The sequence below is a fragment of the Paenibacillus sp. BC26 genome (assembly GCF_900116125.1).
Taxonomy (GTDB): Bacteria; Bacillota; Bacilli; order Paenibacillales; family Paenibacillaceae; genus Paenibacillus_Z; species Paenibacillus_Z lignilyticus.
In genome coordinates this window covers 2,422,011-2,883,383 of sequence record NZ_FPAD01000001.1, presented here as the reverse complement: position 1 = coordinate 2,883,383, position 461,373 = coordinate 2,422,011, and the positions used below count along the sequence as shown (strand labels likewise).

The 461,373-nt window shown below is 49.1% G+C and carries 436 protein-coding genes, 4 pseudogenes, 2 riboswitches and 1 other annotated feature (1 of these 443 cut by a window edge); of the genes and pseudogenes, 367 read left to right on the top strand and 73 right to left on the bottom strand.

Translation table 11 applies throughout. The features are described from left to right. The first annotated feature begins 165 nt into the window (after positions 1-165). The 12 genes from BM412_RS12685 to BM412_RS12630 all read left to right on the top strand — a co-directional run bounded on the left by BM412_RS12685 (position 166) and on the right by BM412_RS12630 (position 7,914). Positions 166-717, top strand: coding sequence for a hypothetical protein (locus tag BM412_RS12685; RefSeq protein ID WP_091218291.1), 552 nt, complete (start codon positions 166-168; stop codon positions 715-717). A 172-nt stretch (positions 718-889) separates the two neighbouring features. Beyond that, positions 890-1,495 (top strand): hypothetical protein, encoded by a 606-nt coding sequence (locus tag BM412_RS12680; protein WP_091218289.1) that lies wholly within the window; start codon positions 890-892, stop codon positions 1,493-1,495. A gap of 124 nt (positions 1,496-1,619) precedes the next feature. Beyond that, positions 1,620-2,063: a DUF4362 domain-containing protein gene (locus BM412_RS12675; RefSeq protein ID WP_091218286.1), complete on the top strand. Its 444-nt coding sequence runs from the start codon at positions 1,620-1,622 to the stop codon at positions 2,061-2,063. Between the two features lie 70 nt (positions 2,064-2,133). After that, positions 2,134-2,493 carry a hypothetical protein gene (locus BM412_RS12670; RefSeq protein WP_091218283.1) on the top strand — a complete coding sequence of 120 codons (360 nt, stop codon included), beginning with the start codon at positions 2,134-2,136 and terminating at the stop codon, positions 2,491-2,493. A gap of 214 nt (positions 2,494-2,707) precedes the next feature. Beyond that, complete coding sequence (locus tag BM412_RS12665; protein ID WP_143111612.1) at positions 2,708-2,974, top strand: hypothetical protein; 267 nt, start codon at positions 2,708-2,710, stop codon at positions 2,972-2,974. 179 nt (positions 2,975-3,153) lie between these two features. Next, positions 3,154-3,330: a hypothetical protein gene (locus BM412_RS32110; RefSeq protein WP_177245807.1), complete on the top strand. Its 177-nt coding sequence runs from the start codon at positions 3,154-3,156 to the stop codon at positions 3,328-3,330. Positions 3,331-3,491: 161 nt separating this feature from the next. Continuing rightward, a complete protein-coding gene (locus tag BM412_RS12655; protein ID WP_091218275.1) occupies positions 3,492-4,001 on the top strand; it encodes a hypothetical protein in 510 nt (169 codons plus the stop codon). 101 nt (positions 4,002-4,102) lie between these two features. Beyond that, positions 4,103-4,369 carry a hypothetical protein gene (locus BM412_RS12650; RefSeq protein ID WP_091218272.1) on the top strand — a complete coding sequence of 89 codons (267 nt, stop codon included), beginning with the start codon at positions 4,103-4,105 and terminating at the stop codon, positions 4,367-4,369. An 88-nt stretch (positions 4,370-4,457) separates the two neighbouring features. Then, entirely contained in the window at positions 4,458-4,889 is a 432-nt protein-coding gene (locus BM412_RS12645; protein WP_371264812.1) for a GNAT family N-acetyltransferase, read from the top strand. A gap of 781 nt (positions 4,890-5,670) precedes the next feature. Further along, a complete protein-coding gene (locus BM412_RS12640; protein WP_091218267.1) occupies positions 5,671-6,621 on the top strand; it encodes a copper amine oxidase N-terminal domain-containing protein in 951 nt (316 codons plus the stop codon). A 157-nt stretch (positions 6,622-6,778) separates the two neighbouring features. After that, on the top strand, positions 6,779-7,186 hold the full coding sequence (locus BM412_RS12635; RefSeq protein ID WP_091218265.1) for a hypothetical protein: 408 nt from the start codon (positions 6,779-6,781) through the stop codon (positions 7,184-7,186). 122 nt (positions 7,187-7,308) lie between these two features. Next, complete coding sequence (locus BM412_RS12630; RefSeq protein ID WP_091218261.1) at positions 7,309-7,914, top strand: DUF3889 domain-containing protein; 606 nt, start codon at positions 7,309-7,311, stop codon at positions 7,912-7,914. A 213-nt stretch (positions 7,915-8,127) separates the two neighbouring features. Here the strand turns inward: BM412_RS12630 and BM412_RS12625 are convergent, their stop codons facing one another. The 4 genes from BM412_RS12625 to BM412_RS12610 all read right to left on the bottom strand — a co-directional run bounded on the left by BM412_RS12625 (position 8,128) and on the right by BM412_RS12610 (position 12,031). Continuing rightward, complete coding sequence (locus BM412_RS12625) at positions 8,128-8,667, bottom strand: hypothetical protein (RefSeq protein ID WP_091218259.1); 540 nt, start codon at positions 8,665-8,667, stop codon at positions 8,128-8,130. A gap of 520 nt (positions 8,668-9,187) precedes the next feature. Beyond that, positions 9,188-9,535 carry a hypothetical protein gene (locus BM412_RS12620; RefSeq protein WP_091218256.1) on the bottom strand — a complete coding sequence of 116 codons (348 nt, stop codon included), beginning with the start codon at positions 9,533-9,535 and terminating at the stop codon, positions 9,188-9,190. Between the two features lie 166 nt (positions 9,536-9,701). Further along, positions 9,702-11,348, bottom strand: a complete 1,647-nt coding sequence (gene recJ, locus BM412_RS12615; protein WP_177245806.1) for a single-stranded-DNA-specific exonuclease RecJ — start codon at positions 11,346-11,348, stop codon at positions 9,702-9,704. Positions 11,349-11,692: 344 nt separating this feature from the next. Then, positions 11,693-12,031, bottom strand: a complete 339-nt coding sequence (locus BM412_RS12610) for a helix-turn-helix domain-containing protein (RefSeq protein ID WP_091218251.1) — start codon at positions 12,029-12,031, stop codon at positions 11,693-11,695. Between the two features lie 65 nt (positions 12,032-12,096). Between BM412_RS12610 and BM412_RS12605 the strand changes: the two genes are divergently transcribed. The 8 genes from BM412_RS12605 to BM412_RS12570 all read left to right on the top strand — a co-directional run bounded on the left by BM412_RS12605 (position 12,097) and on the right by BM412_RS12570 (position 18,607). Then, complete coding sequence (locus BM412_RS12605; RefSeq protein WP_091218248.1) at positions 12,097-12,471, top strand: hypothetical protein; 375 nt, start codon at positions 12,097-12,099, stop codon at positions 12,469-12,471. A gap of 18 nt (positions 12,472-12,489) precedes the next feature. After that, a complete protein-coding gene (locus BM412_RS12600) occupies positions 12,490-12,975 on the top strand; it encodes an LAGLIDADG family homing endonuclease (protein WP_256256286.1) in 486 nt (161 codons plus the stop codon). Continuing rightward, the gene (locus tag BM412_RS12595; protein ID WP_177245805.1) at positions 12,962-13,234 is read left to right on the top strand and encodes a helix-turn-helix domain-containing protein; all 273 of its coding nucleotides are present in this window, start codon (positions 12,962-12,964) and stop codon (positions 13,232-13,234) included. The genes BM412_RS12600 and BM412_RS12595 overlap by 14 nt, the downstream gene beginning before the upstream one ends. Continuing rightward, the gene (locus tag BM412_RS12590) at positions 13,231-13,599 is read left to right on the top strand and encodes a hypothetical protein (RefSeq protein ID WP_091218243.1); all 369 of its coding nucleotides are present in this window, start codon (positions 13,231-13,233) and stop codon (positions 13,597-13,599) included. Before BM412_RS12595 ends, BM412_RS12590 begins: the two co-directional genes overlap by 4 nt. A gap of 408 nt (positions 13,600-14,007) precedes the next feature. After that, positions 14,008-16,002: a hypothetical protein gene (locus BM412_RS12585; RefSeq protein ID WP_091218240.1), complete on the top strand. Its 1,995-nt coding sequence runs from the start codon at positions 14,008-14,010 to the stop codon at positions 16,000-16,002. Positions 16,003-16,034: 32 nt separating this feature from the next. Further along, on the top strand, positions 16,035-16,334 hold the full coding sequence (locus BM412_RS12580) for a hypothetical protein (RefSeq protein WP_177245804.1): 300 nt from the start codon (positions 16,035-16,037) through the stop codon (positions 16,332-16,334). Positions 16,335-16,542: 208 nt separating this feature from the next. After that, positions 16,543-18,096, top strand: a complete 1,554-nt coding sequence (gene miaB, locus BM412_RS12575) for a tRNA (N6-isopentenyl adenosine(37)-C2)-methylthiotransferase MiaB (RefSeq protein ID WP_091218235.1) — start codon at positions 16,543-16,545, stop codon at positions 18,094-18,096. Between the two features lie 22 nt (positions 18,097-18,118). Continuing rightward, positions 18,119-18,607, top strand: a complete 489-nt coding sequence (locus tag BM412_RS12570; protein WP_256256285.1) for a YlbF/YmcA family competence regulator — start codon at positions 18,119-18,121, stop codon at positions 18,605-18,607. Between the two features lie 53 nt (positions 18,608-18,660). On the opposite strand, the gene BM412_RS12565 is transcribed toward BM412_RS12570, so the two are convergent. Next, a complete protein-coding gene (locus BM412_RS12565; protein WP_091218230.1) occupies positions 18,661-19,857 on the bottom strand; it encodes an MFS transporter in 1,197 nt (398 codons plus the stop codon). Positions 19,858-20,052: 195 nt separating this feature from the next. On the opposite strand from BM412_RS12565, the gene lepB reads away from it, so the two are divergent. The 43 genes and pseudogenes from lepB to BM412_RS12345 all read left to right on the top strand — a co-directional run bounded on the left by lepB (position 20,053) and on the right by BM412_RS12345 (position 67,088). Next, complete coding sequence (gene lepB, locus BM412_RS12560) at positions 20,053-20,604, top strand: signal peptidase I (protein ID WP_091218228.1); 552 nt, start codon at positions 20,053-20,055, stop codon at positions 20,602-20,604. Positions 20,605-20,606: 2 nt separating this feature from the next. After that, complete coding sequence (locus BM412_RS12555; RefSeq protein ID WP_177245803.1) at positions 20,607-21,614, top strand: DUF4184 family protein; 1,008 nt, start codon at positions 20,607-20,609, stop codon at positions 21,612-21,614. Between the two features lie 72 nt (positions 21,615-21,686). Next, on the top strand, positions 21,687-22,028 hold the full coding sequence (locus tag BM412_RS12550) for a DUF3889 domain-containing protein (RefSeq protein WP_091218223.1): 342 nt from the start codon (positions 21,687-21,689) through the stop codon (positions 22,026-22,028). A 55-nt stretch (positions 22,029-22,083) separates the two neighbouring features. Further along, complete coding sequence (locus BM412_RS12545) at positions 22,084-22,395, top strand: heavy metal-binding domain-containing protein (protein WP_091218220.1); 312 nt, start codon at positions 22,084-22,086, stop codon at positions 22,393-22,395. A gap of 148 nt (positions 22,396-22,543) precedes the next feature. Beyond that, positions 22,544-22,852: a rhodanese-like domain-containing protein gene (locus BM412_RS12540; protein ID WP_091218217.1), complete on the top strand. Its 309-nt coding sequence runs from the start codon at positions 22,544-22,546 to the stop codon at positions 22,850-22,852. A 130-nt stretch (positions 22,853-22,982) separates the two neighbouring features. After that, positions 22,983-25,187 carry a heavy metal translocating P-type ATPase gene (locus BM412_RS12535; RefSeq protein ID WP_091218215.1) on the top strand — a complete coding sequence of 735 codons (2,205 nt, stop codon included), beginning with the start codon at positions 22,983-22,985 and terminating at the stop codon, positions 25,185-25,187. A 64-nt stretch (positions 25,188-25,251) separates the two neighbouring features. Further along, positions 25,252-25,503, top strand: a riboswitch (cobalamin riboswitch). 174 nt (positions 25,504-25,677) lie between these two features. Next, on the top strand, positions 25,678-26,694 hold the full coding sequence (locus BM412_RS12530) for an ABC transporter substrate-binding protein (RefSeq protein WP_091218212.1): 1,017 nt from the start codon (positions 25,678-25,680) through the stop codon (positions 26,692-26,694). Between the two features lies 1 nt (position 26,695). After that, the gene (locus BM412_RS12525) at positions 26,696-27,736 is read left to right on the top strand and encodes a FecCD family ABC transporter permease (protein WP_091218209.1); all 1,041 of its coding nucleotides are present in this window, start codon (positions 26,696-26,698) and stop codon (positions 27,734-27,736) included. Then, a complete protein-coding gene (locus BM412_RS12520) occupies positions 27,733-28,548 on the top strand; it encodes a heme ABC transporter ATP-binding protein (protein WP_371264772.1) in 816 nt (271 codons plus the stop codon). The genes BM412_RS12525 and BM412_RS12520 overlap by 4 nt, the downstream gene beginning before the upstream one ends. A gap of 33 nt (positions 28,549-28,581) precedes the next feature. Continuing rightward, a complete protein-coding gene (cobT, locus tag BM412_RS12515) occupies positions 28,582-29,640 on the top strand; it encodes a nicotinate-nucleotide--dimethylbenzimidazole phosphoribosyltransferase (RefSeq protein ID WP_091218206.1) in 1,059 nt (352 codons plus the stop codon). A 41-nt stretch (positions 29,641-29,681) separates the two neighbouring features. After that, the gene (locus BM412_RS12510) at positions 29,682-30,311 is read left to right on the top strand and encodes a bifunctional adenosylcobinamide kinase/adenosylcobinamide-phosphate guanylyltransferase (protein WP_091218203.1); all 630 of its coding nucleotides are present in this window, start codon (positions 29,682-29,684) and stop codon (positions 30,309-30,311) included. A 1-nt stretch (position 30,312) separates the two neighbouring features. Next, the gene (cobS, locus tag BM412_RS12505) at positions 30,313-31,128 is read left to right on the top strand and encodes an adenosylcobinamide-GDP ribazoletransferase (RefSeq protein WP_256256284.1); all 816 of its coding nucleotides are present in this window, start codon (positions 30,313-30,315) and stop codon (positions 31,126-31,128) included. 290 nt (positions 31,129-31,418) lie between these two features. Next, entirely contained in the window at positions 31,419-32,459 is a 1,041-nt protein-coding gene (locus BM412_RS12500; RefSeq protein ID WP_091218197.1) for a LacI family DNA-binding transcriptional regulator, read from the top strand. Between the two features lie 358 nt (positions 32,460-32,817). After that, a complete protein-coding gene (locus BM412_RS12495) occupies positions 32,818-34,212 on the top strand; it encodes an ABC transporter substrate-binding protein (RefSeq protein WP_091218195.1) in 1,395 nt (464 codons plus the stop codon). A 193-nt stretch (positions 34,213-34,405) separates the two neighbouring features. Continuing rightward, positions 34,406-37,342 (top strand): extracellular solute-binding protein, encoded by a 2,937-nt coding sequence (locus tag BM412_RS12490; RefSeq protein ID WP_256256283.1) that lies wholly within the window; start codon positions 34,406-34,408, stop codon positions 37,340-37,342. Between the two features lie 109 nt (positions 37,343-37,451). After that, positions 37,452-38,324 carry a carbohydrate ABC transporter permease gene (locus BM412_RS12485; protein WP_240548257.1) on the top strand — a complete coding sequence of 291 codons (873 nt, stop codon included), beginning with the start codon at positions 37,452-37,454 and terminating at the stop codon, positions 38,322-38,324. 4 nt (positions 38,325-38,328) lie between these two features. After that, entirely contained in the window at positions 38,329-39,195 is an 867-nt protein-coding gene (locus BM412_RS12480) for a carbohydrate ABC transporter permease (RefSeq protein ID WP_091218189.1), read from the top strand. A gap of 13 nt (positions 39,196-39,208) precedes the next feature. Then, positions 39,209-40,681, top strand: a complete 1,473-nt coding sequence (locus BM412_RS12475; protein ID WP_091218187.1) for an NHL repeat-containing protein — start codon at positions 39,209-39,211, stop codon at positions 40,679-40,681. Then, a complete protein-coding gene (locus tag BM412_RS12470; RefSeq protein WP_091218184.1) occupies positions 40,662-41,282 on the top strand; it encodes a Yip1 family protein in 621 nt (206 codons plus the stop codon). Before BM412_RS12475 ends, BM412_RS12470 begins: the two co-directional genes overlap by 20 nt. Positions 41,283-41,296: 14 nt before the next feature. Continuing rightward, positions 41,297-43,873, top strand: a complete 2,577-nt coding sequence (locus BM412_RS12465; protein WP_256256282.1) for a DUF5696 domain-containing protein — start codon at positions 41,297-41,299, stop codon at positions 43,871-43,873. Beyond that, positions 43,870-44,772 carry a carbohydrate ABC transporter permease gene (locus tag BM412_RS12460; RefSeq protein WP_091218181.1) on the top strand — a complete coding sequence of 301 codons (903 nt, stop codon included), beginning with the start codon at positions 43,870-43,872 and terminating at the stop codon, positions 44,770-44,772. The genes BM412_RS12465 and BM412_RS12460 overlap by 4 nt, the downstream gene beginning before the upstream one ends. 21 nt (positions 44,773-44,793) lie before the next feature. Beyond that, positions 44,794-45,792, top strand: coding sequence for a carbohydrate ABC transporter permease (locus BM412_RS12455; protein ID WP_256256281.1), 999 nt, complete (start codon positions 44,794-44,796; stop codon positions 45,790-45,792). Between the two features lie 27 nt (positions 45,793-45,819). Beyond that, the gene (locus BM412_RS12450; protein WP_143111610.1) at positions 45,820-47,550 is read left to right on the top strand and encodes a DUF5060 domain-containing protein; all 1,731 of its coding nucleotides are present in this window, start codon (positions 45,820-45,822) and stop codon (positions 47,548-47,550) included. 32 nt (positions 47,551-47,582) lie between these two features. Further along, on the top strand, positions 47,583-48,599 hold the full coding sequence (locus BM412_RS12445; protein WP_091218179.1) for a glycosyl hydrolase: 1,017 nt from the start codon (positions 47,583-47,585) through the stop codon (positions 48,597-48,599). A gap of 50 nt (positions 48,600-48,649) precedes the next feature. Next, on the top strand, positions 48,650-49,618 hold the full coding sequence (locus tag BM412_RS12440; RefSeq protein WP_091220387.1) for a glycoside hydrolase family 113: 969 nt from the start codon (positions 48,650-48,652) through the stop codon (positions 49,616-49,618). Positions 49,619-49,847: 229 nt separating this feature from the next. Beyond that, on the top strand, positions 49,848-52,388 hold the full coding sequence (gene hrpB, locus BM412_RS12430) for an ATP-dependent helicase HrpB (protein ID WP_091218173.1): 2,541 nt from the start codon (positions 49,848-49,850) through the stop codon (positions 52,386-52,388). Positions 52,389-52,401: 13 nt separating this feature from the next. Continuing rightward, positions 52,402-52,692: a DUF1294 domain-containing protein gene (locus tag BM412_RS12425; protein WP_091218169.1), complete on the top strand. Its 291-nt coding sequence runs from the start codon at positions 52,402-52,404 to the stop codon at positions 52,690-52,692. Between the two features lie 236 nt (positions 52,693-52,928). Further along, positions 52,929-55,022, top strand: a complete 2,094-nt coding sequence (locus BM412_RS12420; RefSeq protein WP_091218168.1) for a HelD family protein — start codon at positions 52,929-52,931, stop codon at positions 55,020-55,022. 1,051 nt (positions 55,023-56,073) lie between these two features. Then, entirely contained in the window at positions 56,074-56,889 is an 816-nt protein-coding gene (locus BM412_RS12415; protein ID WP_091218165.1) for an aminoglycoside adenylyltransferase domain-containing protein, read from the top strand. 130 nt (positions 56,890-57,019) lie between these two features. Then, a complete protein-coding gene (locus BM412_RS12410; RefSeq protein ID WP_091218163.1) occupies positions 57,020-58,120 on the top strand; it encodes a DUF3900 domain-containing protein in 1,101 nt (366 codons plus the stop codon). Between the two features lie 47 nt (positions 58,121-58,167). Further along, positions 58,168-58,593 (top strand): ribosomal maturation YjgA family protein, encoded by a 426-nt coding sequence (locus BM412_RS12405; RefSeq protein WP_091218161.1) that lies wholly within the window; start codon positions 58,168-58,170, stop codon positions 58,591-58,593. A gap of 108 nt (positions 58,594-58,701) precedes the next feature. Next, complete coding sequence (locus tag BM412_RS12400) at positions 58,702-59,463, top strand: SDR family NAD(P)-dependent oxidoreductase (RefSeq protein WP_091218158.1); 762 nt, start codon at positions 58,702-58,704, stop codon at positions 59,461-59,463. Positions 59,464-59,539: 76 nt separating this feature from the next. Next, entirely contained in the window at positions 59,540-60,208 is a 669-nt protein-coding gene (locus BM412_RS12395; protein WP_091218156.1) for a response regulator transcription factor, read from the top strand. 2 nt (positions 60,209-60,210) lie between these two features. Continuing rightward, the gene (locus BM412_RS12390; RefSeq protein WP_256256280.1) at positions 60,211-61,629 is read left to right on the top strand and encodes a HAMP domain-containing sensor histidine kinase; all 1,419 of its coding nucleotides are present in this window, start codon (positions 60,211-60,213) and stop codon (positions 61,627-61,629) included. A gap of 149 nt (positions 61,630-61,778) precedes the next feature. Then, the gene (locus BM412_RS12385; RefSeq protein WP_091218153.1) at positions 61,779-62,216 is read left to right on the top strand and encodes a GNAT family N-acetyltransferase; all 438 of its coding nucleotides are present in this window, start codon (positions 61,779-61,781) and stop codon (positions 62,214-62,216) included. A gap of 22 nt (positions 62,217-62,238) precedes the next feature. Continuing rightward, a complete protein-coding gene (locus BM412_RS12380) occupies positions 62,239-62,667 on the top strand; it encodes an NUDIX hydrolase (RefSeq protein ID WP_091218151.1) in 429 nt (142 codons plus the stop codon). Next, positions 62,627-63,139, top strand: coding sequence for a GNAT family N-acetyltransferase (locus BM412_RS12375; RefSeq protein WP_143111609.1), 513 nt, complete (start codon positions 62,627-62,629; stop codon positions 63,137-63,139). Before BM412_RS12380 ends, BM412_RS12375 begins: the two co-directional genes overlap by 41 nt. Next, positions 63,114-63,506, top strand: a pseudogene (locus tag BM412_RS32905) (GNAT family N-acetyltransferase); the annotation flags it as partial. The gene BM412_RS12375 and the pseudogene BM412_RS32905, both read left to right, overlap by 26 nt. A gap of 126 nt (positions 63,507-63,632) precedes the next feature. Beyond that, on the top strand, positions 63,633-64,055 hold the full coding sequence (locus tag BM412_RS12365) for a GNAT family N-acetyltransferase (protein WP_371264811.1): 423 nt from the start codon (positions 63,633-63,635) through the stop codon (positions 64,053-64,055). A 41-nt stretch (positions 64,056-64,096) separates the two neighbouring features. Next, positions 64,097-64,582: a DUF1572 family protein gene (locus BM412_RS12360; RefSeq protein WP_091218146.1), complete on the top strand. Its 486-nt coding sequence runs from the start codon at positions 64,097-64,099 to the stop codon at positions 64,580-64,582. A gap of 581 nt (positions 64,583-65,163) precedes the next feature. Continuing rightward, positions 65,164-65,634: an 8-oxo-dGTP diphosphatase gene (locus BM412_RS12355; protein ID WP_091220382.1), complete on the top strand. Its 471-nt coding sequence runs from the start codon at positions 65,164-65,166 to the stop codon at positions 65,632-65,634. A 180-nt stretch (positions 65,635-65,814) separates the two neighbouring features. Further along, entirely contained in the window at positions 65,815-66,519 is a 705-nt protein-coding gene (locus tag BM412_RS12350) for a class I SAM-dependent methyltransferase (RefSeq protein WP_091218143.1), read from the top strand. Positions 66,520-66,521: 2 nt separating this feature from the next. Beyond that, the gene (locus BM412_RS12345) at positions 66,522-67,088 is read left to right on the top strand and encodes a GNAT family N-acetyltransferase (RefSeq protein WP_091218140.1); all 567 of its coding nucleotides are present in this window, start codon (positions 66,522-66,524) and stop codon (positions 67,086-67,088) included. Between the two features lie 394 nt (positions 67,089-67,482). Here the strand turns inward: BM412_RS12345 and thrC are convergent, their stop codons facing one another. Then, a complete protein-coding gene (gene thrC, locus BM412_RS12340; RefSeq protein ID WP_091218137.1) occupies positions 67,483-68,760 on the bottom strand; it encodes a threonine synthase in 1,278 nt (425 codons plus the stop codon). Between the two features lie 185 nt (positions 68,761-68,945). On the opposite strand from thrC, the gene BM412_RS12335 reads away from it, so the two are divergent. The 21 genes from BM412_RS12335 (at position 68,946) to fosB (ending at position 85,008) form a co-directional block, all read left to right on the top strand. Continuing rightward, a complete protein-coding gene (locus BM412_RS12335) occupies positions 68,946-69,842 on the top strand; it encodes a LysR family transcriptional regulator (protein ID WP_091218134.1) in 897 nt (298 codons plus the stop codon). Further along, complete coding sequence (locus tag BM412_RS12330) at positions 69,839-71,320, top strand: FAD-binding oxidoreductase (protein ID WP_256256279.1); 1,482 nt, start codon at positions 69,839-69,841, stop codon at positions 71,318-71,320. Before BM412_RS12335 ends, BM412_RS12330 begins: the two co-directional genes overlap by 4 nt. Then, positions 71,317-71,877, top strand: a complete 561-nt coding sequence (locus BM412_RS12325) for an MFS transporter (protein WP_256256278.1) — start codon at positions 71,317-71,319, stop codon at positions 71,875-71,877. Before BM412_RS12330 ends, BM412_RS12325 begins: the two co-directional genes overlap by 4 nt. Before the next feature lie 135 nt (positions 71,878-72,012). Beyond that, entirely contained in the window at positions 72,013-72,675 is a 663-nt protein-coding gene (locus BM412_RS12320; RefSeq protein WP_091218132.1) for an FMN-dependent NADH-azoreductase, read from the top strand. Between the two features lie 271 nt (positions 72,676-72,946). Continuing rightward, positions 72,947-75,352 carry an RNA polymerase recycling motor HelD gene (helD, locus tag BM412_RS12315; protein WP_256256277.1) on the top strand — a complete coding sequence of 802 codons (2,406 nt, stop codon included), beginning with the start codon at positions 72,947-72,949 and terminating at the stop codon, positions 75,350-75,352. A 30-nt stretch (positions 75,353-75,382) separates the two neighbouring features. Then, positions 75,383-75,811: a GNAT family N-acetyltransferase gene (locus BM412_RS12310; protein ID WP_091220375.1), complete on the top strand. Its 429-nt coding sequence runs from the start codon at positions 75,383-75,385 to the stop codon at positions 75,809-75,811. Positions 75,812-75,973: 162 nt separating this feature from the next. Next, complete coding sequence (locus BM412_RS12305) at positions 75,974-76,588, top strand: TVP38/TMEM64 family protein (protein ID WP_091218129.1); 615 nt, start codon at positions 75,974-75,976, stop codon at positions 76,586-76,588. A gap of 3 nt (positions 76,589-76,591) precedes the next feature. Then, a complete protein-coding gene (locus BM412_RS12300; RefSeq protein WP_091218126.1) occupies positions 76,592-77,080 on the top strand; it encodes a tetratricopeptide repeat protein in 489 nt (162 codons plus the stop codon). 32 nt (positions 77,081-77,112) lie between these two features. Further along, the gene (locus tag BM412_RS12295) at positions 77,113-78,240 is read left to right on the top strand and encodes an NADH:flavin oxidoreductase (RefSeq protein WP_091218123.1); all 1,128 of its coding nucleotides are present in this window, start codon (positions 77,113-77,115) and stop codon (positions 78,238-78,240) included. A gap of 178 nt (positions 78,241-78,418) precedes the next feature. Continuing rightward, complete coding sequence (locus BM412_RS12290; RefSeq protein ID WP_091218120.1) at positions 78,419-78,766, top strand: hypothetical protein; 348 nt, start codon at positions 78,419-78,421, stop codon at positions 78,764-78,766. A gap of 94 nt (positions 78,767-78,860) precedes the next feature. After that, positions 78,861-79,274, top strand: coding sequence for a hypothetical protein (locus BM412_RS12285; RefSeq protein ID WP_091218117.1), 414 nt, complete (start codon positions 78,861-78,863; stop codon positions 79,272-79,274). Beyond that, positions 79,264-79,719 (top strand): hypothetical protein, encoded by a 456-nt coding sequence (locus BM412_RS12280; protein WP_143111608.1) that lies wholly within the window; start codon positions 79,264-79,266, stop codon positions 79,717-79,719. The genes BM412_RS12285 and BM412_RS12280 overlap by 11 nt, the downstream gene beginning before the upstream one ends. Positions 79,720-79,758: 39 nt before the next feature. Next, a complete protein-coding gene (locus BM412_RS12275; RefSeq protein ID WP_177245801.1) occupies positions 79,759-80,190 on the top strand; it encodes an NUDIX domain-containing protein in 432 nt (143 codons plus the stop codon). A gap of 222 nt (positions 80,191-80,412) precedes the next feature. After that, the gene (locus BM412_RS12270) at positions 80,413-81,078 is read left to right on the top strand and encodes an HAD family hydrolase (protein ID WP_091218108.1); all 666 of its coding nucleotides are present in this window, start codon (positions 80,413-80,415) and stop codon (positions 81,076-81,078) included. 69 nt (positions 81,079-81,147) lie between these two features. Beyond that, the gene (locus BM412_RS12265) at positions 81,148-81,816 is read left to right on the top strand and encodes an HAD family hydrolase (protein WP_091218106.1); all 669 of its coding nucleotides are present in this window, start codon (positions 81,148-81,150) and stop codon (positions 81,814-81,816) included. Between the two features lie 29 nt (positions 81,817-81,845). Further along, entirely contained in the window at positions 81,846-82,346 is a 501-nt protein-coding gene (locus tag BM412_RS12260; protein ID WP_091218103.1) for an NUDIX domain-containing protein, read from the top strand. 66 nt (positions 82,347-82,412) lie between these two features. Next, on the top strand, positions 82,413-82,919 hold the full coding sequence (locus tag BM412_RS12255) for a GNAT family N-acetyltransferase (protein WP_091218101.1): 507 nt from the start codon (positions 82,413-82,415) through the stop codon (positions 82,917-82,919). Between the two features lie 19 nt (positions 82,920-82,938). Next, positions 82,939-83,427 (top strand): NUDIX domain-containing protein, encoded by a 489-nt coding sequence (locus BM412_RS12250; protein ID WP_091218098.1) that lies wholly within the window; start codon positions 82,939-82,941, stop codon positions 83,425-83,427. A 30-nt stretch (positions 83,428-83,457) separates the two neighbouring features. After that, the gene (locus tag BM412_RS12245; RefSeq protein ID WP_091218096.1) at positions 83,458-83,937 is read left to right on the top strand and encodes an SRPBCC family protein; all 480 of its coding nucleotides are present in this window, start codon (positions 83,458-83,460) and stop codon (positions 83,935-83,937) included. Positions 83,938-83,990: 53 nt separating this feature from the next. Beyond that, positions 83,991-84,560, top strand: coding sequence for a hypothetical protein (locus tag BM412_RS12240; RefSeq protein WP_218163143.1), 570 nt, complete (start codon positions 83,991-83,993; stop codon positions 84,558-84,560). A gap of 40 nt (positions 84,561-84,600) precedes the next feature. Then, positions 84,601-85,008 carry a metallothiol transferase FosB gene (fosB, locus tag BM412_RS12235; protein ID WP_371264810.1) on the top strand — a complete coding sequence of 136 codons (408 nt, stop codon included), beginning with the start codon at positions 84,601-84,603 and terminating at the stop codon, positions 85,006-85,008. A 22-nt stretch (positions 85,009-85,030) separates the two neighbouring features. Here fosB and BM412_RS12230 read toward each other — a convergent pair whose 3' ends face one another. Further along, the gene (locus BM412_RS12230; RefSeq protein ID WP_091218088.1) at positions 85,031-85,405 is read right to left on the bottom strand and encodes a VOC family protein; all 375 of its coding nucleotides are present in this window, start codon (positions 85,403-85,405) and stop codon (positions 85,031-85,033) included. A gap of 80 nt (positions 85,406-85,485) precedes the next feature. Continuing rightward, positions 85,486-86,892: a sulfatase family protein gene (locus BM412_RS12225; RefSeq protein ID WP_091218085.1), complete on the bottom strand. Its 1,407-nt coding sequence runs from the start codon at positions 86,890-86,892 to the stop codon at positions 85,486-85,488. A gap of 128 nt (positions 86,893-87,020) precedes the next feature. Here BM412_RS12225 and BM412_RS12220 point away from each other — a divergent pair, with 128 nt between their 5' ends. Genes BM412_RS12220 through BM412_RS12205 form a run of 4 tightly spaced genes read left to right on the top strand, consistent with a single transcriptional unit; the run spans position 87,021 to position 89,822 of the window. Continuing rightward, entirely contained in the window at positions 87,021-88,070 is a 1,050-nt protein-coding gene (locus BM412_RS12220; RefSeq protein ID WP_371264770.1) for a formylglycine-generating enzyme family protein, read from the top strand. After that, the gene (locus BM412_RS12215; RefSeq protein WP_091218080.1) at positions 88,067-88,612 is read left to right on the top strand and encodes a GrpB family protein; all 546 of its coding nucleotides are present in this window, start codon (positions 88,067-88,069) and stop codon (positions 88,610-88,612) included. Before BM412_RS12220 ends, BM412_RS12215 begins: the two co-directional genes overlap by 4 nt. Further along, positions 88,609-89,355: a hypothetical protein gene (locus BM412_RS12210; protein ID WP_091218077.1), complete on the top strand. Its 747-nt coding sequence runs from the start codon at positions 88,609-88,611 to the stop codon at positions 89,353-89,355. The genes BM412_RS12215 and BM412_RS12210 overlap by 4 nt, the downstream gene beginning before the upstream one ends. Beyond that, positions 89,352-89,822, top strand: coding sequence for a GNAT family N-acetyltransferase (locus BM412_RS12205; RefSeq protein ID WP_091218075.1), 471 nt, complete (start codon positions 89,352-89,354; stop codon positions 89,820-89,822). The genes BM412_RS12210 and BM412_RS12205 overlap by 4 nt, the downstream gene beginning before the upstream one ends. Here the strand turns inward: BM412_RS12205 and BM412_RS12200 are convergent. Further along, on the bottom strand, positions 89,811-90,257 hold the full coding sequence (locus BM412_RS12200; protein WP_091218072.1) for a GNAT family N-acetyltransferase: 447 nt from the start codon (positions 90,255-90,257) through the stop codon (positions 89,811-89,813). The two genes, BM412_RS12205 and BM412_RS12200, sit on opposite strands and share 12 nt — an antisense overlap. 110 nt (positions 90,258-90,367) lie before the next feature. Between BM412_RS12200 and BM412_RS12195 the strand changes: the two genes are divergently transcribed. The 3 genes from BM412_RS12195 to BM412_RS12185 are packed head-to-tail and all read left to right on the top strand — an operon-like array spanning position 90,368 to position 91,821. Next, positions 90,368-90,874 carry a GNAT family N-acetyltransferase gene (locus BM412_RS12195; RefSeq protein ID WP_091218070.1) on the top strand — a complete coding sequence of 169 codons (507 nt, stop codon included), beginning with the start codon at positions 90,368-90,370 and terminating at the stop codon, positions 90,872-90,874. 24 nt (positions 90,875-90,898) lie between these two features. Then, positions 90,899-91,342 (top strand): GNAT family N-acetyltransferase, encoded by a 444-nt coding sequence (locus BM412_RS12190; protein ID WP_256256276.1) that lies wholly within the window; start codon positions 90,899-90,901, stop codon positions 91,340-91,342. Positions 91,343-91,368: 26 nt separating this feature from the next. Beyond that, positions 91,369-91,821, top strand: coding sequence for a GNAT family N-acetyltransferase (locus BM412_RS12185; RefSeq protein WP_091218067.1), 453 nt, complete (start codon positions 91,369-91,371; stop codon positions 91,819-91,821). A gap of 68 nt (positions 91,822-91,889) precedes the next feature. On the opposite strand, the gene BM412_RS12180 is transcribed toward BM412_RS12185, so the two are convergent. From BM412_RS12180 to BM412_RS12170, 3 genes are read right to left on the bottom strand one after another with little or no spacing between them, the layout of a single operon-like run. Beyond that, positions 91,890-92,378: a YhjD family protein gene (locus BM412_RS12180; protein ID WP_256256275.1), complete on the bottom strand. Its 489-nt coding sequence runs from the start codon at positions 92,376-92,378 to the stop codon at positions 91,890-91,892. Continuing rightward, positions 92,375-93,640: a DNA polymerase IV gene (locus BM412_RS12175; RefSeq protein WP_091218064.1), complete on the bottom strand. Its 1,266-nt coding sequence runs from the start codon at positions 93,638-93,640 to the stop codon at positions 92,375-92,377. Before BM412_RS12175 ends, BM412_RS12180 begins: the two co-directional genes overlap by 4 nt. Then, a complete protein-coding gene (locus BM412_RS12170; protein WP_091218062.1) occupies positions 93,630-93,845 on the bottom strand; it encodes a hypothetical protein in 216 nt (71 codons plus the stop codon). Before BM412_RS12170 ends, BM412_RS12175 begins: the two co-directional genes overlap by 11 nt. Before the next feature lie 342 nt (positions 93,846-94,187). Here BM412_RS12170 and BM412_RS12165 point away from each other — a divergent pair, with 342 nt between their 5' ends. The 7 genes from BM412_RS12165 to BM412_RS12135 all read left to right on the top strand — a co-directional run bounded on the left by BM412_RS12165 (position 94,188) and on the right by BM412_RS12135 (position 101,490). Next, positions 94,188-95,351 (top strand): Gfo/Idh/MocA family protein, encoded by a 1,164-nt coding sequence (locus BM412_RS12165; protein WP_091218059.1) that lies wholly within the window; start codon positions 94,188-94,190, stop codon positions 95,349-95,351. Between the two features lies 1 nt (position 95,352). Next, positions 95,353-96,546, top strand: coding sequence for a dihydrodipicolinate synthase family protein (locus BM412_RS12160; protein WP_091218057.1), 1,194 nt, complete (start codon positions 95,353-95,355; stop codon positions 96,544-96,546). Then, positions 96,533-97,336, top strand: coding sequence for a sugar phosphate isomerase/epimerase family protein (locus BM412_RS12155; RefSeq protein WP_091218054.1), 804 nt, complete (start codon positions 96,533-96,535; stop codon positions 97,334-97,336). The genes BM412_RS12160 and BM412_RS12155 overlap by 14 nt, the downstream gene beginning before the upstream one ends. A gap of 91 nt (positions 97,337-97,427) precedes the next feature. Next, positions 97,428-98,663 (top strand): DUF455 family protein, encoded by a 1,236-nt coding sequence (locus BM412_RS12150; RefSeq protein WP_091218052.1) that lies wholly within the window; start codon positions 97,428-97,430, stop codon positions 98,661-98,663. A gap of 213 nt (positions 98,664-98,876) precedes the next feature. Continuing rightward, positions 98,877-99,701 carry a helix-turn-helix domain-containing protein gene (locus BM412_RS12145; RefSeq protein ID WP_091218049.1) on the top strand — a complete coding sequence of 275 codons (825 nt, stop codon included), beginning with the start codon at positions 98,877-98,879 and terminating at the stop codon, positions 99,699-99,701. 113 nt (positions 99,702-99,814) lie between these two features. Then, complete coding sequence (locus tag BM412_RS12140) at positions 99,815-100,582, top strand: phytanoyl-CoA dioxygenase family protein (protein ID WP_091218047.1); 768 nt, start codon at positions 99,815-99,817, stop codon at positions 100,580-100,582. Positions 100,583-100,641: 59 nt separating this feature from the next. Then, positions 100,642-101,490 carry an AraC family transcriptional regulator gene (locus BM412_RS12135; protein ID WP_091218044.1) on the top strand — a complete coding sequence of 283 codons (849 nt, stop codon included), beginning with the start codon at positions 100,642-100,644 and terminating at the stop codon, positions 101,488-101,490. Between the two features lie 81 nt (positions 101,491-101,571). On the opposite strand, the gene BM412_RS12130 is transcribed toward BM412_RS12135, so the two are convergent. Next, on the bottom strand, positions 101,572-102,777 hold the full coding sequence (locus BM412_RS12130) for an ROK family transcriptional regulator (RefSeq protein ID WP_091218041.1): 1,206 nt from the start codon (positions 102,775-102,777) through the stop codon (positions 101,572-101,574). Positions 102,778-103,121: 344 nt separating this feature from the next. Here BM412_RS12130 and BM412_RS12125 point away from each other — a divergent pair, with 344 nt between their 5' ends. The 20 genes from BM412_RS12125 to BM412_RS12030 all read left to right on the top strand — a co-directional run bounded on the left by BM412_RS12125 (position 103,122) and on the right by BM412_RS12030 (position 129,398). Next, positions 103,122-103,943, top strand: a complete 822-nt coding sequence (locus tag BM412_RS12125) for an alpha/beta hydrolase family protein (RefSeq protein WP_177245800.1) — start codon at positions 103,122-103,124, stop codon at positions 103,941-103,943. 34 nt (positions 103,944-103,977) lie between these two features. Then, a complete protein-coding gene (locus tag BM412_RS12120; RefSeq protein ID WP_218163142.1) occupies positions 103,978-105,783 on the top strand; it encodes an MBL fold metallo-hydrolase in 1,806 nt (601 codons plus the stop codon). A 35-nt stretch (positions 105,784-105,818) separates the two neighbouring features. Continuing rightward, positions 105,819-106,622 (top strand): sugar phosphate isomerase/epimerase family protein, encoded by an 804-nt coding sequence (locus tag BM412_RS12115; RefSeq protein ID WP_091218033.1) that lies wholly within the window; start codon positions 105,819-105,821, stop codon positions 106,620-106,622. 27 nt (positions 106,623-106,649) lie between these two features. Then, positions 106,650-107,627 (top strand): Gfo/Idh/MocA family protein, encoded by a 978-nt coding sequence (locus BM412_RS12110; RefSeq protein WP_091218031.1) that lies wholly within the window; start codon positions 106,650-106,652, stop codon positions 107,625-107,627. 48 nt (positions 107,628-107,675) lie between these two features. Further along, on the top strand, positions 107,676-108,863 hold the full coding sequence (locus BM412_RS12105) for an amidohydrolase family protein (RefSeq protein WP_091218029.1): 1,188 nt from the start codon (positions 107,676-107,678) through the stop codon (positions 108,861-108,863). A gap of 27 nt (positions 108,864-108,890) precedes the next feature. Next, on the top strand, positions 108,891-109,319 hold the full coding sequence (locus tag BM412_RS12100) for an RbsD/FucU family protein (protein ID WP_091218026.1): 429 nt from the start codon (positions 108,891-108,893) through the stop codon (positions 109,317-109,319). Between the two features lie 23 nt (positions 109,320-109,342). Next, positions 109,343-110,392: an aldo/keto reductase gene (locus tag BM412_RS12095; protein ID WP_091218024.1), complete on the top strand. Its 1,050-nt coding sequence runs from the start codon at positions 109,343-109,345 to the stop codon at positions 110,390-110,392. Positions 110,393-110,413: 21 nt separating this feature from the next. Further along, entirely contained in the window at positions 110,414-111,562 is a 1,149-nt protein-coding gene (dgoD, locus tag BM412_RS12090; RefSeq protein WP_091218021.1) for a galactonate dehydratase, read from the top strand. Positions 111,563-111,853: 291 nt separating this feature from the next. Continuing rightward, entirely contained in the window at positions 111,854-112,942 is a 1,089-nt protein-coding gene (locus tag BM412_RS12085) for a hypothetical protein (protein ID WP_177245799.1), read from the top strand. A gap of 44 nt (positions 112,943-112,986) precedes the next feature. Next, a complete protein-coding gene (locus BM412_RS12080) occupies positions 112,987-113,886 on the top strand; it encodes a carbon-nitrogen hydrolase family protein (RefSeq protein WP_177245798.1) in 900 nt (299 codons plus the stop codon). A 277-nt stretch (positions 113,887-114,163) separates the two neighbouring features. Then, positions 114,164-117,067 (top strand): extracellular solute-binding protein, encoded by a 2,904-nt coding sequence (locus tag BM412_RS12075; protein WP_091218014.1) that lies wholly within the window; start codon positions 114,164-114,166, stop codon positions 117,065-117,067. Positions 117,068-117,091: 24 nt separating this feature from the next. Then, positions 117,092-118,057, top strand: coding sequence for a carbohydrate ABC transporter permease (locus tag BM412_RS12070; protein WP_091218012.1), 966 nt, complete (start codon positions 117,092-117,094; stop codon positions 118,055-118,057). A 2-nt stretch (positions 118,058-118,059) separates the two neighbouring features. Beyond that, positions 118,060-118,911 (top strand): carbohydrate ABC transporter permease, encoded by an 852-nt coding sequence (locus BM412_RS12065; RefSeq protein WP_091218010.1) that lies wholly within the window; start codon positions 118,060-118,062, stop codon positions 118,909-118,911. A 28-nt stretch (positions 118,912-118,939) separates the two neighbouring features. Beyond that, the gene (locus tag BM412_RS12060) at positions 118,940-120,523 is read left to right on the top strand and encodes an NHL repeat-containing protein (RefSeq protein WP_177245797.1); all 1,584 of its coding nucleotides are present in this window, start codon (positions 118,940-118,942) and stop codon (positions 120,521-120,523) included. A gap of 29 nt (positions 120,524-120,552) precedes the next feature. Next, positions 120,553-121,170, top strand: a complete 618-nt coding sequence (locus tag BM412_RS12055; RefSeq protein ID WP_091218004.1) for a YIP1 family protein — start codon at positions 120,553-120,555, stop codon at positions 121,168-121,170. A 16-nt stretch (positions 121,171-121,186) separates the two neighbouring features. Continuing rightward, a complete protein-coding gene (locus BM412_RS12050) occupies positions 121,187-123,787 on the top strand; it encodes a DUF5696 domain-containing protein (protein ID WP_091218002.1) in 2,601 nt (866 codons plus the stop codon). 26 nt (positions 123,788-123,813) lie between these two features. Continuing rightward, complete coding sequence (locus BM412_RS12045) at positions 123,814-124,743, top strand: carbohydrate ABC transporter permease (RefSeq protein ID WP_091217999.1); 930 nt, start codon at positions 123,814-123,816, stop codon at positions 124,741-124,743. Then, positions 124,733-125,731: a carbohydrate ABC transporter permease gene (locus BM412_RS12040; RefSeq protein WP_091217997.1), complete on the top strand. Its 999-nt coding sequence runs from the start codon at positions 124,733-124,735 to the stop codon at positions 125,729-125,731. The genes BM412_RS12045 and BM412_RS12040 overlap by 11 nt, the downstream gene beginning before the upstream one ends. 20 nt (positions 125,732-125,751) lie before the next feature. Continuing rightward, complete coding sequence (locus BM412_RS12035; protein ID WP_091217994.1) at positions 125,752-128,406, top strand: FG-GAP repeat domain-containing protein; 2,655 nt, start codon at positions 125,752-125,754, stop codon at positions 128,404-128,406. Positions 128,407-128,411: 5 nt separating this feature from the next. Continuing rightward, positions 128,412-129,398, top strand: coding sequence for a Gfo/Idh/MocA family protein (locus BM412_RS12030; protein WP_091217992.1), 987 nt, complete (start codon positions 128,412-128,414; stop codon positions 129,396-129,398). Positions 129,399-129,497: 99 nt separating this feature from the next. On the opposite strand, the gene BM412_RS12025 is transcribed toward BM412_RS12030, so the two are convergent. Then, on the bottom strand, positions 129,498-130,997 hold the full coding sequence (locus BM412_RS12025) for an ABC transporter substrate-binding protein (RefSeq protein WP_091217990.1): 1,500 nt from the start codon (positions 130,995-130,997) through the stop codon (positions 129,498-129,500). 412 nt (positions 130,998-131,409) lie between these two features. On the opposite strand from BM412_RS12025, the gene BM412_RS12020 reads away from it, so the two are divergent. Genes BM412_RS12020 through BM412_RS12005 form a run of 4 tightly spaced genes read left to right on the top strand, consistent with a single transcriptional unit; the run spans position 131,410 to position 138,172 of the window. Beyond that, a complete protein-coding gene (locus BM412_RS12020; RefSeq protein WP_177245796.1) occupies positions 131,410-133,662 on the top strand; it encodes a glycoside hydrolase family 31 protein in 2,253 nt (750 codons plus the stop codon). Positions 133,663-133,683: 21 nt separating this feature from the next. Beyond that, positions 133,684-134,673, top strand: coding sequence for an aldo/keto reductase (locus BM412_RS12015; protein WP_091217984.1), 990 nt, complete (start codon positions 133,684-133,686; stop codon positions 134,671-134,673). Positions 134,674-134,712: 39 nt separating this feature from the next. Beyond that, entirely contained in the window at positions 134,713-137,376 is a 2,664-nt protein-coding gene (locus BM412_RS12010; RefSeq protein ID WP_091217981.1) for an FG-GAP repeat domain-containing protein, read from the top strand. A gap of 31 nt (positions 137,377-137,407) precedes the next feature. Next, entirely contained in the window at positions 137,408-138,172 is a 765-nt protein-coding gene (locus BM412_RS12005) for a carbon-nitrogen hydrolase family protein (RefSeq protein WP_091217979.1), read from the top strand. Here the strand turns inward: BM412_RS12005 and BM412_RS12000 are convergent. Continuing rightward, a complete protein-coding gene (locus BM412_RS12000) occupies positions 138,169-138,945 on the bottom strand; it encodes a carbon-nitrogen hydrolase family protein (RefSeq protein WP_177245794.1) in 777 nt (258 codons plus the stop codon). The genes BM412_RS12005 and BM412_RS12000 overlap by 4 nt on opposite strands. 204 nt (positions 138,946-139,149) lie before the next feature. Here BM412_RS12000 and BM412_RS11995 point away from each other — a divergent pair, with 204 nt between their 5' ends. The 6 genes from BM412_RS11995 to BM412_RS11970 are packed head-to-tail and all read left to right on the top strand — an operon-like array spanning position 139,150 to position 146,132. Then, positions 139,150-140,541 carry an MFS transporter gene (locus BM412_RS11995; RefSeq protein WP_091217973.1) on the top strand — a complete coding sequence of 464 codons (1,392 nt, stop codon included), beginning with the start codon at positions 139,150-139,152 and terminating at the stop codon, positions 140,539-140,541. Further along, on the top strand, positions 140,538-141,587 hold the full coding sequence (locus BM412_RS11990) for a lactonase family protein (RefSeq protein ID WP_091217970.1): 1,050 nt from the start codon (positions 140,538-140,540) through the stop codon (positions 141,585-141,587). Before BM412_RS11995 ends, BM412_RS11990 begins: the two co-directional genes overlap by 4 nt. 52 nt (positions 141,588-141,639) lie before the next feature. Then, the gene (atzF, locus tag BM412_RS11985; protein ID WP_091217967.1) at positions 141,640-143,493 is read left to right on the top strand and encodes an allophanate hydrolase; all 1,854 of its coding nucleotides are present in this window, start codon (positions 141,640-141,642) and stop codon (positions 143,491-143,493) included. A gap of 34 nt (positions 143,494-143,527) precedes the next feature. Next, positions 143,528-144,505: an aldo/keto reductase gene (locus BM412_RS11980; protein WP_091217964.1), complete on the top strand. Its 978-nt coding sequence runs from the start codon at positions 143,528-143,530 to the stop codon at positions 144,503-144,505. 53 nt (positions 144,506-144,558) lie between these two features. Next, positions 144,559-145,365, top strand: coding sequence for a Nif3-like dinuclear metal center hexameric protein (locus BM412_RS11975; RefSeq protein WP_091217963.1), 807 nt, complete (start codon positions 144,559-144,561; stop codon positions 145,363-145,365). Beyond that, entirely contained in the window at positions 145,362-146,132 is a 771-nt protein-coding gene (locus BM412_RS11970; RefSeq protein WP_091217961.1) for a Nif3-like dinuclear metal center hexameric protein, read from the top strand. The genes BM412_RS11975 and BM412_RS11970 overlap by 4 nt, the downstream gene beginning before the upstream one ends. A gap of 169 nt (positions 146,133-146,301) precedes the next feature. On the opposite strand, the gene BM412_RS11965 is transcribed toward BM412_RS11970, so the two are convergent. From BM412_RS11965 to BM412_RS11955, 3 genes are read right to left on the bottom strand one after another with little or no spacing between them, the layout of a single operon-like run. Then, positions 146,302-147,405: a GerAB/ArcD/ProY family transporter gene (locus BM412_RS11965; protein ID WP_091217959.1), complete on the bottom strand. Its 1,104-nt coding sequence runs from the start codon at positions 147,403-147,405 to the stop codon at positions 146,302-146,304. Beyond that, on the bottom strand, positions 147,402-148,571 hold the full coding sequence (locus tag BM412_RS11960) for a Ger(x)C family spore germination protein (protein ID WP_177245793.1): 1,170 nt from the start codon (positions 148,569-148,571) through the stop codon (positions 147,402-147,404). The genes BM412_RS11965 and BM412_RS11960 overlap by 4 nt, the downstream gene beginning before the upstream one ends. Continuing rightward, entirely contained in the window at positions 148,568-150,112 is a 1,545-nt protein-coding gene (locus BM412_RS11955) for a spore germination protein (RefSeq protein ID WP_091217954.1), read from the bottom strand. Before BM412_RS11955 ends, BM412_RS11960 begins: the two co-directional genes overlap by 4 nt. Positions 150,113-150,304: 192 nt before the next feature. On the opposite strand from BM412_RS11955, the gene BM412_RS11950 reads away from it, so the two are divergent. Next, on the top strand, positions 150,305-151,039 hold the full coding sequence (locus BM412_RS11950; RefSeq protein WP_091217951.1) for a hypothetical protein: 735 nt from the start codon (positions 150,305-150,307) through the stop codon (positions 151,037-151,039). A 111-nt stretch (positions 151,040-151,150) separates the two neighbouring features. On the opposite strand, the gene BM412_RS11945 is transcribed toward BM412_RS11950, so the two are convergent. Next, positions 151,151-151,807 (bottom strand): DUF1345 domain-containing protein, encoded by a 657-nt coding sequence (locus BM412_RS11945; protein WP_256256269.1) that lies wholly within the window; start codon positions 151,805-151,807, stop codon positions 151,151-151,153. A 1,425-nt stretch (positions 151,808-153,232) separates the two neighbouring features. On the opposite strand from BM412_RS11945, the gene BM412_RS11930 reads away from it, so the two are divergent. The 13 genes from BM412_RS11930 (at position 153,233) to BM412_RS11870 (ending at position 166,145) form a co-directional block, all read left to right on the top strand. Continuing rightward, positions 153,233-154,099 carry an aldo/keto reductase gene (locus tag BM412_RS11930; protein ID WP_177245792.1) on the top strand — a complete coding sequence of 289 codons (867 nt, stop codon included), beginning with the start codon at positions 153,233-153,235 and terminating at the stop codon, positions 154,097-154,099. Positions 154,100-154,468: 369 nt separating this feature from the next. Further along, the gene (locus BM412_RS31835) at positions 154,469-154,633 is read left to right on the top strand and encodes a VOC family protein (RefSeq protein WP_143111607.1); all 165 of its coding nucleotides are present in this window, start codon (positions 154,469-154,471) and stop codon (positions 154,631-154,633) included. A gap of 124 nt (positions 154,634-154,757) precedes the next feature. After that, on the top strand, positions 154,758-155,642 hold the full coding sequence (locus tag BM412_RS11925) for an NAD(P)-dependent oxidoreductase (RefSeq protein ID WP_091217943.1): 885 nt from the start codon (positions 154,758-154,760) through the stop codon (positions 155,640-155,642). Positions 155,643-155,754: 112 nt separating this feature from the next. Continuing rightward, on the top strand, positions 155,755-156,273 hold the full coding sequence (locus BM412_RS11920) for an AAA family ATPase (RefSeq protein ID WP_091217940.1): 519 nt from the start codon (positions 155,755-155,757) through the stop codon (positions 156,271-156,273). 248 nt (positions 156,274-156,521) lie between these two features. Beyond that, complete coding sequence (locus BM412_RS11915; protein ID WP_091217937.1) at positions 156,522-157,178, top strand: alpha/beta hydrolase; 657 nt, start codon at positions 156,522-156,524, stop codon at positions 157,176-157,178. Positions 157,179-158,086: 908 nt separating this feature from the next. After that, entirely contained in the window at positions 158,087-159,085 is a 999-nt protein-coding gene (locus BM412_RS11905; protein WP_177245791.1) for a LacI family DNA-binding transcriptional regulator, read from the top strand. Positions 159,086-159,495: 410 nt separating this feature from the next. Then, positions 159,496-160,806, top strand: a complete 1,311-nt coding sequence (locus tag BM412_RS11900) for a sugar ABC transporter substrate-binding protein (RefSeq protein ID WP_091217929.1) — start codon at positions 159,496-159,498, stop codon at positions 160,804-160,806. 266 nt (positions 160,807-161,072) lie between these two features. After that, the gene (locus BM412_RS11895; RefSeq protein WP_371264768.1) at positions 161,073-162,218 is read left to right on the top strand and encodes a carbohydrate ABC transporter permease; all 1,146 of its coding nucleotides are present in this window, start codon (positions 161,073-161,075) and stop codon (positions 162,216-162,218) included. Continuing rightward, positions 162,218-163,060, top strand: a complete 843-nt coding sequence (locus BM412_RS11890) for a sugar ABC transporter permease (RefSeq protein ID WP_091220364.1) — start codon at positions 162,218-162,220, stop codon at positions 163,058-163,060. The genes BM412_RS11895 and BM412_RS11890 overlap by 1 nt, the downstream gene beginning before the upstream one ends. A gap of 30 nt (positions 163,061-163,090) precedes the next feature. After that, on the top strand, positions 163,091-163,822 hold the full coding sequence (locus BM412_RS11885; RefSeq protein WP_177245790.1) for a sugar nucleotide-binding protein: 732 nt from the start codon (positions 163,091-163,093) through the stop codon (positions 163,820-163,822). A 155-nt stretch (positions 163,823-163,977) separates the two neighbouring features. Further along, a complete protein-coding gene (locus tag BM412_RS11880) occupies positions 163,978-164,217 on the top strand; it encodes a hypothetical protein (RefSeq protein ID WP_143111606.1) in 240 nt (79 codons plus the stop codon). A 168-nt stretch (positions 164,218-164,385) separates the two neighbouring features. After that, a complete protein-coding gene (locus BM412_RS11875) occupies positions 164,386-165,072 on the top strand; it encodes a DUF6199 family natural product biosynthesis protein (RefSeq protein ID WP_091217922.1) in 687 nt (228 codons plus the stop codon). Between the two features lie 143 nt (positions 165,073-165,215). Beyond that, positions 165,216-166,145, top strand: coding sequence for an acetamidase/formamidase family protein (locus BM412_RS11870; protein WP_091217919.1), 930 nt, complete (start codon positions 165,216-165,218; stop codon positions 166,143-166,145). A 767-nt stretch (positions 166,146-166,912) separates the two neighbouring features. Here BM412_RS11870 and BM412_RS32105 read toward each other — a convergent pair. Then, the gene (locus BM412_RS32105) at positions 166,913-167,080 is read right to left on the bottom strand and encodes a hypothetical protein (RefSeq protein ID WP_177245789.1); all 168 of its coding nucleotides are present in this window, start codon (positions 167,078-167,080) and stop codon (positions 166,913-166,915) included. Positions 167,081-167,720: 640 nt separating this feature from the next. Here BM412_RS32105 and BM412_RS11865 point away from each other — a divergent pair. The 8 genes and pseudogenes from BM412_RS11865 to BM412_RS32900 all read left to right on the top strand — a co-directional run. Further along, positions 167,721-168,008, top strand: coding sequence for a WGxxGxxG family protein (locus BM412_RS11865; RefSeq protein WP_256256267.1), 288 nt, complete (start codon positions 167,721-167,723; stop codon positions 168,006-168,008). Between the two features lie 715 nt (positions 168,009-168,723). Then, positions 168,724-169,254 carry a hypothetical protein gene (locus BM412_RS11860; protein WP_143111605.1) on the top strand — a complete coding sequence of 177 codons (531 nt, stop codon included), beginning with the start codon at positions 168,724-168,726 and terminating at the stop codon, positions 169,252-169,254. 24 nt (positions 169,255-169,278) lie between these two features. Continuing rightward, positions 169,279-169,941, top strand: a complete 663-nt coding sequence (locus BM412_RS11855; RefSeq protein ID WP_143111604.1) for a hypothetical protein — start codon at positions 169,279-169,281, stop codon at positions 169,939-169,941. A gap of 597 nt (positions 169,942-170,538) precedes the next feature. After that, the gene (locus tag BM412_RS11850) at positions 170,539-170,997 is read left to right on the top strand and encodes an ankyrin repeat domain-containing protein (protein WP_091217911.1); all 459 of its coding nucleotides are present in this window, start codon (positions 170,539-170,541) and stop codon (positions 170,995-170,997) included. 283 nt (positions 170,998-171,280) lie between these two features. After that, entirely contained in the window at positions 171,281-171,409 is a 129-nt protein-coding gene (locus BM412_RS32515) for a hypothetical protein (RefSeq protein ID WP_256256266.1), read from the top strand. A gap of 86 nt (positions 171,410-171,495) precedes the next feature. After that, complete coding sequence (locus BM412_RS11845) at positions 171,496-171,855, top strand: hypothetical protein (protein ID WP_091217908.1); 360 nt, start codon at positions 171,496-171,498, stop codon at positions 171,853-171,855. 179 nt (positions 171,856-172,034) lie between these two features. Next, the gene (locus BM412_RS11840; RefSeq protein ID WP_256256366.1) at positions 172,035-172,415 is read left to right on the top strand and encodes an NUDIX domain-containing protein; all 381 of its coding nucleotides are present in this window, start codon (positions 172,035-172,037) and stop codon (positions 172,413-172,415) included. 315 nt (positions 172,416-172,730) lie between these two features. After that, positions 172,731-172,904: pseudogene (locus BM412_RS32900) on the top strand (DUF6678 family protein); the annotation flags it as partial. Positions 172,905-173,179: 275 nt separating this feature from the next. Here the strand turns inward: BM412_RS32900 and BM412_RS11835 are convergent. Both BM412_RS11835 and BM412_RS11830 read right to left on the bottom strand, forming a co-directional pair. Then, positions 173,180-174,745 carry a DUF4886 domain-containing protein gene (locus tag BM412_RS11835; RefSeq protein ID WP_177245788.1) on the bottom strand — a complete coding sequence of 522 codons (1,566 nt, stop codon included), beginning with the start codon at positions 174,743-174,745 and terminating at the stop codon, positions 173,180-173,182. Between the two features lie 77 nt (positions 174,746-174,822). After that, positions 174,823-176,058 carry an endonuclease/exonuclease/phosphatase family protein gene (locus tag BM412_RS11830; RefSeq protein ID WP_091217904.1) on the bottom strand — a complete coding sequence of 412 codons (1,236 nt, stop codon included), beginning with the start codon at positions 176,056-176,058 and terminating at the stop codon, positions 174,823-174,825. 520 nt (positions 176,059-176,578) lie between these two features. Here BM412_RS11830 and BM412_RS11825 point away from each other — a divergent pair. The 8 genes from BM412_RS11825 to BM412_RS11785 all read left to right on the top strand — a co-directional run bounded on the left by BM412_RS11825 (position 176,579) and on the right by BM412_RS11785 (position 183,031). Beyond that, positions 176,579-177,202 (top strand): hypothetical protein, encoded by a 624-nt coding sequence (locus BM412_RS11825; protein WP_091217901.1) that lies wholly within the window; start codon positions 176,579-176,581, stop codon positions 177,200-177,202. 423 nt (positions 177,203-177,625) lie between these two features. Next, entirely contained in the window at positions 177,626-178,018 is a 393-nt protein-coding gene (locus tag BM412_RS11820) for a bZIP transcription factor (protein WP_143111601.1), read from the top strand. A 533-nt stretch (positions 178,019-178,551) separates the two neighbouring features. Next, positions 178,552-179,277, top strand: coding sequence for an alpha/beta fold hydrolase (locus BM412_RS11810; protein ID WP_091217896.1), 726 nt, complete (start codon positions 178,552-178,554; stop codon positions 179,275-179,277). Positions 179,278-179,409: 132 nt separating this feature from the next. Then, complete coding sequence (locus BM412_RS11805; RefSeq protein ID WP_091217892.1) at positions 179,410-179,928, top strand: AAA family ATPase; 519 nt, start codon at positions 179,410-179,412, stop codon at positions 179,926-179,928. Positions 179,929-180,231: 303 nt separating this feature from the next. Next, positions 180,232-180,489 carry a WG repeat-containing protein gene (locus tag BM412_RS32895; protein WP_091217889.1) on the top strand — a complete coding sequence of 86 codons (258 nt, stop codon included), beginning with the start codon at positions 180,232-180,234 and terminating at the stop codon, positions 180,487-180,489. A 44-nt stretch (positions 180,490-180,533) separates the two neighbouring features. Continuing rightward, a complete protein-coding gene (locus tag BM412_RS11795) occupies positions 180,534-181,574 on the top strand; it encodes a copper amine oxidase N-terminal domain-containing protein (protein ID WP_091217887.1) in 1,041 nt (346 codons plus the stop codon). A 226-nt stretch (positions 181,575-181,800) separates the two neighbouring features. After that, positions 181,801-182,304, top strand: a complete 504-nt coding sequence (locus BM412_RS32890; protein ID WP_371264809.1) for a YcxB family protein — start codon at positions 181,801-181,803, stop codon at positions 182,302-182,304. Positions 182,305-182,521: 217 nt separating this feature from the next. Continuing rightward, positions 182,522-183,031 carry a DinB family protein gene (locus BM412_RS11785; RefSeq protein WP_091217882.1) on the top strand — a complete coding sequence of 170 codons (510 nt, stop codon included), beginning with the start codon at positions 182,522-182,524 and terminating at the stop codon, positions 183,029-183,031. 285 nt (positions 183,032-183,316) lie between these two features. On the opposite strand, the gene BM412_RS11780 is transcribed toward BM412_RS11785, so the two are convergent. After that, complete coding sequence (locus BM412_RS11780) at positions 183,317-183,946, bottom strand: hypothetical protein (RefSeq protein WP_091217879.1); 630 nt, start codon at positions 183,944-183,946, stop codon at positions 183,317-183,319. Positions 183,947-184,305: 359 nt separating this feature from the next. Further along, positions 184,306-184,546, top strand: a binding site (T-box leader). 75 nt (positions 184,547-184,621) lie between these two features. Here BM412_RS11780 and gltX point away from each other — a divergent pair. From gltX to BM412_RS11750, 5 genes are all read left to right on the top strand, one after another. Next, entirely contained in the window at positions 184,622-186,286 is a 1,665-nt protein-coding gene (gene gltX / locus BM412_RS11770) for a glutamate--tRNA ligase (protein ID WP_091217874.1), read from the top strand. A gap of 379 nt (positions 186,287-186,665) precedes the next feature. Further along, a complete protein-coding gene (locus BM412_RS11765; RefSeq protein ID WP_091220361.1) occupies positions 186,666-187,895 on the top strand; it encodes a serine hydrolase domain-containing protein in 1,230 nt (409 codons plus the stop codon). A 243-nt stretch (positions 187,896-188,138) separates the two neighbouring features. Next, complete coding sequence (locus BM412_RS11760) at positions 188,139-188,534, top strand: VOC family protein (RefSeq protein ID WP_091217872.1); 396 nt, start codon at positions 188,139-188,141, stop codon at positions 188,532-188,534. A gap of 109 nt (positions 188,535-188,643) precedes the next feature. After that, entirely contained in the window at positions 188,644-189,180 is a 537-nt protein-coding gene (locus tag BM412_RS11755) for a GNAT family N-acetyltransferase (RefSeq protein ID WP_091217870.1), read from the top strand. 23 nt (positions 189,181-189,203) lie between these two features. Beyond that, the gene (locus BM412_RS11750) at positions 189,204-190,487 is read left to right on the top strand and encodes a glycoside hydrolase family 5 protein (protein WP_218163140.1); all 1,284 of its coding nucleotides are present in this window, start codon (positions 189,204-189,206) and stop codon (positions 190,485-190,487) included. A 56-nt stretch (positions 190,488-190,543) separates the two neighbouring features. On the opposite strand, the gene BM412_RS11745 is transcribed toward BM412_RS11750, so the two are convergent. Further along, positions 190,544-190,795: a hypothetical protein gene (locus BM412_RS11745; protein ID WP_091217866.1), complete on the bottom strand. Its 252-nt coding sequence runs from the start codon at positions 190,793-190,795 to the stop codon at positions 190,544-190,546. Positions 190,796-190,960: 165 nt separating this feature from the next. Here BM412_RS11745 and BM412_RS11740 point away from each other — a divergent pair, with 165 nt between their 5' ends. The 9 genes from BM412_RS11740 to BM412_RS32885 all read left to right on the top strand — a co-directional run bounded on the left by BM412_RS11740 (position 190,961) and on the right by BM412_RS32885 (position 196,367). Beyond that, a complete protein-coding gene (locus tag BM412_RS11740) occupies positions 190,961-191,464 on the top strand; it encodes a DinB family protein (protein ID WP_256256263.1) in 504 nt (167 codons plus the stop codon). Positions 191,465-191,483: 19 nt separating this feature from the next. Next, positions 191,484-192,014, top strand: coding sequence for a hypothetical protein (locus tag BM412_RS11735; protein WP_091217859.1), 531 nt, complete (start codon positions 191,484-191,486; stop codon positions 192,012-192,014). A gap of 336 nt (positions 192,015-192,350) precedes the next feature. Further along, positions 192,351-192,638, top strand: coding sequence for a hypothetical protein (locus tag BM412_RS11730; protein ID WP_091217856.1), 288 nt, complete (start codon positions 192,351-192,353; stop codon positions 192,636-192,638). Positions 192,639-192,768: 130 nt separating this feature from the next. After that, positions 192,769-193,290: a P-loop nucleotide/nucleoside kinase family protein gene (locus BM412_RS11725; protein ID WP_256256261.1), complete on the top strand. Its 522-nt coding sequence runs from the start codon at positions 192,769-192,771 to the stop codon at positions 193,288-193,290. Positions 193,291-193,385: 95 nt separating this feature from the next. Then, positions 193,386-194,183: a DUF3221 domain-containing protein gene (locus BM412_RS11720; protein WP_091217850.1), complete on the top strand. Its 798-nt coding sequence runs from the start codon at positions 193,386-193,388 to the stop codon at positions 194,181-194,183. A gap of 191 nt (positions 194,184-194,374) precedes the next feature. After that, positions 194,375-194,800 carry a MarR family winged helix-turn-helix transcriptional regulator gene (locus BM412_RS11715; protein WP_091217848.1) on the top strand — a complete coding sequence of 142 codons (426 nt, stop codon included), beginning with the start codon at positions 194,375-194,377 and terminating at the stop codon, positions 194,798-194,800. Between the two features lie 77 nt (positions 194,801-194,877). Continuing rightward, on the top strand, positions 194,878-195,213 hold the full coding sequence (locus tag BM412_RS11710; protein WP_091217845.1) for a DoxX family protein: 336 nt from the start codon (positions 194,878-194,880) through the stop codon (positions 195,211-195,213). Positions 195,214-195,460: 247 nt separating this feature from the next. After that, entirely contained in the window at positions 195,461-195,889 is a 429-nt protein-coding gene (locus tag BM412_RS11705) for a hypothetical protein (RefSeq protein WP_091217842.1), read from the top strand. Between the two features lie 202 nt (positions 195,890-196,091). Next, entirely contained in the window at positions 196,092-196,367 is a 276-nt protein-coding gene (locus BM412_RS32885; protein WP_371264766.1) for a hypothetical protein, read from the top strand. Between the two features lie 102 nt (positions 196,368-196,469). Here BM412_RS32885 and BM412_RS32510 read toward each other — a convergent pair whose 3' ends face one another. Then, positions 196,470-196,592, bottom strand: a complete 123-nt coding sequence (locus BM412_RS32510; protein ID WP_256256259.1) for a hypothetical protein — start codon at positions 196,590-196,592, stop codon at positions 196,470-196,472. A gap of 316 nt (positions 196,593-196,908) precedes the next feature. Here BM412_RS32510 and BM412_RS11695 point away from each other — a divergent pair, with 316 nt between their 5' ends. The 15 genes from BM412_RS11695 to BM412_RS11625 all read left to right on the top strand — a co-directional run bounded on the left by BM412_RS11695 (position 196,909) and on the right by BM412_RS11625 (position 210,493). Further along, positions 196,909-197,568 (top strand): hypothetical protein, encoded by a 660-nt coding sequence (locus BM412_RS11695; RefSeq protein WP_091217837.1) that lies wholly within the window; start codon positions 196,909-196,911, stop codon positions 197,566-197,568. A 105-nt stretch (positions 197,569-197,673) separates the two neighbouring features. Next, positions 197,674-199,185, top strand: a complete 1,512-nt coding sequence (locus tag BM412_RS11690; RefSeq protein WP_177245785.1) for a stalk domain-containing protein — start codon at positions 197,674-197,676, stop codon at positions 199,183-199,185. A gap of 91 nt (positions 199,186-199,276) precedes the next feature. Next, entirely contained in the window at positions 199,277-199,915 is a 639-nt protein-coding gene (locus BM412_RS11685; protein ID WP_091217832.1) for a hypothetical protein, read from the top strand. Between the two features lie 762 nt (positions 199,916-200,677). After that, entirely contained in the window at positions 200,678-201,595 is a 918-nt protein-coding gene (locus BM412_RS11680) for a phosphotriesterase family protein (protein WP_177245784.1), read from the top strand. A 26-nt stretch (positions 201,596-201,621) separates the two neighbouring features. Continuing rightward, positions 201,622-202,191, top strand: coding sequence for a dihydrofolate reductase family protein (locus tag BM412_RS11675; RefSeq protein WP_091217827.1), 570 nt, complete (start codon positions 201,622-201,624; stop codon positions 202,189-202,191). A 35-nt stretch (positions 202,192-202,226) separates the two neighbouring features. Next, positions 202,227-202,664, top strand: a complete 438-nt coding sequence (gene fabZ, locus BM412_RS11670) for a 3-hydroxyacyl-ACP dehydratase FabZ (RefSeq protein WP_091217825.1) — start codon at positions 202,227-202,229, stop codon at positions 202,662-202,664. Positions 202,665-202,966: 302 nt separating this feature from the next. Further along, positions 202,967-203,959: an ABC transporter substrate-binding protein gene (locus BM412_RS11665; RefSeq protein ID WP_091217823.1), complete on the top strand. Its 993-nt coding sequence runs from the start codon at positions 202,967-202,969 to the stop codon at positions 203,957-203,959. A 119-nt stretch (positions 203,960-204,078) separates the two neighbouring features. Then, positions 204,079-205,686: an AraC family transcriptional regulator gene (locus tag BM412_RS11660; protein ID WP_091217821.1), complete on the top strand. Its 1,608-nt coding sequence runs from the start codon at positions 204,079-204,081 to the stop codon at positions 205,684-205,686. Between the two features lie 183 nt (positions 205,687-205,869). Continuing rightward, entirely contained in the window at positions 205,870-206,385 is a 516-nt protein-coding gene (locus BM412_RS11655; RefSeq protein ID WP_256256258.1) for a shikimate kinase, read from the top strand. Positions 206,386-206,408: 23 nt separating this feature from the next. Beyond that, positions 206,409-206,915 (top strand): DUF6886 family protein, encoded by a 507-nt coding sequence (locus BM412_RS11650; RefSeq protein WP_091217816.1) that lies wholly within the window; start codon positions 206,409-206,411, stop codon positions 206,913-206,915. Positions 206,916-206,966: 51 nt separating this feature from the next. Beyond that, the gene (locus BM412_RS11645; protein ID WP_091217813.1) at positions 206,967-207,608 is read left to right on the top strand and encodes an HAD family hydrolase; all 642 of its coding nucleotides are present in this window, start codon (positions 206,967-206,969) and stop codon (positions 207,606-207,608) included. Between the two features lie 58 nt (positions 207,609-207,666). Then, positions 207,667-208,128 carry a hypothetical protein gene (locus tag BM412_RS11640; RefSeq protein WP_091217811.1) on the top strand — a complete coding sequence of 154 codons (462 nt, stop codon included), beginning with the start codon at positions 207,667-207,669 and terminating at the stop codon, positions 208,126-208,128. A gap of 39 nt (positions 208,129-208,167) precedes the next feature. Next, positions 208,168-208,923, top strand: coding sequence for a DUF4184 family protein (locus BM412_RS11635; protein WP_091217809.1), 756 nt, complete (start codon positions 208,168-208,170; stop codon positions 208,921-208,923). 119 nt (positions 208,924-209,042) lie between these two features. Beyond that, positions 209,043-209,753 (top strand): hypothetical protein, encoded by a 711-nt coding sequence (locus BM412_RS11630; protein WP_091217806.1) that lies wholly within the window; start codon positions 209,043-209,045, stop codon positions 209,751-209,753. Continuing rightward, on the top strand, positions 209,750-210,493 hold the full coding sequence (locus tag BM412_RS11625) for an S-layer homology domain-containing protein (protein ID WP_091217804.1): 744 nt from the start codon (positions 209,750-209,752) through the stop codon (positions 210,491-210,493). The genes BM412_RS11630 and BM412_RS11625 overlap by 4 nt, the downstream gene beginning before the upstream one ends. 107 nt (positions 210,494-210,600) lie before the next feature. Here the strand turns inward: BM412_RS11625 and BM412_RS11620 are convergent, their stop codons facing one another. From BM412_RS11620 to hisC, 3 genes are all read right to left on the bottom strand, one after another. Beyond that, positions 210,601-211,086, bottom strand: coding sequence for a hypothetical protein (locus tag BM412_RS11620; protein WP_091217801.1), 486 nt, complete (start codon positions 211,084-211,086; stop codon positions 210,601-210,603). Positions 211,087-211,330: 244 nt separating this feature from the next. Continuing rightward, complete coding sequence (locus BM412_RS11615) at positions 211,331-212,590, bottom strand: carboxylate--amine ligase (RefSeq protein ID WP_091217798.1); 1,260 nt, start codon at positions 212,588-212,590, stop codon at positions 211,331-211,333. Between the two features lie 102 nt (positions 212,591-212,692). Next, positions 212,693-213,799, bottom strand: a complete 1,107-nt coding sequence (hisC, locus tag BM412_RS11610) for a histidinol-phosphate transaminase (protein WP_256256257.1) — start codon at positions 213,797-213,799, stop codon at positions 212,693-212,695. A gap of 662 nt (positions 213,800-214,461) precedes the next feature. On the opposite strand from hisC, the gene BM412_RS11605 reads away from it, so the two are divergent. The 4 genes from BM412_RS11605 (at position 214,462) to BM412_RS11590 (ending at position 217,521) form a co-directional block, all read left to right on the top strand. Next, complete coding sequence (locus BM412_RS11605) at positions 214,462-215,391, top strand: ABC transporter ATP-binding protein (RefSeq protein WP_091217796.1); 930 nt, start codon at positions 214,462-214,464, stop codon at positions 215,389-215,391. Continuing rightward, on the top strand, positions 215,384-216,328 hold the full coding sequence (locus tag BM412_RS11600; RefSeq protein WP_091217793.1) for an ABC transporter permease: 945 nt from the start codon (positions 215,384-215,386) through the stop codon (positions 216,326-216,328). The genes BM412_RS11605 and BM412_RS11600 overlap by 8 nt, the downstream gene beginning before the upstream one ends. Positions 216,329-216,505: 177 nt before the next feature. Beyond that, entirely contained in the window at positions 216,506-216,817 is a 312-nt protein-coding gene (locus tag BM412_RS11595; RefSeq protein WP_091217790.1) for a DUF1806 family protein, read from the top strand. Then, a complete protein-coding gene (locus tag BM412_RS11590; RefSeq protein ID WP_091217788.1) occupies positions 216,814-217,521 on the top strand; it encodes a PIG-L family deacetylase in 708 nt (235 codons plus the stop codon). Before BM412_RS11595 ends, BM412_RS11590 begins: the two co-directional genes overlap by 4 nt. Here BM412_RS11590 and BM412_RS11585 read toward each other — a convergent pair whose 3' ends face one another. Continuing rightward, complete coding sequence (locus BM412_RS11585) at positions 217,522-218,679, bottom strand: acyl-CoA dehydrogenase family protein (RefSeq protein WP_091217785.1); 1,158 nt, start codon at positions 218,677-218,679, stop codon at positions 217,522-217,524. 153 nt (positions 218,680-218,832) lie between these two features. Between BM412_RS11585 and BM412_RS11580 the strand changes: the two genes are divergently transcribed. The 5 genes from BM412_RS11580 (at position 218,833) to BM412_RS11560 (ending at position 223,657) form a co-directional block, all read left to right on the top strand. Further along, a complete protein-coding gene (locus BM412_RS11580) occupies positions 218,833-220,176 on the top strand; it encodes a helix-turn-helix domain-containing protein (RefSeq protein WP_091217783.1) in 1,344 nt (447 codons plus the stop codon). A gap of 100 nt (positions 220,177-220,276) precedes the next feature. Then, positions 220,277-220,687: a VOC family protein gene (locus BM412_RS11575; RefSeq protein WP_177245783.1), complete on the top strand. Its 411-nt coding sequence runs from the start codon at positions 220,277-220,279 to the stop codon at positions 220,685-220,687. A gap of 272 nt (positions 220,688-220,959) precedes the next feature. Continuing rightward, positions 220,960-221,679: a DNA-primase RepB domain-containing protein gene (locus BM412_RS11570; RefSeq protein WP_177245782.1), complete on the top strand. Its 720-nt coding sequence runs from the start codon at positions 220,960-220,962 to the stop codon at positions 221,677-221,679. A 126-nt stretch (positions 221,680-221,805) separates the two neighbouring features. Beyond that, positions 221,806-222,315, top strand: a complete 510-nt coding sequence (locus BM412_RS11565) for a DUF4362 domain-containing protein (RefSeq protein WP_091217776.1) — start codon at positions 221,806-221,808, stop codon at positions 222,313-222,315. A 70-nt stretch (positions 222,316-222,385) separates the two neighbouring features. Beyond that, entirely contained in the window at positions 222,386-223,657 is a 1,272-nt protein-coding gene (locus BM412_RS11560; RefSeq protein WP_091217774.1) for an MFS transporter, read from the top strand. Here the strand turns inward: BM412_RS11560 and coaD are convergent. From coaD to BM412_RS11530, 6 genes are all read right to left on the bottom strand, one after another. Next, positions 223,654-224,130 carry a pantetheine-phosphate adenylyltransferase gene (gene coaD / locus BM412_RS11555; RefSeq protein ID WP_091217771.1) on the bottom strand — a complete coding sequence of 159 codons (477 nt, stop codon included), beginning with the start codon at positions 224,128-224,130 and terminating at the stop codon, positions 223,654-223,656. The genes BM412_RS11560 and coaD overlap by 4 nt on opposite strands. 257 nt (positions 224,131-224,387) lie before the next feature. Next, positions 224,388-224,900, bottom strand: a complete 513-nt coding sequence (locus BM412_RS11550; protein WP_143111597.1) for a hypothetical protein — start codon at positions 224,898-224,900, stop codon at positions 224,388-224,390. A gap of 63 nt (positions 224,901-224,963) precedes the next feature. Further along, positions 224,964-225,833 (bottom strand): SDR family oxidoreductase, encoded by an 870-nt coding sequence (locus BM412_RS11545; RefSeq protein ID WP_091217767.1) that lies wholly within the window; start codon positions 225,831-225,833, stop codon positions 224,964-224,966. Positions 225,834-225,924: 91 nt separating this feature from the next. Further along, positions 225,925-226,383: a hypothetical protein gene (locus BM412_RS11540; RefSeq protein WP_091217764.1), complete on the bottom strand. Its 459-nt coding sequence runs from the start codon at positions 226,381-226,383 to the stop codon at positions 225,925-225,927. A 92-nt stretch (positions 226,384-226,475) separates the two neighbouring features. After that, positions 226,476-227,000 carry a hypothetical protein gene (locus tag BM412_RS11535; RefSeq protein WP_091217762.1) on the bottom strand — a complete coding sequence of 175 codons (525 nt, stop codon included), beginning with the start codon at positions 226,998-227,000 and terminating at the stop codon, positions 226,476-226,478. A 218-nt stretch (positions 227,001-227,218) separates the two neighbouring features. Next, positions 227,219-228,469, bottom strand: coding sequence for an HD-GYP domain-containing protein (locus BM412_RS11530; RefSeq protein WP_256256256.1), 1,251 nt, complete (start codon positions 228,467-228,469; stop codon positions 227,219-227,221). A 280-nt stretch (positions 228,470-228,749) separates the two neighbouring features. On the opposite strand from BM412_RS11530, the gene BM412_RS11525 reads away from it, so the two are divergent. The 3 genes from BM412_RS11525 to BM412_RS11515 all read left to right on the top strand — a co-directional run bounded on the left by BM412_RS11525 (position 228,750) and on the right by BM412_RS11515 (position 231,049). Continuing rightward, a complete protein-coding gene (locus BM412_RS11525) occupies positions 228,750-229,358 on the top strand; it encodes an N-acyl amino acid synthase FeeM domain-containing protein (RefSeq protein WP_091217759.1) in 609 nt (202 codons plus the stop codon). Next, complete coding sequence (locus BM412_RS11520) at positions 229,358-230,116, top strand: ThiF family adenylyltransferase (protein WP_091217757.1); 759 nt, start codon at positions 229,358-229,360, stop codon at positions 230,114-230,116. The genes BM412_RS11525 and BM412_RS11520 overlap by 1 nt, the downstream gene beginning before the upstream one ends. A gap of 165 nt (positions 230,117-230,281) precedes the next feature. Then, complete coding sequence (locus BM412_RS11515; RefSeq protein WP_091217754.1) at positions 230,282-231,049, top strand: class I SAM-dependent methyltransferase; 768 nt, start codon at positions 230,282-230,284, stop codon at positions 231,047-231,049. 784 nt (positions 231,050-231,833) lie between these two features. On the opposite strand, the gene BM412_RS11510 is transcribed toward BM412_RS11515, so the two are convergent. After that, positions 231,834-232,541 carry a FadR/GntR family transcriptional regulator gene (locus tag BM412_RS11510; protein WP_091217748.1) on the bottom strand — a complete coding sequence of 236 codons (708 nt, stop codon included), beginning with the start codon at positions 232,539-232,541 and terminating at the stop codon, positions 231,834-231,836. Between the two features lie 415 nt (positions 232,542-232,956). On the opposite strand from BM412_RS11510, the gene BM412_RS11505 reads away from it, so the two are divergent. From BM412_RS11505 to BM412_RS11400, 22 genes are all read left to right on the top strand, one after another. After that, positions 232,957-234,114, top strand: a complete 1,158-nt coding sequence (locus tag BM412_RS11505) for an ABC transporter substrate-binding protein (protein ID WP_218163139.1) — start codon at positions 232,957-232,959, stop codon at positions 234,112-234,114. Beyond that, positions 234,111-235,310, top strand: coding sequence for a CaiB/BaiF CoA transferase family protein (locus BM412_RS11500; protein WP_091217745.1), 1,200 nt, complete (start codon positions 234,111-234,113; stop codon positions 235,308-235,310). The genes BM412_RS11505 and BM412_RS11500 overlap by 4 nt, the downstream gene beginning before the upstream one ends. Next, the gene (locus tag BM412_RS11495; protein WP_256256255.1) at positions 235,307-236,524 is read left to right on the top strand and encodes a CaiB/BaiF CoA transferase family protein; all 1,218 of its coding nucleotides are present in this window, start codon (positions 235,307-235,309) and stop codon (positions 236,522-236,524) included. Before BM412_RS11500 ends, BM412_RS11495 begins: the two co-directional genes overlap by 4 nt. Positions 236,525-236,533: 9 nt before the next feature. After that, entirely contained in the window at positions 236,534-237,376 is an 843-nt protein-coding gene (locus BM412_RS11490) for an amidohydrolase family protein (protein ID WP_256256254.1), read from the top strand. A gap of 14 nt (positions 237,377-237,390) precedes the next feature. Further along, positions 237,391-237,714, top strand: coding sequence for an L-rhamnose mutarotase (locus tag BM412_RS11485; protein WP_091217742.1), 324 nt, complete (start codon positions 237,391-237,393; stop codon positions 237,712-237,714). A 21-nt stretch (positions 237,715-237,735) separates the two neighbouring features. Further along, positions 237,736-238,188 carry a MaoC/PaaZ C-terminal domain-containing protein gene (locus tag BM412_RS11480; RefSeq protein ID WP_091217740.1) on the top strand — a complete coding sequence of 151 codons (453 nt, stop codon included), beginning with the start codon at positions 237,736-237,738 and terminating at the stop codon, positions 238,186-238,188. Positions 238,189-238,285: 97 nt separating this feature from the next. Next, complete coding sequence (locus BM412_RS11475; protein ID WP_091217736.1) at positions 238,286-239,914, top strand: response regulator transcription factor; 1,629 nt, start codon at positions 238,286-238,288, stop codon at positions 239,912-239,914. Next, positions 239,911-241,743, top strand: a complete 1,833-nt coding sequence (locus BM412_RS11470; protein WP_091217733.1) for a cache domain-containing sensor histidine kinase — start codon at positions 239,911-239,913, stop codon at positions 241,741-241,743. The genes BM412_RS11475 and BM412_RS11470 overlap by 4 nt, the downstream gene beginning before the upstream one ends. A 69-nt stretch (positions 241,744-241,812) precedes the next feature. After that, entirely contained in the window at positions 241,813-243,513 is a 1,701-nt protein-coding gene (locus tag BM412_RS11465; protein ID WP_091217730.1) for an extracellular solute-binding protein, read from the top strand. A 161-nt stretch (positions 243,514-243,674) separates the two neighbouring features. Beyond that, positions 243,675-244,580, top strand: coding sequence for an ABC transporter permease subunit (locus BM412_RS11460; protein ID WP_091217728.1), 906 nt, complete (start codon positions 243,675-243,677; stop codon positions 244,578-244,580). Between the two features lie 19 nt (positions 244,581-244,599). Then, on the top strand, positions 244,600-245,478 hold the full coding sequence (locus BM412_RS11455; protein ID WP_091217725.1) for a carbohydrate ABC transporter permease: 879 nt from the start codon (positions 244,600-244,602) through the stop codon (positions 245,476-245,478). A 61-nt stretch (positions 245,479-245,539) separates the two neighbouring features. Then, the gene (locus tag BM412_RS11450; RefSeq protein ID WP_091217723.1) at positions 245,540-247,303 is read left to right on the top strand and encodes a type 2 periplasmic-binding domain-containing protein; all 1,764 of its coding nucleotides are present in this window, start codon (positions 245,540-245,542) and stop codon (positions 247,301-247,303) included. A gap of 22 nt (positions 247,304-247,325) precedes the next feature. Continuing rightward, positions 247,326-249,890 carry a beta-mannosidase gene (locus BM412_RS11445; protein WP_091217720.1) on the top strand — a complete coding sequence of 855 codons (2,565 nt, stop codon included), beginning with the start codon at positions 247,326-247,328 and terminating at the stop codon, positions 249,888-249,890. Positions 249,891-250,158: 268 nt separating this feature from the next. Then, a complete protein-coding gene (locus BM412_RS32775) occupies positions 250,159-254,775 on the top strand; it encodes a fibronectin type III domain-containing protein (protein WP_091217717.1) in 4,617 nt (1,538 codons plus the stop codon). A 363-nt stretch (positions 254,776-255,138) separates the two neighbouring features. Further along, positions 255,139-258,054: a beta-galactosidase gene (locus tag BM412_RS11435; RefSeq protein ID WP_091217714.1), complete on the top strand. Its 2,916-nt coding sequence runs from the start codon at positions 255,139-255,141 to the stop codon at positions 258,052-258,054. A gap of 7 nt (positions 258,055-258,061) precedes the next feature. Then, positions 258,062-260,041, top strand: coding sequence for a right-handed parallel beta-helix repeat-containing protein (locus BM412_RS11430; RefSeq protein WP_091217711.1), 1,980 nt, complete (start codon positions 258,062-258,064; stop codon positions 260,039-260,041). 17 nt (positions 260,042-260,058) lie between these two features. Continuing rightward, the gene (locus BM412_RS11425; protein WP_256256252.1) at positions 260,059-261,375 is read left to right on the top strand and encodes an alpha-L-fucosidase; all 1,317 of its coding nucleotides are present in this window, start codon (positions 260,059-260,061) and stop codon (positions 261,373-261,375) included. A gap of 140 nt (positions 261,376-261,515) precedes the next feature. Continuing rightward, positions 261,516-262,073, top strand: a complete 558-nt coding sequence (locus BM412_RS11420) for a QcrA and Rieske domain-containing protein (RefSeq protein WP_177245781.1) — start codon at positions 261,516-261,518, stop codon at positions 262,071-262,073. 117 nt (positions 262,074-262,190) lie between these two features. Beyond that, positions 262,191-263,090: a proline iminopeptidase-family hydrolase gene (locus BM412_RS11415; protein WP_091217703.1), complete on the top strand. Its 900-nt coding sequence runs from the start codon at positions 262,191-262,193 to the stop codon at positions 263,088-263,090. Continuing rightward, positions 263,077-263,889 carry an AAC(3) family N-acetyltransferase gene (locus BM412_RS11410; RefSeq protein ID WP_091217700.1) on the top strand — a complete coding sequence of 271 codons (813 nt, stop codon included), beginning with the start codon at positions 263,077-263,079 and terminating at the stop codon, positions 263,887-263,889. The genes BM412_RS11415 and BM412_RS11410 overlap by 14 nt, the downstream gene beginning before the upstream one ends. 261 nt (positions 263,890-264,150) lie before the next feature. Further along, positions 264,151-265,932 carry an AAA family ATPase gene (locus tag BM412_RS11405; RefSeq protein WP_091217697.1) on the top strand — a complete coding sequence of 594 codons (1,782 nt, stop codon included), beginning with the start codon at positions 264,151-264,153 and terminating at the stop codon, positions 265,930-265,932. A gap of 240 nt (positions 265,933-266,172) precedes the next feature. Next, positions 266,173-266,988 (top strand): GNAT family N-acetyltransferase, encoded by an 816-nt coding sequence (locus tag BM412_RS11400; protein WP_091217695.1) that lies wholly within the window; start codon positions 266,173-266,175, stop codon positions 266,986-266,988. On the opposite strand, the gene BM412_RS11395 is transcribed toward BM412_RS11400, so the two are convergent. The 4 genes from BM412_RS11395 to BM412_RS11380 form a co-directional block, all read right to left on the bottom strand. Then, positions 266,975-268,333, bottom strand: a complete 1,359-nt coding sequence (locus BM412_RS11395; RefSeq protein ID WP_091217693.1) for a glycosyltransferase family 2 protein — start codon at positions 268,331-268,333, stop codon at positions 266,975-266,977. The two genes, BM412_RS11400 and BM412_RS11395, sit on opposite strands and share 14 nt — an antisense overlap. Before the next feature lie 14 nt (positions 268,334-268,347). After that, positions 268,348-269,055 (bottom strand): glycosyltransferase family 2 protein, encoded by a 708-nt coding sequence (locus BM412_RS11390; RefSeq protein WP_256256251.1) that lies wholly within the window; start codon positions 269,053-269,055, stop codon positions 268,348-268,350. A gap of 18 nt (positions 269,056-269,073) precedes the next feature. After that, positions 269,074-270,135 (bottom strand): glycosyltransferase family 2 protein, encoded by a 1,062-nt coding sequence (locus BM412_RS11385; protein WP_256256250.1) that lies wholly within the window; start codon positions 270,133-270,135, stop codon positions 269,074-269,076. 94 nt (positions 270,136-270,229) lie between these two features. Continuing rightward, on the bottom strand, positions 270,230-270,907 hold the full coding sequence (locus BM412_RS11380; RefSeq protein ID WP_256256249.1) for a class I SAM-dependent methyltransferase: 678 nt from the start codon (positions 270,905-270,907) through the stop codon (positions 270,230-270,232). A gap of 181 nt (positions 270,908-271,088) precedes the next feature. Between BM412_RS11380 and BM412_RS11375 the strand changes: the two genes are divergently transcribed. The 6 genes from BM412_RS11375 to BM412_RS11350 all read left to right on the top strand — a co-directional run bounded on the left by BM412_RS11375 (position 271,089) and on the right by BM412_RS11350 (position 275,976). Then, positions 271,089-271,868, top strand: a complete 780-nt coding sequence (locus BM412_RS11375) for an ABC transporter ATP-binding protein (RefSeq protein WP_091217687.1) — start codon at positions 271,089-271,091, stop codon at positions 271,866-271,868. Then, positions 271,837-272,625: an ABC transporter permease gene (locus tag BM412_RS11370; protein WP_091217685.1), complete on the top strand. Its 789-nt coding sequence runs from the start codon at positions 271,837-271,839 to the stop codon at positions 272,623-272,625. The genes BM412_RS11375 and BM412_RS11370 overlap by 32 nt, the downstream gene beginning before the upstream one ends. Before the next feature lie 75 nt (positions 272,626-272,700). Further along, complete coding sequence (locus tag BM412_RS11365; protein ID WP_091217683.1) at positions 272,701-273,414, top strand: response regulator transcription factor; 714 nt, start codon at positions 272,701-272,703, stop codon at positions 273,412-273,414. Then, positions 273,407-274,354, top strand: coding sequence for a sensor histidine kinase (locus BM412_RS11360; protein WP_177245780.1), 948 nt, complete (start codon positions 273,407-273,409; stop codon positions 274,352-274,354). The genes BM412_RS11365 and BM412_RS11360 overlap by 8 nt, the downstream gene beginning before the upstream one ends. 19 nt (positions 274,355-274,373) lie before the next feature. Continuing rightward, positions 274,374-275,324 (top strand): ABC transporter ATP-binding protein, encoded by a 951-nt coding sequence (locus BM412_RS11355; RefSeq protein ID WP_091217679.1) that lies wholly within the window; start codon positions 274,374-274,376, stop codon positions 275,322-275,324. Continuing rightward, entirely contained in the window at positions 275,293-275,976 is a 684-nt protein-coding gene (locus BM412_RS11350; protein ID WP_091217677.1) for an ABC transporter permease, read from the top strand. The genes BM412_RS11355 and BM412_RS11350 overlap by 32 nt, the downstream gene beginning before the upstream one ends. 105 nt (positions 275,977-276,081) lie before the next feature. Here the strand turns inward: BM412_RS11350 and BM412_RS11345 are convergent, their stop codons facing one another. Further along, positions 276,082-276,723, bottom strand: coding sequence for a ThuA domain-containing protein (locus BM412_RS11345; RefSeq protein ID WP_091217675.1), 642 nt, complete (start codon positions 276,721-276,723; stop codon positions 276,082-276,084). Positions 276,724-276,748: 25 nt separating this feature from the next. Continuing rightward, positions 276,749-277,471 (bottom strand): SDR family oxidoreductase, encoded by a 723-nt coding sequence (locus tag BM412_RS11340; protein WP_091217673.1) that lies wholly within the window; start codon positions 277,469-277,471, stop codon positions 276,749-276,751. A gap of 138 nt (positions 277,472-277,609) precedes the next feature. Here BM412_RS11340 and BM412_RS11335 point away from each other — a divergent pair, with 138 nt between their 5' ends. Continuing rightward, entirely contained in the window at positions 277,610-278,347 is a 738-nt protein-coding gene (locus tag BM412_RS11335) for a WecB/TagA/CpsF family glycosyltransferase (protein ID WP_256256248.1), read from the top strand. Positions 278,348-278,358: 11 nt separating this feature from the next. On the opposite strand, the gene dapA is transcribed toward BM412_RS11335, so the two are convergent. After that, entirely contained in the window at positions 278,359-279,240 is an 882-nt protein-coding gene (dapA, locus tag BM412_RS11330) for a 4-hydroxy-tetrahydrodipicolinate synthase (protein ID WP_091217670.1), read from the bottom strand. Positions 279,241-279,349: 109 nt separating this feature from the next. On the opposite strand from dapA, the gene BM412_RS11325 reads away from it, so the two are divergent. Further along, positions 279,350-280,216 carry a LysR family transcriptional regulator gene (locus BM412_RS11325; protein ID WP_091217668.1) on the top strand — a complete coding sequence of 289 codons (867 nt, stop codon included), beginning with the start codon at positions 279,350-279,352 and terminating at the stop codon, positions 280,214-280,216. A 266-nt stretch (positions 280,217-280,482) separates the two neighbouring features. Here BM412_RS11325 and BM412_RS11320 read toward each other — a convergent pair whose 3' ends face one another. The 3 genes from BM412_RS11320 to BM412_RS11310 all read right to left on the bottom strand — a co-directional run bounded on the left by BM412_RS11320 (position 280,483) and on the right by BM412_RS11310 (position 283,447). Beyond that, positions 280,483-281,280 carry an HAD family hydrolase gene (locus tag BM412_RS11320; RefSeq protein WP_177245779.1) on the bottom strand — a complete coding sequence of 266 codons (798 nt, stop codon included), beginning with the start codon at positions 281,278-281,280 and terminating at the stop codon, positions 280,483-280,485. Positions 281,281-281,346: 66 nt separating this feature from the next. Continuing rightward, on the bottom strand, positions 281,347-282,642 hold the full coding sequence (murA, locus tag BM412_RS11315) for a UDP-N-acetylglucosamine 1-carboxyvinyltransferase (protein WP_091217663.1): 1,296 nt from the start codon (positions 282,640-282,642) through the stop codon (positions 281,347-281,349). Next, entirely contained in the window at positions 282,629-283,447 is an 819-nt protein-coding gene (locus BM412_RS11310) for a DeoR/GlpR family DNA-binding transcription regulator (RefSeq protein ID WP_091217660.1), read from the bottom strand. The genes murA and BM412_RS11310 overlap by 14 nt, the downstream gene beginning before the upstream one ends. A gap of 132 nt (positions 283,448-283,579) precedes the next feature. Here BM412_RS11310 and BM412_RS11305 point away from each other — a divergent pair, with 132 nt between their 5' ends. The 17 genes from BM412_RS11305 (at position 283,580) to BM412_RS11225 (ending at position 296,941) form a co-directional block, all read left to right on the top strand. After that, a complete protein-coding gene (locus tag BM412_RS11305) occupies positions 283,580-284,590 on the top strand; it encodes an aminoglycoside phosphotransferase family protein (protein WP_091217657.1) in 1,011 nt (336 codons plus the stop codon). A 39-nt stretch (positions 284,591-284,629) separates the two neighbouring features. Next, a complete protein-coding gene (locus BM412_RS11300) occupies positions 284,630-285,391 on the top strand; it encodes a GNAT family N-acetyltransferase (RefSeq protein ID WP_091217655.1) in 762 nt (253 codons plus the stop codon). A gap of 28 nt (positions 285,392-285,419) precedes the next feature. After that, the gene (locus BM412_RS11295) at positions 285,420-286,031 is read left to right on the top strand and encodes a nucleotidyltransferase family protein (protein WP_091217653.1); all 612 of its coding nucleotides are present in this window, start codon (positions 285,420-285,422) and stop codon (positions 286,029-286,031) included. Next, positions 286,024-286,770 carry a P-loop NTPase family protein gene (locus tag BM412_RS11290; RefSeq protein ID WP_091217650.1) on the top strand — a complete coding sequence of 249 codons (747 nt, stop codon included), beginning with the start codon at positions 286,024-286,026 and terminating at the stop codon, positions 286,768-286,770. The genes BM412_RS11295 and BM412_RS11290 overlap by 8 nt, the downstream gene beginning before the upstream one ends. A 79-nt stretch (positions 286,771-286,849) precedes the next feature. Continuing rightward, complete coding sequence (locus tag BM412_RS11285; protein ID WP_091217647.1) at positions 286,850-288,130, top strand: erythromycin esterase family protein; 1,281 nt, start codon at positions 286,850-286,852, stop codon at positions 288,128-288,130. A 92-nt stretch (positions 288,131-288,222) separates the two neighbouring features. Further along, entirely contained in the window at positions 288,223-288,573 is a 351-nt protein-coding gene (locus BM412_RS11280; protein WP_091217644.1) for a VOC family protein, read from the top strand. Positions 288,574-288,762: 189 nt separating this feature from the next. Beyond that, a complete protein-coding gene (locus BM412_RS11275) occupies positions 288,763-290,142 on the top strand; it encodes a DUF6298 domain-containing protein (RefSeq protein WP_091217641.1) in 1,380 nt (459 codons plus the stop codon). 1 nt (position 290,143) lies between these two features. Beyond that, entirely contained in the window at positions 290,144-291,022 is an 879-nt protein-coding gene (locus BM412_RS11270) for a GNAT family N-acetyltransferase (protein ID WP_091217638.1), read from the top strand. An 89-nt stretch (positions 291,023-291,111) separates the two neighbouring features. Continuing rightward, positions 291,112-291,672, top strand: coding sequence for an FAD-dependent oxidoreductase (locus tag BM412_RS11265; RefSeq protein ID WP_091217635.1), 561 nt, complete (start codon positions 291,112-291,114; stop codon positions 291,670-291,672). A 104-nt stretch (positions 291,673-291,776) separates the two neighbouring features. Continuing rightward, positions 291,777-292,664, top strand: coding sequence for a LysM peptidoglycan-binding domain-containing protein (locus BM412_RS11260; RefSeq protein ID WP_177245778.1), 888 nt, complete (start codon positions 291,777-291,779; stop codon positions 292,662-292,664). Positions 292,665-292,783: 119 nt separating this feature from the next. Next, entirely contained in the window at positions 292,784-293,509 is a 726-nt protein-coding gene (locus BM412_RS11255; RefSeq protein ID WP_091217630.1) for a phytanoyl-CoA dioxygenase family protein, read from the top strand. Beyond that, entirely contained in the window at positions 293,506-293,730 is a 225-nt protein-coding gene (locus BM412_RS11250) for a DUF1450 domain-containing protein (RefSeq protein ID WP_091217628.1), read from the top strand. Before BM412_RS11255 ends, BM412_RS11250 begins: the two co-directional genes overlap by 4 nt. Positions 293,731-293,800: 70 nt before the next feature. Further along, a complete protein-coding gene (locus tag BM412_RS11245; RefSeq protein WP_143111596.1) occupies positions 293,801-294,658 on the top strand; it encodes an AraC family transcriptional regulator in 858 nt (285 codons plus the stop codon). 105 nt (positions 294,659-294,763) lie between these two features. Then, positions 294,764-295,426, top strand: coding sequence for an MBL fold metallo-hydrolase (locus BM412_RS11240; protein ID WP_091217622.1), 663 nt, complete (start codon positions 294,764-294,766; stop codon positions 295,424-295,426). Next, positions 295,423-295,899 (top strand): cytochrome c biogenesis protein CcdC, encoded by a 477-nt coding sequence (locus BM412_RS11235; RefSeq protein WP_091217620.1) that lies wholly within the window; start codon positions 295,423-295,425, stop codon positions 295,897-295,899. Before BM412_RS11240 ends, BM412_RS11235 begins: the two co-directional genes overlap by 4 nt. 20 nt (positions 295,900-295,919) lie before the next feature. Next, positions 295,920-296,261: a DUF1801 domain-containing protein gene (locus tag BM412_RS11230; RefSeq protein WP_091217617.1), complete on the top strand. Its 342-nt coding sequence runs from the start codon at positions 295,920-295,922 to the stop codon at positions 296,259-296,261. Between the two features lie 23 nt (positions 296,262-296,284). Continuing rightward, a complete protein-coding gene (locus BM412_RS11225; protein WP_177245777.1) occupies positions 296,285-296,941 on the top strand; it encodes an HAD family hydrolase in 657 nt (218 codons plus the stop codon). Between the two features lie 23 nt (positions 296,942-296,964). Here BM412_RS11225 and BM412_RS11220 read toward each other — a convergent pair whose 3' ends face one another. After that, positions 296,965-297,675, bottom strand: a complete 711-nt coding sequence (locus BM412_RS11220) for a MerR family DNA-binding transcriptional regulator (protein ID WP_091217611.1) — start codon at positions 297,673-297,675, stop codon at positions 296,965-296,967. A 274-nt stretch (positions 297,676-297,949) separates the two neighbouring features. Between BM412_RS11220 and BM412_RS11215 the strand changes: the two genes are divergently transcribed. The 7 genes from BM412_RS11215 (at position 297,950) to BM412_RS11185 (ending at position 303,142) form a co-directional block, all read left to right on the top strand. Further along, positions 297,950-298,393 (top strand): MarR family winged helix-turn-helix transcriptional regulator, encoded by a 444-nt coding sequence (locus tag BM412_RS11215; protein WP_218163138.1) that lies wholly within the window; start codon positions 297,950-297,952, stop codon positions 298,391-298,393. Between the two features lie 14 nt (positions 298,394-298,407). Continuing rightward, positions 298,408-299,985, top strand: coding sequence for an MDR family MFS transporter (locus tag BM412_RS11210; protein WP_256256247.1), 1,578 nt, complete (start codon positions 298,408-298,410; stop codon positions 299,983-299,985). A 139-nt stretch (positions 299,986-300,124) separates the two neighbouring features. Continuing rightward, a complete protein-coding gene (locus BM412_RS11205; protein ID WP_091217606.1) occupies positions 300,125-300,853 on the top strand; it encodes a hypothetical protein in 729 nt (242 codons plus the stop codon). 77 nt (positions 300,854-300,930) lie between these two features. After that, positions 300,931-301,464 (top strand): DinB family protein, encoded by a 534-nt coding sequence (locus BM412_RS11200; protein WP_256256365.1) that lies wholly within the window; start codon positions 300,931-300,933, stop codon positions 301,462-301,464. A 149-nt stretch (positions 301,465-301,613) separates the two neighbouring features. Further along, on the top strand, positions 301,614-302,090 hold the full coding sequence (locus BM412_RS11195) for a DinB family protein (protein ID WP_091217600.1): 477 nt from the start codon (positions 301,614-301,616) through the stop codon (positions 302,088-302,090). Positions 302,091-302,110: 20 nt separating this feature from the next. Further along, positions 302,111-302,521, top strand: coding sequence for a VOC family protein (locus BM412_RS11190; RefSeq protein WP_091217597.1), 411 nt, complete (start codon positions 302,111-302,113; stop codon positions 302,519-302,521). A gap of 27 nt (positions 302,522-302,548) precedes the next feature. Continuing rightward, on the top strand, positions 302,549-303,142 hold the full coding sequence (locus BM412_RS11185) for a YdeI/OmpD-associated family protein (protein ID WP_091217595.1): 594 nt from the start codon (positions 302,549-302,551) through the stop codon (positions 303,140-303,142). Here the strand turns inward: BM412_RS11185 and BM412_RS11180 are convergent. Then, on the bottom strand, positions 303,139-303,507 hold the full coding sequence (locus tag BM412_RS11180; RefSeq protein WP_256256245.1) for an MmcQ/YjbR family DNA-binding protein: 369 nt from the start codon (positions 303,505-303,507) through the stop codon (positions 303,139-303,141). The genes BM412_RS11185 and BM412_RS11180 overlap by 4 nt on opposite strands. A 336-nt stretch (positions 303,508-303,843) precedes the next feature. Between BM412_RS11180 and BM412_RS11175 the strand changes: the two genes are divergently transcribed. The 5 genes from BM412_RS11175 to rpoN all read left to right on the top strand — a co-directional run bounded on the left by BM412_RS11175 (position 303,844) and on the right by rpoN (position 309,441). After that, complete coding sequence (locus BM412_RS11175) at positions 303,844-304,644, top strand: phosphodiester glycosidase family protein (protein ID WP_143111595.1); 801 nt, start codon at positions 303,844-303,846, stop codon at positions 304,642-304,644. A gap of 140 nt (positions 304,645-304,784) precedes the next feature. Then, positions 304,785-305,075, top strand: a complete 291-nt coding sequence (locus BM412_RS11170) for a chorismate mutase (RefSeq protein ID WP_091217589.1) — start codon at positions 304,785-304,787, stop codon at positions 305,073-305,075. Positions 305,076-305,252: 177 nt separating this feature from the next. Next, positions 305,253-306,614 carry a 4-aminobutyrate--2-oxoglutarate transaminase gene (gabT, locus tag BM412_RS11165; RefSeq protein ID WP_091217586.1) on the top strand — a complete coding sequence of 454 codons (1,362 nt, stop codon included), beginning with the start codon at positions 305,253-305,255 and terminating at the stop codon, positions 306,612-306,614. 14 nt (positions 306,615-306,628) lie between these two features. Continuing rightward, entirely contained in the window at positions 306,629-308,056 is a 1,428-nt protein-coding gene (locus tag BM412_RS11160; protein ID WP_091217583.1) for an aldehyde dehydrogenase family protein, read from the top strand. 50 nt (positions 308,057-308,106) lie between these two features. Further along, positions 308,107-309,441 (top strand): RNA polymerase factor sigma-54, encoded by a 1,335-nt coding sequence (rpoN, locus tag BM412_RS11155; RefSeq protein ID WP_091217580.1) that lies wholly within the window; start codon positions 308,107-308,109, stop codon positions 309,439-309,441. On the opposite strand, the gene ablB is transcribed toward rpoN, so the two are convergent. After that, positions 309,442-310,320: a putative beta-lysine N-acetyltransferase gene (ablB, locus tag BM412_RS11150; protein WP_091217577.1), complete on the bottom strand. Its 879-nt coding sequence runs from the start codon at positions 310,318-310,320 to the stop codon at positions 309,442-309,444. 152 nt (positions 310,321-310,472) lie between these two features. Between ablB and BM412_RS11145 the strand changes: the two genes are divergently transcribed. The 4 genes and pseudogenes from BM412_RS11145 to BM412_RS11130 all read left to right on the top strand — a co-directional run. Next, complete coding sequence (locus BM412_RS11145; RefSeq protein WP_091217574.1) at positions 310,473-311,810, top strand: aspartate aminotransferase family protein; 1,338 nt, start codon at positions 310,473-310,475, stop codon at positions 311,808-311,810. Further along, positions 311,807-312,532 (top strand): CoA transferase subunit A, encoded by a 726-nt coding sequence (locus tag BM412_RS11140; protein WP_091217572.1) that lies wholly within the window; start codon positions 311,807-311,809, stop codon positions 312,530-312,532. The genes BM412_RS11145 and BM412_RS11140 overlap by 4 nt, the downstream gene beginning before the upstream one ends. Continuing rightward, positions 312,475-313,137, top strand: a complete 663-nt coding sequence (locus BM412_RS11135) for a 3-oxoacid CoA-transferase subunit B (RefSeq protein WP_091217569.1) — start codon at positions 312,475-312,477, stop codon at positions 313,135-313,137. The genes BM412_RS11140 and BM412_RS11135 overlap by 58 nt, the downstream gene beginning before the upstream one ends. A 21-nt stretch (positions 313,138-313,158) precedes the next feature. Then, positions 313,159-314,415, top strand: a pseudogene (locus BM412_RS11130) (peptidase); the annotation flags it as partial. A gap of 983 nt (positions 314,416-315,398) precedes the next feature. Here BM412_RS11130 and BM412_RS11120 read toward each other — a convergent pair. Next, positions 315,399-315,884 (bottom strand): hypothetical protein, encoded by a 486-nt coding sequence (locus tag BM412_RS11120; protein ID WP_371264763.1) that lies wholly within the window; start codon positions 315,882-315,884, stop codon positions 315,399-315,401. 73 nt (positions 315,885-315,957) lie between these two features. Here BM412_RS11120 and BM412_RS11115 point away from each other — a divergent pair, with 73 nt between their 5' ends. Continuing rightward, positions 315,958-317,487 carry a recombinase family protein gene (locus BM412_RS11115; protein ID WP_256256243.1) on the top strand — a complete coding sequence of 510 codons (1,530 nt, stop codon included), beginning with the start codon at positions 315,958-315,960 and terminating at the stop codon, positions 317,485-317,487. A 71-nt stretch (positions 317,488-317,558) separates the two neighbouring features. On the opposite strand, the gene BM412_RS11110 is transcribed toward BM412_RS11115, so the two are convergent. After that, positions 317,559-318,401, bottom strand: a complete 843-nt coding sequence (locus tag BM412_RS11110; RefSeq protein WP_177245775.1) for a site-2 protease family protein — start codon at positions 318,399-318,401, stop codon at positions 317,559-317,561. Between the two features lie 273 nt (positions 318,402-318,674). On the opposite strand from BM412_RS11110, the gene BM412_RS11105 reads away from it, so the two are divergent. The 3 genes from BM412_RS11105 to BM412_RS31825 all read left to right on the top strand — a co-directional run bounded on the left by BM412_RS11105 (position 318,675) and on the right by BM412_RS31825 (position 320,569). Then, a complete protein-coding gene (locus tag BM412_RS11105; RefSeq protein WP_091217562.1) occupies positions 318,675-319,466 on the top strand; it encodes a hypothetical protein in 792 nt (263 codons plus the stop codon). Between the two features lie 15 nt (positions 319,467-319,481). Continuing rightward, the gene (locus BM412_RS11100; protein WP_091217559.1) at positions 319,482-319,958 is read left to right on the top strand and encodes a hypothetical protein; all 477 of its coding nucleotides are present in this window, start codon (positions 319,482-319,484) and stop codon (positions 319,956-319,958) included. A gap of 296 nt (positions 319,959-320,254) precedes the next feature. Beyond that, positions 320,255-320,569 carry a hypothetical protein gene (locus BM412_RS31825; RefSeq protein WP_143111594.1) on the top strand — a complete coding sequence of 105 codons (315 nt, stop codon included), beginning with the start codon at positions 320,255-320,257 and terminating at the stop codon, positions 320,567-320,569. A 740-nt stretch (positions 320,570-321,309) separates the two neighbouring features. Here BM412_RS31825 and BM412_RS11095 read toward each other — a convergent pair. Both BM412_RS11095 and BM412_RS11090 read right to left on the bottom strand, forming a co-directional pair. Beyond that, on the bottom strand, positions 321,310-321,495 hold the full coding sequence (locus BM412_RS11095) for a helix-turn-helix domain-containing protein (protein ID WP_091217557.1): 186 nt from the start codon (positions 321,493-321,495) through the stop codon (positions 321,310-321,312). An 85-nt stretch (positions 321,496-321,580) separates the two neighbouring features. Then, the gene (locus BM412_RS11090) at positions 321,581-322,744 is read right to left on the bottom strand and encodes a phage major capsid protein (protein WP_091217555.1); all 1,164 of its coding nucleotides are present in this window, start codon (positions 322,742-322,744) and stop codon (positions 321,581-321,583) included. 789 nt (positions 322,745-323,533) lie between these two features. Between BM412_RS11090 and BM412_RS32100 the strand changes: the two genes are divergently transcribed. The 3 genes from BM412_RS32100 to BM412_RS11075 all read left to right on the top strand — a co-directional run bounded on the left by BM412_RS32100 (position 323,534) and on the right by BM412_RS11075 (position 325,756). Further along, positions 323,534-323,689: a hypothetical protein gene (locus tag BM412_RS32100; RefSeq protein ID WP_177245774.1), complete on the top strand. Its 156-nt coding sequence runs from the start codon at positions 323,534-323,536 to the stop codon at positions 323,687-323,689. Positions 323,690-324,665: 976 nt separating this feature from the next. Further along, positions 324,666-325,262: a sigma-70 RNA polymerase sigma factor region 4 domain-containing protein gene (locus tag BM412_RS11080; protein ID WP_091217549.1), complete on the top strand. Its 597-nt coding sequence runs from the start codon at positions 324,666-324,668 to the stop codon at positions 325,260-325,262. Next, on the top strand, positions 325,262-325,756 hold the full coding sequence (locus BM412_RS11075) for a hypothetical protein (protein WP_091217547.1): 495 nt from the start codon (positions 325,262-325,264) through the stop codon (positions 325,754-325,756). The genes BM412_RS11080 and BM412_RS11075 overlap by 1 nt, the downstream gene beginning before the upstream one ends. A 238-nt stretch (positions 325,757-325,994) precedes the next feature. On the opposite strand, the pseudogene ablA reads toward BM412_RS11075, so the two are convergent. Both ablA and BM412_RS11065 read right to left on the bottom strand, forming a co-directional pair. Beyond that, positions 325,995-327,017, bottom strand: a pseudogene (gene ablA / locus BM412_RS11070) (lysine 2,3-aminomutase); the annotation flags it as partial. Positions 327,018-327,175: 158 nt separating this feature from the next. Next, the gene (locus BM412_RS11065) at positions 327,176-328,588 is read right to left on the bottom strand and encodes a sigma-54 interaction domain-containing protein (RefSeq protein WP_091217544.1); all 1,413 of its coding nucleotides are present in this window, start codon (positions 328,586-328,588) and stop codon (positions 327,176-327,178) included. Between the two features lie 135 nt (positions 328,589-328,723). On the opposite strand from BM412_RS11065, the gene BM412_RS11060 reads away from it, so the two are divergent. The 5 genes from BM412_RS11060 to BM412_RS11040 all read left to right on the top strand — a co-directional run bounded on the left by BM412_RS11060 (position 328,724) and on the right by BM412_RS11040 (position 333,684). After that, on the top strand, positions 328,724-329,014 hold the full coding sequence (locus BM412_RS11060; RefSeq protein WP_091217541.1) for a hypothetical protein: 291 nt from the start codon (positions 328,724-328,726) through the stop codon (positions 329,012-329,014). A gap of 157 nt (positions 329,015-329,171) precedes the next feature. Then, positions 329,172-330,866, top strand: a complete 1,695-nt coding sequence (locus BM412_RS11055) for a M3 family oligoendopeptidase (RefSeq protein ID WP_091217539.1) — start codon at positions 329,172-329,174, stop codon at positions 330,864-330,866. Positions 330,867-331,051: 185 nt separating this feature from the next. After that, positions 331,052-331,837, top strand: a complete 786-nt coding sequence (locus BM412_RS11050) for an RNA polymerase sigma factor (protein WP_177245773.1) — start codon at positions 331,052-331,054, stop codon at positions 331,835-331,837. 5 nt (positions 331,838-331,842) lie between these two features. Then, positions 331,843-332,826, top strand: a complete 984-nt coding sequence (locus BM412_RS11045; protein WP_091217533.1) for a hypothetical protein — start codon at positions 331,843-331,845, stop codon at positions 332,824-332,826. A 630-nt stretch (positions 332,827-333,456) separates the two neighbouring features. Then, the gene (locus BM412_RS11040) at positions 333,457-333,684 is read left to right on the top strand and encodes a hypothetical protein (RefSeq protein ID WP_091217530.1); all 228 of its coding nucleotides are present in this window, start codon (positions 333,457-333,459) and stop codon (positions 333,682-333,684) included. A 5-nt stretch (positions 333,685-333,689) separates the two neighbouring features. On the opposite strand, the gene BM412_RS11035 is transcribed toward BM412_RS11040, so the two are convergent. Further along, a complete protein-coding gene (locus BM412_RS11035; RefSeq protein WP_091217527.1) occupies positions 333,690-334,442 on the bottom strand; it encodes an SDR family NAD(P)-dependent oxidoreductase in 753 nt (250 codons plus the stop codon). A gap of 188 nt (positions 334,443-334,630) precedes the next feature. Beyond that, the gene (locus tag BM412_RS32095; RefSeq protein ID WP_177245772.1) at positions 334,631-334,801 is read right to left on the bottom strand and encodes a hypothetical protein; all 171 of its coding nucleotides are present in this window, start codon (positions 334,799-334,801) and stop codon (positions 334,631-334,633) included. Between the two features lie 160 nt (positions 334,802-334,961). Between BM412_RS32095 and BM412_RS11030 the strand changes: the two genes are divergently transcribed. The 14 genes from BM412_RS11030 to BM412_RS10965 all read left to right on the top strand — a co-directional run bounded on the left by BM412_RS11030 (position 334,962) and on the right by BM412_RS10965 (position 348,900). After that, positions 334,962-335,729, top strand: coding sequence for a gluconate 2-dehydrogenase subunit 3 family protein (locus BM412_RS11030; RefSeq protein WP_371264761.1), 768 nt, complete (start codon positions 334,962-334,964; stop codon positions 335,727-335,729). Between the two features lie 12 nt (positions 335,730-335,741). Next, a complete protein-coding gene (locus tag BM412_RS11025) occupies positions 335,742-337,463 on the top strand; it encodes a GMC family oxidoreductase (protein ID WP_091217521.1) in 1,722 nt (573 codons plus the stop codon). Further along, the gene (gene tatC / locus BM412_RS11020) at positions 337,460-338,224 is read left to right on the top strand and encodes a twin-arginine translocase subunit TatC (RefSeq protein WP_256256241.1); all 765 of its coding nucleotides are present in this window, start codon (positions 337,460-337,462) and stop codon (positions 338,222-338,224) included. Before BM412_RS11025 ends, tatC begins: the two co-directional genes overlap by 4 nt. Positions 338,225-338,251: 27 nt before the next feature. Continuing rightward, the gene (tatA, locus tag BM412_RS11015) at positions 338,252-338,449 is read left to right on the top strand and encodes a twin-arginine translocase TatA/TatE family subunit (protein WP_091217518.1); all 198 of its coding nucleotides are present in this window, start codon (positions 338,252-338,254) and stop codon (positions 338,447-338,449) included. 20 nt (positions 338,450-338,469) lie between these two features. Further along, positions 338,470-338,895 (top strand): cupredoxin domain-containing protein, encoded by a 426-nt coding sequence (locus BM412_RS11010; RefSeq protein WP_091217515.1) that lies wholly within the window; start codon positions 338,470-338,472, stop codon positions 338,893-338,895. A gap of 145 nt (positions 338,896-339,040) precedes the next feature. Further along, positions 339,041-339,490, top strand: coding sequence for a MerR family transcriptional regulator (locus BM412_RS11005; protein WP_091217512.1), 450 nt, complete (start codon positions 339,041-339,043; stop codon positions 339,488-339,490). 19 nt (positions 339,491-339,509) lie between these two features. Next, positions 339,510-340,955 carry an MFS transporter gene (locus BM412_RS11000; protein ID WP_177245771.1) on the top strand — a complete coding sequence of 482 codons (1,446 nt, stop codon included), beginning with the start codon at positions 339,510-339,512 and terminating at the stop codon, positions 340,953-340,955. Between the two features lie 20 nt (positions 340,956-340,975). After that, a complete protein-coding gene (locus tag BM412_RS10995; RefSeq protein WP_091217507.1) occupies positions 340,976-341,887 on the top strand; it encodes a DMT family transporter in 912 nt (303 codons plus the stop codon). 169 nt (positions 341,888-342,056) lie between these two features. Beyond that, on the top strand, positions 342,057-342,494 hold the full coding sequence (locus BM412_RS10990) for a DUF1761 domain-containing protein (RefSeq protein WP_091217504.1): 438 nt from the start codon (positions 342,057-342,059) through the stop codon (positions 342,492-342,494). An 87-nt stretch (positions 342,495-342,581) separates the two neighbouring features. Next, on the top strand, positions 342,582-345,128 hold the full coding sequence (locus BM412_RS10985) for a WG repeat-containing protein (RefSeq protein WP_371264760.1): 2,547 nt from the start codon (positions 342,582-342,584) through the stop codon (positions 345,126-345,128). Positions 345,129-345,283: 155 nt separating this feature from the next. Then, the gene (locus BM412_RS10980) at positions 345,284-345,487 is read left to right on the top strand and encodes a cysteine-rich CWC family protein (RefSeq protein WP_091217499.1); all 204 of its coding nucleotides are present in this window, start codon (positions 345,284-345,286) and stop codon (positions 345,485-345,487) included. A gap of 28 nt (positions 345,488-345,515) precedes the next feature. Beyond that, entirely contained in the window at positions 345,516-346,304 is a 789-nt protein-coding gene (locus tag BM412_RS10975) for a class I SAM-dependent methyltransferase (RefSeq protein WP_177245770.1), read from the top strand. A gap of 1,059 nt (positions 346,305-347,363) precedes the next feature. Next, positions 347,364-348,200 (top strand): phytanoyl-CoA dioxygenase family protein, encoded by an 837-nt coding sequence (locus BM412_RS10970; RefSeq protein ID WP_177245769.1) that lies wholly within the window; start codon positions 347,364-347,366, stop codon positions 348,198-348,200. A 76-nt stretch (positions 348,201-348,276) separates the two neighbouring features. Next, a complete protein-coding gene (locus tag BM412_RS10965; protein WP_256256240.1) occupies positions 348,277-348,900 on the top strand; it encodes a polysaccharide deacetylase family protein in 624 nt (207 codons plus the stop codon). On the opposite strand, the gene BM412_RS10960 is transcribed toward BM412_RS10965, so the two are convergent. Next, entirely contained in the window at positions 348,897-349,775 is an 879-nt protein-coding gene (locus BM412_RS10960) for a LysR family transcriptional regulator (protein WP_091217490.1), read from the bottom strand. The two genes, BM412_RS10965 and BM412_RS10960, sit on opposite strands and share 4 nt — an antisense overlap. A gap of 110 nt (positions 349,776-349,885) precedes the next feature. Here BM412_RS10960 and aroA point away from each other — a divergent pair, with 110 nt between their 5' ends. From aroA to BM412_RS10870, 18 genes are all read left to right on the top strand, one after another. Next, the gene (aroA, locus tag BM412_RS10955; RefSeq protein WP_091217487.1) at positions 349,886-351,232 is read left to right on the top strand and encodes a 3-phosphoshikimate 1-carboxyvinyltransferase; all 1,347 of its coding nucleotides are present in this window, start codon (positions 349,886-349,888) and stop codon (positions 351,230-351,232) included. Between the two features lie 18 nt (positions 351,233-351,250). Next, positions 351,251-352,306, top strand: a complete 1,056-nt coding sequence (gene aroC / locus BM412_RS10950) for a chorismate synthase (RefSeq protein WP_091217484.1) — start codon at positions 351,251-351,253, stop codon at positions 352,304-352,306. 45 nt (positions 352,307-352,351) lie between these two features. Then, complete coding sequence (locus BM412_RS10945) at positions 352,352-352,921, top strand: GNAT family N-acetyltransferase (protein WP_091217483.1); 570 nt, start codon at positions 352,352-352,354, stop codon at positions 352,919-352,921. A gap of 125 nt (positions 352,922-353,046) precedes the next feature. Next, entirely contained in the window at positions 353,047-354,075 is a 1,029-nt protein-coding gene (locus tag BM412_RS10940; RefSeq protein ID WP_091217480.1) for an ABC transporter ATP-binding protein, read from the top strand. Continuing rightward, positions 354,072-354,881, top strand: a complete 810-nt coding sequence (locus tag BM412_RS10935) for an ABC transporter permease (protein WP_091217477.1) — start codon at positions 354,072-354,074, stop codon at positions 354,879-354,881. Before BM412_RS10940 ends, BM412_RS10935 begins: the two co-directional genes overlap by 4 nt. A 2-nt stretch (positions 354,882-354,883) precedes the next feature. Further along, the gene (locus BM412_RS10930) at positions 354,884-355,687 is read left to right on the top strand and encodes an ABC transporter permease (RefSeq protein WP_091217474.1); all 804 of its coding nucleotides are present in this window, start codon (positions 354,884-354,886) and stop codon (positions 355,685-355,687) included. 137 nt (positions 355,688-355,824) lie between these two features. Continuing rightward, on the top strand, positions 355,825-356,850 hold the full coding sequence (locus BM412_RS10925) for a DUF2332 domain-containing protein (protein ID WP_091217472.1): 1,026 nt from the start codon (positions 355,825-355,827) through the stop codon (positions 356,848-356,850). 50 nt (positions 356,851-356,900) lie between these two features. After that, on the top strand, positions 356,901-357,494 hold the full coding sequence (locus BM412_RS10920) for a pentapeptide repeat-containing protein (protein WP_177245768.1): 594 nt from the start codon (positions 356,901-356,903) through the stop codon (positions 357,492-357,494). A 168-nt stretch (positions 357,495-357,662) separates the two neighbouring features. Beyond that, positions 357,663-358,574, top strand: a complete 912-nt coding sequence (locus tag BM412_RS10915; protein ID WP_091217467.1) for a phytanoyl-CoA dioxygenase family protein — start codon at positions 357,663-357,665, stop codon at positions 358,572-358,574. Positions 358,575-358,918: 344 nt separating this feature from the next. Further along, complete coding sequence (locus BM412_RS10910; RefSeq protein WP_091217465.1) at positions 358,919-359,917, top strand: phosphotransferase enzyme family protein; 999 nt, start codon at positions 358,919-358,921, stop codon at positions 359,915-359,917. A 194-nt stretch (positions 359,918-360,111) separates the two neighbouring features. Next, on the top strand, positions 360,112-361,101 hold the full coding sequence (locus BM412_RS10905) for an aldose 1-epimerase (protein WP_091217462.1): 990 nt from the start codon (positions 360,112-360,114) through the stop codon (positions 361,099-361,101). 25 nt (positions 361,102-361,126) lie between these two features. Further along, positions 361,127-362,221 carry a Gfo/Idh/MocA family protein gene (locus BM412_RS10900; RefSeq protein WP_091217460.1) on the top strand — a complete coding sequence of 365 codons (1,095 nt, stop codon included), beginning with the start codon at positions 361,127-361,129 and terminating at the stop codon, positions 362,219-362,221. Between the two features lie 39 nt (positions 362,222-362,260). After that, a complete protein-coding gene (locus tag BM412_RS10895) occupies positions 362,261-363,163 on the top strand; it encodes a sugar phosphate isomerase/epimerase family protein (protein WP_091217457.1) in 903 nt (300 codons plus the stop codon). A gap of 74 nt (positions 363,164-363,237) precedes the next feature. Further along, positions 363,238-364,263 (top strand): LacI family DNA-binding transcriptional regulator, encoded by a 1,026-nt coding sequence (locus BM412_RS10890; RefSeq protein ID WP_091217454.1) that lies wholly within the window; start codon positions 363,238-363,240, stop codon positions 364,261-364,263. A 65-nt stretch (positions 364,264-364,328) separates the two neighbouring features. After that, positions 364,329-365,420 carry a fatty acid desaturase family protein gene (locus tag BM412_RS10885; protein WP_091217452.1) on the top strand — a complete coding sequence of 364 codons (1,092 nt, stop codon included), beginning with the start codon at positions 364,329-364,331 and terminating at the stop codon, positions 365,418-365,420. Continuing rightward, positions 365,420-365,737, top strand: a complete 318-nt coding sequence (locus tag BM412_RS10880) for a Rieske 2Fe-2S domain-containing protein (protein ID WP_091217449.1) — start codon at positions 365,420-365,422, stop codon at positions 365,735-365,737. The genes BM412_RS10885 and BM412_RS10880 overlap by 1 nt, the downstream gene beginning before the upstream one ends. Before the next feature lie 238 nt (positions 365,738-365,975). Beyond that, entirely contained in the window at positions 365,976-366,632 is a 657-nt protein-coding gene (locus BM412_RS10875; protein WP_091217446.1) for a GntR family transcriptional regulator, read from the top strand. Between the two features lie 53 nt (positions 366,633-366,685). Continuing rightward, the gene (locus tag BM412_RS10870; RefSeq protein WP_091217443.1) at positions 366,686-367,858 is read left to right on the top strand and encodes a helix-turn-helix domain-containing protein; all 1,173 of its coding nucleotides are present in this window, start codon (positions 366,686-366,688) and stop codon (positions 367,856-367,858) included. A gap of 65 nt (positions 367,859-367,923) precedes the next feature. On the opposite strand, the gene BM412_RS10865 is transcribed toward BM412_RS10870, so the two are convergent. After that, positions 367,924-368,829: an RraA family protein gene (locus tag BM412_RS10865; RefSeq protein WP_091217441.1), complete on the bottom strand. Its 906-nt coding sequence runs from the start codon at positions 368,827-368,829 to the stop codon at positions 367,924-367,926. Positions 368,830-369,193: 364 nt separating this feature from the next. Between BM412_RS10865 and BM412_RS10860 the strand changes: the two genes are divergently transcribed. From BM412_RS10860 to BM412_RS10845, 5 genes are read left to right on the top strand one after another with little or no spacing between them, the layout of a single operon-like run. After that, complete coding sequence (locus tag BM412_RS10860; protein WP_240548102.1) at positions 369,194-370,054, top strand: carbohydrate ABC transporter permease; 861 nt, start codon at positions 369,194-369,196, stop codon at positions 370,052-370,054. Continuing rightward, on the top strand, positions 370,051-370,881 hold the full coding sequence (locus BM412_RS10855; RefSeq protein WP_091217436.1) for a carbohydrate ABC transporter permease: 831 nt from the start codon (positions 370,051-370,053) through the stop codon (positions 370,879-370,881). The genes BM412_RS10860 and BM412_RS10855 overlap by 4 nt, the downstream gene beginning before the upstream one ends. 36 nt (positions 370,882-370,917) lie before the next feature. Next, entirely contained in the window at positions 370,918-371,181 is a 264-nt protein-coding gene (locus tag BM412_RS32500) for a hypothetical protein (RefSeq protein ID WP_256256239.1), read from the top strand. Continuing rightward, on the top strand, positions 371,120-372,265 hold the full coding sequence (locus tag BM412_RS10850) for an ABC transporter substrate-binding protein (protein WP_256256238.1): 1,146 nt from the start codon (positions 371,120-371,122) through the stop codon (positions 372,263-372,265). Before BM412_RS32500 ends, BM412_RS10850 begins: the two co-directional genes overlap by 62 nt. A 38-nt stretch (positions 372,266-372,303) precedes the next feature. After that, positions 372,304-373,266: a mannonate dehydratase gene (locus BM412_RS10845; protein WP_091217433.1), complete on the top strand. Its 963-nt coding sequence runs from the start codon at positions 372,304-372,306 to the stop codon at positions 373,264-373,266. 64 nt (positions 373,267-373,330) lie between these two features. Here BM412_RS10845 and BM412_RS10840 read toward each other — a convergent pair whose 3' ends face one another. Beyond that, positions 373,331-374,722, bottom strand: a complete 1,392-nt coding sequence (locus tag BM412_RS10840; RefSeq protein ID WP_091217429.1) for a mandelate racemase/muconate lactonizing enzyme family protein — start codon at positions 374,720-374,722, stop codon at positions 373,331-373,333. 259 nt (positions 374,723-374,981) lie between these two features. Here BM412_RS10840 and BM412_RS10835 point away from each other — a divergent pair, with 259 nt between their 5' ends. From BM412_RS10835 to BM412_RS10815, 5 genes are all read left to right on the top strand, one after another. Next, positions 374,982-375,728, top strand: a complete 747-nt coding sequence (locus BM412_RS10835; protein WP_091217427.1) for a phytanoyl-CoA dioxygenase family protein — start codon at positions 374,982-374,984, stop codon at positions 375,726-375,728. 169 nt (positions 375,729-375,897) lie between these two features. Continuing rightward, a complete protein-coding gene (locus BM412_RS32880) occupies positions 375,898-376,104 on the top strand; it encodes a Spo0E family sporulation regulatory protein-aspartic acid phosphatase (protein WP_091217424.1) in 207 nt (68 codons plus the stop codon). A gap of 159 nt (positions 376,105-376,263) precedes the next feature. Beyond that, positions 376,264-376,974: a 3'-5' exonuclease gene (locus tag BM412_RS10825; RefSeq protein ID WP_091217420.1), complete on the top strand. Its 711-nt coding sequence runs from the start codon at positions 376,264-376,266 to the stop codon at positions 376,972-376,974. Between the two features lie 49 nt (positions 376,975-377,023). Next, a complete protein-coding gene (locus BM412_RS10820; protein ID WP_091217419.1) occupies positions 377,024-377,902 on the top strand; it encodes an HAD family hydrolase in 879 nt (292 codons plus the stop codon). Between the two features lie 97 nt (positions 377,903-377,999). Next, positions 378,000-378,947, top strand: coding sequence for a hypothetical protein (locus tag BM412_RS10815; RefSeq protein ID WP_091217416.1), 948 nt, complete (start codon positions 378,000-378,002; stop codon positions 378,945-378,947). 621 nt (positions 378,948-379,568) lie between these two features. Here BM412_RS10815 and BM412_RS10810 read toward each other — a convergent pair. Further along, positions 379,569-380,612 (bottom strand): SIS domain-containing protein, encoded by a 1,044-nt coding sequence (locus BM412_RS10810; RefSeq protein WP_177245766.1) that lies wholly within the window; start codon positions 380,610-380,612, stop codon positions 379,569-379,571. A 213-nt stretch (positions 380,613-380,825) separates the two neighbouring features. On the opposite strand from BM412_RS10810, the gene BM412_RS10805 reads away from it, so the two are divergent. The 4 genes from BM412_RS10805 (at position 380,826) to BM412_RS10790 (ending at position 385,046) form a co-directional block, all read left to right on the top strand. Further along, positions 380,826-381,692 (top strand): class II fructose-bisphosphate aldolase, encoded by an 867-nt coding sequence (locus BM412_RS10805; RefSeq protein ID WP_091217411.1) that lies wholly within the window; start codon positions 380,826-380,828, stop codon positions 381,690-381,692. Between the two features lie 16 nt (positions 381,693-381,708). Then, complete coding sequence (locus BM412_RS10800) at positions 381,709-382,443, top strand: DeoR/GlpR family DNA-binding transcription regulator (RefSeq protein WP_091217408.1); 735 nt, start codon at positions 381,709-381,711, stop codon at positions 382,441-382,443. A gap of 171 nt (positions 382,444-382,614) precedes the next feature. Continuing rightward, a complete protein-coding gene (locus BM412_RS10795; RefSeq protein ID WP_091217405.1) occupies positions 382,615-384,072 on the top strand; it encodes a hypothetical protein in 1,458 nt (485 codons plus the stop codon). Further along, a complete protein-coding gene (locus BM412_RS10790) occupies positions 384,072-385,046 on the top strand; it encodes a Gfo/Idh/MocA family protein (protein ID WP_091217403.1) in 975 nt (324 codons plus the stop codon). Before BM412_RS10795 ends, BM412_RS10790 begins: the two co-directional genes overlap by 1 nt. Before the next feature lie 56 nt (positions 385,047-385,102). Here the strand turns inward: BM412_RS10790 and BM412_RS10785 are convergent, their stop codons facing one another. After that, positions 385,103-387,355 carry a helix-turn-helix domain-containing protein gene (locus BM412_RS10785; protein ID WP_091217400.1) on the bottom strand — a complete coding sequence of 751 codons (2,253 nt, stop codon included), beginning with the start codon at positions 387,353-387,355 and terminating at the stop codon, positions 385,103-385,105. 224 nt (positions 387,356-387,579) lie between these two features. Here BM412_RS10785 and BM412_RS10780 point away from each other — a divergent pair, with 224 nt between their 5' ends. From BM412_RS10780 to BM412_RS10700, 17 genes are all read left to right on the top strand, one after another. Further along, positions 387,580-389,205 (top strand): extracellular solute-binding protein, encoded by a 1,626-nt coding sequence (locus BM412_RS10780; protein WP_091217398.1) that lies wholly within the window; start codon positions 387,580-387,582, stop codon positions 389,203-389,205. Between the two features lie 514 nt (positions 389,206-389,719). Then, positions 389,720-391,378, top strand: a complete 1,659-nt coding sequence (locus BM412_RS10775) for an extracellular solute-binding protein (protein ID WP_143111593.1) — start codon at positions 389,720-389,722, stop codon at positions 391,376-391,378. Between the two features lie 85 nt (positions 391,379-391,463). Beyond that, the gene (locus tag BM412_RS10770) at positions 391,464-392,363 is read left to right on the top strand and encodes a sugar phosphate isomerase family (RefSeq protein WP_091217394.1); all 900 of its coding nucleotides are present in this window, start codon (positions 391,464-391,466) and stop codon (positions 392,361-392,363) included. After that, positions 392,360-393,508 carry a carbohydrate kinase family protein gene (locus BM412_RS10765; protein WP_177245765.1) on the top strand — a complete coding sequence of 383 codons (1,149 nt, stop codon included), beginning with the start codon at positions 392,360-392,362 and terminating at the stop codon, positions 393,506-393,508. The genes BM412_RS10770 and BM412_RS10765 overlap by 4 nt, the downstream gene beginning before the upstream one ends. Before the next feature lie 6 nt (positions 393,509-393,514). Further along, on the top strand, positions 393,515-393,826 hold the full coding sequence (locus BM412_RS10760; RefSeq protein ID WP_091217388.1) for a hypothetical protein: 312 nt from the start codon (positions 393,515-393,517) through the stop codon (positions 393,824-393,826). 2 nt (positions 393,827-393,828) lie between these two features. Next, entirely contained in the window at positions 393,829-394,671 is an 843-nt protein-coding gene (locus tag BM412_RS10755; RefSeq protein WP_091217386.1) for a hypothetical protein, read from the top strand. 88 nt (positions 394,672-394,759) lie between these two features. Next, positions 394,760-398,521, top strand: coding sequence for a beta-galactosidase trimerization domain-containing protein (locus BM412_RS10750; protein ID WP_091217382.1), 3,762 nt, complete (start codon positions 394,760-394,762; stop codon positions 398,519-398,521). A 31-nt stretch (positions 398,522-398,552) separates the two neighbouring features. Then, positions 398,553-400,568, top strand: coding sequence for a family 20 glycosylhydrolase (locus BM412_RS10745; RefSeq protein WP_091217379.1), 2,016 nt, complete (start codon positions 398,553-398,555; stop codon positions 400,566-400,568). A 212-nt stretch (positions 400,569-400,780) separates the two neighbouring features. After that, complete coding sequence (locus BM412_RS10740) at positions 400,781-402,223, top strand: hypothetical protein (protein WP_091217377.1); 1,443 nt, start codon at positions 400,781-400,783, stop codon at positions 402,221-402,223. A gap of 188 nt (positions 402,224-402,411) precedes the next feature. After that, positions 402,412-404,529, top strand: coding sequence for a right-handed parallel beta-helix repeat-containing protein (locus BM412_RS10735; RefSeq protein WP_091217375.1), 2,118 nt, complete (start codon positions 402,412-402,414; stop codon positions 404,527-404,529). An 88-nt stretch (positions 404,530-404,617) separates the two neighbouring features. Then, positions 404,618-405,772 carry a Gfo/Idh/MocA family protein gene (locus BM412_RS10730; protein ID WP_091217372.1) on the top strand — a complete coding sequence of 385 codons (1,155 nt, stop codon included), beginning with the start codon at positions 404,618-404,620 and terminating at the stop codon, positions 405,770-405,772. Between the two features lie 24 nt (positions 405,773-405,796). After that, a complete protein-coding gene (locus BM412_RS10725; protein WP_091220334.1) occupies positions 405,797-406,960 on the top strand; it encodes a dihydrodipicolinate synthase family protein in 1,164 nt (387 codons plus the stop codon). Positions 406,961-406,975: 15 nt separating this feature from the next. Further along, positions 406,976-407,797 (top strand): sugar phosphate isomerase/epimerase family protein, encoded by an 822-nt coding sequence (locus tag BM412_RS10720; protein ID WP_177245764.1) that lies wholly within the window; start codon positions 406,976-406,978, stop codon positions 407,795-407,797. An 18-nt stretch (positions 407,798-407,815) separates the two neighbouring features. Beyond that, positions 407,816-408,613 (top strand): creatininase family protein, encoded by a 798-nt coding sequence (locus BM412_RS10715; RefSeq protein WP_091217369.1) that lies wholly within the window; start codon positions 407,816-407,818, stop codon positions 408,611-408,613. Between the two features lie 45 nt (positions 408,614-408,658). Beyond that, on the top strand, positions 408,659-409,834 hold the full coding sequence (gene nagA / locus BM412_RS10710; protein WP_091217368.1) for an N-acetylglucosamine-6-phosphate deacetylase: 1,176 nt from the start codon (positions 408,659-408,661) through the stop codon (positions 409,832-409,834). After that, positions 409,827-410,855, top strand: a complete 1,029-nt coding sequence (locus BM412_RS10705; protein WP_177245763.1) for an ROK family protein — start codon at positions 409,827-409,829, stop codon at positions 410,853-410,855. Before nagA ends, BM412_RS10705 begins: the two co-directional genes overlap by 8 nt. Further along, on the top strand, positions 410,852-411,862 hold the full coding sequence (locus tag BM412_RS10700; RefSeq protein WP_091217363.1) for a zinc-binding dehydrogenase: 1,011 nt from the start codon (positions 410,852-410,854) through the stop codon (positions 411,860-411,862). Before BM412_RS10705 ends, BM412_RS10700 begins: the two co-directional genes overlap by 4 nt. Positions 411,863-412,453: 591 nt before the next feature. On the opposite strand, the gene BM412_RS10695 is transcribed toward BM412_RS10700, so the two are convergent. From BM412_RS10695 to BM412_RS10685, 3 genes are read right to left on the bottom strand one after another with little or no spacing between them, the layout of a single operon-like run. Further along, positions 412,454-413,434: a 1-phosphofructokinase family hexose kinase gene (locus BM412_RS10695; RefSeq protein WP_091217360.1), complete on the bottom strand. Its 981-nt coding sequence runs from the start codon at positions 413,432-413,434 to the stop codon at positions 412,454-412,456. Next, positions 413,407-414,354, bottom strand: coding sequence for a carbohydrate kinase family protein (locus tag BM412_RS10690; protein ID WP_091217358.1), 948 nt, complete (start codon positions 414,352-414,354; stop codon positions 413,407-413,409). Before BM412_RS10690 ends, BM412_RS10695 begins: the two co-directional genes overlap by 28 nt. A 38-nt stretch (positions 414,355-414,392) precedes the next feature. Then, positions 414,393-416,159: a DUF4091 domain-containing protein gene (locus BM412_RS10685; protein ID WP_091217355.1), complete on the bottom strand. Its 1,767-nt coding sequence runs from the start codon at positions 416,157-416,159 to the stop codon at positions 414,393-414,395. A gap of 258 nt (positions 416,160-416,417) precedes the next feature. Here BM412_RS10685 and BM412_RS10680 point away from each other — a divergent pair, with 258 nt between their 5' ends. The 6 genes from BM412_RS10680 to BM412_RS10655 all read left to right on the top strand — a co-directional run bounded on the left by BM412_RS10680 (position 416,418) and on the right by BM412_RS10655 (position 423,860). After that, entirely contained in the window at positions 416,418-417,221 is an 804-nt protein-coding gene (locus tag BM412_RS10680; protein WP_091217353.1) for a sugar phosphate isomerase/epimerase family protein, read from the top strand. 35 nt (positions 417,222-417,256) lie between these two features. Further along, positions 417,257-418,219, top strand: coding sequence for an ABC transporter permease (locus BM412_RS10675; protein ID WP_091217350.1), 963 nt, complete (start codon positions 417,257-417,259; stop codon positions 418,217-418,219). A 23-nt stretch (positions 418,220-418,242) separates the two neighbouring features. Continuing rightward, entirely contained in the window at positions 418,243-419,130 is an 888-nt protein-coding gene (locus BM412_RS10670; RefSeq protein WP_091217349.1) for a carbohydrate ABC transporter permease, read from the top strand. A gap of 67 nt (positions 419,131-419,197) precedes the next feature. Continuing rightward, entirely contained in the window at positions 419,198-420,835 is a 1,638-nt protein-coding gene (locus BM412_RS10665) for an extracellular solute-binding protein (RefSeq protein ID WP_091217346.1), read from the top strand. 50 nt (positions 420,836-420,885) lie between these two features. Continuing rightward, positions 420,886-422,907 carry an alpha/beta hydrolase family protein gene (locus BM412_RS10660; protein ID WP_143111591.1) on the top strand — a complete coding sequence of 674 codons (2,022 nt, stop codon included), beginning with the start codon at positions 420,886-420,888 and terminating at the stop codon, positions 422,905-422,907. Continuing rightward, positions 422,904-423,860 (top strand): PLP-dependent cysteine synthase family protein, encoded by a 957-nt coding sequence (locus BM412_RS10655; protein ID WP_091217341.1) that lies wholly within the window; start codon positions 422,904-422,906, stop codon positions 423,858-423,860. The genes BM412_RS10660 and BM412_RS10655 overlap by 4 nt, the downstream gene beginning before the upstream one ends. An 18-nt stretch (positions 423,861-423,878) precedes the next feature. On the opposite strand, the gene BM412_RS10650 is transcribed toward BM412_RS10655, so the two are convergent. Continuing rightward, complete coding sequence (locus BM412_RS10650; RefSeq protein WP_091217339.1) at positions 423,879-426,137, bottom strand: helix-turn-helix domain-containing protein; 2,259 nt, start codon at positions 426,135-426,137, stop codon at positions 423,879-423,881. Between the two features lie 208 nt (positions 426,138-426,345). On the opposite strand from BM412_RS10650, the gene eis reads away from it, so the two are divergent. From eis to BM412_RS10610, 8 genes are read left to right on the top strand one after another with little or no spacing between them, the layout of a single operon-like run. Beyond that, positions 426,346-427,512 (top strand): GNAT family N-acetyltransferase, encoded by a 1,167-nt coding sequence (eis, locus tag BM412_RS10645; protein ID WP_091217336.1) that lies wholly within the window; start codon positions 426,346-426,348, stop codon positions 427,510-427,512. Positions 427,513-427,555: 43 nt separating this feature from the next. Beyond that, positions 427,556-428,800, top strand: coding sequence for a Gfo/Idh/MocA family protein (locus tag BM412_RS10640; protein ID WP_091217333.1), 1,245 nt, complete (start codon positions 427,556-427,558; stop codon positions 428,798-428,800). Further along, positions 428,790-429,548, top strand: a complete 759-nt coding sequence (locus BM412_RS10635) for a glucosamine-6-phosphate deaminase (protein ID WP_091217331.1) — start codon at positions 428,790-428,792, stop codon at positions 429,546-429,548. The genes BM412_RS10640 and BM412_RS10635 overlap by 11 nt, the downstream gene beginning before the upstream one ends. A gap of 37 nt (positions 429,549-429,585) precedes the next feature. Then, a complete protein-coding gene (locus BM412_RS10630) occupies positions 429,586-430,785 on the top strand; it encodes an N-acetylglucosamine-6-phosphate deacetylase (RefSeq protein ID WP_091217329.1) in 1,200 nt (399 codons plus the stop codon). A gap of 2 nt (positions 430,786-430,787) precedes the next feature. Next, positions 430,788-431,663, top strand: coding sequence for a sugar phosphate isomerase/epimerase family protein (locus tag BM412_RS10625; RefSeq protein ID WP_091217326.1), 876 nt, complete (start codon positions 430,788-430,790; stop codon positions 431,661-431,663). Between the two features lie 53 nt (positions 431,664-431,716). Further along, positions 431,717-432,817 carry a Gfo/Idh/MocA family protein gene (locus BM412_RS10620; RefSeq protein WP_091217324.1) on the top strand — a complete coding sequence of 367 codons (1,101 nt, stop codon included), beginning with the start codon at positions 431,717-431,719 and terminating at the stop codon, positions 432,815-432,817. Positions 432,818-432,821: 4 nt separating this feature from the next. Beyond that, entirely contained in the window at positions 432,822-433,853 is a 1,032-nt protein-coding gene (locus BM412_RS10615; RefSeq protein WP_371264758.1) for an NAD-dependent epimerase/dehydratase family protein, read from the top strand. Beyond that, positions 433,853-434,920, top strand: a complete 1,068-nt coding sequence (locus tag BM412_RS10610) for a dihydrodipicolinate synthase family protein (RefSeq protein WP_091217321.1) — start codon at positions 433,853-433,855, stop codon at positions 434,918-434,920. The genes BM412_RS10615 and BM412_RS10610 overlap by 1 nt, the downstream gene beginning before the upstream one ends. Before the next feature lie 69 nt (positions 434,921-434,989). Here BM412_RS10610 and BM412_RS10605 read toward each other — a convergent pair whose 3' ends face one another. After that, entirely contained in the window at positions 434,990-436,060 is a 1,071-nt protein-coding gene (locus tag BM412_RS10605; RefSeq protein WP_177245762.1) for a LacI family DNA-binding transcriptional regulator, read from the bottom strand. A gap of 338 nt (positions 436,061-436,398) precedes the next feature. Between BM412_RS10605 and rpiB the strand changes: the two genes are divergently transcribed. Continuing rightward, positions 436,399-436,863, top strand: a complete 465-nt coding sequence (gene rpiB, locus BM412_RS10600; RefSeq protein WP_091217316.1) for a ribose 5-phosphate isomerase B — start codon at positions 436,399-436,401, stop codon at positions 436,861-436,863. 18 nt (positions 436,864-436,881) lie between these two features. Next, complete coding sequence (locus BM412_RS10595) at positions 436,882-437,445, top strand: helix-turn-helix domain-containing protein (protein ID WP_091217314.1); 564 nt, start codon at positions 436,882-436,884, stop codon at positions 437,443-437,445. Here the strand turns inward: BM412_RS10595 and BM412_RS10590 are convergent. Continuing rightward, entirely contained in the window at positions 437,437-438,381 is a 945-nt protein-coding gene (locus BM412_RS10590) for a nucleoside hydrolase (protein ID WP_091217312.1), read from the bottom strand. The genes BM412_RS10595 and BM412_RS10590 overlap by 9 nt on opposite strands. A gap of 163 nt (positions 438,382-438,544) precedes the next feature. Here BM412_RS10590 and BM412_RS10585 point away from each other — a divergent pair, with 163 nt between their 5' ends. The 3 genes from BM412_RS10585 to BM412_RS10575 all read left to right on the top strand — a co-directional run bounded on the left by BM412_RS10585 (position 438,545) and on the right by BM412_RS10575 (position 442,816). After that, positions 438,545-439,612, top strand: a complete 1,068-nt coding sequence (locus BM412_RS10585) for an ADP-ribosylglycohydrolase family protein (RefSeq protein WP_091217309.1) — start codon at positions 438,545-438,547, stop codon at positions 439,610-439,612. Between the two features lie 64 nt (positions 439,613-439,676). After that, positions 439,677-440,780, top strand: coding sequence for an ADP-ribosylglycohydrolase family protein (locus tag BM412_RS10580; protein WP_091217306.1), 1,104 nt, complete (start codon positions 439,677-439,679; stop codon positions 440,778-440,780). 285 nt (positions 440,781-441,065) lie between these two features. Then, positions 441,066-441,255: riboswitch (Lysine riboswitch) on the top strand. Positions 441,256-441,358: 103 nt separating this feature from the next. Continuing rightward, the gene (locus BM412_RS10575) at positions 441,359-442,816 is read left to right on the top strand and encodes an amino acid permease (RefSeq protein ID WP_091217304.1); all 1,458 of its coding nucleotides are present in this window, start codon (positions 441,359-441,361) and stop codon (positions 442,814-442,816) included. Positions 442,817-442,893: 77 nt separating this feature from the next. Here BM412_RS10575 and BM412_RS10570 read toward each other — a convergent pair whose 3' ends face one another. Both BM412_RS10570 and BM412_RS10560 read right to left on the bottom strand, forming a co-directional pair. After that, positions 442,894-444,753: a metallophosphoesterase gene (locus BM412_RS10570; protein WP_091217301.1), complete on the bottom strand. Its 1,860-nt coding sequence runs from the start codon at positions 444,751-444,753 to the stop codon at positions 442,894-442,896. Positions 444,754-445,234: 481 nt separating this feature from the next. Continuing rightward, on the bottom strand, positions 445,235-446,800 hold the full coding sequence (locus tag BM412_RS10560; protein ID WP_256256364.1) for an S-layer homology domain-containing protein: 1,566 nt from the start codon (positions 446,798-446,800) through the stop codon (positions 445,235-445,237). A 251-nt stretch (positions 446,801-447,051) separates the two neighbouring features. On the opposite strand from BM412_RS10560, the gene BM412_RS10555 reads away from it, so the two are divergent. The 4 genes from BM412_RS10555 to BM412_RS10540 all read left to right on the top strand — a co-directional run bounded on the left by BM412_RS10555 (position 447,052) and on the right by BM412_RS10540 (position 450,878). Beyond that, the gene (locus BM412_RS10555; RefSeq protein ID WP_256256234.1) at positions 447,052-447,783 is read left to right on the top strand and encodes a YheC/YheD family protein; all 732 of its coding nucleotides are present in this window, start codon (positions 447,052-447,054) and stop codon (positions 447,781-447,783) included. Between the two features lie 314 nt (positions 447,784-448,097). Further along, a complete protein-coding gene (locus tag BM412_RS10550; protein WP_256256233.1) occupies positions 448,098-448,697 on the top strand; it encodes a hypothetical protein in 600 nt (199 codons plus the stop codon). Positions 448,698-448,727: 30 nt separating this feature from the next. After that, positions 448,728-450,428, top strand: coding sequence for a diguanylate cyclase (locus BM412_RS10545; protein WP_091217289.1), 1,701 nt, complete (start codon positions 448,728-448,730; stop codon positions 450,426-450,428). A 21-nt stretch (positions 450,429-450,449) separates the two neighbouring features. After that, entirely contained in the window at positions 450,450-450,878 is a 429-nt protein-coding gene (locus BM412_RS10540; RefSeq protein ID WP_091217286.1) for a GNAT family N-acetyltransferase, read from the top strand. Here BM412_RS10540 and BM412_RS10535 read toward each other — a convergent pair. From BM412_RS10535 to BM412_RS10525, 3 genes are all read right to left on the bottom strand, one after another. Next, the gene (locus BM412_RS10535) at positions 450,875-452,059 is read right to left on the bottom strand and encodes an MFS transporter (RefSeq protein ID WP_091217284.1); all 1,185 of its coding nucleotides are present in this window, start codon (positions 452,057-452,059) and stop codon (positions 450,875-450,877) included. The two genes, BM412_RS10540 and BM412_RS10535, sit on opposite strands and share 4 nt — an antisense overlap. 141 nt (positions 452,060-452,200) lie before the next feature. Beyond that, positions 452,201-453,121, bottom strand: coding sequence for an ABC transporter permease (locus BM412_RS10530; protein ID WP_091217281.1), 921 nt, complete (start codon positions 453,119-453,121; stop codon positions 452,201-452,203). Beyond that, complete coding sequence (locus BM412_RS10525; protein WP_091217278.1) at positions 453,118-454,005, bottom strand: ABC transporter permease subunit; 888 nt, start codon at positions 454,003-454,005, stop codon at positions 453,118-453,120. Before BM412_RS10525 ends, BM412_RS10530 begins: the two co-directional genes overlap by 4 nt. Before the next feature lie 183 nt (positions 454,006-454,188). On the opposite strand from BM412_RS10525, the gene BM412_RS10520 reads away from it, so the two are divergent. From BM412_RS10520 to BM412_RS10490, 7 genes are all read left to right on the top strand, one after another. Continuing rightward, on the top strand, positions 454,189-455,376 hold the full coding sequence (locus tag BM412_RS10520; RefSeq protein ID WP_091217275.1) for a MalY/PatB family protein: 1,188 nt from the start codon (positions 454,189-454,191) through the stop codon (positions 455,374-455,376). Between the two features lie 55 nt (positions 455,377-455,431). Then, positions 455,432-456,913 carry a protein adenylyltransferase SelO gene (locus tag BM412_RS10515; RefSeq protein WP_091217272.1) on the top strand — a complete coding sequence of 494 codons (1,482 nt, stop codon included), beginning with the start codon at positions 455,432-455,434 and terminating at the stop codon, positions 456,911-456,913. A 181-nt stretch (positions 456,914-457,094) separates the two neighbouring features. Continuing rightward, the gene (locus tag BM412_RS10510; protein ID WP_091217270.1) at positions 457,095-457,793 is read left to right on the top strand and encodes a GntR family transcriptional regulator; all 699 of its coding nucleotides are present in this window, start codon (positions 457,095-457,097) and stop codon (positions 457,791-457,793) included. Positions 457,794-457,826: 33 nt separating this feature from the next. Continuing rightward, positions 457,827-458,957 carry an enolase C-terminal domain-like protein gene (locus BM412_RS10505; protein WP_091217267.1) on the top strand — a complete coding sequence of 377 codons (1,131 nt, stop codon included), beginning with the start codon at positions 457,827-457,829 and terminating at the stop codon, positions 458,955-458,957. Beyond that, the gene (locus BM412_RS10500; RefSeq protein WP_177245760.1) at positions 458,951-459,778 is read left to right on the top strand and encodes an MBL fold metallo-hydrolase; all 828 of its coding nucleotides are present in this window, start codon (positions 458,951-458,953) and stop codon (positions 459,776-459,778) included. Before BM412_RS10505 ends, BM412_RS10500 begins: the two co-directional genes overlap by 7 nt. Positions 459,779-459,859: 81 nt before the next feature. After that, positions 459,860-460,570, top strand: coding sequence for a phytanoyl-CoA dioxygenase family protein (locus BM412_RS10495; RefSeq protein ID WP_177245759.1), 711 nt, complete (start codon positions 459,860-459,862; stop codon positions 460,568-460,570). A 334-nt stretch (positions 460,571-460,904) separates the two neighbouring features. Further along, positions 460,905-461,373, top strand: the beginning of a protein-coding gene (locus tag BM412_RS10490; RefSeq protein WP_371264756.1) for a glycoside hydrolase family 127 protein. Its footprint extends 1,391 nt past the window's final position; 469 of the gene's 1,860 nt are visible here — the first part of the coding sequence; it begins with the start codon at positions 460,905-460,907; its stop codon lies beyond the right edge, outside the window.

The window sequence follows — 461,373 nt, the reverse complement described above, 5'->3', positions numbered from 1 at the left end:
ATCAAGATTCAAATACACTCCTATATTCTCATGTGGTTCACTGAATCCAGGGGGAGTTTGCGATCCGCAGCTGTATCATTTTCAATGCGCTTATGGGCAGTTAGTGAAAAACCATGATTAATACCTCTTGGTTATGGAGAACTTAACCACTGAGGTGATCAAATCTTGTTTATTATAAAAACAATGATCAAAAGTGCGGTCTATTGCACAATATTAATAACTTCTCAAGCAAATGCAGCACCTGATATTCCTCCATTTGAAAAGCCTTTTCTCGATATCGGGTATAAATCTATTGGAGAAGCATTAAAGGAATGTGAAACAGTTAATCAACGAAAACTTCAATTGCCAATAAAATTACCGCCTATACAATTTACTTATCACTTAGGTAGATGTGTAAATGACAACGGCAATTATAACGACGAACTTCAAATAGAATATCTCCATGAAGCACAAGGAACAAACCATTATAATATTGATGTAAGACCTATTGAGCAGAGAATTGACTTTGAGAAGTCAAAGAGAGTTAGGGAAAAGTACAAACTGAAAGATGGTAGTGATGCACTGTACTTTTCAACAAAAAAACCAGAGTTAACGGGAGGTTTTAACATCTTAGTTTTCGAAAAAAACGGATGGCAGTATCGTCTGTCAGTGGATAGTCGAATTGAAAATCAGGTAACGGCGGATGTATTGGTTGGAATAGCAGATTCATTACGCTAACGAGCAGACATAGCTTAACAGACTACAACGAGGCAGCCGATTACATTTCAATCGGCTGCTTTTTCAACTACCATGAAATAAGCGATTAAACTTTCAACAGGCTGCTGATTGATCAGAGACCTGTTCCGACAACCAATACTTGGTTCATAAGTACCTTAAAAGGAGTAGAGGGATGAATAAAATACTTGCAGTGATTCTATGCTCTACTTTAATAATAACCAGTTGTAGTACCACAGAGAATATCCATAACGCTGAACCTATAATAACTAATAAACATTTAACGCAAGACAAGCCACAGACAAATGAACCAAAGGCGAATTCCTCAGATAGAACAAGCCAAGTTAATTCAGAAAATGTCGATTATGATCAGGAACAGATAAAAGAAAGGATGAAGGGTAAAGAGCGAAAAGGACAGCTCAAGATAGAAAATGTTAAGAATCATGCTTTGAGCAAATCTTTATTTGAAGCTATGAATGAATATTTTATTGCGATGAAAGAAGGTAATGAGGATCGCATTGAGAAATTACTGTATCCTGGAACTGCTTTTAAGGGAGGGGTTTTAGCAATGTACGACAATGCAATTTATACTCAAGCAGTAACGGATGTAGCCTTAGATAAAGAAAGGGTTAAGTCAGTTTCTGGGATGTATGGACTTAATTGTGATAATGTTGCGATTGTAGTTGTAAATCTCCTTAATACTGATGGGGTAAAATTGAGTGGTAACTTTATATTTGAGAAAAATGAAGATAATAAATGGTTAATTTTTAAAACTGATTAAATTAGCCTATGTTCCGCCAACGGAGCACTTTAGTGCAACTATTACTCTCCATCTACGTTAAAATAGGGGTGGCATATAACAGTTATGTTAATCTTGAGGAGGAAGAATTATTAACTACAAGAAAATGATAATTATTACACAGACATTTATTATTCTTGTTTTGATTGGTATCATTCTTTTGCTCTTAAATCAATCAGGAATAAAAAAAGTAGCTATAAATAATTCAGTTATATCTAACTTCGACAAAGCTGACTTTGTTCGTATCGATAAAATGGTGAAACGATTTAATGGGGGTCTAGGAGATAATTTGATGATAATTAGTCCGACTATGGATAGCGGATCAGTTATTCATGACGTAATTTCTAATGGTAAGGAAATAAAATGGATTGTAGATAATTCACGAGATACATGGTATCCGAACAACAAAGACAAAACAGAATATGTCTGTAAATCTATTCGGATACATGAAAGAGACAGTGAATTTATTGATGTTCAATTATCGAAATGTGAGAACTACAAGGAAGATGAGCAACTCAGTATTATTACTTTCTTTAAAGAAAAACTGTAAATGTAATATATTCAGCTAACAGGTAACATTACTTATTGCAAACCTTAAATGGACATGAAGGGCGGGTATAATGAGTATTCTCTACTTAGGTGAGATCAAAGGTTTTCTTCAAGCGCTTGAAACAATAAAGTTTGATGAGTATATGATGTATAACTTTACTTTTGAGAAGATCAATTCTACGGAAGCAGATGCAATAAAAATAGAAGTTCTGATAAACTGGAAAGATTCCATTCGTAAAAGTTTCTCCGATTATGATATCGGTGAAAAAACCATCAATAAACTAAATCAATTATTTGAGCAATTTATGTGTTCATCTATTAGCCAGGTTTGGAAGGTGGATAGCAATGAAATTTATGGGGTTTGTCAGGCAGAGTTTATTTTTCAATTGGAGGATGAATACTTCTACTTCTTAATGTACTTGTATGATTAAGTAAAGGCGGCCGATTAGATCGGCCGCCTTTACTTAACTAATGGGTACAAGGAAGAGATTAAAGAGGTGCTGGTAGATTAGTGCAATTACGGTTCAAACTGCCTTTGTTCTAATTGGATTTGAATGGAGTGAATATGAATATGCAAAGGAAACATACATTCAAGCGATTAACTGTGTACTTTGAGAAAGATACGCAAGACATGGTCATTCTTTCATGTGGGCAATCACTGGATGCACAAACCTTATTGCCCCTTATTTAATGTCTGAGTTAGAAGAAAAAATTAAGCGAGCTTTCGATCAATGTTTCACAAAAGATGTTGACTCAAGCGGAGCTTCCCCGATCGAGAAGGTATTGAAAATAAGAGGATATTCCAAAGCAACAACAGACAGGAAGCTTGTTGTAATCGAGTGGAAGCTGAAATATACAGAAAACGAGTTGGCGGAAGCAGTAATGAAAGCAGTTTCTTATTCGAGTTGCTAAGTAAAGATGCGAAATTAAATTTGTCGCAGCCCATTAAAGATTGAACTAATGAAGAACAAAATACAATAAAAGCGCAGGCAGTGATCTGGGCGACTAATATTTATAAAATTATCAACATATGGTAATATCTAACTGAAGAATTAAAAGGGGTGGTTTTCATAAAGTTTGAATATACAGTCTTGAAAATGGAACATGATATTTATGGTATTAGATATTATGTAGATGAAAGTGAACACACTCCAAAATTCAATGGTATCTCCCTCCTAAGAGTTTTAAATATTCTTGGAGATGAAGGGTGGGAACTGGCAATCAAGGAAAGCAAAAGTACATACATTCTTAAACGTCAGCGGAAATAATAACACTCTAAAGTTTCAAACTTTTATATTTGATACGATAGTTAAGGAGCTTGCTACACGGTAGCTCCTTTTCAATTTGTTGAAGAAACGGACAGGTTTGTACAGTGGTTTAGCGAGTAGTAGTTCATAAAGAATAGATATTTCTGAGAGGTGATTTCTTTATGCGTGTACTGAGATTACTTCTTAAAAACCAATTTTTATTAAGTTCTTTAGTAGGAGCTATAATATCCGCTATTTCTTTCTTATTTTCATTTATCCTAGGGGTATTTTTAGTAGAACAAACCTTCACAGGAAATGCTTACTATGGGGCAATTATTTATTTCCCATACTTTGCTGCAATCTTTTCAATTCTCATACCATTCTTTATAACAGATAAAATATTTCCATCTCTCAAGTCCAACTTGAGAATTGTAGGATATTCACTAATTTCAGGGTTTATATTTTTTATTACTTCGGTTTTTATTAATAATGAGTACATCGGTAATGTGGAGCGATTTCCTGACCTAAGTGGTGGTCTTGCTATACCTATGATTGGCTATAACATTTCATTTGAGTTCTTGCTACTCGACGGATTGATATTGGTATCTTCTATCTTTTTGTTACTTAAGTACAAGAGAAAAGGCAGAAATAAGGCTTCAGCTAACGGACAAGACAGTTCAATAAACACGTAGAAACGGCAACCTCATAAGACTGCTATCAAGTGGGAGCATTATATATAATTTTAAATCGAAGATGAAGGGTGAAATAAGGAATTTAAGATAAGGAGGTACTTATGAAAAAGTCTTTTTTTCAAGCGCTAATTGTAGGACTAATATTTGTATTTGTTTATTTTGCTTTTCAGATTATTCAAGGGATATATCTTACAATGAACAATATTCCAGACATTGTTGAGAAGTATAAGTCCGTTGACTCTATGCAACATAGAGTTACATTTGGACATATAGGTAACCCATTTTGGCGAACGTTAGAAGTCTCTGGTATGTTGCTACTTGGAATAGGTGTTTACTATACAGTAAAGAGATTGAGAACAAAGAAATAATTGATACCTGATAGGAGTAGCCTCACGTAGCTAATACTATGTGTAAGGTTATTGCGCTATCGAGGAACGATAACGCAAAGAAAAAGGTATAAGAATCAGAGATGAATCATTAAGGAGAGATGGTACGCTGAATCAAGAGATTATCATTAATTTACCGATTGAATCGCAAGAAGTCCCAAAATTAAGAGAACTTGTTGGTTGGGAAGGAAGGCATTTTGATTATCCAACTTTATTTGAGCGTTGCAATTTTTGGGCTGGTCTCAGGGATGAAAAGAATGAGCTTATTGCATTCGGTTATGTTGCAGGAACGGGACTGCAACATGGTTACATGGAAGACATAATTATCCATCCAGAACATCAGAGAAAAGGAATAGGCAAAGCGTTAGTAAAGAGATTACTTCATGAGGCTGAACACTCTGGGCTGGAGATTGTAACAGTAACGTACGATACAAAACATAAAACGTTCTACTCAGACTGTGGATTCGTTCCTTGCTCTGGTGGGCTGTGGTGGAAAAAATGATTCAACTGACGGTCACAAAAGCACATCGAAGAATGGTCCGCCGATTAATTGTAGGTCTGTTGCGCTAACTGGAAGTTTCGTATGGTATTTGCTTCTAAGAAAATTTTTTTTGAATATGCTGCAAAACATAACTTCTAGTATTTCACTTACATCTACAATAATCGAACCCCTTTAATAAATATAACTTAGGCCCGCAACCTGTTGCTGTGGGTCTCTTTTTTATTGAAGTAGCGGGCAGTTTACCGCAACTAATCCTTTATAATTTCGTATAGGAGATAATTGGAAAATCAGGAGGGATTGCATGGACATCCAGCTAAATATGGGTAGGATTCTGGTCTTTTCCCTGATATTGATATTATTTGTTGCATCAATTGTCTATCATGTGAGAAAAAGCAAGAAATAACAATTAAGCTAAAGGAGAAGGACAGTTCAATGGATGATTAGGTGGTCTTTAATGGCAACTGATTTAACTACGCTAACGGGTAGGTTCACGAATATGTGGTAATGTATTTAGTAGTAAAGCGTGCAGGAGAGTTGAGTATTCCAATACAGGGAGTTGCTTTGATTGAAACATTCACGCCTAACGGGGGCACGATAGCTTAATAAGCACTATGGAATTGTAGATTACATAATCCTGCTTTTTTTCAACTTTTTAGAAAATTACCGCAACAAATCTTCTCCAATTTCGTCTGTCATAGGTAGACTCAAGCATGAATGTTTATTTTATCGGTTTTATGATGCACTTGTTGTATTTTTAGTATAAAGGAGTTGGAGATTCAAATTGAAAAAACTTGTTTTTCTCGTTGCAGCCGCTAGCCTATTGGCCATTTCTACTACGTCCTTTGCGGCTACTCCCTCCAAAATTGTTGTTAAAGATAAGCAAATTCAATTTGATGTTCCTCCCAATGTCGATAAGGGCCGTACATTGGTTCCGATTCGTGCGTTAACTGATTCGCTCGGCGCTTCGATTACATGGAACCAAACATCCAAAACGGCAACCATCAACAAATGGTCGGAGACGGTTCATTTAACTGAGGGTAAAAACACCGCGTATTATATGAAGGCTAATCAATCAAATAAAATTAATCTCGATGTGTCAGTAAAAATCATTAACAATCGTGTGTATGTTCCGCTTCGATTCCTTTCACAATTTTATGGTTATCAAGTAGCAGAAATTGGGGATAGTGTAATCGTCAACTCGCCACTTACACCAAGTGAAAGAAATATTCTTTACAGGGGAGACCTAGCGCAAGCGCGAAAATTTGTTATGAACTATGGGCCTAAAAGTGCTCACTTTGAGAATAAAGCCATACCTTACATGCATGAACGAGAGGGCTTTGAGACAACCTTTTTCTTTCCAATCGGTGAAGCTAATCGTTTTTTCTTGATAACGGATGATAACGTTTCGTTCTATGAATTGAAGGATGACTTTTTCGTCATCACGTGGCAGGCACATATACCTGTTGGGCAAAAAGACACGGATCAGCTCTTCCTGGAAAACAAAGTTACGGACGCCACTGGAACAAAACCTGATAATAAGAAGGATTTATTCTTTTACAGAACCAGCGGCCTAATGACTAGTACCAATATTACGGCAGGGAAAATCAGCCTTGATGGAAAAATCACTCAATTTGGTGTTAAACGAATTGTTGGTAATGAAGTCAAAGAAGAGTCAGGATCGTTGGCTTTAAAGCTGCCTAATGAGACTAGGAGCGAAGCGAGTAACCAATGAGTGTTGGCGATCGTTTAAGTAAACGGGACACGATAGCACAATATATAACAGGCTGCCGATTTATCGGCGGCCTGTTATATATTGTGGGGATATTATCAATAAAGCAAGGAAAAGATATCCTTTAAAATTAGACGAATAGTCAAAGGGGGTTCCATAGATGAAACTTATGGTTTTTGTTTTTCTCTCTCTGTTTGTATGTATTCCGATTTGCCATGCAGCTGTCCCAACTTCCAATTCAAGTATTGAATTAAAAAAAGATCCCTTTCTTAAGGAACCGACAACCCGAGTTGAGCAACTGGAATTTGTTCTTATTCTTGAGTTGCAGCGGAAAATACATAGTGTGTTACAGGAAGAATACTTTGAGCCAGGCACGGGTGGATACACGTTTGAACATCCGTTCATAGTAAAAGACATACAGAAGCGGCCGAAAGGTGGGTATACAATAAAAGTTGAGGGGGAGATTCATCATGGCCAAAAGACCGATCTGGTTTTTATTTGGTTTGAAAATACAATTCATCGAGGGTTTGTCGTAACAAAATTCAACGTAACAAAAAAGCACCGTTAAACTAAGCTAATGGCTCATATTTGCTCAATATAAATCTTTGGCATTATCCAAAGAGGACTAAGTATTGTTTTAGAATAGTCCAAGTTCTTTGCAGGAAAAATACAGTAAAAAGAGGTGAAAGCATGAAGAAGTTGATTTGCTGCATCGTTATTTCTGCTCAATTCCTAACTTATCATCACATCTCTGCTTTATCAATTCCAAATAAATATAGTGCCGAGGATGCTGAAGGTGGCTTTCATCAATACATAAAATGGACGGAGTTAGCTAGAGGCGCTGTGAAAACAAAGCACCCAAGGGCGGAAATTTTGGATTTTCTGTATGTTGGGTGTTCAGTTACATCGTCAAGCACTAAACAGTATGTTTATAAATACTGGGTGAGGGAAGAAAATCGCGAGTTCGGGGTATATGTTACAGTCGTCGAGAACAAGTGGGGAAGGAAAAGAGTTTCAAAAATAGAGAATACAGATAGAATGATAGCTTATTACGGGAAATGGAGACGAATTGCGAAGGAATCAGTGAGGCAGAAATATCCCGACGCCATAATCAATGGTGAAGCTACTCCTATTAGGTGTCGATGGATTCGTAATAATGAGGCCATTCAAACCTTTACTCTATGGTTAGATCGTAATGATACTTCGCATATCGTTGAAGTTTCAATTCAATATAGAATTGATACAGATCAATTGTTGTCAGTTAATATTCAAGATCGACGATCTTTAAGAGGCTAAATTAGAAGCAGCTGCCGCAATGCAAGCTGCTTCTTTTGTTGTTCAAATTTACATCGTAATTAATTGAATACTACCTAGAACCATCAGTATTTTGTACCGTAATAAAACTGACAAGCAGCTTTAATATAGTGCTCGCAACAATTTTATTACTACTTTAATTGCCCTACGTAATGAACATTGAGCGAGCATTGCAACCGTAAACTGATCAATGTTTCATTTCGCTTTTTTCCACTCTTCATGTAATGAAGCCAACTGATCCGAAATCCCATCCCAATCGTAATAACTCGGCGTCGAAACATAAAAACCGTCTACTTTTGAAACGATATTGCTCAACTCGGATATACGCGTTTTATCTTCTTTAGATAATGGTCCAGCCTTATTTAGAATATCTACCGCTTCAATCCACCAATCCGTAAACCAGAAGTAGATGTCATTCATATTAGACGAAGCTTGTGAAGAAAAATCACTCAGTGTCCAGTTTGTACCAATCAGACTCTCGTCTGCTCTGGCAAGCAAAGCGCGGAATGAATCCCTCGTCTCCTTATTATCCCAACTGTTTTCTTTATTTACAGTGTTAATCTGTTGTTGAGTCAAGTAAATAAAGTAAGCTCCGCGATGTGCCATTCGAGAAAGATGTCGTTCTTCTCTCTTGTGTTCCAAACGTAATTCATAGTTTTGCCACACTGCAATTCCAATACTTGCGATGGAAACAGCGGTAAGAAGCAGGATTATACGTCTTGTTTGTTTTTGCATTTTAGTTCTTCCTTCAATCAATGTCGATTTGTCTTGTACTTCACAATAATAAATGTTTTATAGAATTGTCGATATCCATTAGTGAATGAACAGTTACTTACTTCTTTTTGAAGTAGGTGAAAATTAGGACCCAAAGAATGCATCCTAATAAAATGTGAACCCCACTTTCTTGAATGTGAATACCATTCCCACTGAGTGTTATTCCTGTAAAAAATCCAAGCATAAGGCAAATAAGTATTTCAAGTAATCTGGTTGACATAATACACCTCCGTTGTTACTGGTTACGACTAATAATATAAGATTGCTTTGATATATGCACTTGGATATCATAGGGTTATTGCTCCCCCAATTCCTTTTGATTCCGAACAAATTGGAAGCGTTCTATACTTTTCCCCACTGTGCTAAATTTCTTTTGAAAGAACATCCCTGGCATATATAAAACAATACGAAACAGGCCGCCGATATAGGCAACCTGTTTCGTTAATAGACAGAGTAGTTCATTGTTTGAGAGGTATTGCTCTTATTTCCTTGCGCCGTACCCGATAATTTCATTAGATTCTCCGTTAACATAAACGACGATTGGTCCAAGCATCTCATCGCGGTTTGTTTCGAACGTTGTCTTGTATAGATGTTTCAAATCAGGCGATTCTCCGCCGTTTTTTACTAGTGGAAGATCGTTCAATGACATTTCCACAACTTCTGCGGATTTCCATTCGCCAATTACTTCTTCTTTGTCTTTATCTGAAAGGCTATTCCAAGCAGATTTACGAACCTCCGTAACGTCAAAATCACCTTGCTTATCATTTGAACAGCCAATAATACCTGTTATTACCAGTACAAAAACCAAAAACACAAAAGCTTTCTTCAAATCAATTACCCCTTTGTTTTAAGCACTATGTCACAATTTTAACGCAATGGTATAAGTTAATGTTGCAGGTAAATGCTGGAGGGTAAGCGTTGTTTTCATCCGTACATTAGTTGGATGCGATACATCTCCGCCAACTTCAACCACAAAGTGCAGAAGCAACGATTTCTTACGAAAATAGTTGATGATTTAACTCATTGATGACAAAGTTTTTCTTTTCATAGGAGTTTGTGCTGTATAGAAAGGATGGACGCAAACCATCCTGCTTAAGCAATTGGGCTCTGTTAAATAACAGAGCTTCTTTGTTATTTATATTTAGTTTGGCATGCTGTTCTTTGTTTCCAAAGTATTGGATGGAGTCGGCCGAACGCGAGTTCAAGAATATGGGTTTTGGATTCATCATGCCGAATGGCTCCATTAGCAACATGTCTTCAAATAAGATGTTCGAAAAAGAACAGATATCCAAATGGCTATCATAAATCTTATTTGGCTTTTTCATTGGCTCTAAAGCCGCTGCTTTTTGAAGCTCAGCATTAAAGTGATCAAACATGTGTAACTCCACGGTCAATCCCGCAGCAGCTTGATGTCCGCCATACGATTTTAAGGATTCTGCACAATGAGAAATTGCATTAATGATGGAAAATGATGAGTTTTGAACGCTGCGGCAGGAGCCCTTTCCCTCCGCTGTAATAACAATTGCAGGTTTTTGGTACTTGTCAGTAACTTTGGCAGCTAGGATGCCAATCAATCCCTCAGGGTAATCACCTTGTGCCACAATAACATTCTGGTGATGCAACTTCCGATTCTGAATGGTTTGATCAAGGATTTGAAAGCATTCTTGCGTCATTAGCTTCCGTTGTTTATTCAGCTCAATAAAGCTGGCTAATTTCTCGTGTTGAGGTTCATCGCTAATCAACGCTTTCAATGCTTCGTTCGGATCGCTAATGCGGCCGCAAGAGTTGAGGATTGGAGCAATAAGAAACGAAAGGGTAGAACTGTCGATTAAAGACAAATTGAGCAAGCTAAACAGCACACGCAGGTGAGGTGACGGATTTAAATTCATCTTTGATAATCCCAGCTTGGTTATCAGCCTGTTTTCGCCTGTTAGAGGCATCAGATCCGCAATAGTTCCAAGTGCGGCAAGTTCAATATAATACCAGGCATGAATACGCCATTCAAGTGTACTGCTTGCTTGAAACAGTGCCTGAGCAATCTTGAAGGCAACGCCAGCTCCACAAAGATTAGGGTTTGGGTATTGATTGTCGCTGCGTTTTGGATTCACAAATGCATGGCAGGTTGGAAATGGACCGTTTATTTCGTGATGATCGGTGACAACAACATCAATTCCTTTAGTAGCTGCAAACCGAAGTGCTTCGTGGGCATTAGAGCCATTATCGACTGTGATAATTAATGCTGGATCAAGCAGTACCATACGCTCGATTGCGCTTACTGTCAGGCCGTAGCCGTCTCTGCGTGTAGGTAGTAAGGCAGTTACGTCTGCTTTGAAAAAATGTAGCGCTCTGTATAGAATCGCAGCGGACGTAATTCCGTCAACGTCGTAATCCCCGTAAATGACGATTTTTTCTTGGTTCTTCATTGCGCGGATGATTCTGACTAGAGCCTTCTTCATATCGCTGAGCAGAAAAGGGTCATGTAGATCCGCCATAGAAGGATACGCGTATTTGCTAAACAGCTCTTCGTTTGTGATGCCTCTGGCAAACAGCAACTTTGTGGTTAGCTGCTCAACACTAAACGCTCTAGAGTAATAAGACAGCTCATCTTGCGAATAAGTAAGGCTATTTTCAACCCATTCCATTTCATCATCACCTCGGCTCATTCATCTCCAGAACTTAAAATTTCCAGACCTGGGCACCAACCAATTACTTGTTCATTGCTACTATTGTTTAGAGACAGTGTCTGTTTACTCAAGACAATTCAAAAAAATGGCCAACCGATCGAATCGGTTGGCCTTTTATTTTGCTCGATGCATTTTATGCAATCTCTGTTGTAGAACCATTATAAGAATATATTTTCCGCTGATATGCTTATTACAATTGATTCAATATTAAGCGAGCTGACTTTTGTGTACTGGTAGTGGAAGATGATTCCTTATTCATAATAATGAAATTGAAATTCACTATAATGAATAAAATTGGTAAATTAGCCCATACTCTTATTGTGCAGACTTGAGAACAACCTAACACCTTGTTCAATATTATTTGCAAAGTAATCAAAAGCCAGGGGTGATTCATTATGTAATGTTACAAGCAACGAAGTAATTCTTCTGATGCGCTGATCCAAAGTGGAGTCCATAACTTCAGAAGTTAAACCTAAGTCAACTAATATCTTCTCCAAAACTTTTAATTGAACTGTATCAGTTTTACCTGTTTCAAAATTACTAAGATACCCAGCTGATACTTCAAGTTCTTTTGCGTATTCATTAAGCCCGATATCGTTTTCGATACGCATGTTTCGCACTTGTTGACCTAAGGTTCTCATCACAGTCCCCCTTCTTTGTAATAGTATACACCACTAAAATCTGGATTTGAAGGAGACAAAAGTTAATGAAAATCACTCTGAAGGATATCATGAATGAACAGCTATGGGGTCAAACAATTCTTGAAGTTAAACAAACGCTAATTAATTATAAGAAAAAGGGTCAGATCTTTTTTGAAGAATCAATATCACAATTGGAGCAGCAGAACACTTTTGAAATTTACTATTTTGGAAGGTCAAACGAAAAGTCAACAATAAATGCTTTTCCCATTCCAATACAGGAGTTCAGGCTTTTCAATAATCAAAAGGAAAATCGAAAATTTATAAACGGGTACTTCACCAAGTATTACGGTATAGACAAAAATGATGAAAGAGTGCAGCCTTCCAATTACAAGCTTTTTGTTGGTACTGATTTTGTATGGCTTTATTCAAACACAATCTGACGGGAGGGTTCAACTAAATTGCAAAAAGAAATAAATGAGAGACTTCCTAAGAAAAAAGAATTCTTCTGTGGTCAAATAACGGGATTTACTATGGGGGAGGGGTCATTCTCACTTGGCATTCGAAGAGGCAAAAAAACGAATAAATTATATCTAAGTGCCACGTTTAGTATTGCTCTGAAAAAAGAAGACAAAAATATTTTATATAAGATAAGAAGCTATCTTAAATGTGGTCAGATTTATTTTAATAATAAATCTGTAATTTATTCAGTGACAAAATTGAAGGATTTAATTGAAGTAATAATTCCGTTCTTTGATCTCTACCCACTAACAAATATAAAAAAATACGATTTTGAAAAATTTAAAATCATTTGCTATAAAATGTGGAAGGGCGAAGGACATAAAAGGGATGGTATGTCCAGAATTTTATCAATTCGTGAGCAGATGAATAATGGCGGGTACAAAAGAGTTCAAATACGAGAGGGAGATTACAGTGGCTTATTATAATTATCGGCTAGAACGCGAGCTTGGATTGTCTACGGAACTTAATCCACTCTTTGATGCTATTCCCAATGAAACATTGTTCTCTCCGTCGCAAGTGGCAGAACTTCTTAATAAAAGTAATGAGACAGTTAGACGCTGGTGTAGACAAGAAAAATTAAAATCATATTGCCAAGGTGGTTATATAATAGTAGGAAATGATTTAAAAGATTTTTTGCAACGTTCGAAGCCTAAGTCAGAGAAAAAGAAAGTGTGGCTTTCATGAGTCTTAAGAAAGCTGCTCTTACTTTTTTTAAAACAAATAAGATTTCATATCTATTAAAAAGTAATGAAATACATTTTGTTTGTTTTAAATGTAAGAGCACAGCAGTGATGGACTCTGAAACATGTGTGTGGAAATGTAACAACTGTCAAGCCGTCGGAAACATTGTAGAACTTTTTAATGCTGAAATAAACAATGAGTTTTTAGAAGTTACGATAATCAATCCAAAGAAAATAATCAACCAAGTGAATTATGATATTAGAGAGCTCATAAAAGAAATAGAAGGAAATCATCAAAAGGATAAACTGAATCAAATATATAATCGACTTCAAATCTTTTTGCGTGAAATCGAAAAGAATAATATATAAAACCCACCTTTCCAAGGTGGGTTTTTCGTTTATCAAGCTGATCAAATATGTTTTTATATTTTCTTGTGTAAATGAGTGCAAATTTAACATTGGCAAATTAGGCCGAATTAGAACTAAGGTGGTCTATGAAAAATTTTTTCTCTCGCGAATGCTCCGCCGTACACCGTTTAACAGCCTAACCTTCAACTTTGCTTGGCTGATGAGTTGTGTAATAATCGTATATGTCAACAAGACAGCCGTTTTTTCGCTTTTCTGTTGTGAAAATTGTATCTGATCTTCTGAAATCGACTTAGCAACAAAACGCACGAAAAGCGGCGAATTCTGTCGACAGTTATTATAATGTGTCGACAGAATCGGGAGTAGAATGTGCATCTTGTGGCAACAATATTATACAAGGGAGTTGCAATTATGTATACGAATAATGCAAATTTATTCCGTGCAGCAGAGACTCACGAGAAAGTGCAAGAGACATACTGTACGGCGCAGAAAGCGGGGAAGATACTGAGAATGAATAGTGACAGTTTGAAACGGATGTTGGAAAGTGGTGAGCTTTCAAGGGATCTGTACGTTGAACGTGAAGGGACCAATTCTCTGAAAAAGAAGTACATGTACAAGGAAGACAAGTTGCGGGAAATTGCAGATGAGTACACGAGTCTCGAATCCATTTCTAAACAAAATGGAATACCGTATTCTAAAGTGTACAGCGCAGTTAATGCTTACCCTGATCTTGTGAAGAAATTCGGCCGCCGATATCATATTCGTTCAGTTCTAAGTTTACTGGAATCCGAGCAATGCCGAACACTGCCAAAAATAACGAGCGCGGATTTTCTGGCGGATGATACAAGAGCGTTCATCGACAGTTATGTTGATCATGTGAGCTCCAATACGCCAAGAATTACGGTTGTTGGGATAGTTGTCTCACGTTCATCGTTGTCTAGTCAGGAAGTTTCGGTCAGGCACAAACGTGAGTTGCAGAACACGATTTTTCAGCTCGCATTAGCACGCCAGGGGCATTATCACAAGTTCGGCGCATTTGGTCGAATTGATCTGGATGAGTCGATTTTGAAGTCGCTGGACTACAATTTTAACTTTGATTTATTCGATTCGAAAGACGTCAAAAATCTTGAAAAGCTTTATGAACCTCAGACTTTTCACCAAAGAGTCGAGTCTCTGAAGAAGTTGCTTTTTTACTGGATCATGCAGCGAGAAGACAAACTTAGGAAGAGGATGCTTACAGAAGGGCTATCATTAGAAGAAGAACGTCGAGAAGAACGTAATCTTTCACTTGTTCGGTCAAGCATTCTAAGTGCATTTGACCAAGTTCCTACTCGGAAGAATTTGCAATTTGCAGATGACGAGACTCGTAGTGTCTTCTTGACTAGAGAGGAATATGTTAAGTTCTTCATCTACGTGTTAAAGGAGTACGGCCTGAAAGATGCATTGTTAGTTGCATTTTCGTTTATATTAGGCTTACGACGCTCAGAAGCAACTAAGCTCGCAATTGAAGACTTTGAGATAAATGATGAAGGTTTTCTCGTCGCCAATAATGATGACGGTTATGGACGATTAAATGTCCCAGCCCCAAAAAGTAAAGGAGGATACGGCCCGAGTTCACTCATTTATGGGACTTTGGTGCCGCCTTATCTTGTGAAGCTGATCAACATCTATCTCAAAGAAATGTACGCAATCTGTCCATTCCGCTCTCACCGTAAATATACTGGTAAAACCTTTAAAACAAAAAACATTTTGGAGGTTTATAAAGAGGGGCACGGTTACTTCTTCCGACCTAACATGAATGAACCCGATTGTCCGTATCATCCTATGTCAATCAGTGTAAGAATGAAACGTTTGAAAGCAAATGTAGGTGACATTCTTCCCGATGAAAAAAGAAGTAAACTGAGTTTTCATGATGGGCGTCATTCGATGAACGAATGGATTGAAACTGCAAGAGTCGATAGTGGTCTGATGGATCAACGTGATTGGGCGGCTGACTTACAAATGCGTCATAATCGAACAAAAGCTGCGAGAGGAGACGTCGGGAAGTCTTCGTATCGAGATCATAAAAACATTGATTTTTTGAAAAAATACAAGCGGATTATTGATCAGAGTATAAATTTCCCAATGGACTTGAAAGATTTGCATACCTGGGAGGAGATGAACGGGTACTCTGAGTTAATTCAGTATGACCTTAATGATCAACTTCATGAGAACTATGAACCGAGCACTTCGGTTCAGGAAACTGTCATTAACATGAAGGAAGCAACATCAAAACAGCTAAAGGAACTTGAGGCCGAGTTTGAACTGTCCCGTACTCGTGGGAATCAGTCAATGAAGGAATGGATACGAGGCAGAATGGAAATGGTAGCCGAAATCCAAAGATTGAAGCAAGCTATTGGGAAATAGAGTTGGTTACCCAGATTGATCTCCAGATTGCGATGCAGAATCAAGACTTATTGAACGAGTTCGGGGTAAGGATACCAGAGTATTATCTGTATTTACCTGACGATACACCCTTGTCCCCGAGAGACATTGCAGAACTATTTGAAGTCAGTGAAAAAACGGCGCGATATTGGTTTAATCCTGGATTAAATCATGGGCGTCTGGTCTCAAATCATCCAACTCGAAATACGGTGAGCGGGAAGGAATTAAAGGATTGGCTATGGAAAAGGGATTTCCCGAAGATGATGAGGGATAAGAACTTTTTGAAAGCCATTGATATCATTCATTCAAAATGAAAAATGACCACCGATGGTGGTCATTTTTCATTTTTCCAATCACGAGCTGCTTTTTTAGGATAGGTTTCTTCGAAACCGCCAATGTCAGACAAGAGGCAGATGTAATCAATTGACTTGAGTTTTTTTGAAATTTGTTCATTGGAAAGGCAAACACATTTTTGGTATAATCGTTTATTAGGTATGGTGTTGAAAGGAAGTGAACGAATTAATGGATGACAAGGACTACTCGAAATACTTTGATTTTTCGGATGCGAAGGTAGTTAGCAAAGGTGAGGGAAAAACAACGTACCGCATCAATGGTCGAAACATTCAAATAAACGCTGCGCCAAGCTATAAGGACGAGAAGCGCAGGGGTAAAGAGGATATTAGCATTCATTACGATTTTGCCGTTCCACCACTCCTGAAGGAGCTAGGCAAGGGGAAATATTATGCAATAGCGACATATGGATGCCAGATGAATGAGCATGATACGGAAGTCATGAAGGGCATGTTCGAGCAAATGGGCTATCTGCCGACGGATGACCGCACGCAAGCGGATGTCATCCTGCTCAACACTTGCGCGGTTCGCGAGAATGCAGAAGATAAAGTATTCGGCGAGCTTGGGCATTTGAAGCATCTGAAGCTGGAGAAACCGGGACTGATTCTTGGTGTATGCGGCTGCATGTCGCAGGAGGAATCGGTTGTCAGCCGAATTATGCAGAAGCATAGCTTCGTAGATCTGATTTTCGGTACACATAATATTCACAGGCTTCCATACCTATTGCAGGATGCGCTGTTTAGCAAGGAAATGGTAGTTGAGGTATGGTCCAAAGAAGGCGACATCATCGAGAATCTGCCTAAGAAGCGAGAAGGCATGCGCGGCTGGGTGAACATCATGTACGGCTGCGACAAGTTCTGTACGTACTGTATCGTGCCTTATACGCGCGGTAAAGAACGCAGCAGACGTCCGGAGGATGTCATCGCGGAGGTTCGTGAGCTGGCTCGTCAAGGCTTTAAAGAGATTACGCTGCTAGGACAGAATGTTAACGCCTACGGGAAGGATTTTGACGATATCGAGTACCGGTTCGGCGATTTGATGGCGGATATGGCCAAGATCGATTTGCCGCGTATCCGGTTTACGACCAGTCACCCGCGTGACTTCGACGATCATTTGATTGAGGTACTGGCAACAAAGGGCAATCTCGTAGAGCATATTCATCTGCCTGTACAATCCGGCAGCACTGAGGTGCTTAAACGGATGAGTCGCAAGTATTCAAGAGAGATGTTCCTGGAGCTGGCAGCCAAAATCAAACGGGCGATCCCGGGTGTATCCATGACTACGGATGTCATTGTAGGTTTCCCCGGTGAAACGGACGAGCAGTTCGAAGATACACTCTCCCTTATGCGGGAAGTCGGCTTCGCTTCTGCTTACACCTTCATCTACTCACCGCGTGTGGGAACACCTGCTGCAGATATGGAAGATAACATTCCGGAGGCTGTGAAGAAAGCGCGGCTCGCGAGACTGAACGCCGTTATTGCGGAGCTCAGCCGTAAGAGTAATGAAGATGCAATCGGCCAAGTTGTCGAAGTGCTGATAGAAGGCCAGAGCAAGAACAATGCGCATGTATTGTCCGGACGAACGCGCACGAATAAACTGGTTCATATCGAAGGACCGGCAGCGTGGATTGGTCAATTCATAGAAGCTAGAGTGACGGAAGCTCAAACTTGGTATGTCAAAGCTGAGCCCATCACGGAATATACGCAACAAGAAGCCGTTTCTTAACAAACTAGAGGAGCTGGAACCATTGGCAAAAGAGCAAACAGCGAAACACGAACATAAACATGATCACGACCACGACCACGATTCGAATTGTACGGTGCCGAAATTCAATACGGAGGATATTATCGTACGTGCGGATATCATGGCCAAAACGAAAGAACTAGCAACGATGATCTTCACTTCGGAAGAAGTGCAGCAGTTCCAACGTGCGGAGAAGCAAATTCAAGGTAATGAGCGCATTCAAGGTTTGATTGCCCAAATCAAGAAGAAGCAGAAGGAAATCGTTGCTTTCGAGACAACGTTCAAGAACGCGGATATGGTCGCTAAGATCGAGAAAGAGATCGAAGTGCTGCAAGATGAACTGGATGGTATCCCAATCATTACGGAGTTCCAACAAAGCCAAGCGGATATTAACTATCTGCTGCAAACCGTCGTTTCCGTGATCCGTGACACGGTTGCCGAGAAGATCTCCATCGAGGACGCACAGGTTGAAGATCCGGAAGAGTGCATGTAGTTAAAGGCAATGAGAAAACCCTGCCGCGATGATTGCGGCAGGGTTTTCTGTTGTTAGGCGGATTGTTGAGCATGACTGCGACGCCAGATCAGCGTTAGAGCCAGTGCAGCCAGAGCGAAGAGGCCGCCCAGCCAGAATCCGTAATCGCGTCCGAAGGCTTCATTGATGAAGCCGGCTAGGAAAGGGCCAGCGAACATGCCGATCGAGTATACGGCTTGATAGAAGCCCATCGCCGTTGCGCGTTTAGAGGACTCAAACGGCTGTATGGCGAGACCGAGCAGTAAAGGCAGGTGCATGCCCTGTGCAAAGCCGTTAAGCGCCTGCGTAAGTGCCAGCCATCCCAGCGATGGGGAGAAAGCAATGGCAATCGTGCATAATGCACTAACTGCAAAGCCTAAAGCAATCACATTCCTGCTCCCGTATCGCGGTGCAAGGACTCGGCCTGTCAGCAAGGAAGCGATGGCATGCGGAACCATGAACGCAATGACGATCAAGGTGAGCTGGCTGCTTGATGCGCCTAAAGATGTTGCTTTCAGCGGCGTGAACCCGAACATGGTAATAAACAGCACGCAGTGAGCTAAGATCGACAGCGTAGATACTTGGATGAGGGATGGCGTTCGAACGACTTCTCGCAGATGCTGCAGCGAGATTGGCGGACGTTCGACTCCTTCGCGAGGCTCTTTAACGGCAAAGGAAAGCAGTAACCCCGCGATGCCGAGTCCAATTCCGGCGATAAAAGCAGCATTCCAGCTGTAAGCGCCGGCGAGCCAGCCGCTCAGCGTCATGCCGATTAACTGTCCGGAGACGGTCATGAAGCTGATATTACTCATCGCTTTGGTCGCTTCGGAGGAGGCGTAGTAAGCTGCGTAAAGCACGGTGAAAGCAACCCATGCGGAAGCGCAAACGCCTGACATCATTCGTCCCGCTAACGGCCATAGCCAGGAACCGGGAATCGTGAACAATACGCAGCTTAATGCACCGCTCACCATGCCCAGCATAAGGAATGGCTTACGCTTATGAAGCTTATCGGAAGCAAGTCCAAGCGGGAAACGGACGAGCATCTGCGTAAAACCGTAACTGCCGAGCACGATGCCGATCAGCACATCGGCATACCCGCTGCTTTTCATAAATGGTGGAAGAATAGGGACATAGACATATAAGGTAGACCAGTACAATAAAGTAACTACGATGAAAATGAAATGGTCGGAGCGTGTAGTGGGTATAAGTGCAGCCTTGGCATCAGCGGACAACGATCATTCACTCCTTTGGTAAGGTACATTAATCTCCTAACTTTATCCTACCAGACCGCGGACGGGCAATGCTTTTTACAAAATGCTGTTTTCAAAGAAACTATTTGATGGTTAATTTCGTAATAGTTATAAGAAGGTTTAGCTAGAGAACGAACTATGTAAGCCGATAGCTGTACGAATTGGAAGGAGAATGGTATGGAGAAACCGGAAGTTACACCTACACATAAGAAACCGTGGGCGAGAGAAGTAAGGGACTGGGTTCTTACGCTGGGCGTGGCGATGGTAGCCGCGTTGTTGATCCAGAACTATGCGTTTGCCCAAACCGAAGTAAGAAATATCTCGATGCAAAAAACATTAGTGGAAGGTCAACGATTGATTGAGGATAAAATCAGCTACAGATTCGAGTCTCCGCACCGGGGAGATATCGTTATCATCAACGGTCCCGAAAGCGACAAGCGACTGATTAAACGCGTGATCGGCTTGCCGGGGGATGTCCTTAACATTACCGATGATGGCCATGTCATTCTGAATGATAAACAACTGGATGAGCCGTACATAAAAGGTCTCACCTTCTCGAACGGGCTTGAAATGCCCTATACTGTCCCCTCCGACACCGTATTTGTAATGGGAGATAATCGAGAAAACAGTCAAGACAGCCGCGTGTTGGGCCCCATCGCCTTATCAAGCGTGGAAGGTCGAGCCGTTTTTCGACTATGGCCATTGAATAAGTTCGGCGGGTTAGAATAACCGTGCCTTTTACTTTTGCACATCCGTTCTTTGCGGTGCCGCTTAGACGGATCAAGCCTAAATGGGTAAGCGTTACGGGACTTATCCTTGGGAGCATGTCGCCTGATATGGAATATTTTGTGGCGATGGAGCCCTATCAGAGTATTGGACATTCGATATTAGGTTTTCTAATACAAGGCTTGCCTTTGTGTATTGCCTTTGCCTTTGTGTTTCATTATATGATCAAGCCGGTACTGCCCAAGTTTCTTCCGTCCTTCGGGAGAATGGATCAGTTTGTGTCTGACTTGTGTGTGGATTGGAAGCTGGATTCGGCACGCGCATGGATCGTATTTCTCGGGTCTTTATTGATTGGTTATTGGACGCATATGTTCGTAGATGCTTGGACGCATGTTGGCGGTATATTTGTAGAGTGGTTCCCCTTTCTGCGAGAATACCATGGCCATTCGCCGTTGTATTCGAAGTTGCAGATTGACTTCTCGATTGTGGGGCTGCTCATTCCGGGACTCCTGCTTCTGTACCGATACGTTCGCTTCATTGGCATGACGCGGAGTACAGTTAAAGAGAAGCTCGCGGCGCCAAGCACAAAAATCGCTTTATGGTTCGTGTTACTGGTGACGACATCGATTGTTTACAAGATTAAAATGATGGTTATCCACCACAGACATGATTTCGTCAGTACCGTCGTTGTGGCACCGTTGTCTTCGCTATTGTTCGGATTCTATGTGGCTTCACTGCTTTATTGGGCGGTGAAGAAGCAGCGAGTATGGTATGCGCTTGGTTCGCTTGCACTTATAGTAGCCGTTATTATTGCGCTTCGGGTTGGTTCTAACCTAAGAGACGATCTGCTATCCAACGGGATCCCTTATAAGTATCTTCACCCGCCAAAGGGAGTGTTTGACCCGCTGTGGAATGGATTTCTGATATGCTGGAGTGCCGCGCTGCTGCTGTCAAGCCGAATCGTGACAAGAAGTCAGCATGTGGTTAAAGGATTATTCCAGTTGAAGCAGTAACCTCATCCATCCATGTATGAAAGAACTTGAAATGGGGAATTCTACCATCGCCTAGACTATGGAGGTGGCAGAATGAGACCGTTAATTATTCTAGTGATGACTTGCATGATGCTGTTGGGTGCCGTTACGCCTGTTTCCGCAGAACCGCCGTACGCGAAGTGGGGCAGACTCGCGATGAAGGAAACGACGCACCGTTATCATGCTGAGATTGTGGACTATAAGCATGTCGGCCGAAAAGTGGAGGAAGCGGGACTGATGTCGGAAACGTTTCGTCTGCTGCTGAACAAAGGCTCTCGTAAATTTGAGGTTACCGTTCGGATCTGGTTTGAGCAGCATAGCGAGAAGGTCGTTCGCATTCAATTTACGGAAGACGGGAAAGTGGACGGCTTGCCTGCTTTTTCTTCCATGATTTGAATCCGTTGTTCATCGTCTTACGTATGAGTCACTATATCGATTGGGAGGGATTTCAATGATAGTAACGACTACGCCTACGATTGAAGGACATCCGATTCAGCAATACCTTGGTGTTGTAACCGGAGAAGCGATTATGGGAGCAAACATCATGCGTGATTTGTTCGCCAGTATTACCGATATTGTCGGAGGACGCTCAGGTGCATACGAGACGAAGCTGAAAGAAGCGCGCGACGTAGCATTCAGTGAGATGCAAAGTCAAGCTTCACGGCTGGGCGCAAATGCGCTAGTCGGTATCGATATCGATTATGAGGTCGTTCGAGAAGGCATGCTGATGGTTGCCGTCAGCGGCACGGCGGTACGTATTTAACGAAATGGTACTAATCGGGAGCAGCCTTCGCAGAGAACAGCGGATGCTGCTCCTTCTTATGTCACTCGCCAGATGGACATAGGGCAAGGCAGAGGAGTAAAATGCAAGTATGGGTTTCATTACTAGCACGAAGGAGCGATAGCAGGAAATGGGAGAAATAACGGCAAGTGAATTGGAAACTCGGCTGCGCGAAGGCGAGAAGCTGAGCGTAATCGACGTACGGGAGCCCGATGAATGGGAATCCGGCCATATTAAAGAAGCGGTAAGCATCCCGCTTTCCGTCTTTATTGAACGACTGGGCGAATTGAATGATTTCGAGGAGCCGCTGTATATGGTTTGCAGAAGCGGCAATCGCAGCGGCAAAGCTTGTGATTATTTGGCTGCGCAAGGCTATGAGGTCGTTAATGTGCTCGGCGGTATGCTGAGCTGGCCCGGTGAAGTTGCTACCGGGGAATAGATTGTTCTTCAAGAGAGCACTTTCGCGCTTGCTGCGCGAAGGTGCTTTTGTTGTTTATATCATGAGTCGAACAACCCTGCCATATAGTGGAGAGTAGGACAGCTAGTTTGTTTGATTGAGGAGGTTCATTATGCAGCAGCAACGCGGAGACCATACGCTTGATTTGCGAATACAAGGCATGAGCTGCACAGCCTGTGCAACCCGCATCGAACGGGCTGTCGGCAAGCTGGCAGGCGTATCCGGTGTATCCGTTCATTATGCGGCCAAATCGGCTTACATCACCTTCTCACCGGAACAAACGTCGCCGACATCCATTATCGAACGAATCGGTCAGCTTGGCTTTCATGCTTTCCTGTACGGGAAGGATGGAGACAATTCTTCCGAGCTGGACTCGCTTAAAGTGCGAGTCTTCGTGGCCGTCTTATTCACGATCCCGCTGCTATGGACAATGGTTCATCATTATGCTTGGCTGGAAGCCATTCCGGTTCCTTTGCTTATTCAGGAGCCCCTGCTTCAGTTTGTGCTAGCGGCAATCGTGCAGTTCTTTATCGGGATGCCTTTCTATTTCGGGGCATTCTATGCCCTGCGAGAGCGAACGGCCAATATGGATGTGCTCGTAGCGATAGGAACTACGGCTGCTTTCGCCTACAGTTATATCTCCATGATGACCGGCGGGGCGTTATACTTTGAGACATCGGCGGTGGTCATAACCGCTGTGCTGCTTGGCAAGCTGCTGGAGGCATCCGCGTCGGAGCGGGTCATGAAGGAAAGCGACAGCTACGCATCGCTCCAGACCAATGAAGCGATCGTCATTCGCGGCGGCACCAGGGAGAAGGCTTCACTTGCAAAAGTAAGGATCGGAGATCAGCTTATTGCAGCGGTGAATGAACCGCTTCCGACGGACGGTATCATCGTGGAGGGACATTCGACGATGGATGAGTCCTTCCTAACCGGCGAGAGCGCGCTTGTAGTGCGGTCAGCCGGGGATCAGGTGTACGCCGGCACGATCGTTCGCGGACAAGAGCTGCGCATTCGGGTCACGGCGATCGGGCCGGATACGATGTTAAGCCGCATTGCGGCATTGACGCGCCAAGCGCAAGCGACGAAGTCCTCAATCGGGCGAAGAGTGGATCGGTTATCGGCTATATTTGTACCGATCATGATGCTGCTTTCCATAGCCACTCTGATTCTATGGCTGGTATGGCTTGCGCCGGGCGATTGGGGGAAGGCTTCGCTTCATGCTCTGGCTGTGCTCTTGGCCGCATGTCCATGCGCGCTTGGTTTGGCTGCGCCGATATCGCTCGTATTGGCTACCGGTAAGCTTGCCCGCCGCGGCATTGTGTTGAAGGAAGCCGGCGCATTGGAACGTCTGGCGCAATTGGATACAATCGTGCTGGATAAGACCGGCACGTTAACGGAAGGTAAGCCTGCGTTAACGGAAGTATCTGCATTGTCCGGCTCGCCAAGCGCACTGCTGCGGTTAGCTGCATCTGCCGAGGCAGATTCCCAGCATCCGTTTGCGGCAGCGATTAAGGCGGCAGCCAAGCGTGCAGGGCTGGTCATCCCGGCATCGACGGCTTATCATGCGTTTCCCGGCAAGGGGATCGAAGCTGTCGTTGAGAGTAAGCGAGTCGCAATCGGAAATGCCGGTTTTGCCGCTGAGCGGGACTGGAAGATGAATCGCGTGTTGCTGAGCTTCGTCAGTCGACGAGAAGAACTGGGAGAGACGGTCATCTATGCCGCGATAGACGGGGAGTGTGTCGGTGCGTTTGCTTTCACCGATCAAGTGAAACGATCGTCAACGGAGGCCGTGTCCGCAATGGCTGCCGAAGGGGTTCAAATCTTGCTTGCAACAGGCGATCATCCTTCATCGGCAACGAACGTAGCCCGAATCACGGGTATCGCGCAGGAGAATGTTCATGCGTCCATGCTGCCGGAGCATAAAGCTGAGCTCATACGCGAACTGCAAGCGAAAGGAAGAGTCATTGCCATGGCCGGTGACGGCTGGAATGACGCCCCGGCACTTGCGGCCGCAGATGTCGGGATCGCGATGGGCGGCGGTACGGAAGCGGCGCTTGATGCCGGACATATGACGTTGCTTCGTTCGCGGCTGACCGGTATTTATGAGGCTTTTCAAATCAGCAGACTGACAGTCAGGAATATTCGTCAAAATCTTGGTTTTGCGCTGCTGTATAACTCTATTGTGATCCCATTTGCGGCAGTTGGCGGCATAGAGCCGTGGATGGCCGGGACGGCTATGGCGCTCAGTTCCGTTTCAGTCGTATTTAATGCGCTGCGTTTAAACGGTCAAATGAACCGATTTCTACGGAAGTGAAGCCAAATGTAGACATCCTATATAGGTGATGGTATATTTACTCAAGCGCAATTTCATAGTTTACGAACAGGTGCTAAGTGTATGTGCTCGTTTCCATTCGTTGAAACACGCAAGCTTAGCTTAAAAGGGAAGACCGGTGCAATGCCGGCACGGACCCGCCACTGTAAGAAGCGTCGCCCCGGAATGGAAGAATGCTTGTCCATCGCCGTAGTCGACAATGCATCAACGATAAGTCACTGAACGATGGGATCGTTTGGGAAGACGTTGATGACGGATGCTTCGAGTCAGGATACCTGCCTGTTCCGTTTAAACGCTACCTACGAGGACTTAGGGAGGTGTTGGAGATGGGCAACTGTATATTGCCCGCTGATGTTCTACGGAACGTAAGCATTTCTGACGCTCGAAGTCGGAAATGCTTTTTTTTTGTTTCATTCGGCAATAGCCGGGTTTTCATTGGACGCAATTATAAAATAGGGAGAGTATGAATCACATGAAATCGAAATTAATGCCATTAACTAAAATTGTCTTAACCCTGACTATGGCTGCTTTGCTGATGTTAACGGCTGCTTGCGGTTCCGGCGGGAATAAGGCCAATCAAGCTGCTGAGAATGAGGGCAATACAGCTAATACATCCGAGCAAGCTGCTGCGAATGCGAATAACTCGGCACAACAACAACAACATTCCGTATATCCGCTGAAGTTGAAGGATGTAACAGGCACAGAGCTTACGTTCCAATCCGCGCCTGCGCGCATCGTTTCGCTGCTGCCCAGTGAGACGGAAATCGTCTATGCCGTAGAAGCAGGGGCATCTCTGGTTGCCGTTGACAATTACTCCAACTATCCGAAGGAAGCGGAGAGTCTGCCGAAGATCGGGGACATGGACGCGGATATTGAGAAAATCGTTTCGCTTAAACCGGACCTTGTGCTCGCCTCCTACACAATGGGAAGTGCCGTTGTCGATAAGCTTCGCTCGCTCCAAATTCCGGTGTTTGCGACAGATCCTAAGACCTATGACGCCGTCATGGAGAAGGTAAAGCAGATCGGTGAAATTTTGGATAAAAACGAGCAAGCGGCAGCGGTGACGGCTCATATGGAGCAAGTTAGGGAACAGGTTGTTAATGCCGTTAAAGATGCGCCGAAACGGAATGTATACCTGGAGTTCGCACCGGGCTGGACAGTCGGAAAAGGCGAGTTCCTGGATGAGCTCATTACACTCGCCGGAGGCGTTAACATTGCCAGTGAACAGGGTTGGTACGAAATTAATCCCGAGTCGGTCGTCAAATCGAATCCGGATCAGATCATATATGCTTCCATGACACTTGCTGAAGGTGAGAAAAATCCCATTCTAACGGGAATTGAAACAAGACCGGGCTGGGCAACAATTAACGCCATTAAGAATAAGCAAGTGTTTGAAGTGGACCAGGATCCGTTGACGCGTGTCGGACCGCGACTAGCCGATGGGCTGCTGGAGGTAGCGAAGAAGCTGCATCCGGACCTATTCAAGTAAGATGAGAAAAAGGCTATATGTTTATGGAGGAGCAGCGATGCTCCTTCTTGCTATATCTGTCGTCGTCAGTTTGTCTATTGGCTCGTCCAGATTGCCTCTTCTTCGCGTATGGGGAATATTAATTCATCAGCTGCCTTGGATGGAGGATCCGAGCGGTCTCTATGAGGCCAGCGATATCGCAATCGTGACTCAGCTGCGATTATCCAGAGTCGTCTTAGCTATGCTTGTCGGAGCTAGCCTGGCACTTGCCGGCTCCGGATTTCAAGGTGTACTTCGCAATCCGCTTGCCGATCCATTCACGCTTGGCGTTGCAACGGGCTGCTCGGTTGGCGCGGCTTTCATGATTGTATTCGGCTACCAATCGGTGATCGGCTTATGGACGGTTCCGCTCGTCGCCTTCACAACAGGAATCGTAACACTTTTTATTGTATTTGCACTCTCCCGTGCAAGAGGATCGATTAATGTCGAGACGTTAATCTTGTCCGGCGTTATCGTTCAAGCTTTTCTCGGCGCTTTCGTGACGTTCATGGTGTCGATGTCGCAAGGTGTAATTAACGAAGCTTTATTCTGGCTGATGGGGAGTCTAAGCGCACGCAGTTGGGAGCATGTCCAATTGATTGTGCCGTTCCTGATCGTAGGTTTGCCGGTCATGATCCGTTATGGACAGCATCTCAATTTATTCGTGCTGGGCGAGCGGCATGCCGCTCATTTAGGCGTAAACGTCGAGCGAACGAAACTAATCGTTCTGATTGTTTCTACCTTGTTGACGGCGGTTGCGGTTTCCATTGCCGGTGTAGTCGGTTTCGTAGGCTTGGTAGTGCCTCATCTCCTTCGCTTGTTGGTCGGACCCGACTATCGCTTCATCATTCCGCTGTCGGCCGTAGGGGGTGCCATTTATCTGCTTTGGGCGGATACGCTCGCTCGGACCGCGCTTAGCCCGAAAGAAATTTCGCTTGGCGTGGTGACGGCGCTTATCGGTGCACCGTTCTTTGGTTATTTGCTCTATCGGCGGAAGGTGCTGCAAGGAGGTTCACAGGCATGACAGGCATGATCGAAGCTAGGCGATTATCCAAACGAATTGCGGATAAGCAAATACTGCGCGAGATTAGTTTCACGATGCAGGAAGGTCGTATGTACGGCATAATCGGTCCTAATGGCGTCGGTAAATCAACGCTGCTGCAGCTGCTGACAGGCATGGAGCCGCCGACCGCGGGAGATGTGCTGTTAAGAGATCGGGCTGTCGGTGCGTATAAGCGCAAGGATTTGGCGAAATGGGTAGCGGTGCTGCAGCAAGGCGGACTTCCGGCGGTCGGTTTTACCGTTCGTGAGGTGGTTACGATGGGGCGTTTCCCCTATCAGAACTGGCTGGGTGAGGAAACTTCCGGCAGTGGTGAGGTGGTCGATGATGCACTTGGATCGATGGGGCTTCTGGAGCTGCAGCATCGTCGAATCGATCAGCTAAGCGGAGGCGAGCGTCAACGCGTTGCTTTGGCTAAAGTGATGGCCCAGGAACCGGAACTGCTGCTGCTCGATGAGCCGACCACTTTCTTGGATATCGGGTATCAGGTGCAGCTGCTGGATACGGTGAAGAAATGGCAGCGGGAGCGGGGGCTGACGGTCATCGCCGTGCTGCATGATTTGAATCTGGCCGCTCATTACTGCGACGAGTTGCTCGTCCTGCATGATGGAGGCATCGAGGCGTATGGGCCTCCCTCGGAAGTCATTCGTCCTGAGCTGATTCAAACTGTGTTCGGAGCAAGATCCATTGTGCTGCCGCATCCGGATACCGGCGTTCCGCAAATTCTATTGCAATCAGGCGTGCAGCCAGGTGAATTGGGATGTCGAGGCGAATGATGATTGAGTCGTACTTGAAGAGGAGGGTTTTGCATGAAAAACGAAACTTATTTAATGGGGTTAATTGAGCAGATTCACCCTCTCAATAGGGAACAAATAGAAGCAGTGCAGCTTCACTTGAACAACTTGACGAAACCTCCGGGCAGCTTGGGGAAGCTGGAGGAGATCGCAAAACAAATAGCAGGCGTAACCGGTGAAATTTCGGCTGATTTATCCAAACGGGCGGTCATCGTGATGGCTGGCGACCACGGGGTGTGCGAGGAAGGAATTAGTGCTTTTCCAGCTGAAGTTACGCCGCAGATGGTACTGAATTTCCTCTCGGGCGGAGCGTGTGTGAACGTGCTTGCCAGAGGCGCCGGCGCTGATGTGTACTGCGTGGATATGGGCGTAAATGCGGATTTGGAGCATCCGTCCTTGATTACCTGCAAGACCCGCAAGGGTACCGCGAACATGACAAAAGAGCAGGCGATGACGCGTGATGAAGCGCTCGCGGCTATCATAGATGGATTTCATTTGACGGAAAAGCTTGCTGCTGACGGCTATCGCATGTTTGCCACGGGCGAAATGGGGATTGGCAATACGACGGCAAGCGCTGCGCTTTGCGCTGTTCTTGGCAACATGTCTGCAGATGAGGCTGTCGGACTTGGTACCGGAATCAACGAAGAGCGACGCATGCATAAGGTTGATGTCGTCAATCGGGCGATCGCTTGCAACGCGCCTTCTGTGTCCGATCCGATTGGTGCATTGGCAAAAGTAGGCGGGCTTGAAATTGCCGGATTGGTCGGCGTCATTCTCGGTGCAGCGGCCAATCGCTGCCCGGTTATCATTGACGGTTTCATCTCCTCGGCAGCGGCGCTTGTTGCAGCCTCAATCGCACCGCAATCGGCGGCGTATATGATCGGTTCTCATCTCTCGCAAGAACAGGGACATCGCAAGCTGCTGGAACAGATCGGACTTTCGCCGATGATTCATTTGGATATGCGGCTGGGCGAGGGGACAGGAGCGGTGCTTTGTTTCCACCTGGTGGATGCGGCACTTCGCGTGATGCGTGAAATGGCTACGTTCGAGAGCGCCGGTGTTTCGCGCGAGTAGCTACCTGTAGCATTTTGGTGGAACGAGAGGTGGGGGAGTACATGGCGATATTCATAACAGGCGGCGCTAGGAGCGGGAAGAGCGGTTTCGCCGAAGCCTACGCAATGAAGCTGTCCAAGCGGGGTATCTATATTGCCACATCCCAGATGTGGGATGACGAGATGAAGGAACGGACCGATCACCATCGGGATTCGCGCGAGCGATCTGGGTTTGCTTGGCAAACGATTGAGGAGCCTTATGATGTGGCGGAGCTGTTGGTAAAGCTTGAGGCGGCAGAGGTGGTTGTGGGAGAGGGGCAAGATCATGACCATGACCATGGGCGTCCGGCCGTTATCATCGATTGTCTTACGTTATGGTTGACGAATCAGATGCTTCGACTAGGTGAATTCGATGCGAATGATGGAGAATCCTATCGCTATGATTCCGGTGCGCTCTCGGCGGAGGTTAATCGACTTATTGATGCCGTCACCAGCTGCACCGGTCCGCTTCTGCTGGTGACGAACGAGGTAGGCAGCGGGATCGTGCCTGCTTATTCGCTCGGACGCCAATTTCGCGACGAGGCAGGGCGAATGAACAGGAAGCTTGCGGCATGCTGCCAGCAAGCTTTCCTCGTGGTGGCCGGCATCCCGCTCGATTTGAAGGCGCATGCTTTTCACCTGGAGGAGGAGTAACTTGCTTAGCCGAATACTGAAAGAACAGCTGCAAGCTGCAGGTACCGCTCTTCAACTGCTGACGAGAATTCCGGTCCCTATCGTGATCCCGTTCACGCCGGAGGTGTTGGCGCGAAGCGTCGTCTACTATCCCGTTGTAGGCGCAGTGATCGGAGGTGTTATAACGTTGGTTGGCATGCTGCTTCAGGACGCGGTGCCGGCGATGACGTCTGCCGTCATTCTGCTCGCGGTCTGGATTGCGCTTAGCGGCGGACTTCATACAGATGGGCTGATGGATACCGCGGATGGGGTGATGAGCCACCGCTCCCGCGAGAAGATGCTGGATATTATGAAAGACAGCAGAGTCGGCGCGATGGGCGTATTGACGGCGGTGCTGCTGCTTTTGTTTAAATTCTCCAGCTTGACGGCGGTGCTGAACGTTCCGGAGCTGCAATGGCGCAGCTTCTTCCCTCTGATTATGCTGGCTTGCGCCTGGAGCAGGCTATGGATTGTGCTGGCCATGGCCGTGTTTCCGTTCGCAAGGCCAAACGAGGGGATGGCATCGTTGTTTCGATCGGTGCGCTTTCGTCATGCCGCATCGGCGGTGTTGGTGACCATATTGCTGGCGACAGGATCATTGCTTGTATGGCCGAGTGCGGAATATCAGTCGGCGTTTGTTACGCTGCTGATGCAAGGCGGTATCGCGGTTGCCTTGGGTTGGATTCTCTCCATTTGGCTGATCCGCAAACTGGGCGGTTTGACAGGAGATACCTATGGAGCCATGGTCGAAATCATAGAATCGATGCTGCTGTTTCATCTAATGTTGGTTCTGGTGTAAGTGGAGTTTCGTTTACGCTTTGCGCACCGGAATGAAACGAAAAGGAACGACCTGCGGTTTTGAGTCTGCAAGGTCGTTTTTTTATATGTTCAAATGGCGATTTCGTTAACTTTTTGCTATTCGACCAAACAAATACATAACAAATTGCAACATCCGATTTACGTTTGACAAACTGTTTGCTATGATTGGTTTACAACAAGCGGCAAATTTGGACTCATTCATCGAAATGCGCTCAAAGACCGATCAATAGGCTGAGATACCTAAATTGTGCACAGAATGGACTGGTCCGAATGAGAGGAAAAGTGAAAATCCAGGAAATCGCCGATTTTGCAGGCGTTTCAAAGTTTGCCGTATCGCGCGCGCTATCAGGCAAGAATGGCGTGAGCGAGCGAACGAGAGAAATGATCATGAAAGCGGCAGGCCAGCTCGGATACTTTAAAAATAATGAGCCCGCCCGGTTTACGGGAGAGCTGAACGAGCACGAGGACATGAAGCGGAGCGGAACCATTGTCGTCCTGTTTCCGAACGTGCGTTATCAGAATCGGGATTCCGTCTATTGGGGGCCCGTATTTGACGGCGTCAACGCAAGATTGAGCCAGCGGGGCATGGACATTATTACGCTGACCGAACCGTCCGGCGAGCATGTATTTTCTCTTCTCAAGCCAGAGGCCATTCAAGGTGTCATTACGATCGGCTCTGTCTCGACTCAAATTCTGCTCGATATTAAACGAATGAACATCCCTGTCGTCATGATCGACCACAGTGATCCGGCACTCCACTGCGACACGGTATTTTCCGACAATTTCAGCTGCGTGCAGGAGCTCATGACGAAGTTGATCAGCAAGGGCTACCGGAAGTTCCAGTATGTTGGGAGCATCAATGATGCGCCTAGTTATTTCGAGAGGTGGCTTGCTTTTCGCACGACGTTGGAAAGCTATCAAATCGAATTGAATCAAGACCCGCAGCTGATCGGTCCCGACGCACAAGATATGTATCTCTTATTCTCCAAGATCAAGCTGGGCGAGCTGCCTGAGGTATTCGTCTGCGCGCACGACGTGAATGCAAGGTACTTGATCGAAGAACTGAATAAGCTTCAGATCCAGGTGCCGGAACAATGCGCCGTTACCGGCTACGATAACACCTGCGACAATTATCCGATTCTGGCAACGGTCAACGTGAACAAGGAATTGCTTGGCATGAGAGCTGTCGATCAGATACTGTGGCGGATCCTTAATCCGAGCTCGTCCTATGAGAAAAAGTTGATTTACGGCGATATTATTATTCGAGATGCCTATGCTCATCCCATTGCGAGCATGGAAACCGTTATGTGAATGAATATCTGGGAGCGTTTAAAGCCCGCCTGAATGCCTAGAAGCGTTCAGGCGGGCTATTTATATGCCGCCGGGGATATGAAATTACCTAACAAAATAACAATAACATAACTATATAAAAACATTACAAAAATTTATTTGTTGCTTTAAGCAAAATTTAATTGACTGATTTTGGTAGTGGGTGCTATGCTTGGCATGTGGTTTTTGAAATGTTAGCCTAACGGTGGTGGTGAGAGAACATTAAACGGTAAATTGTAAACGTTTACGTTGGGGAATCTGGTAGAAAAAGGCGGTTCGGAGACGGAATGGATTCTGCTCCGAAGTGCGGCAAGACAAACAAATAGGAGGTTGTTTTGCAATGAGAAAAATGAAAGCACTTACAATCTTGTCTGTCGCGTTAATGCTTACTCTAAGTGCATGCGGAGGAGGCAACGGCAATACCAGCAGCAATGGCTCAAACACAACCGAAAGCAATACTGCAACCAACACAACGACTGAACCTGCCGGAAACAATGCCGCAACCGAAGAAAATGCCGTAGAGAACGAGCCTGTGGCGGAAGCCATCAATTTAGGCGGACGCACGGTCAAAATCTCCATGTGGTGGGATGGCAAGCCAAAAGGTGAAACGGCCGGCGAGAAAGCCTCCCTCGCGAAGATCGCTGAGCTCGAAGAAAAATATAACATGAAGCTCGAATTCGTGAACATTCCGTTCGATCAATACATGGACAAATTCACGACCGCAGTGCTTGCGGGCGAGCCGATGGCCGACATTTCGATCATGGAGTTCAAACGCGCGATCGCGCCAATTAAACAAGGCTTGGTACTTCCGCTTACGGACTTCACAACCGCCGATAACGACATCAACAAAGAACAGAAGCGCGTTCAGAAGCTGCCGGCAATCGGCGGAACGGAATATTCGTTCAATACGCCCGGCATTTCTGCAGTAGGGCTGTACTATAACCGCGATCTAATCAAGAAGCTTGGCTTGCAGGATCCGCAGGATCTGTACAACAACGGCGAATGGACTTGGGACAAGTTCATGGAAATCGCGAAGCAAGCAACGACAGACTCCAATAACGACGGCAAGAAAGATACTTGGGGCTACGCAGGCTGGGCAGCCGATGCGGCTCGTCACATCGGCGTAACGAACGGCGCGCTGTTCGTTAATGAAACGGACTTATCGCTAGGTTTTACGGATCCGAAGATGTCTGAAGCGCTTGAATTCGTTAACCGTCTCTACAATGTGGAGAATGTCGTGAAAGTGAAATCCGGCAATAAAATGGACTGGAACGAAACGAATACGTTCAAAGACGGCGATGTCGCCATGTCGATCAACTATGACTGGAACATGGGGGATCTGACATTCGAGGTTGGTATCGTGCCTAACCCGGCAGGTCCGCAAAGCGACGGAAAATACACGTTCGCGAACACGGCGCAAAATGGTTACTTTATTCCGAAAGGAACGAAGGATCCGCAAATCGTGTACCAAATTTTCGAAGAATTGCAAGATATCCCTGCGACAGAGGAATACCTCGGCCAAGACTGGCTTGAGTCCCGCTTCAAGAACGAAGCTGACATCAAGATGGCGATCGAGCACGTAAACGGCACTGGCCGCCTTTCGATCGAGGAAGGCGTAGCAGACTTCCCGTTCTTCACGATCATGGATGACGTTATCGTCAAAAATCAATCCGTAGCGGCAACGCTTGAGAAGTATAAGTCAAACGGCCAAGCTGCGCTGGATAAGCTGAAATAAGCTGATTGGAGCAGTACTGGCAACTAAGGAGAGGGGCTGCCGACTAATCGGAACAGCCCCTTTTGTTTCACCAATTCCCGGATGCTACTTCAACCTATCATGCGATCATAACAACCTAACTGTCCGGTTAGTTCGTTAGGTGAAAAAATATGAGGTTGGCCGCAGATCAAGTCGCCGCATAGGAGGGCTGACATTGAAAGGAACTGTTCGAAAGAAGAAGTTGACTTTATGGTCGATCGGCATTATTGGAGCGGCCGGACTGCTTGTGCTCTGGTCTCAGCTTGGGGCAGACAACGTGAGCGGTGCTGGCGAGAAATCGACGTTCGTCAGCGGTTCGTGGACCTCGCTGCAGCAAGAACGGGGCGATTACACATCGTACCTGGCTAAGAATGAAAATGCGGGGTTCCCCGATCGCGAAGTGATCATCCATGCTTCCGATTATGCGATGGCGGAAGGCGAAGACATCGAGAAGCTCGACAATTACGAGGGTATGAGCGGTACTTCGCTGAAGACCGGCGAACAAGGCCGAGTCGACTGGAAGGTGAATGTCCCGGAAGCGGGCTTTTACAATATCTCGGTACAGTATTATCCCATCAAAGGAAAAAGCTCCAGCATCGAGCGTTCGTTGTTGATCGACGGCGAGCTGCCGTTTGAGGAAGCGGATTATTTGCAATTCGACCGCATTTGGGACAATGAGCTGGATCAGGTAAAGCGGGATAACCGCGGAAACGACCTGCGCCCGCAGCAGTTTGAGCGGCCCGAATGGCGCGAATTGCTGCTCAAGGATTCGAACGGCTACTACGCGGATCCTTTCCGGTTCTACTTGACCGCCGGAACGCACACGCTCTCATTCGTATCGCAGCGCGAGCCGATGGTCGTTCGGCAGCTGCGCTTGTATCAAGACAAGCATCCCGCGCTATATGAAGAAACCGTTAAGCGATACGAGCAGGAGGGGTTAAAGGAAACGGACGGTCAGCTCATAACGGTTCAAGCCGAAAATGCGCGCGCCAAGTCGTCTCCGACACTCTATCCGCAAACCGAACGGGCCAGCGCAGCCGTGCAGCCGTATAGTCCGGAGCTCATTCGGGTTAATACGATCGGCGGCTACAATTGGCGGATGCCCGGACAGTGGATCGAATGGGAGATTGACGCTCCGGAAGCCGGACTCTATAAGATCGCCTTAAAGGCAAAACAGCAATTCGTCCGCGGCATCTACTCCACGCGCAGGCTGTACGTTAACGGCGAAGTGCCGTTCCGGGAAGCGGAGCAAATCCCGTTCCGCTATAAGAGCGGATACCGCCTCGACGTCATGGGAGGAGACGAGCCGTATTTGTTCGAGCTAAAGAAAGGCAAGAACATCATCCGCCTTGAAGACACGCTCGGCGAATTCGCGCCGCTTATCCGCGAAGTGAAAGACAGCTTATTTAACCTCAACGAGATGTACCGCAAAGTTATCATGATTACAGGCGCATCGCCGGATAAGTTCCGCGACTACCGCGTGGACGAGCAGGTTCCGAACCTGCTGAAGACGTTCAAGTCGGAGGAAGAAAGACTGACGGCCGTCAGCAAAGAATTGAAGCGGCTGTCGGGCGGAAGCAGCGATTCCGAAGCGCTGCTCAAGACGATGGCGCTGCAGCTCGGCGAGCTCATCGATAATCCGGACACGATTCCGCGCCGCCTTGCCGCTTACAAGAGCAACACGGGCGGTCTGGGCACTTGGCTGCAGAAGGCGCTCGAAATGCCGCTGCAAATCGACGAAATCTATGTCGCTTCGCCGAATAAGAAGCTTCCTTCGGCCGGTGACGGATTTTTTACGAGACTTAGCCATGAGATCACAACGTTCGCGTATTCCTTCTTCATCGATTACAACCAGATCGGCAATGCGTCCGACGAGAAGAATCCGCGTTCCATCACCGTGTGGATCGGAAGCGGCCGCGACCAGGCGAATACGCTGAAAGCGATGATCGACGAAACATTCACGCCGGAGACCGGCATTAACGTGAATTTGAAGTTGGTACAAATGAATACGCTGCTGCCGGCTACGCTTGCAGGCCAAGGGCCGGATGTCGCGATGCAAATCAGCAACGATATTCCGGTGAATTACGCGATGCGCAAAGCCGCGGCCGATCTGTCGCAATTTCCGGATTACCGGGAAGTAGCCAATTGGTTCCGTCCAAGCGCGCTAGTTCCGTTTACTTACCAGAAAGGCGTCTATGCGCTGCCGGAAACCCAAACCTTCAATATGCTTTTTTATCGGAAGGATGTCTTGAAAGAGCTGGGCCTGGATGTTCCTCAAACTTGGGACGATATGTATAAGCTGCTAGCAGTGCTGAACAAGAACCGGATGCAGCTTGGCATGCCGATTACGACGCCTGCGACCTCCGTGCCGATTCCGGGTCAGAACATTCCGCCGAATTCCATCTTTGCTACGATGCTCATGCAGAATGGCGGACAATTTTACCGGAATGAAGGCAAAGAGTCCGATTTGGATTCCAGAATCGGGGTAGAGACGTTCAAAACCTGGACCGACCTCTACAGCGATTATAAGCTTGAGCGCGAATTCGATTTCGCGAACCGCTTCAGAACCGGTGAAATGCCGATCGGTATCGTCGATTATACGACGTATAACCAGCTGTCTGTATTCGCGCCGGAAATTCGCGGCATGTGGGGCTTCGTTCCGATTCCGGGCACGAAACAGCCGGACGGCACGATCCGCAGAGATACGCCAAGCAACGGAAGCGGCACGCTGATGCTAAGCGGAGCGAAGGATAAAGATGCCGCATGGCAGTTCATGAAATGGTGGACCGGCGAAGATGCGCAGACGAAGTACGGCCGCGAAATGGAAGCGCTTATGGGCGCTTCGGCCCGCTATCCGACCGCGAACGTCAAAGCGCTTGACAGCTTGCCTTGGCCAGTGGCCGATTATGACAGCTTGAAAGAGGAATTTGAGTGGGTCCGCGGCATTCCGGAGGTTCCGGGCGGTTACTTCACCGGACGGCATTTGCAGAACGCATTCTTGAAAGTCGTCGTCGGTGCGGATACGGAGGCGCGCGAAGCGATCCTCGACTACGCGCAGTATATCCAAGATGAAATTCGCGCGAAACGCAAAGAATTCGGCCTGCCGGAATAAAGGAGGGGTCCAAATGTCAAATATCGATATGCCGAATCAACGAACAACGACAGTGGCGGGCAAAACGCCGACGAGCACTCCGAGCTGGTGGGCTGTCAAATGGGAGATCATGAAGGGGCATAAGCATTCTTATATCCTGATGTCGCCCTATTTGCTGCTCTTTGCCGTATTTACGGTGCTGCCTGTCATTATGTCCATCGTTATTAGTTTCACTTACTTCAATATGCTTGAGTTTCCGCGTTTTATCGGCTGGCAGAATTATGGCCGCTTGTTTCTGGAAGACGACGTGTTCTTGATTGCGGTCAAGAACACGATCCTCTTCGCGGTAATTACAGGACCGCTCAGTTACATCGCTTGTTTCGTGTTTGCTTGGCTCATTAATGATCTGCGGCCGAAGCTGCGCGCATTCATGACGCTCGTGTTCTATGCGCCATCGATCTCGGGAAACGTGTATTTCCTGTGGCAGATGATCTTCTCGGGCGACCGTTACGGCATCGCTAACGGTTTCTTGATTAAGATGGGGGTCATCTTAGATCCGATTCTATGGCTGAAGACGGAAAAGTACATCATGCCGATCGTCATCCTCGTTCAATTATGGCTGAGCTTGGGAACCGGCTTCCTTGCCTTCATCGCAGGTCTGCAGACCGTCGATAAGACGCTCTATGAAGCAGGCGCCGTCGATGGCGTCAAGAACCGTTGGCAGGAGCTGTGGTATATTACGCTGCCGTCGATGAAGCCGCAGTTGATGTTCGGGGCCGTCATCCAGATAACGGCGTCACTCGCCATAGCGGATGTTTCGATCTACTTGGCCGGCTTCCCGAGCGTGAACTACGCCGCGGAAACGATCGTCACGCACTTGATCGACTTCGGTACGATCCGATTCGAAATGGGCTACGCTTCCGCGATCGCGACCGTCTTGTTCCTCTTGATGCTTGGCGCGAATTTGGCGGTTCAACGACTTCTCAGGAAGGTGGGGAATTAACCGCATGAAGCTTGCGCTAACACTTCGCAAAAAACGCGTAAACCGTTCCTTTGCCGGGACATTCTGGCTTACGGTATTTCTGGCGCTGGTTGCTTCTTTTATGGCGCTGCCGCTCGTTTATGCGATTAATGCGGCATTCAAGCCGCTGGACGAAATTTTCTTGTTCCCGCCGACCTTATTCGTCAGGCATCCGACCACGAGCAATTTCATCGATTTGATGACGCTGCTCGGCCAATCGTGGGTACCGTTTTCCCGCTATATTTTCAATACGTTCTTCATTACCGGGATGGGTGTAGTCGGTCATGTATTGCTGGCTTCCGCCGCAGCATATCCGCTCGCGAAGCATCGTTTTCCAGGCAGCAAAATCATCTTCACGATCGTCGTGCTGTCGCTGATGTTTACGCCGCAGGTTACGGCAATCCCGAACTATATGGTCATGTCCTGGATCGGATTAATCGACACGTACTGGGCGGTCATCGTGCCGGCCTTCGCATTCTCGCTCGGACTCTACTTGATGAAGCAGTTCATGGAGCAAATTCCGGATGCGCTTCTCGAATCGGCGAAGATCGACGGGGCAAACGAATACCGCATCTTCTGGCAAATCGTCATGCCGAACGTGAAGCCGGCTTGGCTGACGCTCGTCATTCTCTTGTTCCAGATGCTTTGGGGTACGGACGGCAACGGATTTATTTATAGCGAACAGTTGAAAACGCTGCACTATGCGTCCAATCAAATTATTTTCGGCGGGATTGCCCGTGCCGGCGTCGGTTCGGCTGTCGCATTGATACTCATGAGCGTACCGATTGCCCTATTCATATTCTCGCAAAGCCGCATTATCGAAACGATGACGACGTCCGGCATGAAGGACTAGAGGGGGTGGAAGCGTGCAAAGAAAGAGAGTGCTCCTGCTTGCTGCGATTATTGCTCTGGTGATGACGATCGTTGTGCCGCCGCCGGCTTCGGCAGCTGCGCCATACGAAGCTTACAATTACGATTTCTACGGGGATGCCGTGCCGCTGCCCGCCCCATACTTGCCGGACTATGCGATTACCGGGAGCGGCTTGGGCATCGGCGATTTCAATCAGCCTAAAGATATGTACGTGACGCATGACGGCACTATCTATATCCTGGACAGCGGCAATGCGCGGGTGGTCATCCTTGACAGTCAATTAAACGTCAAGCAGATCATCACCAAGTTTGACAATAACGGCAAGGAAGATGGCTTCGCGGAGCCGGAAGGGCTGTTCGTCTCGGAGAAGAATGAAATCTATGTCGCCGATACCGAGCACAATCGAGTCGTCGTGCTTTCAAACAATGGCAAGCTGATCAAGATCGTGGAAAGCCCGAAATCGGATATCCTGCCGAAAGACTTTAAATTCGTGCCGCTTAAGGTAACGGTAGACAGCGCGGACCGATTATTCGTAGTCGCCCGCGGCGTCTTCGAAGGCATCATGCAATTCGACGACAAGAAGGCATTCATGGGATATGTCGGCACGATCAGCGTATCGCCAAGTTTATGGGAACGGCTTTGGAGATCGTTGTCCACGAAAGCGCAAAAGCAGCAGATGGAACTGTTCATCCCGACCGAATTCGCAAGCGTCGATATTGACAGCAAAGGGTTCGTTTATGCGACTGCCATCGATAACACGTCGGATGAAACGATCAAACGACTTAATCCGTCCGGTCAGGATGTGCTTAAACGGTACGGCTACTGGCCGGTCAAAGGCGATATCCGCTTCCGAAGGTTCGGGAATAACTCAGGCCCTTCGAAGCTCACCGACATTAAAGTGCTTGACGGCGGCATGTATGTAGCGCTGGATTCGAATCGCGCGCGACTGTTCACGTACAATGACGAAGGCGACTTGCTCTATGCTTTCGGCGACAGAGGCAACCAGCTTGGCGTATTCAATACACCGGTAGCCGTGGAACAAATTGGCGATAAGCTTGCGGTGCTCGATCGGGGCAAGAACAATATCGCGGTCTTCCGTCCTACGGAGTTCGGCAGTCTGGTTCGTCAAGCAACGATTCAGCATTACAGCGGAAACGATAACGAGGCCGTCAAATTATGGGGCCAAGTGCTGCGTCTGAATACGAACTACGAGATCGCCTACCTAGGTATCGGCAAATCGCTGCTCATGGAGAAGAAGAACGAAGAGGCCATGGAATATTTCAAGCTCGGCATGAGCCGCAAAAACTACTCCGTTGCCTATAAGCGATACCGCCGGGATGTGATGAAGGACAACTTCGGCCCATTCATGACGGTGCTGATCTCGCTGATAGCCGCATTCGTCGCGTTCCGCATCGTCAGGAACGTTATTAGAAGGAGGACGGTCAAACGTGAAGCAGGATTATATTAAGTTTCCGCTCCATCTCATCTTGCATCCGTTCGACGGATTCTGGGACATGAAATACGAGAATAAAGGAAAGGTTAAAGTTTCCTTGGCCATTCTCCTGCTGCTTGTGCTGACGCTCATCCTGCAGAAGCAATTCGCAGGTTTTCTCGTCAATTTCGTGGACCCGAGGTCGTTAAACAGTCTGGATGATTTGCAATTCACGGTGCTGCCGTTCTTCCTGTTCTGCATAGCGAACTGGTCCATTACGACGCTGATGGAGGGCGAAGGCAAGTTCAAGGAAATCGTCATGGCAACCGGCTATGCACTGCTGCCGATCGTGCTGCTCAATCTGCCGATCACGTTTATAAGCCGGTTCATGACGCAGGAGGAGACGTCATTCTATTGGCTGGTCAACAGCTTGGCGAGCATCTGGTTTCTCCTCTTGCTGTTCATCGGCATTATGACGGTGCATCAATACACGCCGGCTAAAGCCATTCTCACGTTAGCGCTGACTGTAATCGCAATGGGATTCGTCGTATTTCTAGGCACGCTGGCATTCAGCTTGGGCATGCAAATTTATTGGTTCGTTTATGATGTGTATCGCGAAATCATATTCCGTACGTAAAGGAGGCCGCACCCTTGAATAACCGAATGAAATGGTATGCGGCGCTGGCTTGTATCGGGATAGCGGGTATCTCGGCTCTCGCCTATTACCAGTCTACTAAAGGTGCGCCGGCGATCGAGGTAAGTACCTATATGCACCCGGACGTTAAGCCGGCCGCGGCCTCGGAGCTTAAGTATTTGCCTGATCGCGCGCCTGCCGTTCCGGGAATGAAGCTTGCGGCCCAATCGGATACGCTGGCGCTGTATTTCAATCCGGAGACGACCGAAATAGCGGTGCTTAACCGAATCAGCGGCAAAGTATGGCGAAGCAATCCGGAGGATCTGGGCTCGGACGCGAAAGCGTCGCCTTTCGAGAAGGACCGGCTGGCCGCCCAGGTCACGATCAATTACAGGGATGCAATCGGCACGCTTGGATCGATCACGAATTTCACGGATAGCATCGCACGCAAGCAGTTTAAGGCCGAGGGCATCGAGAACGGCATCCGGCTTACGTATACGATCGGGGACACATCCCTCGGCATCGATGCGCTGCCGAAGAGAATCAGCAAGAAGCGCATGGAAGAGAAGGTATACAGCAAGCTCGATGAAGCGACGGCGAAATACGTAGGCAACCGGTATTTCCCGTTAGAGAACAATCCGGAGGTGCTGGAGCGGCTCGATACGGCGGTATCCAGAGCGCTCGTGCTCAGCAGAATGCTGGATGCTTTTGCGAAAGCGGGTTATACGGCAGAAGATTTAGCCGCCGATAATCAAGAGAACGGCTTGGCTGCCGAAGGAGGAGCGAGCCGGCCGAACTTTACGGTTCCCATCGAGTACCGGCTCGCCGGCGATGAGCTGACGGTCCGCGTGCCTGTGCAAGAGATTCAGGAAAGCAAGGGCTATCAAATTCGCACGGTGGAGCTGCTCGATTTCTTCGGCGCAGCCGGCTCCGATGCGAAAGGCTACATGCTTGTACCGGATGGCTCCGGGAGCTTGATTCAACTGAATAACGGCAAGATAGGCGAAGAAGTCTATGCCCAGCGTGTCTACGGCGAAGACGAGAACAACAACTCCCGCCGCCGGGGGCAGCTGTCGGAAGCCGCGCGCCTGCCGGTATTCGGCATGAAATCCGGCGACGACGCCTGGTTCGCCACAATCGAGAAAGGCGAAGGCATCGCCAGCATCAACGCCGATATTAGCGGCCGCAAAAATTCGTACAACTATGCGTACGCGAGCTTCGCCATCCGCGGAGAGGATGAGCTCGAAATCTACAAAGGCAATAAGGTGGACGAGATTCAGCTGCTGACCGAGGATTCCTTCAAAGGAGATCTGCAGGTCCGCTACAGCTTCTTATCCGGGAACGAGGCGAATTACTCCGGTATGGCAAAGCGCTACCGCGAGAAGCTGGTTCAGGATAAAGTGCTGCAGCCGATCGAATCGCAAGCCGGATTGCCGTTCTACCTCGACGTGCTGGGGGCCGTCGACAAACAAAAGTCGATCCTCGGCATTCCGTACAAAGGGCTCATGCCGATGACGACGATCAAGCAAGCCGGTCAAATGGCCGAACAGCTGAAGGCAGCCGGCGTTTCCAACATCCAAATGCGCTATGTCGGCTGGTTCAATGAAGGCGTCGATCATAAAATCGCGAAGAACGTCAAATTGGACAGCGAACTTGGCAGCAAAACCGAGCTGAAGCAGCTGTCCGAGAAGCTTGAGGCGATGGGCGGCCGATTATATCCCGATGTCGCGTTTCAACACGTGCTTCGCGAGAATCGCAACTTTAAGCCCGCCTCGGACGCGGCGCGCTTCGTAACGCGCGAGCAAGCGATGCTTGCGCCAATCAATCGCGCGTTCAACGCGATGGACCTATCGCTTGGATCTTTTTACCTGCTTTCTCCGGCCAAGCTGCCTTACTTCGTTGACCAATTCATCGACAGTTACGACGGATACGGAATCGATGCGGTTTCTCTCCGCGATTTGGGAGACTTGCTGCAAGCCGATTACCGGGTAAGCCGCATCGTATTCCGCGATGTCGCGAAGAACATCGTTACGGAGCAGCTTGGCAAGCTGGACAAGAGCTTTCCCAATATGCTGCTGACCGGCGGAAATGCTTATGCGTTGAAATATGCGGATGAGTTGATCGACGTACCGATGGCCTCCAGCGGTTTCGGCATCACCGATCAAGAAATTCCATTCTACGAAATGGTCATACACGGTTACAAGAATTATGCCGGCTCTGCCGTGAATCTGGATGACAACCAAGATTTGGCCTACCAATTGCTGCGATCGCTGGAGTATGGAGCCGCGCCGCATTTCTTCTGGTCCTATGAATCGTCGTCCAAGCTGAAATTGACGGCTTACGAATCGTTTTTCTCGACGCATTATACCGATTGGCTCCAAGCCGCTTCCAGTCTGTACGGCAAAGTGAACAAGGCGCTTGCCGGTCTTCAGAACAGCACGATTGCAGAACATACCCAGCATCAACCCGGCGTCGCACAAGTGCGCTATGACAACGGTACCTCCGTTTATGTGAACTATACGGATAAGCCGGTTACGGTCAATGGCATTCAAATCGCGGCCAAAAATTTCTACGTAGGCGGTGACAACTCGTGAACCTCAGACGATTAACCTTGTCGCAGAAGCGTGCATTTCTCGGAGTCGCGTTCATTGCACCTTGGCTGCTTGGCTTCGTGTTCTTGTTCGCGACGCCGCTCGTTCAATCCATCCGATTCAGCTTCAGCGAGCTGAAGGTGGCTCCGGGCGGGTACTCGCTGGACTTCATCGGACTGAAGAACTTTACCGATGCGCTATCGGTCGATCCGAACTATAACCGGATCCTTACCGAATCGTTAACGGAAATGGCTTGGAACGTGCCAATGATCCTGTTCTTCAGTTTATTTACCGCCGTCATGCTGAATTCGAAGTTTAGAGGCAGGTCGATTGCGAGAGCGATTTTCTTTCTTCCGGTCATTCTCGCTTCAGGCGCCGTAGCCGCGGCTCAATCCTCCGGATTGATTCAGTTGACGGGCAGCTCCGAGGTTGCACAGGAATTAGGTCTTGCTCAGAACGGCTTCGACCCGCTAATGCTTGCTTTTATGCTTGCCGATGCGGGCATGCCGACTGTTTTCATCGAATATATCATCGATGCCGTACAGCGGATCTATGAGATCATCAGCAGCTCCGGCGTCCAAATTCTTATCTTTCTGGCGGCGCTTCAGTCCGTACCGGTCACCATGTACGAAGTTGCCAAGATGGAAGGCGCAACGCCTTACGAGACTTTCTGGAAGATTACGTTCCCCATGGTAAGTCCGCTTATTCTAACGAACATCATCTATACGATTATCGACTCCTTTACGGAAAGCCAGCTAACGAGAACGATCTACACCACGGCATTCCAAGCGCAGAATTTCGGTTTGAGCGCCGCGATGTCCTGGATCTACACCGTTGTCATCAGTTTGATTCTCGTAGTCGTCGGCATTCTGGTCTCCAGGAAAGTGTTCTATTATAACTGACGCAGAAGGGAGGAGAACGGCATGAAAGGTTCGCTTATGGAGAACGAGATTGTAGTCTTGAGGATGCAGAAGGCGAAGAACAAATCGATCGAGCTGCTGTGGTCGATTTTTCGTTACATTCTGATTATCGGCATTTCATTCGTCATCATCTATCCGCTCCTTCAGCAGCTTTCGGTCGCTATCAAAGATAAGGCCGATATTTACAATCCGACCATCTATATGATTCCCGTTCATTTCACGACGGAGAATTTACGGCTTGCGATGAGTGTGCTGAATTATTGGCCGCTGCTGAAGAATACGCTGCTGTTCGTCGTCTCGACGACGGCACTGCAAGCTGCATCTTGCGCTCTAGCGGGCTATGGCTTCGCCAGGTTCACATTTCCGGGACGCAATATTCTGTTCACCCTCGTTATTTTGACGATCCTCATTCCTTCAAGCACGCTTATGGTGCCGATGTACCTGCACTTCCGCAACTTCGACATCATGGGCTTGGTGAATCTGTTTACAGGCAAAGAGGGCATCAACATGCTGAATACCTATGGCCCCTCCCTGATAACGGCCGCTCTTGCCAATGGCTTGAAGTCGGGCTTGTACATTTATATTTTCCGTCAATTTTTCCGCGGCATGCCGGCGGAAATCGAGGAAGCGGCGCTCATCGACGGAGCGGGAGGCTTCCGGACGTTCTTTACGATCATGCTGCCGAATGCGATTCCTCCGTTGATCACGGTCACGCTGTTCGCTTTCGTATGGCAGTATAACGATACCTTCTACAGCTCGCTCTTTATGAGCCAGAGCAATCTCATGGCCATCAAGGTTGCATCCTTGCCGGCTGACGCCAATCAATATTTGCCCGGCATTCTGGGCGTCGGCGCGGGTTCGAACGTGAAGGTCGATCCGAACCTGGTATCTATGATCGTGGATACGGGGGTTCTGCTGGCCATCGCGCCGCTTGTGGTCATGTATCTGTTCGTTCAACGCTTCTTTGTAGAGAGCGTCGAGCGGACAGGCGTCGTTGGTTAACCGGAGGCGCGAGAGGAGACATCACTCATGTTCAATCGCAAACTAGTCCTCTTAGCAGGCGGAAGTATACTCGTGTTGACGGCAATCGGCTTTATGGCGCTAACAGCGAGTAAAGGTCCCGCAAATCAATCTCAGACGCAGAAGGAATCGGGATCGGCTCCTGATACTGGGACGACGCATGATGCGGTGCCGGCAGCGAAAGCGCCGATTATTCGAAATGTCGTGGCGAATGCAGATGCCATCGAGCTCTATTCGAAATTCGAGCTTACGCTGGAGATGGACGCCGATTATAAGAATCCTTACGATCCGCGAGAGATTGACCTGTCCATGGACTTGACTTCGCCAAGCGGGAAGAAGTGGTCGGTTAACGGCTTCTACGACGGTACCGGATTTGCCTGGAAGGTCCGGTTCTCGCCGGATGAAGCCGGCAAGTGGAGCTACCGGCTGCATGCCGTCACAGCCGGAGCTGCGACTGAAGGGCCGCCGGCCTCGTTCGAGGCGGCTCCTGCCAAGCGTCGCGGCTGGATTCAAGTGTCGGACGATAATAAGCGGTATCTCGAATATAGGGACGGTTCTTCCTTCTACGGTGTAGGCGTAGCCTACCCGTGGGGAATTACCGACGTCAATCTTGATAAAATCGCAGCGCACGGCGGCAACCTCATTACCTACTGGAACGGCAATTATGACAGCTCCGGCAATGGGGGCGGCAGTAATCAGCTGCAATCCGCCACGTTCGGCGTCGAGAAGATCGACCCTCTTAAGGCTAGGCGCATCGATGATTTGATCGAATCGTTCGAGCAGCGGGAGCTGCACATGAACTTCGTCATTTGGCCGCATGACTCGCTGGCCGACAGTTTGGACGGATGGCCGAAAGCGTGGGAGAAGAGCGGTTACGCGGAGCTAGGCGAAGCGAAGGATTTTTTTACAAGCCAAGAGATGTGGGTCTATCAGGAGCATCTCTACCGCTACATCATTGCCCGCTGGGGGTATAGCAGCGCAATCGGCATTTGGGACTTGGTGTGCGAGATTAACGGCACGGACGGCTGGGTACACGGCAGCACATCAGATACCGATGCTTGGACGGCGAAGGTGCACAGCTATTTCAAAGAGCATGATCCCTACGGGCATCCGACGATGGGCTCCATGGCGGGGAATCGACAGGATTATTGGGATTATGGCTATCGGACGCTGGATCTTGCCGATCGAGAGAACTACTACAATCTCAGTTACAAGGCTTTCGCCCAAGATATCCGCAAACGGTGGGACAGCTATGAGAAGCCGCTAATCATCGGAGAAACGGGGAATGTGACCGATACGCTGAAATATCATCAGTCGATCTGGATTTCGCTCGCAAGCGGCTTGGCTTCCACGCCGTTCTGGTGGGATTTCGGACAAGTCAGCGACGAGATGTTTCTGCATATGAAGCATTTGGCCGCATTTACGGCTGGCATTGATTTTCGCGAGAAGCGCGTTCCGGTGAACAGCGCGGAAGGCGATGAAGGCGGACAGGCGCAAGCTTGGGCGATGCAAGGGGAGCGTCAATCCTATGGTTGGCTGCTCGCAGAGAACGGAGGAGCCGGAAGAAAATCGGTTTCGCTGCCGGATTGGCCGGTTGGCACGTACACGTTGTCTTGGTACGATCCTTGGACAGGCGCTTCGGTTGCAGCTGGATCCGTAGAAGCAGCGGACGGCAAGCTTGTTCTCGTTTCGCCGGATACCTCTCAATCCGATCTGGCGTTTACGATTACGCGTAACTAATGGCATGACGATCAAGCTTGGGGAGGCAGAGTATGTCAGCAAACGCCGGAGATCACAATCGGTTTCAGGTTCAGCCGAAACTTATCAATCCGAATGCCGATGATTGCGCCAAACGGCTGATGGCTTATTTATGCGATACCTACGGACGCAAAATGTTGACAGGTCAACAAATTGGCGTTATTACGACGCCCGAGATGGATTTCATCCATCGCGAAACAGGCAAGTATCCCGCTGTCGGCGGATTCGATTTCATGAACGATTCTCCTTCGCGCTTGGAGCGGGGAGCGGTTGGGACGGACACGGAGCTTGCGCTCAAGTGGTGGGAAGATGGCGGCATCGTCACCTTTTGCTGGCATTGGAACGCGCCGAAGGACCTCATGGATCAGCCGCCCGACAACGGCTGGCATCGCGGCTTCTATACGTCGGCGACGACTTTCGATTTGGCAGCAGCGATGGAGGATACCGATTCCGAAGAGCATCGACTGCTGCTGCGCGATATCGACGCCATTTCGGGTTTGCTGGCCAAGCTCCGGGACGCCGGCGTTCCTGTATTGTGGAGGCCGCTTCACGAAGCAGCCGGCGGATGGTTTTGGTGGGGGGCGAAAGGCCCTCAGCCGTGTATCCGTCTGTGGAAGCTAATGGTTGAACGCATGACCCATATGCACGGGCTACATAACCTGATTTGGGTTTGGAACGGTCAGCATGAAGACTGGTATCCCGGTGATGAATACGTCGACATCATTGGCGAAGACGTCTACGTCCCAGAGCGCAATTACGTGTCGAACGTTAAGAGATTCAATCAGGCAGCCGATTACACACGTGAAGCCAAAATCATTGCCCTTTCGGAAAACGGGCCTTTGCCTGACCCTGACAGCATGCTCGAGGATGGAGCGCTTTGGGCGTGGAATTGTACGTGGTATGGCGATTTCGTGAAGTCCGAGCAGTTTACCGACTGGGAGATGCTCCGGAAATTTTACAATCACTCGTTCACGCTGACACGCGATGAGCTTCCCGACCTGAGAAGCTACCCCTTGCCAGTGCGAGAATAACTACGTAAAGGAGAGAAGATGCGTTGCCGACCGATTTGTTCATCAAAGGGATGACGTATGGATGGAATAGTTCCCGAGGCTCTTACAGGCAGCCTTATGCCGTTGATTCTCTTCGCAAGCTGAGCGAGACAGGCAGCGAATGGATCGCATTATCGTTTTATACGATGCAAAATAACGTGTATGCGACCGAAATTCCGTTCGATTACGGATTGACGATGACCGACAGGGATATCGAGCACACCGTAAAAGAAGCCAAGGCGTTGGGCTTGAAAGTATGCTTGAAGCCCGTCGTCAACTCGAAGGACGGGATCTGGCGCGCGCACATCGGCTTCCCGGAGGAATCCGGCGCAGAACCTTACTGGGATGCATGGTTCCAGTCTTATGGCAATTTTCTTAGCCACTATGCGGAGCTCGCGCAAGAGTTAGGGTGCGAGATGTTCTGCATCGGCTGCGAAATGGTGAAGACCGAAGCCAAGCAGGAGCATTGGAGGCAGTTGATCGCGCGAATCCGGAGCATTTATGACGGGCCGATCGTCTATAACGCTAACCACGGGTCGGAGGAGCGGATTAAATGGTTCGACCAAGTGGACCTCATTGGTACGAGCGCTTATTATCCGGTAGCGAATCACCCCGGCGATAGCGAAGAGGAGATGATTGCCAATTGGTTGCCGGTGCGCGAGAAGATGGCATTGCTGCACGCGAAATTCGGCAAGCCCATTATCTTCATGGAAATCGGCTGCCGCAGCGCGCTTGGCTGCGCGACGATGCCTTGGGATTTCACGCATACCGAGCTGCCCGTCAGTGAAGAAGAGCAGGCGAATTTCTACAGCTCGGTCTTAAAGGTGTTTTGGGACGAGCCATGGTTTGCCGGTTTCTTCTGGTGGGATTGGAGCGTGAAGCTGTACGACAGGGAAGAGGCTCAAGCGAATGTTGGCTTTGATATATATGGCAAGAAGGCGGAGCACATCTTAAAGGAATGGTATGAGAAGCCCAAGCAATCGCTGCTCCGGCTTGGATGAGCTTCGCCTGCTGGATCTCCCGGCAGCCTAATTTCCGGAACGCGATAGCGCTTGTTATAACCGTCAGAGAGTTTTTCTCTGGCGGTTCTTTCATTATAAGCATGTTCGGAGCGACTCATCTTTCAACAGGTGAAATATTAGCAGATCCAATTGGGTTCGGAATTTTGACGGTGAAAGCGGATAGTCCCTATAATAGGACATATGAGAATGAGAGACAGGGGAACTAGCCATGAATGAACGTAACCACAATCGAACGGTTCGCGCTGAAGAACCGCTTCCGATTGACGCGCTTCTGCCTGAGCTGCGGCAGGTGCTTGAAGCGCGGAATTCCGCCGTGCTCGTAGCGTCGCCCGGCGCGGGTAAGACGACAAGAGTACCGCTCGCATTGCTGGATGCGCCCTGGCTGCAAGGACAGCGCATCCTCATGCTGGAGCCGCGCCGATTAGCGGCTCGATCTGCCGCGCGTTATATGGCTGCAGCGCTAGGCGAACAAGTGGGAGGAACGGTTGGGTATCGCGTGCGGATGGATACCAAAGTCGGACGGAATACCGTGATTGAGGTCATCACGGAAGGCGTCCTGACGCGAATGCTGCAAACGGATCTGGCGCTTGAAGGCGTCGGACTTGTCATCTTCGACGAATTCCATGAGCGGCATTTGCATGAAGACCTGGGGCTTGCGCTTTGTCTGCAGACGCAATCTGTCCTGCGAGAGGATCTGCGATTGCTTGTCATGTCCGCAACGCTTGAAGCAGAGCCTGTTGCGGCGTTGCTTGGCGATGCGCCGATGCTTGTGAGCGAAGGGCGCGCATATCCGGTCGAGACCTTCTACGCCGCCAAGCCGGTATCCGGCAGAATTGAAGATGCTGCCGCGCGGACTGTCATTGAGGCCATGAGGCAGCATGAAGGGGATGCGCTCGTATTTCTGCCCGGAGCAGGGGAAATAAGGCGAGTCGAAGGGCTGCTGCGAGCTGCGCAATCTTCCGCTTCGCTGTCTTCGGCAGAATCGCTCACGATTATGCCGCTCTATGGGGCGCTACCGCCTGAGGCGCAGGATCGTGCCGTTGCGCCGGCTTCGACACCTGGCATGCGCAAAATCGTTCTTGCCACCTCCATCGCGGAGTCCAGCGTCACGGTGCGCGGCGTGCGTATCGTGGTGGACGCCGGTCTAAGCCGCGTACCGCGTTTCTCGGCGCGCACCGGAATGGCGAGATTGGAGACGGTCCCCGTCTCGATCGCTTCCGCCGATCAACGGCGCGGCCGTGCCGGGCGGGAAGCGCCGGGTTATTGTTACCGGCTGTGGACGGAACAGGCCCATTACCAGCTGCAGCCTCAGAGCGATCCGGAGCTGCTCGGTGCCGACCTGGCGCCGCTTGCTCTGGAGCTGGCGATCTGGGGAATCTCAGATCCAGGCGAGGATCTGGCCTGGCTCACGAAGCCGCCGGCGGCCGCGTATTCGCAAGCGATGGAGCTTCTGCGCGAGCTTGAAGCTATCGATGCGGATGGAAAGCCGACCGCTCACGGGCGCGAGATGGCGGAGCTCGGTATGCACCCGAGGCTCGCGCATATGGTGCTGAAAGCCAAGAAGCTCGGTCTTGGCCGCCTCGCGTGCGAGCTCGCGGCGCTGCTGAGCGACCGCGACCTGCTGCGCCAATCGCGCAGCATTGACATGCGGCTGCGCCTTGATGCGCTGCACGGGCGGGCTGCAGGCGAGCAGCCGGACGAAGCAGCGGTGAAACGCATTGCAGCAGAGGCGAAAGAGTGGATGCGCGCGGCAGGCATCCATGATACGGCGCCGCAGCCCGGCGACAGCTGCGGCTTGCTGCTCGCGCTGGCGTACCCCGACCGCATCGCGCAGCGCCGGAGCGATGGCCGCTATCTGCTCCGCAGCGGCCGAGGCGCAGCCATTCAAGAGCTGCAGCCGTTATCGGGCTCAGCCTATCTCGCTGCTGCGGAGCTGGAGGACAGCGGAAGCGACAGCCGCATACAGCTGTCAGCGCCGATTACGTTAACGGAGCTAGAGCATGATTTTGCCGATCAGATCGAAACGGAAACGGAAGTGAAATGGAATCGCCAGACCGAATCCGTAAGAGCCCGGCGCAGGCTGCGACTTGGTACACTGATTCTAAAGGAAACGCAGCTCACGGAAGCGGATCCCGTTCTTGTTACGGAGGCGCTGCTAAGCGGCATCGCTGAACAGGGGCTGGAGCTGCTCCCTTGGACGAAGCAGGCTCGTCAGCTGCAAGCGCGGATTGCACTCATGCATACCTACAATAGCAGCTGGCCCGATGTTTCGAGTGAGGCATTAGTTGCTACGTTGCCGGATTGGCTTTCTCCTTTCATTGGCGGGATGAGAAGCCGAAATGATCTGTCGCGGCTGTCTATGGTGACGCTATTGGAATCGCTGCTCACATGGCAGGAGCGTTCGGAGCTCGATCAGGAAGTACCGACGCATATCACTGTGCCGAGCGGTTCGCGGATTCCGGTCGATTACAGCGATCCGGCGGCGCCTTTTGTCGCCGTTCGCTTACAGGAGCTGTTTGGCCTGCAGCAAACGCCTCGCATCGCAGGAGGGAAGCTGCCTTTGACGATTCATCTGCTCTCTCCTGCGCAGCGGCCTGTACAGGTGACGCAGGATCTGGCTAGTTTCTGGCAGCATGCTTATTTTGAAATTAAGAAGGATTTGAAAGGTCGTTATCCGAAGCATTACTGGCCGGATAATCCGCTTGAGGCAGAACCGACTAACCGCGCGAAGCCACGCCCCAAGAATTAAGGAGGTCTGCTGAATGACACTGACTCTATTGGACAAGCTCGTATTAGCTTATATCATCATCATTAATATCTACGTGTTCGCTTTAATGCGAATTGACAAAGCGCGGTCCGTCCGCGATCGCAGGCATCGCATTCCTGAACGCCGTTTGCTCGGAATGAGCGCTATTGGCGGAGCATTGGGAGGCTTCGTAGCTATGCGGATGTTCCGTCATAAGACGAAGCATCCTTCATTTTCCGTCGGGCTGCCGCTCCTGCTTATTTTGCATATCGTCGTCGTGATTTGGTTGCTTCGAACGGTGCTGTAATAGTCGTATCTTGTCTAAAATGGAATGGATTGACTACAGTGGTTTGGTTATGCTATAGTGGTCACTCGTGCTCCGCCCAGGAGCCTAAGCTATTATCACATATTTTCAGACCAAGCCGCATGCGAATGCGGCTTTCGCCGCCTCCTGATAAGCCTAGCGGGCACAGGCTGCGAGAGCTGTTTATTACGCTGCACTAGAATGCAAGCGGCTTGCAGTCGCAGAGGGAGGTAACTGACATGACCGTTCAAAGTGCCTTTCAAGAAGAGGCTGCGCGCGTAGACGAAGTACTGGTGCAAATTCGCAAACAGCTTCGCGAAATCGGACCGCGCTACACCGGCAATGATTTCACCGAGCAAATGTTGGAGCTGCAGCGCGAACAGCGGCAGCAACGGCTGGAGGTGGCCGAGCGAGAGCCTTATTTTGGCCGAATTGATTTTCAAGAAATGGTGCATCCTGCACCGAAGCCGCTCTATATCGGAAAAGCCGGCGTTGCCCACGAGAAGTCGAATGAAGTGCTGGTCGTCGACTGGCGCGCGCCTGTGGCGAGCTTGTTCTATGCGTTCAGCGGCGGGGAAGCGCCTGTTACGTACGAGTCGCCGGACGGCGATGTTGAAGGTACGGTGCATCTCAAACGCAATCTAATGGTCCGGGATGGGAAGCTTGAGCGGGTCGTCGACAGCTATGTGCGAGGCCAGGAAGAGGAGTCCGTCACCGATGAGTTTCTACTCTATCGGCTAGGTGAGAGCAAGGATAACAAGCTGCGTGATATCGTCTCGACGATTCAGCAGGAGCAGGATCGCATCATTCGTACGGATAAAAATAAAGCTGTTTTCATTCAAGGGGTTGCAGGTAGTGGGAAAACAACCGTTGCGCTGCACAGGCTGGCTTACCTGCTCTATCGGTATGCAGGCGCGATCCGGGCAGAGCGTATGGTTATTTTCGCACCGAACCGCATGTTCCTTGATTATATTTCCGGCGTCTTGCCGGAGCTGGGCGTTGGCGATATTCTGCAGACTACTTTTGCCGATTGGGCGCAGGAGCAGCTGCAGCATGAGGTTCGTCTGGATGAAGCTTATGATCCATTCGTGTATTGGTTCGAACAGCCGAGGACGCGCGAAGAAATGGAGCATGCGCCGAGCCGTGTGAAAGGCAGCTTGGCTTTTAAGGCGTTGGTTGATGAGAAGCTGTCTTTGACCGAAGCTTCGCTTATCCCAGAACAGTCCTTCGAGCCGATGCCAGGCTGGAAAGTCACGCCGGCTATGATCGTCGAGTGGCTCTCCACGGACGATGCAAGCGAGCCTTACATGAAGCGGCGCAGCCGGCTGGTTAGTCGGCTCAAGCGCTGGCTGGAGTCGGAGTGGAAGACGCGCCGATTGACGGACAGCAAGCTGAAGTCGCAGCTGGGTACGAAGTTAAATGCGTACACGAAGAAAATTCCTTCGTATACGGCATCCCAACTGTACAGCTCGTTGCTGCGCGAGCCGGCTGTACAAGAGCTGCTGCCTGCGAAGAGCACCGCGGCGACGATCAAGTCGCTAAAGCAGAAGCTCGTTCAGCCGGAGGATTTGGCGCCGCTGGTTTATATTCAGCTGCGGCTATTCGGCTTCGAGCATTCGCCGTACGATCACATCGTCATCGATGAGGCGCAGGATTACTCGCCGTTTCAGCTTGAAGCGCTGAAGCAGTGCCAGCGCCAGCCGTCGATGACGGTGCTCGGCGACTTGCAGCAAGGGATCCACGGCTATGCGGGGATTCATAGCTGGAAAGAGCTGATTTCGCTGCTGCCGGAGACTGATACGGGGTACTTTGAGCTCGACCGGAGTTATCGGTCGACGATGGAAATCATCGACTTCGCGAACCTGGTTCTCGGTGCGATGGGGACCGGCGTGAAGCCGGCTGTACCTGTGTTCCGGAGCGGCGAAATGGTGGAAGTGACCAACGCTTCCACCGATGATGAGCGGCTCGCGATGGTCGTTGACACCGTGAAGGCATGGCAGAAATCCGGCCATTACCGGACGATGGCCGTGCTTGGCCGAACGGCACGCTCTTGCGAGGAGATTGCCGGTAAGCTTGCGGAAGCAGGCATAGCGGCTTCGCTCGTGCAGAGTAAGCAGGATGCCTACGGCGGCGGTTTGACCGTCGTTCCCGCGTATTTGTCCAAGGGGCTCGAGTTCGACGCCGTGCTGATCGCGGACGCGGACGGTGACAGCTTCGGCAGCAACGATGCGAAGCTGCTCTATGTCGCTTGCACACGTGCGCTGCACAAGCTGAAGCTGCTCTATTGCGGCGAGTTGACCTCCTTGGTTTCCGAGCCTGTAGCTGCTGGATAGTAATTGTATAGAGGCTGTCCCATGTGTCATCAGCTGATGACAGGGGGCAGCTTTTTTCTTTGTTGTGGAGAGAGTGGAGGGCAGAGCGTAGAGCGTCATGAAATTCGACTCTCAGTAAACTAGCCTCCAGCCAGCCAACATAAGTTTCAAGGAGTAACTAGCCTTCAGCCAACGAAACTACACTCAAGCAGCAATCTAGCCTTCAAGCATGCCAAACTAGTCTCGAACCAGCCAACTTAGCCTCCAAGCAACCTAATAACCAAACTAAACTCAAATCAGCCAACCTAGCCTCCAACTATCAAACATGCCTCCAACCAAATTAGTCGAACTAATCTCAAACCAGCCAAACTAGCTCCCAACAAGTCAATCTAACTAGCCGGTGTAGGAGGGCCTTACTCGTACGCGGTATATTCGCTTATTGCTCCGAGAAAGGTAAGGTTACTTGGGTTTCGGCGATTGTGTCACTTCGAGAGTGTTAGTGGGTTCCGGAGCTTGCGCAGACCGAGAATCGGATAATGCGACTCTTAGCTACAAAACCGTCAGTAAAAAGATCTGAGAGTAGGAAATTCCGTCTCTCAGCACAGAAAGTGCGTCGATTTCACCACCTGCGCCGCCTGAGAGTCGGAAAATGCGACTCTCAGCCTCAAAACCGTCAGTAAAAAGGTCTGAGAGTAGGAAAACCCGACTCTCAGCACAGAAAGTGCCTCGTGCCTCGATTTCACTTTCTGCGCCGCCTGAGAGTCGGAAAATGCGACTCTTAGCCACAAAACCGTCAGTAAAAAGGTCTGAGAGTAGGAAATTCCGTCTCTCAGCACAGAAAGTACATCGATTTCACCACCTGCGCCGCCTGAGAGTCGGAAAATGCGACTCTCGGCCACAGAATCGGCCATAAAACGGTCCGAGAGTAGGAAAACCCGACTCTCAGCCCCCACATTTTCAAAATAAGAAAGAAAATAATTCAACTTTTCTATTTTTGCCGGGGAGCAATACCGATAGTATGTGGAGGGAAGCTTCTAAACTGAAAGGCGTAAAAGGAAGGGAGGGGTGAACCATGAATAAGAGCATGAATAACGCCATGATTCCGGATGAACTAACTCCGTTGATGGACGATTTTGGCCGGTTGCTTCGTTTGCATGTGCCGCATCTCGTACATGGACTGTATCTTCAAGGCTCGATCGCCCTGGGCGGTTATCAAAGCATGAAGAGCGATATAGATGTCATTGTCGTGTTAAATCAAGCTGTCATTAACGAGGAAGACAACGCCAAGATTACGGCCATCCATGAGGAATTACATGCGAAGCAACCGTTTCATCTGGCGGTTGAAGGGCTGTATACGAGCTTGGCACATCTGAGCAAGAATGCGGAACCGGCAGGGGAGACATTTCCGAGACTGTCTCATGGCGGAAAGAAGAGTTTGCATACCGGTTATGTTGATGCGACATCCGCTTGGATTTTGAAGAATCATGGCATTGCGGTGTTTGGCCCTGAAGCGTCGGAGCTCGGCATCGTCGTGGAATGGGATGAAATACGAGGCGCGATGAACTATAATTTGAACGTCTACTGGGCGGGGAAAGCGAACCGAGCAGAGCTTTATATGGATGAGGAATGGATCGAATTCGCCGTGCTGACGCTCGCCAGAATTGTCTACACCATGGAGCATAGCAGCATAATTACAAAGCTCGATGCAGGTCTCTATCTGCTGCAGCAGGAGTCTAATAGGTGGCATCGCGTTGTGCGGGAGGCTGTTCAGATCCGCAGCGGCGGTACCGGCGGGACGCTATACAGCACGGATCTCGAACGTGCACAAGAGGTGCAGCAGTTTGTGCAGACTACGATTGCGGAGTGCAATGCGAAGTATCATTTCTAAATATTCCGAACATGATTTCCGGCAGGACAGTCTGTGGCGAATTATGCTATGCTAATGACTTGAGTGTCGGCTTGTCGGCTTTACCGCTTCGCTACGCAGATTACATCAGCCAAAGGAGTTTACATAACGGATGGACTTTATCGTTGAGTATTTATCGTTTTTTGTCATACAAGGTGAAGGTGGCGACAACAGCGCCGCGAAGACATTTAAGCATTTTCAGACGCTGGATCGTTATGATTATGCCGAGAGCGAGCTGAAGTCCTTCCTCGATGGGGAGTTCACGCGAATCTGCAAACGTAAGGCCGAGCGTCATCCAAGCACCGAAGGCGCGCCGACCAAAATCGGCCGTTTTATCGTGGAGCCCGGCTATGAGCTGGACAGTAATCCGAACTATAATACGTTTCAGCGGCTGCGCGCATCCGAATCCGCATCAGAATTTCACGGCTTTGCCGATGAGCTCGTTCGACTCTATATGGAAGCGGCGGCCGTGCGCGGCGGTGCGCTAATCGTCGTGCATGCCACGCCGAATCGTCACACGGATGAGCCGCTCATCTTCGTGCTGAAGTGTGATTTCGAGCCAAAAATCGCCCGTATTACGGATGAGCACAATCTTATTTCGCATGTCGAAATGGCCATCAGCGCACGCAATATGAAGTCGATTCAATATCCGTTCATGCCCGAGGATGGCATGCTGGAGCCGTGGGAGCTCAAGATTCATCAAGCGTCGCATGCTCGATATTTCGAGGATTTTCTGCGGTTTGTCAGCTATGAGAAGGCGATGCCTGAACTGATGAGCGAGCATATGCTGACGATGGTTCATGAGTATATGGAAGATAAATGGCAGGGCCACGTGGGTGAAGAGCGCCAGCAAGAAGCGAATCAGTTCGAAATCTGGGCGGCCAGTGAGAAAAGGGAACTGCAGCAGTCTTGGGATCAAGAGCGCGTTGTTGCCGCAGCCGAGCGACTGGTCGAGCAGCAGCCGAACCTAAGCGTGGCGTTCAAGCTTGGCGATGTTTCGGTGAAGGGACCGCTTGCCGAGTTTGGGCAATCGATTCATTTTGCAACCTATAATGGCCGGTATATTGCACTCATCGAAGGAGATGCGTTCCAATTCGACCGTAACATGTCACCGGTTGAATTGCTGCAGCCGCCGGATTTGCTGGAAGTGCTGGAAGTAGTCGGACGGAAGAAAGAGAAGGCGGACACGAGCAAGCATGATTTGCCTTACTAGGACCGATAATCGCGTAATCGCGTAATCGCGGTAGTTAGGGGCTTCGGATGAGACGACGGATCGACTATTTCATTGCCGCTCTTGTGCTAATTGTGCTGGGGTTATCGGTTAGGCACTTCGGAGATCGTCTCCCCAGGTTTGTTGCGGATCATGCCGGCGATGCACTCTGGGCAGGAATGATTTATGCTGGTTGTCGTGCTTGCTTAGTGCGGCAGCGTGCAGCGCTTGCAGCCGGTATCAGTTTCTTATTCTGTATGGCGGTTGAATGTAGTCAGCTGTATCAAGCGGAATGGATTCATGCGCTGCGCACGACTGTAATTGGCGGATTGGTGCTCGGGCAAGGATTCCTTGCCATTGATCTACTCCGATACACAGTGGGGATCGCAATCGTATACGGGATGGATATCGGACGCCATGCGGTCTGCGGACGACGTCAAAGGGGCAAAAATAAGGAATACAAGAGCGATCTGTGAGCGTTGTGCTTGCAGGTCGCTTTTTTGCCAATGGGGACTGTAAGGTTGCGAAGTTCATCCATAGATCGCTACAATGGAGGAAAATGATACCAAGGGAGGGCGGCTGTTATGAATCGGGGAAAAGCAGTTGCAATCGTAACGGGAACGTCGCGAGGAATTGGTGAAGCAGTGGCTTTGGAGCTGTTAACTGCGGGATATGAGGTTTATGGATTGTCGCGTTCGGAATCCAAGGTGCTCGTTGGACGCGACCGATTCACTTCCGTGCCGTGTGATTTGGCAAATGCCGGAGAACTGGAGCAGATCATAGATCGATTGTTTCTGAACATTCGCGAGGATGCGGAAATCAGCGAACTACTACTCATGAATAACGCCGCGATGCTGGAGCCGTTAAAGCCGATTGACGCCATCAGCGCATTAGAAATGGCGGCGCATTTGCAGACAAGCTTGCTGGCGCCGATGCTGCTCTGCAGCCGATTTGTTCACCATACCCGCGCAATAGCTGCGCTTCGCCGTAAGACGATCATTAATGTAACTTCCGGTCTTGCCGAATATTCGGCACCTTCCATGAGTATGTATTGCAGCGGCAAAGCAGCGCTTAATATGCTGACCCGCTGTATAGCCGACGAGCAGCGGGATGAAGCAAATCCGGTTCATGTGTTTGCATTTGACCCCGGCATGACTGATACACAGATGCAGACCGTTGCTCGCGGGCGGGACAAGGCGGATTTCCCGCTGCAAAGTTTCTTTCAAACCAGCTATGAGCAAGGGAAATTGCGGTCGTCGGCTGAGGTGGCGGCAGAGTTGTATCGGTTGCTGAGAGAATCCCATCAGAGCGGAAGCGTTCTGCGTGCATTCGAGAAGGATCGATAGCTGTTCATATTTTGTTCATGGAGCGGCCTTATAATAAGCGCAAGCAAGAGTATTTTACAGACCGGAGATGATCACCATGACCAAACTGCTTATCGTAGATGACGATCCCCATATTCGTGAACTGATATCGCTGCTGCTCGCTGCTGAAGGCTTCGAGATTGTGGAGGCGGGCGATGGGAAGGAAGCGCTCACCGTTCTTGAATCGACACAGGTTCAGCTCGTCATTCTGGATGTGATGATGCCGAATATGGATGGCTGGGAGCTGTGCAAGGAGATTCGTGACGGGATGGAGCTGCCGGTTCTGATGCTGACGGCAAAAGGAGAGACCAGCCAGAAAGTAAAAGGGTTCGAGCTTGGCGCGGACGATTATCTCGTTAAACCGTTCGAGCCGCTTGAGCTGGTAGCTCGCGTGAAGGCACTGCTGAAGCGTTATCGCATTGCGACTTCTCAAACCGTCCAAGCCGGCGGCGTTGTATTGAATCGGTCCACTTATTCGGTGACGGTTGAGGATGCGACGATGACGCTGCCTATGAAGGAATTTGAACTGCTGTTCAAATTAGCGAGCTATCCCGGCAAAACCTTCGCGCGCGAGCAGTTAATCGAACAGCTCTGGGGTTATGATTACGAAGGCGATGAGCGAACGGTAGATGTTCATATTAAACGTCTGCGCGAGAAGTTTCCCGAGGAACAGAGCCGGTTTCGCATTCAGACGATACGCGGTCTTGGCTATCGGCTGGAGGTATAGTCATGCCAAAATGGAAGAGGTTTCTGTTCGGATTGGCAGGAGTTCTGTTAATGAACCTTGCGATCTATACTTGCTATACGGCTGCATATACGATCGTTTCTTATACGAAAGAGAAACGGAATCATTCCGCCGCGACATCCGCGCTGCTTCATGAAGTTGATCTCATCACAATCACGCTCGCTAATCGAGAGAATGTTTCGGAGTGGATCGGCGGCTTGAAGTCGCTGTCGAACAGCAAAGGGTATCGGTTTAAGATGATTGATGCCGCCGGTCGCGAGCAAATTGTCGGTGAACTGCAGGATGGGGACAAAGAAATCGCCACAGCGGTCGAATGGGAGCATGTGGTAAAGGTGCTTGCCGGGGGAAGCGTCGAGGATGTGGAGCGGGGTAATATTTTTGGTAAAGGGCTCGCGATGGTTGGCATGCCTGTTGATATTGGCGGGCAGCGCTACGCACTCTTCGCCGAACGAAACGTACCCAGCTTGTACACCGGATTTTGGCAGCAGCTGTTTACCGTGTTCCTTGGTTTTCTTCTCCTGTTTATTCTGTTGTTCCTTATCGGCCGACCTTGGAGGCATCGGGAAGGCTTTAATATTTATATTTCGGCGATTCGCCGCATGTCGAAAGGGGATTTCTCCGTCTCGATCGAATTGCCGAAGCAGATGCGCGGTGAATTCAGCGAACTTGCCCACAGCATTAATGATATGGCAGCGGAGCTGAGTCAGATGGAGCAAATGCGGCAAACGTTTATCTCCAACGTGTCGCATGAAATCCAGTCACCGCTAACGTCCATTCGGGGCTTCGCGCGCGTGTTGCAGCAATCCAAGCTGGAAGTGGAGCAGCGCCAGCACTATGCGAGCATCATCGAAACCGAAAGCGTGCGCCTGTCCAGGTTGAGCGATAACTTGCTGAAGCTTACAACATTGGAGGCCGATCAGCAGCCGATGCGAATGAAGCCCTTTCGGCTCGATCAGCAGCTGCGTTCCACCATCCTGGCTTGCGAGCCGCAATGGACGGAGAAAGATCTGCTCATGGACGTGAATTTGGACGAAGAAGTCACTTACAGCGGCGATGAAGAGCTTCTGTCCCAGGTGTGGACAAACGTGCTCGCGAACAGCATGAAGTTTACGCCGGAGGGCGGGAGTATTTCGGTTGAAGTCAAACGGACAAGCGGCGGAGCGAGCGTTTGTATTTCGGATAATGGTCTGGGGATTTCCGAGGAGGATTTGCCTCATATCTTTGAGCGTTTCTTCAAGGCGGATAAAGCTCGAAGCCGTATGGCCGGAGGCAGCGGACTGGGTTTATCCATCGTGAAGCGTATCGTCGAGATGCACGGCGGAACGGTCACCGCAAGCAGCAAGCCCGGCAGCGGGACTACAATTACGGTGTTTTTGCCGGATGCGGCTGCTAAGCAGCAATAGTGAAGTAAGTTGGAAAATTGGAGAAGCTGCAACGTCTTAGGCGCGTTTTCAGCTTCTTTTTTTTATTTTCCAGATTTTCCTATGGCTGTTATACTGAGAATAATTGTTTAGTTCTATTAACCTTTGTTTGAAATGAGGATTTCATAAGCATGATTACGATTCATGAAGTCGATCGAAGTAACTGGTTTGCTTGCACCCAGCTTCAAATTAGTGAAGAGAATGGGCAGCGGTTTATCGTTCCCATCGTTTATTCAATCGCCGAATCTAAATATGAGAATCATCTTAAGCCAGTAGCTATCTGTAAGAATGACACAGTCATAGGTTTCGGCATGTATTGCCGGGATCAGGATGATGGTCGCTATTGGATTTATGTGTTTATGATCGACGAGAACTATCAAGGGCAAGGATATGGCAAATCAGGATTGAAACAATTACTCAAACACATTAAGGAAACAGAAGACATCGAGGATATACAAATCGGTCATAAACCGGACAATGAAAAGGCTGGATATCTGTATGAGTCTGTAGGATTTAAGCAGAACGGCCAAATCATTAATGGGGAGATCGTAAGGACTTACCGATATTGATTGCAGATAGGGAGGCGATGAAATGAAAAGAGTGGATGTTGCTTACTCCTTAATAACGAATGCTTCCAAAACCAAAGTTTTAATGGTCAAAAATGTCGGGAACTCGAGTTGGTCGCTTCCCGGCGGAGCCGTTGAGGAAGGCGAAACTCTAGAGCAGGCTGCGATAAGAGAAGCGAGCGAAGAGACTGGGCTTGACGTCAAGGTATTCGGCATCGTAGCAATCAACGAATGTAAGTCCAGAAACACGCAGAATCATCTCCTATTCATTGTCTTCAGGGCTGAGATCATTAGCGGAGAAGCAGCCATTCAAAGACCGAATGAAATCTCCGAAATCGCCTGGATCGAGATTGAGAAAGTCGATGCTTTATTACCGTTTTACAATAACGGATTTGCCAAGCTAGTTGGCGGAAATGAAATTACGTACATTGATGAGGGGTATTTCGGTGACTGACCTTACAATACAACGATGCTCAGTGGAAGATTTAGAGCTGTTGGCCAATTGGAATAAACAGCTCATAGAAGATGAGAAACACGACAATAGGATGAATATCGAACAATTGAAGGCTCGAATGAAGCAGTTCATCGAAACCGACTATAGGGCATACAAATTTGTGGCGCGCGATGAAGGTAGAGGTTATGCGCTGGTTAACCATAGCAGATCGCCGCTTTATTTGAGGCAATTTTTTATTTGCAGGAAGGATAGAAGAAACGGATATGGGAGATTGGCATTCGCGAAATTGACGGAATATTTAAACACAACGGAATTGGATCTGGAAGTCATGCACTGGAATGAGACGGCTTATCGGTTCTGGAAGTCATTGGGTTTTAAAGAACGCAGCGTTTATTTGAGGATGGAGCGTTCAGGAGAGCAAGCTAATAATAGAGGGAGAGCCGCACATGATGATCTCAATTCAAAAGGTTGAATACGAGCAGAAATCCATTCTGCGCAATTTATTGGAGCTGTACAGGTACGATTTTAGCGAGTTTTTTCCGGAAGATGATCTCAATTCGCAAGGGCTGTTCGAGTATAAATATTTGGATCATTATTGGACAGAAGAAGGTAGATTCCCTTTCTTTATCAAAGTGAATGATAAGCTGGCAGGATTTGCGCTCGTAAGAGAACTCGGGACCAATGACAGGGATGAGACGATTTATTGGATGGCTGAGTTTTTTGTGCTGAAGAATTATCGAAGACTGAAAGTCGGACAAGGTGCTGCTTATGAGTTATTTAATCGATTTCCGGGTTCATGGAAGGTTGCGCAGATCGAAGCGAATGTACCTGCAAAAGCTTTCTGGAGGAAGACCATAAACAGCTATACGAATGGCGCTCATAAAGAAATCGAGGAAGCAGACTGGAATGGTCCGATTCAAACGTTTACGTCCGTTAATAGTAAGGTCCATCGCTCAGATGATAGCTTGGCCGGCACTCCTCATCAGATACAAGCGGGCTCTTCGGATGATGCAGCCTATGTGCGAAATAAGCTGATCGAATTCAATGCGCGGCATGTGCCAAACGGCCGGTATGAGGAAGTTAATCTATGCTTGAAGAATGATAAAGGCGAGATTATTGCAGGTCTTAACAGTGCTGTGTGTTGGAACTGGATGGAAATTGATATTTTATGGGTTCATGACGATCACAAGCGGCAAGGACACGGTAAGCAGCTATTGGAGGAAGCGGAGCAGATTGCAAGAGCGAAGGACTGTACATTCATCAAGCTAAATACGTTCAGTTTCCAAGCTCCTGAATTCTATAAGAAGTACGGCTATACGGAAATCGGGGTGATCGTGAATGCTCCATTAGGCAATAAACACTATTACTACAAGAAGGACTTGAACTAAATTTCATAACCGATCCCCATTCCGAATGGCAGGTGATAAACATGGAAGAAATAAAAAGCATTCTGATAAGCAAATTCGAGGAAATTGAACGAAGGATGCAGTCCGTACTCGAGCAGCTTAACGATGATGAAGTCAATTGGCGTCCGAATGAATCGAGCAACAGTATCGCGAACTTGATCGTACATATCAGCGGCAACATTAATGAACGAGTATTGAACGGCATTCTGAAGCGAAATACTGTGAGAAACAGAGATGAAGAGTTTGAAGAATTGCATAGAACGCAACCGGAACTGCTCGATATAACGCGCGATTCCTTTACGATCATGATTGAATCGATCAAGGACATGTCTACCGAAGATTGGCACAAGATGCAGGTCGTTAGAAACAAGGAAAGAACCCATCTGGAAGTACTCATTCAATGTGCGGCTCATTTCTCGGAACATTTAGGGCAACTATTTTATATCGCAAAGATGATCAAGAACACGGAGTATGTCACGACTTCGATCCCGAAAAAGATCAAGCCGTAACCTGTCAGGCTAGATCATGGGAAATGGATGATTGTGGATAAGTACGAGCAACCGTAATGAGTTAACTTTCTGTCTTAGAAGAGCGGTGTAGTTTCTTTGTTGAGGGGAGATTATAGTCGTGTTTTTGTCTATTAGAAAATTAATCGTGCTCGTTGCTTTAGTAGTTCTATTCATTACATGTTGGAATGCTTATGGCTCTTCCACCTATGAATTAGCCACTGTTAAACAAGTAGGTGAAGATGAAATTACGGTAGTGAATTTAGGGAATCGAGAAAGAACAATAACAGTGCCCTTAGACATTTCCAGATTAATTGAAATAGACAAGGATTACATCATTTCCTATGAAAAAAGATTCGGGGACAAATACAGACTTAAATCGATTCATCCATCACTCAGATAACTTAGTTAAGCTATCGAGTTCAAATTACAGAGCGATTAGATGTTATGAGAAGTGAGGATTTGAACCTTTGATTTACGATGGGCAATTGTTGATCATGGAATATCAATTTCGAGGCTCAGTCGGCCGATCATAGATGGAGTGAATCAGTTTGCCAACGAATGTCACACACAAAATTTACACGATGTGCATGGTGCAGGACGGAACGAAAGTGCTATTAATGAATAGACCCGATAAGCGCGGTTTTCCCGGCTACATCGCTCCGGGAGGTAAGGTCGATTTTCCGGAAAGTATCGTAAATGGGGCCATACGAGAAGTAAGAGAAGAGACAGGTTTGATCGTAAAAGACATCATCTATAAAGGGCTGGATGAATTCTGCGAACCTGAACAAGGCTTGCGGTATATGGTCTTTAATTATTTGGCTACTTCGTTTGAAGGAGAGCTGCTCAGCAATCCGCCGGAAGGGGAGCTGATATGGGTGGAAATCGAAGATGCTCTAGAGCTGCCTATGCAGGATTGGTTTAAGCGCAGATTTCCGTTGTTTTTTGAACCGGGAACGTTTGAATTAAGTTTCGTATGGGATGAGAGAAACAATGAGACCATAGGGCAGACGATCAAGAACTACGGCGTGGACAAGGTCAAAATTCATAATTAAAGGTGATCGATATAAAATCAGACTCGATATCCCGGATGAGTATGGTTTCATGGATGAAGAGCTGATTGCGTTATTAAAGATTAGAATTTCGGAGTTTATTGAAGTGCCTGATTGAGGACGAGTCTCCCGAAAACGGAGAAGTTCGAAGTAACCCTTGCGAGGAAAGAGAGTGGATCTGTCATGTCGAACACGAATGTAGGACTCGATCTTGAGCGTATTATTTTCATCGGCCGAACGTTTGAGGAATATCGCGATATTTTCAATGTGTCTAAGGAGGACCTATTCGATAACAAAATATTGGATTGTCCATCCGGAGCCTGCTCATTTACGGCAATTGCGAACCAGCTTGGCGGAGACGTTACAGCTGCTGATATCGCCTATTATCATCCCGTGGAGTCGCTTAGAGAAAAAGGGCTGCAAGATCTGGAACACGGTATCGCGAATATTGAGAAGGTGAAACAAAATTACAAGTGGGATTATTTCGAAACTGCGGATGAGCTGCACGCGACGCGATCGAAAGCTTTACTAGACTGCACGAACGATATGATCGCTAATCCACATCGTTATGTGGCTGCAGCCTTGCCTCAACTGCCGTTTGCAGATCAACAATTCGATTTAACGTTGTCGGCGCATTTCTTATTTATGTATGCGGACCGGCTGGATCTAAGCTTCCACAAAGCTACGCTTGCCGAGCTCATGCGGGTAACCAGACGAGAGATCCGCCTATTCCCGCTCGTCGATCAAACCAGTGAACGTTCTGCGTTTGTTGATGAGATGCTGAGCTTTATTCGAGAAATGGGCTGGAGCTATGAGATCCAAGATACAAGCTATGAATTCCAAAGAAATGCCAATCAAATGCTGATCATTACCGCTTCGGGAGAGTAAAAATGGACGTGTTTACGATTGATTGCAAGGACGTTGTGTTAAGAGCGTTCATCCCGGCAGATCTGGAGTCGTTTCATTCCCTGACCTGGCAGCCCGAGATCTATGAGTTCTTGCCGGGTTGGAATGTAGCGAGAGAACAACGGGAAGATTGGTTCATCAACTACGAGCTGCCAGAGAATATAGCGTTTCTACGCGCGATATCAGACGAGGGTGGGGACATCGGTGAATTGCGCCTTCGTCTGGGCATTGTTCATAAAGAATCGGGAGAGCTTATCGGCTGGTGCTGCACGGGAATAAAGGATGAGCTGCCCGCTCCTAACCGTGAGATTATGTATGCGATATCAAAAGATCATCGGGGAAAAGGATACACCACGCAGGCGGCAGAAGGGTTAATCCGTTACTTGTTTGAACACTCCAATGTAGAAGTGCTTAATGCTATAGCGCTTCAGCGAAACGAGCCATCGAATAGAGTCATCCGAAAATGCGGGTTCGCGTACCAAGGTATCGTCGAATTCGATGATGAACAATTTAATAGCTACAAGTTATATAAGCAGGATTGGGCCGGATAAGAGAACGGTAGATGGCTGAGCAGAGGTTACCGTTCCGTTTCAGGCTGCCGAGATCGTCGCTCCGAAATCTAACGGTTGCCAGGGAGCCTAATGTCCGGTTTTGCGGCGATTCACAATTGTAACGGTTGCCAGAGAGGCTAGTTCACGATTGAGCTAGGGTTTCCTCCTGTAAACGGGCAAATAAGGTCTCTGGCAACCGTTAGAGAACCTGCAAAGCCAAAAAGGATCAAATAAGCGCTCTGACAACCGTTAGATCGCAGTCCCTATCCATGGCCGCGGGTTTGTTCCTATCGTTTCGCCATGCCTCAGGTGAAAAGGGTAAGTGAACGGAAGCTAGGGTGAAATTAGTGGTTTTTGCAAGCTATGGCTGAGCGGATTTTGCCGCTCAGCCTTTTTATTTCGCCAGTATGCCATCGCGGCTGCTAAGTGTAACAGAGCGTATCGTGTTTCGCAGCAGCGGCGGTGCGCTCAGCATTCCGTCCATATGGAATTCGCGGATGGCATCGGTATCTTTAAGCATGCTGCCGGTGAGGATGCATGCCGCCGTTTCCTCCGGCGTGATAACACCTTTGCGGACGAGCTTGCGCAGACCGGCGACGGCTGCGGCGGAAGCGGGTTCGCAGCCAATTCCGCTGCGATCGATGCAGGCTTTGGCTTCCATGATCTCCGCGTCGCTGACGGCAGCGGTTACGCCTTCCGTCATTTCGAGCATGCGCAATGCCTTTAGCCAGCTCGGCGGATTGCCGATATTCAGCGCAGACGCCCGCGTTGAAGGTTTCGGTTCCGGCGTGAGCGTCCGATGGGAGGCGGCGACCATGCGATGGAAGGGACTTGCACCCTCGGCTTGAATGACGGCCACTTTCGGAAGCCTGTTAATGAACCCCAGTGCGTAGAGATCATGCAGTCCTTGTCCAAGAGCAGCTGCGTTACTGAGCGCGCCTCCCGGCAGTACAATCCAGTCGGGCAGCTGCCATTCGAGATCATGGGCAAGCTCGAAAATAATGCTTTTCTGGCCTTCAATCCGCAGCGGATTCATCGAATTGCACACATACATGCCTTGCTGCTCGGCGTTGCTGCTTAACCATCGAATACCATCATCGTAGGTGCCGCCGAACGTATTTACCGTTGCCCCATACGCCAGGGTTTGCAGCACTTTGTTGGGGGAAACTTCGCTGCTTGGCACCAATACCATGGCCTGCATGCCTGCTATGGCAGCATACATAGCCAGTGACGATGAAGTGTTGCCGGTCGAGGTGCAGGCGAAGGTAGAGTAGCCGAGCCACTTGCCGTGTGACACGGCAACGGCCATGCCGTTGTCCTTGAAGGAGCCGCTCGGATTCTCACTTTGAGCTTTCAAGTATAGGCGGCGAACGCCTGCAAACTCCTTTACCGGTGCTGGTTCGTACAACCCTGTATTGCCTTCGTTTCGGGTCACGACGGCATCGTCCGGCAGCTCCGGAGCAATGAGCTCCTTATAACGCCATACCCCGCTGGCCGCAATACAGTTCCGAATTCCGCGCCGCTCATCGAATACCCGTTTCAGCCGCGCAGCATCCACCTGACTGAAATCATGAACGATTCGCAGTAAACCTCCGCATACACCACAATGATACTGCATCGGTTGACGTTCCAGTCCCACCTGGGTCCCGCATTCCATACAAGCTGCCTGCATGATCTCGCTCTCCCTTTAGCCGTTCTTTAATGTTTGTTCGCTTGTGAAGCCGCTTTATACTTCATACAATAAATTGAAATCATTAATAATTCCAATATAGAGTTTTATGGTTATCATAACTATTAGTTATGATATAACGTACTTAAATAAGCTGTCTGTCTCAATAGGGAGGCTTTAACGAAACGATGAACCTGTACGGACTTATTGTCTTTCACCATGTCGCTGCTTCGGGCAGCGTTACAAGAGCCGCTGAAATTCTTCGTATCAGCCAGCCGGCAGTTACCGCGCATGTGCGCAACATGGCAGCCGAGCTTGGACTCACGCTGCTAGCGCCTAAGGGCAGGGGGATTTTGCTCACCGAAGCCGGCGCACGAGTGGCCAAGCATGCGGCCAAGCTATTTGCGCTCCAGAATGAAATATCACGTGATCTGGAGTTATATCGCTCCGGTGAAGCGGGCGAGCTGCGTATTGCGGCAACTTCATTGCCGGCTAACTTCCTGTTACCCGAACAATTGGTTTCCTTCAGAGCCGCTTGTCCGGCTGTTCATGTCTCCATGCAGACGCTGAACGCAAGCGATGCGCTTGGAGCACTTCAGCATTATAAAGCCGATATCGCTGTCATTGGCGGAGGAGGAGAGTCTCGTCCCGGACTGGAGCGGAAGCTGCTGCAGGAGGATGAGCTCTGGTTTGTCGTAGCGGCGAATCACCGTTATGCAGGGAAGCGGCTGGCTTTTGCAGCACTTATGAAAGAGCCGTTCATCATGCGTGAACCCGGCAGTGCAGCCCGAGAGAGGCTGCTCTCGTTATGCCGTGTCCAAGGAATGAGCCTGCCCAGAGAAGCCTTGCAGGTGAGCGGCGTACATGAATCGCTTCATGCCGCGGCTGCAGGACTAGGCGTATCGTTCGTATCTTCACTTGAAGCAAGTCGCGCCGTATCGCGCGGGGAGCTTGCCCGAGTGGAAGTGGAAGGCGTGGAACTTCGCAATCCGATCGTTCTGTATACGAGGGAAGGGGAAGCGCCGCCGCCTGCTGCACAGCATTTTATCCAAGTGATCTTGAAGCAGGTGGAGGTGTTGGTTTGATCGATATCGAACCGTCTGCCGGACCCGTTCGAAAGTTTCGGAGTGGGCCGGTTATCCTTCTGGCAATCTTAATCTATGTAAGCATGCTTGCGGGTTCGGTCATAATCCGACTCCATGTTCAGGATAACGAGTATGCGAGCGATGTTAGTCGGCTAATGGAGGTTCGCATCTTTAAAACAGTTCATGTGCATGAAACGACGGATATTAAGGGAGCTCTTGCGGAAGCCAAACGAAGAGGGCTGCCAATCTCTGTTTCCGGGGCAAGTCATAGCCAAGGCGGGCAAACCTTCATAGAGAACGCGATCGTGCTCGATATGAAGCCCTATCATCGCATTATTCAACTCGATGAGAAACGCAAGGAAATAACCGTCCAGTCCGGTGCGACTTGGGAGCAAATCCAAGAGGCTCTGAATCCGCTTGGCCTCTCGCTTCGAATCATGCAATCGCAGAATCTGTTCACTGTCGGCGGCACAATGAGCGTGAATGCACATGGGCGGGATATCCGCGAAGGCCCTTTCGCCCAGTCGGTTCAATCGTTTCGGCTGATGAAGGCAGATGGGGATATTGTACAGGTGAGCAGATCGGAAGAGCCGGAGCTGTTCGCGAATGTTATCGGCGGTTATGGACTATTCGGCGTCATCTTGGATGTGACGCTGGATTTGACAGAGGATGAAGTGTATATGCAGCATGTCGTGCCTGTTCATTATGAGGCATTTCCGGAGCTCTTCAATAAAGAGGTGCTGGAGCAGCCCTCAATCGCCATGGCCATTGCACGTTTGTCCGTGTCACCAGATTCTTTCCTGACCGACATGTTCGTTACGACCTATGAGCGGACGAATGAGCCGTTGAACGATAATCTGAGGGAGCTTCGAGAGGAGAATTTTGCAAGCACGGGGATTACGAAGTTCGTATTTGGTTTGTCACGCAAATCGGAGTGGGGCAAGGAGCTCGTCTGGAAGCTGCAGAAGAAAGGTTATCTCCTCAGCGACGGCGACCTGATTTCACGAAACAACGCGATGCGCCCGGCCGCTAAGTTTATGGAATACGCCGATACGCAGCGGACGGATTTATTGCAGGAGTATTTCGTGCCGCTTGATCGCTTTCAGCCGTTTGTCGACGGGATGCGGACGATTATGCGCGAGGATAAGCTTAATTTGCTCAATATAACGGTCCGTTATGTACCCCGGAACGAAGAGTCCGCGCTCTCTTATGCGAAGCATGACAGTTTCGCATTTGTGCTGCTCTTTAACAATAAACGCTCCGCGGCCGAGATAGAGAAGCTTGCAGCATCCACTCGGCGGTTGATCGATTTAGCGCTCCGCAATGATGGGACGTACTATTTGCCGTATCAGCTGTTTGCCGATGGCGAGCAGCTTCGCGCTGCATATCCGAAGACGGATGCGTTCTTTGAAGCCAAGCGACGAGTTGACCCGGGTCTGTTATTCCAAAATGAGCTTTATGCGAGGTATGCCAAATGACGAAGACGATGCGTTTGATGATGCTGTCGCAAAGCATGATGACGTTCGGTTCCGGAATTGTGTTCCCGTTCTATCTGATCTTCGTGAAGGAAATCGGCGGAGACTTTACGCAATACGGCATTGCCTATGGCTTGTTTACGCTCTGTTCGGCTTATTTGAACTGGTGGTTTGGCAAATCATCTGATAAATACGGCCGTAAAATATTCCTTCTGCTAAGTGCTTGGGGGACCGCGGTATTGTTTCTTTTATTCCCAATCGTGTCAAGCATCTGGCAGGTTTATGCGCTGCAAATTGCCATGGGCGCGTTTGGAGCGATGCAGCGGACTTGCGAGAAGGCTCTGCTTGCCGATCTGACGGAGGAAGGTCGCCGTGGCGAGCAAATCGGGCGTTACCATGTCGGGGTGTCTGTTTTCTCCGGAATCGCTGTTATGGCCGGCGGTTTCCTCATTGATTTGTTCACGCTTGATTTGATGTTTTATTTGGGGTCGATCATCTTGTTCGTTAGCGGGCTTATGCTTTCGCGGGTTAATGAAGGACAGAGACACAATTCAACGTAATCCGCGTACTTTTTGACATTATCTCCAACAACACTTCCTGACATGCAGCGCTTCGCCGTACATTGTTCGCCTCGTGCCGGTACACTCTAATCAGCGTGTTCGTCAATCTAACGAAGAGGCAGGGATCGCTACTTCATGGCAAAGCTTCTGTATATTACTGCGCATCCTCACGATCATCAGGCTTCGTATAGTATGGCCGTTGGCAAAGCATTCATTGATTCTTATAAAGAATCGTACCCGCAGGACGAAGTCGAGCATTTGGATTTGTACAGCATTCAAATCCCCTATATTGATGCCGATGTGTTCAGTGGCTGGGGCAAGTTAAGAGGCGGAAGCAGCTTTGACGAGCTGTCGTCCGAGGAGCAGCAGAAGGTGACGCGGCTCGGCGAATTGGCCGATCAGTTCGTCGCAGGGGATAAGTATGTGTTCGTCACGCCGATGTGGAACTTCTCTTATCCTCCGATTGTGAAGGCCTATATTGATGCGATTTGTGTTGCGGGCAAGACGTTCAAATATACCGCGGAAGGTCCGGTCGGGCTTCTGCCGGATAAATCAGCTATTCACATTCAGGCGAGCGGCGGAGTTTACACTGAAGGTCCGGCTATGGATTTCGAAAGCGGGCATAGGCATTTGTCCAAGATCATGCAGTTCATTGGCATTACGGATTTCAAAGGTATTTTCGTTGAAGGCATGGCCGCCGCTCCCGATCAGGCAGCCACTATTAAGGAAAAGGCGATCGCTGAAGCGCAGAAGGAAGCCAAAGTATTCGGCAATGCGCTAACAACCGCAGGGAAATAACGAACAAGAACTCCTTCCTCCATAAGTGAGGTGCCGATTTCGGCGCACTTGTGGTGAGGGGAGTTCTTGTGTATACATATATAAGAAGAAACGGCTGTCGCCAAAACCCGATTAATTCTATAATAGGAATGACATGTGACATTGATCTGCACGATGTTTCGGTGATGAACGATATGCAAGGTATCTTTCTCTAAAGCCTGGAGATGAATCGGCTGCGGTTTCCCGGTATACGGGGCGGGTTGATTGATTCTCAAGAGAGGATGGGTTTAGGTTGAGTCAAGACAATGTGTGGAAGTCAGAGCAAGCACGTGTAATCTCGGTCGTCAAACAGATCGGGCAGCGTATGGAAACGCTGGAACAGCAAACGGCGGATACAAGAGAAGAAATGGTCGATATCCGCAAGAACTTCTGGGATGAAGTAACCGTCAACTTCGAAGATTCGGTTGAAATGGCGGAATCCTATGCAAGCTTGAAGCAACAGGCGGAGGTTCTCTCAGAGCGCGAACGGACGCATCGTCAAGCTGCGATGCAGCTGAAGACGCTGAGGAAGCTGAAGTCGTCGCCATATTTTGGACGGATTGATTTTCAAGAGAATGGCGAAGGTGTCGATCAAGTTTACCTCGGCATCGCATCGCTGCGTGATGCAGCGGATGAAGACTATCTCATTTATGACTGGCGTGCGCCGATTGCGAGTCTCTATTACGACTATCCCCCGGGTCCGGCTCAGGTGGAGACACCTATGGGAACGGTTCACGGCGAGCTGAAGCTGAAGCGGCAGTTTGTCATTAGGGACGGGGAGATCCGCAGTTTATTTGATACAGGTGTGACTATCGGCGACGAGCTGCTGCAAGAGGTGCTGGGCAAGCAGTCGGATGCAGCGATGAAGAGCATCGTCGGGACCATTCAGCGGGAGCAAAATCGGATTATCCGTGATGAGCGAAGCCGTCTGCTGCTCGTTCAAGGTGCGGCGGGAAGCGGTAAAACTTCAGCTGCGCTGCAGCGGGTTGCCTATTTGTTGTACCGCTTCCGCGGAACGCTGAGCGCCGATCAAATTGTGCTGTTCTCGCCGAACCCGATGTTCAACAGCTACGTTTCGACGGTATTGCCTGAGCTGGGCGAAGAAAACATGCAGCAAACGACGTTTCAAGACTACTTAGCGATTCGAATGGGAAAATCGTTTAAGCTGGAAAATCCATACGCGCAGCTGGAGTACGCCCTTACCTCGGAGCAAGATTCCGGTTACCAGGCTCGGATGGCGGGTATTCGCTATAAAGCATCGACTGACTTTGTCGCACTAATTGAACGTTATCTCGGCGTCCTGGGTCAAGAAGGGCTGAAGTTCCGCGATGTTACATTCCGTGATGAGCTGCTTGTTTCGGCCGATCAGATTGGGGAATACTTCTACGCGCTTGATAGCGCGATCGCGATTCCGAACCGGCTTCGTCTCGTTGCGGAATGGCTGCTTGGCTTATTGAAGGAACGGCAGATAGCGGCTCTGGAAGAGGCGTGGGTGGACGAAGCGGTTGAGCTGCTGGATAAAGATACGTATTTGAAGGCGCATCAGAGCTTGAAGCGGCAAAATCGCAAGAACAGAGAAGATACGTTCGACGATTTCGATCGGGAACGCGAGCTGCTGGGCCAGTATGTCGTGCAGGAGCAATTTAAGCCGATCCGCGCCCGCGTGCGCAAACTTGCTTTTGTCGATCTGAAGGCGGCGTATGCGAAGCTGTTCAGCGATTCGGCATTCGCAGCGAGTTTGGCCGGTTCCATCGGCAAGCCGTTGCCACGGGAATGGCCGGACATTTGCAAACAAACAACCTCACGGCTGCAAAATCGGACGATGGCGTATGAGGATGCCACGCCGTTCCTATATGTGATCGAGCGAATCCGCGGATTCCAAACGAATACCTCTGTACGTCATATCCTTGTGGATGAGGCGCAGGATTATACGGCATTCCAATTCGCGTATTTGAAGCGGTTGTTTCCGTTTAGCCGCGTAACCGCGCTCGGCGATCTCAATCAATCGATCAATGCACACGCTGCATCGGATGAGCATACAGGTTTTGCCGCCCTTGCCGCTCTGTATCCGCAGGAAGAAACGGAGACGGTGGTGCTGAAGCAGAGCTATCGCTCCACGCGTCCCATCGTGGAATTCACCAGCCAGCTCATTCCCGGAGGCAGCGAGATTCAACCGTTCAATCGGGATGGCAAGCGGCCCACTTTAACGATAGCGGCTGATGAGGAGGATTTGCATCGTCTCCTTCAAGCCCGTATCGAAGAGCTGGCTGCAGAAGGCAACCGCACGATTGCCGTTATCTGCAAAACAGCCGTGCAAAGTGCAATCGCTTATGAAGCGCTTCGCAATGACAGTAAGGTTAGGCTGATCGAGAAAGAAACGGCAACCTTTGAACCGGGTATTGTCGTCATTCCATCGTACCTTGCCAAAGGGGTGGAGTTTGACGCGGTTCTGGTGTATGATGCATCTGCTGCTTCCTCAGGCTATGTGAAAGAGAGCGAACGCCGGTTGTTCTATACCGTATGTACGCGCGCGATGCATGAGCTGCATCTGTTCGCGGTGGGCAACACGCTAAACCCTTTTCTGAGCGGAGAAGCGGCAAATTACTACGATGTTCCGGGCGCTCGGTCTTCCGACACCACGCCGGTTCATACTTTATAAATGTGAAAGAGGTATTTATTCGTGGATTATATGCGAGCTACTACAACGGATTTGTTAGAAGAAGCGATTGCCGTACGATTCGAAGTGTTCGTGGATGAGCAGAAGGTGCCTGCGGATCTGGAGCGGGACGAATATGATGTCTCGCCGGATGCTTGTCATCATTTTGTCGTGAAGGATAATGGCAAAGCGATTGCAGCAGGAAGATGGAAAGAATATGAGCCCGGCGTTGCAAAACTGCAGCGAATTGCGGTTCTGCTCCCTTACCGCGGACACGGCGTTGGCAAGAAGCTGATCGAAGTGATGGAGCAGGACGCTCGCGTGAGCGGCTACACTTCATCCATATTAGGCGCGCAGTGCACGGCTGAAGGCTTTTATCAGAAGCTGGGGTATGTAACGGAATCGGAAGAGCCATTCCTTGACGCCAACATTCCGCATGTCAACATGCGCAAAGTGCTGTAACAGACGAGTCTTTGGAACAGATAAGAACACCCTTAGAGAAGCAGGCAGATGCTGCCGCGATTCCGGGGGTGTTCTTTTCTTATGCCTGTCCCAAGTTACCATTTCTTGCATCTTATAAATCGAATATGCGATAATCGCCAATAGAAAGCGGGTGTACGTGCGTTGAAACGCGGGTTGATTATCGTCGGGTACGCATTAATTATTGCGATTGTATGGTATTACAAAACCGAGCTGCTCGATTGGATGAAAGAAGGGGAAGCGCCGTTTCTGCTTATTATGCTGCTTGTGACCGGCCTTGCGTGCATTCCCGTCATCCCTTTCAGCGTTGTGATCGGCACGATGGGATTTCTGTATGGACCTCTGCTGGGTGCGCTGTTCAGTTTGATCAGTGCATGGCTTGCCGCAATCTTCATGTATGGCTTATTTCGTTACGCTCTTCGTGAGCGAGGTCGAGAGCTGCTGAGGCGCTATCAACTGACGGATCGGTGGACAACGATGGTGGAGCGTCACCCGTTCCGATCGATTCTGCTTGCACGGCTGATGCCGATTCTGCCGCAGACTGCGGTGAATTTGTATGCAGCCGTTGCGGCACTTCCGTTCTTGTCTTATGCCCTGGCATCTCTGCTTGGCAAATTGCCGGCGATGCTGATTTTTGCTTTTATCGGTGATCACATCTCGGGAGACTGGCAGTCGTTGCTGCTTGTGGCAGGCGTATATGTCCTGTTTCTGCTTACGGTTTATGGTTCATTTCGATATTGGCAAGCAAGGGGGACCTAAGGAATGGATGATCTACATAAAGCCATTTCGCTGCGAGAGGCGGGGCAATTGGAAGAGGCGCGTCAACTGTTGCTTACATTGGTGAAGAAGGACGTAGACAATCCGCAGGTGTGGTATCAGTGCGCTTGGGCACATGATGTATTGGAGTTGGAACGAGAAGCGATCCCTTATTATCGGCAGGCGCTTGCGCTTGGTATCACGGGTAAAGATCGGCAAGGCGCATATCTGGGGCTTGGCAGCACGTTTCGAGTATTAGGAGAGTATACGGAAGCTAAAGCGATCTTTGAGCAGGGACTCTCTGAATTTCCGGAATGCCGAGAGCTTCACGTTTTCTATGCGATGGTGCTGTATAACTTAAAGGATTTCAGCGCCGCCATGGCAATTATGTTACGAGAGCTTGCTGAAACAAGCGAGGATGCGGGTATTCGCGATTATAAGCGAGCTATCCTTTATTACTCGGTCAAGCTGGATGAAGTGTTGGACGTTCAGTAGCTTATCGCTCTAATCCAAAGGAGGAATAAATAATGACGCAATCGAACTCACCTAACCACACTGCAGCTTTAAAACCTTTATTTACGCCATTTCAGCTGGGAGATCTTACTATACCGAATCGCATCGTGATGGCACCGATGACCAGAGGGTTCTCTCCGGATGGAGTGCCGGGTCAGAATGTTGCTGACTATTACCGTCGCAGAGCTGAAGGTGGAGTGGGACTCATCATAACAGAAGGCACTCTAATTAATCATCCCGCTGCTTCAAGCAGCCCCAATTATCCCAGTTTCTTTGGTGAAGCAGCGCTGCAGGGCTGGGCTCAAGTTGTCAAAGCGGTGCATGAAGCCCGCGGCCTTATATTTCCACAGCTGTGGCATCAAGGTACCGTTCGCCAAATCGGCAATCTTCCCAATGTGAATGCGTTACCCGTTGGTCCGTCTGGTCTTACTGCTGAAGGTGTTAAAGTAAATGAACCGTTGACGCAAGCGGAAATCACCGAAATTGTTCAGGCTTTTGCTCAGGGAGCTGCCGATGCGAAGCGTCTTGGCTTCGATGGGATTGAAATTCACGGCGCTCATGGGTATTTAATCGATCAATTTTTCTGGGACAAAACCAATCAGCGTACGGATCAATATGGGGGAGGCCTTGTGGAGCGCACTCGCTTCGCGGCTGAAATCATTGCAGCCTGTCGCCTTGCCGTTGGTCCCGAGTTCCCTATCTGTCTGCGGATCTCGCAATGGAAGGTCACCGATTACAATTATAAATTGGCTGTTAATCCAGATGAGCTTGCGCGGTTCTTGGCTCCTTTGGTCGAAGCCGGCGTTGACATGTTTCATTGCTCTACTCGCCGTTTCTGGGAGCCGGAGTTTGAAGGGTCCGAGCTTAATTTTGCCGGATGGGTCAAAAAATTAACCGGGAAACCGACGATTACGGTCGGATCTATTGGACTTGATGGGGAGTTTCTCGGGTCCTTTGCCGGAAAAAGCTCCGGAACTGAAAGCATCGATAAGCTGCTTGTCCGTCTGGGACATGAAGAATTTGACCTCGTTGCTGTCGGCAGGGCGATTCTGGTTGATCCGGAGTGGCCTCGCAAAATTAGGGAAGGCAAAAAGGATGAACTGTTGCCCTTTACTTCGAGTGCATTAAGCACCTTATCTTAATAACGAACACCTCATACAAATGCAATCCCTACAAGTAATGGAGGGGGTTGCATTTTTTATTGAAAATTGTATTCACGTTTTAAAAAAGTAAAATTTTAGAATTAATTAAGTTCGAAGCGGGGCACTTTCGTTTAGGATAGAGATATAAACTCGATGATCCTATCGGAGGTGGAACAGCGTGCTGAACAAAATTAAAAACCCGCATATCGAAATCGTCGGTTATGCCGCATCCATCCTCACGTCTTTGCTTTGGATGGTTTTAGTTTGGCAGGACCCTTTTTTCGAGGGGATGAACAAGGTTGATCCGACTCAATCCTTTCTGATGTTAGTCCTGCCTGCTTGTTTATTTGGCATTGGCTTGTTGCAATCTCGGGTCATCATCATGCTCGCTGCGTTTCTTTGGAGTGTTCCGTTTAGCATTTTTATGTTATTCTCTTCCAGTATGTTTGTCCTATTTGGCGTTTGCTGCCTCCTCTATTTAGTTTGCGCCGTATTGTCTCGCATCAATAAGATTCGATATTGGTAGAGGATTGAGAGAGGGCAGCAGTGAAACATTATGGCAAAGCGTGACGTTGGTAGGATATAGAAATATTTGATCCTAACGTCCGGAGGGTTACGGCATGAAAAGAATAACGATACTGCTCTTGATTATCTTCTTGGCCGGCTGTCAATTTCATCTTGGCGGAAGCGCTGCCAAATTGCGTCCGATTACTCTCGGAGATGCCTATCCCGGGGATATTCGGAAGGTTACGAGAATGGAGCTCTTGAATGGTTCCTCCGGGGAACGTGCCACGGTGGAAGATAAAGAAACGATATCGCAGTGGATCAATCAGGTGAAGGATTTGAAGCTGAAACCGGATGATAATCAAGAGGATCGAGCGGGTTATGTGTTTGGCATCAGCTTGTTTGAAGGGGATGTAAAAACAATGGGGTTTACTCCCAATGGAATCGGGGAGGTTTACTATGAGTCCAATCCTCAGTTTGAAGCCTTTACCCGCTCGTTATTCGAGAAGGCGTTCGGGCATGCGTTTTAGTAGAGGGAAGCGAATGATCGCAGCGGGTGTTGTTTTGTTGTTCCTAACAGGCATCCTGCTGATTCATTCCTTGTATCTATTCAATCCGGTGACATTCCATCGCGATAATGTGACGTTGTATAGCTGGTGGCATTACCCCAAATCAATAGTGATGGAAATCGCTGATGTCGATCGAGGTTGGAAAACCGTGGTCGTTACCGATCCGGATGAGATTCGGCATATGTATACAGACCTTAAGGCTGCACCCGAAACAGAGCGTTTGAAGCAAGCGGGCCACCACTTCGTAATCACTACAAGGCATGCCGGCACTTCAGGGAACGTCGGTTGGATCGATCAGTTTAACGGGTATACGGAAGGCGATATCCAAATCAACAATGGGAAGCAAGTCGAAATCGGAAGTACGCTTAAGGCGTTGCTGGAGAGACTGATGACGGAGCAGGAGTGAGGCGGGATCATTTGAAAATATTCGAAAAGAGGGATTCCGGTGCCAAAAGGTCAGGATGCTTCAGGAATTATCATCATCGATGAACAGAACAGAGTGCTGCTGGTTCGTCAAACGTATGGGAAGAAGAAATGGTCCATCCCCGGCGGCATGGTCGACGATGGGGAATCCGCATGGGCTGCGGCCGAGCGGGAGCTGCAAGAAGAAGCCGGCATTAGCGTTCGCGACATGGAGCTGTCGGGGGTCTATTATCAACCGCATAAGAACCGATACATATATACCTTTAAAGCGGATCACTATGTAGGCACCATACGCATAGATAACAATGAAATCGATCAATACGGCTTTTTCGATCTGGAAGCACTGCCGAGACCGATCTCCAGCTTCACGATTCAGCGACTTACGGATGCGATTCAACATTCGAAAACCGTCTTTAAAGAAGAGACGATTGATCGGTATGAGATTTTGTATTAATAGCGCGGCGGGTGGAGAACTGTTCGAGTTTGCAGCCGAAGGTAGTCAAATGTTGCTTATTTTGCAGCTCTCAAGAATGTTGCATTTTGTGCAGCATTAGGCTGTATCTAGCCAGTAGAATCGCTAGAATGTTGTACAATCTGCAACATTTTCTCTGAATGCCCAAGGGTAAGATAGATTTCATAGATTAGTTTCAATTCGACTAGGATCCGGGAGGCGCCAATGCAGAATTCGATTAAAGCGGTTTTTTTTGATTTGGATAATACGATTCTGGATCGAACCCGAATGTTTGGCGATTTTACGAATGCGTTCCTGGGTCATTACTTCAATCACCTCGAATCGACTCAGCCCGTCTTTGACCGAATGATGGAGCTGGATCTAGATGGCTACAAGGACAGAAATGTGTTATTTGCTGAGCTGCTTGCAGAACTGCCATGGCGAGAATCGCTCACCCATGCGGATTTAGCAGAGTACTATAAACGTGAGTTTATCAAACACGCCATATTAATGGATCAAGCCGCGGATGTCATCTCTTACATAAGAGGGAAATATCGAACAGGGTTAATTACCAATGGGAGAAATGCCGTCCAGTACGGAAAGATAGATCAATTGGGAATTCGGGATGCTTTTGAGTTCATTCTTGTATCCGAAGAGGCTGGGGTGAAGAAGCCCGATGCGCGAATTTTCCAAATGGCGATCGATAAACTTCAAGTAGCGCCCGAAGAATGTATTTATGTCGGAGACCATCCAATCAATGATATTGAAGGAGCATCGATGTCAGGGATGGGAACGATATGGATTCGTGGCAAGCATAACTGGAACGATGCTTTGAAGGCCAAACCATTACATACGATTGATCAACTCAACGAACTGTTCCGGCTTCTGTGACGAGATAGCGGATCGAACCATCCAGGGCATCCCAAAGAAGAAGTTCAACCATCGTTTGGAGGCGACGACGTGACCGTTAAAGCGGTGTTTTTCGATTTATTTGAAACCTTAATCACGGAATTTGAGCAGGGCAAAAGAATGTCGAAGCGGAACTACGATTACAGTACGCTGCTGGGCCTCTCGAACGCAGACTTTAAGAAAGAGTGGAGCCTGCGCCAAGAGAAGCGCATGAATGGGCATTTCGCCTCTTACGAGGAAGTGCTTAGGGACATCGCGCAAGCAAGAGACTTGCAGGTTAATGAGGAATCGATTCGCTATTTATATCAATCGCGAATAGAAGAGAAGAAGCTCCCTTTCCATGCGATTCGCGGTGAGATTATGGAACTGTTAACGGAGCTTCGCAGCCATCCGATCAAGCTCGGCTTAATCAGCAATTGCACGGAAGAAGAGGTGACCTATTGGCCGGAATCCCCTATATCGGCGTTTTTCGATGAGGTTGTGTTTTCCTTTGACGCCAAATGCAGCAAGCCGGATGCCAGAATCTATGAGCTCGCCTGCGAGCGATTGCGTGTCAAGCCTGAGGAATGCGTCTTCGTCGGCGACGGAGGATCCAATGAATTGGAGGGGGCTTCGCGAGCAGGGATGCGCGTGTATCATGCCTTCTGGTTCAACACCTATGTGCAAAGCGAGTATAGCAAACTGCTGAGTCCAACAGATCTGATGAAGGAACTTTGGTAGGCGAACGAAACAGGCGAAAGGAAGTCCCCATGGAGCTAAGACAAATGGCAACGGTATTCTTGTTCAATGACAACCATGTCTTGATGATGAAGAAAACGGGCAGCAGACTCTATCCGCATGAGTTTTATTCCGGGCTAGGCGGGCATCTGGAGCCAAATGAGCTTAACGATCCGAAGACAGCCTGCCTCCGGGAGATTGAAGAGGAATCAGGTATTTCGGAACAGAACATCCATGAGCTGAAGCTCAGCTATGTTTTGCTGCGGGTGAAGGAAGGCGAGATCCGGCAGCAATTTGTTTATTTTGGACGGACAAGCAATAGGCAATACGTACCTTCTGAGGAAGGCGAGCTGCTGTGGGTCGAAGAGGGGGAGCTGCTGAACCTGCGAACCTCGAAAATCATCCATTTTATGCTGCAGCATTACTTCGCTCACCGTCACTCCGATGAGGTGATGGTCGGTACAATCGCTCTAAACGACGAACAAGAGCCGATCATGCAATGGTCGCGCTTGCAGGACCCGATTATTTTCTAGATGCTCGAAATACCGTTACCAATTCTGGTAATGGTCTATTTATTTTTCGAAAAGGCAGGTGGTCGGATGAACATTCGCGAAGCGTCCATTGCTGACTGTGAAGGAATCGCCAAGGTCCATCTTGAGAGTTGGCGGACGACGTATGCCGGTCTGGTTTCAGATTCTTATCTGGCTGGGCTGACTTTGGAAGGTCGCATGCGCAACAGATTATGGGCCTTCAACAATCCCCACCCCGATCAAATTACGCTTGTGGCCGAAGAGGCGAACGGCCGTATTATTGGCTTTGTCGATGCCGGGAAGAGCCGCGAGCCGGATTGGGGCTATGAAGCAGAGGTGTATGCCATCTATCTGCTGCAAGAAGCGCAGGGTCAAGGCCACGGTAGACGGCTGTTCGCTGCTGCGCGGGACATGATGAAGGACAGATCCTACTCCTCGCTCATGCTCTGGGTATTGAAAGACAACCCCTCCCTGCATTTCTATACCAGGCTTGGCGGTGAAGTCATCGCGAGCAAAGAAATTCAAATCGGGGAGCAGTTGCTGCCGGAATCGGCGATAGGTTGGAAATCCATATAAAAGGGAGGGTTACGGCAAGATGTCGTTTCCGATTCGAGTCAGACCAACCGCTCTAATTATTCAAAATCATCACGTCCTGCTAATCGAATACAGCGAGCATGATCGGCTTCATTATAATCTTCCCGGCGGCGGTGCCGAGCCGGGTGAATCGGTTACGGAAACGCTGGTTCGCGAGCTGCGCGAGGAAGCCAATGTCGAGATCGATATCGGCCCGATCGCGTTCGTGTACGAGTTTGCACCGCATCGACAGTCGGGGGAGTATAATTCGGAGACGCCTTGTCTTCATCTTATTTTTGACTGTGCGATTCAAGAGGGATCGGTGCCCGGATTGCCGGATTCCCCTGATCCGATGCAGGTGGGAGTGCGCTGGGTAAGTCTTCAGGAGCTCGAAAGCGTGACGCTGTACCCCAATATGAGTAAGCATATTATGGAATACGCCCGCACGAAGAGATCCATTGCCTTGGTTGAAGATCATCAACTGGACAGGTATGCTTATAACATGTCATAACATGACCCATACAAAGGAGCTGTTCGCAAAATGATCCAAACCACGTTAATTGCCGAACCGGGCAAGCAAGAGTATTTTATGAGCGTTACGTTCGACGCGCCGCGTGAGCTTGTTTTCAAGACTTATACCGACCCGAATACGATTGCGGAGTGGTGGGGGCCAAGACGCTTAACCACGACGGTCGACCAAATGGATGTCAGAAAAGGCGGCGTATGGCGGTACGTGCAGCATGACAGCAAAGGCAATGAATACGCGTTTAGCGGGGTCTATCATGAGAGCGTTGCGCCTGAGCGACTAGTACAGACATTCGAATTTGAAGGCATGCCGGGTCAAGCCGGTCTTGTTGTAGTGACTTTCGAAGTGCTCCCGGGCGGCAAAACAAAGCTGACCGAGCAATCGATATTCCCGTCGCTTGCCGCCCGCGATGGTGTGATTCAATCGGGGATGGAAGCAGGGGCAAAGGAGCTGTTTGAGCGATTTGCCGAGCTGCTGGAGAAGCTTCAAGCCTAGTTCGAATCCACATGAGCGAGTGAGGTGGGAACGAGATGTCGCCATCCTTGATGATGAGAAGTGATACGGCTTATACTTTGAATTTCCTGGTTTACATTCAAAATCTGTATTTAAACCAACGAAGCGGGCAGGGTGAGGAGCGCTATAAATTTCCTTATCTTTCGGAACGAAAGATTCCGTTCTTGGCTGATTTTGAGAGGGAGTTTGCGAAGGTGTGGGCGGAAGCCGCTTCAGCTCGTATAGCCGAGGAGCCCTTTCATGATTTGAACATGTTCAAAGCGCACAGGGAGCTGGTCTACGAGAGGCTGTTCGTGCAAGAGGCAGGCAGCGATCGCCACTATGACGATATTTATCGATCCTTCTTTGCTTGGTGGAACAGCATGGCCGGGCGGTTTGCGCTGGAGCATGCTTTTGACAATCAAAAGGTGTTCGATGCATTGACCGCCGCGGTTTCGGCGAACGGCGGCGAAATACGCAAAACGTTCGAGATTAGCATCTTGTACGACGCTTGCACGCTTGGGGAAGAGAAGGAATTTTCGTATTTTGCGATTATGCCGTATGCGGATTGCTTATTGAAAGAGGTATTCCTCGTGGCCAAATTGAGGGCTTGTTTAAATAAGTAGAGGTTATGCCGGAGGAGAGATATCTGTGCGGCTAGAACGAATGAATCATCTTTGTTTCTCTGTGTCCAGTTTGGAGCGTTCCGTTTCCTTCTATGAGCAGGTGTTTGGTGCCAAGCTGCTAGTGATCGGGCGCTCACTTGCTTATTTTGACTTGTTCGGGTTGTGGATTGCCTTAAACGAGGAGCGGGACATCCCGCGGAATGAAATCCATCAGTCTTACACGCATATGGCCTTCACGATTGCGGAAGCCGACTTCGATGCTTGGCTGGCGAAGCTGGAAGGGCTTGGGGTGAATATATTGCCGGGCCGGTCGAGGGAAGCAGAGGATCGTCAATCGATCTATTTCACCGACCCGGATGGACATAAGTTCGAGTTGCACACGGGAACGCTGGAGGAGCGATTGGCACATTACCGAAACACGAAGCCGCATATGACGTTCTATACATAGGCTTCGCTATTTAGGTCGGTCGTTATTGCCACTCCAGAAACTCCAGACGATTGCCGAAGGGATCAGCCACATAGAAACGCGTGACACCTTCGTCTGCCCGGGCTTCATCGTCGATGACTTGTATCTGATTGCGAAGCAGATGCTCACGCAGCGCTTGGATGCCGCGAACGTGGAAGGCCGGATGCGCTTTGGTCGCGGGGACAAAATCCCGCTGCACCCCGATATGGACCTGATGGCTGCCGCATTGAAACCATACGCCGCCGCGTTGCCGCAGCGGCTCAGGTTTAGGAAGCTCGGTCCAGCCGAGCACATCGGCGTAGAAGCCGCGAGCCGCTGATTCGCAGCCTTCGGGAGCTGCAAGCTGAACATGGTCGATGCCGTCGTATTGGTAGGGCATGCTATGGCCTCCTTATGAACTCAGCCCCGACTTGCGGGGCTGAGTTTCGTCGTAAATCGATTCGTTTTACAAGCAGCGAGCTAGTGCAGCGCTTCATCTCCGACGTCGCGCATCAGCTGTTCCATCTCAAGCGTGAGCGCTTTAACAATCTGCTCATAGTCCGGTGAATAGTAGACGTTGCGCAGCTCGTACGGGTCCTCGGCCAGATCAAACAATTCCCATTCCGGCGGCTTGGATTCATCGCGGGAGCCTGTTGTGCCAAGCGCTTCGGCATAGTAATAAATAAGCTTATAGCGCTCTGTTCGCATTCCGTAATGGGCGTACACCTCATGGGCGCCGTCCAGATGCATCCAGTAACGGTAGTACATCGAGGTTCTCCAGTCCGCAGGTGTTTCGGCGCTCAGTACGGATCTGATACTGCGGCCTTGCATCGTCTCCGGGATCGGGAGGGCGGCGTAGTCCAGGAAGGTGGGCGCGAAATCGACGTTCAAGATCATTGTATCGCTGACCGTCCCGGCTTGGATGGCCTTAGGGTAACGAATTAGGAATGGCATGCGCAGCGATTCCTCATACATAAATCGTTTATCGAACCAGCCGTGGTCGCCTAAGAAGAAACCTTGATCGGACGTGTAGATGATAATCGTATCGTTGGTTTCGTCTTCTTCATCCAAATAATCGAGCAATCGGCCGACATTGTCGTCGACGGAGGCGATGCAGCGCAAGTAATCCTTGATGTAGCGCTGATATTTCCACTGCTTCTCCTGTTCAGGGGTTAGTCCCGCGGGCGGTGCGCCTTTCGTATCTAATTCATGCAGATCTTCGATGCGCATCTTAGCATTCACGGCAGCCTGTGAGCGAGTGGCATAATCGTCGTAAAAGGTTTCCGGCTCCGGAATATCGATATCTTCGTATAAGTGCATATGTTTCTCATCCGGCTCCCAGTGACGATGAGGGGCCTTGTGGTGACACATGAGCATGAACGGCCGTTCTTTATCGCGGTTCTTCAGCCAATGCAATGATTTATCGGTAATAATATCGGTTACATAACCGTCAAATTGCTGAGAAACGCCCATTTCGATCATGACGGGATTGTGATACTCGCCTTGGTCGGGAAGAACGCTCCAATAGTCGAACCCGGTCGGATCGTAGTGACCGCCGTGGCCGAGATGCCATTTGCCGACAATCGCGGTTTGGTAGCCGTCTTTCTGCAGCAGTTTGGGAAAGGTCGTCATGCGTCCATCAAGCGGGTCGGCGAGCGTCTTGACCCCATTGATATGATTATATTGTCCCGTTAGAATGGCTGCGCGGCTCGGCGTACAAATCGAATTGGTGCAGAAGCAGTTGTCCAGACGCATGCCGCCTTCTGCGATGCGGTCAATATTCGGCGTTACATTGATTTGGCTCCCATAGGCGCTGATGGCGTGAGAAGCGTGGTCATCTGACATGATAAACAGAATGTTCGGTCGTTTCGGAGTATTCGTGGTCAATTTGCATCTCTCCTATCCTCTTGAAACGTATCGATAGATTTACAGGTATTGTATAATATTCCTTTGGAAGCGTCTATAACGGGTGCCGATCGCGGCAGCCGATTTCTATATGCAAGGAGATGACAGAGATGGCTGAACAACTGAAGTCCTGCTGCTGCGCAAGCAGAGGTGATGCGGCTATGGAGGCGTCGGCGGCGGAAGTGCCAAGCGAGCGCAGCGAGAGTACCGATCAACGGCAGCAATTACCGGAGCCGGAGTCGGGGTTAGCGTCGTCTGCACAGGCTGACGAGAACATGGTGCTTATTCCCGCAGGGGAGTTTCTGATGGGAACCGATGATGCGGAAGGGTTTCCGCAGGATGGCGAAGGTCCGATTCGCAATGTGAAGCTGGATGCCTTCTGCATCTCTCGTTATGCGGTTACGAATGCGCAGTTTGCTCAGTTTGTGGCAGCGACCGGCTATTTGACGGAAGCGGAGAAGTTCGGCTGGTCGTACGTGTTTCACCTTCTGGCGTCCGATGCGACCCGTGAAGCAGCGGCCGGCGCACCTCAAGGCACGCCATGGTGGCTCGCGGTTAACGGCGCGTATTGGGCGCAGCCTGAAGGGCCGGATTCCACGATCGCGGAGCGGGCAGAGCATCCGGTCGTGCATGTGTCTTGGAACGATGCGGCAGCTTATTGCGCTTGGCGAGGCGGGCGACTGCCGACCGAGGCGGAGTGGGAATATGCGGCAAGAGGCGGTTTGGTACAACGGCGATACCCATGGGGGGATTTGCTGAAACCGGATACCGAACATCTCTGCAACATTTGGCAAGGAAAGTTTCCGGTCAAAAACAATGCAAGCGACGGCTACCACGGAACCGCGCCCGTAGATGCTTATAAGCCGAACGGGTACGGGCTGTACAATATGTCCGGCAATGTGTGGGAGTGGTGCAGCGATTGGTTCACGCCGCAGTATCACCGGGTTACATCAGCGGTTAGTCCTCACTATACGAAGCCGACGCATGCGCGGTCGATGCGCGGGGGCTCTTATTTGTGTCACAAATCGTACTGCAACCGGTACCGGGTGGCAGCGCGAAATTCCAATACGCCGGACAGCTCGACCGGTAATTGCGGTTTTCGCATCGTTAAGGCAGTAGGCGTTGGCGAAGAGGCAGGCGGGGGAGGCCATCGGCAGTGAGCGATCCGATTATTGTGGTTCCTTATGATCACGGGTGGGCAAGCGAGTTTCGGGAGATCGGTCTGCGACTGCGCGAAGCCCTTGGCGAAACAGCGCTGCGCATTGACCATATCGGCTCTACGGCGGTTCCCGGATTGGCAGCCAAGCCTGTGATCGATATTCAAGTTTCGGTCCGCTCCCTTGAGCCGGTAGATGTGTATCGTCATGGTTTTGAACAGCTGGGCTACGTGTTCAGAGCGGATAATCCGGAGCGCACCAAACGCTACTTCAGAGAAGGAGCGGGTACGCGTCGCACGCATATTCATGTACGGGAAGCGGGCAGCTTCGGTGAGCAATTTGCGCTGCTTTTCCGCGATTATCTGAGAGCGCATCCAGATGAAGCGGACGGCTATGCGAATGTGAAAATGAACCTGATGGCGCAGTTCGCGCAAGATCGGCATCGCTACGTCGATGAGAAAGATCCTTACATTTGGGCTATCATGCGCAGGGGCGGCAATTGGAGCCAAAGCATGGGCTGGAAGCCGGGAGCATCGGATCTATGATGAAGGTCGATTTTGCGGCTTGGAAGCATTATTTTCTGCACAACCAGCAGAACTTAAGGGCGATTGATTGGGCGGATTCGTACCGGCTGACGGAAGCCGAGCGAGCATGCATTCGGACATCCATTCAGCAGTTTCAGCTCGGCGAGAGCTCCGAGGGCAAACATCTCATTCATCAGGCGAAGCGTTATGCCGAGCGAACCGGGCATCACGATTATTATGAGGCGGTCACCGCTTTTATCCGTGAGGAGCAGCGTCATGCCAGAGACCTGGCACGCTTTATGAAAGGTCAGCAGCTGCCGTCCATCCGCGGTCACTGGGTGGATCATGTTTTTCGCAAATTGCGCCAATTCGCGGGGCTCGAGCTGTCTGTCATGGTGCTGATCACCGCTGAAATTATCGCGAAGGTCTATTATATTGCACTTCAGCGGAGCACGAAGTCGAAGATGCTGCAGGACTTGTGCGATCAGATTTTGCAGGATGAGGAGAAGCATGTCGAGTTTCAATCGGAGACGCTCTACAAGCTGGGCGAGGGTAGGCTGTCAGTTGTGAATCGCGCCTACAGGCTGGCCCATCGTGTGCTGCTTGAAGGTACGCTCGTCGTCGTCTGGCATCAGCATCGCGCTGTTTTTCAAGCCGGCGGGTATCGATTCCGTGATTTTCTGGCTGCGTGTCGGCAGGAATTTCGCTTATCCGGCAGCATAGCCGCCGGGGTCATGCAAGCAGGGAGGACGTATGAGGGATGATTCGGATTACGGAACTGAGTGATCAACCGCAGGCTTTTATCGATGAGGCAATCGCTTATATTTGGAACCAGTGGGGCAGCGAGCACAATTATGCGTTCTATCGCGACTGCATCGTGCACGCGCTCCAAGCGGATGTGGATGTGCCCAAATTCTATGTAGCTGTCGATCAGGAGAAGGAGCAGTTTATCGGCATTTGCGGCGTGCTGAGGAATGATCTTATCAGCCGGCAGGACCTGTTCCCGTGGCTTGCTTGTCTCTATGTAGACCCGGCCCACCGGGGCAAGGGTCTTGGCAGCCGCCTAATGGCGCATCTGGAGGAGGAGCTTGCAGGCAAGGGTTATACGCAGCTTTACTTAAGTACAACCCTTGACGATTATTATGAGAGGCATGGGTGGAGCTACTTCAGCCAGGGCTACTACATGGATGGAAGCGGCACGAAAGTGTATCGCAAGCCGCTAGGCGGATAAGGTCCAGTATAGCATCCCGTCTTGCTCGTCCGTTTGTTTCATGCCGAGCTTCTTCAGTACGTTGATCGAAGCGTGATTGTCTGCGAGGCATTCGGCGACGATCGTCGCGGCTTGGCCGGTCGAGAAAGCCCAGTCCAGGAGCGCTCGAACACTCTCGGTCGCATAGCCTTGATTGCGCGCCGAGGGGGTGAAACCGTAGCCGACCTCCGCGATGCCTCCGGTTGGTTTGCCTTTAAACCCGATGTCGCCCAGCACTTCGCGGGTTGCGGTGTCGGTCACCAGCCACACGCCCCAGCCAAGCAGCGTCGGATCGAGCTTCAACTGTTCGATATAACGGCCGATATGTTTCTTGTCTTGGATATAGGCTAGAAAATCATTTGCGTTCAAGGTGGAAATCGGGAGCAGCGTGAGTCGTTCAGTTGTTACGATAAACATGGATTCGGTTCACTCCTTAAGCAAGATACGGTTTAGGGCCTATGTTTCATCATAGGGGCAGGGTGCGGTTGAACACAAGCTTTTATGGAAATAGGAAGGGGAGGCTGGCTATGATTGTGATCAAAACGATTACGCCCGACGATGTAGAGGTGTACTGGCGATTGCGGCTGGAAGCGCTGCGTGACAGTCCGGAAGCGTTCGGAGCCACGTATGAGGCATCGGTTGGCACGCCAATGGAATCGGTTAAAGCACGGATTCAGGTAACCGAGGATCAGTATGTTTTAGGCGCGTTCACGGGGTCAGGAGAGCTTGTCGGCATGGTGGGGTTTCGGAGGGAAGAGTCCGTCAAAGTGAAGCATAAAGGTTTCGTGTGGGGGATGTACGTGTCTCCGGCAGCTCGCGGGCAAGGGGTTGGACGACTGCTTCTGCAGGAGCTGCTGAACCGGGGGCGCGAGCTGGATGGGCTGGAGCAAATCAATCTCATGGTCGTCACGGGCAATGAGCGGGCTAGGGGCTTGTATCTGTCGCTGGGCTTCGAGGTGTACGGCTTGGAGCGCAGAGCGCTTAAGTACAAAGGGATCTATTACGATGAAGAACTGATGGCGTATACGATCTAATTTGGAAATAGGGAGGTTGTCAGGATGGTGATTGTTCGTCCATATGAGTCGGAGTCGGATTTGGAGTCGCTCACCGCGCTGATGGCTGATCTGGGATCGCCGTCGACGCCCCAGGATATGAGGCTGCGAATGGCGCATATTGAGGGGAGTCCGAATTATTTTACTTTCGTGGCAGAGCTTGAAGGTGCTGTGGTTGGCATGGTCGGCCTGCGAATGCAGTTCAGCTATGTCAGCAATGATATTAAGACGCAAATCTCTTCGCTAGTCACGAAGAAGGAGTTTCAAGGCCGCGGCGTAGGCCGGGCGCTGCTGGCGCATGTGGAGCGGTGGGTGCAGGAGCAAGGCGGGCATTTCATCTACTTGAACAGCGGGATTAAGGAAGAACGACTGGAAGCTCATGAATTCTATAAGAAGCGGGGCTACACCATTACGGGTTATCGGTTTGCGAAGAAGCTGCAGCGTACGTAATCCAAAATATGGGGGCGTAGAGCAGGATGACGATTCGTCAATTAAGCGCGGGTGAGGCGCTGCCATATGAGCTGGTGCTGTTGGCTGATCCGGAACGGCAGGCCATCGACAGCTATGCGGAGCGAAGCATCTGCATGGTGCTGGAAGAGGCCGGGCAAGTAGTCGGTGCTTATCTGCTGCTCGCGACTCGGCCGAAGACGGCTGAAATCATGAACATCGCTGTGCGGGAGGACTGCCAGGGCAGAGGTCTCGGCAGGAAGTTGATCGAGCATGCGGTGCAGCATTGCAAGGAGCTAGGGTATCGGGCAGTTGAGATTGGGACGGGCAATTCGAGCCTGAACCAGCTTGGGCTGTATCAGAAATGCGGATTCCGCGTAGTAGGCGTGGAGACGGACTATTTCGTCAAGCATTATGCGGAGCCGATTGTGGAGAACGGGATTCCTTGCCGGGATATGATCCGGCTGCGGATGGAATGGTGAATAGCGGAAGTGTGAAAAGGCAGCGCTGGCAGCTGCCTTTTCTCAGGTCAAAGTCTTATTTCAAACCGTTATTTCTTATGGATAAGCCCGCTGAAATGCTTCTCGAGCTGGGCGATATATTTTCCTAACCGTGTACTAATTTCAGACCTCACTAAAAACCTCATTAATGCGAATTTATGTTCATACCCTCGATAGTAAAATTTATAGTGTGCGGCATCGTCTACTCGTTCTTCCTCAATGACTTTAATGTGATGTTCCCTTAATTCTTTGCGAATTCCGGCCAAGTCCGTGTGAATTGCGTTTAACAGTGTGTTAGCAGCTGCCGAATAAAGTGTCTTTAAGGAGTGGTTCGACCTCTCGATCTCGAGCCGATTGTTCTCAACCACCGTCATCATGATCGGTAAAAGTACGGAGTCACGTACCATTATCAGTATCTGTTGAGGGACCTTCTGGGATGCTCCCTTATCCGGGTCGTTAAGCTCGTTGAGCTGATCACGATGCTCGGGAGAAATAAACTTTGTGCCCCAACGGCCATTCCCCTCGAGAAATTTGCTCATTTATAGTGCCCTCCAATTTTTTGAGCTCGCTCACGCGCTTGCCCAGATTTAAGGAGCGATGCGGCGCTTAAAATGGCCGCCTCGCCGAACCGATCTTTGATTCTATCCTTGGTTGCGGCGAGTGCATGCTGTCTGGGTAAGTCCTCAAAAAGGTCCAGTTGGTACACGCTATTGTCTGTTAGCTGGGATAGGTCCACGGCAAGATGAGTCAGTGGATTACCGTCCCAATGTGACATAAACAATTTGTGTGCAGCTGCCAATATGTGATGCTCCAAGCAAGTGGAACTATCTAACGTGGTTTGGCGGCTGAAGCCGCTGGATTTAACCCCATTCGTTGTACCCGCACTGACGGTGACTTTGCGCCCTTTATACTTGTGGTATCGGCTTGTGCGGCATACCTCGATCACGAGTTCGAGCAGGAGCGGCTCAATGTCCTCTAAGGTTTGGTAAAGCACCCAAGGCAAAGCGCGGCCTCTTGTGACCGACTTCGGCTTGCCAAACGCTCCGGCCACGACAGGGCTGGGGTCAATGCCGCGCGCAGTCTGCCAGTAATAGATGGCCTTAATATCGCTCTGTTTGCCCATCCGTTGCTGCATCCGTCGTTTAAAGTCATGCAGCTCCATCCTGGCTAAATCGCCAATCGTGTTAATGCCCATGCGTACAAAGTGCACGGTCATGCGAGAGGCGACCATAAACATGCTGCTGATGGGCAGCGGCCATAACTCGGATTCCATATTTTCGTAATCAAGCGTGAAGATCCCGTCCGGCTGCTTTTTGGCAAAATTGTCCGTTGCTGTTTTCGCCAATATCTTGGTTGGCCCGCAGCCAATACGCGTCCAAACTCCGGTCGAGAGCAGCACCTTGTTCTGCATTTGATTCGCGATGTCGATCGGAGGGCCGTAAAGCGAGACCGAGCCGGTGACATCCAGAAACTGTTCGTCAATCGAGAAAGGCTCAACAAGCGGCGTGAATGACTTGTATATCTCCGTAATGAGCAAGGATACGTTTATATACGTCTGCATCCTTGGCCGGATCACGACGAGCTGAGGGCACTTGCCAAGAGCTTCACCCAGCCGCATGGCTGTAGAAACGCCGTAAGATTTGGCCAGCGGGCAAGCGGCTAAGACGATACCCGATTTGCGACTTGGATCGGCGCCAACAACGATGGGCTTATTCGCATGCTCAGGGTGCGAAGCTTTCTCTACCGACGCATAAAAACTTTGACAATCGGCCAACATGATGACCCGATCTTTAACCGGCATTTCGGATCACCGGCTCATGTGCCAAGATATTGTGAAGCTTAAATAGCCGCGGGCCGCCTGATTCCAGGCAAGTCGCACGTACATGCGTAGGGGTAACGGATTGTATAAGGATTTGTCTCTTGGTTATCCGATCGTTCCTGTCCTGATAAATAATAACTACGGCCATCCCGATATATTTGCTGAGATTTGATTGTAATGATGGCATTCTTATTCGCCTCCATACGAACGTTTGTTCTTTATTATACTACAAACATATGTTCGATATGCAAGGTGTGTTTCTGGAATTTTTTAAAGAACATAAATGAGTCGGTCCTCCTGTCATCATATTCCTTAATTCGTTAGACCCAGCGTTAAATCCATAAATTGAAGTTATGTGGCGAATTATCTTCCTTTTAACGAATGTATAGACCCAATCAGGAAGGAAATCGTCTTGTGGAACTATCGTTTCCAAATCCGAGAAATACTTCTGGTTATGATAAGACGCGGCATATGCCATGCATTATATTGATTTCATGGCAGTATTAAATCGTGTAGGGGGTCTCAGCAAATGTCAACGGTAACTGTAGGTATCATCATGAATGGTGTTACAGGACGAATGGGAACGAATCAACATCTCATTCGATCCATCCTCGCAATCCGGAATCAGGGAGGCGTTCCGCTTCCGAACGGTGATACGATTATGCCGGATCCAATTCTTGTCGGCCGACAAGAGCATAAACTGAAAGCGCTTGCGGAGAAGCACGGCGGTTTGCGGTGGAGTACCGATTTGGATCAGTGCCTGGCAGATCCGAACTTTCAACTTTACTTTGATTCCCAGACGACACAGCATCGTGCTGAAAGTATCAAGAAGGCGATAAAAGCGGGCAAGCACATCTATTGCGAAAAGCCTACGGCGGACAGCTTGGAGCAGTCCCTCGAATTAGCGCAATTAGCTAAGGCAGCGGGAGTCAAAAATGGCGTGGTCCAAGACAAGCTTTTCCTACCGGGACTGATGAAGTTGAAGAGGTTGGTCGATTCGGGTTTTTTTGGAAAAATATTGTCCGTGCGGATGGAATTCGGTTACTGGGTATTCGAAGGGGACTGGCAGCCGGGACAGCGTCCTTCCTGGAATTACCGCCAGGAAGATGGCGGCGGCATTATTGTCGATATGTTCGCGCATTGGAGATACGTGCTCGACAACTTGTTCGGTGAAGTACGTTCCATCTCCTGTCTGGGCGCGACACACGTTCCGGAGCGAGTGGACGAGCAAGGGAAAAGATACCGGTGTACAGCAGACGATTCAGCGTATGCGACGTTTCTACTGGACGGCGGCATCGTAGTTCAGGCCAATTCGTCTTGGACGGTTCGCGTAAACCGCGATGATCTGCTGTCCATTCAAGTTGACGGTACGGAAGGAAGCGCGGTAGCGGGTTTGCGGGATTGCAAAGTCCAGCACCGCGTCAACACGCCGAAGCCCGTATGGAACCCCGACATTCCGAATCCATTCAATTTCTTCGAACAATGGCAGGAAGTCCCGGACAATCAACCGTTCGATAACGGCTTCAAAGTGCAGTGGGAACTTTTCTTGAAGCATGTCGTAACAGGCAGTCCGTTTCCGTGGGATTTGCTGGAGGGCGCCAAAGGTACTCAAATGTCCGAATTGGGACTGCAATCTTGGCGCGAGCGGCGTTGGGTCGACATTCCCGAGCTAAGACTGCAGGAGGGGAAATAAAATGGTGGTTACGTTGCAATTGCCTTTGTCGGGAGGTTCACTGTCTCCGTATACACTCAGCGACACGAGACTTATAATCCCGCCGCAAAGTAAGCTGACAAGCCGTATCGCGTTTGCCGCTGCGCATGTCGTGTGCGACCCGCTCGCCGATAAGGATCCGCTTCATCACGCGCAAATTGACTGGGACGCGACATTGGCCTATCGGCGTCGTCTATGGTCGCTCGGCCTATCCGTCGCTGAAGCGATGGATACCGCCCAGCGAGGCATGGGTTTGGATTGGATACGAGCAAAGGAATTGATTCGGCGCTCGGCTGCGGAAGCCCGGTCCGTCGGCGGCACGATCGCATGCGGAGCTGGTACGGATCAGCTGCCTCCAGGGCCCCAAGTGACGCTGGAGCAAGTAGAAGCTGCATACGAAGAGCAATGCGCTTATGTCGAAAGCTGCGGTAGCCAGGTGATCCTGATGGCGAGTCGCGCCTTGGCGGCCTGTGCGGCAAGTCCGGAAGATTACGAGCGGGTGTATGGCAAAATATTGCGTCAAGTATCTCGGCCGGTTATTCTTCATTGGCTCGGCGAAACGTTCGACCCCGCTTTAAAAGGGTATTGGGGACATCAGGATCTGGATGCAGCTATGGAAGTATGCCTTCGCGTCATCCGTTCTAATCCGGACAAGGTGGACGGGATCAAAATCTCATTGCTGGATGCGGATAAAGAAATTCAGATGAGACGGCAGCTTCCGGACGGTGTTCGTATGTATACCGGGGATGATTTCAACTATCCTTCGTTAATCCGTGGGGACGAGCAAGGGTTTAGCCACGCTTTGCTTGGGATATTCGACGCCATCGCCCCTGCGGCTTCTGCCGCGATCCAAGCGTTGGACGAGGGGGATCTATCACGTTATGAAGCGATATTCGAACCGACCGTCGCGCTGTCGCGCCACATTTTTCAGCAACCGACTTACGCGTACAAGACCGGCATCGTCTTTATGGCTTATTTGAACGGTTATCAGAACCACTTTCGCATGCTCGGCGGGGCGGAAGGAGCGCGGTCAATCGTCCACCTTTCGAAATTGTTCGTGCTTGCTGATCAGGCGGGGCTGCTGGAAAGCCCGGAACTTGCGGTACACAGAATGAAGCATGTATTGAACTTGGCGGGAATCGATCGGTCGACGGGGGGATTGTATGGAGCGTCTTAGTCTTAACCAAATTACGACCGATAACTGGAATATGCGAGAGGCGGTGGAAGGCTGTGCCCGCGCGAGTATTCCATGGATAGCCTTGTGGCGTCATAAAGTACAGCAAGCGGGCTTGGCGGAAAGCAAGCGGTATGTGAGGGACGCGGGATTGCGGGTTTCGAGTCTTTGCAGGGGCGGGATGTTTCCGGCGGCTACAAAGAGTGAACGTCAAGCGAGAATCGATGATAATCGCCGCGCCGTTGAGGAAGCGGCCGAGCTGGGGACCGACGTGTTGGTACTGGTGTGCGGCCCCGCTCCTGACCGCAATATTGACGATGCGAGAAAAATGGTGGAAGAAGGCATCGAACAGCTTGTCCCTTATGCGGTTTCATGTGGCGTACGGCTTGGAATCGAACCGCTGCATCCGATGTATGCCGCTGAGCGCTCCGTTATTAATACGCTGTCACAAGCCAGTGATATCGCGGAAAGGTACGCTGCGAATCAAGTCGGCGTTGTCGTCGATGTTTTTCATGTATGGTGGGATCCGGACTTATATCGCCAAATCGCCAGGGCGAACGGCCGCATATTAGGCTTCCATGTGTCTGACTGGATCGTGCCGACACCGGATCTGCTCATGGGCCGGGGCATGATGGGCGACGGAGTCATTGATATACGTAGGATCCGGAAAGCCGTAGACTCTGCAGGGTATACGGGGCCGATCGAGGTTGAGATTTTTAACCGGTCCATATGGGATGCGCCCGGAGACGAAGTGCTAGCTTTAATGAAGGAAAGGTACACTCAGCACGTATGACAATTAAAGACAGACCTCGCGGATCGTACGGAATCCGTATTGAAATAAAAAAAGGAATCGATCGCCTGATAGCGCTTAGGGAGAGGATCACATGAGTGGTGAATTGCTGACATATGTTGTCGGCCGCGCCCAAGGTGGTTTGGAGATCGGCAAAACCGTCGATTTGTTCCGTCGCTATGCCTATATCGAGCATAGTTGCGTCAGAGCATTAGCGGGCTGGTTTCTGAAAAATCCGGATTGGGAAACCAAAATTGTACTTGGTTACGCTCTTTTCGCGCATTCGGAAAGGTTATATGAATTACATGGCCGATTGGAAGAAATGCGCGGCGGGAATCGCAATGCCAATCTAGAACCGGAATTGGACCGGTTTGGGGAAGAAATCTTACATGCGCCTGACAAGGAAGGCTTTACGGCAGGGCTGATCCTCGTTTTACATCGATTGGAGGCAGCCTATCGCGAGCATCTGGATGCAACCGATGCTTCCGCAAACGCTTTGGAGATTCGGATGTTACGGAGGCTGTTGCAGGATGTCGCCCAGGAAATCGCGGATCTCGAAAAATTGGGACATACAGAGCCGTCTGGAGCCCAGAACAGAGAGGCGACTCGGGCTTGGGCTTGCTATCTCGACAGTTTGCTACGGGTAACCGGCGGTATCGGTGGGATGCAACCTCGGGAGGGAGGCGCCGTATCCAGGCCAGTTGAATCGATACGCTTCGAATGGCCAATGTCGATTCATTTTGATGAAAGGTTGCAGACAGCGGAGATGGGCACATATGAGTCCAAAAAGTCACTGCCGCTTAGAGAACGCTGCATTGGGGAATTCGAAGTGTACTTCAATGAGTTTTACGCGGCGGCTCAATTGGCCACGGTTATTTATGAATCCTGGAAATTGAATGCTCCACGTCAGTACTTTATGGACATCGCCCATCATTTCTGGGACGAGGTGCGCCACGCGGAGTTCGGAGCGATCCGGCTGCGCGAGCTGGGTAGAGAGCCGAACAAAATCAACATGGTGTTGTTCGAACAATCGAGAAACATGCCGCTGCTTCACCGACTTTGTTACTTGACACTGGGGCTTGAAGTGTTCTTCATGCCGCGTAAGAGCGAGCGGGTACGTTATTACGAACAGCAACGGGATTTCCGGTCTCAGTTGCTCGCCGATGTGGACTGGTCTGACGAAGTCAACCATGTCCGATATGGGAAAAGGTGGATCGAATACTTCCTTCAGGACGATGCGCGTACGGTAGAAGATGTCCAAACGGAAATCTCGAATTATCTCGCGGAGTTCCAACAGAATATGCCCGATGGGCGTAAAGCTCCTTGGTGAGAGTGGGAGTTGAATATCCGTCAACATGCTAGTTAGAGCACGTAAAGGTTAAATGTTTCAAATAGACCGCACTGCCACGCTTCTTGCGAGGTGCGGTCTATTCCAGCATTTACTTCTGTGCATGTGTGCAAGGAGAACGTCTCGCTATGAAGAATATAAATACGTGATAACTGCAAATTTCTCGTATCGTTATTCTTCATAGGGGTGTGAGATATGTCCGAAACAACATTGTATAATCTCAAATACGGAATAGATATTTATGAGAATAAACATCCCGAAGGTAACCTGATTAACGAACATCACCATCAGTTTCACCAGATGCTATATGTATTGGACGGTAGCGGAACAATCTTGTTAAGCGGCAAATCGTACGCGCTCAAGCGAGACTGCGGTGTTCTCATTACACCGTATACGAATCATTCCATTATTTCGGATTCCAAATTAACAGTGCTTGTACTTGCTTTCAATCAAGATATGTTGGATTCTGCGATCACGTATGAACTGCTCCAACAATTTTTTAAACACTCCAGATTTATTGCACCTCTGCCATTCGGTAGAAGGGAGCTTCAACAATTGCTGCGTAAAATGATTTTCGAGCAAACACAAGGTAATGCATTCAACTACTTAGCCATGAAAATCTATCTCTCGGAAATATTGCTTATAGTTGCGAGACAGGAATCATCATACCAGGTGACAGATGCAAACGACGTCCGAGCTGAAAAACTGCGCAACTATATCGATAACCATTATTTTGAAATATCGGATTCCAATGATCTTTCGTCCAAGCTAGGACTTGGTGTTCGGCATATGAATAATATTTTTAAAGAACGTTATAAAATAACGCCCGTGCATTATCTTGCAGAAGTCCGGATCGAGTTGTCGAAGAAGATGTTAGTCGAAACGGAAAAAGAGATATCTTCGATATGCTTTGAAGTCGGTTTCGAGAACCTGTCCACATTCTATCGCACCTTTAAAAACCATACTTGGGTTTCACCCAATATCTATCGGAGAATACATACCGATCACGGGATTGAGTAATGTGGAATGAGGTTCGGATTTTACAAAATGAAGTTTCTTTTCGCCATAGTGGTACTCCAATTACTTACGATATGCTGAGCATGAAGTATCTATTAATGAGGAGCTGTTAAACGATGGTGACTGAAACACAGCTGCATCAATTCGAGGAAGATGGTTATTTTATTTTGAATAATCTGTTTACTGTAACCGAGATGGATGATCTCAAGCACGAAATTGACCGAGTCGTCCTTGCTGACGAAGAGGCGATGCTTAACTCTGGTAAATTGGATAGCGGCATTAACCGTGTCAAAGAAATTACATTTACGCCTCACCTGGTGAAAAAGGACGAGATGTTCCAAAAATTTTGCGCTGACGATCGTTTCGTAGATATAGCGATGCGAATTCTCGGTCCTGATATCGCCCTCTATTGGGATCAAGCCGTATACAAGCGGCCGGAGACGCTCAAAGATTTTCCATGGCATCAGGATAACGGTTATGGAAATGTGTTATCCGAACAGTATGTGACGTGCTGGATTGCGCTTGAAGACGCGACCATTGAAAATGGTTGCATTTGGGTTATGAAAGGATCTCACAAACAAGGGATTGTGGAGCATAAGAATACGCCGATCGGCTGGCAATGCTACTTCGGCGATGACCCGGGTACACCGGTGCCGTTGAAAAAAGGCAGCATGGTTGTGTTCTCGTCACTGCTATTCCACCGAAGCGGTCCCAACGTGAGCGATAGCATTCGTAAAGGGTATATTTTGCAATATTTTCCGACACATACGAAAAACGTGAAGACGGGAACAGTATTCAAGAAAATGGTTGTCGCCAAGGATGGTAAAGCACATCTTGACGTATCGCTGTTGAAGGCGCTAGATAATGATGCTGACGCAGTGTAAGTGTTCATTGGCTTAGTAAATCACCTATACTCATTCGTGCAACGAGAGGAGGAGGATTCATGCGTGCCAGTCTAAGCGTACGAGAGAAATTTGATTTCTCTCTCTACCATGTGGAGCGGGCAGTCTATGACAAGTTCCGCCTCGACATGATCAAGCCGTACTGGACGGTGTCCTTTGTCCTTGAGGGCCAGGTGGAGTCGAGAACCGAAGGTAACGTCTATATTGCGGGCTCTGGCGACGTGATGATCTATCCTCCTCAAGTTCCATTCAGTGAGACTGCAACAGGAAAAGGCATTCATTTGTGGATGCTGATCGACATGAAGGACATGACTCAGCTACAGTTTTTTCACCGTTTTCCGGTTGCGCAAGTCGTTAAACTGCTCGATGAGACTGCTTATGCTCGTGTATTTGATGATCTATTGGGCGTTTGGAATGGGGAGCACTCACCGCTGCGCGATTACAGAGCGTTTAGTTTGACGTTGCAATTGCTCGAATATATCGTATCGAGTTGGATCGCAGCGGGAAGCCCTGGGCGTCCGGAGGTCACTTCTGGAGAAGGGGATCGCTTCCTTCAAGTGGTGAAGTATATGGAGGACAATCTCGGTGATAAAATTACGAGTACGGTGCTTGCGCGGATTTTGCATCTGCATCCCGGTTACTTTAATCGCGCCTTCAAGAAGTTGTTCGGCGTCTCCTCGATGCAGATGCTGAGGTCAATGAGACTGCGCAAAGCCGCGCAAATGCTTGTGGAGTCTGATTATACGCTTGCGTTTATCTCCGAGCAATGCGGGCTTGGCGATGCTGCTTCTATCAGCAAGACATTCAAGGAAAGCTTCGGTCGTACGCCAGGACAATATCGTCAGAGCAACCGGCATATGAAGGCTAGTTTTATCTCTTCATCTGATTGAATCATAAGAATAGTCTCGTAACCGCCAGTATGGTCGGTCACGAGACTATAGTAAAGTTCTCGCTTTATCCGGCATTGCTCCTTACGAATTGAATAGAGAGTACTCCAGATTTTGATCGAGTGCAAAATTCGCAGCCCCTAACGCTCCGCCCATTTCGTTGATTTGTCCTTTCCTGACCACGACATTGGCAGATAGTGGGTTCATCGATCGTTGATGCATGACTTTTGTTGCGATTTTTACGTAAAAATCACAATTGATGGGAATAGGGCCGCCGAGAATGATAGCTTCCGGATTTAATAGATTGATCAGGTTCGCCATGGCGATTCCCAGATTGGTTGCGGCTTTCTCTACAACTTCCATGCATAGCTCGTCCCCAGCGTCGGCGCCTTGGCATATCATGTCAGAAGTAATATGCTGCAGGTCAAAATTAGACGAGGTGTAAATGCTAGAAGTTCTCCCTGACCTTAACAACATGCGGATTTCTTGCTCCATAACCGGTCCGGTTGCTAACTGCTGTAAGCAACCGTGGTTGCCGCAAGGGCATAATGGGCCGTTCGGGTCAATTGTGACATGCCCCAAATCACCAGCTCCGCCGATAGCGCCGAATAAAAGTTCCCGGTTATTGAATATTCCGGCGGAAATTCCCGTGCCGACCCCGATATACACAAGATGGGAAAATTCCTTACCTGCACCGAAGCGGCATTCTGCCAACCCTCTGGCACGATGTCGATTCAGAACGATAGTAGGCCAATTGAATTGTTCTTGGATCATTTTCACAATTTCGATATTATACCATCCTAAGTCGTAAGCTCCTTTAATGACTCCTCGATTGATATCCACCAACCCAGGCAACCCTAATCCAAGTAACTCAATGGGGTTCGCATTAATCTGTTTCAAAAAATCGCTCAAGTGATCAATTAACGTTTGGATTGTGATGATGGGGGAGTTTCCGTTTACCGGAATAATCGCTTTGTGGACGACATTGCCCAGTAAGTCGAAAGCTCCTAAAGTCCATAAATTATTGCTGAAATCGGCGCCGACAATAATTTTGGAATTTGGTGTAAGTTCAAGAATGGTAGCGGGTCTTCCACCAGTAGAATACTTGGACTCGGTTTCTTGAACTAGCCCGGACTCAATTAGTTCTGCAATTGAAATGGAGATTGTGGCTCTGCTTAAGTTAGTCAACTTTGCCAAATCGATTCTGGCGACGGATCCGTTAATGCGAAGCGTTTGAATGATGCTTGTCTTCGTGCCTTTTTGATCTTTTCCCACGTTAGCTCTGGCCATCTACCGATCTGCTCCCTGATTAAAAAGTTTACAAAAGTATGCGTTATATTAAATTATATCAGAGTTTATGCGTATTGCAACAATAGTGTTGTAGATGTGGAGCGTATAAAACTCTATTCCGGAATGCAGTTTTTTAGCTGCAAGATCAGCGTAAAGGGAAGAACATGTAAAAATGCGTCTATTATTACCATATTGTGTATGAAGGCAGGGCAATATCAATTAAACGCCGTTTGATAATAATTTTAATCTTGACATAAGTGAAGGGGCGATAGTATGATTTTTCCGTAGGTAAGATGTATCTTATCGTAGGAATTGAACTAAATTCGTTGGAGGTGAATGTTGCTATGATTCAGGAACAGTTGATCGAACGAACTTATACTTATAAGGTTGTTGAAAGCGTTAACATTCAAGCTGATGTATTCCGAAAGTCGGATGAACGGATTCGTCCCGTTATTGTATGGATCCATGGTGGCTGCTTAATGGGGGGGAGTAGAACAAATCTCGGAAAGCAAGAATTAATGAAGTACGTGGAGGAAGGTTATGCGGTTGTTTCGATTGACTATCGCCTTTCCCCGCAAGTGATGCTGAAATCTATTATTGAAGATTTGCAAGACGCTTTTCGGTGGGTACGTGAGCAAGGGCCTGCTTTGTTCCAAATTGATCCCGATCGCCTTGCAGTCATCGGAAGTTCGGCTGGCGGTTATTTGACCTTGATGGCCGGATTTTGCGTAGAACCCAAACCGGTTGCGCTGGTGTCCTTCTTCGGTTATGGCGATGTCGCAGGGAAATGGTATGCGGAGCCGGATGATCATTATTGTAAGCAACCGCCTGCCTCCCGTGAGGAGAATCTATATCTCTACTGTCGGCAAAACGGGCTTTGGCCGAATATTGTCGCCGGGCATGATCCGAAAACGGAGCCGCGCGCATTTGATCCCTACTGTCCGGTCCGCAATGTAACGGAAGCATATCCGCCAACCTTGCTGCTGCATGGCGATAACGACACGGATGTACCGCATGAGCAATCCGTCATTATGGCAGAAGAGTTTGCCCGAGTCGGTGTAGCGTATGAGTTTGTCTCGTATCCGGGAGCAGGTCATGGCTTGGGAGCAAATTATAGCGATGCAGTCAACAAGACGGTTGCTTTTCTAAGAAAATATCTTCAATAATGGTTCATTTTCATAGGGAAAGGAAATGGAGCCCTTGTCAATTCAACAGATAACCGAAAATATTTTCTGCTATAAGGACACCTGCAATGTATATATCATTCGAAATGGCGATAAAGCGACGTTAATCGATTTCGGTTCAGGAGATGTACTCAATCATCTGAAATCGATAGGCGTGTCGGTTGTTACAGATGTCCTGATGACCCACCATCACCGCGATCAAGGGCAGGGGCTGTCCCGTGCCGCGCAAGCAGGAATTCGCATTTGGGTACCACATACAGAGCAGGAAATGTTTCAGAATGTTGATGAGAGATGGCAAGCAAGGGAAGTGTACAACAATTATAATGTTCGCCAGGACCGCTTCTCCTTGCTGGAATCCGTGCCCGTATGGAAGACATTGACCGACTACGCGGTCCATGTTTTCAATGGCATAAAACTGACTGTGATTCCAACGCCCGGACACACGCTTGGCGCGGTTTCCTTCCTCGTACATGAGAATGATTGGCACATTGCTTTTACCGGCGATCTTATTTATGCCCCTGGGAAAGTATGGTCGATGTCGGCGACGCAGTGGACGTACCACGGCGACGAAGGGGTCGTGGCGGGCTATCTTTCTTTGCTCGATCTGAAAGACCGTGCGCCGGATCTACTACTTCCCTCTCATGGATCACCGATGGATTCACCTGAATCTGCAATTGATCAGTTGCTGGAGCGGTTTGATCGGCTCCTGAAATTCCGCAAATCAAATCGTGATTTTCTGGAATTGCGCGAGCAGCCTTACGAAATCATCACCCCTCATTTGTTGATGAATAAGACTTCGGTTTCTAATTCTTTCGTGCTGTTGTCGGATAGCGGCAAGGCACTGCTGATCGATTATGGATATGATTTCAGAGTCGGCTGCTGCGCTGCCGGTTACGACAGGTCCGCTCGCCGACCTTGGCTGTATAACATAGAAAAGTTGAAAAAACAATTCGGAGTGACGAGGATCGATGTCGTTTTACCTACTCATTTCCATGATGACCATGTTGCCGGTTTCAACCTGCTGCGGGATGTAGAAGGCACAAGCGTGTGGGCGGCGGACAATTTCGCGGATATCCTGGAAGATCCGGCGCGCTACGATTTGCCTTGCATTTGGTTTGATCGGATCCCCGTTGACCGGGTTGTTCCGCTCGGCAAACCGTTCACTTGGGAAGAATATGAGTTTACACTGTACGAGCAGGCGGGACACGCACTGAATGCGGTCGCGATTTCATTCGAAGCGGACGGCAAACGGGTAGTTGCCATTGGAGATCAGCAGGCTAATTCGGGCGACATTTGGAACTACATTTATAAGAATCGTTTTCGTGCTAGTGATTACACTGCAAGCGGTAATCTATACCTGCAGCTTCAGCCCGAATTGATCATTTCCGGACACTGGCCTCCTGTTTGGGTTGAACCGAGCTATTTGGAGCTGCTTCGCGATAATGGTGAAGTGCTAGAGCAATTGCACAATGAGCTGCTTCCGGTAGAGACGATCGATTTAGGCGCAGATGGTTCTTGTGCAAGAATCTATCCCTATCAACAAACTGTAAAAGCCGGTGAGAAGATAGCGTTGGAAGTCGAAGTGGTAAATCCGCTGGCCCATATGGCATCGGTGCAACTTAAACTTGTTTTCCCGTCGGCGTGGCAGATGGAATTACATGCGGCAGATGTCGAGCTTCAACCAAAAGAAACATTTAAGGCCATGTTTACTGTGAATCTCTCTGATGTTTCGAGGCAATATCGAGCTAGGATTGGCGTTGATGTAACGGTTGACGATGTGCAGCTTGGTCAGCATGCGGAAGCTCTAATAACAATCGTCTAGCGAGTTCGTGATAACAAAAGGAGGTATTTGGGAATATGTCGAATTCAAATATACAATTATCAGTTTTTACAAAACCATGGAAAACGCAGTCGGTAGCCGAAATCGCGGAAAACATCAGCGGGCTTGGCTTCGATGGGATTGAATTCCCACTCCGAGACGGCTACCAGGTAGAGCCGAAAGATGCGGACAGAGGGCTGCCGAAGCTAGTCAGCGAGCTAGCGAAATACAATCTGTCTGTATTCAGCGTCGCGAGTACGCCGGATGAGCGTGTGTTCGCTGCATGCGCGGAAGCTTCCGTCCCCATGATCCGGATTATGACCAGCATCACGTTCGAAGAGGGCTATATGGCGTCTGAGCGCAGGGAACGACAATATCTCGAATCGCTGCTGCCTCTGTGCCAGAAGTATAATGTCCAGATCGGCGTGCAACAGCATTACGGCAGCAGCGTCATCGACGCAATGGGACTGCTCCATCTGCTTGAAGGCATTGATTCTCGGTACATAAAAGCGATATGGGATTCCGCTCATGACGGTTTAACCGGTCTGGCGCCCGAGCATGGTCTGGATATCGTCTGGTCGCAGTTAGGCATGGTCAACCTGAAGAACGCTTACTATCAAAGGGTGAACGGTCCGGAAGCGGAACAGGCTAAATTCGAGCGCCATTTCACGCTGGGTCGCCACGGAATGTCTCCCTGGCCGCGCGTAATCGCCTATCTGCAGAAACGGAATTATAACGGCGTGATCACGATGACGGCCGAATATACGGATGAACATAAAGTCGACGAATATATCGCGATAGATGTCGCGCAAGTGAGATCCTTGCTTGGTCGAGAGGGATAATTCAGATGATAAACAGGAGGAATCAAGATGGGGAAAATAAATAGTTCAACAGTAAGAGTGGCGGTTATTGGCGCTGGCTGGATGGCGAATAGTGTGCATTACCCGTCGCTGGCCTCTCTCGCTGATGTGGAAATTGCGGGCATTTGCGATCTCAACACCGATGCGCTGACGAGAACAGCGAATAAGTACGAGATTGCAAATCGATATACGGACTACAAGAAGATGATCGCTGAAGTACAGCCAGACGCTGTTTATGCGATTGGTCAGCCTCATATTATGTATGACATTTGGATGTGGGTACTGGAACAAGGCATAAATCTTTATATCGAGAAACCGTTAGGGATCACGATCCATCAAGCCATGTCGCTTGCGTATACGGCGGAGAAAAACAAGTGCATTACCCAGGTCAGCCTTCAAAGACGCAGTTCCACGATGGTTTCACAACTGCGGGACGAATGCTTGAAGCGCGGGCCGATTACGCATGCAGGTTGTAAGTTTTACAAGTCGGATATTACGCCGTTCCTCTCGGCGCGCGACCGGATGATGGATGATACGGTGCATTCGATCGATACGGTTCGTTGGATGTGCGGGGGAAACGTCGTGGCCATTGAGAGCGAAACGAAACGGATCGGCGTTCCGGATATCAATTTTATATCGGCAACATTACATTTCGATAATGGTTCGAGCGGCTATTTGATTAATAGCTGGTCCAGCGGCCGCAGGATATTTGCCGTTGAAATGCACGCGCCTAATATTTGCGTAGAAGCAGAGCATGAAACAAGAGGTTTCTTGTATGCGGACGGTGATACGAAGGGGATCGAGTACGATGCCAAGAAGGTGTCAGGCAGCGACGAATTGTTCATCTATGGCGGGTTCCAGAACAAACACCGCGAGTTTATCGATAGTTTGAAGAGCGGGGCGCTGCCGCAATCGCATTTCGGCGATGCGATAAAAACGATGGAGGTCGCCGAAAAGATTCTGGCGCAAAGCTTGCTTCGCGTTTAAGTTGTTGAGTTGACGATAGGATGATCGGGAGAATGAAGGAGGTACACGATGTCGGACACGCTGCAATCGTTAAGTGAATTCATCAACCAAACGGATATTATCAGTACCCATGAACATCATCAGGAGGACGCTTTCCACAAGTCGCTAGATTTAGACAAGCTTCTATCGACCGCCTACATCGCTTGGCATGGACTTCCTCGGGACAAAACAGCGCAGGAACGGCAAATCTGGCTGGAGCGCGTTCGATATAATTCTTATTTTGTCTGGCTGGAGAAGGCGATTCAGCGCATTTACGGCACGGGTCAGATAACGGAAGCGAACTGGGCGTACGTTTCTAGCCGCATCCAGGAAACGCATCAACAACAAGATAGTCATATTCGGTTGCTGCGCGAGCATGGCCGCTACATCCGGTTTTTGGAGGACTGCTTCTGGGATACCGGAATCGATTTGGGTCATCCGGAGATCGTCTCCGCTGTCTACCGTATCGATCAATGGATGACCGCTTATACGCCGGAGCTCGTCCAAGAGCAGATTTCCCCGAACTTGGCGGGTAAAGTGAATACGCTGAGCGGGTTTGAGGATGCGCTTAGGGATGAACTTCGCTCAAGAAGGCCGGGGATCGTGGCCTTGAAGAATGCAATCGCTTATCAACGCACGATCAGCTTCCTACCTGTTACGCGCGAAGAAATTTTGGGTATTTACGGAAAGTCGCCGGAGCTGCTCACAGAGCAAGAGAAGCTCAAGTTTGGCGATTATGTCATGTCACTGACTGCCCCGCTTTGCGCCGAACTGGATTTGCCGATCCAGCTTCATACCGGACTTGCGCAATTGTCAGGCTCAAGCCCGATCCTATTGGAGCCGTTCGTTGCAAGAAACCCTAAAACTAGATTCGTTTTCTTCCATGGCGGATTCCCGTGGGTCAAAGAAACTGCAGGCATTGCGCACAATTACAGAAATGTCGTGCTGGATATCAATTGGTTGCCGCTGATTTCGACGACGAGCGCGGTCGAGGCCTTGCATACTTATATTGAAGTCCTGTTCGATTCCGGCCATATCACTTGGGGCGGAGATTGCCAGACCTCCGAGGAATCGATAGGCGCCGCAATGGCATTCCGTCATGTGTTGACCAAAGTGTTGTCCGAGAAAGTGAGAGATGGATATTTCGATGAACGGCGCGCGATGTCCTTTGCAGAGAAAATCATGTATCGGAACGCGCAAAACATCTATAACTTGTAATCGGGCCTTGGTGGGAGGAGGGATAGCATGTTATTCGGCATACCGTCGATTATTTCACCGGAATTGATGAAGATTCTGATGGAGATGGGTCATGGGGATGAGCTCGTATTGGCGGATGGCAATTTTCCGGCAGTCTCATGTGCGCAGCGTTTAGTTCGTGCAGATGGGCATCGCATTATCGATTTTCTGGAAGCTGTGCTGCCGCTGTTTCCCCTCGATTACGCTGTCAAGCAGCCTTGTGCGGTCATGTCCTTGCTTCCCGGGCAAGAAACTCCGGTTGTTTGGCAAACGTACGGGGATACGATTGAGCGGTTGTCAGGCAACTTTGCCGGCTTGGAATATATCGATCGATTTGATTTCTATGAGAGGGCGAAGAAAGCATTTGCCGTCGTCATTACAAGCGATACCGCCTTCAAAGGGAATCTAATCTTGAAAAAGGGCGTTGTTCGGCCTTAATTTCTTGCTTCCGGAGGTGAAATATGGAGAAAAGAAAACTTGGCAACTCGGAGCTTGCGCTAAGCGTACTTGGGCTTGGATGCTGGCAGTTCGGCGGCGGAACCTATTGGGGGCCGCAAGATCAACAGGATGTCGATGCCGTCGTTCACCGGGCGCTTGACAGCGGCATCAATTACTTTGATACGGCTGAAGTATACAATGACGGCGAAAGTGAAATTTCACTAGGCCGTGCATTGAAAGGCAGACGGGAACAAGCGATCATTGGGAGCAAAATCAGCACGTCGAATATGTATCCGAATGTATTGGTGCAGCATTGCGACAACAGCTTGAAGCGATTACAGACCGATTATATTGATCTGTATATGTTGCATTGGCCGATTTCCGGTCATGCCGTTGCTCACTTTACTAAGGATCAAGATCGGATTGCAAAGCCGCCGGATTTGCATGAAGGGTTTCAGGCATTGTTTGATCTACAGAAGCAAGGGAAGATTCGCCATATCGGCATCAGCAATCATGGGATCAAACAGATGGAAGAAGTCAAACGGACCGGGGTCCCGGTTATCGCCAATGAAATGGCTTATAATTTATTTTCCCGGGCGATTGAAGAAAGCATTCTTCCGTATTGCGCGGAGAATGAGATCGGGGTAATTAGTTATATGCCGCTCTTACAGGGGTTGCTGTCTGGCAAATATCATTCGATCGACGAGATGAAGCCGATGCAAACGCGCTCCAGGCATTTTCATCACAGTCGGGGCCAAGGGACGCGTCACGGTGAAGAAGGTGCAGAACAGGAAATCTTGTACGCTTTGCAAGAAATTCGCCGCATCGCGGATGAACTAGATATTCATAGTATCGTGTTGTCACTGGCCTGGGTGATCGCCAATAAAGGAATCGTGACATCCATTGTCGGCTCGCGCAATGTCGAACAATTGGAGATGAACATCCAGGGGGCGTATTATCAATTACCCACAGAGATAATCGATCGGCTGAACCGAATCACGGAGCCTGTATTGAAGACACTGGGAACGAATCCGGATTATTATGAAAACCGTAATAACAGCCGAATTTGTTAATTTGAGGAGTGACGGTCTTATATGAAAATCAAAAGCTATAGTCTTTATCAAGTGCCGCCTCGCTGGTTGTTTTTGAAAATTGAGACGGACGATGGCTTGTATGGGTGGGGAGAACCAATCGTTGAAGGGCGCGCCTCGACGGTAGCGGTTGCGGTAAAAGAATTGATGGATGTATTAATCGGTAAGGATCCGCTGCGTATTGAGGATCATTGGAATATGATGTACCGATCTGGGTTTTACCGAGGGGGTCCCGTTCTGATGAGCGCGATTGCCGGGATCGATCAGGCGCTTTGGGATATCAAGGGGAAATATTTCAATGCGCCAATCTATCAACTGCTCGGCGGGGCATGCCGTGATAAGATTCGCGTGTATTCTTGGGTCGGCGGTGACCGTCCAAGCGATGTAGGAGCTTCGGCCAAAGAGGCACTTGAAAGAGGCTTTACTGCAGTCAAGATGAACGGGACCGAAGAATTACAGTACATTGATTCTTATGTCAAGATTGATCGAGCTGTGGAGCGTATTGCCGCCCTTCGGGAAGCGGTCGGTAATCAATTGGAAGTCGGAATCGACTTTCACGGCCGAGTTCATAAGGCGATGGCGAAAGTACTCGCCAAAGAACTGGAACCTTATCGCCCGATGTTTCTTGAGGAGCCGGTATTGTCCGAGAACAATGAAGCATTGCGGGAACTCTCCAGACATACTCACATACCGCTTGCGACCGGGGAAAGAATGTTCTCCCGCTGGGACTTCAAATCGTTGTTGGCAGACGGATGTGTAGACATCATTCAACCCGATCTTTCGCACGCGGGAGGAATCACGGAGTGCAAAAAAATCGCATCTATGGCGGAAGCTTACGATGTTGCGGTTGCCTTTCATTGTCCGCTCGGTCCGATCGCATTGGCTGCTTGCCTGCAAGTGGATGCAACCGCGCACAATGCGTTTATCCAAGAACAAAGCTTGGGCATCCATTATAACAAGGGGAACGATCTGCTTGACTACATGCAGGATCGGACTGTCTTTGACTATAAGGACGGGTTCGTAACAATTCCGCAAGGTCCGGGATTAGGAATAGAGATCAACGAGGACTATGTCAAAAAGCAAGCTGAGATCGGCCATGATTGGCATAATCCAATCTGGCGACATGAGGACGGTTCAATCGCTGAATGGTAATGAGAGGTTGCCAAGATGAAACAGTTAAGAAGGGATGATCCGTTAATGTCAACAGAACAAAACATCCAAGTGGAATTTCTGGGAAATATCGGACACACTTCTACATTAGCTTTTACATCTAAAACCAATACGAATATTCCTGTTCTAACGCTTAACATCGAGAATGTGCGAACGGGAACCTACGACAAAAGCATTTCTTATTATTGCGTGTCCCAAAAGTGTGAAGTATGGGAAACGGATGCAGGAATGGATATTGAAGTTGAAGGTTTGCTCTGTCTCGAACCAAGGTTAATGCCAGGACCCAACATTCCCTTCACGCTGCATATGCGGGTCGTCCCCGAGCAGTACAGGATTACGATTGAGAGCAGGTTAGAGATCTCGTCCGATGAAGCGCTGTTCTCCTATGAACCTTGTTTACAGACATCTTCTTTTTCCATTGAGAATCATCCGGCATTTGAAATGGCGAGGAAATCGTTCGGGTTTTTCAAAGGAAAAGGGTTCAGATGGCTGTCGGACGTGGAAAGAAATCGTGCTGAGTATCAGAATGAACCCTACAAAGAAGGCCCGTGGATACAACGATTTACAACGGAAGCGTTCACCAAACAAGGTGACACCGCTTTGCTGGCTCCGATTGGCTGGGTGTCGGATGATAATTCACATATCATTGCCACTGCAAGCGATAATCCTTATGAGCTGGGAATCCGATGGGGTCCATGCTTGCACAGCAATATCGCAGCGGACGGTCCGCATGCGAAGTCATTAACGGCCAAAACAGTCGTGTACATTATGCCTGCTGATTTGCCCATGCTGACGAGCATGTTTCAGAAAGATTTCCCTTATGCCGAGGAACATGTAATATCAAGCCGGCCTGCGATTTGGGCTACGGACAAAGGCATACTGCTCGATGGTCTGGAAAATGCGATGAATAGCGGCTGGCTTGTAGAAGGAAGCACGTTGGAGCGTTACAGAAGCGAGGGAAACTGGACGAACGGTAATCTACATATGTTTCTGTATCCGGAAGGCGTGACAGAAGGCTCGGGTTCGACTTTGTGGACGATTCCACAGGGCCAGGGGGAGGCGGTTGTGATCCGACCTTTGAACAACTACCTGCACGATAATCCTGACTTGACGCATATTGCCTTGGATGTCATGGACCGCGGGAAGGATGTCGTCGTTGAAGTGTCACTGAAGAACGGCGATGCCACCAGCTTCCGTGAAACCTATCAATTGCGCTGGATGTCGACTAGACGAATTGTAATACCACTGGATTCCAATAGTGAATCCACGACAGATCAAGTCTCGCTGGAAATCAAAGTTGTCAAAACGAATAATCCTTGTAAAATTGTGCTGGATAACCTTCGCGGATTTATAAGCAAATAATCCAAATTTATTATAATGAGGCGATTCATATGGACAATGAGAAGATGGGAAGACCGGTAGAGATTGTTAGTATTAGCTTTTCCAATCGACCACTGACCGAAATCAGTGCAATCGTAGAGCAAGAGGCTGCTAAAGGATGCGACTTGATTGTATTGCCGGAAACTTGGAGAGGGAACGATGCGGAGCAGATCGACAGTGAAGCGGTCTTGACGATGCGCGCCTTGGCTAAGCGATACAATACCTATATTATCCATCCCATGTTCCGGCTAATCGATGAGAACAAGCAGGCAAATTCTGCAATCCTTATCGACCGAGAAGGGGAGATCGTTTGCATCTATGACAAGGTCTATCCCTTTTGGAATGAGTTCGATTTGACTCCACCGGTTGCAAGCGGCGAGGAAGCGCCTGTCTATCAAACGGACTTTGGAACGATTGGTATGGCCATCTGTTTTGATGCGAATTTCCCCGAAGTATGGAAGCGATTGGCTCAGCAGGGGGCGGAACTTGTGTTATGGCCAAGCGCCTATTCCGCCGGCACCTCTCTGCAGGCCCATGCAATCAATCATCAATTTTATATTGTGACATCGACCCTGTTAAGCGATTGTATTGTCTATGATATTACCGGCAAAGAAATTCATTATTCAAAGAAGCCCGGAGAAATCAATATCAGCCGAATTACCCTCGACCTGGATCGCCGGATTTTTCATGAGAACTTTAATATCGACAAGAGAGATGCGCTCTTAAAGGATTATGCGGGGCGAATTGAGCAGGATTGCTTGATGGAACGGGAGCAATGGTTTACGCTGCGTTGTCTTGATCCGGACGTCTCCGTGCAGCAATTGGCACAACAGTATGGATTGGAAGAGTTGCGGGCGTATAAGGAAAGAAGTATGAATGGTATAGATCGAATGAGAGGATTCCGTTTCGTCAGTAAAACCATATAGGTATCGCACCACGCCATATCTTGGCATCTAAATTTAAATATTGTCAGATTAATGAATAGAATGAGGACCCCATTGCCGCGCTGTTATGTTGATATTCCAGCGGATATGGGGTTTTATTCATATACAAAAAGAGAGAGCGGTAACGAGAAATTCACCCAGTTAATGTAAACGTCGAATCTCATTAAATTTAAATATTGACATAAGTATCGGATCTACTTATGATTAAATTATTAAGATATGCCGTTTGTAATTCTAATTTAAGAAGGGAACGAACATCATGAAGGTGAAAACGTTTGCTTCTGTTTTTGTTTTTGTGCTGATATTTTCGTTGGCAGCTCCTACTTCTCTTGTATTTTCATCCACGAATAACTTGCCCCGTTCTGACGAAAATATTATCTCAGGTATATCGTCCAGCACGGATTACGAGGATTATCTTGCTTCCTTCAACTCCAATGAGAAGTCGAGTGAATCCTTAACTCCGATCACCATTGATGTCATGCATTATTCATCAGCCGCTAATGTGGAGCCGGTTGGGAACTTTCTGGGTCGCAGCGGTCTGCTGACCAAAGACAATTCCACGGTGGAATATGAAATTACCGCGCCTCATGCGGGGCTGTACACCATGTACATAGAATATTCTTCGACAGAGCAAGGTAGCTCCGATCCGGAGCGGGCATTGCTCATTAATGGCAGTGTACCTTACAACACGGCTGGAGACTTATCGTTTCCGCGTTTATGGAAGAGTAAAACGGAAATTAAGCAAGATCCCCGCGGCAATGACATTCGCCCCTTTCAAATCACCTACCCACAATGGCAAACATTATTTATGCGAGATGCTCGGGGTTTCAATATGAAGCCGCTGGAATTTTATTTAAATGAGGGCAAGAACACAATTGCTCTGCATGCATTGCGAGAAGAAATGATCATCGGTTCCCTGACTTTGCAAGCGCCGGAACCCTACCCTGCTTACGATCAGGCTTTGAAAAGCTGGCAGCAGCAAGGGTATACGCCTTCGGATGCCAAGATACAGTTCATCGAAGGTGAATCGGCCATCGCGACCAACGATCCTACTCTTTATCCGATCAGCGATCGTTCATCCCCGAAGGTTTCGCCTTATCGAGGCTCGAAAATAGCGATAAACGCAATTGGAGGGAATAACTGGAAGAAGTCGAATCAGCAAATCAGTTGGACTGTTCACATTGATGAGGCCGGACTTTATCAACTTGCCTTGAAGGGAAAGCAGAACTTGTCCCCAGGGCGAATCTCATACCGGAGGCTGCTCATTGACGGGAAAGTGCCATTCTCCGAAGTGGAAGTCATTCCGTTCAAGTATTCAACGAAGTGGAAAAACTACTTGTTTGGCGATGATCACGGCGATCCGTTCTGGTTTGGGCTTGAACCCGGCGAGCATACCATTACCTTGGAGCCCGTACTCGGCGGACTAGGCGAGATCGTACACCAGATTGAAGAATCAGTTGCCAGTTTGAATGACGCTTATCGTCAAATTATTGCCATAACAGGCTCTACACCTGATGCCTATCGCGATTATGCGCTGGACGAATATTTACCGGGGATCATGGTTGTGTTTGAACGCGAGTCCAAGATGCTTAGCAAGTTGTCACAAAGTCTATCCGCGTTGACAGGCTCAAGAAGCAGTGAATCGGCTTTAATTAAGAATTCATCCGCCCAGTTAGAGTCCTTTGTACGCAAGCCTGAGACCATTGCCAAACGGTTGAGCAGTTTCAAATCCAATCTGGCAGGTATGGCAACCTTGATTCTTACGCTAGGCGAACAGCCGTTGACGATTGATTACATCATGGCAGGTCGACTAGAGGGAGAAATGCCTAAGGCTGAAGCTAATATATTTGAACGGATGTCACATGAAGTGCGTATTTTTGTGTCATCCTTCTTCGAGGATTATGATGCCATCGGTACGGTATCTACCGAACAACAAGATTCGATTGATCTTTGGATGGTGACAGGACGCGATCAGGCGCAGGTAGTGAAGCAGATGATCGAACAGTCCTTTACGCCGCAGACGGGAATTTCGGTTAACTTGAAGTTGGTGCAAAGCGGCAATCTGCTTCCTTCCGTACTGTCTGGCATTAATCCGGATGTGGCTATTCAAGTAGGGATGGCTGATCCGGTCAACTATGCCATGCGCGGTGCTTTGATGGATTTATCAAAGTTTAAAGATTTTGACGAAGTGAAAGGCCGCTTCCTTGACAGTGCCGTAGTTCCCTATCAGCTAGCAGATGGCGTGTACGGACTTCCTGAGACACAATCGTTTCTACTGATGTTCTATCGTCGGGATATTCTGGAAAGTCTCGGCATAGCGCCTCCGCAAACCTGGGATGAGATGGTCCATGTGCTTTCGGTGCTGCAGGAAAACAATCTAGAGATCGGACTTCCTTTTTCAAATGTGGAAACGAGCGGATATGGCACTTTGAATGGGGGCATGGAGACGTTTATGACGTTTCTCTTGCAAAAAGGCGGTGCCTTGTACAGAGACGGAGGGCGCGTATCTAACCTTGACTCGGAAGTAGCGATTAAAGCTTTCGATCAGTGGTCCTCCTTTTACTCGAACTACAAAATTCCGCTCGTGTTTGACTTTGCAAACCGGTTTCGCCTAGGAGAAATGCCGCTTGCGATTCAAGATTACACAGCGTATAACATGCTGTCGGTATTTGCGCCTGAGATCAAAGGTTTATGGGGCTTCACAGTCGTTCCGGGGACAAAGCAGGCCGATGGATCAACCAATAGAGCCGTTCCGTTTGTCGGAACCTCGTCGATTATGTTCAAGAAAGACAATGACCATCCAGAGGAATCGTGGGAGTTTCTGAAATGGTGGACATCAGCCAATGTGCAGGAGCTCTATGGACGAGAAATGGAGAATTTGCAAGGCGCTGCCGCTAGATATCCTACAGCGAATGTCGAGGCGCTGAGCCGACTTCCATGGACTACAAGCGAATATAAGGTAATTCGTACGCAAATGGATGAGGTCGTAGGGACTCCGGAGGTTCCGGGCGGGTATTTCACGCCGCGTCACATCGATAATGCATTTCGTTCGACAGTGATGACACAGCCGCCGAAGAGTCCGCGGGATGCTATTCTGGACTATATTAAATATATTAACGAGGAATTGGAAATCAAGCAGCGAGAATTCGTCAATCGAAAATAAGAGGCTTGCAAGGAGGTGACTGGCATGTCTTCTACATCTATCGTGAAATCAACTTCGCCAATAAAGATCAGAAAGGTGAGTAAGATTAGATCGAAATTGCGGACGCTCATTAGCGAGATTGGAAAAGCAAAAGTATCCTACCTATTGTTGGCTCCTTATGCCCTTATCTTCACGACCTTTACGATCATTCCGGTCATTACGGCGATCGTGCTGTCGTTTACAGACTTTAACCTGCTGGAAATGCCTCAATTTATTGGCTTCCAAAATTATATCAGGCTGTTTGTGTCGGATGATGTATTCCTGATTGCCGTTAGGAATACGTTGTTCTTCGCAGCAATCACTGGACCGATCGGATTTCTCGCATCGTTCATTGTGGCCTGGTTGTTGAACGATCTGCCGCGCTGGATCCGGGCAACGCTTGTTGTCGTGTTCTACTCGCCGAGTATTACGGGGCAGGTTTACTTCATCTGGAAGGTGTTATTCTCAGGTGATGCCAATGGGTATGTTAACGGCATTTTGTTAAAGCTCGGGATGTTGAACGAACCGATACAGTGGCTGCAAAATCCGAAAACGATGATGACGGTCGTGATCATCGCTGTACTTTGGATGAGCCTCGGCGCCGGCTTCCTGTCGTTCTTAGCCGGATTTAAAGGCGTAGACAATGCGCTCTATGAGGCAGGGCGCATGGACGGCATTCAAAACCGAGTCCAGGAACTTTGGTTCATCACGTTGCCTTCCATGAAACCGATGCTGATGTTCGGATCGATCATGGCCATTACCAACTCGTTCATGGCATGCGATGTCATTAATGATCTTGTGGGCTATCCCAGTACGGATTATGCGGCGCACACCGTTGTTGCGCATTTAATGGACGCTGGCACAATCCGTTTCGAGATGGGCTATGCCTCTTCCATTGCGACAGTGCTGTTTGTCTCGATGCTTTGGATTAATAGAACCGTTCAAAGAATGCTAAGCAAGGTGGGGCAGTAACTATGGCCAATAAATTGGGTGTGCGCTCGCTGTACGGAAACATCATCAGTATGCTGTTTTTAGGATTTCTAGGCGCATTTATGCTTCTTCCCCTGATCTATGCTGTAAGTAATGCTTTCAAGCCTTTGGACGAATTGTTTTTGTTCCCGCCGAGCTTCTTTGTACGCAAACCGACGGGACAGAACTTTTCTATGCTGTGGATGATCATGTCGAATTCATGGGTGCCATTCTCCAGATATTTGTTTAACTCCCTTTTCTACACCATAGTCGGTACGATCGGACACGTCTTGTTCGCGACAACGGCTGCATATGTACTGGCCAAACATGAATTCCCCGGCCGCAAGCTGTTCTTCTCCATCATCATTGCATCCTTGATGTTCACACCTCAGGTTACTAACATCCCAAACTATCTCGTTATGACATTCCTTCATTGGGTCGATTCACCGCTTTCTATCATTATTCCGGCTTTCGGGTATTCACTCGGTCTGTTTCTGATGAAGCAATTCATCGAGCAGATGGTACCGGACCCTATCATTGAATCAGCGAGGATCGAAGGGGCCTCGGAACTGAGAATTGTCTTTACCATTGTCATGCCGATGGTTAAGCCGGCATGGCTGACTCTGACTATCCTTTCTGTGCAGGGACTGTGGAGCAACCCTGCCAGCGCATTCATTATTTCCGAGCAATTCAAAACGTTGCCCTATGCGCTATCTCAAATCTTGCAAGGCGGCTTTGCCCGTATGGGTGTCGGCGCAGCGGTATCCGTATTTATTATGGTGGTACCGATCACCTTGTTCATTATCATGCAAAGCAGAATCGTAGATACGATGGCTGCATCAGGGATCAAGGAATGATGATTGCATAATGAAAGGGGGGAGTCCGATGAAAAAAAAGGTCTTGCTGCTATTATTAGCTGTGTTATGTCTGCCGCTTCATGCGATGGCATACAGCCCCAATCAGACATACACCTACAATATTTACGGGGAGCCTCTGGCGTTGCGAGATGCATATCAGGTGGACAATATCGTTGATGGCACCAAATTAGGAATTACGTCGTTCAACAATATTAACAGCCTATATGTCAAAGACAATCAATTATTTATTTGCGATTCCGGCAACAACCGCATCGTCGTGATGAATGCTTCTTTGAAGCTGGAACGTGTGATTGAAGGATTTGTACGAGACGGTAAACAGGAGAAGTTCAACTTTCCGACCGATATCGCAACCGCTTCGAACGGTGACTTGTACATCGTGGATTCTAGAAACAATCGCATTGTCGTGCTCTCGAAGGATGGCAAATTCATCAGGCTAATCGACCACGTTACCTCTGAAATGCTCGGCGCAAACTATCAGTTTACACCTACGAAAATCGTCCTGAACAGCACGGATAATATATTTGTCGTTGCCAAGGGCGTCAATTTCGGAATTATGCACATCGATCTTAACGGCGATGTCAAAAGTTTTCTGGGTGCGGCCAAAGTCGGCTTTGACCTCATGCTCTATTTGAAAAAACAGATCTTGACGAAAGAGCAAGCCAAACAGCTCAGTCGGATCGTGCCGACCGAATATAACAACATCTTCGTCGACAAGAACAACTTTGTTTATGGAACGATCAACGTTGTTGATCCATTAGTCTTGTACAACAGCATCAATAGTCGCTTGCTGACAGTCGGGGGCGTTCAGGTGAATAACTTGAACGAGTCGATCTCGGCCAAACTTCTGAGATGGATCTCGCCTTCAGCTTCTCAATCGGGGCAAGATGACGTGGTGAAGAAGCTCAACCTGAAGGGCGACGATATTCTGCGAAGGTCGGGATATTATCCCGTTGTAGGAGACTTGGACTTCAAAGTTAAGGCTGCCACCCGGGATGCGAAGGCCGGACCTTCCAGTTTTGTCGATATTGTGGTAGACGAAAACGGGATATTCAGCGTATTGGACCAAAGTCGCAATCGGATTTTCACCTATGACGACAACGGAGTGCTGCTGTATGCCTTTGGCGGGACGGGCCGCAATGAAGGGCTGTTCGACAAGGTCAGTTCCATCGAGAGGCTGGGCGATTCGCTTCTCGTGGCCGACTCGTTAAGGAACGTGGTCGTCGCATATCGGCCGACCGAATTCGCTCAAAGCATCGAACAAGGTATCAAAGCATATAGGGATGGGCTTTACGAGAAGTCTGTGGAGAGTTGGAAGAAGAGCCTCAGCCTTTCGTCGAATTTTGAGATAGGCTATATCGGCGTGGGCAGAGCGTTGCTTCGGCTTGGCGAATACAAAGAAGCGATGCACTACTTCAAAATAGGCGAATATCGCGAAGGTTATAACCAAGCTTACGAGCATTACCGAGAGTCGATTCTGCGGAATGTGATTGGTTACGCGATCGTCGCGCTCGTGCTGCTCAGTTTCCTCCGTTTCCTGTGGCGGCGACAGAGAAAAAGCCGTCTGCAGATGATCAAGAATAATGCAGGATAGCGGAGACTCTTCTAGGGGAGGTACGATGAATGATCAATGAAATTCGGTATATCAAGCACGTCTTGTTTCACCCGTTTGACGGGTTTTACGACTTGAAGCACGAGCAGCGAGGCTCCATTAGAGTCGCCTTACTCATTATGGCGATGATGCTTGTTCTTACGATCTTGCAGCGCCAGTTGACTGGTTTTATCTTCAATGTCAATCGGATGGAATCGCTCAATATCATGACCGAAGTGTTGAATGTCGTCGTCCCATTCGTGCTGTTCTGTGTGGCTAACTGGGCGGTTACCACTTTGCTGGATGGCGAAGGCGGCTTTAAAGACATCGTCATTCATGTTGCTTATGCGTATGTGCCGGCCGTCATCCTGGGATTCATCTTTCTGATCGCTTCCAACGTCCTGACACTGCGGGAGATTGCATTCTTGCGTTATATCAACATGTTTTCGGCGCTTTGGGTCGGATTTATGCTGTTCATAGGCACATTGGTCACACATCAGTACACGATTCGACGAACGATACTTGTATTTCTACTCGTCGTTCTTTCCATGGGCATCATGTTGTTTACGTTTATATTATTCTTCACGCTGATCGACCGATTCGTTTCTTTCATCAGCACGATTATGCAGGAGATCAGTCTTCGTCAATAGGAAGGAGAGGTGTTCCGTGCACAAGAGAATCACCACTTTTTTGCTTGTGATTATGCTGGTCTTGTCGGTATTGACCGCATGCGGTATTCCGAATGATTACAATCATGATCGAAATCTCGACCGATCTTCTGCCACTCCTCTGACGCTCGAGGGCAACGATTTCGTCAAGGTGGCGGAGAATGATAATTTGGAGCTGTTGTTGAATCCGGATAATTCGGAAGCGGCGGTCAAGGATAAGAAAACCGGCCGGATGTGGTATACGAATCCCCCGGCGAAGTCGGGAGATGCCATTGCCACAGGTGTCAATTCGTCCGAACTGGCATCGCAATTCATCATTCAATATGCGGATAAGGCGAACCACATCAGTACAGCGAACAATTACGAGCTGTCCGTTGCCAATAAGCAATTCAAGTTCTATCAGACCGATCATGGGGTCAAGGTGGATTACTTGCTGCAGCCAAAAGGCGAAGTAACCTATATGCCGCGTGCTGTCACCAAGGACGACTATGAGAAAATCATATTGCCCAAATTCCCCAAGGCCAGAGACAAGAACTCGCTTAAGAATGCTTATAACAAGGTGGTCATGGCCAAAGAGAGTGCCAAGCGCAGAGAAGATATCATCGCTCAATATCCGCTCGCTGCCAATATGGACGAAATCTATATGATGTTCGGCTCGGTCTCAAACACAGGGCTTACGCGCATCAGCAAATTGTTCGAGGAAGCCGGATTTACGCTTGAGGACAAGCAGGCATTCGAAACAAAAATGGGCATGGTCGAAACGGAAGCGGTGAAGTGGTTCACGATCAGCGTTGAATATTCGTTAGATAAGGATAATCTGGTGGTGTCCGTTCCTACTTCGGATATTAGATCGAGCAAGGAATTGATCGTCACGGGCATTACCTTTCTGCCTTTTTTCGGCGCTGGTCAAGCGAAAGAGGAAGGATATCTCTTCATCCCGGATGGCAGCGGAGCCATTGTCGATTTCAAGGACAATAAACCTTTCAAGTCTGAATTCAATATGAAGTATTACGGAAACGATAATGCCCTGGATATTTCGTCGCAAACGGTGACCATGCAGAACATGCACCTCCCGGTACTCGGCATCAAAACAGGGGACCAATCATACCTCGGCATTCTGGAAGACGGCGCGGCTCTGGCCTCTTTGCAAATCAATAAAGCCGGACGCATCAATGAATACAATTCTCTCGGACTCTTGTACAGCATCCATGAGAACAACACGGTCGGCCTGCAGTCCCTCAGCAGTATAGCCGAGGTGCGAGTGTATCAGAAGACGGCCTACAAGGGAACTTATAAAGTTCGCTACGCTTTCTTCGTCGGTGATAACGCCAACTATTCCGGGATGGCCAGCTATTATCGTAATTATTTACAACAATCAGGCAAGCTGAACAAACCAAACGAAGTAAACGAATTAAAAAAAAAGAAAGAATTACATACCTACCCGTTTTATTTCAATCTGGTCGGATCGGTGAACAAGAAAGCGTCTTTCCTGGGCTTTCCTCGAGATACGGAAATCGGACTGACCACGTTTGATCAGGCGGGTGATATTCTACGACAATTAGCGGAGAAGGGCGTTAAGGACCGGGTAGTCAAGTATACCGGATGGATGGAAGGCGGGATCAGCAATACGGATCCCGATTATGTCAATCCATCAAGCACATTAGGCGGCAAGAAGGGTCTAAACCGCTTCCTGACAACGACTGCTGAACAGAACATCGGAGTTTATTTTGACTGGAACGGTTCCTATCGGAATACCATTCGCAACTCATGGTTTGATTCTTTCCGAGAGTCCCGGGATGCGGCGCAATTTATTACGCAGAAGACGGCATACAAGCGCAGCTTCTCCATCAGCACCGGCAATGTAAACCGGAAAGAAGCGTGGTACATCTATAATCCGGAATATAAAAAGAAGCTCTCCGATCAATTCAATGCTTCGTTGCAGAAGAACAACAAGATAAACGGCATTGCGCTGGAATACGAAGGGTTAGATTTAAATTCGGATTTCGTTGATGAAAATCAGTATGACAGAACCATGAGCCAGCAAAACGATGAAGCGGTCATGCGCGAGTTTGCTGACAACGTTGCGCTGATGGCGTCGGGTACAAACAGCTACGCGCTGCCTTATGTCAGCTTCATTGATCGCATGCCGTCTACTTCATCGATGCTGGATTTCTATACGTATGATGTGCCATTCTATCAGTTGGTCGTACATGGCTTGATTCCGTATGCGACCGCTCCGATTAATCAGACACAAGCCACACCGCAGGTGGAACTGCTCAAGTTGCTTGAAACCGGCAGCATTCCTTCCTGGATGTGGGTTTACGGAGGCAGTGAAGAGTTGAAAGATTCTAACTTCAACTACCTGTACTCGCTGGATTATCAAATATGGTTCGATGAGGCTGTACGAATCTATAACGAGGCGCGTGGCGTGCTGGAGCCGCTTGCTGATGTTCAAATGGTGAATCATGAACGATTGCTGGATGATGTATACAAGGTCACATATGCGAATAACACCAGCATTTATATCAATTATCGCCCGTCGGAAGTTACAGTCGATTCGATGAACCTGGCGGCGCAATCATATAAAGTAATCCATTAGGAATCGCAAGAGAGGCGGTTATCGCGATGAAATTCTGGAAATTCGCATCATTTGCCCGTATTCCGATCTCGACAAAGAACAGCATTGCCGGTTACTTGTTTATTTTGCCCTTCCTGCTCGGCTTCGTCTGGTTCTTTATGAAGCCGATCATCGAGTCGTTAATCTACAGCTTCAGCTCTTTTCAGAATACGGCCACAGGGTTTAAAACTTCATGGATCGGATGGAGTAACTATCAATATATTTTTCTGAAAGATGCCACCTTCGCCCCCGAGCTGCTGCAGACGGTCTTGAAAATCTTACTGGATTTTCCTCTGATCTTGATCATCAGCTTCTTAGCTGCTAGTTTACTGAACCAGAAGTTCAAGGGCCGCGCGTTTGCGCGTGCGGTTTTTTTCCTCCCGGTCATCATCACCTCCGGCGTATTGCTTAACTTCGAACAGAACAGCATGATCTTGTTGACCAAATCGGCTGTTGACCCTAACCTGATCGCTGATGCCGGCGGAGGCAACTTTTTCTCATACAATCTCTATAATTTCCTCACGAGTTCCAAACTTGATATGACTTTGGTGGATTATGTTCTAGAAGCCGTTAATGAAATCTACACGCTCATTACGCTTTCCGGCGTACAGATTCTGATTTTTCTATCCGCCTTGCAGACGATTCCTCCTTCGCTCAAGGAAGCCGCTCATATTGACGGTGCGACAGGCTGGGAATTTTTCTGGAAAATTACATTTCCTATGGTTAGTCCGTTTATCGTGGTTAATCTCGTCTATACCATCGTTGACAGCTTTACCAGGCCGACGAACAAGATCATTATTACCATCAATAAAAATATGTTTGAAAAGGCGAATTTCGGCATTAGTTCTGCAATGGGCTGGTCTTACTTTGTCGTCATTCTTGTGTTGATGGGCATCGTTACGGCCATCATGTCTAGAGGTGTCCACTATGAAAACTAACGGGATCACGCTGAGGTTCAGAAAAACAAGGGATAGATGGCAAGCGAACGGATGGCTGAAAGTACTGAGCCAGTTTGCTGTGAAGCTGATTCATTATGTCGTTGTGTTCGGCATCTGCTTTATCATTTTGCAGCCTGTCATCCAAAAAATATCCAATGCCTTCATGGCCAAAGAAGACATTCTAGACATTACGGTCATCTATCTGCCGAAACATATCAGCACCTTCTTCATTACATCAAGTTATCTCAAATTGGAATATTGGACTACATTCTTTAACACATTCGCGTTGGCCGGAATCGTGGCGCTGCTGCAAGTGGTGGCTTCTTCGTTAGTTGCTTATGGCTTTGCCCGTTTCAAGTTTCCCGGGCGCTCGCTGCTGTTCGGCGTGTTGATATTTACGATGGTCGTGCCGCCGATGGTCATTCTGATTCCGCAATATATAACATTTCAGAACTTTGATGTTTTTGGCATTATTGGCATGTTCAAGCCCGGAGGCATCAATTTGCTGAACAGTTTCTGGCCTTTCATATTGACCTCCATGACGGTGATGGGTTATAAGAACGGTTTGTACGTCTATATTTTGCGCCAACATTACAGAGGGCTTCCCAAAGAACTCGAGGAAGCGGCCTATATGGACGGATGCACACGTTTCGGCACATACCTGCGAATTATTTTACCTAGTTCCTATGCCATGATGATGACTTGTTTCCTGTATTCTTTTGTTTGGCAATGGACGGACGGGTATTACGTTTCCTTCTATACACCGGGATTCGTGACGTTCTCCAAAGAGTTGACTACGGTCGTATTTGAAGTTACTCGGGTCATCATGAATGAACTCGGCCTTAGCGATCAAGTACTGCCGCCGCTTGGTTATTCAGTAGCCATCGGCAATACGGCTTCCTTGCTGGTCATTCTGCCGCTGCTCGTCCTGTTCATCTTTGCCCAGCGATTCTTCGTGGAGAGCATCGAGCATTCCGGAATCAAATAATAGAGGAGGGCATCGCTACTATGAACGACAGATCGATGGGGGATCAATGGCAAACGCTCAAGGGGAATAATCGAAGAAATTCCAACAGTCCGCTGCCCGGCAACATTACGAATCCCAAAGTGGTCATGGAAACGCAATTCGGAAACTTCAAAGGCTATTTCGAAGTTACCGAGGACACCGCCGTGGACCGTCAAATGATGCAAGCTCCCGAAATGATGGATGCCAGTTATCAGGAGATCGAGAGCCGCTATGAATTCAACGGGCTTAACTATGTTGTGAACGGGCGAATCCTGCATCGGCACGACAATATGAATTATCGCTTGTTTCACCTTTTTTCACCGGATGAGTTGAACCTGGTCTATGTGACGGACAGCATGGAGTTGCATAACAGCATCAATTCACTGGTCGTGTGCCGGGTGTTAAATGAACAGCTGGAAACGGAGATTCTATGGCAAGTTGATTTACCCTATTATCATGAGAGACCTCATATCGTCATCGACGATATGAATGGCGACGGTGTGCCTGAGATCGTGGTGGAAGGCTGGGAGGGCATCACGGTCTATGATATCAGGTCCCGAGAACCGATCATGGATTTCCCGCAGTCTCTGTTGCATAGATCTCGCAAGCGCGGCTATGTATTGACGCGCGACTTGAATGGCGACGGATTTCCAGAGGTCATGATCTTGTCCTGTTACCCCTGGGACGTGAACGTGATTAACAATGATGGCGTGAATCTGAGCAAGAATTGGTTTAAAATTTACGACGATCATATCGAATCTGCCCAGGTCATCACGGCGTATACCCGAACACCTGTATGCGACTGCAACGATGACGGCAAAGACGAGATGATCTTCAACATTTGGAATGAACAAGGCGACGGCCAATGGCATGTGAAAATATTGGATGCGCTCACAGGCCACGAAGTCATGGACATTCCAAATGCGTATTTACATGACATGGTGGATATTGACCAAGACGGCAAGCTGGAGCTGTTTCTGTCTGAGCCGGCTGGGATCGATGTACCGGAGTATTCCGGAATATCCCTGTGTCACTTGGATGGTAGAGTGATCTACACATCGGAGAAATCCAAGTGGGGTTATAACTTTGACAGCTTTCACGATGAACAGATGGCGGTGCATCCGGGCCAGGAATCGCAGCAGGGATTGAAATATGTCGTTACCGGTCAGATCGGCGATGAGGTTTGTTTCTATGTCTATCAGGATACGGGCATGAACACAACCATTACAAGGCACACGGTGTCAGGAGCCGTCAAAAGCTTTCAAATCCAATATTCCCGGGGAAATCAAGTCAGTCTGATCAAATCGCGCCGTAACGGTCAACTCTTGCTATGTTGGGAAACCAAGTATCAGAATCCGCAAAACTTCAAAATATCGGGCATTCAATTAGAGCCGCTCTGCTGGGGAGTACCGACAAATCAGCAAGTCAAGCTGCCGATTATTGCGAGAATGAACGGGGAAAGCAACAGTATCATCGTGTCCAACAGTGTTGGTCAGGTCGTCAATTATGAAGCAGTGAACGGCGCGCTGCAAGAGCGCTGGTTCACGGACGGCTTCGGCGCGGCCGAGCAGTATAAGAGCGACATGGATTTCGGCGTCGTTGCGGACGATTTCTTGGGCAATGGTCAAAACCAGGTAGCGGTGCGCATCAACGGTAAGGGCGGCGGGATCAAGCTGGTCGACGCGAGCGGAGTGGATCTGTGGAAGACTGAATTCCCGTTGATCCCTTCAGGTTCACCCAGCGGCTTTCGCGGCATTCTGGGTTTCTACACTTCTGCCAATGCGAATGGCCGCAAAGTGCTGGTCGTTTCCGGACAACGCAATGTACAACACACGGGCATCACCTACGGATTGGATGGCAAGAGCGGCAAGCAGCTCTGGTCGCATGATGCCATCCGCAAAGGCAAATTCAACGAATCGGGCGCTGGATCATTCTATCTCACGGCATGGGATATGGACGGCGATGGCGTAGATGAAGTGCTGACAGGTTACGGGAACAATGTGTGGGCAGCAAAAAGCGATACCGGTGAAATGCTGTTTCAAAACTTCATGCGCGGATTTTGGGTGAACCGGTGGATCAAAGATTATCGAGCCGGCTGGGTTTCCAGCATTTCTCCGATCCCGCTGTCGTGTGAAGGTCATTCATCCAATTTCTTCTTCGGCAATGCGGGGGATTCTCACGGCACTGCCAGTGTCGAATTAATCAATGAGAATGATATGGAAGATCGCTGCCGGCTTGTATGGGGCAACGAACAAAGAACGTACACAGACAGGACGCATCAATGCGAATTCCACTACCAGGGCAGGAAGCTCATTGTAGAACCGGCCTATCTGAACGGGGCTTCCACGATACACGCGCTGGACCCGCTTACTGGGGAGGAAGTAGGCGTGTTTTATACTGTAAACAGTCCTGAACTTGCGGTGCCTGTCGCTTGCGATATTGACGGCGATGGAGAACAGGAGATTGTATATACTTCAGGCTCCACACTTGAAGCCATTCGGTTTACCGGTGAGAATTGGAATGTGGTATGGAGAATGGAGTTTCCTACCTTGCTGTCTTGGCCGGCTTTCGGTGACGTGGACGGCGACGGTTATGGTGAGATTGTCGTAACGGGTACTAACGGTTTCTTATATGTTGTGGATCAGGAAGGAGCATAACAAGCATGAAAATGTGTTTGATCGGCTGCGGCGGGATGTCATCAACGAATCACGGCCCATCTTATCTTCGGTATCGAGAGAGCAACCCATCATTCGTGATGGCTGCCTGCAGCGACCTGGACCCGGTTAAATTGGAGGCCTATCGGGCAAAATTCGGTTTCGAGCGCGCCTACACGGATTATCGAAAAATGATAGAAACCGAACAACCGGACGCGGTATGCGTCATTGTGACTGAAGCAGCATCTGCAACAGTAGGGAACGCCGTATTAGAATACGGCGTTCCTATGTTTATTGAGAAGCCGCCCGGCAAGACCAGTCGGGAGACATTGCGCTTGGTCGAAGCTGCACAGAAGCATAATGTGCCGCATTTGGTTGCGTTCAATCGCAGATTCATTCCGCTGATGAAAATATGCCGGGCGTGGTTGGATGAGCTGGGAGGGGCGGTATATTATGCGCATTATGAGTTTTTTCGCCATGGGCGCAATGACGAGGATTTCTCCGATACGTCCATCCACGCGATCGATGCGGTTCGTTATCTGACAGGCGGCGATTATGAGCATGTGAGATTCAATTATCAGGACATTCCCGGCAAGCGCCCCAGCAACGTATATATGGATGCCTCAATGACGAACGGTGCCATCGCGCATATTCACGTATGCCCCAATGCCGGTGTCGTAATCGAACGCGCAACCCTTCATATTGGAGACTCGACGATCATATTGCACTTGCCCATCTGGAACGACAGCTACGACATTCCGGGATCGATCGTTATGATCCGCAAAGGCGAAGTCGTGCGTTCAATGACAGGCGACCAGGTATGCGACAGCTCGGAAGTTTATTTGACCAATGGATTTTATGAAGAAAACAAGGTGTTCTTTGATGCTGTGCAATCCGGCGCCTCAATGCCAAGCAGCCTGAAGGAAGCCTATCAGACAATGCTTGTGAAAGAAGCCTATGCCCAGAAGGCTGCGACCTGGTCATCCATTATTTAATTGTTTCTGTGCACGAACAACAAAGAAGCCCTTCCGTCTCCAAGAGGAGTTCGAAAGGGCTTTGTCTTTACTTGATCTTAAGTGACGAAATGATTTCTTTTATTTTGCGGCTGCCGCGCTGTTTGCTTCCGCAAGGAACGCATTCAGCTTCTCTTGGGTTGGCTTCTCGTTGGCTTGGATCGCTTGAGCCGGCGTCATTGTACCATCCCAGACAGCTTGGCCCATCGCTTGAAAACCTGGGTCGCTCCAATATACGTTGTACATGCGTTGCTTGTCGAAGTAGAATTTCTCGTTGTTGATGATTGTGCTAAGAGATTCCAGGGATTGCTCGTCTCTGACTTGGTTCTCGTAATCCGGCCAGAACCAGTTCGGATCCGATTTGTCTACGAGAGGCTGTCCGTTCTCGTCTAGATCCCATGGACGAGGCTGGGCCAGCAGCTTGATGACTGTAGCAACCGCTTCAGGGTTCTTTGTATTATACGGAATTGCTTGAACGCCTTCGATATCAGATACGGTATAGTACGGATCTCCCGCTTTCGGAAGTGGGAAAGGGACGATGCCCCAATCATCTTGCATATCCTGGTATCTTGAAGTCATCCACCACTGATTAGCTTGCGAGAACAGTACATTTCCTTTGGCGAATGCAGTCATATAGAAGTCCCAGTTGGAACCTTCAGGTGCTGCTTGCAGGTATGGCTTCAGATTCTTGAAAGCTTCCAGAGCTTGCGTTACTTTAGGATCGTTGTAATGAATTTTGTGGTCTTTATCGAGCAGCTCCGCGCCTGTCGAACCGACATATCCAAGGGGAAGGAGGACCATGTCGCCTGTCAAGCCCCATTGATCGTTGACGCCATCATTGTTTGTATCCTTTGTCGCTAATGCGGCATACTCCTGGAATTTGTCCCAGGTCCATTCTCCTTTAGTCCACAGATCGTAAGGATCCAGGCCGAGGCTGGACGCGATTTTCTTGTTGAACACGGTGAACGTTTTACTGCCCAGGTATGCGCTTGATCCTCTGTAGTAGGCATATGTATGCCCATCGTTCCAGGTGACTGCATCGCGCACGGCAGTTTGGATACTCGGGTCATTTATAAAGTCGTAGCTTTTGACCGTATCAAGCGGGTAGAGCAAGCCTTTGGCGGCAAAGCCCGGTATGGCGTCCATCATGAGATTGAAGACATCCGCGGCCGGATTGCCGGACATGATCGATGAAGTGACTGTCGGCAGGTAACTGTCATCGGGAATGGCAAGATATTCGATTTTGAAATTGTAATTCTTCATCAACTCTTCACGGAAAGCTTGTTCGCGCAGGCCTTTCTCGTCATCGCCCGGCTTCGACCAGCTGCTGTCTCCCCAGTTAGCAAATTTGACAGTGACGCCGCCCAGATCTTCATATACAGGTGTTTCCGCCGGTTCTTGCGACTCGGCTTCGGCTTCGGTTGTGTTTGTGGCTTCGGTTGTGTTTGCGGTTTCGGATGCGTTTGCGTTTGTGGATTCAGGGGGTGATGTTGAACTGCCGGCGTTATTATTGTTGCTGCAAGCGCTCGCAACGATGAAAATCATAGCCATGATACAGATCAATGCAGTCTTTCTCTTCATACTTATTTCCCTCCCTGAAATTGTGTTGCACTGCGTTATCTATCGTGTTGAATAGATAACTTTATTATATGTACCCCACTTACTTACGTCAAGATTTAAATTTAATTGCTATTTTAGGGATTTAGATATTTTAATTAGGTTCTTTTTGTGCTATTTTGAACCTAGTATAAAAACACTGATAGTGTAAGGGTTTTCAAGGGAAAATACGTCTGGAAATGGCGTGTAATCCGGGACTCGATGTGTAGGGGGGCGTAATTCTTAATGTAAGTGAGATGTAAGGTTATAAATTAACGGATATTGGAAGGGAATCACAATCCACGGAGGGATTGGGAGGTCCAATAGATAGTTTTGAATAAAAAGCCTCTCAAAGAATAACACACTCAACATATTTATTTTCGAGGAGCGGATGAATATGAAGATGAAATATGAGATAGGTGATCATGGTAGCATTCAGTTGGAAGCGATTGCTGACGGTATTATTCGGGTTCGTATGGGAAAGGAGTTTGCACAATCGATTTCAGAACGGTACAGCATCGTCGATGCGAGTCCGGATGCCGATTGTAGCGCCCAGGTGAACGAGAATACGCTGGCAGCAGGCTCATTATCGCTAACGATCGATGCTGCGAATCATCAGATTCTCATGCGTGCAGAAGGTATCACGTCCGCGATTACGCTGATGGGGTGGGGTGAAAGCGCGATCCAGAAGTGGCAGGAGCGGGGAGAGTGGTTGAAAGACCGGCTCGAGCATTGGTACGATCGTCAGAATTGCACCAAATTTGAAGAACGCGCATTCGAAAGTAATGTCCCCCCATTCGGCGCCTCCTTCTCGATTACTGGTGAAGACAGAATATACGGCTTCGGCGAGGCTGCCGACGAATTTCTGATGTTTAACGGCAAGTCGGTTCTGAACCGTGTCTTGTACCAGAAAAATGAACTGCCGATCCCGATGGCGATGAGTTCGCGCGGTTGGGGCGTGTTCTTTAACACAGCCTGGTGGCACGGAACAGATATTGGCGCGCGTGAGCAGGATCAGATGTATTTCTACGGGGACCACGGCGAAATCGACTTTTTTGTCTTGTACGGTGGTTCTTTGCATGGAATTACACAGAAGTACACGCGATTAACGGGTGCGCCTTGTCTGCTTCCGAAATGGATGTACGGCCTCAGCTACATAGCGAACTACCATGCGCGTAACTTCGATGTCTTACAGGATGCACGGGATTTCCGGCGCGAGGATATCCCTTGCGACATGATCTCTCTGGAGCCTGGCTGGATGCAAAGAGAGTACGATGGCAGCACATCGAAGGATTGGAACGAACAGAAATTTATGGTGCGCGACTGGATGCGCACACCGGACGGGGATCGCGAGAAGAACTATCCCGGGACGTTCATCAGCGTGCTGCGACGCTACGGATTCAAGCTCTCCGTCTGGTTGAACTGTACGCATGACTTCACGCCCGAGGAAGAACGACGAGCCGGGAACGATACGGATTTCGGCATCGAGCCGTGGTTCGACCATCTGAAGCGGTTTGTCGATGAGGGGGTGGACGGGTTCAAGGTTGACCCGGCGCATTATACCGATTCGTCTGATCCTCAGAAAGTTTACGCAAATGGCATGAGTGATCCCGAAATTCACAACTTGCTGCAGACGGTTCTGTCCAAACAGATGCATCTTGGATTCGAGGAACATACCGGACGGCGTCCGATGCATCATTTCTGCGGCGGTTTCAGCGGTATCCAGCGCTGGGGAGCGACCACTTGCGGCGACAGCGGCGGCGGCAAGAAATCGCTGGGATGGATTATCAATTTGGGTATGCACGGACATCCCAACATGAGCTGCGACATGGATTTGCATACGAAGGAAAGAATGCATTATGCCATGTTCACGGCATGGCCGCTGCTGGACAGCTGGGCCGGGTTCTTCCAGCCGTGGTACGCGGGCGACGATATCGAAGAGATATTCAGGGAGTATGTGAAACTTCGCTACAGCATCGTACCTTATTCCTACTCTGCAGCGCTGGAAGCACATATCGATTCAATTCCGCTCGTCCGGAGTATGCCGCTTGTGTACCCTGAGGTCAGCGAGACGTGGGATAACGTTACGCAGTATATGTACGGCCCCTCCATGCTGATCAGTTCGTTCAATGATCGCATCTATCTCCCGGAAGGGAAGTGGTTGGATATGTGGACGAACGAAGAATATGCCGGCGGCAGATGGATCGATTACGAAGTGCCGGCGAACCGCGGCGGCGGATTCTTCCTCAAGGGAGGAGCGATTGTGCCGAAATGGGGCCTGCGGAATTACATTACCGGCGCGGATGAGGAGCATATGGAACTGCTGCTGTATCCGGAAGGAGAGAGCTGTTACACCTTGTACGAGGATGATGGCGTAACGAACAACTATCAAGGGGGAACGATAGCCTCGACGCTGATTGAAGTGAGTGCAGACGCTGCAGGCATAAAGATCAGCATTCATCCACGGCAAGGGAATTTCGATGGCATGAAGTCTGCTCGCGACTGGAAGATCACGGTGATTTGTCAGGCTGCACATCCGTCTGTATCTGTGAACGGGATCGAGACGACGTGCATCACCCGGGATGGGAAAGTCATCTTCCATATGCCGGGCGCTAACGATGGAGCAAGCACGGCCAATCTGCTTTACTAAATCGATTCGGAGGTGTTGTATATGAAGTACAACTTAATGGGTGATTCGGATTTGTCGGTTAGCGCGCTTGGTATTGGCTGCTGGCCTTTCGGCGGTGGATACTGGGGCGATCAGTCGCAAGAGGATGTCAAGCGGGTTGTTCATGGGGCTATCGACAGCGGCATCAATTTCTTCGATAATGCCGAAGGGTATTCCGGCAGCGAGGAATCGTTAGGCAATGCGTTGGATGGAAAAAGAAGCCAGGTTATCATATGCGACAAGGTTGGCATTAAAGAAACGGACCAAGAGCGAACAGAGAGCCTGCACGGAGCGCTGAACAAGCTAAAGACCGACTATATCGACCTCTATATGATTCACTGGCCATCCAGAGACAAGCAGAAAGTGATTGATACGCTGCTGTTGTTTGACAAGTTCCGCCGAGAAGGAAAGATACGCCATATCGGAGTCAGTAATTTTGGCATGCAGCAGATGGGCTGGATCGAGGAATCGGGCGTTAAAGTGATTGCTAACCAGCTGTGCTACAATATCGCATGCCGTGCGATCGAATCTGCTATCTGGCCGATGTGTAAGGAAGTAGGATACGGCGTTGTCGGTTATATGCCGATCATGCAAGGTTTGTTGACAGGCAAGTATAAGGATACTTCAGAAGTGCCTTATAATCGCACGGGATCAAGACATTTTGCCGACAACGGCGTTAATAATGCGAATCATCGGGAGCCAGGCGTGGAAGCCGAAATGTTCGAACTGGTCGATCATTTAAACCGGATTTCGGCGCGTTTGGGCATATCGACATCCCAGCTTTCCCTGGCTTACTCGATCAACAAAGGCATTACGTCGACGATAGCGGGCATTCGCGACCTGGACCAGTTGGAACACAACAACGTTGCTGCCGGTTTGGATTTGTCAGCTGAAGTCATGGCAGAACTGGATGCGCTCAGCAATGATATTAATCATAAGCTAGGGAACTCGCCGGATCTTTATGTGAATCGGGCAGAAAGCAGAATTTATTAAAGGAAGTATGATGCCGATCATGAAAGGTGATGGAAGATGATGACAACACCGACTCATTATGCGGACTGGGCACTTCCCCGCTGCGATCAACGTCTTACGGGAAGAAGCGCGGGTACAGGTCGAATTACAGATCCAAAAGTTGTTGCCAAATGGGATAACAAAGAGGAAGGTACGACCAGTGCCTGGACTTATGACTTAAACCTTGACGGTTACGAGGAACTGATTGTGATCGAATCCGGCTTGATTAATGTATACGACCTTAACGGAAATTTGCTGTGGCAACGGCAAATTTCCGGTTCTGTTCGGTCGTTCTGCGACTTCCTGGGCAACGGAGACGATATGAATATTCTACTCCTCGAGGGTGGTGTTCGCCTTGTTATCTTGTCGGGTAAGACAGGGGATGTATGTTGGGAATATACGCTGCCTTTAAAAAATGCGACTGCTCCGGCAAGAATAGCTGCTGGCAAGCTTGACCCCGCAGTTAAAGGCTGCCAAATCGCACTTTTTGGCGAGTTTGGGTTGTTCTTTACCTTTGACAACGGATATGACGTGAAAGAGCCTTTGTGGAAAATTCACCGCGGCAGACATGATTTGTACTATCCGCCTGTTGTGGTCGTTGGTGATGTGAAAGGAACCGGTGTTCCAAGCGTACTGAATGTCTGCCACGATCATATCGAAATGTACAACATCAAAACAGGTGAACTTGAATACAGCGCTCAAGGTACGGATGTACGAAATTATGGCTTTTCGGGTTTGTTTGATGTTGACGGCGACGGCGTGGACGAAGTTGTGATCGTGAACAATTGCGTTGAAATTCACGCATGGGCCGCCGATTTCAAAGACAACCAATTCACTATGATGTGGGACAACGATTACGGGTACGCCAAGACCGAAATGCACTTCCCTACGACACCTGTGGCTGATGTTGACAATGATGGTAAGGCCGAAATATTTACAACCACTATCGACACTGATGTTACCGAATTAACCGTAAGAATAATTGATATTAGCAACGGCAGCGAAAAGTATGTGATCAAGGATAAAAAGGTGATTTATGCGGGGGACTTGAACAACGATGGTCTGATTGAAACCGTGTTTGAAAACCCTGCCGATAACACTATCGAGATATGCCTGATTCGGGACGGCACGGTGACTTCTCTCGCTGCCGTGAGCGGAAATGCGGTGCAATACGCCAGGCAGGAGTATACAACGCCGAGCCAAAACCATAGTCAATACGGTGGGATCGACTACTGCGACCTGCACTTCTATGCAGAAGACATTGACGGTGACGGACACAAGGAAATCATGATCTATACCGGCAACGGCATTGAATTTGTCACGCTGAACGCCGACAACTCCGTTACGATGAAATATGTATTAAATGACGGACTGCAAATGGAGTTCATGGATTTTGTATACCGCCCCGACCTTGAACGTTATGCCGTAATGTGCCGACATTATAATGAAATCAAGCTGTTTGACCTTTCACAGGCTGGGCAGAACTTAATCTTCTCGATTCCGGTTGTGTTAAGCAAACAGTTAACCGCCGTTACGGCAACGAATGTCGAAGGCTACCCATGCCAGCTGATAAGTGCCGACAACAAACTATTAAAACCAGTGACCGGCACGGATGGCGCCATTCATTTCGAAGTCGTAAATACCTTTTATTCCTCCCATAAATATATTCAATATTCGCCTGGATTGCCTACCGGTATCGTGCATCTGTCGGTTTCGCCATGGGATGTCAACGGAGACGGCATTAAGGAATTTGTATATGTAGGCCCCGGTGCGTTGATCGAGCTGTACGACAACGATTACAATTTGCTGTGGCGTAATTATTTGGGCAAGTATCCGCAAAGAGGCAAGATCATGTCGTATACCTTTGGTCATTATACGTCTCCGGAGCACTACGATATTTTGTACGTTTTTACCGAAAGCGAGATGCACAGAAATTCGATGATTATGGTCAACGGTCTGACAGGCGAGGTTATCTGGCGGCTTCGCAGCGATGGTCACGACAGAGGGAACGGCGCGATCTGGGGGTATATGGCTACCCATTCGATCGAAGAGGATGGGCTTGACGACATGACCTACATTGCTAGCTTCTTCGTCGCAGAAGTTGACGGCAAGGAAGGAAAACCGCTGCATGAGAAACAGAACTTGCCCGGACTGTTAAATTGCCGCTGGGTGGGCTACGGCCATTGCGCGATGTTTGACGTAGACCACTGCGGCGAAGACGAAATATTGCTGCACGGCGTTCAGTATGTGGAGAACGGCTTGTTGAAGAGAGGCAACGGCGGTCTGTGGGAGCATGTATGGTCATCCGTCAAAGAGGATCAGGGCAGAGGCATGTTTCAGGGCATTGCCCAGGATGCGCAAGGCAAGGTTTATTTGGGCGGCATTTACGAGGACCTTTACTTTAAATGTTGTGACGCGCTCACAGGAGAGATTGTGTGGAGTGAGCCGCTCGGCGTGCTTTCAACAAGTACGATTGCGGTTGCCGACATAGACGGCGATGGCGAAGAAGAATTCGTCTTCACTGCTGCCAATGGTTTCTTATACGCCATCGGTGTTTCCGGAACGTTTAAGTTCAAGACAAATCTCGGGTTTTCAACCACACAAGTGATCCTGTCCGATATCGACCACGACGGAGGTTTGGAAATACTGCTGCCTGCGGGAGGCGACTTGTACGTGGTGAAGTAAGTATGATCGATAAGAAGGGGATGAGAGAAATATGCGTATAGCGGGCGCTCAAATTTGTGTGAATGATACCTCTGTCGAAGCTAATGTCGAAGCGATTACACGCGGGATTGCTTATGCTGCGGAAGAAAAAGCGGATATCCTGTTGACGCCGGAAGGCTCGCTAAGCGGCTATCATAATAGGTTTGACCGGACGGAAGTCAGGGAAGCATTGGCAGATGTCGTCGCCTTGGCGAAAGAAGCGGGAATCGGGCTGGCTTTGGGAACTTGTTTCGAAGAAGAAGATGGCCATTGCTATAATCAGCTCCGGTTCTATGACAAGTCGGGGCGATTCTTAGGCTTTCATTCCAAAACATTAACATGCGGTACGCTGACGGAACCGCCGGTCGGGGAAATCAATGATTTCACGGTTAAGCCTCTGGAAGTGTTCCGGTTCAATGGCGAAACGATCGGTGGATTGATCTGTAATGATATGTGGGCCAATCCGCAATGCTCGCCATTGCCGGATACGCATCTGTCTCAACAGTTGTCGACAATGGGAGCCAAGGTAATCTTTCATGCGGTCAACGGCGGGCGCGACGAGAGCGATTTCTCACAGAGAGTCGTTCGTCAGTTTCACGAAAGCAATCTCCAAATGAGGGCGAAGGCTGGAGGCGTCTGGATTGTAACCGTTGATAATGCGTTTCCTGTTGAACAAGGAAACGCTTGCTCCGGAGGCGTAATCGGGCCGGACGGACAATGGATGGTAAAGGCCCCTGACCGGGGAGAGCAATATTTTACTTATACAATAACGAGCTAATCAAGTTCAACTGCCAGATCAAAGGCAAGCAATTGTTCGGCATCTTCTCCGTATTCGGCTTTGGCAATCACATTGCCGCCGGCATCAACAGCCAAGGATGAACCGATGCATGACCATCCGTCCCAAGCACCGCCTATGACAGGGCCGACATTGCTGGTACCGATAACGGCCATTCCATGCGTGAGCGCCAGAGTCGAATAAGCGCTTCTCCATTCTTCTCCGTATGGTTTTCTGACAGCCAGGTCTTGCGGGGTTACAGCCCAGGCACAAGGCGACAAGAGAATCTGCGCGCCCATTAAACCAAGGGAATGGCCCAAGGAGAGGGAGCTAGGCCAGTTGTCTGCGCAGATGTTCAAGCCAATCCGGCCGAGCGGGGTAGAAACCGTCTCCAGCTTGTCTCCTCTGCGGTAAAGTTCTCGTGCGAATGGTACCTCGTTGATTTTGCGATGTTTGATGAGAATGTCGCCTGTGGGAGATAGAAGGACGGAGGCATTATAGAGGTACTTACCCTCTTTCTCCGTCAATCCTGCGGCGATGTATAAGCCGGTTTTGCGGGCTTCCTCTGCCAATCTGTCGCTGAGAGGTCCCGGAATTGGCTGCGCGAGTTCCTTTGCTCCGGGATAAGTCCAGCCGTAATCCAGACATTCGGGCAGCACGACGATTTGACAACCGTTCCCCTTAGCCTTGTGAATCATGTCAATCGCACGGTTCATGTTGGCTTCGACATCGCCGGGTACTACTCGCATTTGACCCATTCCAATTCTAATCTTCATTGTCATTTCAGCTCCTCGGTTGAATAATCTGATTGACGAAAAGGCACTAATGTAATAATATGAACTAAGTAATTGATGTAAATGCTTGATTTACGACAATATTCATTCGTAAAACGGTAATTGTATTATATATAGTTTTAATCTTTAAGTAAATGCTGTTTGGAATGTCCTAAGTAGACTGTCGAGGATGGGGCGAGGAGCAGCATGGGGATTGCGATTAGTTTTTGGCGTAATCGAGATAAAGAGGTAAAAGACGGCATCCGGTATGGCCGCAGCCGCCGGTTGTTCACAACGGACTTGAGTTTGGCTACCAATATTAACACGTTTACTTCCGGTCCTTTTCTCGCAGGATGGGTTACTTATCTCGGCGGATCTGATGCGCTAAACGGTATTATCGCTGCTGTTCCATCGTTAGCGACCCCGATTCAGTTGTTATCTGCCTTTTTCTTTGGCAGCTTAAAAAGGCGCAAATTAGCTGTTATCATTTTCGCCTCTATCATTAAGCTTTTCTCGGCCATGATTTTCCTTCTCCCGCTTGTATTATTTGATACCAAACTTGCACTGCCCTCGATGATTTTCTTATATATCATGATTCATGTTTTGACTAACTTCAGTGGTCCCGGCGGCACGAACTGGATTGTGGATCTCGTTCCGCATCAGATGCGAAGTAAGTATTTTGCCAATCGGGAAGCTATTTCTCTGGCTGTAGGCGCCATTGCGATGCTCATTGTAGGCCGCGCTGTAGATGTGATAACGGCTTCCTCTGGCCGAAAATCCGCATTTCTATTTATAGCCTGTGTGATATTAGTGCATACGGTTATCAATATCGTCATTCTCATCCTCGCAGACGAACCTAAAACCAAGCAAGCGCAGCTTATCGAAGAACAAACCACCCAGATTGAACCCACGAATCCTAAACATACCCCTGATACCCCAAAACCTGTTAAAAACAAAACTCAAATTAAGTTATGGGAACCTTTTCGTCATAAAGCCTTTGTCCAAGTGTTCTATATGATGCTGCTTTGGAACATAGGTGCCAGCTTTGCAGGCCCATTCTCTTCCGTGTATCAAGTCAAAACGCTAAGTTTAAGTTTCACCTATATTACCGTTCTTTCTGTTATTTCTATGGTATGTCGCGTTTTTTTGATTCCTCTTGCAGGCAAACTGGCCTCACGTAAAGGCTATTACTTTGTTTGCTACTGGTCTATTGTCCTCATTGCCATTCATTATGTGTTGTGGGCTTTCACGATCAAAGAAAATGCATGGATCCTCTTGCCGATTTTGTTTGTGGAGTCGGCTGTTGGGTTTGCTGGCATTAACTTTTCTATGTTTAACATTCAAATTGCAGCCATGCCGGAAGAAATTCGTACAACCTGCTTGTCGGTCATGAATGCTTTGACTGGTATTTTGGGATTCGGCTGCACGTTTATTGCTTCCATTCTTGTTAATCAAATGGGGGACATCACAGTCAAGATTATCGGGTTTCCTTTCTCTAGTCTTCAGATTCTATTCTTCATTGCAGCCGTACTGCTGTTTGCCTGCGCTGCTTACACCATTAAATTATCAAAATTACATAAAAGGAGTCGGCTCTCATGATTCAGAAACTGTACATCGGAACTTACACCCACACAAGTGATAGTCAAGGGCTATACTATGTCGCCATGGATACAGAAAAGAAGACGGTTGAAACGCTGCAGATTGTCTCCATGATTGGACCGAGCTTCATGATCTATTCTCCCGACCGCCGTTATATGTATGTCGTGCAAGAGCATGATGGCAAACGAAGCTTGACTTCCTTTAGCGTTGATAAAGACGGTTATTTAACACTCCTCAACACAGTGTCAACCCCTGGTGCGGATATTTGCCACACTGCAATTGCGCCTGATGCGACCTTCTTGACCGGCTCGAGTTACACACACGGATATACAGTTACGATTTCGCTCAACGAAGACGGTACCTTGGGTGAGATTGTTTCACTCGATCAACATGAAGGCCATGGCCCCGCGCCTGAACAGGATATACCTCGCGCTCACTGTGCCGTATTCGACAAGTCCGGCAAGTATATCGTGGCAGCCGACTATGGCAATGATATCGTGTATGTCTATCGTCATTCCGACGGCGGCAAACTTAATGAGGTTCACCGTTACCACGTAACCCCCGGCTTTGCTCCGCGCATTGTAACCTTCTCGGATGATAACCGAAATCTATATGTCATAACTCAAAACGGCAATAGGGTCATTCACTATACGTTCGATGAAGAGCAGGGCACTTTGAACGAACAAGCTTCGTACAGCTGCCTGCCCGAAGGATTTGTTGGCAAGTCCGAAGCGGCTGAAGTGCAGTTTTCACCGGACGGCGCGTTTGTATATGCGTCCAGCCGCGGCAGTGACACTATCGCTTGCTACCAATATAACGTTGACGGCACATTAAGACCCGAAGGCATCTTCGATTGCGGGGGAGAATTCCCACGACACTTTACCATTTCCAGAGATGGAAGGTACTTATATTGCGGCAACCAAAATTCGCACACACTCACAGTTTTTGATAGAGACCCTGCCTCCGGTGCACTTTCCGAGGTCCCCATCATCATCCACAAGGTAGGTTCTCCAACCTTTGTCATGTTGGCTGAATCTTACGCCTAACTAGAAGGCTTGCGAGATGAGAGAAGGAGAGAGGAAGAGAGGTGTCGCATGTATGGCATTGACGACGAAAACGACTTCAGAGTGGCCGCGAGTTCTGACGCTGTCATGGCTTAGAGACAAGTATGCTGCAAAGCAACTGAGGCCTGCTGATGTGGTCGCAGAAATTATTCGGCGCTCGGAAGCTGATCAGGCGATGAATATTTGGATCACCCCGCCTTCGATGTCGTTGATCGAGCCGTATCTGGAGCGATTGGCCCAAACCGCACCGGAAGGAATGCCACTGTGGGGCGTTCCGTTCGCGGTTAAAGATAACATCGATTTGGCTGGTGTGCCGACAACGGCCGGTTGCCCCGATTTTGCATATACGCCTGACGTAAGTGCCGTTGTCGTGCAGCGCCTTGTATGTGCAGGGGCCATTCCGATCGGCAAAACAAACCTAGATCAGTTCGCGACCGGACTTGTCGGCACACGCAGTCCTCACGGTGAAACCCATAACGCGCTGCGCAGCGAGCTGATTAGCGGTGGCTCCAGCTCCGGCTCCGCTGTGGCGGTTGCAAGGGGGCAAGCGGCCTTCTCGCTAGGGACGGATACAGCCGGGTCCGGCCGTGTACCGGCTGCGTTAAACGGTTTGGTCGGCTACAAACCGAGCCTCGGCGCTTGGGCGACGAAAGGCGTCGTCCCTGCCTGTGCAAGCTTGGATTGCGTAACCGTATTCGCTCATACGCTGGATGATGCGATGGCAGTTGATTTGTTTGCGCGCGGCGTGGAAGAATCGGACCCTTGGTCAAGAGAGATCGCACATCCTTTTATAAATAAGCTTCCTGGAAGGATTTGCTTACCTAAGCAAACACCTTCTTTCTACGGTCCGTTTGCGGAGTCCTATCGCTTGGCTTGGGTAAATGCTGTCACTGCGGTCGAAGCGGTGGGACTGCCCATTACATATGTAAAGATGGAGCTGTTCACAGAAGCTGCCTCCATCCTGTATGGCGGACCATGGGTTGCGGAGCGATGGGCAGACCTTGGGCCGTTTATTGATAGCCATCCTGGCGCTGCCTTTCCGGTGACGGAGCAAGTGCTTCGAACCGGCGCGTCACCGGCGTATACGGCTGCTTCTGTCTTTCAAGCCGCGCATAAGCTGCAGCGACTCAAGCTTGAAGCCAAACAGCTGTTGCAAGATGCGGTGCTCGTTATGCCCACCTGCGGCGGTACTTGGACACGAGATGAAGTTCGAGCGAATCCAATCGGTGCGAACAGCGATATGGGCCTTTATACGAATCATTGCAATCTACTAGATCTATGCGCGGTTGCCGTGCAGGCTGGCGAAGCGGAAGTGAATTTGCCCTTTGGAGTAACGTTGTTCGCTACAGCGGAGAATGAAACTCTGCTGTGCAGTGCGGCTAAGCGACTGTCGTCAGCATTCACGGACAAACAATTGTTGGATAACGGTGGAGTGGAAATCGATGAGGAAGCGGCGACGGTAGCGCCCCAGACTGCGAAGATCGGAGCGGAGGCTACGGCTACGACGCTGGTTGCCGTATGCGGCTTGCATATGCGGGGCTTCCCGCTCGAGAAACAAATGCAAGCATGCGGAGCCGGTTTTGTACGCGAAGCCGAGAGCGCTGCGAAATATCGACTCGTTAAGCTGCCGACAACGCCTGCAAAGCCGGGCATGATCAAACTGACGCAGGGGGGAGCGGCTATTCGGCTCGAAGTATGGGAGATGCCATTAGCCGCTTTCGGCGGGTTCGCTGCGGGAATTCCCGCACCGCTTGGAATCGGGAAGGTGGAGCTTAGCGACGGCACTGAGGTACCGGGCTTTATTTGCGAAGCTTACGCGGAAGCTGGCTCTGAAGACATCACTGCCTATGGTTCTTGGCGTGATGCTGTAGATCACAACAGAACATAGTCAAAGAGGATAGATTGAACGAGGAGGCAGTCGTATGAAATACAAATTATTTTCCAACTCGGGAGAATCAGTTTCACAGCTGGGCTTCGGTGCTATGGGGCTTGGCGGTTCCTTTGGCGCACATGACGAAAGCTACTTGATCCGTTCCATCCTGCATTGTCTGGATAAGGGCGTTAACTTCATCGATACAGCACGCGGTTACGGAGTTTCTGAAAGGATTGTTGGAAAAGCACTTAAAGAGTGGAACGGTACACGTCCGTTCGTTGCTTCTAAAGCGGCTTCGCGTTCATCCTCCATTGGCTGGGGAACGTCGATTCCGGTAGAGGATGCCTATCCCGTAGGTTCTATCCGTGCGAGTGTGGAAGAGTCGCTGAAGCAGATGGATATCGAAACGATAGATTTGATGCAAATGCATCAGTTTTGGCCGCAATGGGATGATGTCGATTATTGGATGGAAGATTTGCTAAGGCTGCAGGAGGAGGGAAAGATCCGTTTCATCGGGATATCTCTTCCCGACCACCGTCATGACATGGCCATTTCATTGGTTCGCAGCGGCAAAATCGCCTCAGTGCAAACGATTCTTAATATTTTTGATCCCATTGCATTGGATAACCTGGTTCCGATTTGTCAAAAGGAAGGCGTTGCCGTCATTGCTAGATGTATTTTGGATGAAGGCGGATTGACTGGATTTTTGCAAAAAGATACGACTTTTAAGGATAAAGATTTCCGCAAGTCTTTTTTTGAAAGTGTGAATAGAGAAGATTATCTGAATCGCGTTAATAGACTGAACAAGTTCGTACCGCAATATGCCCCAAGCTTAGCCCAGCTAGCCATTAAGTTTGCCATTCATCACCCGGGCGTAACCACCGCATTGACTTCGATGAATATTATCGAATATGCGGATGAGAATATTGCTGCTATAGAGCAAGAATCCTTGCCGGAAGATATATTTCTGGAATTGGCAAGAAAACATCGCTGGATTAGGAATTTATATGAAGCCTACTATTGGTGAGTTTGTGCTATGACGTTTTCCATAACTTTAAGTTTGAGAGGAGTAATAGCACGATGATAGCTTCCGATATTCTATCGTTTTGGCAGATTAACCGCTTAAGCTTATACAGCGACGAGGGCTTTCGTTTTGGTCCCGACAATATAACGGTCACGGGCATCATGGTTTGTTGGATGCCGTCTGTTGAGGCAATCCATGCCGCGCGTGACGCGGGCTGCAACCTGATTATCACCCATGAGGAGCTGAATTTTCCACCCGTTTATAGCGGTGCAAGCTTAGAGGACGATTTGTGCGGTGCGACATTTCTTCGCATGAAAGCACTTGCGGAAAGCGGTATTACGCTGTTTCGTGCGCACGGTACGCTAGACCATTTATGTATTTTGGACGCGTTTGGTGACAAGCTCGGCTTTACTAACCCGACAATTTCCGCCCACGAATATTCATACAGATACTATGATTTTGAACTAAAGTCATTTGACGCAGTATGCCAGCAGGTAAAAACCAATATAAGCCTACCCTACCTGCGTGTCTATGGCGACCCCAACAAACAGGTTAAGCGTGCGGGACTTATATGGGGCGGTGTTGGTATTTCTGCAAATCCTCACACCGTTCAGCAAATGATAAAGATGGGCTGTGACGTGCTGATTGGAGGCGAGGCTGAGGAATTGCCGATCCTTGCCGCTAAGGACGCTGGAGTTTGCTACATTGAAACCTCCCATGCATATAGTGAAAATCCTGGATTGCTCATCGTCAGCCAGCAGTTAAAGCGTCACTTCCCAGTGCCGATCCACTTTTATGAAAATAAGCGCCCATGGGCACTTAGAACAAGAAACAATTCCATTGATCGAGGTGCCTTGGCATGAAGATGAATGAACTTACAAGCTTTTTTACCGACAAGGGCATGAAGCTGACTGACGGCGAAGGCTTCTGCTTTGGCGACACCAATCGAGAGATTACAAAAATCGCTGTCTGCTTTACTGCCACACTACAGGCAATCGAATGCGCCGTTGCCGAGGGATGTAACCTTATGGTTATCCATGAACGTATGTTCTTTCCCACAAGCTACAGCGGGGGACTGCTTGAAAAGCATCTTAGCGAGAAAATAAATTATCCGCGTGTCTGCGCGTTAATTAAACATGGTATAACGGTGTTCATCGCAAACAAGTCGATTGAAATGCCCTATCAGCGCAAAGCGTTCCTTGAAGCGGCCGGCATTTCCTTTGACGGCAAGCTTGTTGCTGTCGAAGAACAACTATACACCATTCCGGAAGTCAGTCTGGGTGAATTAGCCGACAGGCTGATGGAATCACTGTCTATTGACGAGGTTTTGGTTACTGGTCATGCAGACAGAAAGGTTAGCACCGTTGCAGTGCTAAATGGCGGCGAAGGTATTACCCGTCAACCGCAGGGCATGACAAAATACACAAGACAGCACCCTGATGTGCTCATCTGTGGCGAAACGGATGAGTATCCAAAGTGGGCGGCACAAGAGCTTGGCATCGGCATGATTGCACTAGGACATACAAATTTTGACGGTATTGGACTGCAAATGCTAGCCAGCGATTTAGACGAGTGGAACCATGGCGCCGTTTTTATTGATGAGCCGCGTCCGTGGAGAGTTTTTGCTTAACTTACTTCTACAGCTGCGAAAAAAAGTGTGCACTAAGCGGGAGCGAATAGCAGATGTACGTCAAAAAAAAGCCGCTCCGATCGGTCGCGAGACCTTTCGGAACGGCTTTCTCGTTATTAAAACCCTGCAGCAACCGTCGCGACTTGCTTCAAGTCATTCTCAAGTCACTCTAAAATTGTCTTTCTTGTGTCCGCTGTCTGAAAGCCGCCAATCCCCACATCAATAGAGGCAGACCGATCATGAAAATAGGCAGCATAAAACGGACGGCGATCTTTTGCGGGAAAACGATCGAGGTTTCCACGACGTTTAGCGGAAAAAAGGTTATTCCGTAAGCAATGCATGCTATAATCCAGGTCATTCGCTTCCAATTGCGGACGCCGAACAGTTGAGCGGAGCCGTGTCCGGATATGAACAAGTACAGCGCGAGCTTCGTAAAGACGCTCATAATCCAAATCGTAACCGCGATGGCATCCAAATTCTCGATGATTCCGCCGAGGGAGACGGCCCGTACTAGCATCATTAAGGGATAATTGTTGCTCTGGCTCACCATGGGGCCAAATGTAAGCAAGCTGGCGAAAATCGAGAGCATCGTGAACAATCCGGACACAAGCACGCCGCTTACGGCATACTTTACCGTTTTGCCCTTGGATTTCACGAAGGCGATGATCATGACCAACAAGACGCAGTCGCCGAGAAACGTGAGCGTGGGAATGGAGCCCTTCAGAATGCCGAACACGCTGACATCGCCGAAGAATGGCCGAATGGACTGCAGCTCCATATTATTGACCGACATGACGACGGGGAAAATAACGCCAGCCATGACAATCGGTCCGATGACCTCGCAGCAGCGAGCGATCACGCCGACGCCGTGGAGGGTTGGATATAAAATCACGGCCATCATCATTAAGATGATGACAGGCATCGGCGTTTCGGGCAATATCGTTTCGGAGAGGAAAAAAGCGAACTGCTTCAAGATCACCGTGAGCAATACGAGCCAGAAGATCATATAGAGAAAACCGATCGCTCGGCCAATCCATCTGCCGAATAGAATATCGCCATAATGGATTACCGTCATTCCCGGGAAGCGAAGAGCCGTCTTGGCGCATACGAGCGCGATCAGGAGCCCGGCTCCCGTCGCGATTAACGCCGATATCCAAGCATCCTGACTGGCGATCTGTATCGTTGGCGCAGTCGTAAGCAGCAGCGTCATCGTAATTTGCGTGCTGGTCATGATCCAGAACAGCTGTCTTTCGGCTATGTTCATGTCCGTCATTGGGCGTCCTCATTCTTTCTGGTGGCTTGAATGCTCGTTTTACCTGGCTGCCTGATGAATACGTCAACGTCAAAGTCGACCTCGACTTGCGTAAACCGCTGGTCCCAGCTGTTCATCACCTTGCGCCATTGCCCGGGATAGCGGATATGGAAAGCTTTCGCAAATCCAATGGCGTCCGTGCGGAAACGATGCTGCGCCTGCCATAATGCGCTTTTCAGCTGCTTTGTCATTTCCTCCTCGAACCGCTTACCCAGCTTTCTCAATCGATCGTCATCTTTCATGAGGTTGTAATGCGTACTGTTCATAAGGACGTCGCCGTCTACGCGTATCCGTATCGTCATCTTCCATTTTCCGTCTTGAATGCGCGGCTTCCACTTCATCCGATAATGCCTCATTCGAATGGCGACTATGCCGCCGTTCTCTCTAACGGACAAGGTCGCGAATCTACTGAGCTGCGTATTGGTCAGCCATTTGAAGCCTTGCACATGCGGGGCATCCACGAATCCGACCAGCTTTAGATCCTTTATAACCGCCATGCCTTCAACGCTTATGATGGCCTTCTCGGTTCCGTTCGAGGCGAGCATCATTGTGGTTGCGACGGGAATAACGAATGATCCGGACTCGCCGCTGATCAACTCCTCCACGATGTGAAGCGTCGAATGCTGCAGGGAAGGTTTTTGGGACATTTTAATCAGCGTTTCGTACGTATTGGGATCTTGGAGCGATTGAATTAATTCCTTTGCCGTTCCTTTGCAGATGAAGAGATTGGCCTGTTCCCGGGGCTGAATATCTCGAACCAGAAAATCCATCTCATCTTGTAACCCGTCCCTGGCAAGTGCCTCTCCGAAAAAATAAGCCTTGGCGTGGCTCCACGAGAACCTTCTCGGCAATTGGGCTTGCAGCTCCGCAAGCGCATCCGGCACCGTTTTTCCCGTATTGGTTGCCGTGTATAGCCTGCCTTGGCCGCCACCGTCAGCACCTCCCGATGAAGAGGGGTTCGGTATGAACACTTGAAACGTCAGAGACACCATGCCATTCTTTTCTTTATCGATCCCGGCGGAAATGATTAAAGCCATATTATTGACCTCTTCCCGATCCCAGCAGCCTGTAAGGAGGAACGCGAACAGGCAGGGGAGGAGCAAGCGGCGAATAGACGCTGGTTTCACTGGTCTTCCCCTTTCGCCGGCTCCCCTTGACGCTTCGAATTGCCCGGAGTCGCGTAAGCGGCTGGACGCCGTTTCATAAATCCGATAGGCGCGCGTATGAGCGTATCCTTAAAGCTGTCGGTTTGTATAGGAGCGATAGGAGTCAAATATGGGACGTCGAAGGAGCGAAGGATGCATAAATGGCTAATGATGACCAAGATGCACAGGATCAGTCCGTAGAGGCCGAACATGCCGGACATGATCATGATGGGAAACCGCAAGATGCGGAGCGCGATATTAAAGGCGTATTGCGGAAGCATGAAAGAAGCGATCCCTGTAATCGCGACGATCATGACCATAGGCGCCGACACGAGTCCCGCTTGAATGGCCGCCTGTCCGATCACGAGCGCGCCTACGATGCTGACCGCCGACCCGATCTGCTTGGGCAGCCGAACGCCGGCCTCGCGAAGCGCTTCGAAGGTGATCTCCATGATGAGCGCCTCCATGAGCGCGGGAAAAGGAATCTCTTCCCTGGATTGGGTGATGCGCAGCAGCAGGGTGGTCGGTACCATCTCCTGGTGAAACGTTAACGTGGCTACATAAACGGACGGAGCAAGGAGCGCGAACAGGAAGAAGAGATAGCGAAGCCACCGGATCAGCGTACCGATCAGAAAGCGCTCGTAATAGTCTTCCGGCGATTGCAGCATGGACCACAGGGTAGTCGGAGCGATCATGACGAAAGGCGTATGATCGGTAATAATCAGCACGCGGCCCTCCAGCATGGCCGCGACCGCCACATCGGGGCGTTCCGTCGTTTGCAGCTGCGGAAACGGGGAATAGACGCTGTCCTCGATGAGCTCTTCGATCATTCCGCTCTCGACAATGCCGTCGATCTCGATTCGTTGCAGCCGGTTTTTGACGCTGGCTACGATCTCTTCTTTTGCGATGCCTTGCAAAAACGCGACGCTTATATCGGTCTCGGAATAGCGGCCGAGCGAGAACGTATCGATTTTCAGAGCAGGCGTCTTCAGACGTTTGCGCAGCAGCGTCAAATTGACGATTAACGTCTCGGTAAAGCCGTCCCGTGCTCCCCGAATGACCGATTCCGCTTGCGGTTCTTCCACGCCTCTTTTCTCGCAATGGACAAGCCCTAGGCTTAGCGCCCCCGGGATGCCATCTACGAGGAGAAGGGGCCTGCCGCTGAATAATTCGGGCACCATTTCTTCATAGGTAACATGCTCCTTGCTGTCCATAACCGTAAGCCAGGCCCGCAATTCCGCCAGCGAGGACGCGGTGAGCGCATTTTGCGGCTCCATCATTCGCTTTAACACATCGTGATCGATCGAGATGACGTCGGCAAGCCCGTTAATATAGACGATCACCGCATCTCGGGAGTCGGAAGCGCGGAACCGGTGATAAAGAACGTCGCCGCAGCCTTCAAAATGCGTTTGAAGCTGCGGCAATACAACGGCTAATTCCGCGGCAAGCGGCCCTCGGATCGTCGGCTCGGCTTGTACCCGTTGGCCGATGCGATCGGCTAGACTTCGACTTCGTTTCTTCATCCTTTCTCGCCCTCCGTTCCCACGTTCTGGTTATCCCATGTTTTGCTCAAAAAGCAGTCAAATTATCCGAGTTTTCATGGAGGCCGATGATACGGATGGGGGTTGATTTTGAATTTGGGTTCCTAAAATTTTGAAATATCGTTATACTTTAACTATTCAAACGTTGATAAGTAAGGGGAAAGGGAAATCATCATGAAAAAATGGCAAACAATTGCGATCGGAATTACGACCGCAGCGGTTATTATGGGCGGGGTTACATACGCGGGATTTTCATACTTGGGCGGAATCCTTAAACCGACAGTCGCGGCGGCAGAACAAACGGCAACTGCGCCGGCAGCGACCCCGATCGTCCTTCCGAACAAATACACGCTGAACAACTTTGAATTCGACTTTAGGCGTTACAACAGCATTAACGGGCAGATGGTTTTGTATAACGGCGAAATGACGTCCGTTGCCCTGTTGCCGCAAGCTGACCGAACAAAGGCGATCAATAGCGCCTTGTCCACGCCCGCAGAAGCGGCGAAAGCATTAGGTTACATTCACGCCAAGTTTAACGAAACCCTTGCAAGCTACAACCAAGGGTCGCACGATACGATTTCTTACATTCAAGAGACGGACGGTACTCTAACGATAGTGCCTAACTACTTATACGACGAACGACTTACGCACCAACCGGAAGTCTACCTTCGCATGGCTGACGTGATCGGCAACGAGAAGGCGGCGAAATACTTGCGCGACGTTGCGGCATTGGTCGAAATCGGCGTTAAGAACGAAGACATTCAAGCGCTTCTATACGCGCATCGGATTATTCATAACGTGGATTCGTTCATAATCAATCGCCCGAACGAAGGCGAAGAACCGTACAGTGCTGCGAAGATTGCCGAGGGCGTGGCATATATCGAAAAACATAGGAACGGGACAGCGTGAGCTGCCCCGTTCCAGAAGTTGAACCATTCAATTTTTCATGCTCGGGATTGTCGGATGACAAGATCTGTATATGCTTTAGAAGCCGCATGGTTGCGGCTTTTTTCATTTAGCTTACGCGATGTTGATCGCCCGCGCTGCCAATACAGCGACAATCACGAGCGAAATGCAGGATTGGACCATCATAAGGAGTTTTGCTCTGCTCGACAACACCATCGTATCCGTCGGGCTGAATGCGGTGTTCGTGTTAAAAGCAAGATATAAGTAGTCCGGAAACAGGGGGATCCATGCCGCCCATCCTGTGATTTCAAAGGTCATCTGCGGGAATAAAAAATCGGGCCGATCGCTTTTTTCACTGTGCCTCTTGAGCGGACCGCCACGGTCGATTTCCCAATACCAGACGGCGAATACGCCAATGTTGCATATCCATAGCAACGCGGCGCTCCCGAACAGATCAGCCGCGGTAGTCGTATGATTGAACAAGGCATATAGCAGAAACACCAAGCTGGTAATCAGCCCCAATGTGATTACACCGGTCATACTAAGCCCCAGCATCCGTGTCCAGCCATGATGACCTCTCATCACACTGACGGCCATCGGCACCAGCAGCGTGGAGAGGATGAGAATGACGATCCAACTCGGCACTGCGTTTAATTTTTCGAAGATGAGACTAAGCAGCAGCCCGATGATGACAACTACCGCAAAATAGGCGGAGCGGGGTATGCGGATATGGTGGTGCGGTTCCGATGAGCGGGTTTGCTGTTCCGGCAAGGGCTACACCTCGTTTTCGAATTCGGTCTTAATTTGATTACTTGTATAATAACATACTGTTGGGTTCAATAAATTGGCAGCCATAAATGAGGCGAGAAGTTTCAATTACTACCTAACAGCGAGAGTTGAAAGGATAACTGATGAATGAAGCTATTCATTGAAAAGTTTAATAAACAAACACCAATAACTCTAGCTTTAGTGGCATCCATAATAAATTATTTTTTTATCGTTCTGTTTTGTGCGGCTATTTATGATACCTCAAAAGAATTAGCAGGGGCACCCGCCTCAATGTTTATCTTTTTTGGAGGTGGGCCTGTCGTAGCTTTGTTCCTTAGTCTGTTAACTTTATTACTAATATGGTACATGAATCGCAGAAAGATTAGATTTATCTCCGGAATAATTGTAATGTTTCATTTATTGATTTTTTCTTTACTGAGTCTAGGTACTAGTATTGGACTATTGATGTACGGCCATTTATTAGGTTAACGAGATACGGTAGATCAATAAACATTAACGGGGCTGCTGTTATTCGTTGAAGTAACAGGCAGAATAAAGATGCCGGCACGATTGGCGGCTTCATATTTTGATGAAAGGTGGTATACATGTTGGCTAAGTATGTTAGAGGCTGGATGATCATTACGTCATGCTATTTTCTTACGCTGTTAACTTTTTCGATGTTGTACCCAACCATCTTTCAGCAGCCCATCGATCATAATTGGTATAAATCTGGTATATTTGTTGGGATACCTTTAATAATCGTCCCGTATCTAACTGCAGGTTTTTACGTAAAACGGTTTTTTGTAAATAAACGGTCAGGTGCAGTAGTAATAAGTCTGATTCCCGTTATTAGTGAACGCTTATTGATATTCTTCATCGGGTATCTATTAGTGCTTGGTGGCGGTGACGGATCGATGAATGGAATTTCAACCATGATGTTCATACGTGGTGAAGCAGCGTCGTATTATACACCTTCATATATACTCTGCGGCGTGTTAAGCGTTTTGATTTGCTTTGTGACTGCAACATATAAACAAAACGTAGATCAGTTGAGCTGACGGAAAACGTTATAGCTAACGTATACGATAGCTCAATTATGAGGTAATGATTGGTCACATGAGGGAGATGTGAAGCATTAACACCAATACGAATTATTGAAACTTGAAGAAAAACTACTAACACCAGAGGTTCGAACTTCTACAATTAAACTTTCAAAATTACTAACTTGGCATCTAACTCATCTTAACGAGATTTAACTAACGGCAATCGGTAATTTTAGCACGAAAACCGAGCCTTCCTTACATCAAAGTAACTAGATGAACTTTTTTTCAGTACTACTAGTGAAAAAGCTGAACTGGTATACTTAAAATTGGAATTTTTCGTCACTACTCTTGGACGCTTCATAACTAACTCTAAGGAGGATGTAAGATGACAATACCGCAACGTAAGCTAGGTTCGACGGGGATAGTGGTGGGGGAAATCGGGATGGGCGGGATGCCGCTCTCCGTTAACGGACGCCCTTCAGAGGAAGACGGCATCAGAGCGGTGCATGCCGCATTGGAGCAAGGCATTACACTGTTCGATACAGCCGATTCGTACTGCTTGAATTCGACCGAAAACGGTCATAACGAACGTCTGCTCGCCAAAGCTTTACATAACCGTCCCGAAGTGGTCATCGCGACAAAAGGCGGCCACATTCGTCCGGATGGACGCTGGGAAACCGATGGTCGTCCTGAACACTTGCGTCAAGCGTGCGAGGACAGTTTGCGTGCGCTCGGAGTAGAAGCAATCACGCTCTATCAATTCCACCGACCGGATCCTAAGGTTCCGTTTGCGGAATCCGTGGGAACAGTCGCGGAATTGCAGCGGGAAGGGAAGGTCGTTCACGTGGGACTGTCGAACGTTTCCGTTGCACAGCTGGAAGAAGCCCGCAAAATTGTAACGGTCTCATCTGTTCAAAACCGTATGAACTTGTTTGACCATTCATCCATGGACGTGCTGAAGCGCTGTGAAGAGCTCGGTATTGCCTTCCTACCATACAGCCCTCTAAACGGCATGGGCAACGCGCAGGGCATCGGCAGCAACGAGACGCTTTCGCGGATCGCCAGAAGTCATGATGCATCGCCGCAGCAGATCGCGATTGCATGGCTGCTTCAATTATCGCCCGTTATTCTGCCGATTCCCGGCGCCAGCAAAGCGGTGAACATCGTTAACTGCGCGGGTGCATCCAACTTGGAGCTTTCCGCTAAAGACGTAGCTGAATTGAACGGCATCGCTGCTCAAATCACGGCCTAATAATCGCCAATTCGGCAATCGACCGGCGTTAGAAAAGTCGTCTGAAGGCACAAAGAAGAACAGGCAACAGCTCTCCTTGTCCTGGTGTGGAATATATCTTTAATTTAAGGCTACCGACACAATGATACGCTCTCCAGATAGCAGACGGGTGAAAAATAAACCCCTGCTGCTACGAGGGGCGCATATCATAAACGGTAGCCTCTTTTATGCTAACGGGCACTATTGTTCGATAAATGGTGCAATGTTACACTGATACAAGTGGATTAAAATACCATAAATGGAGCGTGGAAACATGAACAAAATAGAGAAGAAAAACAAACTTCAAATTTTGTAACGCATGATTGGGACGAAAATAATGAGGAACTCGAGATGGAATCCATTTGTTTTGAAGTAGACCGAATAAATGAATTATATAGGCAAATGAAAGATAGTGGGGCAAAAGTATCCGAACTTAAAGAAAATGGCGGCTGCGGAGGGGCATTTCATTTCTTTGACCCGGACGGAAATAAATATACAGCATGGCAAGGCGTTTGACGGTCTTCATAAATAAACTCAGAATCATTACGCAAGCGGGCAGTTTAGTTGAATGGAGAGAAATGATAAAATAAAGAAACTACGGACGTTTTGATATTCTCTAATTTAAAGGAGCACACTTAAAATGCTTAATAAAGATAATACTGTAATCGGTTTTATTGGTACAGGCGTAATGGGTAAAAGCATGGCCGGTCATCTGTTGAAGGCAGGATATTCTTTAATCGTTTATAATCGGACGAAAAGTCGGTCCGATGAACTGATCACTCAGGGCGCAGTTTGGAAGGATACTGTAGCGGAGGTAGTTTCACAAGCAAATGTTGTTATTACTATGGTGGGATACCCTAAAGATGTGGAAGAAATCTATTTTGGACAAGACGGAATCATATCAAATGCAAAAGCAGGCACATATGTCATAGATATGACGACATCTACACCATCACTGGCGAGAAGAATTTATTTGGAATCGAAAAATCATGGAATTTACGCAGTTGACGCGCCGGTTTCCGGCGGCGATGTTGGGGCAAGAGAAGCCAGATTAGCGATCATGGTTGGTGGAGACGCTTCTGCTTTCGAAGCATTGCTTCCGATTTTTCAAATCATCGGCAAAAATATCCAATTGCAAGGCGATTCAGGTGCCGGACAACATACAAAGATGTGCAATCAAATTGCAATAGCATCCAATATGATTGGTGTCTGTGAAGCGATCGTATATGCTGAAAGAGCAGGACTTGATCCTGATACCGTATTGAAAAGCATAGAAACCGGAGCAGCCGGTAGCTGGTCATTAAGTAATCTGGGACCGCGAATGATCAACGGAAACTTCGAGCCCGGCTTTTATGTCAAACACTTCATCAAAGATATGGGGATTGCCCTTGATGCTGCCAAAGAAATGGGATTATTAACACCCGGGCTTGAATTAGCCAAATCATTATATGATGAGCTTGTAAGCAAAGGAGAAGAGAACAGCGGCACTCAAGCATTGTACAAGCTTTTGGCAGGAAAGATTTAATATTGCAAGTACTTTATTTCTGTCGATTGACAAGAACATTGTCCCATTGCCGACAAGCTAACGGGCAGTCAATATAGAAACAGTGTTTATCCAGTCGAATGGAGGGTCTGTCATGGGTAGTAGGAATTATCTGATTGAAGGTGTTTCCGGCGCCGGCAAAACTACGGTCTGCAACGAATTGCAGCGGCGCGGCTACCATGCCATTCATGGTGACCGTGAATTGGCTTATCAAGGCGACCCGGAAACTGGTACCCCGACGGATGGCTTTAAACCCGAACACCACATTTGGCATGTAGAGAAAGTAAAAGCTTGGGTCGCCAATCAAGATGAGGCGGTAACATTTTTCTGCGGTGGTTCGCGGAATTTCTCCAAATTCATTGATCTATTCGACAATGTGTATGTCCTTGAGGTCGACCTGGAAACCTGTCTCCGGCGGATTGATGAGCGAGTGGCACTGGACCCAACTGACTGGGGTGGCAGACCAGAGGAACGGGAACTCATTCGGCGCTTGCATCAAACGAAAGAAGGCGTTCCCCAAAACGGGATTCTAATCGACGCCACCGCACCGATCGCGCACGTCGTTGACGAAATCCTCCATCAAATCGAAGCAAATGAACGCCGATGCCAGTAACTTACGGGCGCTCAAGGATAGGCCAATACATCAGTGCACCTGGATGCGAATAGGACCATCCACTGCGTTAACGGGACACGATAGCACAAACGAACAGGCTGCCGGCTTAATCGGTGGCCTGTTCTGCTAACGGTGTAGTTATCATCAATTCTCATTATGATAAAATGCAAAATGGATTGAATGAGTCATATAGCCCGTCGTTTTGCTACACGAGATAAGTATAATTTTGAATACAGGAGATGTGAGGTATGAAGATCGCGGGAGAGCTCGTTACAGAGACGTTAGAGTATGATGGTGGTCGGCAGGTTACGGTGTACGTCCCTCCGGATCCGCCCCAGGCAATCGTGTTCGCCGGTGATGGTCAGCTTATCTCGCTGTGGGGCAGGTACCTCGAGGCCGCCAACGTACCGCCAACGATGATCGTTGGTGTACACCGGACGTCCAATGAGGATGAGATGGTGCGCATCCATGAGTACTCACCGCCGTTCGACCAGGAACGGTTCGCGGCACACGAGAAGTTCTTCGTCGAGGACGTCCGCCATTGGTTGCGATCACGGTTCAGCGTCGCGCTGCCTGCCAAACGCACCGCGGTGTGCGGCGTGTCGGCGAGTGGAGAACTCTCACTCGCTATAGGGCTTCGGCATCCGGACATCTACGGTACGGTCTTCTCCGCGTCGCCAGGCGGGGGCTACCGACCGCCTGCCGTGATGCCAAGCACGCTACCGCGCACCTACCTCGTAGCCGGAACACTGGAGCCGTTCTTCCTTGAGAACGCGACCCGGTGGGCGGTCGCGCTGCTCGATGCAGGTGCGGACGTTGAAATGAGAGAGCGGGTCGCGTCGCACGACGATGTGATGTGGCGAGAAGAGTTCCCGCTGATGGTGGCGTGGGCGTTTGGACGATAAACATCAGCAGAGTATTCAGTCAGGAATAGTTCACCAATAACCACAGGCTGCCGGCATAGACGGCAGCCTGTTCTGCTAACGGGCAGGTTAACTGGGCAATCATAAAGGCGATAATGGTAGTACGATTTGCTTTGTACGTTAAAGGAGTGTTCATTTGTTGAAAGGAATAATAATACTAATCATAGGAGTTTTATTATTTTTATTTGCACGGTATTTGTGGAAGAGAAGTAATCCTGAAACTCTTTGGGTCACTATTTTTGAAGCTATCCGTGATTTGTTCTATGATATGGTTTTTACAAATTCTCGCATAGGGGCAGTACTTCTTGGACTAATTGGACTTGTAATGATTTGAATTGGAGCAATTAATATATATATGTCGTTGAACTAAAGGGCATGAGTGCTCAGCTATAGATCCAATCAATCACTTTTCTTGAATCACTGTTAAGCTGGTAGGAAATTTATAACAGTTGTCAATTGACGAGGAGGAGTGCCATGATCTATCAGTTCGTGCTAGCGGAAAACGGTATGAATGTTAACAGACAAATAATGAATTAATTATCGATAAATTATCGATAATTTTTGACAAGTTTATAGACTGTTGTTATAATGATGGCAGGGTTCAGTAGGGCTTCTTTTCGGAAAACATCCAAGATAAGGAAGGATAATTGTTGTCTCAAACGAGTTGGATCGATTGGCTAACCTGGGAAAACAACACCGTGAGCCTAATATTCATAAAGTTTTGGTGTATTACTCCATATGATATAATAAGAAGAATAGACACTAAGGACATGCTGAAAGAACATAATTAAGTAACTGAGAGTAGTTTGGACTTTTGAAATAATGATATTGAAAGTTCTGTTTATTTTTGTGAAATAATGACTTCAAGGAGAAAGAGAAGTGCTGCTATTGTGGCTAAAATCAAAGAAATTGCAGAGAAAATGAACATATCAGTTAGCACGGTATATAAAGCTTTAAGCGACGCGGAGGACGTAAATCCGGAAACGAAAAAGAAAATATTGAAAACGGCGATTAACATGGGTTATGTTGCCAAGCGGAAAGGAGATAATCACAAACGGATTTGCGTCTTCATCGACCAGCCGGATGATAATCATGTGCAGTATTTCGATTATGAGGTCATGATGGCTTTCAAGCGTAATGCAATTCATAGCGGGCATGAAGTATCTATAATGTCACTGGATTATACGCTGAATCAATCGAAATCGTTCGATGAATTGATGGATGAATATCAATTCGACGGTGCCGTCATATTAGGTCTAAGCAATTTCAATCCTTATTTCGAACAGTTAAAAACGACAAGTCATCCTGTTGTCATTCTGGATAATTTCCTGGAAAACCAAATGGTTGCCAGTGTATGCTGCGACAACATGAAAGGGATGAAACTGGCTATCGATCATCTGGTTGATCTGGGCCACACTCGTATCGGTTTTATTAACGGTCAGAACGACGCCTATGTATGCAAGGAAAGGTTGGGTGGTTATATCAGTAGTATTGCGCTACGCGGAATTGTATTTGACCCTGCACTTGTATGCAATGGTAACTTTACGGAAGAATCGGCGGCTCCCTTAGTACATAATTTAGTCAGCAGGGGTGTGACAGCCATTATGTGCTGCAACGACATGCTCGCTATTGGCGCGATTAAGGAATTAAAGAGAATGGGGCTTAACGTTCCGCGAGACATCAGCGTAGTCGGATTTGATGATATCAAATTATCAAGTTATATCACGCCGAAGTTAACCACGATTCATACGGATCTCAGTAAAATGGGAGAGAAGCTCTTTATTGTTTTGGAGCTGCTCATGAAAGACAACCGACTGGATATGTCGTTGCAGCCTTCGTATCTGGTGGTTAGAGAATCTACGGCAACCGCTAATAGCATAGCTGAATAGCTTGATAACTGGAGTAGCTAGTTATTACCTTGTGGTGACAGAGACGGTCAAGATATCGCTCCAACTTTTCTGCCGAACGCGATCGGCAGACTTTTTTTCATGTGAATAGTGATGAAATATACAGCAGCACAATGAAGGATGAGACACCTGAAAGTCCAGGCGTCTCATCCTTTCATTGTGCTTTTTTTTTCGCAATGGATGCGAACATAAAACGCAATTATTTATCGATAATTTATCGATAAATAATTGACAATATTATAGAGGGTTGTTATGATGGACCAAGATTCAAATCGATCACTGCGATGATCCATTTTATGGACAAGGAGGTGAGCAGAGTTAGCCGGTATCCGTTGTTTTCGTGAAAAATGATCAGGTGGGTTGAATGAAAAAATCGATAGTTGGAGGTTAACATGAAAAAGATATCAAGTCTCATTCTTGCGATGATTGTTATGCTTACTTTGGCGGCTTGTGGCAATGGCAATAATGAAAGTGCTTCCAAAAACAACGGCGGCGCATCTGCCAGCGAGCCGGCATCGGCTGCCGGTCAGTCAGCGGAGAATGAAAAAAGCTTGAAACCAGAGGAAGGCGCAACGATTCGGTGGTGGGGAAATAAAGAAGATTTGGAATGGATGAAATTCGTAGGGGATGCATTTACAAAACAATATGGTGTGGCAATTGAATATACAGATCAATCTACGGTTGATGCGTTTCAAAAACTTCAGACTGATGGGCCAGCCGGGTTGGGACCAGATTTATTTACCTCCGCCCATAACAACACAGGAACGCTAGCAGCATCGGGTGTACTTATGGAAAATTATTTTACTGATGAGTATAAAGAAATGTTTGTTAAGGAAGCGATAGATGGCACTTCCTATAAGGACATTCTTTATGGCTATCCGTTAAGTATTGAGACTTATGCGCTGTTATACAATAAAGACTTGGTCAAGGAAGTTCCTACGACGATGGATGAATTGATTGAACAATCAAAGTCTTTCACGGATGCGAAGCAAAATAAATTCGGTTTTATGATGCAAGCTGATGACTTCTATTATGTCCATGCCTTCCTTGCGGGTTATGGTGGTTATGTGTTTGGCAGTAACAATACAGACCCAACCGACCTATCGGGATTGAATGGTGATGGTGCGATAAAGGCCGGCAACTTGCTGCAACGCATACACAAAGAAATATTGCCATTAAGCGTAGAGGATATGACGTTTGATATTATCAGTTCCATGTTCAATGAAGGTAAGCTGATGTTTCGGATTGGTGCTCCACCGGACTTAAAGAGCATTCGAGAAGCGGGTGTGGATTTCGGAATCGTACCATTCCCTCTGCTTGAAACAGGTGAGCATCCGAAGAGCTTCTCCAATGTAAAATCCATTTATCAGAGCGCCTATAGCAAATATCCGGATGCTGCTTCTCTTCTGGCGCAGTTTGCCACATCGGAGGAGATGCTGCGTAAGCGTTTTGAAATGGTTGGTCAGATTCCCGCTATAAAGAGCCTTTGGGAAAGCGATGCAATCAAAAACGATCCTAACGTAGCGCCATTCATGGAGCAGGTGAAATACTCCGTTCCGATGCCGAACATTCCAGCGAACAATTCGATGTGGGTGCCGATGCAGCAAGCGTATAATCTCATTTGGAATAAGAATGCAGATCCGAAGACCGCGTTGGATCAAGCGGTTGCAAATCTTAAGGACTCCCTTGCAGCAGCAAAATAAAGGAAGCGTCCGCGAACTACTGTATGTAGTTGTACAGTAGTTCGTAATCTACACGGGGAAGGTGATTTACGAACTTGCAACCAATGGAGGCTATAGAAACAGGAAAGCATCGTGCAAATGTAGTTTGGGGAACGATTCTTTCTACCCTATTCATGGGGTTGGGTCAAATTTATAATCGTCAATATGTAAAGGGAATCGGTTTCTTTCTACTCGAGATTTATTTCATCCTAATAATGAGTCACCCTATTATAAAAGGCATCATAGGCGTGATAACGCTTGGAGACCAGCCGCAGGTTAGAAGCAGAGGGCGTATTGTTACAATCGGGGATCATTCCATCTTTCTTCTCATTTCCGGGATCATTTGTATCATTACACTTGCTCTGTTCTTATTCGTTTACTATTTGAATATTCGGGACGCGCATGCTGTCGGTAAACGGCGAGAGGCTGGCTTGCACGTCAATTCTTTCAAAGAGATGGTTCAGAACATCAGGGAAAAAGGGTTTCCATACATGTTGCTGATTCCTTCCATTGTTTTCACGGCATTTTTAACGATATTGCCCTTACTGTTCGGAGTTCTGATCGCGTTTACGAATTATTCCGGTCCCGATCATCTTCCTCCCAAAAACCTTGTGAGCTGGACTGGGCTGGATACCTTTAAAGATCTGATTACGTTGAAATCATGGAGCCAAACCTTTTATGGCGTATTTGCCTGGACGATTATATGGGCGGTCATTTCAACCGTGACAACGTTCGGTGTTGGATTGCTATATGCTCTAATGATTAACTATCGGAAAGTAAGATTCAAAAAACTTTGGCGGGGCATTCTGATTCTTCCGTGGGCTATTCCAACGTTCATCTCGTTGCTTATTTTCCGTAATATCTTCAACGGAGCATTCGGTCCATTGAACCAATATCTTAAGATGTTGTCTATCAGTCCAATTCCTTGGCTTTCCGACCCCATATGGACGAAAACGGCCATCATTATTACTAATATATGGATTGGTTTTCCGTTCTGGCTCATTCTCATGTCGGGCGTGTTGACGGGAATTGACAAGGAACTCTATGAAGCTGCGGAAATAGATGGAGCATCTACGCTTAACAAGTTTAAGTCAATTACGCTGCCGCTTGTCATGTTTTCAACGCTGCCTCTGCTCATCATGTCTTTCGCCGGAAATATTAATAATTTCAATATCATTTACCTGCTTAATACGGGTGGTCCGGTAGACAGCAAGTACAGCTATGCAGGCTCAACTGACATTTTGATCAGTTGGATCTACAAATTGACCTTAGACAATAGCAAGTTTAATGTAGCTTCAGCTGTTTCTATTATTGTTTTCATAATAATTGCAGCACTCTCGATTTGGAATTTCCGAAGAACGAAAGTCTTTAAGGAAGAGGATATGCTGTCATGATGACGAGAAAAACGTCGCTTATGGAAGTCGTAACACTGTCGGCCATTTACATTGTTTTATCCATTACCGTCATACTGGTTGTTTACCCTGTCGCTTGGATTATATCCGGTTCCTTGAATCCCGGTGACAGCTTATATGCTAGCACGTTCATTCCAAAGCGGATTACATTGGAGCACTTTAGACACTTGTTTACGGAAACGCCGTATTGGCTATGGTTCAAGAACACATTGATGATTGCCTTCTTCAATATGATTTTGTCTACGGTGCTGATTGTGACCGCCGCCTACGCATTTTCGAGGTTTCGGTTTCCCGGCCGCCGCTACGGCTTAATGACGATGCTTGTGCTTCAAATATTTCCTAGCTTTATGGGCATGATCGCCATCTACATTCTGCTACTGCAGATCAATTTATTGGACAATCTGTGGGGATTGATTCTCGTGTATGCCGGTGGCTCTATTCCGTTCAACGCCTGGCTGGTAAAAGGGTATTTTGACGGCTTGCCCCGCAGTTTAGAGGAAGCAGCCAAGATAGACGGAGCATCAAACACGAAAGTGTTTACTAAAATCATGCTGCCGATGTCGGTGCCGATTCTCGTATTCGTAGCGGTCAGTAATTTTATTGGTCCATGGATGGATTTTATTTTTGCAAGACTTGTCATACGCTCGCCCGAGAACAAGACACTCGCAATTGGTCTGTTTGAATTGATTAGCGATCGCTCGAATACGGAGTTTACTACATTTGCTGCCGGTGCCGTGCTCGTTGCCGTTCCCATCACTATTATTTTCTTGCTGCTTCAGAAGTACATGGTGGAAGGCTTGAAGGCAGGGGCTAATAAAGGGTAATTAATAACTTAGCAGAGGAAGATGTATACGATGAAGGCTATGATTACAGGAAATAACGGAGCTGTGGCGCCGTATGTGAACAGAGAGTTGAAGTCTAGAAATATTGATGTCACGGTCTGGAACCGTGAGTTAATCGGCATCGATAACGAAGAAGAGGTTTATCGGTTCATTGAAGAGACGAAACCGGATATTTTCTTCCACATTGCAACCGGTCCTATCGAATGGTTGGAATATATCGCGAAAGCAACAAAGAAACTAGGGATAAAACTTGTGTTCACAAGCACGGTTTCGGTGTTTTCGGAGGACAAGACAGGGCCTTATACGCCCGAGAGCATTCCTGACGCGGAAAATAGCTACGGCGTTTATAAGATTCAATGCGAGAAACTGCTGAAGGAGGTATATCCTGAAGCTTACATTCTTCGGCTAGGCTGGCAAATCGGTTCCGAAACAGGATCCAACAATATGTTTGATTTCCTATGCAGAGGCCAGCGGGACAATGGATGCATCGAGGCCAGCTCGCAGTGGTATCCTTCCTGCAGCTTTCTAGAGGACACCGCAGCAGCGATCGTGGGCATCGCCTTGAATTACGAAAGCAACACGTACCTGCTGAACTCGAATCGCAACTACTCGTTCTACGATATTGTTAACTATTTGAAACGACTGCACCAACAGGACTGGAAGGTTGTCGAGACGAATGCTTTAGTCCGAGATGATCGGATGTATGATGACCGTGTTCCCATGAAGCCGTTTGATTTCTCTTAGAAAGTGCTCAGCAGGATATCGGAAAGACGTAAAAATGCTGAAATGCCATTCGCGCGAATGGCATTTCAGCATTTTGTGCATGGTGTTAGACTAATACAATTGGAAATCCAACTGCACAAGAAGTTTTAAAAATGGATTCGAATGCTAATATTTTCATGTATAAAGACACCATTTATAATGCAGGAGTTCCTTGGGTAGATGAGTTAAAATTAACCAAAGGCATACAAGTTACTGAAATCAGTCATCAAAGTAATGATGATAATGATTTTAAAAACGGAACAGCAAATAAACTGGAAGTGGGAACGAAGATATTCCGTGTCAAAGAACGGAATGACATACTGATGGCTGAAACAGAAAAAGGTGACATAAGATTTTATCAATTAGTTGAAGGGTAACTACTTGATTAAGCTAAAGGAGAACTTTAGTTCAAAAACAAAACAGCTGCCATGAGCACGTAATACCCTTGCATAAATGCGTGCAACCGCCTCTCTCATTAGGACGTAAAAGGGATAAAGCAGAAAGGATGAGCGCATATTTCTACCCGAGCGGCTTTATTCCAAAAATTGAAAACGTCTGGTTTTATTTTCTTCGTCTCCGTGCTCCTCGTGTCCGTCTTGACGGGCATCTTGTCGAAGCCCTATTTCACGGACCGTGTCTTCTATCTGTACGAGGATGCGTACAAATTCGCCGGCGAGCAAGGCCGTCTCGTCACCTATCTTAGCAGCACGGCAGATCCCGTCCAAGTACGCACCGACGACGAGCTGCACCGAACGGTAATCATCGGCGGGCAGTCCTATGCGATTGCGGACAAAAGCGCCCCTTACTCGACCAAGTTCCATGTGACCTATCCGAACGGCCATGTCTACAGCGTCGAGGATAATAACGGCATGCTCTTGAGTTACGATGACAAAGGCAATATCGTCATGTCTATTCAGGCGTATTCCAACGGCGAGCGTATCAAGCAGGAAGGGGAAGAAGATTTTCCACCTTCAGGGCTCGTAAGCGCGGCTTACTCCGATTATCATGTCAAACGAGGCATGCCAGGCTTTCTGTTTCTTGCTCTCGGCCTGTTGATCTATGGCTGGTGTTGCTTCCGGTACCAAGCCTTCCAGTATTTAATGTTCCGTCTATCTCCGCAGCGGCTCATGTACGAGAACCCCGAGCCGAGCGACTTCTATTATTTCATGAGCAAGGTCGGCGGTATTGTCGTGATGATCGGTTCGATTTTCGTCGCGTTCAAAGCGTACTAGGCACATGCGGACTCCTGCGCCGGCTGCCGCCCATCCACCGCCCGCGGCGGCAATCGCTTTTCTTGAATCATTGTAAAGCTGGGTAGGAAATTTATAACAGTTGTCGAATCAATAGACTATCCAATTGACGAGGAGGAGTAGCCATGATTTATCAGTTCATACCACAGCTTTATTATAATACGATAGGCCAGCATCCACCTATATTGACGATTCGTGATGGGGATACGGTCATTACGACGACAGTCGATGCGAGAGGCTGGGACATCAACGGCGAAAGCGCAGCTACTCGCGGGAATCCAATGACAGGACCTTTCTATGTGGAAGAAGCGATGCCTGGAGATACGCTAGCGGTTAAATTCGAATCAATCACTCCGAACCGCGATTGGGCTTGGACAACCAATATGCTTGCACCATCCGTTATTGAACCATATGTTGCTGCTTCATTGCCGCCATCGGAAATCGTACGCTGGACGGTGGATGTTTCACAGGGGGTAGCTTATCTCAAGGAGCCATCGCCGGGTCTGACTGAATTGAAGCTACCTTTGCGGCCTTTTCTAGGCTGTTTTGGCGTAGCACCTTCTAATGGTCAGTTCATCTCAACTGCTACGAGCGGCGAGTATGGCGGCAACATGGACTATAAAGGACTGGTCGCAGGCACTACAGTTTATTTTCCGGTGTCGTCCAAAGGTGCATTGTTTTATTTGGGTGATGGTCATGCCTTGCAAGGCGATGGGGAAATCATCGGTACAGGGCTCGAAATATCTATGGATGTTCGGTTCACAGTCAGTGTTCAAAAAGGCAAAAAGATAGGCTGGCCGAGAGGTGAAAGCGATACCCATTGGTTTTGTATCGGCAATGCACGGCCGCTTGACCAGGCGCTTCAACATGCAACGACCGAAATGTATCGAATGCTGCAGGAAGATTTCGGCTTAACGTCTTCGGAAGCAAGCTTATTGCTGGGACAAGCAGTGGAATATGAAATTGCCAACACGTTTAACCCGGCTTACAGCGTAGTTTGCAAACTACCGAAATCGGTTTTATCGCAATTGAGCTATCGAGAAAAGAGTGATTAATACCATCAGAATGAGGTTGCCGATAGATTCGACCAAGTATTCATAAACTGGAAGACTAGAAATAGGGGATCTGAGTCCGCGTAAATCGCGGGCTTCTTTAGTTATCGACAAGCTGCAGACAGGCCTGGGATTTATTACAACAGATGAACAAGATGAACAAGTATTCTACAAGCTTAAATTAAAATCGAGTGAACACCCGATGTATTCACTCCTTTAAGTCATCCTAATTTCGGGGAAAGCATTATGATTCCTAGCGGAGGGATTATTATGCAGAAGGATTTCATACCTATGTGAAAGTAACATGATTGATTAACATATAACAAAAGGGTTCAACAATAAAAGCTTTGGCGGCTTAGCCAAAGCTTTTATTGTTATTGCAAGCATTTTCTGAATTAACGTAAATAATAACCCAGTGAAAAAGGAAGTGACAGAAGAATCGAGTTGTAATCAGATTATCCTACTAACTGATTAACGTGCCTTGATTATAGAACAAATGTAACACTTATGTTGCATCCCTTTGATTTGCTGAATGTTTTCACAATAAACGCATTTCATTGAGAAATCACCTCTGAGGATATTTTGTCCAGTGGTCTATAAGACATACTCTACGATGTTTGTTAAATTGAAAAGTCTTGTTTTCGGTAAGTGTGCCGTTTTTTCTTTCGTTTCACAATACATGATCTTGTAACATCGATGACGAGATGCCCAGTCCTAGTGAGGATCAGGGCATCTTGCTTTACATTATCTTAGAATTCATCCAGGGCTTCTTATGCTGATGCGTTCGCTGCAGTTTCGCTCGCTGCAGGGTTGTGCTTAAATACTTCAGCTGCTTCCTCGGTAGAAAACTCCGTATCAGCGGCTCCTGCAACTGGAAGTTTATTTAGCTTAACAGATTGCAAATCAGCTTTAGATACTTCATTTTGTTCATTTTGCATACTGCATCCTCCTTATTAAATCTAAGTGACAATAAACTTATGTTACCCATGGGAGGATGCTGAATATGTATTGACATCAAAAATGTTCCGATGAAGATAGACGAGCAAGGGGGAAATATAAATGAAAAAACTAAGAATTTAAATAAAAGAAAACGTCTTCCTCACTCCATTGATGGGCTCTAATGTGACTTTACTTAACTAAGGGGGACACGAAAGTTCAATTAACGCTTTTTAAAGAGGCGGTTTTTCTTATGAATGAAAAACAAAAATGCGCGGAGAAACGTAGTGAAGTTATTCAGAATATCTCCCCTATCTCTATTTAATACGCATGCAACTATACCATTTAGTAGTTTCGCTACATATATTATTAAGAATATATTGATAAAAGGAGTTGATTCATTTGCCACAAAGTCTTTGTTATTTATCCAATAAATAAGCTGATCTCAGGTGCGGGTGCGAAAGCGATAATCTTTTAAATTAGTCTTCTTCCGTGGTTGACCAGTAAGTTCTGGAAGTCACATAACACGAACGGGAAGAAATGTTTACATTGTATGCTTGTTTAATCGATCGAATATTTTATTTACATACGGGGAAAACAATAGTATGACAGACCAAATCATCAGCAGAGGAGTTAATTTGCATGAGAAAATTGAAATATCTATCCACATTTTTGCTGCTAGGCTGCTTCACCTTAATGATGGGCACCGGAATTTTAAGCGCTGCAGGCAGTATGACCTCACCATCTACACAAAGTAACCAATCATATGACAACAGCTACAATGCTACATCAACTTCAGCAGGTAACTATCGTGCTAATGCAGTCAATGATGATAATGATATGGATTGGGGCTGGTTAGGACTTTTAGGTTTAATCGGTTTAGCTGGATTGAGAAGTCGTAACCATGACCGTAATCCTGAGCGTTCCTAACTAAAGATTGTTTTTATAACAAGACTGTGGCTATTACTCAACACCCATGGTCTTGTTATTTTACTTTAAACTAATTGAGTTAATTATTTAGATTTTCGACTCAGAGATTTTTGGTGACGTACATGGTGCTACATAAATTTACTAAAATAGCGAAAAGTACATTGCATCATTTGGTTGGAGAATACTTAAACATTTTCTATTTGAAGGGCGCGACGCTGTCAGGTTTGAAGGAGGAATAAAGTGTTCTTTTTTAGTAATATGTCCGGTAGAGGTTGTTTATATAGTTTGGTTTTTACCATTATTGTCAGCGGCTTATTCCTACTGATTAGTAAGATGTTCGGTTTTCCTTTTTTTCTCTTCGTTCCTTTCGTCTTTCTGCCCTTCATGTTTAAAAGAAGATAACGGTTTATGGGTTAAAGTTCCACAAGCCCCGCCTCAAAGGAATAGTGGAGGCGGGGCTTGTTTTGATTTCGCGCGATGACCTCGCAGCAGCCGCAACCAGTCTGTTGGTGAAGGTCCCGATGATGCAATCTACATGGCTACTGGACCCGAAAGCTTAACAGGAGCACAACGTGCAGAGCTCATCGCAAAGCTACTGGTAATCCATTTTCATTTATCACACTGGCAGTTGAGACGCTCCAAGCACAGCTTCAGCAAGAGGGACTTCCGGCAGAGGTCATCAATGCAATTACGAGTTTTCAATAAAACTTCAATAATGGGGATCTCGATATCTTATTCAACTAACGGGCACGATAGCTCAATCACACCACAAGCCGAGGCTGCCTGTAAATGGAGTGGCTGGCTTAATAACATTTATGAATTTATTGGAGTTGAGACAGAGATGAGTAAAGACAAAATAGATAGAAGGAAAGTACGCAGGCAAAAACGGAGGGCGGCTCTCAGTAATAGTTACGAAGTAGACAAAAGTGATGCACAAGTCATTCTGGATGCAGTGTTCTCCTATATAAATGACCGTCGTCACGAGCCGCGTATGATCTTATTTATGGTTAGTAGGGATCAAGGGGAAACTTGGACAGATGAATTAGTAAACATAGCTGTTACCGACCCTAATTTGTCCACCTTAAAGATAGGAGATTGGGTTAAAAAGAGGGGAGATGAAACGACCTACGTAATCGTAGCTAATGAAGGCGAGAATAAAATCCATGGCGCTTTCCAAGACGATCCTGACTCCCCTCTATTTCTTCCAGAAGGTCACTTGTATCAATATGCTTTACCATACACTTAATCTAAACCTTATCTAAATTATATTATGATTAAGCTAACCGGGAACGATAGTTCAACCGATCTTGGAGCAGTATGCCAGTGGCAGCTGTTCTTTTTTCTTTACGCTAACGGGCAGTTTAGCGCAACTATCCAAAAACTGGAACGTAAAGTATACAATATGGTTTTCCGTGAAAGAGGGGGTTTGGTGAAAAAAGCATGCTTGTATGTTTTTTTTCTGTTCATATTAAGTGCCTGTTCAGGTGGCGAGCCAATAAAAGATAGCATAATCTTTGAGTCCGAGGGTGAGCAATGGAAAGCCACAATCCAGAACAATGTTATTGAACACGGTGGGAGGCATTATTTTAATATAATTTATCAATATAAAGGTGACTTAGAAGACCTTCGCAAAGTGGAGAGGATTTCCTTTGCACAAGGGACAGCTTTAGGAACAGAAATAATGAACATTTATGACCCATCATATAAAGCAAAGTTGATAAAAAAAGGAGGATATCAGGAAGAATCTGAAGAGCAGTATGGGATTATTATTGATGAAATCAAAAAGCGAAATTCGAATAAATTTACCATCAAATATGCCTTGATGGAAGCGGAGAATGATTATACAACACTAGATGCCATAGAAAAGGATAGAATATCAATCATTATTAACTGGGAAACCAAAGAGAAGAAGTACGATGATAAGATAAAATAAACGCAAACTTCGAATGGTTAGACGAAAAGGACGAAAAGAAGGTAAAGGCAAGACGAAGGACAAAGTATTAATTTCCTCTATCGCATAGAAATCTACAAATTGTGAGTTTTAATAATATCGATAGAATAAATGGTAGCGGGATAATCAATGCAGCAAAAAACCATCGCTACTCAAAGGTGGTCATTGTCCTGGATTCATGTATCTCGTCCTTTTCTCGGATCCAGCTCCCAAAGCAGGGGGCGGACAGTATAGTTCACGGGAACTGCCTCCCAGGGACACGAACGTCCTGCCCAGTTACCTGGTCGACCAGAAAGATCTGGTGACCTCATAATACCTACCGAACACGATAGTTCGATAAATGTAACACAAATGAAAACCTATCTTTATCTCAACTTAATGTAGTGCGTTTATAATTAATCGTGACCCCCCTTTATAAATATAGCTTAGACCCACAGCCCGTTGTTGTGGGTCTCTTTTTTGTCATTATAGTAACGAGCAGGATAGTTTAAAAACTTTGACGAATACTTCATACGCGAAGAGTTTGCGAAATTCGTTGATTAGTTAACATCAGAGATTATTACGAAGTGAGGAAAACCAATGAACATATTTGATGCAATTCAATTAAATCGTGTCCATGAATTTAATGATTATATTGAATCAAATTGCGATTTAAACGTACAAGATGACGATCAAAGGACACCCTTGATTATCTCAGTCATCGAAGGAAACTTAGAATTTACACAAACTATCCTGCAAAAAAAAGTGAGAATAAATCATCAAGATGACCTTGGATTAACTGCCTTACATTATGCGTGCCAAAATAATCATTTAGACATTGTGAGGCTACTGTTAAAGTACAATACCGAGATAAATATCAAAGATATTCATGGAAATAATTCTTTATTTAAAGCAGTATTCAATTCGCGAGGGAATGGCGAAATTATTAAATTGCTTATAATGAATGGTGCAGATCAACATTCTAAAAATAATTATGACGTATCACCGTTGGATCTTGCAAAAACAATAGGGAATTACGAAGTCAGTAAGTATTTCTAACGAATACGGAGACAGCGCCTATTGGGACTTTCATTACGCTAACGGGCACGATAGCTGAACGAAACAAGGAGCAGTTTGCCGGCGGCAGCTGCTCCTTGTTTCGTTGAAGTAACGGGCAGATTTGCGTAACAAAACGCTAATTAAGTACGTATAAGTTTCAAATGGGAAAGTATGGTTAACTTGTTCGGTGAGTAGGAGGAACTTGGTGAAGAGAAAGATGTTAAGTTTGTTAGTGCAAATATCGATATCGGCAAACTGTCAGTCTTGTAAAGGGGGGCGTGTTGTGAAGAATATATCCTTATTGATGATCAGCGTAATCGCGTTGTTCGCGATTAGCGGCTGCGGGGGGGATAAGACTTTGTTTCAAGCGGATACTTTCTCGGATAAGGACAAATGCATTGTTATCATATAAAATAATAAGTCCCTGTGTTATGGCGATTCGAGAAAGGATATCGAGGCGATCATTCAGAAAATGGCGATAGCGGGCATCCCCTTGTCATGTATCCTTCAGGTGTGCGAGTAGCGTATCGCGGCGATGTCGCTGTTGGCTTTCAATTAATGGAAGGCTCTGAAGGCGTATATCAAACGGCTCGCGGTGCACGCATTGGGATGAGTAAAGCAGATATTATGAATCTCTATGGGTTTAACTATGCTTATGAAGCAACGCCGAATAATCTCGATTATGCCTACGACATGAAGACGGGTAAGTTTGTCGATAAAATGCAAGTATTCTCTGCTGCGGTTCAGCAGAAGCGTGAGCAGATTTTCCTTGTCTCTGCGATGTTCGATGGGAACAAAGGCGGAGCGGCTTCTCAGATTGGGCTGATCGATCAGAAGATGGCAATTTTTTTGGAGTAGGGCAACAGGCAACTACAGCAAGGAATGCAGCCTATTGCGCTAACTGGGAACGATAGCTGAGGGGCTTGCTACACAGCAAGCTCCTTTTCTTTTGTTGAAGTAACGGCAGATTCGCTCAATAAGCAGCCAGAAGATTTTTGGTATAATTTAGAATGAAGGGAGGGCTTTCATTGACAGCTGTGATTAATAAAAATGGCTACGAGTTTTTAGAATGCATACCTTTGAATGAACATGAAGTGAAAAATTATGAACCGTTGGCAGGTTCATACGCTGTGGTCAGATTCGGCGCTAAATATCTTATTTGTTTTAATACATGGAGAAAACAATGGGAGTTACCTGCTGGTGGAAGAGATGATGAAGAAACAGCTAAAGAATGCGCTATACGGGAGCTTTTTGAGGAAACAGCGCAGGTTGTTCATGATATGGATTTTAAAGGCTTATTGAAGGTTCGGAAACCAGATGGAGCAATAAAGTTTAATCCAATATACTTTGCTGATCTGGAATACATAGTTCCGTTTAAAGAAAACAATGAAACAGATAAAATCTGTTCTGGAATTTAACCGATGATGTTGGCTACATTGATGAAGTAGACCAGGCAGTTCTTAAATGGTGTAACTCATTGCGCTAACGAGATACTAGCTCAATAAACACTATTAGAAGCTGCTCGCATAAGAACGGCAGCCCTCGATACGTTAACGGTAGGTAGTGACATTAAAAAATATGACAGAAGAAGGATGTTCTGAATGACTCCTTTATTGAACGATTCAAAGTGGGACGAGATTTGACTGGCTATGTATGATTACGATGGACTGATTCAATGGAGAACAAAAGATGTAGAGAACGGATATATCGCCCAGTGAGATGCTGATTGGTTCCATCATTTTCATTTAGGCGGTTACAAGCCTATCGAATGGCTGGAAATTCGTTTGAGCGAAGATAATACCTCATACGTGATGACGAAACTGAAAGAAATTCATGTTCCGGGTGAAATTGACGGAAATGTGGTGAGAGTTTACGGATATAAAGATGGGTTTGTGGATTATATTTGAAGGTTTTTTATTAAATTAACGAGGAACTATAGCTCAATAAACACCTATGACGAAGCTGCTGGCACGATAGGCGGCTTTACTACGTTATGGGCGGGATAACGTAATCAAACCGCAGTTGGGATAGAACAGCTTGAAGCACTAAGTGAAACAACCCGCGAAGGCATTTACTTATGCGTTTCACGGGTTGTTGTATCTATTAATCTTTTACATCATTTAGTTGAGTATGTTTCTTCTAGCCTGATACAAAGCTGCTATTAACGAACCTGCACAGATCATTACGTGGATGAAAATATTGCAGGAATCTGAGGTTTTCTGATTATACCCGGTGGTATTTTCGCTGCCGGAATTATAATGTTTTTATATTCGCGGACAGCCTTATCAACACTCTGATTCAACAGACTGACAAGCTCCGGCTGGTTTGGATACGGGGAAAATGACGATTTGGATATATCTTTTCCGGTAAGCGTTGAAAACCATGTCGCTGCCGCAAGATACTGTCCCTTTGTGTTTCCGTGATAACCGTCTCTTGTAAGCGTATCGCCAATGGAAGTCGCTCTGGCGTTCTGCCATGACTCACCGCTCGGTATGATGATCGAGATTCCGGTTTTCTTCGCGGCATCAAGATATGCTTGCTTTAATGCATTGAACATTTTGTCCTGGTCATTGTCATATCTCGGGAAATCTTGATGAGTGCTGTCTTTTGCATAAGCCCATGTCTCATGAAGTGCTAATTTTGCATTTGGCTCGATCCCTTTTACATAGTCAACAATAGTTGGGAGATATGGGAAATATGAATTCGAAATGCCACTTAATCCGCTTACCTGCTGGAATGTCACAAAGTCCCAATCATCGCTCTCCAGTGCTTCCTTGATTGAAACCTGCTTATTGGGCTTGCCAAGCTGGTGGTAATCATATGCCTTGATATCATTAGTGGCGTTCGTCCAGTGTGTCTCGAGTGAACAGCCGCCGACGTAAAGGTTCGCTATTTCAAGATTGACGCCCGCATTCTGTGCGATAAAGGGAAGGAATCTCATAGCATCATCGGAAAAGCTGTTACCAATGGCCAAAACCTTGATTGTGGGTTTATGTTTGATTTTATCGGCGACAGGGGACCCGGTTACAGAAAAGTCAGCCGAAGCCAAAACTTCATATCCGTCATTTTTGAGTATAACAGCGGAATATTCACCTGGAGGAAGCGATTCGATTCCTCTCCATCCGTCTGTCAATTCTATGAGGTCCACTTTACCATCCGGTTGTCCGTACCAGCTGGTATAGAACCAGTAATAATATGGTGCACCATTTGAAGGCACAGCACCTTTATCAAATATACCAATCCAGTCGTTTGCCGAGGTTCCGGTATAGCTAATTTCAAGGCTGTTGCCGGCGACAATTGTATTTGCTGAAATACTGATGGTTGCAGCCCCGGTAGGAGACGCATCACCGGTAACGGAAAAGTCAACTTGAGCAAGAATGTCATAACCGTCATTCAAGCACAAATAAGCGGTGTAATCACCAATAGCCAGATTTTCGACCTTCCCGACGGTACCGTCGGTCATTTTTGAAAAGTCCATTGCTCCGTCAGGCTGAGCATAGTCGGATGTATACGCCCAAATCAAAGAGTCTCTATCTCCGGGCAATACCCCTTTGGGATAAATACCGATCCAGTCACTTTTCGATGTACCTGTGTAACTGATCGATATGCTTCCGCCCTGCGGAATCGATTGGAAGTTTGTAGTCAGAACAGTCGATGCAAGTGCAAGTGAAGGGATGCTTCCTAGAAGCATTGTGCATAGCAATGCCACTAAAAGCGAGACTGGGATAATCTTTTTTGGCTTTTTCATTAAATCACTCCTATTAATTAGTATGCAGTTCATACCGGCAGCCTTCACAATGTGGGCTCATCGCAGATTAGTATTCATTAAGGTGCGGTCACTTGGAACGTAGTACGCTTAAGTTCCTGATAACCGTCATTGTACAGTAGTACGGCATCATACGTTCCGGGCTCTAAAGTAGAGGAATCGAAGGTTAATGTGCCGCCGTCAGCGTCTCCAATATATTGCCATTGGATCGACGGGATGTCGGGATTGACCTCAGTTCCAGTAGGGTAAATACCGACCCAATCCTTCGGACCGTATGCATTCGTGTAAGATATGGCGATGGATTCGCCTTGAACGTAATCAGCTTTGTCCGTCGCAACCGTTGTCGTCGAGACAGGGATTTCCGGTGTCGGAGCAAGCTGTGCAGTGAAAGTGGAGAGCATTGCTCTGTGATCGGAAGGCCAAGGCGTTACCACAATGTCGGAATAAGGTCCATTCTCTCCGACGACTTGGCTGTTCGTCGTAACGGACGGGCCGGCAGCATAGACGAAATCGATGCGGTCATGCACTTCGTTCGGATAAGGGTATCTGATCTCCGAAGTCCAGGTATAAGCCGGGTGAGTTACCGGATTCGAATGAATCTCCCTGTAGGAGTCACGGAATTGCAATTTCTCCAGATTTGTCGAAACCGGCCAATTGACTGTGATGCCGAAATGGCTGCTCTTCGTAGCGTCAATCCAATCGAGATGAGAAGGTACGTTAAAGTCGCCCGTCAGAAACACGGCAATGCCGTGATGGGCCAGATCCGGCAGGTTCTCGAACCGGCTCTTCATCTCTTGCATATGTATGTTTTGCTCGTTATTCAGAACGGTTTCTAAACTAATGCCGTCTCGAATATCATAAGGCCCATAAGGATAGGCGAGGAGGTGAACGTTACTGAATGCAACAACTTTGCCTGGCTTAACTTCGATATACACATAATCGGGGTTTCCGGATTTGATGATCGGATAACGGCTCAAAATCGCTTGTCCGTTGTCATAGTAGAAGCCCAGTTTTTGAGCCAGAGCAGGGATGTTCGCGCCGCCTTCTTGAATGCCAATGAGGTCGGCTCCGGCTGCTTGGATAACCTGTGCAGTCTTATCCAGAGTAATTCGATCTCCTCCGAGCCAGATATTGTAAGACATGATTTTCAGATTCGCTGTTTCTCCTGAGGATGGGCTGCCGAAGACTAACGGGGCTCTCAACTGTGTGAAGAGCAGCATGGCAATACCGGCAATCAGCATGATCGAAATACGTAATCGTTTGTCATTCTGCAGCAATGTTCCGAATAATGGCATTGTCAATACACCTCTAATTCAATTTTTTTTGGACACAATTAACGTTCCGACACTAATGTACTACTAAATATATGAAAATGTAAACCCTTTCATTTGTGCTTTAGGGAGGGGAATTATGAAAATTAAAGAATCTGGCATCATCGTCATTAGGGAGTACTATGAACAATCGGTAAATATATTTTGAACTAATTGGTTTAATGGAGATATTGGATTTCGACGAAACCGTTCAGGAATTTGCGAACTATGAAACTATATTTTTAGTGTAACAAAACCAAAACTAGAGAGAGGTGACTATTTGGATGCGTTCGTATACACCGATGAGAACAAGAACTTGATCCCGTTCCCGATGGATCACTTAAGGAGCAACCGACAACGTATACTGCTCATTAAGTTAACGGGCAGGATAGTTCAATAACTTCGCGAATACCTTAGGCAGGCGAATTTACGAAGTTCGCGAATAAGATGTTATCCGAAAGATCCGAAGACTTTTTGAAATACCAAATTCGAAATGAGGAACATTATGGCGAACTTAGATTTCTATTCGACAAGAAATGATCAACTTAAACTATTAGATTTTATTTTTTCAGAACTCAACTTTCGAGTGTTTCAGTCATATTCAGATTTTGATTCTGAAATTGAAGAATATAAATCAACCATAGAAATAGATGATAAATATTGTGTTGGAATTGATAAACATGGCAACGGAACTCATTGCCTTTTTCAATTGTGGTCACCCACAATTATGGACAAACTTGAGATTAATAAAATTAACTTAGATGAAAAAACTGGGCACACATATAGATACAATATTGAAGGGTTTGCTTTGGTGCAATTATATTTAGGTGGTATACATAATAACTATATTTCAAAATCTCATATAGGTTCTAACTCAGAAGCAAGAGCTAAAAGCTGGGGTTATATTAGTGGAGTCAATTGGGAAAATCATAAGAAAGAAATTAATAAATTGTGCAATTACATTAGAAGAGATTCAAAAGTGAAAATTAAAGGTAGAGTTGTAATGCAAGAAGCGCTTGACTTTACAAGAAATAACTATTTGTTAAAGGATTATAAATCAGCACCTTGGCATTATAGGTTGAATAATGACCATAACTTTGAATATGAAAGTGAAAGAGTCCAGAAATAATCGCGTATTCATAAGTGATAATTCATAGCATTTTCGAGGATGTCTGATCCTTCGGATAACACCATATTCACGCATCGGGCCATTCGGCAAGATTCATTAAGCTCCCTCGAAATGATTCGGTTTCCTCACTCAGACTCATGAATTCGTAGGATTTCATCTTTAAGTTAGAATGAAGAATAGGATGAAGGTGGGGCAGGTAGCCGAGAGAAGAGGAATTGGGCAGGCGGCAATAAAGGTGAATACTAATCACCCATATTGTTCCATATTTGCACGTCTCCACTTTAGCCTAGCGATTCTCGCTCCCAAGGGTAATTTATTACCGCCGGTGCTAGTGAATTGAGAAAGGGCAAAGTTTCGAAAGATTGTTAATGTTGACTTCGCATTGATACAAAATGTATCGTTATGAATAGAATGAATCGGGGAGTGATTGATTTGAAGTCTTGGATTCCTTTACTCGTGTTTTTAACTTTTCTTATAATATCCGCATGTTCGGACCCGGGACTCAAAAACGAAGTCACTTTACTCCAAGAAGAAAACCAATCCAAACAAGACGAAATAGACGAATTGACTACACAAATAGAGGATTTAACTAACAAATTGGAAGATTCTCTTTCCATTATTGATGAAGTACGGAGTTCACAACAACGAGCCTTAAACATGATTGATTCAGCAAAAAACAGTGTTGATAATGTTTATTCTGGGTATGATGATTTTGAATATGGGCTTTCAGATGCAGAATCGGACTTGGATGATGCAATGCATTATTTGGGTAACGCAGACAGTTATTTAGACGATGTGGAGTATATTCTCAATTAATATATTGGTACTTGCTTTATTCTTTTGTAAGGATTACTTGTTCTTGAATATTTACTTGTCGGGTGACAAGAACGTTATCTCATTACCGGAATTGACAATAACATTATCTCATTTTCGACGATAGGCAGGGAATGAGATAATGAAGGCAGCCAGCCAGAAATGGTTTGCACTTCATTAAGCTAACGGGCAGGATAGTTGAATCACATTACGAATAATTTAAGTCGAGGCGAATTTGAAGTTCGAAAAAAAGACGAAGGAATTGGTTGTCATGAGCAAAAAAACGGAAGAATTCCTTAGAAAAATGTTAGATTTTTTCCCGTCGGCTGAAGTTGAGTATAGAGAATCAATCGCGTATTACGGTGAGGCGCTAGATACTTACGCTAGCGGGAAGGATAGCATGATGGCTACCGTTTTCTCAACGAACAGGCTGAATAGTTAAATCACTTATTGAATACCATTATGATGAAAACTAGTATGCTATTCGGAAATAACTACCTAGGAATTGAATCAATCTACTGAGGAGGAAGATACGAATGACAACCTTTGTATTGGTTCATGGCGCATGGGGAGGGGGCTGGAACTGGCGCTTTGTTGCCAAGGCTCTTCGAGCGGCAGGCTATGAGGTACACACTCCAACACTAACAGGAATGGGTGATCGTGCCCATCTAGGTCATGCTCTAGTTAATTTAGATACACATGTACAGGACGTAATCAATGTCTTATACTACGAAAATTTGAAGAACGTAGTTTTAGTTGGGCACAGTTATGGCGGGATGCCGATTACGGGGGTGGCAGATTTAGCATCGGATCGGCTGGAACGCTTGGTTTACCTTGATGCGGCTTTGCCAGATGACGGTCAATCATTCTTCGATGTCTACCCCGATGGAAGAGACTGGTGGGAGTCTAGAGCCCTCAAGGGAGACGGATGGGTCAAACTTGATACGGCCGAGTTCCCTCATGTAGTTGAAGCTATACCTGATAAAACGATACGTGATTGGTTTATTGAACGTATGGAAGGGCAGCTCCAACCCATTGGGACATTGACACAGCCCGTTCGTATTCGCAAAAATCAAGTGCCGCGAACATTTATCTATTGCACGCAAATGCAGAATAATTCCCGAGATGCAGCCAAAGCAAAGGCAGATCCAAATATGGAATATATGGAAATACAGACTAATCATTTTGCTCCCTTCAGCGCCCCTGAACTGGTGGTAGAATCGCTTTTGAAGATTGCAAAAATGAATACTAAGATAAAGTAGTCTTAGAATAGAGATGTAAGTTGGATCAAAACGAGCTCCCATTAAAATTACAACATCTTCGACTAACAGAGGTAGCGATAATATAGAAACAACTAATTTATTGTGCTTATCCAGTTGAATGGAGGGTCTGCCATGGGCATTAGGAATTATCTGATTGAGGGCGTTTCCGGCGCCGGCAAAACTACGGTCTGCAACGAATTGCAGCGGCGCGGCTACCATGCCATTCATGGTGACCGTGAATTGGCTTATCAAGGCGACCCGGAAACTGGTACCCCGACGGATGGCTTTAAACCCGAACACCACATTTGGCATGTAGAGAAAGTAAAAGCTTTGGTCGCCAATCAAGATGAGGCGGTAACATTTTTCTGCGGTGGTTCGCGGAATTTCTCCAAATTCATTGATCTATTCGACAGTGTGTATGTCCTTGAGGTCGACCTGGAAACCTGTCTCCGGCGGATTGATGAGCGAGTGGCACTGGACCCAACTGACTGGGGTGGCAGACCAGAGGAACGGGAAATCATTCGGCGCTTGCATCAAACGAAAGAAGGCGTTCCCCAAAACGGGATTCCAATCGACGCCACCGCACCGATCGCGCACGTCGTTGACGAAATCCTCCATCAAATCGAAGCAAATGAACGCCGATGCCAGTAACTTACGGGCGCTCAAGGATAGGCCAATACATCAGTGCACCTGGATGCGAATAGGACCATCCACTGCGTTAACGGAGAACGATAGCTGAACGAACAAGGAGCAGTTTGCCAGCGGCAGCTGCTCTTTGTTTTATTTAAGTAACGGTCAGTTTAGCTTGAAAACAGGACGAAGTCCTCTGTAGCATTCTATTTCTAATTGGTAGAATTGGTATAATAAAGGGGATGAGATCCATAATGAAAATGGAATTTACTCGTGCATTTGTGAGATCATTTGGCTCGGTTTCATGAAGGGACTTCTTCCTGTATGTTAGATAACAGATCCGTGGTTATCGATCAGAGTGGGAATGAAATATTAAATCTCCCATTTCGGCATTTAAGCAATTTTTACGAGGATCGAGCCGAAGTCGTCAATAAAGACAATAAGCGGGGTTTTATAGATAAGTCAGGTCAGGTTGTCATAACGGCAATCTACGATGATACAAAAGGATTTAGTGAAGGTCTGGCACCTGTGCTGGTAAACAATAGCTATTACTTTACGGCTAGCCAGCGTTCGTATATTTGAAGAGTCCGATTACTTGTAAGTTCACACAGGAGGGTAAAGCCGAAATGAGAAGAAGGATTCGCATCCATGTTGTAGCACTGTTCATCTTCGCATGTAGTTTGGTTGTAAATAGTCTCGTCGCTGCTGAGCCGGCGGAAGAGAATAAGCTCGTTCCCGAAGAAGGTGCGTACGCTTTTTTTATTTTGGAAATCGGTGGCTCAAAGATGATATTCAATGGGAAGCAGGAAGAGATAGATCCTGGATACAAGACGTCTCCGGTGCTGATGAATGGAAAGACTTTAATCCCGATGAGAGCTATTATTGAAAAGCTTGGCGGCTCCTTGAGTTGGGATGCATCGCAGAAGAAGATCGACATCACCTACAACAGCAAACGGATCACTTTGCAAATCGGCAGCAAAACTGCCGTTGTCGGAGATAGCAAGGTGCAGCTTGATCTAGAGGCGCTTGTTCGGAAGGACCGGGTCATGATTCCGCTGCGGTTTGTCGCCGAGAATCTAGGTTGCAACGTCTACTGGCATGGCAACAACACAATCACGATTAGCACGAATGCGTTGAAGGACACGTACTCCGCTGATCGCTTTAGCGCAGATGATTTGTCCATCTACGATGCGATCCTGAAAAAACAAATCCGCCTCGGCATGACGAAAGACGAGATCGATGCGATTTACGGATTTAAACCCGAGGATCCTTTCATGGGGAGATATGAATATGAGGGACTACAAGTGTTTTATCGGGATGGCGTGGCTGCCGGATTGCTGGTGAGTTCGGGCGAAAACTTAACGACGAGATTCTCGACGGTCCGCAATGTCACGTTCTTCAGCCCGAAGAGCTACGTCCAGAAGAAATACGGACCGAGTCTTGAGGAGGTAGAGGACGTTCCAGACGGCGAACGCTATGGCACCTATCTATTTCGGAAAGAGGGCAGCGGCGCAGAAAGCACATTAGTGAAGCTGGAAGCTTCCCCTCCGTTCACGGCGCCGAAGGACAATTTGTATTATGTGTCGTTTCTGTATGATGAGAGTAAGGACAGGAAGGTTACGTTCATGCTGATCGGTGATTATGAATTCGGGATGCTGGGGAAGTAAAAGATTGATAAACGGCTCGCTTTTGTTGGGAAAATCCAGAAGATTGAACTAACGGGACACGATAGCACAATAATTAACAGGTTGCCGCTGGATTGGCTGCCTGTTCCGCTAACGGGAAATATAATAGAATTGGGAGACCAAAAAAGGAAAGTGCCATTTTTGGACGATTTAGATAAGTGTGTATACGAAATTCTCGAATAAGACGTTAGCACGATTTACTGAAAGGATGATAAAAATTAAAACCGTATTTGATTTTAAATTCAAGTATCATGAATCTGATATCAAACAAGCATTAAGGGAGAATTTTATAAGTAATAAAAGACTGGTAATTGATTTATTGATCTCATTACTCTTAATTTCAATCTCTCTATATCTAATAATTAGTTATAAAACTACTGTTTATTATTCTTTTTTGTTGTTTATTGGGGTTCTATTTATTGTTATTATTTTTCTCAGAATGGTCATTATTCCTGGAATCATATATCGTAGAACTCCCAAGTATCATCAAGAGTATTATTTGGAGTTTAATGAAGATAAAATTTTATTTGTTTTAGGAAACAATCGGTCTGAATTCGAATGGAGCTATTATATTGATATTAGAGAAACAAATGGGTTTATTTACTTATATTATGCGAAGAAAGCATATTCTATTATCCCGAAGAGAATATTTGTGGATAAGAAAACAGAGGTGGAATTTGTACAGTTCGTCAAAAAGAAATTAAATAAATAAATAAATATTTTGGCATTAGTCAAGATGTTAGTAACCTCAGCTAACACAGCATCACTGTGGCGGGAGGTTATGCCGACGCGGTTCAACTAACGGGAACGATACTTGAACGGTTGCCAAAACACTTCAAACTAATGCATTAATCTAGGCATGGCAACAATATGCTTTAAAAGTTATGAAGAGTGCTATAATTTCTATCTCCATAGAGAGGTGACTACACATGAACCAAAGACCGTCAGAAGAAGAATACGCCGGGGACTCCGGCGAGTATATCCGGTTGGTGCCGGAAGGCAACATCATCGACATTCTGCTCGCCCAGGAAAAGCAAATGACCGAGTTGCTAGCATCTTTGTCCGAAAGCCAGGGCTCGTATCGGTATGCGGAAGGGAAATGGACGCTGAAGGAAGTCGTGGGCCACATCGCAGACGGGGAACGCGTCATGACCTACCGCCTGCTCCGGTTCGCAAGAGGGGACCAGACGCCACTACCCGGATTCGACCAGGAATTATTCATGTCTCCTTTCGGAAGCTGGACAATCGTGCAATCGGCCGAAGACTATCGGGCGGTTAGGCAATCGACAATCACACTGTTGCGCGGGTTACCGGCGGAGGCGTGGTCCCGTAAGGGCACTGCCAACGACGTAAGCATTACGGCGCGCGCCCTCGCGTACGGCATCGCAGGACACGAACTTCATCACATGGGGGTCATCCGTAATCGTTACTTGAGATAGTCCCGGAAGATTGGGACGGGAGCTTGCGCGGACAACGCGGCTTCCGTCCTTACTTTATGACCCGCCCTTCCCGTCCAGTTTGGAACGTTCTCAACTGATATACATCGTTAAGCTAACGGGCACGATAGTTTAACTAAGAGGTTGCAAGTGGTACATTTATTACTCATAAAGAGAACTCTCCAGACTTGGAGGGTTCTTACTCCCGATACTTATTTTCGCGGCAGGATTCAAAAATACTCTCCGATCCTGCCAATAAGAGGACCGGAGGATCGCCTTACGCAGGTTTTATTGCGTTACGATAGCATTCAGCATCAGATAGGCGTGAGTCTCGAATCCGTCGCTCGCTTCGCCTTGCGGCTTGTTGACTTTGAACGCATAAGTACTACCTCCGATGTCTTTGACGATATATTGCTTGGTCAGGTCGCTGGCGCCGGATTTCAGCACAAGCAGGGCATCCTGCATCAACGGATGAATTTCGTTATCCTGGAGCTCGTGAACCTCGCCAAGTTCCGACAGTACGGCTTCCGCTACCGTTTTTAATTCATCCAAATTATAGTCCGCCGGCAGTTTCTCAATTTCAACATTGTAATTTTCGTCGAAATCCATCATCAGCTTGTCGTTGGTCGCATCAAAGTTGAATATATCGAATACATACAGGGAATATCCATTGCCTTCGGCAAGCACCGCCGTCTTTTCTTCCTTCATGCCTTCCAGTTCCAGTTCGAATGTTTTTTCGGCAGGCGTCCCCCCCGACCCGGACACCGGGTCCGCCGCCGTATCTCTCGTCGGTTGGGCGGTTCCGGTCACGACTGGCGCTTCATCGTTTCCCGAGTTCGCGGCTTTGTTCTCCGAGCATGCGGCAAGCGCCAGTACCATTGAAGCGAGAACGGGGTCCCAACAGATCAGCGAGAGCAATAAGTATCACCATTGATTTTTATGCTGAATACGATAGTGATAAATCACATTGTATGAGGGATATCATGGAACTACTTCGAAAGTATATTGTCGCGAATCTGTTGATAGTTATGCTGTGTACCCTTTTATGGACGGCGGATGGTACTATTCGCCCTTCGCTAGGCTCAGTACCGTTCTTCTTTGCAATCGTCTATTTGCTGAATAGGTCGAAGTTTGAAAAGGCGCTATTTGGGTGGGATAAGTCTTAGAGAAGCCAGCGAATCGAGTATTCCCATTCTTGCATAAAGTTGTTTCGGGCGTACCTCGCCTTGACGTTGAATCAGCCTTATGCTACCTTACTTGATAACCAAATATATTCGAGAAAAGCGATTGATGAGGAAGAGTAAACAAGTCTTCGAATTGCAGAGAGCCCTGTATGGTGGTGGAAGAGGGCATTTGAGCTTGATGAAAGAAGCCTCGGAGCATCAGACTGAAAGAGGGAGTAAGTCTGGCGGGTCTTCCCGTTATAGGAGAGATGTCGCAGTTAAATGCTGCATCTATGAGTGGGTCCATTGACCCAATCAAGGTGGTACCACGGAAGCGATGCCTTTCGTCCTTGCTTAATGAGGATGAAGGGCTTTTTTTATTGTCTGACAGTTTAATGTTTGAAATCCCGAAGAGAAAGAAGGAGCGATTATGAATCAAACCGAGCTTGCCCAGCGTTTATTTCCAGCTATTGAGAAACTGCCGGAGGACGTTCTGGCCAGTTACCCCGCGCGACGACTGAAAGCAGGAGCCAAGGTTACACGGTTCGGGCCTAGCCCGACCGGATTTCTTACGATTGGCGGCATCTTTGCCACGCTCATTTCTGAAAGGCTTGCGCATCAGAGCGGCGGCGTCTTCTACTTGCGGATTGAGGATACCGATAGGAAGCGGGAAGTGGAGGGGAGCATTGGCGATATTCTTCATTCGCTAAGTTATTGCGGTATTTATCCGGATGAAGGTCCGACAGCGGATGGCGATGAGGCAGGGGAATACGGCCCCTATAAGCAAACCGAACGAGCGAGCCTTTACCATGTCTTTATTAAGAATCTAATTGCGCAAGGATTAGCCTATCCTTGCTTCTGCAATACGGATGAGCTGCAGCAAATTCGCGATAAACAGCAAGCTGCCAAGCTCAACACAGGCTATTATGGCGAATGGGCCATTCATCGCAATCTGACGTTGGAGCAGATTGAAGCGGAGCTGGCGACTGGAAAGCCGTATGTCGTCCGGTTGAAATCGCCGGGATTGCCGGATCGAAGAATCAAGTACATGGATCTGATCAAAGGCGAAATTGAAATGCCAGAGAATGAACAGGACATCGTCATCATGAAGTCCGATGGTATTCCGACCTACCATTTCGCGCATGCAGTGGACGATTGGTTGATGGGTACGACACATGTGATTCGAGGTGATGAATGGCTTGCTTCAGTTCCGATTCACCTGCAGCTATTCGACATGCTTGGCTTCCGCAGACCGGAATACGGACACCTGGCTCCGCTGATGAAGATGGACGGTGCCTCAAAGCGCAAATTCAGCAAACGTAAAGATCGCGATGCAGCTGCGAGCTATTACGAGCAGAAAGGTTATCCGGGGATTTCAATTACGGAATACTTAATGACGCTCATTAATTCCAATTATGAGGAGTGGCGGGTGAGCCAGCCGGAAGCGCCATACTCAGAATTCATAATCGCCATGAACAAGATGAACGTGAGCGGCGCGTTATTCGATATGGATAAGCTCATGGACATCAGCAAGGGCATTATAGCCCGGCTAAGTGCAGATGAAGTATTCGAGCACACAGCAGCATGGGCGGCGGCGCATGATACGGAGTTGGAAGCAACGCTTCTTGCCAATCGTGAATATGCGACGGCGATCTTCCAAATTGGCCGCGCGGTGGAGAAGCCGCGGAAAGATATTGCCAAGTGGTCGGACGTGAAAGACTTGTACGCGTACTTCTTCGACGAATCGTTCAGTAAGTCGATAGCAGCGGGCTACGACGCGCTGCCTGCCTCAATGCCATTGGAACTAGCGAAGCAGGTCGTTAGTGAATACGCGCAAACACTTGATTTGCAGGATGACCGGGACAGCTGGTTTGGCAAAGTGAAGGCAATAGGCGAGCAACTCGGATTCGCCAAGGATGCCAAAACGTACAAGAAGAATCCGGAACAGTATCCAGGGCATGTCGGTGACGTGGCGATGATTCTTAGAGTCGCTTTGACGGGCAGAACAATGACGCCGGATTTGTACGATATGATGCATGTTATGGGAGACGCTCGAGTGCGTGCCAGGCTGAACCAGTTTATCGGTTTGGGCTGAGCGTTTTTTCTCATCCTTGGAAGATAGTGAAAACCTCGCTGTTTAGTGAGAGGTAGCAGCGTATCATCGAGTTGCAAGTGTCCGAATAATATTTATTCTTTTACGGTTTTTTGACATATCATGTCAGCCGATTAAGCCTTTATTCTCATTGCCGTATTTGGAAAATACTGCTAGCATCTTATGGACTGGAAATTGCAGAAAACTCCAATCGAGAAAGAGGTGAACATGTAAAAGCGCAAATCCAGTTACCGACCTATTAGCGATGCAAGCGTTGTCGGCGCCCCCGATCATAATCCATTGGACTTTCAAGCAAGAAAGGGATTTTTTAAGTTGTAAAAATAGGACTTAAAAAAGTGAGGGAGACCCCATGCAAAAGAAGATGGAGCAAATAAACAGCAGTTTTTCCGAAAGAGGGCTGCGCAGAATGCACGACGTGCTGGCACTTCATGTCGATTCCGGGAAGATTCCGGGTCTCGTCGCCTTAATTAACCGGAACGGTGAGACGCATGTCGAAGCGATCGGTACGATGCGCCATGACGGCGGCGCTTCGATGCGCCGGGACACGATCTTCCGGATGGCTTCGACATCCAAGCCGGTTGCGGTCGCGGCGGCGATGGTCCTGCTCGACGAGTGCAGGCTGCGGCTGGATGACCTGGTAGAGACATGGCTGCCGGAACTCGCCGACCGGCGTGTACTGAAACGAATCGACGGCCCGCTCGACGACACCGTGCCGGCAAGGCGTCCAATCACCGTACGGGATCTATTGACCTCCACGTTCGGGCTCGGGATGGATATAACTTCGCTGGGCACTCCGATCATGAGCGCAATCTTCGAGCAAGGCCTGACGCCTGATCTACCGAATCCGATGCCTGAGCCGGATGAGTGGATGCGCCGACTTGGCACGCTTCCGCTGATGTACCAGCCCGGAGAACGCTGGCAATACCACATCAGCAACGATCTACTCGGCGTGCTGGTCGCCAGGGTCACAGGCCAGTCGTTTGAGACGTTCCTGCGCGAACGTATCTTTGACCCCCTTGGCATGAAGGACACGGGTTTCCACGTGCCTGCCGACAAGATCGATCGGCTGCCGCCCCTCTATGCGCCTAACCCGCAGACCGGAGAGTTTAATGTGTGGGATGAAGCTGCTGGCGGACGCTACAGCCAGCCTCCGGCGTTCCAGGGCGGAGGCGGGGGGCTGGTCTCCACCGTCGATGATTTCCATGCCTACTTCCGAATGCTGTTGAATCAAGGGATGCACGGAAGCGAACGGATCTTGTCCCGGACTGCCGTCGAGCTGATGACGACCAACCGCCTCGCGCCGGAGCAGCAAGCAGCCCGGCACGCTATGGCCACCAACAATGTCCATGTGTCATTCGGCCAAGGGCAGCACGGCGGATGGGGCATTGGGATGGCGGTGCGCACCTACCGCGGTGACTACGCGCCTATCGGCCAGTTCGGCTGGGACGGAGGAAGCGGCACCTCGACCTATGCTGACCCGACCAACCAGCTCACGGGAATCCTGCTCACCCAGGTCGGGATGTCCACCCCGGATTCAGCGCGGCTGATACACGACTTCTGGACCACGGTCTATCAGGCAATCGAAGACTGATAACCGAGCCCTCTCGGGCTCATAGTAATTGAAACGTTAATTGCATTACGTTATCCCGTTTGTTCAGCTAACGAGGAACGATAGCTCAATAAAACTACTTGAAGGCTGCCGAACTACCGATTCGGCGGCCTTCATTATGCTAATGGGCAGATGAGCGAAGCTTCTATTAGCATTGACAATGGAAAGGGCAATACGTATGATCCAGATAGAATTGTAAAATAAATGCAAATGAGGCGAATGCGGATGGCGACAACTGACTGGGCGAACAAAATTACCGAAATCACATTGTTTGTGGAAGATTTGCAACGGTCGAAGGCATTCTACCAAGAGTCGTTCAAGCTTGCGATCCTATATGAAGATGAAAGCTGCGCCGTGTTCGATTTTGGCAATACAAGCATCAATCTCTTAAAACAGTCGGAAGCCCGCGAGTTGATTGAACCTGCGCAGGTTGGGTGCAGCGGGGATGGCGCGCGGTTTCAGTTCACGATCCAAGTGCCGGACGTTGACCGGGTATGCGATGAGCTGGGAGTGCGGGGTGTGAAGGTACTGAATGGACCGATAACGCGCCCCTGGGGGCGTCGAACAGCTTGTTTTGCCGATCCGGACGGGCATGTATGGGAGATTGCACAGGTGCTGTAATGAAGCATCCGGGCTTCCGTTTAAAGCTGCAATGCGCCGAAGTCCCGAATTCCGAGCCTTGGACTTTTAGATAATCTGAAATTGTATTATCGATACGGAGGGTTGCCTGGTGGAGAAAGAGATACGATTAATCGAGGAAAGTGATTATGAACAAGCGCATGCATTTCAGTGCGAGTATTTGGATGTAGAGAACTTTGAGGATTTTATGCAACGGGTGAAAAGTGATCCTGACTTGTACCTTGTAACAGTGGTTGGTAGTGAAGTGGTTGGTATTTGCTATGGAAGTCCGTCGAAGAGAAATGATGCAGTCATTAATTTGAATGGGATCGCGGTTAATCTGGATGATTCAAAGCCATATGCTAGAGTTGGGCTCGGAACAAACATGCTGCGGTTCTTTGAAACAGCGGTAAAGAAAAGAAGCTATCAAACAATTGGTGTAGGATCAGCGGCCGATCCCAAAGTAGAAGCTTTTTATATAAAAAATGGATTTAACCCAAAGGAACTGGTAGTCAAAGGTTCAAATTTAGAGGAATTGGAGAGAGTCCGAGTAGATGACTTTGAAAGCGGGATTTTACGAAGAGAAGAACTAAAACGTAAATACAATCCAAGAGAAGTGATCTTCATTTTAGAAAAGGATTTAGGATGAATGACTTCAGGGGGGCCGCGATATTGAAAAAATGGAGCATAGCGCTTGTTGTTTTGCTGCTCATGTTTATTTTGGCAACGGGGTGTAAGGGTGGTTCGCAGCAAAACCTAGGAAAGGAGGTAGCGAAAAATACAGAGAATGCCACGCCGGCGGCCAGCAAAGCGGAGGAGAGTACACCGTCTACCGAGCCGGCTCCGGCTGAATTGCCCGCGACTATGCCGGGGCCGAGGCTGCCGAAGCGGGACCCGCAGTCGGCGCCGCTTGACGTGTTTCAACAGGCGGAACAGCTCGGGAGAGGCGTCAATCTTGGCAACGCGCTTGAGGCGCCGATAGAAGGTCAATGGGGAGTCATTCTACAGGAAAGCTACTTCCAGACGATCAAGGATGCAGGCTTCGAAACGGTCCGCGTTCCGATCAAGTGGTCGGCGCATGCGGACGCGATAGCTCCTTATGCTATTGACGCCAAGTTTTTCGAACGCATTGATTGGGTCATTGACCAGGCGCTGAAGCAGGGATTGAACGTCGTTCTTGACATGCACAATTTCGATGAAATCTATCAGAATCCGGATGAGCAAGAGGCTCGTTTTCTGGCGCTATGGAAGCAAATCTCGGCACGGTACAAGGAGCTTCCCGGCAATGTGTATTTTGAGATGCTCAATGAACCAAACAGTTCTCTGACCTGGTCCAAATGGAATAGAATGCTGAAGAAGGCACTCGATACGATTCGAAGCGAGGATCAGTGGCATTCGGTCATAATCGGCCCCGTCAGCTGGAGCAATTATGCAGAACTTGTGTCGCTCGACATCCCGGCGAACGAACACAACGTTATCGTTACGTTCCATTATTACGATCCTTTTCCCTTTACCCACCAAGGCGCAGAATGGGTAGGGCCGGAGATCGGAACGCTCGGCGTCATTTGGCCAGGTCCCCCGGCGCAGAAGGTGGAACCGAGCACTGCCGCCAAGCAGGTGAGCTGGGTGGACGATTGGTTCCAAGCTTATAATTCGAATCCGGTGGAGACGAATCCGGCAGGTCCCAACTCAATTGTGGAAGCCTTTGATAAGGTGAATGATTGGGCAAAGGAGAACCATCGCCCGATCTATCTTGGCGAATTCGGCGCATACAGCAAAGCCGATATGGCATCACGAGCCCGTTGGACGACCTTCGTGCGGGAGGAAGCGGAGAAGCGCGGTTTCAACTGGGCTTATTGGGAATTTAGCTCGGGTTTCGGCGTATATGACCCAACAGCTAATCAGTATCGAAAGGAATTGCTGGAAGCACTTATACCTACTCCTCATAAAGAATAGAAGGGCTCGCTTCAAACAAAAGAAAAGAGACGCATTGCGCGTCCCCTTTCACGGTATTATTCACTTGTAGTGTATTTCAGTCTGTCCTCTTCACTTAATGTGAAAAAACTACTTGAGCCACGGACAATGGTCGTTCCATCGGCAATTTGTACGGAGTGATCATTGTAAGATTTAATTGTCGATATAGGTCTCATACGCATTCGATCTTGGAAGGCTTCGACTGGTTCTTTATGCATCCTCGCTAATTCGAAATCTTGGTCGGACTTTAATTCTTGTTTGGCAGTGAATAGCGGTTTTTCTTTGGCCATGATTAGGTTATCCTCTTCTCAATAGATGCTTTTATTATTGAATGTTACACCAGTACAACACTCAATGCAAATTTAATACAGTTAAACTATTTAGAGTAAAATTGATGAAACTCGCCTCATCACGATGCCGACAAGAAATGCAGCCGTACTTTAGGAGTGGTAATGATGACTAGCGTAAGGGAAGTTTTGCTCGATCAGTTGGCAGCTTGTCATAACGATGAAAGTTGGTTTAAATCGTCTAAAACGATTTTAGAAGATATATCGGTCGCTGAAGCAATCCGGAAAACAGAGGGGAATTCAAGTTCCATCTGGGAGATCGCGAACCATCTCATTTTCTGGAACGAAATGTGGCTAAGAAGGTTTATTAATAATGATGTAATCGAGGAAAATAAGATAGGAAATGATGAGACGTTCGAATTGGATCATACGAATATAAATGAAAAAGGTTGGAATGAGACCATACAGCGATTACAAAATGGCTTTATTGAATGGCGAGACATGATCTCGAATTGTGAGGAGTCAAAACTGGAAAGTAGAATCCCATCCTACTTTAATGCTCAGTGGTGGGGTGTCATTTCGAATTTGTGCATCCATAATGCGTACCATATCGGGCAAATGATGTTGTTGAAAAAGCAAGTGAAGCAGGTGAAGCAGATCGACTTTAATTAGGTAACGGAGGTGGCTGTTAATGGATTACATTAGAGATTACGCGATGTATGCATCCGTGTTTGGCATGTTTAGTTTTGCGTGGTTTGGCTGGGCACTAGAAAATCCCAGAGCAAGCTGGCGAATATATCTTGGCATTGCATCAGGCATTGCGTTATTAGTGTGTTTAACAGGCGTCTATTTAAGCGTTAAGAACTGGGATGCGCCATCCGCCTTGAATGAGGCGTCCTCCTTTCGCGACTACTTGATTTCGTTTTATGCCGAATTTGTTTTGTCTGGTGCAGGTGCATTTGTATTGATCAGGTTGAAGCGCAAAGCCTACGTCGCACCATGGATCGCTTTTATCGTCGGTATTCATTTTATTAGCTTGAAGAGCGTATTTGATGATCCCAGCTTATGGCTTCTGGCAGCGCTTATGGTTACCGTCTCGATTGTAGCCGTAATTGTATCCCCCAAGCTGCAAGTGGCAAACAGCGCAATTACAGGTATTGGTGCCGGTACGGTATTATTCGGTTTTGCCCTATTAGGATTAATACGGTTTATAGCAGTGTAATCACGAAAATGGGGGGAATTGGAGGTGGTGCTATTTAAACCTTAGCGGCTGCCTCCACGACAGCTCAATATAACCTATGACGAAGTTGCCGGTACACTTGGCGGCTTCTTTATGTTGAACGGGCATTTTGGCGTACTGGAATTGCAGTCCCCTTCTTATTTCCAATTAGTGAAAGTAACATTATTTATAAATTGAACGTCTATGAAACATGTAGAAAAAAGGAGGAAGGAAAACTCGATTCGCGGTCGACACTGCTGCGAGCTAACGGATAAGTTTAGCAAATAAGTCACATGGTTAGAACTATCATGAAAAGACCTTTTGTCTGTGGAGGAAAATATGAAACTGCTTGCATACGTTACTCGCGCGTTATTAGCGCTCGCAACACTCGGCGCGCTGCTGTTGCTCGCCATCGCATTTCTATTCAACGATACCGGCGAGTCAGCTATTACGCTGCTTAGAATTTGGGGAGGATATTCGCTTGTCGGGGTCATCCTTATCATCGTAAACGAGATGATGTTACGAAAGGCTTTTGCGAATCCTTCGTTTCGGAGAGTTTACGGTCTTTTTTGGGCTTGCATCGCGGTGGTAGGGGTCTGTACTTGGGCGATAAAAGTCTATTTCTAGACGAAAATGCTCTGGAGCATATCGAGGTCACAGTGACCTTTAGTGATGGTCAAAAGAGATGGTGTTCTATTTGTACGAAGGCGGGATTAGTAAGTTCGACCCAGTTGTTCAACTAATAGGGAGGTGTAGGGTGAATCAAGGGAACAGAAGCGTAATTTACTTGATTTCGGGACCGCTTGGAGTCGGCAAATCCACGACTTCGCAAGAACTGGCACGCAAAGTCGGGCTATGCGTGCTTATCGAGGGGGATCATTTGCTTCATCTGCTTAAGGACGAGTTACCTCTCTCATGGGAAGAAAAATTGCGCCTTACCTGGGATAACATTTTAGCTTTAACGAAAAATTTGATACGGAATCATATAAGTATCGTTATCGATTTTGTCGTCGAAGATGAATTTGATTGGTTCTGCGAACAACTAGCCGACTTGAACGTAGACCTTAAGTATATGGTGCTCCTAGCCGATCAAGAAACCATCGTTGAAAGGTTGACGATGAGGGGAGACCTGGATTCCTTGGAGCGTTCACTCTACTTATTGAACAAAATGGAGCAAACGCCATCCGTAATCCGCTTCGGTTATAATACAACGGGAAGCCGGCCCACGGAAACGGCAGATGAAATTCTAGTGAATTCCCGTTATCACGTTGAGCTTTAAACAATGTAAATTCCAGTTAATCGCACGCGTTCAGAGCAACTAATACACGGATTCGTGCGTTAAAGGTGTAAAGACTCCGAAAGGAAGCGTGCCCCATGAAGCGAATGACCATTACTGTGCTGGTTGTGATACTGTTGACAGGCTGCGGCCGTCAAATGGAGCCTAATGGCAATGTACAAGGCGGCTACGCAAATAATACCGTCCAAGTTACCGGCAATGAAGTGAAAGGTTCCGGGACCATCGATCCGAAGAGCGAGCCTGGTGAAGTCCGCAGCTTTCTCCAAGACAATCAGATTCCGAACGGCGATATCTATTTGAAGGATGGGCTGCTCTATATCAATCTCGTCAAACCGACGGAAGATGGCGAGCGGTTGCTGGCGGACCGTTATAAAACCGGGACGTACAAGACTGTGCGCGTAACACATTCGATTGAGGAGCTTCAGGCAGCACAGGATAAGCTCGACAATCAGGATCTGTTCAGCAGGCTGAATCTATACTCGACAAGCATTGATGTGATCAAAAACAAAATCACCATTACGATGCCGGATTCGAGCGAGGCAGAAGCTAAGTCCGAAATCGAGAAGCTGATCGATCCGATTCTGATTGAATACGACATTCAGGAGCTAAGCGAGAAGCCGGACGTTGTCGGTTCAATCTCGAAAATCGACAAGGAGTCGCATCGCATTCTAGTGCTGGAAGACGGGAAGACCGAGCCGAGCTACTGGTTTAGCTTCAACAATCATTCGGAGCTGGTAGACAGCACCGGGCACGCAGCCACCTTTGACGATTTGAAGGAAAAAGGCAAAGTGCGAGTATGGATCAACGGCGCAGTAGAGGATTCCTTCCCGGCGCAGGCGGGAACGCGCAGACTCGAGTTCGTTGCTTCGAATTAGGCTTTGGTCGAACCCAAGCATCGATAAACCTTTAGTAATTTGAAATAGAAGGCAGCCGGTCAGAAATGATCGAGTGCCTTCTTTGTTAATGAAGGGGTCTGCTATTCATTTGACAATCGGAATGATTTGCATTAATATATGCTATAGCATATAGTTGCGTGAATACATCTTACATATAAGCGAGGTCTGCTATGAATTTATTTGATTTGACCGGATTTCTTATTCATAAGACCGATATGAAACTCACAAATTACTTTATCCGAAAATTGAAACCCTATAAAGTCACTCCGGAACAATGGGGGATCATCAGCGTGCTTGATTGCGATCGAGCGATGACGCAAAAAGAAGTTGCCGAAGCGATCGACAGAGATCAAAGCACGGTTGTCAGAATGATTGCTTCGCTTGAGAAAAAAGGCATGGTGCGGCGATTGCAGAATGACCACGACAAACGTTCCCATAACCTGTTTCTTAGCGCCAAAGGCATGCAGCTTAAAACGAGTCTTTTACCTGTGGTAAAGGAAGCGCATGATTTTTTGACCCGTAATTTAAACCAGGATGAACTTGCGTTGCTTCACGAAACGCTTCATAAACTTTATCTTAACGTAGAGGGGGAATAGTGCTTCTAGCGCTTATATATGCTATGGCATATAGTTTGGTGAGATACTTCATTATTAAAGAAAGAGAGTGATTCGTCATGTTGATTACTATTTTTCAAGCTGTGCTGGGGATATTCTTTATATTCACAGGTACCACGATTATATCCGGAAAAATGGCAAATGAATTCAAAAAAATTGGCCTTCCGTCTGTATTCAATTTTCTAACCGGCTTTATCGAAATTGTTGGGGCGATTGGAATGATTGCAGGGTTTTGGTTCCCAATCGCAGCTCTATTATCCGGTTTCCTGCTGGGTTCGACAATGCTGGTTGCCGCTTTTATGTTGATTGTTATTGCAAGAGATCCGTTTAAGAAAGCAATTCCGGCAATCCTATTGAGTTTATTGTCCTATACTATCGCCATTTACATGCTATAGCATGTAAATGGTCAGAAGAAGTGAAGTGTTTAACATGTGTTATTGAAAAAAGTGCTCCCGTGTACCGAAGGCTCGGGGGCCTTTTCTTTTCTCGGCTAAGGATTGTCGGTGGCAGAGAGGCCGGCTGAAAGGTATGGTTTTGCTTTTGGCAATCGGAAAAATGTATGATGGGTAAAAATGGTGCGATTGTTTGAAAGGTACGGTGTTTATGTTTGTGAAGCTAATATTGATAATAGGAGCGGCTATAATGCTGTTCTGGTTGGTACTCCTATGCGGCTATTATGGAAAAGTTTTCGTTCAAGAACAGAAAGTTGAACGAAATACGGCGCAATTCTTAGATAATATACAATCGAAAAACTTTAGTAAAGCAGAGGAGCTGTTCGGCAGCCCGATTGACCTTGAAGGAATGAGAAATCTCCAAGATAATAAGGGATTTTGGTTAGAAGCATATAACCATATCAAGGCAGAATACGATGATGGATGCGTTTGTACCGGACAAGCAGAATTAACGTTTCATGCTCATGGTAAGTCGATAGATGTTTCAGCGGTTTTTTCGGTTGGGAAAGGAAATAAGGTGGGTCAAATTTGTGCTATCACACCACCTGGTGTTAAGCGGGGCTCCATTCCGGAATTATCAGAATGGAACTTGATTGCTTGTGGGAGCGACTCATTTTAACAACGTAGTTACTACAATTCCTAAGGGGCTGCCTTATTTTGAAAACCAAGTTGACAATCGGTGTTTTACTCGGAATTATCGCGTTTGTGGTTTTAGTTCTAAGCATAACCCTGATGCCAAGTGTTTTTCGAAACGGAATGACACAAAAGATACGATCCTATTTCGATTCGATGAAAAGGACATTAGTAGACTGAATGAGTTAGTGCAGCGTCATAATAATGGCAAGGGAGACTATCTTATGTTAATCCCGCCTGTTATTGATGGCGGGTACTGGATACATGATGTACACTCTGATGGAAGAGAAATTACTTGGACTATCGATAACACAAGAGATGGAATGAGTGCAGAGAGAGGGAAAAAAGTTTATCAGTGTAAGGATATTAGCGTAATTGAAAAATCAGATGCTTATGCTTATACACTTGATAAATGCGATAATTTAGGTGACAAGAGTATTCCAATCTTTAATATCCCCAAGTAAATGCTGTAAAACTTTGTTAAACAAAAGGGGATTATAATAGCACAACGAAGAACAGGCTGCCGATCTCTCGGCGGCCTGTTGGTGTTCGAGCTGCTCGGTTATTTAGCGCATGCTATCCCCGGAATTCATGGCGACATAAACTCGCGTACCGTCAATGCTGACAACGATATCTACAGGCGCACCGCCGGCTACCAAAATTTCGGTCACGATCGAATTGGTGGTCAAGTTCAGCACGGTGACGCTTTGAGGAAATAAATTCGTTACATAGCCGAGCGTGCCGCTCGGGTCGATGACGATCTCGGCGATATCGCTATCCCGAAAGGATCGCTTCCGACAGGGAGTGGGATTGTCGCTATTATCGTATTGTTGGCCGTTAGTACCAGCTCATTGGCAGATGTAGAATCGCTCGTTTTTCATTTTGATTAATTTTGGGAAAAGTTACAACTTTTAGTTTTATTTTGCGTCTATGATTTAGCTGGAGACATGAATAAGTAAAGACAAATTCTTGTACATTCAAAAACCAATAGATTTGGAGGCCTTCATGAAGAAGATTATCGCAGCAACTACAATCGCAACAATCTCTGCGCTTACGGTAGGTATATTAATTGGAGCCGGAAGCGTAGGTCAAAAGCCAATTTCACTCATTGTCAATGGTATGACGAATGAACAATTTCCGCTTCATCGATTACCCGCACCTCAGATCGTAGATGGTTATGTTATGGTACCTGCTGCATCATTGAAACGCACGTTTCGAGAAGATGTGAAATGGAACTCTGCAGCAAGAAGCATTGAGATCAATCCTGATGTTTGGAAAGAAGGCGGCTTTGGCTATAAAGCGGAGGATTGGACCAAAGTGAGAAATCGGATTTATAAGTACCTCATCGCTGTCGAAGAGCAAGATCGTAATCAATCTGACTACGTAAGTGATGGATTCCAATCAAACTATATTTGGGATGGCGTCTCAATCATGGACATCCAATTTCGTGACGGCAAAGAAAATGAAACTACCTATACAGTAAGAGTGGCGACTGTGCTTTACACCTCTAAACCGGAACGACTTTATTATACGATCATGGATTTCAGCATTGACAAGAAGTCCTTAAGGATCAATAGAATATCCTCGGCGCCCGGTGGTAGCGGATATTTACGCGAGTACACGGTATTACCGGGCATTGAAATTATGACACCGATTGAAGGCTAACTATAGTCGAATGTAGCCAAAAGGAATTTGAAATGAAATCGATCACTTTTGATGTCCAATTCCTTTACAACTCCACTTTTCAACAGAAAGGAAAAAAATAAGAGCATGAAACGATACTTAATTGCATTATTATTGTTGTCAAGCTTAGTATTTATCGCATATTCACCAAGCTTACCAGCATCTGCAGCCTCAGATGATTTATCAACTGAGGCCTCGTCGAAAATATCCGAATTTGAAGCGAGTGCATTTATAATGTCTGATGGAACTTACTGGGTATGGGGTGATCAGCAATCGGTCCCTACGAAAGTCCAAGGTATAAAAGATGCCGTTGCTTCATTTGGCGGCTGGTTGGTAGTGAGCAAAAATGGATCTGTTTCCTACGTTGAGAGAGATCGGTATTTTCCCTCCGTCATCCTAACTCAACCTGTCGAAGGACTTCGCGAGGTCGTCTCAATTCACCCAGGCTGGAGTGGATGGTTTGCAGTCGATTCGATAGGGCAGGTTTATAATCTCCCGAATAAAGTCGGGCGTAGTCCAGCGGTTTTGGCGATCGATGAAGTCACACTTATACCCGGAATAGAAAATGTACAAGATATTGTTCCTTACTATGAAATCGACGAAGAAAATAATTATATAAGTGGCTCGATTTTCTTAAAGAAGGATGGAACAGTATGGAGAAATACGAAAGAGTTGGAGTCTTTCGAGCCCGTCTCGTCGTTGTCCAATGTAGTGGATATAGAACATAATATGATATTAAAAGAGGACGGAACCGTATGGTCATTATTGATTAATTCGAGGACTAGTGTAATTGCCACGAAAGTGGAAGGACTAATCAATATACGTTCGATCATATCGAATGGAAGGACCCATTTGGCTGTGGATGATGATAATCAGTTATGGTTTTGGGGGGAGACGCTAACGGGCACCTCCGACGGTACTATGCCGCATACAAATAAAACGCCGATTAGGTTGTCCGGAATTAAAAATGTAACGAATGCATACCTCATTGAGCGCTACATCGTCGCGTTCACCGACGACGGTAATATGTACGATACGTCGACTAACCGCGAGTCAATGCCCTCTGACGCCAAGTTCGAACATTTGACATCAGACGTTGTAAAGGTTCAAGCCGGCAGTCGGCACTTGATCATGCAGAAGTCAGATGGAACGCTTTGGGGGTGGGGTGTCAATAAGAATGCTCAACTAGGCTTAGGCGATTACGAGTTCATGCGTGAAAAGCCGACTCCGATGCAACCTCCGATTGAGATCGTACTCAACGGAAATTCCGTTGCATTGACAACCGGCGTCATTATCCGAAATGGTCAAGCTTTCATCCCATTACGTTCTGTTTTTGAACAGATGGGAGCCAAACCCGAATGGAATGCTGCCGACAAGAAGGTTACCATTGAGCGCAAGTCAGAGGGCAAGCCGTCTGTAACAATCCTCGTTAAGTATACGTCCGGAGAAGTGTACCTGAATGGTACAGCAACTCCTTCGGTAAATAAACCTTTCATCATTCAAAACACATCCTATTTGCCGCTCCGCTTGATTAGTGAATTGCTTGGGGCGAAGGTAGTCTGGGTGAAGGAGCAGCGTAAGATTGTCATTAATAGTTAAGTCATCAAGTCTGTCGCATTACAGTCTTTTCTCAATATCCAATGAAAGAACGGCAAGTAAAGCTGAAATTATTAACGAGGAGGATGTCTAAATGAGTTTGTTAGATACTTTACCTGAACCCAAAATACTAAAGCGGCTTATGAAAATCCATGCTTCTTTAAATATTGTTCTATGTCCAGATGACGAATGGCTTCGTTACCACAAGTTCGATCCAACATGGAGCGATTATGTTTCAATGGCGAAAATTGATAATGGATCAGGCGATCATATTTTTATTGTATTTAGTCCTCAAGGAGCTATCATAAAAGGTTTTGACCACGAATCTGGATTAAGCCCATATGCACGCGAAGAACATGAGATATGGCCAGGTATATATGAAGGTGTTCCTAATTTATTATTTGCTTTACTTAATGATGAAGCAATAGAAAGTGATGATGTTACTTTTTGCATCTGGCGTGAAATTAGTGATTCAACATGGCAGAAGGGGAAAGTTGAAATACCAGAAGGGGAAGATGATGGGCTGAGTTATTTGGTTGGTTCGATTTTTCTTACGCCTGAGGATTTTGTGCAATTCGCGCAAGAATATTTTGAGTTAACGCCATCATTAGCTATTATAAAGAAAATTTATGATGGAGTTCCTATAACGGCAGAGATGATTACAAAGTTAAATCCTGAATGTAATGTAGAGGATGTTCTTCATGAGTTAGAGTTGTTGAATCAGTCTAAATAATTAAACTAACGCAGAACGATGATGGCTCGAATAAAAGTTATTGAAACCAGGGGGAGTTGGTCTCTTCGTATGCTTCGCTGTTTACCTCATCTCAATAAATTATTTTCAGAAAACTCAATACACACTATGTGTCTATGAGAATCCTGCAAGTAATGGTAATAAAGTCGAAGGATTGGATGATCCGAATCATAAAATAAGTGGTTATAGTTTCGGAGTTCCAGGTCTTGGAATACCGGATAAGAGAATTAACGTATTTAGCGCGCCTCTGTATGTTCTGATAAAACAAAGGAATCAAGAAATTAAATATGTAACAGACGATATAAAGAAATTAAATGATTACTTGAAAAACGAATTATGATAACTTGTACATGTTCGATGAAATCAATAGACCGATGCAATTCGACATCCGGACGAAAGGAGAATGGTTAATGAGCGAAGGATCTGTTTGCAACAAGGTTCTTTAAAGAATTATATTATCAATGATTATATAGTTGCTATTCCATCTAGGGATGTATTGGTGTTTTGTGATTCTCAATCTACGCAGGCAATTGAAGAACTGAAGAGTGTGATACAAAGAGTATGGGAAGACGGAGATCACTTACATACGAATAAATTGTTAATAAGAAAAGAGAGAAGATGGGCATTCATTTAAAATAATTTTATTAAAACCGTCATAATACGAACTGGCAGGATAGTTCAATGATTTCGCGAACATAGCTTTAGAGGTGAATACAAAGATTCACACGAGAAGAGGTGTTTTTCTTGCTGCAAACGGTTTCAGGTTTAATTACTGCGCAGGAAGCAGGACGGATTTTGGAACATGAGCATGTGCTCGTAGGTTTTGTAGAAGATGGGAAGCTTACACCGGAGATGTATGACCGTAACGATGTGGTCACGTCCATCCTTCCGTATTTGTTGAAGTTGAAGGAAGCCGGATGCAGCACCATGGTGGACTGTGCACCGGAGTACTTAGGCCGGGATCCTTACATTCTGCGGCAGCTGTCGGAACTGTCCGGCGTCCATTTAATCACGAACACCGGATTTTATAAGAAGCCCTATCTGCCATCATTCGTTTATGAGATTTCAGAACGAGATTTGGCGGACATATGGATTCGGGAAGCGCGGGACGGCATCGGCGAGAGCGGAGTGTATCCGGGTTATATCAAAATCGCGCTTAACGATGGGACGACGATCGACGATGTACAATTGAAGATCCTCCGTGCGGCTATGCGAACCTCACAGGAAACCAGCCTGCCGATTCAGTGTCATACAATAGGCCATGATATCGCCCTGCACGCCTACGAGATTATGAAATTAGCGCAGTTCGACCAGGAACGGTTCATTTGGGTACATGCACAAACCTTCAAAGACACTGATGTTTATAAGCGGCTTGCTGAGGCAGGAGGTTGGATTTCCATCGACTCTATTTTGCCGGGGACTTATGAAGAGCATGTAGATTTATTAGGCCAGCTGCTCGAATGCGGGGTCGGTGACCAAGTGCTGCTGTCCCAAGATACCGGCTGGTACAATGTAGGACAGTTCAAGGGAGGCAATTTACGTCCGTATCATCACTTATTTACCGACTTCTTCCCTGTAGCAGCGGCCGGTGGTCTCGAACCACAATGGTTGGAGCAATGTGTAACGAGCCATGCCTTTCAAGCTATGAGCATGCGATCCTAGTAACAGAAATCGGAGGAGAAGAAAACATGAGAAAACTCGTTTTGTTCATGCATGTGTCGCTGGACGGGTATGCGTCGGATTCTAAAGGAGGACTAGATTGGATTCCGTACAACGAGGAATTACAGAAGTACGCCGAGGAGGTCGTAGCCGAAGTCGGTTCTCCCGTATACGGACGTTCCACGTACCGGATGATGGAGAGCTACTGGCCGACAGTTCTGGTTGATCCGAATGCGTCGAAGCACGATTTGGAGCATGCCAAATGGGTGCAGGATGTTAAGAAGATCGTCATTTCCGGCTCGATGGACAGTGCCGATTGGAATAATACGATGCTGATCAAGGACAATATCGCAGTGGAAATCAAGGCGCTCAAGGAGCAGCCTGGTAAAAATCTCGTTATCTTCGGCAGTCCGGGAGCGGCGAAGACGTTGCTTGAGCTCGGCTTGATCGACGAATTCCTGTTGACGATTTGTCCGGTCATCTTGGGCGGCGGAAAATCGGCATTCCACGGCGACGGTGAGAAAAACAAGCTCAAACTGCTGTCCAGTCGAACGTTCAAGTCGGGTATTATCGCGGCTAGATATGAGTTAGAGAAATAGCCGTGCCCGACGGGCGATTCTAGAGGAGGCAATCGATGTTTGACATCACTAGAATTAAAGAGTTAATTCCACATAGATATCCACTCTTATTAGTGGATAAAATTATAGAGGTCGTTGAAGGGCAAAAAGCGATTGGAATTAAAAATGTTACATTCAATGAACCATATTTTCTTGCTCACTCTCCCAATTCCCCTGTCATGCCCGGAGTTTTAGTTGTAGAAGCACTGGCCCAAGTAGGTGGAATAGTAATGTCCAGTGGGGAGAACATTCCTAATCAGATTGGACTTCTAACGGGAATTGACAATTGTCGTTTTAAAAAACAAGTAGTACCAGGACATCAACTTTATCTTCAATTTGAAGTGACTCGGGTAAAAGGTCAAATCGTCAAAGGAAAAGGCATGGCGACAGTAGACGGTGAACTCGCATGTGAAGCAGATATCATGTTTGCATTCGCTTCGATTGCAAAAAACTAATGGAGAACGATAGCTTAATAAAGAAAAGGTTGCCATCTAAATACGGCAGCCTTTTCTGTTGGGCAGAATCAATTGCTTAAGGCAACGGCTCGGTTTTGCCTGCTCATATATTGAGCAGCATATTCAGGGGAGTGCCGGTAACGAATTGCATTCGTCAGGCGATACTGCGGTTATTCATCTGCCATGGACAAAACCCAGAGAGATTTCTTTGTTTGTCCATTGAGTCCTGCGTAGTTATCCATTACTATAGCAATATTGATAATGATTATCATTATCTACATTATTTTATAAGGAGAACGCCTATGTATCGAAATTCCAAATCAGTTGCTCTATTGACCATTATTGCACTAATGGGCGCATTATTAATAGGGTGCGGCAAGAACAATACAATGGAAGGCAATGCGGTCAACTCAACCGCGGTTACAACGGAAACACAGGTAGCAAATGAGGAAGTAAATGAAACAACACGTAAGTTCACGGATTGGACAAAACACGAAGTCCAAATTCCAGTAACGCCTCAGCGGGTCATTTATCATGGTGAAACAACGGGCGATTTACTTGCCCTTGGCGTTAATCCTATTGGAATCATGAAAGATGCAATTACAGGAACTGTACTGGAAGATCAGCTGCCGAACGTGGAGGACGTCGGCTTTCCGCTAAATGTAGAGAAAGCAATGACGCTTAAGCCTGATCTTATCATTTTCTCCAATGATGATGCAGAGCAATATGATGCCATCGCTAAAGTTGCTCCAACCGTAACATTCAATACGTTCGACCAGCTGGATGTTCGGATGCGGACGTTAGGTGATCTGTTAAATAAGAAGCAAGAGGCCGAGGAATGGCTGGCTGCACATGCGGCTAAGATGGCCGACATGTGGGCAGATTTGCATGCAAACGGAGTTAAAGAAGGCGAAACCGCATCCGTGTTCACAATGTATCCGGGCAATCGACTGTTTATTATGGCAGGAGCAGGCCTCCCGCAATTCTTGTATGAAGAAGGCGGCTTCAAACCGTTGCCTATCGTTCAAGAGCTTATAGATCAACAGACGGGCTTCTTGGAAATATCCGCAGAGCTGCTGCCGCAATACGCTGCTGATCGCATCTTTATTCTCAATCCTGTCGACCCCGCTGCGCAAAAAGATACGAATGCGCTCTTAAATGGCAGAATATGGAAGGGAATCCCCGCTATTAAAAGCGATCATGTCTATCACTTCGACATACTAAAAGCGAGCAGCGATGCAACATCCCGAGAGTGGATGATTACAGAACTGCCAAAGGTTCTGCTGGAAAAGTAAAAGGTGAATAAGGAAGCAATTCAGAAGAAGCACTTCAACGTTGTGTTGAAGTGCTTCTTTCTTTTGTCTATAATAAGGCGTAATTGATAATTGTTCTCAATATTGAAAGGGGCCGCAACATGTCACCGACACGAACAGCCCGGTTACCGCTTCAATCGCTCTTATTTCATTTTGCAGATGTTGAATTGCTCAGCTATGGTGCTGGCGCGGTATTAGCCGAGGAAGTAGCTTCAAGCTATACGCTATTTGTATTTAAGAGCGGCAACGGTAAAATCTATACCGAGACGTTCAGCTCTTTCTTCTCGCCTTCTTGCTCGTATGTACTCCCACCTTCCAGCGCTTATCAGTTGGAGAGCATGGACGATAGCGAAATTGAATATTATCGTGTTTCCTTTTCCGTTTTCCATGTAAATGACGGTACAGCCGAGCGCTTCGAACAACAGCTGTTCCCGGATCGCGAGGAGCTTCGGATCTATCCGCAGTCGCAATGGAGTGAATTACTTGACAAGTTATATGTTGACCATACTAAGCAAGACAACATAGAGGCGTACCGTCAACAATTGCAGTTTCAGAGGATTATTGAAGTTATGCTGGAGCTTAATTTGCAAGTTGATCAGCCGCAGAGCTCTGCGCAAACAGTAGAACAAACGATCCAATACATGCAAGCAAACTTCCGGGATCCAATCACTGTCACGCAGCTCGCCCAGTTGGCTAATGTTCCTTCTTGGCAGTACACATCTATATTCAAGGAACTTACCGGTAAAAAACCGCTGGATTATTTGACGGAGCTACGTATTAATCGAGCCAAAGAATGGTTAATCGGTACCGAGAGCACCCTCAGAGAAATTGCGGAACACGTCGGCTTTACTGACGAGTATTACTTCAGTCGGCGATTTCGGCACATGACAGGCTCTTCGCCACGGCAGTATGCCCTCTCCAGGAGGCTGAATATCCTTGTGAAGGATTGGAACGGCCATGAGGTCCGTATCCCTTCGCACCCGAGCCGTATTCTGTACTGCGGGGAGACGACAGGCGATATGGACATGCTGGGCATTCCGCTTATTGAGAATCAGATCTTCTGTAAGGAAACGCCTCTCAGTCCGGAGCAGGCATCCAAGCTCTCGCCTGATCTCATTATTTTTGATCATGATGATGAAACGCTCTATTCGCGAATCTCGCAAATTGCTCCAACCCTCACCTACAATTCTCGAGGCTCGCTGGATGACAGGATGGTAATGCTCGGGGAGTGGTTCAGCAAAAAAAACGAAGCCCAACAATGGCTTCTTCATTATAGCGAACATACAACGCAAATGTGGCAGCAGCTTCGGATGCGTATTGGCCCGGAGGAGACGGCATCTGTATTTGTGTTCCATCGCGGCATACGTTTATTTGTGATGGGCAATATCGGTCTTTCATCGATCTTATATCATCCCGACGGCTTCCGCCCAGCCGGCAAGGTGCAAGAGATCTTGACTTCAGGCAGGCCGTACAAGGAAATAACGGCTAAAACCATTCATCACTATGCCGGTAATCGCGTGTTCATGATGATTCCTGAAAGCCCTGAGTCCAAGACCGCCATGGAGGAGCTGATGGACAGCCCACTTTGGCGAAATCTCCCTGCAGTGAAGAATGGATTCAGCTATTTGCTTGATGAACGGGACTGGAACCATGAGGATGCCGCAACGAGAGAGAGGCTGCTCATTCTCCTCCCACAGCTGCTTACCTAGACCTCATACCCGGCCTACAAAAGGGGAGCTCCATTAAAAGGGCTTGACGCAGGATCAGGCCTAGGGAAGCAAATTTCCTATAATTGATTTTTGAAAGCTTGAGCAATCAAGCTTTTTCTTTTTTGTTTGGGGAAATCATGTAGAGGATATTTTCAGGAAACATAGAATGCTTTATTGATAACAATGGAAAAAAGTGGGGGATTTATGAATATCGTTCTCGTGGGTATGTCGGGTTCTGGAAAAAGCACTTTAGGCGTGCTGCTTGCTAAAGCTCTTGAAATGAATTACGTGGATACGGATATCGTTATTCAGCAGCACAAAGGTAGGTTATTGCAAGATATTATTGATCATGACGGCATCGAAAGTTTTATGCAGGTCGAAGAAGTTATGGTGTCGGAACTCCAATTAAAAAACTGCATCATATCGACAGGTGGAAGCGTTATATATTCTGAAAAGGCCATGAAAGTCCTTAAACAACACGGACAGGTTATCTTTTTACATGTTTCATATGAAGAGATTGAAAAGAGACTTACAAACGTAACAACCAGAGGAATTGTTATAAAGAAAGGCTATAGTCTTAAAGACGTTTACGACGAAAGAGTACCATTGTACATAAAGTACAGCGATAAAATCCTTGATTGCTCTAATAAGGACATAGAACAATGTGTAGGTGAAATTATTGAACTTATACAATTATAGCAGCGTTAAAGGGAGGTAGATCTATGAAGCTATACCACTTTAGCGAGGAACCTGATATTAAGGTATTTGAACCAAGACCATTATACAAGCAAACAGATGCGAAGGTATGGACAATTGATGAGTATCATGCACCGCATTATTATTTTCCGCGTGAGTGTCCAAGAGTATGCGTGTGGCCAAAGAAAGATACAAACGAAATTGACCGCGAAAAGTTCTTTGGGATGTCAAAAACAAATCGGATGGTTGCTATTGAGAGTGGTTGGTACAATCGCTTAAGAAAGGGCCATGTATATAGGTACACTTTTGATTCCGATGGGTTTGAGTTAACCGATTCAAACGCAGGATATTACATCTCAACTCGTGCTGTCGTACCCGAGAATGTAGAAATAATCGATGATCTACTTTCAGCCATTATAGAAGAAGGAATTGAGATTAGAGTAACACCTTCCTTACTACCTTTAAAAGAACGAATAGTAGCATCAACCGTTAATTTCTCGATGATCAGAATGAGAAATGCAATACTGGAATGATAACGAATAATATGATGGCTTAGTACCACACTCACAAAGGAGAACGAAACAATGAAGAAGTACATACTCTTCGATCATGATGGCGTTCTTGTTGATACTGAATTCTGGTATTGCAAAGCGGGAGAACGCGCTCTGGCTGACATTGGATTTACCTTGGATAAAGATCAATACCTCCGCGACATGACCCAGTCATTTGGCACTTGGTCCCAAGCTAAGGCGGCAGGTATTAATGAACAGACCATTAGCAAGCAGCGCGAGGTCCGCAACGTCTATTATCAGGAATATCTAAGAACCGAAGCCATAGAGATTGAAGGCGTAGTTGAAACGCTAGCCGAACTATCAAAATATGTCCGAATGGCTATCGTGACGACTGCAAAACGTGCGGATTTTCAACTTATTCATGAAAACCGCCAGATCAGACAATTCATGGATTTCGTCCTTGTCCGCGAAGATTACGAGCGCACCAAGCCGCATCCGGAACCATACTTGACCGGCCTTAAGCGCTTCGGAGCAACCAAAGAAGAGACCCTGGTTGTAGAAGATTCAAACAGAGGGTTGAACTCAGCCGTGGCGGCCGGTATCGACTGTGCTATTGTCCATAATGACTTCACAAAAACACATGACTTCTCACAGGCCAGCTATCGAATCAAGACTCTGATTGAACTAAAGGACATTATCCTGAATGTAACCTGATAGAAATGCAGGTGAGCGGGCACTATAGTTAATTGATTTTTAGAAAGAAGTGAATTGAATGTTTAAATTGATGAATATTTGTCGTGTTGGAATCATGATTATTGTAATCGTACTAATTAATTCGGGTTGTAGTGTTACACATTCAGTAAACACATCATCAACGGTTTCCTTATCTAATGAGTTGAAAATAGAAATACCAGCAATCAAAAACATCAAATTCACATTCACTAGGCCTAATTTGACAATAAACATCATGATGAAAGAAGATAGTCCTACCGAAGAAAAGGTACACGACATATTGGCTAAAGTTAAGCAATTCTCAACTATTGAAAATATAAATGAAATTGCAAAATCTGTAAAATGGAAGAGTGAGATTTACGATATTAATCTTAATATTTATAGTCAATCAGAAAAAATAGCGCCCATAAAATATTCTGCAAGTTATTTCAAAACATTTGATGCTTCTAACACTTCTGAAGAAAATAGTGATGGTTACCAAACTTGGTCCAAGTATGAGTAAGATTGTAGTCTAATGGAAAAAGGAGGTAAGCGTTAACTGATGCCTTTTACCTTTGCGCACCCGGCTTACGCCCTACCCTTTAAATTTATCTTTCCACGTTGCCTTAGCGTAACCGGCCTCGTGTTGGGGAGTATGGCGCCTGATTTTGAATATTTCCTCTCTTTGGAGCCCCATCAAACGATCGGTCATTCGTTCACGGGTTTGTTGGTTCAGGTGATTCCGCTATGTATCCTGTTCGCCTACCTATTTCATACGTTTGTTAAGGAATCATTCGTCCTGCATTTGCCGGCCATCTTTGGTTTGAATCGGAGGGCGTACAACCTATTATATTCATGGAGTCTACGGACGCTTCGAGACTGGATTGTCTACCTCGTGTCTGTTTCCGTGGGCTTCCTCTCACATATAGCGGTCGACGCCTTCACACATGAGGGAGGATATATGGTTCAGCAGTTTTCAATGCTGGAATCTATCGTCATTTTGGATCTGCCCGTGTATAAAATTTTACAGCACAGCCTGTCGATGATCGGTATGGCGGTTATCATCGCGCAAATAGGAGTCGCACTTTACAGAACCGAGCCCCGTTTAAAAGAAATCCCGATTATCACATCCAAACAAAAACTTATGTATTGGGGCTTTGCGGTGATGGTCGCAGTATTAATGACAGGGTGTAAACTGCTTCTGGCGTCGGGCGGTAACATCTTGGGAATGTTAGTCGTAGCCCCAATCACCGGCTTCTGTGCAGGGATACTGCTTGCCTCGTTACCTTTCTGGAGACGTACTATGACGATTCAATGATAGAGTGGAGGATGCTCCTTTTTTATTGAAACGTAATTCTATTAAATGAAAACATGTATCAATTTATTGGAACATTTTATATAATTTTGTTGGATACAAGCAGATAAGGAGCTGAAAAGATGACCGCTTTGAGCAAAAAAATGCTGGCTCTGCTGCTGGCGATGATAATGCTTATCCCGTTGCAAAGCACTTCCGCAGCGGATTCGAAGTATGAGTTTGACCGCATCGAAGTCGTGTATGCGGCTGAATTTACCGTTTATCCCAATTCTGTTCCATCCGATCACTGGCTGACGCAACTAGCCGGCGGTTCGGACAAGCCCATCCAGCTAATGTATGGAATTCTCCATCTGTACAGCGGTGACAGATATATCGATGAACAATTTATTAAAATGTCCGGCGAAGGCGGGTCGGAGCGATTCTTGAGCAACTCAATGCGCAATGATTACTTCGATTCGAGCGGTGCTCTGCTAAGTCAATCATCCGTACAGTTTTGGTCAGGCAAAAAGCTCGATGGTACAGCGGTCGTGAAGGAATTGAACCAGCCGCAGAAGTCGGTAACGCTTGTTCAATCGTTCGATCCCCAAGGAAATGTAACAGGCTTTAATTTCTACGCGCAGCCTCTGATCTTCCCAGGTGATGCATGGGATCCATTCGCCAACTACGTCAGCTCTTATACGTCTGATCCTAACAGTCTCCAGCACACAGGCGAAGTAAATGGCAAGGAAGTGGAGCCGCAAACAAAAGAAACAGGAATCGAGCAAGGCAATGAACAGCCTGTTCCAGAATCAGTACAACCAGAACAGCCTAAAACTGAGGTGAAGCAGCCATGAGGAAATACAACATTGCCACAATCCTTCTTCTTGCCATATTTTTGCTAATCGTCTCCCCAGTTAATGGGGTATCCGATGATCGCACGAAACAGGCCGATACCCTTCACCAGCTGGGGCTATTTAACGGCATGGACAATGGTTATCAGCTCGAGGCAGCGTTTACCCGTGCACAAGGGACAGCCATGCTGCTGCGTCTTGCCGGTGAAGACGGCGCTGCGGCTAAAGCAAAGCTAAAGCCGGCTTTCACCGATGTGAAAAGCACGCACTGGGCAGCGGCCTCCATCGCCTATGCCGTTAACAAAGGGTATGTGAAAGGGATTAGCAGTATCAGCTTTGCCCCAGATCGTTTGATGACGGGCAAGGAGTTTTTGACGCTGATCAATCGACTGCTCGGATACCCAGATGCCGTACCTGCCACGGCCGCCGAGCTGTCTCAGAAAAATGGTCTTTTGCAAACGGATGTTGCAGAAAGACTAACTGGAGCAAGTCCGTTCTTGCGAGGCGATATGGTCCAAGTTGCTTACGCAGCACTGATCGCCAAACCAGCAGGCAGCAAGAAAACGCTGCTTCAAACGCTTGTCGAAGACAAAGGAGCGATCTCGGCAGTAACGGCTGCTGCCAGCGGACTCTATACATCGCCATCCAAAGATACTGATGACGATTTCTACACTCCGGAGCCCGGATCCGATCCTATCGACTCTATCGAGGAAGCTATTCGCCAGAAGCTTGACGGGAAATAAAGATTATACAAATAAAGAACCTTCACCTCCGTCTTTGGCGGATTTGAAGGTTCTTTTAGCATGTGCGTATATGCATTCGAACATATAATAAGAGGGAGCAGTTTAGTTTAATCGCCTATCAAAGTGGAAGTTCCAATTGGCTGCTTGATACCATTTTTTAATAGCCATGCTGATAAACGCTGGAACACTTCCTGAGCCCCATGTTCCATTTTGTATTTCCTCTTATTGCTTACAACAAAGCCCTTTTCGTTAATATCTAAATCATAATTATGTAGTTTACCGTCATCGCCACGATAGAAAACGATTATCATAAACGCTTTACCATCATTTCTTATGTTTTTACTACCAAAGGATCTCGTATATGAAACAGATTCCCATATACTTGTCATTTGATGAAGCTCTGTTTGATTTTTGGTATTGAAATCGATTAGGTAGAAATTCAGTTCGCCTCCATCAAGGTAACTAAAATAGACTTTTTCTATTTGAGTAGAATATGGAATGACGCTTTTAGCCGATAAGCGAACAGAATAATACGCAATCGTTACAGAAACTGCTAAGAGAACTGCACAAATTGCAATTATTTTCTTCTTCAATTACTTCTCCCCCTCGAGAAATCTAGTCCAAATAAGAATGGTCTTTGAGCCTTTGTTCCAAGGAGAGAGATATGGAATGATGGGGCAAGATCTCGGCAAGTTTACGTTCTGAAGAACAAACGGGCACAATAGCTTAACAACATAAAGGCAGCGGGTTAATACTGCACTGTACCCCAATGTTAGTCATTATCTAGCAATTAGGCGAAGTACATAACGATCGGCTGCCTTTATTCCATTCAGCTGCTTAGCCTTGCAGATTTGCGAACGAAGCATGTTCTTTATCGAAATAATAGCGACGATAGTTGTTGACGTGACCATAGAAATATCGCGTGACGCTGATTACTCGCTTTACATTCAGATCCTTGTTGTACCAGATCGAACGGATTACATTCTTCTGTCTATAATGCTGATCGATCTCAGCCGACAACGCCGGGTCGGAGATGTAGCGCCTCAATACCATCCTCGGCACATTCGTCCATAGCGCAGAAGTTTGCCCGTACACGCAATCGGTTTCTTTGCCGTAAACGACTTGGTTGATGAGCGCTTCAATCATGTTCAAACCCGCTGCGCGGACAAACAAACTACTTCTGCCTAATCGCGGATTGATTTCAAACATCATATATTTACCCGTCCTGCTGTCGAACTTCATGTCAATATTGGAAAATCCGACATAACCGATGTTTTCCAAGAATGCCTTGACCTTTGCATAAATGTCCATATCGAAGCGGCTTATGATAGCGGCGTAGTTTCCGAGCGTTTTCGGCGCGTACTCTTCGAGAACGGGCTGGCCGAGACACATCATTTTAACGTTACCATGGTCATCCGAGTAGCTGTTGATTACGCGCATGGCACTGTCGCCGCCCGGAATGAATTCTTGGATGATCAATTTCCCGTTATAATCGGAAGTATTCATATTGCGGATCATCGCCAAATAGTCTTCGCGCTTGTCAAAGAAGAACACCTTTTTCTTTCCTTCAAAGTCACAATGAAGATATTCATACGCATTGCTATTCTCGGGCTTTACTACAATCGGAAATTGAAATTCCATGCGATCTATCGCGTTTTCACGTTCTTGCGGTTCACATACGACCGTCTTCGGGTAGTCTAAGCCGAATCGTTCGCACAAGGCATAGAATTTATCTTTTGTATCGAGCGTTTCCAGCAGCTTGTCCGATAGGAAGTGATTCGCTATCAGCCCTTTGAACTTGTCGTAATGGCGCGATAACATCCCCGCATAATAATCTGAACAAGGAATAACGATCAATTTCTTATTTGGTTCGGCATACTTCTCCAAGATGGCCAACAACGCATTAGGGAAGATGTCTTCTTGATCGAAGCGGTCAATTTGGACGAGTTCGAACAAAGTGCTATGCATGGTTGGAATCAACAGCCGCGTACAGAGCAGTAGCGGTTTAACCTTGTACGTTTCATGGATAAGCCTGACATTACCATAGGCATTCTCATCGCTGCCAAGTATGATGGGTAGAAAATCGTGACGATTCATAAATTCTCCTCGGTTTACAAGTTCTTTGTATTTTGTTCTTATTATAGCTTATTTAAGCCCAAGGATCTGTGTTAATTGTTGCAGATGTCATTAAAAATCGCCCTACTTCAGAATCATTCGAAGCGCTTGAAGCAATATATCATTTTCCTCTGGTGTGCCGATGGAGATTCGTATATGATTCGGCTGCCCCCACGCCGCTCCGTATCGAACGATAACCCCTTCCCGCATCAGCTCGACGTAATGCTGCTCCGCATTCTCGTAAAGCTCAACAAGAATAAAGTTACTCATGCTCGAGGTGTAAGACAAACCGAGCTCCTCAAATCCCTGATACAGCCGCAGACGTTCTTCCTTCACCAGTAGGCTGGTTTTTCGAACATGATCCTCATCTGCAATTGCTGCCGCCGCTGCTGCTTGGGCAAGAGCATTTACATTAAAAGGTTCCTTCACTTGAAGTATCGCTCTAATAATCGATGGCGATGCGACCCCGAAGCCTACCCGGATCCCCGCTAATCCATAAACCTTGGAGAAGGTTTGCAGTACGATCACGGGATAACCCGCTTTCACAAACTCAATCCCATCTGAATAATCGTCTTCGGTTACAAAGTGGCTGTAGGCGGAATCGAAGATAACAAGCACATTTGGAGGCAGTGAATTCAACAACTCCGTTAGCGCCGATTTAGGCAGGATCGTTCCAGTCGGATTATTTGGCGAGCATAGATATAGAAGTTTCGTACGTTCACTAACTGCTTCAAGTATTGCGGGAACATGGTATTGAAAATCTTCTGTCAAAGATACCGTCCGGATGACTGCTCCCATTAATTGGCCTCCGAACTCATATTCACTGAATGAAGGACCAGGCACAATGATCTCGTCCCCCGCTTCGATGAATGCCTCGGATACGAGCGTAATCAATTCATCTCCGCCGTTGGTGACGATGATTTGCTCAGATACAAGCTCATATCTCGCGGCTATTGTTGCACGTAAATCCACTGCCTGCGCATCAGGATACCGATGAATAGCAGACAACAATTCGCGTATCGCTTCCACTGCCTTTGGTGAAGGGCCGAGTGGATTCTCATTGGAGGCTAGCTTCACGACGCGATCAAGTCCCAGTTCCCGCTGGACCTCCCAAATCGGTTTGCCTGGCGAATAAGGCTTCATGCGTTTCAGTACATTTCGTGATGGAATGTCAGACTTCATTAAGGACATGATTGGTTCACCTTCACTTTTCGATTGGTTTTATTTAGGATTAGTTCATTGCGTTAATTCAATAGTACAATAACGCGTTAATATAATAAAGTGTTTTCTCGTAGGTATGAGTATGAATAATAACTGCGGGGAAAAAGGCGGGCAGGATGTGTTTCACATCCATTACCATATCAAGGGATGGAAATAATGGTGCTCCAATTCAGCTGGCCTTGGCGTATCAGAAACGGGGGACGGGGAAAATCGTTCATTGACGGGCGCGCGTTAACAAAAGATCACCGTTTGCAAGTCTTCCTGTATGAGCTGTGTTTGCGAATGCGGGAACAGCTCCCAGGAAGCAGGTCGTCACGGCAAGAATGAGGATAAGAATCTTTCTTCGCATCTAGCATAATCTCCTTTCATTATGGAAGTTTACTAGTCTCCACATCACTACATATGCAGCCGGTGTATTGGCAGTTCCGGTAAAAGCCGCATAGCATGCGGCTTTTTTTTAAGCCGAAATCTTGTTGTATTTCGCATTTAACAACAATAATGAATTATAAATTGATAAAATTTTATTGCAAAACAATAAACTATCAATTAAAATCAAATCATCGCTTCGAAGTAAATTACTTCCGGCATCCCATTTTTGCACTCAACCATTACTTTATATAAGGAGATCTATCATGAGCAATGAACCTGTTCTCAGCTTGCGTCAAGTAACCAAACGTATCGGCCGTTCCACGATCATTGATAACCTAACGTTTGATGTTCCGCAGGGGGAGATTTTCGGATTTTTGGGGCCAAACGGGGCGGGCAAGACGACCACGATTCGCATGATGGTTGGCTTAATGTCCATTACCGAGGGCGAAATCTTCATCAAAGGGAAAAATATTAAAAGCGAGTTCGAGCAAGCGATTCGTCATGTCGGAGCCATCGTGGAAAACCCGGAAATGTACAAGTATTTGAGCGGCTACCACAATCTCGTTCATTATGCGAGGATGGTGCCGGGCGTGACCAAGGAACGCATCGATGAGGTGGTTAACCTCGTCAAGCTGGACAATCGGATCCGCGACAAGGTGAAGAAGTATTCTCTGGGGATGCGTCAGCGTTTAGGCGTCGCGCAGGCGTTGCTGCATCGTCCGTCGCTGCTCATTCTGGATGAGCCGACCAACGGGCTTGATCCTGCGGGCATTCGCGAGCTTCGCGATTATTTGCGTCTCTTAACCCGCACGGAAGGAATTACCGTCATTGTCTCCAGCCATTTATTGTCCGAGATGGAGCTGATGTGTGATCGAGTGGCCATCCTCCAACAGGGCAAGCTGGTCGATGTGAAACCGATTCGGGAGTTTGTTCAATCGGAAGACCTGGCGCAAACCTACGTCATTGATGCCAAGCCGGTCGAACGCGCATTGGATGCAATGAAGGCGATGGAGGATGTGAAGGAAGTGAAGGCTGTTCCTGAAGGGCTGGAGTTTATGACGGAGAAGGAGCGAATTCCGGATATTCTGAGGGAGCTGATACGATTGGATGTCAGAGTCTACGGTGTTCAAGCGCAGCGCCAGTCCTTGGAGGATCGATTCTTAGAAATAACTGGAGGCGGGCGAATTGGGTAGTCTGTTACTGAACGAAAATATGAAGCTGTACCGCCGGATCCGGACGTGGATCATGATCGGCGTCATGATCGTTATTCTTGGTTTTGTGAACTTCATGGTATGGTACGACTACAGCAATGATGAGCATGGCGGCACTTGGCAGGAGCATGTTGCGGCAGAGAAACAATCCCGGCAGGAGGCTCTGCTGAAGCCGGACTTGAACAAGGAAAGCAGAAACTATAATGAAGAGCTGGTAGCTCAATACGATTATCAACTTGCGCAAGATATCCGGCCGGTCGATGGCACGATGTGGGTGGGGATCAATGTATCGACGAACTTTGTGATCTTGATTACGTTATTTACCGTTATTGTCGCAGGGGACAGCATGGCGGGTGAATTCTCCTCCGGCACAATTAAGCTGCTGCTGATCCGGCCGAACAGCCGACTGAAAATACTGCTGTCTAAATATGTGACCATGATTATGTTCGGGATCACGCTCCTGATTATCTTGTCTATCGTATCGATCTTGATCAACGGAGCGCTGTTTGGATTCGGGCACATCGCCTTGCCCTTGTTAGAGGTTAATGCTGACGGAGCCGTTGTGGAACGGAACATGGTCGCGAACCTGTTGCAAACGTATATGTATAAAGGCGTTTCGACGATTATGTTTGTTACAATTGCCTTCATGATTTCGACTGCGTTCCGCAGCAGCGCGATGGCCATAGGGTTCTCCCTCTTTGCGATGTTTGCGGGTACGATCGCTACGGAGTTCATTCGCTCCTATGCCTGGAGCAAGTACATTTTGTTTGCCAATATTGATTTGACCCCATATTTATCAGGCACACCTTATCAAGAAGGGATGACCCTTACTTTCTCCGTTGCTGTACTGAGCGCATACTTCATCGTGTTTAATCTAGTCGCTTGGCTCGTATTTACGAAGCGGGATGTTGCTGCGTGACTGTGAGGGAATGCTGCATTGGCATAACGGGTTTGGCTAAAAGGTAACCGAAACGGGTTACCTTTTTTTGCTGTTCATAGATTAAACGAGCCGCGGTTGCTCCAGGTCGAGGTTAAGGTTCCTCTCGTGCTACAATAAGCTTGATCGTACATTCCCTATAGAAAAGAGATTTGCGCCATGATTCCTATAAACAGAATGGAAGTGGAGGCCGAGCTCCGGAAGTTTGTCGGGTCTGAGGTTTATATCCACAGTGAAGCGACGTCGTTCATGTTTGTCCGCAATTTCAAAGTAAGGGTAACGCATGCTTTTATCGCGGGGGAAGAGTCTTTCCGCGCCGCGCTCCGTTTCGATGGCCACGGCTGGCTGCGGATGGAGGCGCTCACGCATTTCGAAGCAGACGGGCAGGGCCGCTTGCTGCTGGCCGGCTATGACGACAGAGGCCGCATGAACATCGCGCTGCATATAGGAAGGGAGCCGTTTCCGGAATGAGCCAAGAACAAGTGCTAAAACGCAAGCTGCTTGCAGTGTTCGCCCATCCCGATGACGAATCGTTTATTTGCGGAGGCACGCTTGCGAAATACGCTGCCGAAGGCGTCGAGATTACGCTGGTAAGCGCAACGAAGGGCGATATGGGCCGCCGCATGGGGAACCCGCCGTATCTTAATCGCGAAACGATGGCTGCCGCCCGCGAGCAGGAGCTGCGGGACGCCTGCGATTGCCTGGGCATCGGCAGGCTGATCTTCCTCGGCCTCCGCGACAAAACCGTTGAATTCGAAGACGAAGCATCGCTCATCGAGCGCATTGAAGCGCTTATCAACGAAGTGGAGCCGGACGTCGTGCTGACGTTCCATGAACGGTACGGCGGTCATCCGGACCACTGCGCGATCGGCAAGGCCGCGACGGCCGCCTTCCGGCGTTCGGCTGGCAAGGGAGCGTTATACTTCATTACGTTCGGGGACGCGCTTAAGCACCCTGAGCATTACGGGTACACCGCGAAGGACGTTGTCCGTGTCGACGTGCAGGCGCACAACGAAGCTAAGCTCGCCGCGTTCCGCGCTCACCGATGCCAGACCGAAATCGACGAATGGGTATGGCAAGCCGATAAAGCCGCGCTGTCGCGGTTCGGAAAGTATGAGTATTTCCTGAAAGGGGACGTCAACGCGCCGCAACGGGCGAGTGACAATTTGTTTTAATTAGGTTCCCTCGCCAAGCGCCGACGCGGCCAGCATCTGGATGACCGAGCTGTCCATCGGCGGGTTGTGCAAGCCGGCTCGGACGTCGCGATAATAGCGCTCCAGCGGATTCGCGCGCGATAAGCTGGTGCCGCCGACGATGCGCATTGCCAGGTCGACGACGCGGATGGCGTTGTTCGTGACCGTATATTTCGCCAGGCCGAGCTCCGTCTTCATCGCGATCCGCTCCGTCGGTTCTTTGTCCCATCTGTCGGCCGCCGCATACAACAGCGTGCGGGCGGTGCGAAGCTCGATCTCCATTTCCCCGATCGTATGTTGAACCGAAGGAAGGGCAGCAATCGGTTTATCCAAGGAATTAGGTTTATAGGAGCGCGCGAATGCCAGTGCATAGTCCCGCGCGGCAAGGGCGATGCCCATGTAACACGCCGGAATATGCAGCAGCCAACCGCCGCCGTCATCCGTTCCTTTGCCGGTCAGCCGGCTGTCCGCGCCGGCGAAAGCGCCTTCCAGCACGACGTCATGGCTGCCCGTCGCGCGCATTCCAATCGTGTCCCATGTCTCTACGATTGACACCTGGTCCGACCGATGAACCAGAAAATCGGCTGTACAATCTTCATCCGGGAGATAGGCGGACACCACGAAGCGGTCGAGAATGGGCGACAGCGTGCTGAACGTCTTGCGTCCCGTGATCCGCCAACCGCCGTCCGCGCGAACCGCGATCGTCTCCGGGCGGCCGCCGCGGCTAGGGCTGCCGGAGGACGCTTCGCTGGCGAACGTGTTAATCATCGTGCCGTCTTTCACGACGGAGCGGCAAAGTGCTTCGAACGTCTCCGCCGGCCACTTACCGGTCGTGCGCAAATGCATAATCTGGCCGAGATGCCAGCCGACGGCAAGCGCGGTCGAGCCGTCTCCGTAAGCGAGCCTTTCTTGCAGCAGGACAAACTCGTACAGCGGGATTTCGTCGCCGCCGAAAGCCCGAGGAACGGTGAGCTGTAGATAGCCGTCCTTCCGCAGGTCGGTAAAATTATCGAATGGAAATGCACCCTCGCGATCGTACTTGGGCGCTCGCTCCGCGAACCGGGCAGCCAGACGCTCGACGAGCGCAGCGCGGTTGCGTTCTTCATCGTTGCGAATGGGGCTGTCAATGAATCGCGTCATCCTAACTCACTCCTTCTCCTCGTAGTATAGCAACCTAATCTAGCATAGTGCGAGCAATAGGTTTGCAACAATATTTGAGAATTTCGAACATTGTGGTAGAAATTACCTTTGCTATAATTAGGCTAAAGAAACCGAAGCGGCAGGTGATGAAGCATGCGATATCAGGAATCCGTGCAGCGAGCGATAGATTATATCGAAACGCACTTAGATGAGGAAATGGAACTCGCAGGCTTGGCGGAACTGTCGTATCTCTCTGTCGCACAAATGTACCGAGTTTTCTCTTCGCTAACCGGCCACCCTATTAAAGACTATATCCGAAAAAGAAGAATGAGCGTAGCTGCCGATCACTTGAGAAACTCGAAGCGATCCATCGAGGATCTGGCGTGGGAAAGCGGGTTCGAGTCGTACCACTCGTTCGCGAAGGTGTTCAAGAAGATTGTCGGACTGACTCCGTCAGCTTACCGCCAAGCCGACATCTATTATAGCTTCGAACCCATTCGGTTGGAAGAACGGGTCGCTTACTTGGAAGATCGGGAGCAGAGCGAACGGTTTCCGGACGTCAAAGTGATCCGGTTCATGCCGGAGAAATCCTATGCCTACTTGCATATTTCGGAGCAGGAGCTGGGGATGGAGAACGAGGCCTTTCGAGTCATCAATGCGTTGTTATCGGGTCAAATATCGGCTTCGAAGACGAGGGTTTTCGGGCACAATGTCGATCTTCCCGAAATAGAAGGCATAACGCAATATGGTTACCGGGTGCTTGTGGTCTGCGAAGAAGGACAAATCAGACACCCTGCTTTCAGGGAGATCGAATTCGTCGGAGGTCTCTATGCCGTTAGGAAAGTCTCCGCCAAATCCCCGAAGCTCGTTCAAGACAGTTGGGACCAGCTGCTTTCGGATTGGTTGCCGAAGAGCACTTTCGAAATCGGTACGCATCCATACGTCGAAGAGTTCATCGCCTACAACGGCAAAGTTGCTCGAATGAACTTATATCTCCCGGTACAGCGTAAGCAGCGCAACGAATCCATTGTAGTCGTGAGCCTTCCGCCGACCGAAGCATACTTTTGCAAAGAACACGGGGCTGGAGCTCAAGAGGCTGCCGAACGGCGGTTAATCGACTGGCATGTCAGGCAGCCTTACGGTAGTGGCCGGGATGATGAAGGTTATTATTACATGTCTTACCTCTATGGCGCGGACGATTCCGAGGAATACTGGTGGGAGAATGGGATCCTTGTAAACGCTCAAGCAAACTTGCTAGAGGCAGGTATCGAGCGGAAGTGCATGGGAGCGGGACTGTATGCTTGCCGCGAATCCAAGACTTACGGGCAACTAACCGGCATTCTGGATACGATGCATCGGTGGATTGCGGTCAGCGGAGCGTACCGGTTCGATGAAGCCAGACAATGGTTCGCATCGTATCATACATTGGCAGATGGGGATATCGAGCGGGATTCGCTCGTTAAAGTATATATTCCGATTCTATTGGTAGAGGAGTAAATAGTAGATGAGCCGAGATCCGCTTCGCACGGACATACCGAAAGACTATCGGCCGTTGATGGTACCGAAAGCTTTTAAATTGATTAGTGGAGGTAAAACCATGACTGAACAAAAACAATCCGAAGTGGAATCCTTATCTTCCAGTCCTATCAAGAACAAAGTGGGAAGCCTGTTCGTACCGGTCCGGGATATCGAGAAGTCGCGCGACTGGTATTGCCGGATTCTCGGGCTGAACGCAGCCGACTGTGCGATTTTGTCCGGTCACCTGTGCCCGCTGCCTATGGAAGGCACCGGCCTCATATTGGATACGATGCCGCAGTGGGGCGGCCAAGAGCCGGGCGGTCCTCCAACGATCGAGACGCCGGCGTTTATGCTGATGACGGAGGATTTGCAAGGTTCCTTGGACTATATGAAGAAGCTCGGGGTCGAGCTTGTCACGGAAATCGAGCATGACCATTGGTTCGTCGTGAAGGATCCGGACGGTAACAAACTGATGATTTGCCGGGAATGATACTCGCTTTACTAAACATGACAGCAGCCGATAAGAAATCGGCTGCTGTTTTTTATTCTCCACCACACGCATGGAATCTTGGCAGAATAAGATTATTTTAAGGAAAAGCAGCGTGTAATATCAGCCTAAATAGAGGATGTGATGGAGTGGAGCAGCGTTTGACCCTGCATGCCAGCCGCATGTGGTTGCGTTCTCGTCAATTCCGGCTTTTTATCAGGAAACTCGGCTGCAGAAGAAGCCAAACTTTACATTTCACGCTTGTCCACGATACAATGGCGCGCAAACCGACTCGGCCTACCTCGCAGAGCAAGGCGAGGGCGATGACGCTGCATAAGCCGATGAAGCAAATAGAGCGCCAGTTGTCTCGGATTACGCTGCTGACGCCTGCCAAGCGGTCCGTTCCGCTGCTCCGCAAAAACAAAGATGGTTATGCGGTGTTCATGACCGTCAATTATCGGGAGCAAGCCCGAGGCGACTTCAAGGAGGTTCGCGCTCACTTCATTGACGTCGATCTCAACAAGATCTCCGAACTGCTGCCGTCGAGAGAAGAGGCGGAGCGCCGCAAGCGGGAGCTGCAAGCGGACGCGGTGGAACAGATCGAATCCATCACCGTGACGCCTACCAAGCAAGGAAGTTATCGGCTGATCGCCCAGCGAGGCAAGCGAAGAGTGTGGCAGCTCAAACAGAAGTTTCTTGCCAAGCACCGAATGCTCATTCGCGGTTCGATGATCGTGGAAACCAAAAACGGCTACCACATCTATTGGGCAATCCGACAAGGATCGATCGGCTGGTTCGTCCCCATCCAGCGAGCACTCGTCCGTAAGTTCAACTCCGATCCCCAAATCACGGACCTCGCTCGCGTCATGCGCGTTCCCGGCTTTTACCATCGGAAAAACCCGGCAAGCCCGTACCTTGTCCGCGTCAAGCGCTGGGGGAGGAAGCAACCTTTTACGCAGGCAGAGCTCATCCGGCGCTTAAAATTAACTTTATGATCATCCGTAGACGTGACGGCCTTGCCTGCGCAATACGCTACGAACTACACGGCAGCCAGCATAATGGCTGCCGTGATGCAACTTTCGCGGATGTCTTCGCGTCGATAGGCATGAGGTGATTGTTAGATGATGAGAAAAGCGGCAATTATTGCATTAGCCCTGCTGCTGCTGACGGCTTGCGGCCGAGTAGGAGACAGCGGCCAGACCGACGGCAGCGGTAAGAGTCAAGGGGCCGGGGATGATTTTCCAAAGGTGACTGAACCTTACAATCCTGACCGGGCAATCGAAAATGGCGACGTAGTTAACGTACATGGGAAGTACTCAAACTTAGAGAAATGGAATCAATTTGTGACACACGTGAAAGAAAAACAAGCCGGCCGAATGAATGTGCGGATTACCCAATATACGATTGAAGGGGATCCGATCTTCTATGAGCTTACGTACGACGGGAAGCAGATTTATTATACGTTTGACAATAGCATGGATGCCTTCGGGAGTGATCTGGGCAGACCAAGCACGACATGCGAGGGCTTGGACACGAAGCAAAACGACCAAGGACAGTCGTATGTCGTGCTTACCGGCTGCGTAGATCAGAAGACGGCGGATACCTTCTACTTTGCGGCTGACGCCAAATGACGAAAGCGGTTGAAGGCGACCTCCGCATCCATTAGAATAGGAGGACATCAGCTAGAGGAAAGGCGTTATCATGTGGAAGTATACGTATCATCTATTTCGTGATTTATCTCCGGGCGTAAAGCGATTTATTGCCACGGAAAGTCTGTTTGGCATCGGGGCGGGTATCTTTAGCCTCATTCTCAATTTGCATTTGCTTGATCTGGGATTTTCCAAGGGTGCCATCGGTCAAATAACATCGCTCGGAGCGCTCACGATCGGGCTGACAAGCTTGCCGGTGGGATTGATTGTGCAGCGAGTCGGACGCAAACGAATGCTGGTTATCGGCATGCTGCTCTCCTTTATCTCGCTCCTAGTGTTCGGTTTAGGTACAAGCAGGGCAGCGGTTACTGCGGCGCAGCTTATCTGGTCGCTTGGCGTTACGGCCATCGTCAATTCGGAGATTCAACTGATCTTCCAATATTGCAAAAGCAAGAAGGAAGAGACGAACGCTTATTCATTGCTTTTTGCCGTATTTACTCTGTTCACAGGGATCGGGACGCTGCTTGGCGGCTTTCTGCCGAACTGGATTCAGGGCAGTACGACGGTCTATCAATATGCTTTCTTCGCAGCGGCAGGTTGTTTTGCGTTGTCCGCGATCCTAAGAGGAATCTTGTTGCCGTCGCCTGAACAGGCAACGAACGAAGGACAAGAGGTACAGAAGGAAGATGCAAAAAGCGCGGCGGGCAGACGGCAAAAGAAGCGGCATGCGGTTTATTTTCTGCTTGCGCTCTCGCTGCTCATCTTCAATTCCGGGTTCACTTATGGACTACTCAGTCCGTTTCTGAATGTCATTCTGAAATTCCGCTTTGACATGAATGATGACACGATCTCCGGTTTGCTCGCGCTGTCCGGATTCTTCTTCTTCATCGGTTCCATCATTATGCCGTATTTCATTGAGAAGCTCGGAAGCCGTAGAAGCTTCATCGTTCTGTTTCTCTACAACATTCTGATTGTGGCACTGATGGCCATAGCTATTCCGGCGGCACCATTTGCGATTCTGCTGCTGCTGCGCGGGACAGGCTTCACCATGCTTAACAATATCATTGACAGCGAATCGATGTCGGCCGTAGCCGAGGAAGACCGAAATTTATTTGCGGGTATGCGAACGGTTTCCCGAAGCGTCGGCAATACGATTGCCTCCTACTGGGCAGGGTATATACTGGCCGGCGATCATTATTTGCTGCCTTTCGTACTGACGGCTGTAGCAACGCTGCTTGGTTTTATCGGTTATACGTGGTTTATACAAGGGATGCTGGAGCGAAGAGGGAAGAGTACAACCGCTGCGAGTGTCCAACCGGATTAAATACCATAGGACTCCATCCTTGCATAGGCATCCGGGTGCATGTATGCCTTGGCCATCTCGATTTTGTCCGACTGGATGAACATTCGCACAAGGGAGCTGCTCGTCTGAATATCCTTCGTGTAAGGGGATAAGTATATTGTTTCTGCCTTGGTCGTGCTCCTCATATATTGCTCCAGCTGCAGCTCATATTCAAGATCTGTCGAATTGCGGATGCCCCGAATGACAGCTTCGATTCTGTTCTCATTCACATAATCCGCGACAATGCCCTCGAAAGGTACAACCACCACATTCGGTATATGAATTAATGAGAGTACCACAAGCTCCGTACGCTGTGTAATTGTGAAGTGATGCTTCTTGCTTCTGTTATTGGCGATTATGACATGCACCTCGTCGAACAGATTGCCGGCTCGTTCGATGACCGATATATGCCCTAACGTAATGGGATCAAAGCTTCCTGCGTAGACGACTTTCATTTCTGCTCCTCACTAGGTACGACGGCCGGCCTTGATTCAAAATCGATAATCTGTTTATGCCCAAAATGATGATCGGAGATAAAGAATACTAATTGCATACTGAGCCACGCTCCCGGTCTGAAGGAATTTACCAGTCTTGTCATCTAGCTTATCCAAACCGGATATTAATGTCACGATAAGATTTGCTGAAATGTGAGGGCTGTGATGAATGTTATGCGAAGTTGTTCAACATACAACTAAACGGCAAAGGCGAATAATCAGCCTTTGCCGTTTAGTTGCGGAGCCAGTAATTGATCCGTCTTGGATTTCATGGCCGAGACGACCATTTGTTTGTGACGAACCGCAAGGAGGAGCACTTGCGCTTGCTGCCTGCGGGATAGTTGCTTGAAACGGTGATCCTCTTTCAAATAGGCGCGAACGATTGCCCAGCTGGAGGGGGTTAGCCGTTTCAGCGTGCTCGCTGAAGCAGGTTCAGCCGTGGGCGGCTTGCGCGCGAAGCGCTGCAGCCAATTCTGTAGACCGGCGCCGAGCTTCGATTCATCGACGATACAAGGTGCCGTCAGTTTCTTTGTATGGTTGCGCAAATACTCGTAGCGGTCATTGCCGAGTAGAATTCGGTATTGGCCATCCTTGCGGTCCTTCTGCACGACGATGAGATGCTGGCCATCCCACATCAAATGGCGCAAATACCGAAGGCGGGCGGTCATGCCGACGGGCAAGCCGGGTTTGATTTTGCTGAGCGGGATGTAGCGGACTGTGAAACGCATCATGATCCCCTCCCTTATTGGAGGATATGGGGAGTATCCGTTGTCCTAGTCCTCGCAAACGCGTGCTTACTTGCCTTTGCGCGATAAAGCGGCAAGCGCGTCCCATTGTTCATCCGTGACATCAGCAAGTCCGTTGAATTGGCCAGCACCTTGCAGCCATTCTCCGCCGTCGATGGTCACGACCTCGCCGTTGATGTAGCCGGCGTAGTCGGAAATCAGATAAGCGGCGAGATTGGCGAGCTCGATCGGATCGCCGACTCGCCCGAGCGGAATTCGCCCGAGCAGGCGCTGCTCAATTTCCGGCGTCGGCATCAAGCGCGACCAGGCGCCTTCGGTTGGAAAAGGCCCAGGTGCAATGGCCACCTGCCGAATTCCATGTGGTGCCCATTCGGCGGCAAGTGAGCGGGTGAGCGCCAGCACGCCGGCTTTTGCCGCTGCAGATGGCACAACGTAGCCGGATCCGCTGGAAGAGGAGGCGTAGGTGGTCACGATGTTGAGCATCGTTCCGGCTCTTCCTTGCGCAATCCAGCGTTTGCCGAGCTCGAGCGTCGTGTAGAACGTACCGTGCAGCACGGTTCCGAGCACGGCATCGACTGCGCGATGGGAGAGGCGCTCGGTCGGGCTGATGAAATTGCCCGCAGCATTGTTGACAAGGACATCAATATGACCGAAATGTCCTTCCACCGCATCCATGAGCGCTTGAACGGCAGCGGGATCACGGACATCGCAGATCCGGTAGAACACCGGTGCCGAAGCGGGCTCGCCGGAGCTCATTTCCGCACTTGCTTGTCGCAATGCTTCCTCACGGCGTCCGGCAATGGCCAGTTGAGCGCCGAGTGCAAGGAATTGTTCGCCCATCGCGCGGCCGAGGCCGGTGGCGCCGCCTGTGATAAGCACGACCTTCCCTTTCAATAAATCAGGTGCAAAAGGTCCCATAAGCCGATTCTCCTTTGTATCAGACATGCGGCAATTATGGTTATAGGTATGTCAGTAGGGCAAGCGGCATGCCTGCCAGCTCGCGTTTAGGTTAGGTGGCAATCTGGCGAAGCTCCGGATAGTCCTCCAAATAACCGGCATGCTTCAGCTCAAGCAGCGCTTTGCGAATCGTGGTTTCATTTTCATCGGATTGGTCGGACAGCGCGATCAGTTCATCTACGCTGGTGCTTGGATGTTCCTTGCAGTAGGTGAGCAGCCCTTTCGCCGACCAAGACAGCCGATCGTCCTGAAACTCGCCAATTAAGTGCCGGAACACTTTATGGGAAATCAGTTTCTGCTCGGTCAGATCCTGCATCGCTTTAATGACCTGCTTAATGGTCATTCGACCTTTGCGGGCCATGTCAGGCACGCTCAAGGATAGGGAGTCCGTCGCGCCGGAACTGAGCACGATATACGTCATTTGGGCATAAATATCGAGATTGGGCATCGAGAAAATTTCACCTGAAACCGTGAAGCTGCGCGCTGAGGCTGCAGAGGATTCTTGCGACATATCGATCTTCCTCCATTTGGCAGAATTTAAGGTATCCCTATACAATACGCGCGCGTTGTCGGGAATCAGGGGTATATGAAAAGTTTCTAACCTTATTTGCCGATACATTTCCGCGCGGCATTGTGGGCCATTCTGTGCAGGGCATTGTTCGTTTTATGACGGTGCATATGCTTGATCCTGATCTCAATATCCGGGTGCAAGGTACCTAGTCGTTCCAGGATCGCATGGATATCATTTCGAACCACGGCATAGCGAACATCGGCAAAATAAGCCTTCGCCAGTAGTCTCTCTATGGCTTGACAATCGGTGAAAACAACAGCAGATTTCGGCGTGGGCCGGAGCTGCTCCTCTGTCAAGGCACGGGCTAGCCATTCCAGGCTAAAATAAATCGCCTGCAGCTCGCCATAATCCGAGCCGAGGGCATAATCGTACTCGAGCCGCTTAGCCTGCACACGTAGGGACCGATTAAACACAAATGTACACGCAACCGCATGAGCATGCTGCTCGGAACCGGAATAGTCGCAATACAGCGAAATCATGCCGGAATTCACAAGGTTTGCTCGGACTGCCGGCGTTGCGTACGCTTGTTTGGTTAAAGCATCCATTGTAGAATCCATAGTACGTTTGAGTTGCTCCTTCGGAATGATCTCTCCACACGCAGCCGTGTGAGGCAGGGAGTGACGTTGCCGCCTACAATGATTAGCATGGACAACAAAGCTGAAGGACAAAACAAAATGTGTAATTAGCTCAATCGAAGGGGCATGTTATCTTTTTATTTGTTGGTCGGCAACAACAAAAAAGGACAACCGATGTTAAAACGGTTGTCCCTCGCAATCTACGGCAAATCAAGCAGCTTCTCGAACTCCGATAAATCCTCGTTATATTTTTTGTAAATTCTTCTCCAGCTCATAACGACTTCATCAATGATCATGATTAATGCCGGGTCGAATTGCGTTCCGCTGGCTTCTTTGATTCGCTCAATCGCAAAGTTGACCGATGCAGCTTGGCGATAAGACCGGCTCGATGTTATCGCATCGAACGTATCGGCGATGCTTAATATCCTTGCCTCCAGCGGAATATCAAGGCCCTTGGCTCCGGTCGGATATCCGTTTCCATCCCACCGCTCATGATGGTAGAGTACGCCTGGTTTTAATTGTCCAAGCCCCGGAATTTTCTCGACCATCCGGCCTCCGACAACCGTATGTGTCTTGATTAACTCGTATTCATCCTCCGTCAGCTTGCCTGACTTCGTCAGCACCGTCTCGGGAATATTGATTTTCCCGATATCATGAAGCAAGCCGGATAACCGAAGCGTCTGCATGCGCTGCTTATCCTGAAACTCGGGAAGCCTTGCTGCCAACTCGACTGCGTATTTACTCACTCGCTCACTGTGACCGAACGTATAGCTGTCTTTGGCCTCGATCGATACGATAAACGTTTTGACAACCTGTTCGATCGTCGTTTCCATCGAATGGATAATCAAGCTAACTTGATTGTTATACAGCTGATCCAGTTGTTTCGGCAGCAAGTAGCTGAATGTTGCCAGGATGATATAAAGCAGTGCCCGATTGGATATGTCGATAGAGTCAAACACGCCGGTGACAAGCGGATGGTTCAAATTTACGCCTAACATCATGACAAACCCGACTGTCGAATAAAGGAACAAAACCCTCAAATTACCATACATGCCTGCGAGAATAGGGATAACTAGAAAATAGCCCCACGCCTCCCTGTAGCCAGAGCCAAAATATAAGCAGCAAATGACAAGCACGCTAAAGGAGAGAACAATATGCTGCATTAGCATTGGCTTGATTTTGAAAAACCGATTGAGAAGCAGGATAACGACCAGAACAGCAACCGGAAAGAGCAGAAATTTAATCTCCGCTCTCGAATACGGCATGTGGAGCAGACGAAAGACCGAATTCCATCCGATGCTTAGCAGCAAATAGATGAGTGCGATCTTCAGTATGGTTAAGCTGAGATTTCGCTGATGTGTTTTGTAGTAAGAAGACAGTAGTTTTTTTCGCTCGCTCAGCATACGTCCATCCCGTCCGGAGTAGTAGACTCCAATTGGTAAATCAATCAATCTCTCATTCTCTTGTATCTCTACGCATACGACAAACGTTTGGTATAGTGGATATATAATCCATTTGAACTAGGAGTTGATCGATGAAGAGAGAAAAGTCCTATACAAAACCTCGGACATGCCCCAACCATCCTCAGCACGAGCTTTGCAGATTATTAAAATCAGTGTATCACTCAGCATTCGACAATAAAAGACCAAAAGCAGGAAGAAGTAACCGTTCTCATGCATAAAAATGTGCCGGAACACCGTACATAATACAAAAATAGAGGAGTGTATAATTATGAAAACAGATTCTCAGTATTTTTACAGCGTTGCAAGAGGGAAAATGCGTGAAAAAGCGATTAAGCTGCATGTCGAACGATACCTTGAAGTCGGATTTTTTAACAAGAATGAAAAGGACCCCTATCAAGCCAATTCTACCTATTTCACCTCTCAACCTATCGCAACGGACGAAGTAGTTGGCGTAACCCGCTTGATTTTCGAAAAGCTGGATGAACTGCCGACTCTGCAAAACTTTCGCATTTTTGACATTGAGCGCATAAAACTCCAGCAGCTTGAAGTCATTCGATATGCCGAACTAAGCGCGTTCACCAAATTGCCCGCACATGACGTTGCACTTGGTTTGCTCAAGACTGCCTTGCAATATTCGCTTCAAATCGGCATCACCCATTGGGTTTGCTGTGTAGATGAGAGAGTCTATAATTATATGAATCGGATCTTCAAATTCCCTTTCCGACTGATCGGGGAACCTCGCGTTTACTTGGGCTCGAATACGATCCCGTGCGTGCTGGTGCTGGATGATGTATTAAATACGGTTAGAGAAGAGCGACCTGCGTTGTACGACTATTTAGTGGAACAGGAAACTCGCTATTTGGAGGTGCTTAATTAATGAAAGAGCAATTTGTTCGCAACTTAGGAATTATGTCCGAGCTCGACGTGGATAAGCTTCAGCGTTCGACGATTGTAATTGCCGGCTGCGGCTGCATTGGCGGCTTCTCGGCAGAGCTGCTGGCACGTATGGGAATTGGCCGACTCGTGTTGGCTGATCCCGATACGTTTGACGTCTCCAACATTAACCGGCAGTGTGCAGCAACCTATCATACCGTCGGTATGTCCAAAGTAACTGCATTGAAAAATCATTTACTCGCCATTAATCCGGACCTGGAAATGATAGAATTTTCAAACGGAGTGACCGAAGAAAACGCCGACGAATTCGTCAGAGACGCCGATTATGTTATCGATGCGATCGATTATTTCTCCTTTCACGATGCAGTTGCGCTCCACCGAGCAGCACGCAGGCACGGCAAGTATATTATTACGGCAGCGGCACTAGGGTTCGGAACTACGGTACTTACTTTTGCACCGGATGGGATGACGATCGAGCAAATCGCCGGCATTCCGGAAGATATGCCGATCGAGGAACTGAGAGGCGCTACATTCCCACCTTCCAGCTATGCCGATAAGTTGCCTTCTTACGTGACGGTAGACCACCTCCAAGAATGGCTGACGAATAGAACGATCCCGACGATCAGCGTTGGACAAGCTTTAGGTCCGGGTGTGCTCGTATCGCAGCTCGTTCTCCACCTGCTTGGCAGAAAGCAGCCGCTGCTAGTACCGGAATCGTTTCAATTACAATTTGAAATGTAGGACTTAGCATTGACCAGATTTTTCCTTTCGCTTATAGTGGAGATAATTTAAAGAAGGTGAGTGATCGCTATGAAAATGCGTCCATCCCAAAACCAAACGGTGCGGAAGGGATAATGGAATAAAAGTCCCTTTCGTGAACATTCAAACTCATGGAGGGAAGCATACATGTCGTATAGCTATTATGGTAAATTATGTACCGAGGTTTATGATTTAACGAAGCGGGTCGGCCAGTCTTTGGGCGGCGATTTGGAATATTACCAAGAACGGTTAAGCTCTTGCAAAGGGCGAATTCTTGAAGCGATGGTAGGTTCCGGTCGCGTCATTATTCCTCTGCTGGAGGCGGGATTGCTTGTTGACGGCGTGGATTATTCGGCTGAGATGCTGGAATCTTGCCGTAAACGGTGCGAAGACAGAGGGCTGAACGTTCGATTATTCGAATCGAATCTCGTAGAGCTTGACTTGCCCGATCGCTATGAAGCGATTATTATACCGGGCGGCTCATTCTTGTTAATTGAGAATCGGGAAGAATCGATTGCTGCATTGAAGCGATTGTACGACCATCTGCAGCCGGGCGGACGATTGCTGCTGGATCTCTTTCTGCCGGACACTCATTTTGAAAGCGGCGGGTTCAGTGGATCATCGACCTTTCAACTGCCTGATGGTGATCTGATCACGATGGAGGGCAAGCTGCTGGAAGCGAGTCTATTCGATCAATACAAAGTGACCTTGTTAAAATACGAGAAGTGGCGCAATGGTGCTTTGATCGAGACGGAGATGCAGCGTTTTGCCCTGCGGTGGTACGGCGTGCACGAGTTTAAGCTGGTGCTGGAGAGCATCGGGTTCACGGATGTGGTCGTGTCAGCGAATTACGAGTTTGGTCGAGCTCCAAGTGATGGGAAGCAGAATTATGCGTACGAGGCGATAAAGAAGTAAAGTAGAGGGCTGTTACAGAAGCGGGAATGTGGCTTTTGGAGCGGCCTTTTTTTATTGATTGTTGGGGAGAGGGGACAGTGGGGAGAGTAGACGCTTGTTCGCCGAGTGGGTGGGGGCAGTAATAGAGGTTTTTCGAGAGTCGGGTTTGGCGACTCTCAGCGTGAGATTAGTGTGTTTTTGCAGTTGAGAGTCGGATTTTCGGACTCTCAGTTTCTGGCGAAGGTGAGAATTTGGAGATATGTAGTACGAGAGTCGGATTTGGCGACTCTAAGCGTCAGATTAGTGTGTTTTCGCGGTTGAAAGTCGGATTTTCCGACTCTCAGTCTCTGGCGAAGGTGAGAATTTGGAGATTTGAAGCACGCGAGACGGATTTGGCGATTCACAGATGCTGATAGGGGGAGCTGGTTGGTTTAGGAGGCGTGAGAGTTCGACTTCGGAACTCTCGGTGCTTGAGAAGTGTGATTATGAGGTTGAGAGTTCGATATCGAGACTCCCAGCTACTGATAGAGGTGAGTTGGGGGGAAGGAGGCGTGAGAGTTCGACTTCGGAACTCTCGGTGCTTGAAAAGTGTGATTATGAGGTTGAGAGTTCGATATCGAGACTCTCAGCTATTGATAGAGGTGAGTTGGGGGAAGGAGGCGTGAGAGTTCGATTTTGGAACTCTCGGTGCTTGAGAAGTGTGATTATGATGTTGAGAGTTCGATGATGAGACTCTCAGTTACTGATAGGGTGGAGTTAGTGAGGGAGTGGAGAGGTGATACGACAAAGAGGGGCTGTCGCCCCCTTAGTCGGTTTTCATAATGTTGGCGTAGAACTGCTTCGAGGAAGTAAATAGCCCCTTTAGTGCGGCGTGCAGCTGCTTCTTGTCGCGCGAAGTAAGCGCGGCGAGAATGGCTGAGCGCTGTTTGACGCTGTTTTCTTTGGCGCCGGGTACGCGGAGCAGCTTTAGGCTCGTTTCTCGCCTTAGATGGATGCTCATTTGCATCAGCTTGTTGAAGATACGATTGTCGGAGCGTTCGCCGATGCGAAGGTCGAAATCATCCAGCAGCTGGAGAAAAGCGTCGGCATCCATGTGAACTGAGGCCGACAGATGAGCTAGCTTCTTATCGAGCAGAGCAAGCTCTTCCTCGGTGAGCTGTCCGGCGGCTGACAGGTATACCTCGGTTTCGATCAGCTGCCGCGCAGCATAAACCTCGTCGAGGTTATGTTTCTCTCGATGAAACATCCATGCAATCGTGTCTGATGGAATCGGCTCCTCCTGCTTATTCACGAAGCTGCCTTCACCCGCCTTAATGGTGATCAGGCCGATAAGCGCAAGTGCGCGAAGCGCCTCGCGGACACGTCCGCGGGTAACGCTAAACCGCTCGGCCAGCTCCCGTTCGTTTGGCAGCTGTGCACCAGGCTCAAGGTGACCGTTCGTGATGAGCTGTGCGATCTGCTCCATAATTTGTTCGGTAACCGTTAGTCGCTTGACGGGTTCAATCTGTATCATGAAAGGTAGTCTCCTTATGCTGCACATGGAATTGAAAATTAAGATTGATGGATGATCATGGTTCGTGATACTCTGGTCTCGTGGTACTACCAGAGAACCGTTCTGAAAAAAGCTTAACATGAAACAGAAACCGAGTAAAGAACAGTCATTCAGGCAGCCAATCATCCAATCATCTAGCCAGTCATCAATCATCCAGCCAATCATTTAATCATCTAGCAAGTCTCTGGTCATCCAGCCCTCATCCAGTTGACCAGCCATTTAGCCATCCACCAAAACATCCAGCGATTAAGCCATTTAGCCGTCTAGCCAATCATCCAAGCCATCAATCCATCAATCCATCAATCCATCAATCCATCAATAGTGGTACTACCAGAGTACCGCTCTATAAGTCGATCAGTTGAAAGGTGATGACAAAGTGACGACAACTTTAAGAGGCATTACATGGAATCATAGCAGAGGTTATGTGCCGAAGGTGGCGACCGCGCAGCGTTTTATGGAAACGCATCCAGGCGTGGAGATCACATGGGAAAAGAGATCACTGCAGGAGTTCGCCGATGCGCCGATCGAGCGGCTGGCCGAGCAATATGACCTGCTTATTATCGATCACCCTTGGGCGGGTTTTGCAGCGGACAAAGGAATATTGGTTCCGCTGGAGCAGCATGTGTCCGCGGATTTTATGGCCGATCAAGCGCAGCATACGGTCGGCCGCTCACATGAAAGCTACCTCTTCGATGGCGTTCAGACAGCTTTCGCTGTAGATGCGGCGACGCCGGTAGCTTCTTATCGGCAAGATTTGCTTGCAGCTGCTGACGTAAAGATACCGCAGACATGGGATGACCTGCTTGCATTAGCGAAGAAAGGCCGGATTGCTTTTGCCGGAATCCCCGTCGATACGTTGATGAATTTCTACATGCTCTGTGTCACGCAAGGGGAGGAGCCCTGCAAAAGCAACCGTGAACAAGTAGTGAGCGAGGATACCGGTGTTCGAGCACTGGAGCTGCTGCGTGAGTTGACACTGCTGTGCACGACTGAAATGTTGAATTGGAATCCCATCCGAGTGTACGAAGCTATGTCCTCAGGAGATCGCGTCGCTTATTGTCCGTTCGCATATGGATACTCCAATTATGCTCGTGCGGGCTATGCGCGGCATTTGCTTCATTTTACCGATATGGTGTCGCTCGGTGCACATGGGCCGCTTCGGTCCACGCTTGGCGGCACCGGAATCGGCGTCTCGGCACGATGCGCCAATATTGAGTTAGCGGTAGAATATGCTGCCTATATGGCTAGTCCGGAAATTCAACGAACGCTGTTCGCCGAGAACGGAGGCCAGTCCGGACACCGCGCCGCTTGGGTCGATGAAGAGCTGAATCGGCGGACGAACGGGTATTTTCAGGCTACATTGCCGGCGCTGGACCGCGCCTACTTAAGACCGCGATACAGCGGATATTTGGAATTCCAAGATCATGCGGGCGATGTGGTACGGGACTATATCATTTCCGGCGGGCGGCCGCAGGCAGTGCTTGAGCGACTTAATGAGCTTTATCGGTTATCCGGAATGGAGGCGGCGAAGTGAAACCATTAGAGGGACTGCTGGTTTTGGATTTCAGTCAGTTTCTGGCTGGCCCGTCGGCTGCGCTGCGGCTCGGTGATTTGGGTGCGCGGGTCATCAAGATTGAGAGGCCGGGGACCGGTGAACTGAACCGGCAGCTGTCGATCAAGAATCAGATGGTGGACGGCGACAGCATGCTTTTTCATACGATTAATCGGGGAAAAGAAAGCTATGCGGCGAATTTGAAGGACAGCGAGGATGCGGCAAGTGTAAGGGCGCTGATCGCGCAAGCGGATGTGCTTATTGAGAACTTTCGGCCGGGGACCATGGAGAAGCTGGGTTTTGGTTATGATGCGGTCAAGGAACTGAACAGCGGCATCGTCTATGCCACTGTGACCGGTTATGGTCAGGAAGGGCCTTGGCGGGATAAACCCGGGCAAGACCTGCTGATTCAATCATTATCAGGACTCGCATGGCTGAACGGAAATGCGGATCAGCCGCCGGTACCTTTTGGACTCGCGGTCGCGGACATGTTCGCCGGTGCTCATTTGGTGCAGGGAATTCTAGCCTGTCTGGTGCGCCGTGGCCGAACCGGCCAAGGTGGGCGTGTGGAAGTCAGCCTGCTGGAATCCGCGCTGGATCTTCAGTTTGAGGTACTGACGACACACTTGAACGATGGCGGAGAGCTGCCGCAGCGCAGTGCGGTGAACAATGCACATGCGTACTTAGGCGCACCTTATGGAATATATGAAACGAAGAATGGCTATTTGGCACTCGCTATGGGCTCAGTGATAAGGCTGGGCGAACTATTGGCGTGCGAAGCACTTGCTGCCTTTCAAGATCCGAAATCATGGTTTACGCAGCGAGATGAGATTAAACAAATCCTCGTCGATCATATACCAACGCGTACTACCGAAGAGTGGCTTCAAGTATTAGAGCCGGCTGATTATTGGTGCGCGGATGTGCTGACGTGGGAGCGGTTGTTCGCTCATGACGGATTTAAATCGCTTGGTATGGTGCAAGACGTAGGACGGGAAGATGGTGACCGCCGACTTCGGACGACGCGCTGTCCGATTCGTATTAATGGGGAGCGGCTGTTCGATAACAATGCGGCGCCGAAGGTCGGGGAGCACAATGCGGCAATCGAGCGGGAGTTTAGGCTGCGCGATGCGCAGCCGTCGGAGGGACAGCATCAGCCTGACGGAGGCGAGAGAGTTTGATCAACTTCAGCAGCAAGAGCGGGACCGAGCATGGAGCGATGATGCTTCAAAGTCCACTGGAAGGAATGCTAGTCTTAGATTTTGGGCAGTTCCTGTCTGCGCCTTCGGCCGCGCTCAGGCTGGCTGATCTAGGAGCGCGAGTGATCAAGGTGGAGCGGGCGGGAAGCGGGGACATCTGCCGCAGATTGTATATATCCAATATGGAGCTGGATGGAGACAGCACGCTATTCCATTCGATCAACCGAAATAAAGAGAGCTACGCTGCCGATCTTCGCGATCCGGCCGATGCAGCTGAAGTGCATGCGCTCATCCGGCAGGCGGATGTTCTCATTCAGAACTTTCGCCCAGGCGTTATGGAGCGGCTGGGCTTTCATTACGAGGCCGTCAAGGCGATTAATCCGGCCATCGTGTATGGAGAAATCACGGGCTACGGGAACGAAGGCCCTTGGGTAGGCAAGCCGGGTCAAGATTTGCTCGTGCAGTCGATGTCCGGATTGACGAATGAAGGGGGGACCCGCGGCGGAGCGCCCAAGCCGCTCGGGCTGGCGGTTACGGATATGATTGCCGGCGCGCATCTGGTTCAAGGTGTGTTGAGCTGCCTGGTGCGAAGAGGCGTGACCGGAGTCGGAGCGAGAGTCGAGGTCAGTTTGCTGGAATCGGCGCTCGATCTGCAAGTGAATTCGCTGACCGCTTATCTGAATCTCGATGACAACAAGGCTCAAGCGCAATGCCAGCCGGATTCTCAGCTGCTACAGCAAAATCAATCCATGACCGAATCGCAATTCTCATCCTTCCCCCTACCTGACAAAGGTATCTATGCCACGAGCGACGGTTACGTCACCGTGCTGCCGCGGGAAGAAGAAGCAGCTGTCACAGAGCATGAAGCGCACGAAGCAAATGCCGCAAACCCGGCATCCTACCTGCTCGCCACCAACGCCATGACAACGCAGCAGTTATCCGCAGCGCTGGAGCCCGCCGGATACGAAGTCGCACAGGTGCTGAATTGGCGGCAGCTGCTGGAGGAGGAACATTTTACAAGGCTGAATATGGTGCAATCCATCACGCGCGGCAACGGGACAACGATGCGGACAACATGCTGTCCCATCCGCATTGACGGCATGCAGTTTCGCTCGGAGAAAGGCTCGCCGAAGGTCGGCGAGGATACGGCAGCAATCCGGATACGGCTGATTGATCCTACACTTGAAGGAGGATGACTCCAGAAGATGATGAGAATCGACGCGCACCAACACTTTTGGCATTTGGAGAAGGTCGCTTACCCGTGGCTGGATCCGGCATTCGGCACGATTTGCCGCACGATCGAAGCGCCTGAGCTGGAACCGCTCCTGAAGGAAGCGGGCATTGATAAAACCGTCATCGTACAAGCGATGAACAGCTATGAGGATACGGAATACATGCTGCAAGTGGCGGAGGAATACGACTGGGTAGCCGCGGTCGTAGGCTGGGTACCGCTCAACATCCCTGATGTCGCAGCTAAGAAGCTCAAGCAATTCAAGCAGAATCCGTATTTCAAAGGCGTCCGTCACTTAATTCACGAAGAGAAAGACCCGGACTATATCATTCGCAATTCAGTCATCGAGGGTCTGCGCGTGCTCGCCTCTTATGACCTCGCGTTCGATCTCGTGGCCGTGTTTCCGGATCATCTCAAGCATGCTCCGCGTTTGGCGAAGGAAGTACCGAACCTCAGAATCGTCATCGATCATCTGGCCAAACCGCCGATCAAGGACAAAACAATGGGCGAATGGGCGGAGCAGCTCGCACGCGCCGCGCAGTTCGAGAATATCTACGCCAAAGTGTCGGGACTGAATACGGCCGCAGACCACGACAACTGGTCGGCGGCGGATTTACAGCCGTATATCGATTACGCCAAGGAGCAGTTCGGTGCGGACCGCCTCATGTTCGGCAGCGACTGGCCTGTTGCCAACTTGGCCGGTGATTACGGCAAAGTGTGGAGCGAAACGAATCGCGCCATCGCCGCTTATTCGGAAGCGGAGCGGGATGCGATCCTCGGCGGAACTGCGGCGACATTTTATCGAATCAAAGAATAGGGGGCTCTGCGAGAATGCAGCGATATGGCAGTGTTATCCAAGTCAAACCCGAGATGCTGGAGGAATACAAACGTCTGCATGCGGCCGTTTGGCCCGATGTGCTGGAGCGAATTAAGGAAAGTCATATTCAGAACTACTCGATCTATTACAAGGACGGCTGGCTGTTTAGTTATTTCGAATATACCGGTGACGATTACGAGAAAGATATGGCGCTGATCGCTTCCGACGAGACGACGCAGCGTTGGTGGGACGTATGCAAGCCATGCCAGCAGCCGCTTGCCACAAGGCGCGAAGGCGAATGGTGGGCGGACATGGAGGAAGTATTTCATCTCGACTAACGCGACTAAGGAGTGACCACGATGAGAAGTTTAGTTTACGACGATTATGAGATAGGCGCAGTAAGAAGCACATTTGGACGTACGATCACGGAGACGGATATCGTGCTGCATGCCGGTCAAACCGGCGATTTCTATCCGCATCACATGGATGCCGAGTGGTGCAAAACGCAGCCGTTCGGCCAGCGAATCGCGCATGGGACGCTGGTGTTCAGTGTCGGTGTCGGCATGTCCGCGGGTGAACTGAATCCGGAAGCGTTCTCCTATGGCTACGATAAGCTGCGTTTCACCAAACCGGTGTTTATCGGCGATACGATCTCGGTGCGCATCACCATCTCGGAGAAACGGGATTATCCGAAACGTCCGGAATACGGCGTCGTTGTGGAACGTCTGGAGGTCATCAATCAGAATAAGGAAACCGTGCTGGTCTGCGACCACCTGCTGCTGGTGAACAGAAATAAACCGGATTCCCAATAAACGGAATCTAGCGGACTAGCGGAATTGATTGACCATCTGCCAGACAAAATAGTATGGTAAGCTTGCAGCACCATCAGAGGGGCTAGGAGGCTTCTGCATGTTCAACGTCATGATTGTTGAAGACGAAATGTTGGTACGTTTAGGGTTCAAAAACTCCGTGCAATGGGACAACTACGGCATGACCGTATGCGCAGATGCAGCCAATGGCAGGGAGGCTTGGGAATATTACACCAATAGCGTGCGTCCGGACGTCATCATTACCGACCTTCGCATGCCGATCATGGGCGGAATCGAGCTCATCAAGAAAATTCGCGAACAGGATGCGCAGACGCGTATCGTGATTTTGTCGTGCATGGAGGATTTTGATTTAATTCGCCAGGCGATGCAGCTTGGCATCTCCAGTTATATTTTGAAGCTGACGATGACGGAGGAGGAGATTCATAATGTTCTGATGCGTGTGCGCGAGGAGCTCGGCACACAGATGACGCTCGGTACATCCAAAGGAATTATCCGCAATCCGGATCTGCTGAAGGAAAACATTATTAAGAACTTCGTCTTCTACCATCTCTATTCCAAAGACGAGTTCGTTCATCATATCGATCAATTGAAGCTGCGGCTGAATCCGGAGCGTCTCATCGTTGCGATGATGGAAATCGATCATTTCGAGCTGGTGCAGACGAAATTCAACGACGAGAAGGGCGAGCTCATTCGCGTTACCTTCCTGAATGTCTTGAACGAGCTGCTCGTACAGTCGCAGCGCGGAGAAGTCGTGTCCGATGAAGATAAACGGTATCTCTTCATCTTCAGCTTCCGCGATATCGCGAGCGAATATCAAATTCGCGAGGAAATGATCGGGATCATGACCCAGATCCAGAAGGTGCTGGGGCGATTCTTCAACATATCGGCAACGTTCGGCGTGAGCGGCATGAAGAGCGGATATGCTTCGCTGCACACGCTGTACAAAGAAAGCGAGCGAGCGGTTGCGCAGAAATTTTTCTACGGCACGGAGCGATTGCTGTTCCTAAGCGACGGGGATACCGATGCGACAGAGGAACTCGTGCGCAGGAAGCTGCAGCAGTTTCATGAGAAGTGGTCGATGATCGAAGAAGCGGCGCAGAAGGATGTGGAAGCCATTGTGCAATCCTTCCTCACATCCGGTCGCTTGAGCCATGAACAGGATATTAGGAAGCTGTTCGTTCGGCTGCTGCATTGTCCTTCTGTCACCGCCTCGCTTAGCGAATCCGAGGTAACGTCGCTTGTCTCCGCCTATGGGGAAGAAATGCAGAAATGCGAGACGCTGGATGAAGCAGCGACAGCCTATAGTAAATTTCTGACCGAAATCATTTCAAGAGGCGGCATTAAGAAGCAGCTGAGCAAAGACATTGCGCGCTCCGTCAGGTTCATACAAGATCGTTTCCACGAGGATATCTCGTTGCAGCAAATTGCGCAGTACTTGGAATTGACACCGAACTATTTAAGCGTGCTGTTCAAGAAAGAGCTGCAAATGAACTTCTCCGAATATCTCAACCGCATTCGATTGGAGAAAGCGAAGGAGCTGCTGCTCGGCACCAATCTCAGATCGTATGAGGTGGCGCAGCAGGTCGGGTTTACCGACGACAGCTATTTCAGCCGCGCCTTCAAGAAGCACACCGGCGTCAGGCCGAACGGCTTCCGCAGATTGTGGATCAACGACTGGACAGGCACGGCGGAGGCGGAAGACAAATGATTGCAAAAGCTGTGAAGTTCAAGTTTCGACTCTCCGGCATCTCGCTCAAAGCACAGTTGATTTTCTCCTTTATGGCCGTTACGCTGCTTGTTCTTTCCGTCAGCTCCTATTACAGTTATAAGAAAACGCTGGACATCTTCCAAACGAGAACACAGGAAACCACGTTATCGCAATTTCGTCAGATTGAAATGAATACGCTTACTTTGCTCCATGAGGTCGATAAGCTGTCGAAGACGTTCCTCATGGAAACCAAAGTCCAATCGTTTCTGCAAAGCGATAAGCTTTCGCATCTCGAATTCATTGCCATGGAACGCGACATTATGGATCGGATCAATCAATATTTAACGACTTATAATTATTTGGATTCGGTGTATATCTTCGCTGAGAACGGCACGGTTATCGGGGGAACGCTTTCGCAGAACCAGAGCACGGCGGAAGTAGGCAAGAACTATCCTTTCTACCGCACTTCGTTGTACGAGCAAGTGAAATCCAGCTTCCCCCAAACGATCTGGACCGGCGGATTGGAAACGATTGACTTTATGCGCAGCTCGATTCCCGACGGGCTGTCCAATTCCAGAGTGATCTCTTCCCTTCGCGGCGTCAGATGGATCGGCGGCAGCCAAATGAGCGCGGAGCTCGTCTTTAACGTGAATGAGCGGTATTTCAATTCCAGCTACGGAAGTCTGCAGAGTACGCCAGGCGGCTCCATGCACATCATTGACCGCTATGGCAAAGTGATCTCTAGCACGATTGAGGAGACGATCGATCAGCCGTATCCGTTCAACACGAAGCTCACGCCGGAGCATTCGTTTGGCAGCTTCGCGGGCAGCCGAGCCGGAACGCACGAGCAAATTATTTATTATCGGATGAAAGAAACGGGATGGACCTTGGTGAATGAGGTGCCAACCGAGCTGTATACAAAAGATATCAGCCAGATCGGGCGTTTTACCGCCGCGGTATTCCTGCTGTCTCTTATTCTGATCGTCGTCTTCGCCTCCTTATGGATGGACCGCATTATGAAATCGCTGCATCAGCTGATTAAAGGGATGAAGAACGTCGGTCGAGGGAATCTCGGCATGACGCTGCCGCAAGCTTCGAACAAAGAAATCGGACTGCTGATTGAGCAGTTCAACAGCATGTCTACCGGGATACTGGAACTGATGAATCAGAATGAGGAGACAGAGAAGACGAAGCGCCAGCTCGAGATTGAAGCGCTCCAATCCCAGATTAACCCGCATTTCCTGTACAACACGCTCAATACGGTGAAGTGGATGGCAGCCATCGCCAAGGCGCCAAACATTATGGAGTGCATGACCAGCCTTGGCAATATGCTGAGACCGATTTATTATGATCCGTCGCCATTATGGTCGATTAAAGAGGAAATTGCATTCGTACAGAACTATATCAATATCATGAATTTCAGGTACGGCGAGGAAATGAGGTTCGAATTTGACGTGCCGGAACAGCTGCTGCAGTGCCAAACGCTTCGCTTCATGATCCAGCCCTCCATCGAGAACGCGCTTATTCATGGCGAGATGCATAAAGGGGTCATTCAGATCTCCGTCTCCGAGCATGGCAGCGATTTGTTGGTAGTTGTTCACGACACCTGCGGCGGCATGGCAGCAGATAAAGTGATCGAGGTTAACCGGAAGATTCAGTCCCAATTGAACGGCGATCGGACATCGAAGGGGATCGGGCTGAACAATGTCAACAAGCGGATCAGGCTGCATTTTGGCGAACGCTACGGCATTGAAGTGCAAAGCAAGGAAGGGGTCGAAACGAAAGTGTTTATGACCATTCCCGCCATTTACGAAAGTGCGGCTTCGTGACGGCCGGAAGCGTCGCCTAACAACGAATTGACGGATCATCCTCACCGATTATTACTGGAGGCGAACAGCTTGAAGCCGATAAATAGGCCGCGAATCTTGTTGACGATGACGATCATGCTTGCCTTGTTGACCGGTTGCAGCGAAACCGGCGAACCGCAGCAGCAATCGCAAGATGTTCAGACGGAAGACAACAACAATACCGTCGTGCCGGCCAAACAGCCGGTCACGCTTAAGGTGCAGCTGAACAGCGTAGGGAAAGATTTCGAGCATACCGAGGTTTATAACGAGATTACGAGACAGACCGGCGTCACGATGAATCTAGAATTGTATGATGAGCAGAAATTCAAGGTGGAGCTCGCCGGCGGTGATTTGCCGGATATTATTCAGGTACCGAATAAGAACATTAAAGAACTTATTGAGGGCAATAACATCATTCCGCTGGATGAGCTGCTGAAGACGAATGGGCCTGATTTGCAGCTCCCGGTGTATGAGAATAGCTTCGAGTATATCCGGAAATTCTGGAGCGACAACACGAACAAGCTGTATATGGTTCCGGTTCAAATCGGCACGAGCGATTTTGGCTTCGAGCAGCAGGTCGGGTTTAATGTGCGCTGGGATTATTACAAGGAGCTCGGATATCCGAAGATCACGTCCATTGATGATATGGTGAATGTGCTGGCTGATATGGTTCAGAGGCATGGTACCACGAAGGATGGCAAGAAAGTGTATGGGGTCAGCATGTGGAACGACTGGTCGACATGGGGCGTTCGAAGCATGGGGCTGATAACCGGAAACAGCATGTTCAATACCAATTCGATGCAGCTGGTCAACAGTTACACGGATGCGGCTCACAGTGAGATTTGGGATACCGCCATGTTTATGTATAAGGCGCAGCAGAAAGGGATTTTGGACCCGGATGCGTTTACAGCCAAATATAACGACATCGTAGCCAAAGCATCGGAGGGTACGCTGATTTCGGCGGTCGCCACATGGCCGTTTACGCGTATCAACGCAGAGCTGCTGAAGGAAGGGCCGGATAAAGGGTTTGTTACGATTCCGCTGGACTGGGGATTCACGAATGTCGGAGGCACGACGGTAGCGGGCTGGAGCGATCGCGCTTTCGCCATTTCGGCGAACTGCAAATATCCGGAGCGGGCGATGGATCTTATTAATTTCCTCGTGTCCGAGCAAGGCTCGCGGCTGATTGCCAGCGGTATCGAAGGGGTACATTGGACGTACGTGGATGGGAAACCGGCTATGAAACCGGAGACGGTCACGCTTGCGGCTGCCGGGGGAGACAGCTGGAAGAAGACGGGGATCGGCATGATCGCCAACCAGCAAGGCCTTGCCGATTATACGAAGCTCAGCGACGGAGGCATTGTCAATCTGTTCAATACGCCTGAAGTATTCGCGACCAAGGTGAATTCGCTGAATAAGGATTATGACGAGTACTACGACGTATCCTACCCGGCAGAGGCATACAAACGGCTCGTGGATCAAGGGAAAGTGAAAACACTGTCCCATATGCCGCTCGATGTGCTGAGTGCAATGCCTACGCCGCCGGATGACATCAAGCGAATACAGACCAAACTGGATGAGCTGCTCGTGAAAGGGATGCCGATTATCGTCCTGGGGTCCAAGTCCGATGAAGATTTCAAAATCCACCAACAGGAATTAATAGATGAATTAATAGAGGCAGGCGCAGATACCTATTTCGCCTGGTATAAACGTTCGTATGAGGAAACAAAGGCACAGCTTATCAACGAATAACCCCTGCTATTCGATGTGAAATTCACCCAGGCTCTTCCAAAGCAGCATTCAGCTGCCGCGGGGGAGCTTATTTTAGTCCAAAAATCGTAGAAAACTTCATATTTACGTCGTTTGCGATTTCTTATACTGAGGATAGAAAAAGAGATGGAGTGATAAGAGAGATGAAATGGAAAGCAAGCCGAGTCACATTGTTTCTGATGGTTATCCCGTTTATCCTTCTGGTATTCGTCTTCAACTACATTCCATTGTTCGGATGGGTGTACGCCTTCTACGACTACAAACCAGGCATTCCGCTCTCGCAGACGCCGTTTGTCGGATTGAAGTTCTTCCGCTGGGCGATCGAGGAGAAAGAAGATCTATTCCGTGTTTTAACCAATACGCTCGCACTCAGTTTGTTATCCATTCTGGCTTCACCGCTATCGGTTATCTTCGCGATCATGCTTAACGAGCTGAACAGTAAGCGCTTTCGGAAAGTCGTGCAGACATTGACAACACTGCCGAATTTCATTAGCTGGATCATCGTGTACTCGCTGGCGTTCTTCATGTTCTCCTCCGGCGGCTTGCTCAATGAAGTCTTAATGAGACTCCACATCATTGATGAACCGACGACCGTGCTTGGCAATTCCGCTGCGACATGGTGGTTCCAGACCGGCGTGACGATCTGGAAGAGCTTAGGCTGGGGAGCCATTATCTACTTGGCCGCGATAGCAGGTATCGATCCTGAGCTGTACGATGCCGCGAAGGTAGATGGAGCCGGCAGGTTCCAACGCATTATGGCGATCACGGTGCCGGGAATTATGCCAACCTTCTTCGTCCTGCTGCTGCTCAACATTGCCAGCGTCCTATCTAACGGAGCCTCGGGCTTCGAGCAAAACTTCGTCTTCTACAATTCCCTGGTAGCAGACCGGATCGAGGCACTTGATTACTACGTCTACCGCGTCGGGATTACGACAGGCGACATCTCCTTCGGTACGGCAATCGGAATTGCCAAATCCATTATCAGCATTCTGCTGTTGTTCTCGATGAATGCACTGTCCAAGAAAATAAGAGGCCATTCGGTATTCTAGCTGGAGGTAAAGACGACCCATGAAAAAAGATTCTTCCAACCTATTCGATATCTTCAACTACACCGTTCAAATCCTATTTACGCTCATGTGCATTTACCCGTTCTACTATATCTTGATTTATTCGTTCAGCGATCCGCAGCAGGCGCTCAAAGGCGTGTTTCTAGTCCCGAGGGGGCTGTCAATCGTCAACTATACGACGATCTTCAAGCTCGATAATATGCTTCATTCCTTCGGCATATCCGTGCTTCGTACGGTCATCGGAACTGCGCTTACCATTGCATGCTGCTCGTGGTTTGCTTATGCGGTGACGAAGAACGAGCTTTACTTACGCAAATATATTTATCGCTTCTTGGTCATTACGATGTATTTCAACGCCGGTCTGATTCCGTGGTACATCACGATGAAGGAGCTCGGTTTGAAAAATAACTTCTTGCTCTACATTCTGCCTGGTGCGGTTGTCGCTTATTATGTGGTCCTGCTGAAGACGTTCATTGAGCAGCTTCCGCAAGCGCTGGAAGAGTCCGCCATGATCGACGGCGCCGGACATTTCAAAATCTTCACCAATGTTATCTTCCCGCTCTCGATGCCAATTGTCGCCACCATTGCCGTATTCGCTTCGGTGGGGCAGTGGAATACCTGGTACGATAACTACTTCCTCGTCTCAAGTGATAATCTGCAGACGCTGCAGCTGATTCTGTACAACTATTTGACCGACGCACAGCGCATTGTCGCAAGCAGCAACATGCAGGATTTAAATCGCGGTCTGGCTTCCAAGATATCGCCGGATTCCATCCGCATCACGATTACGATGGTCGTCACGCTGCCGGTTATGCTGGTGTACCCGTTCTTGCAGCGTTATTTTGTCAAAGGTCTCATGCTGGGTGCGATCAAAGGATAATTCAGGATGCAATAGCTCATAGAAGCTATCATCATAGAACTTAAATTCGGGAGGTCATGGTATGAAGGGGAACAAAGCATTACGCGGCAAGGCAGCAATGATGCTGGCCGCTATGCTGGTTGTATTGTCGGGCTGCGGTGGAAACTCATCGAATAACGCGAACAATACAGCTGCGACGAATGCACCTGCAGCGAATGAAACGGCAACAAACACAGAAGCAGCAACGAATAACGCCGCAGCTACAGATGATGCAGCCGCGACCAATGAGTCGACAGAGCCTGCCAAAGCGCCTGTTACGTTGAAGGTTCAAGTAAACAGCACGACAAAGGACTTTGAGAACACCGAGGTATACAACGAAATTACGAAACAAACGGGCGTTACGATGGATCTCGAAACGTTCGATGAAGAGAAGTTCAAAGTACAGCTTGCAGGCGGCGACTTGCCGGATATCATTCAAGTGAAGAACGTGGGAACGACTTATTTGAAGCAGCTGATCGAAGGGAAAAACATCATTCCGCTGGATGATTTGGTAGCGTCGAACGGTCCGGATATCCAGAAGCCGATCTTCGAGAAAAGTATCGCGTACAGCAAGAAGTTCTGGAGCAATGACACCGGTCAACTGTATGTCGTTCCGGTTCAAATCGGTAACGCGGGCTGGGGCTTCGACCAACAAATCGGCTTTAACGTTCGTTGGGATTACTACAAGGAGCTAGGCTATCCGGAAGTGAAAAATATCGATGATATGGTGAACATCCTGGCTGATATGGTTGCGAAGCACCCGAAATCCCCGGATGGCAAGAAAGTGTACGGTACGGCCATTTGGAACGACTGGGGCACATGGGGCTTGAGCGGTATGGGGCTTCTGACTAACCCGGGCGACCCTGTCGTCAATAATTACACGGATGTGCCGAAGAGCAGCTTCTGGTCCACTTCGGAGTTCTTGTACAAAGCGAAACAAAAAGGCATTCTTGATCCGGATGCATTCACAGCTAAATACGAAGATCTCGTAACGAAGGCTTCCCAAGGCACACTGCTTAACGCGATCGCAACATGGCCGTTCCAAGCAGCGAACGGTGAGCTTCTGAAAGAAGGTCCGGACAAAGGTTTCGTGACGATTCCGCTGGATTGGGGTTTCGCATGGACAGGCGGCTCGACAATCGCAGGCTGGGGCGACCGTGCTTGGGCGATTACGTCGAACTGTAAAGATCCGGCGCGCGCTATGGATCTGATCAACTTCTTGTCCTCCGAGCAAGGTTCCCGTTTGATCGAAAGCGGCGTTCAAGGCGTTCACTGGGATATGGTAGACGGCAAACCGCAAATGAAGCCGGAAGTAGTAGCACTGGCTGCGGCAGGCGGCGACCCTTGGAAGAAAACAGGCATTAACATGATGGCGAACCAACAAGGTCTCTCCGACAATACGGTTCTGAGCGACGGCTTCCCGGTCAACCTGTTCAACTCGCCGGAGGTATATGCAACGAAACTCAACTCGCTTAACAAAGATTATTCCGAGCACTATGGTGTTGCTTACCCTGCCGCAGCATACAAGAAGTATGCCGATGAAGGCAAAGTGAAAACGCTTGATGTCATTCCGCAAGACGTGCAGGCCGCAATGGCGCCGCCGCCGGAAGATATCAAACGGATTCAAACGAAGCTGGATGACCTGATCACGAAAGGCATTCCGGATATCGTCCTGCATGCGAAGAACGATGAAGATTACAAAGCTAGACAACAGAAGCTGATCGATAAGCTGAACGATGCAGGCGCCGACGAGTTCTACCAATGGCAGCTGAAAGCTTTCGACGAAGCAAAAGCAAAATTTGAATAAGCGGCTTATGCTGGCTTAAAACATGCAGCGCCGGACAGAGGAGTCAACTTGTCCGGCGCTTGTGTTTTTTGCCGTTTACAGAGAGGGGACGAACATGGGGATTGGCAGACAGGAACTGAACGGGGCATGGAAGCTGCGCGGAGCAGATGGGCAGCGCGGTGCGGTGAAGACGCATCACCTATTTGAAACGGATGCCGCGAAGTGGATGGACGCAACCGTTCCGGGCGAAGTCCACCTCGAGTTAATGAAGCAAGGACTGATTGAGGAACCGACGGAAGGACTGAACGCCTTGTCCGCTCGGTGGGTAGAGGAGAATCTCTGGAGCTATAGAAGAAGCTTCACCGCTTCTGAGGAAGCCATTGGCAATCATGCTTGGTTGATCTTCGAAGGGCTGGATTATCATGCGAAAATTTATCTCAACGAGGAGCTGATTGGCGAGCATGCCAATTTCTATCGTCCTTGCAAGGTAGCCGTGACCGGTAAGCTGCGCAAGGAGAATTTGCTCGTCATCGTACTCGACAGCGGTTTACATATGGCTGGGAACAAATCCATCGAAGGCTACTATGAGAACTCGCAGGACCATGAGCTGCACAAGCGGATTTGGCTTCGCAAGCCGCAAAGCTCATTCGGCTGGGACTGGTCAACCCGCCTAGTGAATGTTGGCATTCATAAGCCTGTTGCGCTTGAATGGGCAACGAGCGTGCGGCTGGATGATGTTGTTGTGTTGTCTGAGGTCAATGAAACGATGGATGAAGCGGTAGTGACTGTTCGCGCATTCGTAGAAGGCTGCGGGGAGAATCCCGTATCAGGTAAGCTGACGGTTCGAATCGGCGAGGATACGAACGCCGCCGTTCAGTCGTTTGACTATACGATTGAACCGGGTATGCAGCGGCTTGAAGCGAAGTGCACGGTGGCGAATCCGAAGCTTTGGTGGCCGGCAGGTCATGGGGAGCAGCATCTCGCAAACGTTGAGGTGGAACTGCATGCTGCGGACGAGCTTGCCGGGAAACGCTCGAAGCGAATAGGATTCCGCAAGCTGCGGATCAATCAAGATCCGCATCCGTCCGGAGGCAGCTACTTCTATCTGGAGGTCAACGATCGTCCGGTGTTCGCGAAAGGCGCGAATGCGATCCCGCCGGATATGATATTTCAACGCGCAGACCGTGCTCGATACGAAGGGCTGATCAGCCGTGCGCTCGAAGCGAACTTCAATTTCCTGCGCGTTTGGGGCGGCGGCATTTACGAAACGGATGACTTCTACGAGCTGTGCGATGAGCATGGCATCATGGTCTGGCAGGACTTTGTGTTCGCCTGCGCGGACTATCCGGTGACGGATGCTACTTTCATGAGCAACGTGAAGCAGGAGGCCATCCATAATGTTCGGCGGCTTGCGCATCATCCGAGCCTCGTGATGTACTGCGGAAACAATGAGAACGAGTGGCATACTTTCTACAGGGAAGAAGGCATTATCTATCCGGATTATGCCCTCTACCATCATATTCTTCCGCGCATCGTGCAGGCGGAGGATCCTGGACGGTATTACCAGCCGAGCAGCCCGTTCTCGCCGGATCATCAATATCCGAACGCGAATGATCGCGGTGATCAGCATCCATGGACGGTTGGTTTTGAAAATAACGATTTCCGTGATTATCGCGAAATGATCTGCCGATTTCCCAATGAAGGCGGCATTCTGGGCACGACAAGTCTGTCGGCCACGAATGCCTGCCTGCCTGAGGGCGGAGGATCCGTGCTCTCCTATGCTTGGCAGCAGCATGATAACGCGGTAGATTCTTGGTTTGCGTTATCGGCACCGGATAAGCAGATCAGCGATTGGATCGGACTTGATCCGCGCAGCATGTCCATTGAGCAGTTCGTCTATTACGGCGGCTTGATTCAAGGAGAGGGCTTACGGGAGTATATCGATAATTTCCGGCGGCGCATGTTCGACTGCGCATCGGCGATCTTCTGGATGTTCAATGATTGTTGGCCGGCGACGCGCAGCTGGACAGTCGTCGATTATTATTTGAACCGAACTCCTGCGTTCTATCCGGTAAAGCGGGCTTTCCAGCCGATTTCCGTCGTGGCAGCCAAGGAGGGTCAGACGGTTCGCATATTCGGCATTAACGAAACCGAACAGACATGGAGCGGGGAGCTGCAGGTCGGTTTGTTCCGATTCTCCGGCGCGTATGTGATGGATGAGCGTCTGAAAGTGGAATTGCCGCCGAATACATCGGTATGCGTGCTGGAATTCAGCGATGCGCAGTGGGAAGAAGCGGGCATTACCGATACGGCTGTTTTCGCAAGGCTGCTGAATGAGCAAGAGGACACAGTGGCGCGAAATCGGTTGATTTTGCCGCGATTCGTGGAGATGAAATGGGATAAACCGCATATCGAAGTGGTTAGAGAGGATACTTACGCGGTGTTCCGCAGCGACGTCTTTGCATGGGGCGTTTGCATCGATTTGGATGGAACCGAGCCGTTGCCGGATAACTTCTTCGATATCTGGCCGGGGATGGCTTATCGGATTCCGTGGCCGGAGGATCGGGCACTGCCGGCTGTCCGGTATGTAGGCAATTTAGTTGAATAATGTGCTATGGGGCGGGAGTGCGCGAACGGAGCGTACTTCCGCCTTTTTTAAATGTCCAAAAACAGTAGAAATCTTCATTTCACCAAACTGCCTCGAAGCGGTATACTTTTATTTGTCGAAGAAAGCGTTTTCATTCTTAACAAACGAAGATACATAGTTAATTAAGTCAGAAGAGGCGGGTGGATTCATAGGTAGGGCAGCTGCTGATTTCAAGCCTGCGGTCTGAGGGGTTTGAGATACAATCTTGAGTGAGGAAAGGGTGTAATTGATGAGGAGAAGGTTCATCTCGTATCTTCTGATTGCGGCATTGCTACTGACCGGTTATGTTACGGCAGCCCCGCAGAAGGTATCCGCAGCAGGCAACACGTACTATGTCGATGGCGTGAACGGCAGCGACACAACCGGTACAGGCAGTACGGGCAGTCCGTGGAAAACGATCAGTAAAGCGGCAAGCATCATGACAGCAGGCGACACAGCCAAAATTCGTACCGGCGTATATCGCGAAACGGTAAAACCGACGAATTCCGGCTCGCCGGGCAATGAGATTACGTTCCAGCCGGATACCGGCGCAGATGTTACGATCAGCGGCGCGAATCTCGTAACGGGCTCATGGTCGGTTCACTCCGGCAGTATCTACAAGGCAAGCGCAACCTTGCCGATGGGCGACTATCTGGATTCCGTCTATGTCGATGGAATTGCCAACAATTTGGCCAGATCCCCGAATACGGCCGTCGGTAACCTCTATGATCCTGCCCTCTATCAGTACAACAACACTTCAAACCGCGGACTGCTTGTCGATTCCGCCAATCTGACGCAGGCTGCGGGCTATTGGGATAATGCTTCCGTCTTCGTGGAGGATTCCGGGGAATGGAACTTCAGTAACGCGCTGGCAACCACGTATACCCCCGGCAATTTGAACCTCAAAACCTCGCAAAATGCGTACAGCCTTAAGTTTTCCACTTACGATAACACGCTCAAATTGCTCGGCGTAGGCGGGGCCGTGTTAGGTTCTTACAATGTGACCATCGCGCAGAACACGACTTACAATCTGAAGGTCACGACTTCGGGCAGCACCATTAATGTCTATCTGAACAATGGAGCCTCACCTGTCATCACGGCGACCGATACGAATTTGAAAGAAGGCAGCTTCGGGTTAGGCTTGGAATCGAACAGTTCTGCGACAGCCGCGAAGGCGGAGTTCACGAACGTGAACGCCACCATCACGAGCCAAGATCCGAATCAAGCGACCGGCAGGGAGGCGGCTTCTTTCACGAGTAACATCAAAGGCTGGTTCGCACCGGAAGCGACCGGGTACTGGAAACCGAGCGGAGCTACCTTGCTTGGCTATACCCAGCCTCAAACTTCGGGAACAACGGCTTGGTATGAGTCGACGACGACGGCCAAAGATTTCACATACTCGGCAGATGTGAAGCTGACAAGCGCGGGTACGGCATATCTCGTGTTCCGCAAAGAAATGCCTCCGGGCAGCGTCATCGATTTATCGAACTGGGGTTACGGAGCGGCGGAATATTTTATTATGGGCAAGCTTGCCGCGCTCGATTATCCGGGGGAATGGTATTACGACAAAACAGCCGGGCAGCTGTACTTGCGCACAACGGCGAGCAATAGCCCGGCATCCCATACGGTTGAGTATAAAGCGAGGAATTTGGCTTTTGACTTGTCCGGCAAATCCAACATCGTCATCAAGAATGTGAAGCTGTTCGCAGCGGCTATTGATACGACCGACGGTTCAAACAATGTTATCGACGGCATCAATGCCAAATACGTATCGGAATTCAACCGCGCCATCACCTACTCGGCAGGGGTGTGTCTGTGCGGAACGAACAATACGCTGAAGAACAGTGAACTGCAATATTCATCAGGTGCGATCGTGACCATAGAAGGCGATAGCAACAAGCTCATTAATAACTCGATACATGACGGAACGTATGGGCCAATCGTCTTCAACTCCGTCGTCGATATTACCGGCAGAGGCCATCTGATCAGCCATAATACGGTTTATAATTCAGGAAGATCGCTTATTGGCGGCGAGTTCTTCGCGACGGTCATCCAATATAACGATTTCCATCATGGGAACTATTTTGCCAAGGATACCGGGATGTTGTACACGGCCCATAATGATCTCGGGAACTCCGAGATTCATCATAACTTCTGGCATGATTCCGTCAGCCGTGCGAATGCGGATGCCAACGGATCAGGCGGATGGACCGGCGGGATCTACTTGGACGAATCATCGGCGAATGCTTTAGTGTATAAGAACGTAACGTGGAATTTGTCCTGGGTTGGCGTTATCGTCAATCATCTCTCCGACTATGTCATGGTCTATAACAACACGACGCACAACTTCTCCGGTATCCGGATTTCAGAACCGACTTACGGCATTGATGCTTACAAGGATCGGATTGCCAACAACATAGCGCTGCAAGAGTTCGGCACGGGCGCTTCCGCCATCGGCGCGGTTTTCAGCAATAATATGACTGCTGGTTCACCGCTCTACGTGAATACGGCGACGAATAACTTCCAGCTGCAATCCGGTTCGGGAGCCAAGGATATCGGATTGCCGATCCGCGGAATCACGGATGGATTTACCGGTACTGCACCGGATGCGGGGGCCTATGAATATGGCGGCGCGAGCTGGACGGCAGGCCATAATTTCGCCAGTCCGCCAAGTCCTGCTTATCAGCTGGTTGATACCGATTACAAAAATCTGATGGTGAACGGCAGCCTGGATATGAACCGGATGCGGCATGCGGCCATGGATAGTTTATATGGCTGGACCAAGACCAATTCACAGACGGCGCAGCCTGCCTACGACTACGCAGGAGGCAAGGTGTCGAGCAGGTTCACCTATGAGACCGGCGCGAGCCTGGGCTCTGGGGCAGATGGAATCGAGCAGACGATCACGGGCTTGACGCCTAATACGACCTATGAGCTTTCCGGTTATTTGCGGGCCGGATCCTCCGGGCAAACGGTCCGGCTTGGCGTTAAAAATTATGGCGGCAGCGACACTTACCAAGAAAACACCACAACGTCATGGGTGAATAAGACGTTCACCTTTACAACCGGAGCCGCGAATACGAGTGCGACGATTTACGGGCTGAAACCGACGACCGGCGGTTATGCTTTCGTCGACGACGTTATGCTATCCGCGACGACGGCATTATCGGGCAGTGACACGACGGCTCCAAGTGCGCCAACCAGCCTCGCCGTAGCTTCCGTAACGGATACAACCGCATCGCTGACGTGGACGGCATCGACGGATAACGTCGGTGTAACGGGCTATATCGTTTATCGTAACGGTGTACAGGTGGGTACGCCAACCGGAACCGGCTTCACGGATACGGGATTGACGGCAAGCACGACCTATACGTATACGGTAAAAGCGACCGATGCCGCAACCAACCTCTCAGCGGCGAGCAGCTCGGTTAACGCAACTACGAGTGCCGGTTCGAGCGGCTATTCGGAGAACTTCGAAAGCACGACAATCGGGCAGATGCCCGCCGGCTGGACAGTCAACACGGCAGGCGGTGCTGTGTCCGTGCAACAAGTCGCTGATGGCGCCAACACGACGAATCGCGCACTGACTTTAACGCAATCGTCCGCTAACTATGGCGTTGCGGATGTCAGCGCGACGAAGTCGTTCGCCGCAGCGACGGGATCGGTCACAATCGACATGCGGATGAAGGCGAATCAGACGAACGCGCTCACCGCCAGCCCTGTCTTGTCGAACAGCAGCGGTACTCCGATCGTACAGCTCGGCTTCCGAGACAACGGGAAGTTTGCCTACGTTAGCTCGAGCATGGCATGGACGGACACGACGATGACGTATGCGGCAAATCAATGGTACGACGTTCGTATTGTTGTGAATCTCACGGCTGGAACGTTTAGCGTGACGATCAATGGTACAGCAGTATTAACGAATGTGCCTGTAATGGCTTCTTCCGGCAATCTGTCGCAAATTAATTTCTCGTCGAACATGTGGTACACGGGAGTCGCTTCTTACGACAACATTCAAGTCGGTACCGGGGATACGCAAGCGCCGACGGCACCAACAGGGCTGACAGCCGCTTCGGTGACGGCTTCAACCGCATCGTTGACCTGGACGGCGTCGACCGATAATGTAGGCGTGACCGGATACAAGGTTTACCGCAATGGCGCCGAAGTCGGCACTTCAGCAGGCACCGGCTTTACGGACAGCGGTTTGACGGCGAATACAACGTACGCTTATACGGTCAAAGCGTATGATGCCGCAACGAATTTATCGGCTGCGAGCGGGTCGGTCAATGCCAAAACAAATATCTTCGCGGAGCTGTTTGATACGACGACGATCGGGCAAATGCCTGCCGGCTGGACGGTTGGCACTTCCGGAGGCGCAGCATCCGTACAGCAAGTTGCCGATGGAGCCAACACGACGAATCGTGCGTTGACCTTGACGCAATCCAACTACGGAGTCGCGGACGTCAGCGCCGTTAAATCGTTCGCATCAACGTCGGGAACGGTAACGATCGATACGCGAATGAAAGCGAATCAAACGAACGCGCTTATCGCCGGCCCTGCGCTGCTGAACAGCAGCGGAACACCGATCGTGCAGTTCGCCTTCCGGGAGAACGGGAAATTCGGCTATGTCAATTCAAGCATCGCATGGACGGATACGTCAATGTCGTATGCGGCGAACCAATGGTACGATGTCCGTCTCGTTGTGAATCTGACGGCGGGAACGTTCAATCTATCGATTAACGGGACGTCCGTATTAACGAATGTGTCTGTCATGGCTGCAGCGACCAGCGTTTCACAGATTTCGTATGCTACCAACATGTGGTACTCCGGCGTGGCCTCATTCGATAAAATTCAGATCTCACAGTAACAATAGCGGAAAGCGGTTAGCGCATGCGCTAACCGCTTCAGGCTGCCGGAGAAAGCCCCGACAGCCATTTTTTTGATTTTGCTTCATGAACAAAACTTTAACGGTTGTCAGGGTGGCTATTCGATGAGAATTAGCCTTTGTAAAATTCTAACGGTTGTGACAATCGTTATTTGCAGCAAAGGGAATTTTGAATACGACAAAGTACGTGCAGTCATGTTGGGTTATTTACATTATGAAGCGGTTAGCATATGCTAACCGTTTTTTTTGAATGGAGTAGTAGGGAAATCGTCCAAAAATCGTAGATTACTTCATATTTGGTCCTGCTTCCGGCCCGTATACTCGAAAGTGTGAGAGTGGGATTCCATGACTATTGAAGATAGAGGTGTAAGGATGAAGCTGACGTATGACGGCAAATCATTTATGAAGGACGGCGAGCGGATCTGGATCATAGGTGGGGAGATTCATTATTTCCGTCATCCGCGAAAGGAATGGAGAGAGGTGCTGCTCCGGGCTAAACGTGCCGGTTTGAATACGATTTGCACGTATGTGGCCTGGAATTTTCATGAAGTGAAGGAAGGTCAAGTCGATTTCGCGGGCGATAAGGATCTTGCCGCGTACATCGACCTCATCGGGGAACTGGGCATGTATGCGATGCTGCGGCCCGGCCCTTATATTTGCAGTGAATGGGATGGCGGCGGAATACCGGCATGGCTGTGTGCGAATCCGGTTCTCCGTTTCCGTGAAGACGATCCGGTCTACATGGCTGCCGTGGAAAGCTGGTTCGATCAGCTCATACCGATCATTAGCGAACGCCAGATTACGCGAGGCGGACCTGTTATCACGATTCAGAACGAGAATGAGTATCCGGGCGGCTGGGATGAATCCATGCGCCGTTATCTCTATAAAATCAATGAAATCTATTATGGACATGGCATCGATATTCCCATTCTGGCTTGTAATGTCCATGGCGCTACCCCAACGACCGTTAAGATCAACGATTCCACGGACGCTGCCGATCAGCTTATCGATGAGAGCATGATTCTGACCTACAACCACCATGTTGAGGTTGAGCCTGTATACGATCTTAAGAGCAAGCAGCCGAACGCGCCGTTGATTACGACAGAATTCTGGTGCGGAGCGCCGATCTATTGGGGCAATCAAGTCAGCGACTGGCCGAACCGGCTCGATCTTGCGCGGGCGGTCTATGAGTATACGTCATCTGCCACGCAGGTTTGTTACTACATGTTCGAGGGCGGAACGAACTTCGGGTTCTGGGGCGGGAACAACATCGCTACCTCGTATGCCTCCGGCTACCCAGTAGGCGAAGGCGGGAAGCTGACGGATAAATATTACGCGGTGAGGCCGGCGAATTTGTTTATCGCGCATTTCAGCGACTATATCATGGACAGCACAGAACTTCAGGATCGCGGCGGCATGACATGCGAGGAAGGAGTGCGGCTGATCGTTCGTGAGAGCGACAGAGGTTCGCTTGCCTATGTGTCCACAGCTGATGCGAAACGGGAACTTGCGATCACGACCAAAAGCGGCAAGCAGCTGACGGTTCATCTTGGCGAGGTAGCCGCTGCGGTTATTCCCGTGGAGCTGCAGCTGTTTGGCACTTCGGCCGGCAATGGGGTAACGGTTAATTACAGCAACCTCTGTCTGCTGGCTTGCCATGAAGCGAAGAAAGCTCTTCTCTTATACGGTCCTGCCGGAACAGACGGCGTCATTAGCGTAAATGGGCTGGAGTACGATTTGTCCGTTAAGCGGAGGAAGGTACGGCATACGGTTATCGATGGCATTAATGTGATCGTTGTTGATGAAGAGTTGGCCAGAAGATGCTGGATCGTCGAAGAGCAGATCGTTTTTGGCCCTGATTACGTGGCTGAGCTGTTGAGTGACGGTGCACTTGATATCCGGGTAAGCGATGGAACGCCTGAGGTGGTTTATCTGGATGCAGCCGGTCGTCCGGTCAGTCGCGCCTTTACGCATAAGGCGTTGCAAATTACCTTGCCAGAGCTTGATTCATGGAAAATAGCTCCTTGTCCGGAGATTCATTCCGGAGGAGACTCGGCATCAACTGGTTGGATCGCACTCGATAAGCCTCATTCCCATGAGGATTTAGGTGTTGTTCAAGGGTATCTCTGGTACAGTGCAGAGCTGGAATGGGACAAAGACGGCGTTGAGACGATGCTGCTCAGTCATACGCCAACCCGGGCAACGGTGTACGTGAATGGACAATTATGCGGCATTCATGCAGAGCGCCGATCCGTTCGCATGAGAGACGAATACGGGCATCCTGCGGATTGGGCGTTCGAGGAAATTACGGTTACGCTGAAGAAGGGCACGAACCGCTTCGTCTTCTTATCCGATGATCTCGGTCACAATTACGATGTACCGATTGCAGTCGGAATTCAAGGACCGGTAGTCGTCGGTTCGCGCAGAATTCAGATCGAGACATTCCGTGAAGTGAGCCCGCAGCCGATGTCCGCGCAAGCATTTCACTTTCTCTATAACCGCTTCTATCGCGAACAAGAGCCGCTGCCGGCGATCGAATTCGATCTATCGCTGCAAGCGGATCAACAAGCATTCATGATGATTCATGGCGTGAAGGCATGGGTGTCGGTGAATGGTGAAGAGGTGCTTCCATTATCGTATCCGGACTCGCCATGGACGATGTTCTCCCAAATCAAGCGGTGGATCACTTGGCAGCTTCCCGTACCGACTGCGGATGGCGCGAAACTCCATGTGAGGATTCATTATGCTGAGAACGTGCCGGATGCCGTGAAGGAGAATTTGGCTGTCTATGTGGCACCGCAATCAGGCGAATTGACAAATTGGGCGTGGAAGCCTTGGGATGAAAGCGGCGATTTCTCTGCTTCGCAGCTCATGAACGGTCAAGCCAAGGAAGAAGAAGGACTGGTTGTGCTGCTGCCGGTCGGAAACCGAGTGGCTCGGAAAGGCAGATCATTGAAACCAGCCTATTTGCAGACCCATTTCAAGCTTCCGGATGGTGATCGGCCTGTTTACCTTCAGATCGGAGAGCTGCAAAAAGGGCAAATTTTCTTGAACGGACATAATGTCGGCCGCATGTGGGCATACGGCGGTACGCAAGATCGTTATTATTTACCGAGGAGCTGGATGAAGGCGGATAATGAGTTGGTGATCTTCGAGGAACTCGGTTTAAACCCTCAGAACACTTCGTTGGTGGTTGGCGATGCCGGTGACTGGAGCAGCGTGCAGCTGAAATTCGAGCAAAAGGAAGCTCATAAGGGGTGACTGCGGAGTGACGACGAAGACAATGGACTCCATTTATGTGGCACCCCATGGACTGGATTCCAATCCAGGCACGGAGGAGCTGCCGGTCGGGACGTTAGATGAAGCGCTGAGCCGTACAAGAGCGATGAAGTCCGAAGCTGCTGCCGCGAAGCGAATTATCGTTCGCGGGGGCCATTATTACGATGTCAGCTTGACGCTCAATAAGGAAGATGCGGGACTTCGAATTGAAGCCTATCCGCATGAACAGCCGATTCTATTCGGTGGAGCTCCCGTCACTTCCTGGCAGCGAGATGGGGATTGGCTTACGACACCGATTGCCGGCGTGTATGATCGGGAGCTGGATTTTCGCCTCATTGAAGTGGATGGGACGTACCGACAACGTTCGCGACTGCCGGAGCAGGGAGCATTCCGTCACATGAATGAGTTTAAGGTAGAGTGGCTGTCGACTTTCGCCGGCGGTTGGAAGCGACCGCCCACAGACGAAGAAATGATGTCATTGCGCGTGAAGAGAGAGGATGTCTCGGACTGGCTCGATACTCGCAATGCGGAGCTGACCATTTATCACGAATGGGATGAATCGCTTGTAGGAGTTGCCGGTATACGTTCTGATGATGAAGAAGCCGAAATTCGGTTCTTAGATGCACCGGGACATCCGCCGGGTGCGTTCTATGAACGCAATGCCAATGCAAGAACCTATGTGGTTTGGAATGTACGCGAGGGCTTGAAGCATCCGGGACAGTGGTACTTGGACCGAACGAATGAGAAGCTGGTCTACTGGCCGCAGCCCGGCGAGGAGATGGATCGCATTCAGCTGATTGTCCCTTCGAAGGAGCACATTCTCTGTTTGGAGCCGGGCACTCATGATATTCGATTCGAAGGACTAACCTTCGCTTGTGCGGCAACGCCGCTCTCCGCAGGAGGCTTTGGGGCAATCGGCGTGAGCGCCGCCATTCACGGCGAAGACGTGCAGAAGATCGTATTTGATCGCGTAAGTGTCCGGAATACAGGCGGGTGGGCGTTTAATCTGAGCGGTAAAGAGATTCATCTGAACGAGTGCCATATCCATCATACCGGAGCGGGCGGCATTAGGTGGAAAGGCGAGGAGGTCCGCCTGGAGCGATCGCGCATCCATGATATTGGGCTGACGTATCAGAGTTCCATCGCCGTCAACAGCGATGGATCGAATCATACCCTCGTTCATAACGAGATCTATAATACGCCATACAGCGGGATTGCCAGCAGCAGCCCGAATACGGTGATCAGCGACAACCTGCTGTATAACACGATGCAATTTATGAAAGACGGCTCCGCGATCTATGTCTGCTGGTATAGCGACAATGTGACGGTGAGCGGTAATGCGGTTTTTGCTGCCTACAACGCTTCGGAGAAAGTTCGCCGATATGCGTATTATTTAGATGAGAAATGTACGAATTGTTCCGTGCAGGATAATTTGGCCGTTAATCTCGGCGTTCCGATGCTCAGTCATATGACGCGCGATTGCAGCTTCGAGAACAACGTTTTTATGGATCAAGGGCTGCAGGTGGTTTCGGTATTGAATTCCTCCGGAACGCGGTTTGAACGCAATATTCTATTTGCGGACGCGATCGAAATTCACACACCGCAGGGGAACCCGGAAGGTCTGATATCGGAGGAATATGACTCGCATCCTTACATGAGCACATTCTCCTCATCCGATGGGATCGTTTCCTTCCGGAACAACATGTTGTTTAGTCGGAAGCAATCAAGACGCTTCAAGAGGTTTTTTCATTATAAAGCGATCCAAGAATATGAACTGCAAGAGCTGGAAGGGAATGTGTTTACTGCCCCCTTGCTAACAGGCGCTGCTGAAGGGGACTATTCGTTCGAGGCGGATTCTCTGGCTTGGTCACGCGGCATCCGCCCGTTATCGTTCGATGCCGTAGGCTGCACCGGGCGATTTACTGAGGTATACGAGCAATTCAATGGCTATTTAATTAACAGAACATAATGAGAGGACGAATGGACATGGCAAGCATTACTACTAACACCGGTGCGAGCACCTGCCCCGCGGCACCGCATATGAAATGGTTTATGGACGATCGGTTCGGCATGTTTATCCACTGGGGACTCTACGCGATTCCGGCGCGGGGGGAATGGGTACGCAGTCTGGAGAAGCTGACTGTCGCGGATTATGAGCCATTCTTCGAAGAATTTAATCCCGTTAAATACAATCCGAAGGAATGGGCCAAAGCTGCTAAGGCTGCGGGTATGAAGTATGCGGTTATGACGGCTAAGCACCATGATGGCTTCTGTTTGTTCGACAGTAAGCTGACGGATTACAAAGCTACCAATACGCCGGCAGGCAGAGATTTGATCCGCGAATATATTGAAGCATTCCGCTCGGAAGGAATTCGTGTAGGCCTCTATTATTCCATTATCGATTGGCATCATGAAGACTATCCGCATTTCGGGGACAAAATTCATCCGATGCGCGATAACGAAGACTATCGGAATCATCAGATTGAATTTGACCGCTATCTGACCTACATGCACGGACAAGTGAAGGAATTGCTTACGAATTATGGGACGATCGATGTGATGTGGTTCGACTTCTCCTATGATGACATGACGGGGGAGAAATGGAAGGCTACCGAGCTTGTGCAGATGATGCGCGGCTTGCAGCCGGACATCGTCATCGATAACCGGCTTGGCGGCGATAAGAAATCGGCCGAGCCCGAAGTGTATGCAGGCGACTTTATGAGTCCCGAGCAGCTGCTTCCGCCGGAGGGAGTCGTGAATGAAGCCGGAGAACCGCTTCCTTGGGAGGCGTGTATTACGCTGAATGATCATTGGGGTTATTGCGCGGGAGACAACAATTATAAGTCGCCGAAGACCGTCATTCGCGGGCTGGTCGAATGTGTAAGTAAAGGCGGTAACCTGCTTCTTAACGTCGGTCCGAACGCGAAAGGCGAAATCCCGCGGCAATCCCTCGAGATCCTCGCGGAAGTCGGTCAATGGATGGATGACAACGGTAGCAGTTTGTATGGATGCGGACCTGCCAAGCTGGAGAAGCCCGAGTGGGGCCGGTATACGCAGAATGGCAACTATTTGTACGCACATATTTACGATCGAGGCATGGGTCCGATTAACTTCCGCGGTTTGAATGGCAAAATCAAACGTGCTCGCCTGCTCGCAGACGGCACGGAGATTAAAGTGGAAACGCCATGGAATGCTTGGGAATATCCGCATGATGCTTTCATCAGCTTCAGCGGCGCCTCGCTCCCGGATGAAGTGAATACGGTCGTAGAGCTGGAATTATTGGAGAACGCATTAGATAATTAATTGCATTAATTGTATTAATGAAGAGCAGATTTACGGTTGGAGAATCGGCATGAGCAGTCCGTGCCGGCCCTTCCATCGTAATGCTGTTTTTCTTTTTCATAATGGGGTGGGGTATTATGGAAGAAGTGGAGGTGATTGTTATGGAAGAGATGAAACCTGCCCGTATAACGCGCAGAGCATTTATCGGGACAACAGGCAAGCTTGCCATTGGAGTCGTCGGCGCACTGGCGGGAACAACCGGTTTGTTCTATTACGGGGCAATCAAGCATCGTGGCAACGTCAATGAAGGTTTACCGCAGAGCTATGCGCTGCTGGGTGATTATAATTGGTTAATGTCATTAAATAAAGTGGTGAAAATGGATTACACCGCGATCTACGACGATGCTTGGAACTCCAAACCTGTCAAAGGATTTGTCTATGTGGCGGTAGATGATCAAGGCATGCTGCGGATCATGTCACCTGCCTGCTCGCACCTCGGCTGTACAATAGAACCGGCTACTGATGCGCAGATTAGTGCGGCGAAGGACAAATCGACTTATTTTCATTGTCCCTGCCATGGCGCACAATTTGATCGGGTCGGGAATGCCACCTTTGTCGTGACAAGAGGCCTTGATTTATACGAACCGATAGTCTCAGGCGGCTACGTATACATGGATATTATGAAACCGATTGTACAGCAGGATGGCCAGCGAACTTAACCTAATCGTATGCTGCAGTGCTGCATGTTGCAGACCTCCTCTACAATCAGGTAGGATCTAATAGAAGTAAAAGCGGCTTGCTGGTTAGAGCGCTATGTGATGTAGGAGGAAATCATTATGACAACTAATGAAGGATATATTGAAGTACCCGGCGGGAAAGTCTGGTATGTGCAAATAGGCGATTCGGGGAAAACGCCGCTTATCGTTCTGCATGGCGGGCCCGGTAATGTACACGATCCATTAATGTCGGCGTTAAGCGCGTTAGCGGATGAGCGGCCGGTTATTTTCTATGATCAATTAGGATCCGGCAATTCCGATCGGCCTGAGGATCCGTCCTTATGGCATACCGATCGGTTCGTCGAAGAGCTTGCTTGCATTCGCGAAGCGCTCCATCTGGATGACGTGCATGTGCTGGGGCATTCATGGGGAACGATGCTGGCATCCTCTTATTTCATCCGGCGGAAACCGAAAGGGATCCGCAGCTTGATCTTGTCCAGTCCATGCTTGAGCGCGCTTCGTTGGAAACAAGATGCGGACCGATTGCTTGCACAGCTGCCGGAAGAGAAGCAGCAAGCTATTGCACAGCATGAGGCGGAAGGAACAACGGACTCCGAGGCCTACGGGGAAGCCATTAAAGCTTACTACAATCGGCATGTTTGCAGGCTTGATCCTTGGCCGGCCATATTGACGGAAAGCAGACCGAAAGGGAACAAAGAGGTCTATCTGTCCATGTGGGGACCGTCGGAATTTTGTCCGACCGGCAGCTTGAAGACCTACGATGTCACGGGGCAGCTGCATGAAATCAACGCACCGACATTGTTCCTATGCGGCCGATATGATGAAGCGACTCCGGAGGCAACACAGTATTATCAATCGCTCGTCCCCGGAGCGAAGCTGCATGTATTCGAGGAAAGCTCGCATATGGGGTATTTGGAAGAAACGGATGCGTATTTGCACGTAATTCGTCAGTTTATACGCGAGGCAGAGGATGAGGAAGGCAATCATGATTATGAATGAAACTGAACGTCCGCTGACTCGCACATCTATCGCACAAGCTTTGCGACAAATAGGTGTTCAAGAGGGAATGACCATACTCGTCCACTCATCGCTCAAATCGTTCAACCGATGGATAGTCGGCGGCGCTGAAGCCGTCGTGCTGGGACTTGAAGATGCCATTGGCGAAGACGGTACACTGGTTATGCCGACGCACAGCAGCGATTTATCCGAACCGTCGGTATGGGCGAATCCTCCGGTGCCGGAGGATTGGTGGCAGACGATTCGGGATGAGACGCCTGCATTCTCGCCGGATCTTACGGTAACGCGGGGGATGGGTCAGTTGGTGGAATGCTTCCGCAAACAAAATGGAACGCTGCGAAGCGGGCATCCGCAGGTTTCGTTCGCAGCGCGCGGACCGAAGGCCGCGTTTATTACAGCGGGCCATTCGCTTGCCTTCGGCCTTGGCGAGCACTCTCCGCTTGCCAAACTGTACGAATGCGCGGCTTATGTTCTCTTGCTTGGTGTAGGTCATGGCAACAATACTTCCCTTCATCTGGCCGAGTATCGGACAAGCTATCCAGGCAAGAACGAGATGACGCAAGGAGCGCCGATCGCCGTGGATGGCGTCAGAGAATGGGTAACGTTCACGGATATTAACATCAATTCGGATGACTTCGCTGAGCTTGGTGCAGCGTTCGATGCACATGCCGGCGCCTCTATGAAGTCGGGCTTTCTGGGAGATGCAGAGGTGAAGCTTATGTCGCAGCGAGCGCTTGTTGATTTCGGTATAAGCCGGCTTGCTAGCTTCCGCAAAAAGTAGCCAAGTCTAAGAGGATCTAAACCGAAGTAACCCCCTATCCATAAGTGGATAGGGGGTTTTGTTTGCATACGAAACCAGCTTATTTTAACGTTCCCGTTCTATTTTTAGATGTCAGGTTTTCTAGTATTTCATTTATATTACAGATGCTTTCAGCGGACTTTCTTCTCTTGATTCCACGCATATTTTCAAATATTACTAAGTAAAAATGAGTATCGCAATTATTACGAGCGAGCACATTTCGTGTGAAAAGGAAGTGTAGCCATGAGGAGTTATCAGTGGATCAAGTGGCGCAAATTCCTCATAAGGCTCACCGTCATCGTCATCATTGGCGTGTTGGTGTGGACAGGGGGGCCCCAGGTTTGGGGAATTACGCTCAGCATTGTCAGTCTCTTATTCCAGCTTGTATTTGCCATGATGTTCATGATTGTGCAATTCGCGGCCCTGTTCTGGTTTCTCGCAAGGGGGCGAACGTATTGGATTCTGCCCGGTGAGACCGGCGCCACCTGGGATGATTACAGGGGGAATCCCGAAATCGTCGAGAACGCGAAGCGGATTGTGATCCTGCTCAAAGGGGTCAAAGAGTTCAAGGAGATGGGAGGAGAGGCGATCCGGGGTTTTCTGCTGTGCGGTCCTCCGGGTACAGGTAAATCCTACTTGGCTCAGGTTATTGCGAATGAAGCCCAGGTTCCTTTCGCTTACGCGTCGGCGCCAAGCTTCCAGAACATGTTCTTCGGGGTCGGGAATCTGAAGGTCATGCGGATTTATAAGAAAGCCCGCAAGCTAGCCAAAATGTATGGCGCTTGTATCATCTTCATCGACGAAATCGATGCCATCGGGATGAAACGCCAATCCGGCGCTGGCGCCATGGGCGGGATGATGGGGATGGGCGGCGGTTCAGGGCTGCTCAATGAGCTGCTCCTGCAGATGGATCCACCGAACATCGATAACGGCAGAATCGCCAAAACGCTCCGTATGCTCGGACTGCGCCGCAAGAAAGCAGAGCGTCCGGCCGTGCTAACGGTAGCCGCGACGAACTTGCCGGATGTACTCGACTCCGCGCTGCTGAGACCGGGGCGGTTCGACAGACAACTATGGATCGATACGCCGGATTATGACGGCCGTGTGGACGTCTTCCAATACTATCTCAAGAAAGTAAAGCATGATTCTTCCCTGACGCCGGAGAAGGCCGCACTGGATACGATCGGCTACAGCCCGGCTCAAATTAAACATATCGTCAATGAATCGGTCGTTATCGCCCACCAGAGAGGCGTATTTGTCGCCGAATATCCGGATTTCCGCGTTGCCATGGAGACTTATGAGTGGGGGCTGAAGCAGCCGCTGCGTTCGATGCGTCCCGACGAGAAACGAAACGTGGCTTACCATGAGGCGGGTCATGCGGTTGCCCAGTATTTGCTAAAGCCTCATGATCGGGTATGGAAAGTAACGATCGTTCGGCGCGGGAATGCGCTCGGCCTTGCCGCCACCAAGCCGACGCATGAACGGTATAACCGCAGCGACAGCGAGATTTTGGCCAGTATTCAGGTTTGCTTGGCAGCCAGGGCGGTTGAAGAGCTGTTCTTAGGCAAGAAGTTAAACGGCGTAACCTCCGATTTGCAGCAGGCAACCAATATGGCCGGCGCGTATTTGGGTGCGGTTGGTATGGGCGATGAGCTGTTCAGCTTCCTGGCCGTCGGTTCGCAAGCGGATGCGCTACGGTCATTGCGGCCGAAGATTAACGAGCTGCTCAAGGATATGATGAATCAGGTGAAGAAGCTCGTTTCGGACCATACCGAATTTGTGCATGCAATCGCGGAAGATCTGCTGAACCAAGATGACTTGACCGGCGAGGAGATTGAGCAAATTTATATCAGGCTGTACGGTCAGAACAGACCGGATCCTTCACTCATCCGGACGACCATATTCGATCAACCGTCTAAGAATAAAGAAGCGGAGGCACCCGAGGAGACCGAAGAAGAGATTGTCGAGGAAGAGAAAGAAGCGACGGATGAGGACGACGATACGGAGAAACCGGAAGAGTCCTAAGAGCGCAGCAGATACGCGATGCGATCAAGCGTGTAAACCCAAACAAGCAACGGCTGCTTCTGCGCATCCGTTGCTTGTTTGGTGTCGTATTTTAAGGAAAGAGAAGGGGTAACGACAAAGGAAAAGTAAGATCCAAGCACGAATGTAAGTAGTAGGTAACGCAGTCAAAAAAGTGAAGCGTCCGACAAGCAGGTAGCAGCGAGCAGTGCCGCAACATTAATGTCGTCAAGGAGGTCAAACATGTTTGTGCGATGGGGTCAACATGACAACGATTGGGAGTCACTTCCGTTTATCCGCGATGAAGTCCGGTACAATTTGCTTCATCGTATTACAGAGATAGAAGATTCCTTATGCATGCGATCCGAGAACGGACAGCTGTTGTTTGCGCAATCGCCCGGACACAACGGTTGGTTATGGATGTCAAGGTTGCTGGCCGGGGATGAGGAGAAGCGGCTGCTTCAAGAGCTTGTCAATCATCTGGAAGGGCGCTCGCTGCCGGGCATTTCCGGCGCTCCGCAGACTGCGTATCCGTTTGCCGTGGAATATTCAAGGGCGAACAACTTGCGTTACTCGACTCAGATGACGATGGAGGCTTATCATTGTCCTGAGGTGTACAAGCCGTCGAATGTGAGAGGGGAAGCGAGTGTCGCGACTTCGCAAGATGTTGATGTGGTTGCGCATTTTCTGGCCGGATTCTCGGAGGACGCCTATGGAAGGACAGTTGAGCCGGAGAGCCAGCTGGAGCCGGCTCGAGGGTTGATCGAGTCAGGCAAGCTGTATATGTGGCGCGTGGATGGCAAAGCGGTTTCGATGGTGAATATTGCTCATCGCTCGCCGAGACATGGACGTATTAACGCTGTTTTCACGCCGCTGCGGCTGCGGAAGAAAGGGTACGCGAGCGCGGTAGTCGCGGCTGTTTCCGAGCTGCTGTTGGCAGAGAATATAACACCGATGTTATATGCCGATCTGCGTAATCCGGGAGCTAACAAAGTATATCGCAACATCGGCTTTGTGCCTAACGGGCAAATTGCGGATATTGGATTTAGTCCGAATTAAGGTCATCATCCTTATCCTTCAACGCCTGAGCGAAATAAGCTTTGTTGTACAGGATAGAAGGATGATCGGGCTTATAAGAGTAGGCGATTTCATTGTGACGGTTGCCATCTTCCAGCAACCCCAAGCGGTCATAGCACAAACTAAGCTGCAAATGAGGAAGCCACGTACAATACAGGTTCCAATCCTCAGTCGTTATTTCTAGATCGGTCATGTTCACGGCAGCGGTGTAAACAGCAATGGCCTGCTGCCATTCCTGCCGTTCCACATGTACGGCTCCGAGCCGGCAATAGCAATCGGGGAGCGGCAGTCCGAATTCGAGCGCACGGCGCAGCGACTTTAGTTGATTAGCTGTATCCCCTGATTTCCCCCAGCATTCTGCCTGGCTCATGGCTGCGTCGACCTGCTGCTCAGGCAGACCGAACCCTTCCTCCCAATAAGCCTCATATTGCGCGATAGCCAGATCATAGCATGCTTGCTGCTGCAGCCATTTCGCATTCCCCAATCGATCACGCACCGCTTGATACCCATTAGCCTTAAAGGCGTCTAATCCAGCCAAGTTAGCTGCTCGGTAGATGTGATAAGCCGGATAATGAGTATCCACATATAATGCAAAACCGATCGCCGAAGCCCGAATACAGAAATGCCGATCCTCGCCCCAGAAATTGAGATTCGGAATTTTGGCGAATCGCAGCCCGGCTTCAAGAGCGCGTCTACTAATCAACGTGCATGCGCCTAATCCGCCCACCTCATATACCCCGGGTTTCCAAAGCTGCTCCAAAAACCGCTGCGTGCGGGCCGTTATTTCAGTTGGGGACAAATATTCTTCTCGTTTCTTCTCGTATAGAATATATTCATCCGACAACCACACCTGAGGAAGCTCCATGCCTTCGCGTTCCCACCTCGTCCAGAAAACATTCGAGATCACGTCTCGCTCCGCTTGAACAAGCTGTTCCAAAGTGCGGGGATGAAGAACCAGATCGGAATCGATGAGGAAGATATAATCGTATTGTTTCTCGATAGCCTCTCGGATCATATAGTCCTTCATGTCAGCTACCTTCCAAATCAGATCCTCTTTCCAATAATGCGTATTCTCGTCCTTGTGATAAATATGAACGCGGGCATCCGGGAAAGTGACATTCGAGTAGCGCAGAAGCTCGGTGTTCCCCTCGGTCTGTTGAAATTGCTGCAAGAGCTGGCTGGAAGCCGGTTCCTGATTATCGTCAATAAACAAATAGCGAACAAGGAAATCGCTCTTCTCCAGCATCGTCAGGGATTGCAGGAAAGGTTCCAAGATGACGTTGACCTGATTAATCGGACTTGCGATCAGCACCTGTTTCTTCCTCAACAAAGTCACTCTCCTTAATCCGACCATGCCTTCAGCAGAGGTGCCGGGTCGAGAATGGAATCATACTGCGCTTTCCACCCGTATTTTGCATCCAGATCAAGACGCATATATCTGTCGTATTTGTGCTGTCGGTCTTCGGGAGTCGCCCAGCCGAAATGCATCAATCTGGCTTCGTGCGCGGCAAAAGGAAAATCGAGGACGGTGAGCGGAAAACGTCCGCAGTGCTGCGGCGTTTCCTTCCAGCGATAGATCGCTTCCGGCCGGTATCTAACGAGGAAGGGGCGATAGAAGAGATGGGCCTGCCAATAGCTGTCCTCTCTGTAATGAGTCTCGCTCCACATATCGTATAAGCGGAAGGCAAACGTATCGATGGCATGCTGATTAACCAGCGTCGGCACGAAATCTCGCATATTGGCTTCGAAGATTTCATCGGCGTCCAGATTCAGGATCCATTCCGGATTCGTAGCCGCCGTTTCTTCCCATTGACGCTTGCGAAGCTCAATCTCGTTACTGAATTCCGATCGTTCGTTGATGACGATCTTGACCGGTATGCCCGCCAGCATCTCCTGACATATCGCCACGGTGTCATCGTCGCTGCAATCATCAATGATCACGGCGGCATCAATAAATTCACGATGATGCAAGAGGGCTCTTCGAAGATAACGTCCAGCTTCGTTTCGCACCACCATGGAGAGCGTGATCCGCCCATGTCTCTCTGTCACATGTCACTCCCCCTTCGCTTAGGACGTTTGTCCGAGTTTGTGAACCTCTGCAAAATATTTGCGGTTATACAATAAACTCGGATGTGCCGGGTTAAAAGTCAATGCAATCTCATTATGGGCATGAGCGGCTTCGAATTGACCCGTTCTGTCATAACACAAACAAAGCTGCAGATGCGGGTACCACGTCGAGGTAGCGTTGTTCACCATGCCCATTGTAGCCGGCTGGGGCACCTCTGTTGCTTGGCGATACCAGAAAATCGCGGTTTCATAGTGTTTCTCTTCGAAGAAATAAGCCCCGATCGCACAGGACACGTCCGGTCGCGGCCGCTCGTACAGAAGCGCGCGAGTGAGCGAAGAGAACTGCATTTCCTTGTTCGCCAGCCGCCCATAACACTCAGACATCTTGAGACAAGCTTGAATATTATCTTCGATCCAGCCTTGCCCGGAATTCAGCATCTTGTCATAATAAACGACGGCCTGTGCATCCAAGCGATGGTCGCGAAGCTCGTTGGCGTAGTAATACAAGTCCCGAATGGAGAATACTTCGCCTGCTTCTTGACGCTTCTGATAGATTTTCAGATTCCGGTCGGTGTATGTTTTCTCCTTCTTATGCGTGACACAAACATCGCTATCCAGTGCCGGCCCCCAAGCATTCAAATACTCGTGAACAGGCCCGATCCACTGGAAGCCGCATGCTCTTCGCACAAGCCGATTGCGCCGCAAGCTGGACGTTACATTGCCGGCATTATCGAATCCCAGATTGTAGGGCATCGTCACGCGATCAATAGCAGCCGACAGGATCTGCTTCAGCAGCTTGAAGCGCATCCGATCTTCTTCTTCGATGGTATCATCGGCATCCAGCCAAAGGATGTAATCCTTCGTTGCATGCTGAAAAGCAAAGTTGCGCGCAGCAGCGAAGTCGTCGATCCATTCGAAATCATAGATGTTTTCCGTGAACTTGCGGGCAATTTCCTTCGTGCGGTCAACGGATCCCGTATCGATGATGTTAATCTCATCCACCAAGTCATGGATAGATAAGAGGCATCGTTCCAGAGCATACTCTTCGTCACGCACAATCATACATAGGCTTATCGTAACCATTCGTCCCTGCTGCAGCCTCCTTCAATCAGCCCAAAGACAGCTTACATCTCTCTCTGTTATAACTATGCTTTTCTCATGGCAGTTGTAAGGGCGCCTTCTTCAGCAACATGCGGAAACAGCTCAGACCGCCCCATTGCTCGGTGTGCAGGACATTCTCCGGTATTCTCGTATCTACTGCGCCGACAAATTCAAATCCGGCAAGCGACATGATTAACCGGAAGTAAGTAAGATCGACTGTCGGGTAATCCAGCGTGATTACGACAGCGCCATCATCTTTCAAGGTGCGATGAAATTCATGCATGGCGAGTAGAGCGTCGGAGGGACTTAAATGCTCCATAACGGAGATGCAAAATATTTTGTCAAATAGGCGGTCTCTGTAGGGAAGTTCAGCGAGACCGGCTTGTTGGAGCTGAAGGTTGGAGCGGAATTGCGTGTCGACTCGCTCGGCGGCCGCATCTCCGAAATCGGTACGAACCCCTTCTACGATAGCAGGAAAGGAGACAATCTGCGGATCCCAATCACAGGCATGGGCTTGCTTGCAATGCTGTGCCAAGTAGAACTTAAACGGATGCGAAATGCCGCAGGCGGCATCCAGTACGATGTCTTCCGCTTCGGCAAAAGCAGAACACCACTGATATTCATAAGGTCGGCTCCACCAAAAGCTTGGAAGCGGAAAAACGATTTCGCTGGCATACGGATCACTTTCCTGGATGAACCGGGATGTGAGATCAGACGGAGGCAGATGGTTCAAGCGTTCACGCTCCTTCTAGTACGTTCATTCGTATATTGTTGATAGTGTATGAGTAATAGGATTGTTTGTGTACAGCCGATTGCGGAGCAATTCGAAAGACTTTCGTAACATTTGGGAAAGGGTCAGGTATGGTTTCTCCATTACGATTAGAGCAATGAATCAGTAGTGGAGGGGAAGGCCGATGAACGAACCTTTTGTTGAAGTCAATAATCTTACGAAGCAAATACGCGGAAAAACGATTGTGCATCATATTAGCTTTCATTTGAACCGCGGCGAAGTTTTCGGGTTGCTCGGTCCTAACGGAGCAGGCAAAACGACAACGATTCGTATGATGGTGGGTTTAATTGCGATGAGCGACGGCGATGTCCGAATCGGCGGAAGCAGCATTCGAAGTCAGTTTAAGGAAGCGATTCGGCATGTCGGTGCGATCGTGGAAAACCCAGAGCTCTATAAACATCTCACAGGCATGCAAAATTTGAAGCAATACGCCCGCATGGGCGATGGGATTACGCAAAGCCGGATAGAGGAGGTTATCTCCCTGGTGGGACTCGCTTCCCGCATTCATGACAGAGTGAAAACTTATTCGCTGGGTATGCGCCAACGACTTGGTATTGCGCAAGCACTGCTGCACAAGCCGGCCGTACTCATTCTTGATGAACCGACGAACGGTCTTGATCCCGCCGGAATCCGCGAGATGAGGGGGCTTGTTCGTAAGCTTGCTCATGAAGAGGGAATCGCGGTTATGGTGTCCTCACATCTGCTGGCTGAGATGGAGCAGTTATGCGATCGATTCGGCGTCATGATGGATGGCCGACTGCGCACGACCTTTGCGCTGGCGGACTTGTCAGGCACGGCGGCGGGAGATAGTGCGACTAAGCGGCCACAAACTTTGGAAGAGAAATACATGCAGCTAACGGAGGGCGACAATCATGCAGCAAGTAATACGCAAACTGCTCGTTAACGAGCTTCATAAGCTTTACGCGCGAATGGGCACAAGGATTATGGTGCTGCTTGTGCCTGTGCTGGTAATCGCCGCAGGGCTGCTTTGTTTCTATTCGGGCGAGCAGGAAATTCAAGTGCAGGACGGCTGGGAATTTCTTGATCTGGTCTTAACAGCCGTACCGAACCTCATGAACATCGTGACCTTGTTTACGATTATCGTCGCGGCAGGTATCGTCGCGTCGGAATTCTCCGGCGGCACAATCAAGCTGCTGCTGATCCGACCCTATAGTCGATCCCAATTTCTGCTGGCTAAATACACGGCAGTGCTCTTGTTCGGACTTTCGCTTGCGCTGATTATGATGATCACGGCTTTCATTACCGGCGGCTTCTTGTTCGGTTTCGGTGCCGGTGCCGGCGATGCTGCAGAGAATGTCGTGGGCAACGTGCTGAAAGCATCCGCTTATGGCGGAATTGGACTCGTCGTGATGGTGACCTTCGCGTTCATGATTTCATCCGTTCTTCGCTCCGGCGCAGTCGCAATCGGCGTATCGATCTTCTTCCTGCTGAGCGGACCGCAGCTTGCTTATATGCTGAAATCATTTGCCTGGACCAAATATCTGCTGTTTGCCAATTTTGACTTGAATTCGTATACCGCAGGCAGACCGTTCCTCAGCGAAATGACCCTGACCTTCTCGCTTGTTGTTCTGGCAGGCTATATGGCCGTATTCGGTGTTCTCGCATGGGTTATATTTGCAAAGCGGGATGTTGCGAACTGACGATTCAGTCAAACTGTTCATGGCTTGGCAGAAAACGGTATACTGGTAGCAACTAATGACCAAGGTGGTAGCAGCATGCAAAGTCAACTTTTACTCATTGAGGACGATTACGCGATTGCAGATATGGTTCAGCGCCATTTGTCCAAAGAAGGCTTTGCCATCCGCCATGCGGCAGATGGGGAAGAGGCGCTTCGGCTGCTGGCGAATGAAACGTATCAGCTCATCCTGCTTGATCTGATGCTGCCCGGCGTCGATGGCATGGAGGTGCTGCGCCACGTGCGGGGAAGCAGTACGGTTCCGGTCTTGATCCTCTCTGCCAAAGACAGCGATGTCGATAAGGCGCTCGGCCTGGGGTTCGGAGCGGACGATTATTTGTCCAAGCCGTTCTCGCTCATTGAACTGACAGCCAGAGTCAAAGCCGCTCTGAGACGGGCATCGCAATATGCCGGCCCAGCAGCCGTTGCCGCACCGCAGCAGGTGCTTCGCATTCATGAGCTAACGCTGCATACCGAGGAGCATTTGGTGACGAAACGCGGCCTGCCTGTTAACCTAACCGCCAAAGAGCTGCTGATTCTGAAACTGTTGATGACCTATCCGAAGCGCGCTTTCTCCAAGGAACAGATTTACCGGGCAGTGTGGAATGATGATTATTTGAACGATGTGAATGCGATTCAGGTTCATATTTCACGCCTTCGGGAGAAGATCGAGGATGAGCCCGCGAGCCCGAAATACATTAAGACCGTATGGGGGATCGGGTACAAAATGGGGGAGTTCCGGCATGATGGTTGATCTCGTTGTGCTTCTAACGGGACTGGTCGTGATTCTGCTTGTGCTTGTTCTCTTATTGATAAAGCGCCGAACAGATATCACCCGTGATCTTCATTATGTGCAGCACAAACTAAATGCCATTATGGATCAGGATTCGACGGAGAAGGTGCTTCGGCATACGGATGGGAAGCAAGTTCAAACGCTGCTTATTGCCGTGAACCGGCTTCTTGATGCCAATCGGAAAACGAAGTCAGATTACATTCGGATGGAGAATGCGCTGAAGAAAATGATCGCCAACATGTCGCATGATTTGAAGACACCGCTGACGGTAGTTCTTGGACTGACGGAGACGATGACGCAGGGGTCAACTGCGGATGATCCCGCCGAGCAGCGCAGACTCTCACTTAAGGTACATGAGAAAACGCTCGATATTATCCATTTGACGAATCAATTCTTCGATCTGGCAAGGATGGAATCCGGAGATCGACCTGTTCCTCTGTCCAAAATCAACCTCAGCGAGTCCTGTCGCAGCAGCATCCTGTTCTATTATGAGGAAATCGAGGCGCAGGGACTGCAAGTGGAGGCTGACATTCCGGAGGAGCCGATCTTCGTCTATGGGAATGAGGATGCGATTGGCCGTGCCTTAAATAATTTGTTATCCAATGCCATCCGGTACGGACGCGATGGCGGTGTAGTCGGGATTTCGCTGACAGAGCAAGGGGATCACGTGTCAATTGAGGTATGGGATCGAGGGAAAGGGATTCGGCAGCAGGATCAAGCCCGTGTATTCGAACGGCTGTATACGTTGTCGGATTCCAGAAATCAAGCTCACCAGGGCAGCGGGCTTGGGTTAACGATTACGAAACGGCTTGTGGAGCTGATGGAAGCGGAAATTTCGCTCAAGAGCATTCCGGATGAGAAGACGGTATTTACAATTCGGTTCGCGAAAGTCCGTTTCTAACGAGGGAGGTGCGTCTGACATGAGCATTATTTTACAAACGAAACGGCTATCGAAGACTTATAAGAAGAAAGAAGTCATCTCGGGCGTAAACATGAGCGTGCGACAAGGTGAAATCTACGGATTTCTGGGACCGAACGGGGCAGGCAAAACGACCGTCATGCGCATGGTGACCGGATTGGTGCAGCCGACAAGCGGCGAAATTGAGCTGTTCGGCGAGAAGCAGCAAGGTGGGTCTTACGAGTGGATGAAACGGATGGGAAGCATTATTGAATACCCTATCTTCTACGATCATCTGTCCGCACATGCCAATCTGGAGCTGCATTGCGAGTATATGGGCTATTATGACAAGGCTGCAATCGCAAATGCCTTGGAGATGACCGGTTTATCTGAGGTGGAGCGAGGAAAGCCGGTCAAGCATTTCTCGCTTGGCATGAAGCAGCGGCTTGGCATCGCACGGGCGATATGCACGAAACCGGAGCTGCTTATCCTCGATGAGCCGGTTAACGGCATGGATCCGTCAGGAATCAGAGAACTGCGCGATCTGTTCAGGATGTTGAGCAAAGAATATGGGATGACGCTGCTGATCTCCAGTCATATTTTGCAGGAAATCGAGCAGCTGGCAGATACGATTGGCGTGATCAATCAGGGGCGGCTAATCGAAGAAGTATCCATGGAGCGGGTTAGAGAAAGCCAGAGTGAATACGTGGAAGTAACGGTCACGGACAGCAAGAAGGCGGTGCTTGTGCTGGAAGACAAGCTGTCCATCGCCAACTATAAAGTGATGGGTCAAGGGGCGATTCGCATCTATGACGCCGGCGTAACACCTGTGGAGCTGAATCGGCTGCTGGTACAGCATGACATTGGCGTTGAGTCGCTGAACAAGAAGTCGCGTTCGCTCGAAGAGTATTTCCTCGGATTGATTGAAGGAGGCGGCGGGCATGTTATGGAAGCTGATCAAGCTCGAGCTTAAGAAGACGCGATGGCGGGGACTGCTGCTGTCTGCCGTGGTTACCATCCTAATGCTCGTGCTTTGGGTGGTAGGCAGCGATGTGCCTAATAATGATGTCGAGACGTATGACCGTGCATTTCAGAGCATCATGAATTACGTGGGCATTACGTTCGTTATCTTCGCATCCGTGTTGATGTCCAGAATGGTCATCGATGAATATCGCAACAAAACGGTGACGATTCTGTTCGTGTATCCGGTGCCTCGCCATATGATCTTCGCGGCAAAATTGATTATTATCGGCGTCTGGACGTTTCTGACGGTCATCATGGGGCATCTCGCCGTTTCCGCTGCGCTGCTGGTCGCCAATTCGCATTATCACTATATTACGGAGCCTTTAACCAGCGATCGGCTCTGGGAAGAAGCGGTGCGGATCGTTATTATTGCCGTTACCGCAGCAGGGTTGTCTCTCGTTCCGCTGTTCTTCGGAATGTTTCGCAAGACCATGCCTGCGCTGATTATCAGCTCGTTCATCATCTCCAATTCGGGGATGGTCGTCATGAACAACGATGTCCTGTATCAAAGCCTGCAGAGCATGTCGATACTGGCATTGGTTAGCGTTGGAGTCGGCACTTTGATGGCTTATCTCGGGGTAAGGCGGAGCGCTGAACTATAGGGGAGTAAAGAAATGGAATGAGCCGGAGGGAATCGCTCGCATTGGGATCGTTCGTTTCGATGATCCATTAGCGAGTGAGTATCACTCCGGCCCTGTATGAAGGTATTAGAGCGGTTTGGTCAGCCAATCCGCGCTGTTGCGGATCAATTGGCGGCTGGCCGGATGCAGGAAGGACGGCTTATGATGCCCGGGCATTAGATAAACCAGTCGGCCTTTGCCGCGGTTATCGGTCCAAGCGGCCGGATAACGTTGACCCTCCAGCACATATTCCATCAACAGGTTGACGCTGCCTGCCGGATGGAATTCGAACATATACGGTTCTTCTTCAAGGGAAAAGGGCTCTACGCCATCTGTAATCGGATGCTCCGCATGGGTGAAGCGGAAATCAAGGGTTTGATAATCCGGATGTCCGGTGAAGCGGGCACCGATGAGCTCGACACATTCCTCTCGGGATTGAAGCGATATTCCATTATGAATGACAAGCAGGCTGCCGCCTTGATGTACATATTGCATCAAGGCCGCGGCTTGTTCCGTTTCGATCGGCAAGCTCCAGCAGTCTGTGTATGAGATAAACAGATCGCACGCATGCAGAATATCCGCATCGAGCGAATTGTAATTATCGGTGTAGCTGATCTCATACTGCTCCTCGCCAAGAATGGCAGAGAGCTCCTCTTGAATGTTGATCAGCGGGTGGTAGGGTGCCCGCGCATTATCGCCGAGCACGAGTACATGCTTCTGTATCGTCATCGCTATATCCCTCGCTTTCTAGTTCTCACCAAGGCATTTCATTTCCTAAGTAATCTCTGTACAGCGGCTTATCGGACGGTTCATTCGGCTTTAGCTCACGGATGCGTTCGATGATATGGGCTGCAGATTGATCGGCGGTTAAGGTAGCTTCGGTATTTAACGTCCCGCTCATATAGGATTGAACCCAGCCGGGATGGAGGAGCAGAACTTGCCCGCCGGCCTTCTTCACTTCGTTATGGATAAGGGCTCCTTGCATATTCAGCGCTGTCTTCGACATGCAATAACCAAACCAGCTTGTACGCTCGCAATCGGCAATGCTGCCGGCTTCCGACGAGATCGTGACGAACAGCTTAGCGCTGCTGCGAAGGACAAGCGGAGCAAGCGCATTGGTGACGCGCAGCGGACCAAGCGTGTTTACATTGTACACCTGCTGCATGTCGGCAAATGGAAGCGGATCCATAATGGTCGCCTGAATATCGCCTAATATCCCGGCATTATTGAGCACCACATCCAAGGTGTCCGTAATGGCGGCTATTTGCGCTGCTGCCTCGGCCACGCTTTGGTCACTCGCAACGTCAAGCTTCACCAAGCTGAGCGAATTCGGAACCTCGGAGGCCAGCTGTTCAAGCTGCGAACTTTGATCCAAATAGTGACCTGCAATTACGTGATACCGTTCATGCAGCAGTTCCTTCACAAGCGCAAAGCCAAGTCCGCGATCGGCGCCTGTTACGAAAGCATATCGTTTCATTTAAGCAGTCCTCCTTGAGCGAGCGAGTCGTGGAAAATATCGTACCATTTTCCATTTTACTCTTTTTTAGGCTGCCGCTAAAGGGTAATATGGGTTATGTAAGCGAATTCCAACATTCGACAAAAGGTGGCTGCTCAATTGACATCCTATTCGCACATTATGGGTATCCCGGTACCTAAGCTAACGATGAAAGAAACGATTGCCATTATTGATCAAGTTATAGATGAACGTCGACCTGAGTTATTCCATGTCGTAACGCTCAATCCCGAAATCACCATGTCCTGTCAACACGACGCTCAGCTGCGCAATATTGTGGAGGAAGCAGGTCTGCTTACGGCAGATGGCATTGGCATTGTCATGGTTTCTCACCTGAAGGGAAATCCGCTTCCCGAGCGGGTAACCGGCTGCGATCTGCTGCTTCAGCTGCTTCAATCAAATGGGACAACTACCAGAACGTATTATTTGCTTGGCGCAAGTAAAGAGACCAACGAATTAGCGGCGGAAGAGATCGAACGGAGTTATCCCGGTGCGAAAGTAACAGGCAGACATCATGGTTTCTATAGCGAAGCTGAAGAAGAACGTATTATTGGGGAGATTGAGGGGCTCAGCCCCGATATCTTGGTCGTTGCGCTGGGTGCGCCCAGATCGGAGCGGCTGATACACAGCTATAAACATAAGCTTAACGCGCGCGTGGCCATTGGTGTCGGAGGCAGCTTGGATATTATCGCCGGAACCGTCAAGCGGGCGCCGGCAATCTGGCAGAAGTGGAATGTGGAGTGGTTATATCGACTGCTTAATCAGCCGTCCCGATGGCGCAGACAGCTGATTTTGCCGCGTTTTGCATTTCGGGCTTTGATGTATAAGGACAAGGGCTAAGGCTGTACGCCTCAGCTCCGAAGCAGACCGGTTAATTGTTGAGCTAACTCGGCGCTGATCGGACGCATCGGGAGACGCAAGGAAGCGGAGTCTAGTAGGCCTTGCTCTGCAAGAACCCATTTCAACGGTGCGGGATTAGACTCTTGAAACAGGGCATGAATCATCGGAGAGAGCGAGTTGAACAGGTGCTGCGCTTCCGTCATCTCACCTTGTGTTACATGCCGGAATATTTGCACAAACAGCTCGGTGCGAACATTCGCGGATGCTAATATGCCGCCGGATGCTCCGTGGGCTAACATGTCCAAGTACGTTTGATCATTGCCGCAGAGGATCGGTTTCGTATCGGATTGAACAAGCCGGCTCAGGAGCTGTGTGTTGCTTGTGCTGTCCTTTAAGCCGATCACGCCTTGTAAATCGAGAATGCCGTGCACGGTTTCCGGTGTTAACTGCAGCCCTGTGCGAGCCGGGACTTCATAGGCAATAACGGGAATGCCAACTTCAGCGGCTCTGCGAAAATGCTCAAGCACGCCATCCTGCGAAGGACGGCTGTAATAAGGCGTGACGACGAGGACAGCATCCGCACCCAGTTCAGCGGCAAGTTCGGTTCGCTGTACAGTGGAGCGGGTGCTGTTCGTTCCGGTACCGACAATGATCGGCAGCTCTCGGTTACATGATGTCATCGTCTGTTTGGTCGCAGCAACGAGCATAATCACTTCTTCCCATGTCACCGTCGGCGCTTCGCCGGTTGTACCGTTTATGACGATGCCTTGTATGTTATGCTGCAGCAAATTGGCCAGATAACGCCGGTAGGATTCCAAGTCCAGTTCTTCAGTAGGTAAGAATGGTGTGATTATAGGCACAAAAGTTCCGGTTAATTCACGTTCATTCAGCATGATAGCATCCTCCTCAGTTCTCGTTGCTATCACTTTAACATGTTCTTTCGCATCACAGTTATCTATAATAAGTGATGAGGATTATCAATAATTTTGAAGTGGTGACGATATGGATCTTACTTATTTTCAGACCTTTCGCGAGGTTGCGTTTCATCAGAGCTACACCAAAGCAGCGGGAGAGCTTGGTTATGCGCAGTCCAGCGTTACGATGCAAATCCAGAAGCTCGAGCAGATGTATGGGGTAAAACTGTTCGAACGGTTCGGTCGAGGACTAAGGCTTACGCTGGCAGGAGAGGAACTGCTCAAGATTTCCGTTCAAATGCTGAATCTGTTTGAACAGTCGAAGGGGATGCTGGCCGTTCAAGGCGGGGGAATAATGACGATCGGGACGATTGACTCCCTTGCTTCGTATTATCTGCCGCCATTTATTCAGCATATGAGGGAGCGGTATCCGGCACTTACGATCCGAATCCAGCCGGATCGCGAAGCTGCCATCGTGGAGAAGGTGCGAGAAGGGGAGTACGATCTCGGACTGTTATTGGAAAATAAGCCGGCTCATTCCCCGCTGGCTTGGACAGCCATACGTGAAGAGCCGTTGGTACTGGTAACAGGCGCCGGGCATCCTTATGCGGCGGTTGAAGCCATAAACCTAGCGCATCTTCAAGACGCGGAGTGGCTGATGTCCGAGCCGAGCTGCAATTATCGGATGATGCTGGAACGTGTTTTGCAGGAACAAGGCATCTCGTACCGCGTTGGTTTGGAGCTCGGGAACCCGGAAGCCATTAAGCGCTGTTTAAAGGCCGGCTCCGGAATAGCTCTGCTGCCTAGAATGGCTGTGCAAGAAGAGATTGATCGCGGAGAGTTGGCCGTACTGCCTTTCTCTCATGCGGATATCAGATTGGACTTGCAGCTTATTCTTCACCCGAAGAAATGGATCTCCCATGCCTTACAAGACTTAATCGAATTGCTGCACTAAGGGGTGGCTGGCGTGCTTCATAAATTAGGTTTTTCAGCTGAGGATCGCTTGTTAATTATTAATGCGGACGATCTGGGAATTACCAGCGGGACGAATGAGGCTGTCTACGCCCGAGCTAGAAACGCTCACAGCCTGCGTGCGTGAAAGGGAGATTGAATATCGACTGTTAATGGACGAGGATGTCAGACATTATCTGATGAGAGAAGCGATTCAGCTTGTTTCATGGAAAGAGATTAGAGATTTGCAGAGAAACCACCTATAAATGACTAGCTGACATCTGCTTCTAACAGAAGTTGTTCCAATACGAGAGCCACGCCGTCATTATCATTCGTATCCGTAACCTTATACGCTATTTCTTGCAGCTCGCGAATGGCATTCCCCATGGCAATCGGATAACCGCAGATTCGGAACAAGCCGAGATCATTGTAATCATCGCCGAATACGATAATCTGTTCCGCAGTGATGTTTAAACGGGAACAAACCATCATCAACGCTTGCTCTTTGGTTGCTTGGACGGACATGATCTGAACGAGTTGACCGGCATCGGTGTGGAGAATATTCGCGCGCTTGCCATATTGGTTTACCAGCTCATCCACGGCATTGAAGTTCGTCACCAATAACTTTGAAGCTGCCAGCGAAGTAAGCTCCCTTAACGAGAGTAACTCAGGTCTATCACGTACTTTAATCAAGGCACTGTAATCCAATTCCTTATTGCTATACCATTTATCGCTGGCTTCCACTGAAATCTGAGGCATGCATTCACACGACTCGAAATAGGCGATGAGCTCGCCGAGAAGCGATGGATCCAGCGGAAAATGTTCATGCATCTCTAAACGCTCGCTTACGACCAGTGCTCCATTGTAATAAATCATAATGCCCAGATCTAATAATTCGGCAGGCAGGAGCTGCATAATCGCGCGAGGCGGTCGTGCGGTAGCGATAATGACGGGGATATTGCGTTCGCGGCATTGCCTCACAGCGCGTAAGTTGCGAGGGCTTACTTCTTTATTGGAATTTAAGAGCGTACCGTCGAGGTCGAGAACAATAGCAGCTGCTCGCATCATGGATCCCATCTCCTTGTAGCAAAGAGCAGTCTGCCGGTGCGGCAGACTGCTCTTATACCCGATTTATTATTTCGTACCCGTGATCAAACTGTGAGCGGGCTTTTCATTGCTGTCAAACATACTGATGTTCGCACCAAGGGAACGGAAGGAGCCGACTACATCCTCATAACCGCGATCGATATGCTGGACGCCTGCAATTGTGGTTGTACCTTCCGCACGCAATCCGGCAAGGATCAAGCAAATGCCCGCCCTTACATCCGAAGCGTGCACCAATGTACCGTGCAATACGTTGCCACCGTTAATAGAGGCAACGCCGGAGCGAATCTTTATATCCGCTCCCATGCGGATAAGTTGGTGGGCATGATTGAAGCGAGCCGGATAGATCCGCTCGCCGATGATGCTTTTGCCGCGGGCTTGGGTAAGCAATGCGGTTAAGGGCTGCTGCAGATCGGTTGCAAAACCCGGATACATGGCCGTTCGCACTCTTGTCGCACGAAGGATACCGGTTGAATGAGCGGTAATGGCGTTATCGTGCACATCCAGCTCCATCCCGATTTCGCGCAGCTTCGCTAAGCAGGAAGAGAGATGCTCGGGAATCACATTGTCCACGGTAACCGAACCGCCGGTAACGCCGGCAGCCATCAAGAACGCACCGGCAATCAGTCGATCCGGTATAACGGTATAGGAACCGCCGTGCAGGGAGGCAACTCCTTCAATGCGAATGGTATCCGTGCCGGCACCGGTTATCTTGGCACCTAATAAATTAAGCAAATTCGCGGTGTCCGTGACTTCCGGATCACGTGCCGCATTAAGCAACACCGTCGTGCCTTTTGCCCTTACAGCGGCCATCATGACGTTAATCGTTGCGCCGCACGTAATCATATCAAAGTAAATCGTCGCACCATGAAGCTCCTTGGCTTCAACGGTGTATGAGGTTGGTTTAAATGTGAATGAGGCGCCCATCATCTGCAGCGCTTTAATATGTTGATCCATTGGACGGCTGACGAAGTCATCTCCGCCCGGATATCCGACGGAAACCTTGCCGAACTTAGCCAGGAGCGAACCGACGAAATAATACGCAGCGCGGAAAGAAGACGATTTGACAGGATCGAGCACAGTGCTCGTAATATTACGAGGGTCCATCGTAATGGCGCCTGATTCATGATGCTCGACTTGAAGGCCGATTTCACGGCTTATTTCATAGATAACCCGTAAATCCGCAATGTCCGGAATACCGTGAAGCGTGACCGGCTCATCGGCCAAACAAACTGCTGCAAGCAGTGCCAGCGAGCTATTCTTGGAACCGGGGATATGAACGCTGCCATGAAGAGAGTCAGACCATTCCACTTTAATTGCTTTCATCGTTTACGCCTCCGCTTGAATAGTGTTCATCGGCAATGATGACATTGACGTTACGGTTCTCGCATTCCTGAATAAATGGATCGGGAGCCTTCTGGTCGGTAATAAGCAAGTTAATCTGCTGCAAGGGGACAGAGGTGGCAAAGCTTCGGAAGCCGATTTTCTCATGAGGAGCAAGACAAATTCTTCGCTGAGAGGCATCGGCGACAGCGCGAATTAATGCGGCATTCTCGGGTGTTGCGACACTGATGCCATTCTGTGCAATGCCGCCGCCCGTAATAAATCCGATATCGAAATTAAAGCGGCCGATCATTTCGACGGCAATGACATCGATTAAGCTTTCACCGGCAGCCCGAAGCTTGCCGCCAACAAGGTAGGCTTCAATATGAGTCATGGATCGTATAGTTTCTGCAATCATAAGTGAATTCGTGACAACGGTATAAGGAAAGTCAGAGGGCAGAAATTTCAGCATGCCGTACTGAATGCCGGCTCCGCCAATAAAGATCGTGTCGTTCCGTTGAATGTAAGAGGCCGCTAATTTGGAAATGGCGTTCTGATGCGGCGCGCCTTCCCCGTAGCGAATGTTCTTCGGCTGCGGTTTGGCACGTACTTTATGCGATTCGTTCGGAGCAAGCGGAATCGCACCTCCGTATGTTTTCTGAAGGAGACCTTGCTCCTTCATGATGGTTAAATCGCGGCGGATAGAATCGATAGAAAGCTGGAATTGTTGGGCTAGCTCTTGTGCGACGACTCTTCCGTCCTTGGCGAGCATCTCCAGGATGCGCTGCCTTCGTTCCTCAGCGAGCATTGTGACCTCCGCGGCGTTACGTTTAGTAGAACTCTTTTGCCTATATCCTATTCCGTATTGTTCATTATTGTCAACCGGATTATTCGGTTTTCTTCATGGTTGTTCATGATTAGTGACGAAAAGGAGAAGAACATGAATATAACACGCAATGAATTATGTATTCGGCAGTGGGCGGAGTCAAATGCCAGCTCATTGGGACTGCAGCAGGGGACTGAAATCAAAGTTACTTATATTTACAATCCCGGCGGATTTGTGAATCAGTCCTATCGGATATCGGATGGGAAGACGATGAGGCATCTCAAGCTCGCACCTGACGCGAAAATGCATCGACTCCAGCAATGGGCCGCTGTCAGTGAACAGCTGTCGAACCGATATCACGCTCCCCGGCTAATCAGTGAAATAAGAGACGAGATCATACCCGATTATCGATATGGGCTGGTGTTCGAATATATTCATGGCGAATCGTTGACATCGACCGCGACTCCGGCGGATGCAATTCCGAAAGTGCTGATCAAGCTGCATCAGCTGCATGGCGATCAAGAGCTGGCATCGTCGCTGGTGCGAAGTGAAGAAACGTTTACATATGCGGACGCTTTCGCTGACGCTTATATATCACGCTTCCGGGAAGATATGGTTACGATTAGAGAAGGGAAGCATTTGCTTCACTTTGTAACCGAGGAGACGCTGGATTGGTTTGATGCCGAGATTGAAGCATTGCGAACGACCGTATATGCTCATCCGGCTTTCCGCAAAGCCGCAAACGATGTTGTGCACAATGATCTGGGCTGGAACAACGTCCTGGTGGATGAGCTTCAAGAAATTTGGATGATCGATTGGGATGACTTGTCTGCTGAAGGCGATGCGGCGATGGACTATTCCGTTCTGTTATGGCCCTTCTATCACTCGGCTGACTGGCCTTATTGGCAGGCGAAGGTGATTGAGCAAGCAGGCGAGGAGCTATATGAGCGGCTGTCGATCTATTTTCGAGCGAGCCTGCTGGATGACGTGATTGACATACTGGCTGATTACGTGGATTCGGAGACGATACCGGAGCTGAGAGAGAAGACGCAAGCAAGGGCACAGGCGATACATCTGCGCGCCTATCCGGAGTATTTGAGGTTATATTGGCCTGAAACCAAATAAGCTTGTTGTTCCCAAACTTCACTGGAAAGCAGGGATCGTATGGCTTTGATCAGCCGTAACGCTGCCAAACAAATAATGATGGACGTTTTATCAGCTAACTTAGCTTGTTCTACATCCGACCTCACCCATCCGGGAGTGACTTTTCACCTAGCGGAGAGAAGAGAAGGCGCGTTCCGTTTTCCCATTCGCGAGAAATCTCTACAGATTGTCACCGTAGGACAAGGTGCCGTGGTATCATGCAGCTCTGATCGGTTGGATTGGGTACAAGGACAGCTGAAGCAACTGACGCGAGGACAAATCTTCTCGGTCCGAACGCTCGGCACGCTAGATTCTTATGTGCGAGAAAACGATCAAACACTAGCGGGTCCGGATCAGAAATATGTCTGTTCATCGGATGATATCGTCCAATTTGATGTACCGCGCGATATAGAAATCAGGCTGTATGACGAGACGAACGTTTCGCATTTATATTCACAATCCCACTTCAAGCACGCGCTTGCTTTTCGCATGGATAGTCCAAGACCGGATCGATTAGCGGTAACTGCCGAATGCAGCGGGCAGATTGTAGGCATTGCCGGAGCTTCGGAGGATTGTGAGCGGATGTGGCAAATTGGCGTAGATGTTCTTCCCGAGCATCAAGGACGCGGTATTGGAAAAGCGATTGTCGGAACGCTGGCTCGTGCGATTGTAGATAAAGGAATAGTGCCTTACTATTCCACGGAGGTAAGTAATATCCAATCGCGTCAGTTAGCCGTATCATTGGGGTTTTGGCCAGCCTGGACGGAAGTATATGCACGATAGGAGTGCCAAACAAGGGGAGTAGGATGCAATGGCCGAGAAGTCATATTTTGCTCAAAATCAAGATATCGTAAGTCAGGTAGACAGTCTTATCCGGATTGTTCAAATGAACCCCGTTCTTCAGCAGGTATTAGGGAAGTCACAGTCGCTTCAATTGGAGCACTATTACGTCGGGGCAGGCTGTGTGACGCAAACGGTCTGGAATTATCTGTGCGGGCGACCGCTGAATGAGGGCATTAAAGATCTGGACTTTGTCTATTATGACGAGGATTTGTCCTACGACAAAGAGGGAGAGATCATCGACAGAGTCAAAGCCTTGTTCGGAGAGCTGCCTTATGAGCTGGATGTGAAGAATCAAGCTCGCGTTCATCTATGGTATGAGCAAGCATTTGGCTATTCGATTCAGCCGTATGGATCCCTGGAAGCAGCCGTAAATCATTGGCCATCAACGGCGACTGCGCTTGGGCTAAGAAGAGATGCGGATGGCACATGGAAAGTGTATGCGCCATTTGGACTAAATGATCTGTTTGGGTTGATCGTACGAGCCAATAAGGCACAGATCACGGAGCCATTCTATGAGCAGAAAGCAGCGAAATGGAAGGCGAAATGGCCGGAATTAAAGATTATTCCATGGCATGAATAATGAAGTGGAGGAGAGTCGCAGCTGCTTATTTGGCTATTTGAGCTGGAGCTTATTTCCGCAGCTAGTGCCGCCTGAAGAAATCATTCGATATGTCGCGGAAGTAGAGCGCATCATAGAGGGATGTCATCCGCATGTGATTTATTTTCATCAGAAGGATATCGGCAATGCGCTGGCACGAATTTTCGCGCGCAGGCAAGGAGATACAGAGAGTCAGTTCATAGAGGCGACTACTCGGTCCAAGTATGGTCAAGCTCATCAGTTGCGTGGAATCGAAGGAACAGTTGCTTATTGGAAAGCTTATCGGGCGATTACGGACGAGATGTTTGAGCGATTGAACACGGACAAACTGTCGATCGATAATTCGGATGGGGTTTGGCCGGAGTACGAGCTTCTTATCTTGTCATTTCTGGGACTGGAGTCCGGCTTGGATGTTGAGGTCGTGAGCGAGGAGTTGCAGCGATTTGCAGGTGTTTATTATGCAGAGACAGAGTCAGATTCCGACACTACATGCGAGGTGCGATTCGACCGCGACACCGCTTCACTTATTGTTGACCGGCTCCCCCATGTTTGGACGCAAACTCCGCTTATTCCATCAGGGCCTAACGTCTTTGATGTACAGTCCTTGCCGTTACAAGTTCACTTCGCAGAAGAGGATAGCGAACAGGGTATTCGATTGCGATTGACCGGGCCAACGCTGCTAAGCGGGAATGTAGATGTCGTGTTTGTGAAGCAGGCTTAGCAGCCCGTTCATAACTCTTGCACAAATTGGAAAATATAAACTCCATATTTTCTAGCTTGTGGGAAGGGGCCAATGTACGATGAGCGTTTCCGGAAAATCGAACAATCGAGAGGAAATCGTCGATGCGATCAAGCAACGGGCAAACCGATTGGAGCAGCCTGCGGATCTTCTTCATCTCGCGAACGCGTCAGGCGGATCGAAATTTGTGTTACTGGGCGAAGCGAGCCATGGAACGAGTGAGTTTTACACGAATCGGACGGCACTCTCTCAAATGCTGATCGAGCAGCATCAATTCAGTTTCATCGCAGTGGAAGGGGATTGGCCCTCCTGTTATGAAGTGAACAAGTACGTTAAGCATCACCCTGAGGCCAAAGGATCCGTCGAGGAAGTGCTGCAAGCCTTCGACCGATGGCCTTCCTGGATGTGGGCGAACCGGGAAACGGTGGAGCTAATTACGTGGCTGCGCGAATACAACCGGGAGCTGCCCGAGCAATATCGAATCGGATTCTATGGCCTTGATGTGTACAGTCTGTGGGAATCGATGGATGAAATTATCAAGCATCTGAAGAAGACGAATTCGCCGGAGCTAGCTGCGGCGCTGAACGCCTTCTCCTGTTTCGAACCGCATAGCCGGGAGGGTCAGAACTACGGCATGTCTGCTGCTTTCTTCTCGGAGCTGTGCCAGGATGAGGTGCTTCAACTGTTGAAGGAGCTGGAAGCGAAGCGGAATCGAGCCGCAGGCACGCATGAAGCGTTGTTAAATGATGAAATCAACGCGCTGGTTGCCGTTAATGCGGAGCGATATTATCAGGCAATGGTGAAAGGCGGCCCTGATTCGTGGAACATTCGGGATCGGCATATGGTGGAGGCGCTCAATCGCGTGATGCAATTCCATGGTCCTTCGGCAAAAGCCATTGTATGGGAGCATAACACCCATATCGGGGATGCGCGCGCTACAGACATGGAAGCGGACCATATGGTGAATGTGGGTCAGCTTCTCCGAGAGCAAAGCGAAGAAATCGAAGTGTATGCCATTGGTTTCGGAACGTTCAGCGGCACTGTCATTGCAGCCGATGCTTGGGAATCACCGGCTGAAGTGCTGCGTGTACCGGAAGCCCGGCGCGGCAGCTGGGAGGATCTGATGCACGAAGCGGGTCCGTATGACCAGTGGTTAATTTTTCGAGGCACGGATACGGAAGTCTTTCACCATACGTACGGCCATCGCGCGATCGGCGTGGTCTATCATCCGCATTATGAGCGAGGGAATTACGTCCCAAGCGTGATGGCGGAGCGCTATGATGCTTTCGTGTATATCGACCGGTCCAACGCGCTTCAGCCGTTAGTGCCGGCTACGGTGTAAGGTTGAAGAATTATACATACAAATATTTACAACTAAGAACGTATGTTCTATACTGAAGGAGGATGAATTAAGAAGAGACAAGGAGCGATTATATGAACCGCGTCGTATTGTTTGAATTGGGCTCACAAGATCCGGAAGGGGCAACAACCTTTTATTCGAATGTGTTTGATTGGACAATGGGAGACCCCAACTGGGACTATTGGCCGGTGAAGACCGGATCAAGTGAATCGGACGGTATTGATGGTGGAATTGCACGTGCCCCTAAGGATGTTTCACAGCGCGTTCAAGTTACGATTCAAGTAGCGTCCATTGAAGACACCATTGCTAAAGCCGTAGAGAACGGTGCAAAGCTGGATCTGGATAAAATGGATTTCGGCAATTTCTATCTTGCTTATTTGTTTGATCCACAGGGCATTCGGTTTGGACTGATTCAGCACAAATAGCTCCATCATGAATAGCCGGCAACGCCATCTTATCGATCATCCATAAACCCATCGTCATGACAGTGACGTTGGGTTTATTTGCATTTAGCTTGGAACGAGCTTCACCTCACAGGAGGGCTAGTATGCTATGATGAAGATATTTGGGACGGTTCTTTCTGAATAATCAATCATCGGCAGGAGTGAGATCCAATGACGATTACGATTATGGCAAATGGGGTATTAAGAAAGAGCGAGCGGAATCCGAGGTATTTTGAAAATGGTTCGGGAGACATCATTCTGTTAACCGGCTCGCATACATGGGCGAACCTTCAGGATCTCCGATTAGAGGGTGAACCGGCGTTTGATTACGAGGAATACCTCACCATGATGACAGAGAATAACCATAATTTCATGCGGTTATGGCAGTGGGGCCATCCGCTCTATGCACCGTGGACGTTAGATAAGGTATATATCGATCCGATACCGTACATGCGGACGGGAGACCGGGCAGCTCATGACGGGCTGCCCCAATTTGATTTGACGAAATGGAATGAGGCGTATTTTGCCAGATTGCGGGAACGAGTCGTGCAAGCCGGGGAACGAGGCATCTACGTGTCCGTGATGTTCTTCGACGGGTGGTGCCCGAAGAATGCGAGGGCGGGCAGTGATCCTTGGCTCTCGCATCCCTACAATCGAGCTAATAATGGGAATGGCATTCATGGGGATTCCAGCGGCGATGGCCGGACGGATATGTATAGCATGGAAATTCCGGAAGTTGAGGTGCTGCAGCAAGCATTTGTTCGCAAATGCATCGATACGCTGAATGATTTGGACCATGTACTCTTCGAAATTATTAATGAGGTCGAAAACTCGGAGCGTGCACTGAAATGGCATTCCCACATGATTCAGTACGTGCATGACTACGAGTCGAAGCTGCCCAAACAGCATCCGGTCGGGATGACGGCAATAGGAGGTGAGCAAGAGAACCCAATCTTATTTGCCTCTGGTGCCGACTGGATTTCACCTGGAAAAGGACCGAATCGGGAATATCAATTGAACCCTCCTGCCGGCGATGGCAGCAAGGTTATCATTACGGATACCGATCATTTGTGGGGGCATGGAGGAAACTATCAATGGGTGTGGAAGTCATTCCTTAGGGGCTTGAATCCCATATTCATGGACTCGTGGTGCCCGGTTCCGGGTTCTCCGCTGCCGGATTATCCGGGGAATGTGCAGCTGAACTCGCGCGATTATCCCGATTGGGAGCCGCTCCGCCGAAATATGGGCTATATTCGGCAATATGCCGAACGAATCGGCCTCGAACACACGGTACCGAATGAAGAGATCGCCAGTTCCCGTTATTGTCTTATGTCTCCGAAGAACGGTATGCTCGTTTACGCCGAGCACGCTCAAGAGACGGTAACCATCGATCTTCGCGAGGCTCCGGGCAGTTGGCAAGTCGAATGGTTTGATCCCGTGAGCGGCGCTGCCCATTCGGCTGCATCCGTGCTGGGCGGGTCAAAGGTTGATTTTGCGATTCCATTCTCGGGCGGAACTGTACTTTACCTATTTCAAGAGAGGGGTAATTAGCATGATAACGTTTAATCGATTCAGTCAACTTCCGGCTAATGAGATCGTCGCCCTTTGGAACAAGGGCTTCGAAGGGTATTTCACCAATGCGGCCATGAATCTCGATCGTTTTATGGCTCGTACGGTCAGCGAAGGGTTGTCGCTAGAACATTCGCTCGCGATGATCGTGGACGGAGAACCGGCCGGGTTTGTGATGAACGGCTTTCGGACCACGAATGAGGGGAAGATTGCCTGGAACGGCGGTACGGGAATTGCCCCCGCTCATCGAGGTAAAGGCTACGGAAAACAGCTCATGGCGCAGAATGTACAGCTGTATCGCGAACAAAATGTCAATCTTGCACTGCTCGAAGCTATTATTCAAAATGAACCGGCGATTAAGCTCTATCAAGGCGCCGGTTATCAAATAACGGGACAGCTGGTTTGTTCCATACTAGAGGATGCCATAGATCCGAGCTTACTGCTGCCCAGTTTCCCGCATCGGTTTGTGATCAGGCATGCGAAACCGCGCGACGCCGGAATGCTCTCCTTCTATAACCATGATGCCGCTTGGCAAACCGGCTGGCAAAGTTTGAACGATGGAGAATGCTGCATCATCGCTGATGGTGAAGAGCTCGTGGGTTATGCGTTATATAAACGAAATTATAGCGAAGACGGCTCATTGGCTTCTATTGTGCTCTTGCAATGCGAAGCGGCGCCGAGAAGAGCGGATTCAGGGAAGATTCTCAAAGCGCTGCTCAAAGAAGTGTTCAGTCCGCTGGAAATGCCTTATAAACGAATGACGCTAAACATCAGGCATACCCATGATGAACTGCTGGAGCTGTTGGATCGACTTGGGTTTAAGCCTTATATCGAACAGGTGCATATGTCGCTCCGCCTATGATGGACAACTTGCAAGCGCTCTATCGAATGGCTTATGATTGGAATGGAAATGCTGCAATGATCTGTAATTATATGAAGGAGTGATTATTCATGTTCGACATTATCATTATCGGAGCAGGCCCTGCAGGCGCAAGCGCAGGATTATTCGCAGCCAAGGCTGGCAAGAAGACACTTCTGATCGACAGCGACAAGAGTATGACGAAGAAGGCATGGATCGAGAATCATTACGGTCTGCTGGAAACGACAGGTCCTGAGCTCGTGGAGACAGGCAAGAAGCAAGCAGTGAAATTCGGTGCAGAGCTGATTCAAGATACAGTAGTGAATGTTACGAAGAGCGAGAACGGATTCAGCGTCGCGACGGAATCGCAGCAATACGAAGGCAGCCATGTTATTGTGGCAACGGGTATCTCGACAGATCTGGCTGAGAAGATCGGATTGTCGGTCAAAGAAGGCACGGAGCCGCGTATTAAACAAGTATTCGATGTGGATGCCAGCGGGAAATCGAACGTTGCCGGCGTCTGGGTAGCCGGGACGGCGGCCGGCGTTAGCGTGCATACGATCATCACTGCAGGCGATGGCGCTAAAGTTGCCATTAACGTTATCAGTGAATTGAACGGAACGCGTTACGTGGATCATGATTTGTTGAAATAAGCGTAGCTAAATGAAATAGATCGTCTAGAAAAGGAACTACTCTTAGGAGGAGTTCCTTTTGTTTGTGCGCCTGAATACGTATAGGCATGAGAGGAGAGATATGCATGATCTATGTCGTACAAGGCGGGGATACATTAGAACGAATTGCTGACCGTTTCGGCTCAAGCGTCGCGCGGTTGCTGGAAGTGAATGTGATCTGTGATCCGCAGATGATTCTGGTAGGTCAACCTCTGTTGATCCCGGATGCTGGAATTGACTACCAAAGAGCAGGCGGATATCCCTATTATGTCGTTCAATATGGAGATCATTTAACCTGCTTAGCGCCTCAATTTCATCAATCGCCGGCTGCCTTAGCTGCGAGTAATCGACTATCGACAGACGACCCGTTAACGGTCGGAAGTGAGCTGCTTGCAGGTTTTACCGCGCCGGATCCGGTGCGTTTAGCTTCCGAATGGGCGAATACCGCCACTTCGCCGGAATGTGATCTCAATTCCATGCAGCAGCATGGCATCTACTATATCGGTTCGTTTCAATGGGAGACACTCGGGGAAGCTGCGGTTCCATTCCTGGTGCCGCTCCTGAAACATGCCTGTGAGACGGTGCGTTATTACACCGTCATGAGTCTGGGGAGAATCGCAACAGGCGATGCAACCCGGGCTGCTTTAGAATCGGCGACTCAAGATCAAACGCCTTATGTGGCAGAGCTTGCGAGGCTGGCTCTGCGCCGTGCGAAACTCGTGCCGGAGGTGACCAAACGAGTGCATCTCTTGACGGCGGATCAACGTTTATACGCAGAGCCGAGCGGGAGCTCCGCTTCCATTCCGCTGCCCGCCGGCACGGAGATCTTCTCGATGAGATGGAACATTCCAAGCGGTACGAATGAAGAAGGTCCAAGAGGCGGATTGGAATATTACGATCAAGTGCAGGTTCGGAGCACCGGTCAAGTCGGCTATTTGGGCCGGGTCGGCTTTAATGATGCAGAGCTTATTTAACGGGATTAACTAGTGGAAAAAGTACAATAACTACTGGAACCTGTTCATTGTCCGATACGCGAAACTCCTTGATAATAAAGGTATACCACCGTCATCCACTATCGAGGAGTGAAATGTAAATGCTGAATGCGGAACAGTTGAAGCAGTATCATGAGCGGGGCTATGTCATCCTGGATCATCTCTTCACAGCTGAAGAAATGGATAGTATTCGTGCCATTATCGACGTGTTTGATTGGGAAGGGGAAGAGGCGCTTAAGCAAGGTGCCAAAGGGTTTAACAACATTCCCAATCAAATCAATTTCACCTGTAATTTGGCCAGGAGGCATGAGGAGCTTGAGCAATTTATCGGCGATCAGCGTTTTGTCGATCTGACCACAAGCGTGCTGGGCGGAGACATTAGGCTGTATTGGGATCAATCCGTCTACAAACGTCCGGAGGCGAAGAAGGATTTCCCTTGGCATCAGGATAACGGCTATGTGCCGACGGATCCCGTTCATTATATGACCTGCTGGCTGGCGCTTGACGATGCGACGATTGAGAACGGTTGCATATGGATTCAACCCGGCTCCCATCTGCAAGGTTATGTGGAGCATGTGCTGACCGATACAGGCTGGCAGTGTTATTTTGGCGAAGATCCCGGTCAACCCGTTCCGCTCCCTAAAGGCAGCATGGTCATCTTTCATTCGCTCCTCTTTCATCGCAGCACTCCTAACCAAAGCGACAATACGCGCAAAGCCTATGTCATTCAATATTCGGTTGAAGGCGCCAAGAACCCCGTGACCGGCAAAGTGTTCGACAACGGGCCGTTAATCGCTCAAGACGGCAGAGCGCTGATTACGAAATGAGTGCCGTCATCGTCGTTTGTTTGCGCAATTTGCAAGAAAATCGCCATGGCACGATGCTTGATCAGCTCGTCCAAGAAGGCCATGATGTCTCGTTGACCCACTGCTTGAATCAATGCGTCGGCTGCAGAAAAGGGCCTGCTCTTTCGATCGATGGGGCATGGATCGGTGCTGCCGATGAAGCGGCGCTTCGGAACGAGGTTGACGCAAGGCTGCCGAAATAACGTTTCCAAACCATGCAGGAGCTGGTGTAAACTAGAAGTATACTAGCTGTCAGGATTGGCGGGGGAACCGGTGGAAACCAGATCGCTTACTAGCACAAGCTTCGATCAGTGGCAGGTCAATGTCTACATGGTGGATGAAGGTAAATACGAGACGCTTAATCATCAGCACATCATATATCCGAACTGGGTCATCAGCCATGTCCGGCAAGGACAGGTGATCACAACGACGAATGGCGAACAGCACGAGGTACGTGAAGGAGGGGTGATGCTGCACCCTCCTTTTTTGCCGTTCTCGGAACGGGCGGAGCAGCCCGGTTTGCATGAATGGGTTTCGGTTCAGATTCAAACGAGCTATAACGTCGACTTGTTCCAGCTCTATCAAGTACAGACCGTGGTGCAGCTGCTCGATGCAGATGCGTATAGTCAGGTGTTTCAATCGCTGTTTCGTTCTTGGAAGGGCAATTCTTCTTTTCGCGATGTGTCCCTAGCTGCCGATATGCTTCGATTGTCCGCGATGCTGCTCGAGAGCTGGGAAGCGCATGGCAGAGTCGGACGCAGCGCTGCCTATTCCGCGAAGTATGACAGATTCTTTCCTATCATACGTTATATGGCGGATCATATGGCGATGAAGCTTTCGCGCGATATGCTTGCAGAACAGGTTCATTTGAACACGAATTATTTGGACCGAGCCTTCCAAGAGGCCTACGGCATTAACCCGATGCAGATGCTCAGGCAGATGAGGCTGAACAAAGCGAAGCGTCTGCTGGAGACGACAGAGGAGCCGCTCAGCCAGCTGGCCCAATTATGCGGCTTAGGTGACGCTGCCTACTTGAACCGCCAGTTCGTGAAAACTTTCGGCATGACACCGGGAAAATACAAGCAAATGATTCGTTCCGCGCAAACGAATTTTATGGCGGATAGGGAATAAGACGCGCGGAGCAAATGCTCGTGACTTTTGTTCATGCGGCACAAGTGGTACGATTACTAGGAAGAGTTTACAAGTTTGCAAAGTTGAAAGGGAGTGGAAAGTGCAATGGAGAAATCAGGAATCAAGGCGCTTCAGCTAAACATGCCGGTGAATGGGAATGACTTCGTAGTCCATGCTGCTATAGTGTGGGACGAGCAGGAGCTCATCCTCGTGGATACCGGAATTCCCGGACAAGTAGACGTGATTCGCGAAGCGATGGCCAAGGAAGGCTTCAATCTGGCTGATCTGACCAAAATCATCATCACGCACCAAGACCGTGACCATATCGGCTCGCTTCCTGAACTGGTGGAATTGTTTGAAGGCCGCGTAGAAGTACTTGCTCACGAAGTAGGGGTTCCATACATTGCCGGCGAAATTCCGCTGCTGAAGAGCAAAACATTGGTGCCCCCTGTCAAGGTTGATACCGTTCTGAATGATGGGGAGCAGCTGTCCGTTGCCGGTGGTTTACAAGTTATCTATACCCCGGGGCATTCGCCTGATCATATCGCGCTCTATCATATTCCAAGCAAGACGCTTGTTACAGGCGATTCTGTGACTTCAAACGAAGGCGTATTGATGCCGCCTGCCGCAAATTTCACCCCGGATTGGGCGACGGCTATAGAGTCCGTTAAGAAATTCCAAAAGCTTAATATTGCAACAGTCATCACCTATCATGGCGGTGTTTGTACGGAGAATCTGCAAGAGCGATTGGCAGCTATCGTGAAATGAATCCACAAATGATCACGATTCTGATCGTCGTTGCCGGGTTAGTCATTTGGCGCAGAAGAAACAGCATGTATCGGCCTATAAAGGGAAACGGCAGAAGAATTTTGATTCCGCTTATCTTCTTATTACCTGCCTTCTCGTTATTGTTCAATCCGGAATTTCAATTGCCGGCGATTGAATTGGCTGCAGCGGTTGGTGCCGGTTTATTGCTTTCTATACCGCTTATTCTAACGACGAATTATGAAGTGCGTGGAGACGGCCAGATCTATGCGAAAAAAAGCATAGGGTTCATGATCTCATTTGTGGGCTTGCTGCTGCTTCGGCTTTTCATGCGTGACTACTTGTCCGATCTGGATCCGAATGAACTAAGTGCTATATTCATCCTTGTAGCGGTCGGTTATGTCATTCCTTGGCGCGTTGCAAGTTACATTAAATTTCGTACCGTTTATACGGGGAACATGCAAGTGGCCGAATAAGATGGAGGAGGCGTATTGGAATGAATCAAGAAGTTAGCAGCTTTATCGAGGAATTAAAACAACCGTGGCAGGTGGAGGCGTGTAATCAACTGCGCGAGATGGTTCATCAGACAGTCCCTTCGATCGATGAGCGTATCCAGTATAAAAAGCCGCATTTTCTGAAGGACGGCAAATACGCGGCAGTTATCAGCACGGCGAAAGATACAGTGACCTTCATGATCTTCAATACGACCAACCTTGATTTGTCGGATGGAAAATTTGAAGGACCTGTGGAACGGAGATGGATGAAGTTTCGTGAAGGGGATCCCATTGATTTGCCCTTACTCGCTAAGGTGCTTACCGAGGCTTCGAGCACATTATAATCGGGAGAGAGCGTGCACTCATCATGTATAAGGCAATATTGTTCGATCTGGACGGAACGCTTACCGATCCGAAGCAAGGGATAACGAGAGCGGTGCAGTATGCGCTGGCGAAATATGAAATCCTCGTAGAGGATTTAGATCAATTGGAGCCGTTTATCGGGCCGCCGCTTGCGCACTCTTTCCAAGAACACTATGGATTCTCCGCTTCCGAAGCGCGAACGGCTGTGGATTACTATCGCGAATATTTTGCCGATAGAGGGATCTATGAGAATGAGGTGTATGGCGGAATTCGAGATTTGCTGGAACTGCTTGCAGAGCAGAAGCGAACTTTAATTGTCGCCACGTCCAAGCCGACCGTATTTGCGGAGAGAATATTGTCCTATTTCCAAATGGACTCGTATTTCGATGTTGTATGCGGAAGTAATCTCGATGGCACGATGTCGGATAAAGCGGACATTATCGCTCATATTCTACATTCGCAGCAGCTTACGGCGGAATCCGCGGTTATGATTGGCGATCGCAAGCATGACTTGATCGGTGCTCAGCGTAACGGTGTTGCCTCAATTGGAGTAGGGTACGGCTATGGAAGTGAAGAAGAATTGCGTGCGCAGTCACCTAAGTATTACGTGCGGAGCGTCCGGGAGCTGCAAGAGCTGTTCCAACCTGCAACAGCCGTCTAAGGCTCAGGGCACGGCTGACTCCTTCATTCCATTAGCTTCACCGCTCTACATAACTCAACCAACTGATGAACGCCTTGAAATTGATTCCGGATTCGCGCATGGATGCCTTGAATCGCCGTCTCCGTAAGCTTCACGGCTTGTTCAACGCTCTGGTGCTCCACGGCATGAACGATGTCCTTCAAATTGCGGAGCAGATAAACGGTGCTTCTCAGCGTCCTAATAATTAGGATTTGCCGGATATGAAGCGGGGTATACAGCCGATAGCCATTGTCGGCGTCGCGTAACGGCGTGAGGAGCTCTTCCTTCTCCCAATGCCGAAGAGCGGATGTTGTGACCCCTGCTATAGCAGCGGCTTCTCCAATCGATATCGGTTGTTTCTTCTTCGTATCCGCGAAAGCCGGAAGCTCCAAGCGGCGAAGCAGCTCCATGGTTTGATCCGCTGCTTGCTTATCCTGCTGCAAGAGAGCTTGCTCCTTGTTCACCAGCCAGAAGGCATCATGCATCTGGCCTGCCTGAATGTGACGGAGCACCTCGCAGGTGACGGCAACGCCGAATCCGGCAAACATCGTACGCAAGCATCGAAAATATGCCAAATGGACATCGGTATAGAGGCGGTAGCCATTGGCGCCGCGTTCAGGTGCCGGAACAACACCCCAAGACTCATAGTGCCTCAACGCGCTTGTACTTAGGTTGAGAGCTCTGGCAATTTCAATTGGCTTGTAAGTTCGTTGCATCCCTACACCTCGATTCGAAACGGATCGTTAATGATCCATATTATCAGATGCTTAGCATACTGGCAATTGCCTGCACGGTCGCCTGGACTCGCGATCGTGCAGGCTTTTTTTATTGCCCGCCAATCGGATATGTAAAAATTTTTATATAAAATCTATTGACGCCAGCCTGCATTGTGTAGTATTTTCTTAAAGTCCTAATATCTTATTGAGTAAGATAATGAATAGGTAAGCAACTGATTGAGGGAAGTAACGCATGGTTCAGAGCGAAGGGAGGATGATGACCATTTCAAGCGGAGATAAACTTGCTGAGCTTCAGCTTCTCATGGAACGTTTTGCGCAGAGAGCAAGGAATCAGATCAAGATGCTTGAAAATCCGTTTAACCTCGCGAACGGGCATGTATTCGTATTGATGTACCTAAGACGTACGGAAATTTGCCGGGTGAATGATGTCGTGAAGCTCCTCGGCATAACATCAGGTGCTGCTACGGGATTGACGGATAAGCTTGTTGCACTTGGCCTCATTGAACGGACAAGACCGGAGGATGACCGCAGAGTCGTACAATTAAGCTTAACGGAGAAAGGCAAGGAAACCGTTGAACACATCCGTAAACAGCGAATGGAATGGTTTACCAGCTTGGTCGGACAGCTGGAAGAAGATCAGGTAGATCTGATCACGGATGCGTTTAAACTACTCTTGCAAACACTTGAGGAAAAATGACAGAAGGAAGTGGAATGATGACAAATTTAAGTCCAAGGCAGCTTCGCTGGATCGTGACGGGACTGATGCTCGGCTTGCTGCTCGGGTCGCTCGATCAAACGATCGTCTCGACGGCGATGCCGCATGTAATTGCGGAGCTCGACGGTTTCAGTCTGTATAGCTGGGTATTTACGATTTATATGTTAACTTCAACAACGGCTGTTCCGATATTCGGGAAGCTTGCCGATTTGTTCGGCAGAAGACTTGTTTATTTGATCGGGATGGGGTTGTTCCTCGTAGGGTCGGCGCTTTGCGGTCTGTCCCACAATATGACGGAGCTCATCATCTTCCGCGCGATTCAAGGTATCGGAGCAGGCGCGCTTATGCCGATCGCGATGACGATAATCGGAGATATCTTCCCGCCGGATCGTCGCGGTAAGATGCAAGGTATTTTCGGCGCGGTATTCGGCTTGTCCAGCGTTCTCGGTCCCGCAGTCGGCGGATTTATCGTTGATCATATTGCTTGGCAGTGGATTTTCTATATCAACCTTCCATTTGGCATATTCGCAGCTATCATTCTATCTATGGCATTGAAGGAATCGAAGAGCTCGGAGAAAAAATCGATCGACTGGGGCGGCGCATCGACGCTTACAGGCGCGGTTGTAGCCTTCTTGCTCGCCATTGAGCTGGGCGGAAGCGGTCCATCCGAAGGCGGCATCAAGCATTACGCATGGAATTCGCCGCAAATTCTTGGTTTATTCGGAGCGAGCCTGCTGCTCATCCTGATCTTCATATGGATCGAATCCAAAGTGAAGGAGCCGATTATTCCGCTTAAGTTGTTTAAGCTTCAAGCGATTTCGGTTTCCAGTATTGTCGGCTTTATGATGGGGATGGGGATGTTCGGTGCGATTACGTACATTCCGCTCTATTCGCAAGCGGTAATCGGTACGTCCGCATCGAATTCCGGCTATATTCTTACGCCGCTCATGTTATCCCTTATTCTGTCCAGCATCATCGGCGGGATTCTGATTAAGAAGCTGAGTTACCGTACAATTGTCATGACTGCAATGGCGATTATGACCGTGGGTTACTTGTTCATGTCCCAAATGGACGTGAATACGACCAGTCTCGAACTGATCCTGTACATGATTATTATCGGTTTCGGTATGGGAGCTCTTATGCCTGTACTCACAATCGCGGCTCAAAGCGCGGTTGGCCATGAATTACGTGGCGTTGCCACTTCTACTACGCAATTCACTCGCTCCATTGGCGGTACGGTTGGTGTTGCGATCATGGGCGTTATTATGACGAACAACATGACGAGCGGGATCAAAGATATTCAAGGTAATTTCACGGATATCCCGGCAGATAAGCTTGGTCAGTTTGCCAATCCGCAATCCTTGCTCCAGCCTGAAGTGAAAGCACAAATTCCGGATAAGCTGCTTGCAGCCCTGCAAGGAATTCTGAGCGATGCGATTACATCGGTGTTCGTAATCGGTATCGTGGTTGTCTTGATCGGTTTGGTTGCGGCGATCTTCTTCGGCAAGCTTCGTATGCCAAGAAGCGAAGAAGGCAAAGAAGCATTCAAAGCAGCTGCGGCGGATATGCATTAAATCATAGAACGCGTGGACAGTTGAAATAACTGTCCGCTTTTTTTATTTATATAGATTCAGTCGCAGCTCAAAGCTCAGTCCAGAAGCAATGAGTAAAATAAGCTGAATCCACTGAAACTAATATAGAGGTGTTGAACCATTGAGAAGCAATAAATCCAGAGTTTTCTATTATAGTTGGATAACACTTTGCATCGTACTTGTATGTACGGTCTTCTTCCAGTTTAGAGCGTTGAACAATCAGCGTAACAAGCAGCAAGAGGTGCAGGCACTCTATGAGGAGAAAACGAATGATTATTTTCTGGAAATGCTTGCAAACATGAACTCTTTTCAGCCGTTAGTGAAATCCTTGACCGAAATCTCAGCAATCCATGATATGAAAGATCGCGTTCATAACCAGAAGGTACTCGACCTCGCCAAAGAACAGGCTAGCCAAGCGACCAATCAACTGGTGCTGTTGATTCAGGCTGCGGATCTCAAAGAGCCGGACCAGGAACTTCGACATCGCGTCAATAACCTGATTATGACCTCTCAGCAGCAGGAGGATGCAGCTCTTCTGGCTTTTCAAGCCGATCTCTGGAGAACCGTTTATAACACGAGCTCGAGATACTGGTTAGCCAAGCCGCAGGTGATTGACCGCGTTTCACTCAAAGCAAACCGTGATGCCGCTGTGGAGATGGCTAATCTTGATAAGACCATGCAGCAATTCAAAGAACGTGCGAACGAGATGAGGATGAGTGACCGATACGAAGGCATGCCATTGGACTACATTACGTTATTAAAGAAAGACCTGTTGAAAGGTCTTGTCCCGCATTTGAAGAAGTTGAGCGCTATAAATGAGTCCTTCAACAAAAGCGAGGCAGTGGGCTGAAAAGTGCAGTGGGAAAAAATCCATACAAACCCTGCTTAAGCTGGTATAATACGGCTTATTACCATTATCCCAATGAGGTGAGCAAATTGTACATACCGAAACCGAAAGCAGGAGAATATAACTCCGTATGGGACACTTATTATGCAACGGTCGATGAAGGCGACATCCATCAGCTTCTTATAAGTCAAGGCAAACAAATAAGCGATCTGTACAGTTCGCTGACGGAAGAACAAAGTCTGTATCGCTACGCGGAAGGCAAGTGGAGTCTCAAAGACGTGCTGGGCCATATTATCGATACCGAGCGACTAATGACATATCGGATTCTGGTTGCCGGCAGAGGCGATTTGACGCCGATGCCAAGGCACGCTGATGTGTATGTGAGCTTGACCCATTTTGACCGTCGTCCGCTGCAAGATTTAATCGAGGAGTACCGGACTGTGCGAGCCGCATCCGCATCCCTAATCCATGGTTTGACTGAAGCGGAAATCAAACAATTCGGCATCCTGAATGAAGTGAAGACGTCGGCTGCTGCCGGTGCGTACTTCATCCTCGGGCATGCGCAGCATCATATCAACGTTGTCCACGAGCGATATTTGCCTCGGTTAACTTAATGTACGAAGCCGCGAGCGATATTCGCGGCTTTTTCTTTTCAGAAAGCCGGTCCGATGATGTTCGCTTCTGAAGACAGGATTTACGAACACTTTGGCGAATTAGTAAGAGGTGTTTATCGTAAATTCCGTTCATAAAGGAGCGAAGTCGAATGCAGAAGCTATTTGAATACAATTGGCAGGTCCGTAAGGACTGGTTAGCTTGGTGCGAGCAAGTATCCGAAGAGGAATTGCTGAAGAAGCGTGTGGGCGGAGTGGGCAGTATCCTCTACACCTTGTTTCATATTATCGATGTGGAATTTAGTTGGATTTACTGCTTGCAGGGGAATGGTGAACCGCCGCTGCCGCCTTTTGAAGAATTAGCTTCCTTACAGAAAATAAGAGATTTTTCGGAGCAATGTCATACAGCTATTGCACCCTTCGTTTATGACTGGAATGACGGCTTGGAAGAGAAGCTTCTGACCGATCTGAATAATGAAGGCGAAACTGAGCGCTTTAAATATGGCGAAATCATGCGGCATGTCATTGCTCATGAAATTCATCATATCGGACAATTGTCGATTTGGTCGCGTGAGCTGGGATTAAAACCGATCACCGCCAATCTCATTCGAAGAGGATTGTTCGATTAATTATCGAGGAGTGAATGAGGATGCCCAAGGATATTTGGATCAACTTGCCGGTTAAGGATGTCCGCAAGTCGAGCGCGTTTTTCCGGGAAATTGGCTTTACATTAAATAAACAGTTCGAAGGTCAAGAGGATAAAGCAGGGCTGATCATCGGCGAGAAGAATGTTGTCGTGATGCTGTTCCCCGAAGACACGTTCCGCAATTTTATAAGCAGTCCAATTGCAAATGCCGGTGAAGCATCGGAAGTATTGCTCTCGATCGGCGCAGACAGCAAGGAAGAAGTGGACGAGCTGCTCGTCAAGGTCGCTGCCGCCGGCGGAACGATCTATAGCAAACCCCATGATGCCGGCTGGATGTACGGCGCCGGTTTCGCGGATTTGGACGGCCATAAATGGAATGTGCTCTATATGGATTTCAGCAAAATGAACGGCTAGCTACATGCCCGAGGAGTGTTACTTAAGATGGCCAATAGCAGATTGAATCATAAAGCGGATGTGTTCATAAGCAGTGCTACGAAGTGGCGCGAAGAGTACGAGGAATTAAGGAATATCGTGCTGGATTGCGAGCTGACCGAAGACTTCAAATGGATGCATCCTTGTTATACCTATCAGGACAAAAACGTCGTAATAATCCACGGGTTCAAAGAATACTGCGCGCTGCTGTTTCACAAAGGCGCTCTGTTGAAGGACCCGCAAGGCATCCTCATTCAGCAAACGGAGAATGTCCAGGCGGCACGCCAGATTCGGTTCACGAGCGTGCAGCAAATCGTGGCGATGGAAGCTACGTTGAAAGCTTATATTCGCGAAGCCATTGAGGTTGAGAAGTCCGGCTTGGAAGTGACCTATAAGAAAAATACCGAATACACGGTTCCTGAAGAGTTTCAATCCAAGCTCGATGAAGTCCCGGCATTGAAAACCGCTTTCGAAGCATTAACTCCGGGACGACAACGCGCTTATCTTCTCCATTTCTCTGAACCCAAACAATCCAAAACACGAGTGGCACGGGTTGAAAAATACACGCAGCACATTCTCAGCGGCAAAGGATTAAATGATTAGTTCACTTCTTCCAAGAGCTGCTTAATCAGACGTTTCGGTGCAGCGTGCAAATACGCTTCCTTCAGCAGAATGGCCATTTGCTCCCAATCTGAAGGAGCATTCACGCCGACCCAGCCGCGGTGCCCGATATACTTCGGTTTGAAGAATTGCTCCTGCTGCAAAATAATTTCTTGATTCTCCAGATCAGACTTAAAGGTCATGCCATAATCGCTCATGATAATAAACGATTTGTCTTTGACCTTAAATGTCGTATGACCGTGTCCGTCGATGATCTCGGTTGTTTCGGGAAGGCTGCTGCAAATTTTTCTAACCTGCTCGAGCATGTAAATGCCTTCCGGTGTTTGCATCCCAATTGGATGGTTCATGCTGTTCTCCTCCTTATGTAATGACCGGCTGTCTGCACCTGCCAGACAAGCACTTCATTCTCCTTATATAAACATGACAGGAAAGAGTTCGCATTTCAAGCAGATCATGCTGGGTGCAACCTTTTGATAAGCAAACCAGTCCATATAAGTGAAGTGCAGCTTGACTAATAAGGAGGTTAGAGAATGAAAACATCCGTTCTCTTTATGTGTCTGCTTAGTGGAGTCGTCATGGCAGCCGGCGTATGGAGCTATATAGTCGTTCAAACGATCTAAGTGGATTTCAATTTCATTACTTTTATAGATATAGCAAGCGAAGAGAAGGTGGCTAGTCTGCAATTGTCGACCAGATGGCGAGTGATTCGTGCTTCAACCATTCTGCTGGGAATCGTCGTGATTCTTGGCGGAATGGTACTCTTGCTGGTGCATGCATTGAATGCGCATCATACCCCGAGAGTGGTTCGATATCCTGCATATGACTATCTCTATATGGAGCGGGAAGCATCGAATGGTTTCAAGCTTCATGTGCTGCAAACGCAGCCATCGAATATTACTTTCGAAACGATACGCAATAATATTTCGTTATCCGATTATTACGGCATTAACGGCGGATTTTTCTACGAATCCGCACTACTCAGTATGGCGGTTGTGAATGGGAATCCCGTGGCGGGGGCATTGAATCATTACGGCTCCGGCTCGGAAAATGCCAAGTACCCGCGCGGCACGCTCGTTTGGGATGAAATCGCCAATAAATTAAGCGTACAGGTTGTTTCTACCGTTTCTGAGCTGCAAGTAAGGGATCGCGCACATTTCTGGGCGCAAGGCGGAATCAGCATGGGCCTTGGACAAGATACCGAGTGGCTGATGAGAGCGCAACTAGAGAACGCGCCTAATATGGATGAGGAAAGGCTCCGAACAGCGGCCGTTTACGACAACTCCGGGAGGCTGTATTTAGTCGTAAGCAGTACGAAGGGGACACTCGAAGCGTTTCGAACGGCGATAATCGAGCAAGTTGGAGAAGAGCAGCTCGCTGACGGAATATTTCTCGACGGGGACGGTTCCTCCCAAATGCAGGTTGCCGAAACGGTGCTGGCTGGCGACAATAGGCCGGTCGTACAGATGATTCGGCTAATTCATTGAGTCATTTCCGAACATTTTACACTTACATAACGATTCAAATTGTGTTAATCTAGTAGCTATTATTGCTTTATTGCAAAAAAGCGTCAAAGCGCGAAACCGCCGGATTGCGACGCTGCTAAGCGACTAAGGAGAGACAATAAATGACTACCGGATTAGATGAACTTAGACAAAACATTGATAGCATCGATAATGAGCTGGTTGCGCTGCTTGCCAAGCGATTCCAACTAACGGAAGAAGTAGGGCACTACAAAGCGACCCACAATCTACAAGCTCAAGATGCGAGCCGCGAAGCGAAGCAGTTTCTCAAAATCGTACAATTGTCGGAAGCGCACGGACTAAATGCTGCCTATGCAACAGCTATATTCAGATGTGTGATGGATCAAGTGATCGCGAGGCACGAAGAGTTGAGAAACGTTAGTGTGCCTCGGTAACGCTTTAATAACGGAATCGCGTAACGGAGATTCAAAGCTGGAAGGAAAGAAGACGCCGCAGAAATGGAGGCGTCTTTTTCTTATTTTCGGAGAGGTTGGCATGGAAATTGCTCATTCAGCTGGCAGAAGGAAATGCAGAAGAGCAGTTCGCGCGGAGGCGCGGAAGGAGCGCGTTGAATGAAGAAGCATAGAGCTTACGTATCCGTTACGGCACCATTTCCAGGACCTAAGGCGAAAGCGCTGCTGGAGAAGCGAAAGCAATTTGTACCGCTGGGCATCGGCAATACGACGCCGATCTTTGTGCAGCAGGCCGCCGGTGCACAGGTGACAGACGTGGACGGCAATGTATTTCTTGATTTTGCCGGGGCGATCGGTACACTTAATGTCGGGCATTGTCCGCCCGAGGTTGTCGATGCTGTGCAGAAACAAGCCTCGCAATATATCCATACCAGCTTTCATGTGGCCATGTATGAACCCTATGTCCGGCTGGCGGAGAAATTAGCGGAGATTACTCCGGGAGATTATCCGAAGAAAACCATTCTGCTGAACAGCGGTGCTGAGGCGGTAGAGAATGCCGTTAAGATTGCACGGAAGTTCACGGGAAAGCCCGGCATCGTGTCATTCACGCGTGGCTTCCATGGACGTACATTGCTCGGCATGTCGCTTACCAGTAAAGTAAGGCCGTACAAATATCGGATGGGGCCGTTTGCCCCTGCGACTTATAAAGCGATGTATCCCTATCCGCTGCATAGGCCCGAGGGAATGACGGAAGACGAGTATGCTGCCTTCTGCGTGGCACAATTCGAGGATTTTCTATTGACGGAAGCCGCTCCCGAAGAACTGGCAGCCGTTATCATGGAACCGGTGCAGGGCGAGGGAGGCTTCATCGTTCCGCCTGTTTCGTTCGTGAAAGGTATCTATGAGGTATGCCGAAGAAATCAGATCCTGTTTATTTGTGATGAAATTCAAACCGGCTTTGGTCGAACGGGAACGATGTTTGCTTCGAGCTATTTTGGAATTGAGCCTGATCTGATTACGATGTCCAAATCACTCGCTGCGGGCATACCGCTGAGCGCCGTTACCGGACGTTTAGAGATTATGGATGCCCCGACCCCGGGCGAAATCGGCGGTACGTACGGCGGCAGTCCACTCGGATGCGCAGCGGCGCTTGCCGTGATCGAGATGATCGAGAGAGAGCAGCTCTGTGATCGCGCGATGGCTATCGGACGCCGGATCATCGATTGCTTCACAGCGCTTCAAGAACGAGTTCCTGTTATAGCGGAAGTACGTGGGTTAGGCGCGATGTGCGGGGTTGAATTTATCGATCCGTCGTCCAAGAAGCCGATGAAGGAATTTACAGCGAAGGTTATTCAAGCTTCCTATGAAGCAGGGGTCATCTTACTTAGTGCGGGCATCTACGGCAATGTGGTTCGTTTCTTGACGCCGCTGGTAATAACAGATGAACAGCTGCAAGAGGGGCTGGATATCTTAAGTGATATTGTGCTTCAACTCTATTCGAAGGAAGACCTGAGCAAATAAAGGAGGCTTAGCGGATGATTAAGAAGCAGCTCTATATTGGTGGACAGTGGTTGGAAGCAAAGTCCTACACGAAGTTGTCAGAGCCGTTCTCCGGTCAGGAATTAGCTGAAATTCCGCTAGCTGACCGAGAAGAGACGGAGCGCGCGATCGAAGCCGCGTACTTGGCTAGGGGCGTCATGGCAAAGCTTCCCGCTCATAAACGGGCGGCGATATTGGAGACATTAAGCCGCCTTCTTAGCGAGCGCGCAGAGGAGGCTGCCCGCATCATCGCATTGGAAGCGGCCAAACCGCTCAAGGCGGCAAAGGCTGAAGTGGATCGCACCATTCAGACGTATAAGTTTGCCGCGGAGGAAGCGAAGCGCTTAAGCGGCGAAATGATCCCGCTGGATGCAGCTCCCGGCGGCGAAGGGCGAATCGCTTATACGATGAAAGAGCCGATTGGCGTGATCGGCGCGATTACGCCGTTTAATTTTCCGATGAATCTGGTTGCTCATAAAGTAGGGCCTGCGATTGCATCCGGGAACTCAATCGTGCTTAAGCCGGCATCGCAAACGCCGCTTTCCGCATTCTTCGTGGCCGAATTGCTGGAGGAAGCGGGATTGCCTGCCGGTGCGTTGAATGTAGTCACGGGCTCCGGTTCCGTTATAGGCGATGTCATCGTGACGGATGATCGAGTAAAGGCGATCTCGTTCACAGGCAGCCCGAAGGTCGGCATCGGCATTCGCAATCGTGCCGGTTTGAAACGTGTCGCGCTTGAGCTGGGCTCGAACTCCGCTTTAATTATCGATAAAGGAGTTCAGTTGTCCAAAATCATTCCGCGCTGCGTGGTCGGTGCGTTCTCTTACCAAGGTCAAGTATGCATTTCGTTGCAGCGCATTTATGTGCACGCGGATAGCTATGATGAGTTCGTTGCTCAATTCTGTGAGGCAGCGTCTAAGCTCAAGGTAGGCGATCCGCTTGATCCGGATACGGATCTCTCCGCCATGATCACGCTAGGTGACGTTAGCCGCGCATTGTCATGGATTGATGAAGCGGTGGAGCAAGGAGCAATCGTCGCATGTGGCGGAGGTACTTCTTCCGCTCAAATTCTACAACCTACCGTGCTTCTGGAAGTAGATCGATCGGCAAAAATATGCTGCGAGGAAGCATTCGCTCCAATCGTACTCATTAATCGCATTCGGGACGTGGAGGAAGGGATCGCGCATATTAACGATTCCAGATTCGGTCTTCATGCCGGAATCTACACGGACAATATTCATACGGCGCTCGATGCCGCGGAGAAGCTGCATGTAGGCGGCGTCCTGATTAACGATATCCCTACGTTCAGGGTGGATCATATGCCTTATGGCGGCGTGAAAGAAAGCGGGCTCGGACGTGAGGGCATTAAATACGCAATCGAGGAAATGACGGAAATCAAAACCGTTATTATTAATCGGACTTAGCCCATCGCGAATATACTATAAGAAATCCACCCGCAAAGCAGGTGATTCTTATGACTTCCCGGTATGGGTTCGGGATGTATCAGCAGCAGAAGCCTCATATGCATATGTCGCCTCAGCTGCAGCAGGCGATCAAAATTTTGCAGCTGCCGACTTCGGATTTGCTTGAATTTATTCAAAGTGAGCTTGAAGATAATCCGTTTCTGGAAGCAATGGATGGGCACGGAGGAGCCGGACTTGGCGAGGATTGGTCACGAAGTCCGCGAAGTGCGGCTCCACTTGATTACCTTGCAGCAGATCAGGGAGTTACACTGGAAAAACACTTGAACGAACAGCTTCGTTTCGATTCGGAGATCTCCGGTGCATTGAGAAAAGTAGTCGACTTCGTCATCGGAAATTTAGATGCGAATGGCTATTTGGACTGTCCGCCGGAGCAGATTGCGGGCGAACTGAGGATAGCGCTTAGTGAGGTTGAGCAAGCATTAAGTTATGTGCAAGGACTGGAGCCTGCAGGAGTAGGTGCCAGAAATTTGGCAGAGTGTCTGCTGCTGCAAGTAAGGCGAACGGAGGGCTTCAGCCCGCTGGTCGTCACTTTGATTACTTCCCATCTGGAAGCGGTTGCGGATTATCACATACCGAAATTAATGCGCTTGCTGCATGTCTCGCAGGAAGAGATCGTATCGGCAATCAGGTTCATCAAAACGCTGAATCCAAGGCCCGGAGCAGCCTATCAGTCGAGGCACGCGGATTACATCATCCCGGATGTGCTCATTCGAATAGTAGGTGATCAGTTTGTCGTTTCCGTCCAAGAGTCGGCGGCGCCAAGGCTGAGGGTGAACTCCAATTATGAAGGGATCGCGAAAGAGCTGGGGAGGTCGGATGAATCGGGCCGGTATTTACTGGCCAAACGAAGTGCCGCCGCATTCCTGCTCAAATGCTTGGAACAGCGCAGGCTGACTCTATTGCGGGTGACAAGAGCGATCGTGGAAGAACAGGCGGCTTTCTTTCGGGGAGGTGCGGACCATCTTAAACCGATGGTGCTTAAGCATATTGCGGAGAAAGTCGACTTGCATGAATCGACGGTCAGCCGTGCGGTTGCAGGCAAATATGCGCAGACGCCATGGGGCACCTACGAGCTTGGATATTTCTTTCCGTCCGGCTTCAACAACGGGCAGGAAGATGCGGCCACAGCGGAGCGTGTAAAAGCGAAGCTCCGGGAAATGGTCGAGAAGGAAGCGGGCGGTGCGCCGTATTCCGACCAGCAGCTGGCTCTCTTGCTCGAAGGGGAAGGCATTCCAATATCCCGGCGAACCGTCGCCAAGTATCGGGAGGAGCTTGGCATTGCCTCCTCCTTCAAACGTAAACGAGCCAAGGAGCAAGGGCGGTAATTAGTGCTCCGAGAGTATTTTGCACCACAAATTCATATCCTCGAGCTTATCGTAAATATCGCAATTCTTCGTCAGACGGCCATGATAGCCGTAGCCCAGTTGAAATAATGCGGCATTCATGCCGAAGGACAATGCGCGTGAGAGCGAATAAGCGGAGCGGATATTCCGCTGGAGTAAATCCTCTTCCAACACTAGGAGCAGCTGCCGCATCAAGCCATGTCCGCGATAGGCGGGCAGAGTCAGACAGTCTGTGAGTTCCGCGTTGCGGTATTTGGCGTTGATTTCAGCTGAGGCCGCGCTGATGATTCGTCCTTCATGCTCCACGACATAAAACACCGTACCTTCTTCCATAACATGAGCCACATATGCGGGGTCATTCATCGGAATGGGGTAGGTTTGGAAAATCTGTCCATATAGGGAAGCCAGCTCCTGCGAATCCTGAGCTGCGGCACAGCGAATAGAGAACGTTTCCTCCAGCCGTTCTCTGTCAGGCTTCGGTTGCAGCGCGAGTACTTGCTCCAGAATGTGATCCTCTTCGATCCAGTGATCGCTCGAGCGTCTCTTGAGATCGGTATATCTGGCCATGCAATACGCATCTTGCCCATCATAATACCCCTTGTAAATCCCTTCCAGCATATAGCCCCTAGCCATAAAGGATCGCATATCCTGTTCGCGCACCTTTACGAATAGCTTCGTAAACAATGGATTTCCCATTAATTCCGCGAGACGGTTGCACAGTGCATCCGCATTTCCCTCGTAGTTGTAATCATCGACCCGCAGCCGCATGTTGAATTCATCTCTGCATAATTGAAGGGTGAAGTTCGTACCTTGTTCGGTTTCCATCGCATAATACTGCTTATCGTTCGGCTTCGATTCCATGATGACTGATCCCCCAATCCCGTTTCCGTTATTCTACATGGATTGGATGCAAAATCAATGCCAGATTCGTGAATTCGTGGTTACCCGCACGAGTTGGCACCGAAATTGCTTCAAGAAAGGGCATGAAGATAGGCCGATTGGAGGGGAAACGATTGACGCGGGAACATTTGATCAAACCGCTGCTAAGTGCCCACTATCCGAAGATTGACTATGGCAAAGGTGTATTTCTGTACGATGAACATGGAAAAGCATACTTGGATGCCTCGTCTGGCGCCGTTACAGCCGGAATCGGGCATGGGGTGCAAGAGGTCATCGATGCCATGCTGGCGCAAGCACAGAAAGTGTCTTTCGTTTATCGGTCCCAATTTACGAGCGAACCGGCGGAACGGCTTGCGAAGCGGCTCAGCGATCTGGCACCTGGCCACGATTACTGGTCCTTCTTCGTGAACAGCGGGTCGGAGGCAACGGAAACGGCGATGAAGATCGCCATTCAATATTGGCAGGAGCAAGGTCGACTCGGCAAAAATAAAGTCATTTCCAGACGGATGAGCTATCACGGCATCACGCTTGGAGCATTGTCGATGTCCGGCCATGTCGCCAGGAGACGGCGGTTTATTCCGCTGCTTGAAGAGCTGCCTATAGTAGCGGCGCCTTATTGTTATCGATGTCCATACCATTTGTCGGCTGCGAGCTGCGGGTTATCTTGCGCGGATGATCTGGAAACGAATATTAAGCGAATCGGCGCCGACCATATTGCGGCTTTCATCGCGGAGCCGATTATTGGTGCGGCCGGAGGAGCTGTCGTCCCGCCGGCTGGCTACTACGAGCGGATTAAAGCGATCTGCGAGCAATACGACATTCTGTTTATCGCCGATGAGGTCATGACCGGCATTGCCCGCACCGGAGCGATGTTCGGCATCGAGCATTGGGGCGTGGAGCCGGATTTGATCGCCCTCGGCAAAGGACTTAGCGCGGGCTATACGCCGATCGCCGCCACTCTGGTGAAGGACCGGGTCATGGAGCCCATTCTGGCCGGCTCGCAGATTGTTATGTCCGGCCATACCTTTAGCGCGAATCCGCAATCTGCGGCAACGGCTTTGGCCGTTCTCGATTACATCGCTGCCGGGCAGCTTGTGGATGCCGCCGAGGAGAAAGGCCGTTATCTGCGGCTGATGTTGGAGAGGATCGCAGCGAACTGTGCAATCATCGGCGATGTTCGCGGCAAAGGGCTGCTGCTTGGGCTGGAATTTGTCGCCGACCGGTCGAGCAAGCGGGTTTTCCCCGTTTCTCTTGGCGTAACGACGCGGATAGTGGAGCGCGCTCAGAGCAAAGGGCTGCTCATCTACCCTGCGGCCGGAGGCGTGGACGGCGAAGGCGATGCCGTCATCATCGCACCGCCGTTGGTAATTACAACGGAAGAGATTGACCTGCTGGCCTCGCTGCTGGAAGAGTCGATCGTGGAAGTGATGGGGGAGGTCATGGGCGGATGACGAAACAGAAGACGATCGCGATCGAAACTGCGCTTGAGTGGATCGTAGATGGCTGCACGCTGATGTACGGCGGATTCGGCGGAATCGGGACGCCGCCGACACTGGTTGAAGCGATTTTGGATAAAGGGGTACGGGACATCACGTTAATCGGCAACGATACCGGGTTTCCGTGGATTGGCATCGGACGCTTGGTCACCGAAGGCCGCGTTCGGAAGGTGATTACTTCACATATCGGGTCCAATCCCAATGCGGGCCGCATGATGGAGGATGGCCGAATGGAAGTGATTTTCTATCCGCAGGGTACATTGGCAGAGAAGATCAGGGCAGGCGGCGTGGGGCTGGGCGGCATTCTCGTGGATGTGGGGATTGGCACTACTTTGGAAATAGGCAAGGAGAAGGTCATCGTGGACGGCAAAACCTACCTGGTCGAGCCGGCGCTCACAGCAGACGTGGCAATCGTTCATGCCTTAAAGGCCGATGAATATGGGAATTTGACCTACGACAAAAGCGGCCGCAACTTCAACCCGCTGGTAGCCATGGCAGGAACGCGAACGATCGCGGAGGCGGATGAAATCGTTCCGATAGGGGCGCTTGATCCGGAGAGCATTGTGACACCGGGCATCTTCGTCGATGCAGTCGTTGCAGGGAAAGGAGTGAACTGGCAATGGGTGTGGGAGAAACAAGCCGCGACCGGATTGCAAGGCGAGCCGCCCGTGAAATAAAGGATGGCATGGTCGTCAATTTGGGAATCGGCATTCCGACGAGGGTGGCCGATTTCATTCCGGAAGGCATCCATGTGACCTTCCATGCGGAGAACGGAATCTTAGGAACGGGGCCGACGCCGGCGGCCGGCGCGGAAGATGGATTTCTGTGCAATGCCGGAGGTTATCCCGTAACGCTCGCGATTGGCGCGTCTTATTGCGATAGTGCGATCGCGTTTGCCATGATTCGCCGAGGTTGCATTGATATGACGGTGTTAGGCGCGCTTGAGGTCAGCGAGCAAGGGGATTTGGCGAATTGGATCGTACCGGGTAAACGGACGGCGGGCATCGGCGGTGCGATGGAGCTGGCGCAGAAAGCGAAACGCGTTGTAGCCGTGATGAATCATGTTAATCGCGACGGCAAGTCGAAGATTAAGAAGCAATGCGAGCTGCCGCTCACCGCGCAGCGCTGCGTTGATTTTATCATTACGGAAATGGCTGTTATGGAAGTGACGGATGAGGGTCTAGTGCTGAAGGAAGTGATGTCTCCTTTCACGATTGAGGACGTAATCAGCTGCACCGAGGCCACGCTCCTCATACCGGACAAAGTGGATTACATCACGTAGCCGATGAAGGAGGCGGACAGCATGAACCTGAAGGCGCTAATTCATGATTGGATGCGGCAGCACCGCGAGGAAGGCGTTGGATTGCTGCAAAGCTTGGTCCGAATCGCCAGCACGCAAGGGAATGAACAGGAAGCGCAGCTGCTCGTTGCGGGCAAATTATTCGAGATGAAGCTGGATGTGGATCTGTGGGAGCCCGATGGTGCGCTGCTGGAAAAGCATCCTTATTTCTATTCGCCCAGAACGAGCTTCTCCGGCAGTCCGAATGTGGTAGGCGTCCTGCGGGGGAGTGGAGGCGGCCGTTCGATCATCTTAAACGGACATATGGATGTAGTTCCGGAAGGGGATCGAACGCAGTGGCGAAGTCAGCCTTACAGCGGCGAAGTGGTGGATGGGAAACTGTATGGGCGCGGCGCATCGGATATGAAAGGCGGCAATGTTTCGCTGTTGCTTGCGATTCAAGCGATTCGAAGTTTGGGGATAACGCTGAAAGGTGACGTGATTTTTCAAAGCGTCATCGAGGAAGAAAGCGGCGGAGCCGGGACGCTTGCGATGATTGTGAAAGGGTATAAGGCGGATGCGGCTTTGATACCGGAGCCGACCAATATGCGGATTTTTCCGAAGCAGCAGGGGTCCATGTGGTTCCGAATCGTGGTGAAGGGCCGTGCGGCGCATGGGGGAACTCGGTACGAAGGCGTAAGCGCGATCGAGAAAAGCATGCTCGTGGTCGCTCATGTGCTGGAGCTTGAGCAGGTGCGCAATGCGGGGATCCAGGATCCGCTCTTTGCGGATAATCCGATCCCAATCCCGATCAACATCGGCACGATCCAGGGGGGCAATTGGCCATCCTCTGTTCCTGACACCGTGACATTGGAAGGCCGTATGGGTGTTGCGCCGGAGGAATCGCTCGAGCATGCCAAGGAACAAATGGCCAATTGGCTCGAGCTGCTCGAGGAGAAGGACGAGTGGTTCCGCACAGCGCCGCCCGAGCTTGAATGGTTCGGCGCAAGGTGGGTGCCGGGAAGCGTAGATCCGGCCCATGAATTGGTGCAGATCGTAGCGGAGCAGTACACGGCGGTGACGCATCGACCGGCTGTTCTGGAAGCTTCGCCGTGGGGCACGGATGGCGGTCTGCTGACGGTGCTGGCCGATACGCCATGCATTGTTTTCGGCCCCGGCCTCACGCAGATGGCCCATTATCCGAACGAACATATCGAGCTCGAAGCCATGTTCGAAGCCGCCGAGATTATCGCGCTTACGATGGCAGCGTGGTGCGGAGTCGAAGTGGATGGCGATGGCATGGGTGAGAGAGTAGGCGTCAGTGCTGGCGCGAGTGCTGGGGTAGAAGCAGGAGCAGGAGCAAGTGTTGGAGTAGGAGTAGGAGCAGGAGCAGAAGAAGGAGCAGGAGCAGACGAAGGAGCAGGAGCAGAAGAAGGAGAAGGAGAAGGAGTAGAATCAGGAGCAGAAGCAGGAGCAGTAGCAAGTGTAGGAGTAGACGCAGGGGCAACAACGGGAGCAGTAGCAGAAGTAGAAGCAGACGCAGGTGCAACAACGGGAGTAGTAGCAGAAGCAGTAGCCGCTGGTGCAACAACGGGAATAGTTGCAGAAGTAGTGGCAGTAGCAGAAGCAGAGGCAACCGCGGGAGTAGGAGCAGGAGAAGGAGTAGAAGTAAACGAAGAAGCTGTAACTAAAACTAATCTGCACTAAATGGCCGAGTGGCCATTCACGGCTAATTTCACTGAACTGATCCGATAAAAATGCGCTAACGAATCGTAGAGGTCTTATTCGTGCGAAAACAACTGCTATTTTATTCTAACGAATCGTAGAGGTCTTATTAGAAGTAATTGGAGTGCAAAAGGGCAATTTTTCGCAAAATAAGGTCTGTAGGATTCGTTAGAATTTCAACAGGTGTTATTTACCCCTAATTAAGGCCTCTGTGATTCGTTAGCGTTTTCACAGGGTGAACGCCGCCATGTCAGCATAACAAAAGCCGCTTCAATAGCGCATCGCGCAATATTGAAGCGGCTTTTTGGTGTTGTTCGACGATTAACGGCGGCTACTCGCGCCTCCAGGCTCGCCTTCGGTGCTGCCGCTCGAGCCTTTGAGCGCTTTCACTAGCCGCCGGCGGCTGCTCGCTCTCCTTCGCCTGCTGCCGCAGCTACTTGCTCGCGCCTCCAGGCTCGCCTTCGGTGCTGCCGCTCGAGCCTTTGAGCGCTTTCACTAGCCGCTGGCGGCTGCTCGCTCACCTTCGCTTGCCGCCGCAGCTACTCGCTCGCGCCTCCAGGCTCGCCCTTCGGCTGCGCTTGCTCTGGCGCGCCTTCCCCGCCGGCAGGCGAAGCCTGCTGCTTGGCACTTTCGCCGCTCGACTGATCCTGCTGCCGCGCGCGCATGAGCTTTTGCTTCATCTCGTCGCGTTTCTCGCGTTTGTCCTTGAGCGAGTGGTGGTCGGCCGCCTGCTCATACAGCTTGCGTCTGCCGATGCGGCGCAAATTTTCTGGCACCAGGTTGAAATTTTCATCTTTGATGAGCGAGATAATGCCGGTGCTCGGGGGCTGTTTCTCAATGCCATAGATTTCGTTGAAATATTCATCCGCACGACCGGGCACGTAGTTGCTCGGCTCCGGATAACCGACGATGACGCCTTCATAGTTGCGCAAGATCACTTTATCCTGACTTTGCGAGATGAGATAGTTCGGTTGAAGTGCGATTTTACCGCCGCCGCCGGGAGCATCAACGACGAAAGTCGGCACTACATTTATTATTTAATGTATGATAAACTGAGGAAAATCAACCATTAGGAAGTGAACGGGAATGCACTTGGGAATGTACTTGCGGATCTCGCAGGAGAAGAAGGGCGAAGGCGTAGAAACACTGACCAATCACAGGAACATTCTGATTGAGTTTTGTAAACAGAACGGTCACACATTTGAAGAGTTTGCAGAAGTCTTGTCTGGTGGTGCATCCGAGATGGAGCAACGTCCCCAGCTGCAACGGCTGCTTGACAATATTGAACGGTTTGATGGCATTCTGACCGTCGAATTGTCACGCTTGAGCCGTAACGGATACATATCGGAAACAGTTTTGAAATATTGTCAAGACTATGACAAGCCGATTGTTACTCCTGATAAAACATATGATCTTGCTAACAGTAATACAGACGTTTTGACATTCCGTTTTGGCTCATTAATAGCAAGTCAAGAGCATGCTCTAATTGGAAAGAGATCGAAGAACAATAAGATATCGATGGCAAAAAACGGGCTCCATATTTCTGGTGGTATTCCATTCGGGTACAGACGAAACAGCGTGACCAAGAAGCTTGAAATATTCGAACCAGAAGCAAAGGTTGTACGGTATATCTTTCAGCTTCACAGTGAGGGTCTTGGTAGTCGTAAAATCGTTGACATCTTAAATCGCGAAGGCTATAAACCGCAACGATCCGAAGCATTCCAGTTACCGACTGTGAAACGTATCATTCAGAACTCTGCATACAAAGGAACGGTTTCGTTCCAAGATCGTAAACGCATTAAAGAAGGTGGTAAGTACGTTTACAAGGTTCTAAATACAATAGAATCACACAATGCCCATGAGCCTATTATTCCGATTGTGGAATGGGAAAGTGCAAACAGAGAACGCGTTACCAGAGCGGAGAGTTTCGGTGCATATCGTAATAAGCCAGCACCAAAGACTGGGACAACGATGCTTAAGGACTTATTGTATTGTGGCATATGCGGACGAAAGTCAACCATAACGAAAGAGAGTAACGGGGTGTACACTATTAAGCCATGTGGATACCAACTGCCCAATAGTGCGGAAAAGTGTCCCAACAGTGGTGTCAAACTGGAGTATGTGGAGTCAGATATCATTGAAGCATTGAAAGCGCACGAGGAACAGATGAGACACGAACTTTCTCTGCTCGAGCAACAGGATTTGACCAACATTGAAGCAGGGCTGCAGGAACGATCAGCACACGTTGATGCCCAGATAAGCGAGAACCAGCGACAACAACAGAACTTGATTGAATTGGCAGTGGCGGGTATCTTCACTCACGATGAATTGAAAGTGAAACGACAAGCCTTAATCGATATGGGTCAAGCTTTGGAACAGAACAGACAGACGCTATTACAACAAAGTGAGTCCATCAATACCACAAACCATATTGAACGTATCGCCCATATTGTCAATCTGTTAGACGGCTTTGAGTCATTGCCAGTGGAAGCGCAGAATACTGCATTGAAACAATTCATTCGTAAGATTCACTTCATCCGTAACATGCCAAATGAGATAAAGAAGTTAACGACAAGAAGCCAGATCAGAAGAGAATTCCCTTATGACCTAGCTATCGAGTACTATTGATTTGTAACCGCGCCGGGGAATATCCTTAGTGCGGTTTTTTACTGTCCGTTTTAAAGTTCTGTTATAAAGATTTAATGACTCAAATCTTTATTTTTCCTATTTTGCATGAAGATCACAATATTTACGATGATTGTGAGTAGAAGTAGGCTTATTAGGATTGCTTCAATCCATCCTAGATTGTATTTAATCTTCATGCTCCAGACAGTGCTAATAATAAAGCTAGCTATTCCAATCATCTTAAAGTGTTGAATTATTTTTTTGATACCCACTATTATTTTAGATTGATAGTTTAACCTTGGAAAGATTAATTTAGTTGTGTACTTCAATGCTTTATAACCATCGCTTTCGAAAAAAGGCAATGAGTTTAAGATAAAACCAAGTAAGTTTATAACAGCGAAGAGTAGCCAAAAACCTCCAACTATATGTTCAACAGTATTGAACATTTCAATATTATCACGTGCGACTCCATCTGCTCCTTTATCTGGACTAATCAGCAAGGATATATTCTCTTTTTTTATTGCTTCCCATAATCCGTTAAATATAGTAGGCAAGTTCTGAATAACAGTTATGAAGCTTAGCCATATAGAGTTCAGATTAACGTTTTTTTGAACCAGATAAATTGTCAATCCAATTATAAAACAAACAAAGTTTAATATTATTCCAGCCGAGATAATTATTAATTTCTTTAATAAAGATAATTTTTCGAAATCCTTATGTTCATTAGCTACGTAACCTCCACCGAATGGATTAATACCAATACTAAATTTTGTTTCTCTAAAGTTAAATTTAATCAGTTTATAGCTCGTACCGACTACAAACTCATGAACCTTAATTCCAAACATCCGAATCGTTATGTAATGACCAAGCTCATGAATAAAAATCGATAAATAGATAGCCACTATGAATTGCCACAAATTGATTCGCCCTCCTTAATAAAGTACCATCCCGTAATAAACTTCCTATAAATATATTCGAACATGCTTTAGATCATGACGCACGTTAACTAGGTACTTATTCAAATAACTGGATACGATAGTTGAACTAAACGCTCTTATCATACTTTTTGTCAGACCGTGTCGATTATTCGCTTTTTTATCGAATGTAAAAAAATTAGTTTTTCATTTAAACAATCGCACCTTATAATTTTGGTATAGGACTAAAATGCTAATTTAGGGGATGATTGGAAAGTGAAAAAGAAGATCATAGGCTTAACTATAGTCGGTTTGGTGGCATTAGCTAGCGTCGTGAGCGCTGCAAATTGGGGTAAATTTAAGGGGAATGAAATTGTACAGGTAAAAGTTGAAAACAAGGTTCTTAATTTTGGTACAAAGACACCTGCCATTATTTACAATGGTAGTGCTATGATTCCTTTATATCAATTGAATGCTATTGGAATTAACTACGAGTATGAAAGTGCTAAAAAAATAGTTACGTTCCAAAATGAATCAAAGCGGAATGTGGAACTGAAAAATCAAGTAAGAAGTGTAAAGTATCAAGTACAGAACTTGTATTCATACCTTGATGTTTACAGAGAACTCGCAGACCTATATAATTCTTTGGCTCTTTTGGATAAAGCAAATCGTTTCTTTATAATTTCAGCAGCGGGCAATGGCACTATTCCAAAGGATCAATTGAAGTTTTATTTATCTTTAGTTAATGAAACTAACGAGAAGATGAATGGACAGTATTCACAGGTTGTAGCGTTAACTAATCGTAGCAGGCCAATGATTCCAAAAACGAATATTAGAATCCCAACATATGATACGATACTAGATAACTATCAACTTGGGTTGGATAAATTGAACGAGTATGTAGAAAAAACTACGTCTTCAATCGAAAATAATACGTTTACACCGTCAGTTTCAGGTGGTGAGACATACGAGGAAGCTAAGAAGTATTTTAATCAAGCTGCTTCAGACGCTGGATTTGCAGTTCAAAATTTAACTAATTATATAGCTACATACAATCCTGCACCATGAGAGGTGGATTCCCTAGTGCAAAATGCTTTATTGACCTCAATATTCACTGTGACTGGTGGTTTAATTATTTTTTTCTTCAGTCAAATTATTTTGAAATATCTGATTGAACCAATTTCTGATTACAGGAAACTTAGGTATCAAATATCAATTCAATTGGTGTTTTATGCTAATAGAATTTCGAATCCTGTTGAGTTTAACGATGTCAACAGTAAAAATGAAAAATTAGTTAAGGATGTAAATGAAGCATCTAATGCTTTCAGAAAATTAGCTAGTGAATTAATAGGTGTGATTAATATCATTCCAATGTACCCATTATTCTCACTTATTCGATTAGTACCTAATACAAAAGACATTATTGATGCTTCTTCAAATCTAATCGGTCTATCAAACTCAATTTGGAAATATGGAGACGATAATGAAGAACCACAGAGAAAATACAATGAAGAGAATAGAAAAGAAATAAAAAGGCTGCTAAAAATAAAATCATATTAATTTTGATTGAATAACAACGCCCATATCCTGACCACATAAGGTCGGGATTTTTTTTATTACTTAATGATAACCATTCTCACTGTATGCGATTTAGGGAGAAACTTTCAAGCGGTGTAGACTGTGCGGTCGTGAGCAAAAAGGTGTAAATCGATGAATAATAAGGGGCGGGGTATTTTGGGTTTGAGTTAACAACAAGATTTGCATCAAAGACCGCTCTTTGACCAAACTGTATTAGGACAAATTACCTAAAACATATGGTAAATATGTAGAAGAAAAATTATGGAGGTGGTATAGAAATGATAGGTTTGACGGTAGTTGGGGCTAGCATGTCTGTTTACGCCTTATGTATGTTATACGCTTATGCCGTTGCGGGCGTTCGTGCCACGCAAACGACACCACCACCAACGAATCCAATGGGTCCAACGAAACCAATTTCTCCAAAGAATCCAATGAATCCAACGGGTACAATGAAACCAATTTCTCCAAAGAATCCTATGAATCCATCGGGTCCATCAAATTCAAACGGTGAGGGTATAAAATATCGGCTTACATTTAAGTTCTCTCAGGAAGAGGTTTCCGTTGACTTTACGGGCCCTGAAAATGGCGTATAAGAACCTTAAACGAGCGTATAATTCCCTCCAATGAATAGTCCATCTTGTGCCATCGTGCTTTGACGATCTTGAGAAATCTCTCATTACTTATTTTGAAGAAAAGGATTGATACTGCCATGATTATTTCCTCCTTTAATTATGATTGATTAAGACCGATTAGAAGCAAAAAGGATGGATCATACCAGACCTTAAAAATAGGTCTAAAAAACCCAGCAAAATCAAGGTGTTACAGGGTGGTATTTGTCTTAATGACGTAGTGTTTCCGATTCGTTTTACTTCTCCTGATTTTCCTACATACTTCACTGCAATAGGCTGACCTTCCAACACCTTTGAAACGCTTCTGACACTCGTTACAAGTACGGTATGTTGCGATTTCCTCTTTGATCAGAGGTGGAGCAATGTGAGTATCAAAGTAGGTGCATTGACGGTCAGTGAAATGGGCAATTCTACATAGAGGGCCTGTTACCAAACATTTACCTTTGGTAAAACTGGCACATTGAGCTGCCTGACTGTAACGCAGTTGGAAGGTCACTTCCCGGTTATATCTTTCTTGATTTGTCATCTGTCCAACTCCTTTTGAGACTTCTTAATTTCTCTGGCACATGCTCGGCAAACCGCTTGAAGACGATCATCCATAAATTTGATCGAATGTGTCCGATTGCAGACAAAGCACCATTCCACTTTCAATGTGTCAACTCCGCGCCAATTATTTTTAGGAGGTTCTATATCATAGCGTCTCATTAGTTGTCACCTTTCCAATCCGTTGCAGCCTTGCGAGTTACACGATTTTTGATCATACGTACATGGGGTTGAGAGATTCCAAACTCACGACTCAAAGCCGTTTGTTTTTCTCCTGCATGGGCACGTCTGTAAATCTCTCTGATCTCTTCATCTGTTAGCTTGCAATTTCCGTGAACCTTCTCCATTGTCATCTATCTCCCTTTGAGTAGTAATATGTTTAGTTTGGGTTAATAAAAGAGCCGACCCTTTGAAGGATCGACCCTGTGTTGATTACTTACCGATTAGTACAGCAAACTTGGAGGGATCGCCCACAACGCTGTCCAACTCTTGGAACGCTGTGATCCCTGTTTGGTACTCGGCTGCATAACGCTCCAGCAATACTTTAACTTGAATGCCAGTAGTCAGCTTGATATCAAGACCAGAGAAGTCACCGTAGTAGATACCGCGAGCATTCAACGCCAATGTTGTTGGCATAGCATCGGATAGCATTACTGGTTTGCCGAACAAGACCAGACCACCGTCAGCACCAATACCAGTATCGTCACCATGAATGAGTAGGTTGCCAGAAGCACCAGTCAACGAACGGATTGCAGTCCATACTTGCGGGGACATCAACCATGCACAGTTGGCTTGATGGATCTGCGGCACCTTCATTTGCAGACCGATCAAGTCAGTGACTGTCTTTGCATCGATCACGGCAGTAGTTGCATTAGTGGAAGTAGCCGTTACAGTAACCCCGGACTTCAGACCTTTCAACTTTGCACCTGTCTCGTTGATCAGTTCACCTTCTAGGAATAGAGCAAGGGATAGACCGATCTGGCGTATGATCACAGGAACAACATCGATATCAGAGCGGTTGATCAAAGAGTTTGAGATCTTTGTCAAGCTGCCGATGATGAAGTTAGCAAGTGTCTTCCCTGCGAATGCACCATTGCTGTCAGTGACCGCAGTTCCTTCTGTAACGTACTGAAACACGTTTTGAGTGTAATCGTACGATGGTAGGCTCAGGTCTCCAGATACGTTCCAGATTGTCGCCTTTGCTACGATTGGAGACACGTTCTTTGCCGTCTCTACAATGCGCTGTGCAATGGATAGTGGAATTACTACACCGTTGGATCCTGCAGTCATACCACCAGTTGCACGGGCTTCTTTCACCAAAGTAAGGAATGCTTGGTCATCTGCCTTGCGCTGTTCTACCTCTGGGTTGTGTACATCTTTAGTCATGATCATCTTCTCAATCCCTCCACGGATTTCAGCACCTTCCAAGATGCTATCAATTTCTGTAATACGTTCTTTTGCGCTGTTCAAGGATCTTTGTTCATTAGCCTTGATCCCGCGTTTCTCTGCCTTCATCGTGTCTACGATGTTTTCCATGATCTCAATCTGATCAAGGCGTTCCTCTTTGAGACGTTTTTCTTCCTGACCTGATAACATTGCGTTACCTCCTAATGGTTTTTGGAAATTCCGTAAGTTTTGCTATATGTACTGTCCTCAGCACACTGGTTGCCTTCACCCCATGGAGTCCGTCAGCTATTCGGTTTGTTGTTTGAAGTTGTCAAGAATGGTCTAATCTGTACCCCGTGACCGCACTACATTTGCTATTGTTTTGCAGTGGATGGTCAAGGCGAAATTACCCACTCAATTGACCCACCCAAGAAAGGAATACCGCTCACCTCGAATCGGTACATTTCCCTGAGTTTGTCAAGTCAGAGGATAATAAGAAGAACCCCGATCCGATTAAGGACAGGAGTTCCCAAATAGTCAGTTTTTGATGACACGGTACTGTCCAAGACCGTAGGCATGTAAGCTGTCAAATATGGAAACATGCGCTCAGAAAACCACCGTACGGATCTAGTAGGTTGGACGCCCGTCTGCCCATCCGATCTGCGTGTCGGCTACGATGAAAGCAAAACTTAGAAAAACGTGAAACGACCTTACCGAACGAAATGGAAGACTCGCATGGAAGAAACCAAAACGAAATCGCACCATCGATGCAAACCACACTTGAGAAGTCTGTGATCGTGAACCACAGAATCCTTTCTGGCTGTCCACTTCTGAACATTCTGTGATTGTTTACAAAGGTAATGCGTAACTAACTGGTCAAGGGGTTACCTCCCTCTACCTGTGATGCAAATTGCTTGCACCAGAAGACTCACGATTGAATGATCCAGTCATGAGCCATAGCTGAAAGCAATTCTAAATCTCTGGTGCACCGTGTGCCCGTTGAATCTCGTTGATTCGTCCAACTACACGTTGAACCTCGCTGTTCCACTCATGGCGAATGCCGTCAATAATACAACGTCTCAGGAATTGGCTTGTATTGATGTGTGGACGTTCAGCAAAGAACTGACCCACGAACTCTCGATCGTCATTGTTTAGGATCTGAATTGAATAGCTCATATTGGATGACCTCCGTTATATTTGAATTGACGTTAAGTTAAACACTGGGGAGGAAGTGAACTTTCTCCCTCTTTACTTAGCTAAATACCGAATGAACTTTTGGACAGGAACGGCAAAATATTTGAAAATAATTTCAAAGGGGATTGAGCAGGGTACGGACAGGAGCCGTTCTGATCCGCTGCAAGGGGAGGGCAAAGGGACGTTAATTTTAGTTTCCAGAAAAGGTAATCTCCCAACCCGTTGATATCAAAGGGGTTGAGACCTATAGTTACCGAATTCCATAAAGGAACTATTACTTTTAATTAAAAAAATATTATATAGAGTACTGTATAAGAGAAAGCCTATATAGAGAGCTTGGGGAGATTATAATTCCTTATTGCATTTTGAGTAATCCGTTACCCCAATCCCAGTACTGGCGTGGTGTTTGGGTGGTTTCCAAAAAAGGTAATTCTGGAAAAACTCCTTGCCAGTATGGGCGAATTATTGTGCCATGTAATGTTTAGTAACATTGAATTCTTGACCAATATCCTTATTACTGTTACAGTAACTGGAACTGTACTAGTACAGAGTAGCGATCCATTTTTTCAATAGACTGAACAAGCCCTTGTCCATTGCGGATGAGGGCTTTTTTGCGTTCGAAATATAGTTCCTTCTTGTTTTTGTGAAAATACCGGACTCGCAGTGGTTACCTCTATGAGAGAACTTTTCACGGGTCGTTTTGTGAAAATGAGCGACATCTCGTGATTATTCCCATGTAAGGAACTTTTCAAGGGGCTTTGTGAAAATGGACGGCTTCCAACGATTATCCCTCTACAAAGAACTTTTCACGGCATTTGTGAAAATAGGGGGTTCGTTACGACATGTAAAACGAAAAAGGGTCGTTTTATGAAAATGAGGGACGTTTTGTGATTACACGGGTGCAAGGACAAACAACACACTGAGGAGAATGGACGAAATGGACAAGAAGCGGACAGCAGCAATGCAAGTGAACAAATCGATTGACCAACTGAACAAGGAGATTGAGACAGCAAAGCGGGAAGCGTTGAAAAGCACAGAGAAGAAACCGAACCAGATCGGGATCAAGAAGCACGAACGTTCGGACATGGTCAAGTTAACTTCTGAAGGGGTAGCTAACACACTTATAGACCAAGTTCTGTCAAAGCGTGTTGGACAGCGATCTGGAGTGCAGAAGATCCCGCGTGACGTAAAAGTCAAGATCGAACAAATCTTTGCCAAGCATGATCACCAGTATAGCCTATTGGGTCTCTACTACGGTGCAGGATTCACGAGGACAGAGATTGCCGACATTCTTGGACTACAACGGCAGAATGTTGGGGCAAGTCTCAGATCGGCTGTAGCACGCCTTAAAAAATATCTTACCCCTGAGGAATACGACAGCATCAGATGGGCACTAGGCGATTACAAGCCGTTGCAAGGGACACAACCAAGTATAGACCATTCAAAGCCGTACCGAGGAGTGCATGAGAGTGACTATCAGCATCTCAAGTACTATACGCCTTACACACACTTTCACACAGGAGAGATATCATAATGAACCATTATCGAGGAATAAAAGTTGTAAACGCTGTGCCCATGACTTGCAATGACGGCAGCCCGAACATGAAGATGATGACCGCTCTTAACCGCTTGGCTGACCGATTAGAACAGACTGGAGACACTCTGATTGAAGCTTACAAAGGAACTTCCCACAAACATAAAGCCCGGTGCAGTAAAGGGCACGACATTCTGATCAAGCCTAACGACTATGTCAGCAAGAAAGCAGGATGTCAGCAATGCTTTCTTCTGAAACTCCACGGGCACGAAAAGATGATCAAGGAGTTCAACAAAATTGTGAAGCGTCACAAGTTGACTCAGCATGAGCCGTTCGACTTTAGAAAAGGAGTTTTGAGAGGGTTGAAGGAGATGTACCTGTTCACTTGTCCATATGGTCAAGAACATTGGCTTAGTCCTTATAAACAGGTCACGGCTGTTTTTTTCCAGTGCTGGTGTGGGAAGTGTCGGAGTATGGGAGAGCGGCGGTTCTGATGAATCAGACAATCCTATTATTTCATATACTGTATCATTCAACATCACGAGTGAGGTTATGCATATGAATAAACCGCCTTCAACCATCCCGAGACCAAAAGGAACGGTAAGGGAAGTGAACAAACCGAATTATCAGCTATTCGCACAAGCACTTATTAACCTTTATAAATCGGGGCAACGGGTGAGTTAAAAACCGTTGCTTTTTCTTTTTTTTTTCGATACTTCAAATAAAAAACGTAGTAGGAACAGCATAACCGCTGGTATGTCCGCGAAGCGCTTCAATGATTTCCAGCCCTTTGGAGACGGGCGCACGGAAGTGGCCGATCCCTTCAGATAAATCGCATTGATAGATATAGTAAGGGCGCACACGGATTTTGACCAGCTCGTGCATGAGCTTTTTCATAATATGCGTACTATCGTTAATCCCTGCGAGGATTACCGATTGATTGCCGAGCGGCACGCCGGCATCAGCAAGCATCGCGCATGCCTTCTTCGCCTCATCTGTTATTTCCAGCGGGTGATTGAAGTGCGTGTTGAGCCAGATCGGATGATACTTGCGAAGCATCGTGCACAGGTTCTCCGTAATCCGCTGCGGGAAGACGACCGGCGCCCGTGTGCCGATCCGAATAATCTCCACATGGGGAATCTCGCGCAAATTTTTCAATATATATTCCAAAATCGTATCGTTAATCAACAAACCATCGCCGCCGGATAACAGCACATCCCGAACCTCCGGTGTATTGCGGATGTAGGCAATGGCATCGTCCATTTGCTTCTTCGGCACGCCCATCCCCACTTGGCCCGAGAACCGGCGGCGGGTACAATATCGGCAGTACATGGAGCATTGGTTCGTCACGAGAAAGAGGACGCGATCCGGATACCGATGGGTTAAGCCCGGCGTCGGCGAATCTTCATCTTCGTAGAGCGGATCCTCGAGATCATATTTCGTCTTCAACAGCTCCGCGGAAATCGGAACCGACTGCAGCCGAATCGGACAGCGAGGATCATCCGGATGCATGAGGGAGGCATAGTAAGGCGTAATGTTGAGTGGAATCGTTTGCGTCGAAATGAGCACACCTGCCTCTTCATCAGGCGTCAAATTGACCACTTGCTTCAGCTCATCCAGCGTCTTAATCGTATGAGTGAGCTGCCACAGCCAGTCATTCCACTGTTCGTCCGTCACATCTTTCCACAACGCTACTTGCTTCCAGTGCCTCTTGCTGCTTAGGGGCACCTTGTCCGTCCCGCTATCGTTTGACATGCTCATGATTGGCGCACCTCCACGGAAATTTGCTACTCGCCTTTATTGGTGCAAGAAGCATGCCAACATTGCCAATCGGAGCGATTTCCATGCGAAAAAGGCCTCTGCCTACAAGCAGAAGCCAGCACATCCCGTCACCATCATGCCATCCTATCGAGTCAAGGTTTCTTCGTAATCCCATACCTGTTCAGCTTATATTGCAAGGCTTGCCGCTTCATGCCCAGCTCCTGCGCAGTCTGACTGACATTAAAGCCATTCTTCCGAAAAGCGATCGCAATCGCCTCACGTTCCATCTGCTTCATCCGCTCCGGCAGTCGATCATGGCCACCGCTTTCCGCCTCGGCGATTACTCGATTAGCAAGCAAGCCACTGGGCAAATGGCGCTCCTCAATCGTTTCCTCATCGATTTCCACCATATTGAAAGCAGATTCAATCGCATGACCCAGCTCGCGAACATTACCGGGCCAATTATAGGCGGTCAATCGACGCAGCGCATCCGGCGAGATGCTTCGGATTTGAAGCCCGAACACCGGATTCAGCTTCTCGATAAAATGGTTCACCAGCAGCGGAATATCTTCTTCCCTTTGCTGCAATGGAGGGAGCTCGATCTTCACCACGCTCAGCCGGTAAAATAAATCATACCGCAGCAGCCCTTCTTCAAGCGCATGCGCCGGATCCATATTCAAAGCGGTGATGATTCGAACATCTGCCTGCTGCTCATTAGTCCCGCCAATACGCCTGACCATGCCATCTTGCAGCACCCGCAGCAGCTTGGCTTGCAGATAAACATCGAGGCTGCTGAGCTCATCCAAGAACAGCGTGCCGCCGCTCGCTTGTTCGAACAGGCCCGCCCGATCGACCGCGCCGGTAAACGCGCCTCTTGCCGTACCGAACATGATGCCTTCCAACAGATCGGCTGGGACAGCAGCGCAGTTCTGCGCAATAAAAGGTCGATTCCGCCGAGCTCCGGCGTTGTGAATGCTCTGGGCAAACAACTCCTTGCCGGTACCGGTTGGACCGCTAATCATGACGGGAGATACCGTGCGAGATGTCTTCTTCGCAAGGGTCAAGGCGTCTTGGAACGGTTTGCTCCGGCCGATGAGGTCGCTGAACTCATATCTTGCCGTTCCTTTATTCTTGTTTTCCTTCTGCTTCGCCTGATAGAGCTGATGCCGTAGATCGAGAATTTGATCATGCAGCTGCACAATGCTCGTAATATCCTTCGCCACTTCCAATGCACCGATCAGTTTGCCGTTGTCATAGAGCGGATACGTGCTGTTAACGGTCATAATGCGCTTGCCCGTCACGTTGAAATAGGTTTGGATATGGGCGGGCAGCTGTTGTCCGGTCTGCAGCACTTTTTCAAGCGTGCTCGTTTCCTGCGTCAGGGAAGGGTAGAGGTGCAAAATATTTTTCCCGAGCACTTGCTCCCGGTCCAGCCCGTCAATTTCAGCCATCTTATCGTTGTAGAAGACGGTATTGCCTTCCTGATCAATGAAATGGACACCCACGTCTATCGTGTTTAGGATTTTCTCGAAATAGTCGGACACGATGCTTTTCCGATCGGACATCGTTCGCTCGCCTCCATGCCGTGCCGCAATAATCTGCATAAATTCACACGCTATACACAAAAGTTATGCACCAAGCCGAATAATCATCACCCAGAAAGCTGCCTAGCATACTGTGTAGGAAGGTGGTGATGAAAAATGACATTTACACTTGCTGCATGGGTGACCTACACGATGTGGGCAGTATTTGCCCTGATGATCATTGATTTTGTAATTGCCTTTTCCAAATCGTTCTGGAAAGGGTCTTTCGATACAACATTTCTCGGTTATTTGAAAGACATTCTCTACTATGTGCTTCCGCTTAATTTCTTGTTATCGATGGTTTCGATCGACCCGACCGGATACACACTGATCGTGCTTTTCTTCATAGGCGGCGCTTCGGTCATCTACAAGTACGTGATGGATATCATCGGTCGATTCCGAGCGTAATAAAATTAATAATAGAACTGCTGTAGGGGGCTGCGAGGGGGCGAGCCCCGAACGGCCTCTTTTGGTCTTGTTGCGTTTAGGATATAATTGGGAGGTCATGCTGGCAGCGCCATAGCTGCAATCATTTATTCCGTAACGAAAGGTTAGGTGCGTATTCATGAAATTTAGCGAGTACCGGTACGAACGCCCGGATGTTAAAGAGTTTGAACAGAAGTTTAAGTCGCAATTGGAAACGTTCCTCTCCGCGCAAACCTATGACGAGCAAGACATTGCCATGACAGCGTTAAACCAACTTCGCAGTGAGTTCGATTCGCAAGCCCAAATCGCGAGCATCCGCCACTCCATTGATACGAATGACGAGTTTTATAAAGCCGAGCAAGATTTCTTCGACGAAAGCGGCCCGATTGTGCAAGAATACATAACCGATTACTATCGCGCACTTGTGGGTTCCAAGTTCAGAACCGAGCTGGAGCAAAAGTGGGGCCGTCAGCTGTTTCAATTGGCCGAGCTGTCGCTTAAGACATTCAGCCCAGAGGTCATTGAGGATCTGCAGCAAGAGAATAAGCTGACGACCGAATATTCGAAGCTGATCGCGTCTGCCAAAATCATGTTCGAAGGTGAAGAACGGACATTGTCCCAGCTCGGGCCGTTCCAGCAATCGAAGGATCGCGATATGCGCAGACGTGCGATGGAAGCATCATCAGGCTTTATGGCGGAGAACGAAGCAACCTTTGATTGCATTTACGATGATCTTGTGAAGGTTCGTACGAAGATTGCGAAGAAGCTTGGTTTTAACAACTATGTGGAACTGGGTTATGCACGTATGAGCCGTACGGATTACAACGCTGAGATGGTCGCGAACTTCCGCAAACAGGTGCTTCAATACATCGTGCCGGTGGCTTCGAAGCTGAAGGAAGCGCAGAAGAATCGGATTGAAGTCGACTCGTTGCTGTATTACGACGAGAATTTCTCGTTCAAGACGGGAAATGCAACGCCAAAGGGCAATCCGGAGTGGATCGTGAAGAACGGCGAGAAGATGTATGAGGAGCTGTCTCCGGAAACCGACGAGTTCTTCCGCTTCATGCAGGATAACGATCTGATGGATCTGGTGGCCAAGAAAGGCAAGCAAGGCGGCGGTTATTGCACGTATATCAGCAAGTACAGTGCACCATATATCTTCTCCAACTTTAATGGAACTTCAGGCGATATTGATGTGCTTACGCACGAAGCCGGCCATGCTTTCCAAGTCTATGAGAGCAGAAGCTTTGCGGTACCTGAGTACAGTTTCCCGACCTATGAGGCTTGCGAAATCCATTCCATGAGCATGGAGTTCTTCACTTGGCCGTGGATGGATCTGTTCTTCGAGGATGAGGCGGACAAGTATCGGTTCGACCATCTGGCAAGCGGATTGATCTTTATCCCATATGGCGTGACGGTGGATGAGTTCCAGCATTTCATCTATGAGAACCCGGATGCAACACCTGCGGAGCGTAAACAAGCCTGGCGCGAAATCGAGCGCAAATATTTGCCGCATCGCAACTACGCGGACAACGCGTATCTGGAGCAGGGTGGATTCTGGCATAAACAGGGTCATATTTTCAACAGTCCGTTCTACTATATCGACTACACGCTGGCACAGATTTGTGCGTTCCAATTCTGGAAGAAGATGCACGAGGATCGTCCGGAAGCATGGGCAGACTACTTGAACCTATGCCGCCAAGGCGGAAGCTTGTCGTTTACGGAGCTGGTGAAGGTTGCCGGCTTGAACTCCCCATTTGAGGATGGCTGCGTAGCTTCTGTCATTGGCAGCATAGAGAGCTGGCTGGATGAAGCAGCACCGAATGTCGAATAAGCAAGAAAGCAAAGAAAACCGCCATTATTGGCGGTTTTTTTGTGCGTCTAACAGGGTTCTGCAGGGGCGTGAGGAATTAGAGTACAGAGTGTAGTGGCAGGTGTAGAAAAAGATTTTTGTCGTTTAGATAGATTTCAGCTTCGGCTGGCATCTCTAGATATAGGCAGACGAGAGGAGGCAGTGAAGTGTTGGTTTCTAATCCTGCAGAACATGAGCATCTCGATGAGAAAGTGCCTGCACAAGAAGCGGATCTGGTCGCGTTGGCGAGAACGGGCGATCCGGATGCATTCGGGGAACTTGTCCGCAGAAGCAGGGCAAAAGCGTTGAATCTGGCGTACTCCCTGACGCAGGATCACCATCTTGCCGAAGACGTGGTGCAGGAAGCGCTCGTGCGGGCCTTTCTTCATCTGGGCTCGCTCGTGGACAGCAGCCGTTTCGCCCCTTGGCTCAAAACCATTGTGCGAAATGAAGCCAACATGAAGCTGCGCCGAGGAGGGCCGCATCGCAAGGAGCGGCCATTCACGAGTTGGAGCAGCAGGGAGGTTGCATCGCAGCATACAGTTAGCAGCGCGGGTATCGGTTATGGTGATCCGTATAACATCGATCATGTGTTGTTCCGCCTCGGCAAACTTGCGCTTGATGAAGCGAAGCAGGCGCATGATCCCTCTGCTGCTTTGATGCGTAAAGATTTAGTCGATGGTATTCGCAGCATGATGTACTGCTTAACCAGTCGCGAGAAACGAATTTTCGAAGCGTATTTCTTCGATCAGCTGTCGCCGCAGCATATCGCTTCCTTGATGGACACGGCAGTCGCAAATGTGTACAACAGCATTTCAAGAGCACGGCAGAAGCTGCAGCAGGAGCGAATTCGTTCTCAAATCAGCCTATACATCGAGGGACGCAAGAAGTTAGGAAAACCGGCAGTGAAGCTGCTCGCTCCACCGCTGTACCAAATCACATGGAGGGATTGAGGACAATGGAAATGATCGCAAAGACCGATTGCAGCTGGAGCCATAATACGGATACAGCAGCGCTGCACAGCATCGTACAGTATACGGAACTGGCAGGGATGACTTTGGTTGAGGTGATGGGGTACACCGCGCATGCATTTAAGATCATCATTGACCGGGAAGTTGTCGAAGTTGGGAGTTATTCAAATTTTGATTGGAAGCAGCATCATGAAGCGGCGTTGAACAATCTCGGATTCTCCGTTCAGTATGCCGGAAAACAAACGAACAATCCGCCAACGCCTGAAGAGCTGGAAGAGGGAATCGAGCTTGTGCAGCAAGCGATCGACCGCGGTATTCCCGCGCTTAGCTGGGATCTCTTCATACCGGAGTGGGGCGTTATCTACGGGTATGACGATAATAGACGGGTTTTCCAGTGCAGAGATGTCCGTCAAGATGGCGAGCTGCCCTATGAGAAGTTGGGACGAGGCGAAGTAACCGAGCTGTATGTGCTTGGGATCAAGGGCTATCAGCCGGTCGATCGGAGAACGATGTTGAAGGGAGCGCTTGAGCTTGCATTGCAGCATGCCAAAGTGCCTCAGCGGGAGTTGGAAAAAGGATCTCACCGAAACGGAATCGCAGCTTACGATGCATGGATCACAGCATTTACGAATCGGACAGTGGAAGCCTTCGGGAACAGCGTGAATACCGTCAAAGTGTGGGATGCCCGCGAATTTGCCGTCAAGTTTCTGGAAGACGTCGTGGCTAACTGGCCGAACGAGAAGGATTGGGATTCGTCGCAGCTGCGCCAGCTCGCCTCAGAAGCTGCCGCCCATTATCGGATCGTGGCAGACCGTCTTGGCGCATTAGTGAGTCTGTTCCCGTTCCCGCAAGGAGGCGAGCCCAATCAAGAGGCTGTGGCTTCTCGTTCGATTCAACTGCTGCAAGATGCCAAAGCCGCGGAAATTCAAGGGGTTCGTGTTCTGGAGCAGATGCTGGAGTCATTGGCTTAAGTTGATCTCATTCTAAAAGATGCCGAGAGTCGGAAAACCCGACTCTTTGCGGCAATACCACAGAAAAAAGAAGCTGAAAGTCGGAAAAACCATCTCTCAGCGGCGAAACCCAAGGAAAAAGAAGCTGAAAGTCGGAAAACCCGACTCTCAGCGAACTAAATACCCCGTATGCTCCCGTGCTGGATGATGAGAGACGGAAAAACCGTCTCTCAACGGCAAAACAATAGAAAAAAGAAGCTGAAAGTCGGAAAACCCGACTCTCAGCAAACCAACTAACCCAAATGTTCCCGTGCCGGATGGTTAGAGACGGAAAACCCGACTCTCAGCGGCAAAACCACAGAAAAAAAGAAGTTGAGAGTCGGAAAACCCGACTCTCAGATTACCAACTAACCCAAATGCTCCCGCACCGGTTGCCGAGAGTTCCAAAAGTGAACGCTCAACAAACCAACTAACCTTGCTCCCGCACCAGGCTAACTGATCGTAAGCCGCCTAGCAACCAGGCTTCGCCGCAAAACAGGCAATTCCGCAGCGCGGCGGGACAAAATTGGATTATTTTCCCATACAATCCATGATCGAATCCTTCTAAAGCCTCATATAGTAGCTATATAAGCCACTTGGGGAGGATGCAGGATGGAGGAAATATGGGATGGGCTGCTGGAAGTGCTGGCGGGGATCGGCGTGTTGTTTTTCATCTTGAGTTCGTGGTTCTGGTTTGCGGTTGGGAGCGTAAGCTGGATTCTGTACGCGGTGTTTGTTCATACCGATACCATGCATTATATATGTCTGGGAGTCACCGCTTATTGGCTCATTACGCTATGTATCTCAAGTGAAACCAAAGATGGACTGTGGGGCGGATAACGATTCTATTCGAGATAGATCATTTTGCGCGTCATCCCGCCGTCGATCACGATATTCGTGCCGGTTACAAAATCGTTCCGAGGATCGGTGAGATACAGACAGGCTCTTGCAATGTCATCGGGTTTGCCGACCCGTTGCGCTGGGTGCTGGAGATGATCATCCGGCCGAAGCTTATCGTAATCGCCTGTCTCGATCCAACCGGGACTGATCGCATTCACACATATTCGGTCCGGTCCAAGTGAGACCGCAAGGGCATGCGTCAGTGACAGAATCCCGCCCTTGGACGCAGCGTAGGCTTCCGAATTCGGCTCAGACATGATCGCGCGCGTAGAAGAGATATTCACGATTGCGCCGCCGTTGCCGCCTTGTTTCATCATTCTCGCTGCTTCACGAGCGCAAACGAAGGTGCCGCGCAAGTTCGTATGGATAACACGATCCCATTCCTCGATCGTAAGCTCATAGACCGATTTCCATATTCCGAAACCGGCATTGTTGATGAGCACATCGAGCCGACCTACACTTCTCGCCAACTCCTCGAAACACGCTTCAATGGACGCAGGCTCGCTTAAATCCAGCACGCGGCTAATCGGCTGATGTAGTCCTTCTGCTACGATCATCGCCGCCGTTCCTTCGAGCGCCTCCGCATTCTTATCCACGAGTATGACAGTTGCCCCATCCCGTGCATAGGCGACAGCCACGCTTCGGCCAATTCCATTCCCTGCGCCGGTGACAAGCACAATTTGATTCTGAGCACTCACTTCGAACCACTCCAATTCTGTTTTAGTACCTGCCTGTCAAATTCTGTTCTTCTTACATACCTGTCAGTGTTACTGTATACGATTAGTAGGTAGTGTTGTCAAACGCACAATGCTCGTAAACCTAACTGAAGGCTGTCCCAAAAGCGCGGTACGCGACTTTGGAGACAGCCTTCTTTACTTGATGAACCTCACTTCATATACTTCTGCAAAAAAGTCAACGGCGAGTACGAATTATCGACTTCAGACAAACCATACAGCTCGCTCCAATTGTAAATGACAAGGAAAGGTAACAGTCCGATCGCAAGTACGGCAATTAAGAAACCGAAGATCAGCACCCGTAAAGCTTTTGCGGCATTCATTGCTTTTCATCTCCAATCGTGAAGTCGTGTTAACCTGCTCCTTATTACCATATGCCGCCCAATCGCGTAATCGGCACTTTTCTAAATAATTGGATGTTAATTCATGTTGTGGAAAATACTAAGCCTACTTAGCTCAAGTGAACAAGAAGGAGAGATCATGATGGCAACGGATTCGAAACAGCCACAAGATGAATCCAGAAGAAGGTTTCTAAAATATTCGGGCACCGCACTGGGAGGAGTTGTCCTAGGCGGCGTAATCGGCGGATTAATCGGCTCCAACGTGAAGCAAACAACGAAGGACGAAGAGCCCGCTGCACCGGCGCCAACTCCCACCGAAACGAAGGACTACAATCAAGCGCTGATGTTCTTCTCGCAGGATCAGTTTCTGACTGCGGAAGCTGCGGCTGAACGGATTTTCCCGAAGGACGATCTTGGACCCGGAGCCAAGGAACTAGGCGCCGCTTTCTTCATTGACCACCAAATGGCCAGTGCTTTCGGCACCAATGCGCGCGATTACATGTCGCCGCCTTTCTATAAAGCGGAAGCGTCGCAAGGCTACCAGCTTACCTTTAAGCGCAAGGAGCTCATGGCCCTGGGCCTTGACTCGCTCAATCTGTACAGTAACTCCAAGTATCAGAAACAGTTCGTGGAGATTACTCCCGAGGAGCAAGATGCGGTGCTGACGGCTTTTGAGAAAGATGATGTACACCTGAAGGGAGTTCCGGCTTCTACCTTCTTCTCGATGTTTCAGAATCTGACGATCGAAGGCGTCTATTCCGATCCGCTCTATGGAGGCAATAAGAACATGCAAGGGTGGAAAATGAGAAACTATCCGGGCAATCAAATGAGCTATTCCAATGAGATCGAGAAGGAAGAATTCGTCAAAATGAAACCGCTTAGTCTGGCTGATCATCTCGATATAGGGTAGGAGTGATGGAATATGGCGACTAAACTTCCGAAAGTGCCTGTCGTTATCGTAGGAATGGGCTGGGTAGGCGGCATTATTGCCGCTGAATTGTCCAAAGCCGGCATTCAAGTGGTCGGGCTGGAGAGAGGGAAGGGTCGAGGGACTCAGGATTATTTTCATGTCCACGATGAGCTTCGATACGCTGCTCGCTACGAGCTGATGCAGGATTTGTCCAAAGAAACGGTGACCTTCCGAAACACCTATAAAATGCGGGCATTGCCAATGCGCACCTACGGATCTTTTCTGCTGGGGGATGGTTTAGGTGGGGCAGGCGTGCACTGGAATGGCCAGTATTATCGTTTTCTGCCGTACGATTTCGAAATCTACAGCAAGACGGTGGAGCGATATGGGAAGAAGAAGATCCCCGTTGGCATGACGATCCGCGACTGGGGCATTACATACGACCAGCTTGAGCCGTATTACGTGATGTATGAGCAAATGTCCGGGATATCGGGGGAGAAAACGACGCCACCGAATGTGGGTGCGATGTCCAAGCCGTTTGCGACAGTACCTATGAAGAAAACGCCGGGCATGAAGCTGTTTGAGGAAGCGGCCACCAAACTCGGCTACCATCCTTACGTTATCCCTTCGGCAAACTTGACTGAAGTTTACAAAAATCCGGACGGCATTGAACGCGCAGCCTGCCAGTATTGCGGCTACTGCGAACGGTTCGGCTGTGAATACGGAGCGAAAGCGGATCCTGTCGTCACCGTGCTGCCCGTCGCGCAGGCTTCCGGAAAGTTCGAGCTGCGCACGCATTCGAATGTGACTTCGATCTTGCACAACGGTTCGAAGGCAACCGGTGTCACCTACATCAACACGCCTACCGGAGAAGAGTACATTCAGCCGGCAGATGTTGTGATTTTGGCCGGTTATGTGTTCTCGAATGTCCGATTGCTGCTGATGTCCAAGCTTGGAAAGCCCTATGATCCGGACACGGAAACCGGAGCGGTCGGCCGCAACTACGCCTATCAAGTCAACGGCGCCAGTACGAGCGCGTTCTATGAAGATCGCGAATTCAATCTGGCGATGGGCGCAGGAGCTCTGGGCAGCAGCTTAGATGATTTTAATGGCGACAACTTCGATCACAGTGATTTGAAGTTTCTACATGGGGCTAATATTCGCTTCACGCAGACGGGACTGCGGCCGATTCAATACCAGCCGGTGCCGGCCGGCGCTCCGAAGTGGGGGGCAGAGTTTAAGAAAGCAACCATTCACAATGCAAACCGAATCCTATCCGTCACGGGTCAAGGGGCGAGCATGCCGAACCGCTACCACTTTCTCGATCTGGATCCGGAGTATAAGGATGCGCTCGGACAACCGCTGCTGCGCATGACATTTGACTTCGAAGAACAGGACCGAGAGCTTGTTAAATTCATCGCGCAGAAGACAAAGGATATTGCCGACGGCATGAGCGCTACCAAAGTTGAGATGCATGACGCGCTCAAGCAATATAACATCGTACCGTACCAATCCACGCATAACACGGGCGGTACGATTATGGGCAGTGATCCGAAGACATCGGTCGTGAACAATTATTTGCAAATGTGGGATGCCGAAAATGTGTTTATTTGCGGGGCTTCCAACTTCGCGCATAACAGCGGCTATAATCCGACGGCAACGGTCGGGGCATTCGCTTATCGGGCTGCCGAAGGGGTCAAAACCTATCTTAAGAAAGGAGGACCTCTTGTGTGAACAGCGGTAAAGGCCAGGCGAATGAGCTGCTGGATCGCGATTTGATCGTTCACTTGTCGGAGCTTCGCAAACGTCTGATCTATGTTGCAGGCTGGTTTCTGGTCGCGTTTGCTGCCGGATTGTTCGAATCACCGCGAATCATCCGATTTATCAAATCGCATCTGGGCGGCATCCAGGTGGAATGGAGCGTGTTTGCTTTATCGGATGGGCTCGTGGTGTACATGAAATGCGCGCTTCTGATTGGGATTACGATCACGCTGCCATTCCTGATGTATCATTTCTGGGCTTTTGCGAAACCCGGCATGACGGAATCCGAAGCCAGAGGCACGCTGATCTATGTACCGATGTCCGTGCTGCTCTTCCTATTAGGCGGAACGTTCGGGTATCTGGTCGCGCTCCCGATGATGATTCGGTTCATGATCAAGCTGAATCAATCGATGGGGGCCGCGGAGGTGTATGGCATCCAGCATTACATGTCGTTCCTGATCAGCTTCCTGCTGCCGATGGGAATCGCCTTCGAAATGCCGCTCGTGATGACCTTTCTAACCCGAATCGGGCTGCTTACACCTGAGAAAATGAAGACCATACGCAAATATGCATATGTCAGCTTAGCCGTTCTCGGTTCACTGATTTCGCCGCCGGATTTCGTTTCCCATCTGTCCGTCACAGTGCCGCTCATTCTCCTGTTTGAGATCAGCGCGCTCGGCTGCTCCATCTATTACAGACGAAGGCTGAAATACGCCATGCAGCCGGCACAGTAAAAGAACTAAACAAATGGAGGTGCTCCTATGTTTAACAATATCGGTATTTCGGGGCTGATTATTATTTTCGCCATCGCGTTGATCGTGTTTGGACCTGCTAAGCTTCCGCAGCTTGGACGCGCATTCGGGGATACGCTTCGCGAATTCCGCAATTCCACCAAAGGAATTGTCGACGATACCCCTGATGAGAAGACTACCATTATCGAGATCGAGCCCAAACGGTAACCTACAAGGAGGAATATACAATGAAACTTCGCTTACTAATCATCACAGCAGCAGTGGTTATGGCGGCCGTAGGTCTGGCAGGCTGCGGCGGCAACGATAACAACAACACCGGAAATAACACTAACAACGGTGCAACTACTGGAAACAACGCGGGTACAAATACGGGAGCAGGCAACAGTGGCGGTAACACGATTACGGTGAAAGCCTCCAATTTCAAATTCGACCAAGAAGAAATCCATGTGAAGCAAGGCGACAAAGTGAAAATCACCTTGCAGGACGAAGAAGGCGTGCATGGCTTTGCCATTGATGATTTCGATGTGGACATCAAAGAAAATAACGGAACAGCGGAGTTTACGGCTGATAAAGCCGGCGAGCATGCGTTTCACTGCTCCATTATGTGTGGTTCCGGACACGCTAAGATGGTCGGAAAGCTTATTGTTGATTAAGATGAAATTAGGGAGAGAAGCTGCCGGCAACGGCAGCTTTTTTCTATTCCGATGCCGGTCGTAGATTGACGATTTCAAGCTCATTGAGATAACATTACGTTAACGTAAGTTATTTGGAAAGAGAAGGGAGAAGACTGAAGTCCACATGGAAGTAAACCTGAAATATACGATGGAAGACATCACGGAGCGGCTCGGCATTACGGCCAGAACGCTTCATTACTATGAGGAAATCGGTTTGCTTCCTGCGGTAAGCCGAACGGAAGGCAGGCATCGGGTTTACGACGAGGAGATGGTTCTTCGCATTCAGCACATTCTGAGATTGAAAGAAGTGCTTGGCGCATCGCTGCAAGAGATACGTGATATTTTGCAAGCGGAAGCGGATCTTGATCGTCTGAGAGCTACGTTCTATGGGGATTCGCTTACAGAGGATGAACGGGAAAACGTGCTTGATGAAGCGACGGACCGGCTCCAAGATATCATCAGTCACATTGATGAAAGGATGGGGAAGCTGCAGCTGTTAAAGCAAGGGTTTACGGAGCGTCTCGATCGTGCGAATCGGTTAAAGCATCGCTCTTCGGCTGAATCACCGGATTGAGTAAGAGGGGAGAATGAACGTGAATACTTCGCGAAAATGGTGGATTTTATCGGTAACGAGCCTGGGTTCTTTGCTCTCTGCACTTAACTTTAGCACGCTTATCATTGCGCTGCCGGATCTGTTGACGGGTTTACAAGCTTCGCTGCTGCAGGCGATGTGGGTGATGCTCTCGTATATGGTGGCACAGACCGTCATGGTGCTTATGGCCGGCTCGCTTGCGGATCGCTTCGGACGAAAACGGATCTATATCGCGGGAATGCTGCTTTTTACGATCGTATCGTTTATTTCAGGCTTCGCTGAGCATGCGCCACTGCTCATTGTGTTTAGGATCCTGCAAGGGATCGGCGGTGCTATGGTGATGGCCAACAGTACGGCGATCGTCGCTGACGCGTTTCCGAAGGAAGAACTGGGCAAAGCGCTTGGTATTAACATTATGGTCATAGCGGTCGGTCAAATTATCGGACCCGTTCTTGGCGGCTGGCTGACAACGGCATTTGGCTGGGAATGGACCTTCTGGTTTAACGTACCGTTCGGCGTCATCGGCGTTATCTGGGGTCTGGCGGTCATGGGGGTCAAGGATGATAAGATTGCCGCTCCCAAAGCAGGCGGATTGGACATAGGCGGCGTAATTACGTATGTCGTTTCCATTACTGCCTTGTTGATTGCTTTGACTTGGGGGCCGATTCAAAGCTGGACTTCGCCGGTCGTGTGGATATCCGGGGTATTCTTTATCGTACTTTTTCCCGTGTTCTTGCGCCTCGAGCGGAGACATCCCAATGCGCTGCTGCATTTGCCATTATTCACGAATAAAATATTCTCATTCGGGATTATTTCCGCTACGCTTAACGCCATTGCGCGGATGGCCGTCATGTTCATGCTCATCTTCTACTTCCAAGGGGCACTGGAGAAAGATGCGCTTGTCGCCGGCATTATGACGATACCGCTAGCGGCAGGCATGCTCGTCGTATCGCCGCTTGCCGGCAGCCTGGGCGACAAATATGGCGAAACAACGCCGGCTACCGTCGGCTTGTTCCTTAGTATTTTCGGCTTGGCCGGACTTGCGCTGGATACGAATCTTGCTACGCCTTTCTGGCACTTAGCACTATATATGACAATCATTAGCATCGGCTCGGGGTTGTTTAATTCGCCGAATTCCAGCAGTATTATGAATGCAGCCGGTGCCAAATATCGCGGAGAAGCATCCGGGATTCGCTCGCTCACGACGAATATGGGGATGATGCTCAGCATTGCGTTCTCGATGCCAATTGTGACACATAGCATTCCACATGAAGCGATGCTGGCGATTTTCTCCGGTACACAGGTGGGCATGAATGGCGCTACATCGTCGTTGAATGGGTTTATCAGCGGTTTGCATGCCGTGTTCTGGCTGATGGCGGCGCTAATGGCGCTCGCTGCCGTCATGTCTCATCTGCGCGCGAACAAACGAATCACTAATCATGGATAAGTTGGGAGACTTTCATTGAAATGCCGGATCGAACGATATTACTAAAGCTATGGGGCGTTTCGCTGTTATGGGGCGGCAATTATGTTGCCAGTGCCTATATGCTGCGAGAGTTCTCGCCAATATTTCTGTCCTTTGCCAGACTCGTCGTGATGTCGCTGTTCTTAATCAGCGTGGCTATGATTCGCCACTCCATGCGGAAGCCAAGCCGACGAGAGATCGGCTTGCTGCTGCTGGCCGGCATATCCGGCACGCTGATTAATCAGCTGTTTTACTTTACCGGGCTTCAGCATTCTACGGCAGGCAACGCTGCGCTTATTATTGCATTGTCGCCAATTGCCACGACATTGCTATCGCGAATTTTTCTGAAAGAAGAGATTACGCTGGTGAAGATATCAGGAGCGATCGTCGGTCTTGTCGGTGTAATTTGCATCGTTCTCTATGGAGGTAAAGAGCTTGGTATCTCTAAAGGGGATGTATACTTGTTGATGGCCATGCTCGGCATGTCGGTCAGCTTACTGTTTATTCGCAAACTAACCGTCTCGATGTCTTCCTATGAAGTGACGATTTATTCCACTGTCATAGGTACGATTCTGATGTCTCCGGCCGTTGGCGTTGAGGCATGGAATGGCCAATTACATGGGAGCCATCACTGGCTGGTGTGGCTGCTCCTCATTACAGTCGCAGTTATCGGCCAAGGACTGGCCGGTTTCTGGTGGAACCAAGGCATTGCGGTTGTCGGACCTTCGACCAGCGCCATGTTCATGAATATTCCGCCATTCGTCGCCATTATCGTTAGCTTCTTTGTCCTTGGCGATCCCATTAAAGCCGCCCAGATCGGCGGTGGCATTCTGATCTTGGCCGGAGTTGCCATCACCAATATGAAACGCCGTCAGCCACAGGTGAGAACGGCAGGCGTTGATGTGAACGGATAGAGAGGAATAACGGAGGCGGGAAGGGCTGTTTCAAAAGTGTGCAGTTGACTTTTGAAACCGTCCTTTTGCTATTGACAGGAAACCAAATGGTTGTATATAATCGGATTCGTAAAGCGAAACCAAATGGTTTCGTATTTATCCGACAATCAAACAAAGCGAGGGAAACGGGATGTTGTTTAGCGACATTAATTATTTGGCCGTATTGGTTACGGGAATTCTATCTTTAGCATTGGGATTTCTGTGGATGGCGGTTATTTGGAAGAAGCCATATCAGCGGGATATGTACGGAAGTCCTGTAACACAGCCAAGCAACGCCGTTAAGATGCAGTCTTTTATCATCTATATTCTCGTTTCGTTCGCGACTTCGATCGCGTTTGCCGTCTGCTTAGAGCTGTGGCAAGCCGGCGGACAAGCTTATGGATATGACGGTGATTCCTTAGCCGGTGCTTTCTGGTTCACTATGCTGCTGGCAGCGGGTTATACACTGCCGTTCACGGTTGGCAAGAAAGTATGGCAATTCAAGAGCTGGCTCGTTGTAGCCGTCGATACGTCTTATGAAGCGGTGCGTTTCACGATGCTGCTGCTCATCTTCTGGTTCTGGTCTTAATCGCATGCATACCTAATACCCGGTGAAGGAGCGGACACGCTCACGCCGGGTATTTTTTTTCTATACATCAGAAAGGCATATCTGCCAATGCTCAGCATACGATTAGGCGAAGAATGCGAGGAGAGGGATGATGCTGACATGGCCGCGAACGAACAGCAGCTAACGCAAATCGCAATGGCAAATTTGCCGAGTGGTGCGGAGCTGATGTTACTCAACCAGTCTGCCGCGAATGCGGCGGTGTGTGCAGCTGATCTGAATGGAGACCGATTATCTGAGATTGCAGCAGTATACCGATTGGGCAACCAGCTTCATTTGTTGGTGCTGCGAGAGAAGAAGGGGAAATGGGAGAAGGCAGCCGATGTCAAAGGGCATGGCCATGGTGTAGCGCAGTTGATGGCTATGCCTGTGCTGCGAGCCGGTCAGAACAACTTAATCGTAGGCTGGCAAATCAACGCCCAGTGGTCGAAGCTGTCTGTTTATGAATGGAACAAGGAAGGGTTCAGAGATGTCGCACCGTCCGGCATGAGCTACAGCTACATGGATGCGATGGATATGCCGAGCAACCAAGGTCAAGACGGCAAAGCAGAGCTGGCGATTTGGATGCAAAATAGCGGCGAATCCTACCACATCGACGTCCTTCGCTGGCAAGAAGGCAGCTTTGTTCCCGCGCAAGACGTGTACAGTTATTATTTTCCGCATGTCGTCAAGTACTATGAACGGCTAGTCTGGCGGTACCCGCAATATCCGCTGTATTGGTACCATCTTGCTGATGCCCAATATCGCTCCGGTCGCGTTGAACCGGCTTTGGTGTCCGTTCATCAAGCACTCGCTTTCGCTCAACCCACGAGGGATACGCTGCTTGAGCTGGAGCAGTCGATCCGGGATGCACTTGAACCTGTGGTTCCAACGCGAGCAGTCGGACTGTTTCCCGCGTCGCTGAAGACCGTAAAGGGCATGAGATGGGGCTATATCGACAACCGGGGCAGGATGGCGATAGACCCGAGGTATGACGATGCCGGTGACTTTCAGGAAAACGGATTGGCAGTGGTCTCCGAGAAAGGGAAATATGGCATCATTAACGCATCCGCTCAGTACGTCGTTTCACCTATTTACGATTCAATTGGTAAATTCTCAGAGCAGCGCGCCTCTGTAATCGACAGTCAAGGCTTTAAGATGATTAACGAGAGCGGCACGGTGCTGACGAAGAAGGCGTATCCATTTATCTCCGATATGCATGACGGAAGAGCGGTATTTTATGATACGCTTCCCGGTTCCGCAGGGGCGAGTACGATTCAATATGGCTATCTGGATGCGCAAGGCCATGCCGTGATTCCGGCGCAATTTCAGGAAGCCAATGATTTCCAAGGAAATAAGGCACTCGTCAAGGTGAAAGACAATGAATATGCGTTAATCGGTTTGGATGGCCGCCGGCTCCATACCTACCATTATGCGAGCGTCGGGCCGCTCGGGGATGGATTGCTGTCCTTCCAGCGTGAGCTTGGGGGTAAAACCGGGTATATCGATGAAAGCGGGTCTATCGTGATTCAGCCTGCTTTTTACGCCGCTTTCCCCTTCGAAGACGGCCGTGCGATCGTTAATACTTCTGATGATTTCAGGTCGAATTATGGGGTCATCAATAAGCAAGGTGCTTTTATTATAAAAGCAGAGTACAACGACATTAGGAATTTAGGCAGCGGCAGATTCGCAGTAGGCAAAGCCATCGATCCTCAACAGCCTTATATCGGTTCCATTTATGCCATCGCAGATTGGGATGGGAAGCTGCTGACGGACTTTGTGTATCGGGATGTCGCTGATTATAGCAAGGGGCTGGCTTCCGCATCGGATGCGAAGCAAACCTTCTTCATTGATCGCAACGGTCAACCGGCAGCAGGCTATCCGCGTGTTAACGGCAGCGGCACGCTTACATTGGAAGAAGGCGGTTTGATCAAGGCATACGTGGATCAGCGGCTCTCTTATCTGGATCGATCCGGCCGGGTCATTTGGCAGCAAAATACGACGATTCCCCTGAAGCAGCCTTACTTCGTCAAGGAAGAGAAGTTCAAACCGAATCGGGACTATCTGGTCTATTATCCGCAGGTGGAAGGGATGTCTGACCAAGCGGCACAGGGGAAGGTTAATGCGAAGCTGCGCGAACTGTCGCAGGTGAAGCCGATTCCGGAAGATCAAAAGCTGGATTATTCGTACACCGGTGATTTCGATGTCTCGTTCTACAAGCAGCAGCTGCTTCAGCTTGAGCTAACCGGCTACAATTTCCCTTTCGGTGCCGCGCATGGGATGCCGACAAAGAAATACGCCATCATTGATCTATCGACTGGCCAAATGTTCGCGCTCAAGGACTTGTTTAAGCCCGGCAGCAACTACGTCAAGGAGCTAAGCGATATCATTGGCAAACAAATCAAAGAGGATCCGCAATATTCCTACGTTTTCCCGAATACCTACAATGGCATTCGTCCGGATCAGCCGTTCTTCGTTTCCGAGGACGCACTCCATATTTATTTTGAACCGTATGAAATTGCTCCGTATGCGGCCGGATTCCCAACGTTCAAGATTCCTTTTGCCCAAATTAAATCGATTCTGGATACGAACGGTGCGTTCTGGAAGTCGTTTCATTAATAGGCTTGATGCTGAAAAGTCGCGATTTCGCGGCTTTTTTGCTTTGTTCAGGAGGAGGTTAGCGCTGTAAAATGGAATGTATATAGTTCGTGTTGGAGGAGGTACGGCTTGAGATCGGAGTGCAGTGTCAGAGCGAATGGGATAGGTGATTATGGATGAAAGATGATGAAATTCAAGCGAAAGCATGTCCCATTTGCCATAAGCGGAATAATTGTGAAGGAAACCATAGCTGCTGGTGCAGCAACGAGGTGTTTCCGGATGGGATATTTGAGCTGGTTCCGGCGGAACAGCTGAATAAATCATGCATTTGTATGGATTGCTTGAACAAGTTTAAGAGGGGCAATGCGGAGTCGGTTTAATAGTCGTTGAGAGATGGGGGCACAACTTATGTTTTCGGAGCTTACGAAACATCCGGACTTCTTAAGTCCGCAATCGTTCGCGTGGTGTAACGAGCTGGCAGCGCGGACAGGTAAATATGAGTTTACTTGGATTGGCGTAGTTGAAGGCGACTCAGGTGAAGATGTGCTAACGAAGAAGCTTGCCGCTGTTATCGGCGGTAAGGTGCTCGATGTTGGATGCGGGCATGGCGAGTACACCAATCGTTGGGCAGCATTTGCGGAAGAGATTGTTGGTTTGGATGTAACGGCAGGATTTCTGGAGACGGCGAATCTCCATCGAAAACCGAATGTCCGTTATGTTCGGGGGGATACGCACCATTCGCTGCCTTTTGCGGATGATGCGTTTGATATGGCTTACACGAAGAAAGGACCGGGCAGCTGGTACACTGAGGGGAATAGAGTCGTTCGTCCGGGCGGCAAAGTAATCCTCTATCATCCCGGTGATGGGAATGGGGAAGGCGGGGAGCTTGGATTGTGTTTTCCGGGTTTATTCCAATCCCCGACGGTCGGAACGCCGATCTTGGATAAAGTGCAGGAACGGCTGGAAACGAGCGGGCTGGTTGACATTCATATGGAGCGAATCAGAGAAATAGTCTGGATTCCATCGGCTGCAGATGTGCTGAACATGCTGTGTTTCGGCCAGCGGGAAAGCTATTCCGAATATGTGCGGGAAACCTGCTATGCGGGAATCGTATCGCAATTTGACAAACATGCCACTGCGCGTGGAATCCGCACGACCGGATTTTATTATTTAATTGAAGCTGCAGCTTCGAGGTAGAAGGCGATGCGGCGGGGGCGACTCTCAGCCCCAGTAGCGCGGCGTTCCGGCGGCTGGCCGAGGCTGAGAGTTCCGAAATCGAACTCTCAGAGGCGAAATCGGCGGGAAAAAAGAGCAGAGCGTTCGAAAATGAGACTTTCAGCTCGAAGAGCGCGGCGTTCCGGCGGCAGGCCGAGGCTGAGAGTTCCGGAATCGAACTCTCGGAGGCGAAATCGGCGGGAAAAAAGAGCAGAGCGTTCGAAAATGAGCCTCTCAGCTCGAAGAGCGCGGCGATCCGGCGGCAGGCCGAGGCTGAAAGTTCCGGAATCGAACTCTCGGAGGCGAAATCGGCGGGAAAAAAGAGCAGAGCGTTCGAAAATGAGCCTCTCAGCTCGAAGAGCGCGGCGTTCCGGCGGCTGGCCGAGGCTGAGAGTTCCGAAATCGAACTCTCAGAGGCGAAATCGGCGAAAATAATCGCTGAGAGTTCGAAAAAGGCACTCTTAGCATGCTTGAAGTCTCGAACTTGTGGTGTGCAAGTTTCCACCTTGCAGCAACCTGAACTCGTAAGCGGCTATACTGCAGATACTCGGGCAATCCGACACACATCACACGAGTATCAATTGGGCTTTCCAAGAAGGTGATTTCTCGGCGCAGCGGTACAATGAACAAATCCGCTGAGATCAAGCGCTTACATCAATCTGCGTCGCAAAATCCTGCACTCGCATCCGAAGATAGGTTGATGAGAGCCAACGATAAGTGCTCTACAAGTAGATGTTCACGACGAGCAGCTTCCCAATTTCTTAACCGTTTCATGCGCTGAAGAATGAGAAGCAGCTTTACAGCCATACTAAATCAGGTGTCTCCGAGTGCTCTTACATGAAGCGGCAGGAGCGACATATCTCATTTTGCATGCAGAATCTTTCTGCTTCAGAAGAGAATGGTTAGAATTTCATCCGACAATTTCTTGTAATAGGATGCATCAATCGGAGAATAAGTTTAGTATTTGCTTCTCAAAAGTGATATTTTTAGGAAAGACACTAGCAGTCTACTATCGACATCCATTACGTGAGGTGAATCATTGTGAAAGTTAGTCAACATGAAATTGATACACTAACCCTAAATGAAGAAAACATTCAGCTTGCCGTTAACCTGATCCGTGTAAACGGATATGTTATCCTTGAAGGCGTCCTGCCTACGGAAAAAATCGCTGAACTAAAGAAAGCGTTCACAGAAGCGATGGACTGGTTCATCGATAAGCATGGTAAAGAAATTTATTTGAATAAAACAGGCTTCAACGAAGGCACGAACCATTTGGGTATCTTCCTTCCGTTTGCTGCGCCTTTCAACGATTCGCTCGTAATCGAGCACCCGTTTGCTCTAGCCATTATGGATCGTATCCTTGGCAAGGACTACTCGGTTACATTGTTCTCCTCGAACACTTCGCTGCCCGGCGGTCAGAAATCACAGCCGGTTCACCCGGATTACGGCGCTCGTTTCGGCGATTTGTGCACAACGCATCTGCCGATCACGGATCTTGTGTTCAACATTCCGCTCGTCGATGTACACGAAGGCAATGGCCCGATGGAAATTTGGCCGGGCGGCACGCACTTGCTGCCGGATAATTACTACGGTCCAAACGGTCCTAACCCTGAAGATCTGGCACCGCATATGCATTCCATGAAGGTTCATATGCCTGCAGGTTCGATTTTGCTTCGCGATGTTCGCATGTGGCACCGTGGAACACCGAACCGCAGCAATGAAATCCGTCCGAACCTTGCACTGATCTACAGCGCAATGGACCGCGATAATCGCGTTCAAATTCCAATCGAAACGTACGAGCAGCTGTCCGACCGCGCGAAGCACCTATTCCGCTGGCAGAAAATCGGCTATCCGGCTATCGAACCCACGCACGAATAAATCGTTTGAAGAAGGACTACAAAATCGTTATGATTTTTGTAGTCCTTTTTTTACTTTCAATAAGGGGGAAACTGCCATGAAAGCCGCACAAATGTTCCATGAAGTGAAAACACCAGACAAGCTGCTCGCCATCACCTTCGACGATGGGCCGAATCCGGACTGGACGCCTCGATTTCTACAAGTGTTCCAGCAATATGGGGCAAAAGCGACCTTCTACGTGCACGGGACGAATATGGAGAAATACCCGGACGTCGCGAAACGAATGGACGAGGAGGGGCATGAGTTCGGCAATCACAGTTACTCTCATCCGCATATGGCGAGCCTAAGCAAAGAGGAGCAAACAGAGGAGCTTCGTCGCGCGGAGCAAATCATTGTCGATGTCATCGGAAAACGTCCGTCCACGTTTCGTCCGCCGTATCTGGAGTACAACGATGACCTGCTCGCCGTTTGCGAGCAATTCGGGTATCCCGTCATTCACGCGACGAATCCGGATACTCGCGATTGGGACATGCCGGGAACCGAGCACATTGTGAATGTTACGCGTCCGGAGGTCCGAGCGGGAAGTATCCTGTTGTTCCATGATGGATTCGGAGATCGTTCGCAGTCACTTGCGGCGATTCAAATCCTGGTACCCGAGCTCATCGAACAAGGGTACAAGCTGGTCACGATCAGCGAGCTGCTAGCCACGGAGATTGCTTAATCACGAATTCGCCGTACGAAGCTTTCCGCCGCAATGGACAGCTTCGTATCGCGCCTCACTGCAAACCCGATGCCCCGAGATGGAAAAGGGATGTCCACCTTTAGCTCCAATAGCTTCCCGCTGCGGAGCTCCTCCTCCACAAAAGACCGGCTGATGAAAGCCGCCCCATAGTTCAATCGTGCGAATTCCGCCAACAAATCTACGCTGCCCAGCTCAATATCCGGTTTCACGGTAACTCCTTTTGCGGTAAACCATTGATCCACGAAGATACGCGTACTGCTGCCGGGTGAAAGCAAGATCAACGGCAGCTCAGCAAGCTCATGAATGGAAAGTGTCCGCTCCGCCAGCTCCTTGTACGCCTCTCCTACCACAAAACAATCCTCGATCATGGCCATGGTATGAATAATCAGCTGCGGATTCTGTATAGGCAAATGAAGCATCGCGCAATCGATCTCTCCATCCAGCAGGCGCCTGGTGATGTCCGGTGTTTTGCCATGAGAGAGGCGAATTCGGATACCGGGATATTCCCTGTGAAAAGCATTAAGCTGCGGAAGCAGCAGATGCTTAATAAGCGAATCGCTTGCGCCGATTCGGATTTCGCCGGCATGCAGCTGCTTCAGATTGTGCAGATGCTTTTGCGCGGAATCCAGCATCGAGAAGGATTGCTCGACATAGTCGAGCAGTGCCCGGCCTTCATCCGTGAGCTCGACGCCTTTGGATAATCGATGAAACAGCTGCACACCCATCGCTTCCTCCATCTGCTTGATGGCATAGCTGACAGAAGGTTGCGTAACATGCAGCTCTTGCGCCGCTTTCGTTAAATTTCGGTGTCTTGCGGTATAGAGAAAGATTCGATACCATTCTAAATTTATCATTTTGACATAAACCACCTTTATGACAATGATTCAATATTCCGATTTCATTTATTCCAAGTATCTCATTATAATCGGAATAGATCAATTACTCCCTAAAGAGGTGGACGGAAATGGTAACGATACATCCGGATTTTGAAGCGCGTTCTCCATGGTCGGCAAACAACGACAGACTTGAGGTAAGAGTCAGTCCTCCCAAGTCAGCCGTTCAAGGTACGATTCGCGTGCCCGGCAGCAAGAGCCTCACGAACAGGGCTTTAATTATCGCAGCGCTCGCCAAAGGAAAGTCGGAGCTGCACGGCATTCTCAAAAGCGATGACTCCTATTGGTGCATCGATTCACTATCGAAGCTTGGCGTAGCTGCAGCTGTGCAGCAAGAGACGGCTTCCATTGAAGGCTGTGGCGGTGTATGGCCGAATGCTTCAGCGAACTTGTATGTCGGCGCTGCTGGCACGGTAGCTAGATTTCTGCCAGGCGCACTTGCGATCGGGCACGGGAAGTGGTCAGTCAGCGGAAGTAAGCGAATGAGTGAGAGACCGCAAGCTCCGTTGCTTGCATCCTTAACCAAGCTTGGCGCTACATTCGAATATTCGATTTCCGAATACAGTCTGCCTTACATGCTGAACGCATCCGGGTTAAATGGCGGCGAAGTGACGATCCCGGGCAATACATCGAGTCAATTTCTAAGCGGGCTGTTGATCGCTGCACCTTATGCGAAGGAACAGCTGACAATACGCATTGATGGAGAGGTTGTTCAAAGGGATTACGTTCAGATGACACTTGATATGATGGCAGATTTCGGGATAAAAGCAGAGGTATCGCCGGATGGCCAATCCATCACCGTCCCGCAAGGAAACTATGAAGCAAGGACATATCAATTGGAGCCGGATGTTTCCACTTGTTGTTATTTCTGGGCGATAGCAGCTTTGACCGGAGGTCATATTCGGACTGAAGGTATTCAAGCAAGTCGCACAAGCCAGCCCGATATCGAGATGCTGCACGTGCTGGAGCAGATGGGATGCACGGTTACGAAAGGCGAGAATGTTGTTGAGGTGCATGGAACGGATCAGCTTAAAGGCGGATTCACGCTCAGCATGAAAAAATGGTCCGATCAGACGCTTACGATAGCTGCAATGGCTGTCTTCGCAGATGGTCCAATTACATTAAAGGACGCTGCCCATATCAGGCATCATGAATGCGATCGTATTGCAGCGATTTGTGCAGAGTTAACCAAGCTTGGCATTCAAGTGGAAGAACATCAGGATGGGTTAACCGTGTATCCCGGCGTGCCGGTGCCGACCTTAGTGGAATCGCATGACGATCATCGCATGGCGATGGCACTTTCGCTTATCGGCCTGCGCGTTCAAGACATTCGAATTTCCGATCCCGGCTGCGTATCCAAAACTTGTCCAGGGTATTTCGAGCAACTGGCCGGACTTGGTATTCAGGTCGAATATTAAAGAGAGGAGGCTAATCTAATGGCAGGCAATACATTCGGTGAACGGTTCAAAATCACAACCTACGGAGAGTCGCACGGCGCTTCAGTCGGCGTCATCGTAGATGGCGTTACGCCAGGCGTGGAAATCGACGAGGCTTATATCCAGAAACAGATGGATCGCCGTAAACCGGGTCAATCTTCCGTGACTTCGCCCCGCAAGGAATACGATATCGTTCATATCGAGTCCGGCGTGTTTGAAGGCAAAACAACGGGAACGCCGCTCTTTATCATATTGCATAATCACGATATGAGGCCGGAGGCGTACGGTTCGATTCAGCACGCTTTTCGCCCCGGCCATGCGGACTTTACCTATCTGCAGAAGTATGGCATTCGCGATCATCGCGGCAGCGGGCGTGCTTCGGGAAGAGAAACCGCAGCCCGTGTTGCAGGTGGTGCAATTGCGCGCAAGCTGCTGGAGAGACGCGGTGTTGACGTCATTGCATACTCGCAGGAGATCGGGGGGATTCGCTGCGAAACCTTCGATGAAACCACGATCGAGCAAAATGCGGTTCGTGCCTGCGACCCAGTGGCAGCCAAGGACATGATTCGCAAAATCGAGCATTTGGCTTCCATCGGCGATAGCTGCGGCGGAATTGTGGAATGCCGGATTCGCGGGGTGATGCCGGGTCTTGGCGAACCTGTCTTCGATAAATTAGATGCCGAGCTGGCAAAGGCGATGTTATCCATTGGCGCGATTAAAGGAATCGAGTTTGGCGCAGGCTTCGAAGCGGCTGCGATGCTGGGCAGTGAGCATAATGACGGCATGAACAGCAGCGGGTTTCTGAGCAATCATGCAGGAGGAATTGTTGGCGGGATCAGCAATGGCCAGGACATCGTGTTCCGGGTCAGCGTTAAACCGACATCGTCCATTTCGGTACCGCAGCAAACGATCAACGTAGACGGCGAAGAACAAGAGATTCAAACGATCGGCCGTCATGATCCTTGTATTTGTCCGAGAATTGTCCCGGTAGTAGAAGCGATGGCCTGTCTTGTAGTAGAGGATATGTATAAGCGGCAAGCGGCTATGCTTGGCTGATGAAAAATGGTACGATACGCCTGAGAACGAAGGAGGCGAGCAACCATGAAATCCTACATGTGGGAAGGCAGTAAGGTTAGACTGCGGCCATTGGAATTTGGCGATTGGGAGGACTATCATCAGAATGATCACGATTCTGAAGGTGCTCGGCTATGCGATATGATTCATTTCCCAAGAACCGAAGAAGGTACGAAGGCATGGGCGGAGGAGAAGGTCGACCATCCGGTGGAAGGCGATAACATATGGCTCTCCATTGAGACACTTGATGGCGTATTGGTCGGCAGTCTATGTACAAGTCATTGTGACCCGCGAAACGGTACTTTCAAGTACGGCATCGCGATCTTCCGCGAACATTGGCGCCAAGGCTATGCGTCGGAGGCGATTAAGCTGATTCTTGGTTATTATTTCGAGGAACTGCGCTATGCCAAAGCCAATGCCCATGTATATGCCTTCAACAACGGCTCGATTGCGCTGCAGGAGCATCTCGGCTTCAAGCAGGAAGGTCGCCTGCGTGACATGATCTTCACGAAAGGCAAACATCATGATGAATTTATCTACGGGCTTACGAAGCGCGAGTATGAGGAATTGCTGCAAGAGAAATCAACGATGGATTAATACGTCGTTGATTTTTTTATTTTGTTGACTTGGAAGCAATACCCATATGATAATCGAATCATTGCTGGTAATTATTAGAATTCATAGAAGTCATTAGTCTTTTCAGTAGAGAAAAGAGGGATTGTATGGCTGTCATCCAAGTGGACAATTTGCGCAAAGAGTTCAAGCGTAACAAGAGCAGAGAAGGATTATGGAACAATGTCAAAGGGCTTGTCTACCGAGAGTATGAGACCAAGACGGCCGTAGATGACATTTCGTTCACGATCGACAAAGGGGAAATTGTAGGGTATATCGGTCCGAACGGAGCGGGCAAATCGACCTCGATCAAAATGCTCGTCGGAATACTGGTCCCAACCAGCGGCAGAGTTATCGTAAACGGCATAGAGCCTTACAAGAATCGGGAGCTGAACGCGATGCGCATTGGCGCCGTCTTCGGTCAGAAAACACAGCTATGGTGGGATACACCCGTCATCGATTCCCTTAGGCTAATGCGATATATGTACGACATTCCGCCAGCCAGATTCAATGAGAATATGGAGCGGTTCACGGATATTCTCGGTTTGGATGAGTTCAAGCATGTTGCCGTCCGTCAGCTCAGCCTGGGACAGCGAATGCGAGCTGACCTATGCGCCGCGCTGCTGCATGATCCGGATATCATCTACTTGGATGAGCCGACAATTGGGCTGGATGTGGTGGTGAAGGAGAAGATTCGCAACTTTATCCTCGAAATCAATCGAGATCGCGGGACGACCGTCATACTCACGACCCATGATATGTCTGATATAGAGAAGCTTTGCAGTCGCGTCATGGTTATCGATCAAGGCAAGCTGATGTATGATGGGAACCTTGAGCAATTGAAGAGCGACTTCGGCTCCGGTGAGCGGATGGTTGTGGAAACCGATCGTATCTTCGAATCCTCTCAGGAGCTGAACGAACTCGGCGTGACAAGCTGCAGCGTTGACGGCAAGAAGACGCAGCTGATCTATGACAAGAAGCGGATCAACTCGTCAATGCTGATCAAATGGATCATGGACAGGTACGATGTGAAGGACTTTGTCGTCAAGGAAACCGACATTGAGGAGATCATTCGCACCATGTATGGAGAACGTTTGCCGCTTGAGGCTGCTGCGGATCGGGAGCGTGTTTTCGTATGAGACTCGCCCTCTATCGGGAAATGACACTCCATTCACTTCGGCAAAATATGGCGTATCGGATGGAAGTATTCATGTTTCTCTTCGGTCAGCTGATCAAGGTGTTCGTGCAGGTTTACATCTGGTATGCCGTATTTGCGGGACAAGCGAAGGTCGATTCGGGTGCTGGCAGCATTTCGGTGAAGGAGATGGTCACGTATGTCGTCATCAGCTCGTTCATCTCCGTATTCGCAACGAATAATGTCATCTTCTGGGTCGGAAGAAAAGTAAGGAACGGCGAGATTGCGATGGAGCTGCTGAAGCCGGTCAATTTTCGCTTCGTCGCGTTCTTTCATTCGCTTGGGCAGAACGTATACCGAGTATTTTTCGAACTTTTACCGCTCCTCGTCATCAGCCTGTGCTTCTTTCGTATCGAACTGCCGACCGGTTGGCAAGCAGTGGCATTCGTGATTATGCTCTTCAATGCGTTCCTGCTCAATTTCCTCATTAACTACATCATCGGATTAATAGCCTTCTGGTACGTGCTCGTCTGGCAAATTAATGTGCTGCTAAGCGGGTTGATTCGATTGTTCTCCGGCGCTTTTATCCCAATTTGGTTCTTCTCCGGAACACTGACGACCATTTCCTATTGTCTGCCGTTTCGATTGATTTATTACGATCCGATCTCCGTCTATTTAGGCAAAACGAGCGGGTTAACCGACGTTGGCTTCGTTATTTTGCAGCAGATGGGCTGGATCGTCGCATTGCTGCTCTTGGAACGGCGGATGTGGGCAAGCGCGGTGAAAAAACTGGTCGTGCAGGGGGGCTGAACATGCGGTTTCTCAACTTATATGCCCGTTTTATTCCGATCTATTTCAAAAGCAAATCGGAGTACGGCATCATGTTTTACTTGGATTTCCTCGGATTCGCGATGGGGCACATCGTCAATTTCTTGATTATTTGGGTCATGCTCGACCGTTTCAACACGATTAATGGCTGGGGAATGTACGAGGTCATACTGATTTACACGATGAATATGTTTACGTTCGGTTTAGCTTCGATCTTCTTCTCGTTTCAGATGTGGGAGGTGGAAGACATGGTTGCCCAGGGCACGTTCGATGTCATGCTCGTCAAACCGGTCAACCCGTTCATTCATATGATCATTCGGACTTTCGGCCACTTCTACTTAGGTGATGTCATCATCGGAATTATCATGTTTATCGTGTGCTTCAACCATCTGAATGTTCATATGGGCTTCGCTGAATTGCTCATCCTGCTGGTCGTGCTGATCGGTGCAACGCTTGTGCAAGCTGCTTTCATCGTCATTACCGGCTCCATGTGCTTCTGGTTCACTCGATCCGGTGCTTTAATGGATATGGTTGTTCATGGGATTCGTTCGTTTATGGATTATCCCATTTCCATTTACAGCAAGTTTATTCGCATCCTCGTTACCTTCGTCGTGCCGTATGCGTTCGTCAACTTCTATCCGTCACAGCTGATCTTGAATAAGACAGGGGAGACGCTGTTTTCTCCGATTCTGCCTTATGTTGCGCCGGTCGTCGGACTAGCGATGTTCCTGTTAGCCTATGCGGTTTGGAATAAGGGACTTAATAAATATCAGGGGACAGGAAGTTAATTTTCAATCTTGGCTGCCATATGGCAGTCTTTTTTTTTGATAAATAGTACTTATCAGGTTTATAAAATAATGAAGATTCTGTTTATCGGAATGAAGTGCTACACTCAAACTACGCAATCCATATTGGAGGTGGACGTATGGAGATTTCAAGTATTTCCGAGAGCTTCAGAAGATTTGCCGATAAAGAGTGCAGAGGATCAAGCCGCTTATACGAACAGCTCTCGGGCCGCATTGCCGGGGACGATGACTTACTTCGTATTGCTGCTGCAAGCAGGGAAGGGCAGCCCATTCCCAACCTCTTTCTGGGTGCTGTACATTTGTTGCTGCTTAGCGGCTTTGAACATGAGCTGGTTGATTATTATGCGAGTATCGTGCCGAATCCGAAGGACGCCGCAGCTGCGTTTGATCCTTTCAAGCATTTCTGCCTGCTTTATCGCGACGAGCTAGCGCAGTTGCTGGCAACAAAGCTTGTTCAGACGAACGAGGTTCGTCGATGCGCGTATCTGTATCCGGCATTTTGCCTCATCCATCGTCTATCGAACAAACCGCTTGCCTTGATTGAAGTCGGGACGAGCGCCGGACTGCAATTATTCTGGGATCAATATCGATACTCGTATGATCCAGTAGACGGGTTCTTTGGTAATCAGCAATCCTCGTTCACATTGGCCACTTCTCTACGTGGATCGAACATGCCATTTCTCTATTCCGACAGTCCTCCCGTGGCGTCCAGATTGGGCATTGATCTCCATGTGAATCAGCTCCAATATTCGGAAGATCGACTTTGGATGAAAGCGTTGATATGGCCGGAGCATCGGGAACGAATGGAACATTTTGAAGTGGCTGCAAGTAATTTCGATAATCAAGCTGTGCAACTGATAGAAGACAATGCCTTGGCTTGTTTGGATTCGGCAGCGGCAACGATTGCCGAGGATCATGCCTTATGTATTTTCCATACGCATGTGGCAAACCAACTATCTCTCGCCGATAAACAGCAATTGTGCGAACAAATTCGAATAATAGGGGAGACAAGAGAGGTCTATCACCTCTACAATAATATGTGGGATGCCGATTTGTATCTGGATTCCTATAGGAATGGCCGATTCCATAGGTCGTCTCTTGCTGAGACGGATGGGCATGCCAGGTGGCTGAAATGGAAACTCTAGTTCAAAGATGACTAAGGCAAGCCGAATGATGAAACAAGGATGTGACCCGGGTGTTCACGGAAAGCGAATATTTCGACGAGCAATTTAAAGATATCCAATTGAGCAAAGAAGAAGTCGTCTCGGTTAATTTCTATGATTGCACGTTCACGAATTGTGAGTTTAGCGAGACTGTGTTCGATGAATGCAAATTTACCGGCTGCACATTTATTCGTTGTGATTTGAACCTCATGAAAGTAAGGGACAGCAAGTTCTCGCAGGTTCATTTTATGCAGTCGAAGCTGGTCGGCGTCAATTGGACGGAGGCGGATTGGCCTCGAATCACGGTGCCGAGCTTGCTGAAATTCGAGGAGTGCACCTTAAATCACTCGACTTTTATCGGCGTCGCGCTGCCGCAAGCGACGATTGCGAATTGTTCCGTCAAAGATGTCGATTTCCGCGAAGCAGATCTCTCGAAAGCCAATTTGAAAGGTTCGGATTTCACGGAAAGTATGTTCGGCGAAACGAACTTAACAGGGGCTGATCTCTCCCGCGCGTCTAACTACCGGATAGATCCTAGCCAGAATCGGATTCGCCGGGCGAAATTCATGCTGCCCGAAGCGCTCAACCTGCTGTATGGTATGGATATTGTAATTGATGAAGATTGATTGAAAGATGGGCTGCCTCGAGAGCTACTTACGGCTTTTGGGGCAGTTTTTTTGCTTCTTAGTGTTCCAATCGGTTCAAATACTGATATGAAAATAGGCGGTGGCCTGTTATATTGGAGAAAGCGCTTCAATTATGGAAAAATCAGTAATGGGAGGCTTTGAACAGAGATGAACAAGGTGCTGACTGATTCGCAGATTGAGCAGTTTATGGAGCTGGGCTGGGTAAAGGTTGAGGAGGCGTTCCCGAGGACGCTTGCGCTGGAATGCCAAGACTTCCTATGGGAGCAGCTAAGACGCTATGAAGTCGATCGGAATGATAAAGTAACATGGAAACCACCTCTAATGTTTATGAAAGAGAACTTTCGTAGCTTGTCGTTTGATCAATGCCATACGGAACGGCTTGGCGATGCCATCGAGGACTTGATTGGACCGGACCGCTGGCGACAGAAGGTTGTCTGGAACGGAGAAACGGATCGGAATTATCCGGGATGGGGCTGGTGGCCGGTCAATTTCAATCTAGGCGCAGACGAATCATGGCGTGTCCCGGCAACCGGTTGGCACTGGGATGGATCGCATTTTCGCCATTACGTTGATGCGCCGGATCAGGGCCTGCTTTGTTTGTGCATCTTCTCGGAAATCGGGCCTCATGGCGGGGGAACATTGATCGCGGAGGGCTCACATCAAGTAGTTGCCCGGTACTTAGCCACAAAACCGGAGGGGATGGATCCGCATGAAGCGATTGCAGAGTGTAATGTGTGGCATCCTTGGCTGGCTGCGTTGACCGGACGCGCAGATGATTCTTTCTTGACCGGAGCGAATCGTGTTGAGAAATTTATGACGAATACGTTCACCGATGTGCATGGAACAAAACTTCGCGTCTTGGAGGCAACTTCATCACCAGGGGACGTCTTTTTATGCCATCCTTTTCTCTATCATACCTCTTCGCAAAATCACAGCGGGGTAACGCGATTCTTGTGCAATCGAACGACTCCATTGAAAGAGCGGATGAACTTCGATCGAATAGACGGAAGTATGTATTCGCCACTTGAGCTCAGCATCAAACGTGCGCTCAAGTTATAGGTCGCGAGGTAGATCGGCTGAAAATTTAGCAATTGCTTCCAAACGCAATCTCATATACGATGAATGTATTCGTTACCGAAGGGAGTGAGCGGCATGAAACGCCGGGCTGCGATGACAACAACAACTACAATTAAGGTGAACATGAACTGAATAAGTGGGCAGACACATTAAGTCTGCCGTGTTGAAGGATGTTTCTGTACTTTATTTCTGAATCGGGATCGGGTTGTTTGCGCATGTGCGCATGCAAGCTATTCTTAACGATCAGAATATTGAGGCCGCAGGCAATATGCCTTGCGGTCTTTTTGCGCGCAAAAATCGATATAAGACGCGGAGGTCACACGAATATGTTGAAGCTGAACTATTTATTCCATAATGAGAACTTAGCTGAAATGATAGTAAAGAACTGGAGCTATGATCCGGAGTCGACGGAGATGTTTCGGTATTATCGGATTTCTTCGAATGCGATTTATCCGTTTCGGAAGGGTGGCAAGACGCAGCTATTAAGATTTGCTCCCGTTCAGGAGAAGAACAAATCGAATATTGAAGCCGAGTTGGCGTTCATAAAGTATTTGCACGAGAATGGGCATGGCGTGCTGGTGGCTGTGAAATCGAACAATGGCGAGAAACTCGCCGAAATTCGAACGCCTTGGGGAGACTATTATGCCTCCGCATTTGAGCGAGTGCCGGGATCAGCGATTAACCAGACTGACCTTACGGATGAGATTGTCTTCAGCCACGGCCATGCATTGGGTGAATTGCATCGTTTATCGAGTAAGTATGAACCCGAACCCGGGGCACCAAAAAGATGGTCACACGTCGACGTGCTGGATTGGATTGTCGATCAGATCGATCAGATCAAAGAGAACCCGAATGAAGCCGCTCGGTCGGAGGTCCAATTGCTGCGTGAGCATTTCGCTGATTTACCGGTCCATTCACGAAACTACGGCTTGATCCATTATGATTTCGAATACGACAATGTGTTCTACGATCAAGAAGCGAAACGCTGCTATGCGATTGATTTCGATGACGCCATGTATCATTGGTACGCCATGGATATCGAGCAAGCACTGGACAGCTTGCAGGATTGCATTTCGGAAGAGCTGTATAACCATAAGAAACATTGTTTTCTTGAGGGATATAGCACGGCATTTGAGTTACCTGAGGATCTGGAATCGGTATTACCGGCGCTAAGACGATTTGCAAACTTATATAGTTATGCGCGTCTAATGCGCTCCGTTGCGGAGAAATGGGATCATGAACCGGAGTGGATGCAGCACCTGCGAACGAAATTTGCCCATAGCATGCGCAGCAAATCGACGTTATTCGGCACGAAGCTTTCATAGACGACATGAGGAAGAGGGGCTCATTCATTGAGCTTCTCTTTCGCTTAAGTAAAGAAGGAGAAGGGTAATAAATTGTTGTTGTACATATCGAAAACTCGTTATATAATCAAATGTGCCCGAGCACATCGAGGTTGAAACCGTTCCCACCGTGCCGGACACAAACACGCGACCCCGCGGACCATCGGAGGGAGAACATGAGCAGATACGCAGTTGAAACGCTCTTGCAAGATGGCTTAACCGTTATTAAGTTGTCTGATTCATTAAGCGGAAGTATCGCAGAGCTGCTGCCGGAAGTGGGCAACAATCTGTATAGCTTTACGACTGATGGACGCGAAGTCATCAAGACTTCCATAAGTTTAGCGACATTAAAGAACGAGAAGTTCGCCAGCTCGAAGTATGGAACACCTGTCTTGTCTCCGCCGAACCGGATTAACAAGGGTACTTTTTCGTTTCAAGAGCGTACGTACCATTTTCCAATCAATGAACCGCCGGATTATCATTTGCATGGGGAACTAAGCGTCAGAGCATGGGAAGTGCTTGATTGCGGTGCCTCAGACGAACAGGGAGCATGGGTGATAAGCCAACTGCGGTACGAGGATCTCCCGGATATCCTGAATTATTTTCCTCATTTATTAACGTTCACCATTACATACCGGCTGCTTGACGGCAAGCTGAGTATGGATAGCTGCATTAAGAATGAAGGCACTGATGAAGCGCCATTCGCTTATGGATTGCATCCTTACTTCTCGCTGCCTTATGAAAGCGACCCCAAGCTTACACTGCAAGTTCCTGCCAAAGTAGAATGGCCGATAACGAATTTATCTTTCGTTACGGGACGTCCGGCGATAACCGAACTGAGCGAAGCCATTCAACAAGGAATCGAGCTGGCTGACTATCCGGAGCTCGGATGCACGCTGCTTACGATTGATTCCGAGTCGGACTTCATCAATCGCCTTGTTCTCCCGAACGCGGGTTATACGATTGCCTACCAACTGGATGCGCAATTCCCATTCGTGCTGTTGTTCCGTCCGAACTGGGATCAAGCGTTCTCGATAGAGCCTTATACCTATGTAACAGATGCATTCAATCTTCCGTACGAGCATGACTTAACCGGAGCACAAGGTATAAAAGCAGGAGAAGAGCGCAGGATAACAACTTCACTTTGGATCGAATCGAATACCTAAACAAGTTCAAACAGGAGGCACTAGGATGAAACAGCTTGATTTTCAAACCATCATTCGGCCTGAAATGCCGAAACGGATGGATTACCGGATAGGATGTATCGGATCCGGCTTTATTATGCGGGATTGCCACCTGGTCGCTTACCGTGATGCCGGATTTAATCCGGTTGCGATTGCGTCCCGTACGTATGAGAATGCGAAAGCTGTAGCAGAGCTGCGTAACATCCCTAAGGTTCACCGTACGTGGGAAGAGCTCGTGCGCGATCCGGAAATCGAAATTCTCGATATCGCATTGCCGCCGGATCGCCAGCTGGATGTCGTTCGCGAAGCGGTCAAGCAGCCGCATATCAAGGGCATTCTGTGCCAGAAGCCGCTTGCGATGAATTCGCAGGAGGCGCATCAAATCGTTGAGCTGTGCGAGGCAGCGGGGATTAAAATCGCCGTAAACTCCAACATGCGGTATGACCAGTCCATCCGCGCGCTTAAAGCGATTCTTGAAGGCAGATACTTGGGACAGCCTGTGCTAGCAACGATCGAGATGCGTGCGATTCCGCATTGGCAGGGCTTCCTGGAGCAATATGAGCAAATCGAAATTCTCAACATGGGTATCCATCATATTGATGCGTTCCGTTATCTGTTCGGCGACCCTGAGAAGATTACAGCCGTAACGCGCAGAGATCCGCGTACGAAGTTCTCTCATATCGATGGTATCTCGCAATACACCTTCCAATATGCAGATGAGCTGATGGCGACTAGCTTGGATGATGTATGGGCTTGGCCGGGCGAAGGCACAGAGAAAGATATTTACATCAAGTGGCGCGTCGAAGGCTTGGATGGCATGGCTACAGGAACGATCGGTTGGCCGCGTTATCCGGAACATTCGCCAAGCACACTGGCATTCACGACTCGTCAGCAGCCAAACGAATGGATTCGCCCGGAATGGGATTCCGTATGGTTCCCGGATGCTTTCCAAGGAACAATGGCGCAGCTGCTGCGTGCCGTTGAAACCAACAGCGAGCCGGAAATCGGCGGACGCGATAATTTGAAGACCATGGCTGCGGTTGACGCTTGCTACAAGTCCATTGCCGAAGGCAGAACTGTGAAGCTGTCGGAGCTAATTTAACTCAAACAATTCAAACTATAAAACGCGGAGGTCATCATTATGTTACAAGTCGGTATTTTCAACGCTTATTATCCCTATTCGCTTCAGGAATCGATCGCAAGAATGAAGAAAGACGGTTTCTCTTGCGTGCAGCTGGACTTGGCATTCAAAGATATGGATTTGTCCTTTGATTCCTTGACGAAAGAGAAATGCCGCACGATTCGCGATGCATTCCGCGATGCGAATCTGCCAATCGTCTGTATCTCCGGGTACACGAACCTGATTCATCCGGATCCGGTTAAACGCAAACAGAACATCCACGGCGTGAAGAAAATTCTTGAATTTGCCCGTGACCTTGGCAGCCCGTACGTAGTTAGTGAAACAGGTACTTTCAATACGGAAAGTGACTGGGTTTGGGATCCGAAGAACGCTACTGAAGAAGCCTATGAAGAAGTAGCAACTACAATTGAAGACTTGGCTAAATTTGCGTATGACAACGGCTCTGTTTTCTTGATCGAGAACTATGTAAACAACGTTATCGGCTCTGTTGATCAAGTGTCGCGCTTGCTCTCAGATGTGAATCATCCGGGTCTTGGCCTGCTAATGGATCCGACTAACTACTTCACAGACAACAATATCGATCATATCGATGAAACGTTGAACAAGATCTTCAATGCTCTTGGCGACAAAGTCAAAATCGCACATGCCAAAGATTGCATGCGTGCAGTTGATACGTTGGAGAAGCATGCGAATATTGACGCTTCTGAGTCCCATTCGTTCCGCGGTGCAGGCGCTGTCGAGCTTCCGGCTCCGGGTCTTGGCAATTTGAACTACGATTTGTATCTGGAGCGTTTGGCTAAGCTTCACCCGAACATTCCGATCATCATCGAGCATTTGGAAGAAGAGGACATTCCGCGTGCGAAAACGTTCCTTGATAATAAACTCAAAGCAGTTGGCGTATAAAGGCTCTTGTGAGAATAAATCATTCGCTCTATAATAATAGGTGCCCGAGCACACCTGGGCAATAGGAGCGAATTATGACCGTAACCATTAGAGAAATTGCCAAGCAGGCAGGAGTATCGCGAGGAACCGTTGACCGGGTGCTTAATGACAGGCCCGGCGTGAAACCGGAAGTGCGCGATCGGATTCTTAGCATTGTTGCCGAATTAAATTATGTGCCTAATATTGCAGCTAAAGCATTAGCTTATCAGAAGAAACCTCTTGTATTCGGCATAGTGATGCCGCCGCAAGAAATTCAGTTCTTTGAAGCGATTCGTAACGGTATCAGCGTTGCGGCAGAGGAGCTCAAGGATCTTGGCGTCCGATTGGACTATCGATTCGTGGACAACAAGAGTCCGGAGGAAGGTGCAGCTGCCATCCGTGAGCTTGTCGAAGCAGGCGTTAGCGGTATTATGTTCTCCGTCATGGACGATGAATTGATACGAGCAAGCATTGATTATGCTGCGGAACGTGCAGTACCGATCGTCACCTTCAACTCGGACGTGGAGCTCAGCAAACGGATTTGTTTTGTCGGGCAGGATTTGCACAAGAGCGGGATGGTTGCAGCCGGATTGATGAACCGTGTTCTGCAGGCGAAAGCCAAAGTCTTAGTCGTCACAGGTAACCTGAAATTCCATGCGCACCGGTCGAGGGTCGAAGGCTTCAAGCAAGGACTGGCGGAGCATGGAAATAAGCTGGAAGTGCTTCAGGTTATTGAAGGCTTCGACCGCTATGCGGATACGTATATGCAGCTGGATTGCGCACTGAATGCGAATCCCGATCTTGGCGGAATCTATATGGCTACGGGCGATATAGGTGCATGCGTGGACGTTATCAAGCATCATAACCGAGCAGGCCAACTTCGAGTTGTCTGTAACGATCTAATCTCGCCGGCCATTCTGGGCCTTCGTGAGCGGATTATTGATTTCACGATTGTACAGAATCCGGAGAGGCAAGGGTACTTGTCGCTGCGAATCCTGTTCGACCATGTATTTGCCGGGAAGCAGCCGGAGTCCGAGCATCATTATACAGAGACACATATTTATATTCCCGAAAGCCTTTAAAGGCTTTCTTTTTTGGAGTATTTCGTGCCCGCGCACGAATATAGTAAACGAAGGAGGCGGTCATAATGGCAATTGTCGTGCAACGCAGAGACTACAGTCTGAAAGGCGTCGAAAGTAAACGTGCGGATGAGAAGGGTCTTGCTTCCGCAGAATGGCATCAAACCCCGATACCGCGTGCTAAGATGAAAGAACTGATGAAGAGGAAGGATGGTCCGGCGATTCGCGATACGCTGATCTGGTTTGGCGGACTTATTATCCTTGGTTTCCTTGCCTATCAATCTTGGGGCACATGGTGGGCCGTTCCGGCATTCTTCCTGTACGGACTGCTCTACGCAACGCCTGGGGATTCCCGCTGGCATGAATGCGGACACGGTACAGCATTTAAGACACCATGGATGAATGATGTCGTGTATCACATCGCTTCGTTCTTCGTACTGCGCTCGGCAACGCCATGGCGCTGGAGTCATGCCCGTCACCATACGGATACGATCATCGTTGGCCGCGATCCGGAGATCATTACGGCAAGACCGCCGGTTTGGAAAATACTCTACATGCAAATTTTCCACTTGTACGGCGGCCCGCTGGCAATCAAAAGCTTCCTGCTGCATACATTCGGCAAGCTGGATGAGCAAGAGAAGGAATATATTCCGGCTTCCGAGCACCATAAAGTGTACCGTGAAGCACGTGTATACATGCTGATTATCCTAGCTGTTATTGCCGCATGTATCTATATGGGCAGTATTTTACCGGCAATGTTCATCATTCTTCCTTCATTCTACGGTGGTTTGCTTGTTCTTACGTTTGGGATTACGCAGCATTTGGGTCTGTATGAAGATGTGTTGGATCATCGCTTGAATACGCGGACAATCTATATGAATCGGGTATTCCGTTTCCTTTATTGGAACATGAACTACCACACGGAGCATCACATGTTCCCAATGGTTCCGTTCCACGCCTTGCCTAAGCTACATGAAGTCATGAAGTCCGATTGTCCGGAAGCCCGCCCGAGCCTATGGGCAGCTCTGAAAGAAGTTATCGGAGCGCTTCGCAAGCAGAAAGACGATCCTTCTTATGTCGTCGTTAAGCCGTTGCCGGATACAGCCCTTCCTTATCGCTACGGTCCGAATATGGACTATCAAACAAGGAGTGAAGCATAGTGTCAAACCAGGTATGGGTAGAAGTTTGCGATGCTGATGAAATTGAAGTAGAGGATGTTATCCGCTTCGATCAGGATGATCGTTCCTTCGCTGTGTACCGTTCAGACAAAGGGGATTACCACGCGACTGACGGTTTCTGCACGCATGGGAAATACCATCTGTCTGAAGGACTTGTCATGGGGAAACAAGTGGAATGCCCGAAGCATAACGGTCGCTTCGATATTACGACCGGCGCAGCTGTACGCGTTCCTGCTTGTGTGGATCTGCAGTCGTACCAGGTTAAAGTAGAAGACGACAAAGTGTTTATTTTCATTTAACGATGTTTCCATGATGGCACCGAAGGGTACCGCCTATCATCCAAGTGGATGTAGGCGGTTTTTCTTGTTATCGGACATCCGTTGAAGCAGTATAGGCCATTGGGGGGAGACTCCAAGCATGATTAGGGGTTACAAAATCTGACAAAAATAGCGATTGTCGCCTCCGGAGACTAGCTCTATAATAGAGCTATATCCAACATTATCGATAATCGATAATCGATAATGTAAAAAAGGAGCAGTGACTATCATACGCAGCCCACATACGGATTACCCCATCAACTCGATAAGCGAACATATCTATGCCGATTTGAAGAAGGCGATTCTTGAAGGCGTTCTTAAGCCCGGGGCTCGTCTGATCGTGACGGAGATCGCGGGTAAATTCCAAGTCAGCCAAGCGCCTGTACGGGAAGCATTGGAACGCTTGAAGCAAGAAGGGCTCATTTCCGGTATTCCGAACAAAGGCTCTGTCGTATCCTCGATTACGGCGAAGGAAATAAGAGATATCTTCGTGCTGCGCGAAATCATCGAAGGTTTTGCCGTCCGTCAATCCATGCCGCTGCTAACGGAAGAAGACTATGACTATCTGCATCACATTATCGAAGAGATGGAAATGGCGAATCGGCAGCAGGACATGTTTCGCATTCTGGAGCTCGACATGGATTTCCACGCCTTCTTCTATAAACGCTGCGATAATCAAGCTGTTCTGGAGCTGTGGAATCATATGCGCACCAAAGTGATGAGGTTCATGGCGATATCCAATCGTCACCATACGACCGAGGTACTCGCCGAGTGGCATCTTGTTCTAATCGATGCGTTAAAGTCAGGCGATCCGGATGCGGCGGCGGCGGCATTTGTAGAACATATGCATGCTTATAAGATGATTAATCTTGAGTAGAAGTAGGAGTGGGGCAATACCTTGTTAACATCCATTCGTAAAGGGGAGAGATAATGCTAAGCGAAGGGCTGCTGTATAAGGATGATGTCATTTTGACGTGGATGAGAGACCGATTTATTCAAGATCTTGTCTTAGGTCTCAAGCCGAAGAGTACGAATTTGAAAGAAAGCTTATCTAGGTTGAATTTGAATCCCTATTTCACGTATCCTGCTTTAGCACTGCTTGAGCCATGTTCGACTAACTTGGAGGAGCAGGAGAAAGTGCTGCTCGAGGAAATGCGGGATTATTTGCAGCAACAAATACCCAGTCAAACCGGAACTATCGTGTTTATGGATGATCAGAATCGAATTGGCTTATTATTCTCGTGGGTATCCAAGGCGGAACTGGAAACTATCCAAACCAAGCTAAGCAGAGCGTTCAACCTGCAGATCAATATCGCAGTAGGCAACCCTTGCAGCCAGTTAAATGATATTAAGCAATCCTATAAACAAGCATCATTCGCCCTGCAAGAAAAGTTTTATCGTGGAGTGGGCCATATCTTCTATTACAGTGAGCTTCCTGAGTATTTGGAGTGTTGTGATTATCCCGCGGACAAGGAGATTGAACTGCATGAAGCTTTGAAAACTGCTGATTCCGATGCCGATATTGAGGTGGCGGTCGAAGCGTTCTATCACTCGATGCTTGAGCAAGGACCGGTAGATAGTAAGGCGATGTATGAATGGACGGCTCGCTTATTAATTGGAACGGAGAAGAAGCTGCTTACAGCCGCCAATTATGACAGCGCTTACAATAAATTGGAAATTATGCCCATTGCCAAAATGCAAACCTTGCAGGAAATTAAACAATATGTCTCCCATTTTCTATCCGGCGTAAGAGAAGTGCTGTCCTATGATCAGAAAGAGAGTCACCGCAGCATTATCAAGAAAACCATTCATCACATGGAGCAGGAATACCAGGCGTTATCGCTGCAAAGCGTCGCGCAGAAGGTATATATGACACCGACCTATTTAAGTTTGCTATTTAAGCTCAACACCGGCAAAACCTTTATCGAGCATTTGACGGATATCCGGATCGAGAAGGCTAAGAAGCTGCTGGTCAGCACGCATTATAAGAATTATGAAGTAGCTGAGCAGGTTGGATACCAAGATCCCCGTTATTTTAGTCAAATTTTCAAGAAGAAGGTGGGCTTATCGCCGACAGAGTATCGAGAGACTGTCGCCAATTAGACAATAGAGAAGGACTCCGAAGAGCGTTTCTAACGCTTACCGGAGTCCTTTTTTATCGTAGAAGGCTACAATCGCACCTCATGATTATTATCGCCGTTGTCTGATTTTGCAGCGTTCTCCAGCTCTGCTTCCCAAGTCAGATGGCGGTATTCGGCTGCCGCCGGATCGTTATCAAACCAGCCGACAAAGTCACTCCAGAGCGAAGCATTCCAAGCCGCATCGATTTGAGCAGTGGAGTAGACGCCTTCCTTAAGACGGACGAAGCCGAAGATATCACGAACCTGAGATTTCTCCGCTTGTACAACCGTAAGCTCGGCAAGGTGCGGAGGAATGAAAATTACACCTGCGGGCGTGCCCAGCACGATATCGCCGGGGAGACATATGGCCTTCCCGATGCGGGTAGGCACATTCATCCCAACCATCGTGACATCGGCGATGGCGGTCGGGTCGCTCCCCCGATAATAAACATTGATATTGTCGATTTCGACGATTTGCTGATTATCGCGAATGCCGCCCCAGATGACCGCGCCACCGCGTTTCGTACGGGTAGATATGGCTGTACTCAAATTACCGCCAACATACGTACCGAGATGAACTTTGTCGAACATGTCGACAACGACTACATCGTCCTCCACAAGGGAATCAATGACCCACTGGTTGAAAAAGCCCTTGCGGCCTTCCTGTTCATGACCGTGTTTTAAGAGCGTTTCATGCAGATCGGGACGCTTAGGAACCATGACTGCGGTCACTGCCCGGCCAACCATGATTTTGTCGGGATGAACGATTTTGAAGTCACCTTCAAATTGAAAGGTATATCCATGATTCCAAAGAGGACCCCAAGCTTCCTCCAATGTAATTTTGCGCATGCGTCGCAATACATCCTCAGAAACTTTAGGACGTCCGTTCGGGAATCGTTCCCCCTCCCATTGCGGGGTGAGCTGTACAATATCTTCCGGATTATCGAATCTCACTGTGAGCACCTCTTTCATCAGGTTAAGTGAATGAATAACGATCTTAAGTCTATTGTTAGGGACAACGGGACAATTGTCGATGTGAGTTTTTTAAGGCTTTTCCTCCGGAACCCATAATAATTTCACCTATTCCGCAATCGTTTTAAATAAATCCAACCATTTCGTAAAATTGTCACCTTCTCTCATGTAACCGTTTTCTATTAGAGTAAAGACGAGCTCTAGCTTACAAAAAGATTACAGCTTTTCAAGAGGAGGAGATCCAGGGGTGACAACTGAAACGTTAGCCCAAGCACCACGCACGGAGTCGACAACAGCTTCCTTACGCAAGCGCAAAACCAAGGAAGAAACCAATGTAGCCGGGTATTTGTTTATTGCCCCGTGGTTGATTGGATTTTTGTTACTTACGTTATGGCCGATCGCGCAATCCTTCTACTTATCGTTCACGGAGTATTCCTTATTGGAAGCCCCGGTTTGGACCGGAACAGACAATTACGCCAACATATTCAACCATGACGATACCTTCACCAAATCGTTAAGCGTAACGTTTATGTTCGTTCTGATCTCGGTCCCGCTAAAGCTGTTTTTCTCGCTGTTGGTTGCGATGGCGCTGAGTAAGAACGTTCGAGGTATGAATCTCTACCGAACGGCGATTTATTTTCCTTCCTTGATTGGCGGAAGCATTGCGGTAGCTGCACTTTGGCGCAATATGTTCGGCCTGGAAGGCTACGTCAATCAAGTGCTGTCTTGGTTCGGTATCCAAGGCTTAGGCTGGATTACGAATCCCGACACCTCGCTTGGGACACTGATTCTGCTTAACACGTGGCAATTCGGATCAACGATGGTCATATTTTTGGCAGGACTCAAGCAAATCCCCCAGGAACTTTACGAGTCCGCATCGGTAGACGGCGCAGGCCGTTTCCGCAAATTCGTCAGCATTACCTTGCCGATGCTCTCGCCGGTCATGTTCTTTAACCTCGTGCTTGGGGTCATCGGATCCTTTCAAACCTTTACCTCGGCGTTCATCATCACTAAAGGCGGTCCGATCAATTCAACCTATATGTACGCGTTATTCCTGTACGAAAAGGCTTTTAAACATTACCAAATGGGCTATGCTTCCGCACTGGCATGGATTCTGCTGGTCATCGTCGCGGTCTTGACCGCACTCAATTTCTTTGCTTCGCGTTATTGGGTATTCTACGAGTCGGACGGAGGGAAGGCCAAATGACTACGATTCGGTTCAAGCTCTCCAATCATCTGTTTCTCTCCGTATTCTCGCTGCTAATGCTTTATCCGGTTATCTGGTGGATCGGCGCTTCCTTGAAGAAAGCGGAAGAGCTGCGATTACCCACGATTTGGCCATCCATTCCCATGTGGGAGAATTACAGCAAGGGCTGGCATTTCTCTGCCGACTACAGCTTCGCCCACTTCTTCGGCAACACGCTGCTCATGGAGCTTGGCAACGTAACGGGTGGTGTGCTGACCGCGGCGCTGGTAGCCTACGGCTTCGGAAGACTTCAATTCAAGCTTCGCGGCTTCTGGTTCTCGATTCTGCTGCTTACCATGATGCTGCCCGGCCAGGTTACCGTGGTGCCGCAATATATTCTCTTCAATAAGCTGGGCTGGGTGGACAGCTATATTCCGCTCGTACTGCCGCATTTCTTCGGAGGCGGAGCCTTCTTCATCTTCCTGCTCGTTCAATTTATCCGCGGCATCCCGCGTGATCTGGACGAGGCGGCCAAGATAGACGGCAGCTCGGTGTACGGCATCTTCTTCCGCATTATTCTGCCGCTAATCAAGCCCGCACTCGTGACAGTCGCGATCTTCACCTTCATCTGGAGCTGGGATGATTTCTTTGCGCAGGTGCTGTATATCAGCTCTATCGACAAGTTTACCGTCGGTCTGGCGCTTCGGATGTTTATCGACCAGTTTGACATCCAGTGGGGACAATTGCTGGCCATGTCCTTCCTGTCTATCATGCCATCCGTGATCATCTTCCTGTTTGCCCAGAAGTACTTTGTGGAAGGCATTTCCACGACCGGTTTGAAAGGGTAGTCCATCACTAGGAAACCATGAGAGGAGATTGGAAGTATGGGAAAGAGATCAGCTAGTTTACTGTTATTGAGTTTGGCATTGACACTTACGGTAGCAGCATGCAGCAGCGGAGGCGGCAACGGCAACTCGAACGGCAATAACGCGGCAGGGACCGAGACCGGAGCAAATAATGAATCTACGAAGGATAACAATGAGGCGACCCAGTTAAGCATTATGTGGTGGGGGCCGGATGCGCGGCATGAAGCAACGAAGAACGCGCTGGCGATTTACAACCAAGCAGCATGCCGGCGTGACGTTTAAACCGGAATTCATGGCCTGGGATGCCTACTGGCAGAAGCTTCCTACGCTTGCAGCTTCCAAATCGATTACAGATGTGCTGCAAATGGATGCCGCGTTCCTGCAAGAGTATGTAGCAAGAGGACAGCTGGAGGATTTGTCCGATATCGATTTAAGCGGCATCGTGGATCCGAAGGTCATTGATAATTTGAAAATCGATGGGAAATTGTACGGAATCCCTCTTAGCCAGAACGCAGCCGGAATTGCATTCAACAAAGAGGAGCTGACGAAATACGGGATCGCGCTGCCGAAGCAGAACTGGACGTACGACGAGTTTTTCCAATGGGCTAGGGATGCAAAGGCGAAGCTGCCGGAGGGCAAATATCCGATTGGGGATTCGGGAACATGGGATTCCTATAATTTCTATCAAACCTCTATGGGCAAGGAGCCGGTCATGGCCGATGAGGGGAAGAAGTTTACGCTCGATAAAGAGTTGTTTATGACTTACTACAAGACGTACGAAGAATTCCGTAAAACCAAAATCGTACCGCCGGCGGAACAAGCAGCCGCTTTCCTCGAAAATGATCCGCAGGCAGATCCGATGGCATCCGGCGTGCTCATGACACGCGGCGCGACGACCGGTTCAGTAAGCGCGCTAGAGCAGCTGATGCCGGGTAAAGTAGGCGTCGTCAACATGCCGATCGGTCCTTCGGGAGGCGGCTGGGCACAATCTACGATCTTCCTGAGCGTCAGTGCGAATTCCAAGCATAAGGATGAAGCCAAGAAATTTGTACAATGGTTCATTTCGGACAAAGAGGCCGGCAATGCGCTGGGACTGACACGCGGGATTCCGATTAACCCGGAGATTTACAAGGTTCTTGAGCCGACTCTGGAGCAGAAGGACAAGCTGGGCAAAGAAATCTATGACCTTTCGGTAGAGAAGGCATTGCCGTTCTATTCGGCGGCTGCGGGCTTCTCGGAGTGGGTAGATACGTATAAGAAGGAAATGGAGGCTGTCTCGTACGGTCAGCAATCCATTGAAGATGCATATGACAAGATCAACAAAATGGGTATGGATCTAGCGGCCAAAGCCGCTTCGAAATCATAATTTCGGACCTGGATTCCGAAATAGAGGAGACTACGTCTATGAAACTAGCTGAATTTTTCTCATCGCAGCCCTCGCAGCTGTGGGAGCTTGCGAAGCAAATGAACGTGAACTACGCGGTCGGCGGCCTTCCTTGGGAAGAGAAAACCGAGAAGGCTTGGGACCTCATGCCGCTTATTCGGATGAAGCAGCGGTATGCCGATCACGGCCTATCACTGCAAGTCATTGAATCCATGCCTCCGAGCAATCATATTAAGCTCGGTACTCAGGGACGCGACGAAGAAATCGAGACTTTCCAGAAGTTCATTCTCAACATGGGCGCAGCCGGCATTCCGGTACTCTGCTACAATTTTATGGCACAGTTTAACTGGTTTCGCACCTCTACTACGACCAAGGCACGAGGAGGGGCGCTCGTTTCGAGCTACGATCATAGCCTGATGAAGGACGCTCCGCTTACGGATGCGGGTATAGTGACGGAAGAGCAACTCTGGGAGAATCTCCACTACTTCATGGAACGCATTGTTCCCGTTGCGGAGGAGGCCAAAGTAAGACTGGCGCTTCATCCGGATGATCCGCCGATAACTCCGATTCGCGGCGTCTCTCGCATTCTTCGCAGCGCGGCAGCACTGCAGCGTGCGATTGATCTGGTTCCCAGCGCATACAATGGCATCACGCTGTGCCAGGGGACGTTGGCCACGGCAGGGGAGGATATTCCGAGCGTGATCCGCCAATTTGCCGAGCAAGATAAGCTATTCTTCGTCCATTTCCGCGATGTGTTGGGTACACCGGAGAAATTTGAAGAAACGTTTCATGATAATGGCAAGACCAACATGCTCGAAGCGATGAAGACCTATTATGAAGTTGGTTTTACCGGACCCGCAAGACCTGACCATGTACCGACCATGGCCGGTGAAACGAATGAGAATCCTGGCTATGAGCTGCTCGGCAGACTTTACGGGATCGGTTATATTAATGGGTTAATGGAAGCTGCTTCGGCAGGGTAACGCAAAAACACAGTCCGCCGTTCATGTGCATGATCGGCGGACTGTATTTTATTTGTATTTGTATTTAGCTCCACAGCCGGTCATTGGAATAGTATTTATTCCACTGATCTGTCGATTCCCAAAGTCCGGGAATCTCAGGATGCAGATGCTGTTTAAGCACCTCATCATTCAAATCATCGATACCTAGCCCAGGCGCATCGGTTAACGTTATAAACCCGTTCTGGACCAGCTTACTCGGAAGCTTGCTGCCGATTACAATATCATCCCACCACTCCACTTCGCAGGAGTGATATTCAAGTGCGAGGAAGTTCTCGGTTGCTGCGGCAACATGAGCGGCTGCCAAGCATGCGATCGGGCTTTCCGCCATATGAATCGCCATAGCAACGCCGTAATCCTGCGCCATATCGCCGATCTTCTTGGTTTCCAGAATGCCGCCCGTTGTCAGGACGTCAGGATGGATGACGGAGACGCCGCCGGCTTCGAGAAGGGGCTTGAAATTTTCCTTCAAATAAATATCTTCGCCGGTACAGATTGGCGTTGTCACCGCGCGTGCCAATCTCGCATATTGCTCCGTATACTGCCAAGGAATCATATCTTCCATCCAGGCCAGATTGAATTTCTCTACGCGTTTGCCAAGTTTAATGCAATCCTCGAGACCAATATGACCGAAATGATCAATCGCAAGCGGGACTTCGTACCCGATTACCGCTCGCACATCCGCCACGTATTGCTCCAGCACATCCAAGCCTTTGTCCGTCACATGTATGCCGGTGAAAGGATGCGCGATATTGTGAATATCATAATGACGATTTCGAATGTCGCAAACTTCTTCCGCTGTCAGACCGGCGGCTTGGAGCTTGTATCGTCTTCTGGACTTGTCTATCATTTCATCAATAAAACCGAGAGGAGCGCTCAACGTACCGGGTTGATCCATGAGCTGCCCGATGCCCAGGTCCATTTTGAGGAAGGTAAAGCCTTCATCCATCCGTTTCTTTAATGCAAGTCCCATCGCGTTACCCGTATTTTTGCCACTGACGTCCGTATCGCAATACATCCGGATCTTGTCTCGAAACTTACCGCCAAGCATCTGATAGATCGGCACACCATACGCTTTGCCTGCCAGATCCCAAAGCGCGATTTCAAGCCCGCTAACGCCGCCGCCTTGACGGGAATGTCCACCGAACTGCTTGATCCGGCGGAACAGCTTGTCGATGTTGCATGGATTTTCGCCCAGCAGCCTGCCCTTGGCCATTTGGGCGTAGACTTTGTCCGCTCCGTCGCGCACTTCTCCGAAACCAACCAGACCTTGATTGGTATACACTTTAATCAAGCTGCTATGGAACGGCCCGCCAACAATGTCGGTAAAACGGATATCCGTGATGCGAAGCTCAGTTGGATTTGAATATGTAGATACATGAGCAAGTGTTTCTTCATAGGTATTTGGCTTATTCGTCAACTCATTCACCCCAATAACTAGGAATAGTGATGCAACTTAATCTTAGTGAATGACATGGGCAGTCGCGATACCGTAAAATTATGATTTCGTTTGATTTCTTTGGAGAAAACCCAAGGTCTTACTGCGTTACAGCCTACACATTCTATGTCGCGCATCCCATATTCAGCGGAGAGCGTAATTTATTATGAAGGCATTAATTATTAGTACAAATGAATATGAATAAATGATAATCAAATAGAGTAATAGAGGAGGTTTTGGCATGATTATGACCCAAGAAGAGTTGGCTCAATATCATAGAAACGGCTATGTACTGGTGAACAATTTGTTTGACCGCGAGGAAATTGATCTCATGATTCGAGAAATTGAAGGAGGAGAACGAGTAGCGGGATCCACGTATAGTAACGACGATCAATCGGGGTTGAAAGCCAAACTGGCGATATGGTTTGAGCTGGGGCCGGACATGTGGTCAGCCGTCTCTACCTGTCCGCGACTGGTGAACAATGTAAGTACTTTGCTGGGTGAGGATGCTGCTTTCTTTCATGGCAAAGTTATGTTGAAGGAGGCCCGTTCAGGCGGGGCATGGGAGTGGCATCAAGATTATGGCTATTGGTACGATCAAGGATTTATTTATCCGAATATGATCAGCGTCTTTATTGCTCTTGATACGGCGACCAAGGAGAATGGCTGCTTGCAGGTACTTCGCGGCTCGCATTTGCTCGGCCGTCTGGAACACGGGAAAGTAGGCGGGCAAACCGGTGCCGATGTGAATCGAATCCAGCATGTACAGTCCATGTTTGAGCTGGTTCATTGTGAGATGGCCCCGGGCTCAGCGCTGTTCTTTCACAGCAATCTGCTTCATTCTTCCGCTCCGAACCTGTCGGATTACCATCGCCGTACGTTCGTCTCCTGTTATAATGCAACCGGTAACCCGCAAATTCAAGGTCAAGGACTTAAATATTATGATCGATGTCCGGTTGGTTCAGACGATTGGTTGACGAAATATTAATCTTTGCAAATAGAATAATCGAGTTAATAATGAGCCGCCCTTCCTAAGGGTGGCTTTCTTTTGGTTATAAAACAATTAAATATCTAAAATAAATGTTCAAATCTAATATACTTCTAATATATTCCTAAAATTTCCTTGTTAGGATAGAGATATAACCGATGCCATTGCAATGCCCATACTAAATCATAGAACGGAGAATGGTACAATGGAATCTTTTTTGCAAGAGAAAATTGAATCATTACGTTTTGAAATGAATGACCGGGCATGTAAGCACGGGAGTCTCACGGATGAGAGAGTCGTCTATGTTAGTCAGCAGTTGGACAGATACATCTTTGTATATCAGAAGCTGCAGCGAAAACGAGATAAACGCAAATGAAAATCATCCTTTCGGATGAATACAACCCAATCTATACCGAGCAGATGCCGGTTGTGGATTGGGTTTTTTGTTCGTTGGCAGGCGAGTTCTAGCCAGGGTTGAATTAATAATGGTAAACTAAAGCTGTTATTATTTTACAGGATGTGATGGAGGTATTCGTTGACGATTCGGAATACGAATCGCTGGATCGTCGCAGAGGAGCGGCCTATGAATATTACTTTTCTTTCGAATGAAGTTTATCTGGTAGATGGCATTCGAGTGGACAACCTATTTGATCGGCTCTACTGTATTTTTGATTTGGAAGGCACAGGGATTCTCGTAGAGCAGGAATCGATTACGCAGTTCGGCGCTATTTTATATCAAAATGGCCGGGTATTGGATACGTTTACATCCTTGGTGAATTCTTCCAAACCCATTCCGGAGGCCGTTCGGCAGCTAACCGGTATTTCGAATGAAAGCTTGGTGGACGCGCCATCTTATTCGGAGGTTTACCGACGCTTTATTGCGTTCTGCGGGGATGCTGTGCTCGTTAGCCAGGCCGGATATGAGTATGATATCCCCATGCTGAAGAAGCATTGTCACTTGCATGATGTTCCTTATGTGGAGCAAGCCGTAATCGATACAAAAGCATTGTTTGCTGCCATTCATCCGGAATTGGATGATGTGTTCTCAACGGATTATTTGATCGCCTATTATGGGATTGACGATACCGATATTAAACGTCATGATGCCGCAGGGGATTGTATGTTGATTAGCCGCATTCTGATGCGTATTCTAGCTGAGTATCGTACGAAACAAGTCGCTGATTTTGACCTGACGGAAGGGTTGAAAGTGCGGCGGTTCATCATGCCACAGATGTATTTGACCTAGATGGGGTGAAACTTCCGGAGTCGGTTGAACGTATGGGAAATCATTGGCGATGCTGCCGATTGGAAGATTGGAGTTGAAGGTACTGAACTTGTTCATGTCCGACTTAGATGGAACCTTGCTGAATTCGAATCAGACATTAAGCGACTACACGATTGGCGTCGTGAATCGTCTGATCGCGGCAGGACATCATTTCTCGATTGCAACTGCCAGGTCCATCGACTCTGCTGAGAAAATCATTGCTCCATTGCATCTAACGCTTCCGATTGTTCTCTTTAATGGCGTCTTTATATACGATCCTGTAAGGCGAGTAAATATCGTATCGAATTACCTTGCCAATGACATCGCTGCGCACATTGTTGCCAAGTATGCGGAAAATCATCTATCTCCAATCGTCTACGCCGTTAATGCGCAGGGCGAGAGCAAAGTTTATTACAAAGGCATCACGAACGGAGGCGAGGAAGATTATATCGGCAGGCGAGTAGCTAGCGGTGATCAACGATTCACACGAGTGAGTGATTTTGCGATGGTGGCGCATGAGGATATCATCTCGATTAATGTTATTGCTGCCAAAGCAGAGTTGGATGCGATGAATGACTATTTTGGCAAAGAAATGCCAGCGCTTGTCTGCCACTATTCAGAGGATATTTATTCGAAATACTATTGGCTGGAATTGACGAATGCGAAGGCGACGAAGAGAACAGGGATCGAAATCGTTAAGCAAATAGTCGGTGCTGATCGACTCGTTTGCTTCGGCGATCAACTAAATGATGTTTCGATGTTTGAATTGGCGGATGAGAAATACGCCGTGGCCAATGGGCATCCGATATTAAGAGAAATGGCAACTAGTGTAATCGAAAGTAATGATAACAACGGAGTGGCTGAATTCCTGGATAAGTTACTTGACGGGAAGGCAGACACCCAGGGCTAGGAGGTATGTAACGATCCGATTAGGGAGAGAAGACGTCGAGCTCCTTGAGGAAGCCATTCGCCAATACAAAGAAAAAACGATGAAGTGAGGAGATCCCATGTCAGAAGACTTGAATCGTCAATTGCTTGAAGCGAAGGAACGGATGTACCATCTTCAAAAGTCGCAGCGCAAAAGAGAAGAGCTGATGAAGAGACTCCATTCGCAGGAACGTCTCATTATCCAATTTGAAGTGCAGCTTGAATCGGAGCAAGCGGATGTTGATCGTTTGACGGGTTTGACATTGACTACTATTTTTCATACGATCCTTCGCAGCAAGGATGAACAGCTTGAAATGGAACGACAGCAAGCGCTGCAAGCCGCGCTGAAGCTGCAGGAAGAGAAGCAGCGATTAGCCGACACGCAGGAAGAACTGAAGCGAATTGGTGATGCACTTGCGTCATTCAGCAATGCGGAATACGAGTATCAGGAACTAATGAAGGCAAAGGAAGCGGCGCTGCGCAGCGGAAGCTTCGGCTCTGAAGAGCTGAGAAAGATGGAAGAGCAAATTGCAGAACAGACGCTCTTCGTGAAAGAAATTAAAGAAGCCGTTACGGCTGGTAAACGGGTCATGGCTTCGCTGGAGGACGCATCAGAAAGTTTGGATAAAGCGGAAAATTGGGGCAACTGGGATTTGTGGGGCGGCGGCGGAGTCATCAGTACCCATATCAAGCATAGCCATGTTGATGATGCCAAAGGATACATCCATCAAGCGAATCATCAATTACTCAACTTCCGTGATGAGTTGGATGATCTCAACCGCACCATCAATATCGTCATAGATATTAGCGGAACGCTGAAGATGGCCGACTATTGGTTTGACGGCTTGATTGCGGATTGGATTGTCCAAGGTCGTATCAAAGATTCGCAGGAACAAACCTTGAATGCCCTTCATAACGTTCGCCAAGTAGTCAAACAGCTCGAGTCGGAATATTCCAAAGCCGAAGCCGTACGCGCCGGGCTGGTTACGAAGCGTCAAGGCTGGATTGAAGATACGGCGAGCAAATGATTGGATGTTAGAGAAGATTGGAAAGCAGATGGCTCCTTTTAAGATGAGGGGGCCATCTTTTCTTTATCATGAGGTGAGTGTGCGAGACTGCTGTGCAGTCGGCAAATGTAGCATCGGAAAATTCTAACGAATCGTACAAGGCTTATTTCGATGAAAATGGCCTCTCGGAAATTCTAACGAATCGTAGAGACGCTATTCAGCCAAAAATGGCAGTTGGGCATGAAAAATCGGCTGAATAAGACCTGTAGGATTCGTTAGAATTTGAAATGCCCCCATTTGGGCCAAATAAGGCTTCCTGGATTCGTTAGAATTTCGAGAGGTGCAAGAGAAGGCGGATTGAACGCGAATAGGTGAAATATCAGCAGTACGAACGAGTAGCACGGAACAATGAACGGTTAGACGGAAGAGTCATAGGCATGTTAGAGCAAGCAGCAAAGCGAGAAAGTGAGTGCAACTAGATAGAGTGGAAGCAAGAAAGAGTGTGCAGCAAGATAAAGCAAACACCTAGCTAGGTTGAACGGCGTAATAGTGTGAAACGCGATATGGTGTTCGCTCAAAGCTATTCGGATAGCTACTCGAGTAGCTTCCCAGAGAGCCAATTGGCAGCCTGCGCTTCCATCCCTAAAGCTTAACCCACGCCGTTAAGCCGTCCGGCTCATCGGGGTTGATGCCTTGCCGCTCGGCGCTGCAGAGGGCTACGATCTGTGGGATGAATAAGAACGGGATACCTTGAACCGGCTTGCATAGCTGCGATTCCGTCATAATGGCGAGGTCGACATGATGCTCGGAGATATTAGCCGCAGCATCACCGAATGCGATGACCTTCGCACCGCGTGCACGAATGTCTTGCATCAGCTTCCGTTGATGCTCGGTGCCGGCACTAGTGAGATGCGCAATCACGAGCGTTTCCGGTCCAACGGTTACCATGGGGCCATGCCGGACATCCAGCACATGAAACGCATGGGCCTGCACCTTCGCGATTTCAGTCAGCGCGATGGCGCCTTCGGCTGCAAGGCCGTTCAGCTCTCCATCGGCGAGAAGGACAGCGTTCGTCCAGCCATAATCGCTTGCTTCACGAATCGCTGATTCAAAGCGTTCCATATAAGCTTCTCCTTGGGCAATCGCAACAGCGATGTCGGCGAGAACGGATTCGTCATGGCCAAGAAATGCGGCGATCATGAGGTTAGCCGTATACAAGTTGGTTACGGTTCTCGTCTGGCACACGCTGTGATCAAACGCCCAGGGAAGCGACAGTATGAGATCTGCGATTTCAGATAGTGCGGAGTCGACCACGCATGAGATGGCCAATACCGGTGCTTCCCCATTTAACTTCAGCAGCCGAACCGACTCGACGATTTCGCTCGTTGAGCCTGAGCGAGAAGGAGCAATTAGAAGTGTGTCGCTAAGCAGCGAAGAATAGGCTTCAGCATTCAGCAGCAAATCCCCGCCTGCAAGCGCAGACGCGGGAATCCCGGCACGTAAGCGAACGGAAAATGCTGCGGATTCGCTAAGGGTATAACTCGAACCACAACCGATAAAGGTGACAGAGCGTTTGCCTTGCGAATGAAAGAAATCGGTAATTGCGGTGCGATTCTTCAGCATATAGTCATAGGTTTGCTGCAAGGCCGAATATTGCGATTTGATCTCCCCATAGGTCAAGCTCATCGGAATCCTCCTCATTTTAGGTGTTGTCGATGTGTATGCCTCTATAATAGATCGTTTCATTGATGTCATCAATCATTTTTTGATTTTATCAATCAAAAAATGATTGTAAAGATCAATTTAACCCGATATGATTATCTTATAGAGTCATAAATTCCAATGCTAGTTTTTGCAATGTACAGCAGTCATTCAGAAACGACAGGAGGCTCCTTCCTTATGCCACTTCTTTCATCCACTCGCATGCTTCAGCAGGCCAGATCAGGTAAATACGCCGTAGCCGCATTCAATGTACACACACTCGAGATGCTCCAAGGGGTTACGGAAGCAGCGATTGAGACGCAATCGCCGCTCATCATTCAATCCACGGTAGGCACCGTAAAACATTTAGGACCGGAATACATCGTTGCCGCGGCTACGGTTGCCGCCAATCAAACGGGGCTGCCGATCGCGCTGCATCTCGACCATTGCACGGATTTTAATCTCATAGTCAGATGTATACGGGCAGGTTATACCTCGGTTATGATGGATGCTTCCATGCATCCCTTTGAGGAAAATGTGCGGCGAACCGCGAAAGTGATGGAAGTCGCCGAAGCTGCCGGCGTCAATGTGGAAGCGGAGCTGGGCAAGGTTGGAGGCGTAGAGGACGATATCATTGTGGATGAGCTTGATGCATTGCTCGCCGATCCGGATGAATGCGTGAAATTCATGGATTTAACAGGTGTCCATACGCTTGCTCCCGCGATCGGTACAGCACATGGCATATATAAAGGTACGCCTAATATTGATTTTGCACGAATTGCTTCCATCGCTGAACGTGTAGCTGCACCGCTTGTGCTGCATGGCGGTTCAGGCATTCCGGCAGAACAAGTGAAGCTGGCGGTTTCCCTTGGGATGGCGAAGATGAATATCGCGACAGAGCTTCGCATTGCATTCTCGGATGAGATAAAAGCTGTATTTGCCAACAAACCAAATGAAAATGATCCTCGCACCTACATGGTACCGGCCAAACAAGCCGTTAAACAGCTTGCCATGGACAAAATGCAACTATGCGGCTGTGTAGGTAAAGCTATAGATATGCGCTAATGATGGAGGAAAGAGCATGATACAATCGAAAGGCGAGCTTCGCAGAACGAAACTCCTTGAGCGAATAAAGGAAACAGGCAAAGCTTCGATTGGAGATCTAATGGAAGCAACGGACAGCTCGATCGCAACCGTGCGGCGAGACCTGGAATTGCTGGAGAAATCGAACAAAATCATTCGTACCATCGGCGGAGCGATCTATGATGAAGGCAGCGGCAGAAATGCCGAGCTGGCTTTTGCCGAGAAACGGGATGTCAGCAGAGAAGGCAAGGAACGAATTGCGGCCGCGGCTGCTTCGTTAGTGGAAGAAGGCGATATCATATGCCTGACGGGGGGGACAACGACATTCTTGATTGCCAGGGCGCTCAAAAACCACCAAAACATAACCGTGGTCACCAATGCGGTCAACATCGCGAATGAATTGTTCGATGCCGAAGGCGTGCAGGTCGTGGTCTCCGGCGGAGTCATGCGGCATAAGAGCTATGAGCTGATCGGTCCGCTGGCAGAGAGTGTCATCGAGAAGCTGAACATCACGAAGATGTTCCTCGGCGTTGACGGCGTTTCGCAGGAACATGGTTTTACGACGCACAATGAACTGGAAGCCCGTATCGCACAGCTCTTTATCGCCCGTTCAAGTAAAGTGTACGCCGTATATGATCAAGCCAAGCTGCAGAAGACAGCGTTGTTTACGATTATTCCATACGATAAAGTGACCGGCGTTATCACAGATCTGGATGATGAATCGGGTGATTAATAGTGAAAAGGCGCAAGCGATGCTTGTCGCTTTTTTTGTTTTGCAGCAGGAATTGTGAAAATCTATAAAATGATGAAGGTGCGAAAATATCGTACATATCTTTTCCGCGCGTCTTCTTATATTTTGGGAATAAGAAGCAAGTTTTACATCCAATCGGGGAGTTGAGCTGTCGTGGAAAAAGGGGCTAATAAGGCGGTGAACTTGGGCCGTTTGTATCAAGGTCCATTTCAAATTGAACAAGATGACGGGTGGTACACGATCTTTACAACGACCCCATCAAGCAAGCCTGTCCGTAATCCGGGCCAAGGATTAATCGCTTACGCCTGGGAGGAGAACGGGCCATCGCTTAAGGCGAGGCTGGGGCAGGAGACAATCGAAGAACATGTGGAGAAGCTGGCGAAGCTTCCATATGTCGATGTGCTCTATATTCGCTGTGATTGGAGAGATGTGCAATTTCGTCCGGGACAACTTGACCTTCATCCGATCTGGGAAGCGACGTTTGATGCCGCTGAACGCCATGGCTTGCGTGTAGCCTTCCGCATTCAGCTGTCGAGCCCCAATATACAGCCAGCAAGGCTTGCCATGCCGGATTTCTTGCTTGATCAAGTGCCGCTGGTTAATATTGGTACCTTCAATAACCAAGACTTTGATTACTATGAGCCTCGTTATGATCATCCTGCTTTCCAAGCGGCATTCACGGAGTTAAACGAGCTGCTGGCGGAACGTTTTGACGGCAATCCAATCATTGAATTTGTGGACTTGATGATGTATGGCTTCTGGGGAGAAGGCCATACGAATGATCTGAAGAATCCATTCCCCGACTATACGACGGCTGAGCATACGTTCATGTCGATGTCGAGGCAGCAAATTGAACGATGGAAGCATACGCCGCTGGCCGTTAATACGCAGCCGGATATAAGCCATACCGGCAATCGCACGGTGCGAGAGTATGCGATGAAGGAAGACTGTTGGGTACGGACGGACAGCATCATCATCGAAGAGCCGGAGCAAATCGAAGTGATCGCCGGTCGGGCGGCTTGGACCGCAGCTGTTATTGAGGATGGTTATTACCGCCATTTCAAGCAAGAGAAGCTCAAATTCGATAGCGGGCATGTCGATGTGATCGCAAGCTCCATGTTACATGCGCTCGATATTGGCGGGAATTACTGGGGGTTGTGGACAGAAGCGGAAGCAATAGCGAGCTATCATGAGCGGTACCCGGACGGAATCGAAACGCTCCAGCGCCGATTGGGCTATCGCATTCGCCCATCATGGGTGTGGCAGCGCAAACGGCAAGGGACGGATGAGCTGGTCATCGCACTGGCCAACGACGGCGTTTCCGGCGTCCCGGGCACGTTATGGCTGGAAGCCGTGAGTTCAGAAGGCAAGGGGAAGGTACGCGGCAAGCTCGATAAGGGATGCCCGCTGCCGGGTAAAGTAAGTTTGGCTTCGATCATTCTGCCTCCTTCCTGGCGCGATCAAGAGATCAGGCTCTCAATCGAACTGGAAGTAAAGCCGGGTCAATTGAAACAAGTGAGCTGGGCCTGTGCCCAGAAGGTGAACGAAGACGGTTCGTTATCCATTCAACTGAAAGCCCATGAGGATACCGATTGGCGGTGCGGCGTCTAATGGTAACCATCGGAGTCATCGGCTGCGGCTGGCATTCAAGGGCAACACATGGACCTTGCTTGAAGCAATACAAGGAAACGATTGGAGGCGTTTGTCTTGCCGCTTGTTGCGATGTGGACGAAGCGGCAGCAGAAGCGTATCGCGCGGATTTCGGCTTTGAACGAGCCTACGGCAGCTTCACTCAGATGCTGGAGTCCGAACAACTGGATGCCGTATGGGTCGTCGTTCCGGAGCAGTTAACTGTGCCGATCTCATTGCAGGTCATGGATACCGGTGTTGCCGTATTCTTGGAGAAACCGCCGGGTATCCATACTGCAGATGTTATTGCGCTCCAAGAACAGGCGGCGAATAGAGGTATCCGGCACCGCGTCGCATTTAATCGCAGATTTGTCCCCATGACAAACCTGCTTATCGATAAACTCCGAGTACATGCACAAGATAAACAAATCTACAGCATCACCTATGACATGGTCCGAATTAATCGCAAGGATGCTGATTTCTCCACCACCGCGATCCATGCGATTGATGCTGCGAAGTTTATTGCCGGCTCCGAATATGCAGAGCTGAGGTTCCGGTATGATGATTTGACAGGAATTGCACCCGGACTTAGCAATATCATGGCTGAAGGATGCTTCCGAAATGGCGTGCGAGTGAATCTGAACTGTTACCCGCATTCCGGATCAGCCCGTGAGATGGTCACCGTAAGAGGCGAGGGTTTCTCCTATGAGCTTCATTTGCCGCTGCTGGAGAGTCCGAACAGCTTTGCGGGTCTCATCTGTTCGGAGAAGGGGAAGGTCGCAATCATTCCCGAGGAGCAGGAGTGGACGACGGCATTTGGCTTCTATGACGAAAATGCCAGCTTCTTGGATGCTTTGAAATCAGGAGGGCAGTTAAAGCATGACCTGAGCTCCTCGATCCAATCGGTTGCGGTCATGGAAGCCATACGTAATCGCGCAGAAACCTATCTCGGATAAACGACAAAGAAAGCCGCTTCCATCACGATCACCGTGAGCAGAAGCGGCTTTTCCGTTTAGCCTTCCATGAGATATTGCTGCTTGCGAAACTCGCTTGGCGTCACGCCGCTAATTTTCTTGAACATCCGGTTGAACGAATTTATGTTTTGATAGCCGACTTGGGAGGCTACATCTTGAATGCGCAGATCGGCGCCTTTCAGAAGCGATTTGGCCAGATCAATCCGGTAATTGTTAATGTAGTCGATAAAGTTCATGCCCGTCTTGGATTTAAAATAAGTCGAGAGATAACTGGCAGAGATATTGAGCTTATCGGACAAAATATCAAGCGTAATATCGTCCCGGTAATGCTGCTCCATATAGTTCATTACAAACTCTATGATATTGTCGCGAGAGGCCTTCTTCTCATTTACGCGAGCCATCGCGAAGGTGAGCAGCTTGATCAAATAGCGCTGCAGCTCCTCTTGATTAGAGCAGCTGCGCGGCTTACCGGACAACGCCAGATAGCTCTGAAGCGCCTGCAAATCGAGGTGGAGAGAAGCGAATGTTTTGGTCACCAGCTGGGCGATATTCTCTGCAAAATCATAATACTGGATGGCCGTTGCGGCTTTCTTCTCCAGCTGCCCGAGCACTTTGGAGACGATGCGCAGCACGAATTCTTCATTGCCTGCTGACAAATTCGTATACAGCTCTTGCTCCTGCCCGCCGGTCATCGCAGCTTGCCATTCCGGCTGTGGTTCGGCTGCCGAAATGATCTGAGTTACATGCTCGAGCTTCCGGTAGTCGAGTAGAGCCAGTACTTGTTCGTACGCTCGCGTTAGATCAGCAGAATGCCGATACAAGCTGCCGACACCGATCGTAATGGACCAATACCGTTGGTCAAGGTCGAAGACAGTCTTCAAGCTGCCGAGAAAGGACGGGATGTCCTCTTGTATGGAATCTCCGATAACGAGCGACAGAATGAGATCATGTTCGAGCTGTATCGTTTGCGTCTGCACATGAGTCTTCAAATGGGAATCGATATATTCGCGTACGAAGAAGGAGGCTTTTCCTTCATCTGCGTCAATGTCACGGAAGAACGAAGGCGTAAATTGCAGTCGAAACAGGAGAAGACGGTACGGCTCTTGGATGGAGAAGTCATATAACTCTTGATCCTTCAGCTTAATGTTTTTGATTTTGTTCATAAAAGCATAGTAGCTGAGCAAGGAGTTCTTGCGGCTGTTGGCTTGATCGATCGTGTTGTTGGTCTGGACGAGGTGTCGGACTTGGTCGTTTATGTATTTAAATTCATGTATGCTGCTCTGAACGGCGGAAGGAGCGTTTAACGTCTGGATGGACTCCATAATACGCTTGACCGGATTGTGGAATCGTTTCGTGAAAAACCAAGCGGCACAAATGCTGACAATCGTGAACACGATCAACAGCATGAGCAGAATCGAGTTGATTTTGCTGATTTGAGCCGAAATCTGATTGTCGGGAACGATCTTGACGTAACGAATGCCGGTGACTGCGCCTGTTTTGGTGAAATAATAAATATCGTTCCGGTTTACATAATTGGAATCGCTCTCCCAAACAGGCAGAGTGGCTTCGACCTGCTCACCGACATTGTCGGCAGCTAACCGGTTTCCGGCCGAATCCAGCAGGATGAATTGATCTTGCGATGAATCGTGGAAATCGCTTAGCATTTTGTTTAAATCAAGCATAATGATGACTTGATAATCCGGGAAGAATTTGTTCCGAACGATAACAGGCATGTAGCGGCCCTTCGCCGTCAGTTGATTGATCGTCTTCTCATTGAACGTGGAGGAAGGCAGAATGCTGTAACTGCCCGGCTTGCTGAATTGCTCCGACCAGAACGCCGGCGAATAGTCCGTACTTTGATAATAGTGAGTAAACATGTCATCGGCGTTTGCACCGCGGTCACCTGAAATGACAAAGTTGCTTTTCTTGAAATAGATGAAAATATTGTGGACGGCGATATCCTTATGGCTCAAGTAGCTGTTAATGGATCGCATTAGCGATCGTCCATTCAAATAGTCGAGGGTCGGTCGATTAAGCGAAGTCAATTTCTCGTCCAATAGCAGATCCAGGCCGATATTCCGGATTTGATTGAAATGGTTCTCGTATTTCTCTATGGTTTTATTCATGCTTAAGGTGTTGTATTTGATCACTTCGTCTGTGGCGTGATTCTTGAGTAGGGTGAAGGAGAAGAAAAAGAATGCGATAAGAGGGATGAGGATGGCTAGAAAACTAAGTAAAAGCTGAATGAACAGGGAGCCTGCAGCGTGCTTGAGGAGCCCGATTTTTCCCATTGTCTTCCTCCTCTTCGATCATTGGAATACATGAGATGTCCCCATAGTAGCATCGGGAAACTGTTAAATCAAGGTAGAAAATTGGAATTAAATAGGATTGGTATATCGCGCAACGATAGCTGAAATAGGCAAAATTCCTTAGTAGTAGAAGGAGATCGAGGGTCATTCTGTCGAATAACAAAGCAAAATGATCGCGACGAACGAGGTTGAAGGAGGGCAAACGTATGAAGAAGAACGGGATTACAGGCATGCTCATCATCTCCATGTTCGCGCTCCTTGCCGCATGCAATGGCGAGAATGAATCTACGAATCGTGCCGATTCTGCAAGCAATCGGACCGCTGCGGATGTTCATGCGTCAGGTTCGAACAATACCGAAGCCAAAGCGCTCGGAGCAGTTCGAGTTTCCTATATGGATGGCTTATGGGATGCAGTCATTCCATCACCGGACAGTCCCGCGGTTCAAGCGATTAACGAGAAATTCGGCATAGATTTCAACCCGCAATTTTATTACATGCAGGAATACCCGGATAAACTTGCGGTCACGATGGCAGGCGGCGATTTGCCCGATATGATTGGCCTTGAGAATCCAAATGCAGATTACGTCAGATGGGCGAAGCAAGGTGCGTTCCTTCCGTTAAATGACCTTATAAAGAACTACCCCGCGTTATCCAAAATACCGCAAAGCGCATGGCAATCGGTTTCCGTCGACGGGAATATCTATGCGATTCCAAGATGGTTTACGAAGAAATATGGCAAACAACCGGTGATCCGGAAGGACTGGCTGGACAATTTAGGTCTGCCGATGCCCACGAATTACAAGGAACTGCGCGATGTACTGATCGCCTTCACCGCGAATGACCCCGACAAGAACGGAAAGGATGATACCCTGGGACTCGGGTTGTCTTCCGTTGGCACCGGACTTTTGTATGGAGCCGCAATGGGTGCCGGGTACGACTCCGCCGCTTGGTATGATCGGAATGATGCAGGGCAGCTCATACCCGGCACTATTACGAATCGGAACAAGGAACAGATCCAATTTCTATCGGAGCTCTATTCGGCGGGTGCCATTGCAAAAGATTGGGCCGTCTCCAAAATGAGCGATGTACGCAATGATTTCTTCTCCGGAAAGATTGGGATGTATTTCGAACAACCCTATGATTTCAACGAGCAACGCTTTACTGCACTGCGAGAGCTTCAGCCTTCGGCTAAATTGGCCGTCATCCCGCCTTTTCTGCAAGATGACGGTCAAAGCGGTTATGTCTCCTCCAGCAAAGGCGTCTATCAGATGATTATGCTGAATGCCGAACTGAAGGAGCAGCCTGAGAAGGCGAACCTCATTCTGGGCATGCTCGATTATATGAGCAGTTGGATTCCGTGGGAGGATCGCAACCCGGGGAACGGGGATTTCGACTGGCAATATGGCGGTGTGGATAAGGGCTATGTGATGAAAGACGGCATACCGGTCGAGAAAGCAGATGCGCAAGAGCTGCGTCCCAAAAATTATTTGATCGGTCGATATTGGCCGCCAAGCGACGAAGCGGTGCAGCCGCAAAATTCCTTCGGGGATCCCCTTGCCAAGCAATTCGTACAAGACGCGGTGGACACCTTGAAAGGGTATAAGTTTTATTGCAACCCGGTCGATTACATCACTTCTCCGCTGCGCAACGAGTTGGAATCGGAGCTTGAACTAGCGTTTACGGATCATGTGACGCGCATGATCGTCGGGGTCGAACCCCTCTCTGGTTGGGATTCGGCGGTCGAAGAGTATTTAAGCAATGGCGGGCAAGCGATAATAGATGAAGTGAACAGACTCATTAAGGAGCGGCAGATTACACCGGGATGGGAATAACGATGGTTCTATAGAGCTGTCTCAAAAGCGCGCAGAGCGACTTTTGAGACAGCTCTTTTTGCGTAGTCGCTGCGAAGTCTTCGACCTTCCGCAACCTTCCCTGCTTAATCTAAAATCCTGCATTACGTGCAACAATTTGGATGTTTGCGAGTCGGAGAACGGCAATTGTTGCGCGAAAGGCAACATTTTCACGGACATGATCTCACAATGTTCATATCGAGGTCATTATGTTGCAAATCGAGCATCATTTCGGATATCAGCAAGTCGTAAATCCGAATTTGTTGTAAATTGGGCAACATTTCGGCCATCACGAATAATAGCATCGAGTTTGTGCAGCCCCATCATTCGTTTATCGACCTGGTCGATTTTATTGTTACTTCACGCTTTTTCACCTGAACGAATAAATCGTTGAAGCAGTCAAAGAACAGCCGATTTTCATCTCATCGTTCATCCTATACGCTTGGTGTGAGGGGATACATCTCGTTTGAGCAGCCAAGATAACGGAGGAGTTTGTGTGAAATGTAGAAGTTTACTGATTGCGTTTCTTGCGATAGCCCTAGCTATGACCCTGGCTGCCTGCAGCGGAGGTAACAACGGGGGGAATAACGAGGGAGAAAAGAGCACAACGACGAATGCTCCGAGCAACAGCACGGGAACAAACGACAAGACAGCTGCGACTACTGCGACCGAAGAGCCGGATGCGGAATCCAAGGTGAAGTTTACGGTTTCATATATGGATGGACTTTGGGATACCGCGATTCCGGCTCCTCAAGGTCCGGCGGTTACGGCAATCAATGAGAAGTTCGACATTGACTTCAAGCCGCAGTTTTTTTTCATGCAGGAGTATCCGGATAAACTGGCGGTTACCATGGCAAGCGGCGACTTGCCGGATATGATCGGTCAAGAAGGACCGGACGCCAACTTTGTAAAGTGGGCCAAGCAAGGCGCTTTCCTTCCACTCAACGACATGATCAAGAAATATCCGACCTTGTCGCAAATTCCACAAGATATTTGGGACTCCGTTTCAGTCGAAGGCAAGGTGTACGCCATCCCGAGATGGTTCCCTAAGAAATATGGGAAACGTCCGGTCATTCGTAAGGACTGGCTCGACAACCTCGGCCTCAAGATGCCGACAAACTATGAAGAGCTGAAGAATGTGCTGGTCGCTTTCACGAAACAAGATCCCGATATGAACGGCAAGAACGATACACTTGGCATGGGCATCTCTTCTGTCGGTACAGGTCTCCTATACGGCGCAGCGATGAGCGTAGGCTGGGATTCCGGCGCATGGTATTACAAGAACGACAAAGGCCAGCTCATTCCGGGGATCATTACGAGCCAGCACAAGGACGAAATTCAATTCCTCGCGGATTTATACAAGGAAGGCGCATTGTCCAAAGACTGGGCCGTCGCGAAGCAAAGCGACGTCCGGAACGACTTCTTCACCGGTAAATATGGGATGTATTTCGAACAGCCGTACGATTTCAACCAGAAGCGTTTCACGGCTCTCAGAGAGCTGCAGCCTACGGCAAATCTGGCCGTTATTCCTCCATTCGCACAGGAAGACGGCCAAAGCGGTTATGTCGCTTCCGGTAAAGGCTTCTACCAAATGATTATGCTCAGCGGCCATTTGAAGGATCATCCGGAGAAAGCAGACCGGATTCTCGGCATGCTCGACTATATGAGCACGTTCGTTCCTTGGGAGCAGCGTACTGCGAATCATGCAGATTTTGACTGGCAAAACGGCGGTTTAGGCAAAGGGTACGAAATCAAAGACGGCATCCCGGTCGATATTCCGGATGCGCAAGACGTTCGTCCGAGGAGCTACCTCATTGGCCGTTATTGGGCACCGAACGAAGAAGCGGTACAGCCGCAAAATGCGTTCACGGATCCGCTGGCGAAGCAGTTCGTTCAAGATGCGGTGGAGACGCTCAAGGCAGTGAAGTTCTACAAGAATCCGGTAGACTACATTACTTCGGCAGTGGCAGACGAGAAAGGATCAGAGCTCGATCAAGCCTTCACTGACCATGTGACGCGGATGATCGTTGGCGATGAGAACATGGACAAATGGGATACGGCGGTCAACGAGTATCTGGACAACGGGGGCCAAGAAATCATCGATGATGTGAACGAAATCATTACGGAGAAAAATGTAACTCCGGGATGGGAGTAAACGTGTAAGTGGCAGCTATATGCGGGAACCCTCGATGTAGGTCCGGGGTTCCTGTCTGTTAGCAGATAAAGGAAGGAGAATGCTGATGTGTCCGATATCGAATCAAGAGCTTTATGAATGGTGCAAAGTGCCGGTTAATGAGCTGCTGGACCACCCAAAGCGCCGAATTCCATTACGACTGGTGGGGGATTCGGCTGAGATGGGGATGCTCATGGCGCGGGAGTTTGCCAATGACATCCGACTGGCAAATGAAGAAGGCCGTCCCTTCCGAGCGATTGTGCCATGCGGACCGAAGGCGTGGTATGAGCCGTTCGTCAAGATCATTAACGAGGAGAGCATCGCGCTAACGAATATGACGGTGTTTCATATGGATGAGTGCTTGGACTGGGAAGGGAAACTGCTCGCCCGCAACGACCCGTATAATTTCCGAAGTTTCATGGAGACGCATTTCTATGGCGGGGTTCGGCCTGAGCTTGCCGTTCCCCATAAGCAGCGGTATTTCCCGGTTCCGTCTGCCATTGAAACCATCAAGTCTCGCATTGCCGAAGCGCCGATTGATCTGACGCTTGGCGGTTGGGGGCAAGATGGACATCTGGCCTATAATCAAGCACGCAGACATCCTTACAGCTCCATTACGGTGGAACAGCTGCGGAATTCGGAGATCCGAGTCCAGGAAAATAATCTCGATACGATCATTGCACTCGCCCAGCGAACCTATGGCGGTGCCTATCAATTCGTCCCGCCGATGTCGATTACCCTCGGCATGAGAGAGTGCCTGTCCGCTAAGAAGATTAGAATATACAGCGATACAGGCGCCTGGAAGCAGACCGCACTCCGTGTTGCCTTATTTTCAGGCGAAACCGCCGAGTATCCGATGACCCTGCTTCAATCTCATCCGGATGCGCTCCTTACAGCAACACTCGAAACGGCGGCACATCCCATTGCCGAGCATCCGGAATGGGCCATAAACGGGGTGCAGGTATGAACGCGCTGCGTCCCATATCGGATACGCGCTATCGCTATCGCCGCCTTATCGGTACCGGTGGAATCGGCTCCGGTATCTTGTTCCGTCTTGCAGGCAATCAGACGCTTGGCCGAAACGAAAGCCGGCTCGGCGAGCTGACGACCAATCAAGATTTCTGCAAGCTGCATATTATTTGCCATTACCCGGCTGTTCTGCTGTGCGAGCAGAGGATGGAAGAAGAGGATCGATTCAAGCTGTATCCGATCGGTAAGGTGGGTAACGACCTTGAAGGTAAAGCACTGCTAGAGCAGTTAGCTGCTTCCGGGATGGTTGTCGACTATGTGAGCTGCTTGTCGGAGGCCAAGACACTATTCAGCGTTTGTTTTCAATATCCCGATCTGGCCGGAGGCAACATCACGACTTCCAACAGCGCAAGCGAACAGGTGCTCCCGCAAGATATTAGCCTTGCACTAGACCAGTTCCCTCCGGATGGAATCTCGGAAATTGTGCTTTCCGCTCCGGAGGTACCGCTCGCCGCTCGCATCGCGCTCCTCGAAAGAGGCAGAGCCCGGAAGAGCTTCAACGTCGCAGCCTTATTATCCTCCGAAGCAGCCGAGTTCAAGGATCTTGGCGGCTTTGCGCTTACGGATCTGATTGCGGTTAACCGTGATGAAGCTTGCCGAATCGCAGGATTAGCTGAAGCGTCAGCGGACGCGGAGTTGGATTTGGGAGGCAGACCAATAGCCGCTGCCTGTGCGAGTTATCTTAGCGGCCACAATGCCGAGATGAAGATGATTATGACGGATGGCGCAGCCGGCTGTTACAGCTACGAGAACGGTCATCTCACGTATACCCCTTCGCTGAAGGTGAAGGCCGTAAGCTCGGCAGGCGCCGGCGATGCTTTGCTGGGAGGCGTCATTAGCGGCTTGTGCTGCGGCCTGCCATTCGCCAAGGCACGCAGCGATGCGTATTTCGGCGAAACGCCGCTGGAAAGCGCGGTTGAGCTCGGCGCATTGATTGCCGCACTGGCAGTCACTTCACCGCATGCCATTCATCTGGAGTTGAGCGCGAAGCTGCTCGCGGCATTTGCCGAAGAGAACGAGCTTCCCATGACGGCAGCTTTCAGGTACATGCTGGGTGCAGGTCAACTATACGAGGGAGCGTGATGCACGATGAAGGTAAAAGTAAGACTTGTTCAGCGGTTCCAAGCCGCCAGCAAAGCACAATTCCTAACGTTGGAACGTCAATTCGCCCTGCTCGAACGCGAGAACCCGGCATTCCCGAAGGGAAAGCGTTATTTGCCTTACAGCGGCAGAGAAGCCGGAAACACGCTGATCTGGGAATGTGAATTTGAATCACTCGAAGCGGCTAATCAGGCACTGGCTTTCCTCGAGCAGGATACGAGTCATGAAGAACTGGCCCAGCAGCAGCTCCCTTACTTTCAAGACGCCTATACCGAAATCTACCGATTGCTGGAGGACTGACGATGTCGACGAAGATGAAGATTCTCCCGATCGAGGACGTCATTCCTGAGATGAACATCATCGTCATCTCCCCGCATTACGATGACTTTCTATTCTTTCTGGGAGGTTACGTGCTGGAGCTGAAAGAGCGAGACCTCCTACATACGAAACAGTTCCGTATCATCAACGTGTTCTCGCGCAGTAATTATTTGGCGCATACCGGAAGCGGGAATTTCGACGCCGGTCTGGAGCGCATCAAGCTGGCAACCGGCAAGCGGCTGCTGGAAGATTTGAATTGTATCGATGAGCTGTTGAATCCCTACAATTACGGCTACGAGCTGTTAGCGGAATACGAATGCTTCACCAGAGGCAAAGCGCTGGCAAGCAGCGAAATGGAGTTTCCGCATGGCATGTTCCCGGATTTCGACGCGCGAGATCAACAGATTTACGATCGGATGCTCGAACGAATAGCGAAATGGGCGATGCTGCCCGATACAGCGCTGGTATTCCCGATCGCCTTCAAGGAGCATATCGATCACTTTATCGTGCGGGAAGCTGCGGTGCGAATAGCCAGCCGGCTTGGCAGCGAAGCGCGGGCAGCTTTTTATTTTCAAGAAGATAAGCCTTACGGAGGGATTGCAACGGAAGAGGAGGAAGCGCGAATCGATGCGTTTATCCTTGCGCACAGACTGGAGCGGCGCGGTTATCGCCATCATCCGGAGCGCGTCGTGGAGCTTGCCTTCCACCATTACATCAGCCAAGTCGATGAGGTCTATCGAATTGGTGTTCGCGATCGGGCAGATACTCTGAGCAGGATGTACGAAACATCCTTTCCTTGCGATCAACTGTTTCGCTATCCAAGCTAGGTATGTATCCAAAGGGGTTATGCTCGGATCAATTAAGGCTGATGAGGTAGGAGATTATGCGATTGTAGGCTAAGGAGGCGAATAAAAGGTGGAGAAGACGTACGACATCACCTACGAAACGAGTTTTGGTGGCGAGTACCCGGACCGATTAACGTCGTATGCAGGCGAGAAGTTGAAGCTGTTCTTTGTGCCAAGCGTGAAGCATGGCCGCGAGATCGTCGAATTCATTCGTCGAACCGGCGTTTCGTATGAGACGGTAACCATTGACAGAGCTTGGGATCTGAACAAATGGGGAATCGGCGATTACTACGATATTCGGGCATCGGTCGATGATCAGCATATCATGTTCGACAACCTGGAGAAGGTGCTGACCTCGGAGCAGCACTTTGACGTGCTTGTAATTCCGGCCGTGAACGGCTGGTCGCATTTCACCGCTGCTTCGAGGGAAGCGATCCTTCGACGGGTGGAGGCAGGCGCGGGGCTCGTGCTCATGCGCCCTTTCCACGGAGAAGACAAGCCGAAATCCCCGGAGCTCGAAGCGTTATCGCCGCTGGTAAACCTGTTCGAAGAAGGTTTCGCTGTAGACAACAATGCCGGAGAAGGCTACCCCAAGGTACGCTTTGACCTCTTGAAATCAGGTCGATGGACGGCAGCGAAGTCCCACTTCATTACAAACGGCATCCCGCTTGAGCTGATGCCTTGCGAAGAACTGGCCTATTACCCTTATCAAGCTGCTGGCGATGTACTAATCAAAGCCGAGGATGGCTCGCCGATTGCTGCGGTAAGGAGCTATGGCAATGGCAGGGTGGTCGCATACGGGTACTACCCTCGCGATATCCTGCCTCAACATAAAGAATTTACCGCCAAGGAATCGACCTACGATGCGGTAATTGACAGATGGGCAGGAGCCAAGAGCAGCTGCACGTTTGCCTATCTGGAATCATTCTATGAGCTTGTCTATCGAAGCGTGATTTGGGCTGCTAAACGGGAGTCCGGCTGTTTGATAGAGCCGCCTGTTCGAAACGAACAGGAATGGATCATTCGTACTTCGGGATCCCTGACTCCGGATCATATCCGGTATTCGATCAAGAATGCGTATGATGAGCTTATTGCGGCGGGGAATTGCGAGGCCGGTGTGCTTTCGTTACCGGAGCAATTGGCGATCGGCGGGGAATTCCGCGTGGAGTTGAATGCGTACGCCGCAGAGTCGTTGGCGGACTTTGCGACATTCGGCCTCTCTCAGCCACTTCGGGCATTTATAGGTGAAGCTGCTCTCAGCCATCAGTCGCTTAAAGCGGGAGAAACGCTGCAGCTGACGCTGCAATTGCAAGGGGAACCAAGCGAGCTGCGCGTGCAGATTGTCGATGATTACGGCAATGTCCTACAACAAACGGTGACGGCAATTAATGGCGGAAGTGATTCGTTCACTTGCGAATACCGGCCAACCTCCATGAAATCCATGCATGTTACGGTGCAAGCGGATGTGAGGATTGGCGATCATCCTGTACAGCGCTGGTCCTCGGAGAAAATCGTAGTGACGCCTATTCACAGACAGCTCGAGGATTTCGAAGTGTTCACAGCGCCGCAAAATCGGGGCCATGGCGATTTTCTCGGACTCATAGGTGAGCGTTACCATGAGATCGGCATTACCGGTTTGTTCCCCGGCAGCTCGAAGACGCTCACGATGTCGGGGGCAGAAGGACTCGGCGTGTATTGGTACCATCGAGGGCCTTACGTGGAGCGGAAGGAGCAGTATTATCGGACGAAAGATAATCGGTATCTCGTTCGTACGCCTTGTCTGAATGATCCGGCGTTCTGGGAAGGGCTGCAGCATAAGATTACAAGCAAAGTTTCGCAATTCAAGCATTTTGGACCGATTGCCTATTTCGCCAATGATGAAGGCTCGTTGACCTGTTACACCGATGAGCTTGACCTTTGCTTCTGTTCCTATTGCCTGGGAGAGATGCGAGAATGGCTTAAACAAGAATATGCGGGCGACATCGAATTGCTCAACTCATCATGGGGCACCGCATATAGCAGTTGGCATGAGGCGTATCCGCTGACTCGCGAGGAAGCGAAAAGAAGGGCCGCTTATGCGCCTTGGGCCGATCATCGACGTTTCATGGAGAACACATTCATTGAAGCTTACCGGCGCATTGCTGCCATCGTGAAGGGGGAAGACGAAGAGGGCGTCATTCGGATGTCCGGCTGTCAGGCGTCCACAGCCTACTCCGGTTATGATTATTACCGTCTTCATCAGCATGTCGGCTATTTCGAAGCCTATGGCGTCGGCAACCAATACGAGTTCCACCGGTCCTTCGCGAAACCCGGTACCATTATTGGCGGCTGGTTTGGTTATGGGGTCGATGGCGTGACGGCGAAGCAAGGCGTATGGCATGGCGTCTATCACGGCTTAACGCTATGCAATATTTTCTGGGAGTTCAGCCTCTTGAATCCGGACTACTCGCTCAGCACCAGCGCAAAGGATCTCAGCGTCCCGTTCAAAGAAATTCGCGAAGAGGGAATTGGCAAGCTGCTGCTGCACGTGGCTGAACGGGATCATTGCGGCATCGCCATTCATTATTCAATGGCATCCGTACGAGGTACTACGATAGCGGCGGATAAAGCTCGTTTCCAAAACAACCGTCAAGGCTGGATCGATATGCTGGAGGATAGCGGCTATCAGTATTCGTTTGTCGCCTCGCAGCAGATCGAAGCAGGTGAACTGCTAAGCCGTCCATATAAACTGCTTGTATTGCCTTATTCCATCGCGCTAAGCGCAGCCGAAGCGGAGGCCATTACCTCCTTCGTGCAGCAAGGCGGCGTCATCATCGGCGATATTCAAACGGGATTGATGGATAAGCATTGCACGCCGCTGGCACAAGGACAGCTAGACGATTTGTTTGGCATCGAGCGGCTGTCGACGGAAGCGGAGCCGTTCTATAACAACGATGGGTTTGTGCCGAATGCTGATTTCCCTTATTTTGCGCCCGATGAGTCGTTCCAGGATGTTCGGATTGCGGAATTCGGCATCCGTTCAAGAGAGGGACAGTCCGCTTTCCGCGATGATTTTATGCGGAAGATCGCAGCTGTGAATGTACGACCATATGGCAAAGGGAAAGCTGTCTATTTGAATCTCGCTTTGGCGGAATATTCACAGCTTCGTCGTCAAGCACAAGGAGGCACTGCACTACGAGAGCTGATCGGCAGCCTGATTGCGTTATCCGACGCAAGCAAGCCTGCGGAGCTTACGCAGATCGATGGCAAAGCGGTGCATGCAGGCTGCGAAAGCTTCTATTACACGAATGGGAACGCGGCCTATGCAGCAGTTCTTCGCAAACTAAGCGACGTGCAATCGCTGGGTCATGACGGTTTGGCGGTCGGCAGCGGGAAGAAGCAGGAGGACGAGGCTTCACTGCTTCGGTTCCATTTTGCCAGCCCTGCGCATGTCTATGACATTCGAGAACGCCGTTACTTAGGCTATACCGATTATGCGGAATTCGCGCTTGCCGAAGGGGATACGAAGCTGTTCTCCTTGCTGCCTTGTCAAGTTACGGATTTAGGCGTAACGGCTAATCGCGAATGGAGACGCGGAGCGACGGAACAAATCAGCATCGCGCTCGAAACGGATCTTGATGCTGAGCCTGAATTCGCGAGCGTAATCAGCTTTCATATTAGCGGACCGGACGGTACAAGAGATTGGCTCTATTCCGATAACATTCGTCTGGAGCGAACCAATTACGTGCATGCGGTCGCAGTTCCGTACAATGCGCGCGCAGGAGTTTGGACCGTGACGGCGAAAGATACAGCGACTGGAATTTCTGCCCAATTCGAAGTGACGATCGTATAGGGAATTTAACTCGAAACCCGGAGGTTGAGCGATGAATGATTATTTGACTGCGCATGCAGCTTGGGAGCAGACGGGAAATCGGATAACGAAAGATACGGTCATCGATTGCGACACGCCATTCATCAAGGAAATGCTAAGCAGCGTTGCAAGTAAGCAGACGGAAGATGCGCATTATAAACGAATTTCATTCCGTTACGGCGTGACGTCAGCTGTACGTGCAATCATCCGAGATCAACTGAAGTGCGAGTATGCGGAGCACGAAGAAGGTTACGTAATTCATCTCGCAGCCGATGAAATCACGGTATACGCAGAGCAACAACGCGGATTGCTGTATGGAGCGGTCACCTTATCCAAGTATGCGGACCGGAACCATGGTTTTGTGAATGAAGGCATCGTTTATAACGTTCCTACTTGTCCGGTAAGAGGATTGAAAGTGTATCTTCCGACGGAGGACGGTATCGCTTATTTCAAAACTTTCGTCGATATGCTGGTTCACTTCAAATACAATACCATTGTCATCGAGGTCGGCGGAGCAATGGAATATAAGAAGCATCCTGAAATCAACGAAGGCTGGGTTCGCTATTGCGAGGAAATGTACGAATACAGCGGCAAGACGATCGTGATCCAGGAGAAGACCTTCGCTTGGTACAAGAATTCGATCCATGCCGAGAACGGGGGAGGCCGCTTCCTCTCACAGAAGCAAGTGCGGGAGCTCATCGATTATTGCAAAGAGCGTAACTTGGATGTTATTCCCGAAGTGCCTTGCCTCAGCCATTGCGATTATTTGCTTATCAATCATCCCGAAATTCGCGAACGTCATCACGATCCCTATCCGGATACGTATTGTCCATCTGACGAACGTTCGTATGAGCTGTTGTTTGATGTATTGGACGAGGTGCTGGACGTGTTTGAGCCGAGGACGGTTCATATCGGCCATGATGAGCTGTACTCGATCGGATTGTGCGACAAATGCAAAACAGAACCGGCAGAGCAGCTCTATGCGGACGATATCAAGCGCATCTACACCTACCTGCAGGAGCGCGGAGCTCAAACGATGATTTGGAGCGAGAAGCTGCTTAACGCCGTTACCGCTGAGGGTAAAACCTACGGCGGCTCCGAGAGACGAATGGTCGATTATGAAACAGGCGTCTATATGGGAGAAACGATTCCTGCCACGTACAAAGCGATTGACCTCGTTCCGCGCGATATCATCATGATGCATTGGTATTGGGGCATCGAGCGGCATTTCGACCAGCCGTTTATCGAGCGGGGGATGCCGGTTGTATTCGGCAACTTCGACGGGCCATCCTTCGCAGATTGGAGCACGCGGCTTAGCGATGGACCGCTCGGCGGCATTATTTCCAACTGGAGCGCCTTGAAGGAAGAGAATCTGCAGCGAAACGGCGTGCTGTTCTCCATGGCTTACGCGGCTTATATGTTCTGGCGTGATACGTACGACGATATGCAGCATGAGGAAACAGCGAGTCTGGCTTTCGATGCGCTGTATCGATACAGGTATCGCGAGGCGCTGCGCGAAGCGGGTACAAGTGCCGGAACTTCGTACGTGGAGGTTCTTCATACGACCGATCATCTTCGTGAATACCATCAATTCATCGACGGCATCTACCTAGACAACAAGGAATTTCGGATAGGCGAGTACGTGCTTGAGTACGAGGATGGAGCGAGGGTTGGCGTACCGATTACGTACGGCTTCAACATCTCGAATAAGGATCGCTTCTGGGATCGAAAGCTAACCAAAGGCAGTGTCCATACGGCAGCGCAATATGACGTTGATCCGATACTGTATGAATCAGCTTTCACCTCTTTACCTGTGCAGATTGGTCAAGAAACCTTCTATAAATGGCTAATCACCAATCCATATCCGGACAAAACGATTACTGCCGTCAGGCTGACTGTAGACAATCCGGTATCGGGAAACATATGGGTGCGAGCCATAACTCATGTTCCGGATCGTTCTGATGCGATGAAAGCTGAAATCCCGGAACCAATCCGTATCTTGGGAGAGGCCAATTTGGCTTCAAATTAGTCACATTGTTGGAAAGCATGAAAACGATGAGAGACATAGAAAACCGACGATAGGCAATCCGTCGGTTTTTTTCTATAGTATGGACATTCTGAAACACGCGGAGGTGAAGATGAGCAGCCGATTTACATCCTGTTATGCGCCACCACAGGGCAGGCGGGTACATCCTAGGCGCAGTCATGACCTGGTGAACAAACGAAACGAGGAGGAAGAGGATGAGAAGAAAATCGTTGGTTGTGCTTTTTGCGTTGTCGCTCGTAATGGGGGTATTCAGCTTTACGCCCCAGATCAAGAAAGCTTATGCTGCTACGATCTACGAGGTTGGCCCAGGCAAAACATATACCAATATCGGGGATGTGCCGTGGGAATCACTGGCGGCAGGCGATACGGTCAAGATCTACTGGCGTTCGACGCCTTACAAGGAGAAAATCGTCATCTCCAGAATGGGTACTTCAACGGCTCCTATCACGGTAACCGGCGTTCCGAATGCCAGCGGCGTACGTCCGGTAATCGACGGAAACGGGGCAACGACGCGGGCGGCGCTTGATTTCTGGAACGATAACCGTTCCGTCATCAAGATCGGCGGTGCCAGATTCGCAGGCAGCGCATCCGATCCGTCAACAGGCAATCTGCCGAAATACATCACGATCGAGAATTTGGAAATCCGCGGCGCCAAATTAGGCTACAACTATACCAACAATGCCGGCACATCTGCAGCCTATGTTAAAGCTGCCTCGCCGATCTTCGTCGAGTACGGCGAGAACCTCACGTTCCGCAACAACATCATCACGGATGGCGGTAACGGACTGTTCGTTGCGAGCTCAGATGCCGGGGTTTCGCGCAATATCCTTGTCGAGAAGAACTATATCTACGGCAATGGCAACAGCGGCAGCGTATATGAGCATAACATCTATACCGCTGCAATCGGCATCACGTTCCAGTACAACCGATTGGGCGATCTGTGCAGCGGCTGCACCGGGAACAATCTGAAGGACCGCTCTTCAGGTACTGTTGTACGCTATAACTGGATCGAAGGCGGCAATCGTCAGATCGATCTGGTGGAAGGCGATGACGCGGCCGCCATTACGAGCGATGTCAATTACAATAAGACTTTCGTCTACGGCAACGTGCTTATTAAGCCAAATGATACGCGCAATCCACAATTTATCCATTATGGCGGAGATAACGGCACAACGTCGCTTTACCGCAAAGGCACGCTGTATTTGTATAACAATACGATCATTTCGAATCGGACCACCAACGCTACCATGCTGAGGTTATCTACGAGCAGCGAAACTGCGGATGTACGCAATAATGTGTACTATAAGAGCGTTTCGACTTCCTCGCTGCGCATCATCGACCAGACGGGAACTGCAAACCTGTACAACAACTGGATTAACACGGGCTATACGAACATCGCGAGCGGTTCGGGCGGAACGGTAACCCATTCCGGCACGATAACGGGATCATCGCCGGGCTTCACGAATTTCTCGACGCTGAATCTGCGTCCTACTACGGGATCAGCCCTTATTAACGCGGGCACGTCGCTGCATGCAAACGCAAGTGCTTATCCGGTCAGCAACGAGTATGTGCAGCATCAATTATCCGCGGCTCGCGCAGTGAACGGAACGCTTGACATCGGAGCATTTGAGTATTAGAAACACGCTGCATGATTCGGAGAGAAGAGCCTGTTGGTTCTTCTCTTTTTTTAAGATTCAGGTCAGATTTTAAACTAGTCGAAGAAGGATGAAGGTTCGCAAAAGGCTACTGTAGTTTATGGGGACATTCTGCGGTACGTTCAAGTAGACAAATAATTCAAATTTCGATTTCGGGGAGGTTTGTAGGGATGGTCAAGCAATCACCCAGACGAGCTTTGATGATTACGATTATGGTTTCGACGCTGTTCTCACTGCTCATGATCGGCAGCGTTGGTTCAGCGGACGGAGCGGCAGCACCATTCAAGCTAAAGGCGTTATTTAACGTTGATCCGGAAAGCGGAGCGTATGATGCAGCTACAAGCTTTGCGTTCGAGGTGGATCAGAAGGACGGATTTCAAACCGTTAAAATGCCTGTCTCCGTATTGAAAACGCTCGTGACCGATGGGCGGCTGGGCAGCATTGCATTTGTACCTGCCGAAGCAGCTCTTAATGACGATGGCGAACCGGTTGGCGGATGGCCCGCAGACAAGGACGCTGTATACGTGGACAAGATTACCCTCGGCAGCACGTCCATCTACACGAATCAAGCGGATAAGCCCTTCTACTTCCAGAACTTTACGAGTGAAGAGGATCTCTACTACACCTACTCCATCAACGGGATCGAATCGAAGAACTGCGGGGTCAGCGATTCCAAATGTGTTGCGTTTTCTGTCGCCGGAAACGCAGGCACCTCTTGGATGATTTATAAGGAACCGATCGATCTGTCGGGAGCAGCCGACTCGGAGAAGCTGACGTTCCGGTTCGACCTGGGCCGCGTGAAATACGAGAACTGGCAGCCGGGATCCTCGAAGAAGCAGCCCGGTGTGAACGAAGCGCCGCCGGCAACGGTCGAGATCGGTCCCGGTAAAACCTACGAGAACATCAATGATTTTGCATGGGAAACGCTCAAAGCGGGCGATGTTGTTTATGTGTATTACCGCGAAGCGCCATACAAAGAGAAATTGGGCATCTTCGCGGAAGGGACGAAGGAGCAGCCGATTATCATTCACGGTGTTCCCGGTCCTAACGGCGAGCTTCCGAAGATTGACGGTAACGGGGCCGTGTTCAGAGCACAGAATCCGGTTCCTAACGCGAACCGCTCGCTCGTTCGTATCGGCAAAGACAGCAAGCCCGCGAAGTATGTGACGTTCGAGAATTTTGAAGTCTATAACGCCCATGCATCGAAGAAATATGTGAACGCAAGCGGAGCACTTGCCAGCTATGGATTCAACGCTTCCGGGATCTGGATCGATAACGGCGATCACGTTACGCTCCGCAACAATAAGATTCATGACAACGGAAACGGCATATTCGGGACATCCTCGATGTATGTATGGGAAGGAGCGGTCATTGATTACGCGTCGAAAAATCTGCTTATCCAAGGCAATTCCATCTATGGCAACGGCAACGTCGGCAGAATGTTCGAACATAACAGCTATATCGCCGCAATCGGCACGGTTTATGAAAATAACCATTATGGCGATTTGCTGCCGGGCTCGCAAGGTTACGGTTTGAAGGACCGCGGTGCCGGAACGGTCGTGCGGTACAACTGGATCGAGGGCGGCAGAAGGCAAATTGCGCTTGATGATGCCGAGGATTCTCCTCGTATCGTATTCGATCCCACGTATAATAGCTCGTTCGTCTATGCCAATGTGCTGATTGAACGTGATCATCTGTTCGATACATGGGGCGACGATGAGATTATCAACTTCGGCGGCGATAACGTAACCGTTCCGGATCGTCATGGAACGCTGAACTTCTTCAATAATACGGTGGTGACGTACAGACAGCAGCGTGTTTATGGACAAGACGGCGTGCCTGGCTTGAAAGATCCGGGCCGTATCGAACGGACCGTGCTGTTCTATGCACCGGGCAAACATGTGGATGCACGCAACAATGTATTCCATAAAGCCGGCGCAAACCCGGCTCCGCTAGTCATTACGGATGACGACGGTTCTATCGAGCTGCGCAACAACTGGTTCACAGCAGGCTATTACTATGACTTCAATGAGCCGCTTCGTGTACCGACTAAGAACAGTGGCACGTTAACAGGAACGGATCCGGGTCTAATCGATGTCTCGCTAATGGGGCAGAATTACAAGCTCAGCGCAAGTTCTGCTCTTATCGATGCCGGAGCGGGCTTGCCGGGGCAATATGGCGATTTGATCGAGAAACAGTATGTGCTGCATCAGAATAGCGAGAAACGACCGGAGAAAGGCAAAATCGATATTGGCGCTTTCGAGTATGTGAAGAACGGCGGAAATTAATACGTTTACAGGGATTGAAGCAGGGCGTCCGATTATCGGCGCCCTATCCTATCTTTACCCAACATCTACCTAACGGAGGTACGCTCAAATGACTACTCATACCATCGGTATTATTATGAACGGCGTTACAGGACGAATGGGCACGAACCAGCATTTGATCCGATCCATTCTGGCGATTCGAAATCAAGGCGGCGTCCAGCTTGCGAATGGAGATACGATTATGCCGGATCCGATTCTGGTCGGTCGACAAGCGCATAAGCTGCAGGCATTGGCACAGAAACATGGGGTTGAAAAATGGAGCACGGACTTGAGCGCTTGCTTGGCGGATTCGAATTGTTCGATTTATTTCGATGCCCAAACAACGAATCGACGAGCAGAGAGCATGAAACAAGCCATTGCTGCGGGCAAACATATCTATTGCGAAAAACCGACGGCGGACAGCCTGGAACAATCGCTGGCGCTAGCGCGTCTGGCGAGGGAAGCGGGCGTCAAGAACGGCGTTGTGCAGGATAAATTGTTCTTACCGGGTTTATTGAAGCTGAAGCGGCTGGTCGATTCGGGTTACTTTGGCCGGATCCTGTCCGTACGAATGGAGTTCGGCTATTGGGTATTCGAGGGAGATTGGCAGGCGGGACAACGTCCATCTTGGAATTATCGCAAAGAGGATGGCGGCGGTATTATTGTCGATATGTTCGCGCATTGGCGATATGTGCTGGACAATCTGTTCGGGAAAGTGAAGTCGGTGTCATGCCTTGGTACAACCCACATTCCGCAGCGTGTGGATGAGCGAGGCGAGCGCTATGCGTGTACCGCCGATGATGCGGCTTATGCAACATTCCTTCTTGAGAATGGCGTCATCGTACAAGCGAATTCTTCGTGGGCGGTGCGCGTAGATCGGGATGATTTACTGACCATTCAAGTGGATGGCACCGAAGGCAGCGCCGTTGCCGGACTTCGAGATTGTAAAGTGCAGCATCGCGTGAATACGCCGAAGCCGGTGTGGAATCCGGATATTCCGAATCCGTTCCAATTCACGCAGCAGTGGCAGGAAGTACCGGACAATCAAGTGTTCGAAAACGGCTTTAAGGTGCAATGGGAGCTCTTCTTGAAGCATGTCGTGGATGAGGATGTGCCATTCCAATGGGATCTGCTTGAAGGTGCGAAAGGAACGCAGATGGCGGAGCTTGGATTGCAATCGTGGGCGGAGCGCCGCTGGATAGACGTGCCGGCTCTGCAGCTGTAGGGGGTGAATGTTAAGATGACGATGATGGGAAAAAGCTTATTGCTACCGCGTACAGGCGGCAGATTATATGAATACAAGCTAGCAGGAACAGCGCCGATTGCCTCACCTGCTGTGCCATTGCAAGGACGAATTGCCTTCTCCGCCGTGCATGTCGTCTGTGACCCTTTCGCTGAAGCAGAGCCGCTGCTTGGCGCGGCGATCGATTGGCAGACCACGATGGCGTATCGGCATCATCTATGGTCGCTTGGCCTTGGAGTAGCGGAAGCGATGGACACGGCCCAGCGGGGGATGGGGCTGGATTGGGTCCGAGCCAAAGAGCTGATTGGTCTCTCCTTGAAGGAAGCGAACTCGGTTCAGGGGAGAATCGCTTGCGGCGCCGGAACGGACCAGCTTCTGCCGGGACCTCAAGTTACGATCGATGAGGTCATTCGCGCCTACGAAGAGCAATGCGAATATATCGAAAGCCGAGGCGGGCAAGTCATTCTGATGGCAAGCCGCGCACTGGCTGCAGCGGCCAAGTCGCCCGAGGACTATGAACGGGTATACGGCACGATTCTGCGGCAGGTATCCCGTCCGGTTATTCTGCACTGGCTCGGCGACATGTTTGATCCGGCGCTGGCCGGTTATTGGGGCGAGCACAACGTTGATGCCGCGATGGACGTGTGTCTTCGTATCATTCATGCTCATCGAGATAAGGTAGATGGCATCAAGATATCGCTGCTCGATGCGGATAAAGAAGTGCAGATGAGGCGGAAGCTGCCAAACGGCGTTCGCATGTACACGGGGGATGATTTCAATTATCCCGATCTGATTCTCGGCGATGAGCAAGGTTACAGCCACGCCTTGCTCGGCATATTCGATGCGATCGCGCCGGTTGCCGCAGCTGCGCTTCATGCGCTCGATCAAGGGGATGCGGCACGGTATCGTGTTTTGTTCGATCCGACAGTTCCGTTGTCCAGGCATATTTTCCGTCGCCCGACCTATGCGTATAAGACAGGCATTGTGTTTATGGCCTATCTGAACGGACATCAATCCCACTTTCGAATGCTGGGCGGCGCGGAAGGCGCAAGGTCAATCCTTCATCTGGCTGAGTTGTTTACGCTTGCCGATCAAGCGGGACTGCTGGCACAGCCGGAGCTGGCTGTACATCGCATGAAGCGAGTACTTGCACTGGCAGGTATAGAGTAGAGGGGAGTGATCGGTTTGAGAGAATTGAATACCTTCGATAGGCTGAGCTTGAATCAAATCACGACGGATCGATTATCTCTGCCGGAAGCTGTGGAAGCATGCGTTCGTGCTGATATTCCTTGGATTGCATTATGGCGTCATAAACTCGCCCAAACGGGATTAATGGAAGCCAAGCGCTTGATTCGTGATTCCGGGCTTCAGGTATCGAGCTTATGCCGAGGCGGCATGTTTCCGGCAGCTACCGCAGAAGAACGCCGGCAGCGGATGGATGATAATCGGCGTGCGGTCGAAGAAGCGGCAGAGCTCGGAACGGATGTTCTTGTCCTTGTCTGCGGTCCGGCACCGGATAAAGACATCGCCGCTGCGAGACTTATGGTGGAAGAAGGGATCGCCGAGCTCGTACCCTATGCGGAGTCGCATGGGATCACGCTTGGCATAGAGCCGCTACATCCGATGTATGCGGCTGAACGTTCCGTCATTAATTTACTTTCGCAAGCGAACGAAATCGCCGAGCGGTACAGACCTGATCAAGTCGGCGTCGTTGTCGATGTGTTTCATGTGTGGTGGGATCCGGCATTATATGAACAGATTGCCAGAGCAGCCGGTAGAATCGTCGGGTATCATGTGTCCGATTGGATTGTGCCGACGCCTGACCTGCTTATGGGGCGGGGCATGATGGGGGATGGGGTTATCGATCTGCGGCGCATTCGTAAGGCCGTTGAAGCAGCGGGTTATAATGGCCCGATCGAGGTGGAGATTTTCAACAAATCGATCTGGGAGTTAGAAGGCGATGTGTCGCTTGCTTTAATTAAGCATCGTTACTTGGAACATGTGTAATGGGCGGAGGTATTGAACATGAGAACCTACTATGAAGCAGATAAAGTGCGAAACGAAATACCTAATGAACCGATCCCTGATGAAGTCAGGGCGATCTACTTGCGCCCTGGGGAGCTGCTGTCTATTCAAGAGCAGTTCCCTGTTGCATTTCAGCCACTCGGTACGTTGGAGTGGCATGGGAGACATAATCCGCTTGGCGTCGATTCGCTCAAAGCCGAGCATTTATGTTTGGAAGCGGCGAAGCAGGCGGGCGGCGTTGTGATGCCCGCGATTCATTTTGCAGCGGATGCTTATTGGGATGCGGGCTTTGGAATCGGCTACGGCATGGATGCGACTGCTGGCTACCAGCTTCCGGGTTCCTTTTATGCCATAGATACGGCTCTGTTCTCTGCGCTGCTCCTTAATGCATGTCGAAACTACTTGAATCGCGGCTTTAAGCTCGTCGTGCTCGTATCCGGTCATAATCCCGCCATTCAGCAAAATGTGCTCGATGAAGTGTGTTACCATTGCAAATCACCGGATGGTTTCGAGCCGGTCTGTTTTACAATGGATTATTTGCTGATGGAGGCGGATGATCCGCGTCGTGCCAGCGATCATGCGGCAGGCATTGAAACGAGCATGATGCTGCATTTGAACAAGGACAGAGTCAACATGGAAGCGAATGTGGGGCATGCGCGGGAGCATCTTGGCATTGGCGGCTCGATGCTGTATTCGGATGCTACGGCGGAAGAAGGGGAGCTTCGATTTAACCGGCAAGTCGCTGGTTTGGTCAAGTTTGCAACGGAGCGGCATAAACGATTGCTTGGCACAATCTAAGGAATGAATACATGTCCCAGTTGATTAAGTAAAGGGGATGAAGCGATGGCAGCGCAATTCGTATGTTATGTCGGCGCCTCCGTTTATACACCTAGTGGCATCGTGGAGCAAGGAAAGGTACTTGTAGATGAACATGGCAAAATAGCCGAAATAGTCGGCGGGGCGGAGCTCAGCGTGGATTCCGAGGTGCTGCTGAAGGATGTCAGCGGCTTGCTACTCATACCCGGCTTTATAGATGTCCATATACATGGCGGCAATGGCTTCAGTGCGATGTCGGGGGAATATGAGCATTTGGACGGCATCAGCAGATTCCATGCGGCGAATGGGACGACCTCGTTCCTGGCGACAACGACGACAGCGCCAATAGAGCGAATTGAAAATGCATTGAGTAGTATCGCAGCAGCCGTTCGCGAAGGTGTCTCGGGGGCAGAGCTGATTGGGATTCATCTGGAAGGGCCTTATATCGATGAGCTGAGGCGTGGAGCACAGAGTAAAGCCGATATTCGTAAGCCTGATGGATTGGAGATTGAGAAGCTTATTAAAGTAGCTGATCGGCAAATTAGATTGGTGACTCTTGCACCGGAAGTGCGCGGAGGGCTTGAAGCGGTAAGACAGCTGGTGAGTCTTGGGATTACCGTGTCGGCGGGACATTCGAACGCCACCTACGATCAGGTATGCGAAGCTGTCGGTTGCGGGTTGAATCATACCACCCATCACTTTAATGGGATGAGCCCGCTGCATCATCGCGAGCCCGGCCTGGCCGGGGCGGGACTCATGCTGGAGGAGCTGACGGCAGAACTGATTTGCGATGGCATTCATGTTCATCCCGCGGTAGTGAAGCTATTGTTCGATACGAAAGGGCCGGATCATGTCTGCATGATTACGGATGCCGTAACCTGTGCCGGTCTTGCGGATGGCGATTATGGTGAAGTGACGATGCATGACGGACAGATCTATTTGAAGGATGGTTCCAGTTTGGCCGGAAGTTCGCTGACGATGATTCAAGCATTGCGCAATGCGATCCGGTTTACGGGGTATCCGCTAGAGAAACTATTGCCGTCCATGACTATGGTACCCGCGCGTCAAGCAGGTGTTTCTGCATGTAAGGGGTCGCTTGAGCCGGGAAAAGATGCGGATTTCCTCCTGCTGGACCAGAACCTCGAAGTCGTGGCAACATTTGTTCGCGGGAAGGCGGTCTATCGGAGGGCGACGGATGGCTGACTCGGCGACGGCGGATGCGGGAGAAATTGCTGTGAAACAAGCTTATGTTGGCGTAGATATTGGCGGTACTAACACGGTAATTGGTATTTTCGATCATTCGATGCAATTGCTGAAGAAAAAGTCGATCCCTACTCTGCTGCCTCATTTGCCGAAAAAGACGGATCATCCCGAGACATTCTTCGAATCGCTTACCGCAGAAATCTTCGCACTGGTTCGGGAAGCCGGTTGTACAGATGGTTTGGCTCTTTGCGGCATGGGCGTTCCCGGCATTATTGATCCTGTTCGCGGAAGGGCAGAAGCGGCATCGAACTTGGGGTGGTTCGATGTACCGTTCGCAGAGCACATGAGCAGGCGATTGGGCATTCCGGTGCGAATCGACAACGACGTGAGAATTTATGCGCTTGGCGAAGTTATTGCAGGTGCCGGACTAGGCTATCGGAATGTGCTTTGCGTGACGGTAGGTACAGGCATTGCGGCGGCAATCTTTGCCGAGGGGCGTATCCTTGTCGGTGGGGATTATTTTGCCGGGGAAATTGCTCATGATCCTGTGGAAGGGGCTGTTGGCCTCTGCATTTGCGGTCAGCAGGGATGTGTGGAAAGCATTGTCTCTGCGACCGGAATAGCTCGAATGGCTCGTGAGGCTGTTGAACGTGAGGGCGGAATGAGCACTTTATTGCATTCATTGGACCGCGCTCCTACCGCATTCGATGTCTATTCTGCGGCTATGGCCGGTGATGCTGTTGCACAGGGGATTTTTCGATACGTCGGCGAGGTGCTTGGCTCCAAATTGCTGACGGCCGTCTGTTTGCTGAATCCGGATGCCATCATTATCGGGGGCGGCGTTGCGGAAGCCGGCGAGCTGCTGCTCGGTCCGATCCGAGACAAAATCCATGCACGATATGTCAATGCGAAGAAACCTGCGATTCTGAAAGCGAAATTAGGCGATTCCGCCGGTTTGATCGGTGCCGTGACATTTGCGGGGCAGTATCGTCATGGGGAAAGGAATGAATGTGAAACATGACTCAGGTGGAAGTTACGAAGCTGGTATTTCCCGGGCCATTTGCGCTTGCAGTTGAAGAGGGGAATCTTGATCTTAGTGCTGTGTTAGATGATCAAGTAGTGGTCAAGACTACGTTTAGCTTAATCAGCCCAGGTACAGAGCTTGCGCTATATACGGGCACACACATTGACATTGATAACCCGCGGAATCGCTTCGCGAAATTCCCGTTTTATCCGGGATATGCTGCTGTTGGGGAAGTGGTCGCAGCAGGCGCCGGGACTGATTTTGCAGTGGGGGATCGTGTTTTTACAGTAGGGCATCATGCGAGTTATGGTGTGTTTGGGGCATCCGATGAGGAGATCGTGAAGCTCTCGGACGGAGCAGATCCACAGCTGTCGCTGTTCGCCAGAATTGCCGAAATTTCCATGACATCCGTTCTGCAGTCGCGGGTTAGAGAAGGGGATTATGTAGTTGTGCTTGGCATGGGGCTGGTCGGGAATTTAGCGGCGCAGCTGTATGCGAGGCAGGGGGCTATTCCCATCGGGGTCGATGTGGTAGCTGAACGGCTGGAGTTAGCCCGAATGACGAATTTGGAGCATGTCGTGCAATCGGGGACGGGGATGTTGGAAGCCATTCACCAGATTACAGGCGGTAAAGACCCGGATATCGTTGTCGAGGCAACAGGGGTTCCGGCACTTGTGAATACCGCGCTTGAGCTGTGCAGAGTGCATGGACAGGTGATATTGCTGGGCTCGACACGTGGGTTAGTGACCGTGAACGTGTACGATCATATTCACCGCAAAGGCGTCAGCTTGATCGGCGCGCATGCCTCTGTGAAAGATATCGACGGGCTTCCGTCGTCAGGCGCGCTCTACCGGGAGTTGCTGCAGCTTATCGAAAGAGGTGAGCTGGCAGTGGAACCGTTCATCACGCATAAGCTGCCGAGTACGCAAGCGAAACAGGGGTATGAATTGTTGTTGAATAATAAAGAAGTCGCGCTCGGGGTCCTATTGGATTGGCGTGACTGAATATGTAGTTGCGAAACGGCCGCTTCCTTTATTGGAAGCGGCCGTTTCGTTATTGGGGAGAATGATGTGTTGTCATGGGGGCCACACAATCGCCAAAAAGTGGTGGATTCGCGGGAAGTGTAGCTCTTAGAGCAATACATTCGGTGGAAAGTGGCGGATTTGAGTAGATGTGTCGCTCTAGGAGCAATACATTCGGTGGAAAGTGGCGGATTTGAGTAGATGTGTCGCTCAAGGAGCCACATATTCACCGCAAAGTGCTTGATTCGTGGAAAGAGTAGCTCGGGGAGCCACACATTTACATGAAAACCGGTGACAGATGCTTAGGAAGCTCACCTAAGGATCTACATTGGTGGGAAACCGAAAGAAGTGTAGCCCTAGGAGCCACACATGTGTTGAGGAGAGGTGGATTGGTAGGAAGTGTAGCCCTAGGAGCCACACATGCGTATAAAAGTGGTAAATTCGAAAAAAGTGTAGTTCCAGGAGCCACACTTTTGCTCAAAATTGGTAGAAAAGAAGAAAGAGTTGCTCTAGGAGCAACTCTTTCAACAAAACTAGCTTCAGAGTGTTGGTGTAATGGCAAACAATCGCAAATTATAGCCTCGTAACCGTCACTCGCGGAACCAGCTCCGCTACAGCCGCTAAACTCACTTGCCCGGTGCCGGGAGTCATTGCGTTAGCGGTGCCGACGGCGACGGCGAACTGTAGTGCTGCCGAGATGTCCAAGCCGCGTGAGCATGCGACGGTCCAGCCGGCGACAAAGGAATCGCCGCAACCGACCGTGTTCACAGGTTGGATGGTCGGAGGGATCGCCAGCCACAGCTGGCCGTCCGGTTTAGCGGCAAGGCAGCCATCGGCGCCAAGAGAAACAATCAAGGTTTGTACGCCGTACTCACCGAGCCGAACTGCCGCTAGGCGAACGGCCGCATAATCGCGAGGATTGGAGCCGCACCATTGGCGAAATTCATCCTCGTTCGGCTTCACCGTATGAGGACCGCTTTGTACGCCAAGCCCCAACGGTGTGCCGCTCGTGTCCAGCACAACATTCGCGCCGGCCAGCTTGGCTTCTGCAATAAGCTGCGCATAGAAGGAATCTCCCAGCCCGCGCGGCAAACTGCCGGAAAGCGTCAGCCAACTGCCTGACACACATAAGCTTCGCCATAGCGCAATAAATCGCTCTTTCTCCTCGAGCGATATACCTGGCCCGGGTTCTAACAACTCGGTCGAACGGCGCCCACCCTCATCGATGATATTCAAGCAAATGCGCGACTCTTGCTCGATGATAATCATCTGATGCTCAAGGCCGATCTCTTGCAATTTGTTCATGATCCACGAGCCGTTGCTGCCTCCGGCGAATCCGGTCGCCATTACCGGCGCACCGAGCGACTTCGCCACTCGCGCGACATTCAGTCCTTTTCCTCCGGCCGTTGCATCCACATTCGAGATCCGATTTACCTCACCAAGATGCAAAGCAGGGAGGACTAATTGTTTATCGATTGCTGTATTCAAGGAGGCACACACAATCGGAAGTCCATTCAACCCTTCCGTCATATTGCCTGCAATCCTTTCGGCCACAGCTTTAACAATCCCTCCCGAGAAACAGTGCCGGCGCCGCCAATCGCAAGTGTAGATAGTGCCCCGCAAGCATTAGCCAATGTGAGTGCTTCGGAATCGGTTTGGCCGTCGAGTTTGGCCGCTATAAACCCGGCATTGAACGAATCGCCGGCACCCGTTGTATCCACCGGATTCACAGAGAAGGAAGGTGCAAACTCAACCAGCCCATCCGGGTATACGGCCATCGAGCCCTTGCTTCCGCATTTCACCACGACTGCACCCCGAACTTCCGGTAGGCAGGCCGGCAATCCTTCGACCGTATCCACTTCAAATATCCGCATCGCTTCCTCTTCGCTCGGGATGAACCAATCCGTCAAAGCAAGCAGTGATCGTACCCGTTCACGATCCCAGTTCTCAGTCGGATCCCATCCGGAATCGAAGGAAGTCGTGAGGCCATTCGACTTAGCCTGCTTAAACACCTCTGCCCAATGAGGCCTCATCTGCTCTTGCAGGAAATACGAGCCGAAATGAACATGAGCAGCCTCGCGAAATAGTTCCTCAGGGATAAAAGCCGGCGTAACGGCACCTATTGCCCCCATATAAGTGAGAAGCGAGCGATCTCTTCCGTCGGATAGGGAGAGCGTAACTCCGGTGCGCACATTGCCGTCCATTACGACATGCGTCACATCAACGCCAAGCCGCTCTAATTCCTTCACGCAGAATCGGCCGAACTCGTCCGCGCCGACAATGGAAACAAAAGAAACGTCCACGCCTAATCCAGCTAAGCCAGCCGCTGTGATAGCAGAAGAAGAGCCTAACGCAAGACGAAATTCCCGAATCAGCTTCTCGCGGTTCGGTTCAGGCTGAATATCGGAATCGGCGAAGATCAAATCCACATTCAACTCGCCAATGACAATGACTTTCCTAGAGTTAACGGTCAATGCACAAGACCCCCGTTTCGCAAAGGTATGAAGTGCTTCTATTTCAAGTCAACAGCCGAAGCGACAATCAGCTCCGCCACGCTCCTCCGGTAGCTGTCCCAGTCACTCCCGTTTGACGACCATGAAGCTTGCGCACCTGCAACAGTTTCATGCATCCCGGTCGGAACGGCAGCTTTGGCGATCGCATCTGCCTCTGCACGGCTGCCGCCCATCGAAGCAAGCCATAAATATTCATAATCCTGGATGCCGCGGCGGAGATTCTTCATCCGAATCGAGCTGATCGGGCCGTTGATTCCTCTGTCCTGCTCGCGGAAGAACGGATCTCGACCGGGATAGAATAATAGGCCGTCTCCATTGCCGAAATGGACACCATCCTCGCCGTAATAAGCGGATTCATCTTTGGCTACATACATGAACGTAACCGGATAGTGAAATACATTCTGATTCCAGCGGCCGCGAGGACCTTGATGGTTGTGGCGCCAGTGCGTGCCATGCCAGATGAAATACCCTTCAATGCCGTATCGCCAGCGCAGCCAAGCATTCACGCGCATATCGACTGCCTCGGATTCCAGAATGATCGACCCGTGATAGGGACGATAGCCATTATAGAACCATAATCTATCACCGGTTTCTGCACACTGTTGAACGGAAATCGGATCCACTGTATGTGCGCACCAAATGTCGATGGCATCCTTGATTTCGGGCGTAAACTTGCGTGTCGTTAAGAGTGGAAGCCTGCTTCCGGAACCTTCCGAGGCATGGATGATAGCTGCTTGCGCATTAATCCATTCGTACTTTGCCGGGAGCGGCTCATCAATTAAATAACTGAAGTAAACACCGGGCCAATTTATACTTTCAAAATAATCCACCCACTTGTCCGCTTCGCGCTGAATTTCCGCCGGTTCGCTTCCGAGCACTTTACCTCCGTACATCCCGACCGGAAATACGCCTTCGCCAACATGCTCGCCCGGGCCTTCGTAACCGTTCTCTCTAGTAAAGAACGATCCATCGAGGTAAGGCGCATATTGCTCCAGCACCTCAGCGTCAAAACGATGGTTGTGCACATCCGAGCCAACCAAATCAAACCGGTGGCGATGCGCCATTCTGCGTAGCCGATCCCGAATATGGGGTGTATCCGGAAAATATTCATCGATTTCATTCGCATACACGAAGGTGACCGAGTGATTCTCGTCGGGCAGCGCAAAATCATAGAGCTGCAGCTCGACAGGCAGCTTCGCGACCAGCTCTTCGCCGCGCCGTACGGTCACCGTGCCACGATAGATCCCCGGTTTCAACGACGCCTCGCGCGGAACATACACATCGATCCAGAAGCCTTGGTTGGAGCGGGGCGATATGTGCACGGGTTGACCGCCAAGCCGCGGCTTGGCATCTGCGGGAATAAGCGCATCCGGTATCCAGCCGGAGCGATGAAGCGGAGGAGCGGACTCCGCATAGAACCATTGAGGCGCCGTTCCGAGATCGGGGGAGACGTATAAATAATGCTGCGTGAACACTTCGATACGCCGGCCAACGGAATTGGAGGGATCTTCATCGAGCGTAGCGGCATTTTCGATACGGCATTCCCCGAACTCCGCATGAACAAGCTCGGACATCTCGACATATAGGCCGGCAACCTCTGTGCTGCCTGCTTCTACGATAACCTGGAACGCGACCGTCTCGTTCCTTGCCCCGAACAATCGAATCAGGCTGCCATCCCATACGCTGTTTCCGTTTCTGTTCGGATTCTCCAAATCTTCCTTCAACACCTTCTCGCCGTCATTCACGGCCCACACCGAAAGCTCCATATCGGATCAACTCCTTCTATATAAGCGCTATCCTAATTGTGCGCCTTCGTATGGCAAAGGGAAACTGTAGGAATTTCGCATGGTTCACGAATTTACCGTATCTTTACTAGTCGCTTTTTTCAGTTCTTCACGAATTTAATGGCCAGCACAAAATAAATGAACTAGTGAAAAAAGCAGCAATTTTCATAGGTATCCGACATCCGTTACATTGGAATCAGCGAAAGCGAAACGATGGCGAAACAAACGGGAGGCTAGTCGATGAAATTGGCATTTTCCACGCTGGGCTGTCCGACTTGGAGCTGGGAGAAAATTTTGAAAGAAGCATCCGAGCTTGGGTTCGACGGCATTGAAGTCCGCGGCATCGAAACGGAAATGGCGCTTCATAAATGTACGCCGTTTCTGCCGGCAAATATCGAGCAGTCCATGAACCAACTAAAAGAATACGGCCTGGAAATCATTTGCCTGGATACGTCTTGTGTCTTTCACGATCCGGCGAAGCTCGAAGCTTCCATCGAAGAAGGAAAAGCAGCAGTGGATTTGGCGGTCAAGCTAGGCGTGCCCTACATTCGGGTATTCGGGGATGCGATCCCGGACAAAGATGCCCGCGAAGAAACGATTGCGCAGGTTGCCAAAGGCTGGCAGGCGGTTTGCCGCCATGCGGAAGGCAAGGGGGTCTACGTATTAATTGAGACGCACGGAGATTTCTCGGATTCTCTCACCTTGCTGGCAGCGATCGATCAAGTAGACAGCAGCGCGCTCGGCGTGCTCTGGGACATTAACAATCCCTATAAGTACGAAGACGGGGAACCGCTTGAAGTTACCTATGAACGGTTAGGGCGCTACATTAAGCATACGCATATCAAAGATACGAAAGGCGCGGACATGCATAGTCAAATTACGCTCGCCGGCGAAGGCGACGTACCGATCCGCGAATGCGTCCGGCTGCTTGCTGAGAAAGGGTACGAGGGTTGGCTGTCTTTTGAGTGGGAGAAACGTTGGGTGCCGGAGATCGAAGAGCCGGAAATCGCGTTCCCGCAATTCATCCGTTATATCAAACAATAGATACGATCGAAATCGAAGCAGGGAGGAGAAGCAGCATGGCAACAACATCCGTGGAAGCCAGCAAAACCGTAATCAAGAGCAAAAAGGCGCCGGCCAAGTCGCTTGCCTCCCGTCTATTCCGAGAGCGCTATGGATTTCTTCTCTTGCTGCCGGGGCTGTTGTACTTCATCTGGTTCCGGTATGTCCCGATGCTGGGCAACATTATCGCCTTCGAGGATTACAGCCCGTTTAAAGGCTTTATCGAGAGCGAATGGGTAGGGCTGAAGCATTTTAAACGCATCTTCGAGGATGCGGAAGTAATCCGGGTGCTGTGGAACACGCTCTGGCTTTCTTTTCTGCAAATCGCCTTTGCATTCCCGGTGCCGATCGTGCTCGCTTTGATGCTCAACGAGGTTAAGAACCAAAGGGTGAAGCGGATCATTCAATCCGTCGTCTATTTGCCTCACTTCCTGTCTTGGGTCGTCGTCGTGGGCATCGTGACGATTTTCCTGAAGACGGAAGGCATCGTCAACAAGGGGTTGAACATGGCCTTCGGCCTGGAGGCGATTCCGTTTCTGCAGCAGCCGGGATGGTTTATGCCGCTCATCGTGCTCGAGGTCATCTGGAAGGAAGCAGGCTGGGGCACGATTATTTTCCTGGCCGCTCTAGCCGGCGTGAATCCGACCCTCTACGAAGCGGCGATTGTGGACGGTGCGAGCAGGTGGCGTCAGCTGTGGCATATCACGCTCCCGGCCATTCGAGGCACGATTATCATCCTGTTGATTTTGCGGCTCGGCAGCGTGCTGGATTCCGGTTTTACGCAAATCTTCCTCATGCTGAATCCGTTTACGATGGACGTCGGAAACGTGCTGGATACGTTCGTATACTTCAAAGGCATCCAGCAGTCGGATTTCAGCTTCGGTACGGCGGTCGGGTTGTTTAAAGGGCTTATCGGCCTGGTACTTATTCTGGCGGCCAATAAAATTGCCAAGAAGTTCGGCGAAGACGGCGTATTTTAATCTAAGGGAGGAGCTGGCGAGCCATGCCGATCAAGCGTACGTTGTCGGATCGCATAACCGATGGCATCAATTTATTGCTGCTGGTGGTGCTGTCGTTAGTGATGGTATTTCCGTTCTATTACATTACCGCGGTTTCGTTCTCTTCCTATGAGGAGTTTATGAATACGGAGCTTCTGCTGTTCCCGAAACATTGGGTGCTCGATGCGTACCGCTTCATCTTCGACTCCAAAGAATTTATCCGGTCGATCGGCGTAACGGTGTACATTACGATCGTCGGCTCGATCGTGAGCCTGGTCCTCACGTCCACGATGGCTTTCGCGTTGACCAGAAGGCTGTGGGGACAACGGTTCTATCTGTTCCTTGTCCTGTTCACCTTCATCTTCGGCGCAGGCATGATCCCGACGTATTTGATCGTCAAAGCGACGGGGCTCATTGATTCCTACTGGTCGCTTATCATCCCGGACGCGATCAGCTCCTTTAACTTGATCGTCATGCGCCAATTCTTCTTGAGCATTCCGGAGGAGCTGAACGAAGCCGCCGTCATCGACGGCGCGAACGATTGGCAAATCTATACGCGCATCATTCTCCCGCTGTCCAAACCGGCGCTCGCCGCCTTCGGTTTATTCTACGCGGTCGGTCAATGGAACACCTACTTCACGGCCATCTTGTATTTGAACGATCCGTCCAAATGGACCGTGCAGGTTATCTTGAGGCAAATCGTCATACTCGACGACGCTGCCAACACGCTAGCGAGCGCCGCTCGCGAAGCCGCGAGATCCGCGCACTTGCCTCCGCCGGAGACGATCGGCATGGCCGCGATTATTTTGGCGACGGTTCCGATTCTGATCGTGTATCCGTTTCTGCAAAAGCATTTTGCCAAGGGGGTGATGCTGGGCTCGGTAAAAGGTTAAAAAGCAGGATTGTAATTGCGTCCAGATTCGGCATACCATTAAGAGGGATACTAGGGAGGGGCTACACATGAAAACGAAAAAGCTCGTGACGCTGTTGGCAGCCGTAAGTATCATGACCGGGCTAACCGGATGCGGCGGCTCGAACGACAATACGAACAAACCTGCTAACACCGCTGAACAGACCGACTCCAGCAATACGCCGGCTACGACCGAGAACGAGCCTGCATCAACGAACCAGCAGCCTGCTGCAGAAGAAAAGAAAAATTTCGAGATCAGCACCATTCAAGGCACGTGGGCCAGCCCGCTTCCGGACCCGAACGGCAACGGCGCCAAGATGATCAACGAGAAGTTCAGCATCGATCTGAAATCGCAATTCGTGCCGTATGACGAATATGCGAACAAGCTGCCGGTCGTCATGGCGGCCGGCGACCTGCCTGATATTATCGGCATGGAAGGCGTGGATGCCAACTTCGTGAAATGGTCGAAGCAAGGCGCGTTCCTTCCGCTGAACGATTATATCGACAAATACGATGCGATCAAGAACATCCCTAAGAACGTCTGGGATGCCGTGACGGTCGACGGCAAGATTTACGCGATTCCGAACTACTTCCCTTCCAAATACGGCAAGAAGCCGATCATCCGCCAAGACTGGCTGAACAATCTCGGTCTGTCGATGCCGACCACCTACGATGAACTGAAGAAAGTGGCCATCGCTTTCGCGAAGGATGATCCGGACAAGAACGGCAAGAACGATACGCTCGGTCTTGGCCTCGCCAAGTCCATCGTTTACGGCGCATGGATGGGCGCGGCGTGGGACAGCGGCTGGTATAACAAGAACGAGAGTGGCCAGCTGATTCCGGGCAATATCTCCGAAGGCTTCAAGAAGCAGGTTACGCTCCTGAACGATCTCTATAAAGAAGGCGCGATCAGCAAGGACTGGGCCGTTACGAAGTCGGCTGACGTCCGCAAAGATTTCTTCGCCGGCAAAGTCGGTATCTTCTACGAGCAGCCTTACGATATTTCCGAAACGCGCTTCAAAACGCTGAAGGAAACGAACCCGACAGCGGAGCTAGCGGTCATTCCACCGTTTGCGCAGGAAGACGGCCAACAAGGGTTCATGGGCTTGCCGGGCTATTACGAGCTGCACAGCTTGAACGCGAAGCTTGCGGACGATCCGGAGAAAATCGATCGTATTCTAGAAATGATCAATTACTTCATGACGTTCATTCCGGTTGATCAGCGCAACGATCAAAATCCGGAGTATGACTGGCAGTACGGCGGCGTAGGCAAAGGCTATAACATGGAGAACGGCGTGGCCCTCGGTATCGACGGCGCGTTCAGCGAAATGCCTTCGACGTATTTGGGAATCCGTTACTGGGCACCGACGGATGAAGATACGCAGCCGGCGATGGTGCTGCAGGATCCGTTCACGAAAGGGTTCGTGCAGTCGGCGGTCGATATGCTGAAGACGAAGAAAACGTATTTGGACCCGGTCAACCGCATTCACTCCGACTTGCTGTACGCGAAAGTATCCGAGCTGGATCAAGTCGTGGCCGAACATACGACCAAGATGATCGTCGGCCAGGAATCGATCAACGATTGGGATAAAATGGTGCAGGAATATTTGAACTCGGGCGGCAAGGAAATCATCGACGATGTCAATCGTCTGCTGGACGAGAACGGTATCGCAGGCGAGTGGAAATAAGCCTTCCCCATGCGAGGGAGAGAGGAAACTCTCTCCCTCTTTATCATCGGGTGGCGATAATCGAAAAGCGAAAGGAGCTGGCTATGCGTCAGTACTCATTGCAGGAAGAACAGGCGAATCGCAGGCGAGAGCTGTCCTATATCGACGATTATCCGACTATCGAGCGGTTTCACAGCCATCCGTTCCGGCGATATTTGGACCGGTTAAACACGAATTATTTGGTCAGTAGAAAGACCGTGATTAAGCAAGTGAACGACAAAGAATCGGCATCGGCGTATCGGCTGCAGGTTCGGGAAGCTATTCGCGCTTCCGTCGGGCCGTTGCCTCCGGCTGCCGAAAGCGCAACGGTAACGGGATCGCTGGATCAAGGGAGTTACAGCATTGACAAGGTCTGCATCGAAACGGTGCCGGGACTCTTCGCGACCGGAAGCTTCTATTATCCGAAGCAGCGAAGCGGTCCGCTGCCTGCGCTGCTGCTGTTTAACGGCCATGCCAACGAAGGGAAAGCTTACGGTTCTTATGTATCGTTCTGCGTCGAAGCGGTCATGAACGGCTTCTGCGTATTGACGTTCGACCCGATCGGGCAGGGGGAGAGGCGTGTGCCGCAAGCGGAAGGGGGCGACGGCGGGCAATGGATGGACGCGGTCGCCGCCCACTGCTTCCTCGACGAGAAGCTTAGCTTGCTCGGCGAGCATCTCGGCGCGTATATGATGCGGGACAATATCGCCGCGTTGACGTACTTGCTAACAAGGCCGGAAGTGGATGCGGAACGCATCGGCGTAACCGGTAATTCCGGCGGCGGCACGATGTCTGCTTATATGGGCGCTTACGACGACCGAATCAAGGCGGTTGCGCCTTGCTGTTACATTACGGAGCTGCGCTCGCTCCTCTACCGGATCATGGCGCAGGATGCGGAGCAATGCTTGCCCGGCTTTATGGCGCGCGGGCTCGACCATAGCGATCTCGTGACGGCTGCGGCGCCGAGGCCGTACTTAATCGGCGCCGCCATGTTCGATTTCTTCCCGATCGACGGCGTGCGCGATGCGTTCATTGAATCGAAGAAGCTGTACCGGCTGCTCGAAGCGGAGGAGCAGTTGGAGCTGCACGTCACGATGAAGGGCCACGGATTCTGGCACGATATGCGGGAGCAGGTGCTCCGATTCTTCTGCCGCGTCTTTGGCGTCGACTTCGTGACCGAGAAAGGGATTGATTACGAGCGGCTGCCGGCGGAAGCGGATTTGTTGTGCTTGGAAGCCGGCGATGCTTCAGCCGAAGCCACATTCGGCGGGACGCTGCCGGACATGATCAGGGAGCGGCTGAGTCAGCTTCCCGTTAAGCGGCAGTTGAAGCTGCCAGCGGTTCGCGAGCAATTAAGAGAGCTGCTGCAGCTGCCGGCTGACAGCGCGATGAAATCCGAGCCGTTAGCCATCGACGAGACTGGGGCGATTGCATTCGAGTCCGAAGAGGGCATGCCGCTTACAGGAACCGTGCATCTCCTCACGGATCGGCGGGATCCGGCTCGCGTTTGCCTCGCTGTAGGCGGCATCGACGGGCAGGGACTCGAGCAAGCCCGCGAGGCCGGATACGATGCGGCGCTTGCGATCCATCCGCGGGGCACGGGACCTGCAGCGATGGAGCCCGCATGCACCTTCGGCATGTTCGAACCGGAGAAGGCGAGCGGCTATAATGCCAGAATGCTGGGCCGATCGCTCCAAGGGATGCGGGTCGCGGACGTGCTTGCCGCGATTAGCGGCTTGAAGCGAACGCCCGGTTATGAACGGGCGGAGATTAAGCTGTTTGGGCAGGAAGAGCATGCGCTTACGGCCCTTTATGCTGCCGTGCTGAGCGGCGATTGCCATGGGCTGCATGCGGCAGGCTTGCTGCAAAGCTTCCGGGCGTTTGCGGAAGCGGACTCGCACCGGTACGAATCCGGCATCATCGTTCCGGGGCTGCTGCTCGCATTCGATATCCCCGATCTGCTGCAAGTGCTGGAGCAGGAGGACTTCAGAGTCGCCCGGAGCTGGCAGGACCCGATGAAAAATCCACTCCATGGAGGTACAACGAAGCGATGAGAGGTCAATTGTTGAGCGGCGTTCATCAAGCGATCGGCAATACGCCGATGGTGCATCTATCGCGGCTGACGGCCGGCTTCGAAGGGACGATCTATGCGAAGCTGGAGTATTTGAACCCCGGCTTCAGCAAGAAGGACCGGATCGCGCTGCAAATCATCGAGGAAGCCGAGCGCGATGGCAGCCTGCGACCGGGGCAGACCGTCGTCGAGCTGACGAGCGGCAACACCGGGACCGGCCTTGCGATCGTCTGCGCGGTGAAGGGGTATCCGTTTATCGCGGTCATGTCACGAGGGAATTCCTACGAACGAGCCCGCATGATGATGGCGCTCGGCGCTGAGGTAGTAGTAGTAGACCAAGCGCCGGGCTCCGCTCCGGGGCAAGTTTCGGGAGAAAGCTTAGCTCTCGTAGAGGCGGAAGCGCGAAGAATTACAATAGAGAGTGAGGCCTTTCGAGCCGATCAATTTGAACGGCCGGGAAATACGCATGCCCACGAATTCCATACCGCTGCTGAAATGTGGGAACAAACAAACGGCGAAATCGATGTGTTCGTCGATTTCGCCGGGAGCGGCGGGACATTCGCGGGCTGTGCGAAAGCATTCAAGCAATATAAGCCGTCGATCCGATGTTATCTTGTTGAACCCGATCAAGCGCCGTACCTGGCAGGAGGAGCGATGCTGAACCCTAATCACCGCATCCAAGGCGGCGGATATAGCATGCAGCTGCCTTTGCTGGATCGCGAACTAATAACCGATTACTTGACCGTTACTGATGCCGATGCGATTGCCTCTGCAAGAGAGCTGGCCAAGAAGGAAGGGATCTTCGCCGGCTTCTCCTCCGGCGCGAACATCGCCGCAGCCTTGCAGCTATTGCAAGAGAGAGAACGCGGAGCCCGCATTGCACTTACAATTAACGATTCCGGCCTTAAATACTTAAGCACGGATTTGTTTGAATGAGGCATAGCCACGGCCCAATCAAACTCGTTCTACTTTTCGAAACTCACTTGGCGTGACGCCGGTAAACTTCTTGAACATCCGATTAAACGAATTAATATTCTGGTAGCCGACCCGGGCGGCGGCGTCCTGGATCTTGACATCCGAACGGGACAACAGCTCTTTCGCCCGGCTCACTCGAATCAAATTGACGTAATCCACGAAATAAGTGCCTGTTTTCTCCTTGAAATAGGTGGAGAGGTAGCTTCTCGTGATGTTGAGTTTATCCGCCATCATATCCAGCGTAATGTCATGCGCATAATGATTCTCCAAATAGTCGAATACAAAACTGGTAATATGATCTTTCTTCTCCTTCTTGCTTTTGATCAGATTGGTGATTGACGGCAGCCACTCCTCAAACAAGTGCTCCAATTCTTCGAATGTATGGCTGTGCTGCAACCGCGATTGCAAGGTTTGGAGCAGCTCCGCATCCAGATGATTGACGACGTAAGCCCGTTTTGCTCTGTCCACCACAATACTTATGAATGCTTTCACTTCATGCTCCGTCGCTTCCTTCTTCCGCAGACCGGCAATTTCACGTTTCATGAACTGAACAAGCTGAGATTCGTTGCCATTGTTCAAGCTTGCATTGATTTCTTCCTCTTGAGCGGGCATTAGAAAATAGTTCACCAGCTTTGGCTCCGTCTCCGCCCACAGCACTTGGTTATAATCATTGAATTTACGATGCTGGATCAAGGATTTGGTCTGTTCAAAAGAGAGATTAAACTCGTCCGGCTGCTCATATCGTTTACTTACGGCCATCGTGGAGAAGCAGTAAGCGCGGTCCAGATCGAGCACGATCCGAAATCCATCCAGCGTCTCGGCGAGTTTATGCTCGGCATGATCGGAATAGATGACCGCCAGCAGCTGATCGCTTTCCAGTTGGAGCGTGAGGGAGTCGGGGTAACGTTCCGTTAAGATTTTATCGATATAGGCACGGATAAATAAGGTTGCTCGTTCCTCGTCATCATCAATTTCCTCCAGCAGCTGCGGACGGAAAGTCAGCTTGAACAGCACGACGCGGTAAGGATGGTTGCTCTTGATGAGATCTTTCAAGAAGCCGGTGTTGTTCCGGATATTCTTCAGCTGATTAATGTACGCATAGTGGCGCAGCAGGGAGTTCTTCTCCTCCAAATTTTGGCTGATGTCAAAGTTTGAATCGAGCAGATGTCTGACGCGCTCCTGAATAAAGGCGAATTCCTTGATCCCGCTATGCTTCTGCCAAGGGAAACCGGTCGTTAGCTGTTGTATGGATTGCACAAGCTGCTTGACCGGACGGTTAAATCGCACGCTGAACAGGAACGAAACCAGCATACTGAATAAGACGGAGAGTACGAGCAGGATAACGAACGTAATATTCCATTTCATTTGCGATACGATGCTGTCATCCGGAATTACGTTGACGTAGGTGAGACCGGTAAGCTCGCCTTTTTTGTAAAAGTAATAATTGGTGTCCATCTTGACATAGCCGTGGCTGCCTTCCAATACGGGAAAATGGCTTTGCTGATTATTAACGGTAGTAAAGAAGGAACGCTGTGCGTCATCCAAGATGTAGAAATCGTCTGTAATGGATTGATGAAATGCTTTGTACATTTTCTGTGCGTCGATTAAAGCGATGATATAAACCGAGGGGGTGGTCTGGTTCTTGATGACGATCGGAATGAGCTTGCGTTCACTCACTCGTTTGGAAGTAAACTCCAGCTCCGAGAAGACGGCGTTTGGCAATATCCGCTTAACGTAGAGGTTATCAAATTGCTGCTGCCAGAATTCGTAGCCGTAGGTCTTGCTCACATAATAACGTTTGAACATGACATCGGCATCTGCGCCGCGTGTTTTTTCGATGGCTACATTGCTTTTCTTGAAATAGACAATCATGTTCTCCAGGAAGAGCGATTGGTTTGCGAGGTAGATTTGGATCTCGTCGATCAGCTTGCCGCCTGCGGCATAATCGAAGTTTGGTTTGTCGAGCGCAGCGATATCTTCATTGAGTGAGAAGGAGAGCACGGCGTTCTCGATCAGTTGGATTTTCGCCTCGTAGTTCTCCATGGTGTTATTCAGGTTCACATTATTGTAGGCGATGACTTCTTCTTTAATCGTACCTCTGTAGAAAACAACGGAGTATAAGATGAACGATACGAGCAGGATGACAATCGTCATATAGCTGACTAGCAGCCAGAAGAACAGTGAAGGGGACTTTATGCGCGTGTAGGGGAACCGCAGCAGACTGGCGATTATTTTCATGAAAACAACCCTCTCCCGTCATGGTCCGTTTTCAAGCTTGTTTACTTAATACTAAAGAAAGAAAGCGTTTTGAACAATGGTCTTATTTTCATAACTTCACAGAATTTTTAGGTATTGGTAATAAAATGAATGATAACAAATACTGCTCGTTTCGAACAGCGAATCGTTTCGCTATAGTTTGAGCAGGAGAGGGCAAAGGGGGAGCGGCATGATCAGGACCATCAGGCAAGAAGAAGCAGGCCAGTCACTTTCGCTTACGCAGGCAGCTTTTGCCGTCCGATTCTCGGAATCCGATATACAAGTGCGACTGGCTAAATCGAACATGGAGCACTTTCTCGGATACTTTGCAGAGGAGCAATTAGCTGCGCAGCTTGCGGTGCTTCCGCTCACGATTTACGTGCAGGGAGAAGCGCTGGCGATGGGCGGAATTGCCCATGTTGCCTCTTATCCGGAAATGCGCAGGCAGGGGATGGTCAGCAAATTGCTCGTCCGCAGTTTAGAGATGATGCGGGCTAACGGGCAGACGGTTTCGATGCTGAACCCGTTCTCCTATTCGTTCTATCGGAAATATGGCTGGGAATACTTCTCCACGCAGATCGTGAATACGCTCGATATGGCAGTCGTCCCTAAGTTTGCGTCCGCAGCCGGAGTGGTCAAACGATTGTCAGCGGAAGACTGGAACACCGCCGATCTAGTCTACGATCAATATGCCAGAGCAGCTTATAACGGCATGCTGCGCCGTGATGAGAAGTGGTGGCGGCAGCATGTGTTCAATCGTAAGCTGGGCAATTTGGCTGTCTATTACGATACCGACGGCGTACCGACCGGTTATATGCTTTATGACATAAAAGATCGTTTCATGAACATCCATGAACTCGTGCATCTTGATCATTCCGCTAGGAACGGGCTATGGCAGTTTATTAGCAATCATGATTCGATCGTAACTCGGCTCAAGTTCACCGCGCCTAAAGATGATCCCTTCCTGTTCGCAATGGCAGAACCCAAGCTCCAGCAAGAGACGGTCTCTAACTTTATGATTCGCATCGTCGACGTTGAAGCGTTCGTCAGGCATTATCGTTTCGCTGGCGAGTCCGCAAAGTTAATCGTGCGCATCACCGATGATCACGCCGAGTGGAATCGCGGCGTGTGGGAGCTAACGGTGAACGACAACGGCCGCGCAGAGGCTGCTCATCTTGAAGATAGCAGCTCGGATGGCGTCACCTGCGACATCCAAACGCTCTCTACCATGCTGATTGGCTGCCAGCGACCGGCCCAGCTAAGCATGAACGGCCGCCTGGGCGGAAGTCCATCCGACATTGCAAAATGGGAGCGCGCCATTCCCGGCCGAGTCGCGTATATGACGGACTTTTTCTAGTTGCGCAGCTGCGCTAACAGACAAGCAAAGGAGGCGTCAACTCGTGAGAAGCTATGCTCTCGTAGGGGCAGGCAACAGAGGCACCTATATGTTCGCGGTTCCGATTGCGCGGGATTATGGCGATGTGGCGACAATCGTCGGCGTATATGATACGAACGTGAAACGATCCGAGCTGCTGCGAACGCGGACCGGAGGGCAGTTTCCCGTGTACACGAGCTTCGATACCCTGTTGGCCGAAGCCAAGCCGGATGTGGTCATCGTCACTTCCATCGACAGCACGCATCACGTCTATATCATGCAGGCGCTACGCGCCGGCTGTGACGTCATAACAGAGAAGCCGCTCACCATTGATGAGGACAAATGCAATCAGATCCTCCATGCCGAGCGGCAAACGGGCAAGAAAGTCACGGTTACCTTCAATTTGCGATACATGCCGTTCATGAACCGGCTCAAAGACATTTCCCGGGAAAACTCGCTCGGCACGGTGACGCAGGTGCATTTCGAATGGTTTCTGGATACGAAGCATGGCGCAGATTACTTTCGCAGATGGCATAGGAAGAAAGCGAATTCCGGCGGGCTGCTCGTCCATAAATCGACGCATCACTTCGATATCGTGAACTGGCTGCTGGAGGATCAACCCTTATCCGTTCATGCATTCGGCGCTACCCGATTCTACGGTCCAACGCGTGAAGAGCGGGGCACCAGATGCTCGGACTGTTCGTATACCGGCACCTGTGAATTTTACATCGATTTGAATCAAGGCAACTATAGAGCGCTTTACTTGGCATGCGAGCAAGAAGACCGCTATTACCGTGATCAATGTGTATTCGCAGAAGAGATCGACATCGAGGATACGCTCAGCGTCAATGTCGGGTATTCCAGAGGAGCGATGATGAGTTACTCCCTCACGGCATATGCGCCGTATGAAGGTTTCCGGATTGTGTTGACGGGGACGAATGGGCGGCTGGAAGCGGAATATTACGACGGAGCGATTGGACCGTATGCCGATACTCCCGTTCAGCACATCCGGTTGTTCAACCGTGAACAGAAGGTTATCGACATGCCGCTTCAAGCGGAGTCCGGTGATCATGGCGGGGGCGATGGCCGGTTGTTGCGAGCGCTTATGAGAGGCTCGGATCCTAATGATCCCAGACAGGCGAATAGCTGGGACGGCGCTATGTCTTGTGCAATCGGATTCGCCGCTAATCGCTCAATCAGAGAAGGCAAGGCGGTACGAATCGCGGAATTATTCGAAAGAATTCCAGAGGAGGAGCATCATGAACATTAAAGTAATGGAGCATGCACAGCAATTGGGGGAGGAAGCAGCCGAACATGCCGCACGGATTTTGCAAGAAGTGATCGAACGCCAAGGAAGAGCGAGGCTGCTGCTTTCTACAGGTTCGTCGCAATTCGAATTTCTCCAAGCATTCACTAAACTGCCGGTAGAGTGGAGCAAGGTTGAAATGTTCCATCTGGACGAATATGCAGGTATCGATGCGACGCATCCCGCCAGTTTTCAAGCTTACCTGAAGGAACGTTTTATCAGTCGCGTGCAGTTAGCTGCCTATCATCTCGTTGAAGGCGAAGGTGACGTCCATCAGACCATTGAACGGTTGAACGAAGCCATTCTGAGAGCTCCGATCGACCTTGCCATGATTGGAATCGGTGAAAATGCGCATATCGCGTTCAATGATCCTCCGGCTAATTTCGAGACGGAAGAGCCTTACATAGTGGTCGAACTGGATGATGCCTGTAAACGTCAGCAAGTCGGGGAAGGCTGGTTCGCCAGCTTAGCGGATGTGCCGGCGCAAGCAATCACAATGAGTGTCCGCCAAATTATGAAGAGCAAAGTCATACTCTCCTGCGTTCCTCATGCGGTTAAGGCGGATGCCATCAAACGAACGCTGGAGTCCGATATTACACCGCTAGTCCCGGCAACGATACTGCGATCGCATCCGAATTGGACGCTTTACTTGGATCAGCAATCGGCCTCGGCCGCACAAGCCGTTCTGTCTGACTCGGCCGTAAACGAGTGATTCGATACGACACGGATCAGCGAGGAGGCGTTGCGTCATGTCATGGATAGGAAGACGCTATGATACGGGAGAATGGGTACGGATTACGGCGGAAAATGGCGTCATCCAAGCCATTTCACCTGCACGGCCTGCCGATGAAGCCCAAGCCGATGAAACTTGGTTATCACCGGGTTGGATCGACCTGCAGGTGAATGGCTTCGCCGGTTTCGATCTTAATGGCGATGTAACCACGGAGCATGATGTAGCCGAAGTGACGCGCGCCTTATTCCGGCATGGCGTTACCACGTATTGCCCCACGGTCATAACCGGCAGCTTCGCCAGAATGAACCAAGCATGTCGTGCCATTCATAAGGCTTGCGAGAATAATAAGCTGATTGCTGACGCAATAGCCGGCATTCATGTCGAAGGTCCTTATTTATCCGCCGAAGACGGACCGCGCGGTGCCCATGACAAGGTCTATATTCGAGATCCCGATACGGCTGAATTCGCGGCTTGGCAGCATTCAGCCGGAGGGCGAATTGTCCTGTGCACCGTTGCTCCGGAGCGGAAAGGTACCGAGTTATTCATCAAACAGGTAATCGCGAGCGGAGGCGTAAAAGTAAGCATTGGACACACGATGGCGAATACGGAGCAGCTGCGTGCGGCTGTTGAATCAGGTGCCACGCTGTCCACGCATCTTGGGAACGGCGCGCATCCGGTCATGGCAAGGCATCCGAATTACATTTGGGATCAATTGGCCGAAGACGGCTTGGTTGCGATGTTTATTGCGGACGGCCATCATTTGTCCGCTTCTGTGTTGAAATCCATGATCCGCGCCAAACGCGATCGTTTCATCCTCGTCAGCGACACCGTCCGGTTTGGCGGCATGCCACCGGGGCGTTATCGGAGCATGATCGGGCAAGAGGTTGAGCTGCTAACCAACGGCCGGCTCCAGACGGCAGCCGATCCGCGGATATTGGCAGGCTCCGCCCAAGCGCTGGATCATGGGATAGAGACAGCTATCCGACTAGCCGGAATTAGTTTGCGGGAAGCGATCGATGCCGTAACGAGCCGACCTGCGGAAGCCATGGGCTGGCCGTCATTAGGGAAGCTGGCGGTTGGCGCAAGAGCTAATTTGACGCTGTTCGCAATGGATAGCAGCGGCAGCATTCAAGTGCAGCAAACCATTGTAGGCGGGGAACCCGTTTGGAGTAAAGGGCGGCCCCAGCTGCAAGCAGAGAATGGGAGGCAGCCATAGCCATGATCGAGGATCGTTTAGGTGTCATAACGGATGAGGTTTCGCCAACGGATCTAATAGAAGCGCTGAACTTTGCGGTATTGAATGGCTTGAAGCATGTTGAAATCCGTACGATCAATGGCCATAATGTACTTTCGCTCAGTGATCAGCAGCTTGCCATCATCCGTTCCGAGACGGAAAGACGAGGACTATTCGTGTCTTGTATCGCTTCGCCGATATTCAAATGTGCGCTGGGAACAGGCAATCAGGTGTCGGAGGGAGACCGATTTAATCAGGAGGAAGTTTCGGTTTCCGAGCATTTCGCGATGCTGGAACGGGCGATGGACATTGCCGATCAGCTGGGTACGAATCGGATTCGAATATTCTCCTTCTGGCGTGAAACTGATCCGGAGCAGCACGAAGACGAAATAATAAAGCATTTAACTCGTGCTGCCTTAATGGCAGCAAGCCGCGGCAAGCTGCTTTTGCTCGAAAACGAACCTTCCTGCAATGGCGGGTTTGCCGCGGAAGTCGCCAGACTCGTTAAAGCTGTCAATTCGCCTAATCTGCGCGTCTTATGGGATCCGGGGAATGAGCAATACGGCAACCGTACCAGCTATCCCGATGGTTATTCCAGCATTCGCAACCTATTGGCCCATGTACATTTAAAAGACGTACGGATGAACGAGAGCGGTAATCCCCAAGCGACTCCGATTGGGGCAGGCATCGTTCCGTATGAAGCCCATTTTCGAGCTTTACATCGAGATGGCTATGCCGGGCTGTTCACATTGGAGACGCACTATATTCCGGAAGGCGGCACTGCAATGGAAGGAACAGCCAAGTCGCTCCAAGGATTGAAGACTCTGCTTGCGAATCTGCGAGCGCAAACGGAGAAGTGAATGTAGCGAAAGCTGGACTCAACCATCTTAATAGGGAAAAGGGGAATGTTAGCATGGAACAATCGATCTTAAAAATCGGGATTATCGGGCAAGGCCGAAGTGGACGCGATATACACGGGCAATTACTAGCCAAGCTGCCTCACTGTTTCCAAATTGCTGCGGTCGCGGATTCCATGCCGGAGCGGCAGCAGCTGGCGCGCCAAGAGTTCCAATGTAACGCTTATGCAACCTGGCAGGAGATGGTGGAGAATGAGCAGCTTGACCTTGTCGTCAATGCTTCGCCCAGCCATCAGCATGTGCCGATCTCCTTGGAGCTGTTGAACCGCGGATTTCATGTCCTGTGCGAGAAGCCGCTCGCCCGAACATCGGAAGAAGTCGATCAATTGATTGCAGCCTCCGAGCGATCCGGCAAAATATTAGCTGTATTCCAGCAGTCACGCTACATGCCTGCCTATGTTCGCATTCGCGAAGTGATCGAAAGCGGTGTTTTGGGCCGCATCGTGCAAATCGATTTCACCAGCAACCGTTTTGCCCGCAGATGGGATTGGCAAACCCTGCAAAGCAACAATGGCGGCAGCTTGCTGAATTTAGGCTCCCATACCGTGGATCAGGTGCTGCAGCTGTTCGGAACGGATCTGATCCCGGATATTACATGCGTGATGGATCAAGCCAATACGTTCGGGGATGCCGAGGATTACGTGAAGATCCTGCTTCGCGGGCAAGGACGTCCGACCATCGATTTGGAAGTTTCCTCGTGCAGTGTTTTCCCGGGAGAACCGTTCGTCATACAGGGAACCAATGGCGGACTGCGCGGCAATAATGAACGATTGGAATGGAGCTATTTTAAACCGGAGGAAGCGCCTGCGCAGCAATTAACGACAGAGCCTTTAGTGGACAAGAACGGCAAACCAAGCTACTGTCGCGAAACGCTCAACTGGTATAAGGAGAACTGGGAGCTCCAATTAGCGGAAGGTCAAAGCGAATTCGACTACATGACGGAGCAATTATATCTCATGCTGTATAGAACCCTTGTGGGCGGCGAGGAGTTAGCGATTACGCCGCAGCAAGTCAGACAGCAGCTTGTTGTCATGGAAGAGTGCCGCCGCCAAAATCCTCACATCTATCGACCGGCGCAAGAAAGCGTCAGGGGGTAATCCGATGGCGATGGCGCACATTCCAACGATCGTGGAGCTCGAAGCCATATTAGCTGAACCCTCCGAGCAGCTGATCGCCGAAATGGCGTCGCTGGAAGGGGACATCCTCGTGTTAGGCGTTGGCGGTAAAATGGGCCCGAGCCTGGCTAAATTAGCAGTAAACGCACTGCGCCGAGCAAGCGCTCGCAATCGTGTAATCGGCGTTTCGAGATTCTCGAATGAGGAGACGCGCAGAGACCTGGAGGCTGCAGGCGTTGAAACGATCTCGTGCAACCTGCTCGATGATCAGCAGCTGCAGCAGCTTCCTGATGCACGCAACATCATCTATATGGCGGGTAATAAATTCGGAACGACAGGCAACGAGGATTTCACTTGGGCGATGAACGCTTATTTGCCGGGCAGGGTAGCAGAGAAGTATCGGAATTCGCGAATCGTTGTGTTCTCGTCCGGGAATGTCTATCCATTCTCGCCGCCGGGACTGGGAGGCGTTAGCGAATCCTACGCACCGGAGCCTAAAGGGGAGTACGCGCAGTCTTGTTTGGGGCGTGAACGAATATTTGAATATTTCTCCAAGCAATACAGCATGCCGATGGTTATTTTCCGATTGAATTATGCAATTGATCTGCGCTATGGGGTTCTGCTCGAAATTGCGAAGTCGGTTATGAATGAACGACCGATTCGGCTTGAGATGGGGCATGCCAACGTCATCTGGCAAGGCGATGCCAATGAGATGGCGCTGCGATGCTTGTCCCATTGCGAATCGCCGCCGCGTACAATTAATATTACCGGCCCCGAGACGATGTCCGTACGCTGGGCAGCGGCAGAGATGGGCAAACGCCTTGGGAAAGAGCCGATATTAGAAGGTACGGAGTCGGACACGGCTCTGCTAAGTAATGCCGCTCAATCCTTTCAATTGTTCGGGTATCCGCGTGTCTCTCTGCTGCAGATGATCGACTGGGTTGCGGAATGGGTTCGAGCCGGCGGCTATACGCTGAACAAACCGACCCATTTTCAAGAGCGAAAGGGGAAGTTCTGATGCAAGGCAAACAGCTGACGCCGGAACAGCTTGGCGCCCTTCATGATGGTCTGGTTATTCCCGCTCACCCGCTGGCATTGGATCATCAGCGCAAGCTTGATCCGCGATATCAACGAGCGCTGACGCGATACTACATCGACTCCGGTGCAGGAGGGATTGCCGTCGGCGTCCATTCCACGCAATTCGAGATTCGTAATGCAGGAATCGGCTTATACGAGCCGGTGCTGCGACTTGCGTCCGAGGAAGTTGAGCGAGCGAAGCTGAATCGACCCTTTATTAAGGTGGCAGGCCTATGCGGTCCTACCGATCAAGCATTGAGCGAAGCGAGAATTGCCATTGAGCTCGGTTATGATGCCGGATTGCTCAGTATGGGCGGCCTTGGAAGCTATTCGGAAAGTGATCTCTTGAAACGAACGGAGCAAGTGGCAGAGCTGCTGCCGGTGATCGGGTTTTATTTGCAGCCCTCAGTAGGCGGGCGAGTGCTCAGTTATGCGTTCTGGCAGGCATTCGCGGAAATTCCGAACGTCGTTGCGATCAAGATCGCCCCGTTCAATCGCTATCAAACCCTCGATGTTGTGCGGGCGGTATGCAGCTCGAGCAGACGTGATCAAATTGCTCTTTATACCGGAAATGACGATAATATCATTGGCGATCTGCTGACTGCATATCGGTTTATCATCGACGGAGCTCCGGTGGAAAAAAGGATTGTTGGCGGTTTGCTGGGGCATTGGGCGGTTTGGACGAGAAGAGCGGTGGAGCTTCTCGAAGAAGTGAAGCGAGTGCGCGGCGAAGCGGCATTGACGTCCGAGTGGCTGACGCGGAACACCGAAGTGACGGATATGAACGCGGCGCTGTTCGATGCCGCCAATCGGTACGCCGGATGTATCGCCGGCATTCATGAGGTGCTGCGCCGCCAAGGCTTGCTGCAGGGGATCTGGTGCTTGAATCCCAAGGAGACCTTATCCGACGGGCAAGCGGATGAGCTCACGCGAGTTAGCCGTGATTACCCGCAGCGAGTAGACGATGAATTTGTTGCCGAGCATCTCGCGAAGTGGCTGGAAGATTGAAGATTCGTTCAATACCGATAGGCAAATGGCAGCGCAGAGTTCTGCGCTGCCATTACATCGTTAACCCCGTTAAATATTGCGAGCTGTGCTGTCCCTGATAATAAGCTCTGGTTTCTTAGGCGGCTCAAGCTTGATAGGGATGCCTTCGATCCGCTGGAGCAGCATATCGACAATCTTGCCGCTGGCATGTGCAATGTCAAAGCTGACACTCGTTAAGTTCGGTCTCAGACTCCGGTAGAGATCGGATGGACCAAAGCCAATTACAGAGATGTCCTGCGGCACCCGATAGCCATAGTCGTAGAAATAATTGAGCGCCGCAACCGTCGTCACCTCATTTGAAATCATCAGCGCTGTAGGCTTCTGGGTCTGGAGGAGCTGATGAATCATATTGTAGCTCTCTTCCAATTGTCCGGGTACGCGAACAATATAGTCATCCTTGAAAGGAATTCCATACTCGTCATAAGCTTTCTTAACGCCATTAATTCTCTCGTGGTTAAAGGAAATGACATTGCCTTTAATGCTGCCCACAATAAAGCGAATGTCGGTATGATTCAGATCCAACAAATATTTAGCCGCCATATAGCCGGCCTCGAGATCATCGGATGTTATGTAGTAAATATCCTCCGGATTGTTGGAGTATTTCATGTTAAATACATAAGGAATACCTGCGTCTTCAAGCATGGATGCCAGGGATTCATTGTTAGAAGGGCTTAATATGATAAAGCCGTCCGCAACCTGACTCTTAATGACGTTAAAGAATGATTCGGAATCCGGATCGCTCGATGTAAGAATGAGGATATTGTAGCCTTCGCTGTGCGCCTTCTCGGTCAATGCTTTGAATAGGGCTTGGAAGCCGGCGTTGAAGATCAACTCGCTAATATGCTGCGCACTGACGACAAGACCGAGAATACCGCTTTTGCCGGATTTGAACATGCGCGCGGTTTTGCTGGGGATATAACCCAAACTCTTAACGGCATCAAGTACCCGCTGCCTGGTAATCGGCTTTACGAGGCTCGAACCGTTCATAACTCTGGATACGGTGGAAGGCGTCACTTTTGCTTTCTCGGCGACGTCGTGTATGGTTGGCTTCTTGATTTTACGTTCCTCCCAGCTGGTTCCAACAAATGATATCGATGCCATTCTATATGGATTGTAAGGGGTAATGAACAAAAATACCAGTTGAAAGTAAAGAGTCAAACTTTCGGTATTGACAGTGCTCTGCATTCTAGGATAATATTGGCTCGAAAAGGCTTACAATCCCTTCGGTATCGCATAAACGGCATGCGAAGGCAATGTGAGTTTTTTATTTCAAACAAATTGGCAACGTTGCCAATAGTGAGGTCGAAAGTCACAGAAGTGCGTGCAGAATCCCGCTTTCATAGGCTTTCGGCACTGTAATATCCATGCTTCAGATTTATGGCAACGTTAACATTGTCTCGAATCACCCACCCTACAAAAGAAAACAGGAGGCGAGCAAAATGAAGATTTCATTAGGTTGCGATCACGCCGGTTTCCATCTGAAGTCCGCTGTCGCCGCGCATCTGGCAGCCATCGGCTGTGAAGTCATCGACCATGGCTGCTACAGCGCTGATGCCGTTGATTTTCCCGATATTGCCCGATTGGTCTGTCACTCCGTTCTCAAAGGTGAAGCTGAACGTGGAATCATGGTATGTGGTACAGGCGTAGGTGCCAGTATCGCTGCGAATAAGATTCCGGGCATTCGTGCGGCCGTATGCCATGACTATCATTCCGCACACCAAAGCGTCGAACATGATGACGTTAATGTGATGTGCGTTGGCGCCAAGATCGTAGGTGAATGGCTGGTCAAAGACTTGATCTCCTCCTATGTCTCGGCAACATTCAGCACGGAGGAGCAGTTCCGCAGAAGAGTCGAGAAATTAGCCATTCTGGAACGTGAAGCCGCGATTAAACTACGTGAATAAAGAACGGGAGGTCTGTTCATGCAAAGCGTACTGAAATTATCCCCGCCGTCAGCACCGGCTTTGAAGTCACCCTACATTCAGATCACGAATCCCAAACTACAGCAAGATGCAGGGAAACTCCCATACCAGGAACAAGCCTACCGGATTGAGCTGGAGGAGCTCTACCATTTCATCTATCAATCCATAACGAGCGCACTCCAAGAAGCGAAGCAGCAAACTGATTTTAACTACTGGTACAGCAAGGATCGGAATCAACGGAAGGTAGAAGAGGCTCTATCTTACATTGATGAGCATTTTCACGAAGATTTCGGGTTAGAGCAAGTTACGGATATTATGCATTGTTCTTCGACATACTTGAACCGGCTGCTGAAGCAGCACACGGGGAGTACGTTCTACAATCTGCTGACTCAGAAGAGAATCGAGCATTCCAAGCAGCTGCTGGCATTGGATTATCAGACGGTATGCGAAATCAGCAGCATGGTCGGCTATACCAATGTACACAGCTTCATTCGCGCCTTCAAGCGCAGCGTTGGCATAACGCCAGGGCAATTCCGTGAAAGCAGTCTTGCCCACTCAGGTTGAATGGTTCGCCAATTTGTTGAACATATCGATATAGACGAGGCTTCGGTCAATGTCGATCGCTTCCTTGTAGAAGTGCCTGGAATCATCGGTAGAATAGGTGAAATTCGGATTGAGGATCGGCGTTCTTCGCACGACGGATGGCACCCATTCTTCATTTAGCAGCCATGCTATGGCAGAGACATCCCAGAGCACTTTCGACCAACCGGGGCGATTGAGGCCGAACCGTTCAAACCGTCCGTGGAACAAATCGCTGAAATAAGTACCCAGTTTGTTTCGGTCTCGCAAGCAAGCATCAATCTCGTAAGTGGAGGTCAACAGATGGGACGCGACGCTGTGACATGGCAGTACGACTAGCGGTACTCCGCTGTCGTAGATAATGCCGGAAGCGTGATAGTCTTGCGACACGTTGAAAATATCTTGCGTAGGCCACCAATAAGAGTTTGGTCCAAGCCAGACTACGACGATTTTCCGGATGATTTCGGGGCATTTGACGATAGCTGATGCTACGTTCGTAATGGCGCCGATAGCGACAACATAGAGCGGGTCATCGGGGTCAGCCGCAAGTGCCGTCTCAATGATCGTATCAACCGCCTCACTTGGAACCGGCTCATCTCGGCTAGTCATGAATTGTGCAGAGCCTCTGTATACAGGAGGAGGGGACTGCAGGTCCATCAGCTTGTAGATGTTGAAGATTTCCTTGTAGCTTTTCTCCATACCTTCACCCGGACTCGTTGAATTCCAATTGAAGAACGGAGCCGCAGTAACCGCCAGAAGATCGATCTTATCCGGTGACAGCAGCGTATAGGCGAGTGCGAATTGATCGTCCACTTCATTGAACGCATCGGTATCCAGAATCATTTTCACTTTGCCTGTCGGATGGTTCAGCCGCTGCAGCATCGCAGCGTGATCGAGCTGATAGTTAGCCCAGCTGTTCATATGACGCACCTCTTTCATTCCAAGTTCGATAGTTTGTAAGCTTCGAATTCAGTATAGGGGAGTGATGCGGATTTCGAAATGTTCAACTATCAAAGGCGCCAACGTTAGATTTCTGTACATCTGTTAATTGCATTACACAATAAACTTGAGGAGAGAACAAGCCATGAGTGAGCAAGTTTCATTATTCGATAAATTTTACGGATGCATCGCCGGCGTTCATATCGGTTCTGCAATGGGAGCACCGGTAGAAGGCTGGGATTACGATAGAATCGATGCCCAGTACGGGATTCTCGAAGATCTGCTGCCGTATGAGCATTTTCATAACGGCTGGGTTCGCGAAGCAGGAACGACTGAGGATGGCGTGGAGCGCCAGAAGCTGATGATCTCGGCGATTATGGAGAAGCAGGACCGTGTCACGGCCGAGGATGTCCGCAATATGTGGATTTCCAGAATCAAGCCGGAATCGGCGGGGATGATATCGGAGCCGTTCGAAGCTGTATTGCTCGCGATGGCCAAGAGCGGTATTCCAGCCCGGGACATCGGCAAATATTGCGATTATGCGGGGTTAAACAGCTTCTCCCGATCTTGCCACCCAATCGGACTGATCAATGCCGGGGATATTCCCAATGCGATCCATGATGTGAATGAAGTCGGTCAACTCTATCAAACCACGAACGGTCGCGGGCTTAAATGGGCAACGGTTACTGCGGTAGCGATCGCATCCGGGACCAAAGCGGGAGCTACAGTTGACAGCGTGCTCGGCGCAATCTTCGATCATTGCGATCCTGATGTCGTTGTTAGAGAGCTTGAACGGGAGCTGAAACGGACCGCGAACATCGGGGACTACCGTGAATTTAGGAAGACGCTCTATGAATCGTATAACATTCGAGGCATTCCTTATGAAGTCAGCTACGCGAATGAAGTGGTGACGAAAGCGGTTTGTATTTTCAAATGGGCCCAAGGAAATGTCAAAGAAGCCATGGTTGCGGCCGTCAATATGGGACGCGATACTGACTGCGTTACGGCGGTTGCAGCCGGTATATCCGGAGCGCTGACCGGAACGACTACGATTCCTGAGTCTTGGATCAAACAAACGGACTATGCGACAACCTTGCATGTCGTCACCAATTCCCAGCGCACCATCAAAGAACATGCAGAAGGCTTGTACCAAGCGTATCGTTCCCGATTGCAGAGGCTGAAGGCGTATTCGGAGCTGATGGGTGCGTTGTAAGTTGTCGTAATCATATAGAGGCTAGTTCAGATGAGTTCAGATAAACGTAGAGGAGTGTCGGGCGATGAGCGGAATCATCAGCTTACAAGATAAATTTTATGGTTGTATCGCAGGGTCACAGGTCGGAGCTGCTCTAGGCGCGCCTGCTCAGGGACTTACCTGGAAGAATAGCGAAGCGGAGTTCGGCGTCCTTGATCAGCTTAAGCCTTATGAGAATGGTTGGTTTCGAGAAGCCGGTACGACCGGAAGCGGAATTGAGCGGCAGAAGCTGCTTATTACTGCAATCTCAGAACGACAGGATCGGATATCGGCCGAGGACGTTCGAGCAATTTGGGTATCCGACATGACAATGAAAGCTGCCGAGAAGATCATGGAACCCTATGATGTCAGTTTGTTGGCGGTTGCTAACAGCGGGATCCCGGCACGCGATCTCGGCAAATATTGCGATTATGCAGGACTTAACAGCTTCGCCGGCTACTGTCATCCGGTTGGATTGATCAATGCAGGGGATGTGAAGAATGCGATTCGCGATGCCTTCGAGCTCGGCCAGCTGTATTATGCATCCAGAAGCTATGGCGTGAAGTGGTCAGGCGTAACCGCTGCGGCGATTGCTTCGGCTGTTAAGCCCGGCGCAACGATTGACAGTGTAATTAAAGATTTGTTCACCAACTGCGATTATTCCGATGTAGGAGCTAAGATCGATGGCTACAAATATGGGTACCTAAGAGACAATATAATCGATGAACTGGAATCCGGCTTAAAGCTGACAGCGGGCTGCCGGGATTTCCGTGAACTCCGCGAAGCCTTCGATAAGAGCTACCGCGGCTGCGGCGTGCCATATGGCAACAGCTTCGCAAACGAAGTGGTGACCAAAGCGATATGCGTTGTCAAAATGGTAAACGGAAATGTACATGATGCAATCATTGCGGGAGCTAATATGGGACGGGACAGCGTTAACGTCGCCGCGCTCGCCGGCGGAATTGCCGGTGCGCTCAGCGGTGCGGCAGCATTGCCGGAATCCCTCATTCGGCAAGTGGATTATGCTGCCGGCGTAAACAAATATACGTGCTCCAAGCGGACAATTCGCGAACAAGCCGAAGGTGTTTATCAAGCTTTTCAGAGCCGTTTGCATACCATCAACAAATTTGTTGAAGAAATGCTTGTATAGAAGGTTTAAGATTTACTTGAAGAGGACATACTAGCTATTATTGCGTTCATATGGTCAGATGAAAGACAGGTTTACCGGATAATTAAATCATAGAGTGAAGTATTGCCTGCAATTTGGCTTTAATCGCCTATAAATACGCAGTTATGAGGAGCTGAGATCATTGATCCGGCTTCTTTTTTATGCTTTCGATCAGAAGCGTGGAATGATTATCCATTGCTTTTTCCGCTGAGGCTCCTTATTATAGGTTCTTGTGTCACAATAAAATAGGTATTGCCTCATCGGTCTTGATGAGGTAGAGGTCGCGATGTTAATGAGTACGCCGGAGGAAGTCCAGTAAAGACTGAGGATGCCGGAGGAAAGGTACCATCGCCGAAGCCGCACGGTTTACTGACCGTTCGAGCTGGGGCCGTTTCCGAAAGGGACGGAACTGTCACACGATTCGCACCCGCGTTACGTGTGTTGAGCTATCTTCGAACAGGAGAGATGAGGGAGTAACGGTAGCTGCCTTGTTAGGCAGCTTTTTTGTGTTGATATTCCTTATTTTCCCAGGAAATAAGGATAATAGGTGAGGGAGCGTAATGAAAGTGAACGAGAACGAGAATCCAAACAACAATAAATTGCGCAGAGGCTTGAAATCGCGTCATATGACGATGATCTCACTCGGCGGCTCGATAGGAACAGGGTTGTTTCTGGCCAGTGGCGGCGCGATACATTCTGCAGGTCCGGGAGGCGCACTGCTTGCCTACCTGATTATTGGCATCATGGTTTATTTCTTAGTAACCAGTCTGGGTGAAATGGCAACGTATATGCCGGTGTCCGGTACATTCAGTACCTATGCAACAAGGTTCGTTGATCCTTCGTTTGGCTTTGCCCTCGGGTGGAATTATTGGTACAACTGGGCGATCACAATAGCGGCCGAGCTGTCTGCGGCAACGATCATCATTAAATTCTGGCTGCCGGACAGCCCTTCATTCTTATGGAGCGCATTGTTTCTTGCCTTAATGGTTGGCCTGAACTTGTTATCGGTTAAAAGCTATGGCGAATCCGAATATTGGTTCGCGATGATTAAGATCGTCACCGTCATCGTGTTTATTGCCATCGGTCTTCTCATGATTGTCGGCATTTGGAGTGGACAAGCAACCGGATTCGGTAATTTTACATCCGGCGATGCACCAATCTCCGGCGGTTTACTTGCCGTGCTCGGCGTCTGTATGGCGGCAGGTTTCTCGTTCCAAGGGACGGAGCTCGTCGGTATCGCGGCAGGGGAGTCTGAGAATCCGCGTGTAAACGTACCTCGGGCGATCCGCAGCGTATTCTGGCGAATCTTATTGTTTTATATATTTGCCATATTCGTTGTGGGTCTGCTGATTCCATATACGACGGAGTCCTTGGCAAGCGATAGTGTGAGTGCAAGTCCATTCACCATCATATTCGAAAAAGCCGGCCTAAGCGTGGCGGCTTCCGTGATGAATGCCGTTATATTAAGCTCCGTGCTATCCGCAGGCAACTCGGGGATGTATGCTTCCACAAGGATGCTGTGGGTACTCGCCAAGGAAGGAAAGGCGCCAAGATTATTCGCCACATTAAATAAAAACGGTATCCCGGTTTATGCTCTGCTGGCGACTGCCGCTATCGGCATGCTTGCATTTCTGGCTTCCTTCTTCGGCGATGGTCAGGTGTATATCTGGCTGCTGAATGCATCCGGGATGTCCGGATTTATCGCTTGGCTTGGCATTGCCATCAGCCATTATCGCTTTCGTAAAGCTTATACAGCACAAGGAAGGAAGCTTGCGGACCTGCCATACCGCTCGTTGTGGTTCCCATTCGGACCGATTCTGGCAGGCGTCATGTGTATGATTGTCATCTTCGGGCAAAGCATCAGCGCCTTCTCCGATGGTCAAGTCGATTGGAAATTCCTTATCGCTTCCTACATCGGCATTCCTTTCTTCTTAGTATTATGGCTCGGTTACAAATGGAAATACAAAACGAAGGTATTAAAGTTGGAAAACTGCGAGCTGGATGCTGCGGTTGAATAGCAAATTGAATTGAACCTCAAAAAGACGGCAGCGTGAACAGATTATCTGTATCCGCTGCCGCCTTTATTCAGTTCACCTTACGTTTTCGCCGGAATTCGAATCGGGGTTTCAATCATGATCGGTTCTGCTTTGGATGTCTTAGTTGGAGGCAGATCAGGCTCTAACAATGGCCCATGATCCAAGTTCGGAGCACGTTTCCACTTCTTCACGACCTGCTCCATCCCTATAGGGTAGATGGTTAAGCTCCCATCTTTATCAATATGGATACGGATGAAATTTTTCCAATTGTCGATTTGCATCGCCGAGAACGCTTCTCCGCTGTGACGGCCGAAACCATTCAATGATAAGAGCAAATACAGACCCATTATAACCGATCCAATGATCCATCCCCCATATGCAATAAGCAGTCCGGTTACTGCCAATGCACCGAGCCCCCAATGAAAATGAAATTCCGTACGGACCAGATATACGGCTGCACAGCCGATGAAGAAGGCAGCGGCAACATGGGTTAAGCCGTGCAAACAACCGGCGATCCATTTGTACAAGCGAGAATGCGTATCCGTAAACAGCCAGAATCCTCCGATGATGACGATCATCCAAATAAACGCACTCGGTGTTTGCGCAATCTTATGGAGAGAGGATGACACGAGTTCCGAGTAGGTAGCCGAAGCAGGCGGTGCTGTGGTGACGGACAATACGGAGTTGCATGCCAACAAGTAGAGGATAGCCGTGACGATACCGAACATCTGGTTCTTCCAAACGAAGAGCAGGTTGCCCCAGGTGAGCCGCCTTGATGAAGCGACATCCGGGAAGTCCTTCTTTCGTTTAAATTCGATTGGCTTCTCATCTTCATTCTTGTGCGCATAGATCGCTTGATCCTTGAGATCATGGGTAGGATGAAGGAAAGCCCCGCCGCCGCCCGCCGTAATTTTCTCGACTTTGCGGCTATGATCCGCGGAGCCGTCGGCTAGAGTAGGGATAAATTCGAATCTGCGGTAATGATGAAGATCGCCGGCGATGAAGATTTGGATGTCGACATTGTTTTTGTTCAGCATATTTTCAAGGAAAGTCAGATTGTTCTCGTTGTATATCGGATCGAACTTCCCATACTTGTGCGCGGACACCCAGTAGGGTTCAGCGTTACATAAAATGACCCGGTCACCGCTCTGCATTTGCGCAGCGATATGCTCGAAATATTGTACTTGCTGCCCATCGATGTCCGAGTTCAGCTGAACATCGGTCCCAAGAAGCCACCAGCCATGAGGAAGCTTCAAGGCAAAATAACTCTTCAGCTGCGGCGCTTGCCAGCCATTAAACCATTTGCGCGAAGTGAATATCCGCGAGAATGAAATCAGGCCGTCATACCAGTCATGGTTTCCCGGAACAGCGAATACCTGCGGATGCGGATCTGCCGTGTAGCCTTGAGCGAGATAATAAGGTGCAATCAGCCTGTTCATGTATTCATCACGGTTTGCAGTCGGATAGACCTGATCGCCGCCGAAGATAAGCACATCGCCGCGTTTGGTCGTAACCGTTGTGCCCGTTTGCGGATCAACCAGCGAGAGCTCCGGTCGAGTGGCGTAATAAGCGACGGAATAAGTGGAATCGAACCCATCGCCCAAATCACTGATGTAATCAATCCATATCTCATCACGAGGCTGATTAGGATCCGTCAGGTAGAAGCCATCTTGATCCACTTTATAGTTCCCCGAATCAAGCTGTAAAAATTGCTTGGAGTAGTCATTCAATTGCTCTTCCTTCTGGTTGAACGCCTCAATTAACCGAAAATCCGAATAAAGTCCGAAGATGGTCGACAGGACAGTCTTCATACCTGTGACGACTAATTGTTTCGGATTAAACCATTCGACCATTCGCGGCCGTGCATGGGGATCAGCAATCATGTTCTCGGCCAGCTGTTGAACTTTGCTCTTTGCCATATGCTTCTCCTTTCAGCATACCTATGTAGTTCTATTATTCCATAATCCTGCTGCAAATCACGTCGAATCGCGTCCGTCTCGTATGATCTCGCCTGGTAATTACCAAACAAACAAGCCTGCCGGTTGTCCTCCTGCAGGCTTGTTCGATTCATTAGCTGAAGCGTTGCAAAACTAAATAACCGCTGATACTCGACGTGCTTTTGCGAAACACGATTTTGAAGCCGATGTCGTTGTCCAATAAGCAATTTAAGGCATTTATCAGCAACGCACCCTCTTGCAGGTTCGCACGGCAAGGATAAGCAGAGCCGATTACACGAGAAGCGAGAATTCTACGTGGGGAGCCGCTTACCAAGGGGTTTCTCGACCAACTGATAAGAATTAAGTCAGGCTGTTGAGTAGCTTTAATACGAGCCATAAATATCACCTACTTCTTTTCCGGCGTTACTCTATTAAATGAATAACAGCGAGAAATGGTGATAGATTAGGAGAAGGAATACGAATGATACCGCAGTGAATTCTGCACGCTGGTCCAACTATCGCGGCTCTCACCGCCCATATACCAGTATCCGTATCCGGCAACGGAATGCGATTCGCCTAAGCCGATTTTGGCGGAGAGTGAACGTCCGTCTTCCATCCATATTCGGTTTAGGATGATTCCGTTATGCGGTTCCGTATAGGCGGCAAAATATTGGCCGAGCCGCGCATCCCACGTAATGGAAGCGTGACCGGATAATACTAGGCTATTTTGAGAAGTGAGTGTGATGTCCTCGGATTGGACTCCGCCTCCATTCATGTCCGATTTCCATACTCGCGTATATAGTGGCAGCGCAAGTATGACTTTATGCGCCGGCACCTTCTCTAATAAAGCTTCTATGCCGGCTTTCAGCCAAGGCAGGGAAGAGACGGATCCGGCTTCCGGCGCTCCGCCCCAATGCTCATCATAGCCCATGAGAAGGACGTAATCAGCAAGCTCGCCAAGTGCTCTATAATCGAACACTTCCGTCCAGTCGTACCCGAAATCAGGAGAGACGTTCACTGAGATTGTCGCCTTCGTTGCCAGTCGTAATGCTTGAACGAAAGCAGTGAATGCGTCACGGTCCTGCGGCATCATGTTCTCGAAGTCGATATTTAAACCATCGATATGGAACCGTTGTACACGATCCGCCAATTGCTTGATAAATGCCTGTCGCTGAGTCAGGTCCGTCAGCATCGTATGTGTTGCTGCTTGGTCGGAATGATTGCCAACCATCGCCCACAGCTTCTTGCCATGCTCATGTGTCCAGGTAAGCAAGCTCGCATCCATTTGATCTTCAAACGCGCCGTTCTTCCCGAGAAAGAACCAACGCGGCGACAACGTATTTACAGTCGATTGTGCGACTTGACGTTCGAATTGCTGCGTTGTCTGACCGTATTGCCACCCCAGTTGAATCTTCGAAGGAGGAGTGGCTGTAAGTTGTTTAGCCCAATCCCCGTACGCCCATACGCGGTTCATCAGTACGGCGGCTTCTTGCCTGGTAATGGATTCCTTCGGACGAAACTTGCCTTCATTGCCGGTTAACAACTGTAATTCGGACAAATGACTGACGGCAGGAAGCGCCCAACTGCTTAGCTGATTCTGATCGTCGTATATTGCCGGAATCACGGAGCTTTCCGTTTGATTTAAGGCGCGATTCATAATGACTGCCGCTTCTTCACGGGACACCGGGCGGGACGGTTCGAAGAATTGGCTTGCGTTTCCTTGCGCGATACCCAGCTGAACGGCAGGCTGCACCCATTGGTAATACCAAGCAGATTTGAGCACATCCTTGAAAGCCGGGATTTCGCTTACTACGGGCTTGATTCCAAACAGACGGTCGACCAAGGTCATAAATTCAGCTCGCGTAATCGCTTTATAGGGCTCGAATCGCCGCTCGGCGGTTCCGTTCATAATGCCGAGTTGCGTCATATTCAGAATCGATTCTCTGGCAAAGTTGAATTTAATATCGTCGTAAGGTGCACGAGGCGCGTGCTCAGCAGATGATATTGGAACATAAATGGTGCTGCACATCAGACAGAGTAAACCTATACTTGCAACCATCACTCTCGTGAGGATGGTCCTACTACTAGGATTCATTGCTATTAACTCACTTTCCAATTGTAATAGAGTGGCGAACGTAACATCTCTCTATCGTAATCAATCGGAACAAGAATACCTATTCTAAATTATTGGAAGGAGCCTGACTGTAGAAACACCCAAGCCTTCCTCATCGAGCTTGAATAGGGTGTACTACATCAATTAAACCATCTAAGGGGATGAATATGTCTCGATACGTAGGAAGCAAATGGACCAAAACCGTTGCCATTCGCAAACAGCCTTTTCTCGCTCAGTATGTGCCTGAAACCTCTCGAATGACGAAGCTATCGCTTAGAAAGCAATTGCTTAAATATCGCATGGTTTATGTAAAACCTGAGTTTGGTATGCATGGAAATGGCGTTATGCGCGTGGAAAAGCTGGATCAGGGTTATCGCTATCAACTCGGCAACACCGTCAAAACCTACAAGGAGTTCGACTCCTTATATAAAGGCATAACCGCGGCTAAGAAGAGGGGGCGTTATCTCGTCCAGAAGGGGATCCATCTATTAAAGCATAACGGAAGAAGATTCGATATTCGCGTCATGGCGCAGCTCACACCCGGTAAGAGGTGGATCACCACCGGGATTATCGGCAGAGTGGCGGCTAAACACAAAATCGTAACGAACTATCACAGCGGCGGTCAAATCTTAACGGCTGAGAAACTGCTCCATCCTCACACCGGGAAGGTGCAGCCTAAGCTGGAACTTCTGTCGAAACTGGGTGTTGTCGCGGGGCAAGTCATGGGGCGATCGTTTCCCGGCGTTCGTATGATCGGGCTGGATGTCGCGCTAGATCAAACGTTGAATCCATGGGTGCTTGAAGTGAATACTTCGCCGGATCCTCATATTTTCCGAAAACATCCGAATCCGCAAATCTATCGCGGCATCATGAAGTTGATCAGAACCAATGGCAAATAATAGCAGCGTTCCGGAGCCGCGGCAACGCGGCTTTTGCTGCCTTACAAATACCAAAAACAAACAGAAATCAAACATGTAAGCCAAAACATTTTTAATACTTTGTTCTTATCATAAGAGATGTATTGGTAAAAATAACGAAATTCCCTTTATACTGATATGAACTACATTCCTAAGGAACAAGAACCCGAATAATCTTCGGTAATTAAATCGATAAATTACGATGGCAGGAGGAGAGAACTCTGAAAAAAATCGGATGTTTTCATGCACACTATTCCAACATTGCTCATATCGAGCATGCACTTGAGCCTTATGCCGTGGAGCTGGTGCATTTCGTTGATCCGGGGCTGGATCGCATCAAGAACGATGCCCATTTCACCGGGCAGCTGGCTGAGAAGAAAGTACGCGATACGATCGAGTGGATTTCAAGCTGTCATGTGGATGCAATCTTAATTACATGCACCTATTTTACTTCCATCATGCGGGAAGAGTTTGAGCGTTTACCGATCCCGATAATCAAAATAGACGAACCGTTATTTCAGGAGCTCTCGAAGCAGGACAAGCCTATCGTATTCGTATTCACCAATCCGAACACGATCGAGGGGACAATGAGTCAGTTCCGCCATTATACGGGGAGCAAGGGAATACTCGCTCAGGCGGAATCGAGATTAATTCCAAACACTTTCGAGCTGATCATGCAGGGCAAAACAAAAGAATACATTGGCGAGGTTGCTTCGGGCCTCCTCCACCTTGCGAAGGAGCATCCGGGAGCCAAGCTGGTAGCTGCACAACTCTCCATGGTACCTGCAGCGAGATATGCCGAAAGCATTCTGAATGCCGAGATTGGAAATGCACTTGCTTCTTTGTCCAGCTATTTGGAGCATACCCTCGAATTACATACGAAGCCAAACATCTAATACTTTTCTCAATGAAGGAGTGTCATTCGAATGCTAAATTACAACTCAGAGCTTCTCTACACCGGTTCGGATGAAGTATTAGTTGAGAATCAGGAGCACTATCTAAGTGAGCTGCGCGAACGGTTGTCTGAATTAAGGGAGCTGGCCAAAATCGAGAAGGACATGATTTCCTTCGAGATAGCCAGACAAATCTATCGGATCGTGCATTCGATCAAAGGCAGCGCGCCTATATTAGGTTTCGACAGAATCGGCAGCATGGCCGCTCAGATGATCAGCGAGTGGGAATGGACGCAAGAGGAAGCAGAGGAGCCTAATGCGCGTGTGAGCCTGCGGCTACAATTCAAGCAAAGCTCCCAAGAGTTGGTGAAGCTTCTTCCGGCACTGGAACAAGAGTTGGAGAGCGGTACAAACGGTATCAAATCAAGCAATGTCCAACCGCATCATCGAAACCCAGACATCGAAATGCAGCTGGACAAGCGCATATTAATCATTGAAGATGATCATATTTTGCGTACTTACTTGGCGCGAAGACTCTTCTTGGATGGGTATCAGGTCGATGAAGCTTCTAACGTAGAGGATGCGATTACATTGCTGCGCGTCCACCACTATCAGCTTATAACGCTCGACTTAATGATGTATCCTAAGAGCGGCTACGAAATCTTCGAAATCCTTAAAGAAGATATGATGATCCGGTGGATACCCATGATCGTATTATCCGGTCGCGATGATATTCGGGATAAGGTACGTTGTTTTCAAATGGGAGCGGATGATTATGTAGTCAAACCGTTTCATTATGATGAGCTGTGCGCACGTGTTCGAAGATTGATTGAGCGCAACCAAGAATTCAACTTCATGGCTTTTCACGATCCGCTTACAGGACTCTTCAATCGGCGGTACATGGATAAACAAATGCAGCTTGAGCTCTCGCGGGTCAATCGTTATCCTTCGCCGATTTCTATGGTCATCCTGGATATCGATTATTTCAAAGCGATAAATGATAATTTCGGGCATCAAATTGGCGATATGGTGCTGCAGAGCTTCAGCAATCTTCTGATAAGCAAGCTGCGCAAATCAGATATGGTCGCCAGATGGGGCGGAGAAGAATTCATGCTCATAATGCCCGGCACGCGCGATACCGAAGCAGTTAGCTTAGTAGAATCGATACTGACGCATGTCCGTGAACATCCGATCTTTGCCGATAATCGGCGGAATACCTTTATTACGTTCTCAGCTGGCGTTGTGCAGTGGAGACCGCAGTGCAGCATTGCTGTCTGGACCCGCCATGCTGACTTTGCGCTCTATAAAGCGAAGCGTACCGGGAGAAACCGCGTCGTTAAATCGTCTCTTCGAAATTCGGTTGCGAAGAAGATTCTGGTCGTGGAAGATGATCGCGTGCTAAGACGAATGATCGTGGAAGTGGTGAAGGGCTGCTCCGAGCAAGTGCTGGAAGCAACGAATGGCCTCGATGCCTATGAGCAGTTGACCAAAGAAGAGATTGATTTATGTATCTTGGATTTCAATATGCCGAATCTGGATGGGTTGTCTATGCTTCGGAGAGTGGGGCAAGAGGGGAATGTTTCGAAGCGAACGAAATTTCTGATGGTATCCGGCAATGAAAGCCATCATAATATGAAGACAGCCATAACATTGGGAGCCGATGGTTACATTACGAAGCCATTTACATTTCCGGATTTGAAGAAGAAGGTCATGTCCTTGTTACAGCTGAGATAAAAGATTCCGGAGGATATACGCATGAACACCGCAATTACCGTAGTAAGAAGAATACCGACGCTGGCTGAATACAAGCAGCTCTGCCAAGGCGTGGGGTGGAACGACTACATGAACTTCGATGTAGCGGAAGAATCATTAAGCCGTTCCTTATTTGGCGTAGTCATCGAGGATCAAGGTCAACCCATCGGCATGGGAAGAGTGGTCGGAGATGGCCATATTTATTTCTATATTCAAGATATTGTGGTGCTGCCCAGCCATCAGAACCGAGGAATCGGCAGGCTGATCATGGAAACGATCAAACAATACGTGGAAGACCACGCACCTGAGAAAGCGTTTGTCGGCTTGTTTGCGGCACAAGGCAAAGAATCGTTTTACACCAAATACGGATTCCAGAACCATGAAGGCATGACCGGAATGTTTGGCGTCATTCATAAAGGGCAATTGAGCTAATCTTTGAATACCGTACGGCTGCCCATGACTTTCGTTGTTTCATTGTTTCGCTGAACCCAGAACACAATCGCAAAAACAACGATACATACGAAGGTAAGCATAAAATTGTATAGAAACATCTTACGCATGCCTACCGCTTCGCTCGCGATGCCGCCTGCTAAGCTGCCGATAATACGGGCAACGCCAAGCGTTAATAGTCCGTTAAGCGTTTGACCGCTCGCTTTGAGCTCATTCGGCACTTCCTTATTGATGACATTCGCCATCGTGACGGACAATACGATAAAGATCAATCCATGCAGCGCCTGAGTCGGCAATAGCCAGACAGGGTCGTGAATCGCCGAGAACAGATACCACCGAAGAGCTGCTGCTACTCCGGCCCCGAGCAAGATGTGCGAGGTTCGAACACGCTGGAAGATCTGTTTAGACATGAGCAGGAAGGGCACTTCGCTTAAGGAAGAGATGACCATCGACCAGCCTAGCCAAGCGCTGTCGCCGCCCATTTCCTTGAAGTATAGCGGGAAGAACGCATAATAGTAGCCAAGCGTAATTTGAAAAACAAAGTTGGCACTTAGGTATAGCATTAATTTCCGATTCCGGAAGAGGACCCAAAGCGGCATTTTGCGATTTCGAGCTTGATGGCCTTCGATCTTCGGGAACCGCAGCGCCAGTAAGAAACAACAGGCAAGAATAATCGCATAGACGCCAAACAGCCAATCGATTCGTTTCTCTGCGATGAGTCCAAATATGATCGACATTGCTGCGAAACCGAACGTTCCGCCCATTCGGATCAGGCTGAAGTTACCCTTGCCGCGTTTATCCAGCGTCTCTAACGTAACCGCATCGGTTAACGCGAATATCGGAGATTGAAAGAACGTAAAGATACAGATAAATATTAGTAAAAATACGAAATGATTGGATAGCGGATAGAGCAGTACGGTAAGGCCGGTACCCACGATAAGGAAGAGCAGGATACTGTTCTTCGTCCGGGCTCGGTCACTGAATAATCCCCAAATCGGCTGAGCAAGGATCGCTACCAGCGGACCGAGCCCGAGCAAGGTGCCAATCTGCGATTGCGTGAACCCGATGTGCTGAAAGTAAAGCGGAATAAATGTACCATACACGGCATTGGCCATGTAGAAGAATACGTAGAAAAAGACGAAGTAAGTGAGATTGATCGGCATGATGTACCTTCCTTCATGAACGGCTTAAGAGTTTTAACATTTGTAGTAGTTCCTCGCATGACTGTCGATTCCTGCAAGCGTGTTAAGATTGGTAATAACGAAAACCAAGGCTGCCGGTATGGCAGCCTTGGTTTATTTCGTTTAGATATGCGAGAACTTCGCGAATTTCTTGCGATACAGCTTCTCCAAGCCGACGGAGATGAGATGGAAGCCCAGAATATAAATGATGTAGAGCGCAAGCGGAATGAACAGAATCCATTGGTAAATAAACAGATTGTTTCTGGCCTGACCGATCAGACCGCTCCATTCATTCGTGCGGCTCACGTATTGAATCGGATCAAAATATTGAGTCGTACCGCCTACGAAAATATTGAAGATCGCCAATTGCCCGAACAATCCCAGAATGAGGACGACTTCTTGTACAAACAAGATGACGAAGCTTTCTTTCATATGCGGAAAGATGTGAGAACGGATTATCGTCGTGTGTCCGGCGCCGATCGACTTGGCCGACAGCACGAATTGGCGTTCTCTCACGATCATCGTTTTCTCTTTCATAGTCGAAGCAACGGACGGAATGCCAACGATGGTTAAGACAATGGCAATGATTAACGCCATATAAAAGGGAGATGTGGCCGGATTCATGGAAATGCCGATCATGATCATCCATACGATAATGAAGATCGGAATCCCATTGAGTACATTCCAGAGCGGAAACGGCTTCGAGCCGGGTTTCCTCTCTTTCCCGACGTAGCCGAGGAACAGACCGATCAACCCGCCGATGAATACGCGCGCTATGGCCACTGCAAGCGATCCGAAGATCGTATATTGCGAGCCCGCAAGCAATTTCGCCATCATATCGTAGCCGTCTTTATCGGTTCCGAATAGGAAATTATCGTTTGGCGGAGCAGGGGGCACAGAAAGGGTGCTGTGTCCATCCGCATCGACGACATAATCGGTTTCGAATTGATCGTTAAGATCATGAGGCGCAAAATAGTGCCCGAATAGCGATGCGGCAATCATCATCAAGGTGATGATCAGACCGGCCAGCAATGTTTTATTCATCGTACAAACACCTTCTCCCAGCCGAATACGACTACTTTCAACAGCGCATAGATGACGGCATACAGCAGCAGCAGCGTGAGAATTCCGTTCACGACAAGACTGTATTGGTAGCCCTCATAAGCAAACGCATTAGAGAAAACAAGCAGCGTAACGCCATTTAAATTGTATAGATATTCAAAGATGAATAGATTGCCGAATAAGATACCCATGAACTTGTGCAGATCGGCTTTGACGAACGGAAGCACATTCGGCAGGGCATGATAGAACACGATGTAGGTTTTCCCAAGGCCGCGTGCCTTTGCAAAGTTGATGTAATCTTCGGTTAACGTATGGCTCATATGCAAAGCGACATTTCGGATCATATAAATGGCTGGTATAATGATCGTAGATATTAAGGGAAGTGCGACCGCCGGATCATCCGTGGAGAAGCTTGCCACTTGGAAGATGACGAGTCCGGTTTCGGAAGCGATAAATACGATTAGAAATTGAAGCAGGAGCACGATGATGAAATCCGGGAATACACTCGTTAACTCCAAGATGCGTTTCAGCCAAACTGCGCGCGAGACTGCAAAATAAACGCCAAGAATAATGCCGAGCGTCATGCCCACCACAGCTCCGATAATCATGTACGTGAAGGTAACGGAGAAGCTGCTGCCGATCTGCTCCCAGAACGATAATTCCGTTTTGCCGGAAAAGTATTGAAAGGAGTATCCGCTCCAAAGTCCGTCAATATAGCTGTGAATGCTGGAGAAACCTTTCGCCCAGTGGAATTGAAGCGAACTGTCCAAGCGGTCTGGCACAAGCACGGCAGGGAACATGGCGAAGAGAAGAACGAACAGTAAAATACCGGGAATAACTAACGATAGTTGAATCGTTTTTGACATACAGGATTCGCTTCCTTTCTAATAGATTTCCAGATGGGATCATTTTATAAAGTATAGCGGCTTGCGTAATAATTACAAGACTTGACGAAATGCGACAATTCTCAACGTCTTGATGCGTAAATGTTTACATATGATTGTTAAATTTCGGTGAAGACGTCCGTAATTCGATTGGAGGGGAAACTGATGAATTACGATTTCGATCAGGTGATAGCGCGCAGGGGCAAATCCAGCTTGAAGTGGGATGCGGTCAAAAGGGCTTCCGATCACCAAGAAATCATCCCGATGTGGGTGGCGGATATGGATTTCGCTTCGCCGCCGGAAGTAATTGCTGCGCTCAAGGAGCGGGTGGAACATGGGGTATTCGGATACTCGTTCCGTTCGGATTCGTATCTGGAGTCGATTGTTTCGTGGATGAAGAACAGGCATCAGTGGACAGTGGCCGGAGAGTGGGTTGCGCATAGTCCGGATGTGATCGCAGCTCTATCGTTGATTATGAGTACCTTTACTGAAGCGGGAGATAAGATTGTCGTGCAATCTCCGGTTTACAATTTTGCCCGTATGGTTGAGGCGCAAGGTCGTGAAGTGGTCTATAATCCGCTGAAGTTTCATAATGGCCGGTATGAAATGGATTATGAGGACTTGGAAGCGAAAATAGACAGCCATGTGAAAATGCTCATTCTCTGCAGTCCGCACAACCCGGTAGGTCGGGTGTGGGAGCGAGAGGAATTGGTTCGTTTGGGGAATATTTGTAGGAAGCATCAAATTCTTGTTGTTGCGGACGAGATTCACTGCGATTTGGTTTACGACGGACATTCGCATATTCCTTACGCTTCGTTATCGGAGTCATTCGCGGATCATTCGTTCACTTGTATATCGCCGAGCAAAACATTCAATATACTGAGCTTCCATGCCTCAAGCGTTATTATTTCGAATCCGGCGCTGCGGGAGAAGTTCAATCAAGAGCTGAATGCCCGGGGCATCTCGTCACCTAATACGTTGGGCCTGGTTGCATTAGAGACCGCTTATCGGTATGGTGAAGAATGGCTGAATCAATTGCTTCATTACTTGCAGGGCAATGCGAGGTTTCTGGTTCGTTATGCAGAAGAGCATCTTCCGGAGATCCGCGTGAATGAATCAGAAGGTACTTATCTGGTCTGGCTCGACTGTCGCGCGCTTCACTTATCGGTTAAGGAACTGGATGAACTGTTTTCGGATTTAGCGAATGTTGTTCTTAGTTCAGGGTCCCAGTTCGGACTCGAAGGTGAAGGGTATATGCGGATGAATATAGCTTGTCCGAGAGCCGTTCTGGAGCAAGCGCTGGAACAGATTGCTGATGCTGTCAGATCTTTGCGTACAATTAAGGGTAAGTAATTATAGAAGATAAGTATCGTTGGTTCGATGGCGAACTTAAGATGGAGGAAATAAGATGAATGAACCTACAGTAACACCGCAAGTGGGATGGAACTTTGACAATAGCTATGCTAATTTGCCGGAGTCTTTCTTTAAGCGGCATAGTCCAACCCAGGTACATGATCCGGAGTTGGTTATTCTGAATAAGCGGCTGGCGGCATCGCTTGGACTGAACGTTGAAGCGCTGCAAGCATCTGACAGTATCGCCGTATTTGGCGGCAACGAGATTCCGGAAGGCGCAATGCCGCTGGCGCAAGCCTATGCCGGTCATCAGTTCGGGCATTTCACGATGCTCGGTGACGGGCGGGCTATTCTGCTCGGCGAACAAATCACCCCTTCGGGCGATCGTGTCGATATTCAATTGAAAGGACCGGGCAGAACGCCGTATTCCCGCCGAGGGGATGGACGGGCGGCGCTTGGTCCGATGCTGCGCGAATACATTATTAGTGAAGCCATGCATGCGCTCGGTATTCCGTCTACGCGCAGCTTGGCAGTCGTTACAACGGGCGAACCGGTGTACCGCGAAACGGAGCTTCCCGGAGCCGTTCTAACCCGCGCGGCTGCGAGTCATATTCGCGTCGGCACCTTCCAATACGCAGCGAATTGGTGCACGCTTGACGATTTATGTGCACTGGCGGATTATACGCTTGAGCGTCATTACCCGGAAGCCGCGGAAGCTGAAGGCGATAACCGTTATCTTGCATTGTTGAAAGCCGTTATCTCGAAGCAAGCGGAGCTTATCGCCAAATGGCAGCTCGTTGGCTTCATTCACGGCGTTATGAACACGGACAACATGGCATTAAGCGGAGAAACCATCGATTATGGCCCTTGTGCATTCATGGATGCGTACGACCCGTCGACGGTATTCAGCTCGATCGATTCACAGGGGCGCTATGCCTATGGGAACCAGCCGAAGATTGCGGCATGGAATCTGGCTCGTTTCGCAGAAACATTGCTCCCGATTCTGCATGAAACCGAAGCCGAAGCCGTCATTCTGGCAGAGGATGCTATCGCAGAATTTCCGTCGTTATTCCACTCGCATTGGTTGTCCGGGATGAGAGCCAAGCTGGGAATCGTCAACGAAGAGCCGGAGGACGATGCGCTTATCGAAGAGTTATTGACCATGATGCATATGCATCGGGCGGATCATACGAACACGTTCCGAGCCTTGACAGAGGATAAGCCGGAAGAGATCGCTATGTATGATACGGAGGGATTTACGGAGTGGCTTGAGAAATGGCAAGCCAGACTTGGGCGGCAGCCGATAATCAAGGAAGAATCGACGCAGATTATGAGGAGCAGAAATCCGGTGATTATACCGCGCAACCACCGCGTCGAGGAAGCGTTGGATGCAGCTGTTAATCAAGGCGATTACAGTGTAATGGAGCAATTGCTGGCAGCGATTACGAATCCGTTCGAGCAAACAGCCGAGAATGCTGATTATTGTGCAGTGCCCGCGATATCGTCACAGCCTTATCGGACGTATTGCGGAACCTAATCGATACCCTCTGAATCAACTCCGATTGGAAGAGCCAATAACTTGGCTCTTTTTTTGTCTTTAATGAAGCAATAGAGGTATACAAAAATGATGATTTTGTATACAAAATGGTTGACGCTCCATCGCCGTACAGCTAGAATGAAGGTGAATAATTCAAGGCGAAGAAGGAGAGGCTGGCGCGATGAATCCTCCCGGTGCGGTCAAACAAAATCTGCAACAGAAGGTTACACAGCAAATTCGCAAAGCCATTTTGTCGGGAAAACTGCGAGCTGACGCTCATTTTGGCGAAGCGCAAATAGCAGATATGCTAGGCGTCAGTAGAAGTCCCGTACGTGAAGCGATCAAAACTTTGGAAGGGGAGGGATTGCTCGAAACGCTCGCAACGGGAAGAACCATCGTTACCGGATTTACTCCGGCCGATTTGTCCAATCTGTATGAGCTTCGCTTCGACCTGGAGTGGAAGGCGATTCAATCGCTGCATAAGAAAGGAGCATTTTCCTTTCAGCACGCCGCTGAATGCGAGAAGCTGCTGCAATATATGGAAAGCTGCACGGACTATCACGGAAGTTACATTCAGCTCGATACCCTATTCCACCGTAAGCTTGTCGAAGCCTCGGGCAACCGCCCGCTCATCCGCATTTGGACTACGATGATCCAAACTATCCTCACCTTGCAAGAAATTACGAACGAGCAGATCGATCAAGCACAGATGAATGAGTTAACCAAAGTACACCGCGCCATCTACCAATCGATCAAAGACGGTACTCCTCGTTTAACGAAGACATTGCTTCTCAAGCATATCGAGCAAGGCGTTGACATCGTAACGGGTATTTTGGAAGCGAACCTGTTGAAGCATATCGATTTCGATGGAATCCGTTAAAGGTTTCCCCACTACTTTCAGGAGGCTGATCGCATGAAAGTGACCGATGTGAAAACAATTGTTGTCCCGATGGCGAATTCGTTCTTGACCGACTCCGTCATCGCGAATCCGATGTCAGGGTATGCGGAGTACAAAACGCGCAGATCCAGCTGGTTTGGAGAAATGGCATCCGTGCTGGTAGAAATCTCAACGGATGAAGGGATTAAAGGCTATGGTTTCGTTGGCGGAGGAAAAGCAGCTTCTGCCAGTGTCATCGCGAATCACTTAAAGACCTTCGTTCTTAATCGCAATCCATTTGATGTGGAGCTGATCTGGGAGCAAATGTACCGTGCATCGCAGATGTATGGCAGACGCGGTCTTGCAATTGAAGCGATGAGCGGGATCGATCTGGCATTGTGGGACATTATGGGCAAAGCGACCAATCTTCCCGTGTATCGACTCATAGGCGGGCAAACCAAGGATCGGATCAAAGCCTATGTAACGGGGATCGATCCCGTTCGCCACAAACAATCGCAGGGCTTCGCGGACATCAAGATCGCCATGCCATATGGGCCGGCTGATGGCGAAGAGGGAATGCGCAAGAACGAAGACATCGTTCGTCAAGCCAGAGACATGGTGGGACCTAATGGCAATGTGATGTTGGACTGCTACATGGCATGGAATGTACCCTATACGCTTGAGATGGAACGCAGATTGCGCGATTACAAGATTAAATGGATCGAAGAGCCGGTACTTCCGGATATGGTGGACAGCTACCTTCGCATTCGCGACAAGGTGCAGTGCATGATTACCGGCGGTGAACATGAATATACACGTTTTGGCTTCAAGGAACTGATAGAGAAGCAAGCCGTTGATATCATTCAACCGGATATTTACCGTGCCGGCGGCATATCCGAGCTGAAGAAGATTGCAGCGCTGGCATCGGTGCACGATATCGCGATTATTCCGCACGGTATCGGCGCACCAAGCTATCATTTTGTCATGTCGACGGTTACGAGTCCGATGGCCGAATTCGTTGATGTGTTCGCTCAAGGCGGGGAATTGATCTTGAAAGGGGAGCCGATTCCGGTTGATGGATATATTACGCTGACGGATGAGCCGGGATTTGGTTATGCGCTAAATGAAAACGTATTTAACGGTGTGAGACCTGTACCGATTTGGTAAATCCAATCCGAATGGAGGCAATCGCAGTGACGATCCAGTATGAGGTTCAAGTGAAGCAAGTGGCGTCCTTCGGGCAAGTGCCGGGGCCGGAAGTGTTCTGGATGAGCGCGTTCGATCGTTGGCTGCCGCTCATTACGCTGATGGGCGTTATCCGCGGAGGCGGCAAAACCATCCTAATCAACTCCGGACCGCCGCTCGATTTTGTCCCGACGATGAATGCATCATGGCTTGAATTTTTCAAGGACGAACGGGCGAGGATGACGGTGACCGAGGAGCAGCAAACGCTGAACGTGCTTCGTGCGATGGGCATTTCGCCGGAGGAAGTCGATTATGTCGTGGTTACGCCTCTCCAGGCGTATGCTATCGGGAATGTTGATTTATTTCCAAATGCGTCTATTTGCTTGTCTAAGCGAGGCTGGATCGATTTCCACGCACCTAAGCATCCGGATCCCAGACGTGACATGGCGATACCGAGTCGCATTCTGACTCATCTCGTTGTGGATGCCTGGCGGGAAGGGAGAGTCCGTCTGTTGGAGGATGAGGAGACGCTGCTGCCCGGACTGCATATTTGGTACGCCGGTACGCATCATCGTTCGTCGATGGCTGTTAATGTTCAGACGCATGCAGGGACGGTCATCTTCTCCGATTGCATGTTCTACTATGATAATGTGGAGAAGAATCATCCGCTTGGGATATTGGAAAATTTAGAAGAGTGTCAGGATGCGTATGCCCGAATCCGTAAAGAAGCCGCTGTTATTGTGCCCATGTATGACCCGGCCGTACTCGAACGTCATCCGGACGGTTACGTAAGCAGAGCATGACCTTTATCTTTACAAAACCGCATTGCAGGTTTATGATCGGATTTCAGAGGGGCTAATCTTGCATGTTGGAGGCGATACATAGTGAACGATAAGGAACGCTATTTATTTGATCTACAGGGATATTTGGTCGTGGAGAATGTACTATCTGCCGAGCAGCTTGAGCGGATGAACCGAATCGTATATGACCGAATCTCGCAGCCGGAAGATTCGATCCTGCAATGGGGCGAGGATTTCCGCGCATTGATTGATGATTCCAAGCTCAATCCGCATTTGAATGAAATCTTAGGCGAGAATTACAGACTCGATCACGAATATGCCATTATTCATCGTATTGGCGCACCTCAGCTTGGACTCCATGGCGGAGCAACGCCATACGATCCCGGTCAATATTACACGTTCCGCAACAACCAAATGTTTAGCGGTCTTACCGTTGTTTCCTATGCATTGACGGATATTGGCGAGGATGACGGTGGATTCAGCTGCATCCCGGGAAGTCATAAATCCAATTACCGTACACCTAAGGAATATCTGGATTATTCGGATATTGGGCCAACGGTGCATGTTCCTCAGAAAGCGGGCGACGTTCTGATTTTTACGGAAGCGCTTACGCACGGAACATTTGCTTGGAAAGCAGAGCATGAACGCAGGTCGCTGCTGTATAAGTTTGCACCGGAGATGATTTCATGGAGCGAGCATAATCGCGACCAGAGCTTCATGGATTCGCTGCCTGAAGCGCAGCGGAGACGATTGCTGCCGCCGGCATCGCCGGGTCATCGGTATCATGGCTATTAATCTGCTGTGAGCCGACCCTTATTTAGAGGAACGCGAATGGGCATTTTCACACCCAATAAGGAATGTGGGATTCGTTAGAATTTTAAATGGCGTGAATTGGTCCCAATAAGAGGCCTCTGTGATTCGTTAGAGTTTCGTTTATGGTGAACGCAGTCGTGACAGCAGAAACAATAGTTCGTTCGTGAAGGCCGCTGACTACTGCAGTCAGCGGCCTTCAGTGCGTGCATGGGCATGTTCGAAAATTTGATAACGCTTACGTGCGGTATTGCGGTATACGGAAATTCTCGGCTACAATAGGGAGGCATTGATACAGTATTTTACAAACTATGGTTGAATGATAGAGAGGATGAATCGAGTGACAGCTGTCGTAACGCCATTGCCTAGATGGAAGAGTGTTCCTTTTACAAGCGTAGAGATTAAGGATGCCTTTTGGCGTCCCCGATTGGAAGTCTTGAAGAACGTGACTGTTCGGACCTGCTTGGATCAATGTGAAGCTACAGGTCGCATCTCTAATTTCGCCAAAGCAGGCGGCCTGATGGAAGGCGAACACGAGGGCATGTATTACAACGATTCTGACTTATATAAAGTGATTGAAGGGGCGGCTTACGCCTTAATGCTGGAGCGAGACCCTGCCTTGGAAGCCGAGCTTGATCGTATCATTGATCTCATTCATGCTGCTCAAGAGCCGGATGGTTATTTAACGACCTACTATACATTGCGAACTTCAGAGCGCAAATGGTCCGATATGGAGAAGCACGAAATGTATAACGGCGGGCATCTGATCGAAGCCGCTGTCGCGTATT

Excerpts from the sequence above, each read along its gene's own strand:
- BM412_RS11825 (WP_091217901.1), top strand. The coding sequence starts at position 176,579 with ATGGCGAACTTAGATTTCTATTCGACAAGAAATGATCAACTTAAACTA.
- BM412_RS12060 (WP_177245797.1), top strand. The coding sequence starts at position 118,940 with ATGAAAAAAAAGGTCTTGCTGCTATTATTAGCTGTGTTATGTCTGCCG.
- BM412_RS11455 (WP_091217725.1), top strand. The coding sequence starts at position 244,600 with ATGAAAAAAGATTCTTCCAACCTATTCGATATCTTCAACTACACCGTT.
- BM412_RS10615 (WP_371264758.1), top strand. The coding sequence starts at position 432,822 with ATGGCGATGGCGCACATTCCAACGATCGTGGAGCTCGAAGCCATATTA.
- BM412_RS10790 (WP_091217403.1), top strand. The coding sequence starts at position 384,072 with ATGGTAACCATCGGAGTCATCGGCTGCGGCTGGCATTCAAGGGCAACA.
- BM412_RS12100 (WP_091218026.1), top strand. The coding sequence starts at position 108,891 with ATGTTATTCGGCATACCGTCGATTATTTCACCGGAATTGATGAAGATT.
- BM412_RS10675 (WP_091217350.1), top strand. The coding sequence starts at position 417,257 with ATGGCAACAACATCCGTGGAAGCCAGCAAAACCGTAATCAAGAGCAAA.
- BM412_RS11650 (WP_091217816.1), top strand. The coding sequence starts at position 206,409 with ATGAAGCTATACCACTTTAGCGAGGAACCTGATATTAAGGTATTTGAA.
- BM412_RS12210 (WP_091218077.1), top strand. The coding sequence starts at position 88,609 with ATGATGAAGGTCGATTTTGCGGCTTGGAAGCATTATTTTCTGCACAAC.
- BM412_RS10905 (WP_091217462.1), top strand. The coding sequence starts at position 360,112 with ATGAGCAGATACGCAGTTGAAACGCTCTTGCAAGATGGCTTAACCGTT.
- recJ (WP_177245806.1), bottom strand. The coding sequence starts at position 11,348 with ATGGAATGGGTTGAAAATAGCCTTACTTATTCGCAAGATGAGCTGTCT.
- BM412_RS10765 (WP_177245765.1), top strand. The coding sequence starts at position 392,360 with ATGAACGCGCTGCGTCCCATATCGGATACGCGCTATCGCTATCGCCGC.
- BM412_RS12450 (WP_143111610.1), top strand. The coding sequence starts at position 45,820 with ATGTTCAATCGCAAACTAGTCCTCTTAGCAGGCGGAAGTATACTCGTG.
- BM412_RS12065 (WP_091218010.1), top strand. The coding sequence starts at position 118,060 with ATGGCCAATAAATTGGGTGTGCGCTCGCTGTACGGAAACATCATCAGT.
- BM412_RS11425 (WP_256256252.1), top strand. The coding sequence starts at position 260,059 with ATGGCAAGCATTACTACTAACACCGGTGCGAGCACCTGCCCCGCGGCA.
- BM412_RS11435 (WP_091217714.1), top strand. The coding sequence starts at position 255,139 with ATGACTATTGAAGATAGAGGTGTAAGGATGAAGCTGACGTATGACGGC.
- BM412_RS10780 (WP_091217398.1), top strand. The coding sequence starts at position 387,580 with ATGAAGAAGAACGGGATTACAGGCATGCTCATCATCTCCATGTTCGCG.
- BM412_RS12440 (WP_091220387.1), top strand. The coding sequence starts at position 48,650 with ATGACGTATGGATGGAATAGTTCCCGAGGCTCTTACAGGCAGCCTTAT.
- BM412_RS32095 (WP_177245772.1), bottom strand. The coding sequence starts at position 334,801 with ATGAATGCCGCAAAAGCTTTACGGGTGCTGATCTTCGGTTTCTTAATT.
- BM412_RS11095 (WP_091217557.1), bottom strand. The coding sequence starts at position 321,495 with ATGGAGAAGGTTCACGGAAATTGCAAGCTAACAGATGAAGAGATCAGA.
- BM412_RS11730 (WP_091217856.1), top strand. The coding sequence starts at position 192,351 with ATGAAACTGCTTGCATACGTTACTCGCGCGTTATTAGCGCTCGCAACA.
- BM412_RS10625 (WP_091217326.1), top strand. The coding sequence starts at position 430,788 with ATGATCGAGGATCGTTTAGGTGTCATAACGGATGAGGTTTCGCCAACG.
- thrC (WP_091218137.1), bottom strand. The coding sequence starts at position 68,760 with ATGCAGGCAGCTTGTATGGAATGCGGGACCCAGGTGGGACTGGAACGT.
- murA (WP_091217663.1), bottom strand. The coding sequence starts at position 282,642 with ATGAAAGCAATTAAAGTGGAATGGTCTGACTCTCTTCATGGCAGCGTT.
- cobT (WP_091218206.1), top strand. The coding sequence starts at position 28,582 with ATGAAAAACGAAACTTATTTAATGGGGTTAATTGAGCAGATTCACCCT.
- BM412_RS11275 (WP_091217641.1), top strand. The coding sequence starts at position 288,763 with ATGACGATTACGATTATGGCAAATGGGGTATTAAGAAAGAGCGAGCGG.
- BM412_RS11970 (WP_091217961.1), top strand. The coding sequence starts at position 145,362 with ATGAAGATGAATGAACTTACAAGCTTTTTTACCGACAAGGGCATGAAG.
- BM412_RS12360 (WP_091218146.1), top strand. The coding sequence starts at position 64,097 with ATGGAAGAAATAAAAAGCATTCTGATAAGCAAATTCGAGGAAATTGAA.
- BM412_RS12245 (WP_091218096.1), top strand. The coding sequence starts at position 83,458 with ATGATCCAAACCACGTTAATTGCCGAACCGGGCAAGCAAGAGTATTTT.
- BM412_RS11745 (WP_091217866.1), bottom strand. The coding sequence starts at position 190,795 with ATGGCCAAAGAAAAACCGCTATTCACTGCCAAACAAGAATTAAAGTCC.
- BM412_RS11410 (WP_091217700.1), top strand. The coding sequence starts at position 263,077 with ATGATTATGAATGAAACTGAACGTCCGCTGACTCGCACATCTATCGCA.
- BM412_RS11980 (WP_091217964.1), top strand. The coding sequence starts at position 143,528 with ATGAAATACAAATTATTTTCCAACTCGGGAGAATCAGTTTCACAGCTG.
- BM412_RS12400 (WP_091218158.1), top strand. The coding sequence starts at position 58,702 with ATGAATCGGGGAAAAGCAGTTGCAATCGTAACGGGAACGTCGCGAGGA.
- BM412_RS11140 (WP_091217572.1), top strand. The coding sequence starts at position 311,807 with ATGACGAAACAGAAGACGATCGCGATCGAAACTGCGCTTGAGTGGATC.
- BM412_RS32105 (WP_177245789.1), bottom strand. The coding sequence starts at position 167,080 with ATGCAAAATGAACAAAATGAAGTATCTAAAGCTGATTTGCAATCTGTT.
- BM412_RS11880 (WP_143111606.1), top strand. The coding sequence starts at position 163,978 with ATGTATAAAGACACCATTTATAATGCAGGAGTTCCTTGGGTAGATGAG.
- BM412_RS10820 (WP_091217419.1), top strand. The coding sequence starts at position 377,024 with ATGCTGCCGATTGGAAGATTGGAGTTGAAGGTACTGAACTTGTTCATG.
- aroC (WP_091217484.1), top strand. The coding sequence starts at position 351,251 with ATGGCAGGCAATACATTCGGTGAACGGTTCAAAATCACAACCTACGGA.
- BM412_RS12300 (WP_091218126.1), top strand. The coding sequence starts at position 76,592 with ATGGATGATCTACATAAAGCCATTTCGCTGCGAGAGGCGGGGCAATTG.
- BM412_RS12585 (WP_091218240.1), top strand. The coding sequence starts at position 14,008 with ATGTATACGAATAATGCAAATTTATTCCGTGCAGCAGAGACTCACGAG.
- BM412_RS11930 (WP_177245792.1), top strand. The coding sequence starts at position 153,233 with ATGACAATACCGCAACGTAAGCTAGGTTCGACGGGGATAGTGGTGGGG.
- BM412_RS12170 (WP_091218062.1), bottom strand. The coding sequence starts at position 93,845 with ATGCCATCATTACAATCAAATCTCAGCAAATATATCGGGATGGCCGTA.
- BM412_RS12630 (WP_091218261.1), top strand. The coding sequence starts at position 7,309 with ATGAAGAAGTTGATTTGCTGCATCGTTATTTCTGCTCAATTCCTAACT.
- BM412_RS11760 (WP_091217872.1), top strand. The coding sequence starts at position 188,139 with ATGGCGACAACTGACTGGGCGAACAAAATTACCGAAATCACATTGTTT.
- BM412_RS10570 (WP_091217301.1), bottom strand. The coding sequence starts at position 444,753 with ATGGCAAAGAGCAAAGTTCAACAGCTGGCCGAGAACATGATTGCTGAT.
- BM412_RS12015 (WP_091217984.1), top strand. The coding sequence starts at position 133,684 with ATGAAGTACAACTTAATGGGTGATTCGGATTTGTCGGTTAGCGCGCTT.
- dgoD (WP_091218021.1), top strand. The coding sequence starts at position 110,414 with ATGAAAATCAAAAGCTATAGTCTTTATCAAGTGCCGCCTCGCTGGTTG.
- BM412_RS11055 (WP_091217539.1), top strand. The coding sequence starts at position 329,172 with ATGAAATTTAGCGAGTACCGGTACGAACGCCCGGATGTTAAAGAGTTT.
- BM412_RS11360 (WP_177245780.1), top strand. The coding sequence starts at position 273,407 with ATGGTTGATCTCGTTGTGCTTCTAACGGGACTGGTCGTGATTCTGCTT.
- BM412_RS12130 (WP_091218041.1), bottom strand. The coding sequence starts at position 102,777 with ATGGCCAGAGCTAACGTGGGAAAAGATCAAAAAGGCACGAAGACAAGC.
- BM412_RS12205 (WP_091218075.1), top strand. The coding sequence starts at position 89,352 with ATGATTCGGATTACGGAACTGAGTGATCAACCGCAGGCTTTTATCGAT.
- BM412_RS12190 (WP_256256276.1), top strand. The coding sequence starts at position 90,899 with ATGGTGATTGTTCGTCCATATGAGTCGGAGTCGGATTTGGAGTCGCTC.
- BM412_RS11695 (WP_091217837.1), top strand. The coding sequence starts at position 196,909 with ATGAAGAAGATTATCGCAGCAACTACAATCGCAACAATCTCTGCGCTT.
- BM412_RS12425 (WP_091218169.1), top strand. The coding sequence starts at position 52,402 with ATGACACTGACTCTATTGGACAAGCTCGTATTAGCTTATATCATCATC.
- BM412_RS11290 (WP_091217650.1), top strand. The coding sequence starts at position 286,024 with ATGAATAATGAAGTGGAGGAGAGTCGCAGCTGCTTATTTGGCTATTTG.
- BM412_RS10540 (WP_091217286.1), top strand. The coding sequence starts at position 450,450 with ATGAACACCGCAATTACCGTAGTAAGAAGAATACCGACGCTGGCTGAA.
- BM412_RS12125 (WP_177245800.1), top strand. The coding sequence starts at position 103,122 with ATGATTCAGGAACAGTTGATCGAACGAACTTATACTTATAAGGTTGTT.
- BM412_RS11520 (WP_091217757.1), top strand. The coding sequence starts at position 229,358 with ATGAAAGAGCAATTTGTTCGCAACTTAGGAATTATGTCCGAGCTCGAC.
- BM412_RS11345 (WP_091217675.1), bottom strand. The coding sequence starts at position 276,723 with ATGACGATACAGAAGCATGTACTCGTGCTCGGCGATAATGCGCGGGCA.
- BM412_RS11885 (WP_177245790.1), top strand. The coding sequence starts at position 163,091 with ATGAAGGCTATGATTACAGGAAATAACGGAGCTGTGGCGCCGTATGTG.
- BM412_RS12610 (WP_091218251.1), bottom strand. The coding sequence starts at position 12,031 with ATGAGAACCTTAGGTCAACAAGTGCGAAACATGCGTATCGAAAACGAT.
- BM412_RS10605 (WP_177245762.1), bottom strand. The coding sequence starts at position 436,060 with ATGGCATCGATATCATTTGTTGGAACCAGCTGGGAGGAACGTAAAATC.
- BM412_RS11115 (WP_256256243.1), top strand. The coding sequence starts at position 315,958 with ATGTACTTGCGGATCTCGCAGGAGAAGAAGGGCGAAGGCGTAGAAACA.
- BM412_RS11890 (WP_091220364.1), top strand. The coding sequence starts at position 162,218 with ATGACGAGAAAAACGTCGCTTATGGAAGTCGTAACACTGTCGGCCATT.
- BM412_RS12550 (WP_091218223.1), top strand. The coding sequence starts at position 21,687 with ATGAGACCGTTAATTATTCTAGTGATGACTTGCATGATGCTGTTGGGT.
- BM412_RS11920 (WP_091217940.1), top strand. The coding sequence starts at position 155,755 with ATGGGTAGTAGGAATTATCTGATTGAAGGTGTTTCCGGCGCCGGCAAA.
- BM412_RS11545 (WP_091217767.1), bottom strand. The coding sequence starts at position 225,833 with ATGGGACCTTTTGCACCTGATTTATTGAAAGGGAAGGTCGTGCTTATC.
- miaB (WP_091218235.1), top strand. The coding sequence starts at position 16,543 with ATGGATGACAAGGACTACTCGAAATACTTTGATTTTTCGGATGCGAAG.
- BM412_RS10940 (WP_091217480.1), top strand. The coding sequence starts at position 353,047 with ATGGCTGTCATCCAAGTGGACAATTTGCGCAAAGAGTTCAAGCGTAAC.
- gabT (WP_091217586.1), top strand. The coding sequence starts at position 305,253 with ATGAAGAAGCATAGAGCTTACGTATCCGTTACGGCACCATTTCCAGGA.
- BM412_RS11180 (WP_256256245.1), bottom strand. The coding sequence starts at position 303,507 with ATGAACCATCCAATTGGGATGCAAACACCGGAAGGCATTTACATGCTC.
- BM412_RS11550 (WP_143111597.1), bottom strand. The coding sequence starts at position 224,900 with ATGATGCGTTTCACAGTCCGCTACATCCCGCTCAGCAAAATCAAACCC.
- BM412_RS12510 (WP_091218203.1), top strand. The coding sequence starts at position 29,682 with ATGGCGATATTCATAACAGGCGGCGCTAGGAGCGGGAAGAGCGGTTTC.
- BM412_RS11515 (WP_091217754.1), top strand. The coding sequence starts at position 230,282 with ATGTCGTATAGCTATTATGGTAAATTATGTACCGAGGTTTATGATTTA.
- BM412_RS11060 (WP_091217541.1), top strand. The coding sequence starts at position 328,724 with ATGACATTTACACTTGCTGCATGGGTGACCTACACGATGTGGGCAGTA.
- BM412_RS11675 (WP_091217827.1), top strand. The coding sequence starts at position 201,622 with ATGAGAAAACTCGTTTTGTTCATGCATGTGTCGCTGGACGGGTATGCG.
- BM412_RS11835 (WP_177245788.1), bottom strand. The coding sequence starts at position 174,745 with ATGAAAAAGCCAAAAAAGATTATCCCAGTCTCGCTTTTAGTGGCATTG.
- BM412_RS12410 (WP_091218163.1), top strand. The coding sequence starts at position 57,020 with ATGGACTTTATCGTTGAGTATTTATCGTTTTTTGTCATACAAGGTGAA.
- BM412_RS10980 (WP_091217499.1), top strand. The coding sequence starts at position 345,284 with ATGAAAGATGATGAAATTCAAGCGAAAGCATGTCCCATTTGCCATAAG.
- BM412_RS12355 (WP_091220382.1), top strand. The coding sequence starts at position 65,164 with ATGTGCATGGTGCAGGACGGAACGAAAGTGCTATTAATGAATAGACCC.
- BM412_RS11995 (WP_091217973.1), top strand. The coding sequence starts at position 139,150 with ATGGGGATTGCGATTAGTTTTTGGCGTAATCGAGATAAAGAGGTAAAA.
- BM412_RS10595 (WP_091217314.1), top strand. The coding sequence starts at position 436,882 with ATGCAAAGCGTACTGAAATTATCCCCGCCGTCAGCACCGGCTTTGAAG.
- BM412_RS12390 (WP_256256280.1), top strand. The coding sequence starts at position 60,211 with ATGCCAAAATGGAAGAGGTTTCTGTTCGGATTGGCAGGAGTTCTGTTA.
- BM412_RS11605 (WP_091217796.1), top strand. The coding sequence starts at position 214,462 with ATGAGCAATGAACCTGTTCTCAGCTTGCGTCAAGTAACCAAACGTATC.
- BM412_RS12145 (WP_091218049.1), top strand. The coding sequence starts at position 98,877 with ATGTCCGAAACAACATTGTATAATCTCAAATACGGAATAGATATTTAT.
- BM412_RS10670 (WP_091217349.1), top strand. The coding sequence starts at position 418,243 with ATGCCGATCAAGCGTACGTTGTCGGATCGCATAACCGATGGCATCAAT.
- BM412_RS12230 (WP_091218088.1), bottom strand. The coding sequence starts at position 85,405 with ATGCCCTACCAATACGACGGCATCGACCATGTTCAGCTTGCAGCTCCC.
- BM412_RS10610 (WP_091217321.1), top strand. The coding sequence starts at position 433,853 with ATGCAAGGCAAACAGCTGACGCCGGAACAGCTTGGCGCCCTTCATGAT.
- BM412_RS12540 (WP_091218217.1), top strand. The coding sequence starts at position 22,544 with ATGGGAGAAATAACGGCAAGTGAATTGGAAACTCGGCTGCGCGAAGGC.
- BM412_RS12140 (WP_091218047.1), top strand. The coding sequence starts at position 99,815 with ATGGTGACTGAAACACAGCTGCATCAATTCGAGGAAGATGGTTATTTT.
- BM412_RS11260 (WP_177245778.1), top strand. The coding sequence starts at position 291,777 with ATGATCTATGTCGTACAAGGCGGGGATACATTAGAACGAATTGCTGAC.
- BM412_RS10665 (WP_091217346.1), top strand. The coding sequence starts at position 419,198 with ATGAAAACGAAAAAGCTCGTGACGCTGTTGGCAGCCGTAAGTATCATG.
- BM412_RS11005 (WP_091217512.1), top strand. The coding sequence starts at position 339,041 with ATGGAAGTAAACCTGAAATATACGATGGAAGACATCACGGAGCGGCTC.
- BM412_RS32775 (WP_091217717.1), top strand. The coding sequence starts at position 250,159 with ATGAGGAGAAGGTTCATCTCGTATCTTCTGATTGCGGCATTGCTACTG.
- BM412_RS12420 (WP_091218168.1), top strand. The coding sequence starts at position 52,929 with ATGACCGTTCAAAGTGCCTTTCAAGAAGAGGCTGCGCGCGTAGACGAA.
- BM412_RS10895 (WP_091217457.1), top strand. The coding sequence starts at position 362,261 with ATGTTACAAGTCGGTATTTTCAACGCTTATTATCCCTATTCGCTTCAG.
- BM412_RS11400 (WP_091217695.1), top strand. The coding sequence starts at position 266,173 with ATGTTTGTGCGATGGGGTCAACATGACAACGATTGGGAGTCACTTCCG.
- BM412_RS11255 (WP_091217630.1), top strand. The coding sequence starts at position 292,784 with ATGCTGAATGCGGAACAGTTGAAGCAGTATCATGAGCGGGGCTATGTC.
- BM412_RS12105 (WP_091218029.1), top strand. The coding sequence starts at position 107,676 with ATGTCGGACACGCTGCAATCGTTAAGTGAATTCATCAACCAAACGGAT.
- BM412_RS11385 (WP_256256250.1), bottom strand. The coding sequence starts at position 270,135 with ATGATTGTGCGTGACGAAGAGTATGCTCTGGAACGATGCCTCTTATCT.
- BM412_RS11900 (WP_091217929.1), top strand. The coding sequence starts at position 159,496 with ATGAAAAAGATATCAAGTCTCATTCTTGCGATGATTGTTATGCTTACT.
- tatA (WP_091217518.1), top strand. The coding sequence starts at position 338,252 with ATGTTTAACAATATCGGTATTTCGGGGCTGATTATTATTTTCGCCATC.
- BM412_RS10680 (WP_091217353.1), top strand. The coding sequence starts at position 416,418 with ATGAAATTGGCATTTTCCACGCTGGGCTGTCCGACTTGGAGCTGGGAG.
- BM412_RS12295 (WP_091218123.1), top strand. The coding sequence starts at position 77,113 with ATGACGCAATCGAACTCACCTAACCACACTGCAGCTTTAAAACCTTTA.
- BM412_RS12280 (WP_143111608.1), top strand. The coding sequence starts at position 79,264 with ATGCGTTTTAGTAGAGGGAAGCGAATGATCGCAGCGGGTGTTGTTTTG.
- BM412_RS11630 (WP_091217806.1), top strand. The coding sequence starts at position 209,043 with ATGACCGCTTTGAGCAAAAAAATGCTGGCTCTGCTGCTGGCGATGATA.
- BM412_RS11320 (WP_177245779.1), bottom strand. The coding sequence starts at position 281,280 with ATGATGCGAGCAGCTGCTATTGTTCTCGACCTCGACGGTACGCTCTTA.
- fosB (WP_371264810.1), top strand. The coding sequence starts at position 84,601 with ATGAATCATCTTTGTTTCTCTGTGTCCAGTTTGGAGCGTTCCGTTTCC.
- BM412_RS12240 (WP_218163143.1), top strand. The coding sequence starts at position 83,991 with ATGAGAAGTGATACGGCTTATACTTTGAATTTCCTGGTTTACATTCAA.
- BM412_RS12635 (WP_091218265.1), top strand. The coding sequence starts at position 6,779 with ATGAAACTTATGGTTTTTGTTTTTCTCTCTCTGTTTGTATGTATTCCG.
- BM412_RS12395 (WP_091218156.1), top strand. The coding sequence starts at position 59,540 with ATGACCAAACTGCTTATCGTAGATGACGATCCCCATATTCGTGAACTG.
- BM412_RS11735 (WP_091217859.1), top strand. The coding sequence starts at position 191,484 with ATGGATTACATTAGAGATTACGCGATGTATGCATCCGTGTTTGGCATG.
- BM412_RS12035 (WP_091217994.1), top strand. The coding sequence starts at position 125,752 with ATGAACGACAGATCGATGGGGGATCAATGGCAAACGCTCAAGGGGAAT.
- BM412_RS10805 (WP_091217411.1), top strand. The coding sequence starts at position 380,826 with ATGCCACTTCTTTCATCCACTCGCATGCTTCAGCAGGCCAGATCAGGT.
- BM412_RS11300 (WP_091217655.1), top strand. The coding sequence starts at position 284,630 with ATGGCTTTGATCAGCCGTAACGCTGCCAAACAAATAATGATGGACGTT.
- BM412_RS11160 (WP_091217583.1), top strand. The coding sequence starts at position 306,629 with ATGATTAAGAAGCAGCTCTATATTGGTGGACAGTGGTTGGAAGCAAAG.
- BM412_RS11635 (WP_091217809.1), top strand. The coding sequence starts at position 208,168 with ATGCCTTTTACCTTTGCGCACCCGGCTTACGCCCTACCCTTTAAATTT.
- BM412_RS11030 (WP_371264761.1), top strand. The coding sequence starts at position 334,962 with ATGGCAACGGATTCGAAACAGCCACAAGATGAATCCAGAAGAAGGTTT.
- BM412_RS12185 (WP_091218067.1), top strand. The coding sequence starts at position 91,369 with ATGACGATTCGTCAATTAAGCGCGGGTGAGGCGCTGCCATATGAGCTG.
- BM412_RS10740 (WP_091217377.1), top strand. The coding sequence starts at position 400,781 with ATGAGAAGAAAATCGTTGGTTGTGCTTTTTGCGTTGTCGCTCGTAATG.
- BM412_RS11075 (WP_091217547.1), top strand. The coding sequence starts at position 325,262 with ATGAACCATTATCGAGGAATAAAAGTTGTAAACGCTGTGCCCATGACT.
- BM412_RS11645 (WP_091217813.1), top strand. The coding sequence starts at position 206,967 with ATGAAGAAGTACATACTCTTCGATCATGATGGCGTTCTTGTTGATACT.
- BM412_RS11195 (WP_091217600.1), top strand. The coding sequence starts at position 301,614 with ATGCAGAAGCTATTTGAATACAATTGGCAGGTCCGTAAGGACTGGTTA.
- BM412_RS11090 (WP_091217555.1), bottom strand. The coding sequence starts at position 322,744 with ATGTTATCAGGTCAGGAAGAAAAACGTCTCAAAGAGGAACGCCTTGAT.
- BM412_RS12375 (WP_143111609.1), top strand. The coding sequence starts at position 62,627 with ATGAAATTACGTACATTGATGAGGGGTATTTCGGTGACTGACCTTACA.
- BM412_RS12380 (WP_091218151.1), top strand. The coding sequence starts at position 62,239 with ATGAAAAGAGTGGATGTTGCTTACTCCTTAATAACGAATGCTTCCAAA.
- rpoN (WP_091217580.1), top strand. The coding sequence starts at position 308,107 with ATGACTTCCCGGTATGGGTTCGGGATGTATCAGCAGCAGAAGCCTCAT.
- BM412_RS12500 (WP_091218197.1), top strand. The coding sequence starts at position 31,419 with ATGAGAGGAAAAGTGAAAATCCAGGAAATCGCCGATTTTGCAGGCGTT.
- lepB (WP_091218228.1), top strand. The coding sequence starts at position 20,053 with ATGGAGAAACCGGAAGTTACACCTACACATAAGAAACCGTGGGCGAGA.
- BM412_RS12675 (WP_091218286.1), top strand. The coding sequence starts at position 1,620 with ATGATAATTATTACACAGACATTTATTATTCTTGTTTTGATTGGTATC.
- BM412_RS11710 (WP_091217845.1), top strand. The coding sequence starts at position 194,878 with ATGTTGATTACTATTTTTCAAGCTGTGCTGGGGATATTCTTTATATTC.
- BM412_RS11215 (WP_218163138.1), top strand. The coding sequence starts at position 297,950 with ATGATGACCATTTCAAGCGGAGATAAACTTGCTGAGCTTCAGCTTCTC.
- BM412_RS12625 (WP_091218259.1), bottom strand. The coding sequence starts at position 8,667 with ATGCAAAAACAAACAAGACGTATAATCCTGCTTCTTACCGCTGTTTCC.
- BM412_RS10990 (WP_091217504.1), top strand. The coding sequence starts at position 342,057 with ATGTTGTTTAGCGACATTAATTATTTGGCCGTATTGGTTACGGGAATT.
- BM412_RS11685 (WP_091217832.1), top strand. The coding sequence starts at position 199,277 with ATGAGTTTGTTAGATACTTTACCTGAACCCAAAATACTAAAGCGGCTT.
- BM412_RS10985 (WP_371264760.1), top strand. The coding sequence starts at position 342,582 with ATGCTCAGCATACGATTAGGCGAAGAATGCGAGGAGAGGGATGATGCT.
- BM412_RS10620 (WP_091217324.1), top strand. The coding sequence starts at position 431,717 with ATGGAACAATCGATCTTAAAAATCGGGATTATCGGGCAAGGCCGAAGT.
- BM412_RS31825 (WP_143111594.1), top strand. The coding sequence starts at position 320,255 with ATGATAGGTTTGACGGTAGTTGGGGCTAGCATGTCTGTTTACGCCTTA.
- BM412_RS11570 (WP_177245782.1), top strand. The coding sequence starts at position 220,960 with ATGGCGCGCAAACCGACTCGGCCTACCTCGCAGAGCAAGGCGAGGGCG.
- BM412_RS11415 (WP_091217703.1), top strand. The coding sequence starts at position 262,191 with ATGACAACTAATGAAGGATATATTGAAGTACCCGGCGGGAAAGTCTGG.
- BM412_RS12535 (WP_091218215.1), top strand. The coding sequence starts at position 22,983 with ATGCAGCAGCAACGCGGAGACCATACGCTTGATTTGCGAATACAAGGC.
- BM412_RS10910 (WP_091217465.1), top strand. The coding sequence starts at position 358,919 with ATGTTGAAGCTGAACTATTTATTCCATAATGAGAACTTAGCTGAAATG.
- BM412_RS10870 (WP_091217443.1), top strand. The coding sequence starts at position 366,686 with ATGCTAAGCGAAGGGCTGCTGTATAAGGATGATGTCATTTTGACGTGG.
- BM412_RS10785 (WP_091217400.1), bottom strand. The coding sequence starts at position 387,355 with ATGGGAAAAATCGGGCTCCTCAAGCACGCTGCAGGCTCCCTGTTCATT.
- BM412_RS11370 (WP_091217685.1), top strand. The coding sequence starts at position 271,837 with ATGCAGCAAGTAATACGCAAACTGCTCGTTAACGAGCTTCATAAGCTT.
- BM412_RS31835 (WP_143111607.1), top strand. The coding sequence starts at position 154,469 with ATGGAATCCATTTGTTTTGAAGTAGACCGAATAAATGAATTATATAGG.
- BM412_RS12345 (WP_091218140.1), top strand. The coding sequence starts at position 66,522 with ATGGACGTGTTTACGATTGATTGCAAGGACGTTGTGTTAAGAGCGTTC.
- BM412_RS11240 (WP_091217622.1), top strand. The coding sequence starts at position 294,764 with ATGGAGAAATCAGGAATCAAGGCGCTTCAGCTAAACATGCCGGTGAAT.
- BM412_RS11470 (WP_091217733.1), top strand. The coding sequence starts at position 239,911 with ATGATTGCAAAAGCTGTGAAGTTCAAGTTTCGACTCTCCGGCATCTCG.
- BM412_RS11480 (WP_091217740.1), top strand. The coding sequence starts at position 237,736 with ATGAGAAGTTTAGTTTACGACGATTATGAGATAGGCGCAGTAAGAAGC.
- BM412_RS11660 (WP_091217821.1), top strand. The coding sequence starts at position 204,079 with ATGTCACCGACACGAACAGCCCGGTTACCGCTTCAATCGCTCTTATTT.
- BM412_RS11990 (WP_091217970.1), top strand. The coding sequence starts at position 140,538 with ATGATTCAGAAACTGTACATCGGAACTTACACCCACACAAGTGATAGT.
- BM412_RS10760 (WP_091217388.1), top strand. The coding sequence starts at position 393,515 with ATGAAGGTAAAAGTAAGACTTGTTCAGCGGTTCCAAGCCGCCAGCAAA.
- BM412_RS12270 (WP_091218108.1), top strand. The coding sequence starts at position 80,413 with ATGCAGAATTCGATTAAAGCGGTTTTTTTTGATTTGGATAATACGATT.
- BM412_RS12030 (WP_091217992.1), top strand. The coding sequence starts at position 128,412 with ATGAAAATGTGTTTGATCGGCTGCGGCGGGATGTCATCAACGAATCAC.
- BM412_RS11965 (WP_091217959.1), bottom strand. The coding sequence starts at position 147,405 with ATGACGGACATGAACATAGCCGAAAGACAGCTGTTCTGGATCATGACC.
- BM412_RS12005 (WP_091217979.1), top strand. The coding sequence starts at position 137,408 with ATGCGTATAGCGGGCGCTCAAATTTGTGTGAATGATACCTCTGTCGAA.
- BM412_RS11585 (WP_091217785.1), bottom strand. The coding sequence starts at position 218,679 with ATGACGCGATTCATTGACAGCCCCATTCGCAACGATGAAGAACGCAAC.
- BM412_RS11640 (WP_091217811.1), top strand. The coding sequence starts at position 207,667 with ATGTTTAAATTGATGAATATTTGTCGTGTTGGAATCATGATTATTGTA.
- BM412_RS10715 (WP_091217369.1), top strand. The coding sequence starts at position 407,816 with ATGAGAACCTACTATGAAGCAGATAAAGTGCGAAACGAAATACCTAAT.
- dapA (WP_091217670.1), bottom strand. The coding sequence starts at position 279,240 with ATGCTGAATGAACGTGAATTAACCGGAACTTTTGTGCCTATAATCACA.
- BM412_RS11575 (WP_177245783.1), top strand. The coding sequence starts at position 220,277 with ATGACTGAACAAAAACAATCCGAAGTGGAATCCTTATCTTCCAGTCCT.
- BM412_RS12165 (WP_091218059.1), top strand. The coding sequence starts at position 94,188 with ATGTCAACGGTAACTGTAGGTATCATCATGAATGGTGTTACAGGACGA.
- BM412_RS12605 (WP_091218248.1), top strand. The coding sequence starts at position 12,097 with ATGAAAATCACTCTGAAGGATATCATGAATGAACAGCTATGGGGTCAA.
- BM412_RS11540 (WP_091217764.1), bottom strand. The coding sequence starts at position 226,383 with ATGTCGCAAGAATCCTCTGCAGCCTCAGCGCGCAGCTTCACGGTTTCA.
- BM412_RS11475 (WP_091217736.1), top strand. The coding sequence starts at position 238,286 with ATGTTCAACGTCATGATTGTTGAAGACGAAATGTTGGTACGTTTAGGG.
- BM412_RS12680 (WP_091218289.1), top strand. The coding sequence starts at position 890 with ATGAATAAAATACTTGCAGTGATTCTATGCTCTACTTTAATAATAACC.
- BM412_RS11580 (WP_091217783.1), top strand. The coding sequence starts at position 218,833 with ATGCGATATCAGGAATCCGTGCAGCGAGCGATAGATTATATCGAAACG.
- BM412_RS11705 (WP_091217842.1), top strand. The coding sequence starts at position 195,461 with ATGCTGTTCTGGTTGGTACTCCTATGCGGCTATTATGGAAAAGTTTTC.
- BM412_RS10575 (WP_091217304.1), top strand. The coding sequence starts at position 441,359 with ATGAAAGTGAACGAGAACGAGAATCCAAACAACAATAAATTGCGCAGA.
- BM412_RS10545 (WP_091217289.1), top strand. The coding sequence starts at position 448,728 with ATGCTAAATTACAACTCAGAGCTTCTCTACACCGGTTCGGATGAAGTA.
- BM412_RS11285 (WP_091217647.1), top strand. The coding sequence starts at position 286,850 with ATGAGCGTTTCCGGAAAATCGAACAATCGAGAGGAAATCGTCGATGCG.
- BM412_RS10810 (WP_177245766.1), bottom strand. The coding sequence starts at position 380,612 with ATGAGCTTGACCTATGGGGAGATCAAATCGCAATATTCGGCCTTGCAG.
- gltX (WP_091217874.1), top strand. The coding sequence starts at position 184,622 with ATGAATCAAACCGAGCTTGCCCAGCGTTTATTTCCAGCTATTGAGAAA.
- BM412_RS11665 (WP_091217823.1), top strand. The coding sequence starts at position 202,967 with ATGTATCGAAATTCCAAATCAGTTGCTCTATTGACCATTATTGCACTA.
- BM412_RS12285 (WP_091218117.1), top strand. The coding sequence starts at position 78,861 with ATGAAAAGAATAACGATACTGCTCTTGATTATCTTCTTGGCCGGCTGT.
- BM412_RS32895 (WP_091217889.1), top strand. The coding sequence starts at position 180,232 with ATGTTAGATAACAGATCCGTGGTTATCGATCAGAGTGGGAATGAAATA.
- BM412_RS10800 (WP_091217408.1), top strand. The coding sequence starts at position 381,709 with ATGATACAATCGAAAGGCGAGCTTCGCAGAACGAAACTCCTTGAGCGA.
- BM412_RS11655 (WP_256256258.1), top strand. The coding sequence starts at position 205,870 with ATGGAAAAAAGTGGGGGATTTATGAATATCGTTCTCGTGGGTATGTCG.
- BM412_RS10585 (WP_091217309.1), top strand. The coding sequence starts at position 438,545 with ATGAGTGAGCAAGTTTCATTATTCGATAAATTTTACGGATGCATCGCC.
- BM412_RS10505 (WP_091217267.1), top strand. The coding sequence starts at position 457,827 with ATGAAAGTGACCGATGTGAAAACAATTGTTGTCCCGATGGCGAATTCG.
- BM412_RS11310 (WP_091217660.1), bottom strand. The coding sequence starts at position 283,447 with ATGCTCGCTGAGGAACGAAGGCAGCGCATCCTGGAGATGCTCGCCAAG.
- BM412_RS11265 (WP_091217635.1), top strand. The coding sequence starts at position 291,112 with ATGTTCGACATTATCATTATCGGAGCAGGCCCTGCAGGCGCAAGCGCA.
- BM412_RS10855 (WP_091217436.1), top strand. The coding sequence starts at position 370,051 with ATGACTACGATTCGGTTCAAGCTCTCCAATCATCTGTTTCTCTCCGTA.
- BM412_RS11565 (WP_091217776.1), top strand. The coding sequence starts at position 221,806 with ATGATGAGAAAAGCGGCAATTATTGCATTAGCCCTGCTGCTGCTGACG.
- BM412_RS11080 (WP_091217549.1), top strand. The coding sequence starts at position 324,666 with ATGGACAAGAAGCGGACAGCAGCAATGCAAGTGAACAAATCGATTGAC.
- BM412_RS11925 (WP_091217943.1), top strand. The coding sequence starts at position 154,758 with ATGCTTAATAAAGATAATACTGTAATCGGTTTTATTGGTACAGGCGTA.
- BM412_RS11295 (WP_091217653.1), top strand. The coding sequence starts at position 285,420 with ATGGCCGAGAAGTCATATTTTGCTCAAAATCAAGATATCGTAAGTCAG.
- BM412_RS11560 (WP_091217774.1), top strand. The coding sequence starts at position 222,386 with ATGTGGAAGTATACGTATCATCTATTTCGTGATTTATCTCCGGGCGTA.
- hisC (WP_256256257.1), bottom strand. The coding sequence starts at position 213,799 with ATGTCCTTAATGAAGTCTGACATTCCATCACGAAATGTACTGAAACGC.
- BM412_RS11350 (WP_091217677.1), top strand. The coding sequence starts at position 275,293 with ATGTTATGGAAGCTGATCAAGCTCGAGCTTAAGAAGACGCGATGGCGG.
- BM412_RS11460 (WP_091217728.1), top strand. The coding sequence starts at position 243,675 with ATGAAATGGAAAGCAAGCCGAGTCACATTGTTTCTGATGGTTATCCCG.
- BM412_RS11510 (WP_091217748.1), bottom strand. The coding sequence starts at position 232,541 with ATGATACAGATTGAACCCGTCAAGCGACTAACGGTTACCGAACAAATT.
- BM412_RS11405 (WP_091217697.1), top strand. The coding sequence starts at position 264,151 with ATGAGGAGTTATCAGTGGATCAAGTGGCGCAAATTCCTCATAAGGCTC.
- BM412_RS11525 (WP_091217759.1), top strand. The coding sequence starts at position 228,750 with ATGAAAACAGATTCTCAGTATTTTTACAGCGTTGCAAGAGGGAAAATG.
- BM412_RS10655 (WP_091217341.1), top strand. The coding sequence starts at position 422,904 with ATGAGAGGTCAATTGTTGAGCGGCGTTCATCAAGCGATCGGCAATACG.
- BM412_RS12180 (WP_256256275.1), bottom strand. The coding sequence starts at position 92,378 with ATGAGCAAATTTCTCGAGGGGAATGGCCGTTGGGGCACAAAGTTTATT.
- BM412_RS11535 (WP_091217762.1), bottom strand. The coding sequence starts at position 227,000 with ATGGATTCTACAATGGATGCTTTAACCAAACAAGCGTACGCAACGCCG.
- BM412_RS10850 (WP_256256238.1), top strand. The coding sequence starts at position 371,120 with ATGAAGCAACGAAGAACGCGCTGGCGATTTACAACCAAGCAGCATGCC.
- BM412_RS11870 (WP_091217919.1), top strand. The coding sequence starts at position 165,216 with ATGATTTATCAGTTCATACCACAGCTTTATTATAATACGATAGGCCAG.
- BM412_RS11270 (WP_091217638.1), top strand. The coding sequence starts at position 290,144 with ATGATAACGTTTAATCGATTCAGTCAACTTCCGGCTAATGAGATCGTC.
- BM412_RS12580 (WP_177245804.1), top strand. The coding sequence starts at position 16,035 with ATGCAGAATCAAGACTTATTGAACGAGTTCGGGGTAAGGATACCAGAG.
- BM412_RS10885 (WP_091217452.1), top strand. The coding sequence starts at position 364,329 with ATGGCAATTGTCGTGCAACGCAGAGACTACAGTCTGAAAGGCGTCGAA.
- BM412_RS10520 (WP_091217275.1), top strand. The coding sequence starts at position 454,189 with ATGAATTACGATTTCGATCAGGTGATAGCGCGCAGGGGCAAATCCAGC.
- BM412_RS10960 (WP_091217490.1), bottom strand. The coding sequence starts at position 349,775 with ATGATAAATTTAGAATGGTATCGAATCTTTCTCTATACCGCAAGACAC.
- atzF (WP_091217967.1), top strand. The coding sequence starts at position 141,640 with ATGGCATTGACGACGAAAACGACTTCAGAGTGGCCGCGAGTTCTGACG.
- BM412_RS12335 (WP_091218134.1), top strand. The coding sequence starts at position 68,946 with ATGAACCTGTACGGACTTATTGTCTTTCACCATGTCGCTGCTTCGGGC.
- BM412_RS11225 (WP_177245777.1), top strand. The coding sequence starts at position 296,285 with ATGTATAAGGCAATATTGTTCGATCTGGACGGAACGCTTACCGATCCG.
- BM412_RS12520 (WP_371264772.1), top strand. The coding sequence starts at position 27,733 with ATGACAGGCATGATCGAAGCTAGGCGATTATCCAAACGAATTGCGGAT.
- BM412_RS10815 (WP_091217416.1), top strand. The coding sequence starts at position 378,000 with ATGTCAGAAGACTTGAATCGTCAATTGCTTGAAGCGAAGGAACGGATG.
- BM412_RS12010 (WP_091217981.1), top strand. The coding sequence starts at position 134,713 with ATGACAACACCGACTCATTATGCGGACTGGGCACTTCCCCGCTGCGAT.
- BM412_RS11040 (WP_091217530.1), top strand. The coding sequence starts at position 333,457 with ATGGAGGAAATATGGGATGGGCTGCTGGAAGTGCTGGCGGGGATCGGC.
- BM412_RS12055 (WP_091218004.1), top strand. The coding sequence starts at position 120,553 with ATGATCAATGAAATTCGGTATATCAAGCACGTCTTGTTTCACCCGTTT.
- coaD (WP_091217771.1), bottom strand. The coding sequence starts at position 224,130 with ATGAAAGTCGTCTACGCAGGAAGCTTTGATCCCATTACGTTAGGGCAT.
- BM412_RS11365 (WP_091217683.1), top strand. The coding sequence starts at position 272,701 with ATGCAAAGTCAACTTTTACTCATTGAGGACGATTACGCGATTGCAGAT.
- BM412_RS11615 (WP_091217798.1), bottom strand. The coding sequence starts at position 212,590 with ATGAATCGTCACGATTTTCTACCCATCATACTTGGCAGCGATGAGAAT.
- BM412_RS11830 (WP_091217904.1), bottom strand. The coding sequence starts at position 176,058 with ATGCCATTATTCGGAACATTGCTGCAGAATGACAAACGATTACGTATT.
- BM412_RS10530 (WP_091217281.1), bottom strand. The coding sequence starts at position 453,121 with ATGAATAAAACATTGCTGGCCGGTCTGATCATCACCTTGATGATGATT.
- BM412_RS10755 (WP_091217386.1), top strand. The coding sequence starts at position 393,829 with ATGTCGACGAAGATGAAGATTCTCCCGATCGAGGACGTCATTCCTGAG.
- BM412_RS32880 (WP_091217424.1), top strand. The coding sequence starts at position 375,898 with ATGCCCATACTAAATCATAGAACGGAGAATGGTACAATGGAATCTTTT.
- BM412_RS12075 (WP_091218014.1), top strand. The coding sequence starts at position 114,164 with ATGAAGGTGAAAACGTTTGCTTCTGTTTTTGTTTTTGTGCTGATATTT.
- BM412_RS32500 (WP_256256239.1), top strand. The coding sequence starts at position 370,918 with ATGGGAAAGAGATCAGCTAGTTTACTGTTATTGAGTTTGGCATTGACA.
- BM412_RS11595 (WP_091217790.1), top strand. The coding sequence starts at position 216,506 with ATGATTCCTATAAACAGAATGGAAGTGGAGGCCGAGCTCCGGAAGTTT.
- BM412_RS12665 (WP_143111612.1), top strand. The coding sequence starts at position 2,708 with ATGTGGGCAATCACTGGATGCACAAACCTTATTGCCCCTTATTTAATG.
- BM412_RS12150 (WP_091218052.1), top strand. The coding sequence starts at position 97,428 with ATGAGTGGTGAATTGCTGACATATGTTGTCGGCCGCGCCCAAGGTGGT.
- BM412_RS11325 (WP_091217668.1), top strand. The coding sequence starts at position 279,350 with ATGGATCTTACTTATTTTCAGACCTTTCGCGAGGTTGCGTTTCATCAG.
- BM412_RS11355 (WP_091217679.1), top strand. The coding sequence starts at position 274,374 with ATGAGCATTATTTTACAAACGAAACGGCTATCGAAGACTTATAAGAAG.
- BM412_RS32890 (WP_371264809.1), top strand. The coding sequence starts at position 181,801 with ATGATAAAAATTAAAACCGTATTTGATTTTAAATTCAAGTATCATGAA.
- BM412_RS10770 (WP_091217394.1), top strand. The coding sequence starts at position 391,464 with ATGTGTCCGATATCGAATCAAGAGCTTTATGAATGGTGCAAAGTGCCG.
- BM412_RS11860 (WP_143111605.1), top strand. The coding sequence starts at position 168,724 with ATGGGGATCTCGATATCTTATTCAACTAACGGGCACGATAGCTCAATC.
- BM412_RS11420 (WP_177245781.1), top strand. The coding sequence starts at position 261,516 with ATGGAAGAGATGAAACCTGCCCGTATAACGCGCAGAGCATTTATCGGG.
- BM412_RS11625 (WP_091217804.1), top strand. The coding sequence starts at position 209,750 with ATGAGGAAATACAACATTGCCACAATCCTTCTTCTTGCCATATTTTTG.
- BM412_RS11065 (WP_091217544.1), bottom strand. The coding sequence starts at position 328,588 with ATGTCCGATCGGAAAAGCATCGTGTCCGACTATTTCGAGAAAATCCTA.
- BM412_RS12455 (WP_256256281.1), top strand. The coding sequence starts at position 44,794 with ATGAAAGGTTCGCTTATGGAGAACGAGATTGTAGTCTTGAGGATGCAG.
- BM412_RS11740 (WP_256256263.1), top strand. The coding sequence starts at position 190,961 with ATGACTAGCGTAAGGGAAGTTTTGCTCGATCAGTTGGCAGCTTGTCAT.
- BM412_RS11865 (WP_256256267.1), top strand. The coding sequence starts at position 167,721 with ATGAGAAAATTGAAATATCTATCCACATTTTTGCTGCTAGGCTGCTTC.
- BM412_RS10525 (WP_091217278.1), bottom strand. The coding sequence starts at position 454,005 with ATGTCAAAAACGATTCAACTATCGTTAGTTATTCCCGGTATTTTACTG.
- BM412_RS11850 (WP_091217911.1), top strand. The coding sequence starts at position 170,539 with ATGAACATATTTGATGCAATTCAATTAAATCGTGTCCATGAATTTAAT.
- BM412_RS11715 (WP_091217848.1), top strand. The coding sequence starts at position 194,375 with ATGAATTTATTTGATTTGACCGGATTTCTTATTCATAAGACCGATATG.
- BM412_RS10995 (WP_091217507.1), top strand. The coding sequence starts at position 340,976 with ATGCCGGATCGAACGATATTACTAAAGCTATGGGGCGTTTCGCTGTTA.
- BM412_RS11915 (WP_091217937.1), top strand. The coding sequence starts at position 156,522 with ATGAAGATCGCGGGAGAGCTCGTTACAGAGACGTTAGAGTATGATGGT.
- BM412_RS10630 (WP_091217329.1), top strand. The coding sequence starts at position 429,586 with ATGTCATGGATAGGAAGACGCTATGATACGGGAGAATGGGTACGGATT.
- BM412_RS12385 (WP_091218153.1), top strand. The coding sequence starts at position 61,779 with ATGATTACGATTCATGAAGTCGATCGAAGTAACTGGTTTGCTTGCACC.
- BM412_RS11280 (WP_091217644.1), top strand. The coding sequence starts at position 288,223 with ATGAACCGCGTCGTATTGTTTGAATTGGGCTCACAAGATCCGGAAGGG.
- BM412_RS10580 (WP_091217306.1), top strand. The coding sequence starts at position 439,677 with ATGAGCGGAATCATCAGCTTACAAGATAAATTTTATGGTTGTATCGCA.
- BM412_RS10945 (WP_091217483.1), top strand. The coding sequence starts at position 352,352 with ATGAAATCCTACATGTGGGAAGGCAGTAAGGTTAGACTGCGGCCATTG.
- BM412_RS12525 (WP_091218209.1), top strand. The coding sequence starts at position 26,696 with ATGAGAAAAAGGCTATATGTTTATGGAGGAGCAGCGATGCTCCTTCTT.
- BM412_RS12310 (WP_091220375.1), top strand. The coding sequence starts at position 75,383 with ATGCGAGCTACTACAACGGATTTGTTAGAAGAAGCGATTGCCGTACGA.
- BM412_RS11490 (WP_256256254.1), top strand. The coding sequence starts at position 236,534 with ATGATGAGAATCGACGCGCACCAACACTTTTGGCATTTGGAGAAGGTC.
- BM412_RS11855 (WP_143111604.1), top strand. The coding sequence starts at position 169,279 with ATGATTAAGCTAACCGGGAACGATAGTTCAACCGATCTTGGAGCAGTA.
- BM412_RS12485 (WP_240548257.1), top strand. The coding sequence starts at position 37,452 with ATGAAGGGGCATAAGCATTCTTATATCCTGATGTCGCCCTATTTGCTG.
- BM412_RS10745 (WP_091217379.1), top strand. The coding sequence starts at position 398,553 with ATGAATGATTATTTGACTGCGCATGCAGCTTGGGAGCAGACGGGAAAT.
- BM412_RS12350 (WP_091218143.1), top strand. The coding sequence starts at position 65,815 with ATGTCGAACACGAATGTAGGACTCGATCTTGAGCGTATTATTTTCATC.
- BM412_RS12415 (WP_091218165.1), top strand. The coding sequence starts at position 56,074 with ATGAATAAGAGCATGAATAACGCCATGATTCCGGATGAACTAACTCCG.
- BM412_RS10965 (WP_256256240.1), top strand. The coding sequence starts at position 348,277 with ATGAAAGCCGCACAAATGTTCCATGAAGTGAAAACACCAGACAAGCTG.
- eis (WP_091217336.1), top strand. The coding sequence starts at position 426,346 with ATGATCAGGACCATCAGGCAAGAAGAAGCAGGCCAGTCACTTTCGCTT.
- BM412_RS11010 (WP_091217515.1), top strand. The coding sequence starts at position 338,470 with ATGAAACTTCGCTTACTAATCATCACAGCAGCAGTGGTTATGGCGGCC.
- BM412_RS11340 (WP_091217673.1), bottom strand. The coding sequence starts at position 277,471 with ATGAAACGATATGCTTTCGTAACAGGCGCCGATCGCGGACTTGGCTTT.
- BM412_RS11765 (WP_091220361.1), top strand. The coding sequence starts at position 186,666 with ATGGAGCAAATAAACAGCAGTTTTTCCGAAAGAGGGCTGCGCAGAATG.
- BM412_RS12045 (WP_091217999.1), top strand. The coding sequence starts at position 123,814 with ATGAAATTCTGGAAATTCGCATCATTTGCCCGTATTCCGATCTCGACA.
- BM412_RS10915 (WP_091217467.1), top strand. The coding sequence starts at position 357,663 with ATGAACAAGGTGCTGACTGATTCGCAGATTGAGCAGTTTATGGAGCTG.
- BM412_RS11220 (WP_091217611.1), bottom strand. The coding sequence starts at position 297,675 with ATGCAACGAACTTACAAGCCAATTGAAATTGCCAGAGCTCTCAACCTA.
- BM412_RS12000 (WP_177245794.1), bottom strand. The coding sequence starts at position 138,945 with ATGAAGATTAGAATTGGAATGGGTCAAATGCGAGTAGTACCCGGCGAT.
- BM412_RS10845 (WP_091217433.1), top strand. The coding sequence starts at position 372,304 with ATGAAACTAGCTGAATTTTTCTCATCGCAGCCCTCGCAGCTGTGGGAG.
- BM412_RS10890 (WP_091217454.1), top strand. The coding sequence starts at position 363,238 with ATGACCGTAACCATTAGAGAAATTGCCAAGCAGGCAGGAGTATCGCGA.
- BM412_RS12085 (WP_177245799.1), top strand. The coding sequence starts at position 111,854 with ATGCCAGGACCCAACATTCCCTTCACGCTGCATATGCGGGTCGTCCCC.
- BM412_RS10900 (WP_091217460.1), top strand. The coding sequence starts at position 361,127 with ATGAAACAGCTTGATTTTCAAACCATCATTCGGCCTGAAATGCCGAAA.
- BM412_RS10935 (WP_091217477.1), top strand. The coding sequence starts at position 354,072 with ATGAGACTCGCCCTCTATCGGGAAATGACACTCCATTCACTTCGGCAA.
- BM412_RS12530 (WP_091218212.1), top strand. The coding sequence starts at position 25,678 with ATGAAATCGAAATTAATGCCATTAACTAAAATTGTCTTAACCCTGACT.
- BM412_RS12445 (WP_091218179.1), top strand. The coding sequence starts at position 47,583 with ATGTCAGCAAACGCCGGAGATCACAATCGGTTTCAGGTTCAGCCGAAA.
- BM412_RS12070 (WP_091218012.1), top strand. The coding sequence starts at position 117,092 with ATGTCTTCTACATCTATCGTGAAATCAACTTCGCCAATAAAGATCAGA.
- BM412_RS10975 (WP_177245770.1), top strand. The coding sequence starts at position 345,516 with ATGTTTTCGGAGCTTACGAAACATCCGGACTTCTTAAGTCCGCAATCG.
- BM412_RS11445 (WP_091217720.1), top strand. The coding sequence starts at position 247,326 with ATGCAGCGCCGGACAGAGGAGTCAACTTGTCCGGCGCTTGTGTTTTTT.
- hrpB (WP_091218173.1), top strand. The coding sequence starts at position 49,848 with ATGAATGAACGTAACCACAATCGAACGGTTCGCGCTGAAGAACCGCTT.
- BM412_RS10735 (WP_091217375.1), top strand. The coding sequence starts at position 402,412 with ATGGTCAAGCAATCACCCAGACGAGCTTTGATGATTACGATTATGGTT.
- BM412_RS12195 (WP_091218070.1), top strand. The coding sequence starts at position 90,368 with ATGATTGTGATCAAAACGATTACGCCCGACGATGTAGAGGTGTACTGG.
- BM412_RS11230 (WP_091217617.1), top strand. The coding sequence starts at position 295,920 with ATGAATCAAGAAGTTAGCAGCTTTATCGAGGAATTAAAACAACCGTGG.
- BM412_RS12320 (WP_091218132.1), top strand. The coding sequence starts at position 72,013 with ATGGCAAAGCTTCTGTATATTACTGCGCATCCTCACGATCATCAGGCT.
- fabZ (WP_091217825.1), top strand. The coding sequence starts at position 202,227 with ATGTTTGACATCACTAGAATTAAAGAGTTAATTCCACATAGATATCCA.
- BM412_RS11690 (WP_177245785.1), top strand. The coding sequence starts at position 197,674 with ATGAAACGATACTTAATTGCATTATTATTGTTGTCAAGCTTAGTATTT.
- BM412_RS11805 (WP_091217892.1), top strand. The coding sequence starts at position 179,410 with ATGGGCATTAGGAATTATCTGATTGAGGGCGTTTCCGGCGCCGGCAAA.
- BM412_RS10510 (WP_091217270.1), top strand. The coding sequence starts at position 457,095 with ATGAATCCTCCCGGTGCGGTCAAACAAAATCTGCAACAGAAGGTTACA.
- BM412_RS11305 (WP_091217657.1), top strand. The coding sequence starts at position 283,580 with ATGAATATAACACGCAATGAATTATGTATTCGGCAGTGGGCGGAGTCA.
- BM412_RS12115 (WP_091218033.1), top strand. The coding sequence starts at position 105,819 with ATGTCGAATTCAAATATACAATTATCAGTTTTTACAAAACCATGGAAA.
- BM412_RS12160 (WP_091218057.1), top strand. The coding sequence starts at position 95,353 with ATGGTGGTTACGTTGCAATTGCCTTTGTCGGGAGGTTCACTGTCTCCG.
- BM412_RS12325 (WP_256256278.1), top strand. The coding sequence starts at position 71,317 with ATGACGAAGACGATGCGTTTGATGATGCTGTCGCAAAGCATGATGACG.
- BM412_RS12040 (WP_091217997.1), top strand. The coding sequence starts at position 124,733 with ATGAAAACTAACGGGATCACGCTGAGGTTCAGAAAAACAAGGGATAGA.
- BM412_RS10535 (WP_091217284.1), bottom strand. The coding sequence starts at position 452,059 with ATGCCGATCAATCTCACTTACTTCGTCTTTTTCTACGTATTCTTCTAC.
- BM412_RS12255 (WP_091218101.1), top strand. The coding sequence starts at position 82,413 with ATGAACATTCGCGAAGCGTCCATTGCTGACTGTGAAGGAATCGCCAAG.
- aroA (WP_091217487.1), top strand. The coding sequence starts at position 349,886 with ATGGTAACGATACATCCGGATTTTGAAGCGCGTTCTCCATGGTCGGCA.
- BM412_RS12655 (WP_091218275.1), top strand. The coding sequence starts at position 3,492 with ATGCGTGTACTGAGATTACTTCTTAAAAACCAATTTTTATTAAGTTCT.
- BM412_RS12220 (WP_371264770.1), top strand. The coding sequence starts at position 87,021 with ATGGCTGAACAACTGAAGTCCTGCTGCTGCGCAAGCAGAGGTGATGCG.
- BM412_RS11190 (WP_091217597.1), top strand. The coding sequence starts at position 302,111 with ATGCCCAAGGATATTTGGATCAACTTGCCGGTTAAGGATGTCCGCAAG.
- BM412_RS12135 (WP_091218044.1), top strand. The coding sequence starts at position 100,642 with ATGCGTGCCAGTCTAAGCGTACGAGAGAAATTTGATTTCTCTCTCTAC.
- BM412_RS11590 (WP_091217788.1), top strand. The coding sequence starts at position 216,814 with ATGAGCCAAGAACAAGTGCTAAAACGCAAGCTGCTTGCAGTGTTCGCC.
- BM412_RS10835 (WP_091217427.1), top strand. The coding sequence starts at position 374,982 with ATGATTATGACCCAAGAAGAGTTGGCTCAATATCATAGAAACGGCTAT.
- BM412_RS11720 (WP_091217850.1), top strand. The coding sequence starts at position 193,386 with ATGAAGCGAATGACCATTACTGTGCTGGTTGTGATACTGTTGACAGGC.
- BM412_RS11485 (WP_091217742.1), top strand. The coding sequence starts at position 237,391 with ATGCAGCGATATGGCAGTGTTATCCAAGTCAAACCCGAGATGCTGGAG.
- BM412_RS10930 (WP_091217474.1), top strand. The coding sequence starts at position 354,884 with ATGCGGTTTCTCAACTTATATGCCCGTTTTATTCCGATCTATTTCAAA.
- BM412_RS11795 (WP_091217887.1), top strand. The coding sequence starts at position 180,534 with ATGAGAAGAAGGATTCGCATCCATGTTGTAGCACTGTTCATCTTCGCA.
- BM412_RS12260 (WP_091218103.1), top strand. The coding sequence starts at position 81,846 with ATGGAGCTAAGACAAATGGCAACGGTATTCTTGTTCAATGACAACCAT.
- BM412_RS10685 (WP_091217355.1), bottom strand. The coding sequence starts at position 416,159 with ATGGAGCTTTCGGTGTGGGCCGTGAATGACGGCGAGAAGGTGTTGAAG.
- BM412_RS12405 (WP_091218161.1), top strand. The coding sequence starts at position 58,168 with ATGAGACGACGGATCGACTATTTCATTGCCGCTCTTGTGCTAATTGTG.
- BM412_RS11210 (WP_256256247.1), top strand. The coding sequence starts at position 298,408 with ATGATGACAAATTTAAGTCCAAGGCAGCTTCGCTGGATCGTGACGGGA.
- BM412_RS10650 (WP_091217339.1), bottom strand. The coding sequence starts at position 426,137 with ATGAAAATAATCGCCAGTCTGCTGCGGTTCCCCTACACGCGCATAAAG.
- BM412_RS10730 (WP_091217372.1), top strand. The coding sequence starts at position 404,618 with ATGACTACTCATACCATCGGTATTATTATGAACGGCGTTACAGGACGA.
- BM412_RS11975 (WP_091217963.1), top strand. The coding sequence starts at position 144,559 with ATGATAGCTTCCGATATTCTATCGTTTTGGCAGATTAACCGCTTAAGC.
- BM412_RS12020 (WP_177245796.1), top strand. The coding sequence starts at position 131,410 with ATGAAGATGAAATATGAGATAGGTGATCATGGTAGCATTCAGTTGGAA.
- BM412_RS10725 (WP_091220334.1), top strand. The coding sequence starts at position 405,797 with ATGGGAAAAAGCTTATTGCTACCGCGTACAGGCGGCAGATTATATGAA.
- BM412_RS12110 (WP_091218031.1), top strand. The coding sequence starts at position 106,650 with ATGGGGAAAATAAATAGTTCAACAGTAAGAGTGGCGGTTATTGGCGCT.
- BM412_RS12650 (WP_091218272.1), top strand. The coding sequence starts at position 4,103 with ATGAAAAAGTCTTTTTTTCAAGCGCTAATTGTAGGACTAATATTTGTA.
- BM412_RS12175 (WP_091218064.1), bottom strand. The coding sequence starts at position 93,640 with ATGCCGGTTAAAGATCGGGTCATCATGTTGGCCGATTGTCAAAGTTTT.
- BM412_RS11135 (WP_091217569.1), top strand. The coding sequence starts at position 312,475 with ATGGGTGTGGGAGAAACAAGCCGCGACCGGATTGCAAGGCGAGCCGCC.
- BM412_RS12480 (WP_091218189.1), top strand. The coding sequence starts at position 38,329 with ATGAAGCTTGCGCTAACACTTCGCAAAAAACGCGTAAACCGTTCCTTT.
- BM412_RS12590 (WP_091218243.1), top strand. The coding sequence starts at position 13,231 with ATGAGTCTTAAGAAAGCTGCTCTTACTTTTTTTAAAACAAATAAGATT.
- BM412_RS10515 (WP_091217272.1), top strand. The coding sequence starts at position 455,432 with ATGAATGAACCTACAGTAACACCGCAAGTGGGATGGAACTTTGACAAT.
- BM412_RS11450 (WP_091217723.1), top strand. The coding sequence starts at position 245,540 with ATGAAGGGGAACAAAGCATTACGCGGCAAGGCAGCAATGATGCTGGCC.
- BM412_RS12250 (WP_091218098.1), top strand. The coding sequence starts at position 82,939 with ATGTCGTTTCCGATTCGAGTCAGACCAACCGCTCTAATTATTCAAAAT.
- BM412_RS11250 (WP_091217628.1), top strand. The coding sequence starts at position 293,506 with ATGAGTGCCGTCATCGTCGTTTGTTTGCGCAATTTGCAAGAAAATCGC.
- BM412_RS12025 (WP_091217990.1), bottom strand. The coding sequence starts at position 130,997 with ATGAAGAGAAAGACTGCATTGATCTGTATCATGGCTATGATTTTCATC.
- BM412_RS11955 (WP_091217954.1), bottom strand. The coding sequence starts at position 150,112 with ATGAAGAAACGAAGTCGAAGTCTAGCCGATCGCATCGGCCAACGGGTA.
- rpiB (WP_091217316.1), top strand. The coding sequence starts at position 436,399 with ATGAAGATTTCATTAGGTTGCGATCACGCCGGTTTCCATCTGAAGTCC.
- BM412_RS12095 (WP_091218024.1), top strand. The coding sequence starts at position 109,343 with ATGGAGAAAAGAAAACTTGGCAACTCGGAGCTTGCGCTAAGCGTACTT.
- BM412_RS11375 (WP_091217687.1), top strand. The coding sequence starts at position 271,089 with ATGAACGAACCTTTTGTTGAAGTCAATAATCTTACGAAGCAAATACGC.
- BM412_RS10700 (WP_091217363.1), top strand. The coding sequence starts at position 410,852 with ATGACTCAGGTGGAAGTTACGAAGCTGGTATTTCCCGGGCCATTTGCG.
- BM412_RS11025 (WP_091217521.1), top strand. The coding sequence starts at position 335,742 with ATGGCGACTAAACTTCCGAAAGTGCCTGTCGTTATCGTAGGAATGGGC.
- BM412_RS11785 (WP_091217882.1), top strand. The coding sequence starts at position 182,522 with ATGAACCAAAGACCGTCAGAAGAAGAATACGCCGGGGACTCCGGCGAG.
- BM412_RS10590 (WP_091217312.1), bottom strand. The coding sequence starts at position 438,381 with ATGAACAGCTGGGCTAACTATCAGCTCGATCACGCTGCGATGCTGCAG.
- BM412_RS11185 (WP_091217595.1), top strand. The coding sequence starts at position 302,549 with ATGGCCAATAGCAGATTGAATCATAAAGCGGATGTGTTCATAAGCAGT.
- BM412_RS10560 (WP_256256364.1), bottom strand. The coding sequence starts at position 446,800 with ATGTGCAGCACCATTTATGTTCCAATATCATCTGCTGAGCACGCGCCT.
- BM412_RS10705 (WP_177245763.1), top strand. The coding sequence starts at position 409,827 with ATGGCTGACTCGGCGACGGCGGATGCGGGAGAAATTGCTGTGAAACAA.
- BM412_RS10635 (WP_091217331.1), top strand. The coding sequence starts at position 428,790 with ATGAACATTAAAGTAATGGAGCATGCACAGCAATTGGGGGAGGAAGCA.
- BM412_RS11810 (WP_091217896.1), top strand. The coding sequence starts at position 178,552 with ATGACAACCTTTGTATTGGTTCATGGCGCATGGGGAGGGGGCTGGAAC.
- BM412_RS11170 (WP_091217589.1), top strand. The coding sequence starts at position 304,785 with ATGACTACCGGATTAGATGAACTTAGACAAAACATTGATAGCATCGAT.
- BM412_RS12200 (WP_091218072.1), bottom strand. The coding sequence starts at position 90,257 with ATGTTTATCGTAACAACTGAACGACTCACGCTGCTCCCGATTTCCACC.
- BM412_RS12545 (WP_091218220.1), top strand. The coding sequence starts at position 22,084 with ATGATAGTAACGACTACGCCTACGATTGAAGGACATCCGATTCAGCAA.
- BM412_RS12495 (WP_091218195.1), top strand. The coding sequence starts at position 32,818 with ATGAGAAAAATGAAAGCACTTACAATCTTGTCTGTCGCGTTAATGCTT.
- BM412_RS12670 (WP_091218283.1), top strand. The coding sequence starts at position 2,134 with ATGAGTATTCTCTACTTAGGTGAGATCAAAGGTTTTCTTCAAGCGCTT.
- BM412_RS11045 (WP_091217533.1), top strand. The coding sequence starts at position 331,843 with ATGGAAATGATCGCAAAGACCGATTGCAGCTGGAGCCATAATACGGAT.
- BM412_RS12155 (WP_091218054.1), top strand. The coding sequence starts at position 96,533 with ATGGAGCGTCTTAGTCTTAACCAAATTACGACCGATAACTGGAATATG.
- BM412_RS10555 (WP_256256234.1), top strand. The coding sequence starts at position 447,052 with ATGTCTCGATACGTAGGAAGCAAATGGACCAAAACCGTTGCCATTCGC.
- BM412_RS11950 (WP_091217951.1), top strand. The coding sequence starts at position 150,305 with ATGAAAAAATGGCAAACAATTGCGATCGGAATTACGACCGCAGCGGTT.
- BM412_RS10925 (WP_091217472.1), top strand. The coding sequence starts at position 355,825 with ATGGAGATTTCAAGTATTTCCGAGAGCTTCAGAAGATTTGCCGATAAA.
- ablB (WP_091217577.1), bottom strand. The coding sequence starts at position 310,320 with ATGGAATCGAAGCCGAACGATAAGCAGTATTATGCGATGGAAACCGAA.
- nagA (WP_091217368.1), top strand. The coding sequence starts at position 408,659 with ATGGCAGCGCAATTCGTATGTTATGTCGGCGCCTCCGTTTATACACCT.
- BM412_RS11845 (WP_091217908.1), top strand. The coding sequence starts at position 171,496 with ATGTATCCTTCAGGTGTGCGAGTAGCGTATCGCGGCGATGTCGCTGTT.
- BM412_RS12080 (WP_177245798.1), top strand. The coding sequence starts at position 112,987 with ATGGGAAGACCGGTAGAGATTGTTAGTATTAGCTTTTCCAATCGACCA.
- BM412_RS11235 (WP_091217620.1), top strand. The coding sequence starts at position 295,423 with ATGAATCCACAAATGATCACGATTCTGATCGTCGTTGCCGGGTTAGTC.